Origin of the sequence: Granulicella mallensis MP5ACTX8 (assembly GCF_000178955.2) — a bacterium.
In the GTDB taxonomy this organism is placed as follows: domain Bacteria; phylum Acidobacteriota; class Terriglobia; order Terriglobales; family Acidobacteriaceae; genus Granulicella; species Granulicella mallensis.
Map to the genome: position 1 here is coordinate 4,657,118 of NC_016631.1, position 461,373 is coordinate 5,118,490.

The 461,373-nt window shown below is 58.0% G+C and carries 338 protein-coding genes and 2 tRNA genes (2 of these 340 only partly in view); 148 read left to right on the top strand and 192 right to left on the bottom strand.

Going from position 1 to position 461,373, the window contains the following annotated elements:
- Positions 1–65: the 3' portion of an FUSC family protein gene (locus ACIX8_RS18190; RefSeq protein WP_014266841.1), read on the top strand. Its footprint begins 2,128 nt before the window's first position; only the last 65 of its 2,193 coding nucleotides appear in the window; its start codon lies beyond the left edge, outside the window; the stop codon is at positions 63–65.
- Here ACIX8_RS18190 and ACIX8_RS18195 read toward each other — a convergent pair.
- Positions 52–1,308: a threonine synthase gene (locus tag ACIX8_RS18195; RefSeq protein ID WP_014266842.1), complete on the bottom strand. Its 1,257-nt coding sequence runs from the start codon at positions 1,306–1,308 to the stop codon at positions 52–54. The two genes, ACIX8_RS18190 and ACIX8_RS18195, sit on opposite strands and share 14 nt — an antisense overlap.
- 493 nt (positions 1,309–1,801) lie before the next feature.
- On the opposite strand from ACIX8_RS18195, the gene ACIX8_RS26610 reads away from it, so the two are divergent.
- The 11 genes from ACIX8_RS26610 (at position 1,802) to dapB (ending at position 11,126) form a co-directional block, all read left to right on the top strand.
- Positions 1,802–1,897: a type II toxin-antitoxin system RelE/ParE family toxin gene (locus ACIX8_RS26610; RefSeq protein ID WP_190273693.1), complete on the top strand. Its 96-nt coding sequence runs from the start codon at positions 1,802–1,804 to the stop codon at positions 1,895–1,897.
- The gene (locus ACIX8_RS18200) at positions 1,894–2,853 is read left to right on the top strand and encodes a Cof-type HAD-IIB family hydrolase (RefSeq protein WP_014266844.1); all 960 of its coding nucleotides are present in this window, start codon (positions 1,894–1,896) and stop codon (positions 2,851–2,853) included. Before ACIX8_RS26610 ends, ACIX8_RS18200 begins: the two co-directional genes overlap by 4 nt.
- A 61-nt stretch (positions 2,854–2,914) precedes the next feature.
- Positions 2,915–3,571, top strand: a complete 657-nt coding sequence (locus tag ACIX8_RS18205; protein WP_014266845.1) for a lytic transglycosylase domain-containing protein — start codon at positions 2,915–2,917, stop codon at positions 3,569–3,571.
- A 19-nt stretch (positions 3,572–3,590) separates the two neighbouring features.
- A complete protein-coding gene (locus tag ACIX8_RS18210; RefSeq protein WP_014266846.1) occupies positions 3,591–4,646 on the top strand; it encodes a lysylphosphatidylglycerol synthase transmembrane domain-containing protein in 1,056 nt (351 codons plus the stop codon).
- Between the two features lie 91 nt (positions 4,647–4,737).
- Complete coding sequence (gene nrdR, locus ACIX8_RS18215; protein ID WP_014266847.1) at positions 4,738–5,223, top strand: transcriptional regulator NrdR; 486 nt, start codon at positions 4,738–4,740, stop codon at positions 5,221–5,223.
- 33 nt (positions 5,224–5,256) lie between these two features.
- Positions 5,257–6,282: an isocitrate/isopropylmalate dehydrogenase family protein gene (locus ACIX8_RS18220; RefSeq protein ID WP_014266848.1), complete on the top strand. Its 1,026-nt coding sequence runs from the start codon at positions 5,257–5,259 to the stop codon at positions 6,280–6,282.
- 313 nt (positions 6,283–6,595) lie between these two features.
- Entirely contained in the window at positions 6,596–7,363 is a 768-nt protein-coding gene (locus ACIX8_RS18225; RefSeq protein ID WP_014266849.1) for a carboxypeptidase regulatory-like domain-containing protein, read from the top strand.
- 48 nt (positions 7,364–7,411) lie between these two features.
- Positions 7,412–7,726, top strand: a complete 315-nt coding sequence (locus ACIX8_RS18230; RefSeq protein WP_014266850.1) for a hypothetical protein — start codon at positions 7,412–7,414, stop codon at positions 7,724–7,726.
- A gap of 100 nt (positions 7,727–7,826) precedes the next feature.
- Positions 7,827–8,960 carry an aspartate-semialdehyde dehydrogenase gene (gene asd, locus ACIX8_RS18235; protein WP_014266851.1) on the top strand — a complete coding sequence of 378 codons (1,134 nt, stop codon included), beginning with the start codon at positions 7,827–7,829 and terminating at the stop codon, positions 8,958–8,960.
- Positions 8,957–10,423 carry a lysine-sensitive aspartokinase 3 gene (gene lysC / locus ACIX8_RS18240; protein ID WP_014266852.1) on the top strand — a complete coding sequence of 489 codons (1,467 nt, stop codon included), beginning with the start codon at positions 8,957–8,959 and terminating at the stop codon, positions 10,421–10,423. Before asd ends, lysC begins: the two co-directional genes overlap by 4 nt.
- Positions 10,424–10,436: 13 nt before the next feature.
- Complete coding sequence (gene dapB, locus ACIX8_RS18245; RefSeq protein ID WP_014266853.1) at positions 10,437–11,126, top strand: 4-hydroxy-tetrahydrodipicolinate reductase; 690 nt, start codon at positions 10,437–10,439, stop codon at positions 11,124–11,126.
- Positions 11,127–11,432: 306 nt separating this feature from the next.
- Here the strand turns inward: dapB and ACIX8_RS26005 are convergent, their stop codons facing one another.
- Positions 11,433–11,609, bottom strand: a complete 177-nt coding sequence (locus ACIX8_RS26005) for a hypothetical protein (protein WP_014266854.1) — start codon at positions 11,607–11,609, stop codon at positions 11,433–11,435.
- 142 nt (positions 11,610–11,751) lie between these two features.
- Between ACIX8_RS26005 and ACIX8_RS18250 the strand changes: the two genes are divergently transcribed.
- The gene (locus ACIX8_RS18250) at positions 11,752–13,017 is read left to right on the top strand and encodes an aminopeptidase (RefSeq protein ID WP_014266855.1); all 1,266 of its coding nucleotides are present in this window, start codon (positions 11,752–11,754) and stop codon (positions 13,015–13,017) included.
- Between the two features lie 29 nt (positions 13,018–13,046).
- On the opposite strand, the gene ACIX8_RS18255 is transcribed toward ACIX8_RS18250, so the two are convergent.
- Positions 13,047–13,475 (bottom strand): type II toxin-antitoxin system VapC family toxin, encoded by a 429-nt coding sequence (locus ACIX8_RS18255; protein ID WP_014266856.1) that lies wholly within the window; start codon positions 13,473–13,475, stop codon positions 13,047–13,049.
- 2 nt (positions 13,476–13,477) lie between these two features.
- Positions 13,478–13,966 (bottom strand): hypothetical protein, encoded by a 489-nt coding sequence (locus ACIX8_RS18260; RefSeq protein ID WP_014266857.1) that lies wholly within the window; start codon positions 13,964–13,966, stop codon positions 13,478–13,480.
- Between the two features lie 104 nt (positions 13,967–14,070).
- On the opposite strand from ACIX8_RS18260, the gene ACIX8_RS18265 reads away from it, so the two are divergent.
- The 10 genes from ACIX8_RS18265 to ACIX8_RS18310 all read left to right on the top strand — a co-directional run bounded on the left by ACIX8_RS18265 (position 14,071) and on the right by ACIX8_RS18310 (position 26,863).
- A complete protein-coding gene (locus ACIX8_RS18265) occupies positions 14,071–14,727 on the top strand; it encodes a TMEM175 family protein (protein ID WP_014266858.1) in 657 nt (218 codons plus the stop codon).
- Between the two features lie 78 nt (positions 14,728–14,805).
- Positions 14,806–15,744 (top strand): 4-hydroxy-tetrahydrodipicolinate synthase, encoded by a 939-nt coding sequence (gene dapA / locus ACIX8_RS18270; RefSeq protein WP_014266859.1) that lies wholly within the window; start codon positions 14,806–14,808, stop codon positions 15,742–15,744.
- A 110-nt stretch (positions 15,745–15,854) separates the two neighbouring features.
- Positions 15,855–17,165: a mandelate racemase/muconate lactonizing enzyme family protein gene (locus ACIX8_RS18275; protein ID WP_014266860.1), complete on the top strand. Its 1,311-nt coding sequence runs from the start codon at positions 15,855–15,857 to the stop codon at positions 17,163–17,165.
- A complete protein-coding gene (locus ACIX8_RS24775) occupies positions 17,162–17,608 on the top strand; it encodes a cupin domain-containing protein (RefSeq protein ID WP_014266861.1) in 447 nt (148 codons plus the stop codon). Before ACIX8_RS18275 ends, ACIX8_RS24775 begins: the two co-directional genes overlap by 4 nt.
- Positions 17,605–18,894 (top strand): alpha/beta hydrolase family protein, encoded by a 1,290-nt coding sequence (locus ACIX8_RS18285; RefSeq protein ID WP_014266862.1) that lies wholly within the window; start codon positions 17,605–17,607, stop codon positions 18,892–18,894. Before ACIX8_RS24775 ends, ACIX8_RS18285 begins: the two co-directional genes overlap by 4 nt.
- Positions 18,891–19,745 carry a 2,3,4,5-tetrahydropyridine-2,6-dicarboxylate N-succinyltransferase gene (locus ACIX8_RS18290; RefSeq protein ID WP_014266863.1) on the top strand — a complete coding sequence of 285 codons (855 nt, stop codon included), beginning with the start codon at positions 18,891–18,893 and terminating at the stop codon, positions 19,743–19,745. The genes ACIX8_RS18285 and ACIX8_RS18290 overlap by 4 nt, the downstream gene beginning before the upstream one ends.
- A 123-nt stretch (positions 19,746–19,868) precedes the next feature.
- Positions 19,869–20,057: a hypothetical protein gene (locus ACIX8_RS18295; protein WP_014266864.1), complete on the top strand. Its 189-nt coding sequence runs from the start codon at positions 19,869–19,871 to the stop codon at positions 20,055–20,057.
- A gap of 66 nt (positions 20,058–20,123) precedes the next feature.
- The gene (locus ACIX8_RS18300; RefSeq protein ID WP_014266865.1) at positions 20,124–21,785 is read left to right on the top strand and encodes a ribonuclease J; all 1,662 of its coding nucleotides are present in this window, start codon (positions 20,124–20,126) and stop codon (positions 21,783–21,785) included.
- Between the two features lie 152 nt (positions 21,786–21,937).
- On the top strand, positions 21,938–22,426 hold the full coding sequence (locus tag ACIX8_RS18305; RefSeq protein ID WP_014266866.1) for a DUF3617 domain-containing protein: 489 nt from the start codon (positions 21,938–21,940) through the stop codon (positions 22,424–22,426).
- A gap of 723 nt (positions 22,427–23,149) precedes the next feature.
- The gene (locus ACIX8_RS18310) at positions 23,150–26,863 is read left to right on the top strand and encodes a TonB-dependent receptor (protein ID WP_014266867.1); all 3,714 of its coding nucleotides are present in this window, start codon (positions 23,150–23,152) and stop codon (positions 26,861–26,863) included.
- A 72-nt stretch (positions 26,864–26,935) separates the two neighbouring features.
- Here ACIX8_RS18310 and ACIX8_RS18315 read toward each other — a convergent pair whose 3' ends face one another.
- The 6 genes from ACIX8_RS18315 to ACIX8_RS18335 all read right to left on the bottom strand — a co-directional run bounded on the left by ACIX8_RS18315 (position 26,936) and on the right by ACIX8_RS18335 (position 33,227).
- Positions 26,936–27,493, bottom strand: a complete 558-nt coding sequence (locus ACIX8_RS18315) for a DUF2059 domain-containing protein (RefSeq protein ID WP_014266868.1) — start codon at positions 27,491–27,493, stop codon at positions 26,936–26,938.
- 3 nt (positions 27,494–27,496) lie between these two features.
- A complete protein-coding gene (locus ACIX8_RS18320; RefSeq protein WP_014266869.1) occupies positions 27,497–29,728 on the bottom strand; it encodes an OPT family oligopeptide transporter in 2,232 nt (743 codons plus the stop codon).
- A gap of 88 nt (positions 29,729–29,816) precedes the next feature.
- Positions 29,817–30,725 carry a tetratricopeptide repeat protein gene (locus tag ACIX8_RS18325; protein ID WP_014266870.1) on the bottom strand — a complete coding sequence of 303 codons (909 nt, stop codon included), beginning with the start codon at positions 30,723–30,725 and terminating at the stop codon, positions 29,817–29,819.
- 1,167 nt (positions 30,726–31,892) lie between these two features.
- Positions 31,893–32,051: a hypothetical protein gene (locus ACIX8_RS26255; RefSeq protein ID WP_223295381.1), complete on the bottom strand. Its 159-nt coding sequence runs from the start codon at positions 32,049–32,051 to the stop codon at positions 31,893–31,895.
- Positions 32,052–32,083: 32 nt separating this feature from the next.
- Complete coding sequence (locus ACIX8_RS26260; protein WP_052310651.1) at positions 32,084–32,284, bottom strand: squalene/phytoene synthase family protein; 201 nt, start codon at positions 32,282–32,284, stop codon at positions 32,084–32,086.
- A 142-nt stretch (positions 32,285–32,426) separates the two neighbouring features.
- Positions 32,427–33,227, bottom strand: a complete 801-nt coding sequence (locus ACIX8_RS18335; RefSeq protein WP_014266871.1) for a ParA family protein — start codon at positions 33,225–33,227, stop codon at positions 32,427–32,429.
- 651 nt (positions 33,228–33,878) lie between these two features.
- Between ACIX8_RS18335 and ACIX8_RS24785 the strand changes: the two genes are divergently transcribed.
- Together ACIX8_RS24785 and ACIX8_RS18350 are read left to right on the top strand one after the other, a co-directional pair.
- Positions 33,879–34,274, top strand: a complete 396-nt coding sequence (locus tag ACIX8_RS24785; RefSeq protein ID WP_014266873.1) for a hypothetical protein — start codon at positions 33,879–33,881, stop codon at positions 34,272–34,274.
- Positions 34,274–37,684, top strand: coding sequence for a P-loop NTPase family protein (locus tag ACIX8_RS18350; RefSeq protein ID WP_014266874.1), 3,411 nt, complete (start codon positions 34,274–34,276; stop codon positions 37,682–37,684). Before ACIX8_RS24785 ends, ACIX8_RS18350 begins: the two co-directional genes overlap by 1 nt.
- Before the next feature lie 3 nt (positions 37,685–37,687).
- Here the strand turns inward: ACIX8_RS18350 and ACIX8_RS25360 are convergent, their stop codons facing one another.
- The 6 genes from ACIX8_RS25360 to ACIX8_RS25710 all read right to left on the bottom strand — a co-directional run bounded on the left by ACIX8_RS25360 (position 37,688) and on the right by ACIX8_RS25710 (position 51,355).
- Positions 37,688–37,999: a HipA domain-containing protein gene (locus tag ACIX8_RS25360; RefSeq protein WP_083836718.1), complete on the bottom strand. Its 312-nt coding sequence runs from the start codon at positions 37,997–37,999 to the stop codon at positions 37,688–37,690.
- 188 nt (positions 38,000–38,187) lie between these two features.
- Positions 38,188–41,778: a TonB-dependent receptor domain-containing protein gene (locus ACIX8_RS18360; protein ID WP_014266875.1), complete on the bottom strand. Its 3,591-nt coding sequence runs from the start codon at positions 41,776–41,778 to the stop codon at positions 38,188–38,190.
- A 653-nt stretch (positions 41,779–42,431) separates the two neighbouring features.
- Positions 42,432–43,871, bottom strand: a complete 1,440-nt coding sequence (locus tag ACIX8_RS18365) for an alpha-L-fucosidase (protein ID WP_014266876.1) — start codon at positions 43,869–43,871, stop codon at positions 42,432–42,434.
- Positions 43,872–44,008: 137 nt separating this feature from the next.
- A complete protein-coding gene (locus ACIX8_RS18370) occupies positions 44,009–47,425 on the bottom strand; it encodes a TonB-dependent receptor (RefSeq protein ID WP_014266877.1) in 3,417 nt (1,138 codons plus the stop codon).
- A gap of 206 nt (positions 47,426–47,631) precedes the next feature.
- Positions 47,632–50,712, bottom strand: a complete 3,081-nt coding sequence (locus ACIX8_RS18375) for a sensor histidine kinase (RefSeq protein ID WP_014266878.1) — start codon at positions 50,710–50,712, stop codon at positions 47,632–47,634.
- A gap of 28 nt (positions 50,713–50,740) precedes the next feature.
- The gene (locus ACIX8_RS25710; protein WP_150110659.1) at positions 50,741–51,355 is read right to left on the bottom strand and encodes a hypothetical protein; all 615 of its coding nucleotides are present in this window, start codon (positions 51,353–51,355) and stop codon (positions 50,741–50,743) included.
- Between ACIX8_RS25710 and ACIX8_RS18385 the strand changes: the two genes are divergently transcribed.
- Positions 51,311–51,940, top strand: a complete 630-nt coding sequence (locus tag ACIX8_RS18385; protein ID WP_014266880.1) for a response regulator transcription factor — start codon at positions 51,311–51,313, stop codon at positions 51,938–51,940. The two genes, ACIX8_RS25710 and ACIX8_RS18385, sit on opposite strands and share 45 nt — an antisense overlap.
- A 141-nt stretch (positions 51,941–52,081) precedes the next feature.
- On the opposite strand, the gene ACIX8_RS18390 is transcribed toward ACIX8_RS18385, so the two are convergent.
- Together ACIX8_RS18390 and ACIX8_RS26615 are read right to left on the bottom strand one after the other, a co-directional pair.
- Positions 52,082–53,353, bottom strand: coding sequence for a type II toxin-antitoxin system HipA family toxin (locus ACIX8_RS18390; RefSeq protein ID WP_083836719.1), 1,272 nt, complete (start codon positions 53,351–53,353; stop codon positions 52,082–52,084).
- Positions 53,316–53,639 carry a helix-turn-helix domain-containing protein gene (locus ACIX8_RS26615; RefSeq protein ID WP_044177041.1) on the bottom strand — a complete coding sequence of 108 codons (324 nt, stop codon included), beginning with the start codon at positions 53,637–53,639 and terminating at the stop codon, positions 53,316–53,318. The genes ACIX8_RS18390 and ACIX8_RS26615 overlap by 38 nt, the downstream gene beginning before the upstream one ends.
- Positions 53,640–53,813: 174 nt before the next feature.
- Between ACIX8_RS26615 and ACIX8_RS25715 the strand changes: the two genes are divergently transcribed.
- From ACIX8_RS25715 to ACIX8_RS18405, 3 genes are all read left to right on the top strand, one after another.
- On the top strand, positions 53,814–54,002 hold the full coding sequence (locus tag ACIX8_RS25715) for a hypothetical protein (RefSeq protein WP_150110660.1): 189 nt from the start codon (positions 53,814–53,816) through the stop codon (positions 54,000–54,002).
- Between the two features lie 443 nt (positions 54,003–54,445).
- Entirely contained in the window at positions 54,446–55,414 is a 969-nt protein-coding gene (locus ACIX8_RS18400; RefSeq protein ID WP_014266883.1) for an alpha/beta fold hydrolase, read from the top strand.
- A 541-nt stretch (positions 55,415–55,955) separates the two neighbouring features.
- Complete coding sequence (locus ACIX8_RS18405) at positions 55,956–63,542, top strand: discoidin domain-containing protein (protein ID WP_223295382.1); 7,587 nt, start codon at positions 55,956–55,958, stop codon at positions 63,540–63,542.
- Between the two features lie 152 nt (positions 63,543–63,694).
- Here the strand turns inward: ACIX8_RS18405 and ACIX8_RS18410 are convergent, their stop codons facing one another.
- The 5 genes from ACIX8_RS18410 to ada all read right to left on the bottom strand — a co-directional run bounded on the left by ACIX8_RS18410 (position 63,695) and on the right by ada (position 68,276).
- Positions 63,695–64,900, bottom strand: a complete 1,206-nt coding sequence (locus ACIX8_RS18410) for a condensation domain-containing protein (protein WP_190273694.1) — start codon at positions 64,898–64,900, stop codon at positions 63,695–63,697.
- 659 nt (positions 64,901–65,559) lie between these two features.
- Positions 65,560–65,697, bottom strand: coding sequence for a hypothetical protein (locus tag ACIX8_RS26010; protein ID WP_184252567.1), 138 nt, complete (start codon positions 65,695–65,697; stop codon positions 65,560–65,562).
- Positions 65,698–65,763: 66 nt separating this feature from the next.
- A complete protein-coding gene (alkB, locus tag ACIX8_RS18420; RefSeq protein ID WP_014266887.1) occupies positions 65,764–66,417 on the bottom strand; it encodes a DNA oxidative demethylase AlkB in 654 nt (217 codons plus the stop codon).
- A gap of 9 nt (positions 66,418–66,426) precedes the next feature.
- Positions 66,427–67,200, bottom strand: a complete 774-nt coding sequence (locus ACIX8_RS18425; protein WP_014266888.1) for a 2OG-Fe(II) oxygenase — start codon at positions 67,198–67,200, stop codon at positions 66,427–66,429.
- The gene (ada, locus tag ACIX8_RS18430; RefSeq protein WP_014266889.1) at positions 67,197–68,276 is read right to left on the bottom strand and encodes a bifunctional DNA-binding transcriptional regulator/O6-methylguanine-DNA methyltransferase Ada; all 1,080 of its coding nucleotides are present in this window, start codon (positions 68,274–68,276) and stop codon (positions 67,197–67,199) included. The genes ACIX8_RS18425 and ada overlap by 4 nt, the downstream gene beginning before the upstream one ends.
- A gap of 105 nt (positions 68,277–68,381) precedes the next feature.
- On the opposite strand from ada, the gene ACIX8_RS18435 reads away from it, so the two are divergent.
- A complete protein-coding gene (locus tag ACIX8_RS18435; protein ID WP_014266890.1) occupies positions 68,382–69,056 on the top strand; it encodes a DNA-3-methyladenine glycosylase family protein in 675 nt (224 codons plus the stop codon).
- On the opposite strand, the gene ACIX8_RS18440 is transcribed toward ACIX8_RS18435, so the two are convergent.
- Complete coding sequence (locus tag ACIX8_RS18440) at positions 69,043–69,528, bottom strand: methylated-DNA--[protein]-cysteine S-methyltransferase (RefSeq protein WP_223295383.1); 486 nt, start codon at positions 69,526–69,528, stop codon at positions 69,043–69,045. The genes ACIX8_RS18435 and ACIX8_RS18440 overlap by 14 nt on opposite strands.
- Positions 69,529–69,542: 14 nt before the next feature.
- Positions 69,543–70,055, bottom strand: a complete 513-nt coding sequence (locus tag ACIX8_RS26620; protein WP_014266892.1) for a very short patch repair endonuclease — start codon at positions 70,053–70,055, stop codon at positions 69,543–69,545.
- 235 nt (positions 70,056–70,290) lie between these two features.
- Between ACIX8_RS26620 and ACIX8_RS18450 the strand changes: the two genes are divergently transcribed.
- From ACIX8_RS18450 to ACIX8_RS18460, 3 genes are read left to right on the top strand one after another with little or no spacing between them, the layout of a single operon-like run.
- On the top strand, positions 70,291–71,532 hold the full coding sequence (locus ACIX8_RS18450; protein ID WP_014266893.1) for an efflux RND transporter periplasmic adaptor subunit: 1,242 nt from the start codon (positions 70,291–70,293) through the stop codon (positions 71,530–71,532).
- A 3-nt stretch (positions 71,533–71,535) separates the two neighbouring features.
- Positions 71,536–74,748 (top strand): efflux RND transporter permease subunit, encoded by a 3,213-nt coding sequence (locus ACIX8_RS18455; RefSeq protein ID WP_014266894.1) that lies wholly within the window; start codon positions 71,536–71,538, stop codon positions 74,746–74,748.
- Positions 74,748–76,178, top strand: coding sequence for an efflux transporter outer membrane subunit (locus tag ACIX8_RS18460; protein WP_014266895.1), 1,431 nt, complete (start codon positions 74,748–74,750; stop codon positions 76,176–76,178). Before ACIX8_RS18455 ends, ACIX8_RS18460 begins: the two co-directional genes overlap by 1 nt.
- Positions 76,179–76,290: 112 nt before the next feature.
- Here ACIX8_RS18460 and ACIX8_RS18465 read toward each other — a convergent pair whose 3' ends face one another.
- Positions 76,291–78,051, bottom strand: coding sequence for an ABC transporter ATP-binding protein (locus ACIX8_RS18465; protein ID WP_014266896.1), 1,761 nt, complete (start codon positions 78,049–78,051; stop codon positions 76,291–76,293).
- Between the two features lie 389 nt (positions 78,052–78,440).
- Between ACIX8_RS18465 and ACIX8_RS18470 the strand changes: the two genes are divergently transcribed.
- Positions 78,441–78,890, top strand: a complete 450-nt coding sequence (locus tag ACIX8_RS18470) for an ester cyclase (RefSeq protein ID WP_014266897.1) — start codon at positions 78,441–78,443, stop codon at positions 78,888–78,890.
- 274 nt (positions 78,891–79,164) lie between these two features.
- Positions 79,165–80,040, top strand: a complete 876-nt coding sequence (locus ACIX8_RS18475) for an NmrA family NAD(P)-binding protein (protein WP_014266898.1) — start codon at positions 79,165–79,167, stop codon at positions 80,038–80,040.
- Between the two features lie 176 nt (positions 80,041–80,216).
- On the opposite strand, the gene ACIX8_RS18480 is transcribed toward ACIX8_RS18475, so the two are convergent.
- On the bottom strand, positions 80,217–81,542 hold the full coding sequence (locus ACIX8_RS18480) for a cytochrome P450 (protein WP_014266899.1): 1,326 nt from the start codon (positions 81,540–81,542) through the stop codon (positions 80,217–80,219).
- A 1,011-nt stretch (positions 81,543–82,553) separates the two neighbouring features.
- Here ACIX8_RS18480 and ACIX8_RS18485 point away from each other — a divergent pair.
- The 6 genes from ACIX8_RS18485 (at position 82,554) to ACIX8_RS18510 (ending at position 90,349) form a co-directional block, all read left to right on the top strand.
- Positions 82,554–85,358 carry a protease pro-enzyme activation domain-containing protein gene (locus ACIX8_RS18485; protein ID WP_014266900.1) on the top strand — a complete coding sequence of 935 codons (2,805 nt, stop codon included), beginning with the start codon at positions 82,554–82,556 and terminating at the stop codon, positions 85,356–85,358.
- A gap of 537 nt (positions 85,359–85,895) precedes the next feature.
- Complete coding sequence (locus ACIX8_RS25720) at positions 85,896–86,474, top strand: hypothetical protein (RefSeq protein ID WP_014266901.1); 579 nt, start codon at positions 85,896–85,898, stop codon at positions 86,472–86,474.
- A 44-nt stretch (positions 86,475–86,518) separates the two neighbouring features.
- The gene (locus ACIX8_RS18495) at positions 86,519–87,226 is read left to right on the top strand and encodes a hypothetical protein (protein ID WP_014266902.1); all 708 of its coding nucleotides are present in this window, start codon (positions 86,519–86,521) and stop codon (positions 87,224–87,226) included.
- Between the two features lie 59 nt (positions 87,227–87,285).
- The gene (locus ACIX8_RS18500; RefSeq protein WP_150110662.1) at positions 87,286–88,920 is read left to right on the top strand and encodes a hypothetical protein; all 1,635 of its coding nucleotides are present in this window, start codon (positions 87,286–87,288) and stop codon (positions 88,918–88,920) included.
- A gap of 180 nt (positions 88,921–89,100) precedes the next feature.
- Complete coding sequence (locus ACIX8_RS25725; RefSeq protein ID WP_150110663.1) at positions 89,101–89,526, top strand: hypothetical protein; 426 nt, start codon at positions 89,101–89,103, stop codon at positions 89,524–89,526.
- A gap of 109 nt (positions 89,527–89,635) precedes the next feature.
- Positions 89,636–90,349 carry a Crp/Fnr family transcriptional regulator gene (locus ACIX8_RS18510; protein ID WP_014266905.1) on the top strand — a complete coding sequence of 238 codons (714 nt, stop codon included), beginning with the start codon at positions 89,636–89,638 and terminating at the stop codon, positions 90,347–90,349.
- A 387-nt stretch (positions 90,350–90,736) separates the two neighbouring features.
- Here the strand turns inward: ACIX8_RS18510 and ACIX8_RS26625 are convergent, their stop codons facing one another.
- The 4 genes from ACIX8_RS26625 to ACIX8_RS18530 form a co-directional block, all read right to left on the bottom strand.
- Positions 90,737–91,342, bottom strand: a complete 606-nt coding sequence (locus tag ACIX8_RS26625; protein ID WP_150110664.1) for a helix-turn-helix domain-containing protein — start codon at positions 91,340–91,342, stop codon at positions 90,737–90,739.
- Between the two features lie 292 nt (positions 91,343–91,634).
- Complete coding sequence (locus ACIX8_RS26015; protein ID WP_190273696.1) at positions 91,635–91,787, bottom strand: hypothetical protein; 153 nt, start codon at positions 91,785–91,787, stop codon at positions 91,635–91,637.
- 416 nt (positions 91,788–92,203) lie between these two features.
- Entirely contained in the window at positions 92,204–94,546 is a 2,343-nt protein-coding gene (locus ACIX8_RS18525; protein WP_190273697.1) for a sensor histidine kinase, read from the bottom strand.
- A gap of 790 nt (positions 94,547–95,336) precedes the next feature.
- A complete protein-coding gene (locus ACIX8_RS18530) occupies positions 95,337–96,992 on the bottom strand; it encodes a thiamine pyrophosphate-binding protein (RefSeq protein WP_190273698.1) in 1,656 nt (551 codons plus the stop codon).
- Between the two features lie 210 nt (positions 96,993–97,202).
- Here ACIX8_RS18530 and ACIX8_RS18535 point away from each other — a divergent pair, with 210 nt between their 5' ends.
- A complete protein-coding gene (locus tag ACIX8_RS18535; protein WP_014266911.1) occupies positions 97,203–97,682 on the top strand; it encodes an Lrp/AsnC family transcriptional regulator in 480 nt (159 codons plus the stop codon).
- A gap of 654 nt (positions 97,683–98,336) precedes the next feature.
- On the opposite strand, the gene ACIX8_RS18540 is transcribed toward ACIX8_RS18535, so the two are convergent.
- The 4 genes from ACIX8_RS18540 to ACIX8_RS18555 all read right to left on the bottom strand — a co-directional run bounded on the left by ACIX8_RS18540 (position 98,337) and on the right by ACIX8_RS18555 (position 102,036).
- Positions 98,337–99,824: a pyridoxal phosphate-dependent decarboxylase family protein gene (locus ACIX8_RS18540; protein WP_014266912.1), complete on the bottom strand. Its 1,488-nt coding sequence runs from the start codon at positions 99,822–99,824 to the stop codon at positions 98,337–98,339.
- Between the two features lie 144 nt (positions 99,825–99,968).
- On the bottom strand, positions 99,969–100,352 hold the full coding sequence (locus tag ACIX8_RS18545; protein ID WP_014266913.1) for a nuclear transport factor 2-like protein: 384 nt from the start codon (positions 100,350–100,352) through the stop codon (positions 99,969–99,971).
- 350 nt (positions 100,353–100,702) lie between these two features.
- The gene (aroQ, locus tag ACIX8_RS26020; protein ID WP_184260808.1) at positions 100,703–101,200 is read right to left on the bottom strand and encodes a gamma subclass chorismate mutase AroQ; all 498 of its coding nucleotides are present in this window, start codon (positions 101,198–101,200) and stop codon (positions 100,703–100,705) included.
- Between the two features lie 317 nt (positions 101,201–101,517).
- A complete protein-coding gene (locus ACIX8_RS18555; protein WP_014266915.1) occupies positions 101,518–102,036 on the bottom strand; it encodes a cupin domain-containing protein in 519 nt (172 codons plus the stop codon).
- A 332-nt stretch (positions 102,037–102,368) separates the two neighbouring features.
- Here ACIX8_RS18555 and ACIX8_RS26025 point away from each other — a divergent pair, with 332 nt between their 5' ends.
- The 3 genes from ACIX8_RS26025 to ACIX8_RS18565 all read left to right on the top strand — a co-directional run bounded on the left by ACIX8_RS26025 (position 102,369) and on the right by ACIX8_RS18565 (position 104,015).
- Complete coding sequence (locus ACIX8_RS26025; protein ID WP_190273699.1) at positions 102,369–102,524, top strand: hypothetical protein; 156 nt, start codon at positions 102,369–102,371, stop codon at positions 102,522–102,524.
- 518 nt (positions 102,525–103,042) lie between these two features.
- The gene (locus tag ACIX8_RS18560) at positions 103,043–103,609 is read left to right on the top strand and encodes a sigma-70 family RNA polymerase sigma factor (RefSeq protein WP_014266916.1); all 567 of its coding nucleotides are present in this window, start codon (positions 103,043–103,045) and stop codon (positions 103,607–103,609) included.
- Positions 103,602–104,015 (top strand): anti-sigma factor family protein, encoded by a 414-nt coding sequence (locus tag ACIX8_RS18565; protein WP_014266917.1) that lies wholly within the window; start codon positions 103,602–103,604, stop codon positions 104,013–104,015. The genes ACIX8_RS18560 and ACIX8_RS18565 overlap by 8 nt, the downstream gene beginning before the upstream one ends.
- Before the next feature lie 651 nt (positions 104,016–104,666).
- Here the strand turns inward: ACIX8_RS18565 and ACIX8_RS18570 are convergent.
- The 21 genes from ACIX8_RS18570 to ACIX8_RS18675 form a co-directional block, all read right to left on the bottom strand.
- Complete coding sequence (locus ACIX8_RS18570) at positions 104,667–105,185, bottom strand: sigma factor-like helix-turn-helix DNA-binding protein (RefSeq protein ID WP_014266919.1); 519 nt, start codon at positions 105,183–105,185, stop codon at positions 104,667–104,669.
- A 114-nt stretch (positions 105,186–105,299) separates the two neighbouring features.
- Complete coding sequence (locus tag ACIX8_RS18575; RefSeq protein WP_014266920.1) at positions 105,300–105,929, bottom strand: response regulator; 630 nt, start codon at positions 105,927–105,929, stop codon at positions 105,300–105,302.
- Positions 105,930–106,451: 522 nt separating this feature from the next.
- The gene (locus ACIX8_RS18580; RefSeq protein ID WP_150110665.1) at positions 106,452–107,552 is read right to left on the bottom strand and encodes a hypothetical protein; all 1,101 of its coding nucleotides are present in this window, start codon (positions 107,550–107,552) and stop codon (positions 106,452–106,454) included.
- 409 nt (positions 107,553–107,961) lie between these two features.
- A complete protein-coding gene (locus tag ACIX8_RS18585; protein ID WP_014266922.1) occupies positions 107,962–108,747 on the bottom strand; it encodes an alpha/beta fold hydrolase in 786 nt (261 codons plus the stop codon).
- Between the two features lie 488 nt (positions 108,748–109,235).
- A complete protein-coding gene (locus ACIX8_RS18590; RefSeq protein WP_014266923.1) occupies positions 109,236–109,625 on the bottom strand; it encodes a DUF1634 domain-containing protein in 390 nt (129 codons plus the stop codon).
- Positions 109,622–110,461: a sulfite exporter TauE/SafE family protein gene (locus ACIX8_RS18595; RefSeq protein ID WP_014266924.1), complete on the bottom strand. Its 840-nt coding sequence runs from the start codon at positions 110,459–110,461 to the stop codon at positions 109,622–109,624. Before ACIX8_RS18595 ends, ACIX8_RS18590 begins: the two co-directional genes overlap by 4 nt.
- A 54-nt stretch (positions 110,462–110,515) precedes the next feature.
- Positions 110,516–111,649, bottom strand: a complete 1,134-nt coding sequence (locus tag ACIX8_RS18600) for an SGNH/GDSL hydrolase family protein (protein WP_014266925.1) — start codon at positions 111,647–111,649, stop codon at positions 110,516–110,518.
- Between the two features lie 165 nt (positions 111,650–111,814).
- Positions 111,815–112,471, bottom strand: coding sequence for a peroxiredoxin (locus tag ACIX8_RS18605; RefSeq protein WP_014266926.1), 657 nt, complete (start codon positions 112,469–112,471; stop codon positions 111,815–111,817).
- Positions 112,472–112,906: 435 nt separating this feature from the next.
- Positions 112,907–113,530, bottom strand: coding sequence for an NAD(P)-dependent oxidoreductase (locus ACIX8_RS18610; protein WP_014266928.1), 624 nt, complete (start codon positions 113,528–113,530; stop codon positions 112,907–112,909).
- 86 nt (positions 113,531–113,616) lie between these two features.
- Positions 113,617–114,888, bottom strand: coding sequence for an NAD(P)/FAD-dependent oxidoreductase (locus ACIX8_RS18615; RefSeq protein ID WP_014266929.1), 1,272 nt, complete (start codon positions 114,886–114,888; stop codon positions 113,617–113,619).
- Between the two features lie 55 nt (positions 114,889–114,943).
- Positions 114,944–115,429, bottom strand: coding sequence for a hypothetical protein (locus ACIX8_RS24790; protein ID WP_014266930.1), 486 nt, complete (start codon positions 115,427–115,429; stop codon positions 114,944–114,946).
- 74 nt (positions 115,430–115,503) lie between these two features.
- Entirely contained in the window at positions 115,504–115,953 is a 450-nt protein-coding gene (locus ACIX8_RS18625; protein ID WP_014266897.1) for an ester cyclase, read from the bottom strand.
- 320 nt (positions 115,954–116,273) lie between these two features.
- Positions 116,274–117,893, bottom strand: coding sequence for an outer membrane protein assembly factor BamB family protein (locus ACIX8_RS18630; protein ID WP_150110666.1), 1,620 nt, complete (start codon positions 117,891–117,893; stop codon positions 116,274–116,276).
- Positions 117,894–118,360: 467 nt separating this feature from the next.
- Positions 118,361–119,656: an MFS transporter gene (locus ACIX8_RS18640; protein ID WP_014266932.1), complete on the bottom strand. Its 1,296-nt coding sequence runs from the start codon at positions 119,654–119,656 to the stop codon at positions 118,361–118,363.
- A 231-nt stretch (positions 119,657–119,887) separates the two neighbouring features.
- Positions 119,888–120,313, bottom strand: a complete 426-nt coding sequence (locus tag ACIX8_RS18645) for a hypothetical protein (protein ID WP_150110667.1) — start codon at positions 120,311–120,313, stop codon at positions 119,888–119,890.
- Between the two features lie 225 nt (positions 120,314–120,538).
- Positions 120,539–122,086 (bottom strand): GMC family oxidoreductase, encoded by a 1,548-nt coding sequence (locus ACIX8_RS18650; protein WP_014266934.1) that lies wholly within the window; start codon positions 122,084–122,086, stop codon positions 120,539–120,541.
- Between the two features lie 565 nt (positions 122,087–122,651).
- Positions 122,652–123,950, bottom strand: a complete 1,299-nt coding sequence (locus tag ACIX8_RS18655) for a DUF418 domain-containing protein (protein WP_150110668.1) — start codon at positions 123,948–123,950, stop codon at positions 122,652–122,654.
- Positions 123,951–124,899: 949 nt separating this feature from the next.
- Positions 124,900–126,498 (bottom strand): ParB/RepB/Spo0J family partition protein, encoded by a 1,599-nt coding sequence (locus ACIX8_RS18660; protein WP_014266937.1) that lies wholly within the window; start codon positions 126,496–126,498, stop codon positions 124,900–124,902.
- Positions 126,499–126,590: 92 nt separating this feature from the next.
- Positions 126,591–126,995, bottom strand: coding sequence for a DUF6908 domain-containing protein (locus ACIX8_RS18665; RefSeq protein WP_014266938.1), 405 nt, complete (start codon positions 126,993–126,995; stop codon positions 126,591–126,593).
- Positions 126,995–127,930: an ArdC family protein gene (locus ACIX8_RS18670; RefSeq protein WP_014266939.1), complete on the bottom strand. Its 936-nt coding sequence runs from the start codon at positions 127,928–127,930 to the stop codon at positions 126,995–126,997. Before ACIX8_RS18670 ends, ACIX8_RS18665 begins: the two co-directional genes overlap by 1 nt.
- A 34-nt stretch (positions 127,931–127,964) precedes the next feature.
- Positions 127,965–128,249 (bottom strand): hypothetical protein, encoded by a 285-nt coding sequence (locus tag ACIX8_RS18675; protein WP_014266940.1) that lies wholly within the window; start codon positions 128,247–128,249, stop codon positions 127,965–127,967.
- A gap of 331 nt (positions 128,250–128,580) precedes the next feature.
- Between ACIX8_RS18675 and ACIX8_RS18680 the strand changes: the two genes are divergently transcribed.
- The 3 genes from ACIX8_RS18680 to ACIX8_RS18690 all read left to right on the top strand — a co-directional run bounded on the left by ACIX8_RS18680 (position 128,581) and on the right by ACIX8_RS18690 (position 132,246).
- Positions 128,581–129,744, top strand: coding sequence for an IS481 family transposase (locus ACIX8_RS18680; protein ID WP_014266941.1), 1,164 nt, complete (start codon positions 128,581–128,583; stop codon positions 129,742–129,744).
- Positions 129,745–129,939: 195 nt separating this feature from the next.
- Complete coding sequence (locus ACIX8_RS18685; RefSeq protein WP_014266942.1) at positions 129,940–130,491, top strand: hypothetical protein; 552 nt, start codon at positions 129,940–129,942, stop codon at positions 130,489–130,491.
- 1,089 nt (positions 130,492–131,580) lie between these two features.
- A complete protein-coding gene (locus ACIX8_RS18690) occupies positions 131,581–132,246 on the top strand; it encodes a hypothetical protein (protein WP_014266943.1) in 666 nt (221 codons plus the stop codon).
- Here ACIX8_RS18690 and ACIX8_RS18695 read toward each other — a convergent pair.
- Together ACIX8_RS18695 and ACIX8_RS18700 are read right to left on the bottom strand one after the other, a co-directional pair.
- Complete coding sequence (locus ACIX8_RS18695; RefSeq protein WP_014266944.1) at positions 132,227–132,610, bottom strand: hypothetical protein; 384 nt, start codon at positions 132,608–132,610, stop codon at positions 132,227–132,229. The genes ACIX8_RS18690 and ACIX8_RS18695 overlap by 20 nt on opposite strands.
- Positions 132,611–132,688: 78 nt before the next feature.
- Positions 132,689–133,771 carry a LysR family transcriptional regulator gene (locus tag ACIX8_RS18700; protein ID WP_083836777.1) on the bottom strand — a complete coding sequence of 361 codons (1,083 nt, stop codon included), beginning with the start codon at positions 133,769–133,771 and terminating at the stop codon, positions 132,689–132,691.
- 380 nt (positions 133,772–134,151) lie between these two features.
- Between ACIX8_RS18700 and ACIX8_RS18705 the strand changes: the two genes are divergently transcribed.
- Entirely contained in the window at positions 134,152–134,412 is a 261-nt protein-coding gene (locus ACIX8_RS18705) for a hypothetical protein (protein WP_014266946.1), read from the top strand.
- A gap of 386 nt (positions 134,413–134,798) precedes the next feature.
- The gene (locus ACIX8_RS18710) at positions 134,799–135,698 is read left to right on the top strand and encodes a site-specific integrase (protein WP_190273700.1); all 900 of its coding nucleotides are present in this window, start codon (positions 134,799–134,801) and stop codon (positions 135,696–135,698) included.
- A gap of 20 nt (positions 135,699–135,718) precedes the next feature.
- Here ACIX8_RS18710 and ACIX8_RS18715 read toward each other — a convergent pair.
- From ACIX8_RS18715 to alaS, 5 genes are all read right to left on the bottom strand, one after another.
- A tRNA-Thr gene (locus tag ACIX8_RS18715) sits at positions 135,719–135,794 on the bottom strand.
- Between the two features lie 153 nt (positions 135,795–135,947).
- A complete protein-coding gene (locus ACIX8_RS18720; protein WP_014266948.1) occupies positions 135,948–137,426 on the bottom strand; it encodes a glycoside hydrolase family 28 protein in 1,479 nt (492 codons plus the stop codon).
- A gap of 503 nt (positions 137,427–137,929) precedes the next feature.
- Positions 137,930–139,072 (bottom strand): DUF6599 family protein, encoded by a 1,143-nt coding sequence (locus tag ACIX8_RS18725; RefSeq protein ID WP_014266949.1) that lies wholly within the window; start codon positions 139,070–139,072, stop codon positions 137,930–137,932.
- A gap of 160 nt (positions 139,073–139,232) precedes the next feature.
- Entirely contained in the window at positions 139,233–141,548 is a 2,316-nt protein-coding gene (locus ACIX8_RS18730) for an N-acetylmuramoyl-L-alanine amidase (RefSeq protein WP_014266950.1), read from the bottom strand.
- 239 nt (positions 141,549–141,787) lie between these two features.
- Positions 141,788–144,475, bottom strand: coding sequence for an alanine--tRNA ligase (gene alaS, locus ACIX8_RS18735; RefSeq protein WP_014266951.1), 2,688 nt, complete (start codon positions 144,473–144,475; stop codon positions 141,788–141,790).
- Between the two features lie 62 nt (positions 144,476–144,537).
- Between alaS and ACIX8_RS18740 the strand changes: the two genes are divergently transcribed.
- Both ACIX8_RS18740 and ACIX8_RS18745 read left to right on the top strand, forming a co-directional pair.
- On the top strand, positions 144,538–144,798 hold the full coding sequence (locus ACIX8_RS18740; RefSeq protein WP_150110669.1) for a type II toxin-antitoxin system Phd/YefM family antitoxin: 261 nt from the start codon (positions 144,538–144,540) through the stop codon (positions 144,796–144,798).
- Entirely contained in the window at positions 144,785–145,237 is a 453-nt protein-coding gene (locus ACIX8_RS18745; protein ID WP_014266953.1) for a PIN domain-containing protein, read from the top strand. The genes ACIX8_RS18740 and ACIX8_RS18745 overlap by 14 nt, the downstream gene beginning before the upstream one ends.
- Positions 145,238–145,266: 29 nt before the next feature.
- On the opposite strand, the gene ACIX8_RS18750 is transcribed toward ACIX8_RS18745, so the two are convergent.
- The 3 genes from ACIX8_RS18750 to ACIX8_RS18760 form a co-directional block, all read right to left on the bottom strand.
- Complete coding sequence (locus ACIX8_RS18750) at positions 145,267–146,187, bottom strand: hypothetical protein (protein WP_014266954.1); 921 nt, start codon at positions 146,185–146,187, stop codon at positions 145,267–145,269.
- A complete protein-coding gene (locus tag ACIX8_RS18755) occupies positions 146,180–146,719 on the bottom strand; it encodes a regulatory protein RecX (RefSeq protein ID WP_014266955.1) in 540 nt (179 codons plus the stop codon). The genes ACIX8_RS18750 and ACIX8_RS18755 overlap by 8 nt, the downstream gene beginning before the upstream one ends.
- A gap of 227 nt (positions 146,720–146,946) precedes the next feature.
- Positions 146,947–149,184, bottom strand: coding sequence for a dipeptidyl-peptidase 5 (locus ACIX8_RS18760; RefSeq protein WP_014266956.1), 2,238 nt, complete (start codon positions 149,182–149,184; stop codon positions 146,947–146,949).
- Positions 149,185–149,495: 311 nt separating this feature from the next.
- On the opposite strand from ACIX8_RS18760, the gene ACIX8_RS18765 reads away from it, so the two are divergent.
- On the top strand, positions 149,496–150,344 hold the full coding sequence (locus ACIX8_RS18765; RefSeq protein ID WP_014266957.1) for a hypothetical protein: 849 nt from the start codon (positions 149,496–149,498) through the stop codon (positions 150,342–150,344).
- Positions 150,345–150,362: 18 nt separating this feature from the next.
- Here ACIX8_RS18765 and ACIX8_RS18770 read toward each other — a convergent pair whose 3' ends face one another.
- Entirely contained in the window at positions 150,363–151,025 is a 663-nt protein-coding gene (locus tag ACIX8_RS18770; protein WP_014266958.1) for an HNH endonuclease, read from the bottom strand.
- A gap of 48 nt (positions 151,026–151,073) precedes the next feature.
- Positions 151,074–152,153, bottom strand: a complete 1,080-nt coding sequence (locus ACIX8_RS18775; RefSeq protein ID WP_014266959.1) for a ComF family protein — start codon at positions 152,151–152,153, stop codon at positions 151,074–151,076.
- Between the two features lie 87 nt (positions 152,154–152,240).
- Between ACIX8_RS18775 and ACIX8_RS18780 the strand changes: the two genes are divergently transcribed.
- The 6 genes from ACIX8_RS18780 to ACIX8_RS18805 all read left to right on the top strand — a co-directional run bounded on the left by ACIX8_RS18780 (position 152,241) and on the right by ACIX8_RS18805 (position 156,597).
- Positions 152,241–153,392 carry an acyl-CoA dehydrogenase family protein gene (locus tag ACIX8_RS18780; protein ID WP_014266960.1) on the top strand — a complete coding sequence of 384 codons (1,152 nt, stop codon included), beginning with the start codon at positions 152,241–152,243 and terminating at the stop codon, positions 153,390–153,392.
- A gap of 99 nt (positions 153,393–153,491) precedes the next feature.
- Complete coding sequence (locus tag ACIX8_RS18785; protein WP_014266961.1) at positions 153,492–154,085, top strand: hypothetical protein; 594 nt, start codon at positions 153,492–153,494, stop codon at positions 154,083–154,085.
- A gap of 71 nt (positions 154,086–154,156) precedes the next feature.
- Positions 154,157–155,113: a heme o synthase gene (cyoE, locus tag ACIX8_RS18790; protein ID WP_044177068.1), complete on the top strand. Its 957-nt coding sequence runs from the start codon at positions 154,157–154,159 to the stop codon at positions 155,111–155,113.
- A 27-nt stretch (positions 155,114–155,140) separates the two neighbouring features.
- Entirely contained in the window at positions 155,141–155,695 is a 555-nt protein-coding gene (locus ACIX8_RS18795) for a DUF420 domain-containing protein (RefSeq protein ID WP_014266963.1), read from the top strand.
- Between the two features lie 82 nt (positions 155,696–155,777).
- Positions 155,778–156,005 (top strand): hypothetical protein, encoded by a 228-nt coding sequence (locus ACIX8_RS18800; RefSeq protein WP_014266964.1) that lies wholly within the window; start codon positions 155,778–155,780, stop codon positions 156,003–156,005.
- A gap of 106 nt (positions 156,006–156,111) precedes the next feature.
- Positions 156,112–156,597, top strand: a complete 486-nt coding sequence (locus ACIX8_RS18805; protein ID WP_014266965.1) for a single-stranded DNA-binding protein — start codon at positions 156,112–156,114, stop codon at positions 156,595–156,597.
- Between the two features lie 79 nt (positions 156,598–156,676).
- Here ACIX8_RS18805 and ACIX8_RS18810 read toward each other — a convergent pair whose 3' ends face one another.
- The 8 genes from ACIX8_RS18810 to ACIX8_RS18845 form a co-directional block, all read right to left on the bottom strand.
- Positions 156,677–158,293 carry a GDSL-type esterase/lipase family protein gene (locus ACIX8_RS18810; protein WP_014266966.1) on the bottom strand — a complete coding sequence of 539 codons (1,617 nt, stop codon included), beginning with the start codon at positions 158,291–158,293 and terminating at the stop codon, positions 156,677–156,679.
- Between the two features lie 210 nt (positions 158,294–158,503).
- Complete coding sequence (locus ACIX8_RS18815) at positions 158,504–161,194, bottom strand: TIGR03790 family protein (RefSeq protein ID WP_190273701.1); 2,691 nt, start codon at positions 161,192–161,194, stop codon at positions 158,504–158,506.
- A 469-nt stretch (positions 161,195–161,663) separates the two neighbouring features.
- Entirely contained in the window at positions 161,664–164,972 is a 3,309-nt protein-coding gene (locus ACIX8_RS18820) for a carboxypeptidase-like regulatory domain-containing protein (protein WP_014266968.1), read from the bottom strand.
- A 72-nt stretch (positions 164,973–165,044) separates the two neighbouring features.
- Positions 165,045–167,396 carry a glycoside hydrolase family 2 protein gene (locus tag ACIX8_RS18825; RefSeq protein ID WP_014266969.1) on the bottom strand — a complete coding sequence of 784 codons (2,352 nt, stop codon included), beginning with the start codon at positions 167,394–167,396 and terminating at the stop codon, positions 165,045–165,047.
- Between the two features lie 28 nt (positions 167,397–167,424).
- Positions 167,425–168,576 carry an acyltransferase family protein gene (locus tag ACIX8_RS18830; RefSeq protein ID WP_014266970.1) on the bottom strand — a complete coding sequence of 384 codons (1,152 nt, stop codon included), beginning with the start codon at positions 168,574–168,576 and terminating at the stop codon, positions 167,425–167,427.
- 28 nt (positions 168,577–168,604) lie between these two features.
- Positions 168,605–170,869, bottom strand: coding sequence for an alpha-N-acetylglucosaminidase (locus tag ACIX8_RS18835; protein ID WP_014266971.1), 2,265 nt, complete (start codon positions 170,867–170,869; stop codon positions 168,605–168,607).
- Positions 170,870–171,384: 515 nt separating this feature from the next.
- On the bottom strand, positions 171,385–172,656 hold the full coding sequence (locus tag ACIX8_RS18840; protein ID WP_150110670.1) for a hypothetical protein: 1,272 nt from the start codon (positions 172,654–172,656) through the stop codon (positions 171,385–171,387).
- Between the two features lie 151 nt (positions 172,657–172,807).
- Entirely contained in the window at positions 172,808–173,278 is a 471-nt protein-coding gene (locus ACIX8_RS18845) for a DUF3455 domain-containing protein (RefSeq protein WP_052310658.1), read from the bottom strand.
- Positions 173,279–173,646: 368 nt separating this feature from the next.
- On the opposite strand from ACIX8_RS18845, the gene ACIX8_RS18850 reads away from it, so the two are divergent.
- Both ACIX8_RS18850 and ACIX8_RS18855 read left to right on the top strand, forming a co-directional pair.
- The gene (locus tag ACIX8_RS18850; RefSeq protein ID WP_014266975.1) at positions 173,647–174,201 is read left to right on the top strand and encodes a DUF4142 domain-containing protein; all 555 of its coding nucleotides are present in this window, start codon (positions 173,647–173,649) and stop codon (positions 174,199–174,201) included.
- Positions 174,202–174,302: 101 nt separating this feature from the next.
- On the top strand, positions 174,303–175,226 hold the full coding sequence (locus ACIX8_RS18855) for a ferritin-like domain-containing protein (RefSeq protein ID WP_014266976.1): 924 nt from the start codon (positions 174,303–174,305) through the stop codon (positions 175,224–175,226).
- A 570-nt stretch (positions 175,227–175,796) separates the two neighbouring features.
- On the opposite strand, the gene ACIX8_RS18860 is transcribed toward ACIX8_RS18855, so the two are convergent.
- From ACIX8_RS18860 to ACIX8_RS18870, 3 genes are all read right to left on the bottom strand, one after another.
- Positions 175,797–177,458, bottom strand: coding sequence for a TIGR03118 family protein (locus ACIX8_RS18860; protein WP_014266977.1), 1,662 nt, complete (start codon positions 177,456–177,458; stop codon positions 175,797–175,799).
- A 544-nt stretch (positions 177,459–178,002) separates the two neighbouring features.
- Positions 178,003–180,366 (bottom strand): glycosyl hydrolase family 95 catalytic domain-containing protein, encoded by a 2,364-nt coding sequence (locus ACIX8_RS18865; protein WP_150110671.1) that lies wholly within the window; start codon positions 180,364–180,366, stop codon positions 178,003–178,005.
- Positions 180,367–180,519: 153 nt separating this feature from the next.
- The gene (locus ACIX8_RS18870) at positions 180,520–182,802 is read right to left on the bottom strand and encodes a GH92 family glycosyl hydrolase (RefSeq protein WP_014266979.1); all 2,283 of its coding nucleotides are present in this window, start codon (positions 182,800–182,802) and stop codon (positions 180,520–180,522) included.
- A gap of 309 nt (positions 182,803–183,111) precedes the next feature.
- Here ACIX8_RS18870 and ACIX8_RS18875 point away from each other — a divergent pair, with 309 nt between their 5' ends.
- From ACIX8_RS18875 to ACIX8_RS24795, 7 genes are all read left to right on the top strand, one after another.
- Positions 183,112–184,383, top strand: coding sequence for a GRP family sugar transporter (locus tag ACIX8_RS18875; RefSeq protein ID WP_223295385.1), 1,272 nt, complete (start codon positions 183,112–183,114; stop codon positions 184,381–184,383).
- A 75-nt stretch (positions 184,384–184,458) separates the two neighbouring features.
- Positions 184,459–185,493, top strand: a complete 1,035-nt coding sequence (locus ACIX8_RS18880) for a LacI family DNA-binding transcriptional regulator (protein ID WP_014266982.1) — start codon at positions 184,459–184,461, stop codon at positions 185,491–185,493.
- A gap of 325 nt (positions 185,494–185,818) precedes the next feature.
- Positions 185,819–186,688, top strand: a complete 870-nt coding sequence (locus ACIX8_RS18885; protein ID WP_014266983.1) for an inositol oxygenase family protein — start codon at positions 185,819–185,821, stop codon at positions 186,686–186,688.
- Between the two features lie 92 nt (positions 186,689–186,780).
- A complete protein-coding gene (locus ACIX8_RS18890) occupies positions 186,781–189,192 on the top strand; it encodes a glycoside hydrolase family 2 protein (protein ID WP_014266984.1) in 2,412 nt (803 codons plus the stop codon).
- 117 nt (positions 189,193–189,309) lie between these two features.
- Positions 189,310–190,851 (top strand): GH1 family beta-glucosidase, encoded by a 1,542-nt coding sequence (locus tag ACIX8_RS18895; protein ID WP_223295386.1) that lies wholly within the window; start codon positions 189,310–189,312, stop codon positions 190,849–190,851.
- A 253-nt stretch (positions 190,852–191,104) separates the two neighbouring features.
- Positions 191,105–192,046 carry a hypothetical protein gene (locus tag ACIX8_RS18900; RefSeq protein WP_014266986.1) on the top strand — a complete coding sequence of 314 codons (942 nt, stop codon included), beginning with the start codon at positions 191,105–191,107 and terminating at the stop codon, positions 192,044–192,046.
- Between the two features lie 44 nt (positions 192,047–192,090).
- Positions 192,091–193,494 carry a PQQ-dependent sugar dehydrogenase gene (locus tag ACIX8_RS24795; RefSeq protein ID WP_014266987.1) on the top strand — a complete coding sequence of 468 codons (1,404 nt, stop codon included), beginning with the start codon at positions 192,091–192,093 and terminating at the stop codon, positions 193,492–193,494.
- Positions 193,495–193,608: 114 nt separating this feature from the next.
- On the opposite strand, the gene ACIX8_RS18910 is transcribed toward ACIX8_RS24795, so the two are convergent.
- The 3 genes from ACIX8_RS18910 to ACIX8_RS18920 form a co-directional block, all read right to left on the bottom strand.
- The gene (locus tag ACIX8_RS18910) at positions 193,609–197,088 is read right to left on the bottom strand and encodes a carboxypeptidase regulatory-like domain-containing protein (protein ID WP_014266988.1); all 3,480 of its coding nucleotides are present in this window, start codon (positions 197,086–197,088) and stop codon (positions 193,609–193,611) included.
- Positions 197,089–197,582: 494 nt separating this feature from the next.
- Positions 197,583–198,653: an IS5 family transposase gene (locus ACIX8_RS18915; protein ID WP_014263964.1), complete on the bottom strand. Its 1,071-nt coding sequence runs from the start codon at positions 198,651–198,653 to the stop codon at positions 197,583–197,585.
- Between the two features lie 246 nt (positions 198,654–198,899).
- The gene (locus ACIX8_RS18920) at positions 198,900–199,961 is read right to left on the bottom strand and encodes a LacI family DNA-binding transcriptional regulator (protein WP_014266989.1); all 1,062 of its coding nucleotides are present in this window, start codon (positions 199,959–199,961) and stop codon (positions 198,900–198,902) included.
- A gap of 181 nt (positions 199,962–200,142) precedes the next feature.
- Between ACIX8_RS18920 and cyaY the strand changes: the two genes are divergently transcribed.
- Entirely contained in the window at positions 200,143–200,478 is a 336-nt protein-coding gene (gene cyaY, locus ACIX8_RS18925; protein ID WP_014266990.1) for an iron donor protein CyaY, read from the top strand.
- Between the two features lie 23 nt (positions 200,479–200,501).
- The gene (locus ACIX8_RS18930; RefSeq protein ID WP_014266991.1) at positions 200,502–201,281 is read left to right on the top strand and encodes a glycosyltransferase family 2 protein; all 780 of its coding nucleotides are present in this window, start codon (positions 200,502–200,504) and stop codon (positions 201,279–201,281) included.
- 60 nt (positions 201,282–201,341) lie between these two features.
- On the opposite strand, the gene ACIX8_RS18935 is transcribed toward ACIX8_RS18930, so the two are convergent.
- From ACIX8_RS18935 to ACIX8_RS18955, 5 genes are all read right to left on the bottom strand, one after another.
- Positions 201,342–202,079 carry an SDR family oxidoreductase gene (locus tag ACIX8_RS18935; protein ID WP_014266992.1) on the bottom strand — a complete coding sequence of 246 codons (738 nt, stop codon included), beginning with the start codon at positions 202,077–202,079 and terminating at the stop codon, positions 201,342–201,344.
- On the bottom strand, positions 202,072–202,566 hold the full coding sequence (locus ACIX8_RS18940) for an acyl-CoA thioesterase (RefSeq protein ID WP_317623987.1): 495 nt from the start codon (positions 202,564–202,566) through the stop codon (positions 202,072–202,074). The genes ACIX8_RS18935 and ACIX8_RS18940 overlap by 8 nt, the downstream gene beginning before the upstream one ends.
- An 89-nt stretch (positions 202,567–202,655) precedes the next feature.
- Entirely contained in the window at positions 202,656–203,426 is a 771-nt protein-coding gene (locus tag ACIX8_RS18945; protein ID WP_014266994.1) for an enoyl-CoA hydratase/isomerase family protein, read from the bottom strand.
- Positions 203,427–203,455: 29 nt separating this feature from the next.
- Positions 203,456–204,316: a hydroxymethylglutaryl-CoA lyase gene (locus tag ACIX8_RS18950; protein ID WP_223295387.1), complete on the bottom strand. Its 861-nt coding sequence runs from the start codon at positions 204,314–204,316 to the stop codon at positions 203,456–203,458.
- 49 nt (positions 204,317–204,365) lie between these two features.
- Entirely contained in the window at positions 204,366–206,162 is a 1,797-nt protein-coding gene (locus ACIX8_RS18955) for an acyl-CoA carboxylase subunit beta (RefSeq protein WP_014266996.1), read from the bottom strand.
- A gap of 150 nt (positions 206,163–206,312) precedes the next feature.
- On the opposite strand from ACIX8_RS18955, the gene ACIX8_RS18960 reads away from it, so the two are divergent.
- The 4 genes from ACIX8_RS18960 to ACIX8_RS18975 are packed head-to-tail and all read left to right on the top strand — an operon-like array spanning position 206,313 to position 207,896.
- Positions 206,313–206,582: a ribbon-helix-helix domain-containing protein gene (locus ACIX8_RS18960; protein WP_014266997.1), complete on the top strand. Its 270-nt coding sequence runs from the start codon at positions 206,313–206,315 to the stop codon at positions 206,580–206,582.
- On the top strand, positions 206,579–206,908 hold the full coding sequence (locus ACIX8_RS18965) for a type II toxin-antitoxin system RelE/ParE family toxin (RefSeq protein ID WP_014266998.1): 330 nt from the start codon (positions 206,579–206,581) through the stop codon (positions 206,906–206,908). The genes ACIX8_RS18960 and ACIX8_RS18965 overlap by 4 nt, the downstream gene beginning before the upstream one ends.
- A 2-nt stretch (positions 206,909–206,910) precedes the next feature.
- Positions 206,911–207,546 carry a nicotinamidase gene (locus ACIX8_RS18970; RefSeq protein ID WP_014266999.1) on the top strand — a complete coding sequence of 212 codons (636 nt, stop codon included), beginning with the start codon at positions 206,911–206,913 and terminating at the stop codon, positions 207,544–207,546.
- 35 nt (positions 207,547–207,581) lie between these two features.
- Positions 207,582–207,896, top strand: coding sequence for a hypothetical protein (locus ACIX8_RS18975; RefSeq protein WP_014267000.1), 315 nt, complete (start codon positions 207,582–207,584; stop codon positions 207,894–207,896).
- 330 nt (positions 207,897–208,226) lie between these two features.
- Here ACIX8_RS18975 and ACIX8_RS18980 read toward each other — a convergent pair whose 3' ends face one another.
- Complete coding sequence (locus ACIX8_RS18980) at positions 208,227–208,844, bottom strand: HD domain-containing protein (RefSeq protein WP_014267001.1); 618 nt, start codon at positions 208,842–208,844, stop codon at positions 208,227–208,229.
- A 377-nt stretch (positions 208,845–209,221) separates the two neighbouring features.
- On the opposite strand from ACIX8_RS18980, the gene ACIX8_RS18985 reads away from it, so the two are divergent.
- From ACIX8_RS18985 to uppS, 3 genes are all read left to right on the top strand, one after another.
- A complete protein-coding gene (locus ACIX8_RS18985; RefSeq protein WP_014267002.1) occupies positions 209,222–209,458 on the top strand; it encodes a hypothetical protein in 237 nt (78 codons plus the stop codon).
- A gap of 247 nt (positions 209,459–209,705) precedes the next feature.
- Entirely contained in the window at positions 209,706–210,281 is a 576-nt protein-coding gene (locus ACIX8_RS18990; protein ID WP_014267003.1) for a helix-turn-helix domain-containing protein, read from the top strand.
- A gap of 185 nt (positions 210,282–210,466) precedes the next feature.
- Positions 210,467–211,381, top strand: a complete 915-nt coding sequence (gene uppS / locus ACIX8_RS18995; protein WP_014267004.1) for a polyprenyl diphosphate synthase — start codon at positions 210,467–210,469, stop codon at positions 211,379–211,381.
- Between the two features lie 16 nt (positions 211,382–211,397).
- On the opposite strand, the gene ACIX8_RS19000 is transcribed toward uppS, so the two are convergent.
- Positions 211,398–211,889 (bottom strand): DinB family protein, encoded by a 492-nt coding sequence (locus ACIX8_RS19000; protein ID WP_014267005.1) that lies wholly within the window; start codon positions 211,887–211,889, stop codon positions 211,398–211,400.
- A 262-nt stretch (positions 211,890–212,151) separates the two neighbouring features.
- Between ACIX8_RS19000 and ACIX8_RS19005 the strand changes: the two genes are divergently transcribed.
- The 5 genes from ACIX8_RS19005 (at position 212,152) to rseP (ending at position 217,071) form a co-directional block, all read left to right on the top strand.
- The gene (locus tag ACIX8_RS19005; RefSeq protein ID WP_014267006.1) at positions 212,152–212,937 is read left to right on the top strand and encodes a hypothetical protein; all 786 of its coding nucleotides are present in this window, start codon (positions 212,152–212,154) and stop codon (positions 212,935–212,937) included.
- Between the two features lie 114 nt (positions 212,938–213,051).
- Entirely contained in the window at positions 213,052–213,897 is an 846-nt protein-coding gene (locus tag ACIX8_RS19010) for a phosphatidate cytidylyltransferase (RefSeq protein ID WP_014267007.1), read from the top strand.
- Positions 213,898–213,967: 70 nt separating this feature from the next.
- Entirely contained in the window at positions 213,968–214,444 is a 477-nt protein-coding gene (locus ACIX8_RS19015; protein ID WP_014267008.1) for a hypothetical protein, read from the top strand.
- Entirely contained in the window at positions 214,444–215,601 is a 1,158-nt protein-coding gene (gene dxr / locus ACIX8_RS19020; RefSeq protein WP_014267009.1) for a 1-deoxy-D-xylulose-5-phosphate reductoisomerase, read from the top strand. The genes ACIX8_RS19015 and dxr overlap by 1 nt, the downstream gene beginning before the upstream one ends.
- A gap of 114 nt (positions 215,602–215,715) precedes the next feature.
- Positions 215,716–217,071 (top strand): RIP metalloprotease RseP, encoded by a 1,356-nt coding sequence (rseP, locus tag ACIX8_RS19025; protein ID WP_014267010.1) that lies wholly within the window; start codon positions 215,716–215,718, stop codon positions 217,069–217,071.
- Positions 217,072–217,276: 205 nt separating this feature from the next.
- On the opposite strand, the gene ACIX8_RS24800 is transcribed toward rseP, so the two are convergent.
- Together ACIX8_RS24800 and ACIX8_RS19030 are read right to left on the bottom strand one after the other, a co-directional pair.
- Positions 217,277–217,525, bottom strand: coding sequence for a transposase (locus tag ACIX8_RS24800; protein ID WP_190273702.1), 249 nt, complete (start codon positions 217,523–217,525; stop codon positions 217,277–217,279).
- A 51-nt stretch (positions 217,526–217,576) separates the two neighbouring features.
- Positions 217,577–218,590 (bottom strand): transposase, encoded by a 1,014-nt coding sequence (locus ACIX8_RS19030; RefSeq protein ID WP_083836726.1) that lies wholly within the window; start codon positions 218,588–218,590, stop codon positions 217,577–217,579.
- Positions 218,591–218,955: 365 nt separating this feature from the next.
- Between ACIX8_RS19030 and ACIX8_RS19040 the strand changes: the two genes are divergently transcribed.
- Both ACIX8_RS19040 and ACIX8_RS19045 read left to right on the top strand, forming a co-directional pair.
- On the top strand, positions 218,956–219,207 hold the full coding sequence (locus tag ACIX8_RS19040) for a CopG family ribbon-helix-helix protein (RefSeq protein ID WP_014267011.1): 252 nt from the start codon (positions 218,956–218,958) through the stop codon (positions 219,205–219,207).
- The gene (locus ACIX8_RS19045) at positions 219,207–219,497 is read left to right on the top strand and encodes a type II toxin-antitoxin system RelE/ParE family toxin (RefSeq protein WP_014267012.1); all 291 of its coding nucleotides are present in this window, start codon (positions 219,207–219,209) and stop codon (positions 219,495–219,497) included. The genes ACIX8_RS19040 and ACIX8_RS19045 overlap by 1 nt, the downstream gene beginning before the upstream one ends.
- A gap of 3 nt (positions 219,498–219,500) precedes the next feature.
- Here the strand turns inward: ACIX8_RS19045 and ACIX8_RS19050 are convergent, their stop codons facing one another.
- On the bottom strand, positions 219,501–220,499 hold the full coding sequence (locus ACIX8_RS19050) for a phosphoesterase (RefSeq protein WP_150110672.1): 999 nt from the start codon (positions 220,497–220,499) through the stop codon (positions 219,501–219,503).
- A gap of 144 nt (positions 220,500–220,643) precedes the next feature.
- On the opposite strand from ACIX8_RS19050, the gene ACIX8_RS19055 reads away from it, so the two are divergent.
- The 7 genes from ACIX8_RS19055 (at position 220,644) to ACIX8_RS19085 (ending at position 229,690) form a co-directional block, all read left to right on the top strand.
- Positions 220,644–221,747, top strand: coding sequence for a CPBP family intramembrane glutamic endopeptidase (locus ACIX8_RS19055; protein ID WP_052310661.1), 1,104 nt, complete (start codon positions 220,644–220,646; stop codon positions 221,745–221,747).
- Positions 221,748–221,761: 14 nt separating this feature from the next.
- Positions 221,762–224,755 carry a penicillin acylase family protein gene (locus ACIX8_RS19060; RefSeq protein ID WP_014267015.1) on the top strand — a complete coding sequence of 998 codons (2,994 nt, stop codon included), beginning with the start codon at positions 221,762–221,764 and terminating at the stop codon, positions 224,753–224,755.
- A 251-nt stretch (positions 224,756–225,006) separates the two neighbouring features.
- Complete coding sequence (locus tag ACIX8_RS19065) at positions 225,007–226,713, top strand: 6-pyruvoyl-tetrahydropterin synthase-related protein (RefSeq protein WP_014267016.1); 1,707 nt, start codon at positions 225,007–225,009, stop codon at positions 226,711–226,713.
- A gap of 3 nt (positions 226,714–226,716) precedes the next feature.
- Positions 226,717–227,691, top strand: a complete 975-nt coding sequence (locus tag ACIX8_RS19070; RefSeq protein WP_014267017.1) for a polyprenyl synthetase family protein — start codon at positions 226,717–226,719, stop codon at positions 227,689–227,691.
- A gap of 146 nt (positions 227,692–227,837) precedes the next feature.
- Positions 227,838–228,248 (top strand): hypothetical protein, encoded by a 411-nt coding sequence (locus ACIX8_RS19075; RefSeq protein ID WP_014267018.1) that lies wholly within the window; start codon positions 227,838–227,840, stop codon positions 228,246–228,248.
- A complete protein-coding gene (locus tag ACIX8_RS19080) occupies positions 228,245–228,559 on the top strand; it encodes a hypothetical protein (protein WP_014267019.1) in 315 nt (104 codons plus the stop codon). The genes ACIX8_RS19075 and ACIX8_RS19080 overlap by 4 nt, the downstream gene beginning before the upstream one ends.
- Before the next feature lie 405 nt (positions 228,560–228,964).
- On the top strand, positions 228,965–229,690 hold the full coding sequence (locus tag ACIX8_RS19085; RefSeq protein ID WP_014267020.1) for a class I SAM-dependent methyltransferase: 726 nt from the start codon (positions 228,965–228,967) through the stop codon (positions 229,688–229,690).
- A gap of 585 nt (positions 229,691–230,275) precedes the next feature.
- On the opposite strand, the gene tsaE is transcribed toward ACIX8_RS19085, so the two are convergent.
- From tsaE to ACIX8_RS24805, 9 genes are all read right to left on the bottom strand, one after another.
- On the bottom strand, positions 230,276–230,728 hold the full coding sequence (gene tsaE, locus ACIX8_RS19090) for a tRNA (adenosine(37)-N6)-threonylcarbamoyltransferase complex ATPase subunit type 1 TsaE (protein ID WP_014267022.1): 453 nt from the start codon (positions 230,726–230,728) through the stop codon (positions 230,276–230,278).
- A complete protein-coding gene (locus tag ACIX8_RS19095; RefSeq protein ID WP_014267023.1) occupies positions 230,725–232,353 on the bottom strand; it encodes a bifunctional ADP-dependent NAD(P)H-hydrate dehydratase/NAD(P)H-hydrate epimerase in 1,629 nt (542 codons plus the stop codon). The genes tsaE and ACIX8_RS19095 overlap by 4 nt, the downstream gene beginning before the upstream one ends.
- Before the next feature lie 355 nt (positions 232,354–232,708).
- A complete protein-coding gene (locus tag ACIX8_RS19100; protein ID WP_014267024.1) occupies positions 232,709–233,968 on the bottom strand; it encodes a penicillin-binding transpeptidase domain-containing protein in 1,260 nt (419 codons plus the stop codon).
- Positions 233,969–233,990: 22 nt separating this feature from the next.
- A complete protein-coding gene (gene ftsZ / locus ACIX8_RS19105) occupies positions 233,991–235,538 on the bottom strand; it encodes a cell division protein FtsZ (RefSeq protein WP_014267025.1) in 1,548 nt (515 codons plus the stop codon).
- A 347-nt stretch (positions 235,539–235,885) separates the two neighbouring features.
- Entirely contained in the window at positions 235,886–236,605 is a 720-nt protein-coding gene (locus tag ACIX8_RS19110; RefSeq protein WP_014267026.1) for a hypothetical protein, read from the bottom strand.
- Positions 236,606–236,654: 49 nt separating this feature from the next.
- A complete protein-coding gene (gene ftsA / locus ACIX8_RS19115; protein WP_014267027.1) occupies positions 236,655–237,881 on the bottom strand; it encodes a cell division protein FtsA in 1,227 nt (408 codons plus the stop codon).
- Complete coding sequence (locus tag ACIX8_RS19120; RefSeq protein WP_014267028.1) at positions 237,878–239,221, bottom strand: cell division protein FtsQ/DivIB; 1,344 nt, start codon at positions 239,219–239,221, stop codon at positions 237,878–237,880. Before ACIX8_RS19120 ends, ftsA begins: the two co-directional genes overlap by 4 nt.
- Positions 239,222–239,443: 222 nt before the next feature.
- On the bottom strand, positions 239,444–240,820 hold the full coding sequence (murC, locus tag ACIX8_RS19125; protein WP_014267029.1) for a UDP-N-acetylmuramate--L-alanine ligase: 1,377 nt from the start codon (positions 240,818–240,820) through the stop codon (positions 239,444–239,446).
- 122 nt (positions 240,821–240,942) lie between these two features.
- Positions 240,943–241,773, bottom strand: a complete 831-nt coding sequence (locus ACIX8_RS24805) for a GNAT family N-acetyltransferase (protein ID WP_014267030.1) — start codon at positions 241,771–241,773, stop codon at positions 240,943–240,945.
- Positions 241,774–241,835: 62 nt separating this feature from the next.
- On the opposite strand from ACIX8_RS24805, the gene ACIX8_RS19135 reads away from it, so the two are divergent.
- Together ACIX8_RS19135 and ACIX8_RS19140 are read left to right on the top strand one after the other, a co-directional pair.
- Complete coding sequence (locus ACIX8_RS19135; protein WP_014267031.1) at positions 241,836–242,900, top strand: acetamidase/formamidase family protein; 1,065 nt, start codon at positions 241,836–241,838, stop codon at positions 242,898–242,900.
- A 140-nt stretch (positions 242,901–243,040) separates the two neighbouring features.
- On the top strand, positions 243,041–243,853 hold the full coding sequence (locus ACIX8_RS19140) for a YXWGXW repeat-containing protein (protein WP_014267032.1): 813 nt from the start codon (positions 243,041–243,043) through the stop codon (positions 243,851–243,853).
- A gap of 69 nt (positions 243,854–243,922) precedes the next feature.
- Here the strand turns inward: ACIX8_RS19140 and murG are convergent, their stop codons facing one another.
- The 15 genes from murG to dcd all read right to left on the bottom strand — a co-directional run bounded on the left by murG (position 243,923) and on the right by dcd (position 264,866).
- A complete protein-coding gene (gene murG / locus ACIX8_RS19145; RefSeq protein ID WP_014267033.1) occupies positions 243,923–245,032 on the bottom strand; it encodes an undecaprenyldiphospho-muramoylpentapeptide beta-N-acetylglucosaminyltransferase in 1,110 nt (369 codons plus the stop codon).
- The gene (gene ftsW, locus ACIX8_RS19150; protein ID WP_014267034.1) at positions 245,032–246,123 is read right to left on the bottom strand and encodes a putative lipid II flippase FtsW; all 1,092 of its coding nucleotides are present in this window, start codon (positions 246,121–246,123) and stop codon (positions 245,032–245,034) included. The genes murG and ftsW overlap by 1 nt, the downstream gene beginning before the upstream one ends.
- 78 nt (positions 246,124–246,201) lie before the next feature.
- The gene (gene murD / locus ACIX8_RS19155) at positions 246,202–247,554 is read right to left on the bottom strand and encodes a UDP-N-acetylmuramoyl-L-alanine--D-glutamate ligase (RefSeq protein WP_014267035.1); all 1,353 of its coding nucleotides are present in this window, start codon (positions 247,552–247,554) and stop codon (positions 246,202–246,204) included.
- 78 nt (positions 247,555–247,632) lie between these two features.
- Positions 247,633–248,769 (bottom strand): phospho-N-acetylmuramoyl-pentapeptide-transferase, encoded by a 1,137-nt coding sequence (mraY, locus tag ACIX8_RS19160; protein WP_014267036.1) that lies wholly within the window; start codon positions 248,767–248,769, stop codon positions 247,633–247,635.
- Positions 248,770–249,078: 309 nt separating this feature from the next.
- Positions 249,079–250,470: a UDP-N-acetylmuramoyl-tripeptide--D-alanyl-D-alanine ligase gene (locus tag ACIX8_RS19165; RefSeq protein WP_014267037.1), complete on the bottom strand. Its 1,392-nt coding sequence runs from the start codon at positions 250,468–250,470 to the stop codon at positions 249,079–249,081.
- A complete protein-coding gene (locus ACIX8_RS19170; RefSeq protein ID WP_014267038.1) occupies positions 250,467–251,981 on the bottom strand; it encodes a UDP-N-acetylmuramoyl-L-alanyl-D-glutamate--2,6-diaminopimelate ligase in 1,515 nt (504 codons plus the stop codon). The genes ACIX8_RS19165 and ACIX8_RS19170 overlap by 4 nt, the downstream gene beginning before the upstream one ends.
- A gap of 52 nt (positions 251,982–252,033) precedes the next feature.
- Positions 252,034–254,376, bottom strand: a complete 2,343-nt coding sequence (locus ACIX8_RS19175) for a penicillin-binding protein (RefSeq protein ID WP_014267039.1) — start codon at positions 254,374–254,376, stop codon at positions 252,034–252,036.
- Between the two features lie 110 nt (positions 254,377–254,486).
- Positions 254,487–255,020, bottom strand: a complete 534-nt coding sequence (locus ACIX8_RS19180; protein WP_014267040.1) for an FtsB/FtsL family cell division protein — start codon at positions 255,018–255,020, stop codon at positions 254,487–254,489.
- A gap of 235 nt (positions 255,021–255,255) precedes the next feature.
- On the bottom strand, positions 255,256–256,188 hold the full coding sequence (rsmH, locus tag ACIX8_RS19185; protein ID WP_044179142.1) for a 16S rRNA (cytosine(1402)-N(4))-methyltransferase RsmH: 933 nt from the start codon (positions 256,186–256,188) through the stop codon (positions 255,256–255,258).
- Between the two features lie 42 nt (positions 256,189–256,230).
- Positions 256,231–256,677, bottom strand: coding sequence for a division/cell wall cluster transcriptional repressor MraZ (locus tag ACIX8_RS19190; protein ID WP_014267042.1), 447 nt, complete (start codon positions 256,675–256,677; stop codon positions 256,231–256,233).
- Between the two features lie 361 nt (positions 256,678–257,038).
- Positions 257,039–257,653: a DUF2127 domain-containing protein gene (locus ACIX8_RS19195; protein ID WP_014267043.1), complete on the bottom strand. Its 615-nt coding sequence runs from the start codon at positions 257,651–257,653 to the stop codon at positions 257,039–257,041.
- Positions 257,654–257,783: 130 nt separating this feature from the next.
- Entirely contained in the window at positions 257,784–258,479 is a 696-nt protein-coding gene (locus ACIX8_RS19200) for a Fe2+-dependent dioxygenase (protein WP_014267044.1), read from the bottom strand.
- Between the two features lie 250 nt (positions 258,480–258,729).
- A complete protein-coding gene (locus tag ACIX8_RS19205; protein ID WP_223295388.1) occupies positions 258,730–261,375 on the bottom strand; it encodes a TonB-dependent siderophore receptor in 2,646 nt (881 codons plus the stop codon).
- Between the two features lie 715 nt (positions 261,376–262,090).
- The gene (gene dxs, locus ACIX8_RS19210; protein ID WP_014267046.1) at positions 262,091–263,965 is read right to left on the bottom strand and encodes a 1-deoxy-D-xylulose-5-phosphate synthase; all 1,875 of its coding nucleotides are present in this window, start codon (positions 263,963–263,965) and stop codon (positions 262,091–262,093) included.
- Between the two features lie 346 nt (positions 263,966–264,311).
- The gene (gene dcd / locus ACIX8_RS19215) at positions 264,312–264,866 is read right to left on the bottom strand and encodes a dCTP deaminase (protein ID WP_014267047.1); all 555 of its coding nucleotides are present in this window, start codon (positions 264,864–264,866) and stop codon (positions 264,312–264,314) included.
- 362 nt (positions 264,867–265,228) lie between these two features.
- Between dcd and ACIX8_RS19220 the strand changes: the two genes are divergently transcribed.
- Complete coding sequence (locus tag ACIX8_RS19220) at positions 265,229–265,498, top strand: HU family DNA-binding protein (RefSeq protein ID WP_014267048.1); 270 nt, start codon at positions 265,229–265,231, stop codon at positions 265,496–265,498.
- Between the two features lie 26 nt (positions 265,499–265,524).
- Here ACIX8_RS19220 and priA read toward each other — a convergent pair whose 3' ends face one another.
- The 3 genes from priA to fbp form a co-directional block, all read right to left on the bottom strand.
- Positions 265,525–268,071 (bottom strand): replication restart helicase PriA, encoded by a 2,547-nt coding sequence (gene priA / locus ACIX8_RS19225; protein WP_014267049.1) that lies wholly within the window; start codon positions 268,069–268,071, stop codon positions 265,525–265,527.
- 105 nt (positions 268,072–268,176) lie between these two features.
- Positions 268,177–269,448, bottom strand: coding sequence for a serine-tRNA(Ala) deacylase AlaX (locus ACIX8_RS19230; RefSeq protein ID WP_014267050.1), 1,272 nt, complete (start codon positions 269,446–269,448; stop codon positions 268,177–268,179).
- Entirely contained in the window at positions 269,448–270,407 is a 960-nt protein-coding gene (fbp, locus tag ACIX8_RS19235; RefSeq protein WP_014267051.1) for a class 1 fructose-bisphosphatase, read from the bottom strand. The genes ACIX8_RS19230 and fbp overlap by 1 nt, the downstream gene beginning before the upstream one ends.
- A 476-nt stretch (positions 270,408–270,883) precedes the next feature.
- On the opposite strand from fbp, the gene ACIX8_RS19240 reads away from it, so the two are divergent.
- Complete coding sequence (locus ACIX8_RS19240; protein WP_014267052.1) at positions 270,884–272,173, top strand: M24 family metallopeptidase; 1,290 nt, start codon at positions 270,884–270,886, stop codon at positions 272,171–272,173.
- A 15-nt stretch (positions 272,174–272,188) separates the two neighbouring features.
- On the opposite strand, the gene ACIX8_RS19245 is transcribed toward ACIX8_RS19240, so the two are convergent.
- Together ACIX8_RS19245 and ACIX8_RS19250 are read right to left on the bottom strand one after the other, a co-directional pair.
- Positions 272,189–272,485, bottom strand: a complete 297-nt coding sequence (locus ACIX8_RS19245; RefSeq protein WP_014267053.1) for a DUF1330 domain-containing protein — start codon at positions 272,483–272,485, stop codon at positions 272,189–272,191.
- A gap of 229 nt (positions 272,486–272,714) precedes the next feature.
- Positions 272,715–274,667: a CocE/NonD family hydrolase gene (locus ACIX8_RS19250; RefSeq protein WP_014267054.1), complete on the bottom strand. Its 1,953-nt coding sequence runs from the start codon at positions 274,665–274,667 to the stop codon at positions 272,715–272,717.
- A 109-nt stretch (positions 274,668–274,776) separates the two neighbouring features.
- On the opposite strand from ACIX8_RS19250, the gene ACIX8_RS19255 reads away from it, so the two are divergent.
- Positions 274,777–275,769: a vWA domain-containing protein gene (locus ACIX8_RS19255; protein ID WP_150110674.1), complete on the top strand. Its 993-nt coding sequence runs from the start codon at positions 274,777–274,779 to the stop codon at positions 275,767–275,769.
- A gap of 72 nt (positions 275,770–275,841) precedes the next feature.
- Here the strand turns inward: ACIX8_RS19255 and holA are convergent, their stop codons facing one another.
- On the bottom strand, positions 275,842–276,993 hold the full coding sequence (holA, locus tag ACIX8_RS19260; protein WP_014267056.1) for a DNA polymerase III subunit delta: 1,152 nt from the start codon (positions 276,991–276,993) through the stop codon (positions 275,842–275,844).
- Complete coding sequence (gene lptE, locus ACIX8_RS19265) at positions 276,990–277,526, bottom strand: LPS assembly lipoprotein LptE (protein ID WP_044179151.1); 537 nt, start codon at positions 277,524–277,526, stop codon at positions 276,990–276,992. Before lptE ends, holA begins: the two co-directional genes overlap by 4 nt.
- A gap of 110 nt (positions 277,527–277,636) precedes the next feature.
- On the opposite strand from lptE, the gene ACIX8_RS24810 reads away from it, so the two are divergent.
- Entirely contained in the window at positions 277,637–278,098 is a 462-nt protein-coding gene (locus ACIX8_RS24810; RefSeq protein ID WP_014267058.1) for a GNAT family N-acetyltransferase, read from the top strand.
- A 17-nt stretch (positions 278,099–278,115) separates the two neighbouring features.
- On the opposite strand, the gene ACIX8_RS19275 is transcribed toward ACIX8_RS24810, so the two are convergent.
- A complete protein-coding gene (locus ACIX8_RS19275) occupies positions 278,116–279,828 on the bottom strand; it encodes a M1 family metallopeptidase (protein ID WP_014267059.1) in 1,713 nt (570 codons plus the stop codon).
- A gap of 155 nt (positions 279,829–279,983) precedes the next feature.
- Between ACIX8_RS19275 and ACIX8_RS19280 the strand changes: the two genes are divergently transcribed.
- The gene (locus ACIX8_RS19280) at positions 279,984–280,622 is read left to right on the top strand and encodes a DUF4126 domain-containing protein (RefSeq protein WP_014267060.1); all 639 of its coding nucleotides are present in this window, start codon (positions 279,984–279,986) and stop codon (positions 280,620–280,622) included.
- Between the two features lie 54 nt (positions 280,623–280,676).
- Here ACIX8_RS19280 and ftsH read toward each other — a convergent pair whose 3' ends face one another.
- From ftsH to ACIX8_RS19300, 4 genes are all read right to left on the bottom strand, one after another.
- Positions 280,677–282,590, bottom strand: coding sequence for an ATP-dependent zinc metalloprotease FtsH (gene ftsH / locus ACIX8_RS19285; protein ID WP_014267061.1), 1,914 nt, complete (start codon positions 282,588–282,590; stop codon positions 280,677–280,679).
- A gap of 225 nt (positions 282,591–282,815) precedes the next feature.
- Positions 282,816–283,925 carry a tRNA lysidine(34) synthetase TilS gene (gene tilS / locus ACIX8_RS19290; RefSeq protein ID WP_044179160.1) on the bottom strand — a complete coding sequence of 370 codons (1,110 nt, stop codon included), beginning with the start codon at positions 283,923–283,925 and terminating at the stop codon, positions 282,816–282,818.
- A gap of 93 nt (positions 283,926–284,018) precedes the next feature.
- Entirely contained in the window at positions 284,019–284,423 is a 405-nt protein-coding gene (locus ACIX8_RS19295) for a hypothetical protein (RefSeq protein WP_014267063.1), read from the bottom strand.
- 57 nt (positions 284,424–284,480) lie between these two features.
- Positions 284,481–284,852, bottom strand: a complete 372-nt coding sequence (locus ACIX8_RS19300; RefSeq protein WP_014267064.1) for a hypothetical protein — start codon at positions 284,850–284,852, stop codon at positions 284,481–284,483.
- A gap of 307 nt (positions 284,853–285,159) precedes the next feature.
- Between ACIX8_RS19300 and ACIX8_RS19305 the strand changes: the two genes are divergently transcribed.
- The 5 genes from ACIX8_RS19305 (at position 285,160) to gltX (ending at position 289,491) form a co-directional block, all read left to right on the top strand.
- Positions 285,160–285,633, top strand: coding sequence for a GNAT family N-acetyltransferase (locus tag ACIX8_RS19305; RefSeq protein WP_014267065.1), 474 nt, complete (start codon positions 285,160–285,162; stop codon positions 285,631–285,633).
- 157 nt (positions 285,634–285,790) lie between these two features.
- A complete protein-coding gene (ispD, locus tag ACIX8_RS19310; RefSeq protein WP_014267066.1) occupies positions 285,791–286,492 on the top strand; it encodes a 2-C-methyl-D-erythritol 4-phosphate cytidylyltransferase in 702 nt (233 codons plus the stop codon).
- Between the two features lie 203 nt (positions 286,493–286,695).
- The gene (gene ispF / locus ACIX8_RS19315; protein ID WP_044177090.1) at positions 286,696–287,319 is read left to right on the top strand and encodes a 2-C-methyl-D-erythritol 2,4-cyclodiphosphate synthase; all 624 of its coding nucleotides are present in this window, start codon (positions 286,696–286,698) and stop codon (positions 287,317–287,319) included.
- Positions 287,320–287,602: 283 nt separating this feature from the next.
- Positions 287,603–287,923 (top strand): hypothetical protein, encoded by a 321-nt coding sequence (locus tag ACIX8_RS19320; protein WP_190273703.1) that lies wholly within the window; start codon positions 287,603–287,605, stop codon positions 287,921–287,923.
- Positions 287,924–287,970: 47 nt separating this feature from the next.
- A complete protein-coding gene (gene gltX / locus ACIX8_RS19325) occupies positions 287,971–289,491 on the top strand; it encodes a glutamate--tRNA ligase (protein WP_014267069.1) in 1,521 nt (506 codons plus the stop codon).
- Between the two features lie 222 nt (positions 289,492–289,713).
- On the opposite strand, the gene ACIX8_RS19330 is transcribed toward gltX, so the two are convergent.
- On the bottom strand, positions 289,714–290,247 hold the full coding sequence (locus ACIX8_RS19330; RefSeq protein WP_014267070.1) for a protein-disulfide reductase DsbD domain-containing protein: 534 nt from the start codon (positions 290,245–290,247) through the stop codon (positions 289,714–289,716).
- Complete coding sequence (locus ACIX8_RS19335; RefSeq protein WP_014267071.1) at positions 290,244–290,870, bottom strand: TlpA family protein disulfide reductase; 627 nt, start codon at positions 290,868–290,870, stop codon at positions 290,244–290,246. The genes ACIX8_RS19330 and ACIX8_RS19335 overlap by 4 nt, the downstream gene beginning before the upstream one ends.
- A gap of 114 nt (positions 290,871–290,984) precedes the next feature.
- Between ACIX8_RS19335 and ACIX8_RS19340 the strand changes: the two genes are divergently transcribed.
- The 4 genes from ACIX8_RS19340 (at position 290,985) to ACIX8_RS19355 (ending at position 297,248) form a co-directional block, all read left to right on the top strand.
- Positions 290,985–292,139, top strand: coding sequence for a KpsF/GutQ family sugar-phosphate isomerase (locus ACIX8_RS19340; protein ID WP_014267072.1), 1,155 nt, complete (start codon positions 290,985–290,987; stop codon positions 292,137–292,139).
- A gap of 144 nt (positions 292,140–292,283) precedes the next feature.
- A complete protein-coding gene (locus ACIX8_RS19345) occupies positions 292,284–292,505 on the top strand; it encodes a HigA family addiction module antitoxin (RefSeq protein ID WP_263053401.1) in 222 nt (73 codons plus the stop codon).
- A gap of 69 nt (positions 292,506–292,574) precedes the next feature.
- Positions 292,575–294,419, top strand: coding sequence for a proline--tRNA ligase (locus ACIX8_RS19350; protein ID WP_014267074.1), 1,845 nt, complete (start codon positions 292,575–292,577; stop codon positions 294,417–294,419).
- 249 nt (positions 294,420–294,668) lie between these two features.
- Entirely contained in the window at positions 294,669–297,248 is a 2,580-nt protein-coding gene (locus tag ACIX8_RS19355; protein ID WP_014267075.1) for a transglycosylase domain-containing protein, read from the top strand.
- A gap of 293 nt (positions 297,249–297,541) precedes the next feature.
- Here ACIX8_RS19355 and ACIX8_RS19360 read toward each other — a convergent pair whose 3' ends face one another.
- The gene (locus tag ACIX8_RS19360) at positions 297,542–298,387 is read right to left on the bottom strand and encodes a type I phosphomannose isomerase catalytic subunit (protein ID WP_263053376.1); all 846 of its coding nucleotides are present in this window, start codon (positions 298,385–298,387) and stop codon (positions 297,542–297,544) included.
- Positions 298,388–298,659: 272 nt separating this feature from the next.
- On the opposite strand from ACIX8_RS19360, the gene ACIX8_RS19365 reads away from it, so the two are divergent.
- Together ACIX8_RS19365 and ACIX8_RS19370 are read left to right on the top strand one after the other, a co-directional pair.
- Positions 298,660–300,081, top strand: coding sequence for a sugar MFS transporter (locus tag ACIX8_RS19365; RefSeq protein ID WP_014267077.1), 1,422 nt, complete (start codon positions 298,660–298,662; stop codon positions 300,079–300,081).
- 663 nt (positions 300,082–300,744) lie between these two features.
- On the top strand, positions 300,745–305,082 hold the full coding sequence (locus ACIX8_RS19370; protein ID WP_150110675.1) for a beta strand repeat-containing protein: 4,338 nt from the start codon (positions 300,745–300,747) through the stop codon (positions 305,080–305,082).
- 171 nt (positions 305,083–305,253) lie between these two features.
- Here the strand turns inward: ACIX8_RS19370 and ACIX8_RS19375 are convergent, their stop codons facing one another.
- Positions 305,254–305,454 (bottom strand): hypothetical protein, encoded by a 201-nt coding sequence (locus tag ACIX8_RS19375; RefSeq protein ID WP_014267079.1) that lies wholly within the window; start codon positions 305,452–305,454, stop codon positions 305,254–305,256.
- A 178-nt stretch (positions 305,455–305,632) separates the two neighbouring features.
- Here ACIX8_RS19375 and trxB point away from each other — a divergent pair, with 178 nt between their 5' ends.
- The gene (gene trxB / locus ACIX8_RS19380; protein ID WP_014267080.1) at positions 305,633–306,589 is read left to right on the top strand and encodes a thioredoxin-disulfide reductase; all 957 of its coding nucleotides are present in this window, start codon (positions 305,633–305,635) and stop codon (positions 306,587–306,589) included.
- Between the two features lie 251 nt (positions 306,590–306,840).
- On the opposite strand, the gene ACIX8_RS19385 is transcribed toward trxB, so the two are convergent.
- From ACIX8_RS19385 to ACIX8_RS19415, 7 genes are all read right to left on the bottom strand, one after another.
- Positions 306,841–308,361, bottom strand: coding sequence for a hypothetical protein (locus ACIX8_RS19385; protein ID WP_014267081.1), 1,521 nt, complete (start codon positions 308,359–308,361; stop codon positions 306,841–306,843).
- A gap of 309 nt (positions 308,362–308,670) precedes the next feature.
- On the bottom strand, positions 308,671–312,204 hold the full coding sequence (locus ACIX8_RS19390) for an Rne/Rng family ribonuclease (RefSeq protein WP_014267082.1): 3,534 nt from the start codon (positions 312,202–312,204) through the stop codon (positions 308,671–308,673).
- 666 nt (positions 312,205–312,870) lie between these two features.
- Positions 312,871–313,974, bottom strand: coding sequence for a rod shape-determining protein RodA (gene rodA, locus ACIX8_RS19395; protein ID WP_014267084.1), 1,104 nt, complete (start codon positions 313,972–313,974; stop codon positions 312,871–312,873).
- A 109-nt stretch (positions 313,975–314,083) separates the two neighbouring features.
- Positions 314,084–315,985 carry a penicillin-binding protein 2 gene (gene mrdA, locus ACIX8_RS19400; RefSeq protein ID WP_014267085.1) on the bottom strand — a complete coding sequence of 634 codons (1,902 nt, stop codon included), beginning with the start codon at positions 315,983–315,985 and terminating at the stop codon, positions 314,084–314,086.
- 404 nt (positions 315,986–316,389) lie between these two features.
- Positions 316,390–316,914 carry a rod shape-determining protein MreD gene (gene mreD, locus ACIX8_RS19405; protein WP_014267086.1) on the bottom strand — a complete coding sequence of 175 codons (525 nt, stop codon included), beginning with the start codon at positions 316,912–316,914 and terminating at the stop codon, positions 316,390–316,392.
- A 326-nt stretch (positions 316,915–317,240) separates the two neighbouring features.
- Positions 317,241–318,431, bottom strand: coding sequence for an acyltransferase family protein (locus tag ACIX8_RS19410; protein WP_150110676.1), 1,191 nt, complete (start codon positions 318,429–318,431; stop codon positions 317,241–317,243).
- A gap of 97 nt (positions 318,432–318,528) precedes the next feature.
- Complete coding sequence (locus ACIX8_RS19415) at positions 318,529–319,026, bottom strand: PadR family transcriptional regulator (RefSeq protein WP_317623989.1); 498 nt, start codon at positions 319,024–319,026, stop codon at positions 318,529–318,531.
- On the opposite strand from ACIX8_RS19415, the gene ACIX8_RS24815 reads away from it, so the two are divergent.
- Genes ACIX8_RS24815 through ACIX8_RS19430 form a run of 3 tightly spaced genes read left to right on the top strand, consistent with a single transcriptional unit; the run spans position 319,013 to position 320,823 of the window.
- On the top strand, positions 319,013–319,876 hold the full coding sequence (locus ACIX8_RS24815) for a transporter (RefSeq protein WP_014267089.1): 864 nt from the start codon (positions 319,013–319,015) through the stop codon (positions 319,874–319,876). The genes ACIX8_RS19415 and ACIX8_RS24815 overlap by 14 nt on opposite strands.
- Before the next feature lie 30 nt (positions 319,877–319,906).
- The gene (locus tag ACIX8_RS19425) at positions 319,907–320,479 is read left to right on the top strand and encodes a hypothetical protein (protein ID WP_014267090.1); all 573 of its coding nucleotides are present in this window, start codon (positions 319,907–319,909) and stop codon (positions 320,477–320,479) included.
- Positions 320,476–320,823, top strand: a complete 348-nt coding sequence (locus tag ACIX8_RS19430) for a hypothetical protein (RefSeq protein ID WP_014267091.1) — start codon at positions 320,476–320,478, stop codon at positions 320,821–320,823. The genes ACIX8_RS19425 and ACIX8_RS19430 overlap by 4 nt, the downstream gene beginning before the upstream one ends.
- A 32-nt stretch (positions 320,824–320,855) precedes the next feature.
- On the opposite strand, the gene ACIX8_RS19435 is transcribed toward ACIX8_RS19430, so the two are convergent.
- Both ACIX8_RS19435 and ACIX8_RS19440 read right to left on the bottom strand, forming a co-directional pair.
- Complete coding sequence (locus tag ACIX8_RS19435) at positions 320,856–322,316, bottom strand: ATP-binding protein (protein WP_014267092.1); 1,461 nt, start codon at positions 322,314–322,316, stop codon at positions 320,856–320,858.
- Positions 322,297–322,974, bottom strand: a complete 678-nt coding sequence (locus ACIX8_RS19440) for a winged helix-turn-helix domain-containing protein (protein WP_014267093.1) — start codon at positions 322,972–322,974, stop codon at positions 322,297–322,299. Before ACIX8_RS19440 ends, ACIX8_RS19435 begins: the two co-directional genes overlap by 20 nt.
- A 261-nt stretch (positions 322,975–323,235) precedes the next feature.
- Here ACIX8_RS19440 and ACIX8_RS19445 point away from each other — a divergent pair, with 261 nt between their 5' ends.
- The 9 genes from ACIX8_RS19445 to ACIX8_RS19485 all read left to right on the top strand — a co-directional run bounded on the left by ACIX8_RS19445 (position 323,236) and on the right by ACIX8_RS19485 (position 332,536).
- On the top strand, positions 323,236–324,285 hold the full coding sequence (locus tag ACIX8_RS19445; RefSeq protein WP_014267094.1) for a type III polyketide synthase: 1,050 nt from the start codon (positions 323,236–323,238) through the stop codon (positions 324,283–324,285).
- Positions 324,275–325,000 carry a methyltransferase domain-containing protein gene (locus ACIX8_RS19450; protein ID WP_014267095.1) on the top strand — a complete coding sequence of 242 codons (726 nt, stop codon included), beginning with the start codon at positions 324,275–324,277 and terminating at the stop codon, positions 324,998–325,000. Before ACIX8_RS19445 ends, ACIX8_RS19450 begins: the two co-directional genes overlap by 11 nt.
- Positions 325,001–325,180: 180 nt before the next feature.
- The gene (locus ACIX8_RS19455) at positions 325,181–325,816 is read left to right on the top strand and encodes a DUF2306 domain-containing protein (RefSeq protein ID WP_014267096.1); all 636 of its coding nucleotides are present in this window, start codon (positions 325,181–325,183) and stop codon (positions 325,814–325,816) included.
- Between the two features lie 158 nt (positions 325,817–325,974).
- Positions 325,975–327,105 (top strand): NAD(P)/FAD-dependent oxidoreductase, encoded by a 1,131-nt coding sequence (locus ACIX8_RS19460; protein ID WP_014267097.1) that lies wholly within the window; start codon positions 325,975–325,977, stop codon positions 327,103–327,105.
- A gap of 53 nt (positions 327,106–327,158) precedes the next feature.
- Positions 327,159–327,722, top strand: a complete 564-nt coding sequence (locus ACIX8_RS19465) for a YceI family protein (protein ID WP_014267098.1) — start codon at positions 327,159–327,161, stop codon at positions 327,720–327,722.
- A 44-nt stretch (positions 327,723–327,766) separates the two neighbouring features.
- Complete coding sequence (locus ACIX8_RS19470; protein WP_014267099.1) at positions 327,767–329,149, top strand: multicopper oxidase family protein; 1,383 nt, start codon at positions 327,767–327,769, stop codon at positions 329,147–329,149.
- Positions 329,142–329,954, top strand: a complete 813-nt coding sequence (locus ACIX8_RS19475; RefSeq protein ID WP_014267100.1) for a hypothetical protein — start codon at positions 329,142–329,144, stop codon at positions 329,952–329,954. Before ACIX8_RS19470 ends, ACIX8_RS19475 begins: the two co-directional genes overlap by 8 nt.
- 36 nt (positions 329,955–329,990) lie before the next feature.
- Entirely contained in the window at positions 329,991–331,376 is a 1,386-nt protein-coding gene (locus ACIX8_RS19480) for a cytochrome c3 family protein (protein ID WP_014267101.1), read from the top strand.
- A gap of 674 nt (positions 331,377–332,050) precedes the next feature.
- The gene (locus ACIX8_RS19485; protein WP_223295389.1) at positions 332,051–332,536 is read left to right on the top strand and encodes an O-methyltransferase; all 486 of its coding nucleotides are present in this window, start codon (positions 332,051–332,053) and stop codon (positions 332,534–332,536) included.
- A gap of 114 nt (positions 332,537–332,650) precedes the next feature.
- Here the strand turns inward: ACIX8_RS19485 and ACIX8_RS19490 are convergent, their stop codons facing one another.
- Both ACIX8_RS19490 and ACIX8_RS19495 read right to left on the bottom strand, forming a co-directional pair.
- The gene (locus ACIX8_RS19490) at positions 332,651–336,634 is read right to left on the bottom strand and encodes a choice-of-anchor D domain-containing protein (protein ID WP_014267103.1); all 3,984 of its coding nucleotides are present in this window, start codon (positions 336,632–336,634) and stop codon (positions 332,651–332,653) included.
- A 639-nt stretch (positions 336,635–337,273) separates the two neighbouring features.
- Positions 337,274–338,083 carry an SDR family NAD(P)-dependent oxidoreductase gene (locus tag ACIX8_RS19495; protein ID WP_014267104.1) on the bottom strand — a complete coding sequence of 270 codons (810 nt, stop codon included), beginning with the start codon at positions 338,081–338,083 and terminating at the stop codon, positions 337,274–337,276.
- A 90-nt stretch (positions 338,084–338,173) separates the two neighbouring features.
- On the opposite strand from ACIX8_RS19495, the gene ACIX8_RS24820 reads away from it, so the two are divergent.
- Positions 338,174–338,812 (top strand): TetR/AcrR family transcriptional regulator, encoded by a 639-nt coding sequence (locus ACIX8_RS24820; protein ID WP_052310665.1) that lies wholly within the window; start codon positions 338,174–338,176, stop codon positions 338,810–338,812.
- 64 nt (positions 338,813–338,876) lie between these two features.
- On the opposite strand, the gene ACIX8_RS19505 is transcribed toward ACIX8_RS24820, so the two are convergent.
- Positions 338,877–339,149 (bottom strand): hypothetical protein, encoded by a 273-nt coding sequence (locus ACIX8_RS19505; RefSeq protein WP_150110677.1) that lies wholly within the window; start codon positions 339,147–339,149, stop codon positions 338,877–338,879.
- Positions 339,150–339,279: 130 nt separating this feature from the next.
- On the opposite strand from ACIX8_RS19505, the gene ACIX8_RS19510 reads away from it, so the two are divergent.
- Complete coding sequence (locus ACIX8_RS19510; RefSeq protein WP_014267106.1) at positions 339,280–340,482, top strand: TIGR03118 family protein; 1,203 nt, start codon at positions 339,280–339,282, stop codon at positions 340,480–340,482.
- A 167-nt stretch (positions 340,483–340,649) separates the two neighbouring features.
- Here ACIX8_RS19510 and ACIX8_RS19515 read toward each other — a convergent pair whose 3' ends face one another.
- From ACIX8_RS19515 to ACIX8_RS19525, 3 genes are all read right to left on the bottom strand, one after another.
- The gene (locus ACIX8_RS19515; RefSeq protein WP_014267107.1) at positions 340,650–341,555 is read right to left on the bottom strand and encodes a hypothetical protein; all 906 of its coding nucleotides are present in this window, start codon (positions 341,553–341,555) and stop codon (positions 340,650–340,652) included.
- Positions 341,556–341,648: 93 nt separating this feature from the next.
- Positions 341,649–342,110 carry a GNAT family N-acetyltransferase gene (locus tag ACIX8_RS19520; RefSeq protein ID WP_014267108.1) on the bottom strand — a complete coding sequence of 154 codons (462 nt, stop codon included), beginning with the start codon at positions 342,108–342,110 and terminating at the stop codon, positions 341,649–341,651.
- A gap of 10 nt (positions 342,111–342,120) precedes the next feature.
- Positions 342,121–342,885, bottom strand: coding sequence for an SDR family oxidoreductase (locus ACIX8_RS19525; protein WP_014267109.1), 765 nt, complete (start codon positions 342,883–342,885; stop codon positions 342,121–342,123).
- A gap of 58 nt (positions 342,886–342,943) precedes the next feature.
- On the opposite strand from ACIX8_RS19525, the gene ACIX8_RS19530 reads away from it, so the two are divergent.
- Positions 342,944–343,561: a GNAT family N-acetyltransferase gene (locus ACIX8_RS19530; protein WP_014267110.1), complete on the top strand. Its 618-nt coding sequence runs from the start codon at positions 342,944–342,946 to the stop codon at positions 343,559–343,561.
- A 10-nt stretch (positions 343,562–343,571) separates the two neighbouring features.
- Here ACIX8_RS19530 and mreC read toward each other — a convergent pair whose 3' ends face one another.
- Complete coding sequence (mreC, locus tag ACIX8_RS19535) at positions 343,572–344,723, bottom strand: rod shape-determining protein MreC (RefSeq protein ID WP_014267111.1); 1,152 nt, start codon at positions 344,721–344,723, stop codon at positions 343,572–343,574.
- A gap of 180 nt (positions 344,724–344,903) precedes the next feature.
- On the opposite strand from mreC, the gene recG reads away from it, so the two are divergent.
- The 3 genes from recG (at position 344,904) to ACIX8_RS19550 (ending at position 348,046) form a co-directional block, all read left to right on the top strand.
- Positions 344,904–347,348 (top strand): ATP-dependent DNA helicase RecG, encoded by a 2,445-nt coding sequence (gene recG / locus ACIX8_RS19540; RefSeq protein ID WP_150110678.1) that lies wholly within the window; start codon positions 344,904–344,906, stop codon positions 347,346–347,348.
- 62 nt (positions 347,349–347,410) lie between these two features.
- A complete protein-coding gene (locus ACIX8_RS19545) occupies positions 347,411–347,734 on the top strand; it encodes a type II toxin-antitoxin system RelE/ParE family toxin (RefSeq protein ID WP_014267113.1) in 324 nt (107 codons plus the stop codon).
- Positions 347,735–347,737: 3 nt separating this feature from the next.
- Positions 347,738–348,046 (top strand): helix-turn-helix domain-containing protein, encoded by a 309-nt coding sequence (locus ACIX8_RS19550; RefSeq protein ID WP_014267114.1) that lies wholly within the window; start codon positions 347,738–347,740, stop codon positions 348,044–348,046.
- A gap of 64 nt (positions 348,047–348,110) precedes the next feature.
- On the opposite strand, the gene ACIX8_RS19555 is transcribed toward ACIX8_RS19550, so the two are convergent.
- Together ACIX8_RS19555 and ACIX8_RS19560 are read right to left on the bottom strand one after the other, a co-directional pair.
- Positions 348,111–348,545 carry a response regulator gene (locus ACIX8_RS19555; protein ID WP_014267115.1) on the bottom strand — a complete coding sequence of 145 codons (435 nt, stop codon included), beginning with the start codon at positions 348,543–348,545 and terminating at the stop codon, positions 348,111–348,113.
- A 653-nt stretch (positions 348,546–349,198) separates the two neighbouring features.
- The gene (locus ACIX8_RS19560; protein WP_014267116.1) at positions 349,199–350,107 is read right to left on the bottom strand and encodes a PhzF family phenazine biosynthesis protein; all 909 of its coding nucleotides are present in this window, start codon (positions 350,105–350,107) and stop codon (positions 349,199–349,201) included.
- Positions 350,108–350,506: 399 nt separating this feature from the next.
- Here ACIX8_RS19560 and ACIX8_RS19565 point away from each other — a divergent pair, with 399 nt between their 5' ends.
- Both ACIX8_RS19565 and ACIX8_RS19570 read left to right on the top strand, forming a co-directional pair.
- Positions 350,507–351,163 (top strand): peroxiredoxin, encoded by a 657-nt coding sequence (locus ACIX8_RS19565; protein WP_014267117.1) that lies wholly within the window; start codon positions 350,507–350,509, stop codon positions 351,161–351,163.
- A 47-nt stretch (positions 351,164–351,210) separates the two neighbouring features.
- Positions 351,211–351,286: transfer RNA gene (locus ACIX8_RS19570), tRNA-Cys, on the top strand.
- A gap of 142 nt (positions 351,287–351,428) precedes the next feature.
- Here ACIX8_RS19570 and ACIX8_RS19575 read toward each other — a convergent pair.
- Together ACIX8_RS19575 and ACIX8_RS19580 are read right to left on the bottom strand one after the other, a co-directional pair.
- Complete coding sequence (locus ACIX8_RS19575) at positions 351,429–354,761, bottom strand: TonB-dependent receptor (protein ID WP_044179183.1); 3,333 nt, start codon at positions 354,759–354,761, stop codon at positions 351,429–351,431.
- Positions 354,762–355,198: 437 nt separating this feature from the next.
- Positions 355,199–358,708 (bottom strand): TonB-dependent receptor, encoded by a 3,510-nt coding sequence (locus tag ACIX8_RS19580; protein ID WP_223295390.1) that lies wholly within the window; start codon positions 358,706–358,708, stop codon positions 355,199–355,201.
- A 240-nt stretch (positions 358,709–358,948) separates the two neighbouring features.
- Between ACIX8_RS19580 and ACIX8_RS19585 the strand changes: the two genes are divergently transcribed.
- Together ACIX8_RS19585 and ACIX8_RS19590 are read left to right on the top strand one after the other, a co-directional pair.
- On the top strand, positions 358,949–360,124 hold the full coding sequence (locus tag ACIX8_RS19585; RefSeq protein ID WP_014267120.1) for a sensor histidine kinase: 1,176 nt from the start codon (positions 358,949–358,951) through the stop codon (positions 360,122–360,124).
- A 2-nt stretch (positions 360,125–360,126) separates the two neighbouring features.
- Positions 360,127–360,882 (top strand): response regulator transcription factor, encoded by a 756-nt coding sequence (locus ACIX8_RS19590; RefSeq protein WP_014267121.1) that lies wholly within the window; start codon positions 360,127–360,129, stop codon positions 360,880–360,882.
- A 357-nt stretch (positions 360,883–361,239) separates the two neighbouring features.
- Here the strand turns inward: ACIX8_RS19590 and kdpB are convergent, their stop codons facing one another.
- From kdpB to ACIX8_RS19625, 7 genes are all read right to left on the bottom strand, one after another.
- Positions 361,240–363,279: a potassium-transporting ATPase subunit KdpB gene (gene kdpB / locus ACIX8_RS19595; RefSeq protein ID WP_014267123.1), complete on the bottom strand. Its 2,040-nt coding sequence runs from the start codon at positions 363,277–363,279 to the stop codon at positions 361,240–361,242.
- A gap of 211 nt (positions 363,280–363,490) precedes the next feature.
- Positions 363,491–364,918, bottom strand: a complete 1,428-nt coding sequence (locus ACIX8_RS24825; RefSeq protein WP_014267124.1) for an ATP-binding response regulator — start codon at positions 364,916–364,918, stop codon at positions 363,491–363,493.
- Complete coding sequence (locus ACIX8_RS19605) at positions 364,915–367,044, bottom strand: ATP-binding protein (protein WP_014267125.1); 2,130 nt, start codon at positions 367,042–367,044, stop codon at positions 364,915–364,917. Before ACIX8_RS19605 ends, ACIX8_RS24825 begins: the two co-directional genes overlap by 4 nt.
- 3 nt (positions 367,045–367,047) lie before the next feature.
- Positions 367,048–368,055, bottom strand: a complete 1,008-nt coding sequence (locus ACIX8_RS19610; RefSeq protein ID WP_150110679.1) for an ATP-binding SpoIIE family protein phosphatase — start codon at positions 368,053–368,055, stop codon at positions 367,048–367,050.
- A gap of 2 nt (positions 368,056–368,057) precedes the next feature.
- Complete coding sequence (locus ACIX8_RS19615; protein ID WP_083836728.1) at positions 368,058–368,456, bottom strand: anti-sigma regulatory factor; 399 nt, start codon at positions 368,454–368,456, stop codon at positions 368,058–368,060.
- The gene (locus ACIX8_RS19620) at positions 368,449–368,844 is read right to left on the bottom strand and encodes an STAS domain-containing protein (RefSeq protein ID WP_014267128.1); all 396 of its coding nucleotides are present in this window, start codon (positions 368,842–368,844) and stop codon (positions 368,449–368,451) included. Before ACIX8_RS19620 ends, ACIX8_RS19615 begins: the two co-directional genes overlap by 8 nt.
- Positions 368,844–369,725, bottom strand: a complete 882-nt coding sequence (locus tag ACIX8_RS19625) for an STAS domain-containing protein (protein ID WP_014267129.1) — start codon at positions 369,723–369,725, stop codon at positions 368,844–368,846. The genes ACIX8_RS19620 and ACIX8_RS19625 overlap by 1 nt, the downstream gene beginning before the upstream one ends.
- 556 nt (positions 369,726–370,281) lie before the next feature.
- Between ACIX8_RS19625 and ACIX8_RS19630 the strand changes: the two genes are divergently transcribed.
- The gene (locus ACIX8_RS19630) at positions 370,282–371,391 is read left to right on the top strand and encodes an efflux RND transporter periplasmic adaptor subunit (protein WP_014267130.1); all 1,110 of its coding nucleotides are present in this window, start codon (positions 370,282–370,284) and stop codon (positions 371,389–371,391) included.
- Between the two features lie 99 nt (positions 371,392–371,490).
- A complete protein-coding gene (locus tag ACIX8_RS19635; protein WP_014267131.1) occupies positions 371,491–374,673 on the top strand; it encodes an efflux RND transporter permease subunit in 3,183 nt (1,060 codons plus the stop codon).
- A 351-nt stretch (positions 374,674–375,024) separates the two neighbouring features.
- On the opposite strand, the gene ACIX8_RS19640 is transcribed toward ACIX8_RS19635, so the two are convergent.
- Positions 375,025–377,730, bottom strand: a complete 2,706-nt coding sequence (locus ACIX8_RS19640; RefSeq protein ID WP_014267132.1) for a beta-glucosidase — start codon at positions 377,728–377,730, stop codon at positions 375,025–375,027.
- 214 nt (positions 377,731–377,944) lie between these two features.
- On the opposite strand from ACIX8_RS19640, the gene dcp reads away from it, so the two are divergent.
- Together dcp and ACIX8_RS24830 are read left to right on the top strand one after the other, a co-directional pair.
- Positions 377,945–380,080, top strand: coding sequence for a peptidyl-dipeptidase Dcp (dcp, locus tag ACIX8_RS19645; protein ID WP_014267133.1), 2,136 nt, complete (start codon positions 377,945–377,947; stop codon positions 380,078–380,080).
- Positions 380,081–380,489: 409 nt separating this feature from the next.
- Positions 380,490–381,476: an alpha/beta hydrolase gene (locus ACIX8_RS24830; RefSeq protein ID WP_190273705.1), complete on the top strand. Its 987-nt coding sequence runs from the start codon at positions 380,490–380,492 to the stop codon at positions 381,474–381,476.
- 98 nt (positions 381,477–381,574) lie between these two features.
- Here ACIX8_RS24830 and ACIX8_RS19655 read toward each other — a convergent pair whose 3' ends face one another.
- The 3 genes from ACIX8_RS19655 to ACIX8_RS19665 form a co-directional block, all read right to left on the bottom strand.
- Complete coding sequence (locus tag ACIX8_RS19655; RefSeq protein ID WP_014267135.1) at positions 381,575–382,714, bottom strand: alpha/beta hydrolase; 1,140 nt, start codon at positions 382,712–382,714, stop codon at positions 381,575–381,577.
- A gap of 147 nt (positions 382,715–382,861) precedes the next feature.
- On the bottom strand, positions 382,862–385,423 hold the full coding sequence (locus tag ACIX8_RS19660; RefSeq protein ID WP_014267136.1) for a bifunctional YncE family protein/alkaline phosphatase family protein: 2,562 nt from the start codon (positions 385,421–385,423) through the stop codon (positions 382,862–382,864).
- Positions 385,424–385,620: 197 nt separating this feature from the next.
- Positions 385,621–388,968 carry a carboxypeptidase-like regulatory domain-containing protein gene (locus ACIX8_RS19665; protein WP_150110680.1) on the bottom strand — a complete coding sequence of 1,116 codons (3,348 nt, stop codon included), beginning with the start codon at positions 388,966–388,968 and terminating at the stop codon, positions 385,621–385,623.
- A 317-nt stretch (positions 388,969–389,285) separates the two neighbouring features.
- On the opposite strand from ACIX8_RS19665, the gene ACIX8_RS19670 reads away from it, so the two are divergent.
- Positions 389,286–390,728, top strand: a complete 1,443-nt coding sequence (locus ACIX8_RS19670; protein WP_014267138.1) for a sensor histidine kinase — start codon at positions 389,286–389,288, stop codon at positions 390,726–390,728.
- 2 nt (positions 390,729–390,730) lie between these two features.
- The gene (locus ACIX8_RS19675) at positions 390,731–391,426 is read left to right on the top strand and encodes a response regulator transcription factor (RefSeq protein WP_014267139.1); all 696 of its coding nucleotides are present in this window, start codon (positions 390,731–390,733) and stop codon (positions 391,424–391,426) included.
- Between the two features lie 42 nt (positions 391,427–391,468).
- Here the strand turns inward: ACIX8_RS19675 and def are convergent, their stop codons facing one another.
- The 3 genes from def to ACIX8_RS19690 all read right to left on the bottom strand — a co-directional run bounded on the left by def (position 391,469) and on the right by ACIX8_RS19690 (position 394,969).
- A complete protein-coding gene (gene def, locus ACIX8_RS19680) occupies positions 391,469–392,044 on the bottom strand; it encodes a peptide deformylase (protein ID WP_014267140.1) in 576 nt (191 codons plus the stop codon).
- A 131-nt stretch (positions 392,045–392,175) separates the two neighbouring features.
- Positions 392,176–394,065, bottom strand: a complete 1,890-nt coding sequence (locus ACIX8_RS19685; RefSeq protein ID WP_014267141.1) for a family 2A encapsulin nanocompartment cargo protein cysteine desulfurase — start codon at positions 394,063–394,065, stop codon at positions 392,176–392,178.
- Entirely contained in the window at positions 394,052–394,969 is a 918-nt protein-coding gene (locus tag ACIX8_RS19690; protein ID WP_014267142.1) for a family 2A encapsulin nanocompartment shell protein, read from the bottom strand. Before ACIX8_RS19690 ends, ACIX8_RS19685 begins: the two co-directional genes overlap by 14 nt.
- Before the next feature lie 325 nt (positions 394,970–395,294).
- Here ACIX8_RS19690 and ACIX8_RS19695 point away from each other — a divergent pair, with 325 nt between their 5' ends.
- Positions 395,295–395,798 carry an Lrp/AsnC family transcriptional regulator gene (locus ACIX8_RS19695; protein WP_014267143.1) on the top strand — a complete coding sequence of 168 codons (504 nt, stop codon included), beginning with the start codon at positions 395,295–395,297 and terminating at the stop codon, positions 395,796–395,798.
- Between the two features lie 334 nt (positions 395,799–396,132).
- On the opposite strand, the gene ACIX8_RS19700 is transcribed toward ACIX8_RS19695, so the two are convergent.
- From ACIX8_RS19700 to ACIX8_RS19730, 6 genes are all read right to left on the bottom strand, one after another.
- The gene (locus ACIX8_RS19700) at positions 396,133–398,256 is read right to left on the bottom strand and encodes a glycosyltransferase 87 family protein (RefSeq protein WP_014267144.1); all 2,124 of its coding nucleotides are present in this window, start codon (positions 398,254–398,256) and stop codon (positions 396,133–396,135) included.
- Positions 398,257–398,316: 60 nt separating this feature from the next.
- The gene (locus tag ACIX8_RS19705) at positions 398,317–399,372 is read right to left on the bottom strand and encodes a radical SAM protein (protein ID WP_014267145.1); all 1,056 of its coding nucleotides are present in this window, start codon (positions 399,370–399,372) and stop codon (positions 398,317–398,319) included.
- The gene (locus tag ACIX8_RS19710; protein WP_014267146.1) at positions 399,350–400,633 is read right to left on the bottom strand and encodes an amidohydrolase family protein; all 1,284 of its coding nucleotides are present in this window, start codon (positions 400,631–400,633) and stop codon (positions 399,350–399,352) included. Before ACIX8_RS19710 ends, ACIX8_RS19705 begins: the two co-directional genes overlap by 23 nt.
- Positions 400,630–401,595, bottom strand: coding sequence for a class I SAM-dependent methyltransferase (locus ACIX8_RS19715; RefSeq protein ID WP_014267147.1), 966 nt, complete (start codon positions 401,593–401,595; stop codon positions 400,630–400,632). Before ACIX8_RS19715 ends, ACIX8_RS19710 begins: the two co-directional genes overlap by 4 nt.
- A 44-nt stretch (positions 401,596–401,639) precedes the next feature.
- Complete coding sequence (locus ACIX8_RS19720; RefSeq protein ID WP_014267148.1) at positions 401,640–403,133, bottom strand: B12-binding domain-containing radical SAM protein; 1,494 nt, start codon at positions 403,131–403,133, stop codon at positions 401,640–401,642.
- A gap of 418 nt (positions 403,134–403,551) precedes the next feature.
- Entirely contained in the window at positions 403,552–407,145 is a 3,594-nt protein-coding gene (locus ACIX8_RS19730; protein ID WP_014267149.1) for a TonB-dependent receptor, read from the bottom strand.
- 353 nt (positions 407,146–407,498) lie between these two features.
- Here ACIX8_RS19730 and ACIX8_RS19735 point away from each other — a divergent pair, with 353 nt between their 5' ends.
- From ACIX8_RS19735 to ACIX8_RS19755, 5 genes are all read left to right on the top strand, one after another.
- Positions 407,499–408,680 carry a hypothetical protein gene (locus tag ACIX8_RS19735; protein WP_014267150.1) on the top strand — a complete coding sequence of 394 codons (1,182 nt, stop codon included), beginning with the start codon at positions 407,499–407,501 and terminating at the stop codon, positions 408,678–408,680.
- A 33-nt stretch (positions 408,681–408,713) separates the two neighbouring features.
- A complete protein-coding gene (locus tag ACIX8_RS19740; RefSeq protein WP_014267151.1) occupies positions 408,714–410,009 on the top strand; it encodes an MFS transporter in 1,296 nt (431 codons plus the stop codon).
- 165 nt (positions 410,010–410,174) lie between these two features.
- The gene (locus ACIX8_RS19745; protein ID WP_223295391.1) at positions 410,175–412,343 is read left to right on the top strand and encodes a phosphocholine-specific phospholipase C; all 2,169 of its coding nucleotides are present in this window, start codon (positions 410,175–410,177) and stop codon (positions 412,341–412,343) included.
- A 1,197-nt stretch (positions 412,344–413,540) separates the two neighbouring features.
- A complete protein-coding gene (locus ACIX8_RS19750; protein ID WP_014267153.1) occupies positions 413,541–414,056 on the top strand; it encodes a hypothetical protein in 516 nt (171 codons plus the stop codon).
- Positions 414,022–414,354 carry a hypothetical protein gene (locus ACIX8_RS19755; RefSeq protein ID WP_150110681.1) on the top strand — a complete coding sequence of 111 codons (333 nt, stop codon included), beginning with the start codon at positions 414,022–414,024 and terminating at the stop codon, positions 414,352–414,354. Before ACIX8_RS19750 ends, ACIX8_RS19755 begins: the two co-directional genes overlap by 35 nt.
- Positions 414,355–414,462: 108 nt before the next feature.
- Here ACIX8_RS19755 and ACIX8_RS19760 read toward each other — a convergent pair whose 3' ends face one another.
- The 5 genes from ACIX8_RS19760 to ACIX8_RS19780 form a co-directional block, all read right to left on the bottom strand.
- On the bottom strand, positions 414,463–414,765 hold the full coding sequence (locus tag ACIX8_RS19760) for a hypothetical protein (RefSeq protein WP_014267155.1): 303 nt from the start codon (positions 414,763–414,765) through the stop codon (positions 414,463–414,465).
- 138 nt (positions 414,766–414,903) lie between these two features.
- Positions 414,904–415,152, bottom strand: a complete 249-nt coding sequence (locus ACIX8_RS19765) for a transposase (RefSeq protein ID WP_044177112.1) — start codon at positions 415,150–415,152, stop codon at positions 414,904–414,906.
- 218 nt (positions 415,153–415,370) lie between these two features.
- Positions 415,371–416,813 (bottom strand): efflux transporter outer membrane subunit, encoded by a 1,443-nt coding sequence (locus ACIX8_RS19770; RefSeq protein WP_223295392.1) that lies wholly within the window; start codon positions 416,811–416,813, stop codon positions 415,371–415,373.
- Between the two features lie 11 nt (positions 416,814–416,824).
- Entirely contained in the window at positions 416,825–420,055 is a 3,231-nt protein-coding gene (locus ACIX8_RS19775) for an efflux RND transporter permease subunit (RefSeq protein WP_014267157.1), read from the bottom strand.
- A 3-nt stretch (positions 420,056–420,058) separates the two neighbouring features.
- Entirely contained in the window at positions 420,059–421,315 is a 1,257-nt protein-coding gene (locus ACIX8_RS19780; RefSeq protein WP_014267158.1) for an efflux RND transporter periplasmic adaptor subunit, read from the bottom strand.
- 98 nt (positions 421,316–421,413) lie between these two features.
- Between ACIX8_RS19780 and ACIX8_RS24835 the strand changes: the two genes are divergently transcribed.
- Positions 421,414–422,139: a TetR/AcrR family transcriptional regulator gene (locus tag ACIX8_RS24835; RefSeq protein ID WP_014267159.1), complete on the top strand. Its 726-nt coding sequence runs from the start codon at positions 421,414–421,416 to the stop codon at positions 422,137–422,139.
- A 111-nt stretch (positions 422,140–422,250) separates the two neighbouring features.
- On the opposite strand, the gene ACIX8_RS19790 is transcribed toward ACIX8_RS24835, so the two are convergent.
- The 9 genes from ACIX8_RS19790 to ACIX8_RS19830 all read right to left on the bottom strand — a co-directional run bounded on the left by ACIX8_RS19790 (position 422,251) and on the right by ACIX8_RS19830 (position 443,363).
- Positions 422,251–425,733: a TonB-dependent receptor gene (locus ACIX8_RS19790; protein ID WP_014267160.1), complete on the bottom strand. Its 3,483-nt coding sequence runs from the start codon at positions 425,731–425,733 to the stop codon at positions 422,251–422,253.
- A 369-nt stretch (positions 425,734–426,102) separates the two neighbouring features.
- Positions 426,103–426,750 (bottom strand): glycerol-3-phosphate responsive antiterminator, encoded by a 648-nt coding sequence (locus tag ACIX8_RS19795; RefSeq protein WP_014267161.1) that lies wholly within the window; start codon positions 426,748–426,750, stop codon positions 426,103–426,105.
- A 569-nt stretch (positions 426,751–427,319) separates the two neighbouring features.
- Positions 427,320–428,723 carry a winged helix-turn-helix domain-containing protein gene (locus ACIX8_RS19800; RefSeq protein WP_150110682.1) on the bottom strand — a complete coding sequence of 468 codons (1,404 nt, stop codon included), beginning with the start codon at positions 428,721–428,723 and terminating at the stop codon, positions 427,320–427,322.
- A gap of 266 nt (positions 428,724–428,989) precedes the next feature.
- Positions 428,990–431,155 (bottom strand): NHL repeat-containing protein, encoded by a 2,166-nt coding sequence (locus ACIX8_RS19805; RefSeq protein ID WP_014267163.1) that lies wholly within the window; start codon positions 431,153–431,155, stop codon positions 428,990–428,992.
- 166 nt (positions 431,156–431,321) lie between these two features.
- The gene (locus ACIX8_RS19810; protein ID WP_014267164.1) at positions 431,322–433,979 is read right to left on the bottom strand and encodes a choice-of-anchor X domain-containing protein; all 2,658 of its coding nucleotides are present in this window, start codon (positions 433,977–433,979) and stop codon (positions 431,322–431,324) included.
- Between the two features lie 414 nt (positions 433,980–434,393).
- Positions 434,394–437,159: a TonB-dependent receptor gene (locus ACIX8_RS19815; RefSeq protein WP_223295393.1), complete on the bottom strand. Its 2,766-nt coding sequence runs from the start codon at positions 437,157–437,159 to the stop codon at positions 434,394–434,396.
- A 130-nt stretch (positions 437,160–437,289) separates the two neighbouring features.
- Positions 437,290–438,336 (bottom strand): lactonase family protein, encoded by a 1,047-nt coding sequence (locus tag ACIX8_RS24840; protein WP_014267166.1) that lies wholly within the window; start codon positions 438,334–438,336, stop codon positions 437,290–437,292.
- 7 nt (positions 438,337–438,343) lie between these two features.
- Positions 438,344–439,810 (bottom strand): FAD-binding oxidoreductase, encoded by a 1,467-nt coding sequence (locus ACIX8_RS19825; protein WP_014267167.1) that lies wholly within the window; start codon positions 439,808–439,810, stop codon positions 438,344–438,346.
- Between the two features lie 163 nt (positions 439,811–439,973).
- The gene (locus ACIX8_RS19830; RefSeq protein WP_014267168.1) at positions 439,974–443,363 is read right to left on the bottom strand and encodes a TonB-dependent receptor; all 3,390 of its coding nucleotides are present in this window, start codon (positions 443,361–443,363) and stop codon (positions 439,974–439,976) included.
- A gap of 571 nt (positions 443,364–443,934) precedes the next feature.
- Between ACIX8_RS19830 and ACIX8_RS19835 the strand changes: the two genes are divergently transcribed.
- Positions 443,935–445,179, top strand: coding sequence for a hypothetical protein (locus tag ACIX8_RS19835; protein WP_150110683.1), 1,245 nt, complete (start codon positions 443,935–443,937; stop codon positions 445,177–445,179).
- 31 nt (positions 445,180–445,210) lie between these two features.
- On the opposite strand, the gene ACIX8_RS19840 is transcribed toward ACIX8_RS19835, so the two are convergent.
- The 5 genes from ACIX8_RS19840 to ACIX8_RS19860 all read right to left on the bottom strand — a co-directional run bounded on the left by ACIX8_RS19840 (position 445,211) and on the right by ACIX8_RS19860 (position 454,759).
- Entirely contained in the window at positions 445,211–446,671 is a 1,461-nt protein-coding gene (locus tag ACIX8_RS19840) for a hypothetical protein (protein ID WP_014267170.1), read from the bottom strand.
- Positions 446,672–446,692: 21 nt separating this feature from the next.
- Positions 446,693–447,838, bottom strand: coding sequence for a glycoside hydrolase family 27 protein (locus ACIX8_RS19845; protein WP_223295394.1), 1,146 nt, complete (start codon positions 447,836–447,838; stop codon positions 446,693–446,695).
- A gap of 121 nt (positions 447,839–447,959) precedes the next feature.
- Positions 447,960–449,570, bottom strand: coding sequence for a hypothetical protein (locus ACIX8_RS19850; RefSeq protein ID WP_014267172.1), 1,611 nt, complete (start codon positions 449,568–449,570; stop codon positions 447,960–447,962).
- Positions 449,571–449,626: 56 nt separating this feature from the next.
- A complete protein-coding gene (locus ACIX8_RS19855) occupies positions 449,627–452,959 on the bottom strand; it encodes a TonB-dependent receptor (protein WP_014267173.1) in 3,333 nt (1,110 codons plus the stop codon).
- A 432-nt stretch (positions 452,960–453,391) separates the two neighbouring features.
- Positions 453,392–454,759 (bottom strand): hypothetical protein, encoded by a 1,368-nt coding sequence (locus ACIX8_RS19860; RefSeq protein WP_150110684.1) that lies wholly within the window; start codon positions 454,757–454,759, stop codon positions 453,392–453,394.
- A 451-nt stretch (positions 454,760–455,210) separates the two neighbouring features.
- On the opposite strand from ACIX8_RS19860, the gene ACIX8_RS19865 reads away from it, so the two are divergent.
- Together ACIX8_RS19865 and ACIX8_RS24845 are read left to right on the top strand one after the other, a co-directional pair.
- Positions 455,211–457,373, top strand: coding sequence for an RICIN domain-containing protein (locus ACIX8_RS19865; RefSeq protein ID WP_014267175.1), 2,163 nt, complete (start codon positions 455,211–455,213; stop codon positions 457,371–457,373).
- 72 nt (positions 457,374–457,445) lie between these two features.
- A complete protein-coding gene (locus ACIX8_RS24845; protein WP_014267176.1) occupies positions 457,446–458,525 on the top strand; it encodes an HAF repeat-containing protein in 1,080 nt (359 codons plus the stop codon).
- A gap of 138 nt (positions 458,526–458,663) precedes the next feature.
- On the opposite strand, the gene ACIX8_RS19875 is transcribed toward ACIX8_RS24845, so the two are convergent.
- Positions 458,664–461,373 carry the 3' portion of an alpha-amylase family glycosyl hydrolase gene (locus ACIX8_RS19875; protein ID WP_014267177.1) on the bottom strand. 1,025 nt of this gene lie beyond the right edge of the window, so only the last 2,710 of its 3,735 coding nucleotides appear in the window; its start codon lies off the right edge, out of view; it ends in the stop codon at positions 458,664–458,666.

Sequence of the window (461,373 nt, forward strand, 5' to 3'; positions counted from 1 at the left end):
TCGAGCGTCAGATCTCCGTGCTCGAACGCACCGCCAGCGAACTCGCCGCCATTAAACTGGCGTAATAATCCCACCCACCGGCAAGGATGTAGGCAGAGAGCCGGGGCGGCGCAGATGCATCGCCTCCGCCACCACATCGGTGTACTTCAGACCCGCGCCGGTGTTGAACAGAACGACCCGTTCACCGGGCTTGATCTCACCGCTCGCCAGCAGCGTGTCATAGGCCACCGTCGCCGCTGCGCCTTCGGGAGAAAGAAACAGCCCTTCGTGCTTCGCCCAGTCGAGGATCGACGCGAGGATCGCAGCATCGTCCGACGCCACCACGCTTCCGCCGGAAGCACGCACGATGTCGAGGATCAGCCGGTCGCCATACGGCTTCGGCACGCGCAGACCGGCGGCAAAGGTCTCGGCGTTGGCAAAGAACTCGCTAGCGCTGTTGCCCTCGTCATAGGCCTTCGCTACCGGAGCGCAGCCTGAGGCCTGCAGGGCATACATGCGCGGACGCTTTCCGCTCACCCAACCGAGCTGCTCCATCTCCTCGAACGCCTTCCACATGCCGATGAGCCCAACCCCGCCACCCGTCGGATAAAACACCGCGTCGGGATATTCCCAACCAAGCTGTTCGACGAGCTCATAGCCCATTGTCTTCTTGCCTTCCACGCGGAACGGCTCCTTGAGCGTCGAGATGTCGAACCAGACATCCTCCGCCGCCACACCGCTCTCACGCTGCTGCTTGATCCGTTCGCCCACCATACGAGCACAATCGGAGATCAACCCATCCACCATCGTCACGGCCGAGCCGTAGAGCACGCCTTCGAGATAGTTGGCGAACGGCACATCCTTGGGCATGAAGATATGCGCGGCGATCTGCCCCGCAGCCGCATAGGCCGCCAGCGCTCCTGCCGCATTGCCCGCCGAAGGCACGGCGAGGTGCCGCAGGCCATAGTGCTTCGCCATCGTCACGGCCATCGCCAGGCCGCGGGCCTTGAAGGTTCCGGTAGGGTTCGCCCCCTCTTCCTTGACGAAGAGGCCCGGATAGCGGCGACTGTGAATCATCGGCGTCCAGCCTTCTCCAAGCGTCACCGGCGCCGCATCCGGCAGAACATCCGCGTAGCGCCACATCCCCAGACTCGCGGGCGAGGCCGCGGCCAGCGCAGCCGCATGTTCGCGACGGGCCGTCTTCCGCAGCGCATCCATGTCATAGCGAACGTAGAGAGACCCGGCGTCGATAGGACAAAGGGTCTGGGGGGTGTCGGCAGGGAGACGGTGGAAGCAAAGAGCGCACTCGAGGTAAGCAATGGCAGGCATCTCTTTGATGTTAACGCTCCCTTGCCACCGCACAAAGCAAATTGAGGATTAAGGAGCTTTTCTTACCCTGATTTACAATCTCAACAGGAGGATATCCATGTTTCGCGACAAGCCAAAGGAACCTCCCAGCTTTTCGACGCAGGAAGAATTAGAGACGCTTCTGCTAGAAGGACTCGAGAGCGGTGAGCCAATCCCTGTAACTCCTCAGTTCTGGCGTGACCTTGAATTGGAGTTGGAGTACCGGCAGAATTCCCGCCGAAAGGCTTCATGATCGCGAGGATATCGCCAGCAGCAGCAAATGACCTTCTCACGATCGCCGACTACCTGGATTTCAATACTATTTCGGGAACCTTAGGCAACGCCTTCTTGAAATCATCCGCAATAACCATCACGCAGATCGAAAGTTATCCTGATCTCGGACGAGTGAGGGTCACTTCCAACCCTCGGTTGGGAGATATTCGTTCTCTAAGTCTCGATTCTCCCTTCCAAATATTTGATCTTCTATCGTTTGGAGACTCAAGGGATCTTGGTCTTGAGAGTGCTGCACGGTGCACAAAATTTAAAACGGATTCTCGGAGTAACCTCGTGAGCTACCGGTCGTTACCACGCCTCATCGCCATCGACATGGACGGAACCCTGCTCGGCTCCAACGGCCGTGTCAGCGAGCGCAATATCGCCGCGCTCCGCAGCGCCGAAGCCGCCGGTGTCGAGATCGTCGTAGCGACCGGCCGCCGGCATGCCTTCGCCATGCGCGTCCTGCGTGAACTGAACCTCCGTCGCACAAGCGCCCTCGTCAGCTCCAACGGCACCGTCATTCGCACCATCGGCTCGGCGGGACTGCTGCACCGCAGCCACATCCCTCTTTCCACGGCACGCTGGCTCTGCGAGCACGTTGCAGAGTTCCGCAGCACCCTCGTGCTCACCTTCGATACCGTAGGCGAAGACGGCGATGACTCCCGTGGCGCTCTCGTCGTCGAAGAGACCAGCGACCTGTATGCCAACATGGATCGCTGGATGCAGAGCAACGAACCCTATATTGCACACGTCCCCTCGTTTGAGGATGCCCTCCAGGGCGACCCGCCCACCCAGATGATGCTGTGCGGCCCCATCGCCCGCATGCGCCGGGCCGAGGCCCTGCTGGCGGAGCATCCGCTCGTAACCCCCATCGGAGCCGATAGCCGGCCCGACGCTGAGATCGCCCTGCACCGCACCGAGTACCCGGACCACGATCTCTGCATCATCGACATCCTGCCCGCAGGCTGCTCGAAGGCTTCGGCGCTGCAGCACCTGGCCGAGCTGCGCGGAATCTCCATGCAGGACGTCCTTGCCATAGGCGACAACTGGAACGACGTGCCCATGCTCGACCACGCCGGTCAGGCCGTGCTGATGGCCAACGCTCCCGACGACCTGAAGCAGATTGCCGGAGAACGAGGCTGGGCGATCGGCCCCTCGAACGACGAAGACGGGGTTGCAGTGGCCATCGAAGCCGCCCTGGAGATTACATCCGCCCTTAATGCTACCGAAAAGCCCCTAATGGTAGTCTGAATCCTCAGTGTTCCCCTGCTTTCCAAGCCGTCACTGCATCGCCCTTGCGAGCCTTGTCGCCATGGCCTGCCCCGCCGCACACGCGTTCGAGCACATCACACTCCGCAACGGCTTCTCCGTCGATTGCGTACGCCATGAGGCCGTAGGCGATCGTACGCGGCTGTATACCGGAGACACCAACTACCAGGAACTCGCGTCGGCTGAGATCGCCAGCATCGAGATGATGCCCGACCCGCCCAAGCCACCGCCACCCGCCCCTGCTCCTGCGGCGCATGCCGACCTTACCGCAACCCCCACCCTGGCCCAGTTGCGCGAGATGCTGGCCCACGCCGGCGCTGAGCACGATATCGACGTCGACCTGCTGGCCAGCGTCATCAAGACCGAGAGCAACTTCCAGGTCAACGCCGTCTCCCGCGCCGGAGCCCGGGGCCTGATGCAGTTGATGCCCTCCACTGCCCACAATCTCGGTGTGCAGGACGTCACCCGCGCCGACCAGAACATCGCCGGCGGCACAGCCTACCTGGACTCGCTGCTGAAGCTCTACAAGGACAACCTCGCGCTGGCTCTTGCCGCTTACAACGCAGGCCCCGCGGCAGTCGCGAAGTACCACGGTGTCCCACCCTATCGCGAGACTCGCGCTTACGTCTCGCGCGTCATCCGGGAGTTCAATCGCCGCAAGACCGCGCAATTGACGACCACGAACGTCGCATCGCGTTGAAGTCCTGTAGCCTTACCGCATGCCAGCGAACTCGGGCCAACATAAAAAACGGCTGATTCCATGGATCGTCGCCATCCTCGCGGTGGTCGTACTCGCATGGCTGCTTCACAACCGCATCACCTTCGACTGGACCACCCTCGGGCGACAACTGCGATCCATCTCCCTCGGATACGTATTCACAGGCGTTGCTCTGCTCTACGTCGGCTACTGGCTTCGCAGCTGGCGATGGGCGATCCTGCTGACGCCCGTCCGCCGCGTCCGTCCACTCGAACTGCTTGGCCCCCAGCTCATCGGCTTTACCGCCGTCATGCTCATCGGCAGAATCGCCGACTTGGTCCGCCCCTACCTGATCGCCCGCCGACTGGGTCTGCCCGTCGCCACGCAGCTGGCGATCTACTCCGTGGAGCGAGCCTTCGACGTCGGAGCCGCCGCAGTTCTCTTCTCCTTTACGCTCGCCGTCGCACCGCACAACCTCCCGCACCACGTGCTCTACGTTCGAGCAGGAGCACTCTCACTCGCCGCCACATTCGCCCTCGTCGCGTTTGCCGTCTCCCTGCGTTTTGCCGGAGCTACTGTCGCCGAACTCAGCCGCCGTCTGCTTACACCGCTCTCCGCCGATCTTGCGAATCGCGTCAACGACCGCATCGTCGACTTCTGCAAAGGTCTCCACATCCTCTCCACCTGGAGAGAGTTCTTCACGGCCTCTGCGATCTCTCTGCTGATGTGGCTCGGCATCGCATGCGGCTACCTGCTGTCGGCGCGCGCCTTCACCTCCGAGCCAATCCTGGCCCACTTCAGCTTTACGGCCACGATGCTTATCGTCGCAGTCAGCCTGGGCGGCTCTATGCTGCAGCTTCCCATCCTTGGCTGGTTTACGCAGACCGGCGTCCTCGCCACAGCCTTACACGGCTTTTTCAACGTTCCCTGGGAGACCGCGACAGCCTGCGGCGCTGTCATGCTCTTCGTCACCACCCTCGACATCCTTCCAATCGGACTGATCGCCGCACGGCTGCAGGGCATTACCCTGCGGGAGGCCGTCGCCGAAAGCGGCGCAAAACAGCATAATCTGTCGTAACCCGGCAAAATTGTGATTCCCGTTCATAGACAACACGCGAAAGATCGCAATTCAAAGGGTTTACCTCCAACACTGATAAAATCCGATTGACATGAAATGCCCGTACTGCGCCTTCACTCAAGACAAGGTCATCGACTCACGCGAGAGCAAAGACGCGAACTCCATCCGGCGGCGGCGGGAATGCGAACGTTGCAACAAGCGTTTTACTACCTACGAACGCCTCGATGAAATCCCCTACATGGTCGTAAAAAAAGACGGTCGACGCGAAAACTTCGACCGCCAGAAGGTCCTCACCGGCCTGCTGCACTCCTGCCAGAAACGAAAGGTTTCTGTCACCCAGATGCAGGAGATCGTGGATGCCGTCGAAGCCTTCGTCATCGACTCGCCGGAGCGCGAACGCACCACCGCGTCCGTCGGCGAGCTCATCATGGCGCGCCTGAAGGACATCGACACCGTCGCCTACATCCGTTTTGCCAGCGTCTATCGCGACTTCAAAGATGTTCGCGAGTTCAAGCAGGAGCTCGAAGAACTGCTCGGCGGCAAAGACCCTAAATCCAAGCGGCTCGCCTCGCGCTAGCCTCCCCCTCATCTCTAACACGAAGGAAGAACCTTGCCCGACTTTACCCGCACACACAAGATCACGCTCATCCCCGGGGACGGAATCGGCCCGGAAGTTACCGCTGCCACCATCAACATCCTCGAAGCCGCCGGCAAGCAGACCGGCTGCAGCTTCGACTGGCACAACTATGATGCCGGTGCAGACGCCTACGCCAAGACCGGCGAGTACATCCCCAAGGCGCTCTACAAGTCGATCGAACAGAACCGCGTTGCCCTCAAAGGGCCGGTCACTACGCCCATCGGCGGCGGCTTCTCCTCGATCAACGTGACGCTGCGCAAGAAGTTCGACCTGTACGCGAACTTCCGTCCCGTCAAGAGCCTCCCCGGCCTGAAGTCCAACTACCCGGACATCGACCTCGTCATCTTCCGCGAGAACACCGAGGACCTGTATGCCGGCCTCGAAGTGATGATCAATCCCGACATCGCGCAGTCGATGAAGATCATTACCCGCAAGGGCTCCACCCGCATCGCGAAGTCGGCCTTCGACTACGCGAAGAAGCATGGCCGCAAGAAGATCCACGCCATCCACAAAGCCAACATCATGAAGCTCTCGGACGGCCTCTTCATCAAGTGCTGCAAGGAAGTCTCCGAAGAATTCCCCGACGTCACCTACGCCGAGCACATCGTCGACAACACCTGTATGCAGCTGGTGCTGAACCCCTACCAGTACGACATCATCCTGACCGAGAACCTCTACGGCGACATCCTTTCGGACCTCTGCTCGGCCTTCGTCGGCGGTCTGGGACTGGTTCCGGGAGCCAACCTCGGTGCAGAGTGCGCGATCTTCGAGGCAGTCCACGGCTCCGCTCCGGACATCGCCGGACAGGACAAGGCCAACCCGACAGCGCTGCTGCAATCTGCCGTGCTGATGCTGCACCATATCGACGAGGCGGCTACCGCAGACAAGATTCAGGCTGCGCTGGAGAAGGTCTACGCCGCAGGCAAGACACTGACCCGCGACGTTGGCGGTAAATCCGGCACGCGTGCTTTTAGCGAGGCTGTTATCGCTGCGTTGTAGCTTTGTTGTTGCATTTGTTTTTCTGGTTTGTCATTCCGCAGGGAATCTGCTTTTGCACTTGTTCTTGCTTTTCTGGTTGTCCTTCCGAGCGGAGCGAGCGAACCTGCTGTCTCCCGTTCTTTGCTCGTACTACCCAGAAAGCATCGAGGGCAACGTTGTGTTGTCGCACCATGTTTGTAACAGCACGAGCGAAAAGCGGGAGGAAGCAGGTTCGCTCGCTACGCTCGGAATGACAACCAGAAAAGCAACAGCAAGAACAACGGCAACAGCACGATCCTCCAATCAACCCTCACCGCATCCCCAAAGGACTACCGTGACTCTCCGCTCGACCTCGCTCCTCCTCCTCGCCGCCCTCACCCTCACCGGCTGCAAGCACGACGCTGCACCGAAGGCCACCGAGACCGCACAGTCGAGCCCGGTGCCGGCGGTCGATCCCGCCACCACTGGCACCGTCACGGGTGTCGTCCACTTCGACGGCAAGGCCCCTGCTCGCGTTCCTATCGACATGTCGATGGACCCGGCCTGCGCGTTCTCCAAGGACCCCAACCTCAGCGAGCAGTTCGTCGCCACCGACGGCAAGCTGGCCAACGTGTACATCTACGTCAAGTCGGGTATCGCGCCTTCGCAGGCCCCCGCGGGCACAGCCCCCGTCGTACTCGACCAGAAGGGCTGCCGTTATCTGCCACACGTCGTAGCCGTGCAGCAGGGCGGATCGGTTGAGTTCCGTAACTCCGATCCCACGATGCACAACATCCATACCATGCCCTCCACCGTGGGCAATGAAGGCGTGGACATCTCCCAGTCCCCCATGGGCCAGCCGCAGACCCACTCATTCAAATCGCCCGAGGTCATGCTGCCCGTACGCTGCAACAACCACCCCTGGATGAACGCCTTCATCAACGTCGCTCCCAACCCATACTTTGCCGTTACCGGCGCGGACGGCAGCTTCACGATCAAGGGTCTGCCGGCAGGAACCTACACACTCGCCGCGGTGCATGAGAAGCTCGGCGAACAGGATATCCAGATAACTGTGGCTCCCAAAGCAACCGCCAGTGCCAGCTTTGCCTTCACAGCTAAGTAGGATTTCGCCGCAAGAAACTTTACCTTGCGGCGCTGGAGCACGACTGCCATGAATCTTCATGTTTTGCTGGTCACGCACACGCTGCCGCTGTGGTTTCTGGTGTTATCGCTCTTTCTTCCGCGCATCTGCCTGCTGATCGCGTGGCTGCAGCACGGTCTCGGGGCTTACATCCCGACCTCCCTCAACCTGATCCAGATCATCGTAGCCCTGCTGATTCCGCGCATCCTGATCCTCTTCTGGATCTACCAGGACCAGGGCATCGGCCTCTGGTTCCTGATCCACGCCATCGGCCTGGTGGTCGCATGGGGTGGGGGCGGAAGCCGCGTAGTGAGCCGTCGCCGCGTCAGGGTCATCGAAGATTAAGCAAGTGCTAACGGCTGGTTGTGCGGCAAGCTGCCGCACAACCAGCCGTTGTTTCTTCAGCAATCGTGACGCCGCACAATTCACGCGTTATTCTTGATACATGGAACGGCGTAACGTAGGTATTCTGGGCGCGACCGGCATGGTCGGGCAGCGATTTATTCAGCTTCTTGCGAATCACCCCTGGTTCAACATTACCTGGCTAGCCGCCAGCGACCGCAGCGCCGGCAAAACCTACGCCGACGCCTGTAAGTGGAAGCTCGACACGCCCCTGCCGAAGCACATCGCGCAGATGGTGGTGCAGCCCAACACCCCCGAAGCCTCCACCACCGAGCTGCCGCGCATCATCTTTGCCGCGCTCGACGCTGATATCGCCCGCGAGCTTGAGCCGAAGTTCGCCGAGGCAGGCTGCGCCGTGATCTCAAACTCATCCGCCTTCCGCATGACGCTGGACGTGCCGTTGGTCATTCCCGAGGTCAACGCCGGCCATCTCGATCTCATCGAGCGGCAGGCCACGCGCAAGACCTCCGGCGGTTACATCGTCACCAATCCGAACTGCTCGGCCATCGGACTGGTCCTCGCGCTCAAGCCGCTGGAAGACAGGTTCGGCATTGACAGCCTCTTCGTCACCACGATGCAGGCCATCTCCGGCGCAGGCTATCCCGGCGTGCCTTCGCTCGACATCCTCGGCAACGTCGTTCCCTTCATCAAGAACGAAGAGGAAAAGATGCAGGAGGAGGTCGGCAAGCTGCTCGGCACGCTTGACGGCAGCTCGGTCTCTCCGCTGCCCGCCAAGGTCTCCGCGCACTGCAATCGCGTCGCCGTCGAAGACGGACATACCGAGTGCGTCAGCATCAAGCTCCGCAAGCCCGCAACCTACGAGCAGGTCATCGCCGCCTGGGAAGAGTTCCAGCCGCTCAGCGGCAAGGGCCTCGACGGCCTGCACCTGCCGACCGCGCCACTCCACCCGGTGGAGTACGACACCGCCGTCGATCGCCCGCAGCCGCGCCTGGACCGCATGCGCGGCGCAGGCATGGCCTCCACCGTGGGACGCCTGCGTCCCTGCTCGATCTTCGACTGGAAGTTCGTCGTGCTCTCGCACAACACCATTCGCGGCGCCGCCGGTGCCGCCCTGTTGAACGCCGAGATCCTCGCCGTCCTCGGCAAGCTCGACTTCCGCCAGTTCCCTCCCCTGAAGCAGCCGGTACAGGTTGCGGAAGCGGTGGTGAAGGCATGAGCACACCCCGCAACCACATCGTCGTCATGAAGTTCGGCGGTACCTCGGTCGAGGACGCTACCGCCATCCTGCGCACAGTGGGCATCGTCACCGGACGCAAGCGCAAGGGCCTCAACCCCGTCGTCGTGGTCTCCGCCATGTCGAAGGTCACCGACGCTCTGCTCGCCTGCTCTGCCGCTGCTCACGCCGGCCGAGGCGACCGCGAGCCCGCGCTGGAGATCTCCTCGCGCCTGCGGGTGCGCCACATCGAAACCGCCGCACGCCTCGCCAGTGGAGATCGTCTCACTGCACTGCACCGCTCTATCGACGAGCACTTCGACGCGCTCGATGAGCTGCTGCGCGGTATCGCCGCTGTCGGCGAGTTGACAGTCCGCACCTCCGACCTCATCGTCAGCTTCGGCGAGCGGCTCTCCAGCCTGATCATCGCCGCTGCCTTTGCCGAGCAGGGCACCGCCAGCGCCCACATCGATGCTCGCACCATCATCCGCACCGACAGCCACTACGGCAAGGCCGCACCCGACGAAGTAGAGATCGAAAGCGCTCTCCTCGCGAAGGTCCTGCCGCTCGTCGACTCCGGTGCCATCCCCGTCATGGGCGGCTTCATCGGCTCCTCGCCCAGCGGAGAAACCACCACACTCGGCCGTGGCGGCTCGGACTACACCGCCGCTCTCGTCGGTGGCGGTCTGCACGCCGGAGCCATCGAGATCTGGACCGATGTCAACGGCATCATGACCACCGACCCGCGCATCTGCCCCGATGCGCTGCGCGTGAAGACCATCAGCTTTGAAGAGGCGGCCGAGCTCGCCTACTTCGGCGCCAAGGTCCTGCATCCGGCGACGATCCTGCCTGCCGTGCAGAAGAACATCCCGGTCTGGGTGCTCAACAGCCGCAATCCCGAAAACGAAGGCACCAAGATCACCGCGACGCCGCAGTCCTGCGCGAGCCCGTTCAAGTCCATCGCCGCGAAGAAGAAGCTGACCATCATCGACATCGTGGCCAGCCGCATGCTGCTCGCCCACGGCTTCCTCAAGTCGGTCTTCGACGTCTTCGACAAGCACAAGTGCGCCATCGACATGGTCTCCACCTCCGAGGTCTCGATCTCGGTTACGGTCGACTCCAAGGAAGCACTGCCCGCCATCTGCGAAGAGCTGGGCCGCATTGCCGACGTCAAGTACGAGAGCAACAAGGCGCTCATCTGCCTGGTGGGCGAAGATATTCGCGGCCACGCCGGCATCGCCTCGCAGGTCTTCAGCGCGGTCTCGCACATCAATGTGCGCATGATTTCGCAGGGAGCCAGCGAAATCAACATGAGCTTCATGATTAACGAAGAAGATGTGGATGAGGCCGTTCGCTCGCTGCACAAGAGATTCTTTGTCGCACCCGACGCGAGTATCTTCGATGTTGAAGAGCGAGCTACACTCGCTCGGGACATTGAAGCGCGAGCTGTGCCCACGAACGCTTAGGAGTTTTTGAATCATGCGCATTCTCGTACTCGGAGTAGGCAAGACCGGTAAGCTCGTTGCGGAGGTCGCGGCGGAACGCGGCCATAGCGTTCACGTTCTCGACGCGAAGGAGAACAAAGACGCCGCAGCCCTCACCGCGCCGTTCGTCGCCGGCTTTGACATCATCATCGACTTCACCACCCCTGAAGCCGTCGTCTCCAACATGCGCGCCTGCCTCGCAACCGGCGCGAAGATGGTCATCGGCACGACCGGCTGGTACGACAAGCTGGACGACATGAAGTCACTCGCCGAGCGCCGTGGCGCAGCCCTGCTCTACGGCACCAACTTCTCGATTGGCGTGCAGAAGATGCTCGATCTCGCAAAGAAGATGTCGGCAGCGCTCAAGGACTCGGGCTACCACTTTGCCATCTCCGAGACACATCACGAGAGCAAACTCGATTCTCCCAGCGGCACCGCGATCACCCTCCGCGACGCCGTGCTGGAGACCATTGGAAGCAACAACGAGGTGCCGATCCACGCCACCCGCACCGGCGAAGTAGCAGGCATCCACACGCTGGAAGCCATCGGCCACGGCGACCGTCTGCTCCTCACTCACGAGTCAAAATCACGGCGTCCGTTTGCCGAAGGCGCAGTCCGCGCCGCGGAATGGCTCGCCTCCCGCACCGGCGTCTACAACGTGCGCGAAGTGTTCGACAAGCTGTAGGGCCTTTGCGTGGCCTCGAATGTTGAGGAGAAGCAGAGGTCTGCATTTCTGGTTGTCATTCCGAGCGAAGTGAGGAACCTGCTGTCTCCCGTTCTTCGTTCGTATCACCCCAGAATGTCTAAGCTGAAACGAGATATTAGATTGAATACGCCCATAACTCTCGTGGGGGGTACAGGCAAAAAACGGGAGACAGCAGGTTCACTCGCTGCGCTCGGAATGACAACCAGAAAGGCAAAAGCCAAAAATAGCCCAGGGTTTCACCCTGGGCTATGATGACGTCGCCCCTTAGGGGCTCAGATCCCTGACTTACTGGTTGTTCTCGTCCTTCTTTTCGAGGTGCTCCTCGATGGCTTCGGCACCTTTATAACCGGCGACGGCTGCTGCGCCTTCCGTCAGGATCGACGCGTTGGGGTCCAGCTTCTTCACGCCTTCAACCGCGACTACAGCTCCTGCGATCTTTTCCGCTTCTTCCAAAAATCCCATGACCGACTCCTTTGAAGCATTCAGAATGGATACACCCCGTTCGAGGCGCAATCAGGATAGCACTCGAAGGTAACGGAGAACGCGCACAAAACGATCAAACCTGAATGGTTTTGAGGGTCACTACTCGCGATAAACTTTCAGCATGTCTTCGCTGCCTTCCGACGCCTTCGCCGCCCTTTCCTTCGATCAAAAGCTGGACCGCCTCGCCGAAGTGGCGATCCGAATCGGCCTCAATCTGCGCGAAGGCCAGGAACTCGTCCTGACCGCTCCCACCGATGCGCTGCCGCTCGCCCGCCGCCTCACCGAGCACGCCTACAAGGCCGGCGCGAAGCTCGTGACCGTCTTCTACACCGACGACGCCACCACCCTCGCCCGCTTCCAGCACGCGCCCGACGCCAGCTTCGACTACGCTCCCCAGTGGCTGCAGGACGCCATCGCCACGGCGTTCCGGAGCGGCGCAGCCCGCATGGCCATCACCGGAGCCAACCCCGCCCTGCTGGCGCAGCAGGACCCCTCCAAGGTCTCCCGCGCCAACATCGCCGCCTCCAAGGCCTCCAAGCCCGCGATGGAGCTCATCACCCGCCACGAGATCAACTGGACCATCGTTGCCGCCGCCACGCCCGCCTGGGCCGCGCTGGTCTTCCCCAACGATCCGCCTGAGCTGGCTCTCGGCAGGCTCTGGGACGCCATCTTCGCGACCTCGCGCATCACCTCCGCCGATCCCGTCGCCCAGTGGAAGGAGCACGGAGCGAACCTCAAGAAGCGCGTCGACTTCCTGAACGACAAGCGCTTCCACTCGCTGCGCTTCTACACCCCCGACGGCACGACCGACCTCACCGTCGGCCTTGCCGATCAGCACCTCTGGGCCGGCGGCGGCACCACGGCGGGCAACGGCGTCTACTGCCAGCCCAATATCCCCACCGAAGAGTGCTTCACCACGCCGCACAAAGACCGGGTCAACGGCGTCGTCACAGCTTCGAAGCCGCTCTCGCACCAGGGCACGCTGATCGAAAACATCCGCTGCACCTTCAAGGACGGCAAGATCGTTGAAGCCACCGCAACCAAGGGCCAGGAGGCGATCAACAAGCTCATCTCCACCGATGACGGCGCACGCCGCCTCGGCGAGGTCGCACTGGTACCGCACAACTCTCCTATCGCGCAGTCCGGCATCCTCTTCTGGAACACGCTCTTCGACGAGAACGCCGCGAGCCATATCGCGCTGGGCCAGGCCTACTCCACCTGCCTGATCGGCGGCGAGAAGATGTCGAACGAAGAGCTCGCCAAACTCGGTGCAAACGAGAGCCTGATTCACGTCGACTGGATGATCGGTGGCCCGACGATGAACGTCGACGGCCTCGCAGCCGATGGCTCTGCCGAGCCTCTCATGCGGGCGGGCGACTGGGTATAGACAGAAGAATTGCTTTAATCGATCACTCGCTACAGGAGGTGCTCTGCCGACGCAATAGACGCAATGAAGTGAATTCCCGGAACCTGCAATCCGTGCAATTTTTTATCGTTGGTCACGAAAATCTCTACCCCTGCAGCCGCAGCACAAGCGAGTTGCATAGCATCAGGGCCTCGTACCGAAGTCAATTGCCGGACTTCGCGATACCGATCACTCGCAACTTCCTCAAACGCAAGGACTCGAGCCGTCTGTACGATCACATCACGATACTTCGAATAGTTTCCGATGCTTGCTCTACGTGGCGACTGCACCTGAATCTCTCCTACGGTGACCCAGGATGTAATTAACTCATCCCCACGAACCAGCATCTTGGTTCGTAGAGCCATGGCTTCTTTTTGATGAATTGCATGGTTCTCGAATAAATAGATGAACACATTGGTGTCCCAGAAGATTCGGCTCATCGTTACTCGGCCCTCAGCCGATTCACATATTCCACCGCATCCAACGCCCAAAGCCCCTTACCCGATCCAGCAAGGGCCAACAAAGGGTCATCTGTGGATGCGCGACTGCGTCTCTTCGCACACCATTCCTCATACCATCGGAGAAGTGGCATTAAATGCCCCGGAAGATCCGATGCTTTGGGGATCACTCGCCCATCACGCTCCGCGTGAAAGGGGTCGGAAGGACAGAGTAGGCGGCGCAGCCCATTCTGGGTCTCGAAAAGCATCCGCAGCTTTGCCTGATTTGGAGCTCGGTTCGCAACACAGTGTTGATTCGCATGAAGATAGATGCTGATATCTTCCTTTTCGGTCAGGCCTTCTTCTTTCACTTTCGCCACGATTTCGGCAACGGTGAATCCCTCAACCTTCGAATGTTCACGGTGAAGCATAGCTGTTGCAACCCACACCGCATCGGCAACTTTGAGATCTAAAGCACGCTCAACCGTTTGCATGTTGTCTCCCCTTCAAACAAGGATATAAGGATTTATCCTTTTGTCAAGGATACCTGTTATTTTCAAATCTCTACCTTTTGTCCTACTATCTAAGGCACGTCCCCATGCAGGCCACCTCCTCTCCAGCCCGGCTCGAAGCCTTCTCCGACGGCGTCATCGCCGTCATCATCACCATCATGGTGCTGGAGCTAAAGGTGCCCGCGCTGAGCGGCTTTGCGGCGTTTCACGGAGTCATCTCGACCTTGCTGGTCTATGGCCTTTCGTTCGCCTTCATCGCAGTCTACTGGGTCAATCACCACGGTCTCATCGGCACGCTCACCCGCTCTAACAACCGCATCCTCTGGGCCAACCTAATCTGGCTCTTCGCTCTGTCGCTGATCCCCTTCTTTACCGACTACATCAACGAACACTTCGACTCGTTCTCCGTCACCATCTACTGCATCTGCATGCTAGCGGCAGGCGCGACCTTTCTGCTCCTGCGCTATACCGTCGAGTGCCAAGTAGCGCGTGAGGGGCGGCTGGCGAGCGCCGACCGCACCCGTTTCCAGCATTGGGGATCGGTTGGCATCTACGCCGTCAGCATCGGTCTCGCTCACATTTCACCGCGTGGTGCGTTGTTCGTCAGTTCCTTCGTTACACTCCTCTGGATCCTTCCAACCCTGGGCCTCTTCGGGGGTTCGTACGGCGGCGACGTCCCTGCCTCCCACCACGAACTCGCTCCGCACGAGCCCGAAATGGATCACTCCCACACGCACAAATAGCCGGGTTTCGAATTTCCTCACTGGTTTCCTCACAGGAAATAGCCTTCATGCCCTCATTCGACCGCGCAAAAAGCGGCGATGTGCTCTAAACTACCCTTCGGCATGAATCTGCAAGGTTGCGGTACAGCACTCGTTACTCCTTTTCGCCCCGACGGTTCGGTGGATGAAACTGCGCTCCACGCTCACGTCAACTGGCAGATTGCCAACGGCGTCTCCCTGCTGATCCCCGCAGGCACCACCGGCGAGGCCTCCACGCTTACGGAGCAGGAGTGGCTGCGCGTCATCGAGGTCACGGTAGCCGCGGCAGCGGGCCGGGTTCCCGTCTTCGCCGGATCGACGCATAACTCCACCCACCAGGCCGTCGTCAATGCGAAGAAGCTGGCGAACATCCACGGACTCACCGGCATTCTGACCGCGAACCCGTATTACAACCGCCCCGGCCAGGAAGGCCAGTACCAGCACTTCCGCGCCATCGCCCAGGCGGTCGACCTGCCGATCCTGCTCTACAACATCCCTGGCCGCACCGGCGCGAACCTCGAGCCCGCCACCGTCCTGCGCCTCGCCGAGATTCCCAACATCATCGGCATCAAGGAATCCAGCGGCAACATGGTCCAGATCACCGAGCTGATCACCCAGGCGCCCCGCGCCTTCAAAGTCTTCGCCGGAGACGACTCCCTCGCCCTGCCCACACTCGCCGTCGGCGGTGTAGGACTTATCTCGGTGGCCTCCAACGCCATTCCGCAGCAGATGTCGCAGATGATCGGTTACGCCCTGAGCGACAACTGGATCGCCGCGCGCCGCATCAACCGTCACTACTTCCACCTGATGCAGGCCCACTTCACCGAGCCGAGCCCCGCGCCCATCAAGGCCGTGCTCGCCCTGCTGGGCCGTGGCAACGAGCAGCTCCGCCTCCCGATGATTCCCGTCTCGGCAAGGACACGCCACACTCTGGAGATGATCCTCGGCGAACTGGGTCTGTTGCGCGACCATCCGCACGAAAACCTGCGCGTCTTCTAAACGCCGTTGTTTGTTTGTGCCGTCATCTGAGCCGACGGCACAAACCGACCTCAGGCGCTCTACCTCGACAAAAATCCTGTCTGACAGGTATTGTTATGCCGAGGTTTTTCATGCACGCCACACGCCGTGAAGTCTTCAAGTCCAGCCTGGCCGCCGCTGCCTCTGCAGTGCTTCCCAATCCCAGGTCACACAGCCCCCACCGCGCCGTAACGCCCTCCGAGCTGCAGGCCAACTACGCCAAGTGCGACGCTGCGGCAGCCTTACCGGTCTTCAAGCGCGAACTCTTCCCCGACCCCGTTCTCATCGACACCATCGAGCTCCTGCACTACAAGAAGAGCTGGCTCTGCCGCGTCCGCTCCAGAGACGGCGCCGAAGGTCTCTCCATCTCCAACTCGCAGCAGATGGAGGTGCTCTATCCCCTCTTCGTCCAGCGCATCGCGCCCTACTTCCTCGGCCGGGACGCCCGCGATCTCGAAGCCCTGATGGAAGAGGTCACGGTCTACGAGAGCAACTACAAGGCCACCGGGCTCGCCATCTTCGTCCCCATGGCAACGCTCGAGTTCGCCATCCTCGATATGTTCGGCAAGATGTCCAAGCGCTCCATCGGCCTGCTCATCTCGGACAAGATCTATAACCCGAAGATCAATGTCTACCAGGCCAACGGCGAGCGCTACATCACGCCCGAGCTCACGATCGAGCACCTGCAGCGCGACGTCGCCATCTCCAAAGCCAAGGCGATCAAGTTCAAACTGGGCGGTCGCATGTCGCACGCGGAGACCCCCGCCGGTCGCAGCGAAAAGCTCATCCCACTGGTGCGCAAGACCTTCGGCGACCAGATGGTGATCTCCGCCGACGCCAACGGCTCCTACACCGCTGCCGAAGCCATTCCCATCGGCAGGCTGATGCAGGAGTACAAGTACGCCTTCTACGAAGAGCCCGTCCCCTTCGACTGGTATGAAGACCTCAAGACAGTCGCCGATGCACTCGACATCCCCATGGCGCTGGGCGAGCAGGAGCCCTCCACCCACAACTTCCGCTGGGTGCTCGCGAATAATTCTGTCGGCATCGTCCAGCAGGACATGTTCTACTTCGGCGGGATGATCCGCTGCATGCGCGTCGCGCGGATGGCTGCGGCACTGGGCAAGCAGTGCATCCCGCACATCTCGTCCACCGGCCTCGGCTACCTGTACATGATGCACTTCGTCTCGGCGATCCCGAACTCCGGGCCGTACCACGAGTTCAAGGAGTTCAATAACGACCTGCCTTACACGTGCGCCACCAGCACCCTGCGCTCGGACGATAACGGAGCCATCACCGTCCCTACCAGTCCGGGCGTCGGCGTCGAGATCGATCCGGCTTACATCGCGAAGCACGAGGTCATGAAAGCGGTCCGGCCGGCAAACTTCAAGGACGCCGTATGATGCTCTTCGCTCCCCTGCTTCTCATCGCCGCAGCCATGGGCCAGGCCACAGCCTCCGCGCCAAAGCCTGATGTCGTGATCTGGCCGCATGGCGTCTCGCCGCTCGGCATCAAGCACAAGGAGAACTTCGGCAACCACGGCCTCTCCATCACTGTCCATGACACCAGTGGCATCGCCGAGGTCCACCAGGCCACCGCCGACGTCATGATTGTGCAGAGCGGGGAAGCGACGCTCGTCTATGGCGGCGAGGTCATCGACGCCCACTCTCCCTCGCCCAACGAAGTTCGCGGCACCGGCATTCGCAACGGCACCTCCGTACACATCACTGCGGGAGACGTCATTCACTTCCCTGCCGGCATGCCGCATCAATGGCTCCTCGAACCCGGCAAGCAGATCACCTACCTCGTCGTTCACGTCGAAGAACCCACCGCCGCCAAGCCATGAAGCTCCTCTCTGCAACGCTCCTTCTCGCCGCGACCTTCGCCACTCATGCGCAAACCACCACGCCTGCGCAACTGGAACAGTGGCGTGAGCAATCTGTGCACGCACTCTTCATCGACTCGCCGTTGCCTCCGCTCAAGCCACAGAGCTTCGGCAGCTTCGTTGCAGCACCCGGCGTTCGTGTCGAACACATCACCTTCGGCACGCAGTACGGCATGCGAGTGCCGGCGATCGTCTATGCTCCTGCACACCCCAAAGGCCGTGTCCCGGCGCTCGTCGTGGTCAACGGCCACGGTGGCGACAAGAGCTCCTGGTACGCCGTCTACACCGGCCTGCTCTACGCCAGCGCGGGTGCGGTCGTCGTAACCTACGACCCCATCGGCGAGTTCGAGCGTACCCCCTCGCGCGGCTCCGAAGTCGGCGAGCATGACAAGCCCATCCCCGGCCTCAACCATCCTGAACGCGTCGGCGGCCTCATGATCGAGGACGCGATGCAAGCCGTGCGCTACGCGGCCTCGCGGCATGAGGTCGATCCTAAACGCATCGCGCTGCTTGGCTACTCGATGGGCTCGTTCCACGCTTCATTGGCAGCAGCGCTGGCCGGGCCGCAACTCCCGCACATCCGAGCACTGGTGCTCTCCGGCGGCGGCGACCTCGACGGTAACGGCGGCTCCTGGGACTCCAGCACCAAAATCAACTGCCAGGGTGGTCCCTACCGCGCGCTCAGCTTCATGCCCGACAAAGGCGCGGACCTCTACGCCCTGCGCGCCCGCTCCGGCCCCACATTGGTCCTCAACGGAACCGTGGACTCGCTGGTCGCTCGGCCCAATCACTTTGAGCCTTTCTTCAACGACCTTCGCAGCCGCATCGCATCCCTGACCGGTTCGCAAACCAACCTGCCCGAGACCCTCTGGTTCCCCGGGGTCGGCCATCGTCCCAGTTGGATGACGCGGCCCGCCGCTCTCTGGCTCAACTACCAGCTGCACTTCCCCAACTGGACCGACGCCGAGATTGAGGCCTTCCCCACGATTCGCGTGGCGGACTGGGTCGCAAAGACCGGCGTTCGCATCTCCCATGGCTACCAGGTCGAGCAGAAAGAAGGTGGAATCCCGGCGCTCGATCTCCAGCTCCCGGGTCTTACCCGCGAGCAACTGCAGGCCGTACCCGAAGCCGTCTGGCAGAAGGATCGCAGCCGCTACACGCTCGAAGGCTGGACGCCCCGGGCGCTCGCCGCAGACCATGGCGGGGAATCCACCGCCGCGTCCTCGGTACAATCGCAGCATCCATGAACTCTGCGAACCCGCTCGAACAAACCATTGAAAAGTTCTTTGCCGAAGGCCCCGCGGCCATCGGCAACACTGAAGCCCTCGACGCCTTCCTCCAGCTCCGTGAAGGCCTGGAGGCCGGCACTCTCCGCTCCGCCGAACCTGACGCCTCGCAGCCCACGGGCTGGCGCGTCAATGCCTGGGTCAAGCGCGGCATCCTGCTCGGCTTCCGGCTGGGCCACCTGGTCTCTATCGGCGAGGACGCTGTCCTGTCCTGCGTCGACAAGCACACCTACCCCACGCGCCGCTTTACGCCTGAGCAGAACATCCGCATCGTGACCGGCGGCAGCGCCGTTCGCGCCGGAGCGTATCTCGCCTCGGGAGTCGTCGTTGTCCCGCCCGCCTATATCAACACCGGCGCTTACGTCGACGAAGGCACCATGGTCGACTCGCATGCCCTGGTTGGCTCCTGCGCGCAGATCGGCAAGCGCGTACACCTTTCTGCCGCAGCGCAGATTGGTGGAGTGCTCGAACCCGTGAACGCCTCGCCGGTCATCATCGAAGACGACGCGCTCATCGGCGGCAACACCGGCGTCTACGAAGGCACCATCGTCCGTTCACGCGCAGTGCTCGCCGCCGGAGTCATCCTCACCCGGGGCACACCGGTCTACGACCTGCCCAACAACACCATCCTCAAGGCCACCGCCGAGACACCCCTGATCATCCCCTCGGGAGCCGTCGTCGTCGCCGGTTCGCGAGCCATTCAGAGCGGCCCCGGCAAAGAACTCGGCCTCAGCGTCTACACCCCCATCATCGTGAAGTATCGCGATGAGAAGACAGATTTGTCGACAGCGCTTGAGGATTTGCTGCGGTAGGCGATATTTTGCCTTTCTTTCTGTCATTCCCTGCGGGATGACAGAAAGAAAGGCAAGAGCAATCCCTGGGAACTCTCCAGGTTCCATCTGCGTACTCACTGAAGAAAGGAGTTCGTCCCCTCCATGAAACTGCTTCTCTTCTGCCTTCTTCTCGTCATCTGCTGGCCCGCTGCGCTGCTTGCGCTGATTCTCTACCCCTTCATCTGGCTGGTCCTGCTGCCCTTCCGCCTCGTCGGAATCGCGGTCAGCGGCGTCTTCGAACTGATCTCCGCGATCTTCACGCTTCCGGCCCGCGTTCTTCGTGCGATCTAGCGTAAAACCCGCTAATCGCCTGCCCTGTGCGTCTAACGGCCACTTCCTGCGCTAGACTGAAAGTCCATGGCTTTAGAAAAACTGCAAATGATCCCCCTCGGCGGACTCGGCGAGTTCGGCATGAACTGCCTGGCTCTCCGATTCGGCGACGATATCCTCGTTATCGACGCCGGCCTGATGTTCCCTGAAGAAGAGCTGCTGGGCGTCGACATCGTCGTCCCTGACATCAGCTACCTCATCGAAAACCGTTCCATGGTCCGCGGCATCGTGCTCACGCACGGCCACGAGGACCACATCGGCGGCCTTCCCTGGATTCTGTCCGAGCTCAACGTTCCGGTCTACGGCACCGAGTTCACGCTCGCCTATGTCGAAGGCAAGCTCGACGAGCACCGCCTGCTCGACGACGCCGAGCTCATCGAGATCCTTCCCGGCAAGCGCTTCACCCTCGGGCCGTTCAGCGTCATGCCCATCCGGGTTACGCATTCGCTCGTCGATTGTGTCTCGCTCGCGATCCATACGCCCGTCGGCATCGTGCTGCACACCGGCGACTTCAAGATCGACCTCTCCTCTCCGGACGGCCACCCCTTCGATCTGCAGGCCTTCGCCGACCTCGGCAAACAGGGCGTGCTCGCTCTTCTGCAGGACTCCACCAACGTCGACCGTCCCGGCTTCACGCCCGGCGAAAAGGCCGTGATCCCACGCCTCGACGACATCTTTGCCGCGACCAAGAAGAAGATCTTCTTCTCCTGCTTCTCGTCGTCGATCCACCGCATCAAGATCGCCATGGAGCTCGCACACAAGCATGGCCGCAAGGTCGCGCTCGTCGGCCGCTCCATCGATAACTCGACGGAGATCGCGCAGGATCTCGGCTACATCGATCCGCCGCAGGGCCTCATCATCCACCCCGGGCAGATCCGCGACTTCGCTCCGGACAAGCTCTGCATCCTCATCTCCGGCACCCAGGGCGAGCCCATGTCCGCGCTCTCGCGCGCGGCGGTGGACAACCACAAGTTCGCGAAGATCGATCCAGGCGATACCGTCCTGCTCAGCTCCCGCATCATCCCCGGCAACGAGAAGGGCATCTACCGCGTTATCGACCATCTCGAGCGGCGGGATGCTCGTGTCATCCATGACGACGGCACCAACGGTCTGATCCACGTCTCCGGCCACGGCTCGCAGGAAGAGCTTCGCCTGATGATCAACCTCGTCAAGCCGAAGTTCTTCATCCCCGTGCACGGCGACTACCGCCATCTCAAGCGCCACGTCGAGCTCGCTCTTTCGACCGGTGTCCCCGAGAAGGTCATCCTGCTCGAAGACGGCGATGTGCTCACGCTCGACAAGGACTCCGCACAGAAGACCGGCAAGGTCACCACCGGTCGCGTCTGCATCGACAACAACTCTACGGCCGACGTCGTCGAAGACACCGTCATCCGCGACCGCAAGCATCTTGGCGAAGACGGTCTCTTCCTGCCGATCATCGCGATCAACAAACGCACCGGCGCGATCGAAGGCCAGCCCGAGATCACCACGCGCGGCTTCGCAGCCGATGATCCCGATCTGCTCCGCAATGCACGCGATATCGTCGTGCGTACCCTGGAGCAGTCCAGCGAAGAAGAGCGCCGCGACTATGGCGTGATGAAAGACAAGATCCGCGGCGACCTCAAGCGCTTCATTCAGAAGAACGCCAATCGCCGTCCGTTGATCATGCCCATCATCCTGGAGTTGTAATACCGGAGCTGTAACCCCTGCCCGGATGCTTTTGTTCTTCTCTCTGTCAGTTCGGCAGAGAGAAGAACAAAAGAAATCATTCCCACAATGCAAGAGTTCACGGAGCAGGGTTATCCTACTCGCGTGCTATTGCGCTCTGGTGGAGATCCTTCATGCTCAGGCCCCGACTTGCCATCCTTGTCTCCGTTTGCCTCTTGTCTGCAGCAACCTGCCTCTGGGCGACGACGCGGAAGGCCGGTCTGTGGGAACTGACCACGACCATGACCTGGCAGCAGTCTCCGCTTCCCTCGGGCATCATTCCTCCCGGCGGAGAGCCGCACACCACGCTGGTCTGCCTGACCCAGCAGCAGCTGGCACAATATGGTTCCGTTCTCCCCCAGGTAGCCGGTTGCCAGATATCGAATGTGGCCGTCAAAGCGAATAGTGTGACGGCGGATATGGTCTGCTCCGGCAAGATGACCGGTAAGGGAACCCTGGAGTCCTCCTGGAGCGACGACAGCCATGCTACGGGCACGGTCCACTTCCTCGGATCGATTCAAGTCGGCACAGACAGTAAGACCATCGAGTGGACCAACCACTCTTCCTCGGTATTCAAAAGTGCCGACTGCGGTGCGGTAAAACCCACGCCTCCAGCTCAATAGAGCAGCCTTTCTGTCCGCAGATCGTGTCTGACCAATCGACGACTACGCTTTTGCCATTGTCTCTGAGATAGGCCCGGGGCTCACAGGCTGCGGAAAAGGCCCCATTTGATCTTTAGGGCCAACGGCCCGTTTCATATCAGCCTGGGGCAAAGCGAACCCGGGTCAACACGCGACAGCGTGGTGGCTCGGGGAGCGACGCCCCAGGTTAGTGCAGGAGAAGAAAGCCGAGGGCTGTAAGCCCGACTCATCTTCTGCGCAGGGCACGATGAATCGGGCTTACAGCCCTCTGCTTTCGAGTTGACCCTGTACCTGGGGCTACGCTTGCAGCGAGCTAGAAACCGCTCGCTGCTCCGCTCCACCCCAGGCTGGGATGAAACGGGCCCTTGGCCCTAAGATCAAATGCGATTCCGTAGCCTGTGAAGTCGCACCCCATAAAAACTCTCTTGAAGAGAAACAGCCATGAACGTTCCCATTTCTTCTCTGAGGGATACCCGTCCGTTTTGCGGATGATTACCTACAAATAACCATATTTTGCGCAGTTCCCTGCTCGGAACATGCCCGAATATGAATTTAACGAAAATGGCATGTATATTGCATGTTAACGATCATCCCAGGCGGGCTGTCCTTCTTCTGAAGAGGCTGCAATCCAGCTCACTGGACCCACTCACAACGATTTCTGCCAGTGTTACGAGTTTTTCTACCCATACCTTCTTAAGGAGCTCCATGCGTCGAAGCTTTATAGGATCCGTACTCCTGTTCATACTTTTTGCAGTGCCCGCAATCATCTATGCGCAGACAACTGCCTCAGTAAATGGTACCGTTACCGACCCGTCGGATGCAGTCATTCCCGGCGCCACGGTTGTTCTCTCCAAAGCTTCGACCGGTGTTCGCTACGAGGTCAAGTCGGATTCGGCTGGCTCCTATCACTTCGCGAGCGTTCCCCCGGGCCCCGGGTATTCGTTGGAGTTCAGCGCTCCGGGCTTCTCCCCGTTCAAGATCAACGATATCTATGTAAACGTTGCAAACTCTCGTACGCAGAACGCAAAGCTGACTGTCGGCATCTCGACGGTGGAAGTGCAGGTCACCGATTCATCAGACGTGACGCTCAACACGACCGACGCCAGCATCGGCAACAACTTCCAGGTATCGAAGTTGCAAGATCTGCCCGTGTATGACCGCAGCACGCCAAGCGTGCTCTTTAGCCTGCAGCCCGGCATTACTTCAAGCGGTGCCACCACCGGCGCACGCACCGACCAAAACAATGTTACGGTCGACGGCCTGGACGTAAACGATGTCTCCAACGGTACCTTCGCCTCAATCACGGGCAACGCCCCGGTCGACTCGATCCAGGAGTTCCGCGGTACCACCGGCGGTTTCACCGCGGACAATGGTCCGGGCGGTGGCGGTCAGTTCCAACTCATCACCCGCAGCGGCTCGAACCAGTGGCACGGCAACATCAACGAGTATCATCGCGACAACTCCACCACGGCGAATAACTGGTTCGATGCCAATGAGGGTGTTCCTCAGCCGGAGCTGGTCCAAAACCAGTTCGGCGGTGCCGTGGGCGGTCCGATCCTGCACGACAAGCTTTTCTTCTTCTTCAATTTTCTGGACTCGCGCATCGCGCAGCAGGCAACAGTAGAGCGTACGGTTCCTCTCCCCTCCTTAGCTGCGGGCACCATCTCCTACATCAACAACAATACGGGCTGCACTGACTCTTCTCGACAGAACACCGCCGCGAACTGCATCTCTTCTCTTACCCCTGCCCAGGTGCAGCAGATCGATCCGGCCCATGTGGGAGAAAGCCCGCAGATCCTTGCCCTCTTCCAAAACCGCTATCCGGCACCAAACGATCTGAGCCACGGCGACGGAGTGAACACTGCAGGCTTCCGTTTTAATTCGCCGGAGCCCGACAATCTAACCAACTACACAGGACGAGTTGACTATGCCTTTACCCCGCAGATCAAGTTCTTCGGTATAGGCAACGTCACTCGTCAAAACGCGGTACAGTCAAACGGCTTGCAGCAGTTCCCCGGCGATCCTCCGTCACAGCAGTTCGTCGACCGCAGCTATAGATATGCAGCCGGCATGGACTGGGAGATTAGCCAATCGAAGTTCAACCAGCTCACCTATGGAAGCACCGTGCAGGACTTTGACGACTCGCGACCCTCAAATGTCGAGGGGCTTTACCACGTCGATTTTTTCAATGGTTTCACTCCCACGCTTGTGGACGATCCTTACTCCAACCCCTCGGGCGCGACTTCTCGCCACGTGATCATCTCGCAGGTGAATGACAACTTTACCTGGACCCTCGGACGTCACCAGTTGCAGCTGGGCGGCTACTTCAAGTGGATTCACTTCATGAACAGCACCACCAGTGGCTACGACACCTATAACATCGGTCTCGGCGGCCACCTCAGTGGCATTCCTCAACTTGAACCGAAGAACATTCTGCCAGCGGATAGCACGGCATCGGAGGATTTCGACAACGCCTTTGTCTCTTCACTGGGACGTCTTGCGAGCACCGCCGGCACCTTCAACTATGACGTCAACGGCAACGCACTGGCGCAACCTTCTTCCTCCATTCGCAAATGGGTCGACTACCAGACACAGTCCTATATCAGCGATAGCTGGAAGATCACTCCGCAGCTTACGATCAATGCGGGCTTAAACTACCAGTTCTTTACGGTGCCCTATGAGAGCCAGGGTCTTGAAACCATCCAGACCACGGGCTTCGACCAGTACTTTGATGCTCGCCTGAAGCAGAGTGCGGCCGGCATCTCGGGCAACAACGCTGTGCCGTTTATTACCTATGTGCTAGGCGGCAAAAAGAACAACGGCCCGGGGTTCTACAAGTCAAACTTGCTGGACTTCGCTCCGCACCTGGCCTTAGCGTATACACCTGGCTTCGATCCATCCACGGTCTTCAACGCCAGCGCGAGCCTCGTCTATGACCGCACCGTCATCAACGCGATTCTGAATCAGCAGATTGAGTACTCCTATCTGTTCCAGCAGAACGTCACCAATCAGAATGGCAATGTTAACGACCCAACCGGCTCCGTCGCCAACGACCCGCGCATCGCTTCTGCACCGACCGTAGCGGCCCCCCCTACCCCCAAGGCTCCCTTCCAACCCTGGGTCACCAACGGTGTTCCCAATGGCCTGCAAGGAGGCCAATTCAACACCACGGTCGATCCAAACCTCAAGACGCCGTATTCCATCCTGCTCAGCTTTGGCATGCAGCACCAGTTCAAGGGTTCTACCGTGCTCAAGGTCAACTATGTCGGTCGTCTTGGCCGCAGACTGCTGGCGCAGGGCGACGCCGCCCAGCTGATCGACTTCCCCGATGCCGCATCGGGCCAGACGATGAACCAGGCCATGCAGAACATCGAGCGTGAAGTTCGTGCTGGAAAGAGCGCGAATAACCTGCCTGCGGAACCCTGGTTCGAACATCAGCTCGCCAGCAACTTTAAGAGCAGCGGGTCGACAATCTACCCGAATAACACCTCAGCTGCCGCTTCCTCTAATACAGATCTGGTCAGGGTTGGCGACTTCGGCGATTTCATCCAGGCGCTCTCTCCCTACCTGCAGCCCAACGTGGGTATGTCCGCCCAGTTCGGCGAAAATACCTTTTTCACCAACAAGGGTTTCTCCAGTTATAACGGCCTGCTCGTCACGCTGCAGAAGAACCTGAGCCAGGGGCTGCAGTTCGACGTGAACTATACCTGGTCGCACTCCATTGACAACACGTCAGAGGTAGCGGTCGACGGCGCCGGCGACGGATATGGGTTTATCTGCGATCTCGTGCATCCGCGTGCGTGCCGTGGCAACTCTGACTTTGACACCACACACTACATCACCAGCGACGTAACCTATGCGCTGCCCTTCGGTCGCGGACGCAAGTTCGGCGCTACTCTGCCGCGGTTTGCCGACGAACTGATCGGTGGTTGGAGCGTGAGCGGTATTCCGTCCTGGCACAGCGGGCAGGCATGGTCACCTCTCTCAGGTGCCTTCGTCGCCGGCTTCGCAAACAATGCCCCAGCTATCTTCAATGGCGATAAAAACGCCATTAAGCGTGGCATTCACAAAGGGGCGGATGGCTCGCCGAATGTCTTTGCTGATCCCACTGCAGCAGTGAATGCGTTCTCCGGGCCGCTCGGGCTTAGCATAGGAAGCCGCAACATCCTTCGTGGCCCCGAGTTCTTCAACATGGATGCAGGGCTGGCTAAGACCTTCGCGATCATCCCGTCCAGGAACATAAATTTCAAGTTCCGTGCTGATGCCTTCAATGTCTTGAATCATCCCAACTTTGACGATCTTGACTATGGAAGCTATAGCGGGCAAACCACCATCACCGCTACGAGCAACTTCGGTCAGCTCACCGCAACCAACGGAAACCCTCGCGTGCTGCAACTCTCAGGCCGCATCGAGTTCTAAGCACTCCCGGACAACAAAGGGCCGCGGGTTTCCCCGCGGCCCTTTGTTATATGCGGTGCAATTGAACTTAGACTAGTTCTTCGCTGCCGGGCTGCTCGACTTCGGAGTAGTCGCAGCCATCTGCTTTGCCTCGTCTTCCATCAAAGCCTTTAGCTTCGGCTGGACATCGACCATCCGCGACTGTGTAAGCTGCATCGCAGAAGACATCAGTTGCGGCATCTTGTTCAATACCGCCTGGCCCGTCGGAGATTTATAGAACGTGACCATTCCGTCAATCTCGTCCTCGGTAAAGTTCTGCGCATAGAGCGTCACGAACTGCGGCTCCATAGCCTTCCAGCCCATACTGTCGATCACGATCTGCATAGCCTTCGCCTGGTAGTCCGTCACGATCTTCTTCTGCTCCGGCGTCATCGAATCGGCCCCAGGCTGCTGCTGCATCATCTGCTCGGTCTGTCCCTTCACCGCCTCCATCATCTGATCCATCATGCGATCCATATGCATGACGCTGACAAGCTCTTCCACCTTCGCACGCTTGGACGCCTCATCGGCATGTGCCACACAGGGAGCCACGGCCAGGGCCAGCACCAGGACTACAACCCAGCGCTGCATCAAATTCTTCTTAGTTCTCACGATTTACTGCTCCTTATTTCCCAGCGGTTTGCGTGCAAAGTAGTAGAGACTGAAAGCCAGCAGCGCGAACGCCACGCAACTGACCCAATCCTTGTAGAGGGGATTTGTCGTGCTGAAATGCGGCGTCGGACGATGCGTCACAAACTCTTCCAACAGCTTCAGTCCCACACCTGCCAAACCCATGATGCCGCCCGCTGCGATCAAGCCTGAGGCCAGCAGGCTTCCGGACGAGACCTCATTCTCGGCTTCGCTCTTCTCCCCTTCGCCGGCCTTCGCCGCCGCCCGATCCACCAGCCAGCGCACGACGCCGCCGCAGAAGATCGCCAGCGTAGTGCCGATGGAGAGATACGCTCCCACCGCAAAGGTAAGCGACCGTATTCCCAGCAGCTCAATGCCAATGACCAGGGCCACTCCCAGTAGCACCAGGCTCCACGGCAGCTTACGGCTCAGGATGCCGTTGATGACCGTCGCCATCAGACGTCCCTGAGGCGCCGCAACCTCCTCGCTTCCGATGCCCTGTACCCACTGGATCTCAATCTGCTTCGTCGCGGGATTGTAGAGATACTTGCCATCCTCCAGCGTCGACGACCCGATGGAGTTGAGCAGCTCATACTGCCTGCCGTTCGAAACGGAGCCACCCGTTCCCTTCGCCTTCGATCCCCACGGCGTCAGGCTGAAGGTGTCGCGCTTGAAGGCTCCCTGGTCCTGCACGCCATCCGGCAGCGTGGCGAGCGTCATGGCACGTGGCTGCGGCAGCTTTTGAAAGCTCTCGAACCCGTTGTTCATCGCGGTAAGCGTCGGGCCAATGGCAAAGACCGAGACGATCACCCCTACCATCACCGCAAGCTGCTGCTTCCAGGGAGTCGCCCCGATCAGATAACCAGTCTTCAGATCCTGGGACGTATCGCCCGCATTCGAGGCGGCAACGCAGACCATGCCGCCGATCGTAATCGCCAGCGCGCCAAATGCCGGGGCCGTCCACCCCTTCACCAGGAAGATCGCGGCAGTCGCCATCAGGGTAGCAATCGTCATGCCCGACACCGGGCTCGCGCTCGATCCCACGATGCCCACAATGCGCGCACTCACCGTCACGAACAGGAAGCCGAAGACGATCACCAGCAGCGAGGCCGCGATATTCGCCAGCCAACCAACCTGGGCTCCGGGAACGGGCTTGAACTGAAGGAACAGGAACATCAGCACGATCAACAGAACGCTGCCGCCGACCACTACGCTCATCGGCATGTCGCGTTCCGTACGGCTTTCCGTCTCAACCTCCGCAGTCTTGCTCTTCCCCATCTTCGCGAAACCGGAGGTCAGCGCTCCGATAATCGTCGGCGCAGTGCGTAACAATGTAATCAGACCGCTCGCCGCCACCGCGCCCGCGCCCATGGGCCGCACATAGGTCTTCCACAGATCGCTGGGGCTCATCATGCTGATCGGCACGGTGCCCGGATACAGCGGCCCGCTCAGGTGCTTACCGAAGAAGACGATCGCGGGCATCAGCACCAACCAGGAAAAGACGCCGCCCGCCAGCATGATCGCCGACACACGAATCCCGATGATGTACCCCACGCCCAGGTACTCCGGCGTAACGTCCGCGCGGAGTGCCGCACCCTTCAAAACCTGCTGCCCGTTGGGATCGAAGTTCGGCTGATAGTTAGGCGTGCCCGGAAACAGCCCCAACAGGTTCTCATTCTGGAAGAGCGTATAGAGTCCGCCCAATCCCAGCCCCAGAAACACCCGGCTGGCAAACGACCCGCCGCGCTCGCCCGCCTGTAATACGTCCGCGCAGGCAGTGCCCTCGGGATAGACCAGCGTCCCATGCTCCTCGACGATCAACTGCCGCCGCAGCGGGATCATGAACAGCACGCCCAACCAGCCGCCAAACAGTGCCAGGGCGAAGATGCGAGAGGCCTCCAGATCGAAGCCCAGGAAGATAAGCGCCGGAAGCGTAAAGATCACGCCCGAGGCGATCGACTGGCCGGCATTGCCGGTCGTCTGCACAATATTGTTTTCCAGAATCGACGCCCTGCCGAAGACCCGCAGGATCGAGATCGACAGCACCGAGATCGGGATGCTGGCCGCCACGGTCAGACCAGCCCGCAGGCCGACATAAACCGTGACCGCGCCAAAGATGACGCCAAAGATCGAACCGAGCAGCAACGCCCGGAATGACAGCTCCTTCCGATTCTCAGAAGCGGGCACAAAGGGGCGGAAGGTTGAGGGTACAGCCATCAGACAGGGTCTCCCAAAGGTAAAACAGAGTTAGCAGCGTTGGATGGGAGTGTATCAGCGTGGCTTGACCGCTTGCTTGGACGAGCAGCTACCCGGCGATCTTCAGCGTCCGCCCATGCCGGCAGACGATCGCCAGCCGTTCCGAACCCAGAATCTTCTTGGCCTGTCCGCGGGCATGGCTGGCCCAGGGCCCGGAGGGGTCCAGGCGAACATACGTCGTCCAGTGCCGCAACGCCCGCCGCGGCTCCTTGACCCGTTCATAGGCCAGCGCGAGGTTATAGTGCGCGTCCGCATACTGGGGAACGAGCTCCACGGCCCGCTCGTAGGCTGTAATGGCCTCGGCCAGGCGCTGCTGCTCATCCAGCACATTGCCAAGGTCGAAGAAGGCCAGCGCATACTCGGGATCGGCTTCGGTCGCCCGGCGGTAGAAGGCCTCCGCCGCCTCGTAATCGCGCGCGTTGTAGCGGATGGTGCCCAGGTTGATCGCCGCCGCCGCATGGTTCGGCTGCATCTCGAGAATCGTCTCGTAGAGCACCTTGGCATCGCCCAGCGTCTCGCCGCGCTCTTCCAGCCGCACCGCGCGCAGGAACATGTCCTGTACTTCATTGGAGAGCCGTGAAGGAGCCTGCCCGTTCGCTCGGACGATGAGCATTCCCGCACAGGGAGTCAGTTCAAAATCGAACGCCATCTGGCGCGTCACCGGGTTGACCAGCGCTCCCCACTGCCGGAAGGCCACTCCCGATCCCGAGCGTACCGCCGCAAACTCCTGCAGCGGATTGGCCATGCCAGCGACCTTCTGCATCGCGTCCACCGACCGCCGGATACTCTTCACGGAGATGCGGGTCGCGGTCAGATCGCGCAGTTTGCGTAACTGTACGAGTTCGTCAAAGGAGTAATCGTCTGAAGAAGCCACCAGTCCGGCGCGCTCCCAGGTGGCAAGCTGGCGGGCTGGTAAGCGGAGGATGCGCAGAACGTCTTCTCGGCAGTATCGGCTCACGGCGCTCGTCTCTCGGTACAAGGCTGCCGCCCCACGCGGCTAGACTCTGATGCGAGTATGCGGGCCAACCCTCCGTCATTCAAGGGGGTTGTGAGGCTATACAGAAGATTTCAGTGGATATCTAGAACCAAAACAGGTTCAGGAGGGTAAAAAATGGAGCCGACGAGCGGACTTGAACCGCTGACCTGCTGATTACGAAACGACCGGGTCTTGCGTAAGTTGTTGCGAGTTATAGAACGTTACAGGCGGTTTTGAGGTGTTTAGGGGCGTATCTGGAGCTGTCTGTACAGCAGTTGTACAGCAGTTTGACCTGGTGAATTAAGGTCATCGTGTCAACACTTATATCGTTATGCTCGAAGAATTCCTATTGTCTGCGCCTACATTTATGCATCACGCGACAGCGCAATAGGACCATGCGAGATTACCCGTTGGTGGCTTCGGCTCAGAAGTGACGAGAGCGAGCACGAACGAAAGCAGGAGAAGTCCAGGTTCCAGCGCCTTGCGACAAGAGACCGCAAGTAATGCGAATGTCATACCCATATAAGTTGTTAAATAATTAGCATGCACAGCAGGATTCGAACCTACGAGTTCCACTGTGACAGAAAAGTAGAAACTCGTAACCGTAAGAAACCAGGCGTAACGGGTGGCTCTCTGAGCGCCCTGAGGCACCATTAGGAACGCATATCGCACCCCCTATCGAACCCACGTCCTCTGTCCACCAAACCTCTGCCCTTCGACCACAGAATGGCCAGCGGAACGGACTTTCAATCCCTTTGTTGACGATTTGCACGGCATCATCACTGCCGGGTCAATTCTTGCTGCAGCGACAGCCGCCCGTTCCTGACTAAGATTGTCCCCCAGGGATTCACGGGCGTTGCAAATAAAAGGGATATGTCTATTTTCCACATCGTTCCCCACACGCGAAATAAAGGTTGGTATTCTGATTTGCGGCAGTTTGGGGATATTTTCTGCGACCCCTGCAGCGGTGCAAGAAACTATCCTATAAGGATGTCGATCTGATCTTACGCAAGGAAGGCACATGCACAAAGGTCATCTTCGTCCAAAACTCCCCCACACAACCGGCCACCATATAGATGTATTGATCCAGTTCGGAGAACTTCCGAAGTGCGACGATGCGCCTGACGACTCATCAAGAAAGTAAGCAGGTCAAACTCCCATCCCCCTCGTAAGAGTGGTGACGATATCGCGCACGGCTTCTCGATCGGATTGACTCAATCGAGAGAGCACCGTCAGTGCTGCTCCAAGCGACTCGAGCAGAACCTTTTCGTCTAAATCTGCTTGTTGAGAGCCAACTTCCACCGACATACGCCTGAGCGCTCCTCCATCGGGCGTGCCATTCACTTGATTGCGAAGGGACAAGAGTGTCCCGGAGGAATCAGTGAGGCATCGGCAATGGTGTCCGTGGCTCGTGCCAGGAGATACGCAAGGCCAATCTGATCACGCATTCCTACGGGAAGCACGCGCAGGGTGATGTAGAAAGATCGCGAGACACTTTTCAGGAGGGGGCCGAGAAGCACGGCACGAGCTGGATCAGGCATGAATTCTGGTAGTCATCCCTCCATCATTCTGCCGATAGACAAAGTTGCTGATAGTCATCTGGACAAGACAACTCAAGAAAACTATCGACGCTTAGTCCACCACCCGGTCTGTCATCCCCAACTTCAACGCCTTAGCGCCAAGCTACTGGATGAGATGGAACCCATTATGTGTGCGATCACCGCATTTTGAAAGCTCAAAGACTTCCGCCAGTAACCCGTTGAATTCCGCAACGGCGGCCTTGCAATGGAGGTCATCGATATCGGCTATGGTCTTGCCGGAAACTGTGTATTTTGGTTTCGCGATTTTCTCGTTCCAGCCGGGTATGGAGACGCCAAGGTAACTGAAGAATTGCTTGTAGCTGATACGTGATGAAGCAAATGGGCAACCAAGCTTCTGTTCGATGTCATCTATCAATTTTCTTGTATCTGAAGAACCGCGGATTCTCTTTCGTTCCATGACAAGGACTGGCAAAATGACCAGTTTTTGGGGTGCTACTCTCTGGAATGCCTCGATGGCAAGATACGTTGCCTCGAGTTCCATGTAGGCCTGTGGGGTCGGGACAATCAATACATCTGCCTGATGCACGACGGAAGCACAGTAAGCGTAGTCGCTGGTATTGCAGTCAATGAGAATGCAATCGAACTCAGTGCGCACAGGCCACGACTTCCTAAAACAAGTATCGCTGGCCCGAAATGAAGTAATGGCGGGCAGTTCTGGCGGCCGTTCGGCTAGGAGCTCGTGCAACTGCCCGACAAAATCAAGGACGAGAACCGATTTGCCGGATTTGGCAAGGACACCTGCTAGATGCAGGCATAGCGTAGTCTTTGCAACTCCCCCCTTGAAATTCATGACTGCTATGACAAAAGGTGACGCGCTGCTCGAACCCTCGTGTCGAATGTCGGACTCAAAATCCGAGAGTTCAATACCTACGACCTCTGCCACTGACGCTAGAGTAGCAGCGTGACAAAACCCGGATTTCTCTATTCGATGGATTGTCTTAGTGCTCAGACCAGAGAGCTCTGCCAGTCTTGCGCACGACAAGCATCTTTGCCTACGCGCCCTTCGAACTACTTCGATTACTTTCTTTGGATCATAGCCATGCATAGGACAATAGTGGCACGGTAAATCTTTTCCGTGTAGAGCCAGTTTGCAGACAGTTTTGACATTGCCGATGAATGCTGAAGTGTTTTTCCGACGTCAGAAGTCTCAGATCCGAGCCTCGGACCAGACTGATCTCCCGATCAATCTCATCGTCACTCAGGCTTTCTCCGGCCGCGTCTGCAATGCGCTCCGGCCGCGTCTGCAATGCGCAAGTTCTCACGAAGACTTGCCTTTGGAGATCGGCCTCTTCTGCGTTGCGGATGGCAAGCTTTGCATTGGTGAGGCAAACAATGACAGCCTGAGAGGCAACAATCTCGGCCCTTCATGACCGCGGGAAGCCTATCGCGATCTGGTTTGAAGATAGGCTCAGAGGGGGTTATATTCAGCACCACTGCAGAACAGTGGGACGCAACCAGCAGAGAGATGACTCAAGCTACCTTTTAACCACGTCCTCACCGATAAACTAGACACTGTGTCCCGTAGGAGGGCGATATGGTCGAAACGATCATGGCAGCTTTGGTTGGTGCACTAGCGTCCGGAGCAAAAGACGGTCTGACAGACGTGGCGAAGAAGGGGGTTTCCGATGGCTACGAAAAACTTAAGTCGGCCATCAAGCGCCACTCGGTCACGGGTGACGTCGCCGATGCCTTAGAGAAGGTTGAGGCCAAACCGGACTCCGAACCGCGGCGCGCAGTATTGGCCGAGGAGTTGCAAGGCTCGAGAATCGGAGCGAACGACGAGGTTATCGCCCAGGCGAACAGCCTGTTGAATCTTGTGCGTGCCCTTCCAGGAAACAATATAGGAGGGCAGGTAGCCCATGGCACTGGGATAGCTCAAGCCGACCGAAGCAGCGTTGCCAGCGTCACGATGACCGGTGATACGAACTAATGTCGGAATCGCGAACCAACAACGAGCAGATCGCAAGCGGAGTCGGCATTGCGCAGGCTACCAATGGCGCGACGGCATCGGTGTCGATAGGCTTGTCAGCAGATGAAACCGGAAACATTTTCGCGAAGATGATCGAGACTTTTGCGCGGACATTGCCGATAACTGGCGACGTGGTCCTGGCGATTCCAACGTTAAACGTGGAGGCGCCGCCTCCTCCCGAGCTACGACTGGAGCGCGCTACGCTCGAGCGACAGGCGCAGAAAGCGCTCAGTTCAGGTAAAGGGGTGTCGATTCACGGAGACATGGGTTCCGGGCGCACCGAACTGGCGAGAAGTCTGAGCATAGGGTATGGCCGCGTAGTGTGGTTGGATTTGCATGCGAACAAGCAAGTGCCTGCTGTGATGGCGCTTGAAATCGTACTGCGGGACCTGTCAGCCGACCTAATAACCGATAGCGATGCTGGCAGCAATCGCCTACTAGTCATCGACAACATCGACGACGCCATACTGGAGCCGGCATTTGAGGCCCGTATCAAGTCTTTGGCTAGCAAGGACACGTTTTTCGTTATCTTGGTTTCGCTGCATCCTCTTCCACGCAGTCTCTCAACTCTCTTCGAATGTGTTGAGGTGAATCGACTCGACGATCAAGAGATCCTGAAGCTCATGAAGCTGTATGGAGCACCGAAGGCCGTCTTTCGAGATGGCCTTCTAAATGTTGCCATCGGTGTGACGCATGGGATGCCGGACCTGGTTACTCTGCTCCTCAAAGATTGGCAGTCAAAAAGTTGGAATCTGGATGATGCCGCTTGGGAAGACACTCTCCGCTCGAACTACGCGAAAGATCTGCGCGCAGAGACTCAACGCCGGTTGCTGGCAACACAAGCGCCGGGGTCTCGAGACCTGCTGTATCGTCTCACACTGCTCAATCGCGACTTTAGCGAAAAGGAAGCAATCGCGATTGCCGAGATCGAGCCGACGATTGATCGTGCGCGCGAGCGTCTGTATTCGCTAAGCGGTAATTGGTTGCACCGCATCAAGAAGGACCGGTGGCGCACATCACCACTTCTTGCCGGTTCGGGGGACGGCAACCTGTCACGCCCGATCAGGAAGGAGATCCACTCCTCTGCCGTCCTATGGGTGTTAGCCAAGGGCACCCTGAATCAGTTCGATGTGTCCGAAGCGATTACCCACTTGATGCAAGCAGAACGATGGAACGAAGCCGCGATGGTGTATATTCGTGCGCTCGACGCGTTGCGCCTGGCTGGGGTCGATGTCCACGCGGGTATGCTATTGTCCCTTTGGAAGAGCCTGCCTTTACCGAAGGAGATGGCTCTTTGGCTGAGAATATTCATACGAGGTCTACAGGTCATCAATGGCCTTCGCCGAAATGAAGGCCATCAGCCCGCGCTGGAAGACCTCGTCTCGCTGATAGCAGATGCCCGTGAGCAACGAGACCAGATGTCGGTTTTCGCGGTTTCCGGTCTCATTGCGATGAAGTACATCGAGAAAGAACCAGGCAAAGCGCTCCCTTTCATCGCGAGTGCTCTACGGGCGGAACGGGACGGTCCCGCCGAATTGCGGCGTGAGTTGAAGGACCACAAAGCCTCGGAACTCTTCTGGGGCGCTGCGATGAGAATAAAAACCCGTGCGGACGTTCTCGCATGGATGGCTGAGGTAAATGAATTAAGTAACGACGAGCGGAACGGTTTAATGATCGCGGAATATGCCGAGCCTTCAGCGATGAGAATGTTCGACTCTTTGTGGTCCATCGAACAGGAAAAGGCTGGCGATCAACGAGACTGGCAGAGTGTTCTCGACTGTTTGAAGCGGTGCGAAGAGATTGCTTCGGACTGGAAGACACCCCTGGTATCGGCGTGTATCTTGAGGTCTCAGCTTTCCGTTCGGATCGTGCATTTGAAGGAGACGGATTCACCGCAGATTGAGGCAGAGCGATTCTACGGCGCGAATGAGTCGCACGAACTCGCGCAGTTCATCGTGTCGGACGGCTTGGCAACTTGGCTCATCGACATTGATCGGTGGGACCTTGCGTCGACATGGGTGACGCGCGCCTACCGCTTCGATAAACCGGACTTCCCATTGCATCAACAGCTCAATGCATTGCGCTATGGGCATCTTCTTCTACGCGAAGGCGCGCCGTCGGCGGTTCCCTTTGAACGTGCAATCGCGATTGGGAACTCCAGCGAGGACCTCACGTTGTTCAATCAGCTCAAGGCGCGCGCGGAGTTGGCTACGTTCTTTTGGAAGACTGGCCAGATCGGTGAGCTTTTTGCGACTTGGTCGGATGTTGTGCGCGGCTTGCTTGAACATCGTGAAGATGATGAACGCTGGAAGAACTTCTTCATGTTGGCGGCAAACAACATGTCATTTTACTCGTCGGCGCTTGCCCGGACCCAAGTTGACGAAGACTTGGTGACGGAACCGCGCCCAGGCATGTTTATCGGCGGAGTCCAATCTCTCTCCAGCCGTTATCGACCCGGATTGGTTTTTCTCATGCCAGGCGGCATGGCTCAGTGGGCGGACGAACTGGGGAAAGAGCGCGAAGCAGCAGAATGGGCGGGGATTACGGAGAAAATCGGGGGGAAGACCTCGGGGAGCGCTTTGGCTCAGATGTACCAGATGCACGCGATTCCTCTCGATGTACGGGAGCACCGTTTCATCGATGCGTTACGGCATGCGAACGAAACGGCCCTAGGGATGCTGTGTGATCTTCCCGTTGAGCTCTCTGAGGAGCGACAGGCCGAATTGGCGACAGCCAATACTAGAAGGAAAACGCAGAAGCCGTTCTCAAGGCTGGCACGACTTCATTTAGGGCTCTTTCCAGTGCTGCTGGAGATGAGCATCGGTGCAGAGCAGACACCTGCAGAAGTGCGCAAGGAGATCGAAGGGCTTCAAGACGAAGCGGAGAAACTGAGAGAGGATGACCCGGAGATTTGGGGAATTGGGCTCGATGTCCTGGCTGAAATCCTTGAGGGGCGACTGCGGTGGCAGCAGATTCAGGGGGCCCCTCCTGTCGGCAAGGATGGGCAAGCGGACATCAGGGTTCTGCTTCGCGCGTTCGGTCTCTGGGTGATCGCGGCAGATTCTGCGGAGCGCCTCCTGGTCGTACAGGCCTCTTGCATTCCTTATCTTTCGGTCTACTTCCCGCAGATGGGTCAGATTGGTACAACGATCGCAATCTCTATCGCAAGGATGTGGGCCGCAAAGATCGAACACAGTCCCTACCACTTCCGCCGACCATCCGAGACGGTCGCACAGATTCAGTCGTTGGCTTCTGAAGCGCGGATCGGTGAGATGATGCTCGTTCTCGCCGATTCAATTGGAGTTGGAACCGATGGTGAAACCCGCGAGCAATTCAAACACTACCGTCTGAGGAAACCCATAGCTGCTTGAGATTCAGCGTTGCCGCCCAATCAGGACAAAGCCTTTGGCGAGACGGTTCCGACCGGACACAGGGATATTTGCGTCCTCGGCAATCTCCGACCAATTGTCGATGGCCAGGTTGACATCGGACAAGGTGTTCTCGGCTCGTCTCACTCCAAAACGGTCAGCCACTTCCAGCAGGTCCTCTTGGGTAATGCCGCTAAATTTTTCGCTCACACTCATTTGGTGCTGATAGGTCCATTCGCCGGTGGGATTGTAGGCATGGGTTACATCATAGGCAGGAGAGAGTGCCCAAGATTGGCCTTCTCGGAGGAGAAAGCCAATCCTCTTGGTGTGATCAGCTAGTGGTCGGCGATAGTCATTTCTGAGTCATCCGCGATACTGGACTGTAGGTTGGAGCATGGCCGGTTCCGGGAAGCGTGAACAATTCGCTCGCTGCCAGACTTACCGCTCGGAGTCGAGGTCTCCATCTCATGGAAACCACACATTTCGACGAAGAGGAATCAACCTGATCAGAAAAGAACCTTCAACGAAAGCTGTATCTGTCGAGGGCTGTTTTGCTGATTTGCACCGACCGTCCCGTATCCCGACCAAGCGCCCGGAGCATTTGGGTCTGCGACATTATTATTCCGCGTCAACGGGTCGGTGACATTCCCTGTGTTGGGCCCACCGAAGATAGGTGTATTCGTAAGGTTGAAAGCTTCTGACTTGAATTGAAGCTTTATATCGTTGGTGATGTTGAAACGCTTTTCCACGCCCAAGGACGTCTGTTGAGCCCAGGGGGTGCGGACCACACCAGTGTTGGGCATCGCCGTTATGGCGGTGTACTGGGCCAAGGGTGTGAAGCAACTCGGCTGCGTGCCACTCGTATAGGCGCTGTAGTTGTCGGAGTTATTCAGATAGCTGTAATAGGTCTTATGTGCAGGACGAATATTGTAGGGCCCACCACAGTTGTAGACATAACCATTGGGATAACCGATGGGTTGGCCACCATCATTCTGAAATATCCAGTCCAACTGCCAACTGTCGAGAGCCTGCCCTAAAAGGCCATGGGCGTTGCTGGCAATGAGGCCACCCTTGCCGATGGGCAACGTGTAGAGACCGCTGAAGGAAAAGTCCCAACCGCGGTCGTAGGGGTCAATATGGTACGTCGGATTGACGTCGACGAAACTATCCTGACTATCGTTGAGCCTGTCCGTCGCCGTCATCATCTTGGACCAAGTGAATGAAGCTAGAACGCTCAGACCCTTCACCAGAACGTTTGAGTTCGTGAGGCGCTTCTCAAACTTCGCCTGCAACGAGTTGTAGTTGCTGTATCCTTGCGGATCGGCATAGTCGGCGACATAGTCGAACTCGGGAAATGGAACTAGTAGCCTTACGGCCGAAATCGTCTGACTGCTACCGAGCGTTGTTGCCGGTCCTGCAATACCGTAAAAAGGATTCGGCACCTGAGCATTGTATTTTCCTGGGTTCACATGCGCGTCCGCAAACTCTGCAGGGGTAATGGAGTTCAATTGGATGGTGGAACGAAGCCGAGTCGTATGGGCTCCGACATATTCAAGGTCCCACACAGACTGAAATGGACCGGCCCCTTGGAACCCAAAAGAATACGACTGCACGCGAGGAATCTTCCGATCGCGCTGATCATATTGAACCCCATTCCCAATACCCGATTCCAACCCCTGGGAATTGCCCGGAGGGGCTGTAAAGCCGTTAGGATACGGATTACCGGTGCCGAAATAACCACTTGGTGTCAAGCCACCGTTCAGGGAGGCAGTATAGCCTGTTGTTTCTTGCCAGGTCGACTGTGCTCCTAGTTCAACTCCGAGCGCCGAACTCAACCCCCAGCCACCGCGAACAACGAGTTTGTCTCCCAAAGCGTACGACACACCGACCTTGGGCAGCAGGCTGCCCCAGTAGTTTTGATAAGCAGTGAAGTTGCCATTTGCAAACTGCAATCCTCCCAAAATCGGATTAGAGAGAGAGGCAGCAGCACCAGAGTAATCCAGTTGATTGGTAACCGGATTGACGCACGTCGTACAGAAGCCTGCCGTCAAGCGATTATTGCGGTCACGCGGCGAACTCTCAGTCTCCCATCGCAGGCCCAAATTGATCGTCAGGTTATGCATGACCTTCCAATCGTCCTGTGCATAGGCTGCATAGTAGTTGTAACTCTCGTAGGCGGTCAGAAAATCGTCCACGGAACCGCTGTCGGGCACCCCTAATAAGAGTTCCGCTATACCGTCGCCATCGCCGACATTGTTATAGGGATCCTGTTGCGTGTATTGGCTCCCGAAGGAAAAGTTCCCATTGGGCTGTCCATCGCCCCCAGGTATGTCGTGGAATAGCATAAAATCTGCGCCGTAGTGCAGGTTGTGGTGCCCCAACACCTGATTCACAGAAGGTGACAATTCATAGGTCTCGTACATATTTGGATTGACGGTATTTCCGATAATGTTCGCAGTGCAACAGTTGGAGATACCAATCTCTGGAGCATATCGGTTGGATGTCGTCGGAATCTGCGGCATGCTTAACCCTAGACTCTCCGCTGTAAGACTGTTATCGAGACCAGCAGCAAGCGCGCCGTCGTAGCTGATATTTGTTGCTCGATTGTAGGAAACGCGAATGTCTCCGAAGAGTGTTGACGTAAACGTATGCGTCAAATCGAGGACCTGTGTCAAGCTTGATTTGTAGTTATTGATATTTCCCTGCGCAATTCCACCTGGCAGACCGGACGAATTACTATCGGATGTACCTGACCACCACGCGAACATCCCATACATGCGGGTTCTGTCGCTGAACGCATAGTCAACGCGAACGATCGGCTGGTTGTACTGAAACCGGCCGGGATTATCCCCAATATAGTTGTTGCTATAGGTATTACCCGGAACATTGGGATGAGGCCAGAGCTTCAAAATATTGAGGCCGATCGGGCTGATTCTGTTCGCCGGAATCGTATTGTTTGGGAACGGATTCCTCGCGTAACTCTCACATGGATTCTGACCTGGGACGACGCAGTGTGTTGTCAGAGGATCATAGATATTGTGCCCACTGGTGTTCGCCAGATAATTTGTCAGGTTCACACTGCCATCCGGTCCCGGCAACATGTCCGGAGTTACAGTCCCCGTTACAACGGCCACCGGATACACTTCCCGCCAACCTTCATAGCTACCAAAGAAGTAGAGCTTCTTATGAAGAATAGGTCCACCAACGGTGCCACCAAACTGGTGCTGATTGTGAAATGCTTTACTTTGCCCCTGCTGATTCAACTGATAATAATTCGCATCCAAGATCGAATTGCGCCAAAAATCATAGACCGTCCCGTGGAATTGGTCGGTTCCACTCTTGAGCACGGTATTGACGGTTCCACCCGCCTCGCGGCCGTACTGAGCGTCATAGGTATTGGTCATCACCTTGAACTCTTCGACAGCATCGACGCTGGGCGAGATGTTCCAGGTTCCCGAACCGCCTCCTCCCTGCTGTGAGACCGAGGCGCCATTCAGAGAGAACTGATTGTAGTTTCCTGATTGCCCATTGATGGAATATGCATTGCTCTCGTCCTGCCCGGTGGCCTGTTGTGCACCCGTAGTGGCATAGTTTTTCACCCCTGGAACCAGAGACAAAAGTCCGTAGACTTGGCGGCCATTCAAAGGAAGATTTTGGACCTTCTCCGGATCCATTACAGTTCCACCCGAGGCGTCATCTGTATTGAGCCCCACGGCATCAGCAGAAACTACTACCGATTCGGAGACACCACCAACTTGCAGAGCGAAGTTCAGATTGATCTTTGAAGAGACTTCGATATTAATATTGCTTTTCGTAACCTCGCCAAAGTCCGGCGCCTTGGCAGATACCCGGTACACGCCCAATTGAACATAGGGAATCGTGTATTCCCCATTGGCACTTGTCACCGCATGATAAGTCTGCTGCGGGCCTACGGCAGTGATCGCAGCTTTGGGTATCACCGCTCCTGATTGATCCGTTACCCGTCCAGTGATCGTGCCTCGATATTCCTGAGCCCCACAACATACCGAGAGAAAGAACGTTAACAGGCAAATTCCGAGGAAGAGACGCTGTTGCAGATTTGACATTAGCTTAGGCATTGCTGACCTCTGAAATGGATGTACTTGTTCGGTTGAATCTGTGTTTTCGACTGGATTCCTGGGGATCATCGTCACAGCCAGAAACATGGGCCCTGAGGTGTTCGGAGATCTCGGTTCAATTCACAGCACTCTGCAGGCCGAGGCACAGTCGCAGCTACCTGAACCCATAACCCCATCAATCTTTCGTGAGAGTTAAATGGGCTTCGCCCACTCTCGCTTCTTTCACGCGAATTTCAGAGGGTCAACACGATGAGTTTTTCTCAAGAAGGCGAAGCGGCATATCCTCGTTTGAGGCGCGCGCCAACACCCCTTTAGAGGGGCAGAACGTGCACGCTACCAACGCAATCACTGAACTCGCGGCTTTACCGTCTGATCCGGCAATGATCTCGCAGCGATCATTGCCGGATCTCAACAGTTGCTGGAACCACGACCGATTCGAATCGAATTAGCCAAGAAGGGAAAGTGCGACGTCGACGCACCGGCGTTTACCCAGGCATTTACCAGGGATGCGCAGCGCAAACTCTCAAGTACGCCCAAACGTCGATGGCATCCTGTGCCATGAATGGCGAGGACGGGGATGCCAACAGGTTTTGCTCACTCCAACATGAATCGAGGTCCGACACCGGATTTGCGGCGACCAATGGAGGCTGCGATCACAGGGGTTCATTGTAGACTCCGAATTCGGTAATGCCAGGAGGTAACGTCGAGCCAGACAATACCAACCGAATACGCTCCGCACTGATCCGTTCGAACTGGTGCAGCTGGAATGTATTCCCACCTTTGCCTATTGCGAGATCGGACCATGAGCCGTCATGCCAATGCTGCACTCGATAGCTGTCAATTCGGCTCTTCGCTCCAGAGTCCGAGTCGTAGCGGGACTCCACGATCGAAACGGTATTGAATGCGACCGATTGATCAAAATCAATCTCTAGCCAGCCTGACTTCTGCCCTTCATCGCATATCCAGGAACTTCGAAAGTTATTGTCATTCGCGAGATCGGGTCCGGACGTATCGGCACTGCTGCTGGCAAAAGAACGCTTGGCAAATGCCAGATTCGGAGTCGTGATCTGGATGGAGGCGGCTATCTTCGGGGAAGGACCGGGGTTCTTCCAAAGCTTGCCAATCTCCTCAAGCCTCGCAATTGCGTTTGGATCAAATCGCCCATCCCGGTTCGGAGCAACATTCAGGATGAGATTGCAATGTCCTTGATTGAACGGAATTAGCCATTCGTCGACAATCTGCTTGGCTGACGTTAGCTCTTGCCGAGGATAGTCAGACTTCCAAAACCATTCGCTCTGCAACGTAGTGCCAGACTGCGATGGAACCAGACTGTCAGCTGGAATCTTCTGGCCGGCGTGTTGCTCGTACTCCTTGATATCTGAGTAATAGAGAGCGGGGCCAGGATACTGGCCCGCGTTGTGGTCAGAGACCAAACAATTGGGCTGAAGGCTCTTTATATGATCGTAGATTGTCCTAAAGGGGAGTTGATCGTAGTGCAACCGCGCCCAACCACAGTCCCACCCGTCGAAGATCAACATCGTGATCTCTCCGTAGTTGGTCAGAAGCTCGGTTAGCTGGACTTTAATCAGGTCGATCTTCTGCGATGTGATCTGATACGGACGGATATCAGCCCTCAGATCGAGAATAGAGAGATAGAGGCAAACTTTCAGCCCGCGCTTCCGAAAGGAATCGGTATAAGAGCGGACGATGTCATGCGGGAAGGACGAGTCCTTGACACTTGGGCTACTAGTCCTTGTGGGCCAGAGACAAAAGCCGTCATGGTGTTTCGTCGTCAGACATCCATATCCCATGTTGGCGGACGCGGCCGCCTCTGCCCACTGATCCGTGTCCAGATGAGCTGGATCGAACAGCTTCGGAGATGCCTTTGGGTCTCCCCACTCACGCTCCTCAAAGGTAGCCATGTTCAGGTGAATGAACATCCCGAAACGCAAGTCCAAAAACTTCTGTTGCAGATCTAACAACGGCTCCCGCACTTGAGTCGGAGCGGACAAAGCGTCCAATCTGCGCGCGCCTCCTAGCAACGTCGCAGCTGTCATGAGCCCATAGTTGAATTCTCGCCGGCTGATCGTCACTCAATTTCTCCTTGCGGCAAAGGGGCCGTCCCGTTATGCATTACTGTTAGGGAAGAACGTCTGCCATTGCAGCGCAAACCAAATCACGATAGAGCGACCCGAGGCCATCTGTCAGTCAAGAGGCAGTGGCGTTCTCTTCAAAAGATGATCTTTGCGGCAATCTGAAGCTTGCGAGCATCATTGGCCGTACTGGAGACTACTCCGAAGGTCGTCGGGCTCGAAAGATCGGTTCCAGGTGTACCTAAGATGACACTGTTGGTTGCGTTGAACGCTTCACCTCTAAGTTCGAGGCGCGCCGACCCGTACATTGGAAATTGCCGGAAGACAGAGAGGTCAAGATCCCAGAAACCTTGTTGCCGCAGAGAGTTGCGTCCAACGTCTCCATAGGTGTATTGCGCAGGTGCAACGAAAGCAGCGGTATTAAACCACTCGTCTTTCGATTGATGTGCTGGTTTCGGGTTACCGACAAGATTCGGCCTCTCATATCCCTCATTTCCAACGTTGGCGATGTCCGGATCAAGATTGAGGCTAAAATTTTGGCCGGAGTGGGCGCTGAAGATGGCATTACCCTGCCAGCCGCCAAGTGCATAATCGGCCAATCTGTTGCCGGTCGAGAAGCGCTTGCCGCGGCCGACCGGCGCCTCGTAGTTGACGTTCGCCGTGAACTGTTGAGGAAGATCGAATGCAGATACGCTGCGGTCACCGCGGATGTTGTACGGGTTCTGGACATTGGTACCTTCAACGCCGAAGTAACCCGAGGATCCTTCATCAATCGACTTACTCCAGGTGTAGGAGATTTGATAGGCGAGGCCACCTTCAAAGCGCCGGCTCAAAGCAAGCTGCAAGGCGTTATACGTTCCGTTTCCGATGGAGCGATCATAGTTGCTGGCAATCATGTAAGGGTACAGCGATCTCGCGCTTGGATCTCCGGGGCCGGGTGTGACGGCGGTGTTGTAGTAGGTCCCAACATCCAAACGATGTGATTCCGACCCAACATAATTGAGCGAGAGGTTCATATTCTGAGTCAGCTGCTGCTCGATTCCGAGGTTGTATTGTTCGGAATAAGGGTTCCGGATATTCGGATCTACGTAGTAGTTCGCATTTGACGGAGTGAACGGGGTACTTGCAGGTAGATCGGAGGCACTAGCACCGAGAAACGGATTTTGCCCGGTCACTGTTGGAAGTAAGCTTGTGCCGCTAGGCAGATTGAGACTCTGAACGGATTGAGTTCCTATATCCGGCCAGGAGCCTTGATAGTTCTGCGCCAGTTGGATGGCAGCAGCCCAATTATCGAAGATGATCCCAAAACCTACGTGAATCACAAGGCGCGGGTTGGCACGGTATATTGCACCGATTCGTGGGCCGAAGTTCGTCTTCGTGTCATGCAGTATTCGCCTATCAGGGCTTACGACGACATGCGCTGGCAGAACGCCTCCCGGTATACATGGCGCGTGCCCGCGATCCTCACAGGAGGGAGGAAGCTGTTGGACGATATAAGTGCCATTGTCGAAGTCCATGTCTCCGGTCTCGATGCTGCCCTGCGTTCCGACTGAACTCTCCGTTCCGTAGCCAGGGATGAAGGTGCGGTCATAGCGAAGCCCAGCGTTGACCGTTAGTTTCTCCGTGACTCGCATCTGATCCTGTACATAGAATCCCATGATGCCGCCCGGTCTCTCCGCGATGTTCACGTTACGGCGGTAGGCGTTATCCGGAACATTGAGCAAGAAGGAAGCGAGGGCGCTTCCCGTGGTGCCGAGATTATTCGGATCGGCTGTCTGCTGAGGCGCAAACCCGACCTGTCCGTAGAGCTGTTTCTCGGTATGCCCCAGACTATTCCACTCTCCGCCAACCTGGAGGACATGCCGCCCGAAGCTCTTCGTGACATCGCTCTTGTACTGCCATGTCGTCGATAGATCGGGGGAAGGAGCAGACGATTCCCCGCCGCTGAAGAAGCCATTGACACCAATCTGTGGCATCAGTTGAATGCCGCCGACAAATCCTGCAATCGCGGGCGTCGCTCCGTATGTCCCAATTACATTGGGGATAGAGAAGAGGCTCTCGCTATCGTAGCCAAGATGAGAACGCGCGAATTGGGCCTGCAGGCTGAGTGAAGGTCCGAAGACGTGCATCCAACTCGCTCCGTAGTTCTGACCCGGCTCACTGAGGGTTTGCGTGATGCTGGGAAGGCCTCCTGGCGTCGTTTCATTCAAGCGCTCTGCGCTGTAGCGAAACCAAACGAAGTCGTGATCCCCGAAGTTATGGTCGATCCTGACGGTATAGTTTTGTTGCTGCTGCTTGTTCGACTCTGTATTGATGGCGTTATATTGCGGCGCACTGGGTATGAAGATCGGGGCCGGCAGAACCAACTTTGCATAGGCAACCGCTCTTGGATCAACCTCTGAGGGCGTAATTTGGTTATTGGCATAAGCCGTCCGGAGAAATTGACCAGGGTTTGCGGGATCGGGTCGAGTCGACGAGGGATCATAGATCTGCGTAGGCACCGCACTTAAATCGCCGTTGAGCTCTGCGGCGGTAGGAACGATAAAGAAGCTATTGGAAGGCTGACTGAAGAGAAATCCCTCGGCGGCCACAAAGAAAAAGGTGTTCTTGCGCAGTCCTGCCAGTTTAGGAAGTATTACCGGGCCGCCGAGCGAACCGCCAAACTGGTTCTGTCGAAGCGGCGTAACAGAGCTCAGAAATGGATTGCGCGCATCGAAAAAGTCGTTGCGTAAATACTCCCAGGCAGAGCCATGGAAGTGCTGCGTCCCAGATTTCGTCACGACATTGACGATGCCACCCGTTACGCCTCCATATTGGGCCTGATCCGGATGAGAGAGAACCTTGAACTCTTGAATCGCATCAATAATCGGGGCAACGGTGTAGGTGTTGTACCAGCTGTTCTCATCGTTCAAGCCGTCCACCATGAAAAAGTTGCTACGGTTCGTCTGCCCATTTACCGCGGGAAATGTGAATGCTGAGCCAAAGGTAGTGGGCGTTCGATCACCGCTGCCATTCTGGGCCACGCTGATCGGCGAGGCGCCGGGCGTGAGCGAAAGTAATTGGGTGAAGTTACGTCCATTCAGAGGCAGGTCCGTCACTTCCCTACTTCCGATGACCGTGCCCAACTGGGAGCTGCCGGTTTCGAGCGTCTGTCCTTCCGCTTGCACGGAGACGGTCTCATTGACGGCTCCGACCGTCATCGTTATGTCAATGGTGCTCGTTTGGCTAACAACGAGCGTGAAGCCACCGCTGCTAAACGTAGCGAATCCAGTCTTCGTCGCTTGCAAGGTATAGGGTCCCGGAGGGACGGCAGGAAAGTTATAGCTCCCGCTGTCGTTGGAGGTCGCAGCGCGCTCCACTCCCGTTGCCCCATTCTTCAGCACAATCCGCGCGCCTGGCACGACTGCACCGCTCACATCCTTGACCCCTCCTGTAACCGATGCCGAAGAAAGCTGAGCGGCTGCTGACGGGCTCCAGAGCTGGCTCACCAGAACCATGAACGAAAGGAAGAGTGCCAATTTAGCGCAAGTAGGCCTGCTACACGAAGTGCTCACGATGATGACCTCTACAAGGAAACGTTGATGGGAACGGAGTCGGGGGAATGATCCTTCGAATCTCTCACGTGGACCAAAACTAGATCGACACGATGAGTGTCCCTGATGAGGTCAAGCCCGTAAATGCTGAATAGGGTCGTGTTCCTATAACCCTTTTGAGGGAGCGTATACTACCGCCAGCTCGGGTTTGCCGTAAGCCCTCTCAACTAGTCGGGCATTCTCTTCGTGGCGCCGCTCCTGGCCATCGTACGGCGAATACCTCTCCATACCCGTGCTCCATAGCCAAGAGGCTGCCCTTTTTGAAAGGCGATACGGCCTGCGATACGGAGTTCGACCTCAGTTCCGAATCCCGCTTTGCTATAGATCTGGAATTCTGCGCCGAGAGAAGCAGCGCGTTCTCGCATACCCGGGAGGCCCCAGTGATCCACCGTACGACCTGACTTAAGGACGGAGGGTTCGAGGCCGCGGCCATCATCTCGCACCCGAAGCGATATGGAGGTTTTGGAATAGACCAGCTCCGCCTCCACTTTCGAACCTTGTGCGTGCAGGAAGCTATTGTTGATCGCCTCCCGCCCAATGTTAAATATCTCCTCGGACACTATCCGCCGTAGTGGTCGAGGCGTGCCATGTACTTGCAATACGAATGGGAGATTAGCGTTCCTTGCCATTTCATGCCCTGCCTCAGAGAGAGCTTCTGGAAGATCAACCGAGTTCGCCTCGGAACGGAGATCGCGAACTCGTTGACGGCCCTCGATGAGCATCTTCTCTGCAAGAACCAGGGTGTCCTCCAATGCGGCGCGGGTCGAATTTCCTTCTGGGTAATTCGTTGTGAGAACGCCGAACCTTAAGATGAGGCCATGCACCCCCTGCAAGAGAGTGTCATGCAACTCTCGCGCTATACGCTCTCGCTCCGCCATTCGATCCGCGGCCATGGTCTCGTGCAGAGAGAGAACCTGTCGAATTCTGAAGAGGTAGAGAAGATAGATCAATCCGCAAAAGACCACCGCGCAGGCGAGAAAAAATCCTCTCGTCTGATTGAATGCTGGCGAGATGTGGAAGGCAAGAGACGCCCCCGTGTCGTTCCAAATGCCGTCTCTATTGGAGGCGATCACATGAAACACATAGCTCCCCGGAGCAAGGTTTGTGTAGAAAGCCTCTCTTCGCGTTCCTGCATCCTGCCATTCTGAATCGTTTCCATCGAGCCGATATTTGAAATGGACATTCTCCGAAGAGGTTAGGGTCGGAGCGGTGTAGCTGATCTGTACGCTCTTGGTTCGTGGCGGAAAATCCAGCTTGGAGGTCGCTTCGAAAGACCTGTCACCGATGTTCACGGACTTTATAAGCACCGGCGGAGGAGGAGGATTGCTCCATGACTGCAAGGGATTGAGCCATGCGAGCCCATTCGACGAAACGAACCACAACCTGCCATCTGAGGCCTGAACCGAACTCGAACGCGGAGTCAAACCGGGGGGAGAACTATCGAGGTAGAGTGACTGATAGGTCACCGGTTGTTCCAAATTTCTAGGCAGTCTAGCGAGCTCTGACCTAGCAATACGACCTACAGCGGATCTATCCGTAATGAACAGATCCCCGGTTCGTGCGAAGACGAGGCCAAACACGCCTCGCAGCTCTTTGCGGTCTGCCAGTTGTACTGGATTAAAGATTTGATTCCTGAAAAACGCTATGCCAGTGTCCCCGCCAGCCCATAGAGTCCCTGCTTCTTCCGTCAGAGTCTTGATGTTTCCGAGTTCCAGACCAGACGAATGAGTGAAAGATCTCACCCCTTTCCCGCTGAATTCAAGGATGAGGTCATCGGGATAGCCCAGCCAGATGGCTCCGCCGCTATCGGTGAACGCACACAGTGCGGCGGTCTTCGATGGAATGGAGGGTGTCTTGATCTGGGTCCAGGTCCCGCCCGACAAACGAAAGACCCCTTCTCCATCTATAGAGACCCATAGCGCGCCTCCCTTGTCCATCGTCATGGCGAGTACGTTGTCGATCCCTCGCCGGCGATGGAAATCAGGCAGAGCAATCTGCTCCGATCGACCTGCGATGGTCCGTGACAGTCCATGCGGCGTGCTCAACCAAAGAGCCCCCTTTGGATCGCGATACATGGAGCTGACGCTCCCACCGGCACCTATCCTATTCCCTGTCTTTCCGTCGGCATCGATCGTGATCGCTGAGCCGTGGAAGGTTGTGACGACGACTGATCCATGATCTCCAGGGGCCAATTCCAGATCGGTCGCGCCCGTGGGCAATTTGACCGATACAAACTTGCTTGGAGTAAACCGGTCAATGCCGTTTTGCGTGCCTATCCAAACATTCTTTTCCCGGTCCTCAAAGACACTGAAGATCTCGTTTCCACTCAGCCCGTCTCTACTCGAAAACTCCTCTACGCCACTGGTAGGGGGAACTCCATCGCTGCTTGACACGCGTGATGCGTCAGAGACCCGATAGAGCCCATCGCCCGTGTTTTCGACCCAAAGACCGCCCGCCTGGTCCACAAAATAACCGGGGGCATCATGTCCCACAACAGATCCGTTCAGATAGGGCGTGTGCTCTGGCGTTTGATGTCCCATGGGTTTGTGCCGAATTGAGCGCGTCATCCAAATGGTTCCACCATATCGATAGACAAAGCCGAACCCGGCAACTTGCGGCCCCGCTATCTTAAATCGCGAAGCGCCTCTTGGTAGATAGACAACATTCTGACTCGTAAGCACCCAGAGCGTTCCATCCTCATCGATCGCCACCTCCTGCGCCAAAGATTCGGTATAGCCGGAATCGTCCCCCACTTTCTTCCAGCCTTCGTCTTCGAGACGAAATAGACCGCCTCTAGTTGCCGCCCACATTCGACCATCTCTGTCTTCCGCGAAATGAAATACCTTGACGTTCGCCGCCAGTCCTTCCGCGTCAACGAAGTTAGTCAGGCGATCGTCCTTGAGCAGGCTCGCTCCGCCATGGGTATAACCGATCCAAAGTCCCCCCTCTTTTGCGACAAAGAGCGTCGATATACCTATATCAAGAAGATGCTCGCCGTGCGCGGTTTGAAACTTCTGAAATTGCACGCCATCGAAACGATAGAGGCCAATCGGCGATGCAATCCAAAGATACCCATCTGGGGTCTGCGCAAAACATGTTGCGATAGCCGGTGCTCCCTCCCTGGCACTCCAGGCAGTGTGCTGAAACTCGCTGATCGGGGGGTACTCGTCTGCCCGGCAGGTGATCGCTCCACCGCCCACGAGAGACAGTCCGAAGATCACACGCAGGAGGCGGCGCGATAACACCATACCCTAATTTACCTGCATCGCATCTGTTTCACTTATGAGAAGGCGGGAAGATAACTCGCTTCCGTCCGTACATAAAACCATCAATGGAGTAATAACCCCCTCCAAGCATTGCGGCTGAAAGGCTTTGCGTCATGAAGATGGCGCTCAACACGATGTTTTCCTGCGGCGAACGAACCAGGAGAAGTGCCTGCACAACCAGCGCAAGGAATGCCGCCAGTTTTGTGCCGCCCCCTGTACAAAGGGCGACAGCTACGGCTAGGCTGAAGAAAAATAATGGGCTTGACCTGACAAGCGACGAGCGCGAATCGCCTCCGGCGAACAAGAGCGCCGCCACGGACAATCGAAGCAAGACCAGGGCGATCCCTGGAATGCCACTTGGATAGGAGCTGCGGAGCCTTTGCACCTCTGTACAGTAGGTCCGAAGATCAAGAATGGCTACCCGCAGGAAGACCGTCGTAGAGCAACCCTTATGAGGGGGTCCTTCCGAGAGGAAACGTGATATCTTGGCGGCTGATTCAGCATCACTCCCAAAATCTTGGCTGGCTTCTCGCGAACTTTTCTCGCTGTATCTACGGCTGAACTCTTCAGGAGGCGCTTTGTGAACAAATCCGATCGCATAAGGGTCCTCTGTGTCGATGATCATCCGCTCGTCAGGGATGGTATAGCTTTCGCGCTCCAGGCTGAGAGGGATATGGAGCTCGTAGCTGAGGCTACAAACGGGAGGGAGGCTGTCGCTGCCTTCCGGCAACAGCGACCAGACGTTACGCTCATGGATTTGCAGATGCCACAGATGAACGGTATTGAAGCAATTCTTGCCATCCGTAAAGAATTTCCTCGCGCTCGCATCGTCGTCCTCACCACCTACTCTGGCGATGTGCAGGCGACACGCGCTCTCGAGGCAGGCGCGGTGGGATACCTCCTTAAGAGCATGCTCCGCACAGAACTCATCGACACGATACGTGGCGTCCATGCAGGACAGCGAAGAATCCCAAGGGAGATTGCCGATGAGATCGCCGAGCACATTGGTGCTGATGCCCTTTCAGCCCGCGAGACTGAGGTGCTCCGTGTCGTGGCGTCCGGTTGCTCGAACAAGATTGTCGCGGACAGGCTCGCTATCTCTGAGGAAACGGTAAAGGGCCACATCAAGAGCGTTCTGGCTAAGCTTTGTGCGAACGATAGAACTCACGCGGTAATGATTGCAATGAAGCGTGGGTTTCTGGACGCATAGGCATCCTCGGGCCACATATGTACTCATACGCATCCAAAGATTCCAGCGCCGCAATATTGCTTGAGCCCGTAGCATCGTCTATCGCTTCACCCAACTTCGATAGTCCTTCTGCAGTCATCGGCACTCCTGGGTCGCGCGTCCTTATTGCATGAATTGCCTTGTCAAGGGAAATATCTGCATACGCTTTGTGACGCGTTCTTTCGCTTCTGCACTCATCACGAGGTCTTCCCGAATCTGCGGCCAGACGGTGACCATCCGCTCTGCGGTCTGCATTGCGGCATCCGTCATCAGGCGTTCGGGGACAGGAACCTTCGCTGCAAATCTTGTCAAGAGCGCTCTGTCAAACTTCCGCACGTCTTTCTCTTTGGAGACCGAAAGCGCCATCGTAAAGTCGTCGAGATAAGCAATGGTCGAAACAAAGTCATATGCCGGCGAGAGCTTCGGAGTTCGGCCATCTTGGTAAAGCAGAGTCCAATTCTTAAGGTGCATATCGGCATTGCCGATTGCGGCACTGAAGATGAGACGGCTCACAAACTCTCTCACTGCTTCCAAGTCCGCAATACTCGCCAGATCTTTTGCCATGTTTCCATAGCTATAGTTGTCATATTTCTCTCGCGGAAATTGCCGATAGAGCTGGTTGAAATCTTCCATGTGGATGCGAGTATTTTCGTGCGTTCTGTCGAAGCGACGCACCCAGAGAGAATTAGCCTTCGTTCGGAACGGTTCGGGAAGTCCTTCAATCTCCTCTGTGGGAACGAGCCCTGTCTCTGCTGTGTCGATTCCCACGGCACGTGCGAACTGCATCATCGAATGCTCGTTTTCGGGTACCAGCGGGTATCGTTGCGAGGGAAGTTTGACGATCCAATGGCCTCCCCTACCCTCGACGGGGATGGTGAGCCCTTTCTCCGGAGAGCCGGCGGCCGAGAATTTCATCTGGACTCCCGCGAGTGAAAACCTTAGCGGTTGATTTTCGCGACTCGGGCCTTGGACTGTCAGGTCTTCCTCGAATCCTTCTGGTGGAGGACCATCGCTCTCGGAGCGAACGACCACAGCACCGGGGAGATCCTCACCAAGAAGCTGTAGCAGAGGCAAATCTCGAACCTCTTTCACGTTGGCGAGCCTAGCCACATAGCGACGCAAGTCTTCTTCGGGAAGGAGATTCGAAAAGAACGGAGCGACTTTTGTTTGGGTTTCGATGGTTGCCGAATTGAGATTGCCCTCGGCATTGAAAAAGGAGAGGCTGAGAACAGGACGATTCCGGTTCCCGATATAGCTCTGATCGAAAACGAAGATATTTCTATCGTTGGGCAGTTCCGTGATGCCGCCCACGAGGGTCTGCCCAAGCCAAACAGACAGTCTTGCTAGAGGACGCATTTTACTCATCGGCATCCTCCGCCCTATCTTCGGGATCATTCCCTACCAATCCGGGGATCTCACTCGGCGGGGAGGATCGCTCGTGGGACTTGAGAAGATGCCTGACTGCAGATAAGAGGCGCACAGGCACTGGAATGATCTCTGTACCTAGGCTTCTTGAGACTTGCACTACACTGGACAGGCGCGGGTCATCGAGGCCGGCTTCTAACCGGGCGATCTGAGACTGTGTTTTCCCGCTGAGCGCTGCTACCTGAGATTGAGAGAGCCGAAGCAGTTGGCGCCTATCTCGGATTGTTCGGCCCCACGATTTGGATACTGTCTCCATATCGAATACACCATATTTCAGTAATAATTATACCTCATTCGACATATTCGCCCCCAAGTGCACCCAGCTTGTCATAAGGACGGGGCTGCCGGAGCATGTGGCTCGCTGTTGTCCAACAAGATCAACAATTTGAAGCCGGGTCTATCCCCATTGCCCCACACTATGGAGTCGCCCATGGCGACCACTTGCGACAGCCCAACCGTGCCGGGCGACAACGGATTCCACAATGCCGGGGCTGCATTGCCTTGCGGCTGGTACGGCCGCTCCCGCGTCGGCTTTCCTCCAGAACACTGGGCATCCGAAGCGGTACGCGCGCCGGCAATCCATCCGCACCCCGTTTTGCATTTCCATGCCGGCTTTTGAAGAGTCAACTGGACAGAAGTCCAAGCTAAATCCCCAGATACAAGGACCACATGGGGATAGGTTGACCACTTCACATCGAGACGCTCTCCGCATCCAGGCGCGTCGCTCACTGCCTCTTTCATTCCTGTGGTTCCTCTCTTTGTGAGAGGAGAGGGGGTAAATGAATGATCCTCCACCATCTGAAAGCCGAGGCAGCGCGAGGGGTGGGTGGCCCGGCAGTTCATCGCCCGATCTTCAAAGCTTCCACCAAGCCATCATTCCCATAGTCTGCAGGAATATTTTCGCTATTTGTGTTTTTAACCCTACGCACTCACGCCAGTTAAACATCGCGTGAGGGTACAAATCCCAGAAAGCAGCAGCAAACACCAATTCAACCGTAACGAGAGCCAACGTAGAAAAGCGAACCGGGCGGTTTAGAGGCCCCCGAGAATGCGGAGACTAACATGAGAATCGATAGAAGGAAGTTCCTGGGCACGGGGATCGCTGCCGCAGGTTTGATGTCAATCAGCAGCGGGGCAGCCGCGCAGGACGTGACATTGGGAGCGGGAGGAACGCGCAAGACGTTCGTCCTCGTCCACGGCTCGTGGCATGATACCGGCGTTTGGGAATCTCTCACACCTATGCTCATCGCTGCCGGGCATACGGTGATCGCCCGTGATTTACCAGGACGCGGTATCAACGCCTTATTTCCCGCAAGCTATTTTCAGCGCCCTTTCGATGCCGGAGCGTTCGCTCAGGAGCCATCACCGGTTGCTGGTGTAACGCTCGAAGACAACATCGCGAGCATCATTGAGACGATCGGCGTCGCGAACGCCGGCGGGGCACAGAGAATTATCCTTGTAGGGCATAGCTCGGCAGGGTTTTCAATTACGGCGGTCGCCGAACGATATCCGCAACTCATCAGCCATATCGTCTACGTGGCCGCAATGATGAACGCCAATGGAGTCTCGCCGAATGACGACCTCTCTTCCGCCGACAATGGATTCAACCAGAATATCAGTGCCGCGCTGATTGGCGCTCCACCACAAATCGGTGCCCTCCGCTTCGACTGGAACAGCCTTGACCCCGTGTACGCGCCGGCACTGCAGAATCTCTTTTACAACGACGTAGCTCCGGTGCCATACCGCGCCGTCGCTAATCTACTCACCCCAGATGATCCTGCCGGGCCTTTCTCCGTGCCAGTCACGAGGACAGCTCAGCGCTGGGGTTCGATTCCACGAAGTTATGTCAGGACAGCGTTGGATCGCGTGATCCTTCCCACTTTGCAGGATAGGTGGATTGCGCAGGCCAATGCGTTGACCCCATCAAATTCGACTAAAGTCTACCCTATCGAAAGCAGCCACTCGCCATTCATCTCCCAACCCCAGAAACTGGGAGAGGCTTTGCTGGATGTAGCTAACCGGACGCCTTAATATTGGCGGCTCTCCCATCGGGACAGGGAGGCCTAATTTCCCGCTGGTATGAGAACACGCTGGCTTGCGGAAAATCGTCCAACAGACGCCACCTGTCCCTCGAGAGCCAAGTCTCGCAAGGCATCATGTGTGTTTTTGGGAGGGAGGCCGCGCCAACCCTGAAAAGAAAATCCATTGGAATAGATTCGGAAGTTTCGGGTTATGGCAGCGCTATCTACTTATTCCGCCATTCCATTGCATGAATGGCGGAATTCTCGACAACTCTAACCCCTGTCTCCAGTTTCGATTGAATCAATGTAGTCCCTCTCCTCCTGCTCTGGAATCACTGTCACAGCCTAGTTCCTTGACGAGCCTGCGACAGTGACTTGCCGGACTCGTGCGTTCCACCTGTGAAACTCAACCTTTACGAGGGATCCCTTTGAAAAAGCACGTACTTTGTGTTTTGTGTTTCGTCTGCCTATTATCGTTCTTCATCAGTTCCGTTCGCCCTGCTTCTGGCCAGGGTGCCACCCTTGCTCCCTCGAAGCGAGTCGTCGTCAATTTGGGGCAGACTCCGTGGCAGTTCATCAAGGATCAGGACCCAACGAATGCCCAGTCGCCTAGCTTCAATGACTCTAGCTGGCAGCAAGTCGGCATCCCGTATTCCGCCGATCAGCTAGACACCTTTGTCAACACGCAAGCCGGTGGGGGCGCTCAGTTCCTGAGCGGCACTGTGATCTGGTATCGCAAGCACTTCACCATGGACCCGCAGTATGCGAACAGCAAGGTCGAAGTCGTCTTCGAGGGCGCTCACACGGGCGCTCAGGTCTATATCAATGGCCAGTTCCTTCCGGGAAACAGCGCGATCAACCCGCAGGCCACGCACGTTGTCGGCTTTGTTCCGTTCATCGTGGACCTTACGCCATACCTGAAATTCGACGGCTCGGACAATGTGCTGGCCGTTCGCGTTGCGAAGAATGCGGCCTGGTTTGTTGACCCAGGCTTCTCTGAATCATTCCGCTTCGGACAGGCCGACTCGGGGCTCTTCCGTCCGACCTACATGTACATTACAGACCCTGTACATATCCCACAGAATATCTACGCGGGGCTTGGGACGTGGGGCACCTACGTGAATACGGTCTCCGCCAGCGCGACCACAGCGCAGGTCGAGGTCCAGACTAACGTTCTGAACGAAGGTGCCAGCAGCCAGGATGTGACCCTGACGACCCAGATCGTCGATGCTCTCGGGAATGTCGTAGCCACGGCACAGGACGAGAAGACTCTTGCTCCAACAGGGGTTGCCGCATTCTCGCCGCATTCTCCGACCTTCGACCAGACGCTGACCGTGACCAACCCGACGCTCTGGTATCCGAACAACAGCATCTACGGCAAACCTTATATGTATAGGGTGTTCCATACGGTCAGCATCAACGGTGTCGTTATTGACGCTGTCCAGAGTCCGCTCGGCATCCGCACACTTACCTGGGACAAGGACTATCCATACTTCAATGGGAAGCCGCAGCACCTGTGGGGAGCGGCGGGCCGTTACGACTATCCAGCACTCGGGACATCAGTCCCCGAGGAACAGCAGTGGCGCGACCTGCAACAGCTAGCGGCTGCGGGCGGCAACCTCTGGCGACCGGGACACTCCACATCGAGCGAGGAGTTTGTGAACGCGGCCGACGCGCTTGGCGTCATGATTGTGCAGCCGAGTGGCGACGGTGAGAACTCGTTTTCCAACCAATGCGATGACGGACCTACCTGCGATCGCGAGACCCTGAAGAAGGAATTGCATCGGGACATGATCGTCAGGGATCGCAACCATCCCTCGATCCTGGCATGGGAGGCGGACAATGGCCAGACGAACACGCCACTTGCGCAATCACTGAAGCAGATCGGCACCCAGTGGGACAATCTGGCCCTCCGCGTTCAGTCGGACCGGACACCGAATCCGGCCAACGGAGACATTCTGAGCTGCTCTCGCGAGGGTTGCGACATAGGCGTCAAGCAGCAGTTTCCCAACAATCCAGCGTGGGGTGCGGAGTACTGGGGAACAGGGACCATCCGTCATGACTACGACAACGAACTCTCCTTCGCAGCGCCCTTTGTCGACAGCTGGAGCCAGGGTGTCACCGCCCATGTCTTCGGCCTATCGCAGTGGTACTTCGCGGACTCGCCGGGCGAGACCGGCACCTATACCGATCTGACAGACCAGACCCTCGAGCGCTCGATCGGCGATTCGATGACCGACTTCAATCGCTTTCCAAGATTGCTGTACTACATCGACGAGGCGAACTGGGTTCCCTACCAGATCAAGCCGATGGTCAAGCTTGCGAATACCTGGAATCGAACCGGTGCCATCACCGTCAATGCGTTCAGCAATTGCCCTGCGGTTCGCCTGCTGATCAACGGAGTCACCCAGGGCGGAGACCAGATCCCCAATTCCTCGACGTCAGTCGCCAGCAACGATGGTGACATAACAGCCACGCAGACCACGACCAGTCTCGCCGGGCAGGTCCACTGGAATGTAACGTGGGCCGCGGGCACCGTTACCGCAGCTTGTCTCGATTCCTTCAGCAACGTTGTGACAATTGACCAACTGACTACTGCCGGCAATCCGGACCACGTCGAACTCGATGTCGTTCCAGACGTCGTGCGTCCGGATGGCACCTCCTTCGCCGTGACGGCAGATGGCACAGACACGGCTTTTGTTGTGGCCAAGGTCGTAGACACAAACGGCGTAGTAGTCCCGAACGCGTCGAACAACATTACCTTCTCTGTCACAGGCCCAGGAACTTATGTGGGCGGCACGCAACAGCTCGTGACGCCTGGCCAGCCGCTCGGCTATCACTCTCCAGGCGACCCAGAGCTACAGGCCGAGGGCGGTCTGCAAAAGATCGCAATCCGAAGCAAGTTCACACCCGGCGTCGTCGCCATTACCGCGACCTCTCCAGGTCTCGGCTCGGGCGCGAACTCTTACACCATCCAACCGGTAGCGCAATCCAGTCCGGCAGCCACGACTCCCTCGATCATCGCGCAGCCGGTCAGCACGGCGGTCACCGTTGGCCAGCCCGCGCATTTCTCGGTCACAGCCTCGGGCGCGTCTCCGCTCAACTTCCAATGGATGGAGAACGGCTCTCAGATCTCAGGGGCTACCGGAACGACGCTGGATACCGCGCCAGCAACGAAGGCCGACAACAACGCAGTCTTTAGCGTGGTCGTCAGGAACGTTCTAGGAAATGTCACCTCGAACAACGCAATCCTCACAGTAGACGCAGCAGCAGCACCAGCCATCACAGTCCAGCCAGCCACACAGACCGTCTCTGCCGGGCAGGCCATAACCTTCTCTGTTGTCGCAACGGGCTCTCCGACGCTGCAATATCAGTGGCAGAAGAACGGCGCGCCGATCCCTGGAGCAACCGGCTCAAGCTATACCACCCCTGTGCTCACTATCGCGGACAGCGGCGAAGCCTTTTCGGTGACCATCACAAATCCTGTCAATACCGTCAGCTCCGCGTCGGCGACATTGACCGTCAATGCCGCCGTGCCTCCGACCATCACAGTTCAGCCGGGCAGCGTGAGCGCACTGCCGGGTCAACCAGCCTCTTTCAGTGTCACGGTCCAGGGCTCTGCGCCTATCGCCTACCAGTGGCAGACAGGCGGCAGCAACGTTGCCTCTAATGCATCCACTGTCACCAATGTTCAGAATAGCAATGGTTCCGGCACTTCGACGCTCACCTTACCTGCAGTCCAAAATAGCAACGTCGGCAACTACATGGTAACGGCGACAAACATCGCTGGCACTGTAACCAGTACGCCTGCCGCACTGAGCCTCGCGCCTCCCGGCTTTGACCTCGCACTCGGGAAGACCGCCACCGCCAGCAGCTACGAGAACCAAGGCGCCATGCCGGCAAGTGCTGCCTTCGATGGCGACGCCACAAACACTCGCTGGGGCTCGGCTTTCGGTGATCCGCAATGGCTCGAAGTGGATCTCGGTGCGGTCATGACCTTCAACCGAGCGGTATTGAGCTGGCAAAATGCCTATGCAACTGCCTATCAGATACAGGTCTCGAACGACGGTGTGAATTGGACCAATGCCTATGAGCAGGATTCCGGAGGAGGAGGAACGGAAGACTTCACTTTCCCGAGTCAGAGAGCGCGCTACGTTCGGATGTATGGCACTCAGCGGGCGACCCAGTACGGGTATTCGCTATGGGAGTTCTCCATCTATAACGCGCCAGTCTGTGGTGCCTCTCCGGAGCGCTATACGATCAACGGTGCCAATACCGGGCTGCTGATCGACAACCTCAGTAACTTGACCTGGAGCCGCTCCGAGTTCACTCTCGCCGACTCTGGCGCGCAGTTCACGCAGAGCAGTGCAATCACATACTGCGCAGCGCAGGGCATGCGTATCCCGACACGAGATGAAGCAATCGCCATCAGTGGCGCCAATGCCGCGTCCTGCGCTTTCCCCAACCCGTGGAGCACATGGACCTCGACTGTCGATCCGCAGGACTCGACGCGTGCTTATACTGTCTCGTCAGCGGGCGCCATCGACTTCAGCATCATCAACAACTCGCCCGGAGGAGTTCTTTGCACCCAAGGGGCTACTGCGGTTGCTCCAACAATCACCGCCCAGCCTTTGAACTCAACTGCGAATGTCGGGCAATCCGCCCAATTCGCTATCGCGGCGACAACCTCCGGTACGGCTCCCGCAACTTACGAGTGGTTCAGGAACGCTACTCCAGTCTCCGTCACTGGTGTGCCCTTCTACATCACGCCTGCAGTCGCCGACGCTGATAACAACTCCCAGTTCACCGTGACGGTCACAGGCGGCAACGGACTGGCTACTACCAGCACCGCTGGGGTCCTTACTGTCACCGACAATGCCACACCACCTAACGGTGGTGGCGGGAACACTGGAGGAGGCGCGGGAGCTCCCGGAAACACCAACAATACGGATACCGCAATTCCTGGATTTGGTTCGGGTCCGATGCCAGCAGGCCCGAATCTCGCACTCGGCAAGACGGCTACGTCTAGCGGAAACGAGAACAACGTCGCGTACCCGCCGACCAATTCGAACGACGGCGACCTCACTACCCGTTGGTCTTCCGCCTTCGTCGATCCGTCGTGGATCGAGATCGACCTCGGTTCGGTCAAGGCAATCGGACAGGTCGTTCTGCGTTGGGAACGTTCCTTCGGGGTCGCCTATCAGATCCAGACCTCGACCGACGGGCACACCTGGACTACGGCCTTCAATCAAGCCAGCGGACAAGGTGGGAGTGAGAACCTTGTATTCCCCTCGGTGAATGCGCGATTCGTCCGCATGAATGGGACGCAGCGCTCTTCGCAGTATGGATACTCGCTGTGGGAGTTCGAAGTCTACGGTCCGGTACTTCCGACAATCGCGACCCAACCCGTTAGCCAGACTGTCCTCGCCGGGGCACAGGCGCAGTTCACGGTCGTAGCGGGCGGCAATGGTCCATTCACTTACCAGTGGATGCTGAACGGTGTGGCAATCGTTGGCGCAACCAGCGCAACGTATACCACCCCTGCGGCTTCATCCTCAGACAGCGGTGGCTTGTTCACCGTCAAAGTCAGCAATTCGAGCGGGTCGACTACTTCCGGCAACGCCTCATTGACGGTCACCAACCCGACGCCTGGCGTCGCAAACCTGGCGTTGGGCAAACCCACAACGTCGAGCGGCAATGAGAACGACGGACTCGGCCCTCTCAATGCCGTGGACGGCGATCTCACAACACGCTGGTCATCTGCCTTCGCGGATACATCGTGGCTTGAAGTTGACCTTGGCGCGACTACGATCATCAACAAGGTCGTGCTGTACTGGGAGGCGGCTTACGGCAAGGCCTACCAAATTCAGGTATCGAATGATGAGCAGACCTGGACTTCGGTCTACACCCAAACCGCAGGCCAGGGTGGTGTGGAGACTTTGACGTTCCCAACTGTCATCAAACGCTACATTCGCTTCCTCGGCACTACGAGGGCAACGCAATATGGCTATTCGCTCTTCGAGTTCCAGGTCTTTGGCGCAGACGTGCCTTCGATCACAACGCAACCCGTCAGCCAAGCGGTGAACGCTGGCGCAACCGCAACCTTCACGGTGGCCGCATCGGGAGATGGACCATTCGCTTACCAGTGGTTGCGGAATGGCGTTGCAATCCCGGGCGCCACGGCAACCAGCTACACAACGCCAGTACTGATGTCTGCAGACAGCGGCAGCGTCTTTACCGTCAACGTCACCAATGCAAACGGAACGGATGCCTCGGCGAAGGCCACGGTGACCGTCAACTCCGTCACGCCGTCTAGCTCGAACCTGGCGCTCGATCAACCGACCAAGGAGAGTGGCAGCCAGGACGACGGCACCCTCGGATCGGCCAATGCCGTAGACGGAAACCTGACTACGCGCTGGTCGTCAGCCTTTGTCGATCCCTCTTGGATCGAAGTGGACCTCGGGTCGCCGAAGAGCATTGGGCAGGTGATTCTTCGTTGGGAGAATGCCTACGGAACGGCCTATCTGATTCAGGTTTCCAACGATGAGCAGACCTGGACCAACGCCTACGCGCAAACTGCCGGCACAGGTGGAGTTGAGAACCTTACCTTTCCTCCTGTGAGCGGTCGCTATATCCGCATGTTTGGGACAACGCGCGCAACTCCTTACGGCTATTCTCTGTATGAGTTCGAGGTCTACGAAGCAGCGAACGCGCCAACGATCACAGCGCAACCTGCGAGCCAGACCGTCAACGCCGGAGCCACCGCGACCTTTAGCGTAGTCGCCGGCGGCACCGGCCCCTTCACCTACCAGTGGCTCAAGGGGGGCAATGCCATCGTCGGTGCAACAACTGCGAGCTACACTACACCTGTACTAGCCGCCACGGATAACGGTGGCCAGTACAGCGTCAAAGTTGGCAACGCAAATGGCACCGTCACTTCGACGGCAGTCACTCTCACGGTCGATAACTCTGGATCGGGCTATACGATCTATCCCGGATTCGTCGGCGTGGATCTCAACAACAACACGAACGGCGCATGGACCGACAACCAAGTCTATGTCACCGTAATCGGGCAAGATCCTTCAAACGGCAAATTCTCCTATCTGACTCCAGATGGCGCGATCGTTGACTTCACCCTGAACGATGGCGCCGCCACTAATCACCTGACAAAGAATGGCCAGAACTTCGGCAACTACTCCTTCACGCTGGCCCAAAGCAAGCTATTGAAGATTCCCACCTTTATCTCGGCCCGCGCGTATGTCTCGCTCGGCGAACCCTTGTACGTGCAGGTCAACGGGGATGGAAACGGCAATGTGGTGGGCTACGCTGGCCCAAACCCGCAGAATGCCACCGATCCCAATACAAACGTCCACTTCGACTGGTATGAATTCAACAACCAGAACGGCATCTTCATCAACACCACGCAAGTCGACGAGTTCGGCCTTCCCCTGACACTCGATGTCTGGGGCGCGGGCGGTACATTCCACCAACAGGTCGGTATCACCGAGTCAATCGCACAAATCGATAGCGAGTTCGCAAGTGAAGTGCCGGCGCAATTCCAACCGCCCACGATGTCCAACCTCCGCATCCTCTCGCCGGACAAGCTTTCCATGGCCACCGGCGCGGCAAACGGAAACTACCTGGATAGCTACATCGCAAGCTCGTGGGCAACCTTCAACACCACGCCGCTTGTAGTCACCCTCAACGGCCGCCAGTTCAGCGGGACCACTTCGGGACAGACGTTCACGTTTACTGAGGTCAACCCCGCCGCGGCAAACGCCGGTGAGGTCTTCATCGTGTCGCAGCCTTCCACCCAGGATGTGCTCGAATGCGCCGGCACCATGGCCACTGGAGTCCCAGGTAACACGCCACAGCTCCAGGACGAAAACGCCAAACAATTGCAGCTGCAAAATCAGATTTGCTCTGCGGTCAACCGTCACGTACTTCTTAGCCCTGAGGACTGGAGCAACGCTTCGGCATATTATGGCGCGGCACCGGCCAACTTCTACTCGCAGTTCTGGCACAAACACTCAATTGGAGGGCTGGCGTACGGCTTCTCCTACGACGACAACAATAACCAGAGCACCACGATTACCACGCCGAACCCGGAGCACATGGCCTTCGGCATAGGCTGGTAGAGTCACAGATGGAGGCGCTCACTGTTGAGCGCCTCCATCTCTAACTTGCGTGAACGATCCACGCTCTGCCCTCGGAAGTATGCGATCAGGCCGCACTGCCTGCCTGATCGAGTGGCGCATCAAGAGCTAGTCAGTCTGTAAAAAACTCCAATTCAAACGGTGCCGGCGTGAGCGCACACCTTGGCTAGAACTTCTTCGATGTTCTCGAGGAGTGCCGACAGGGGAGCATGGCTGGTGTGGAGCAGATTGAGCGATCCGTTGACCGTCACCGCCCCGAGGGTCTGTTCGCCATCAACACCCCTCAACACCGCCGGCCCCCATAGAGACTCGAGTTTCAATCGCCCGAAATTGGTATCGAACGGAAGTCGGCCGAGGTTGGTCACCATTGCCTGCCCTCCGAATGCGCGCTTGAGAAGCTGAGCTGCCGTTTCAACATCCAAACCCGAAAGAACCGCTTGATTGGCAGCGTTTATCGCTATTGACACCCCTTCGCGGGTTTGAACTCCTGATAACCCGCTCTTAATCAACCGCGCCATGTCCCAGAATTCTGGAGTTGCCTGCGGATCGATTGAAACCTCTCCGCCGCTGATGGCCGGCATGCAATTTTCTCCCAGGCCCAGCAGAGTTCGAATGCTGACGGAAGACCTCATCCGTACGGTGTCGTCATGCCAGCCAGGGTCGATTTGCCTTCCGACGAATAGGAGTGCCGCGCACAGCGCCCCGTGCACCGTTGTTCCCTCCTCTTTTGAACGACTCTGCAATCTGCTGGTGAGCTCAGGAGCCAAACTGAGCCGCCGGATATGCGGGATCGGATCCTTTCTGGTATCACTGGCGATCGAAGCTGCTACGGCTGCACTGTGGTGGACGGGCGGTCGGCCTTCTGAGGGCAGCCGCCGCGGCAGACCAAACATCTCTTCCCGAGAGGGCATTAGGGGGAGTGGATCGAGCGGTTGACCGGAGAGCGCGCGCAGCACATCCCGAATTGCAAAGGCCGAGGAGAAGCCATCGGCAATGGAGTGATGGGCGACAAGGATTAAGACCGCTTTGGACTCCTGATACAGGAGCACAGCGCGCATGAGCGGGGCCTGTTCGGGATCGAACTGCTTGTGTAGCTCCGCTTCTACTTCCGATTCCCAGCGTGCTGGTACATTTTCAACGACACGCAAGGGAATCTGCGCTCCATCGATGTGACGGAAATGAGGGATCTGACTATGCCTGGAATCAATGCAGGTAGACAGCAACGGATGACGACGTTGTAATGCGTCAAGCGCAGCGCGCCATTCCCCGACCGTGGTGCATCCTCCAATTTCCGCCACCAAAGCAAAATGTACCCGCGAGCTCTGATCGATAAGCCACATGATCTCCTCAAGAGCGCCGAGGGGACGAATAAGTGGGTTGGAATGCAATATTGAAGCTCTTGTAGTTTCGGCGTGAATGGCGGTCTCAGCTGACGACATTGTGATTCCCTCTAGGAGCATCCCGACGAATCGAAGGGTGCGCTCGCTTCTGATTACGCGAACACGCACAATTCTGATTTATTCCCGTCGTATGGCAAACAATCCTGCGACTGCGTGGCTTGTATTCAATTGAAAGGAATCTCAATCAATTCGTGGGCCTCATCGAATTCCGGTTGGCACGACGACAAGGGGCGCGAGTTCCTCTCTCAGGGAATACTATGCAGCCTGGAGGCATCCACCTCAGGGCGGCCTTGCCTCCCGGAGTTTCGAGATGGTGAGGCTGCAGCATCGGAAACCAATCGAGCATTATCTCTTGCACGGTCCTTCACATGCGAGCGCTCAACCAGTGGCTGGAAACACGGCACAAATTCTTCATTCCCGAGGACACGGCGTACTCCTCCAATACCGATAGCCATGCGAAACTCTCTTGCCGGCAAGCAGCAGGCAACGCAGAATTTACGAGTAGCCCGTATTCCAGGAGCAACGCGTCAGAGCTAAGGCAGAACCGTGGATCACTTTCACTGACTGGTCTGGTAGAGGCGCTGGGCCTCGCTCTCAGCTCATTTGACTCGCGACATCGAATTGGCCCCAAGCATGAAGACCTCACCTGAAATGAGGCGAAGAACAGGAATGAAATCCACTTCGTCCTCATAGAAGAAGAAGCCTGCAGACACCAGGTCGGCAATGGCTTGTTTCACGAACGCCTCATCACTTTCGATTGGAGGCGACGCCGAAGGCAGTAGTCGGAGATTTTTCCTAGACATTCAAGCCGCCTTGCGGAATGTGAGATTGAAGCGGTATCCGCCCGCCAATGGATGAGAGCCGTCCTTGAGCGGGTTAACTCCGTGATAGCGCAGCCTCGCCGGCCCACCCCAAACCAAAACGTCGCCATGTAGCACCGGCACACGAATTGTCTTGTCCGACCTCTCCAACCCGCCGAACAGGAAGACAGCCGGAAGCCCGAGCGAAACCGACACTATTGGCTCTTCGAAGTCGTTCTCGTTCTTGTCCTGATGCAGGGTGAGCCTGGCCCCAGGCTCGTAGCGGTTGATGAGACAGGCATCTGGGACGAAGGTGGGATAGCCGGCCTTTGTCGCTGCCTCCCGAGCCAAATCCATGAAGACTTTTGGCATAGCTGGCCATAGGCCTCCGATCTCCGGATCGACGGGGGCATAGCGGTATCCCTTTCTGTCCGTGACCCATCCGAGGGCCCCGCAGTTGGTCATAGCCACTGACATCCGGAACCCCCCTGGGGTGACCATGTGCCGGAAGGGGGACTTCGCTGCGACTGAAAGCAGGGCCTCGATGACCAGAGCATCCCGGTTCAGCGCGAGGCCGCGCAGGATCGCCGTTCCAGGTCCGAGATCTTGGCTCAGGGGCTCAAGCTCAGCGGCATCATTAAAAAGAGTCGATATCATACGGACCTCTTAGTTGGCGTCGTGAAAGATGATGCCAACGGTGTGGCGTTCACCTGAGCGCAGGCGGCTGACACCGTGCCGGAGGTTGACGCGATAGATGCCTCGCGTACCCTTGACGGGCCGGTGGTGAACCGCGAAGGCAACGGCATCACCCTGGCGAAGCGGAACGACTTCCGGTCGCGATTGCATACGGGGCCGTTGCTCCGTGAGCACGAATTCACCCCCGGTGAAGTCTCGCTGTGGCTCGGAAAGCAGGATCGCCACCTGAATCGGGAAGACGTGCTCTCCATAGAGGTCCTGGTGGAGGCAGTTGTAGTCGCCGGTGCCATACTGGAGGAGCAGCGGGGTGGGTCGAAATTGCCCTGCGTCGTGGCACCGCTGGACGAAATCCGCGTGGCTCTCCGGGTATCGCACCCCGATTCCCATTGCTTCGTTCCAACGATTCGCGACTGGAGCGAGCCGAGGATAGAGAGTAGTGCGAAGGCCCTGGATAATCGAAGGGAGAGGGTAGCTGAAGTATTTATATTCACCCCTTCCGAAACCATATCGTCCCATGACGACGCGGCTGCGGAAGATCGATTCTTCCGGATAAAGAGACGCTATCGCCTTGCACTCGTCCGCGGAGAGGACGCCCTGCAGCAGGGCACTTCCCTGCTCGTCGAGGTCTTTCCCAACCTGACGCCAATCGAGCGCGTTGACTCGCGCGACAGCTCCTTCAAACGGAATCGAGCCTGCGCTGGTTTCTTTGGCCACTTGAGCTTCGTCTGCGAATAGGGTGTTCATGCCTGGGCCTCTCGATCTAATAATGCTCGTTTGCGTTCCACGCCCCAACGATAGCCAGAGAGAGCTCCATCGTTTCTGATCACACGGTGGCACGGAATTGCGACGGCCAGCGTATTTGCTCCGCAGGCCTGGGCGACAGCCCGTACGGCCTTCGGCATACCGATAGCCTTCGCGACATCCGCATAGCTCGCGGTCGTGCCGACGGGGATTTGCTGCAGTGCTTTCCAAACCCTTTGCTGAAAGGCTGTTCCGCGAATGTCCAAGGGTAGGTCAAGGCCGATGCCCGGCCTTTCGATGAGGCCAATCACCTTGGCGACCAGGTCCTCGTAGCCGCTCTCGTCACCGACGAGGTCTGCCTTGGGAAATTGGTCTTGGAGATCGCGCACGAGGAGGAGCGGGTCGTCACCCATTAGGACAGCGCAAACACCGCGCTCGCTCTTGGCCACTAGGATGGAACCGAGGGAGCACTCCGCGATGGCGAAGTGAATGACGGTATTTACACCGCCATCGCGGAAACTGGTTGGCGTCATCCCGAGAACCTCGTTCGCGCTTTGGTAGAAACGACTGTTGGAGTTGAATCCAGCGTCGTAGATCGCATCGGTCACTGACTGGCTCTTGCCCAGCGTCTTTCTGACTCGCTTCGAGCGATGTGCTGCGCCGTAACCGCTCGGTGTGAGGCCGGTGACAGCCTTGAAGGTCCGGTGCAAGTGGAAAACGCTCATCTCGGCGTGTTTAGCGAGCTTCTCAAGAGAGGGAGTTTCTTCGAGACGCTCGATGAGTCGGCACACTTTCTCGATTTTGGCTGTGTTGGCTTCGGTAAGCGAGAGGCCGGTTGGCTTGCATCGCTTGCAGGCTCGGAAGCCTGCATTTTCTGCCGCCGCAGTCGTCAAATGAAAGCGAACGTTCTCGGGACGCGCGAGGCGAGCAGCACAGGACGGACGACAGAACACTCCCGTTGTCTTCACCGAATAGAAGAACTTCCCATCAGCTTCTTTGTCCCGCGCTACGATTGACAGCCAGCGCGGGTCGCCTGTCGTTTCCGCGGCCAGCTTCTCGATCTCCAATTGCTTACTCATGGCAAACTCCTTCAATCTCATTTCCAACCTTAGCGAGATCACTCGGCGACGGCACTCCGTATCTTGCTTTCAAATTTGAAGGGTAGGATCACGATTGGAGACCTCATGACCAAGACCTCTACCCCCGGTAACGGGAAACTCTCGACAGAGTCTGGGCCGTTCCACGCGGCGACTCGTCATCTCGCTTCAATCGACATTGACTGGAGACGCCTCGTCAAACAGGTTGGGCCGTGTACGCACCTGCCCAAGCCGGCACGGGAGCCGTATGAGGCATTGATACGCGCAATCGCCTATCAGCAACTGCACGCGAAGGCGGGCGACGCGATTCTCACGAAGTTCATGGCATTGTTCGGCGAACCAAAGTTCCCGTCTCCCGACCGCATTCTGGCGGCGGATTTCGACTCGCTTCGAGCATGCGGATTCTCGGGGAGGAAGATCGAGACGATTCGCGAGATCGCATCGGGCTCGTTAAGTGGTTTGGTCCCAGGCCGGACGTCTGCGGACAAGATGTCTGACGAGGACCTCATCTCACGGCTGGTGACGCTCAAGGGGATTGGGAGGTGGACCGTTGAGATGTTCCTGATCTACACCCTGGAGCGGATGGACGTCTTACCAGCAGATGACTTTGGGGTCAGAGAAGGACATCGACGATTGAAGTCGCTACCCAAGGCGTTTTCGGCGAAGGAAATCGCGAGAGAAGGACAGCGGTGGAGCCCCTACCGAACCATTGCCGCGTGGTACCTCTGGCGCGTACCACGCGACGGTTCTACGAAAGACTGAGCTGTTGCTGCGATGTCACTTCCGCCGCCTCTAATTCCAGCAGCCGACGTTTTCGTTCGAGACCACCAGCATAGCCCGTGAGGCTTCCATTGCTACCGACAACCCGGTGGCACGGGATGATAATGCTGATCGGGTTCCTGCCGTTCGCAAGTCCCACGGCACGGATAGCCAGGCGATTGCCCAGCAAGTCCGCCAGCTCTCCATAAGAGCGCGTCTCTCCATACGGGATGGTTCGCAGCAGGTTCCACACCGATTGCTGGAAGGCCGTTCCGTGTAGCGCGATCGGCACCTCGAAGTGAACTCGCTTGCGTTCGAAATACTCGTCGAGCTGCGAGCGGGCAACGTCGAAGCCCGACGTCGTCCTCGATCCTAGCGAATCCTCCTTAGGCCCCCGGAGGTGGTCCGGCATGTATATGCCGCTCAGAACTCCGTTCGTATTCACCAACGTCAGAGTGCCCAATGGTGATTCCATCAAAAAATGCTCAATCATTGACATGGCTTCGTCCCTCTAGCGACAGATTTGTCCGCGCTGGCTTTCTTTCTTACGACGGTTGCGATCTGCGTTGCCACACTCAGCGGTGCCTCGTGTGCCCAGAATCTCAGCACGGTCCAGTTTTCCTTGCGGAGCCGCCGAGTCGTGTCCCTGTCTCGCCTCCTATTTCCTTGGACCTTCGTTGCCCAGTAGCCTGCATTTGTCTTGGGCGGCGCATGATGCACGGGACATCCATGCCAGAAGCAGCCGTCGACAAAAACCGCGACTCTCGCGTTCCGAAAGACCAAGTCAGCAGTCCTCCTGAGGTCTGGGAGCGGGCGTGCCGAAACGCGGTAGCGCATCCCTAACGCATGTACAGCTGACCTCACAGCGATCTCAGGTTTTGTGTCCCTCGACTTATTGCCTTGCATCACGCGGCGCACAGCCGGGGAGGTAGCCCACGACTCGCTCAGTACTTGTGAGGCAGAGACCGGGCCAGGTAAGCTCTGAGCCATTTCTTCTTGCATTTCGTTGTCCTCCCGCGCTCTTGTACCGAGCGTTCTCAGAGGCTATCGACTTCCATCGTTCGCCACACTCCGTTCCTTGCTCAGTAACTCTTGGTTCGGCTGTGACGGAAACAACAATCCCGAATTCAAAAGCAAGATACAGGGTGTTTCCCGCCAGGCATCGGGATAGCTTCCGAGATGCAGAGGCGAATGTCGCACTGGGCTTCGCCAACATCCGCTGCAAAAGGAGAACACTGTGTCGAAGGAACAAGAGAACGAGACCGCCGTAGGTCGTTGGCTCGCCGTCGGCCTTGGTGCATTTGCTCTCGGCACCGGCATGCTTTCGGGTTGCGGAAAGAATCCAGCCCCCGCTAGTCCGCCTCCTCCGATGCCCGTCACCGTGGTTGAACTTCAGCCCGCGAGTGTACCGCTGACCCGTGAATGGGTTGCGACGCTCGATGGCTTCGTAAACGCCTCCATTCAGCCGCAGGCAAGCGGCTACCTCGTGAAACAGGACTACAAAGAGGGCGCCCAGGTATCAAAGGGCCAAGTGCTGTTCGAGATCGATCCCCGCCCTTTTCAGGCGGCACTCGCTCAGGCAGAGGGGCAGCTAAACCAAGCGAAGGGGCAGGTCGCCCAGGCTCAGGCCCAGTTCGATCTCGCGAAGATCAACGTGAATCGCGACACCCCTCTCGCACAGGCGCGAGCCATCGCCAAGAGTACGCTCGACAACGACACGCAGCAGATGGCACAGCAACAAGCGGCGGTCGAATCGGCTCAGGCCTCCGTCGCAACCGCAGAGGCATCTGTCGCCAACGCCAGGCTGAACCTCGGATTCACCCAGGTCCGCTCGCTCGTCACAGGCGTTGTCGGCCAGGCCACGATGCAGGTCGGGAACCTGGTCAACCCGCAATCCGTGCTTACTTCGGTCTCGCAGCTCAATCCCATCAAGGCCTATTTCTCCATATCAGACTCCGAGTATCTGGCGCTCACAGCGCGAGCCCGCAAAGGCGACGGCGACTTGCTCAAGAGTGCGTCGGCCGTTCCCTTGACCCTGACCCTCTCGAACGGCGAAGTGTTCGGGCAGAAGGGACACATCGAATTCGTCGATCGCCAGATCAACTCGCAGACAGGGGCCATCCGCATCGCAGCTGTATTTCCGAATCCTGGCAACATGCTGCGGCCCGGCCAATTTGGCAGGGTCAAGGCTGAAACCGAAATCCGCCGCTACGCGCTGCTCGTCCCGCAGATCGCCATCGTGGAAACGCAAGGGCTGCAGCAAGTCTATGTGGCCGGGGCAGACGGGAAAGCCCATGCCGTCACCCTCCAAGTAGGACCGCAGGTTGGCGACAACTGGCTCGTGCTTGGCGGCGTCTCGCCGGGTGCGAAGGTCATCACGGACAACCTCCAGAAACTACGTGACGGATCGCCAATCAGCCCACATCAAGAGCCAACGGTAGCCTCCACTCCCGTTGATACCAACTCGGTTGGAAGGTAGGCCATGTCGAAATTCTTTATCAGGCGACCCATCGTCGCCATAGTCATCGCTGTCATCACGGTCATCGTCGGCACGGTGTCGATGCTTACCCTGCCCACGTCGCAGTTTCCAGAGATCGTCCCGACCGAGATTCTAATCACAGCCACCTATCCTGGCGCTGATTCGAAGACCCTTTCGCAAGCCGTCGCCACGCCGATCGAGCAACAGCTGAATGGCGTGGACAACATGCTCTACATGAACTCGGTCAGCGCCAACAACGGCGTCGTCCAGCTCTTCGTAGACTTCGACGTCAAGACAGATCCGAACATCGACCAAGTTCTCGCCCAGCTCCGCGTCGACCAGGCTCAGTCCCAGCTTCCCGCGCAGGTCACGACCGCAGGCCTGACCGTTAGCAAGGCGGTCGCCTCGCCACTCATGGTCGTAGCCGTCAACTCGCCGGGCAATAAGCTCTCGCAGGACTTCCTGACTAACTACGCCATCATCAACCTTCAGGACCAAATAGCCCGAGTGAAGGGCGTTGCGCGTGTACAGGTATTCGGCGGCCAGTACGCTCTGCGCGTCTGGGTAGACCCAAACAAGCTCGCCCAACTCGGCGTTACCGCGCCCGAGGTAATCCAGGCAATCCAGACCCAGAACAATGTGAATCCCGCTGGACAGATAGGCGCGGAGCCCATTCGCAAGGGCCAGAAGTTTACCTATACCGTTCGCACCAAAGGGCGCCTCGTCAAACCAGAGGATTTCGGAAAGATCATCCTCCGCGCAAACGCCGACGGTTCCATCCTTCACCTCTCGGATGTCGCTCGAATCGAGCTTGGCGACCAGGCTTACGCGATCTCTGGCCGCTTCAACCAGAACCCGTCGGGCATCATGGCCATCTATGAGCTGCCCGGTTCGAACGCCGTCGCCACTGCGGCCGCGGTCAATGCGCGTATGAAGGAGCTGGCGGTAACCTTTCCCCAGGGCATCTCGTATGACATCCCGCTTGACACCACCAAGGCAGTCAGCTCAGGTATCCATGAGATCGTCATCACGCTTCTCGAGGCGCTTGGCCTTGTCGTGATCGTGGTCTTCATCTTCCTTCAGGGCTGGCGTGCCACGCTGATCCCACTGCTCGCCGTGCCGGTCTCGCTCATCGGAACCTTCATCATCTTCCCGGCGCTCGGCTTTTCCATCAACACGCTATCGCTGTTCGGTCTCGTGCTCGCGATTGGCCTCGTAGTGGATGACGCCATCATCGTCGTTGAGGCCGTCGAGCACCATATCGACGAGGGCATGGAACCAAAGGAGGCCACCATCAAGGCCATGGAAGAGGTTGGTGGGCCGGTCGTAGCCATCGCTCTCATTCTCGCGGCTGTCTTCATTCCAACCGCTTTCATCCCTGGGATCACCGGGCGGCTCTATCAACAGTTCGCCGTCACGATCGCCATCTCGGTATTGATCTCGGCTTTCAACGCGCTCACCCTCTCGCCCGCGCTCGCCGCGCTGCTCTTGAAACCGAAGGACAAACAGAAGAAAGCCGGCATTCTCGGCAAGGTCTTCGGCATCTTCAACAGATTCTTCGGCCGCACGACGGACAGCTTCGTCCGCACGTCCGGGGTGCTGATCCACAAATCGTACTTTGCGATGATCGGTATCGCGCTGATCGCAGTGGCCGCGGTGTTCCTTGGTTCGAGCCTTCCTGGCGGCTTCCTGCCGACCGAGGACCAAGGGTACATGTTCCTCGCCCTCCAGCTTCCGGACGGAGCCTCAGCACAGCGCACCGACGAAGCGCAACAGAAGATCACCGCCTCTCTGCTCAAAACCCCGGGCGTCCAGAGTGTTATCGCCATCACCAACTTCTCATTGATCACGCAGGTCCAGAGCACCAACCAAGGCTTCTTCTTCGTCGCGTTCAAGCCTTGGGAGGCACGCAAGAGCAAGGAAGAGCAACTGGACTACATCAACGCAAGTCTGGGCAAACAGCTTGCCGGCAATCCCGATGGCATCGCGTTCGCCTTCCCGCCACCGTCGATCCCGGGTATCGGAACCTCGGGCGGTGTGACCATGATCCTCGAGGATCGCTCCGGTCAAGACGATCCGGATATCCTCACGAAAAATCTGCAAACGTTCCTCGGCGCCGTGAACAAGCTCCCCGAGGTGGCCTTCGCTATGCCATCCTACTCGCCGGCGGTACCTCAGCTCTACGCGGACGTCGACCAGGAGAAAGTCCTGCAGCAACAGGTCCAGTTGTCGGACGTCTACACGACGATGTCCACCTTCATGGGCGGCTATCTCGTGAACTACTTCAATCGCTTCGGTCGCCAATGGCAGACCTATGTTGAGGCGGAAGCCAGCTCGCGAGCCGACATCGACGATATCAACAAGTTCTACGTGCGTAGCGCAAACGGCAGCCAAGTCCCGCTTGGCTCACTCGTGCAGGTGCATAAGACCACCGGCCCCGAGTACATCTACCGTTTCAACGAGTTCAACGCAGCGCAGATCAACATCAGTGCCAAGCCGGGTTACAGCTCCGGCCAGGTAAGGGCCGCGCTCGAAAAGACCTTCGCCGAGACGATGCCGCCCGGCGCGGGATATGACTACTCCGGCATGTCGTACCAGGAAGACAAGGCGCAGAAGGGCGTGCCCTCCTACGCCGTCTTCGGGCTGTCGCTGCTCTTCGTGTTTCTCATCCTCGCGGGGCTATACGAATCCTGGACCCTGCCGTTCTCAGTGCTGCTCACCACGCCGGTCGCGATCCTGGGCGGTTATGTGGCGCTGCACATACGCTTGCTCGAGAACGACATCTTCGCGACCATCGGCGTGGTCATGTTGATCGGTCTCTCCGCCAAGAATGCCATCCTCATCGTTGAGTTTGCCAAGGCCAATTACGAGTCCGGGATGAGCATCTCGGAAGCCGCGCTGAGCGCCGCGAAGCTTCGCTTCCGCCCGATCGTCATGACGGCCCTCGCCTTCATCTTCGGCTGCCTGCCGCTATGGACTGCGACCGGCGCGGGCGCGGCATCCCGCCGTATCCTCGGCACCGTCGTCATTGGCGGAATGCTCCTGTCGACCGCGATCGGCCTCATCTTCATTCCAGTGACCTTCTCGGTCGTCGAGTACCTGTCGCATCGCTTCGGGCGCGGCGGCAAGGGCACCACGATGGACTCGAAGGCCGACCCAGACCCCATCGAAGCCGCTGGCAGCAGCCCCACACCGCCGACCCTGGGAGGTCGCTAATGACGAACACACCTTTGGCCTGGCTCAACCGCGCCACCTCTATCATCGCAATCGGTTCAATCGCTGTGGCCAGTGTCGGCTGCAACGTCGGCCCCAAGTACAAGAGACCGGTATACCCAGCGCCGCCTGCCTTCCAGGGCGCGGACGGCATACTCGTGGACGGCGATAGCCAAACCTCGATCGGCGATCGACAATGGACGGAGGTCTTCCGGGAGCCTGAGCTGCAGGGTTTGATCCGCACCGCGCTCGCGAACAACTATGACGTCCGGATCGCAGCGCAACGCATACTCGAGCAGCAGGCACAGGTCCAGGTGGCCCGTTCCCAGCAGTTTCCCACCATCACCGCGGGGGGCACGGGCATCGGCGTAGACATACCATCGCTGGGTAGCGGCGGCTCCTTCAGCAGCCCTATCGCTGAAGGCCTCTTCGCGCTGAATGCCAGCTGGACCCCTGACTTCTGGGGTCTCTACCGCAAGCAGGCGGAAGCTGCGCGCGATCAACTGCTGGCACAGGTCTGGGCGCAGCGCGCGGTGCGCATGACGCTCATCGAGAGCGTCGTCACGACATATGTCCAGCTCCGCGCACTCGACAAGCAGCTTGAGATCACCAAACAGACGCTCAAGGTGCGGCAGGACTCCGTACAGTTGACCACCGAGCTCGAGCGCGGTGGGTCCGCCCCGCTCTCTGACGTGCGCCAGGCCGAGCAACTTCTCTTCACAGCAACCTCGCAGATCCCTCAGATTGAGCAGCAGATCCAGCAGCAAGAGAACACGTTGAGCCTGTTGCTGGGTGCAAACCCCGGCCCAATAGCCCATACCGATCCGAATGCGCTGACTCCTCCGCCGGAGTCTCTACCCACAGGGCTGCCCTCCCAGCTCCTGGAGCGCCGGCCCGATATCGGGCAGGCGGAGGCCACCCTGAAGGCGGCCAACGCGAACGTAGGCGTCGCTCGTGCGCAGTTCTTCCCGCAGCTTTCCCTGAGTGCGGCGGCGGGCGTTGGAGGGGACAGCTTTCCCACCATCTTCGGAAGCAACTCGCGGACCATCGCCGGTCTCGGCCAGCTAGCCCAGCCGATCTTCGAAGGCGGCAAACTTCACGGCCAATTGAAGCTCTCCGAGGCTACCAAGCAGGAGATGGTGCTGAGCTATCAGAAGACCATCGCAGGCGCGCTCCGCGACGTATCGAATGCGCTGGTCGCCTCGAACAAACAACGAGCATACCGGGAGCAACAGGAGAAGCTGGTCGGGTCTGCGCAGGACGCGACGCGCCTCGCGAGGCTCCGCTACCAGGGCGGCGCGACCGCGTACCTCGAAGTGCTCACGACTGACTCGAACCTCTTCGCAGCACAGTTGAATCTTGCGATTGCAGAACAAAGCGAGGCTCTGACGCTTGTCGGGCTCTACAGCGCTCTGGGCGGCGGCTGGCAGTAGTCCCTGCTGCCCTCCGCCCCCGCTTCTCGTTAGCGTGTATGGGCCGGGATCGCTTCGGGATGCGGGGAGCGCCCCACTGACCACGCAGTCGTTGCAAAAGCAGGCCATAGCCCTATATCCCCGTCGCGAATTTCTCCCCCTCGCCGACTTGCTGCCGCCACATCGCGTAGTAAAGTCCCTTTGCTGCAATCAACGTGTCGTGGCTCCCATATTCAGCAATCCGTCCTCTTTCGAGAACATAGATACAGTCGGCATGCAATACGGTGGAAAGCCGGTGGGCAATCAGGATGCTGATCGCATGACGCTTAGCCGCGACATCGCGAATTGTCTGGCTGATCTCCTCTTCCGTCAGGGAGTCCAGAGCGGATGTCGCCTCGTCGAAGACCAGCAGTTCAGGCCGCCGCAGAAGCGCGCGTGCGATGGATAGCCGCTGCTTCTCTCCACCTGAGACTTTGACGCCCCCTTCGCCGATCACGCTGTCTAAACCGCGATTTCCGCGGGCCAGTAGGCCTTCCACTGACGCCTGCCTCAAGACCTCAAGACACTCCTCGTCCGTCGCATCAGGCCTTACAAAGCGAAGGTTCTCTCGGATCGAGCCGGAGAACAGTTGGGAGTCCTGCGTGACGAACCCGATGCGCTCGCGTAAGTCTTCAATCGCCACTTGGTCTTCGGGCGTCCCGTTGTAGTAGATGTGCCCGCTCCTGGGTTGGTAGAGGCCAACGAGCAATTTGACGAGTGTGGTCTTGCCCGCGCCGGATGGTCCTACGAAGGCGATTGTTTGGCCACGCGACACGTCAAAGGAGATCGAACTCAGCGCCGGGGACGATGCCGATTGGTGCTGGAAGGAGACGTCGGCAAAGCGCAACGTCTCTAGGGAGGAAAGCGATACCGGATGCTCGGGTCGTTGCTGCACCGGCATCTTCAGGATCTCCTCGAAGTTATCAAGGGAGGCTTCCGTCTCTCGATATGCGTTTACAACATTGCCCAGTTCCTGCAAAGGCCCGAACACGAAAAAGGAGTAGATGAACAACGAGAAGAATTGACCGACGGTGATCCGTTGCGAGTAGATCAGATAGAGCATGAGGAACAGGATTGAAGTGCGCAGGAGATTGACGAAGCTTCCTTGAACGAAACTGAGACTGCGAAGATAACGCACTTTCTCTAATTCGAGCTTGAGAATTCTCTCGGTAGTCGCATTCAACCGTTCTATTTCCTGCTGCGCGAGGCCCAGGCTCTTCACCAACTCGATATTGCGTAGCGATTCGGTCGTCGCGCCAGAGAGCGCGTTGGTTTCGGTCACAATGCGCTTCTGGACGTTCTTGATCCGACGGCTCAGGAGAGAACTGAGGCCGCCGAGTAGCGGGACTGTGAGAAGGTACGCGGGCGCGATGGACCAGTGGACCTTGGCAGCATAGATCGTGACGAAGACCAGTCCGACGATCGTCGTAAACACCATGTTCACAAGCAGCGCCAGAAATTTCTCGACATCGCTGCGGACCCGCTGCAGTTTGCCGAGGGTCTCACCGCTCCGCTGGTCCTCAAATAGCGTGTACGGCAAATCGAGGGAGTGCCGGATACCGTCCGTATAGATTCGCGCGCCGACCTTCTGGGTGATGACGTTGACGAAGTAGTCCTGAAAGTTCTTCGCGATGCGCGAGACCAGTGCCACGCCGACCGCGGCGGCCAGCAACAGGCCGACACCCCGCAGGAATTGAGCACTCGTATATTCGGCGTGCCGCGTCGCATACGAGTCGATGATGTGACGGAAGATCAAAGGGTCAAGCAATGAAAAGACTTGATTGATCGCCGCCAGAACGAGCGCGGTGAGCGCCAGCTTCCAAAAGCCTTTTAGGTACTTGTACAGAGTTGCCATTGATCGAGAATCCTCAATAAAAGACTTTGCTAAAAGCCGTTGCCAGCACGAGAGCCTATAAGGGCCTCCCCGCTCACTTAATGTTCGAGTCGTTGGGCAAGGATTTGACGCGAGCGATCATACCAACGCTCCAGAAATAAAGAGGTAGAGCTGAGATGCATCGTGTTTCCTAATCGCCCCGGCGATGAGTGATCTAAGAGGCTAATGCCACCTACCGTCTATGGCACCCCGTATCTTGCTGTGAAATCCCAAATCGACCCGAGTGTGTTTTCTGGAATACGAAAGCAAGATACGGAGTGTTGGTTGTCTTGCATGGGAATAGCTTTCGAGATGCAGAGAGACGAGAGCCATGTTGGCCTTCGCCATACCCGCTGCAAAAGGAAAAGACCATGTCGAAAGAACAAGACAACAAAGCCATCGTAGGCCGTTGGTTCACCAGCTTCTGGGGTCCCAAGTGCGACCTCAGCATCGTTGACGAACTCGCCGCCCCTGACATGCTCCTGCAGTACTCGCTGCACGAGCCCCGCCGCGGACACGCGGACATCAAGGCGTTCATGACCGACTTCCGCGCCGCGTTCCCGGACCTCAGCTTCGGCGGGGCGGCAGACCTCATCGCCGAGGGCGACCTCGTCGTTGGCCGTTGGGTCGGCGGCGGCACGCACAGCGGGCCCGCGTTCTCCGACTTCCTGGCAGGATCGCTGCCCGCCGCGACAGGCCGCAAGATGCACTTCACCGGAACCACGGTGCTGCGTCTTGAGGACGGCAAGATCGTCGAGGAGATCGGACTCGACGACGGCGTCACCGCGCTCACCCAGCTCGGACTCATCCGCACCGTATAACCCGGGACGCAGACCGCTGCCTATGACGCCGCGGTCTGCTGCCCGATCTAGCCCCAGCGGCGGGAGAACTCCACATGAATACGACTGGCAGATAGCTCTAAGGACTCCGCTGAAGCCGATCAGCCGCGCGACTTCCCGACACAGCACGGCGGTTGTGGCGGACACCGCCGGCCAGAAGAGGCCCCTGCGGGCTGACTTCGCGATATTTCGACCCAAACGTTATGAGAGCTAACCCGAATCCCGCGACAGGCGCGGTACTGATAAGGAACGAACGATGTTCGCCATTACAGGAATTACAGGACAAGTCGGAGGGGCTGCAGCACGTACGCTGCTGGCTGATGGCCATCAGGTACGCGCCGTGGTGAGGCAAGCTGAGAAGGGGAGTCCTTGGACAGAGCGCGGCTGCGAGTTGGCCATCGCGGACTTGAATGACAAGGCATCCCTGACCTCCGCGTTCAGGGATATGCAGGGCGTGTTCGTCCTGATTCCGCCGGATTTCGACCAAGACGCCGGCTTCGCAAGTCTAAAGGCGATGGTTGCGACCATACGACTGGCCTTAGAGGAAGCCAAGCCCGCACGGGTGGTAGTTCTCACGGCGATCGGGGCACAGGTGACGAGGCCAAACCTTCTCACTGGGATGAACAACCTTGAAAGGATGCTCGGGGACATTGCAAGCCCGATCTCCTTTGTTCGAGCTGCATGGTTCATGGAAAACGTTGCGCGAGATCTCGGTCCAGCGCGCAACGCTGGTATGGTTCCCACACTCTTCCAGCCTCTCGACAAACGATTCCCGATGGTATCAACGGAGGACGTGGGCATAACCGTAGCGCAGTTGCTCTCGATGCTCGAACCTCTTCCTAGGTTCGTAGAGTTGGAAGGCCCAGGACGTATTAGCCCAGACGACATAGCGTCCGTTCTCGGGGACCTGTTGGGTAAAAAGGTGAACATGCAGGCCGTGCCGCGCGACGTCTGGGAAGACGTGTTCCTGGCCCAAGGCATGAAGAACCCGCTACCTCTGATACAGATGTTCGACGGATTCAACGAGGGTTGGCTCGAATTCCAGACATCTGGAGGGGACGTGAGGAAGGGTAAGACCACCTTGCGCGAAGCGCTTGGGGCGCTCGTCCGGGCGGACCGCCCCGGGTTCTAAGGAGAGGAGGCCCCACAGCACGGCGGGGCCTCCTCTTCCCCGCTTTCAATGACAATTGAAAATGCGCGTATTGCACTTCGGAGCCACCGGAAACGGCGGCAATTGGGCACTCAAGGAATTGGCCCGGAGATGGCATCGGGCGAGCGTTGCTACAGCCTGAATTCCGTGTCTCCTCTCTACTTCTCCACCCAAAGTGAATCCAGTCCATTGAAACTCGGTAATGTGCGATGAACTGGGGCAAAATCCGAATTCAGGTGCAGCCCCGGAAACCTCTCAATGATGAGAGAGAGGGCGATCTGTGTTTCCGCTCTCGCAAGAGGCGCTCCGAGACAAAAATGGGTTCCTCCACCAAAGGAGTAGTGACGCTTGTCGCTCCGCGAGATATCAAACTTCTCTGGGTCGGTGTGTATTAGCGGGTCGTGATTGGCCGCGAGCAAAGACGCAGTGATGGTCAGTCCAGCCGCCATTGGGCATCCGCCTATCTGCGTCGATGTAGTGGTGATGCGATTCCGCTCTACAATTGGGGGATCATAACGTAGCACCTCTTCAACGGCGTCTCGGACGAGTTCCGGCTGCCTGCGCAACTTTGCCAGTTCCATTGGGTGCTGCAATAGCGCAAGCAAGCCGTTCCCTATCAGGTCCGTTGTAGTGACGTTGCCAGCGACGAGCAGAAGTCGACAGCACGTTAGGATCTCTGCTTCGCTCAACTTATCGCCGTCTTCCTCGGCTTCGATCAAGACGCTGACGAGATCGTCACCGCGGTATTGTCTGCGCTCTGCGATCGCGGCAGCGAAGTAGCTATTGAGCGCATCCTTAGCTCGCAACAGCGTCGTCTGCTGTTCGGCTGTGCGCGAGGCATTGAAGAGCTGGACCATACCGTCTGACCATTCATTGAAGTCAGCCTGATCGGCCTCCCGTATGCCCAACATCTCCGCAATCACGATTGTGGGAAGCGGCTTCGCATAGCTCTCCACGACATCGAACCGAGTCTCGCCAGCGACCTTGTCCAAGAGGCGATTGGCAATCATGGCGATCCGCGGTCGCATGGCTTCAATTGCCTGTTGATTGAAGGCTTTCGACACGAGTGCTCGTAGGCGTTTATGGTCGGGGTCGTCTAGAAGTAGCATCGAGCGCTCGAATTTCTCCCCTACCTGTAGTCGCGAGAACGATCCAGGCCTGGACTTTTCCGGGTCGACGCTCATCTCGCGGTCGAACAAGATCGACGCGACGTCCTCGGCCCTGGTAACCACCACGCGATCGAACTCTCGGTCTTGATGCACGGGATCCGTTGACCTCAGATGGTCCAGGTACTTGTGTGGATTCTCGCGAAATATCGGGTCCAGGGCCGTCAGAGCCCTTCCGGTCGGTGTCGTCATCTTCTGATTGTTGATGTTCGTATCTCCTCTATGTTCCCTGAGGTCGCAACATCGCGCTCCAGGTTCTGCGGTAGGAACACGAATGCCTAGCGGATATTCCCCGGCCACCGCGTTCGGGGCCGTCATCTACTCGTCAGTGGCTTTGCAATCACCCCGTCCCAGAGGCAATGGGGTAGAAGCGAACACCTTCCCTAGATCGATCCGGCGCTTCAAGAAGAGCAGCGGTGTCGTAAGCCAGATAGCCAGGTGTAACGATCTGTCCTTGGATGGACGAACGAATCTTGTCCCAAGCACCTAGCTTAGGAATCTTGTTCACGGATACATTCCTTCTTCATCCAAAACCTCGCGTCTGCTGATAAGACTTGCCGAGCACGGCTCCCTTTCGAACTCCACGCAGTAGTCCCAATACACCTCAGAGCGCGATCTATTCTTTCGACCCATAGTTTTTGAGTCGGACGCCTTCGACGCCGCGCGTATATCGAGAAACCGCGGGGCGCGCCTGATTGACTGGGAGCAAGTCCTAGTCAAGGACAAAAAGGGTTCTATCACGCCTCGATTCTCGGAATAGATTTGGCGCCTCAGTGTTATGACCGGAAGCCGCTCTCGATTCACGGCTAACTTTCGATCGCAGAGCCTTGATGCTCACACGCATTGTCAAGGAACCCTCTGTCTCAACGATCTATTGGCACAGCAGGCTTTGCCTAGCACGACCGGCACTGCAGTCTTCGCCGCGCACGACAACGACATTCATGGAGACTTTCCTGATGATTCCATTCCTCGGTCCTGAGTTTGTAGCGTGGCTAACGGGGCCTATCCCGGAGCCGTGCAAAGAACAAGCGCGCCCCACGCCTACAACTCAACAACCCCTTGGCCAAAGAGCCCCGTCGACCAGTGTTTGCATACGTATCCTATGTTTTCTTCAGCTTCTCCCTACTCCAAGGTCGCCCGTCGATTCCAAGCACTTGAATCATTGACGAGAAAAGTGTGCAAGACACAGTGCGCCTGGGTCGAACCGCCTATTCCTCGCCAAGCAACTTGGTGTAACCGCTTGGTCAATGCGGGCGGGGATAAGCCAATCCAGGGGAGCCAATCCAACAGAGCTAAACAATTTTGTCCATAAGAATCTTCAGGAGAATCATGTCCCGCATCGCCCGATATCTGCTGTGTGCTTTTGCCTTGATCGCATCAACCTTATCCGTCGCTGCCCAGCGCCCGCAGGCCGACCGCGTCGCCGCTCAGCCTGACCTCCGTGTCACTACACGCCTCAAAGGCCACGTCCCTACTTGGGCCCTCAGCTCCAATGACGCCGGTGCCGTGCCTAACGACACCAACCTCCGTCTCGTCTTCGTGCTTAGTCGCTCTCCAGAGCGTCAGGCCGCTTTCGCCCAACTTCTTGTCGACCAGCAGAACCCTGGGTCGCCTAACTACCACAGCTGGCGCACGCCCCAGCAGATCGGCAGCCTTTACGGCCCTACGCAGCATGACCTCGACACCCTGATGTCCTGGCTTGCATCCGAAGGCTTCGCCGGAGCAGAAATCAGTTCCAGCCACGTATTCGTTAGCGTCGAAGCTCCGGTTCACACCGTTGCCAACGCCCTCGACACAACATTCCACTATTTCAACACCCCTGCCATAGGTGGCGCACCCGCCGCAAAGCCGCGCGTAGCCGCGACATCCGATCCCGCCATCCCTACGTCGCTCGCCGCAATCGTAAGCTCCATCGCGGGCCTCGCCGATGCAGCCGACGAGCCGATGAGCCATGTCTCGCCCGACAGCGTCCCCTTCTCGCGCGCTGCCTCCAATCCCGTACCGCTCTATAACGACAGCAATGGGGCTCACTCCCTCAGCCCAAGCGATTTCCGCACCATCTACGATATCAATCCCGTCCTCCAATCCGGCATTGACGGAACCGGCCAGAAGATCGCCATTGTCGGGCGCTCCCAGGTTCTCGCATCCGATATCTCGATCTTCGAGAGCCAGACGGGTCTCCCTAACAAAGCGCCGAACGTCATCATCCCCCCCAGCGGTGTCAATCCCGGCATGACGAAGGATCAGGCTGAGGCCACGCTGGACGTCACTCGCGCAATCGGCACAGCGCCTGGGACTCAGGTTGACCTCGTGATAACAGCGGCTGACGCCGGCGACATTTTCCTCGATGCCCAATACGAAGTTGAGACGCTCCGCGATCCCATCATGAACATTAGCTTCGGCAACTGCGAGACCAGCGAGGGCGCGGTTGGCGTCGACAGGTGGGACACCCTCTTCGCTCAGGCAGCAGGAGAGGGCATCTCCGTCTTCGTCTCCTCCGGAGACTCCGGGGCTCAAGCCTGCGGAACCTCCCAGAAACGCAGTATCAATTACATCTGTGCCAGCAGCTACGCTACTTGCGTCGGCGGCACAGAGTTCGCTGACTTCGCCACCCCCTCTGCCTTCTGGTCAACTACTACCGACTCCGCCAAAGGATCGGTCCTTTCCTATATTCCAGAGGGAGCTTGGAACGAGCCCACCGTCACGAGCGGAGGCACCACCAGCTTCCAGGCCGAGGGCACGGGAGGGGGCGTCAGTGCCATCATTGCCAAGCCTGACTGGCAAACCGGGATCGGGATCCCAGCCGACGGCTTCCGGGACGTCCCCGACGTCAGCTTCTCCTCCTCGCGACACGATGGATACCTCATATGCCTCGCTTCCGCAGGAACTACCTGTACCACGTTCTCGCATAGTTGGGGAACTTCCGCCGCCGCCCCCGGCATGGCAGGTATCACCGCCCTCATGAACCAGAAGCTTGGCACCTCTCAGGGCAATCTCAACCCTCTCCTCTATCGCCTCGCCGCATCATCGAACTCCCCCTTCCATGACGCTACCCCCGCCACGAGTGGCGTTGCCTGCGACATCGACACACCCAGCATGTGCAACAACAGCACCCCTGGCCCAACCTCTCTTGCAGGCGGCGTCGCCGGATTCGCGCTCACCACGGGCTATGACCAAGCCACCGGACTCGGCTCTCTCGACGTCGGCGATTTCCTCCGAGCAGCCGTCAGCGTCGTCAGCCTAAGTGTTAGCGCCGCCTCTAGCAGCCTCACACTTACCGCTGGTGCTTCCACTGGTAGAACGGACGCTATCACCGTCAGCTCAGCCTTCTATAACGGCAATGCCACCATTGGCTGCAACGTGAGGTACAACGGCCCCGGAACCCCCACCTTTATCCCTACCTGCGCGTTGAATCCACCCACGGTTGCGCTTTCCTCCAATGGCTCGGCCACCAGCACACTTACCATCTCGACCACCGCGCGCCAAACCGCATCCGCGGCCATGGTGGCAACCGCCCATCCCTCGCAGCCGAGCCTGCCGGCATACGGGAGGCGGAACGTGGCCAGCTTGGCTCTAGGCTCGGTCTTCCTGCTCGGCTTGCTCCCCATCCGCCGTATGCGCTCCTTCCGCTCCTGGCGTGTCCTTCCATCGGGCCTCCTGCTCTGCGTCGCCCTCGGCACTCTCACTGCCTGCGGACTTGGCAGAATCGTGACCGACCCCAATCCGCCGACGGCCAGTCCCTCCAGCATCGCGCTCTCCGCCGCTTCCAATAGCTTGTCCGCCGGAGCTACCGACACCTTCACGGCAGTCGTCACCGATGGCGGATCCAACAAGGCCAACATCCCCACCGGCACCGTCAACTTCTACACGGCTGGAGTCCCCGCTCCCATTGGCAGCGCCTCTCTCGTCGCAGGCAAGGCTACCTCATCCGCCATCGCCTTCCCAATCGCAGGGACTTACACCATCACTGCGATTTACCAGGGCGACGACAACTTCTCCGCCTCAACCTCACAGAACCTTCCCCTGACAGTCACTCCCAACGGAACAACTGTCGGCTCGTATACCGTCACCATCACGGCCACCGGCGCCGCCGGCCTTACCGCCTCTACCGCCGTCTCCCTAACCGTCCAGTGAAAAATAGCCCATAAGATGGCCATTTGGCCAACTTATGGGCTATTTCTGCTTAACCAGAACATTACCACTCGCCCAGAATCCAAGCGCAACAAATTATTGTCTCGATTCATAGAAATCGCTGCAGTTGAGTTTGGTATCTCGCGGTACCTTGAGAACTCTGTCGAAACCGCTAGGGTTCGGTAGTCGGACGGGAAGTCGTGTCCCCATTGTGAGATGCAGTGGGCTTCATCGATGGTGATCAGGCCATGCTTACACTTGGCGAGCATCTCCGGAAAGACAGGGACGGGCAAGCGCTCGAGAGCAATGAACAGGAAGTCGAGCTCGTCGGAGAGGTAGTCGCGATAGCACAAAGGGCACGACCACTCGCGAGCTAGTTGCGTAACTACAGCAACCTATATGTCGGGTATCTAACCTCCATATGTATTTCGGACAATGTAGTGCTCGAGATTCATGACCCTTGTTGATAATAAATGTTTTAAATGTGTGGTTTGGTGCTAGGTTTGGCCTGTCCCATAGAAACATTAAGGAGTACCTACCATGAAAGCTAGGTTTTCAGTTTGCCGTCCTATGCTTGTTACGGGCTTGATGGCTGTCGTTTGCTCGATCTCATCCACTGCTTTTGCTCAACTCAATTCTTCCAGCGCCAGCGTCGCCATTAATGCAACTCTGGGCGAGTCACTGACTGTTTCGGCCACACCTGCAGCATTGACTTTCACGCTGGCACCCGGAACAAGGGCTACAGCCTCTTCACCGGTTGTAATTACAACCGCGTGGACTCTCAGCCCCAGCCGTTCCTCTGTCGTTCTTGGAGGTTACTTTACATCGTCCGGTAGCGCTTTGTCCGACGGGGGCACGCCAGCAAATACCATCCCTTCGGCGGATATCTTTGGGCAGGTCACAACGGGCACTCCCACGGCCTATACTGCCTTCACTCAGGCCGGACCCGCGGGGCCAGTTGATACAGGACTGATTCTGTTCTCGCAGGCGCTCAATGGCACCAACCGTACTTCCAGCCGCACCGACAGTCTCAACCTGCAGATAGACCTGACTAGCATCCCGACGTTGCCATCGGGCTCTTATACAGGTGTCCTTACGCTGCAAGCACAAGCAATTTAGTATGTTGAAATTTTTCGTCCAGGAAGAGTGCAATCGAGTGCGCTATGAATCATAAAATTATATTTTTTGTACGCAGGGTAGCTTGTATCGCACTCTTGCTGGGGCCCCCCATCTTAGCCCAGACCATTCAGCCGCTAATTGTTGAATATAACGGAAAGGCTGGGGGGAAATTTCAGGTAACCAACGACACACTGATGCCAATGGCTATAGTTATGGAGCCCAAGAGTTTCAGCCTTGATAACAAAGGTTGGGCGACTTACCGCAAGCTAGATCCCGGTATCCATCTGGATCTCTCTACGATGAGTTTTCGGCTAGAGCCGAAGCAAAGCTATTACATCTTCTATAAAGCTCACGCCGATATACTGCCGGCCTGGTTCACCATTTATGCCGTCTTCTCGCCCGTTCGCAAGGACGAAGGTCTGCAGGTACGGATTATGCTTCCGCATACGGTCTATCTTTACCAGAAACAACCGATCGACAGAAAATCAATTGAGATCAAGAATGTAGTCTATCGCCCCGATAAGAAGCTTATCGCTTGTGACCTTGAGAACATTAGTCAATCCTTGATCAGGGTCCAGCAGGTGCGCGCGGACGGCGGAAAAGTGCCCATAGTTGCCGGTGGATTCCCGCTACTGCCTGGCAGCCCACGCCATCTCGAAATTCCCTGGGAAGATGCAACTCCTCCCAGCGATTTACTGGTGCACTTTCCGCACTTTGACATGAAAGAACTGATTAGCGCTCAGAGCCAGTGATGCAGGGCCTCTGCAAGGGGGGCTTATGGTTCCGCCTGGCTTGTCGTCTCGGATTATCGGTGCTCGCAGCTTCCTGCTGTCAGCATTTGCTTTCTGCTCAGACTTTTGAATTGAGTGGGGGGACGTCCACGCTGTATCAGGCGGGCGGCGGTAGCATCACAGTGCGTGCTCCAAGCTATGATTTCACATTGGGAGCAGGCACAATAGACGGACACATCTTCGAAGGCGCGCAGCTTATTAAGGCAACAACGCATGCGAAATACATCCTTGGAGATGACCACATCAACTTCTACCTTCCTACCGACATCTTTGATTCAAGTCATTTTCTATTTGCTCGTGGGGTTGGCATGAGCACCACTCGGCAACAAACTGACATCCTGGCTTTCGTGGGTGCCACGGCTACGGAATACAGTAGCCCTCTTTTCGACGGCGCAAAAACCAATGAACCAGCGGGTATTCTGTTTTTGAAAAAAACGATTAACTCCCGGTGGCAGTTGTTTTCCGACACCATCATCTCAAAAGAGCAGACTCAGATTGAGTCCCTCCAGTGGGAACCCCTTCCGAAACTCGACTTGGCTGTGACTGCTGGTGTGGGTGCAAATCAACCCTATGGGGCCGCCAGCGTGAACCTTTCTCGGACCTGGATCGACTTGCAGGCCGCATACATCGGCGCGGGCCAACAATTCCATCGGGTTGACCTGGTCTCTCCTTTGTTTGCGGAGCCAGATCGCGAGAACATATTGGTCACCGTCCGACCTTCATCGTTCCTAACGCTGAGTGGTGCTCATCAGAACTACCTTGTGCCCCAATTTCCAAGCACGACCAACGTGCGTAGTTCGGTGGATCAAGGATCGGCTGGTCTCCGAGTGTCTGGCACCCTCCTGAACGGTGCGATCTACCACTCGAGCTATTTGGATGCCTCAAACCATGCCGTTTCGTTCTCAGCAACGCGGGCATTCACTGAGAGATTTCACGTCATGGCCAATTATCTTGCCAGTCGTCCGAAAGACTCCGCTCCGACTAACAGCCTTATCTCTACCTTTACAGAAGCATTTACTGCGCGCCTGAGCGTGAATGAGAACCTGACGATATCGGGGGGGCACACTGGAATCAATTTTGGCGGTCAATTGCTTTCGAACTTTGCGACGATCAATGCCGATTATCAAACTATCTATGTACCCGCTCAAAATAGCGCACCGTTCGAACAGGCTCTTATACTCGATATAAAGCTGAACCTTTTTGGACGGCTCAAGCTGCATGGTTCATCGTTTGTCGATGCAACCGGAAATCTTCGCCATACTGTGGATGCGAGTACAATTGTGGTGCGCGGCCAAAGTGCAGGCGCATCGTCCCAATATGAATCAATGGGCGATGCCATCATGCAAGGATGCGTTGTCGACTCGTTTGGACGTCAGATTGAGGGTGCAGCTCTTCTTGTTGACGAGAAGTTGATTTATACCAATGAAGATGGCTGTTTTCTCGTGCGGGAGCACAAACCCAGGACACATAAACTTCAGGTTGTCCCCGCCGAATTTCTTGCTTCCGGTAACTGGTCTGTTGTGTCCGCGCCACCAATCATCATCAGCAGCCTTGAGCGGAACAGAATTGAGACGCCGGTTGTAGTGGTTATGCTGAGAGCCAAAGCTGTTGTGCTGACTTCAGGTGCAACTGTGGGTGTGCAGCCACTCAACTGATCTGTATGTTCGCCGGCACCCCCCCGAATGGAGCCCGTGGTTATGCGATTGAATTGGCCAATATGTAGTAAGACGATATTCGCGTGGGTTATGCTTGGCTATCCCATCGCAGCCTTAGGTCAGGCGGTGAAGGTCACTCAAAGAGGAGCTGCCCCAAACATTGGCGCCAGCAGCCTTACTGTGAGTGCCACCCCTGCCACGGTAAACATAGACCTTACTGCAAAAAAAGAGTCCAGCGGCAGCAACCCTATAAACATTACCACTACCTACAGCAACCTAACTCTGTCCGGCAATCTTAGCCTGTACGCCTTTTTTATAAGTGCTAATGCGGCGCTTACTGGAACTCTTAGTCCCTCTGCTATCCCAAGCTCCTCTGTGTTTGGACAGATGACCACGGGTGTGCCGACGAGCTATATGGCCTTCACACAGACCAGCCCCGTCGGTGGTGCAGGTGCAAGTCTCAAACTGCTTTCTCAGCATGTTTTAGCCGGGGCAGGAACCAGCCGTACAGATGTGTTGAATCTGAGGATCGACCTGACCAACCTTCCTCAACTTCCGGCAGACACCTATACCGGTACGCTCATTCTCCAGGCACAGGCACCTTAATTGATCATGTGAGACGGGATGCCGGGACGAAGATCGAGGTGAGCAGATGATGTCCTTAATCCTGGGGTGCCTATAATGGGACGACACTTCAGTCCTGTCGGGGGCTTCATTGAGCACTGTCAAGTTCAAAAATTCACTTTTAGAGAATTTAGACATCGAGATCATCAAGCGCTTACGTCTGCGTTCGATCACGTTTGAACTAGGGCATGAGATTGAGTTTCCTGCCAATCCGATAGACAACCTATTCTTTCTTGAAGAAGGAATGGCATCCATGACCACAACCTTTCAAGATGGATCTCAGGTAGAGGTGGGCATGTTTGGTTACGAAGGCGTTATTGGTGTTTCTGCCCTGATGGGAACAAAGCGAAGTCTTAACCGCGTGTACACACAAATTGCGGGCCATGGCTATTCTTGCCCAATCGAAGTAGCTAGAAGAGAGTTCAGTCTGGGAGGATCCTTTCAATCACACGCGCTCCGTTATGTTCAGACGCAACTTGTTCAAACGGCTCAATCGACTGGCTGTAATGCAAAGCACGACGCAGAGCAGCGGCTTGCCCGATGGCTGCTTCTCTGCGCAGACCGAGTCCATAGTGTCACTTATAAGCTGTCGCAGGACTTTCTCTCTCATATGCTCGGGAGTTCGCGTCCCACGGTTTCGATAACGGCTGGCATTCTCAAAGAAAAGGGGCTTATCGAGTACAGCCGTGGAACGATACACATTCTCGACGTCGCGGGACTCGAAAAAATATCCTGCGAGTGTTACCACATCATCAAGGATCATCTCGATAACTGCGCTCAGTTCGATAGCGGCATTACTCGTTAGCCGAGTCTTTAGTCGGCCGATCTTCTTGTGTACGATGGGAGCTTCGTAGCCCGAGTCGCCAGAGTGCTTTACGACTTATTTCCGGCGAGCGGCGGCCGACGCGCGATCTGATCGGCAAGAAAAGTAAGTTGTACATGGGTGGGTAGCCAGAAAGTGCGACAGACCATGCAAGAACTGGAACCAGAGTCTCTAGTCGCGGCTATCCGTCTGGAAACTAGGAGACGGCCGGAGGTGTAAAAAATCGCACGCAAGGAAAGCAGGAAAGGGTGGAACGAGGCTCGGGCGGAGGTCATCGGCGCATATCAAAAGGAAGCGACTCTCGCCTTCCTTCGCAATGATGGCGTTCGCCCACTCGCTACACCTGCTTCATACCTCGGCGCATGCGCGTTAGCTTAATACCTGATTCCGGTATGCCCTAGGACTAAGGGAGCAGAATATGCGAAAGGTCCTAGAGAAGTGTTGCTGCGTCTTAAAACCGCAGGCTAGGGACACGTCCATCATTCGGACCCAAGGCGCGCGCAGCATCTCTTTTGCGCGATCTATTCGTAGCCCCAATAAGAAGCGATGTGGTGTCTGGCCCGTGCTACGAAGAAACATCTGCCCGAAATATGGTGGACTCAGTTTCGCTTCCTCAGCGAGTTCTGCCAACGACAATTCGCGATCGAGGTGCGCCCTCATATAGTCGACTACTCTGCGTAATTGCGCTGGAGCGAGCCCTCCGCTTGGAACAGGCTGGAAGTTCCTCGAGGTTCCCCTTGTGCGGATCAGGAGGGCGGCCAAAGCTTGGGTGACGGATTCGGTGAATAGTCTGTCAGCTTGAAAAATTCCTTGTTCTTCTTCGGACAGCATCCGGACAAGTTGACCTACCCTGGGGTCTTCCAGCCGTTCTGTCGCGTCAAGGCTTATGTCCCCATGCGCGTATTCGCTGGCTGCATGAACGAGAGCTTGGTCAGGGATGGTGACCATGAGCAGTCGCCCGGGGGTACTGCCCATAACCCATTTTTCAGTGTGTCGTGGGCAAAGAACGATCTCCCCTGCCGAGTAGTCGTATGTAGTGAGACTCGAAAGGCGTGTTCCGTATCTCAAACTGACAGGCTCGAGGATCTGAACGAGCACCTGCGAAGAGTGGAACTTCCGTTCGGGCTCCCGCGAGGGTTCAATCTTGAACCTCAAGACATCCGCTCGAATAGAAGTTGATGACAACCCTGCTCCTTGTAATCCGTTATTGTTCTTGACAGACTCCTAGCGGTCGCGAGCCTCGGGCCTCTGGCGGCACCGTTGGAGCTCATGCCATGCGAATGATTTCGCTGACGGCGAACACATATTCCTCACCCGTGAGGAGGGTCAACCCGGTGAGCGTTCCACACGTGATCGTGGGCGCAGCTATCCCCTCCTCAATCAAAGAGCCAACGGCCTTCATGACATAGTTTTTGGACATCCCCTCGGTTTCCGAATGGGGTGCGCCGTTCGCTCCAATCATCGCTTCCTCGATTCTGCTGTTCACGTTGTGCCGCGGGACGTGAGGTTGATATGGTGATGGGCCAAATAGAGCGACTGGCCTCTTTGAGAGGCATCAACCCATGGGCTGCAGGCCAACGTCTCTGTCCACGCTGCGACGAGTCTAAGGGGGCTTGGATCATCGTTCCTATAGACCGTTAGATTTTCATTGCCAAGCTCACGGCAAGATCGCTGTCCCTTCGCTCACGCACTATCGACTCTATCGAGGAATCCCGCATCGCGGCACTCTGGATCTTGCTCTTGAATTCGTCATTCTCCACGAGCGACTCACCAAGCGTGCCTTCCGATTCGGCAGTGAAGAGCGCAGACCAACTGTCTGAATGCGTCGCGCCGTCATCAATCCCGAAAGGAGAGAATCCATGACAGAAGCTTTCGGAAGACAATTTGTTCCCTCTCATAGACGACCTCGCCTGGAACCGTCAAGACCACCTCTGTGCCGTGATCCAGCACGGAGATGATGTTGAGCTCAGACCCGATTGCAGTGGAGCGTTCCCGCATCCCCTGCAAACCGAAGTGCCCCGGCCGGCCACCCCGCAGAGTGTCCTCGGCCATACCATGGCCGTTGTCGGCGACGCGCAGTGTGAGGTTTCGCCCAAAGGCTAGTTCAATGGAGATGCGATCCGCGGCCGAGTGGTAGTAGGCGTTGCGAACAGCCTCGCAGCCGATATGAGTTATTTGCTCACAGATGCCGTGATGCATCTTCCTTGCCGAACCGTGGACTGCAAAGTCAACTCCACGAGTCTCGTTCGCGCTGAACTCGTCCAGCGCGCGTTTCAAAGCGAGAACAAGGCTGTCCTCCTCATCGGGAGCACGTAGTGTGATCAATACAGCCCGGCCTTCTTTAGTGGCTTGGTCGAGCCAGGCTGCGAGTTTGTTTAGGCATTCCAAGAGCCTAGAGGAGTCTTTGGATTGGTCGAGTGCAGTCTCGACGAGTATCTTGCTGCCCTGAATCGTCTGCAGCAGCGTGTCGTGCAGGTCGCGCGCAATTTTTGTCCTCTCGTCAAGCCGGGCCTCGTAGCGGAGTCGCAGTACGCGCGAAATTCCACGGAGCCTCATTCTGTGTGCGGCCCAGAGGACAGCACACAGTGCAAGGAGGCACAGAAGTCTAAACCATGCTGTTTGGTACCATGCGGCCATGATGGCGATCTCGACTCGAGCCCCATCGTTATTCCATATTCCGTCGTCATTGGAGGCGGCAACATGGAACGAATAGGTTCCAGGCGGCAGCTTTGAATAGAACGCCTGACGACGTTGCCCTGCGTCGTGCCACTGATATTCGTAACCCTCAAGTCGATAGCGGAATCGGACTCGTTGTGGAACTGTGTAGCTGAATGCTGTGTATTCGACTTGCAGGTCACTTGCGCTGGGCAGAACGACAGTGCCATTCGTAGGACAATTCCTTCCGCCCGAGACGACATCTCGAATGAGCACCTTGGGTATGACCGGATTCTTTGGAATGTCTCTCGGGTCAAGCTCATACACTCGGTGGACAGTCGAGAAGAATAGACGTCCGTCGGACGTTCCTGCGACGGTGGGAAGGGGGCGGATATCCTCCGGCGCGCCTACGAACCCGTCGAGGAAGTCGAAGTCCCTATGCGCTACGCCACGACCGTTTGACTTCGATGCTTCAAGTTCAGTGCCATCGACTTCCACGACGCCGTTTACCGTGTTCAACCACAGCCTCCCGTCGGAGGTCTCCAGGATCCCTGATATGTTCGCGGGCGACCGACCGGAAAACCGTATGGCCTTGAAGCGCCCTCCGACGAATGCCTCGAGTCCCCGATCTCCGCCGATCCAGAGATGGTCGTGGTATGCGGCGATGGCTGTCACGTTACCGACTTCAACACCCTCTTGCTCGGTGAACGTCGCGAAGCGAGTTCCATCGAATGCTGCAACTCGATTGTTCGTATACCCAAACCACACCGCGCCACTCTCATCGCGCGTTTCCACGATCGCAGTGGGCTTGTGGAATTGATCCGGGCCCATCTTCTGCCATCCGCCATTAGAGTACCTTTGCACCCCATTGCCAATGAAAGACACCCAGACGTCCCCTGTCTTGCCAGTAGCGATTGCCTGTATATTGTGCATCGAACTAAGACTCTGCGGCAGCCTGACCCTGTGAACGCCGGTGGGCGTCTCCTGTGCGAGCAGGGAGGTACCCCCAAGCCAGACTGAGCCCAGTGGATCGCGATAGATGCTCTGAATGTGATCCACCGGATTGGCCAGTGGCCTGACGACGTCCCCATCCAAATGCATCAAGTTTCCGGCACCCACGAGGAGCGTTCCGTCCGAGTCTCTTGACACGGCGATCTCCTGCGTTCCCTTGGGCAGCGGCAGAGGCACAAATGCCTGCAACCGAAAATAGTCCAGTCCGTCATCCGTGGCGATGAAAACCCCACCCTCCTGATCCTGGAAGATGCTCCTTACGGTATCGCTCGTGAGCCCGTCGGCCCCCTTGAAGGTGGTGACGCGTGACAGTGCGCCAAGCTTGGAAGTCTCCCTCCGCGAATGCGCCCAGATCAAGCCGTGCTTTAGAGTTCCCAACCACAAACCGCCGTCGCGGGTCTCCAAGACATCAGTGAATTGCCCATGTATCCACGAATCGGCAAGCGGCATCGCCCCGGAGGGCTCCATCGGACCAAGTTCCATGCCCTGCGGTCCAAGGCGAGAGACCCACATTCTTCCGTCCGCGCTCTGTCCCAATTCCTCGTCTGTACCCGGTTTCCGCTGAACGAGTCGAAATTCGTGCCCACCCGCGGATAGGTAGAAAATACCCTCTGGGCTTATAGCCCAGAGTCTTCCTGCGCGATCGCTGTATATCGCGCTTGGCTGCTTCGACCCTAAATTCCAACTCCTTTCGACGCGCCGCCATTTATCCCCTTCAAGCCGGTATAGGCCGCCGTTAGTTGCCGCCCATACTCGTTCATCCGCGTCGACCGCAAAATATAGTGCTGATGCTTCGGAAAGCCCTTCCGCTTGCCCGTAGTTCCTGCATCGCTGATCTTTGATAAAACTTACGCCACCGAAGCGGTAGCCGATCCAAAGCCCTCCATGCGCGTCGGCCTTCAGGCTCATCACTTGATCTGAAACAAGAGCACTCCCGTCGCTCGGCCTGAAGCGCTGGAACGTCATGCCATCGAACTGGTATAGGCCACTCTCCGCGGCGATCCACAAAATCCCATCGGAGGTCTGTGCCAATTGGACGATTCCGCTTGGAACCCCTTCGCGAGCTGTCCAAGCGGTGTGATAGAGATCACGGGGGCTGGAGGGCTCGCGCTGGCCATATGCGCTCGCCGCCAGCCAACACAGAAGTGCAAGGACTTGGCCGATACCGGAACGCATCACAGGAGCTGCACCAGAGTGAGCACGAGAATTGGCGTCTCCATATCTAAACTTTGCCCGTGGGCTTTGGTCGTACCCACACTGGGGTGCGGGGTGCATGGGCCTTCGAACGGTCGCGTGCGGCGGGTCACGATGCTGTCGCGGCGATGGGAATCTCAAGAAGGGACGGTCCCTCCCTGTCTCCCGCCGCAATCATGTACGCAGTGATATCGTCCGGTTCCGTCAGCCGGACCGCGTCTACGCCCATGGAACGCGCAAGCGCGCAGAAGTCGATCGACGGCTGGTTGATTTCCATGCCGACGAATCTCCCCGACTGCGCGTTGTAGCCGGGCCGAGAGCGCATGAAATTCTTGAGGATGTTGTATTCGCTGTTGTTGAAGACCACAAAGGTTATAGGAAGACTTTCGTGCGCTGCGCTCCATAGCGCCTGCGGAGAATACATGGCAGCTCCGTCCCCCAGAAGGCAGACGACCCGCTGCTGCCGCTCGAGACCCAGGCTGACGCCGACAGCAGCCGGCATTCCCCAGCCGAGGCCGGCGCCACGGAAGTAGTAATACTCCCCAGGCTTTCGGACTGGATACAACTGTCGGACGTACTTGTTAGTCGCCAGGCACTCGTCCACGATGACAGTGCCGGGAGGCACTCCACGGAGCACGGCATCGGCGGCAACAAGCGGGTACAGAGGGCGGCTCGGCGCCAGGCGTTCGCACTCATCCTTCAGGTCCTGCTCCCAAGACGCTCTCCAGTCGCGTGCGATCGCAAGCCTGGAGTCCCGACTCGGGGCAAGGGCCCTCTCTTGCGAAAGCGCATCGCCCACCGCCGCCAGCAAGGAAAGCGGATCGCCGTAAAGGCCGAGTTCAACCGCATGGCATCGACCCAGGCTGTGTCGATCGACCGCAATCTGCAATAGCTGCGTTTTTGGGGACAAAGGCAGCTCGTCGGAATAGGTATACGACATGAACGCGCGGTCGCCGATGAGCAGGATACGGTCGTACCCCCCTAAGACTTTTCTCATCTCTCCCGTATTCGGGGGAAGGGTAAATCGCCACAGGGGGTGATCCGTTGGAAACGGCACATTCGAATGGAAGGGGGACCCATAAACCGGCGCGCCCAGCAGTTCCGCGACTCGGACGGCGGCCTCGGTCGCACCGTAACGGCCGACCTCATCGCCTACAACCAGGCAGAGGTTGCCGGCAGATTCGACGAGAAGCCGGACGAGTTGGCTGATATCCCCGCTCTCCGCCTGCACGATGGTGGATCTAGGGGGAATCGACACCGTGCCGATCTCATCGATAATATTCATCGGTAAAGATACGAACACAGGACCGCGGGGCTCGGTATTCGCATCACGGAAGGCCCGTCGCAAAATGATCGGGAGTTCCTGCAGCGAACGGACCTCGTGGGCCCATTTGACCGTTGCGCGTGCGAGGCCCACCAGGTCCCCGGATAGCAGCGGGTCATATGCCAGATGACGGATGTCCTGCTGTCCGGCTGTCACGACCATGGGAACATTGGTGGCAAAGGCGTTGGTCAGATTCCCCATTCCATTTCCCAAGCCGGCCGTCGTATGCAGGTTGACGAACGATGGCCGTCCGGTAGCCTGCGCATAGCCGTCCGCCATTCCCACCACTGCGGCCTCCTGTAGCCCCAGGATGAAGTGAAAATCATCATCGCCGGCTAGCGCGTCTATAAGAGCCAACTCCGTCGTTCCCGGATTGCCGAAGACGTGGGTGACGCCTTCATCCCGCAGAATCTCGAGAAGGCACTCGCGCCCGCTCGCCACTTTATTTTCCCTAGTTTCGTAAGCAATGTTCAACCGATTGTCTCCGTGACTCGCTCATCGTCATGCTGCTCTCGAACGATGTATCGATGGTATGGGGAATGGGGAGGCGCATACAGGCTAAAAACACTCCGCTTCAGAACAAATATGCAGTAAAATTCCGTGTTATAGCAGATATATGATTTCTTTCTCTACAAATGAGGGTGTTGCGTAATGTTATCGATACTTGATGAGATAGATGTCAGGATCCTGGACATCCTCCAAGAGGAGGGTCGGATCAGTGTCCTTGATCTAGCCGAAAAAGTTGGCCTCTCGCCAACCCCTTGCGGCCGACGGCTCCGGGCACTGGAAGATAAGGGCTACATTGAAAAATACGTAGCCTTGCTGCAGCCCAGGATGTTGGGCATCGTCTTCGACGTGTTCTTGAAAGTGCGGCTTAAAAGCTCGGACAAAGCCGCCATCCACGATTTTCTTGACGCTGTGCGCGGGATTCGCGAGATCCAACGGGCCTATTTCATCACCGGGGATTACGACTATTTGATCCACGTGCGCACAGAAAGCGCGGAGACATTCAAGAATTTTCTCCTCGAGCGTATCCTCACGCTTGGCGTAGCTCACACGCAGAGCTACATCGTGCTTGAGGAGGTCAAGAACACGACCGCACTTCCCATCTCGAGCCCAGGCCACGCCTGAGCAGCAGCACTTGTTCGCACCAGGTTGCGGGGGGCCCGTATTGGCACAGCACCGATGGCAGGTGACATCACATCGAAGGGTCTTCACCGAGAAGTCGTTGTCCTGAGTCTGGTCCGAGCCTTCGATCTGACGAAACTTTCCGTGGCTTAGCGGGGCCACGGTGCTCTTCAAATAGATCAGGATTGACGCTTGCTCTCGAAACTCCAGTCTCATCGTTCGATGTTGAGAAAGAGGAAGCCTTTTGCTGTTTCCGGACGTTGGCGAGGGATCGCGAAACCCGCAATGCGAGCCGACTGTCCATCCGCAAGACGTTTCAACCCTGCTCACGGGGTGACACCCATTTTTGTCATGCAGCCACGGTGGTAACTCATCAGGTGTGGGCCTACGGTCACACCTGCGCCACGATAGTCTGCGGCCAGACGTTCTTCGGTTGTCATCGGGAAGAGAGGCATGGACTTCCATCGTTCCTTCTCCCCAGGCAGGTCTTTGAACAACGACCCCGAAGGTCGCCCGCATGCTCTACCTGCCATAGGACATCCCGGCGGTGGATATTCTCGCGGAGGGAATTCAGCGCGCCGATCTGTGTCTGCATGGAAAGTTCCTGCCTGCGCGGTTCGGGCATCAGTGTAGCTTTACCCTGGGAACGCGCGGCCATCAGGCGAGTACGTCGCTGCTCCATCCAGCAAGCCGACGGCCCAACTCCAACGTCGAGCTGATGAGCAAATCGAAATCTGAGCGAATCGTCCTGTGATTTGTGTTGGCTACACGAATTGCGAACCTGCCGTCGATGCGCGCATTCGACGGCACTGCGACTCCAGATTCCTGAAGCCGGACCAGAAGCTCCGAATTGAGCTCATCAAGTTCCCTATCGCTGAATCCGTCTTGAACGAAGCGAAAACACACCACGTTCATGACAACAGGAGCGAGCAACTCCAGGTCCGGTTCGGCTTCCACGCGTGAAGCAAGATAGAAAGAATCGTCGATATTCTGCTCGATTGCCTGTCCCAATTTCTCAACCCCATAGACAGAGAGATTCATCCAGACGCGCAATGCCCGGAAGCTTCGGGAAAGCTGAATCCCTTTTGAAGCGAATTCGGTAGGCTTCACCGCAATACCGCCGCTGAAGTTCTCCAGATATGAGGGAGCAAAGGAGAATGCCTTTTCGTGAGCTTTCCCGTCGCGAATCAGCACGGCTCCAGTCTCGAACTGCATGTAGCCCCATTTATGGAGATCGAACGCAACCGAGTCAGCCCGTTCCAGACCGTTGACAAGATACCGATATCGAGGCGAAAGTTTGGCTAGGGCTCCGAATGCCCCATCAACGTGGAACCACAATCCTTCGGCCTGAGCGAGATCCGCCAATGCGATGAGATCGTCAGTAGCTCCTGTGCTGACAGTACCGGCAGTTCCAACAATGCAGATCGGGCGCATGCCGCGATTCCTGTCTATCTGGATCATGCGCGCGAGCTCGCCAACTTCGATTCGGTCATGGTCATCGACTGGTACTTTGCGGAAGCCATCGGACCCGAGGCCGAGAAGATCACAGCAACGCTCCGCCCACCCGTGCGTGGCTTCGGACCCGTAGATCACGAGAGGATCTCCCGTTCCTGACCCGAGCCCTTCTTTGCGGATATCGGTGCCGGCTAGGCTGTTGCGAGCTGCTGTTATACCCAGGAGATTCGCGACCGTGCCGCCACTGACCAATAGGCCGCTGGTGCCTTTGGGGAAATCTAGCATCTCGCCAAGCCAGTGAATGACCTGCCGCTCAACGAGGGTCGCCCCTTGGTCATAGCCGGAGACATGGCAGTTCATCGTAGACCCGATGAGGTCGGCGAGCACGCCGACGTGAGTTCCTGTTCCCATCACCCAGCCCCAGAAGCGCGGATGGATGTTGCCGGTCGGGTAGGGGAGGATATGCTCCTTGACGTCTCGGTACACCTCTGTCAGCGAGGAACCTTTCTTGGGTAGTGGAGTTTGGAGGAAGTCGCGGGACGCAGCCGAGGGACTCTGCCAGGTCGGACGCTCGCGAACGTCTTTCAGGTATTCGACCATATCGTCGAGAATCTGGTGTCCTAGAGTACGAAACTCTTCCCAGTCCTCTGGATCTAGTGAAACATTTTGCGATGCTTCCGATTCGTTCACGGCGACTTCCTCCTGCACCTTGCATTCCAGCGAATAGATTTCTAAATTTCTAAATAAACCTGATAGTTCTTTCAGCGATGCCAATAGGCCATCGTCGCCTTGGATCGAGGGCGGCGGTGGCCGTTGTATGGTGGCCACGATGTTCTATGCGAAATACGCGTTGAGCATTGGAACATCGGAGATGAGGCTTTCCAGGCGTTCTATCTTGTTCTCCCGCAGAATGAAGATCGTCGTGAGATGCTCGTCAAGGATTTTCCCGCCGTGGTTTCCGGTGTTGTGCAAGAGCAGTCCCACATCTTTGTAGCCGATGATGATGTGCTCCACCTTGACGGTCACTCCATAGGAGTTGAGAATTTCGGCTCGCTTGAATATTCCATCGACGCCACGTGCTTGGCCGGACATCAAGCTGGTTCCTGGCAGATTCCAAACGACGTCATCCGTGAGCAGGGATTGCAACAACTTTCGATTCTGGGTCTTTACTGCCACTGCAAAGCTCATAGCGAGCTCCATTTTTTCTTCGTCAGTCATACGACCTCCTCCAAATACGGTTTTGTATCTTCTTCCGGAGACTCTCGCTATTGAGAGAGCTAGATTGCGCATTGTCTTCGACCAGTCAATACGGCGTTTCCGCAGAGGCCTAGCCGAGTTCTCAATGCCTATGGCAACGCGATTTTTGACAGCCGTCGCGAGGCTTTAGATTGCCGATGACTTGTTCATCGCGAATTCCCCTCTATCTCATCCCCCGACCTTAGCGAGATCCTTCGACGATCGCACCCCGTTTCTTGCTTTCAAATTAAAAAGGATGGGATTGCGATTGAAGCCACTGATTCCAGAATCTATGAAGCTGGATAAGGCAATTGCAATTACAGCCCGTTGCTCTATGGAATAGGAGTTACGGTTCTCCTCTGGTCGGCCCGCGCGCTGCCGTCCATGAGCGGAACTAGGGACAACGGTGTGACACAACCAGCGCCCGAGATCAATGCTCTTGGAGAGCACGACTTCAGATGAACCTTGCCTGATACGATCGCAGGCCAAGCAACGCTCAGGGCCCCGATGAGTTTCGGCGTCATCTGGTCCAATCTCGGGCGGATATCGGCGCGCAAGTCAACTGGATGGTCAAACTTCCCACGCTCCTCGGAGTCCCATTGGGCGAACAGCATGTATTGGATCTCCTTACCCGCCTCAACCTGCAGTCGGAAAAAGTGGACCACCCAGTCCGGGGAGAGGTTGGCCTGAGCTGCTCGCAAGCGAATGTCATCCAGCAGTTGCTGTTCTCGAGCCGGGTCTTCGATTGGCGCACCAGTGTTCCATTTGGTTTGCGCAACCTGAGTCATAAGAGTGAGGCGAGCGGCCATCAACGCCTGAACAGTGGCCAAGGCCTCCGCCTGTGTGCGATCGATGTTCTCCGCCTTTCCTGCGCTCAGCGCACATGCGGATGGAAGCAGGTGTTGGCCGTCAACGGGGGTGGCGGCGGTGGGGAGGATAAGCGCCAATGATGCAGAGCCTGTAAGGATCATTTTCGAGAGCGTACGAACCAGGGGAACTCCTTCTGATATCTGCCATAGGTGAAAGCTGGCGCCTCTGGCGGGCCAGGTTTTGGTGAACCGTTGAGATTGCGATCGCACCTCTGCAGCCTGCGTCCCGCCGTGTTGACTTGAGCTTGCGTTGGCGGCTCTCCGTGCATGCATCGCAATTACATGGCAAGTCCGATGGCTCTATTCTCCTCGGGCGAGGCCAGCCATATGCCATATTTAGCTGCAGCGGCAAAGACGCCCTGCATCGTTTCCATCGTCGGCGCAATCATCACCTCTCCCTCGGCGATCGGCTGCGCCAAGGCCTCGAAGAACGAGAAGAGCTCACCGCCCGTGACACTGATCACGTCCGCAGGCGTGGTGCCTGCTGCTCGCAAGGCGTGCTTCGAGCCGCCTGGGATTGAGACTGCTTCACCCTCAGCAATGGTTTGCCAGGCACTACCGTTCAGGCCCTCCACATAGATCGATACCTGTCCCGATATGATGAAGAAAATTTCAACGTCGCGATGGCTATGGAGCGGAATCTCGCAACCCTCTGGAAGCTCGCCCCTTATCAGGGCGATCTTGTTCGCTCCCTCCTGAGGCCTTACTAGGAATTGCTGAAGCACGCCCAAAACTTGGTAAATCTGTTCCCGAGATGCGGCCACTGCCTGACCTTCCCTGCTTTTGAACTCCGACAACCAAGCCTCCTTTTGTGTTCATACAACTGTCACAAGAATGCAGGCACAGGCGTCGTCAATTTTGCCTAAAATAGCTAATTTTTGCCTTTTCCCCGGCATCATTGTGCCCGCAGCCGAAATCAAATGGCTGAATACTCCGCAACAGCTACATCTCGAAATACCCGCTGCCCGGCCGGAGAGAGCTTTTTACAATTTCGCCATCGCGTTTCTTCGAGCTCCCGCCTGCCTACCTGGCACCCTACTCATCGAGCGAATGAAATAACCTCACCTCCTACAACTTGCCCTCTGCGGGGCATCATGTGCGAGACAGCGTCCGATGAGGAGCATCGCTCTTGAGCACGAACCAAAATTATCCGGATACGAGTTGGGCGTTCGCGTATGGCGTACTTAGCGAGCTTGATGGATCGCTCGAATATCTGCTTTCCAGGGGAAACCCCAATTCCATGGTCCCGCACTTCGACGCGCACCGCGGCGGCTCGCGGCCGTAGATATTGTTCGTCTGGGCAGACTAATGTGAGTAGCTTCCACGTCTCAGGCAATAGCACCAGCTTCCAATTTGGCTAAGTATGGCTCCCGAGGTCTCATCGCTCAATGCCTCCATCTCTCCTGGGTTCGAATTGCTGTGGCGATACTGCCGCCCCCTGGGGCTTGAACTTGATCCTGTAACTGAGACGCGCCGCGCCGGATGGAGGAGCGGGATGGTATCTGCACCCGATGATCACTAGGTGATAGTTCCAGCGCACACGAGCCCTAGAATCGTCTACTGTATGTGCGCTGGCAAAAAACTATGGCTCGACTTATACGTCGAGCTGAGTGGGCTTATGCTAAATTCCTTGTTTTCAAATTTCACCATCACACATATTGATTTCAGTCTCGTGTCAGTGGGAAGTTGAAAGCAAGGCAGCTCTAACATGCCCCGGAAAATAATCGCGCGATTCGATAAATTCCAAGTGGATAGGTAACTTTCCGTGACACTCCTAGCGCTCCGGTTATAGAGAATAGGGAGATGGCCTCACAGAGCAACAAGCAACATTCAGAGGTGTTCGGCCCCCAATACATCGACAGACTATATGGCTATGCGATGATGCTTACGAGAAATCGAGCAGAGGCGGAAGACCTCGTTCAAGAAACCTATCTGCGCGCCTTCAAGGCGATTGATCGCTTGCGTGAGGATAGCAACCTGAAGAGCTGGCTCTTTACCATTCTGCGCAATGTATGGCTCAATCAACTACGCCATGGAAGAGCTTGCCCCCCGATGGTCGACATGGAGGGGAACGGCAGCACAATGGACGCGATCCCGGGACAGGCACGCGACTCCTACCAAATCCTCGCAGCCAATGAAGACGTTGAAAGTGTTCGCTCCGCGATTGGCTCGCTATCAACAGAGTTGCGAGAGATTATCTTGCTCCGCGAATTTGAAGAGCTATCTTATAGAGAGATCTCGGCCATCCTCGGATGCCCAGCGGGCACAGTGATGTCTCGCCTGTCTAGAGCGCGAGCCAGGCTTCGCATCCTACTCGGGAACACTTCGATGAAGCAGTCCATGCCGGAAAGAGGAACAAGGAATGATTGACTGCGGTGACCTCGGCATCACGATCCATCTGCTCCTCGACAATGAGCTAGTCGGCGGCGAACTGGAACAAGCGCGCGTGCATCTGGGAGCATGCAAATCTTGCCGGGTAAGGCTACAGGAGGAGGAGGCACTATCGAAGCAGTTGCGGCACGCCTTCGTCCCGCTTGTTGCGCCCAAACCGTTGCGAGATCGCATACTATCGCTCACCCAAGCCTCCACGGTCGGGGGTGTGCCGACCGGCGGAGATCTTCCTCGCGAGCATCCCTCGCAGCACGCCAGCCACAGGCATCGCCCCATCGGCCTCTCATCAGGCCGTATAGCGCTGGCAACCGCGACTCTCACGATGGTTGTCGGCGGTCTACTCGTTGTGACGAAGGCTTGCCGCGACAGCTCCACAGACCTCTGATCGCTTTCCAACGGTTAGCAAGGGTCTCTGGAGGAAGCCTGTTTCAATTCGGCGGAATGAACGCGACGGCATGACCGCAGCTTGGCCACATGGACAAAGCTGCGGTCATATTCGCGCTCTCGTCTCGGCCACCCGGTTTTAATCGCTTAGGCCTGCCACCAGGCCACAGCTACGGGGAAGGGCGTCCGCCACGCTTCTTTCTCCCTCTCGGCTAACGGCCACTCCAATGTAACGAGATACGGCGTCGAGAATACCCAGTACCCTGCTTTGAAATTTTATCTGTGATCGATGGCAGAGCTGCAGTGGAAATGAAAGAACCCGGATCGGCGAAGATCGAGGATCGATTCGTAACGAATATCATGCAAAGTCGTTAGACTCTCTTCTTTGCGGCTTCATTGTGGGAATAATCGATAGGCCTCTGTGTTCCTGCTGTCATGGAAAACACGAAGAGAAGCATAGACACTGTAAAAAACCCTCCCACGATTGAGCCGGATTTCAAAGTGGAGACGCGCAAAGGGGGGATATGGTTCCTCATTCTGGAGGCCTATGCGAATATTCCCCCCTTGGGGATCAGAATGCTTTGAAGATGCACATGGCCACCCCAATCTCCCAGCTAGGACTGGGAAGGCGCTGGCTGTCTCGCATGGGGGCTCATGCCGCCAGCAACTCACGCAGGGCTGTTCGCGCTTGTGACAAGCGCGCCACAACGGTTCCCACGGGACAGCCCAGAACTGTAGCAATGGAGTGATAGGAGAGATCTTCGAATTCCCGAAGCAAGATGACCTCACAGTACGGAACGGGCAGGCTCCGGACCGCGATTCGCACCTGCTCATCCTCGATCCCGCTCGCAGACGCATGGTGCAAGCCTCCAGGATATCCAACAGCAGAGTGCGGCCCTCTTCTCCTGACGGGAGATTCATCACTCTTCGGATGGCTTCGCCCAACGTCATGAAGCCAGATATCGCGCAAGATTGCGAAGAGCCCTTTCTTGGCGTTGCCGCCTCCCCATGGATTGCCGATCAGCTGCAAGGCACGGGCATAGGTCTCTTGCACCAAGCCTTCGGCATCTTCAGGATTACAGGTTAGGAACAGCGCGTATCTGTACATTGCATCAACGCATTCGATGCAATGTGTTTCCGAGTCACTGGTTGTGTTGTATTTCGTTTGCATGGTCGGTGGTCCTTTTAAGAGACAAGCTCCCCACACATGGCCAGAGCATCTGCCATGCGCTCAGGTTGTGTCTTTCAAACGATGAATTCCGGTCAGTGTTTTATGCGGGTAGTCTCATATCTCCAGAAAACCCCGCCTTACCGCGATTGCCATTGCATGGGTGCGGTCATTCGCCTTGAGCTTCTTCACGAGATTGCTAATATGAAAATTTACGGTTGTCTCCGCAATGCCCAAAATATCTGCGACTTGCTTGTTCGCGTGCCCGTCTCGAATCAAGGCCAGGACTTCGAGCTCGCGAACTGTGAGATGCTCGCCGCCCAGGTGCATTGCTATTTTTGCCGCTACCTCTGGCGGGACGCAGCGTCCACCATCATGTACTGACCGGATGGCAGCGAGGATCTCCGCCTTCGGCATACTCTTGAGCATGTAAGCCGATGCGCCGGCACGCAGTGCCTTTCGTATCTCGACGTCACCTTCCGATGTGGTCAGCATGATGATGCGCGCGCTTTGGAACTCTCTGCGAATGGCCTTCAGCGCCGCAATGCCATCCAGACCAGGCATCCGAAAGTCCATAAGCGTGATATCAGGCCGATGGGTTCTGAATGCGGCTACCGCTTCACTTCCGGAGATAGCCTCCGCCACAAGGTGTAGATCTGGCTCTGAGGTGATCATCGAGTTTAGGCCCTCTCTGAAAATGGGGTGGTCCTCAACGCTCATTACTCGAATTCTCTTTGGGCCCTCCACAACTTGTCTCCATCGTTGTCACGCTTCTTGGCATGGCAATTACCCTGCTGGCTGGTTTCAGCATAGTAGTTTTTAGTGCTGGCGGCCTGTCATCCTAGAGAAATCTACAGGCATGAATTCGCAGTTGTTAGTAGCCCTACCGGATCCGCTGTCGGCACGGCTCAGATGCGTCTAGCAGCTCCGCAATGCGCGCGGAATATATTTTGTCCTGGTGTGTCCCATGGACTAGCTAGTCACGTAACAGGACCGACATGGTCTTTGCCGGATGTTGGTTTGTTGGAGAACAGGTAATAGGGCTTCTTTCATGACCTTCAGCGCCGACCCAACTTCGGCAGCTAGGATGTCCAGATAGAACAGGCCTCGAACGCCGTCCCGCCCTGGCAGCATGGACACCCGTCTGGATCGCGGTGGAACATCCCGCTCCTGGGCGTCCAAATTCCACCCCAGAAGAATCTGCCGACCTGCCCTCCGCAGCTTCCTGGCGTTATAGAAGGAAGCTGCGGAGGCTCATCATTTGCATCGTTATCGCTGTGGATCGGGCAGGGTCAGCGTAAGTTGCGGATCACCCAGCAAGCCGAATTTGCTCTGGAAATACGGCACCACCGAGTTCGCCAGGACCTTCCGGATGTCATCCATCTGGCTACGCGCAACGGCGGTATTCACGTGGTAGCGGCGCGCGTAATCCGTCTGATCGTTCGCGATGTTCTTCTCCACATCGTGAGCGACGGAAAGATTCGCGTCACTACCCTTGTCCGCTCCGTAGCCCAACTCCGCCACATGCGCGCGGTTCTGCATAATGCCGGCCACGGCCTCGTTGATGATGACGCCGACACCATTTTCCAGATGACGGCGTGCGATATCGTCGCCCACCGTCTTTGATAGACCTGAGAACCCGAAGATCGCATGGCCGCTCTCGTGCGCAAAGGTGCCTATGTGCTTGACCAGCGTCTGGTCACTCACGACTCCCGTACCGCCCGTCAGCATCTTCTCGCTCAGGTGGACCTGGTGTCCATCCCAGAACGACGCCGAGTGGTCCTTGTCGCCGCGCAACATGACATAAGGAACCTTGTACGCCGCGACCGCCTCTGCCTCCGCCGTGCCCAGCCAGCTCATCTTCGCGAGGAACAGAAAAGCTGCCGTCTCGTCCGCGACGTCCTTCGCATTGCCCTGCGTGTTCGGATGCCCTACTATCGCCAGCATGTCCTTCTCGGAGAGTCGCGCAACAATCTGTGCGCGCACGACCGCCGGAACGCCAGGGTCCCGCAGCAGCGTGGCGTAGAATTTTCGCTGGGCCTCGTCCTTCACGTCGCCAGTCGCGTGGCCAAGGCGTAACAGAGTCTCTTCAAGCCCCGCACTCCCCGCGACCGGGATGCATCGAGCCAATCCCGCCTTCGTCATACCCTGTGCTTCCCCGCAGAGTTCCCGGTCGATCGGGCTCACCGCGAAAAAGCGGACAGCCTCGCGCACGACGGGGTCCGGGCTTTCAACAAGCGATTGCAGATCATCTTCGGTGATCCAGTCCTTCTTGTGTTTCTTGAGCTCTTCGAAGTGAGAGAGCAACACCTGTGCAGCCGACTTCAGGTTCGTCGAGGTGCCGACCGACTGCGCCGTGGGTGTCTGCATTGGAAGCGGCGGCTTCTCGCTCGCCCACACCGGGCTCTGGCTGTAGAAGCCACACACAACCGCGTACGTCAGCATCGATTTGGCGAGCGATCGGAAGCAAGCGCGCGTCGTCCTGCGCCCTCGGGGCGCGAATAGGTACAGTTTGTTCGTCAAAGTCTTTCCTCCTGGTCGTCCCTGCGTCGTTGCGCTGCGTCACCCTCTCGGGTCACGCAACACGTTCGCGTGGGAGCACTGCCATAACCCGGCCTAGCCGAGGATATTCCCCTCTGTCTCTCGCCATCTCCGCCGAGCGGGGCCGGGTCGATCTGGGTGGACTGCCCTTCTGTTGCGTTGGCAAGGCGCGGCGAACTCAGGGCGTACGTTCAATCCCGAGACTTCGCCGGCCTCGCTCTATGCCATCTGCAGCGCCCTACCTCGACGACCTGGCGATGCTGTGCGCCGCTTCGACGATTACCGCAGTTACCGCATCCGGATGTGACAGCATCGGCACATGACCCGATGCCAGCCAAGTCGCCTTCGCGTGGATCTTCTCGGCTTCGGCCTTATAGAGTGCCGGGTCGATCATCTGGTCCTGTTCGCCTGCGATCAGCCAACTCGGCTTCGTCTTCCATGCTGCGGCGGAGACAGGCTCGTCAAAATTGGCTGCTCTGATGGGTCCCTGCGTCACAGCTAGCAGGTTCGACTCAGCGGCCGGAACGTCAGGGGCGAAGTGCTTTGCGATGTCCCCGGGCGAGAGGGTGAGATACCCGGAGGAGTCCGCGATCGGGTGCAGGAGGCCCGGCGGGGTAGGATATGGCTTGCCCATCTCGCCTGCGGACTGTCCCTCGCTGGGAGCGAATGCCGAGACATAGACCAGGGCTTTGACCCGATCGTCCACGCCGGCTTCGGTGATCACAACGCCAGCCCAGGAATGTCCGACGAGGATGATCGGACCAGTCTGCGCAGTGATCGCACGCTTGGTGGCGGCAACGTCGGCCGCGAGGGACGATAGGGGAAGTTGGACTGCCACGACTTTGAGGCCTTGGGCCTGAAGCAGCGGGATCACTCTATTCCATGACGAACCGTCTGCGAATGCACCGTGGACAAGAATGACAGTGGTAGGTACGGTTTGCGCGAATGCGGGCCTCGAGTACGTGGCGCATATTGCGGCGAATAACAGCGTGAGTTTCAGAGACCAAACCTTGAACGATTTCATTTCACTCTCCTGGCAGATGGTTAGGGTTGACACGACACGAAGATGCACGGGAGTTGCTTTAGGAAGCGGCTCCCACCGTTTCCTGGGGCGCCATAGAGTACTGCGCTCCTGTTCTTCTCTTAGGTGGCTGAGTAGCGCTCCTTGCTGGCGGTTGGACACAGCCACGTCAATAATTGACGGGAACATCCCTATCCGAAATAGCGGAGAGCGGTTCTAGGCTGCGTGGGAAGTCTTTTTTTGGGGGGTATCGGTGAGCCGTGGGCAATCGCAGTCCCTCGTGGATGGTGGCAGCCTTCAACTCACTCGATGCGTTTGCAGTGGTTCGATTCGTGCGCATAAGACCCGGGACCTAGGCTACAGTTGCGATCCTACATGCTGAATTCGAAAGCAAGGTAAGAGGCGTTTGCGTGCCAGGGGATGTTGTGAAGGTTGCTCTAGACATCACAAGCGAGCCCATTCTGTGCCCTCATGAGTTTCTCCCCCTCGTCCTAGTGTTTATGGCTGAGTAGGCTGAAGCCCAGAACGGCCAGGACGATCCCAGCTACGGCTACATACAGCCAATCCCGTTCGATCGCATACCCGATCCCAACGCAGACGACACGAAGCATAGGGGTTGCGATCAGCAGGAGGATTCCGAGCTGCACTATTGCCAATGCGTGCCCATGGAATGCGCCCATCGCAATTTGCGGAACGAACCGCAAGGCATCCGGTTCGCCGATAAATGAGTGAAAGGCTGCGGGAGCTGCCCTATGGCGGAGCAACAACAGAACACCGCCAACGAAGATCACCATACCGGCCCCCGCCGTGGTCCATCGGAGGACGGCGGTCATGCTCCGTTTAATCGATTCGTACGCATCTATCGGTTCCACGATCTTCATGACAATTTCCCAGTCAGCCCGTTGAAGATCATCTCCGCTCCAAGCAGAGCAATCACAATCGCAAAGATGATGCGCATGGGCCTTACCCTTGCTGTCTGCAAAACGCGCGCCCCGAGCAATGATCCAAGAAGCACACCGATCGTCACGGGCATGGCAACGGCGGGATTGATGTAGCCCCGGCGCAGGTATACGCCAGCGCTTGCGACTGCGGTCACGCCGATCATGAAATTGCTGGTCGCCGTCGAAACCTTGAACGGTATTTGCATTGCCCCATCCAGCACTAGGACCTTGACCGCGCCCGAACCAATCCCAAGCAGTCCCGAGAGTGTCCCTGCCCCGAACATCAGCCCGAAGCCCAATGGCACCCTCCGGGCGGAGTAAGGCAACAGCTTTCCTTCGTGCGGATAACTTCCGACTAGCCGGAGCTTCGCGGCAAGTGCATCCGGCGCGCGACCTGTGGTGTCCTGCTTCCTGGACCCCATCGAGGAGGAAGCCGAGTAGAGGAGCACCCCGCCAAACAGTATGGCGATCCACTTGGTCGGCGTGCTCGCTGAAAGAAACGCCCCGCAGATTGCGCCGAGGGTGGTTGCTATCTCGAGAAATAATCCAAGCCGCGTGTTGGAGAATCCCTCCTGTCTATGTGCGGCCTGTGCGCCGGCGGAAGTGCCGATGACCGAGATCAAAGACGCTCCAATGGCGTAGTGCACATCGACATGGAGGCCGAGGACGAGCATGGGCACAATGACCACGCCGCCCCCCAACCCCGAAAGCGAACCGAGGAATCCGGCAGCCAGAGATCCGCCCCATGCCAACGCTGCGAACTCGAGTTGAGTCATTCTCCTCCTCCACTCGAACGCTCTGGAGACCTACGCCTCATATCTCGCCATGCTCTAGCGGACAAGTCCGCTGGATTCGATTTGTAGCTCCGCGGCCTTAGCGAAGATCGCGCTCAAATGGGCTGAGGGGTGAACCGTATCGGCGAACATGAACGATTCAGCTGCGTCTGGCGTTGTGAATGTCGCGGGGGAACAGAACAATGACTCGCCGAAGAACGTGGGGTTCTGCAGGCTCAAGGCAGTAGCTTTCCCGATCTGGGCTTCCAGGTTGCAAGCCATGCCGGTGTTCGACACCTTGAATCCGAACTCCTGGAAGTTTGCGACCACGTTGTCGATGATGCCGAAGCTGTCGAGCACGACAATTTTGTCGAGTTGATTCTTGCTCTTCAGTTGACCCAGCAGGGTCGAGTTGAAGAGCTGGGAGATCTGGGTGAGCGACTGGCCGTGGTCCGCACTGGAGACGCCCTGCGGAGTGGTGCCAATGTCGGGGAGACTCATCAGGACTACGTGTGTCGCGCCTTTTGCGATGACAACCTCGACTACGTCGGCCAGATCTAATGCCGACTGAGCGATTGCCTGCTCGGCTGCCTGGAGTGCGGCAGGGGTGCCTACCTGTTCGGCGACCGCCAAATTGAAGAAGATATCGTTAGCTCCTCCGTTGATGATGACGAGCTGATTGGGATGGAACCGCTGGTGTTCGGAGAGATACCGGTTGAGCTGCTCCGTGACTGGGATGGTGGTCTCCTCAGAGAAGTCGGCATTCGGAGTTCCGGCGGCCGCATGATTGATGCCAGGCTGCAATGCGACCCGAGATCCGCCTTCGGCGTAGTCGAGGCCGCCAGATGGCTTGAGTGGTTCTCCGAATCCTCCCTGAAATGCAGGCAGGAGCACGTCCCCATAGGTGCAAGCAATGTCTTGTACATAGACTTTGGAGGGGTTGGTGGTGAACTCTCCGCCGTCGAATTTGGCTTTGGCGAATTGCTGATATGTGCCGGTATCCAGCAGGCTGTCCCCGAATGCGACTACCTGCAGCTTAGCGCCACCCGGTGGGGTTCGTGCGGTCGAGTCGAACTGGCAAGCGGCGTGTAGCGATGTGGAACTGAGGACAGTCGCGATCAGGATTGCCGCGATGGAAAGCATCGCTCTATGGGGTGGGGTGGATTTTGTGACGGTCTTCTGGTATTTCATAGCGTTGATTCCTTAGTCTTGGGGAGGGGCACAGACATTTCGCATTCTGGGCGCGTGGCCACACATGACTCATGCCGACTCTGCCCCAGTGTTGAAGTGGGACAGAGTCGTCATGAGCTGAGTGGATCGGGGAGGCTCGATCTTTCGTGGAGAGTGACAGAACGCCTAGTTCGGTTGGCTGGTGATCCGAAGGTATGGCTTGACTGTTCTGTAGCCAGGGAATGCGGTCGTAGCCTCTTCGTCGGGGACGGCCGGTGTAATGATCACGTCATCTCCTTGTTCCCAATTGGCTGGCGTGGCTACTCTGTGCCTCGCTGTAAGCTGCATCGAATCGAGTACCCGAACGATTTCGTCGAAATTGCGACCCGTGGTCATCGGATAGGAGAGCGTAAGCTTGATTCGCTTGTCGGGTGAAACGATAAAGACAGTGCGCACCGGCGCGTTCATTGCCGGAGTCCGGCCTTCGCTGCTCTCTCCCGCGTCTCCTGGAAGCATGTTGTACAGTTTCGATACTTCAAGGGTCGGGTCACCGATTACCGGGAAGTTGACGGTGTGACCACTCACCTCTTCGATATCCTGGGCCCATTTGCGATGATTCTCGACGGGATCGACGCTCAGTCCGATGACTTTTGTCCCTCTGGCTGCGAACTCGTTCTCCAACGCAGCCACGGCCCCTAGTTCGGTCGTGCATACAGGCGTGAAATCTTTAGGGTGTGAGAACAGGATGGCCCAAGTGTCACCGATCCACTCATGAAAGCGGATCGTACCGTGTGTGGTTGAGGCTGTGAAATCAGGGGCAATATCGTTGATCCGTAGTGACATCGTGTGGCCTTTCAGTTGTGTCGTAGTTGTGGCGAGGATCTGTTCGTATCAACGCAGGTGAGTCAATGACGCCGTTCGTGCCGCGCTGCATCGATGAATCCTCGCTGTGGGGGAAACACCTCTTCTCCCCATTTATTCTCGTCTTTGGTGAACAGCGATCGGCCATCGGCGCTAACGGAAATGGATGATCCGTGGAGTGTGTGGCGGCGAGGTGTATGAGGGGATGCGAATCTCGTGAGGACGAGCGACGCTGTCAGCGCGGAAGGCCAATCTCCATCCCACTGTAGGTTCCCGTCTGCTCTCATCAGGGCAACGACCCCGCGAACGAGAGCCACGACTTGATCGATGTCTCTCGAAGTGCGTTTACGTCTCAGATTGAAACTCTCTCATGGTCATGAGAGGCCGCCCGCGCCTGGAGACGCGGGCGGCTGGTTGTTAGTAGCCAATGGTGAATCGTGCCCGTTCGTGAGTCGGAATTTCGAGCTCGTCAACGATAGCGATTGCGTAGTCCTCCATCGAGATGCGACTCTGGCGATCCGCATCGCTTACGAGCTCGTCGTTGCCAAGGCGGAACTTCCCGGTGCGCTCGCCCGGCTGAAAGAAAGCCGCAGGGCTGAAATAGGTCCAGTTGATGTCCGACGCCCGCAGCATGTCCAAAGCTTTTCCATGGGAAGTCGCGAGGGGAACATACGGGGCTGGGAGATGGCCGGAGGCGAGCAGGGTCACTCCCGGCGCTACTTCGAGCGAGCCGGCGCCGCCGACAACGATGAGACGGATATTGCCCGCCTTCTTGACCGCTGCAATTTGGCGTTCCGTTACCCCGATCAGCGCGTCAGTATCATCCGGTGGTGGGTTGTAAGCGCTGATGACCGCGCTGGCACCAGAGATCAATGACGCAATCGTATTCACGTCGCTGAGGTCGTCCTGCTTTGCAGTGACTTCAGTTGGGATCTTGGATGTGTTGCGTGCGATCGCAGTTACCGAATGGCCCCGCGAAACGAGCTCCTTGAGGATGCGGCTTCCACTGTTGCCTGTTGCTCCATACAGTACGACGTTCATTGTTCGCTCCTTGAGTTGTTCATAGTTCGGTTCATCGGTGGAGAGGGCATAACTGCGCCGGTCGGCGGGGCCCTCCCCGTGTAAAGTCAGAGGTTTTGGTAGTCAAGGGGGCGACGCTTGAGCGAGAGGTATTGATGGACCATTGAGACCGCCGTCGCCCCCTCTCCCACAGCCGTCGCAACTCGTTTGATGGAGTTGTGGCGAACGTCTCCGGCAGCGAAGAGTCCGGGCATGCTGGATTCCCGGAGCATTGGTCTGCGGCCGTCCAGCCAAAACCCGATAGGCGGTTCCATCCCTTCCAAGTCGTCTCCGGTCAGGATGTAGCCCGCACTGTCTGTATAGAGTGGGCCGGGCGTTATCCAATCAGTTCGAGGACGTCCGCCGATGCACACGAACACACCTTGCGTCTTCGCGCATGTTTCCTCTCCAGTGAGACAAGACTTATAGGTGATTCCCGTTAGGGAGTCTCCGCCCTCTAGACTGGTCAGGACGCTCTGCGTTCGGACTTCGATTCTCTCGGAATGCTCTATGCGTTCCAAGAGATATGTTGAGAGAGTGTCTTCGAGATGTTGCCCACGAACGAGCAGCGTGACCCTCTCTGCATAGGCGGCGAAGTGTAGAGCCGCTTGCCCAGCGGAATTCCCCCCGCCCACGATGAACACGTGCCCTTCGGACAGCACCGCCTCGCTCGGACCTGCGCCGTAGAAAAGGCCGTGATTCAGGAAGCGCTCTTCGTTCGGGAGGCCTAGCTTGGCGTATTCGACACCCGTGGCACAGATCGCTGCTCTTGTGACGATCTTGCCCCCGCCCGCCAGATGTCCGACCAGGGAGCCATTGTCGAAGCCAAGGCCGATCCCTTCGGCTGTGACGATGATCTCCGCGCCGAATCGCTGCGCCTGTTGTCGCGCCTTCGTGGAGAGTTCCCACCCGCTGATCCCATCTGGGAATCCCAGATAGTTCTCAATGCGCGATGTGCTGGCTGCTTGCCCCCCGACGGCAGAGCGTTCGACGACGATCGTCCTGAGGCCTTCTGATGCCGCATATACGGCGGCGCTCAACCCGGCCGGTCCCGCACCGCAGATCGCCACGTCGTAGTCTTGGTGCTTCGGCTCGCGAAACCAGTCGAGCGCGGCGGCCAGATCACGGATAGTCGGCCTGAATAGCACAGAGCCTTGGCTCAGCACGCAGATTGGAAGTCGGGCATCTGACAGGCCGCTCGCCCCGAGTCGCTTTGCTTCCTCGTCAGAGTTGAGCTCCGACCATTCCACTACGACTCCGCTGCGCGTTAGGAAGTCCCGCAGTTGGTAGGCTTCCGCCGAATTGTACTTGCCATATATCTTCGCGTTTGGAGTGACCATTTCAGCTTTCCTCTCTATCCCTGCGGGACGTTTAGCCAGGCAAAGTCCGGAGTCGCTAACCCTCGACTATGGGCCGGTATTGCATCTGCCCAAATCGCACCGAAAGGAATGTCTGCATCAAAGCGATGACCAGCCCCACGCAGACGGCATTCACCGCGAGCTGGATCAGGAAGCCTCTGATCGTGAAGACAACTTTTGGTGTGCGGGAAAGTGGAACCACAACACCGCTCATGAAGACGTGGACGGCTATACCGAAGAGGAGCCCAAAGGCTACTGCGTCGTGTGAGACGGAGGGGAACGAGACGCTTGCGGCAAAATAGGCTGAAGAGACCGCAAGTGCGATCGAGAAGTGAAGTGCAAGGCCGACGAACGCAGTCTTCAGGCCTCCCTCAAAGGAACGGTCGCCGAGCGCTCCGCTGGCGATGAACTGTAGAAGCGTTCGCGGGGGCATTCCCTGGGCGGACGTGATGACCATGGTCGTCACTATGTCGATGACCGCCGACGTGCATCCGCTGATGATGATGATTGCTGCAGTATTCATGTGGAGTTCTCCCGCCGCTGGGGCTAGATCGGGCAGCAGACCGCGGCGTCATAGGCAGCGGTCTGCGTCCCGGGTTATACGGTGCGGATGAGTCCGAGCTGGGTGAGCGCGGTGACGCCGTCGTCGAGTCCGATCTCCTCGACGATCTTGCCGTCCTCAAGACGCAGCACCGTGGTTCCGGTGAAGTGCATCTTGCGGCCTGTCGCGGCGGGCAGCGATCCTGCCAGGAAGTCGGAGAACGCGGGCCCGCTGTGCGTGCCGCCGCCGACCCAACGGCCAACGACGAGGTCGCCCTCGGCGATGAGGTCTGCCGCCCCGCCGAAGCTGAGGTCCGGGAACGCGGCGCGGAAGTCGGTCATGAACGCCTTGATGTCCGCGTGTCCGCGGCGGGGCTCGTGCAGCGAGTACTGCAGGAGCATGTCAGGGGCGGCGAGTTCGTCAACGATGCTGAGGTCGCACTTGGGACCCCAGAAGCTGGTGAACCAACGGCCTACGATGGCTTTGTTGTCTTGTTCTTTCGACATGGTCTTTTCCTTTTGCAGCGGGTATGGCGAAGGCCAACATGGCTCTCGTCTCTCTGCATCTCGAAAGCTATTCCCATGCAAGACAACCAACACTCCGTATCTTGCTTTCGTATTCACTTTCATCGTTTGTTTACGGTGCCGAGCAGGGCGACGGGGGATCTATTTTCTCGACGGGCCGACCATGGAGCGCAAGTTAGGTTGCAAGTTGCAGCAGGGCCGGGCCGCGTCAATTGATCAAGGCTGCAGCCTGAGCCGAACACTGCGACGGATCCTGTCGTCGCAGCGTTCGGGCCCACGCAGCAGTGGGTATAAGTAGTCCGCTAATTGCCTAGGCTAAAGGCGTATATCTTGTTGTTCCCGATGCCGTTTGCCGTCGGGTTCAGGGCTGTATACCCAGAACCCCAATAGACCACGCCATTCACGATAGATGGGCTGCCAACGACTGATCCACCGCTCGCGAAGCTCCACAGGATTTTTCCCGATGCTGCGTTCAAGGCATACATCGCTCCCGAGAAAGAGCCAGCGTAGACCACTCCGTTGGCAACACTGGCGGCTCCCATGTCGATGCCTCCTTTTGTGGGGTCCGCTGTCTGCCAAACGATTTGCCCAGTCTGTGCGTTCAGTGCTGCCCATGATCCCCAGGTGATGGCCTGCCCACTAGGACTGAGGCTATAGGACGCCTGGGTGAAGTTCGCGATAGGCACATAGATGTTGTTCCCATCGGAGGCTGTCCCCCACATGATGCCTCCCAGAAAGCTTCCCGGGCCAACCAGAGTACTCCAGCGGACGGCGCCGGTATCTGGGTCCACCGCCCAATAGACTCCGCTTTTCTGGCCGAAGCCGACAATATTCCCCAAGAGGTTCGGGCCTGCCCCGGGAAAGTCGAAGTCGCGGCCAGGAGGCGTGGGACACGGAGTCGCACCGGGAGCCAGTGCGAGCTCACAGTCCGCGTTGGCCGTATCATAGTTTGTGATCTTGTTTGCCCACTTGATCTTACCGGTGGTTAGATCGAAGGCCATGACGCTATCCAGGTGATCATTCGGAGGAGTGCAGGAGCTGGTGTCCCCATCGGACAGGTGTTCCGTCTCGCACTGTTCAATGGCATCCGGCACCGTGTAGTTGTCCCCTGTTCCTACGTAGATTGAGCCTCGGGCTACGTCAATGGCCGGCTGTTGCCAGATCGCCCCGCCGCTATAGCCGTCAGTCGTCCCTCCATTATCGGGAACCGTGTACGTCTTCCACAGTATGGAACCGGTGCGGGCATCTAGGGCTACCAGACTGCCCCGGAAAGTGCAGCATGGATATCCCGGCACAGCCGCCAGCGCTTCCTCATTGGAGGCCACCGGAACATAGACTATGCCGTTATACGCGGTCGGGGAGCCCGTTATCACTGACCCCGGGTGCGGGTCTACTTGAGTGATCCACTTTCGTATCCCACTCGAAGGATCGACGGCAATCACATTTGCTCCATTGTGCAATGCCGTCCTGTTAATGACGTTGTCTCCGACGATTACTTCGTCGGCAAGCACTAGGGGGCTCACCCTGGACATTGAACCGGTTTGCCCGTCATATTCAGAGACTTGGTGCGACCAGACCTGACGCCCAGTGTTGGCATCGATAGCGAAGAGGTTGCCTTTCCAATCGGGAGCATAGACGACGCCATTGGCGACTGTCGGGGTTGCCGAGACGTCTCCGCCCGTTGTGAAAGTCCATTTCACCTTGAGGCCTTGCACATTGGTCGCGTTGATCACAGTTTCAGCGGGCTGTTGGCGATTGTCGCCGAGACTCTGTCCGGCGGATTGCCAGCTTGCGCTCGTTGAACCAGACGGGGGCGTTGGCGAAACGCTTTGCGCCCTACCGAAATCGCCGGCGATGCAAAACATGGCGACAACGTATACGGCAAACTTAGAACGGTTGCGGATCTCATCGATCTTCATCATTTCTCCTTTGGGTGGTGAAGCGCTAGAGCCTTCCTAACATTCACAACGCGACTGCCCGACTATCGTCCGAATTGCCTGACGATGGCCCGCGCTGGCTCTGCAGATGCATAACAGAGCTCTGCGAGGAATATTCCGCATCGAATAAGTTTTATTAGCTGTAGATTGTCGAAATAATTCGGAGAGGGAAAGGCTTTGGCTGATGCCGCCCTAAGGGATGGCAAAGAGCACCATGACGAACCCACGCCGAGGCAGGAGGAGAACATCGCTGTCGTCGGTCTCGTCCCAAGGGGACAGGCGGATGTCCAGTGGCGGCTAGACCGGCAGCCGCTGAGTCTTTTGTTCGCGGCCAATCACGACCATCTGATAGAAGTTTGATATCTCGCGGAACGACGGGCGTCGTTACTCTTTTGCGGGGTGTCCATCTCTGCCTTACGCGCAGGGTGGCCTTGCCTTTCCTCATGTCCGCTCTAGATGTCTGGGGTTCGAGTGAGGTCGCCGTCCTTAGTCTCCCGCACCATCAGAAGCCCTGCGAACGAAAGCACCGCCGCCGCGGCGAGATAGTACCCCACATACTGCAGACCGTAGGACCTCGCCAGATAAGTCGCGGCATACGGGGCCAGAGAACCGCCCAGAATGCCTGCGAAGCTAAAGGCGAGCGAGCTTCCGGTGTATCGTACAGGCGTCGGGAATAGTTCTGAGATCACGGTACCGAGCGGGCCATAGGTCATGCCCATCAGTGCCAGGCCGAGGCCCATCATCGCCACTGCCCCACTTGCCCCAGCAACGAAGATCTTCGCCATCACAAGACCGAACAAGGCAATCGCTACCGTAATCGCAAGCATCACGCGACGACGCCCACGCTCGGCTAGCAAAGCGGATGCAGGGATGGTGAGTGCAAACAGGGGAATCACCGCCAACTGCATCAACAGGAATTTCCCGCGGCTAAAGCCCAGCACTGTCGTGCCCCACGAAAGTGCGAAGACCGTCATGAGGTAGAAGAGGACGAAGGTCGCGAGGCATATAAGAATGCCCGCGAGCAGCGGCCGCGTGTGACGGCGAATCACCGTCAGCATCGGAAACCTCACCTGCTCCTGGCGATCCAACGCCCTCTGAAAGACGGGCGTCTCGTGAATCGTGAGTCGAACATAGAGACCAAGGAGAACCAGCACAGCGCTGACGAGGAAAGGGAGCCGCCATCCAAAGCGGAAGAACTGCTGGTCCGTGAGCAGGCGCGAGAGCAAGAGGAAGACGCCGCCGGAAAGGAAGAATCCAAGTGGCGCTCCAAGCTGCGGAAACATGCCGTACCATGCGCGTTTGTTCGGCGGGGCGTTCTCGACAGCGAGGAGCACCGCGCCTCCCCACTCGCCTCCAAGACCGATACCCTGTCCGAAGCGGCAGAGCGCGAGCAGCAAGGGCGCTGCGAAACCGATGGTGGAATACGTCGGCAACGCTCCAATCGCGAAGGTCGACAGCCCCATCGTAGAGAGTGCGATGACCAGGGTGGTTTTGCGTCCGATGCGGTCGCCGAAATGTCCGAAGAGCGCGGAGCCGACGGGTCTTGCAAGGAACGCGATGCCGAAGGTCGCAAGCGAGGCAAGCGTTGCGGCAACTGGATCGGACGCGGGAAAGAAGAGCTTCGGGAAGACCAGGACTGCCGCCGTCGCATAGATGTAGAAATCGAAGAACTCGACAGTCGTGCCGACGAGACTGGCGAAGAGTACTTGGCCAGGGCGGTTCTTGGTCGTACTTTGGTTCACTGTCATTAAATTCTCACCCTAGTTGCTGAAGGAAAATCTACGGCAGAGAGACACATGCCTGTGGGTATCTCTCCGCCCTGCCATTCCGCTCCTCGACGATCGCCTGCGAAGGATGTCGCTCTCGTGAGAATCAACAGGTCCAACATCCCCACGGCTGGGATCGGTCGAATACGCTTGGTTTCTATGCGTGCGCCCAGCTCGGCCGTCATTGAGCCGCTGCAGGTCTTACGAGCCCTATTACATTGAGGCACATGACCATTGGTACCTAAGTCTCTGAGTTCCGCGGTCTCCGGCAGATCTCTTCACGAGCGTAAAGGATGACTGGGAATGAATCACCAGCGTATCAGTCTCGACGTCCGGTTTGGTTGGAGTGCCATCTCCCAGAGCGCTGCAAGTAGTTTGTATCTCGAATGAATTCCCTTGTCGCTGCAACTGCTTCGTAAGGCACTTGCTCGCGTGTGCGCCTGAAAGGCCTTTGCCATCCCAAACGAGGATGCCCGCGTTCGGGGTGTCTTCACAATGGCCGCCACCGGCAACGTAGAGCCCCTCCCGTAGATGAAACGAAGTCGCGCTCTGCCCAGCCGAAACGATGGACAGCACTAACGTTGATAGACCAGCCAGCATGGTGAAGGCTACCCGATTGATATTTAGATGAAGGTTCATTAGATTGATCCAGCCTTTCAGGGTTATAGAGACGGTAGTGACCGTCACGCTGTCCGAAACTTGCTTGGCCACATCGTCAGCGAGACTGTTGATGGGGCGAACGACGTCGCAACCCCTTGCATGGGAACTCTGCCCGTCGAGGATTGCAATGCTCTCATTCAAATCAGGGTTCGCCGCCTCCCATGTACCCCGAGGAGCACATGGGAGGCGGCGAACTCGAGCGAGTTATATCTTGTATTTCATCTTTAGGATTTCACCGGCGCGCTCGCCGATGACGACACACGGCCCCATCGGTCCTCCAACAATCGCATGGGGAAGGATCGACCCGTCAGCGATGCGAAGGTTCTCGATTCCATGGACCTTGAGTTCATTGTCGACGACAGACATGGAATCACGTCCCATCTTCGCCGTACACGATTCATGAGAATACGTTGTAGCCGCGTCACGGACGAAACCCTCCAGTTCCGCGCCTTTCAGGTTTCCCGGCATCACTTCGCGCTTGACGAAAGGCCGAAGCTCCGCCGAGTTTCCTATCGCGCGGCAGAGTTCCACTCCAGCCACCGCTGCTTTCATGTCATCAGGGTGCGACAGGATCTGTGCATCGATCTCGACTGGATCGGAGGGATTGGGCCCCGTGATCCTGACCTGTCCACGGCTCTTTGGCTGGACTACGCCGGAAAGCAATGTCCACGCTTCCCTCGGAGGGTTAAATCTTGCGACGGTCTCAGCGCTGCAGATCGGCACCTCTGCTTGGCAAGTTTGTAGATCTGGAGTCTTGAGAGAAGAATTGCTCTTCCAGAAGAAGGTCGCCTCGCCTGCGTTATTGCGCGGAGCCAATGGCTGCGGGTATTCCCAAACGCAACTGATAATTGGATGATCTTGAAAATTCTGTCCCACGCCCGGCAGATGCTGGACCACCGGAATTCCGAATCTCTTCAACTGGGCCTGATCTCCAATGCCAGACTGCATCAGGACCTTCGGCGTATGAATAGCGCCAAGAGACAACACGACCTCGGAGGTGGCGCTTATGCGGCGAATCGTCTGCCCGTGAGATATCTCCACGCCAGTCGCGCGTTTTCCCTCGAACAGAACGCGCGTAACCATAGCGTTCGTAAGCACCGTCAGATTAGGGCGGTCCATGTAGGGGAAAACGTAGGAGCGGAACACCGACTGACGTTTCCCATCCCGCACGCGCAACTCCAGGATCGTAGAGCCGCCATCGCCTTCCATCATGCGTCCGTTCTGGCTTTCGAACGTGGGTATTCCGATGGATCTCGCTCCTTCAACCATGGCGGGAGCGACCGGACTTGGGTTAGGAGCAGGTTGCACAAAAACCGGCCCGCCCGTCCCGCGGTACTTGGGATCTGTCGGCCCATGCCAGTCTTCAATGCGGCGATAGATATCGAGCACAGACGCATAGCCCCAGGCTTTATCGCCTGTCACCGCGGCGAATGAATCCCAGTCATTCCTGTGTCCGTGCGACCATGCCATCGCGTTGATGCTCGATCCGCCCCCTAGCACCTTTCCCATATGCAAAGGCATGGAGCGCCCATTGAGATATGGACTTGGACTGCCTGCGAAGCCCCAATCGCGTTCTGTCCCGAAGTTCCTGGGCCATTGATTGGCTTCCATGACGCTTGGAACGGCGTCGCTTCCCCCGGCCTCAAGCAGAAGCACGTTGGCCTCGGGGTTTTCGGCGAGGCGGCGAGCTACAACCGATCCGGATGACCCTGACCCGCAAACGATGAAGTCATAGTGAGTCTTGAGCGACATCGTTAGCTTCTGTTGGTTGACTTGTACTCTTTTGGAAAGTTCGGTCTGCTCGCCTTCGCTATCGCCCTTTGATTCTTGCCCGGCCCAAACACTTGAGTGGAGCGGAGTTCCTGCAGCCATGCCAATAGCAGAAATACCTGCTCCATAAACGAATTTCCTACGATCCATGCACCCTCAATTCCCAGTTCTTAAAATCGCCTCTGTTGTCCATCGAGCGTAGAGCCGGAGGCCACAGTTGCGATCCTACCCGCTGAATTTAAAAGCAAGAAACAGAGCGTTGTAGCCGAAGGGTCTCGCTTTCGATTTATGCGCATCTGAAAAGTGCGCACGTCAGATTGCAGTCTCCATGCCCGGAGCGATGGCCTTCCCAAGTAGCTAATAGCGGATGGCTGACCATTTCCATCGGTCAATGAATGGGTCCAACCCAATAGCTGTTCACCATGGGGATAACCGATTCGGGGCCGCATCGACGCGGTCCCGAATCGGCTTTTGCCTTTCGCAGGTAGGTTGCGCGGTTAGCTATCGGGCCAAATCGCGATTCGGCGTCGCAATCGAAATAGCCTCCTCATGCTCCCCGCGCGACCTTGCTTTGCAACCGCATCGGCTGTTTTTTCCAGTACGTCAGCGATCGCCACACCCACTCCAAAGGGCCGAACTCAAAATATCTTAGCCATATCGAGCTCCAGATCAGGTTGACCGCCCAGACCGCTGCAACAACATAGAAGAGTTGATAGAACTCCAGCCTTTCGTAGAGCTTGTATGGACCCCACACAAATACAAATTGGCACAGGATACTCGTGAAGATATAGTTGCTCAGGGCAGTTTGCCCCACTGCCGCTACTCGCTTCATGAGTGAGGGCCAGAACCCGCTCTTCACGAGCATGAGTAGCAACGCGGCAGTTGCCAACGCGCCGGGCACTCGAACCAGTTCATATGGAAGAAACAGCCACTTGTCCGAGGTAATCAGGTCAAAGCCGCTCTCACAGGCCTTCCACGCTCCCATAGCAGCCGCGGGCAGTGAGATAAGGAACCCCGCCAGCGCAACCGATGCATAGGTCTTGTATGGCAATCTGCCGGATAGAAAACCATTCCTGGCCAGCCCCATCCCGATCAGCATCATGCCCAGCACGTCGCCAAATCCCAGGGTGTAATAAATCACACTCTGAAACGTGCTTGCATCAGAGGCGTGATGCATCTGTGCTCCGACATATCCTGAACGAGTCAGGTTCAGGTCTGACTCGATGGCCTGTGCGTCGGGCTTCCAGGCAGCCAAGCGGCCTTCCCATGCCTTTTGGTCGCCGATCTGAGCCGCTGTCAGCGCCTTGCCTGACTGCTGAGTAGCCGCGGCGGCGGCGGCCTTGCTGCTCAGGCCAAAATCCTGCAGTGCCACGCCCCCCGAGAAGGGAGACAAGGAACTCACTAGAACCACAAGCGTGCCCGCTGTCAGCAGCGTCCTGGCTTTTAGCTTTCGGCAGGGGTACAGGAAGAGCAGTGCAGTCATCCCGTACCACACGAGAATATCTCCGAACCAGATGAGATATGCGTGCAGCAGGCCGATCGCAATCAGCCACATATTGCGCCGCAAGAAGATGTCCGCCACCCTTTCACCTTCTCCCCGCTCTTCGGCCCGGCTAGTCAGTAGAACGACCCCGGCCCCGAAGAGCATAGAGAACAGTGCTCTCATCTTGCCCTCACCCAAAATCCATCGCACAATCCATACCCAGGCATTGAGGTGTGCGTGCGGGCCGGTGAATGCCGGATGAAGCGTTCCCAATGGAACAAATTGAGTCCATATCGGCAGTCCAAATCCATTTATGTTCATGAGAAGGATGCCCATCAACGCAAAGCCGCGCAGTATATCCATGCTGCTGATGCGCTCCTGTTGGCCTAGCGGCTTCAGGAGATGAGGAGGCCCTGCCAACTCTTCCTCTACGGTGGTTGAGACAACGGGTTTTCTGATTGCGGAAGCTACAACGTGTGCCAAACATGACTCCAGGACAGTTCAGTTGAGAAATAACGTGAGTGATGTGAGGTTCATGCCTAAGGAGGCACTCTATACTGCAGTGCCTGGTTGTTAGGCCGAGCCCCAGAAGGAAAACTATGCGAGCGCACCGCGTGCTGATGTTCGCGGGGATTCGCACTGCGGAGAAATTAGCAGGGTGGCAGGCTCGACACTCTCGTCTTGACGAGTCTCGAGTGAGTATTCCCAGGGGTTCGAGCTCTGATCTCTAGAAAATAAGGAACGATTTCTGGTTTCCACTGGCACCCGGCAAACGTATGTTGCTCCAGGTAAAACACGTGCCTCGGATAAATATTCTTGCGATACGATGTTTTTTTATTTCGTTGGAGAATACCGTCCACCGGTGTGCCGCTGGCGCGAGCATATCGGCGATGGAGCCCGCTCAAGGCGAAAGCCGTACCTCCATACCATTTGCTGACTGAGAAGGATTGGAGAAAGCCAACGACAAACGTTGCAAGATGCTGGTGTGTCATGGGAAACCGTCGCCAGGGTTCCGCCTCATTTGATGACGTTTGCTACAAGTGCATCTTTACCACCAGGACCAGGTCGACTGCTGAGGTCGCAAGCACGAGGGCACCCAGGAGGCATCTCTCCCGCTGGCGATTGAAGGTCAATCTAACCAGTGCCCTGAGGCGTGGGTCTCTTGAGGCAAAGATTACTGAAGTATCCAAGCCCGTCGGGTGGGAGGGCATAGCTTGCCCCTGCCTGGCAGGAGCAACGCCCGGGGTGGGAAGGACGGGCAAAAAATGGCGCCTGCTGGTTCGCAGGCGCCATCGAAGGCAAGGGGCGAAGGCTAGGCAGCCTTCGCCTTTTTCACGTCTTTTGGCTGGGCTTTGACCATACCCTTCTTTGCGACCTGCATCTTCTCCTTGGCGGCGAACTCCTGTTTCACCTTGAGGGCGATGGCGTCGGTGTTCACCTTGTAGACCACCGCAGCGTCCCGCAGGACAGTCGCGCTGTTGCCACGGGCGGCGGCGAGGAGGATGGTCAACTCGATTACGACGCTACCCAGCTTGCTCTCCTCGACTTGACGCAGGTATACGGTAAAGAGTTTGGCGATGGACTCGTTTGCTTTTGTTGATTTGATACCATGTTGCCGGGCGAGAGCGGTGATATGGTTGTCGCTCAACATCCCCGTCAGACGCTCTGTCACGAACAACAGATCGCGTTTCATCATCCGAACAGGCACAGCCGCCGCGATAGCGGCAAGCGTCCTGACACCGATGCTGTAGCTGATGGCTTGCTCGCGCCGCTCTTTCTCTTGCTGCACTTTATAAGAAGTATCGACGTTCGCCTGTTGTTTCTTCGGGTGATGAATGGGACAAGCGGGATTGGCGCATACCTTTTGAACCTGGCCCTTTCCCTCGCCATCCGCGATGATCGCCTCAGTAGTGAACTTGCAGGTTTTGAACTGAGGCCGTTGCGCCTGTTCCTTGTCTTTCGGCTTCTCGGACACAATGGCAACGTACTTGCCACGCGGCACAACGGCACTCCCCTCCTGCGGCTTCGTGTAGCCCGTGCTGATCTGCACCAGCTTGGGCCTAGCCGCGATGGCACTGGCTACATGCGCATCTAGCTTCGCCCGATAGCAGTTCGGGTCTGAGCAAGCGTCCTCTTTACTCAGATCGGAGAAAAGGAGCTTGTTGTGCCCTGTCCGTTTGGGGCAGTCCACACAACTCCCGGCGATGGCAACAAGATGCGCGTCCTTCTTATCGAACGGAGCGTCCTTGAGGACGAGCAGGATGTTCTGCTCAACCCACGTTTGTAGATTGCGAACGGGGAGAAGAAGGCGCTTCGCCTTGCGGTCGCTCGATGCACTCCAATCCTCGCGGAAGCAAGCCTTCAGGGCTCCCTCTTGTTTATCGAGCGGCAACTTCGCCAGCAGCAGCGCATGGCCAAGGCCGATCTCCTCGCGGTAAAACTCGTCTATGACTACCTCGGCCAGTTCGGTCAGCTTCAAACGCATGGCGACGTAAGCCGGTGGTTTGCCGATCTTGGCCGCAATCTGCTCGATGCTGTACTTGTGTTCCTCCAGATCGAGAAGCCCTTTGAAGCTATTGGCCTCTTCGAGAGGATGCACGTCCCGGCGCTGGAGATTTTCGACAAGCTGGGCCTCCATGACCTGCGCGTCTGTCATCTCCCGGATTTCGACGGGAACAGATTCTTTCCCGGCGATCTGCGCGGCGCGGAAGCGCTGCGCCCCGAAGACGATTTCATAGCGTTGGTTCTTAGGCCGCACGAGCAAGGATGCGAGAACGCCCTGCGAATCAATGCTGCTGGCAAGCTCTTTCAGAAACGCTTCGTCGAAGACGCGGCGCGGGTTGGTAGGTGACTCGGAGAGTATAGCGATGGGAAGCTCACGCGGTACGTTGTTGACGATAGCGGTGTTCATGATGACGTGCTCCTTTCGAGCGGTTGCACTGCATGATGGTTGTGGAGCGGACGCGCTTTCCTGCCTCCGCTCCGGTGGGCGGGGAACTTGGGCTAACCACGCATGTGCTCGTGCGGGTCGAAGGCCTCGGAGAAACCTTGCAAGCGAAGGTTGTTGTCCCACTGCCTTGCCAGTCGCTCGTGTTGCATATGCACATCGGAAAGGTGGATGTAGTCACCGTCGTAGATGTATCGGCTCCATTGCTCTATGCCCGCATAGTCGTTCCGGTAATAGAAGGGGTTCAGCTGTGGCCAGTCTGCTAATCCAAGCTCGAAACACATCTCCGGTTTGCATAGTGCGTCGCCATATTGCGCGACAGACAATGCGGGCAAACCGCACGGGCCAGACTCGTCCATAGCGTCGATGACGAGAGGAGCATAGGGCGGGTTTTCAATCTTGAGATAAAGGCCGTGGTTCCAACCTCCGGCCTGTTTGAGGATTGCGAGAATGGTCTGCATTAGGCCACCTGCGCCAGTTCTGCATCGTGCATGGCCGCCTGTTCTTCAGTTGGCGGCTGCAATGCGGCAAGGATGATGGCGGAGGTCTGTTGAATCACTTCCAAGCTCTCGGCCAGCAAGGAAGCGTTACCGTGGTACAGGTGGATGTAATCGGCGGACGAGGTTCCGGTATCCAGACCAACGGCCTTGCCGACAACAAAGGCAATGGCCTCGGCCTCGGTCTCACGCACAACCTTTGTGGTTGTGGTCCGGCGTTCGGCCTTATGCAACAACTCGTGCGCCACTTCATGCACGAGGGTCGCGAACTCCTCGGCCTTCGACTGACCCGGCAGGATGTCGATGCGGCCGCCATAGCTCGTGCCGAGCGCGGGACGAATGTTCTCGGTGAAAACGAGTTCAATTCCCTGCCGCTCGATGAAGGAGAGAAGACGATCCCGGTTCTCGCCCGCATCGCCACTCATCTCACGCAGAGCGGGAAGCTCCGCGCCTTCGGTCTGAGAGACATCGAAGACATAGGCATTGCGAAAGCCGACAAGAACGCGGGTGTTCTGGCGGGTAATGTCCTTTTCCGCTTCCTCGTCCTTCTTGCGCTTGATGCCGATGATGGGAGCCAGAATGCGGATGCCCTTCTCTCCCTTCTTCACCTTGCGGCCTAACTGGTTCCACGCATACAGCCCGGCCACGCGGGTTGCGGTAGGTCGCTGCCATGCGATCTCCAAGACATTGCCAAAGCTGTAGTTATGAAAACGACTCATGGCGTTGAGGTAGGCAGTGAGCGCGTCGCTATGCCCTGCCTCAAGCTGTTCAATCAAACACTTCACGTTGGCAGCGATAGCCTCTTTCAGACCCTTGGGGCGCTCGGTCTTGTGCGCCAACGGTGTGGGGTTTGGGGTCGACGGATGGACGGGGCTGGATGTGGCGATTGCGGTGTTCATGGTTGTCTTCTCCTTAGGGTTGTGGCGCAGTGGCTTAGGCAAGGCGCGAATAATGTTTCGCGCGGTGCCAGTCGAGTACGGGGGTGATGTGGGTTGTGGTGAGGTCTTCCAGCCCATCGCTGAGAAGTTCCACAGGGACATGCCCGAGAACCTCTCCCCAGGTGGGGCAGGAGACGGTGACCGTATCGCCGCAAAAGCCCAATTGCGCGAGGTCTACGGTGTCCTCGCCCAGAAGGTGTTCGCCCATATACACGTTGGCGAAACGCCGCCATGTAAAAGGGTTCGGTGTCTCCGGTGGGTTGGTTTGTGTTGGTCGCATATTGCCTCCCGCTTTTGCGTTTGCACGTCCGCGTTGAAACGCGGCATGTACATGCCGAACGCCCCCTGGCGAAGGCGGGGGTAGCAAGCGTCAAGGGGAGGGGCATCTCCCACCCTTGCAGTGCAGGCGCAGCCGGAACGGAAAGGGCGCAGCGCAGCGGAGGTCTGCACAAGCGAAGCGCGGAAGATTGGGGAGACCCCTTGACGCGCGCGGGGGGCGGAGCCCCTGAGCGTACTTAGCACTTCCGTTACAAAACAGACCGGAGACATGGTTTACAGCGAAGCGCGACGGCTATGGAAACTCGGTATTTGGGCACACACGACGATGTTGTATGCCCTGGAAAGAGAGTCGTATCTTGGATCAACGTCTACAGTTTCTGTCGAGTTACCGAAAGGAAGAGATGACGGTAGCGGACCTGTGTCGCGCGTATGGGATCTCGCGTCCAACGGCCTACCGCTGGATCAATCGCTATAACGAGACTGGGCCGGAAGGGCTCGTAGATCGCAGCCGACGCCCGCACACCTGTTCGCACGCGACACTCGAGCCGCTGGAGAACGCTATCCTCGTCCTTCGTGCGAAGCATCCGTCCTGGGGCGCGCGCAAACTCAAGGCAAGGCTGGAAATGCTCCAGCCAGACGTGGTGTGGCCTGCAGCTAGCACTTTCGGTAACATCTTGAGCCGCGCGGGCTTGACCAGTCCGCAGAGGAAGAGAAAACGCACGACGCCATGCTCTGAGCCGTTCTCTCTGGTCACGGGTCCAAATCAGCTATGGTGCATGGATTTCAAGGGTTACTTCGCCACCGGCGACGGTAAGCGCTGCGATCCGTTCACCATCACGGACGCACATAGCCGTTACTTGATTCGTTGCCAGATCGTCTCGCGGATGGACCTCAGCCAAGTCCGAGCAATCTGCGAAGCAGCCATGCGAGAGTATGGGATGCCAGCATGGATCAGGACCGACAACGGCGCACCGTTTGCGGGCACGGGGCTACTGGGGCTGTCAAAGCTCTCGCTCGGATGGATGAAGCTTGGGATCGTGCACGAACGCATTCAAGCAGGTCGACCGCAACAAAATGGCCGCCACGAGCGGATGCATCGCACGCTAAAGGAGGACACGACGAACCCACCTGCGTCATCCCTTCGTGCACAGCAGAGCCGCTTCGATAACTTTCGCTACGTGTTCAATAACGAGCGCCCGCACGAGGGCCTAAACAACCAGGTTCCAGCAAGTCTCTACATCCCCAGCTCGATCCGACTGCCGCGGAAGTTGCCAGAGTTCACGTACCCGAAGGGTCTTCTGCTGCGGCGAGTCAACAATAGCGGCGACATCAGCTGGCACAAGAACAGAGTCTTCATCAGCGAAGTATTCCGCTTCGAAGAGTTGGGAGTCGAGTTGATCACACCGGGGTTTTACAAAGTCTTCTTTCGAGAGATGGAGATTGGAGAATTCAATTCCGAAGAGCTTCGCTTCAGAGCTGCACGAAGAGTGGTCTGAACCCATCGATGAGTGCATTGACCTGCTGGTAACGATCTGAGAATAGTAGCTGCCGAAATCGTGACTTTGTAGGCGATTTGTGGAGGGCGGAGGGTCCGATCTAAATCAAACTGATCGATAGCTGAGGCCCCGCCCGCTGCTGTTGTACAGTGGACATACAGATTCGCAGTCGCACCTCAGCTTTGCGAGGCAAGCATGCAGAACAGTAAACAGAAACGGGAGCCTGCCTGGCGCGACCTTGGTCTCTGGGCGCGTCACGCGGCATTCAATGCTTCCCAGGGGACAGGCAAGCGCATCGCCGGATGGATCGTACTGGCCGTGTATGCAGCGTTTGTCTTTGGCCTCCCACCACTGATCTGGTTCACGTGGCATGAGTGGGACTTCTGCCGCGTCGCGCATATCTTCAGCTGCATCATGCCGCTCTACTGGATCTACCTCGCTGTGAAGGCCAGGCAACGCCACGAGGACGGTGAGCCTCTGCTAGAGCCATCCGACGAGGAGATCGCCTCTGCCTCTGAGGGCTTCCGAGCCTGGCGCATCCGCCTGTACGAGCGCCCAGCTCGCGCGAAGATGGTGGACATCGCGTTTCGTCTGGCTGTCCTCGGCGTTCTCGCATTGATCTTCCGCGCCCGCATCGGCGGCAACGGCTACTTCTGGCTGCTCTGCGCCGAACTTGCCTTCCGCGCCCTGCTTATGATCAAACGCCCCGCCCGCTTCGCCCGCCCTACCGTGATCGAACCAGCCTGAAGTAGCGGGCCAGTTTGACTTGGTTTAAATGGGATGAGCTTTAGCTCGGAAGGTGCATCCCTGTTTGCCGCGATTGATGAGCAGCTCGGGTTGAAGTTGGTGCCAACGAACAGGCCGGGAAAGTGCTGGTCATCGACGATATTGAGCATCCGTCGGAGAACTAGCTTTTTTCGACCCTCACGCAATACGGGGTTATAGGTAACTACGGCAGGAGCTTGTCATCGTGCTCGATTTCCCGACTTATCCGACCGTTGCCGCCGAATCGCCAATGCACTCAATCACAAGCTACGAATACCGATGAGCATCAAAGGCGGGCGTGGTGCATTGCACTGGGTGGCGGCCTAACGGTTTATGGAGCTCTCGAGCGTGAAAAGCAGGCCATGGAAATGGCAGAGTATGGAAAGCATGGATGCCGGCTTTCCACCCTTCCCACACTCTTTGGAAATCCCTTTGGGATTTCCACATTTCCACGGCCTCGACGACCGGATATATGTCTTCTTATGCCCTCAAGCCGAACCATCGCCACCGCAAGGGGCTTGTAACGGATGTCTCAGGTCCACAGCGTAACGCATGTCCCGGTACACTCACCCCTAGGAAGGCTTGGTTTCCTTCGGCGCGTGCGTAGCACGCCGGTCTTATCGGGGAGGGCGTTGCGGGCAGGAACGGCCCGCTGAGATGGGAGCGGAAGACGCACAAGCGGCTAGAGCGCGGGAAGAGACATCTTCCCGTCAACACGTTCATCCTGTTGGAATTGTTGGTCAGATACCCACCGGGAATTTACCCAAGAGCATTGATCGCTGATTCATTTCCCAGCATGAAAGTCTCTGATGAAGAGGAGGTGCAGAGTGCGGTTTGGGATCTTACTTGGTTGCAGATTCCGGGGCGGGAAGGCACACTGGCTAGAAGGCAAGCAGCCACATTGCTTGCCGCGGGCCCAGGTTAGCGATCGAAGTGGTGGTTCCCAGATGACATGTTCGATCAACCAAGACAGTCATTCGTGATCCACCGAACGGCATGTGACACTCGGCTCCTTACTTCAGCGATGTCGCAGCTCCCGATGTTGAGTTCTTTTGAGAGAAGCCCTTCGCTGTGTATCGACCTGTTCCCCGTAACGAGATCTCTGACGCGGTCGTGCATCTCCGTGAACTGCACCGACAGTTCACGCCGTCGAATGATCGCGAACGCTATGCCTTCGAACGACGTGAACTCATCACGAAGAACCTGCTATCAAACCTGCGTCGGACGGGAGATCATCCGACGCTGAGCCTGCTGCTCGAGATTGCGGATATCTTCTCTTTGACGATCGAAGGCGCCCACCGGCTCTTTGGATACGATCTGGGTGGGATTCGAGAGTACGAACTGCGATTGAACGGCAGTCGAACCCATATCGTTGAGTCGTATGCGTTTGAGCGTGATCTTCTCGTGGATCTGCCTTTGGAACTGGCTTCCTCAGAGGCGTACACATCGGATGCAACGCTTGGGGAACTCGTACGAAGTTGGCAGCGCGACATCCCCATGCGCGCACTGAAGGGACCGGCATGGCGACGTCCAGGAACCTTCTATGTGCATGTCGGCACGGAGGACAGCCTCGGATCGAGCCTGCCCCCAGGAGCCATGGCTCTTGTCGAGCCCATCGAGGAGGCAGAAGCGCGCCAACCCAATCCTCGATCCATCTACCTGCTTCAATTCACGAACGGATATCGATTCTCCCCGCTTCGTTGTGTGCATGGCTACCTCACATCGACTGGCCAGTAAGTGAACCAATCCAGCCTGCACCCCATCCGAGTACGCCTGCACCGAACAGCGCACCGAATAAGCCTGGAATTGCCTCTTGAAAACGACCGCTCATCATCCGGATTCCGGCGAAGATCATGCCGCCGAAACAGATGACAGCGCCAGCATAGATGGCGAACGTTTTGAAGGTTCCCATAAGGGTCTGCGCCCCGGAGAAATCCATCGTTCCTTGCGCATGGGCGACGCCTGAGAGCGCAAGCACAAACAGAGCGGGCGTTACCGCGCGCGCTGCACAACGGAGGTTTTGTTTGGAAAAGAGTTGTGCCAATCGCTTGGCAAGATAGGCTGAATTGCTTGGGATAACGACGCGGTAGCTACGGGACATCGGCTCCTCCATCGACTGGTCTCAGTCGGGAATATGCCGTGATGATTAGGCTCGCGTATCACTCGCGTCCAATACATATTATTTATCGGGCGATAGCTCTGAAGTATCACCTCGTTCTATCTCACGCTGATGCTTCAACTTCTGACCCAGGAGTGTCATCTGAATCGGACCATCTGTCGCACGTCGCGAAGGACGCTTTCCCTTAGCGACGTACGCTTGTACCGGTGTCGATTGATCGTTCGTTACCATCTTTACCATCTCTTTGCCATTCTGAGAGAGGTGCTTCATGAGTCGCTTTACCAGGATTGGAACAGTCTTCGGATGACGTACTTTGTGATAGATCAAGGCCGTATCCACAGTCCAATCCACGCCGGCAATGGGGCGGGTCGTCAACTCTTCATCAAGAGTTGTTCCCTCCCGAATCAGCGCCAAGCCATGTCCCCCTTTTACCAGTGTCTGAATTTCGGAAGGATGCGACGCGCACGAGTAATCCTCGAGCTGCACACCAGCGTCTCTAAGGAGCTCCTGCAGCCGTTCGTGGGCATCGGGGTGCCGTTGCGGGTGATACAGAACTGCAAGATTGCCCTGCAACTCAGTCGCCTGTAAAGAAGCTTTCGCGGCGAGCGGATCGTCTCGCCGCAGGCAGACGACGAGACGATCTCGCCGCAATTCTTCGATGTGTAGATCCGGATGACATAAGGGCAACGTCACAAAGGCGGCATCGACAGTTCCCGAAATAATTTCTTCCGCCAGGTGTGCCGTGTCTCCGTGCGTTGGCCGCACTGGGCATATGGGGAGAATCTCTTTGTGGAGATCGCAGAAGGTGCGAAACAATCCCTGTTCAACCAGGGGAGTACATCCGAATCGAACGGAACGTATCTCACCACGCTCGATCGCTATGAGTGCATCGATCACTTCATCGCGTGTTTCGAGCAAGAGCCGGGCTAAGACCTTGAAGGCAACTCCAGTGTCCGTGGGCCGAATACGTCCGCCCTTCATCTTGCGAAAGAGACGAACCGAAGCGTTTTCCTGGAACTGTCGGGCCTGAACGCTGAGATTGGGTTGCGCGGTACGCAACTCCTCCGCAGCAGCTCGGAACCCCTGTTTCTCGAGGATCGTCAGCAAATATCTGAAATGGCGAAGCTCGGCCCATTCATACATAGCGCACTGCTCGACAAGAAGGAGCGCGCTCGGCCCGACTTCAAACGAGCAAATGACCGCATTCCCCACCTGTGGAAAGTCTGTCAATCTCGGTCCTGGTTATCAACAGAAAAGTCTATTTTGGCCATAATTACGCCTCGCGGCCAGATGCTTACTTTCGACTAAGCCATTTCGAGGTGATAGGCGAAACGTATCACCCGATAAATGGAAAGTATTGGACAGTCCTTTTCTATCGAGAGAAGCTAGGCATATTTCCCGGTATCGGAAGATGCCGCTAATTCGTGCCCGGAGATGGCGAATGGAATGTGCTGAGTTCAGAGCCGGGCAATTGTTTTATCACCCCGTGTCCGAATGGCACGGACGCAACGAGGAGGAGATTGATGTTTGCGTCACATGCAATCAGCTCTCAAGGCTCTAGCCTGCTGGAAATGGAAATATTAGACTCAAATGAGCTGGCGTTGCGGCTCAAGGTCAAAGAATCCTGGGTCATCGAACAGAGCAAGCGGTCGCGAACATCCGACCCAATTCCGGTCTTCCGGCTTGGGAAACATCGACGCTACCGTTGGGGCTCTCCCGAGATGAATGACTGGCTGGCCCGTCGCGTCGGCGGCACAACAACATCACGCAAGACCTGGTCCTAACGAATTCCCCCAAAAGGAGAGTTTTGATGGCCCAGCAAGGAAGTTTGTACCAAGACCACGGCAGCTGGTTCGTTCGCTATTGGGAGACCGTCGAGAACGAGGACGGTACCCCTTCGCGAAAGAATCCTGCTCATCGTTTAGCGAGCGTGAAGGATTTTCCGAAGAAGTCGGACGTTATTCCGCTCAAGAATCAATTCATGGATCGCCTGAACAGAATCGGGTTCGATCCCGGATCGGGAGTTACACTCGTGGATTTCGTGGTCAACACGTTTCTGCCGGCATGCGAGAGGCGGCTCACTGGGGCCGGGCTCAAGTGCTATCGAGATACGTGGAATTGCCATTTGAAATCGCGAGCTGGAGGCTTACGGCTTCGGGATGTTCGTCCAATGCATATCCAAAACATCCTCAACTCAATTGAAGATGAACATGGGACGAAGCTCGCACACGGAACGTACAAGACGATGAAGGTGACGCTCAGCGCCATCTTCACGGAAGCTCGAAACCTGGGCGTGTATGACGGTGCGAACCCGACGACAGGGGTCAGGATCCCCAAGGGGAAGAAGCACGGCCGCAAGCGCCTTGCTTACAGCCTGGACGAGATCCTGACGCATCTGGGGCTCTTTACGAGCGATCCCATCATCGTTCCCCAACCGCTACCGCGCAAACGCAAGACAACCCGTATCACTCGCAGGAGAACGGGGATCAAGGCGGAGGTTTATGTCGCCGGAATCAGCGCAAATCAAATGCGCGCGATTATCGGGGTTACCGCCTTTGCAGCGCTTCGCAAGGGAGAAATTAGGGGATTGTGGTGGGACGACGATCGCGGCGAGATGCTAGCCATCTGCCGGAGCGTTTGGAACACGACGCTAAAGAGCACTAAAACTGATGAGGATGTGGATGAACCTGGGTTGGTACCGGTCATTCGCCCTCTCCGCCTGTTGCTCGATGCGATCCGACCGGAGACAGCGGCGGGATTCATGTTCCCCAACCGTTGCGGCGGAGCGCTCGATCTGGATAACATTGCCGACCGCATACTCAAACCAGTATTTGAAGCGAACGGCATGCAGTGGAAGGGTTGGCAGGCGTATCGTCGCGGGCTCGCAACCAACCTCAAGGAGCTGGGTGTGGAAGACACCACGATCCAATGCATCCTGAGGCACGAGGACGTGAGTACGACACAGCGCTTCTACATCAAAACTGTGCCACGAGTGGCGCAGGAGGCGATGCGTGTATTGGAAGAAAAAATAGCCTGTACAGCAGTTGTACAGCAGACAGCGGTTAACTGAAGGCTAAGTCTTTGAAAAGATGGAGCCGACGAGCGGACTTGAACCGCTGACCTGCTGATTACGAATCAGCTGCTCTACCAACTGAGCTACGTCGGCCTGCTCCAGATGCAGGGTACTTCACAGACGCTCATCGTGCGCTTTGCGTCTGGCCTGCTCCTCAGTCATTCTATCGGCAAACTACGCAGACGCAAAATCGCCCTCGCTTTTCGTCGTCCTCCTGAGCCTGCAGCTCAGGAGGACGACGAAAAACTACTGCATCGGGACAAACTTCCCGGCACACGGATCAACCTGCTCCACAGCCTTCTCCCCATCACCAACCAGCTTCACTGTCGGGTTCGCGCTCTCCCGCAAGGGAATGTTCGTCCCAGGCGAGCGAACAGTCAGGTCGTCGTAAAACAGATGTACTTGGCTGGGCTTGATGCCCTTGATCGTGACGTTCTGCAGCATCACCTGCGTCCGATGCTCGTCGTTCAGTCCCGCAATCAACACATCCCCCGGCGTCTCCGAGTAGATGTCCTGGAGCGTAATCCCCTTGTAATCCGGAATCTTATCGCCGGTATACTTCGGGTCCTCAAACGGCTCGACGGTCTGGTTGGTGTAATAGGGCGAGATCGCAATCGGAATCGGCACGTCCTTCATGCAGACGCCCTTGTAGATCAGATCGTGGGCCGGACCACCGCGTTTCACATTGCTCTTGATGCGAATCCCGCTCGAGGTATGGTCTTCCACCAGGTCATGCACCACCAGGTAGCTCTGTCCCAGTACCGTCTCCGAACCGATCGACATCCCGTGCCCGCTATAGAAGTGATCGTGAATAACACTCATATGCGACACGCCCTGCTTGATCGCGATGTTGTCGTCCCCGTTGTCGATCCAGCTGTAGGCAACCGTAATGTTCTGCGATGTCCCCGGATCGATGCCGTCTGTGTTGCGTGCGTCCAGAGACTTGTCGGTGGGCGTCTGCAGATGCACTCCCCAGGCCGTGAACCCGTTCGTATTGTTCACCCCGACATGGAAGTTCGGCGAGTTGTTCAGATGCACGCGATACAACACCAGGCCGTCGGCATGATTCGCCTGGATGAGCCGTGGGTTGAAGTAGAGATCGTCCGTGGGCTGCGCCTTGCGCGCCATCTGCCACCACGAGTAGTCCTTGCCGAGGATCTTTGCATAGCCTCGGCCGTCGATCGTGCCATCGCCCATGATGCCGACATTCTTGGCATCGTTGATCGTGATCAGAGGCCGGCATCCGCCGCGCCGCGCCGCCGCAGTCGCCGCCAGTTGCACGGGAAAGGCTGCGGGACGAGGCATGGAGGTCCCACACTTGATAGGATCGCCAGGCTTCGCGTCCGGATTGGGCGTCTCGTAGACCTTCGGGTCGCGCGAACCGTAGAGAGTCACATCCTTGTCGATCAGCAGGGTTACGCCTTCGCGCATCTCCAGCGGACCCGTGAGGAAGTATCCAGAGGCTGCTGTCCCACGAAGCAGCTCGACCGCCATTCCCGGCTTGCAACCGTCGATGGCCTTCTGGATGCGCTCAGTGTCCAGCTTCTCCTCATCCTGCTCTCGCAGAGCACCCTTCAGATGAGGCTCCAGCTTCACACAGGCTGACGGAATCTTCGGCTCGACCACCTGCCGGGTATCCTGTGCCCCCGCTACTGCTCCCATCGTCAACATCAGGCCGCAAGCCACGGTCCACGGACGCAGAACTGCTCTATCCCGCTGAAACATCAAAACCCTCCATAAAGATTGCCCACAAACACTAGCACAAACCTGTCTGACAAGTGAACAACCTGAATAGCAGTTCGAACCAGCCATGCAGCTACGAGCTCCCAAATCTTTAACGCAGAGGGCGCCGAGGTTTCTCAGAGGCCACCACGGATATCGCCGCGTCCTCTGCAAAACCTCAGCGCCCTCTGCGTTAGAAAGCTTTTGCCTTTGCCTGTTTTCCCAGCAATTCCGTCCCAACTTTTCCACAAAGGCAAAGGGCCGCCCGGCAACAGGGCGACCCTTTTCTATGGGAGGCAGTTCCAACAGAGGCAAAGCTATCGGAACTCTCTGGTGCAAGAGTATGGTTGGCCTCGAACGCTGTCAAGAAAGTTTTGGGATAAATATCAATCCCAATATTTTCAACAACTTAGTGGAAACATCACCCGGAAGCTCTGGTTTTTGCACGGTTTTCCTCGGGTACCCACCCATAGCCTCTGCAGCCGGTAGGAGCCAATTTTAATCTCTCAGGACTGTGGCGGCCCGAATTTGGGGGCCTTGTTTTGCGGATCGAGGTGCAGGCTCAGGAACTCCGGCTCGCTGGCCGCCGGCTTGCCTCGCATGACGCGGAAAGCGGCCCGTCCGCCGCCTAGAAACAGCCCCAGAAGGACCGCCGCCAGCATCATCATGCCGGAGAGGAGCGCGATGCCCTGGAGCAGGCTGAAGGTCTTCTGCACCTCCGTATGGAAGACCGGCTGCACGTCCTTATCGAAGCTCAACTGCTGGTGCATGTGGATGTTCTCGATCATCCGCTGCGCTTCGTCAGGCGAGAAGGTGCCCGACGCCAGCATGACCAGCTCGCCCTCGCGACGCACCTTGGCGTTCACAAACGCTGGGCCCATCGAACCGATGGCTCCCTGGATCGCCTTGGCATAGCCGCCCGCGATCGTTGGAGTCGGGTAGATGAGGATCGTCAGGGTCTCTTTGCCGCGCTTGTCGGAGAACTGCGCGGTCACGGCCTCGGCGCTCTTCTCCCAGCCTAGCGACTGTGCCGGAAGCACGCCGCCCTCCGCCGCATAGCTCGAAGGACCTACCGCATAGCGCACACTGCCCTCGACCAAACCCTTCGACGGGATAAACGTCGGCAGCAACGGAGCGACGCCCTTGCCCCCGCTGACCTTCGGCAGCACCTCAGCCAGCGGCTTGAGTGACGCAACATCCGCACTTGTAGCCGGAGAGACCAGCACCAACGACGAGCCTACGGTGAACAGCACCGCTCCGTCGCCCACCGCATCGACTGAACCAAGCTCTTTGCCGATGCGCATCTCCGGTCGCTGCACCAGGGTAAAGGCGCTGTAGGCTCCCGTGCGGTCGTTGAACTGGATGGCTTCAATATGAACGCTGTGCCCGTTGCGCACATAATCCGCGACTTGCGAACGCTGCGGCGCACATTCTTCGAGCGCCGCTTTATTCGCCGTCGCCAGCGAAACAGACGAGGTTCCCGAAGAAGGAGCGGCTGCTCCCACCTTCCACTCACCAAAACTTTGCGGCAGCAACGGCGTCGGAGGCTCGGTAATCGCAACAGCGGACTGCGCCAACGCGCCCGCCGCAAACCCCGCCAGCACTAAGCTCGCACACACACCACGCCGAAGAACGAAAGCCAGTCCCATACAGGGCACAGACTACACCAACGGCAAAACGTAAGCACGCTGAAAGACAATCGCCAGCGCCGTGGCCCTGACTTTTGCCTTTCTGGTTGTCATTCCGACCCTGAGCGAAGCCGAAGGGGAGCGAATCTGCTTCCCGCCCGTACAGGCGACCCTCTTCAAGCTACCGCTGCGCCCGCTCGGTCGACCTCGAAGCACCCGCCTTGCCACCATTGATACCCGACGCGTACCTCGCAACCCCGTTGTATAAACTCTCAGCCACACGCTGCCGATACTGCGGCTGCTGCAACTGGTCAGCATCCGTCGGATTGGTAACAAAGCTGATCTCCGCCAGAATCGACGGCATATTCGCGCCGATCAGCACCACGAACGGCGCCTTCTTTACCCCACGGTTCTTCAGCCCGTCGTTGCCCTTCGCCAAACCGGAGTACAGCCCCGCATCCACATCGGTGGCCAGTTCGCGCGACTCGTCGATCTTGTCCTTGAGCGCGATCTTCTTCACCAGGTCGCTCAGCTCATGCACGCTCTGGTTCGACACAGCATTCTCACGACCCGCCACCCGCATCGCATCCGGATCGCTGGTGAAGTTCAGGTAATACACCTCGACGCCACGAGCGGAGGGGTCCTGCGAACTGTTCGCGTGCACTGAGATAAACAGGTCAGCCTGCGCCTTGTTCGCAATCGCCGTCCGAGTCTCCAGCGGAATGAAGGTATCGTCCGCACGCGTATAGACGATCTCCGATCCAAGCCGGTCGTGCAGCAGCTTGCCCAACCGCAGCGCCACATCGAGCACAACGTCCTTCTCCTCGATGCCGCCCACGCCCAGCGTTCCTGAATCATGTCCACCATGACCCGGATCAATGACGATCCGCCCGATCTTCAGCCCCAGGGCCCGCATCAGCGTCTCGCCGTCAGCCGTCGGCGGCGCAGCGGCTACCGGAGCTGCGTTCGCCCGTTCTTTATTCTTCAGGGTACGCTCGACGATCGGCTGCGATGTCGGCTTGCTCGTCGCCTCGACCTTGCCTGGCTGATCGCCGACATCCGTAAACTCTGTCCCCGTATCGACCGAGTGCGACGTCACTGTATTCGGAACCGGATTCGCAGTCGTCGGCCGTGTCGAGATCACAACCCGAGGTTGCGCTACCGCCACAGTCTTCGCGCTCCCGGTAGTCCTTCTCGGAGGCAAACCAAAGGCAGCGCTGCCATCGGTCACCGGCGTCGGCGGTAGAGAGGAAACCTCGGTAGCGCCATTCGTATTACTCCGGTCCACCGCAACCTGCGGTGGTGCCGAAACTGCCGGAACCGGAACTGGATGTCTACTAACTGTCTCCTGAACTCCTGTTGGCTGTTCGTTGCTCCCCTGCTCCTTCACTACTCCCACGCCCTGCTTCCCATGGATATCAATAATCAGCCGGTAGGGATTCGGCAGCAGAAACGCCGAGTATTCCGCGACCTCATGCACATCCAACACGATTCGCGTAACGTCATTGGAAAATTGTGCCGCTCGAATACGCGTGAGGAAGCCGTCGTCATTCACCGCAAAGCTCTTGCCTGCAAGCTCCGAGGCAAGGTGTGAGTTATGCAGGTCAAAGAAGATGCGGTCAGGGTTCTCCACCCGGGCCGCCTGGTATTCCACCTCATCCCCAAGATCGATGGCCACACGCGTGTATGTCGGGGTCGACCAGTGACGAATCCCCGTGACCTGCGCCACATGCTTATTTGAAGATAGATTGACCGGTCGAACAGCAGGAACGTCCGACTGGGGAGCATCTACCTCTGCCGATGGAACCGGACGCACAGTCTTCGCGACAGCCGGGGTCTCCGTCGAACGCGCTCTCTGCGTTGGCGGAAGAGCCACATCATCGCTCGAACGAGCACTCTTCGTCTCGAGGCTCCTGGCTATCTTCGGATACTGGCTCTCGAGCGCTTCTCTTACTTTGCGAGCCTCAACCGGGTCATTGGCACCGTCCGGCCCAAGCAGTTCCAACGCATGTACAAGCGCAGCCGAGGCTAACGATCCGCTCGGATAGGCCTTCGCCAGGAACTCATACTGTCCAGCCGCATCGTGAAGGCTCTTGCGATCGCTAAGCTCACGTCCCTGCTCGGCGAGCAACTCCGCTACCTGGTCGACGGCATGCGCTGCATGAGGATTCGCAGGGTCACCGTGGTAGATCGCGCGAAAATCATCCATCACCTCGGCGTACTCCACCTTGGTATGCGTGCCTGCAGGTTCAGCCTCGAAGGCTCGCCGTGCCGTAAGCGCCGCCTGCCAGGGATCGGTCTTCGTTCGCGCCGTAAGCGCTGCTGAACTCAGCCCTGTGCAGCAGACGCACGAGATCGCAACCGCACACATTACGCAACGTCCGCGCACAACCCACCTTTGGCAAAGAATGCCCATACCTATCTCAGTGTAGGTTTGCGGCAGCGCTCTCCAGGCTGTGAATCCTGCAAGGGTACTCAGGCGAATACCCTCGACCATGTGGCCTCTGCTTTTGCTGTTCTTGTTGTCATTCCGAGCGCAGCGAGCGAACCTGCTGTCTCCCGTTTTTTGTTCGTATCGCCACAAACGTTACAGTTCAGCACGAACTGTACATCTTTCAGTGTTGGCCCGATATTGTCCAGGCAGCGCGAACGAAGAGCGGGAGACAGCAGGTTCGCTCGCTCCGCTCGGAATGACAACCAGAAAAGCAACGGCAAAAACAACAGCGACAACGACAACTACCCCAGCAACTCACCCACCACACCAGCCGCACTCGCCAACGCCCCATCCAGCGCAGCCACATCACTCCCACCAGCCTCAGCAAGATCCGGACGGCCGCCGCCCTTTCCGCCAACCTTCGCTGCAATCTGTCCGACGATCTTTCCCGCCTGGACCTTGCCGATAAGATCCTTGGTCACGCCAACGATCAACGAGACCCGGCCCTCGGTCGCTGCTCCCAGCACCACTACGCCGGAGCCCAGCTTGCCGCGCAGTTCATCCACAAGGTTCCGCATCTGCGATTTGTCGAGAGCATCCACGCGCTGTGCCAGCACCTTCACACCCTTGACCTCAACCGCCGAGGACGCCGCATCCGCCGTCGCCGCACTGGCCGACTTCATCCGCATCTGCTCCAGTTCGCGACGCAACTTCTTCATTTCGTCGTCCTGAGCCGCCACTCTCGCGCGCAAGGAGTCCGCATCTCCCGCACCAAACTGCGCTGCTACCTTCGCGACATCCGCATCGCGGCGAAACACCGCCAGCGAACCTGTTCCGGTTACAGCCTCGACACGTCGCACACCGCTCGCAACAGCACCTTCACCCACCAGCTTGACCAGGCCAATCTCACCCGTCGCGGCGATGTGCGTTCCACCGCAGAGCTCCGTCGAGAAGTCGCCGATCTTCACCACACGAACGCGCTCGCCGTACTTCTCGCCGAAGAGCGCCATCGCGCCCAGCTCATGTACCGCAACGTCAATCGGCACATCTACCAGTGTCTGCACGAGGGTGTTCGCCAGCACCTGCCGGTTTACGATGTCCTCGACCTCCTGCAGTTCCTCGTCGGCCACACCGGTGAAGTGCGAGAAATCGAAGCGCAGCCGCGCGCGATCGTTCAACGAACCCGCCTGCTTCACATGCGTTCCCAGCACCTGTCTCAACGCTGCATGTAAAAGATGAGTGCCGGTATGGTTGCGCATCACCGCCGCGCGCACCTCGCCGTTCACGACCGTATCCACCGTATCGCCAACAGCAATCGACTGCTTCACCGTCACTGCGTGTGCGAACACACCCTGCACCGGCTTCTTGCAGCCCGACACCTCAGCAACAACAGTGTTGTGATCGGCCGAGTACAGCCAGCCCACATCCCCCACCTGTCCGCCGGAGTCCGCATAGAAGCTGGTCGCATCGAGCACGACCTCGCCTGTCTCTCCCGGCTTCAATTCATTGACGCCAACGCCGTCCTTCACCAGCGCGATCACCTTCGCGCCATCGACACGCAGCGAGGTGTAGCCCTCAAACTCGGTCTTCGCCAGCTCGCGATACACCGGCGATGCCGACTTCTGCGATCCGCCCTTCCATGAAGCGCGAGCCCGCTGCTGCTCCTCTTCCTTTGCAGCTTCGAAACCGGCCATATCAAACTCAATGCCCGCATCCCGCGCCGCATCGACCATGAAATCCAACGGCATGCCGAAGGTTTCGTAAAGATGAAAGGCCTGCGATCCCGAACGCAGCGTCTCTTCGTTCATCTGCCGCAGCCCAAGCTCCAGCGTGCGCGCAAACTGCTGCTCTTCCGCGAGCACTACCTTCGCCACACGTTCCGCAGAATCCTTCAGCTCCGGATAGGCCTCGCCCATCTCATCGCGTACCGCCAGCACCATCTCGTGCATGAACGGCTTCTCCTGCCCCAGCAGGCGTCCATGCCGAATCCCGCGCCGCAGAATCTTGCGCAGCACATAACCGCGTCCCTCGTTCGCAGGCAGCACACCATCCGAGATCAAAAACGTCGACGCCCGCGCATGGTCCGCAATAATCCTGAGCGAAGCCGCACCCTTCTCATCGCTCACCGCCAACTGCTCGATACTCGCCTCTCGTAACTCGGAACTCTGAGCGAAGTTCGTCAGCTTCACCGCAGCCGCCAGCAACGGCGTAAACAGATCGCTCTCGTAGTTCGACAGCTTCCCCTGCAGCACGCAAGCGACGCGTTCCAACCCCATGCCCGTATCGATCGAAGGCTTGGGCAGGGGCGTCAGGACGCCATCAGAACTGCGGTCGAACTGCATGAAGACGAGATTCCAGATCTCCATGTAGCGCTGATCGTCTTCGCCAAACGGCTTGTCCTCGCCTGTCTCCGAAGCCGCCAGACCGAGGTCGTAATAGATCTCCGAGCAAGGACCGCAGGGACCGGTATCGCCCATCGCCCAGAAGTTGTCCTTCGCACCAAGCTCATAGATGCGATCTTTGGGGACGCCAGCTTCCAGCCAGAACTGCTCAGCCTCATTGTCGCGAGGCACTGCCGCATCGCCCTCGAAGATCGTCACGTACAGCTTCGATTTGTCGATTCCGAACCAGTCCTCCGAGGTCAGCAGCTCCCACGCGTACTTGATCGCATCGCGCTTGAAGTAGTCGCCAAAGGAGAAGTTACCGAGCATCTCGAAGAAGGTATGGTGCCGCCGCGTAAAGCCGACATTTTCAAGGTCGTTATGTTTTCCGCCCGCCCGCACGCACTTCTGCGAAGAGGCAGCCCGCGAGTAATCGCGCGTCTCCGCGCCAAGGAAGACGTCCTTGAACTGGTTCATGCCCGCATTGGTAAACAGCAGGGTGGGGTCGTTGGCCGGGACCAGCGAGGAAGAGTGCACACGGCGGTGCCCCTTCTCTTCAAAAAACCGCAGAAACTCTTCACGAATCTGATTGCCTGACAAGTTACGCATAGAGCTAAAGTTTATCAGTGCCTCTATATCTCCAGAGTAGAATGGACAAAGAGGGCAATCTCGTGCGTAGCGTCTCGATTCAGGAACTCGAAGAACACACCGCCGAACTCGTCGCCGAGGTCGAAGCCGGCAACCGCCTTACGCTCATTCGCGGTGGAAAGACGGTAGCTGAGATCGTGCCCCCCGCAACTGTTGCTCCTATTTGGGAGAGCGAAGAGCAGCGTCTGAACGCAATTGAAGAGTTTATGAATATTCTCCACAAAGGCTACGACCTCGGCGGCTTCAAAATCACCGATCGTGATGCTCTCTATGACCGCGACTAGCCGCTTCACAGTCGACACTAACATTCTTATTTACGCTGTTGATCGCTCAGATCAAGCAAAGCACATGATCGCAGAAAAGATCGTGCGTATTCTCATCGCCAGGCGCGCTAAATTACCCCTGCAGTGCCTCAACGAGTTTTACAGAGCAACAACGCGTAAACGGCTTCTACAACCAGTAGAAGCCGAAATGATTGTACGGAAGTACATGCTTTTTACCGATATCGAAGCTGCTACCCCAGAAGATCTTCTTCAGGCAATGTCTTTGCATCAACAGGACAATCTTCAATTCTTCGACTCCCTTCTCATCTGTTCTGCAATCCGTACGGGCTGCACCATCCTCTTCAGTGAAGATTTCCAAAATGGTCGTACCTTCGGCTCGCTCACCGTCCACAATCCGTTCACGATGGAGGATGCGGAACTCCATCTCCTTCTCAGTTAGTAATTACATGGGGAAGTAAATTCCGCGCTTCATCCCTTCACTCCTGGCCGCCAGGTAATCCCTTCAAGCCGCAGAACTTCGTCCTGTGTCGCATGCAGCTTCGCGAACTCGCCCGCGTGCCGCACCATCTCCAGCGTGCTTACCAGCGCATCGAATGCGTCTTCTGACCCCTGCGCCTCCGCAAAGACTCCGCGCGAGATTCCCGTATATAGCGGATCGGTCTTACGTCTTGCCGCAAGATACGCCTTACGCGCTTCGGGATTGCTCTTTGCAACGGCTCCCGTCAGCAGCCGCGTATAAATCTCCACCAATAGAGGCTTTGAAGACTTGCTACCAAGCTGCGCCTCTTCAAACGGCCACACGCGAAACCCCGCCTCATGCAGCCGCAGCAGAAACGGCATCGCTCGCAACGAACCCGTGCCCACGCTGCCGGAACCCCCAATCTGAAACGGAGACTTCGGGGTGATGCCAAGCATCTTGCCCGCACGCTGCGGGTCGCCACCCTCCAGCGCCTGGGCAATCTTGTTGTCCCAGTCGGTCAGGCGCATCATGCGCCGCAAGCCTTCACCGCAGAACTCCGCCGGCCGCTTATGTGGCTTGCCCCAGAAGCGCCGGTCTTCGCACTCCCGAGCCAGCCAACGCTCTCCATGCCCTGCCGCAACGTGCCGCCAGAAGTCGAAGGCATTCGTGCAGCCGTGCTCGGCGAGAAACCAGCCGGGATAGCTGAAACAGCAGTCGATCCCGATCACCATTCGAGGCGTCTCGCTCGCCAGTTCGATCAGCCAGTCGCCCACCTCATCGCGCGTGCGTCCGGCTTCGAGCTTCACACTGGCCTTGCCGTCAGCACCCATCGTCCAGACGCCTGCCCAGATGTGCCGCCTCTGCCCCGAAGTATCGATACGACCCGACCAATCGATCCCGATCACACGCTGGACTGCTGTCTTATTCACCGCTGTCTTCCACTACATCTACTTCTTCGACGTCCGCGCCCCAACCGCGCAGCACCTTCCACACCGTCCCCACGCTGAACCCCGCGCCCACCAGGCGGCGCATCGCGCGCGCAACTTCCTTGTCTCCCTCAGGCTTCTTCATGCGTTTGCGCTCGACGTATTGCTTCGCCAGCGCGACCTCATCGACCTCGTCATAGGCCGCAGTGAGGGTCTTGTTGGTCAGCTCGGTTGCAATGCCTTTTTGCATCAGTCCCTGCTGCACGCGCCGCTTGCCGAACTTTTCGTTCTCCTGGCGCATGCGGGTGTAGTCGGCAGCAAAGCGCTCATCGCTGAGATACCCCAGCTCCTTCAACTTCGCGATGACGGCGTCCATGGCCTCGACGCCCGCCTCGCCGGGCTCAGCGCGGTCTTTCATGCGGTTGCGCAGATCGCGCTCGCTCTTCATCTTCGAGGCGAGCGACTTCACGGCGTACTCCAGCAACTCCGCCTGATCCAGGGGAGGTCTCGCCGATTTTGATTTGCCAAATGCCACTTCTACCGCCTTTGCTGTTGCCGTTGTTTTCTTGTTGTCATTCCGAGCGGAGCGAGCGAACCTGCTGTCTCCCGTTTTTGTTCACGCTGCCAATCTGTACGCCTGTACTGCAAAACGCGATTTGTACCGCATAGTATTCATGGCGGTGCGAACGAAGAACGGGAGGAAGCAGATTCGCTCGCTACGCTCGGAATGACAACAAGAAAAACAAGAGCAACTACATAACCTCAGCGCTTGCCCGTCACCACCGCTGGGTTCTTCTCCGGCCCTGCGGCAGCGTACTTATTCATCCCCAACCAACGGTCACACCAATCGTTCACCGTCTCATTCCAAAGCTCGGAATTCTGTGGCTTCAACACCCAGTGGCCTTCATCCGGGAAGTACAGCATCCGCGACGGCACACCCAGCCGCTGCAACGCCGTAAACATCTGGAAGCCCTCGCTCACATCGAGCCGGTAGTCGCGCTGGTTGTGGATGACGAGCGTCGGCGTGTGTGCGGCCTTGATGTGCAGCATCGGCGACCACTTGCGGAACGGGTCCTGATCGTTGGTCTTATCGAAGTAGTCCCACGGCTGCGCGGGCTTGGTCTGCTCGACCATGCCATCCGGAGCCGTTGGACGGAACTCCCACTCGTTGAACCACATCTCTTCGGTTGTGCCGTAGGCACTCTGCGGGTTGTACATGCCATCGTGCGTCACGATGCACTTGAAGCGGTCGGTATGGGTGAGCACCCAGTTCGCCATGAAGCCGCCATAGCTCGCACCTAGCGCACACTCACGGCCTTTGTCGATGAACGGATACTTCTGCTCCGCGTAGTCCAGCCCCTTCATCAGGTCGACGAACGCCTTGCCGCCCCAATCGCCCGAGACCTCATCGACGAACTTCTGTCCATAGCCCGTCGAGCCACGACGGTTGATCATCACGACGACATAACCGTTCGCGGCGAAGAGCTCAGGATTCCAGCGATAGCTCCAGGCATCGCCCCATGCGGTTTGCGGCCCACCATGCATCAGGAACTTCAGCGGATACTTCTTCGCGGAATCGAAGTTCGGCGGGCGAAGAATGAAGCCTTCGACCTTGGTATCCGCCGCACCGGTGAACCAGAACGGCTCCAGAGGCGCCAGTTGAAGCTGGTCAAGTAGCGCACGATTCGCATCGCAGAGAAGAGTTGCCAGCTTCGGATCTTGTGTCTTAATCGAAACCAAAGCCGACGGGACATTGATCTTCATCACAGACAAGACCAAATCCTTACCATTCGGAGAGATCTGCAAGCTGCCATACTCAGCAGATTTGATGACTTCAGCAGTGTTACCGGACGATGCTCCTTCAACCTCCGTCTTATAGATAGGCTCTTCACCCGCTGCTCCGCTGGCAAAGTAGACGGTCTTCGAATCAGGGGTCCAAACAAATTCATCGACCCAGTTATCGAACTTCGGCATCAAGTCCTTGATCGCACCACTGGAGCGATCCATCACCATCAGCCGAAACTTATCGCTCTCAAACCCATTGCGCGCCTGCGATCGCCACGCGAGGTACTTGCCATCAGGTGAATACAACGGTCCATCATCGCTGCCGGGGCTGGTGCTCACCTTCTTCGCCGTCGCCGGAGCCGCCCCGACCTTCAGCACATAGACATCGTTGTTGGTCGAAGCCGCCGGCACCTTCTCGAGGTTCACGACATACGCAACCTCCTTGCCGTCGGGAGAGATCGCATAGCCCAGCGGGCCGCCGAGAGAGAACGTCGGAGCCTCGTGGTCGCCGACCACACTCGCGGGTGTCAGGTCTTCCGGAGCGCCGCCCGCCGTGCTCGCATAGAAGATGTGCGAGTGCTTCGCGCCCTGGTACGAGTTCCAGTGGCGATAGAGCAGGTGGTCGAAGATCAGCGCCTTCACCGGATTTTTCGCTGCCGCAGCATCCTTCTCCTCATTGCACTGAGCCTCTTCGGTAAACCGCTGCGATCCTGCAGCCTGGCTCTCGCACTCCGGATACACGTTCGATGCAAACAGGAAGTGCTCGCTATCGGGAGCCCAGATGGCTCCATCGGCCTCGGTCTCGAGGTTCGTCACCTGCCGTCCGGCGGCCAGCGTACCTGCCGCATCGTCCCAGTGCGCGATCCAGATCTGTCCGCTGCCACCCTGTGTGCTCGAATACATCACGCTCTTGCCGTCGGGTGAGAAGCGGCCGTTCGTCTCGCCATCCCCGCTGGTGAGCTGCACCTCTTTGCCACCGGCAATCGGCACTACCCATAGATGGTTGGTCCTGGTGTTCTTTTCAAGCGACACATCTGTCACCGAGAACAGCACCCACTTCCCACTCGGCGAAACCTGCGGATCGCTCACGCGTTTCATCGCCTGCAGATCGGCAAAGGTCATCGGCCGTTTGGCCGCTGCGTTTGAAGTTTGCGCGCTCGCAGCGCCAGTCATCCCCGCGAGGAGGCCTAAGGCCAAAATCGTACGAAGTCTCATCGCGCCAGTCTAACTCCGAAAGGCTGAGTGTGTTTTCTATTCAACAAACGATGCCGTCTGAAACGCCTTTGCTCTTGCTTTTCTGGCTTGTCATTCCGAGCGCAGCGAGCGAATCTGCTTCCTCCCGTTCTTCGTTGGCCTTGCCCAGAAGCCTATGTCCCCGCACTGAAAACGTGAACAGTACCGCGTAACGTTTGTGGAGTCACGAGCAAAAAGCGGGAGACAGCAGATTCGCTCGCTGCGCACGGAATGACAACAAGAAAAGCAAAACTTCCTACCTGCCCACCTCGTCTATCCTGTTGAAGAGAACTATGCGCCTCTCCAAGCCCATCCTCCTCGTCGCCGCACTCGCCGTCACCACTGCCCCGGCCTTCGCCCAATCGGGCTTTGGCCCGCTTGATCCGGCACAGCCCACCGGCATCACCGTGGCGCAGATCATCGAGAAGATGGGCGCGCGCGAAAGTGAGTTTGCCGCGGCGCGCGACCAGTACACCTTTCGCCAGGACGTCAAATTCAACACCCTCTCCGACGACACCAACCGCCCCGACGGCGAGTACCACCAGGTCACCGACATCACCTTCGACAAGGACGGCAAGCGCCAGGAACACGTCGTCTTCGCGCCGCAGAACAGCATCGAGCGCGTCATCATGACCGAGAACGATTTTCGCGACATCGAGAAGCGCCTGCCCTTTGTTCTAACCGCGCCGGAGCTACCCCAGTACGACATCAACTACCTCGGTAGACAAAAGGTAGATGAGCTCGACACCTATGTTCTCGACGTCAAACCGAAGGTCCTGGAGAAGGGCCACCGCTACTTTCAGGGCAAGGTCTGGGTCGATCAGCAGGATCTTGAGATCGTCATGGTAAACGGCATGAACGTGCCGCAGGACATGCGCAAGGGCCACGAAGACCTCTCGCCCCCCTTCACTACCTACTACCAGCAGATCGACGATAAATACTGGTTCCCGACCTACACCAAGGCCGAGGGCAACCTGCACTTCGCCGCGCAGCAAGGCGCGCTGTCACAGGACGTCCACGTGCGCACGATCATTCACTACACCGACTACAAGCGCTTCCACGTCAACGTGACGATCAAGTACAACGGCGAAGATCTCCCCAACGAGACAGATTCGAAGCCGAAGGACACGCCGAAGCAGTAAGGCGCAACGGCAACAGCGTTACGCCGCCTGGTCCGACTCGAAGTACAGATACTTTCGCCAGTTCGCATCCGCGCTGCCGATCATCCGCATGATGTGCCGGCTGGTATGCAGCGAGAACGGACGCGGCTCGCGCAGCAGGCGCATGTCGGTCAGTTCGTGCAGCATCTGGCTGCCTTTGCGGCGATTGCAGTCACGGCAGCACGCGACGAGGTTCTCCCACGTCGACAGGCCTCCGCGGCAACGCGGAATCACGTGGTCCAGCGTGAGTTCCGCTGCCGTCAACACCTCCTGGCAGTACTGGCAGGTGTTGCGGTCGCGCAGCAGGATGTTCTTGCGGCTCAACGCGCGTGTCTGGTGAGGAATGCGGCGGTACTCCAGCAGACGGATGACGCTGGGCATCTGCATGTTCACTCGGTGCGAGTGCAGCACGCTGCCCTGCTCTTCCTCGGTGCGCGCCACCCCCTTGAGCACCAGCACCAATGCCCGGCGTGCGCCGCAGATGTTGATCGGTTCATAGCTCGCATTCAGCACGAGCACCGGCGTCTGCATCGCCGGCTGCCTGAATACGCCCATGCGTATGTCGATCGCCTCGGCGCGGGCCGTGCCCGGCACCGGGTGAGTCGTGTGGTGTCTGCTACCTGTTCGCTTCGTCCGCATTTTCCGTATATCCCCAGCCTGCATTCCTGCCCTCCAGGTTTATGTGTCGCCCAATGCCACAACCGCCAACTGCTAGTTCACTGCTGCCTTCATATCCCAGCGGGCAACACTGCCCGCCGGATTGCTTACAAAGCCATTCACACTTCCGCGAACACTCTCTGCCTGCGCTCTCGCTACCGTCGCAACCCAGACCTTCGAAGCCCCCGCTCGCATCAACACTCGCGCGCATTCGCGTGCCGTCGCTCCGGTGGTCAGAATGTCATCGACAAGCAAGACCTCACGCCCTCGAATCTCATCCGCACGCTCCACACGAAACGCTCCGCGCAGACTCTTTCTTCGCGCACCGGGATCGAGCACGAACAGAGGCCGCGTATCGCGAACACGCTGCAGAACACCGGGTGACATCCGCAACTTCCACTCCGGACGCAACCGACGCAGTCTGGCAAGACCCGCTTCAGCCAGCACCTCGGCCTGGTTGAAACCACGGCTGCGCTGCCGGCTCGCAAACAGCGGCACCGGCACAACCACCAGATCATTGGCGGCTTCGCCTTCGAGCTTCAGAATCGCCGCAGCCATGCTGTCGCCCAGAATATGATCGGCGACGCGGCGCATTCCGTTGAACTTGAGCAGGTGCAGCATCTCGCGCACCTCATCGTCATAGACGGCAAAGGCTACAGCCTTCGCAAACTCCGGCGGGGCCAGCCTGCACATCGTGCATTCCGTCATACCCATTCCGGCAGCAAACCGTGCCGATTCCATACCCAGGGCGTCGCCGCAGCGACTGCACAGCACGTCGGTCTGCGCTCCCACACACGCAACGCATGCTTCACAAACCTGCGCCTTGGAGAGCGCAACCATCGGGGCGCCACAAACGCGGCAATCCGACGGGAAGATCACATTCACGAGGTCCGCGACAGCCCCACCCATCGCGGTTCGGCTACTTCGGAGAACGCGCGTCACCGCACGCCATCCAGCCGCGCCCGCATACTGGCCAGGCGGCCCTCCACTTTCGAGTTGGACATCCTTCACGCTTTCGCTGCTGAAGACGAACCTCACCCGCGGCACGGCGAGAAGAAGCGCCAGCTGTGCCGATTGCCTGCAGTATAGTCCTGCTACCGCCGCCGCTGCAATCCGGACACGCGAACCAAACATGATTCACGCGCCTAACCTGTTTCCTGTTAACTGTTTGCTGTTCCCTGTATCTGCTCCTGCTACACTCACCAGTTCCACCTAAAATCCATGAACGCACTCACCCAGCTCTCCCCCGACGAAACCCTCTTCCGCGACACGGTCCGCAACTTCGCGCGTGCCGAGATCGCCCCGCTCGTCCGCTCCATGGACGAAGAGCAGAAGTTTGAGCCGAAGCTGCTGCGCAAGCTCTTCGAGCTCGGCCTCATGGGCATTCAAGTCCCGGAACAATACGGCGGCGCTGCAGGAACGCTCTTCGAAGCCGTACTCGCGGTGGAAGAGATCTCCGCCGTCGATCCCGCGGTCGGCGTGCTGGTCGACGTGCAGAACACCCTCGTCATCAGCGCCCTGATGCGCTGGGCCAATGAAGCTCAGAAGAAATCCTGGCTGCCCAAACTCGCCGAGAGCCTTACCGGGGCGTACGCGCTCTCTGAGGCCGTCAGCGGCTCGGACGCCTTCGCGCTGCAATGCCGCGCGGCGAGACAAGAAGACGGCGACTACCTCCTCAACGGCTCAAAGCTGTGGATCACCAACGCCGTCGAAGCCGGGCTATTCCTGGTCTTCGCCACGCTCGACGCCACGGCGGGCTACAAGGGCATCACCTGCTTCCTCGTCGAGAAGGGCACGCCCGGCTTTACCCTCGGGCGCAAAGAAGACAAGCTCGGCATCCGCGCCAGCAGCACCTGCGAGCTGCTCTTCAGCAACTGCCGCGTGCCCGCCGCCAACGTCCTCGGAGAACCCGGCAAAGGCTACAAGATCGCCATCGAGACGCTGAACGAAGGCCGCATCGGAATCGGGGCGCAGCTTGTCGGTCTGGCCTCGGGAGCCTGGCGTCACGCCGCCCGCTACGCCCGCGAACGCAAGCAGTTCGGCAAGCCGCTGGCCGAGTTCCAGGCCATGCAGTTCCAACTCGCGCGCATGGCAATGGACGTGGAAGCCGCTCGGCTCATGGTCTACAACGCCGCCCGGCTGAAAGACTCCGGCGTGGAGTACCTGAAAGAGGCCGCCATGGCGAAGCTCTTCGCCTCCGAGGTTGCCGAACGTACGGCATCGCTTGCCGTCGAGGTCTTCGGCGGAGCCGGCTTCGTGAAGGAGTACCCGGTCGAAAAGCTCTACCGCGATGCCAAGATCGGCAAAATCTATGAGGGCACAAGCTTTATGCAGTTGGCTACGATCGCGAAACTCACGATTTCCTCGGCCTGAGACATTGAATGGCCGTTGCCGAATATTTGATGATTGAGAGACATAGAGATACCGGTGTAGATTACCTGTGCAGGCACGCAGTACCTATCGAGGTCTCGTATGCGCGGTTCGCTCATCGTTTCGGTTCTATTTCTCGCAGCCTCCTCGCTCTCCGCGCAGGACACGAAAACCGCAACCGTCGTCATGCAGGGTAAGGCCACGACCCTCGTGATTAAGCCCTCCGGAGATTGTCCGATCGGCTTTTTCGGAGACCTGACCTCGCCCTCGACGACCGAACTCCTGGCCAAGGGCACTACCGGTCAATATCCGCTCAACGGCACGACAGACCCAGCCCTCCACATTCCCACACAAGACAAGAGACCCCACCTTGAGCTCTCGTTCGACGGCTCAAAAGCTACGGCGAAACTCCTGAAAGTCCACGTCACGGTCTACGGCTCGCCCAAGGGTCCGCATGTGATGCTCGTCAACTCCGGCACGGACGGCTTCGTAGCGGAAGATTTCGATCTGACGACCCAGGCAAAGATAGCGGCAACGTCCTTTCACTCGGACGTCTATCCCCAGACCATGGGTGTCGCCCAGTGGGCGGAGATCAGCCAGATCGACTATGCGGATGGTTCCACCTGGCACGCGTCCTCGACATCAACCTGCAAAGTGTCTCTCACGGGGTTCAAGCGCGTCGATTCCGCCCGCTAAGAACCCATTTTGGCTAAAGGATGAGTATCGCCCGCCCGCCAACGGGTGATGGGCTATCCTTAAAGCTCCACGTGTCCACTACTGCCACATCCACGGCTCTCCACTCGCACGCGCGCAGCTCCTCGCTGCTCGCCGACTACGCGACCCTCTTTAAGCTGCGCGTCTCCACGATGGTCATCATCACCGCGGCCGCCGGTTTCTACCTCGGGTCCTTGCGCTCGGGCATCAGCCCGTTTCATATGGGCCTTCTGGAAGCGCTCCTCGGCATTGCGGTCGTCACAGCCGGCTCCAGCGCGCTGAACCAGGCCCTGGAGCGCACGACCGACCGCCTCATGCCCCGCACGGCCTCACGGCCCATGGCGCAGAACCGCATCTCGCTCGCACACGGGCTGATCATCGGCTTCCTCTGCGTCTTCGGCGGCTCGCTCTACCTGGCCTACGCGACCAACCCGCTCACCGGGACGCTGACGCTGCTCACCGCCGTCGGCTACGTGGCGATCTACACCCCGCTCAAGCGCATCACCACGCTCAACACTTTTATCGGAGCCTTCCCCGGAGCGCTGCCCCCGCTCATCGGCTGGACCGCCGCACGCGGACTCATCGAGTGGCCCGCCGTCGCGCTCTTCGCCATCCTCTTCGTCTGGCAGTTTCCGCACTTCATGGCCATCGGCTGGATGTACCGCGCTGACTACGCGCAGGCCGGCATCCGCGTCACCGCCACCCAGGAGCCCCTGCGCGACGCCGCCCGCTCCTCCGCCATCCAGTCGCTCTTCTACGCCGTGCTCATGATTCCGGTGAGCCTCTGGACGACCTGGTTGCACGTTACCGGCCTGCCCTATGCGATCGTCGCCGGCGTTCTCGGCCTCTGGTATCTCTACGCGACCCTTCGATTCGTACGCATCACGCGCAACCCCAGTGATCCCGAGAACCGCGCTCTCGCTCGCCAACTGCTCAAGGTGTCGGTGATCTACCTGCCGCTGCTGCTACTCGCGATGATGCTCAACGCCCAGGGACGTCTCCTGTTCTAACCTCTGCCTGCGAACGAAAGAAATAGAATGCCAGCCACGACCGACAACCCGAACTACCGCACGCCGCCCTCCATCATTGCCGCCATCATCGGCATCAGTGCTGTGGCCTCGCTCTTTCTTGCCTGGCTGGTCTATTACCACCAGCCCGTGGATGTCGCCGGAACGCACCTCAGGTTCCTGCCCGCGCTGAACGCAGCGCTCAATTCGCTCTGCACGGTATTTCTACTTGTGGGCTACCGCTTCATCATGCAGCGCAAGATCACCGCGCACCGCAACAGCATGTTCGGGGCCTTCCTGGTCTCGAGCCTGTTCCTGGTCAGCTACATCGTCAATCACGCTCTGCACGGCGATATGCGCTTCCTCGCCCAGGGACATGCGTTGCGCGTCACCTACTTCGCGCTGCTCATCTCGCACATCTTCCTCAGCGTCGTGGCGTTGCCGATGATCCTGATCACGTTCTTTCTTTCGCTTACGGGCCGGTTCCCCGCGCATCGCAGGCTCGCCCGCTGGACGTACCCCATCTGGCTTTACGTGTCGGTCACCGGCGTCGTGGTGTACGCGATGCTTGCCGCTTATCGCTAAACAGCTCACAGGGCCCAGGGTTCAGGGCCCAGAATGCAGAACCCACCGAGCCCTAGACACTAAGCCCTGTACCCTCCCCCCTATGCACCCAGACACCCGCAAACTTCTCCGTACCGGCGCTGCTATCTTCCTTACAGGCGCCCTCGCGGCTGTACTTATGCTGACGGTCTTCGGCGGCGTCACCCAGCAGGGCCCGCATACTACCAGCGGCTGGCTCGCGCTGATGCTCGCCATGGGCTGCCTGCCTACCGGCGTGCTCACCCTGCTGCTCGGGTTCGCAAAGCTGATCGGCGATCTTCGCCGCCGTTGATCCACAGAAGCACCCTCTCAACCAGAGAAAGGGGCAATAGGATCGGGATTTCCCTGTAAATCCTCTGCACCGTCTCTGCTATCCTCGATTCCGAACGGAGCAAATCATGGCTAAAGGCGTTAACAAAGTTTTTCTTCTTGGAAATGTGGGCAAAGACCCCGAGATTCGCACTACCGCAGGCGGCATGACCGTTGCAAGCTTCTCGCTTGCGACCGCCGAGCGCGCCAAGGATCAACAGGGCAACTGGGCCGACAAGACGGAGTGGCATAACCTCGTCTGCTTCCAGCGCACCGCGGAGGTCGTCCGCGACTACGTCAAAAAGGGCACCCAGATCTTCGTCGAGGGCAAGATCCAGACTCGCTCATGGGACGACAAGGAATCCGGTCAGAAGAAGTACAGAACCGAGATCCTCGTCAATGAGCTTTCCCTGCTCGGCGGACGCGGCGCGGAAGGCGGCAGTGGCGGTGGCAGCTACGAGCGGTCTTCGTCGAGCTCTTCCAGCAGCTATGCGGGTTCGCGTGCGGCTGCCCCCAGCGCGCCAGCGAACGATTATGCAGATCAGGGCATCACCGATGAAGATATCCCTTTCTAACTAACCCGATGATTACGTCGTAGAACGCAAGAGAGGCCGCTCACTGTTGAACAGCGAGCGGCCTCTCTATTGGCGAGTCTTAGCGGCAGCAGGTGTTTGTGTCGAAGACAGGAGATGCAGTAGCGGTGGTTCCGTTGTAAAGGACAAGGTTGCCGTCATTTTGCATGTCGAGAACCTGGCCTAACAGCCCTGCAGTGTTCGACTGAAAGAGGACCTTGCCATTGTTGTCGTAGAGGACGAAGTTGCCATCGGCCAGCAGGGTCGCTTCAGACGGAATATGCCCTACGGTTCCTGAAGACCAGAGCGGGGTATTGCCGAAGTAGAGAACCAGATTGCCGTCGTCCTGCAGGTAGAGCATGAAGCGTCCATCGCAGGAGACGAGCGGGTGATCGGGGATCAGGCCTTCGCCCGTCAGTAGCGCCGTGCAGGACGTCGTAGGAGCTTTGATGGGTGGAATCCCTGTAGGAACGAAGAGGCCGAGATTCACTGCGTTTGCAATGGCCTGATGTCCCGCATCGTTCGGGTGGAGGTGGTCGCCGCTGTCGAAGGACGCGCGATATTGCAGAGGCATGTTGGGATCGTGGGTTGCCGTATCCTGATCGACGATGCCGTCGCAGCCGCTGGTCGGGCTGAGGAAGAAAGCGTTGATCTGCTCGCGAATCGCCTCAGCGCCGGTGGACCATTGCGCTGCCGGTCGTCCCCCATTCGGCGTAAGTGTCGAGCAGTAGAACTTGATGCCGGCGGCATGCCCCTGGCTCATGATCTGCTGAACACCGGCTACCAGGGAGTTGAAACTGGGTTCCTGATCGGAGGGCAGATTGCTGAGATCGTTGATGATGTCGTCGGAGACGATGACCCACTTCACATTGGGCTGCGAGAGCACATCCCGGGAGAATCTGGTGATCATGGCCTGCCCCGCACCATCGCGCAGAAGGTCGTTGCCGCTGATCCCCTCGTTGATCACGCCTATGGGAAGGCCCGCAGTGTTCAAACGTGCCGAGAGGTCATTGGTCCAGCGGTGATTGGTGTTGAAGGTGGAGTTGAGACCATCCGTAATCGACGCTCCAATAGCAACGACAGCACCGGGCGATGCAGCATTTTGAACATCGACATTCGTTAGATAAAAGTAGCTGCTAAAGGCACTGGTGGTGTTGATAGTCGAACTGCCACTCACGTCTCCAGCCGCCAGAAACATCCCGTTCTGGTTTCCGTTCTGATGAAACGTCACGTTTGCACTGTCTACGGCCGTGGGAAAGTACATGCTGACCATGAGGTCTTCCTGCGGGGTAGTCACGAATGCGATCGAATCGCTGGCTAGCGTCTGCCCTGCCGGGACTGTGACGGAGGTGAAGCCACCAAAGGTTACGACATGGTCGGTACCAGGAATCGTCGACGAAGTAGGACCGCCGTTAGAGTCGACGACGGCCTGCGCAAGGTGGACATCTCGCACGGTAAGGGGCTGCTGACCGAAGGTGTTGGAGATTTGAACACGAGCGGCCGATCCACCGATGCTTGTGTGAAGAATCTGCCGCAACGTCTGCTGAGCAAGCCCATTGAAGCTTGCATCGATCGTTGATTGTTGAGGAGCCACGGCCCAGGTTCCAGTCCACGGCACGGAGCTTTGGGCATGGGCAGCGGAGATCATTCCCAGAGACAAGAAAAGGATGGCGCCTGCGGAGTACTTTTTAATATTCATGGAATATTCCTTTTGGATAAGTCCGAACTCTAGAAGCTGACAAAGTCCTGTTTTGTTACGGGCACGGCTTCAGCCACTGAGGTAACGCGCTATCGCGCTACGGTTTCCAGCAAGCTCTAACGTCCGGGCCTACCTAGAAAACCGGAGACACCAGCTAAAGCCAGCATCTCCGGTTTGTTAGACATAACCTGGAACCAACAGATCAAACCCCTAATTAACACCGAAGGATTCGAGGTTGAATAAGTAGTTGCCACCATCCCCTGTAAAGACAAGATAGAGAGTATGAGTTCCACTTGTGGGAGTCAGGTTGCACGTAACCGGCGACCATGTCTGCCAGTCGCCATTGACAGGAACCGCGCAAGTTGCTGCCAACGTGCCCGAGGGGCTATCGAGGTGAACCTCGATGTTGCCTCCAGAGCCTGCGCTGGCTACCCTTGCCGTAAAGTGAGTCGCGCCGGTCAGAGTAACGTTGTTATAGGCCGCGTAGCTGCCGGCTAAGATGAAGCCCATATCCTCTCCGCCCTCGCTGCTACTTTCCAGCTGCTCCCCTCCAGAGATCTTGCTATAGCTGGAAGCCTGGATCGTGGGGGTAAAAGCAAACCACTCCACATTGAACAGCGCACCGTCCCCGCCGGTATAAACGAGATAGACCGTGTGAGTTCCAGTGGTGTTGCTTATAGGGCACGATACGGTCGTCCAGCTCTGCCAGTCGCCTGTAACCGGAACGGTGCAGGTTCCTGCCAACGTTCCAGTGGGGTTGTCGAGGCGAACTTGAATGTTGCCTCCCAGCCCTGCGCTGGCTACCCGGGCTCTAAAGGTCGTCAGATTGGAAAGGTTGACATTGCTGTAGAACGTATAAGAGCCGTTGAGAATATTTCCGACATCAAGATTGCCTTCACTGCTGCTCTCGGTGCTCACACCCCCGGCCGAACCGGTGAAGCTTGAGGCTTGAGTCGGTGTAACGGTTGGAGTGACACCGAGGTAGGGAGCAGTCAGCGGGTCACCGACCACGATGCCCTCCCAACCAAGATAGGGAGTGCCGGCGTAAAAGCTCTCCGCCAGAGTGTAGCCCGACTGATAGTGATCGATCTGGAACGTGATTCCCTCGATGCCATCCAGGCAGGGTTCATTCGTGTAGCCCTCTGCTCCGGTCAATCCATTGGCGATCAGATCCGGCATGTGAGATTGTCCGTCGAAGATGTTCCCCAGGTCCTGTCCGCCGTCGCTGCTGGTTTCCAGGCTGGCATCGCCAGACAGAACGTTGTAACTCGCGACTTCGATCAGGTTGGTTCCACCGACAAAGTTGAACCACTCCAGGTTATAGAGATCTCCTCCGCCACCCGTGAAGACCAGGTAGACGTTATGGATTCCACTTGCCCCTTTCAACTTGCACGTCTGTGTAGTCCAGGTTTGCCAGCCGCCTGTGGATGGAACGGTGCAGGTTCCGATCAACGTTCCCGTAGGGCTGTCGACATGAATCTGAAGGGAGCCTCCAGCTCCCGCACTGGCAACCCGCGCCGTGAAAGAAGTCATGCCGTTCAGGTTGATGCTGTTATAGACCGCATTGGCCCCATTCGTGATGAAGCCCAGGTCCTGCGGGCCTTCGCTGCTCACTTCGAGTTGTTCGCCACCCGACAAACCGTTATAGCTGGCGGCCTCAATCACGCTGGCAGCCCCCTGGAACTGAATCCATTCGATGTTGTAAAGATTGCCTCCAAATCCATTGGGAATAAACGTCAGATAGACGTTATGAACTCCACTGACGCTGGCCGAGAGGGCGCAGGTCATGGTCTTCCAGGTTTGCCAACCGCCGGTCTGGGGGACGTTACAGCTCCCTATAATCTGCCCGCTGGGATTATCGATGCGGATCTGGAATACGTGAAGCTTGTCATCCGTGTTGGCGTTGGCGACCCTTGCTTTAAGGGACGTCATTCCGGTCAGATTGATACTGTTGAAGCCCACATACTGCCCGATAAAGCTCACCATACTCGTTGAGACATAGGTATTGGAGATCGCTCCCGGCGCGAAAGACAGCGATTCGTAGGCTTCGCTGTTGTAGTTCCCATCATTGCTACCCCAGGAATAGTAGCCGAGCAAGTTACTCTGGTTGCCAACGAAGGTGCTGGTAACGGTTGCGTTTGTGGTGAGCCCGCTTGCTTGAAGGTCACCGGCTGCATGCATCAGGTCCGCATTGCCATGATCGAACGACTCCTCCATGAGGACATCCGTGCTGGGAGTCGCTGGAGGGAACTGGGTCTTATCGGCAATGCCATCGCCGGCATCCGCGTCGATCAAGATGGAGCCGGTCAAGGGAGTCTGCATGGCAGCGATCGAACGATCCACCAAGGCCATGGCGTCTGACTGGATATAACCATCCAGACGTGTGACCAGATAGCCGCCAAAGGCCTCATGCGTAAAGGGAACCGTCGAGTTGTAATACTTATTGATCCAGGCGACGCCTTGAGCGCCTGATCCTGTGATCGAAGCCTGTACATTGCCGTTCGCAGTGGAGTAACCCAGCGCCGCCAGATAGCTATCGAGCGAGGGCTGAAAATCCTGAGGAGTTTGGCCCGCGGGTTCAGAACCAGTAGGGGCATTGTCGATGCGAATCGGGATACCCTTCGTTAGAACAATAAAGTTAATCCCCGGATGAGCTGACAGATAAGTACTGATGGGATTCTGAATCTGGGACTTGTAGTTACTGAGGGAAATCGTCTCATTGATTGAATTCAAAGCCGAGTCCTGGCAGCTGACCGCAAGGACGTTGGTAACTCCGCGCTGCGCTGCGTAGTACATTCCAATGGCGGTAGAAGTCGCGCTGGCCGAGTTATAGACCAATAGCACTTCGCTCGGAGTTCTTTGTATTGGAGCGGCCTTCGCCTGGGCGACGAGGGCAAGCACGATGCCCGCATACAAGAATAAAGAGGCTATGCTTCTTAGTCCCGGGTAGAGATGAGCCCTGAACCTATTCTCACGTGGCGAAAAGATGTTGAAGCCGAATTTTGGCTTAGACTCAGATTTCTTATGCCGAATGACGTTACGCATTTCCCCTCACTTCACTGAAAGCATTTGGCCTGGCACCTGGATCGAACAGGCGTAGGCAAGCTAGATTGCGGCGACAGATAGTCAGATTGACGGGGCCCTAACGTGTTAAACACTTTGGCTGAAGTTTTATTCCGATCTTTTTGTGAGTGCCAGCGGTAGCCTCTTGAGACCAGCCATGATTATCCCAGCGCAAAGTGAGGCCTGACCGCGTTGTTCATCGAATCTTCATTTCATCCCTTCTGAAGAGGAGAGGCCGAATTACGACACAAATAAAATGGCCGGACAGAGTTTCTCTGTCCGGCCATTTTGTCTTTGCTGTTGCGGGTTAGAAGGTGAGTTTCAAAGCAGCCTGACCAACTCGCGCGGGGATAGCCCCGGTTGAGGTGATCGTACCGAAGTTGGAGTCATCAGGATTGGAGTCCGGCTGACCGAAGCTGGGATGGTTGAGAGCGTTGAAGGCCTCGAAACGGAACTGCAGCCCGTAGCGCTCGTGAAACTGCCAGTTCTTCTGAACCCCCAGGTCCGCGGTGTAGATAGGAGCGCCCTGGATGAGGTACTTGGGTGAATTACCGGCAGTACCGGGCTTGTTGAGGGCGAAGGCCCCGGCGTTGAAGTAGTGGTTGAGCCAATTGGCCTTACCGCCGTGTCGGACCTGGAGAGGTTCGCCGGTAAGATCGGCGCGGTCCTGATAGACAAGGAAGCCGGACCGATTGTTGCCGCCTCCGCCGTTGACGGTAAACGGAGGACCCGATTGCAGGGTGACCAGACCCGTCAGCGACCAGCCGCCGATGACGTTGCGCAAGACAGAGTTCAGGCTTTGGAACTTCGGAGCCTCGTAGGTAAAGTTGGTGACCGAGACCACCGGATAGTTGAGGCTCGACGGGCCGTGATCGTGGCCCACGTTATGAGGATCACTCACGCTGGACTCGAAGGAGGGATCTCCCGATCCACCCACGTCAAAGGCATGCGACCAAGTGAAGTTGGACTGTACCTGGATACTATGCGAGAGACGCTTTTCGATGCCGACCTGCAGCGAGTTATAGCTTGAGGTTCCTCCGACCTCCACCTGGATGATCGAACCGAAGTTCGTCAGCCCACGTGAATCGCTTTGGAAGCCAGTAAACGCACCATTCGTAAACATTGGACCGATGGGGACACCAGGATTCAATTCGACCGGCGTGGAGAGGTGATAGGTTTCGCTCCCCACATAGGCGATGTGGAGGGCGAGCGTATCGGTGAACTGTTGCTCCACAGACAGATTCCAGCTCTGCGCTACACCGAGGCGGAAGTTCTTCGGAAAGACTGCTCCGAGCTGCATGGGAAGAGTGAACGTAGAGTTAGCAGGAGGGCTCACACTCGGAGAGGCGAAGGGAGGAAATGGGCTCTGGCCGCCCGTAGCCGCGAAGCCACTCCACGGATGATCGAAGGAGATAGGAGTAGTGGTGGTGGCGTTGAGCGAAAAAGATGGATTGAAGGGCGCCGTGTCGTAGACATGGTTGTAACTTGCGTCTTCCAACGGTGTAGTGAACATGCCGAAGCCGGCACGAATCGAGGTCTTCGGAGAAGCCTGGTACGCGATACCGATACGCGGCTCGAAGTACTTCCAGGACGTAGGCATAATTGCATTGTTGATACCCGCGTCACCCGGGAAGACTACACCTGCAGGAGCGTTGGGATAACGAGTGCTCTGCTGCCCGGGGATGTAGGCAGCGCCGCGTCCGCCGTCGATGCTGAGAGGGGTATAAGGATCCCAGCGCAGTCCGGCATTGATCGTCAGGTTAGGACGAAGCTTGTATTGGTCCTGAGCGTAATAACCGGTCATCCAACCACGTACGCTGCCGCTCTCTCCCGCGTTCTGCGAGAAGGTCTGGGCATCGCCGAGGAGAAAGTCCGAGAGGGTGAAGCCGGTGAAGGCGTTGGTAAAGCCAACATTCGGATTCGCTCCGGAGCTGGAGTTCTCATGCGTGTAGCGATGCAAGACATCCGCACCGAAGTACATGGTGTGCTTGCCGTGGGTATAGGTGACAGTGTCTGAGAAGCCCAGGTTCCGGCGCTTCGTGCTGTTGACCGCGCCGCTGAAGACGGAGAAGCCAAGAGCCCCTCCATAGATCGAATTGCCGTCGACTGCCGAGATACCACCGATATAGCACGACCCGGCGGGATCGGAGACATCGACGAAGTTCGAGAGGCACTCCTGTTGACCGGTTTTACTGAAGAGCGGAGTTCCGGAACCGAAGTCAAAGGACTGGTAGAAGACAGTAACGCTGTTCAGTAGATTTTGATTAATCGTCCAGGAGTGATTGAAGGCGTCGTTGACGTAGATGCCGTGCAGTCCCTGAACACCCGCCAGCAGGTTGCCGGGGATGCCGATTCCGGGCTGGGTGAAGTTGTAGATGAAGTTGCGCACAAAGACACGCTGGCGATCGTTAATAGCGTAGTCGATGCGTCCGGTCCCCTCATCATAGCTGGTACGCGCCTTGGGCCCGACGAAGTTCGTTTTGCCAGTGGCAGGATCGCCGCCGAGCGGCAGAGAGGCTGCAATCGCGAGCGCACCGGGACTGAACAACTTGGGGTCGATCTGGTTGCGCTTGCCATTGATCGTCGCGAAGGGCGCGTTGAGATCCGGGACAATCGCACTGAAGTCACCGTTGAGCATCGCGGCGGTCGGGGTGTAGGTGGTGTTCTGCGTCGAGGTAGTGCTGGTGCGCGTTCCTTGATAGTTGGCAAAGAAGAAGAGCTTGTCCTTAATGATGGGGCCGCCGAGATAGCCGCCGAACTGACTGCGCTTCAACGGATCAACCTGGTGGCTGAAGTAATTCGCAGCATTGAGCACGTCATTGCGGAGAAACTCAAAAGCGCCGCCGTGAAAGCTGTTGGTGCCGCCTTTGCTCTGGATGCTGACGACCGCGCCTGGCGAGAAGCCATAGCGCGCGTCGAAGTTGTTCGAGATGACACGAAACTCCTGGGTGGCATCGGCATTCGGGAACGGCGCCGCAAGAAGCGCGTAGTAGTCCATGTTCGTGACGCCGTCGAGCAGATAGTACGTGCTTCCCTGCCGTCCGCCGCCCGCGGAGCCGCCGGACTGCGTGGGGAAAGAGTTCGTTGACGGCAAGGTGGAGGCTTGCGACTGCAGCTCATTAGTCACGCCAGTCGTCAGGAAGACGAGACTCGAAGGATCGCGGCCGTTCAGCGGCAGCTCCTTGATGGAAGCCTCGTTGACGACCGCGCTGATCTCAGCCGTAGTCGCATTGATCAGGGTGGGATTGGAGCTTACGGTGACGGTCTCATCCGCTCCTCCAGGCTTGAGAACGATGTTGACCGTCGCACTCTGGCCGATCGTGAGAACAATATTGGTCTGCAGGGTGTCAGCAAAGCCGGTCGCTGTCGAGGAGATCTTATAGGGGCCGGCGGGCAACGAAGGCACGGTGTACTCACCCTGCGCGTTCGAGGTCGTCTTCGTCGCGGCATTGGTCCCAGTGTTGGTGATCGTAATCTGAGCCTGGGGGATGGCTGCGCCGCTTGAGTCGGTGACAACGCCGGTTAACCGGGCGCCTGTGACCTGCGCCTCAAGCCTGATGCCCAGACAGAGCAGGATAAGGGCTAGTGGAAAGATAATGCGTGAGAGTTGTTTCATAGAGTGCTCCTTTCGCCCGCAGATACGAGCCGATCTATTTGGAGAAAATGAGTTAAAGAAATTTGGAAAAGCTCAGCTAAAAGGAGGATGGTTGTCTGTTTCGGCGATGATCTTGAACGTCAATGTCTTCACTCCGAAGTGAGGATGTGTTGCCTTGAGCGTCGCGATGCCAGGCTCTCCGGTCGACCGGATCCACACCGCGCTTCTGCCTCCGCTGAGCACGGCAATCGGCTCACCGAGAAGCACTGCCGGTCCATCGAGCGAGAGAGTAATGGGATCGAAACAGAGCGGTCGAGGTGCGCCATACTCATCCGTAACGCGCAATACAACACGCGTTGCATCCGCACCGTCCGCGATCAGTTCCGAATCGTCGGCAAGAATCTCGAAGACCTGGTCGATTCCCTTTCCCGAGAAGCTTTTGGAGATCACCTGCGTGCCTTTGACATAGCCGTCGAGGCGCAGGTCACCCCAGTCGTCGTTGCCATCCGGAAGCGTGAGATAGAACGGCGGATAGGCGAGATGCGGAAACTCCTCATGCTCCGGCCGCAGATCGATGATGTGATGCCAGACTTTGTCGCGGCCGATGAAGGCGCGAATCTCATCGCAGTTCGAGGAGATGATTCCCTTCCTGAAGCCTGATGGCTCGTCGCTCATCGCGAAGTGAAAGCCAGGCTCGAGGACGGGTTCCTCCGTTGGCGGGCACTGCGACTTGAAGAATCCAGCCGCGGGCTTAGCCTCACGGAAGATGTCCATCACGCCGTGGTAGCAGATATGGTCGCCGGAGCCGAAGTCCGCGTGGGTCTGGTAGTCGAACCCGCACCAGCCCAGACCGCCGGAGTATCCAGCCTGGCTGTTCAGCTGGTTGAAGATGCGAGCATAGCGGAGAATGTGCTCCTGGTTGATCGCGTTGCTGTCCCACGGGCGAACAGGAAACTCCGCGCCGACAAACTCGGTGTTGAGATACAGAGGATGATTGGGTGCTTTGAGCGGGAACTGAAAGTCGTTCATCGAGAAGACGTCTTCCAGCAGCTCCGACTCCTGGAAGTAGCGCACACCGGTGGTTTGGCGAGAGGGGTCCAGCTCACGCGCCAGCGCATTCACCTTCACGTACAGATCGTGAAAGTCGCGCGACTCATTGATGCGAATGCTCCAGAGAACAATCGATGGATGGTTCCAGTCACGGCGAATCATGCGGCGCGTGTTATCGAGGTAGCGCTCACGCCAGAGTTCGCTATCGCCTACATGCTGCCATCCTGGAGTCTCGTCAATGACTAGCAGGCCAAGCTCATCGCAGGCATCGAGAAAATGATGTGAGGGAGGATAGTGCGAGCAGCGCACGATGTTGCACTTGAGCTGCTCTTTGAGAATGGTCGCGTCACGGCGCTGCACTCGTCTGGGCATCGCCGCACCCGCGAAAGGAAAGGTCTGATGGCGATTGAGCCCACGCAGTTTGATGATCTCTCCGTTGAGAGAGAAGCCTGCAGGAGTAAATCGGGCCTCACGCAAGCCGAACCGCGTCTCTTGTTCGTCCACGATCTGCCCAACGGCAAGCAGGCGAACGCGCACCGAATAGAGCTTTGGATCGTGTAGCTGCCAGAGCTTTAGCCCCTCAACTCCAGCCATCGAAACTGTTGCACGGCCTGCGGAGAGTTCAGAGGACGACAAGCGCTGCCTGCGCTTCGTGATCGTACCAGCGTCGTTGAAGAGCTCGACTTCGAAGGTATCTGGTTTCGTCTTTAGCGTTGTGTTCGCAGAATCTAAAAAGACCTCTATCTCTACTCGCGGCTTTGGAGTAAGCACCTCAGAGCAGGTAACGCGAAGGTCCTCAATCGAGGTTCCGCCGGTGGTCCGCAGGGAGACCCCGCGATAGATACCGCCGAAGGTGAGATAGTCCACCTCGTAGCCGAAGGGAGGAACCTCCGGCAACTCGCGCGAGTCCACCTCGACACTGAGGACATTCTCGCCCTCCTGATCGAGGTGCTGCGTGAGTTCGAAGGAGAAGGGTGTGAAGCCCCCAAAGTACTCACCCAGCAGCGTGCCATTCAGGTACACCTTCGACGCCACCATGACGCCCTCGAAGTCAGCGAAGACCCGCCTGTCCGGCTCCCCTGCGGGAAGAGTGAAGTGACGGCGGTAGAGTGAAACAAACTGATAGCTGTTCTGATCGGCGTTGTGCCACGGAACGAAGACGTTGCTGTGCGGAAGAGCGACGTGCTCAAAGCCTGAGTCATCGAAACCGCGCAGATGGCCGTTAGCCGGAACGCTGCGACTCCAGAGCCATCCCTCCACCAGCGGATAGATCCGGCGCGTCGAATGCGCTGGGTGTTCCGGCTTCGCAACGAGCGCGAACCCCTGGCGCGCGACAGCCCCGCCCAGGATGCAGCCACCACTCGTTTTGAGAAAGCTTCTTCGACTCAGTGTCATGTTTTCTTACGTCTTCCCGTGCGATTTGCTAGAGCTTGATAAAGATGCGTTTGCGGTAGAGCAGCCATGCGGGGACGTAGCACACGGCGACAAAGAGAAGTGAGTAGATAAGTGAACCGATCGCAGGCGTACCCAGGTGAATGAAGTAGTGCGAGTAGACGTACACCTGGAAGCTTTGCGTCTGATTGACCTTGAAGACAGCGACGGCTGACGACAGCAGCTCGGAGATGACATACACCGTAATGGCATTCGTGCCGAACACCAGCAGCGGATAGGTCCAGCGGCCGCGCAGTTGGCGGATCTCGATGACGTAGTAGGCGACGGCGAGAAGCAGAATGCTGAGGCCCCCGGCATAGAGCACGTAAGAGCTGGTCCAGAGCTTCTTGTTGATCGGGAAACTCTGAGACCAGAGCAAACCCGCAACGGCAAGAGCGATACCCGCTCCGAACAGACCCATGAGCTTCTGCCCCGCAGGACGCGCCTGCTTGATCCAGGCTCCAGCCAGAAGGCCGAGGATCGTCGAAGCGAACGCCGGGATGTCGCTGAGCAAACCTTCGGGATCGCGTGTCTTCTCAAAGAGGCGATGCGGAAAGATATGGCGATCGAGCCATGCAACCAGGTTGATGTCGTGATCGAGCAGCGGAAAATCTCTGCCGGGTATTCCGTGGCCGGGCACCGGAACGAAGCGCAGCAGCACCCAATAACCGATCACCGCTGCAAAGAACAGAACAACACGCGGTGCGATGCGATCGGTCACAAGTTGCAGCAGCGCGGCGAGCAGATAGCAGACCGCAATGCGCTGCAGAACCCCATAGATGCGCAAAGTGTCGAGGTGGAAGTAGGGGAAACCGTTTACAACCAGCCCGAAGAAGATGAGCAGCGCGAACCGTCGTCCAATGCTCGTGAGCATAACGGTGTTGCTCGTAGCCTTGGCACGATGCGCGCTGAAGGAGAGCACCATCGAAATGCCCATGATGAAGAGGAAGGTGGGAAAGACGAGATCGGTCGGCGTAAAGCCGTTCCATAGCGAGTGGTTCAGCGCGCGATAGGCGAGGTCATTATTGCCGTTGTTGTTCACGAGAATCATGAACGCGACCGTGAGGCCACGCAGGACATCGATCGACAACAGCCGCGAGCTCGGCCTGGTATTCAGAAACGGTGTTGCGGTCGCGCTAGACATACGTCATTCCCTCCTTTCACAAAAATTCTTACAAGCTCTTCACTTCAGACAGCAGCGCATGCGACTCAGCGACAAGATCGGCGACCGGCAGCGGTTTACTGGGGCGATAGGGAGCAGACAGCCAGGTCTGCTGCCAAAGGTCGAGCGAGAAGGAACGACCTGTGTGGCGGCTTTCGAACCAGGCCTCCCAGCGGGCCGCGTAGTAGTCGCGAATGAGACCAGACCAGACGCGCGAGGCGTAATCCGAAAGCTCCGGCCAACCCCAGGTTGTGATCAGCAGCCGGGCGTTCTCGTCGTAGAAGGTCGCCTCATCGTCTGTCTTCGCATAAGCGCGCGTCGCCTGCATCCAGGTTTCGAGGCGGCGGTCTGGCCTGAGATTCATCAAGCCATCGATGCGGCGCATCCACTCCACGGCACGGGCAGCATGCGCAACAGCATCTTCGTCCTGCTTGGCATCGCCAGCCTGCACAGCCAGGGCAAGAGCCTCATCCACTCTGCCGCCAACAGCCTGTGAGACGAACTCAATGAGGTCGTTGCGGTAGAGCTCGCTCTTCGCCAGTTGGGGAGCACAGGAAAGAAAGAGCTCGACCGCACGCTGAAAGGTAGGGCCTGCATCCACCGAAGCCGCGATAGGGTGCACACTCGGCTCTGCCTGCCACGCTTGCTTGGTCATCCAGATGTGCGAGCTGTAGGCACTCTTGAGCAGCAACTCCCATGCCTGCTGCATCGCAGGAGGGCAGTCGCCATAGCGCGAGCGACAATAGGCCGGAATCCACGTCGCGAGGTCGATGGCTTCCGACTGCCATCCGGCATCGGTCATCAGCTCGTAGACCACCTCGTTGTTCTCGATGCCTTCGGGGCACATGCCCCAGCCGACGAGATTGCCCCGTTCCGGGCTGGCGAGGACAGTCGATGGCTCCGTCGCCATCAGCTTCAGGTTGCCCTTGATATTGTTGTTGCCGCCAAAGGTGTGGGCCATACCGTTGATCCACGGCTTGCCGAAGAACGCCTTCTGGAGCTTCCATTGGCCGGGCAGATACTTGCCCTGGACCGACGGCGCAAGGTCGTTGGCGTAGTCGATGATGAGCATCCGGTCGTTCGGAATGCCGCGCAGCAGGGCCTCGACGGACTCCTTATTCCAGAAGTCGGAGTCGTACACGAAGAGCCAGCCCTGCATCACCCAGGTTCCCTTGGGATCGCCGGCCTGGATACTCTCGAAGACGGTTCGTCCAAAGCGCTCAAGGTCTTCGTAGCGATGATCCTCCCGCACCGGGACCTCGAGCTCATTGAAGGTGTCGGCCAGGTAGTACTCGACCTCGCCGTACTCCGCCTTGTACTCCTCGATAAACTTCTTCCCGATCTGGCGATACAGCTCCTGCTGGCCCGGGTGGAGGATGAAGGTACGCGTGCTGCGCGGGATGGTCTTGAACTCCTTGCGGAGCCAGAGCAGGGTGAAGGTCTCGACCTCCGGATGGAGGCGCTTGAAGCCCTGCGGCACAAAGCCGGCGAAGGCAGGCGCTACGGGCTTCATGCCGAGCTCCCGCATCCGGTTCAGAACCTGGCGCTGGAGAATCCGCTTCTCTTCCATGAAATGCTGCGGCAGAGGACCGGCGAAATGATTGATATTGCCCATGCGATGCCATGGCAGCTGCGCCGGGCCCACGGAGAAGGTGTCGATCTCCGCCTCGGTAAGGCCGAGCGAGAGCCATACCCGGTTCCAAATGACCTCCTGGCCCTCCAGGGCCAGCGGCATCGTAATGCCGTGCAGCGCCATCCAGTCGAGCTCGCGCTCCCAGCGCGGCCAGTCCCAGAAGGCCATCGTGTACCCGTAGGTGCACGGGTTCAGATACTGGACGAACTTGTACGGGCAGACGACACGATGGTGTTCCACGTCAGGAAGCCGGGCAGGTAGATCAAGATGGCGGCCACTCCAGGCGATCATCGCCTGGCAATGCTCCCGCAGATAGATATAGATCCCACGACACAGACTGACGCCGCTGCTACCCGCAACGGCCACCCTGCCTCCGCTGGCGGAGAGCTCATAGACTTCATGGCCGTCCACCGCGGGAAGCAGATGCAGGTCAAACTCAGCCGCCCGGGAGCCGAGTTGGCGCTGCAGAACACCCCGGCAGGCTTCGATCGCCGTCTCGGCGGACGATCTGGGCGGCCCCATCGGCGGCTCTAGTTTAGGAGAAGACGAGGGGGCCGGGGTCTCGCCAACCGCAGCAAGCCCTCCATGAGCCAGGGCAGCCCCTGCACACGAAAGCTCAATAAATTTACGTCGCGTCCACATTAGCTTCTCCGATTGCGAAACACTCGCACCCCGCCCTATGAAAGCTCAAGCATTTTCACCGTACCGGCTCCGTTTTCACCGTGAAACGCGATGTTTTCGCACATTCTAAAGGAGTTAGAGGTACGAATAAACGAAGCGAATGAACACGGTTTCGGCTCTTTTATGCGCAGGAAATGGATTTTATGGTTGCGTCGCTATGAATTAGAGCGAAATCGATGGTTGTGTTTTTACTCACCACAGCGGCGGCGTCCTGAGCGAAGCGTCCCGGCCTTTGGGGACGCGGAGCGAAGGACCCCGAGGGTCATCATCCTTGCCCAAGCTCTTCGAACCTTTTCTACCTCAAGCGCTCAAGCCTCGACGTTGTGGTGGAAAAGATCCCAACACTCTGGGCAATATCCCCCCTCGGGGTCCTTCGACTCCGCACCTCGCAAAAGCGCGAGCTGCTCCGCTCAGGATGACGCTTCTGAGGGGACTTACCTGAGGTTTCGCGCTTCCAGCAAGGCGCGTCCATCCGGTCAAGGCCGGATGATTCTGTACGCTACGACCCGAGCCTCGGGGGCGTTGCCACCGACGCTCGAGGTTTCGAGCAGCACTTCAAAGTAGGGCATCCTGTCATGAGTGGCCCCTATCCGCTGGGCGAAGTTTCTAAACTCCGTCAGGCTGAAGGGGAAATCCGCAGCAGACTCCGTACCTGCCATGCCCGTTCCCTGAAACAGAAGAGCGTCGCCGTTCCCTTCGATCCCTGGCAGAAAGGCGAGGACCCCATAGCTGCGTCTCGCCCCGTCCGTGACGGTGTCCCGGTACAGCGCAGATTCGCCTGACTGGGGATGCTTATTGACGACGTAGCCTTCCGAGGCCTTCCAGTCCCAGTTGACGTCGAAGTTGAGCCGGTCCTTGAACAGCCCGACCCAGGGATTTGCCGCGACACCGCCAATCAGGATGACGTTGCGGCTCTTCAAGTCGTCGATCCGCAGCACGCGGGCGTTACGGGTCTCCACGTCGGCCTTGACCGCCTGGGGCAGTCTGGCCAACCGCAGCGCCAGGTTGAGGTCCGCCGAGCTCGTCAACTGGTGCGACGCAAACCATTCGGCGCTGAGCGAAATTCCATTGACGCTCGGCAGATTCGCCTTGCTCAGATAGGTGCCGCTGAGATACTCGTCCAATTGAACCGGGCTCTTCGTAAAGTCCTGAAAGAGAACGAGTGCGTCGTCCGAAGGAACGATTAATGTTGGACTGGCCGAGGTAAAGAGCTCCGACCAGAGGGCATCGGCGGCGGCCCCAGGCTGAGGGCTCCGAGGACGCAGGAAAAAACCAACCACCCCAATCGCCACAGCAAGTGCCGTGAGTCCCGCCAGAAGGAGCACGCGCCGCGGACCGCGCTTCTGCGCAGGAGCAGTGGCGGCCGAAGCGACAGACGAAGATTCAGCCGAAGCTGCTTCCGCATTTGGCTTCGGCTGGACGGCTACCCCCTGCACCACCTCCCGGGGTTCGAAGACAGGCACGTAGCCGCCCTTGGGGATGGTGACGATCAGCACACTGTGCGGGCACTCGTGCTCGAAGTACTCTTCAAGCCGCTGGCGCAAAAGGCGAGCCTGGCTCCGGACAATACTGTCATCCGAGGCGCTATAGGCAGCCGACCGTCCGAAGACATGGATTCCGATCTGCTGCTCGTTAATCTCCCGAGCACGGCCCTCAAACAGCCACAGGCAGATGAATTCGAGGAACTTCGTAAGCCGGGGAGACTTGGCAAATGTCCGAGAGGCGGCGATCTGCCGCAGTAACAGCATCCGCTCGTCGTCTTGATACCGTGAACGTTCGCCTGCCGACAAGGAATCAGGCTTCGAAGTGGAGTTGGTTACAATATCTTAAATTTACCATCCGCCTTTGGTCGCAGGGGAGTTTCGCTATGCACGAAGCGCAGCCTAAGTTACTGCCTGTTTAAGGATTCACCACATAGAACGAATAGGTTGCGGAATAGGGAACCCGCACCTCTGCGTTCTCGCGACAGCTTCCGGAAGGCGCGTTTCCACCGTGCGTCTCCGTGCGCTGGATATAGTGAACCGCCGCCAGGCTACCCTCACCACTAACAGATTCAAGCAACAGCCACGGCACAGACTCCGCCTCCGGCGAATCCTGCTTGGCGACTGCTTTGCCTTTGACCCAACTGCCATCGTTGAGTTTCCAGGTAGGCCCTGTAAAGTGTCGCCCGATCACCTCACCCGTCGGGTTCAGGAGGTTCGCATCCGGGCCTTGCAGCGTCCACTTCCCTGCAAGACAGCTATAGACTTGCGCGCCGACGCCTTTGGCCCTCAACACGAGCGAAGAGTGTCCAGGGACATCCACCGAATCTCCCGAGGTCTGTGCACTGGCCCCAGGCGCAAAGCACAGCGCAGCACCAACGAAAAGCAAGAAGCAACCTGTCCTCAGACTTGAGACAGAACAACATCGATTGATTGCGCCAGACAACATTAGAAACCTCCATAGGCATCCGCAGGCTCTGCACTTCATCGCGGGGAACCGGCAATTTGGATGCTCGTCGTACACAACACCGCCCTTCGTCGTTTATTCCAAGGATCAGCGAAAAATGATGAACAAAATATAGACGACTGCCTTTAGGCGACCGACCTCATCCACACCTGCGTTTATTCATGTGAAATCGCCTCGTCGCCTGCAGTCCGAGGGAATAATCAAGCCTCCGGTGTGTTTCATCACTGGAACCATGTGAGTGCCTCAGAGAGTACAGCCTGCGCACACACCTTCCCCAGGAGATCTTTCCCATGAAGTCAACCCTCTTTGTTCTTTGCTCCTCAGCCGTCATCTGGGCCTTGCCCGTCGCCTCCGCTCCCTCCTTATCCGCTACAGCCTCCGCAGCAGATAAGGTATTCGCCGCCAAAGTATCCCAGGGTGGTATGTATGAGGTCGTAGCCAGCAAAGTAGCCCAACAGAAGGCCACTAGCCAGGACGTGCGTGATCTCGCCATCATGGAAGTCCATGACCACGATCTTGTAAACCGTGAGCTAAGAGAGATTGCAACCGCCGCGGGAATCAAGCTGCCTCAGCCTTTGAATGACACCTTCCAGCAGCGCCTGCAAAAGCTGGAGGACCTCTCCGGCCCCGACTTCGATGAGGCCTATATCAGCGACATGGCACAGATCCACGACATGGACGAAAAGCTGTTCGCAAAAGAAGCCGTTGAAGGATCAGAGAAGTTCAAGGTATTTGCCGCAGGTACCGACAAGATCGTAAAGCGCCACATCGGTGCAATCCACGGAACCGATGAAAAGGAGCTATCTCGCATGATTGATAACTCGGAATTTTACTCACTTCTGTAAACCTAAAAAAATGAAATAAATTGCCGTCTCTTGTCTGAAATAAATTGCCATCTCCCGTGTTTCTCAGACAGCAGTTTGATGTAACCCAAGGAGCACTTCCAATGGCAGGTAAGACACAGGCACCGGAGTTCGAGCAGATAACAGTCGAGCAGGCAAAAGCGATCCGCGCTGAGCGGACCCTAAACCGTAGAAGATTTATGGCCGGGCTTAGTCTTGCTGGCGCTGCGGGGAGTATGGCACTTCTGGGCGGATGCGGTAACTCGCACTCGAACGGCTCGTCCACCGTGATGGCGGCCGGCCCTTCAGAGACTGACGTTCTGAACTTCGCACTGAATCTCGAGTATCTTGAGGCAACGTTCTATTCCTTTGCGACTCAAGGTACCGATCTCCCCTCCAACCTTACCGCGGGCAGCGGAGCTATCACTGGAGCTCCAAGCGCAAAGATTGCATTTCCCAACCAGCAGATCACCGATATCTTCAACGAGATCTTCTTCAACGAAATGTCTCATGTCGCAGATCTGCAGTCGCTGATCGGCAGCGGCCATGTTGCACGGCCGGCCCTGGATCTATCGGCAGCTGGCCCCGTCACCTCGGCCAACATCATCACCATCGCTCGTCAATTTGAAGATGTAGGCACAACAGCCTATGCAGGGGCCACCGCTCTGCTGACCGGAACGAACCTCGCCTATGCGGCGCAGATTCTGGCGGTAGAAGGCTTCCAGGCAGGCGCATTGCGTCTGATCGCCATCCAACAGTCAGCCCCCTTTGCTGCAGCCGACTCTCTCGATGTTCCTACCAGCGATCCCGGCGCGGAGGTACTGGCAACCCAGGGTCCAACCGCAGCCGGTGGCTTCTTCGCTACCTCCGGCACAGCCACGGCAACGACCTCTGTGCCGCTCGCGACAGCTTTCACGCGTAGCACCTCACAGGTCCTTCAGATCGTCTATAACGCTGCTGGCAAGACCGGCGTATCCAAAGGCGGCTTCTTCCCCGCAGGCCTGAATGGAAATATTGCAACCAGCTAGTTACTTCCTTTTGTAATTTTGCCTATCTCTATTAAAAATCGGTAATGGGCCACAGCGTAGCTACTCGGAGCTACGCTGATTTTTTTGCTAGCTCGCGCCAGATGGGAAAACTCCCCGTAGCATTTCGGACCGCCACTCGTACGAATGTGATGAGTGTTTAATTCGTTGAAGCACCAGCGTTACCCCTTGGCGCAAAGCGCAAACCGTGACGCTTCAGCGTCGCGGGACGGAGGGAGCCGTAGCCTTTAGGCTACGGAATAAAAGGCCGAACAAGAATTGGGCTTTAGCCCCGGGCCTTTTGGTCGCAGCCGAAAAAAGGCCCGGGCCTAAAGGCCACATCTTTGCCAAGCCTGAATTTCGTAGCCTGAAGGCTACGGCTCCCTCCGTCTCCCTGATGCTGAAGCATCAGGGAACGCGCTTCGCGCTGTGTTGAACTGACCATCATCCTCCAATAAACTCATGACTAACAGCACCAGAACGATTCCCATAGAGAACCACTTTCGTCATTAGTTAAAAACTTGGCGGGAGGAATCCAATGGATTCCTCCCGCCAAGGTCACGTTATTTTTGTTTAGTCGACAGTAAGTGCAACAGGGATCGTATGCGTTGTGCTTCCAGCCGTGGCGTTGATCGTGATGTTGGTCGTCACGGGCGCAGCCGGAGGAGGAAGGCTCTGGTCCTTGCTCGAAGAACCGCAGCCAACTACACCAGCGGACATCAGAACAAGCGCAAACGCCAGTGCTGTGCCTCGCAGAAGCATCGACCGGCGGCGAATGCCGAGAAGCGCCAACAGTCCGAGCGGCCCTACAAAAGCCAGGGTCAGACCATAGCCCGCTCCATGCTGCTTGAGCTGCGCCATGCCGGTGCTCGCAGTAGCGGCTGTAGCAATGGATACGGCTACTGCTGTCGCCGTGGTGCCGGAGACAGAGACCCTTGTGGGGCTGAAGGTGCAGCTATCGCCCGTCGGCAGACCGGAGCAGGAGAACGTCACCGGGCCACTGAACCCATTTATTCCCGCCAGCGATACATTGACGGTGCCGCTCTTTCCATTCGAAACGGTCAGCGCTGTCGTGCCGGACTGGAACGTGAAATCCGGAGTTCCTACCGGAGGCCCTGAAACCGAAATCTCTCCAAACAGACCATCCTTGGTGCCGTTGATACCAGCCGAGAAGAACAGAGTATTCGGGTCGCCCACATTCTTGGCTCCGAAGACAATCTCCCACAGACCGCTATTCGTGATTGCGTTGCCATCCGCATCCTGCAACTGGCCCTTCAAGGCAAAGCTGCTTGGATCGAAGGCGTTGATCGTTCCATCTCCGAAGTTACCCACGAGGAGATCGCCGCTGAAGCTGCCGAAGCCCGCAGGCGCAATGGCCATGCCCCACGGAGCATTCAGGTTTCCCGCACTGATCGCTCTCTGAATAAGGTTTCCGTTGACATCGAATACATCGACGAAACCAAGGCCCGCACCCACTACTCTCTTACCCGTGGATGGATTGACCTCTGTGTAGTCGACATATACATTCCCCGCAAGGATGTGCACAGAGAAAGGAGAGAAACCGGCCGGCAACGCAGGATCAGCAAAGCTTCCTGCAAGATGGGCTGGAGCGAAGTTCTTATCGAATACATCAATTCCTCCGCCGGGGATTTGATTGGCAGCCAGCAGGAAAGTGCCTGTTGGATTTGTGTCGATGGCGATGCCCGTATATACGGCCTTTGCAGCCGAGTTATTGACTACTGTCACAGCCGCCGGCGTGGTGGAGTTCCACGCGGCAATCGTGCCGTCCAACGTGGCAAAGATAAATTGCGCAGCCGTATTGCTCGGAATTTGGAATACAGTCGTATCGCCATTGAAGACTACGCCCGTCGGCTCTCCATGGGTCGAAGAGGCAATAGCCGGAGGAACAGCGACCGTAAACTGCTGGTTCCCCTGAGAGTCATCGATCAAAGAAAGACCGCTTGTAGGTGAATCGATCCAGAAAGCCTTGCCGATGGCGATACCCCACGGATTAGTAAGGTTCGGATCTGTCTTATTGGCTGCAACAGCGCCGTCGGAGACGATATTAGTCTGCGTGTAAGTGCTCGTCTGCGCGAAAGAGCCGAGAGGGCACAATGCGGCGACCGCCGAGAACAACAAAGATAAGGCAAAACGAGTGGGGGATTTCGTTGCCACACTCGAAAAGGTGCGAAGGCGACGGCCTGTTGGCCGCAGCACTTCATTGCTATAAGTCATGAAAGCTCCTGAAGAGTAACTCGATTGTTTTGAAATAGAGCCACCCGGAAACTCACCGGTCGGCGTCTCGTATGTAGAAACAACGCAGCGAGTTATTTATTCCAAAATAGTTGGAAGTTGAAAATATTTATTTCTGCGTTAGTAGGTGCAGATAAAAGAGAGCGCCCTTAGGCGCTCTCGATAGAAACCTTCCGCAGATTTTATTTGCCAGCTATCTCCAGGTGCTCTTGTACACCCTTCACAGAGACGTCATCCTGAGCGTAGCGTCCCGGCTTTTGGGGACGCGGAGTCGAAGGACCCCGAAGGTTGCGGTCTTGCCTATATCCTTCGCGCCTTCTCCACCTCAAGCGCTCTAGCCTTCGTGCTGGAGAAGGTCCCAATTTCCTGGGCGAGATCGAGTCCCTCGGGGTCCTTCGACTGGGCACCTCGCAAAAGCGCGAGGCGCTTCGCTCAGGATGACGATTCTGTGGAGAGTCCAAACAAACTATTCGTTGTCCCCGAGTCCTCAGACACTACCTGCAACCAGAAAACCCACGACCTTTGACTATCGAGCAATGCCGATCGTACGGCTACCCAAAGACTTCGGCGCTACCGCCCTTGCTCCAGAAACGGGTTCGAAACGCAGAGTGCTCTTCCCGCTCGCCGGGCGAATGAGATAGCTGGTCGAGTCCTGGGGCGAAAACTGCAGTACCCTGGCCGAACTCGCGGGCACTACTACCGCTGAGGTTCGTGCATTGACCACTTCGACACTCTCGCCAGGCCAGGGATTGCGAACCTTTAGCGGCGATGCGGAACCCGCATCGATCCCAACGGTAACAAGCTCGCCGTCGTAAATCTGTACATGCACTCTATTGCGGTGCTGAACGAAAACCGTTCCGTCCGCACTCCAATCCTTCGGCCAGGCAGGAGCAATCCGGATCAGCCCATCGTAATCCTGGACGAGAGCAGTCTGAATGGCATCGGCAACGACGCCGATCTGCTCGACATAGAACTCAGGCCCCACAAGGGTCGCCAATCCTGAGGGGTAGATCTGGTATCTCTCCGTCAAGGCCAGCGCACTCGATTTGAATTCCTCCGCAAGCCCCAGGCGCGCAGCCTGAACAGGATCGGCGCTCCAATCGGCTTCATTCTTCTGGGGACGATTAAGGAAGGTGCGTACGCCGAGAGCATGCAGCGGTCCTTCATCTCCAATCAACCCATATGGCCACACCGGCTCCAGCCCGATATTTTCAGAGTTATGGCTCGGGGCTGCCGGATCGCCACTGGCGGCAATCACAATGTCTTTTCCGTCTGCATCCGGCGCTGCCAGCACATTAGGAGAAGCCAAGCTGATCCTTGCGAGCGGCGACAGCTTAGGAACATCCTTCTTCAACTGTTCCACCACTGCATCGTCAATCTTCAACAAACCTGCCGCTTCGATGACCGCAGGGAAAAGAGCCTGCATCGCCGAGACGTCGGTCGTGGGGTCATGGACATCCCACTTCGTCTCATGCGCATTGGAGGGGAAGGTATGGAGCGACCCATCAGCGCTGTGCGTTCCATAGGCTAGATAAAAACGAGCAGCCTCTCGCATCACGGGATAGTTCTCGCGCAGGAAGTTCAAATCGTCCGTAAACAGAAATTGCTGCCAGATCCACAGGGATACCTCGGCTCCGGTCGAGATCGTGCGTGCGTTGTAGTACGGCTTGGAGTCTTCGCCACAGTTGATCGCGGCAGCAGGGATCCAGGTCTCATTCTCAAAGCCCTGACCGTTGAACCGCATCGTTTCAGGCACGCAGATTCCAGCCCGGCCGCCCATATGCTTTTTAGTCCAGACCAGCACGGCGTTGAGATTTTCCCGGTAGAGGTTGAAATAAGAGTCGTTCAGATCAAGAACACCGGCGCCGAGATTCGCACTTACCTGCATGCGCAGATTCCAGTGCCAGTAAGCGGAAGGCCCCCACTGGTGCTCATCGCGAATGGAAGAGAACAGATCGCCGATGCCGGCCTGCGCCCCAGGCAGCCTGTCACGGCTCTCAGCCGCAGCCGTAAAGAGGTCGATCGTACGCAGGTTATTGAGGTACTCCGCAGTGTGATCGTGCGAGGAGACCTGGATCAACCCTACCCGCTCCCAGTACTGGTTCCACCAGGCACGGTGCTCACTCGATGAAAGCTTCTCAACTCCGGCAAGCAACTCCGACGCCGTGCTGAGCGCATCGCCGCCGCGCCAATGCGGCGCACCTGCAAGAACACGAAACGATCCATCGGCTCGCGGATGAAAGCTTACTTTAATCGCAAGGCCATCCTGCTCGACGTGAAGGTCGGTCCCATCAACAGTCACCGCGGACAAGGAACCAAAGGTCTCGCCGCTGGCTCCAGCCTCCTCATTGTCCACCCAGGTCTCCGCGAGCACGCCGATGTTGCCCTTCTGCAGCACCTGAGGCTTACGCGGCGACCAAAGCTTGAGCTCCACCGTCTGCAAGCTCTTGGGGTCTGCACCCTTCACCTCGACCACCAGCGCATCGAGCTTCTCCGCCACATACGTGACGGCACTCATGCCGCCACCCTGCTCCTGAAACTCCCCGTCATAGAGATCCAGACGCGCGGAGTAGTCGCTGGCCTGCGTCAGTCTCCGCAGCCCAGGAATCACAAGCTGGCCTGGAGACAGGCGGTGCGGAAAGGTATCGCCTCGATTGAGCTGCACGGTATAGCCATCCTGGGCCCACACTGCGGCACCGAGGCGTCCATTGCCCAGCGGCATCAACTCCCGAGGCAATAGATTCGGCCGCTGAAGAATAATGTCCGAGCTTCCGACAACGCTCTTCGGGTCGACATGAAAACGGCCGTCCTGCCACGCGGTTGTCGTCTCTTTCGTCTGTCCAATCAGAGGCGCAGCAGCCAGAACAGCCAACGAAGAGGCAAGGACCATGTGTCCGACAGCTCTCGGTAATAAAGCAGAAGACCATGGAAAACGCATGTAACCGGATACTTTCAAAATAAGGCGGAACATGGACATGTCGAGCACAGTTGGATCTCCTTGTACCTTTTCAATCGTTGCTTCCTGATGCGAAAAGCCTACGCTCTACCGTTTAGAGGCATCACTTATCGACACAGGTTTCCAGTCGGCAGCCCACCGTGAGGGAGCCGGCCCCATCACCATCTTCAGCGAAGCGCCAGCCTCGATATCGTCAAACCGAAGCACTGGAGTGGTCAATGGCTTACCGTTCAGAGTGACCGACTGGATATATACATTCTTCGCTGAATTGTTCTCGGTCGAGACTGAAAAGGTCTTCCCGTTCGTCAGCCGCAACGACATGCGTCGAAAGAGCGGGCTGCCGATCATGTAGTCGCCGGACGCAGGATTCACCGGATAAAACCCAAACGCGGTGAAGATATACCAGGCAGACATCTGCCCACAGTCATCGTCGCCGTCGATGCCTCCCGGAAGATTTGCATACTCCGCCGCGGCAATCTCCCGCACCTTCGCCTGCGTCTTCCAGGGTTGTCCGCTGTAGTCATAGAGATAGCCATAGTGATGACTTGGCTCGTTGCTGTGCACGTTATGGTTTCCTGCAAAGTGCTCGTCCAGCCTGGCGTTGTAGTTGTCTCTTCCACCCATAAGATCGATCAGGCCAGGAATGTCGTGCATCACGGCCCAGGTGTAGACCCAGGTAGTTCCCTCCGTCCAACCTTCGTCCGGATTCGCCCATGACCCATCGGATCTCTTGCCCTGCATGAACCCGGTCGCCTTATTAAAGAGGTTCTGGTAGTTCAAAGAACGGTGCAGGAAGTACTCATACTCCTTGTTCTTACCTAAGGCCTTGGCTAGCTGCGCCACGCACCAGTCGTCATAGGAGTCTTCCAGCGTGCTCGAGGCCGCCTCTGCCGTCTTATCGGTGGGAATATACCCCAGAGTCTTCAGGTAGGTAAGCCCGGCCCGCGCCTCGTAAGGAGTGTGCGGTTCCCTGTCGGCCCACCGCCTTGTCGTGTCCCCATCCGGTGGCGTCATCGCATCTTTGTACACGGCGTCCCAGGCAAGCTGGTAGTCGAAGCCGTGAAAGTGCTTTTGCACTGCCTCTGCGACCAGTGAGTCGGCATGGGTGCCGATCATGATGTTGGTGTAGGAAGGGTTGGGCCACTTCGGCATCCATCCGCCTTCCTTGTAGTCCTGCAGAAGCGCCTGAATCATACCGTCGATCCGCTCAGGGGCGATCAGCGTCAGCAGGCTGTGCTCCGCCCGAAAGGTATCCCAGATGGAGTACGCGGTATACGATTCCCCGGCATGAACCGTGTCGTCAAATGCACTGTAGTAGTGACCATGTTCCGAGAAGAGCCGCGGATAAAGCAGCGCGTGGTAGAGGCCGGAGTAGATGATCTTTCGCTGGTCTTCCGTAGCGCCTTCGATAGAAACACGCTCCAGCTTCTCGTTCCAAGTCTGTCGCAGCTTGAGTTGAACAGCCTTGAAATCCCAGTCCGGAATCTCGAGCTTCAGATTCTCACGCGCCTGCTCGATGCTGATAAAGGAGGTACCCACCCGGGCCTCGACGATCTCCCCTTCAGCCGTTTTAAATTTCGCGTAAGCACCGATGGCGGAACCCGCCTGCGCAGGCTCCATTCCGTAGGTACCGGAGCCCTGGAATGCTTTGCGAAACTGTACGACAAAATACCCTTTGAAGTGGGACAGCTTCAAAGGCCCCAGGTGGGCGTCCATCCGGTCGGGATTGTAGCCCGTGATCTCATTTGCGGCAGCATCGACATGGGCAAAACCGGGCACACCAGGACGCGCAGCCTCCACCATGACGAGGGATGATTCATTGGCCGGGAAGGTAAACCGCAGATAGGCGCAGTGGTCTGTGGCCGTCATCTCCGTGCGAATTCTTCGCGACTTCCCGGCCTGCATCGATACCGAGTAGTAGTCCGGATGCGCGATCTCATCCGCATGCGTGAAGGGCAGCTTGCGCGCCTCAGGGCTGGTCTTTAGCTCATCCAGCTCGGGCATCAACGCAACATAGCCATAGTCCCCCATCCAGATGGCAGGCTGGTGGGTTCCCATAAAACCGGAGATCGCCGGATCGCTATATTCGTAGGAGGTAACGCTGATCTTGTTCTGACGTGTCTGCGGAGTCCAATCCGTCATGCCAAAGGGCGGAGTGACAAAAGGCATCGTGCCCCCATAACCGATAGCTCCCTTGCCAGTGCCGACGTAGACATTCACCTCATCAATCGCCGTCTTTTGCGCTCTCACATGAAGAACAGGCAGAAGCACAAGCGCCGCGAGGAGCGCCCCGCCGAACGGCGACAGGAAAAGAAGAGTAGCTCTCTGCTGGAGGCACATGAAATCACTTGCCGCTGCTGACAGTCTCATTGAACCCTTTCAATGCGGAAGGTTGTTCCCGAAATCACTCGACACATTGACAGCCCCGCAAGTGGCTTATAAGGTTTATCACGACGTAAGCGGTTACTAATTGCGATTCCGAGAGTAGCACAGGAGATTTCGACACATGGCTTTTCTGCGAAGCACCAGGACCGTCCTTACCGACAGCCATTTTCTCGTGCCGTTCGTCGTGCTTCTGGCCGGAATCGTTCTTTTGGTGGTACTGCACTAAGCACTCGTGCCTAAGCATAAATCTATCCATCCCACGAGGTCGAACGAGTGGCAGCTGAGATACAGAAAGTGCGAAACGAAATCCACTCCCTGCATATCCTGGGAGTGATCTGCGGCCTGGTGGCCGGCGTCTGGCTTGGAGCCGCGGAGGCCCCGGTAAAGCTGGTGACCGCAGGATACTCTCCTTTCGCCATCTCCCTCTGCATGGTGGCTGGTGTCTTCACCGCCCGGTGGACCTTTCCCACGCTGCTCAAAGGAACCGGCTATGTCTTCGCCGACCTGATGGAGAAGAAACACCTCATCGTGTGGGCGATCCTGGCGGGTGCGCTCTGGGCAGTCGCCAACACCTTGACGGTCTTTGCCGTCCGCGATGTAGGCCTTGCCGTAGCCTTCCCTCTCTGGAACACGAACTCCCTCTTCGGGCTGCTCTGGGGCCGGCTTCTCTTTCGTGAGCTGGAAGGGGCAAGCAACAGGAACACCGGCAAGGTTGTCCTCGGCGCGGTCGCTATCGTGATTGCGGCCATCATGCTGGGCTTCAGCACCCTTCACGGATCCGGGCCGCAGGCCGCGCACAGCATCCGGGGATTCGTCGCGGCTATCGGCGCAAGCCTCATGTGGGGAACGATGTATGTCCCCTATCGCAAAGCCTATCTCAGCGGCATGAATCCCCTGTCCTTCGTCACGGCCTTCACCATCGGCGAACTGGGAACCGTTCTGATCCTCACGCTCGCTCTCGATGGCGGAACGCACTCGACAGCCTTTCAGCTCTTTCATATCCGAGGCGTACTGTTCTGGCTCTTCCTTGGCGGCTTCGTCTGGGTCATCGGAGATCTCTTTCAGCAGTTCGCGGCGAAGTATCTCGGCATCAGCCGCGGAATCCCTCTCTCCAACACGAATCAGCTTTGGGGACTAGCATGGGGTGCTCTGGTCTTCGGAGAGTTGGCGACGGCCAACAGCGCTCACAAGCTTTTGGTGCTGGCCGGATCGGTGATCATGATCCTGGGAGCGCTCTCCATCAGCACCGCCGTATCCTCGGGACGGGAACACACCTCGCGGCACGAAGCCGTGATGCGCGAGTGCGATCGCTACGGGCTGGACTACTACCGCACCCTGGCGGCGCTCGGAGGAGAGGAATTTGGCAGAGAAGGTGACGAGCGGAAGCGCTGGTGGGATTACCTGATCGTCCTCGTGGCAACCGGTATCTTCGTCTGGCTAGGCCTTAGAGCCGTGGTGCCACCCCTGAAGATGGACTTCGCGTGGGTCATAGGATTAAGCGTGGTACTCCTGGCGTCGCTTGTTGTGGGAACCTGGAGTCTGTGGCGCTGGACACGCTTTTCCTAGAGGACGACTCGCGGCTTTGTCTCGCCCGCACAATCTAGTACTTTGGATGATTCGATATTTAGAAGGGGGCTGGGCATGGCTGTTCGACTGAAAGATATTGCGCAGGAGCTTGGCGTCTCCGTTGTAACCGTATCCAAGGTCCTGCGCGGCAACTCCGACATCGGCGATGCGACGCGCAAGCGAGTGCTGAAGCGGATGAAGGAGCTGAACTATCGCCCCAACATGCTGGCTCGAGGTCTGGCCAACGGTCGAACTTACACGGTTGGCCTGGTCGTTCCCGATCTCGTTCACCCCTTCTTTGCCGAGTGCGCCAAGGCTCTGGGCGGCGTCCTCCGCAACAGCAATCGGGCATTGATTCTTGCCTCGTCGGAAGATGATCCCGAGATCGAGAAGCAGGAGATTCGAGCGCTGATCAGCCGTGGCGTCGATGTCCTGATCATTGCCTCCTGCCAGTCCGACCTGCGGAGCTTTCGCCAATTGGGAGACGAAGTTACACCTTGCATCTTGTTCGACCGCAACTTCCCCCACCTGAAGGCCCACTTCGTCGGTTCTGACGACACGCGCGTAGGCGAGTTGGCGACGGAACACCTCATCAAGATCGGACGCAAGCGCATTGCGCACATCGGGGCGAAGGACACGAGTCCTGCTCTCGATCGGCTTCGCGGATACCGGAACGCTCTGGAGAAACACGATCTGGCTTCCCCTTCTAAATACGTGGTGATTCGCGATCGCCTGGAGGAGACGGGAGACCTGATCGGCTTTGAAGCGATGCAGCAACTGCTGCAGCTCAAATCTGTGCCGGATGCCGTCTTTTGCTACAACGATCTGACAGCAGTGGGAGCCACTGATGCGATCTTGCAGGCTGGTCTGCGCGTTCCCGAAGATATCGCGTTGATCGGATGCGGAAACTTTCGCTACGCCAAATACCTGCGCGTCCCACTCAGTTCTATCGATCACGGCACTGCAGAGCTGGGCCGAATCACGGGAGAACTGGCACTTGACCTCTCAGAAAAGAGGGAAAGAAAGCCAAAGAGCATTCTCGTCCCACCGACCCTGGTCGCACGGCATTCAACTGTGGGAGACGCGGCGCGCCCTAAAACAAAGAAGTAATAGCCAGGGCAATCGCAGTTGCTTTTGCATCTCTGGTTGTCATTCCGAGCGAAGCGAGGAACCTGCTGTCTCCCGTCTTTTGCCAATGCCACCACAAGCGTTATGCATCAGCTCAAACCTGGCTCCAGTTCTATCTCATAGTTTTCTATGTGACACGAACAAAGAACGGGAGACAGCAGGTTCCTCGCTTCGCTCGGAATGACAACCAGAAAAGCAAAGGCAAAAACAACTGCCACATTAGGTCTCGCTCTCCAGTTGCCAACATTCGTCTGTTCCCCCTATAGTTACCGGTAACGCAGTTTGCGAGGCGTCCAAGGGGGACACGATGGAAACGGTTGCGGATACAAAAATTTTTACCGATGCTCCATTGAAAGACATCGACGAGTGGGATGAGTTTCTTGTCGGCCGTTACCAGGAAGGCAAGACCGAAGAACAGTTCCGGCAGTATGACGCGCAGGCTAACCCCGGCGTCGCAGAGTTCTATCGCCTGAACCACCAATATCAAACGCTCGACTACGTCCTGGCCAAAGAGAAGCAGTACTTCGGCCTCGACAAGGGAATGAAGAGCATCTGGGAAGCCGCTGAGTTTCTCAACACCCTGGTGGATGACAGCGATCCGGACACGGACCTCACCCAGATCGAGCATCTTCTGCAGACCTCGGAAGCCATCCGCAAAGACGGCCATCCGCGCTGGTTTGTACTGACGGGATTCATTCACGATCTCGGCAAGGTGCTCTGCCTGTGGGGCGAGCCGCAATGGGGCGTTGTGGGCGATACCTTCCCGGTCGGGTGCGCCTACTCGGATCAGATCGTCTATCCCGAGTACTTCAAGGCCAATCCTGACTTTCACAAGCCCGAGTACCAGACGAAGTACGGCATCTACGAACCGAACTGCGGGCTCGAGAACGTCCACATGTCGTTCGGTCACGACGGCTACATCGGCGAAGTGATGAAGAACTATATGCCCGAAGAGTCGCTCTACATGCTGCGCTATCACTCGTTCTACTCGGCGCATCGGCACGGCGCCTACAGGCACCTCATGAGCCAGCACGATGTCGAGATGCTGGAGTGGGTGAATAAATTCAACGTGTACGACCTCTACTCCAAAGGCCACACGAAGCCTGACATAGCGGCGATCAAGCCTTACTACGACGACCTGTTCGCCGAGTTCTTTCCCGCCAAAATCGCCTGGTAGTCATAAAGGCCGCAGGGGCGTCTCCTATACGGGACGTCCCTGCGGCCTTATCTTGATTGATAGTCTCTTCTCTATAGGTCGACATCCTCTTTATGCGCAGACGTGACTTCATCAAGACCAGCGGTGCTGTGCTTACCGCAGCCGCTTTTAAAAGTTCTTCCCTCCTGGCCTCCGAACCTGCCCAGTCCTCGCGGGCGATTCTGCCGATCAACCGTGGCTGGCGCTACAAGGCCGCTGCGATTGACGGAGCGGAGTCTATTGGCTTTGACGACGCAGGCTTTGAACGCATCGTCCTTCCGCACACTACGGTACGGCTGCCCTGGCACAACTTCGATGACCGGGCCTACGAGTTCAAGTCCACCTATCGGCGTCGCTTTCAGTACCCGCCCAACGCCTCCGGCAAGCGCGTCTTCGTTGACTTTGAAGGCGTCATGACCGCCTCGACCGTGTGGATCAACGGCCACGCACTCGGAGAGTACAAGGGCGGCTTTACTCCCTTCTCCTTTGAGCTCACGCCTTACCTGCGCACCTCGGGAGAGAACTTGCTCGTCGTGCAGGTCGACTCGACCGAGCGCAACGATATCCCTCCCTTTGGCTATGAAATCGACTACATGACCTTTGGAGGCATCTATCGCGAGGTCTCGCTTCGTGTCGTCCCTGAGACCTTCCTCGATAACATCTTTGCCAAGCCCAAAAACGTACTCAGCTCGTCCCCCTCTCTCGACGTCGATTGCTTTCTTGCCGGCCGCTCAACGCAAAGAGGCTCTCTTTCGCTTGAAGTCGAACTGCGGGACCAGGATCGTGTAATCGCAAAAGGGACCCAGATCGTGCAGCCGTCGGAGGCCGGCGATCCCAATGCCTCAATGGATCCAACGACCAATGCGCCGGTCTATCTAAGCACCGAAACGGCACGCGACTCGGCTCGGCATACGGTAACGCTCTCCAATCTCAAGGGCATCGAGCTCTGGCAACTGGAACAACCGAAGCTGTACACCGTCCACGTGAAGCTCCTACAGGAGGACCGCGTCGTCGACGAGGACACTCGGCGAATCGGATTCCGCGAGGCGATCTTCACCGACCATGGTTTTTCACTGAACGGCAAGATCGTGAAGCTCAGAGGCCTCGACCGCCACCAGACGTTCCCCTACGTCGGGCAGGCGATGCCGGCGCGAGCGCAGCGTCAGGACGCGAAGATCCTTCGCCACCAGTTGCACTGCAACATCGTACGCACCTCGCACTATCCCCAGTCGCGACACTTTCTGGACTGCTGCGACGAGATCGGCCTGCTGGTGCTCGAAGAGATTCCCGGGTGGCAGCACATCGGGCCGGAGCCGTGGAAAGAGATCGCGATCGATAACGTGGGGCGCATGATCCGCCGGGACTGGAATCACCCGTCCATCATTCTTTGGGGCGTTCGCATCAATGAGTCCAAAGACGATCACGATTTCTATACCCGCACCAACACGCTGGCCCACGCGCTCGACACGACGCGGCAGACCGGCGGGATTCGCGCCTTCAAGGAATCGGAGCTGCTCGAAGACGTCTTTACGATCAACGATTTCGGCTTTCCCCTTCGCGAGCCCAATCATCCTCTGTACCTGAATACCGAGTTCGTGGGCCACACCTATCCCACCAAGACGACGGACGATGACGAACGCCAGCGCGAGCACACACTGCGCCATGCGCGAATCCACAACCAACTGGCGTCGAATCCGCAGTACGCGGGCGGCATTGGCTGGTGCGCCTTTGACTACAACACCCATGCCAACTTCGGCTCCGGCGATCGCATCTGCTACCACGGGGTGATGGACATCTTCCGCGAGCCCAAGGCCGCCGCGGGATTTTATAAATCGCAGTGCGATCCGGCAGAGGAGATCGTCCTGGAACCTGCCTTCCATTGGGCAAAGGGCGATGAGTCCGTCGGCTTCAAGAAGGCACTCGTCAGCACCAATTGCGACCATCTCAAGTGCTATCTCCGGGAGAAAAGCGACCCCTCCAACCCATGGAAGCTCCTTGTAGAGGTCGATCCCGACCGCACGGAGTTCGCCCATCTCAAATACCCTCCGTTCGCATTCGATCTGGACACCCTCGACAACAAGAACCTCACCTTTCGCTGGGGCGACCTTCGCATCGACGGCTACCTCAACGGCAAGCAGGTGATCTCCCGAACGCTCTCCGGCAATGGGATCGACAGTAAATTCATGCTGTTGCCTGACGATCAAGTCCTCTGGGCGGACGGTGCGGATGCCACGCGAGTTGTCCTGCGCGTGACGGACGAGTTCGGCAACGTCCACCCCTCGGCAAACGATCCCATTACCTTCAGCCTGGAAGGCCCAGGCGAGCTGATCGGGGACAATCCCATCGCTCTGGTCGGCGGAACCTGCGCGGTCTGGGTGCGGGCCCGGGAAGCGTCAGGAGTGGTCAGGCTTACAGCGCAGCATCTGCGACTCGGCTCCCAGACTGTAGAGATCAAGTTGAACGCCGCTGCCCCGGAAGCGGTGTAGTTAGAGCAAATCTCCTGTTGCCGGAGCGCACCCATCAAGATGGCGGATGCGCTCTTCGGTCGCCGTCTGTTACCGTTTTACCCGAGAGAGCAGTCTTACTCGGGTTGAACGGGAGAGATGATGAATCGCCGCCAATTTGCCACTCGTTCTCTGGCTGCCGTTGCGGGCGCCGTGCTGCATCAGCCCTTTAGCCATGCCACGACGCTCCTTTCCGGAGAGCAAGTCCCCGGATCGGTGCCCGATTCCGTCATACAGAAAGCACGCTTTCCCGAAGGCTTTTTGTGGGGAGTAGCCACGGCGTCCTATCAAAATGAAGGCGCCTGGAACGAGGACGGCAAGGGCGAATCGATCTGGGACAGGTTCACCCATACACCTGGAAAAGTAAGAGGAGGCGTGACAGGCGATGTCGCCTGCGATCAGTACCACCTCTACCCACAGGACATCGCGCTGGCGAAACGCCTTAATCAGAAGAGCTATCGATTTTCAATCTCCTGGCCACGGATTCAGCCAACAGGAACCGGTGCTCCGAACATGAAGGGACTGGATCACTACAGCCGCTTCGTCGACACGCTTCTCGCAGCCGGAATCCGTCCGTGGTGCACGCTCTACCATTGGGACCTCCCCCAGGCGCTGGAAGATCGCGGAGGCTGGCCCAACCGAGACCTGGCCAACTACTTTGCGGACTATGCCGGTATTCTCGCCAAACATCTTGGCGATCGAATTACGATGTGGGCGCCCTTCAACATGCCGTGGGCCATCGCGTTCATGGGATATGCCGCCGGCTCCTCTCCACCCTGCCGTAGCAGTTTCCCCGACTTTCTGAAAGCAGCCCATACGCTTGCACTGGCGCAGGCAGAGGCGCATCGTTCGATTAAAGCAGCCTCTTCGAAGGCAACCGTGGGGAGTGCCTATGAAATGGCGCCTGCCTACCCGAAGACGAACTCCGAGGCGGATCGAGCAGCCGCCGCGCGCTACCACGCCATGAACAACGTGTTCTTTCTTGAGGCCGCCATGAAAGGCAAATATCCAAACGCATTCATTGGCGAGCCTCCCTACGAGATCATGGGGTTCAAGCCCGGCGACGAGAAGATCTTATATGCGCCGCTGGACTGGGTGGGCCTTCATTACTACACGCGCCGCATCGTCTCCGATGCAAGCCACGCGCATTGTTTTGGCGGTGGTTTCAGTGGAACTGAGATTGAATCTGACTCTGCCTGTGCGCGCGATCCCTACACCGGGCTTTCAGCAGTGATGCCCACAGAGGGCCCGCTGACAGAGGCTGGTTTGGAAGTATGGCCACGTGGCATCTACGATCTGGTCACGCAGATCTCGAAAGAGTACAACCATCCCTTCATCGAGATCACGGAGAGTGGTTGCGGCTATCTCGATAGTCCAGACGAAGAGCACGGCCGGGTTCCGGATAGCCGCCGGATTCAGTGGTATCGTGAAACGCTTGCAGAGCTGGCTCGCGCCATTGCCGATGGAGCCAGAGTCCGTGCGTTTCATGCCTGGACATTGCTTGACAACTTCCAATGGGCCGAAGGTTACACCGAGCGTTATGGCTTGATCTATACCGATTTCCGCAATCAGAAACGCACTATTAAGGATTCCGGCTATTGGTATGCAAAGGTTGCGGCCTCCAACAAATTGGAGGTCTAACCTCTGCTCTGAAAATCGGGAAACCAATTCTAACGAAGCGAGAGGAAGAGGCCGCTAAAACGCCTGGCAGTGTATCGTGAGAGTGTGCATTTCGGTATTGAGTCTCGCAGTCAGACTCAGACCGTCTTCGTGCCAGACATCCTTTCCGCTCGCTGCGCAGTTCGAGCTCACGACCTGCTTTCATCGTCCTACCGATTGACCGGGGATTTACAGCGATCGGCGACTGTTCCGTTTATGCTTTTTTAATAACTTCATGCGCGTGTCTCGCCTTATCGTTCTTGCCCTTGCCCTTGCGGCTCCCGTGGCGCTGGCCCAGCGCCACAGCGGAAGCTCTTCGCCCCCTACAGCGCCTCCCGGAACCCCGGCGCGCCCGGCAAACGGTCCTCAGGCGATTACGCCTGCCAGCTCGGGGATGGGCGCGATCCAGTTCGTCGCCGTCAACTATGGCGTACCTGCGCCGCAGTCACTCACGCGCCAGCTCCGCTCCGACGACGACCGTACCCGTGCGGCCGCCCTCTCCGCAGTAGGAGTTCCCAGCCAATACCTGCAGCGCGGCCATACCGGCATGCCGCACTCCATCCAACTGGAGTTCGCCGATCTCGGCAGCAGCGACGATCTCGACGCCATGCTGACGGTCGAGATGGATCAGCACATCGTCACCGCCATCCTGATGCCCGATGGCGACAACTGGCGGCGCATCGCCACCGTCTTCGTCGCCGACACCTTCCAGGACCCCAGGACAACGCCCGCCACCTTCGCCCACACCACGCGCTCGCTGCTGCAGCAGGACCGCTACCAGGCCGTCTTCCGTGCGCTGGCGACCGACAACAAGGGCAACTACACCGAGAACGAAGCGCACCTGCGTATCTTCAACAACCGCGCCGTCATCACCATGAACTTCGCTTCGGGCGCGCGCGATTGCACCTCGGCCTCCGTGGGCAAGCGCACGGACGCAGCAGGGGGCTGCAACATCGTACATCGCTGGCTCCAGCCCGACCCCACGGACCCCGCCAAGCACTTCACCCTGGTCACCGCCACCGGCCACCTGTCAGCGCATGAGGCTGCCGACCCGTTGGGCACTTCGCGCGCCTACGAAGATGCGCACCTGCGTAACTTCTCCTGCCAGCCCTTCCTCTTCTCCGATGTCGCATTGCGGTTTGAGCCGACTGCGATTTCGGGCCCCTGTATGAAGTAAAAGCCGGCGACCCAGTCCGCCTTAATCCCATCTAACTCCTCTGAATGAATCTCCTATCCAAACTCCTGCTCCTCTCCGCCTGTATCCTTCCCCTGTCGTTACAGGCTCAGACCCCGTCTCATAACGTCGCGCACACCCTGACCTATGCGCCCGGCAAGTCGATCACCCTCTCGCTTCCGCAGGAGTTCGAGATCAACGTCGCAGCCAGCAGCCTGCATCGTGTGCGCTTCTTTGCGCAGGCTCCTGACGGCCGCATCTTCGCCACCGGCATGTACAACCTTGCCGATAACACGCAGGGCTCCGTCTTTATCCTCGACGGCTGGAACGAGAAGACCCACACCTTCGCACATGTCACGCACTATCTCGATCACCTGCGCAATCCCAATAACCTGGCCTTCTGGACTGATCCCGCCACCCACCAGACGTGGCTCTATCTCCCGCTCACCGATCGCCTGCTGCGCTACAAGTACAACCCCGGCGACAACGCCCCGAGCTCTGCCCCGCAGATCCTCACGCACTATCCCGACTACGGCCTGAACTATAAGTACGGCGGCTGGCACCTGACCCGCACCGTCGCCATCGCCACGCTGCACGGACAGACGCGTGTCTACATCGCCGCAGGCTCCTCCTGCGACTACTGCCGCGAGCACGAGGTCATCCGCGCCACGCTGAGCGTCATGGACCCCGACGGCTCCCACCAGCAGCTTCTGGCGCACGGCCTGCGCAACGCCGTGGATCTGCGCTTTATCCCAGGCCTCGACGGAGGCTCGCTCTTCGCCAGCAACATGGGCGACGACCACCTCGGCGACACGCTGCCCGAAGACTCTTTCTTCGAGCTCGATTCGAACGCCAAGCCTGGCGTCGTTGCGAATGTTCGTCCCGGCACGCCTTCCAACGTGAACTACGGCTGGCCCACCTGCTACTTCGCCCACGGCAAGCCTACGCTCGACACCACGCCCCTGCCCGAGACCCCCGGCCCCGACGATCCCCGCACCCTGGCGGACCGTCCCGTGCTTGCCGAGGCTGGAACGCTGCTGGCAGCGGGAGGGGGACACTCCCTGTCGGTCGACCCGAACGCCGACCTCGGAACCATCCCTCCGCCCCTTACCTCCTGCAAGGAGGTCCCCGCAGCGTACACAACCTTTGCCGCTCACAGCTCACCGCTCGGCATGGCCTACTTTGATGGGAACAACTCTCTACTCCACGGCAGCTTCCTCGTCGCGCTGCATGGTGCGGGACATCCACGCATCGCTACGGGTTACCGACTCACGCGGTTTACGCCAGGCGACCACACACCGCGCGACTTCATGACCGGGTTTCTCACCATGGAGAACGGCAAACCGGTTATTCACGGACGCCCCTGCGGCCTTCTACAACTTGGCCCGGACAGCTTCCTGTTGACCGACGACTATCTTGGCCTGGTGTATTTCATTCATCCGAAGAGCTAAGGCAAATTACCCAATGGCACAGAGGTTGTTTGGCCGATAGTCTAAGCCCCGAAGTGGCTACGCTATACCAGCCCAGGACTTCGCCCTGGGCTGGGGACATATAGAAAAGCTTCCCTAAAACGTAATCTTGACCGCCGCCTGAAGGACACGCGGGCCACCAACACCATTGACGTTACCGACACCGCTGCCCAGGGGTGAAGTAATCTTTCCCAGATTCGATCCCAGGCTGGAGTTAGGCAAGCCGAATGCTGGTGTGTTGGTCATGTTGAACGCATCCACACGCGCTTCCAAAAAGATTTCGTGATGGATCGGGAAGCTCTTGAAGAGCGACAGGTTGTCTGAAAAATAGCCCGGTCCACGGAACTGATTGCGCTGCGTGTTGCCGACTGCACACGGAACAGGGTTGGCCGCAGAGTAGGGAGTACAGGCAGCAGGTGCAGAGAAAGAGGCCGGGTTAAACCAGGCAACACTGCCCTTTCCATTAACGCTATGGGTTACCCGGTAGGGAGCCGTTTGATTCACCGTCTGGGTGGTTCCCGGCGTAACGCTGGAGGTTGTAATCGTGAAGGGCAGGCCAGAGAGCGCCGAGATAATGGCCGATACCTTCCATCCTCCCAGGAGATACGACGCAACACCGGAGTTGAAGTAACGGTGGCCCCTCCCGGCGGGTAGTTCGTAGGTAATGGTCTGCTCGTAGTTAAGCCTGCGATCGAAGTCCGTCACACTGTAGTTGCGATGAGCAGGGCCACTATAAAAGAGCAGGTTTCCATCCTGAGGCCCTGTCTGATAGTTTTGCGACTTACCCCAGGTCACGGCCGAGGTAAATCCAAAGCCTTTCGCGAAGCGGTGTCTAAGCTCTACCTGCAGCGACTCGTAATTCGTCGAATAGCCTAAAAAGTACTCCGTTACCGACGCGGTCTTACCGAAGGCGACATTGAGCGGATCGTAGGCCGCACCTTGCCCGTAGACACTGGGAACATTGATATTCTGCGCAACATCGATCCTCGTACCGTGGTTGGCTACATACGCAATCTGCAACGAGGTGTCTCCCGGCAGCGCCTGCTCGACCACCGCATTCCAGGACGAGACATAAGCATTCTTGAAGTTGAGCGGGATATAAAGGTTCCCCAGCCCTATCGTGCCGTTGGCCGCACTCTCTGCGAGCGTTCCGTTCGATCCAAAGGCAACGGTCGGGGTAGCCGGAACTCCAGTAATGAAGTTAACGACGCCGCCCGCCGGGTTAAGGGCAGACCCATAGATTGGCGTGTTGGTGTAGTCGGTACTTGTCTTGATCGGATAGTTATAAGCGTAGCTGTTGTCTACAAAGGGAACATAACTCACACCAAAGCCGGCACGCACGACCGTAGTATCCGAAGCACGATAAGAAGCCCCGAGCCGTGGAGCGAAGTTTTTGTAGTCCGTCTGCATCCCCAGGTTGGAAGGATTTCCGTTCAGACCAGCCACGACGAGTTGATTGTTAGAGGGGTTGTAGTTGACGAAGCCACCGGCTTTGCGCGGCGTCGCCGGGGGATAGAGTTCATAGCGGAGACCGATATCCAAAGTCAGTTTCGGCGTGGCCTGCCACTTGTCGGAGACGAAGAAAAATAGCCAGTTCTGACGGAAGGCGGGGAAGGTGCTGTTCGTGTCCTGGCCGACCTGGTACGGAACATCGAACAGAACGCTCGCAACATCGTTGGCTAGCCCTGTAGTGGCGCCCGGTGCGGAGGTCTGGTTCTCGGAGAAGTAAAAAGTTCCCGCTGCGGCGTTGATATTTCCTTGCAGGAGATCGTCGCGGATGCGACGGACGTCGCCTCCGGCCTTCAACGTATGGTTGCCGAGCAGTTTGGTCCAGATATTGACGAAATCAATGTTCGACTCTGCACGGAGCCACGGCAGTGACTGCGAGTAGCCGATCAGCGGATTCCCTGTACCGTTCTCTCCATTGCCGGCGAAGTTGCTGACTTGAAACGCTACCTGGCCGCTGCTCGTAGGCGTATTGTCCGTTCCATTCGGGCCGTTGCCGGGGATACCGAGGGTCGCCGCATCATTGCTGCCGTAGTCTGTCTGCTGTGCGGAGTTACGCAGGTGGGCTACGCCGACACGCGCTTCCGTGAATAGCTTCGGCGAGAAGATGTGATCGTAGTTGAAACCCGTGCTGTAAGCTGTCGCAACTCCGGTGGCTTCAAAGCCGCCGCCCGTTGGACCGCCGAGAAAGGAACCGAAGAGAGGCGCCTGAAAGGTGTTTGTTGTCTGATGGCTAAACCGTCCGGTCAAGTGATCTTTTGCGGTGATGGCATAGTCCGACTTGATGTCATAACTGATCGAGTCCTTACTGAAAGGGCTATTCTGAGAAAAGTTATTCGTTGTCTGGCCCCCGATGTAGGCTCCTGACGCAAGGTTCAGCTGCGGATTTCTCGCAATAGCGTCGAGGTCCTGCAGAACGGTCAGGCCGATCTTGCTGATTCCCGGGTTGGATAGAGGAATCAGGTTGCCGGCAAAGGGAGTTCGTCCGGTACCGCAGGTGTTAGAGGCCGCTGCACCGCTGCAGGTACTTGTAACTCCCGTATTCGGGTCATACACCTGACCGGTGTAACCGCTCAGATTGATGTTGCCGCCTGTCACGTTGTAGAACGGAATGGTCGTAGTGACGGTTGACGATTCATGATCGGAGACGCGCAGGAAGTCGCCGAAGAAAAATAGTTTGTTCTTCAGGACAGGTCCTCCAATGGAACCGCCAGTGTAGTTGTAGACCAGTCGCCCATTGGGGCCGGCGGAGAAGTAGCCACGGGCGTTGACTCCGTTGTTCTCCATGTTCTGGAAGACCGACCCGTGGAACTCGTTTGTTCCTGACTTCAGGGTGACGTTGACCACCGTACCCACAGCGCGGCCGAGCTCCGCCTCGAAGTTGTTAGTCGTGATATCCACGCTCTGAATCGAAGCTGCCGGCGGCACCAGGATGATGTGAATGCCGGTACGCTGATCGTCGTCGATACCCTCAATCTGATACAGGTTCACATAGGACGACTGACCGTTCGCGTTTTCAGAAAGATCGTTGTTGGCATTGAAGAATTGAGAGTTGTTGAAGACCACCGGAGCCATGCCCGGAACCGTATTAAGCAACGATTGAAAGCTGTTGCCGCTGCTCAGGGGAAGGTTGCTGATCTGGTGCTGCTCAATCGTGGTCGAGATATCCGCGCGATCGGTCTGGAGTTCGGGTGGCGCTGTGGTCACCGTGATCGTCTCCGTCGTACTGCCAGTGGTCAAAGCGGCATCGACACGCACAGTGGTGTTGGGTTCAAGACCGATGTTCTCACGGACCTCATTCTTGAAACCCTTCATGGTTACAGCAACGGTATAAGTGCCGGAAGGGAGGTCAGGGACGGTATAGTTACCGCTGTCGTTGGTAAGCGACTCATGGACGACACCGGTTTTGGACTCGGTAACAACAATCTTTGCGTTGGCAATCGACGCCCCTGTGGGATCGGTAATCGTTCCAAGCAGCGTTCCATTGACGGCCTGCGCGTGCGCCGAGAGTGCAAAAAAGAATGAAGTCAGCAGGATCGTGAGGATCGAGATCGATTTACGTGCGTTCATGGCATACCTCCGAAAGGAGCAACATTAGGACGCAGAACCAATTGATGTTTGATGTACGCACGAAACACTATCAACACACTTCCGATGCGTCAATGAAAAGAACCAAAGTAAGCGCTTTTATAAGCATCGTTCGCCGTCCGTCGCCCGGCAGTCCGATCACTCCGAGGCGAATTTAGACGTGGAAGTGCGCAGAGATTTATAACCAATTGAGATGGCATGCCCTAGTGTGGTGAGTCATTCATTCGCGGAAGAACCAGCATTACCCCATAGCGCGGAGCGCGCACCGTGACGCTTTGGCGTCGCGGGACAGAGGGAGCCGTAGCCTTTAGGCTACGGAATCAGAGCTAGGCAAGAATTGGGCTTCAGACGCTGCTGAAGAAGTGGCCTTTTCTTTATCGAAGATGGCTGACGGTTTTTGGGGTTGAGGATTTGCGTTATTTTTTGCCGAGTTTGCCGCTTAGGTGTTTCTGAGAGTGGTGTTTTTTGGGGGGAGCTCAGCTGACTGCGGTGAGATTGGCCATGCGGACGAGGTTGTAGGCGGCAGCGGCGAGGGTGAAGTTCCAGTGCAGCTTGCGATGCCCTTTGTGTCTTGTTTTGGCCAGGTTCGCGGTCGTCTTCAGCCAGCCGAAGAAGCGCTCTACCCACTTCCGCTTCTTCTGGCTCACGGCGTACTCAGGTTGTTCATAGAGCGCCGGATCGACCAGGCAGGGACGTTTGCACCTGTATCTCGGCACATGCGCCTCCACCCCCATCTGCCGCATCGCGCCTATGAAGTCCTGCTCATGATAGCCCTTGTCGGCAGCCACGATCTTCGGCTTCACCGTCTGCTTCAGCCGCCGCATCATCCGCACAGCAGCCACTCGCTCCTGGGTGGGAGAACAGGTGGTGACCTCGGTAGCCACCACTAGCCCATGCTGGTTCTCGCTCACTACGTGTGCCATGTGCCGCAGACGGTAGCCCATCCGCATACCCTTGCGATACAGCCGCGCCTCCGGATCGGTCTTCGACTCGTGGGTGTCAGACTTCAACACGCTTCCACCATGGCCTGAGCCCTTGCCCTTAGGCGGCCGCGGGCCAGCCTTGGGCTGATAGCTCTTCTCCGAAGCCCACGCCTCGATCAACGTGCCGTCCACCGTGAAGTGCTCATCGGACAACAGCCGCAGCTGCCGCGCCGACGCCACCACCGCAGAGAAGAACACCTGTGCCACCTCCCCCGACAACAACCGCTCTCGGTTCTTGGTGAAGCTGGTCGCGTCCCACACGCGGTCGTTCATGCCCAGACCCACGAACCAGCGGAACAACAGGTTGTACTCCAGCTGCTCTACCAGCATCCGCTCGCTACGCACCGAGTACAGCATCTGCAAAACAAGCGCACGCAACAACTGCTCTGGCGGTATCGACGGACGCCCCATCCGCGAATACATCCCCTCAAATCGCGTCTCCAGGCTCCCCATCACCTCATCGGCCATCGCTCGCACTCGCCGCAATGGATGATCCAACGGCACTCGCTGGCTCAGGCTCCCGTAGCTGAACATCTCTTCCTGTTGCTGCTCGTCTCCACGCATGACTCCTTCCTACCAAATCACCCTGTTTAAAACCTAGAGACTTCTTCAGCACCCTCTAAAGCCCCGGGCCTTTTGTTCGCAGCCGAAAGAAGGCCCGGGCCTAAAGGCCACATCTTCGCTAAGCCTGAATTCCGTAGCCTAAAGGCTACGGCTCCCTCCGTCTCCCTGATGCTGAAGCATCAGGGAGCGCGCTTCGCGCTGGGCTGAACAGACCCTCATTCTTCAATCAACTAATGACTCACCATCCTAGGCCTTGGAACGGACCTTCAACACCCGTGTCGATTCGCGCTCGATCAGAGCTGGGTCGACCAGGATCTCCGAGAGCGGCCGCTCGCCTCTGTCGATGATCCCAATCAGGTGCCCGGCGGCAAGTTCTCCCATCAACTCCAACGGTTGACGAAGCGTAGTCAGGCTGGGAGTCAGGTAGCCCGCACTCTCAATGTCGTCGAACCCGATAACGGAGATGTCTTCAGGAACCCGCAAACCGGCTTCACGAAAGGCGCGGATAGCTCCAATCGCCGTCACGTCGTTGAAGGCAATCAACGCGGTGAACGGAAGCTTCGTCGCCAGCAGAGCGAGCGCGCAGCGGTAGCCTTCCTCAGGCATTGAAGCCTCAGGAGGGGTATTTCCCGAGTGCAGTTCCTTGACCAGCCGTTCATCCAGCGTGATGCCGTGCTCCTTGGCGGCATCGGAGATACCCTGGAAACGTTGGCCCGTGGTTGCGCGCCATCGATGGCCCTTGATGACTGCAATGCGCCGGTGTCCAAGCCCGGCGAGATATTCCATGGCATGCGCCCCGCCGCGATGATTGTTCAGCGCGAATCTCGGCACCCCTTCCACCTTGGGCGAACTGCCGACCATCACCACCGGTCTGCCCGGGTCGGAGGCCAGCTTCGTGTTGATCAGAAGAAAGCCCTCGACCGCGCGCTCCAGGAGGCGCCGCGGATATTCGCGGATCAGATCCTCCTGGCCATAGTGGGTCGCCGTGAAGTAGAGGTACTTCTCCTGCGTCAGCTTGCGGTCAATGCCGGACAGAATGGCTGAAACATAGGGGTCGCGAATCTCCGGAAGCACCACGGCTGCAGTCAGGCTGCGTTTGGAGTAGAGATACTTTGCGTAGAAGTCAGGACGGTAGTCGAACTTTGCAGCGGCATCGGTGATCCGTTGCCGCGTCGCTTCAGGAATCAGTTTCGCGCGCGGGGCATCGTTCATCACGAGAGAGACCGTACTCGGCGAAAGCTTTAAATACTCCGCCAGGGCCTTCTGGCTGATGGGCTTCTTCACTACATGTTTCTTCTCTTCCGGCATTCCGCACCAACTCCTGTATAGCCAACCAAGATATACGTTTAACGACCGATCTGCCGAGCTTTTAGACAGGAACGAAGCAACAGGACTCGGCGCCCTCCGCGAAACCTCAGCAACCTCTGCGTTAAAGCTTTTGCCTTCCTCCTGACACCCCTGCAACCTCCGTCCATTTACACTGAGTCCAATGATCGACGAAATTGCTTTCCGCCACGAATCCGATCGGGCTCTCGAAGCCTTGAAGCAAGCCCTTATCCGTGCCGAGGAAGACGGCGGCTTTGAGGCCGAAGAGAAGAACGGCGTCCTCAACGTGCTCTTCGAGGACGACAGCGCGAAGTTCGTCTTTACCCCCAACACACCCGTCCGGCAGGTCTGGATCTCCGCGCAGTCGACCTCCTTCAAGCTGGAATGGAACGAAACAGCCAAGGCCTTCACCCTGCCAAAGACAGGCGAAGACCTGCGCACCCTGACCGAGCGGCTGCTGCGCGAGCACCTGAACAATCCTTCTATCTCTCTGAGCTAACTATCTCTCTGACCCAAGGTGCCATGCTCGTCTCCGTCGCCATCGTCACCCTGAACGAAGAAGAAAATCTGCCCCGCACGCTCACGAGTGTGCGCTGGGCCGACGAGATCGTCGTCGTCGATTCCGGGTCAACCGATCGCACCGTAGAGATCGCCCACACCCTGGGCGCTCGCGTGATCGAGCGCGCCTGGCCGGGCTTCGCCGCGCAGAAGAACTTTGCCATCTCCCAGTGCTCGGGCACATGGATTCTCTCCCTCGACGCCGACGAAGAGCTCACCCCTGAGCTGCAGACACAGATACGAACGATGCTGGCCTCGAATCCACCGATCGACGCCTACTATCTGCGCCGGCGCAACCTGTTTTTAGGCCGCTGGATCAAGCACGGCGGATTCTATCCTGACCCGAAGCTGCGCCTCTTCCGCCGCAGTGCAGCGAACTTCGCGCTGACGCCGCAGTTTGAAGAGCGCCCCGTTCACGAGACCATCGCCTTCGACGGCGCAGCCGGTACGCTGGACTTCGATCTCGTCCACAACGCCTACCCGGCGCTCTCCACCTACATCGAGCATATGGATCGCTACAGCGGCCTGGGCGCGGACCTGCTCGTAGCCAAGGGCCGGACCAGCCGTTCCCTGCTAAGCTTTCTGAGCAATATCTTTGTGGTTCCGCAAGTCATGTTTCTGTGGAACTACTTCTTTCGCCTGGGCTTCCTCGATGGCCGCGAAGGCTTGCTACTGCACCTCTACCACGCCACCTACACCAGTTGGAAATATGCGAAGGCCTGGGAGAAGGCCCGCAAAGTTTAAGCTTTGTCTTTCGCCGTCATCCTGAGCCAACGGCTCAGGATGACGGCGAAAGACAGTTATCTACCAGGCAAGCTCTTTACCCAAATGGAAGAACCCACCCGTCGGCCCATCTTCCGGTAACGTCGCAAGCTGAACCTCAGTCTTCGCGCCATCGACCACGTTCATCGGAGCCGCGCTGCCGCCCATATCCGTATGCACCCAGCCAGGATGCGCCGAGTTCACCTTGATCTTGGTCCCGAGCAGCTCATGCGCGAGATGAATTGTAAAGACGTTCAGAGCGGCCTTTGACGAGTTATACGCAAACAGCTTGGTGTCGTAGGTCGGCGAGCCCTTCGTCGCCTGCAGACTCACCGAACCAAGGATGCTGGACACATTCACGATCCGCGCCGCCTCCGACTTCTTCAATAACGGCAGCAACGCCTGCGTCAATGCCAGAACGGCGAACAGGTTCGTCTCAAACGTCGCGCGAAGATCGGCGACCTTCGTCTCGCTGGTGCTGTTCTTCGTCCAGCTCTTTTCGATCATGGCGCCCGCGTTGTTCACCAGCACGTCGAGCTTGCCGAACTCGCTTGCAATCAGCTTCGCGACCGCGTCAATATCCGCTTGCCGGACAACATCGAGCTTTACCACCCGCGCGTCCACGCCATCGCCACGCAACTGCCGCGCCGCCACCTCGCCCTTCAGGGCATCGCGCGAACCCAGCAGAATCGTATAGCCGAGCTTGCCGAGCTGCCGCCCCGTCTCAAGACCGATTCCCTTGTTTGCTCCACTAATCAGCGCAACCTTCTTCTCACTCATCTTTCGCTCCCCGTTCCGACACTACCTGCGCACACTGATCCGGCACAGCCTGCTTCGTTCGATGCAGCATGGCCGCAAAACGCTCCGCGAATCTTGCCGGCATCTCCCGCCGCTTCATATCGCGGCCGACGACGATATGCACCGTTTCGCCCTCGCACAATAACACCTCATCTGCAGCGCGCACAATCGCATAACGCAGCCGCAGAAGCGGGCCGCGCATGCCCACCAGCCACGTCCGCACAATCAGTTCGTCGTCATAGCGCGCAGGAGACTTGTAGCGAGCAGTGGCTTCGACCACGGCGATCATCGCACCGTCCTCAGACTCGAAGCTCTTGTAATCCATGCCCATCTGCCGGATGAACTCGACGCGGCCCACCTCAAACCAGACCAGGTAGTTCGCGTGATACACGACACCCATCTGGTCGGTCTCGGCATACCGCACACGCACGCGCGTCTCGCCAAAACCACGTTCCAACATCTGTTCCATCTCACTCATAGCAACAGTTTAGCGAGTTACTTAGAAGATGCCAGCCTGTGTTTCATTGGTATAAATATCCACGCCGTTTTGTACCCGCTCTATTTCCACACCGGTTTCCGCTTTTCCAGGAACGCAGCCACGCCCTCCCGAAAATCCGCCGTCTGCCGCGAGGCCGCATTGGCCTCCATCGCCAGGGCAAGCGCCCGATCCAGCCGTTCCGTCTGCTGCGCACGCAACAACCGTTTGGTCGCCCGCAGACTCTCTGGCGAATTGGCCATCAGTTGCGCCGCAAGCTCCATCACCCGCGTTTGGAGCTGCCCACGTTCAACAATCTCACTCACAAGTCCCAGACGCAACGCCTCGTCCGCACCGAAGATCCGGGCGCTCAGCAGCAGGCCGCGAGCCGCCTTGTCTCCCAACTGCAGTGCCAGATACGCACTCACCAGCGCCGGCACAAAGCCAATCCGCGCCTCGGTATAGCCAAACTTGGCCTCAGGAGAAGCCAGCGTAAAGTCGCAGATCGTCGCCAGACCGGTTCCACCGGCAACCGCCGGACCCTGTACAACGGCCAACGTCGGCAGATCGCACTCCCACAGCGCACGGAACATCCGCCCGATGCGCTCAGCGTCGACGCGATGCTCCTCAGCAGACTGCCCAGCCATCCCCTGCAGCGCCGACAGATCCAGCCCCGCACAGAACGCCTCCCCCGCACCCGCCAGCACGACAACCCGGGCACCGGCAGACTCCGCACCCTTCAGGGCAGCGATCAACTCCTCCTGCATCTCCGGCACAAGCGCATTCCGCCGCTCCGGACGATTCAACGTAATCGTCCGAATCCCGAGTTCGTCTTCAATGCGTACCGTAGACATCGCCACCTCACAAAGCAGTGATAAGTGTCTTACTGCAGTACTGCTCCATACTTCTTCGCGATCTCTGCACTGGCTGTAACCAATCCGTCGAGGGGCCGCAGTTCCGGCAATTTGGCACCCAGCTCTGCCAGCGTCGCCAGCAGGACCTCCGTAGGAAGATTGCCGACCAGAGTATCCTGCGCAAACGGGCATCCGCCCAATCCGCCGATCGCACCGTCAAATCTCCGGCAACCTGCCTCGTACGCGGCCCTTACCTTCGCGGCAGCCTCGTCGGGCCTCGCATGCAGGTGGACTCCGATCTCCAGGCCCTCATGCACGCCCATCACGCAGCCCACCACGCTCCGTATCAGCTCCGGCGAAGCCACGCCCACGGTATCGGAGAGCGACACCTGCAGCACTCCTGCATCCACCATCAGATCGACCGCGCTGACCACCTCGTCGATGTCCCAAGGATCGCCATAGGGATTGCCAAACGCCATCGAGATGTACGCCACCAGGTCGAGTCCGGCCTTGTAGGCCAGCTCACCGATCTGCTCCAACTGGTCAAGCGCCTCCTCCGGCGTCTGCCGCTGGTTGCGGTCGAGAAACTGCGTCGAGATGGAGTACGGAAAGCCCAGCGTCTGCACCGCACCCGTCTTCACGGCGCGCTCCGCACCCTTCGCGTTCACAACGATACCGATGATCTCGACATCATCGGGCGGGTCGAGGTAATCGAGCACCAGTTCGGAGTCGGCCATCTGGGGCACAGCCTTCTCCGACACAAAGCTCACCGCATCGATATGCGAGAACCCGCTCTCGATCAGCGCACGCAGATACCGCGCCTTTACCTCGGCCGGCATTACTTTCGGTAGCCCCTGCCACGCATCGCGCGGGCATTCAACAATCTTCACCACGTCCTAGACTCCTTCGACCTCTACGCTACACCCGACAACTTACTTCTTAAGTCTGCAAAACCCCGGGATTAAACTTCGGTACTTCTGGATTCATCGCACACGCTTCCAGCGCCGTCATCAGCACCTCACGCGTCTTTACCGGGTCAATGATCGCATCGATCCACAGTCGCGCCGCGCCGTACCGAGGATCGGCCTGCGCATCATACGTCGCCTTGATCTCATCGTAGATGCCCGCCTTCTCCTCCGCCGACAAGACCTTGCCCGCCCGCTCCAGCTGCTTCACACGCACCTCAACCAGCGTATTCGCAGCCGAAGCTCCGCTCATCACCGCATACCGTGCCGTCGGCCATGCAAACAGAAACCGCGGGTCGTAGGCCTTGCCGCACATCGCATAGTGCCCCGCACCGAACGAGCCGCCAAGAATCACCGTGATCTTGGGCACCACCGAAGTCGACACCGCCGACACCATCTTCGCGCCAGCGCGGATGATGCCGCTCCACTCCGCATCCTTACCCACCATGAAGCCGTTGACATCGTGCAGAAACACCAGCGGCACAAGCTGCTGGTTGCAATCCATGATGAACCGCGCCGCCTTCTGCGCGCTCTCCGTGTAAATGACGCCGCCGAACTCCGTGCGCTTGGTTCCCGCCTGCGGCCCCATCGCAACCGTCTGTTGCTGATGCTGCTTCTGATTAGAGACGATCCCCACGGCCCGTCCGCCGATCCTGGCATAGCCACACACCAGCGTTCGCCCAAACTCCGCCTTGTACTCATCGAACTCCGAGCGATCGACCATCCGCGCAATCACCTCACGCACGTCGTAGCTGTTGGTCGAAGCCTTCGCCGGATCAGGGTCCATCAACCCATACAAATCCTCCGCCGCAAACCGGGGCTTATCGCGCTCTGCATCGAACGCTATGCGGCTAAAGGGTTCAGGGTTTAGGGCCCAGGGCTCAGGGGCCAGCGAACTTTGCCCTCTGGGCCCTGGCCCCTGAGCCCTGGCCCCTGGCACTCTGGACCCTAGCTTCCCCACCAGACTCCGCAGCCGCGCAATACACAGATGGTCGTTCGGCTCCTTGAAGTCCACCGTGCCGGAGATCTCCGCGTGCATCTGCGCCCCGCCCAGCTCCTCCGCCGGAGTCTTCTGCCCAATCGCCGCCTGCACCAGTGCAGGCCCCGCAAGAAACAGCCCCGAGCCCTCCGTCATCAACACGGTATCGGTCATCACCGGCAGATACGCTCCGCCCGCGACACACATCCCCATGATGGCTGTGATCTGCGGCACACCCAGCGAGCTCATCACCGCGTTGTTGCGGAAGACGCGGCCGAAGTCGTCCTGGTCGGGAAACACATCCTCCTGCAGCGGTAGAAAGACACCAGATGAGTCCACCAGGTACAACGTCGGAATGCGGTTCTCGAGCGCGATCGTCTGCGCGCGCAGCACCTTCTTCGCCGTCATCGGAAAGAACGCGCCCGCCTTCACGGTCGCATCGTTGGCGACGATCATGCACAGCCGTCCCTCGACGCGTCCCAGCCCCGTGACCACACCCGCTCCCGGCGCGCCGCCGAACTCCGCATACATTCCATGCGCCGCCCACAGCCCCAGCTCGGTCCACTCAGAGTCCCGGTCGAGCAGCAGTGCCAACCGCTCGCGCACCGTCAACCGGCCCTTGGCACGCTGGGCTTCGGCAGCCTTCTCACCGCCGCCCTGGCGGATGATGTCTTCTTCAGCGCGCATTCCACCAAGCAGCGCCACCATCGCCGCGCGGTTCGCTCCAGCCCGCACAGACCCACTCTCCAGCTTCGACTCCAACCTGTTTGCCGCCTTCAAATCACCCGCCATCGCACCATCCCAAGCACTCGTCCGCAGAACTCGCAAGGATAGCACCCCTGAGTCAATGCGCTCCCATCCTGGCCATGGACAATTCCAACTGGCTGGATACGATGTCTTTTCGCTTGAACCCCACCCTGCAAACTGTCATCCTATACACGTATGGCAACCTCGCTAAACATCTCGCTTCCGGAGCCTATCAAGGCTTACGTCGATGCAGCGATTGAAGACGGAGCCTACGCCACGCCCAGCGAGTACATCGCGGAGCTCATCTCCGCCGACCATGACCGCCATCGGCAGGCGCTCGAAGCGCGGCTGGTGGAAGCTCTCAAGGGCGATTCCATTGTCCTCACCTCGGACGAAGTCGAACGCGGCGGCATTCTCGCGCTTCTTCGTAAAAAAAGACAAGACCGTCAGGACAAAGCGGCTTGATCTCTGTCGAGTTCCGTGACGCCGCTACAGCATCTCTTCTCGATCAGGCAGATTACTTTGCCTCTGTCGGCGACATATCACTGGCAGAACGTTGGAACGCCGCAGTGGATAAAACCATCCTTGATCTCAAACGCTTTCCGCAGATGGGAAGTCCCTGTTTCTTCAGGCATCCGGATCTTTCGGACCTGCGCAGTATCCTGATCACGGGGTTTCCGCGCTATCTGTTGTTCTATCGATTCGTAGAAGCTGCAAATCTTATACTCGTCGTGGACGTCCTTCACGGCGCCAGAGACATTGAACCTTTACTGACTCCGCCCGAGGAGTAACCATGCCCAATATCCTCCGCCCCACCGACGCGCTCCTCATCATCGACATGCAGCTCGACTTCCTGCCCGGCGGGCCCCTGGCCGTCCACGACGGCGACTCCATCATTCCCGGCATCAAGGCGCTGGCCGCCAGATTCGACCACGTGATTCTCACGCAGGACTGGCACCCGGCAGCTCATATCTCCTTCGCCAGCACACACGGCAAGCAGCCTTTCACCGACACGATAGAAGCTCCCTACGGCACCCAGACCCTCTGGCCCGACCACTGCCTCCAGGGTTCACGCGGCGCGGAGATACACCCCGATCTCGCCCTTCCTCACGCCGAACTCATCCTGAGGAAGGGCTTCCGGCAGAACATCGACAGCTACTCCGCCTTCACCGAAAACGACGGCGCGACACCCACCGGCCTCGCGGGCTACCTGCGCGAGCGCGGACTGAAGCGGCTCTTCTTCGCCGGCCTCGCCTACGACTTCTGCGTCGGCTTCTCCGCGCTGGCCGCAGCCAAACTCGGCTTCGAGGCTCTCGTCGTCGAAGACCTCAGCCGCGCCATCGATCTGCCCGGCACGATCGACGCCGCCAACCAGGCCTTCGCCAGCCTTAGCATTCAGCGCCTCGCCTCCTCGGAGTTACTCTCTTGAGGCCTCAATCACCCACCGAAACGTGGCCGGAGGCAATGGCTACCGTCACCGCCTGCAAGTACGAGTTCGGCGCCGGGCGCGCCCTCGCGTTCGGAGTGCCAACCACCAAGCACTTCCTCATCTCGTTCAACTACTGGGCCAACGGCGAGATCCACACGGGCAAGTACACCTCAAAGACGGCGGTTCCCCAAGGCACACTCTTCCCTCTCCACTACAATCCGGAAGCCCCACACGAACACAGTAAATCCGGTTCCGTGCCTCTCGCGCGTAATCCCGTGATCGCCATTGGAATTATCGGCTCCCTCATCCTCTCGTTCGCCTGGCTCGCCATCCTGCGTGGTTGCCGTTAGTGGGATGAGGCGTTAGTTCGTTGAATTCTGATGGCCCGTTCAACACAGCGCGTAGCGAGTTCCCTGATGCTTTAGCGTCGCGGTACGGAGGGAGCCGTGGCCTTTAGGCCACGGAATCAGGGGCAGGCAAGAATCGGGCTTCAGCCCCGGGCCTTTTGTTCGCAGCCGAAAGAGAGCCCGGGCCTTAAGGCCACACCTTTGCTAAGCCAGAATTCCGTAGCCTAAAGGCTACGGCTCCCTCCGTCTCCCTGACGCTAAAGCATCAGGGAACTCGCTTCGCGCTATGTCGAGCGGGCCATCGGAATTCAACGCACTACCCCCTCACCCCCACTAGCCTTCCGACGTAATCCCCACCAACCCCAAAGCTCCCGCCTGCTCCTGCATCGCCCGAAGACAGTTCCCGATATGCTCCTCCACCGGAAGCCCTAACAACTCCGCGCCATGTGTAATATCCTCGCGCTTCACTGCTCGCGCGAACCCCTTGTCCTTCATCTTCTTCCGCACTCCTGCCACCTCGACATCGGCAATCGACTTCGTAGGCTTCACCAGCGCACAGGCGGTCAAAAAGCCGGCCAGTTCATCGCACGCAAACAACGCACGATCCAGATGGGTCTCCGGCACTACCCCCGAATAATCCGCATGGGCGAGGATCGCGTGCAGCATCTCCTCCGGCCAGCCCTGCTCGCGCAGGAACTTTACGCCGACGAAGGGATGCTCCTCCGGCGTCGGATGCCTGTCGTAATCAAAGTCGTGCAGCAGCCCCGCACAGCGATACTGCTCCGCAAACCGTGCTGCCGCCTCACCCTCAAGCCCCAGCCGAGCCGCCTCGCGAACCCCATAGGACTCCGTACAGCAAGCCACCGCCAACCCATGCTTAACCAGCGACTCGCTCGCCGTCCACTCCCGCAGCAACGCCTCTGCGCGCTCCGCTGTAAACTTTTCGTTCATTCCAAATCCCCTTGGCGAATCTCACATAGACTATCGTTCTCGCCGTTGCTTGTTTTCGCCGTCATCCTAAAGCGTAGCTGAAGGATGGTGCATTGGTAACTCTGAAAAGCCCCACTGGAGTAACAAGATTGCATTGTTGTCGACGTATTATTTCCGTACGGAATGTGACACATGGCTTAGCCGTTCAATGCAACGGTGCAGTCGGTGGGAAGCGGTTCAATGCGTATTCCGCACACGTTGGCGTGGAAACGTCTCATGATTTTTCAGGCATGCCGGCAATGGGCTGGTCGACGTACAGCATCACATAAAGATCGAGAGAGCAATTGAAGCTGGGTGAGCTGTGGCGCCGATGGCAGACAAGGAACCACCCAGAGCACATGCTCACAGCGGCGGAGGCGATCGAGTGTGTGCGGCAATATGCGGAAGCAAACGAACGCGACTTCCGCGAGCCGCTGGACGTCCACCTGGAGTGGCGGGCGCTGGAGCCAGGGAATCGGAAGGCAGGCTCCCATCTTGTTTATGTCATACCGCTGGGAACCTCGATTCCTATACCCTTCATGGAGGTAGACGCCAGCGATGGCAAGGTGATTGCATGGCGTTCGCTTTCGCGATAGCACTCCTTGGAGATTCGTTCCTTGCCACCTGTTCATGAGTTCTACCCGGCAACGATGTTTCCTGTTTTCCTGCTTCCTGTTAACTACCTTGGTTCTCTTCCCTCTTTTTTCATTTTTCTTCCGGGTATCTTCGGCAGTACCCCTTGACTCTTTCGGCACCTAGTGTCAATCTAGGCACATCGCTCGCTTCTTATCGGACGTGAGCGTACGGTAGCCCGCTCTGGCAGCCGTCCGCAACAGACAATTTATGGCAACCATGATGGCGCCCGTCAGCGCAATGGAGGCTCAGCCCCAGGCTGTGTCTTCCACTGAGCGTGAGGTCCTTCGTTGTGACCACTGCAAGCTGGTGCAATTCCGCACCTCTGCAGACACCTGCCGACGCTGCAAAAAGTCTTTGCTGCCGGAGCTTCCCACAGTTCAACCCGCGATCTCCCTGGTTCCTGAGCCTGCGCCCAAGTCCGCCGAGGGTGGTCTTCAGGTAGCCAGCGCCGTGCGCGATCTGCGTCACGTGCGCAATCTCTCACAGCGCCAGTTGGCTGCGCGCATGAACGTGCCGCGCACCTACATCTCGAAGATCGAGAACGGCAAGGCCATGCCGACGCTGTCCTCCCTCGACCGCCTTGCCCGGGCACTCCAGGTGGACATCTCAGCCCTGCTGCGCGATGCTCCCACCCGCCACCAGGACGAGACCGCCGTCCTTATGGCCGATCCCTTCCTGGCCGAGATCGCCAAGTATTCTGCTCACCTGAACTCGACGCAGAAGTCGATCTTCCTCAACCATGTCCGCGAGATAGCGCAGGGCCGCACGCGCCGTACGGCGTAGGCCCCTCGCCTCTTTGCAAGACCTCCTTCCGGCGTCGCATCTCCCGTTCTTACGAGCGAAGGGTGCGGCGCTTCTCCAATTTCTGAAGGTCCTGTCAGAAATCAATTTGAAAACTGACGCACTTATCCTTCATCCCCTGTTCCCTAATCCCATTCTTTCAGCTAACCTCATCAGAGCGAGTCCCTGTGCGCGAATCATCCTCCAGCCGCGTCTACCAACGTTCCAATCGTGTCCACGAACTGACGTGCGAAGAACGCGCAGTCTACGATACGCTTGAGCCCAGCCGCATCCCGCAGCATGTTGCCATCATCATGGACGGCAACGGCCGCTGGGCCGGCAAGCGCGCGCTCAAGCGTTTCCTCGGCCATCAGCAGGGTGCGGAGTCCGTGCAGCACGTCGTTGAGACCGCCTCGCGGATCGACCTGCCGTGGCTTACGCTCTACGCCTTCTCACTGGAAAACAATCTGCGCCGACCGAAGTCCGAGGTCAGCTTCCTGATGAAGCTGCTCAAGAGCTACCTCGTCTCCAACGTGAAGCGGATGAACGACAATAACGTCCGCATGGCCTACATTGGCCGCACCTGCGAGCTGCCCGGCGACGTGCAGGACACCATGCAGTGGGCCGCCGAGCAGACCGCCAAGAATACCGGCACCACACTGACCCTGGCCCTCAACTACGGGGCCCGGTCTGAGATCGTCGACTCCGCCCGCAACATCGTTCACGCGATGATCGCCGAAGCCGCGAAACGCGGCGTCTCGCTGGAGGACATGCTCGCGGCCGAAGGCGTCGACGACGCCATCAAGGCGCGCATCGACGAGCCGCAGCTTTCGGCTAACCTCTACACCGGCCACATGCCCGATCCCGACCTGCTCATCCGCACCAGCGGCGAGCAGCGCATCTCGAACTTCCTGCTGTGGCAGATCGCCTATGCGGAGATCTTCGTCACCGAGCGCCTCTGGCCCGACTTCCGTGGCCTGCACCTGCTCGAAGCCATCGCCGACTACCAGCAGCGCGAGCGCCGCTTCGGAGGCCTCGGCGAGTCGAGCGACGAAGACCTGAGCGACGTGCTCCCTACCGAAGCCGAGCTTGCACCCCGGTAGGGCCTCCTGCCACTAGTTACTTCGTCAGAACAACCTGTCCGAGGTGGTAGCTGAGATGGTTAGTCCGTCCCAATAAAATCGCGAAGCGATTGCGATGGGGCTCCTTCACGAAGTCTTCTTCCGAAACCGAAGCATGACGCTCCAGCCACTCCGCCGCCGAGAGCTTCGCCATCTCCACCTGCAAACGTTCGTGCACCACAACCCATGCAGCCTTCAGCTCCTCCGCCGAGGCAATCGGAGTGACGGCCCGATCGGAGCTTTTGAGGAACATCGCGTCATACTCCGGATGCAGTCGCTCCCCGAGACGTAGAGTCGCATACATCGTGTCGCTCACAGCCAGCAGATGCCCCAGCAGATAGATCAGGCGGTTCTTCCCCGGAGCCACTTCCCGCTCCAGCACCTCGTGCGAGGCTCCCCCAAATAGCTTGTTGGCCCGGTCAACGCCGGTCTGCCACTGTTTCAATGCTGCGTCGACCAGTAGCTTCTCGCTCGAAACCTGAGTTTCCATCGTTGCGATATTCCCTTCAGTTTTAGATCTGGATGTGCCACACAAGAGATGAGACCCAGCACTCAAACGGTTCACTCTTTGCGCAGCCATTCATCGGTCGAGAAGGCACTCCTCAAGCGAGTTGAGTGGTAGGCCAAAATATTCTTTTACTTCACCGCAACAAAATAATTCGCGAGAACCGCGCATCTTCTTCAATGATTTCCCGTTAGCTCCCATCAGGTGGGTAGGCACGTTTCTCGCCGCCAAACCAGAGGGTCGTCTCATGAAGAACGCACTCCGCAGCATCGCCGCAGTCCTTTCGTTTGCCACTCTGTTCAATCAATTCGCCCATGCAGCCAGAATGCAAAACTCAACCGCTGCGCCTGACACCACAACTCAATCCGCTCCCATTGAACAATCTTCGCCAGCCACTCCGCCGCCTGGGTCCGCCGTTCCCGTGCAACAGATCGTCTCGGCCCACACGGTATTTCTCAGCAACGCCGGATCGGATCCCAACTTCCCCATCGACCCCACCACCAGCTATAACGACGTCTCTTCGGCATTGCAGTCCTGGGGCCGCTTCCAGCTCGTCAACTCCCCCGAGCAGGCCGACCTCATCTTTCAGCTCCGCGGCGTTGCTCCCATCACCGCTGTCGCCGAAACTAGTGACAACGTCTACTCGATCACCAGCCCGGCCTTTCAGCTCACGCTTGTCGATCCCAGGACGAACATCAACCTGTGGACGATCACCTCGCCCGTAAATCTTGCCGGTGAGGGGCGAGCACTCGAACGGTGGACGTCAATCTCCATTACCAACCTGATCAGCCGCATCAAGGTCCTCAGCAATGAGCCTCTCTCCGATGTCGAAACGGCCAATCTCACCACCGTCCCCCCAAACCACCGCCTCAGGACCTTTTTGATCCTTGGAGGCATCGGCGTCGGTGCAGCAGTAGCCGGATCTGTAGTCCTTCATCACGAGTTTGAAAACTCTCTCTCAAGCCAGAAGACCTCACAAGACCAGTTCTGCCAGGCACATAACATTCCCCTCTCCATGTGTGCCGGCGGCTAATTGGTCTCCTTCAGCAAAAGCGCCATCCCCACGAAACTGCATCATCGCGGGGATGGCGTTTCTGCTGGCGATTCGATTCGCCATGCCCCCTCCATGTATCCTCAACCAGACCACATGAAGCGTATTCTCACCGCAATCGTTCTTATCGCTCTGGTCATCGCGCTTGTCTTCTTCGGCAAGCCCTGGATGATCACCGTATGCTCCGCCGTCGTTGCCGGACTAGCCGCCCTGGAGTTCCGAAGCCTCGCCGCCGCCGGCGACAGCCCTGTGCCGCTCTGGTGGACCCTCGGCTCCATCGCCCTGTTCTTTCTCGCAACCTTCCTACGTCCACAAGACACCATCGTCGCCGTCGCGTTCGCTACCCTGGTGCTCTTCACCTGGAACGCCCTGCGCTCGCCGCTCAATCGCGTGCTCTCCGAGACCGCCGCAGGTCTGCTGATGCTGGTCTACATCGCCTATCCGCTGACCCTGATTCCCCAGATATGGAACACAGTCAACGGCACAGCGCTGCTGCTCTTCCTCTTCCTCTGCGTCTGGTCGGGAGACATTGCCGCGCTGTACGTCGGCAAAAACTTCGGCCGCAGCAAGCTCGCCCCGCAGCTCTCGCCCAACAAGACCTGGGCAGGCGCACTGGCATCGGTCGCCGCCAGCGTGCTCTTTGGCATGGGCCTCGTCCTCGGGGGCGACTGGCTCGCCGCACATGGTTCCAACTTCACCAAGCTGCACACCACCGAACCGTGGTGGCAGTTCCTGCTGCTGGCCATCCTGCTGAACGTCGCCGCCCAGTTCGGCGACCTCCTGGAGTCAGCCCTGAAGCGCGGCGCTAACGTAAAGGATTCAGGCACTTTGCTGCCGGGTCACGGCGGTATTCTCGACCGCATCGACGCGCTGCTCGTCGCGGCTCCGGTACTGTGGTTTGTCCTGGTGATCCGGGAATTCTTCTCGCCGGGAAGCTTCTAGGTCGCGTTGTATCCTCAACTCAGCGTCCTTAAGATCAGGTACCGAGGCCTTCGCATGGCAACCGAGCCCTATGACATTTGAGAAGGAAGAGGGTCTACCCTGGACCGCATCGATCCAGGCCAAGTGGATTGTCTTTTGGGTCGTCCTTAGCTCCGGTATCGCTCTTATCGCTCTGGGCATTTATCTGTCCCTCTGGATTCGCAGAAAAGGCCGTTCGCTTGCACCGTTGATAGCGTTCTCGCTTACCGCCCTCTGCGCCCTCCTGGATATCGCAATGCTCTATCGGGAACCGCGATCCCCGTGGGGGAACTACCTTGGGATGATCGGTTCCGTGCTCTTCCTTGCCGCCCCCTTCCTGCTTAGGCACGAGATACAGACGTATTTCTGGGAAACCGAAGGTTGGGGACCCAGCATCAGCCCCTTCTTTACGTTTTTGCTTTCGATGCTTTACATCAACTACCGCCTCAACCCCATCCTCCTCGCTCAAGAGAGAGCCTCAGCTACGCTGAATATCGCCAGCACCACCAATTCTGCGAAAATAGACTAGTGAAAAAGATCGCTCTTCTCGGCTCGACCGGCTCCATTGGCCAAAGCACCCTCAGCATCTGCGAGTCCCACCCGGACCGCTTCCATCCCATCGCCCTCGCCGCCGGATCGAACCTCGAAGTGGCCTTCGCCCAGTGCCAGCGCTGGCGTCCCCAGGTCGTCTCCATCGCCACCGAAGCGCTGGCCGATGAGCTCTCCGCGCGCCTTAAGGACGCTGGAATCAACGGCATCGAAGTCGTCTACGGCACAGCCGGAACAGTCCGCGTGGCGACGTTGCCCGAGGCCGACTTCGTCGTGTCGGCCATCGTCGGCGTCGCTGGGCTCGAAGCCACCTATGCAGCTGTGCTCGCCGGCAAGACCGTCGGGCTGGCCAACAAAGAGTGCCTCGTCGCCGCCGGCGACCTCATTCTCGCCGCCGCCCGCGAGCACAGCGTCGACCTGCTGCCCATCGATTCCGAGCACAACGCCATCCACCAGTGCCTGCGCGGAGGTGCGGCCAGCGAGGTCAAACAGATCTGGCTCACCGCCTCGGGCGGCCCGTTCCGCAACACCCCGCTCGCGGACTTCGGGCACATCACGCCTGCCCAGGCGCTCAAGCACCCCACCTGGGTCATGGGCCAGCGCATCACCATCGACTCCGCGACGATGCTCAACAAGGGCCTCGAGATCATCGAAGCCTGCCGCCTCTTCAACCTGCCGCCCGCCCAGGTGCGCGTCACCGTGCATCCGCAGTCGACGATCCACTCCCTCGTCGAGTACGTAGACGGTTCCATCCTCGCGCAGATCTCGGTCACCGACATGCGCCTGCCGATCCTCTACGCCCTCGCCTGGCCGGAGCGCGTGCCGAGCGACCTGACTTTCGACATGGCGGCTCTATCGCACCTCGACTTCCAGCAGCCCGACTTCGAGCGCTTCCCCTGCCTGCGCCTCGCCTATGAAGCTGCAGCCGCCTCGCAGAACCACTGCATCGCCCTGAACGCCGCCGACGAGATCGCGGTCGAGGCCTTCCTGGCCGGGAAGCTGCCATTCCTGGGCATCCCACGTACAATCGAACAAGTGCTCGCGCTCACCACCAGCGGTTCTCCAGCGTCCATCCCTGAGGTGCTCGCCGCGGATCGCGCTGCACGCGAACTTGCAAGAGAGCTCGTCGCCCGGTAAATCTGCCATTCTGTCCCCCCGGTGAAGCGCCTGGGGTACAGATTCGCTTTTGTCCTTCTTGCTGTCATTCCCGCGGGGAAACTGCTTCCCTCGCTAAGGTCACCCACACTTCTCATGCACATTCTTTCCGTCATCGTCGAATTTGCCATCGTTCTCGGCATTATGGTGCTCGTCCACGAGTTCGGGCACTTCGCCGTCGCCAAGCTCTGCGGCGTGCGCGTAGAGGCCTTCTCGATCGGCTTCGGCCCCCGCCTCTTCGGCGTGCGGCACAACGGCACCGACTACAAGATCTGCCTGCTGCCGCTGGGCGGCTACGTCAAGATGGCGGGCGAGTACAACGGCGACCCCAACGTAACCACCACCGGCGCCCCCGACGAGTTCACCTCGAAGACCCGCTGGCAGCGCATCCTCATCGCGCTCGCAGGCCCCTTCGCCAACTTCGTCCTGTCGTTCTTCCTGCTCGCCATGGTGGCCCACTACCACCACGAGACGGACCAGTATCTGAGCGGCCCCGCTGTCGTCGACTACGTTCCCCTGAACACTCCCGCGGCACATAGCGGCCTCACCACCGGGGACACCATCGTAGGCTTCAACAACGTCAGCAACCCGACCTGGGAACAGATTCTCGAAGAAGTCGAGGTCAATCTCAGCAATCACGCTATCCCGTTCAAGTTCCTGCACAACGGCAACACGGTCTCAGCGAGTCTCGACGTTGCCAGCGTCAACAATGGCGATTTCTCGCCCGACAAGCTAGGCCTGATTCCACGCATGCAGGCTGGCCCGCTAGGCATCCGGCAAATCAGCCCCGGATCGCCTGCGGAACGTGCCGGGCTTGTGGCGGGCGACGCGCTGGCCCGTATTGATTCGATTGAAATCCACTCCGTCAACACACTGCTCGCCTATTTGAAGGACCGTAACGGCGCCCCTGCGGCCCTGCTCGTCGTGCACAACGGCCAGACGCGGACCGTACAGCTTAAGCCCGAGTGGCGTGACAACGGCATTGGCGGCATGGGCTACCTGATCGGATTCAACCCGCTGCCCCTCCCGACAGACGTAGAGCAGATGCCCCTGGGCAGTGCCCTCAAGCAGTCGCTGATCGATAACGGCAAAGATTCAACCCTGATCCTGCGCGTCCTCAAGGGCCTGTTCACCAGGCACGTCTCGGTGAAGCAGATGAGCGGCCCGGTCGGCATTGCACAGCAGATCGACATCGCTACACAGATGGGTCCCTGGTCCGTGGTGCAGTTGATGAGCGCGATCTCACTCAACCTCGGCATCATGAACCTGTTGCCGTTTCCCATCCTTGACGGCGGCATGATCCTCTTCCTGATCATCGAAAGCATCATGCGGCGCGATGTCGACATGGCGATCAAGGAGCGCGTCTACCAGGTCGCCTTCGTCTGCATCATCCTCTTCGCCTGCTTCGTGATGTTCAACGACATCACGAAGCTGCACTTCGGCAAGCCATAAGCGAATCGACGCAAGATGAAGCACGAAGGGGCGAGATTATACCTCGCCCCTTCGTGTTTTTATCCCACCACAGAATCGTCATCCTGAGCGGCTGTGACTTTTTGATTTTGAGGGATGGAGTCAGGAGCGTTTTGCGTTTTTGTTGGGCTGGGATAGAAGGTAGAGCAGTCGCGGATAGAGCGATGGGGGTGTTTGGAAGCGGTATTTATGTTGTTTTGAGCAGTCTGTGAGCGAAGTGGAAGAGGTTGTAGGCGAGAGCGCACCATAGAGCGACGCATCTCATCTTGGTGGTTCCCCGTATGGTCATCTGGGTGAGTCCCCTATGAGTGCGAAGGTCTGCATTGACGGTCTCGCTGGTGGCGGCTCGTTGCTTGTAGATTTGCTGTCCCTCGGGGCTTGCCATACGCTTCTTCCAGCGCAGCAGCGCCGGGCTGTCGCCCTGCTTTGGCTCCAACTCGCGGCCGCGCTGGGCGGCTGACCTGGCTGGTTTAGGTGGAACGAACAGTTATACCTCGCCGGCGTTTTCGATATCGTCCTTGCGCAGGTAACCGCCGTCGATCAGGTGCTGCTTCACCTTCCCCCCGGTGCGCTGCTCCACCTGCTGGCGCATGGGTGTACTCAGACCGATGCTGTCGCTACCTTCAGAAGTCACTTCGACTCCTACGATCGCGCGGCTGCTGGTATCGGTGGCCAGCTGCACGTTCACAGCCGGGTTGAAGCCGCCGTTGGGCATCTTCATGCGCCGGGCTTCGGGATCGGTCGTGCTCACCCGGGGTTCCCGCCTGCGTATCTTCTCTCCATGCTTGCCGTTGCCGGCCCGGCGCTCCGCTTCAGCCTGCTTCTGCTCGAGAGCGGGCAGCTGAGCCACGGCCTGTTCCAGACGCTCCAGCCGTTCTTCCGCCGCCCTCTTGCGCGCCGCCTTCTGGCGCGCGCTGAGCTCCGCGCCCAGGCCGTCCTCGACCTGCCGGCGCAACTGTTCGACATGCTCCCGGCTCTGGCGCAACAGATCCTGAAGACGCTCCTCGCGACGGAAGCTACTCGCTCCAGCACTTACCCGCACCCGCACTCCATCCTGGCTGATACGGCTCACCGCCACCACCTCTTTATCCACCAGCGACGCGATCACCTGCGTAAATAAAGCGTCCAGCGCAGCTCCATGATCGGTGCGGAAGTCCGACAGAAGACGATGGTTGACCGTCACTCCACCGCACAGCCACAGAAACGGCGTGCTCTCCTCACAACGCCGCGCCAACTCGCGCGCCGAGCCGATCCCCCGGATGCACCCGTACAGCCATAAACCCACCAATAACTGAGGATCGGTGCTGTCCCGACCAGATACACCCGCTCGCGCCTTGATCGGTTCGTAGAACCCCGATAGGTCCAGCTTCTCCACCACCGCCGCTACCAAACGCACCGCATGGTTGGACCCCACAAGATCATCCGCGCACTGCGCCACCCAACCCAGTTGTCCCCGCTCTGGCCTGCGAAGACGTACCCCTATTCCTCTCCCTGCCTGCATAGCTCGGTTATAAAACTTCTCCTCGCTTCACTCAATTCAAAAAGTCACACGCTCTGAGCGGAGCGTCCCGGTCTTTGGGGACACGTAGTCGAAGGACTCCGAGGCTTGCAATCTTGCCCATCCCCTTTGCATCTTTTCTACCTCAAGCGCTCGAGCCTGAACGTTCGTGGTGGAAAAGGTCTGGAGATCATGGGTGAGATAAAGTCCTTCGGGGTTCTTCGACTCCGCACCTCGCAAAAACGCGAGGCGCTACGCTCAGAATGACGCTTTCCTGGAGGCCTTGAATAAGCTTCAGCCTTCAAAGTTTTCGCATAACGAATCCTTGCATCCTTGCACGAGACCTTCCACAGAACTATCCTGTCTTCATGAGCCTTCAGACCGTCACCTTCAAAGTCTCCGAAGAGTCCATCGCTATGATCGATGAGATCGCGGCGAGCCGTCAGGTCGACCGCTCAGAGATCCTGAGTGAGGCTCTGGCCACGTATCTGGCGGATCATGAAAACCTACTCGCAGACCTCGAAGAAGCTGATCGGCAGATTGAAGCTGGCGACTTCGTTACGCACGAAGAAATCGTCGCTCGCTACGAAGCGCGCATACGTGGGGCGAAAGCCGCGTAATGCAGATTCGCTGGTCCCGGCGTGCTTCCAATGAATTAGACCTGATCTACAACTACCTAACCGCAGAGAATGCTCAAGCCGCAGCTCGCCAACTCCATCTAATCCTTGACGCGGTCAAACAACTCGGCAAGTTCCCTGTCTCTGGAAAGCTTGGCGATGTACAGCGTACCCGGGAGTTGGTCGTACCCGGAACGCCGTACATCATCTATTACCGTCGCACCGAAATAGCCGTAAAACTACTCTCAATCCGGCACGGTGCCATGCGCAAACCACGCCGCTTCCGGGAGTAGTAACTACCCCCGCCCGCGCAACTCCGCCACAATCTCCGCCGCCGCCTTGCGCGCTTCCTCTTCCTTCTCCACCGGGAAGCTGATCGCACCAACGCGCGCATGCCCGCCGCCGCCGTACCGCTCGCAGATCGCCGCAAGGTTCACAAGCTCATGCACAGGCTTCGGCGTCCACGGATTCGTGCCAACAGAGACCTTCGTCCTGAAGCTCGACTTCGATAACCCGACGTTATACGTCCCCTCCGGATGCACATAGTACGGGATGAACTTGTTGTAGCCCTCGGTCGGCTGATCGGTAATGTCGAAGGTGATCACGCCGTGCTCACACTGCGCTCGCTCGCGGATGAGTTCCAGCCCCGCCCAGTGCCGCTCCATCAGCGGTCCCAGCAACTCCTGCACGAACGGCTGATCGAGCACCTGCTGCAACGGCATGGCCGTCAGCAAGGGGATAATGCGCTGCACCAGCGCACTCTCCTGCGCGCTCTCGATCACCATCGTGAGCTTCATCGCAGGCGCAGCCATCTCCACGGCAGCCTGTGCGCTCTCATACTTCGCGCCATCCACGATATCGGCCCAGTGGATCAGCTCAGCCAGGGGAGAGATGTCCATGCCGAACTTCGTGCTGGCAATATGCGCGATCCAACTCGCGCAGCTCGTATAGTTAGGATCGAAGAACTGCCGTCTCGCCTGCGGCCCCGGCGTGCCGTCGGGATTCGTCTGTCCCCGGTAGAAGTTCGCTTCGTCCTCCGGCAAGAGAAACGCCGATAGATGATGATCGAACCACCACGAAACACGCGGCGAGGGCGAGTATTTGAAGTCCACGATCGCGTTTTCGCCTTCCGTCGCGAACCAGCTCTCGTCGTACAGCGCACCGGCGCGGTGCACCAGACCGTGATAGTCGAAGCTCGACGCCGTGCCAATGCACTCGCGATGAAACCGGGTAAACAGCGAAGCCGAGCAGGCTCCGTCAAAGCATTTGTCGTGATAAAAAACGCGGCAATTCAAACGAAAACGACCCTCTGGCACGAGCGGCTCCGCAGTTACTGAGTTCCGTTCAAAATGCCTGTAAGAATACAACCAGCATATCTGAGCTTTCAGGAACTATCGCCTGCATGCCTGCGTATTCTTAGCAACGAAACGGAGATCAACTTGGATAACCCGCAGGAGTTCATGGTTCCATCCCCCCTACCCGAAGCACCGATCAGCAGCCCCGCGCCTCCGCCTTCGGAAGGCATCTTCTTCGGCCGCTTTGGCCTGCGTTCCGGCTGGGGCATCGCCATCTTCGTCGTACTCTTTCTCGTCTTCTCCTCGGTGATCAGCATCGCCACACTGGCCGCCACCGGACGCCTGCAGAAGGCCATCGCGCAGCGCAAGGCCCAGACCACCAGCCAAAAGACCTCGGCCCCCGCCAAACCCGCGACGCAGACCCTTACGCTGGACGACACCCTTATCGGAGAAGGCCTTGGCCTGGTGGGTGTAGGCCTCGCAACGTGGCTTCTTTCGCTCATCGAGCGCCGCCGTTTGGCCGTCTATGGAATCGGAAGCGCTCGCCGTCTCGACTTCTTTGCCGGAGCCTTCTGGGGCCTGGCCACGCTCTCACTGCTGGTCGGCGTCCTGCGCGCAGGACACTTCCTGGTCTTCGACGCACGCCTGCTCCATGGCTCTGACGTCCCCCTCTACGGCCTGCTCTGGCTATTAGCGTTTCTGCTCGTCGGCCTGCTTGAGGAGTACCTCACACGCGGCTACCTCCAATACACACTCACACGCGGCCTCTTCGGCCTGGCCGAGAAGATCTCATCCACTCACGCCCGCGCCGTCGCCTTCTGGATCGCCGCCGCCATCATGTCGGTCCTCTTCGGAGCCGGACACCTGGGCAACAAAGGTGAAACCACCTGGGGAATCTGCGCTGTCTTTCTCGCCGGCATCACCTTCTGCTACGCGCTCTGGCATACCGGCTCGCTCTGGTGGGCCATCGGCTTCCACATGGCATGGGACTGGGCACAGAGCTTCCTCTACGGCGTTCCCGATAGCGGCGGCCTCAGCGCGGGACGCCTCTTCCAGACGCATCCCACCGGCACCGTTCTCCTGTCCGGCGGCCCCGACGGCCCCGAAGGCAGCCTCTTCGTCATTCCTACACTGCTGCTGGTTGTGCTGATTATTCGCTTCACCACGCGTGCCGGCACGCAGCCTCCACTGGAACCAATCCCTGCACCCCTCAACCTTCCACCGGAGACGCACACCCTCATCCCCTAAAATTGGGACAACACATGTCTTTTCATCCCTCCGACTCACCGACTCCCGGCTCGTCCACTCCTCACGACAGTAACGACCCCGGGCAGGCCGAACCTCGTCTCTATACTCGCCAGGATCACACCAGCGAGCCGGCCTCGCATCACGAACGCCCTTCTTCCTTTGCGAAGCTCGCCGAAAGGCTGCGCACGCAGCGGCGTGGAGACTCACAGCGCACCCAGCGCCGCCTCTCTCTGCGCAGAGTTGCAATCGTGCTCTGTACCCTGGCAGTCATCGCCCTGCTGGGACTGTTCACCGTCAGTATCTGGCTGCGCCACTCCATGCACGCCGCACTGCCTCAGATCGACGGCACGCTGCATATCGCGGGCCTCAGCCAACCGGTCACCGTCACGCGCAACGCGCAGGGCGTGCCCTCTATTCAAGCCTCCAGTCTCGACGACCTGCTCTTTGCGCAGGGCTTCGTCACCGCACAGGACCGCCTGTGGCAGATGGACATGCTACGCCGCCACGCTGCCGGAGAGCTCGCCGAAGTCCTCGGCTCCAATCTCGTCGAACACGACCGCACCCAGCGCACGCTGCAGATCCGCGCCGCCGCCGACCGCGCCGTCGCAGCCCTGCCCGCCGACCAACTCCATCAGCTCGAAGCCTATGCACGCGGCGTAAACGCGTTTCTGGAGCAGAACAGCGACCACCTGCCGGTAGAGTTCCACCTGCTGCACTACACGCCTGCCCAATGGCAGCCTCGCGACACGTTGCTCGTCTCGCTCGCGATGTTCCAGGACCTCTCCACCGAATTCCCCACGAAGATGCAGCGCGAAGCCCTCGCGGCTCACCTTCCTCCGCAGCTCCTGGCGGATCTCTATCCTGTCGGCTCCTGGAGAGATCATCCTCCCTCGCAGCCTGCAGCCGACCTCACAACCCCCAAGCCGGAGATCGAGCAGATTCCACTCGACCGCTCGCAGTCGCTGCTGGCAACGCCGCACGACATCCTCCAGGTCGCCCACGAACTTCCCGGCCAGCGCTGCGCAGACTGCCGCTCCGGCTCGAACAACTGGGCAGTCGCCGCATCGCGCTCCGCCTCGGGTGGTGCGCTGGTCTCCAATGACATGCACCTGGGGCTGAGCGTGCCGGACATCTGGTATGAAGCCAGTCTGCACGGGGCTAACCTCGATGTCACCGGCTTCACACTGCCCGGCGTGCCCTTCATCATCGTGGGCCGCAACGCGCACGTCGCCTGGAGCTTCACCAACCTCGGCGCTGATGTACAGGATGTCCGCATCGAACATCTCCGTGGCTCCGGCCAGGACACCGAGTACCAGCACACCGACGGCACATGGTCGCCGGTAGCTCATCACAGCGAGATCATCCGCGTAAAGCGTGGCCGCGATATCAAGCTCGATGTACTCACCACCACGGAGACCGTCGGCAACGTCGAGTACGCAACGCCGATCATCTCGCCGCTGTTCCCCACCGAGCGGCGCGCCCTCTCACTGGCCTGGACCATCTACGATCCAGCCAACGTCACCTCGCCATTCCTCAACATCAACGCAGCCAGCGATGGCGGCTCCCTGGTCGCGGCCTTCGCCAGCTTCGGCGGCCCGTCGCTCAATCTCGTCTACGCCGACGACAACAAACACATCGGCTATCACGCCATAGGCCGCATCCCCGTTCGAGGACCTGCGGTGCACTATCAACGGGAAGTCCAGCAGCCCATCCCCGATGGCCCCGCTCCCTCCAACGAAGACGACTCGGACTCAGATCCAGAGGCTCCGCAAGCGAGCATCCTGTTACCCGAGTCCTTTGGGCAACCACACCTGCTCGACGCTGCCTACCACCCCACGCGCCGCAGGCAGCGCGTTCAACCACGCGTCGAACCTCGCGCCGCCAAGCCCAAACGTGCACCCCAACCCAAAGCCGCGCCCAAGCCCGACGAACCACCCATCATCGCCGCGCCAGTAATCGACTACACCATCGGCTCGCCCATCTCGCCCTTGCCCGTAGAGGCCCGGGACACCTCGCAGCAATGGTCGGGCTACATCCCCTACAACGAACTTCCCGCCGTCATCGACCCGCCCAACGGCTTTCTCGCGACAGCCAATGCGCGCATTACACCCAATGACTACCCTTACGCCATCACCCTCGACTGGGCTGCGCCGTACCGCGTGGAGCGCATCAACAAGCTGCTGGCAGGTCGCACCAACCTGACCCCGGCCGATATGCTCGCCATCCAGAATGATGCACACTCCGAGTTCGATCGTGTTCTCGCCCATCGCGTCGCCTATGCCATCGACCACGCCTCGGCGGCCGCGCTCGCGCATGACACCAAACGTCTGCATCAAACCGCGGATATCCTGCGCTCCTGGAACGGCGAGATCCTGCCCAACGCCGCCGCACCGGCCATCGTGAATGCCACCCGCACCGCATTGTGGTCGGCGCTCCTGTTGCCGCAGATTGCGGCACACGATAAAGCGACTGGACAGAAGGTCCATCCGCAGGACCTGCTCGCCCTCTACATGTGGGGAGAGCAGGCCGACGCGCTCGAAAATCTGCTTCAGCACACGCCCGCGCGCTGGCTCCCTCCGGGAGTTGCCAACTGGGACGACCTGCTCACGGAGACGGTCGCCGAGGCCCTGCACGATGCCCACGCCCCATCGAATATCTCGTCCTGGCGCTATGGCACAGTGCATCCTGTCGAGATCGACCATCCCCTCTTCTCCCAATCGCCGTTGTTCGACCGGCTGCTGGGTAAGGCGACGGGATCGGGATCGCACACGACACCAGGCGATGGAACGACCATCCGCGCCATCAGCCGCCACTTTGGCCCCAGCGAGCGTTTTACCGCCGACCTCGCCAACCCGGAGACAAACCATGGCAACATCACCACAGGCGAGTCCGGCAACCCCGCAAGCCCGTGGTATCTCGATCAGTTCGAGCCCTGGTTGAACGGAACAACCTTCGCGCTACCGCTGCACGAGATGCAGTCCACTCACACGCTTACGCTTTTGCCGTAACAGCACCACCTTTGGGATTGCTCTTTCGATTAACTTAACCTCGATACTGTCATCTCGACCGAAGGCCGCGCTTTTGCGGCCGCAGTGGAGAGACCTGCAGGCTGCCCGCATCAGCACTATTGCCAGCGCGAGCAAACTACAGGTCTCTCCACTACGCATGACGATAAAACCATCATGCTTCGGTCGAGATGACAAGGTATTGATAAGCCGAGATATAAACTTTTGAGGTCTTATCGCGTTACGCTAACAGGATGCGGCGTCACCACATCCTGCTTCCGCTCGCCGCCCTGCTGGCAACCCTGCCACTCCTCCTGCACGGCTGTTCCTGCGGGCACGACTTCGGCTTCCACCTCCAGAGCTGGCTCGACGCGGCACAGCAACTTCGCCATGGCACACTCTATCCGCACTGGGCCTGGACCGCAGCCTACAACGCTGGAGAGCCGCGCTTCATCTTCTATCCGCCGCTGTCCTGGATGCTCGGCGCTCTCCTGACGATCCTCTTCCCTATCAGCGCAACGCCCGCCATCTACACGTGGATCGCCTTCACCGCCGCCGGGTTCGCGATGCATCATCTCGCGCGGCAATACACCTCGCCGAACGCCGCGCTGCTGGCCGCCGCACTCTACATGGCGAATCCCTACATGCTCTTCAACGCCTTCGAGCGCACGGCCTACGCCGAGCTTCTCGCCGCCGCGTGGATTCCGTTACTCCTGCTGGCTGTCCTGCGGAAACGTCCTACCGTGCAAGGAATCGCCATTCCGGTCGCACTGCTGTGGCTCACCAACGCGCCCGCCGCTGTAATGGGTTGCTACATGCTGGCGCTGCTGGCAGTCGTGCGTCTCGTCGCAGCCTTTCGAGCTTCCAGGCCTCAACTCTTTCCCTTGTTACTAACGATGAGCACCGGCACAGTGCTGGGGCTCGCCCTGCCCGCGTTCTACCTGGTCCCCGCCGCCTACGAACGACGCTACGTACAGATCGCCATGGCGATCATCCCGAACATGCGCTTCGAGGACAACTTCCTCTTCGGCCACACCGCCGACACTCCCCACAACGTCGTTCTGCACACGATCAGCCTGCTTGCGGTCGTGTTGCTGCTCTTGACCCTGGGAACTGTAGCCTTCCTCCTGTTCCAAACCCAAAAAGATCGCTCCCAGCAAGAGCCCGCAAGACCTGGAACACCCGCGCCGTATTTAGCCCTGCTCACAGTAGTGATCGCCTTCCTGCTGGTCCCAATCTCCACCCCGCTCTGGAGATATCTGCCGGATCTTGCCTTCCTGCAATTCCCCTGGCGTCTGCTCACGATCCTCTCCGCTGTACTCGTCTTCGCGATTGCCCTGCTGCTGCCTCGCGGAGACAGCAGCCGCAAGCCGATGTTGATCGCAGCGCCCGTATGCGTTCTTGTGCTCTCCCTGCTGGGCATCACCCTCTATCGGCAGGCCTGCGAAGCCACTGGCCTCCCCTCCGCCACAGCGGCACTCTTCAGCACTCATCACGGAGTTCCCCCCACGGACGAGTACACCCCGAACGAAGCCGACAACGACATCCTGCGCAGCAACGACCCCGGCTACTGGCTTACCTCAAACCCTGCGGGCTTCGCTCCCGGCACAATCCCCAACCCCGCCGCCACCGACCCCAACTTCTCCGGCGAACTTCCGGTCGAACAGACGGTATCAGCCCAGGCTCCACGACATCTCGTCTTGAATCTCGCGCAGCCGGAGACACTTGTGCTCAACCTGCGCGACTTCCCGGACTGGCGTCTCACCCGCAACGGCACAGAGCTTCCTGCACACCTCCAGCGCGACGACGGACTCCTCGCCATCGCTCTCCCCAGCGGGCTCTCCACCCTCGACATCGCCTGGCGCTACACCCTCGACCAGAAGCTAGGCATAGCCATCAGCGCCTGTGCCCTGGTACTGCTGGGACTTACCTTTCTCCGCTCGCGTAAAATCAAAGATTAGCCAATGACTATCGACGTGCAATCCATTCTGAAGACCGGGGCTGCCATTACCGATGCCGCGCTCGAGCGCTTGCTCCCCGCAGCTACCATCGAGCCCTACTCGATTCACCGCGCCATGCGCCACTCCACCTTCGCCGGCGGCAAACGCCTGCGCCCCATCCTCTGCATGGAGGCTGCGAAAATGGTGGCGAGCACGGACTTCTACCCTCCGGAGGAGGCCGCTCCCGCAGGACATCCCGAAGGTGTCGCTAACCTCGCCGCAGCCCTCGAGATGCTCCACACCTATTCGCTCATCCATGACGACCTGCCCGCGCTGGACAACGACGACCTGCGCCGCGGCCAACCGACGTGCCATGTCGTCTTTGGCGAAGCCACCGCCATCCTGGCCGGTGACGCCCTCCAAACTCTCGCATTCCAGACTATCGCCAGTCTCCCCGCACCACCCGAAGCTGTCGTCGCCATTCTTCGCAAGATCTCCCTCTCAATCGGCACGGGAATCGGTCGCTGGGGCGACCACGATACTGGCATCGCTCCAGGTATGATTGGCGGCCAAGTTGTCGACATCGAATCAGAAGGCACCAAACCCACTCCTGACCTCGTCGAAGCCATCCATCGTGCCAAGACTGGAGCCCTCATCACCGTATCCATTGTTGCCGGTGCGATTTATGGGTCATCTAGACACGGACTTCCTAGCAGTTACCACGAACGCATTCGCACCTTCGGCGAAAAGGCCGGCCTCGCCTTCCAGATCGTCGACGATGTACTCGACATGACGCAGTCCTCCGAAGAGCTCGGCAAGACCGCCGGCAAGGACACCGCCACCGACAAGGCCACCTGGCCCGCGGTCTTCGGGATCGAACAGTCGAAGCACGACGCCGCGGAGCTCATCGCCGACGCCTTCGCCGCACTCGAGCCCTTTGGCGACGCCGCCACCCCGCTCAAGTCGCTCGCACAGTACCTTGTCGAACGCACGCACTAACGCAGTAGAGCTTTTGCCGTTGCCATTGTTTGTTTTTCGTCGTCATCCTGAGCCGCAGGCGAAGGACCCCCGCATTCGCACCACCTCCAATGCAGAGGACCTTACGGCTTAGGTTTAACACTCGCCACTAAACCGCAGGAGCCTTCATGCGCTTTCACCCTCGCCACTACATCCTGATCATCGTCATCCTCGCGCTCGGAGTCTTCAACTTTTATCGCAGCCGCCACCTGCGCCCGCAACCAGCGTCCTCCCAGCCCGGCGTGTCTGTTACGCACACCGTCCCCCCGGAGAGCGCCGCCGCATGGAGCGCCTTCGACAAGGTCGCCGCTCTTCGCGATGCAGCCGACGCCCAGTTCCAGCCCGCCCTGCAGGCCCTGCAACAACAAATCGAGACGACCCAGCCGCCCTCAGCCGCGACCGATGTCGACGGCTGCAAGACCTGGCTGATGTTCTATCGCCAGAGCGTCCTCCACCCCTCGTCCGACCCCACCTGGCACACACGCAGCACCCAGCACCTGAACACCTGCATGAAGACCCACCAGGACAGCGGCCAGTGACACAGAACGACCTGGTAGCCGCCCTTCGCGACTGCTACGACCCGCTGCTGCGGCGCAATATCGTCGAACTGAATCTCGTGCGCTCGGCCACGCTGACGCGCGACGTAGACGCCCCCGGTGCAACCATCCCGGGCGTTCCACCGCGCTACATCGCCCACGTCGTCCTGACGGCTCCAGGCTCGGACGAGACGGCCAACGCGCAGCTCATCGCTCAAATAGAAAATCGCCTCGCCGGTCTGCCGGAGATCTCGCACTCTACGGTCAAACTGCTCGCACCTGCGTTCCCCATACTGAATATGCGGCAGAACTAGTCATTAGGTTATTGAAGAATGATGGTCTGTTCAGTACAGCGCGAAGCGCAAACCGTGACGCTTTAGCGTCGCGGGACGGAGGGAGCCGTAGCCTTTAGGCTACGGAATCAAAGCTAGGTGAGAATTGGGCTTTAGCCCCGGGCCTTTTGTTCGCACCCGAAAAAAGCCCGGGCCTAAAGGCCACATCTTTGCCAGCCCTTATTCCGTAGCCTAAAGGCTACGGCTCCCTCCGTCTCCCTGATGCTGCAGCATCAGGGAACGTGCTTCGCGCTATGGGATAACCCCTGGGTTCCTCAACGAACTAAAGATTCATCAGCGAGTCTTCGCACCGTTTCCCTCAGAAAAATCTTCTGGCCCAATTTTTGCATTGCCCTACACTGAGGCAACCCATCTAGACTTACCGAGATGCCTCGCAAAAAAGCTTCGCCCGTTATCCACCCTTTCGACCAGCTTCACGGCACTGACACCTCCGGTCTGATCCCGGGAACGACCATCGTACGTGGAACCAACGCCAGGGTCGAAGAGCTGACGGCATACTACGGCGTCGCTCCCAGCATCCTGCACTCCCTGCTCGACCACTGGCTGCAGCACCTCGAGCCCAGCGCGCCCATCGAAAACACGGTCTTTATGGACATCGGCGCAGGCAAAGGCCGGGCACTTCTGCTGGCCTCGCAGTATCCGTTTCAACGGGTTGAAGGCGTCGAACTGAACCAGGAGCTGGCCGGAATCGCGCAGGCCAATATCGATCTCTGGGCAAAAGACCCGCAGGCCGAAGCCCTAGCTCCGATCGCCCTGCACCATGCCGACGCAACCGTCCATCCCCTGCCCGATGCGCCGGTCCTTGCCTTTCTCTTCCACCCATTCGAGCTCCCTCTCCTGAAGCGATACGTGGCTCATGTGGAGCAGTCGCTCACCTGGCGCCCCCACGCCTTCGACCTGGCCTATGCCAACGCCGAACACGACTCCCTGCTCGACCGCCATCCTGCCTTTCGGCGGATCTGGATGGGCCGTGTCGCCATGTCGACGGACGACCACATAGCCGATCTGGCCGCCATCGCGGAGCAGAAGGAGTACGGCTCGACCGGCGACGAACTCTGCGCGATCTACCGCTACACCGGCCGGTCTTCTTAACTCAGAAAAGGCTTGGAAATATAGCATTTTAAGAAAATCACTGACAATAGAAAACTTTCATGGAACTTTTTTCGCGGCCCTGCGTATCAATATATGTGAGTTTACTGGGAAAAATAGCAGTGAGCGAGCAAGGGCTTGTGCGAATAGCGGCTTATCGGTTCGATAAAAATGCATCGAACGGAACAAATCGAGTATCCTATCCGTAGTAGGTCCTGTGAACAGTGATTGGGAGCGCAGCCAAACAAGGGCGAGCCTCCTTCCACCGGGTCCGAAATATTTACGCCAGTGACCGTGACGGCTGGGTCAAGATCCCAGTACCGCCTGCACTGAAGACACACCACGAACAACCCCACTTTTGGGTTCAGCGCCGCCTCCGTGCGCGCTAAGGAGATCCACGCATGTACTACGCCGTTACCGCCACCTTCCTCGCTCTTACCGTCTTCGTTCCTTCCTTCATCGGCCTCCGCGCCCGCAGCAATGCCAACTGGCGCCGGATGTATGAGAGCCAGCAGAACTAATCAGATCTAATGAAGCAAAACAAAGGCCGCGACATCTTGTCGCGGCCTTTGTTTTTGTCTTTCGTCGTCAATCTCTCCACCGCACATGCAGCAGCCGCTCGTTCTCCACCTCGCCCTGCGTGATCGCAATCTCGGCATCCGCGCGCTCCATGACGCCGGGAAACTTGTCCCCCCACTCCACCAGCACCAGCGCATCTGGCTCATCGGCCATCTCCCACAGACCGAGCCCCTCGACCTCTGCTTCCGTCTCCAGGCGATACAGATCGAGATGGAACAACCGCACCTTGCGGCCTCGATACTCATGCACCAGCGTGAACGTGGGACTGACGACCTCTTCCGCATCGGCCGCCCCCAGGGCAGCCGCCATTCCCTTTACGAGCGTCGTCTTTCCCGCACCGAGTTCCCCACGCAGCACAACCAGCTTCGGCGCGCGCAGCAACTCGGTCATGATCTCGCCCAGCGCCAGCGTTCCGCCCACACTGCGCGTCCGCAGCCGCTTCTCTCGTGTCCACTCCTTCATCCCTGCTCCTTGTTATGATTGGCCGCCACTCCGGCGATCCATGTAAATCCGTCGGCATCAATGACCCGCGAGCGAAAAGCCTCGTACAGATGCCCCACCGTATCCGTCGCGAGCACCGTATGCTCCTCCTGAACGAGCGTCGCGAAGTCTCCCGCCAGCCCATGCAGGAACACCGCCGATTCAACTGCCCGTGCAACATCGTCCGGATGCTGCCCCAGCATCGCAGTCACGATGCCCGTCAGAATATCGCCACTGCCTCCCTTGGCCATCGCCGGATTCCCTGCCGTATTCACGGCGATGCGGCCATCCGGATGCGCAATCAAGGTGCGCCAGCCTTTGAGCACCAGGGTAACGCCGTGTTCGGTCGCAAACCGCCGCGCCAACCCTATGCGATCGGCCTCGACCTCCTTCACGGTCATGCCTGCCAGGCGCGCCATCTCACCCGGATGCGGCGTCAGCACGATCGTTCGCGGCTTGCCCGCCATCTCTGCCTTCTTCACGACATCGCGCAGCAGAGAGGTATGCCCGGCAAGCGCATTCAGCGCGTCGGCATCGATCACCATCGGCAGCGTAACGCGCTCCACAAACCCGCGCACAAACTCCGGTGTCGTTCCCTCCTGCCCCAGCCCCGGCCCAATCCCCACGACCTTAATGCCCTTGAGCAGCGACCCCAGCTTCTCTTCTTCCAGAAGCTCCAGGGACAGTCCCTCTGTTTCATGCCCCAAAGGCTCCAGCATCAACTCCGGCGCAATCGACGCGACCGTCGGCAGAATCTCGCGCGGCACCGCAGCCGTCACCAGGCCTGCACCAGCCCTCAGGGCGGCAAGACTCGCCATCGACGGTGCACCAGCCTTGCCGTATCCACCACCGAGGATAAGCACGTGCCCGAACTTTCCCTTGTTCCCATTGATGTCGCGAGGCACCTCCGTCAGGGCCTTCGAAGCACCGGCCCAATGCAGCTCAGTCTGCGATACCACCGCAGCCTCAGGGGTTCCGATGGGCGCGACCACCACCGGGCCGAAGGTTTTGCCGGGCGTCAGGTGCCCAAAGACATGCGCGAGCTTTGGCGCGACGAAGGTCACAACAGCATCGGCGCGAAAGGCCTCTGCTTTTTGCTCCAGGGAGTCGGCATCCCACCCACTCGGCAGATCAATAGCAACCACTGGAACCGCCGTCTTCGCAAGCAGGTCTCGAACGGCCAGCGCCAAACCACGCAGGGGCGGCTTGAACCCTGTCCCCACCACGGCATCGACGATCAATGCCGCCCCGTCAAGTGCAGCCTCTAGATCTTCTTCACTCTGCGCCTCTAAAACCTCGACGTCCGGCTGTGGAGTGGTACGTTCGAGTGCGGCAGCGGCCTCACCTTTTACATCGCTCACAAAGCCCAGCAGGACGACCCGCACGGTGCGGCCTGCCTGCGCAAGATGCCGTGCGGCGACGAAGCCATCGCCGCCATTGTTGCCCTTGCCGCAAAGCACAACGACAGTGCCTTCATTCGCATAGTGCCGCAGACAGAACTTCGCCACAGCCGCGCCGGCATTCTCCATTAACGTGGTAATCGGCACACCCATCTCGACGGAACGGCGATCAGCCTCGCTCATCTCCTGCGCTGTAAGAATCTTCATCGGCGAGACTCCTTGGGCCCCTTCAAGCAGTTTCGCAGTTGTAGCGGGGATGCGCCAAATGGCATTACAGAGCAGTTGCGACGACTGCCATTGCCTTTGCTGTTGTTCTTGCTTTTCTGGTTGTCATTCCGACCCTGAGCGTAGCCGAAGGGGAGCGAACCTGCTGTCTCCCGTTCTTTGCCCGTATCACCCAAAAGACATATGGCAAAGCGGAAAAGCTATGGATTGTATTGGCGCATAACGCCGATGCTGGCGCTAGCGAAAACGGGAGGAAGCAGGTTCACTCCCCTTCGGCTACGCTCAGGGTCGGAATGACAACCAGAACAGCAAGAGCAACGACGAAAAACAAAACTTCCTACTGCCCCGCGTGCTGCAACTCCGTAGACGACGCAGACTCAGGCGTCGGCTTCGACTGGAAGTAATTGCGCTCATACATCGCGCGATAGAACTCTCCGGTCAGCTCCGCGGCCTTGGGCCCGAAGACCTGCCTGTCGCCTTCAAGGAAGATCACCGTCACAATGCGGCCTGTCGGCGCATCGCCGTACGACACGAACCAGCCATACCGCGTGCCGTTGTTGGAGCACGTCCCCGTCTTGCCGAAGACCGGAAACTGTACAAAGTTCGACCGCAGCGAGCGAGCGGTTCCGTTGGAAAAATTAACCGCCCCCTGCATGCCCGGCAGAATCTGAGGAATGATCTGCTGAATGTCGAGAAGCCGCTTCACCTTCGGCTCAAACGAGGCGATCGTCTCCGGCGTCGTCGGATGCTGCAGGTAATAAAGCGTGCCACCATTGGCGATCGCGGAGACCAGCGCGCCAAGCTGCAGCGGAGTCATCGAGATGCTCTCGCCGAACGAGCACATGCGGCCGACGCCACCTTCTGCCCTGGGCAGCTCCGTATCAGGATAAGTACCCAGATGTTCCCCCGGAATGTTGTAACCAGCCAACTCGCCCAGGCCGAACTCATTGGCATAGTGCTTCACACGTTCGAAGCCCATCGCGCGGCCCAGCACCTCAAAGTAAAGGTTCACGGACTTCGCCAGGGCATGCGTCAGATCGAGTGAGTAGTGCCCGCCAAGGTTTACCGGCGTATCGCTCTTGACCAGGCCCTCCTGCAATGCCGCCAGCGCAACCGCGACCTTGATCGTCGAGCAGGGCTCGGCACCGGAGCTGAGCGCCAGCTTCTGGTTCACCATCGCAAGAATACGACCGCTGGAAGGATCGATCGCCAGCGCCGTACCGTTCATGTTGCCCAGTGCTTCGATAGCAGCCGCGCGCACGACCGGATCTTCACCCGTCGTAATATCGCCCTCGGTCAGATTGTCGTTGAAGCTGCTTGCAGTAAAGCGCTCGGAGTAATGGCGAACAGCCCGTCCGCGGACATGCACGATCCGTCCATGACGCGTCGTAACCTGCTGCCGGCGAGCACTCACCTGTTCACGACGCGTTGCTGGCCGATGGCTTGCAGAACCACGACGCGCAGCCACCTCATGGCTCTTATGCGCCGACGCAGTGCTATGACTCGCAGCCGCGCGATGTCTCTTCGGCGCCGCAGCCTGCAGGACGGAGACCCAACCCAACATCACGAAAAATAGAACCAGTGCACTCCGTCTCATCGACTCTTCTCCCCCGAAGATCCTAGTGGCTGCGCCGCAGAAATGCGGGGATATCGAGTTCGTCGGTCGCAGGCACGCTCTCGGCTACATGCCCCGCAAAGGCTGAGACCTTCGCCTCAGGCCACTGCGACGGCTTCGCCTCTTCCTTGACGTCGTAGGAGGGCGCAACGCGGCCCTGTGCAGGGTCAGGCCACATCCCTTGCTGGCTGGCGCGCAGTTCATCGTTCGGCTTGCGGAAGAAGTCGTCATCGAACACCGAGGCAGCCACGGGCAGCAGCTCGGGGCTGGGCTCCGAGATCTTTGCGCGCTCCGAGGCATTCCCCGCTACCGAGACAACGGGCTCATACTCCGGCTCCATAAAGATGCGGGGCGATTCGCTTTCGCGAGGGGCCTGAGCTTGCGATACCGGCAACTCCTCCTTGCCCGCCTCTTCATGCGGCTCCTTCTCGATAGAAGTCTTCTCAGACTGCACCGGCACTTCGCTGGCGAAGCGCACATTGGCCGGCCGCTGCTCGATGCGGGGCAGCAGAGCTTCACTGCGTGTCGGCAGCGTCGACTCAGCGAGCATGCGATTGCGGCGCTGAGGCATCTCATCGCGAAATCCCGTAGCGATCACGGTAATCTTCACGTCCTCGCCCATCTTCTCGTCCAGCACCGCGCCAAAGATGATGTTGGCATCTTCGTGTGCCGCATTCTGAATAAGCGTCGAAGCCTCGTTGACCTCATTCAGCTTCAGGCTGCTCGAGCCCGTGATGTTGATCAGGATGCCGCGCGCTCCATCGATGGCACCGGCCTCCAGAAGCGGAGACGCCATCGCGGCCATCGCAGCTTCGCGAGCGCGATCCGGTCCCGAACGTACAGCCGTTCCCATCACCGAATAGCCCATGCCCGCCATCGTCGTCTTTACGTCGGCGAAGTCGCGGTTGATGACGCCGGGAATCGTAATGATGTCCGAGATCCCCTGGACGCCCTGCCGGAGCACGTCGTCCGCGATCCGGAAGCTCTCGAAGAAACCTGCATCCTTGGCGACTGCGAGCAGCTTCTCGTTCGGAATCACGATCAGCGTGTCGACCGACTCCAGCAGCTCCTGCATGCCGCGCTCAGCCTGCATCATGCGGCGCTTGCCTTCGAACATGAACGGGCGCGTCACGACGGCAACCGTCAGCGCTCCCATCTCGCTGGCGAGCGAGGCGATCACCGGAGCAGCACCCGTCCCGGTGCCACCACCGAGGCCTGCCGTAACAAACACCATGTCCGCGCCTTCGAGCGCTTCGATAATCTTGTCGGAATCTTCCAGGGCGGCGCGACGGCCGACATCCGGATTCGCTCCCGCGCCCAGTCCGCTGGTCAGCTTCACGCCGAGTTGCAGCTTTACCGGGGCATTGGAGGTTTCAAGAGCTTGAGCATCGGTGTTGGCTGCGATAAACTCCACGCCTTCAACATTTGCGGCGATCATGCGGTTCACCGCGTTGTTACCGCCGCCACCGACGCCGATCACCTTGATGCGCGCATTGCGCTGCGTCTCGTCATGGTAATGGATGCGAAGTGCATCGTCGGGCTGATAGGGCATGGGAAATCTCCTGAGGTGATTGCGAAACACCTTTCTAGATTCTGCACGTAGAAACAGAGGAAAGCTCGCAGGAAAACTACGTGCGCATCAAGTTCGATTACATTTCGGCAGGAAAACCAGCACCTGCCCACTTTTCTTTAGAGGCTGCCATTCACGAAGAGCATTCTCTGCGTGCCGAGATGTCAGCAGATCTGCTTCGGGCAAAGCCTCAAGGGGCCTAAATCGGAAGGGCATGGCCTCAGCCATGCCGTCTCACTGCCCTTTATCTCTCTTCCTGTTGTTGCGCCGTCTAGCTCCGCAACAACAGGAAGAGGTCTTCAAAGATCTTGACCGACAGAAAAACAACTCTACTTCGTCGGCAGGTGGAACACGATTCCGGCGCCGATCGACTGCAAGCCGACCGAGGTGGTGGAACCGGGCGCGCCGTTATTCCCAAGACGATTCATATTGCCAAGACCAAGCTCAATCGCGCGGACATCGATGGTTGGAGCAATGCGTATATCCGCACCGATGAAACCTTCATAGCGGAAAAAATTGTCGTAGAGCCTGGGATTTGTCGAAATAGTCAGGGAATTGCAAACGAGCCCCGACGGCCCGGTGACGGTTTCGCAAAAGGGTTCCGTCACGTTGCTGCTTGTCCATCCAAAAGACATCTGGGCGTAGGGCTTCAACCATTTGACCGGAGTACGGACCGTGCCTTTGATACCGGCAAGAACGGTATTGGCTCCCACCGCATTCAAACCGCCGCCGCTCGTCGCGGCAGCCTTGTTCGCGCGATCGTGGTTATAACGAAGGTCGACACCCAGCCGCACCGGTCCAACATTGCGGAAATCATAAAATCCGCCAAGGAAAACACCGGACGGGTTCGTGTGGTTGTTAGGAGTCGTAAGGGCATTGGGATTGGTGGTGAAACACTGCGCCCCCGGATCGGCAGTCTGCGGATCGAAACACGTAATGCCGCTCATACGGGTTGCGGAATATCCGATATACGCGCCAACTTGAGCACGCGCCATAAGACCGCACCCCAGCCACAAAAGAACGACACCAAGCCACTTGCCAAATCTCATAGATACCAGTCTACCGTCTCAGAACGGCATTTCGCTCACTGCGCCCCAGCTAAAAACTGCCCGCGAAGATTGACTTCAGTTTCTGCCGCAGCCCCTGCTCCTCGCTGGCCTTGCGGACCTGCGTGCGGTGCGTATACAGCAGCATCCCGATGGCTGCGGAAAACTCCGGTTTTGCCAGCTCCGAGGGCATACGGCTCAGCGGCACCGGGTAGCCGATCCGGGCGGGCACGCGCAGCAGGCTTTCTGCGTTATCCAGCAGACCGAGCAGGTTTGCCCCGCCGCCGGTAAAGACACAGCCCGCACCCATCGCCTCCAACACACCACCCGAGCGCAGGTTATCGCGAAGCATCGTCAGCAGCTCACGGGCACGAGGCTCCAGGACCTCCGCAAGAAAGCGCTGGCGCACCATCCGAGCCGGCTGTCCCCCGGTCGCCAGGTCTCCCCCGACTTCGATCTCATTGAGCTGCGGAACGGACGTCACCACGCAGTTGCCATAGGTCCGCTTCAACTGCTCGGCCTCTTCCACACTGACATGCAGCCCGACAGCCAGATCGTTGGTAAAGTGATCGCCTCCAATAGGAAGCACCGCCGTATGGGCCACCGACCCTTCAAAGAACACCACCAGCTCCGTCGAGGCCGCGCCGATGTCCGCCAGGCAAACACCCAACTCGCGCTCATCGGCCGAGAGAACGGCCTCCGCCGCCGCGATGCCTTCGAAGATCGTGTCCACTACCTCAAGACCGGCCTTGTTCGCGCAGGTGACGACGCTCTGCACCGCGCTGCCGGAGCACGTCGAGAGATGCAGGTTCACTTCCAGCCGATTGCCCACCATCCCAACCGGATCGTGGATGCCGGCCTGGTCGTCGAGAATAAACTGCTGCGGCAGCAGGTGCAGCACCTCGCGGTCTGGTGCGAGCCCGATGGAGCGGGCGCGATCGATCGCCGAGCGAACATCCTCGCGCGTGATCTCCTTCATCCGGCTGCCCATGCTGATACCGCCCTGCGAGTTCATGCCACGAATATGCGGTCCGCCGACCCCCACGACCGCAGTCTCGATAGGCGCCTTCGTCACGCGCTCCGCCGTCAGCGCGGCCTGGTTGATGGCCTCAGCCGCAGGGCCGAGGTCGGAGATAACACCACGCCGCATGCCCCTGGAGGCCTCGACACCATGGCCGCGATAGCGCAGGACGCCATCGGTAAGCTCCGCCACCAGCACGCAGCTCTTCGAGCTTCCCGCGTCCAGCACGGTAATCAGATTTTCGTTTCTCGGATTCATTGCGTCACCTGCTTGCCGGTGGCGTGAGCCGCCGCTCCGTTATGTGCATTTGCAACCGCAGCCTTGTGGGCCGCTGCCAACGCGGCAAACATCTTTTGATTTGAACTTTGCGCTTTATCCCCCGGATGCTTTACCGGCTTCGCCTTCGGCTTGGCGGGTTTTGCCACAGGCTTGGCTGCTGCCTTGGGGGCGGCTTTAGGTGCGGCCTTCGGCGTATCGGGATGCTTGGCTACCGGAGGCTTGGCCGCTGCCGTTGCAGGCTTTGCTGGCTTTGCCGTTGAAGTCGTCGGTTTCGCGGGCACCGCAGGCAGCGGAGTTCCATTACTTGCCAGCGGAACAGCCGCGCCGGACTCCATCTCCAACACAAACTGGTGCTCATAGCGAGCATCTACCGAGGCCAGCTTCGGATACTGCGTCTTCCACTGCGGCAGATTCTGCTCGAAGAGGCGATAGCGATTGAGGAAGTCCTCATCGCCGAAGTGAACCAGGATGTCCGTGCTGCCGCTGGGGATCAACGCCTTCACATCCTCGGGATTCGACAGGTCCACCTCGCTCAAGGCCTGGGTCAGGTGTTCGCCTGAGCTGTCCAGGTCCTTCATGAAGCGCTTGTAGACCTCCATCCGCGCGGCCCGAGCCGAAAGCGGATCATCCGCCGAGAGCCCGGTAAGCACCGGAAAGGAGTAGCGAGGGTCGCCGGCTGCATCCTGCGGCATATCGAGCAGAACACCCTCCGCATCGACGAATCCAATCTGCGTTCCCTGGCGGACGAAGGCCACCGGAACCCTCTCCGTAATAGACACGCGAATACCGTTGGGAAGCAGGCGCATCACCGTGGCATGGGCCACCCAGGGCAGCCGCTCGAGGTCGGCCCGCCGCTCCGCAAGGGGTATGCGGAAGATATTGCGCTCAATGTCCGCCCCGAAGATGTCGAGGACCTGATCTCGCGTAAGGCGCTGATTTCCCACAATCTGGATGTCGGAGGCGGTCGCAACGACAAAACGGCCGTCATGGAACAAGGCATTGCGCACGCCCAGGTAGCCGATCACGATGGCCCCGAGTCCTACTAGCGCTATAGCCGCGAAGATGATCTTTCCGGCAAGACTCTTCGGCATGCCAAGGCGCAGACGATAGCTCATTGATTCGCGCCGTGGTTTGTACACTTCTTCCTCAACAGTGGGAGCGTAGTTAGGGGAGCCCGGATTCTCATTTGGATCGGCAGCCAGACGTCCGCGCTGAAGCATGCCGGCCGGAGCCGGTTCGCGGTTCGGCCAGTTCGTCTCCGAAGCATACCCCTCCTCCGGCGCTTCAAGCACCGCGGAGCCGCGTTTTGCAAACTTCATGATCACACCGCGAGCCCGAGCAAGGCCGCGGAAGAATCGCCTATCTCACCACTATAAAGCCGGGCCGCCATCGTCTGAGGACAACTTATCGGTGGGTATCGCCGCAGGAACTCACAAGAGATACTCCGGCAAAAGCGCCATTCGTGCTGTTGCCTGTTTTTGTCGTTGCTTGTTTTTCGTCGTCATCCTGAGCGGTACGCGAAGGATGACGACGGAAAGCCCCTAGCGAACCGACAGCCGCTCCAGCAGCATCGCCCCGGCCAGCGACACATTCCCCGCCCCCAGCGTCAGCACCAGATCCCCAGGCCTCGCGTCTCTCGCCAACCGCTCGACAGCCTCTTCCATAGACCCGGCATACGCGACGATCCCGCCCGAAGCCGCACGGATCTTCTCCGCCAGCGACTCTCCGCTCACACCCGGAATCGGCTGCTCACTGGCGGCGTAGATATCCAACACCTGCAACGAATCCGCATCGCCGAATGCCGTCGTGAAGTCCTCCAGCAGGTCGCGAGTTCGCGTATAGCGGTGCGGCTGAAAGAGCACCAGGACGCGTCCATAGCCGCACTCACGCGCTGCCTGCAGGGTTGCACGAATCTCCGTCGGATGGTGTCCGTAGTCGTCGACAACAGTGACGCCGTTCTGTACGCCCTTGGTCTGAAACCTGCGGTCAACACCGCGAAAGCTCGCCAGACCCGCTGCAATCTTCTCCGGAGGAATGCCGAGCTGCACGCCGATAGCCACCGCAGCCGTCGCATTCAGCAGGTTGTGCCGCCCGGGGACGTGCAGGTTGAACGGCCCCAGCACCAGGCCGCGCGTATTCACCTCAAAGGTCGCATGGCAGTCGGGAGCAGGACGCAACACCCGCAGCCTGAAGTCCGCATCCGGACTCTCGCCATAGGTATAGATACGCCGTGTCACCCGGGGAAGAATCGCGCGCAGCATCTCGTTGTCCACACAGGCTGTAATCGCCCCATAAAACGGGACGCGGTCCATAAACTCGACAAACACCCGCTCGACATCGGCTAGATCCGCATACGTATCCATATGCTCGCGATCGAGATTGGTCACCACGGCAAGGATCGGCGACAGCTTCAGAAACGAGCGGTCACTCTCATCGGCCTCGGCGACAAGATACTGCGAACGTCCCAGCCGGGCGTTTGACCCCATCGCATCTACCCGCCCCCCTACGACCACCGTGGGATCCAGAGCCCCGCCCGCCAGCACCGCCGCCACCATGCTGGTCGTCGTGGTCTTGCCATGCATCCCGGCGATGGCGATGCCGTACTTCAGGCGCATCAGCTCCGCCAGCATCTCCGCCCGCTGAATCACGGGAATCTTACGCGCACGCGCCTCCAGTACCTCGGGATTATCTTTCGCAACCGCCGAACTGGTGACCACCACATCGCTGGCCGCGGCATTGGCGGCAGTGTGCCCCGTATAGATCGTTGCCCCGAGACGGGCCAGGCGTTCGGTCGTAGCCGAGCCACGCAGATCCGAACCCGATACCGCATACCCCATCGTCAGCAGGATCTCTGCGATCCCACTCATCCCAATGCCGCCGATCCCAATAAAGTGGATGCGGTGCGACGGCGCAAACATAGCGTGTTCCGGTAAATTCGAAAGGCTCATTCCCCTGTATTGTCCCATCTGGACAGGTAGAGCCTGCCTCTGGATTTCTCTCAATAGATGGAAATCCGTTACAGCTCTCCCGCTGCATTCAATCAAGACTGGTCGAAACGGTAGTGGATGGCCTCGGCAACAGCCCTGTACCCGATTCTGCGATAGATGGAGTTCGATATGGGATTGCCCAGATCGGTATACAGCATGCAGCGGTAGCCCGCGTCAGTGAAATGCCTGGAGACCCCGTGAACGCAGGCCGCGGCATATCCGCGCTTTCTGCTCTCCGGCGGCGTGTACACAGAGGATAAACGCACCACACCCTGGATAGGCTTGCTGTTGATAGCCATCGACACGACGCTGCCATCCTGCCAAAGCCAGAGACGCTCCGACGCCAGAGACGCGTCAATGAAGCTCTCGGCGTTGATGGCGGGCATCTTCGTCTCGACATAAAACTCCTGCAACCAGGCGACCGCCAGGTTGCGATCCCCGGCATCGGCCCTCCGTAATTGCCCCTCAACCGAAGCTGTCTCCTTCAGTTCGATCAACTGGTACAGGCGAAGTCCCTGGACAGGAAATGCCGCAGCTTTACGTCGCTCGGTCCGTCTCCCCGCAAAGCTCGCGGCTGTTGCCACTTCACCATTTACCCCAGGCAGGATGACGTCTGCATCCACAATGGCATCGACCAGGGCCGCCGCCACCTCGGGCTCCATGGGCACAATCGTCGCCGGATAGGTCAGAGGCGATTGCACCGCCACGCCAACGACCTGTTGAGCGCGGAAGGCTACCCAATAACGGCCTGGTTCAGGCAATGTCAACCGCCCGTCCACAATGGTCAGGATCAGGTTATGGAAAACCGTGCGCGACAGCAGAAACTCTTCGGCTGCATCCGAGAACAGCCGGACATCCTCATAAAAACGAACTATGATCGCCATGCCAAAAGTCTATCCTCGCGGGATTTGTCGCCGGTGACAACCGGTGGGTGATATACACGACTATGCGCTTCCCCTTCCTGCTCGTTTCCGCGCTCTTTGCCGCGACCGCTGCCTCCGCGCAGAACTCCCAAACCCTCCTCGCCACACCCACCACCGTCGCCTGGGGCTACTACTCCGCCCATGCGAAGTCTGTTTTGACAGTCCACTCCGGCGATACCGTCATCATGCAGACGGCTTCCACCTGCGGAGCCCCCCAGCGGCTCAAGGCCGAGGGAGTCGCCGACGCCGACATCCCCACCTGGCTCGCCGACCTCTACGACAAAGTCCCGCAGGCCGACCGCGGTCCCGGCGGCCACATCCTCACCGGCCCCGTTGCCGTAGCCGAGGCCGAACCCGGCGACGTCCTTGAGGTCCGTATCCTCAAGATCCAGCTCGACACCAACTTCGCCTGCAACGGCTTCGGTGCCGGTCGCGGCTTCCTTCCAGACGACTTCCCCTACGGCCGCACCAAGATTATCCCGCTTGATCGCACCAGGATGACCGCCGCCTTCGCCCCCGGCATTACCATTCCTCTGCACCCGTTCTTCGGCTCCATGGGCATCGCTCCACCCGAGTCCGCCGGCAAGTGGAACTCCGCTCCCCCCTGGATGCACGGCGGCAACATGGATAACAAAGAACTCACCGCCGGTTCCGTCGTCTTCTACCCCGTCCACGCCAGTGGCGCTCTCTTTGAGGCCGGCGACGGCCACGCCGGACAGGGCAACGGCGAGGTCGACATCACCGCCCTCGAGACCTTCCTCACCGGCACCTTCCAGTTCATCGTCCACAAAGGAGAAGCCGCCCAGGAACACCTGCTCTGGCCCCGTGCTGAAACCCCTAACGCCTACATTGCCATGGGTTTCCACGAAGACCTGACCAAAGCCACGGAGATGGCGGTGCGCAACATGATCACCTTCCTCTCCGAGCAGAACCCCGACTACCCCCACCTCTCCCGAGACGACGCCTACGCCCTCATCTCCACCGCCTGCGACGTCAATATCACCCAACTGGTCGATACCAAGTCGGGAGTCCACGTCATGTGTCCCAAAAATCTTTTCACGGGTCCTAAAAGGAAGTCTGCGGAGTAGCGCAACAAATTATCCGAAGTCCGTGTCTAACCAACCGAGAGCCGGATAAGGGGAACCATTCCCGGAACCGGAATTCTCTCCTAGCACCTCGCAACCTGCGCACATTGCAGGCAAATCGAAGGCCGGCTGGAAAGGGAATTATGAAAATCACGAGTTCAATTCGTAAACTGCTGGCGGCAACGACGCTCGCCGGAGCTCTGCTTGCCGTTCCTGCGGTCAAGGCTCATGCCGGTGTCTTTGTCTCGGTGGCGGTGGCACCTCCTGCAATTCCGGTCTACGATCAGCCTCTCTGCCCCGGTGACGGCTACATCTGGACCCCCGGGTACTGGGCCTATGGTGACTCCGGGTACTCCTGGGTTGATGGGGCCTGGGTCTATCCCCCCTATGTCGGCGGTCTCTGGACTCCCGGCTACTGGGGTTGGGGTGGCGGCGGCTACTTCTGGCATGCCGGCTATTGGGGCCGCAGCATCGGCTACTACGGTGGCATCAACTACGGCTTCGGCTACTTCGGCACCGGGTTCTACGGCGGTTACTGGAACGGTGGACGCTTTTGGTATAACCGCGCCTACGGCCACTTCGGCGGCGGCTTCCGCGGTAACTTCTATAACCGCAGCTACGCCGGCTTCAGCGGCCGTCCTGGCGGAGCCTCCTTCGCTCGTGGCGGCGGTGGCGGATTCCGAGGTGGTGCAGGCGGATTCCGCGGCTCTGCCATCAACGGAAACGCCCGCGGTGGCAACTTCGGCGGTGGCAATCGCGGTGGCTTCAGCGGCGCCAATCGCGGTGGTAGTGTAGGCGCCAGCCATGGCAATGTCGGCGGTGCAAGCCGTGGTGGCTTCGGCGGCGGCGGTGGCGGATTCCACGGCGGCGGCGGCGGTGGTTTCCATGGCGGCGGCGGTGGTGGTGGTTTCCATGGCGGTGGCGGTGGTCACGGCGGTGGTGGCGGACATCGCTAATCTGCAACCAGAAACTAAAGAACAAAGGGCTGAGGATCACTCCTCAGCCCTTTCTCTTTGTCCCGAGCTCTATCGCCCCGCCAACTGCAGCACCATTCCGGCGATTCGCTCCAGCGCTCCCGGCTTTGCCAGCGATCTCGCCCGCTGCGCCATCTCCGCACGCCGGTCCGAATCCAGCAGCAATCCACGCAGATGCTCCAGCAGGATCTCCGGTGTCACATCGCGCTGCAGCAGCATCTCCGCCGCACCCGCCTGCACGAGCACTTCAGCATTCTTTCGCTGATGATCGTCCGCAGCCGCGGCAAAGGGCACCAGCAACGAGGGCTTCCCCGCCGCACACAACTCCGCCACCGTGCTGCCCGAACGCGCCAGCACCACGTCCGCAGCCTCATACTGAGCCGGCATATCCGTCAGGAAAGACTCTACAGACCACCTCGCCGGATCGGCTCCGCTCGCGGCAAACTCCTCACGCGTCTGTTCCAACCGGCGCACTCCAGCCTGATGAACAATGGTCAGTCCCGGCACCTCGGCCAATAGCTGCGCGACGATCTTCGGCATCGTCTCGTTGAAGATCAGCGCCCCGTTGCTTCCGGCCGTGACCAGCAAGCGCGGAGGCGCTCCCACTGGCCGTGGCGGTAGCGTAAAGATCTCAGGCCGCACCGGCACACCCGTTACCTGGGCATTACGAAAATAGCGAGTCGTCTGGGCGAAGTTCACCGCCGCCGCACTCACCCGCTTCCCCACCCAGCGATTCGTCATCCCGGGCGCGGCATTGGCCTCGTAAGCCAACGAGGGTATACGCAGCAATACCGCCGCCATCATCGCCGGTCCACTGGCATAGCCGCCCACGCCCACTACCACCTGCGGACGAAACTCCCGCATCAGCCGAACGCAATGCACGACACCCAGAGGCAGATCAAGCATCGTACGCAGCCGTGTCGCAAGACTTACGTTCTTCAATTGACCGGAGCGTACCAACTCCAAAGCAAAGCCCGCCTCCGGCACAAGCCTTGTTTCGATCCCACGCTCCGTGCCGACAAACCGAACCTCAGCCCCATGCTTATCGCGCAACTCACGCCCAATCGCCAGCGCGGGCACAACATGCCCCCCGGTCCCACCCCCGGCAATCATCACCCGAAGCTGACTCGCTAACTCGCTGACTTGCTGACTCGCTGGCATTAATCAATCTCACGCGTGATGTTCAGCAGCACTCCCATGCACGCCAGCGTGACAAAGAGGCTCGTACCGCCTGAAGAGATAAACGGCAGCGTAATTCCCTTGGTCGGGCACAGGTCCAGCACCACGCTGATATTGAAAAAGGCCTGAACAAGAATCGCCGACGTCAATCCAAACGCCAGGAACCGTGCGAACGGGTCGGTCGAAAGAAACGCAGCCCGCAGCCCGCGATAGCCGAGGACGCAGAAGGCCGCAACCACACAGATCGCACCGATCATTCCCAATTCTTCGCAGATATTCGCAAAGATGAAGTCAGTATGCGGCTCAGGAAGATAGAAGAGCTTCTGCCGCCCTTCCATCAAGCCCAGCCCACGAATGCCGCCCGTGCTTACAGCGATCAGCGACTGCAGAATATGAAAGCCCGCGCCCTTCGGATCGGACTCAGGGTTGAGGAAGATCTTCATGCGCGCGGCGCGCCACGCCACGTGGAACAGCATGTAGTACAGCACTGGCGCGGCGCAGCCAGCGGCGATAAACAACCACTTCATCTGCATGCCCGCGAGGTACAGCATCAACATCAGCACCACCACGCAAACCAGCGCGGTGCCCAAGTCGGGCTCTTTCAGAATCAGGGCGATGAATACCAGCGGAGGAATGACCGCAGGGAGAAGCGTCTCCTTGATGTCGTCGATGGCATGGATACGTGTCTGCAGGAACCATGCCAGGAACAGGATAATCACCGGCGCAACCAGCTCCGACGGCTGCAAGGTCTGGCCGCCTATCCTGATCCAGCGATGGGCTCCGTTCATGGTGTGCATGAAAAACACGGCCAGCAACAACAGGCCGGTGATTCCCATCAGCGGGAAGATCAGCTTCGGGTTGTTGTACTTGCGGTAGTCGACACGCATCAGCGCAAACAGCGCCACCATGCCCAGCGCGGCAAACGCCGCTTGCTTCAGCACAAACGCATAGGGCGAGCCGACCGTTGCCTTGGCCATGACAGCCGAGGCCGAGAACACCATCACCAGTCCAAAGAGGACCAGCAACAGCACCGTCCCGAACAGCCATTTATCAACGCCAACCCGTTTTGCCATTGCTCCCTACAACCCACTTCTCAAAACTTTTTGCTCTAAGCTCAAAGACCTTATCGCTCTTAGCTGACTGAATCCGTCTTACTCCAACGCCAGCACCAGGCTCTTAAAGGCATGCCCGCGATGCTCATAGTTCTGGAACTGGTCGAAGCTCGCGCACGCCGGAGCCAGCAGAACGGTATCGCCTGCGACGGCCGCCTCATGCGCCAGGGCAACCGCGCGATCCATCGTCTCCGCTCTCTCTATCTTCACGACACCGGCCAGTTGGTGCTCAATCTTTTCTGCCGCTGAACCAATGGTGATAACCATCTTGACGCGCTCGCGCAGCAGCGGACCCATCACCGCATAGTCCGAATCCTTGTCCTTGCCGCCGAGAATCAGGTAGATCCTACCCGCAAACGCCTCGACCGCCTTCACCGTCGCATCCACATTGGTCGCCTTGGAGTCGTTGTAGTAGCGCACGCCATTGTGCTCGCGCACGAACTCCAGACGATGCTCGACGGCCTTGAACGCCGCCACCGCAGCGCGAATCGTCTCGCTCGCCACTCCCGCAAGACGCGCCGCGCACACCGCCGCCAGCACGTTCTCGACGTTATGCGCACCCGCCAGCGGAATCTCTGCCACAGGCATCACCGGCTCAGGCTTTGCCCCTTCACTGGGAGTAAAGAAGATCGTCTCGCCATGGACAAACGCACCCTGCTTGACCTGCCGCCGCGGGCTGAACCAGTAAATCTGCGCCTTGGTCTTCGCCGCCACCATCTGCGTCGGCTTGTCCTCGGCGTTCAGGATGAGGAAGTCTTCCGCCGTCTGGAACTCGGTAATCCGAGCCTTTGCAGCGGCATAGTTCTCGAAGTTGCCATGCCGGTCAAGATGGTCCGGGGTAATATTCAGCACCATCGCAATGCGCGGGCGAAACGACTCCACCGTCTCAAGCTGGAAGCTAGAAACCTCCAACACACTCCAGGCCTCCGGCGTGCTCTCCCCCACCAGCTCCGTCACCGGCTTGCCAATATTCCCGCCCACCAGCGTAGGCCGTCCAGCCGCCTTGAAGATCTCCCCCATCAACGTCGTCGTGGTCGTCTTCCCGTTCGACCCCGTAATCCCTACCACCTCACCCTGCAAAAACTGCGCTCCGAGCTCTAACTCGCCAATGATGTGCATCCCCATCGCACGCACCTGCTTCAGCTCTGGCGTCGACATCGGCACACCAGGGCTCACGACGATCAGATCCTGCCGCCGAAAGGTCAACAACCCATGGCTGCCGGCCTCGACCATAATCCCCTGATCGAGCAACCCTGGAAGCTCAGCAATCAAGGTCGCCGGACGAGCATCGCTAACCGTCACACGGGCACCGCGCTCCTTCAGAAAGCGAGCAGCCGCCAACCCACTCTTACCGAGTCCCACCACCAGTACGCGTTTGCCAGCCAGCTCCATTGCACGCCCCATCCTCTATCTCTAATCTCTATTCCCTGACTCGCTGACTCGCTGACTTGCTGACTTGCTATTCCTGCCTTATCTCAACTTCAATGTGGTCAGCGCACATAGAGCAAACACCAGCGCCATAATCCAGAACCGCGTAATCACCTTCGACTCCGACCATCCGCCCAGCTCGAAGTGATGGTGCAGCGGCGCCATCCTGAAGATACGCTTGCCTCCCCGCAGCTTGTAGCTGCCCACCTGCAGGATCACGCTGACGGCCTCAAGGATGAACACGCCGCCGATGAACGGCAGCAGCAGTTCCTGCTTGATGACCACCGCCACCGTGGCAATCGCTCCCCCCAGAGCGAGCGAGCCGACATCGCCCATAAAAATCTCCGCCGGATGTGCGTTGTACCAAAGGAACCCAATAGAAGCGCCCACCATGGCCCCGCAGAAGATCGTCAACTCGCTCACCTCGGGCATGCGCTGCAGCTCAAGGTAGTCACTGAACACCGCATGTCCGCTGACGTACGTGAGCACCGTCAACGCTCCAGCTGCGATGATGGTGCAGCCGATCGCCAGTCCATCCAGTCCGTCAGTCAGGTTCACCGCATTGCTGGAGAACGTGATGACCAGCATCACAAACCCGATGAACGGCAGGAAAGCCAGCCAATGCATATGCGGGATATGCCCCATCCACTCCCACACCAGGTCGGGCCTGAATCGCTTCGCGAACGGCACCATCAGGCGCGTGGAGTACACCCGCTGCGACTGCAGCACGAGCAGCACCACGGCCACCACACCGCTCACAAGGAACTGGAAGAACAGCTTCTGCCGAGACGTAAGTCCGAGGTTCCGCTTATGCACGACCTTGATGTAGTCGTCCGCAAACCCGATCGCGGCGAACGCGATGGTTGAAAACATCACGAGCCAGACAAACGGGTTCGCCAGGTTGCTCCACAGCAGCGTCGGCACGATGATCGAGAGGCAGATCAAAACTCCACCCATCGTCGGCGTGCCGCCCTTCTTCTGATGGCTCTTCGGGCCCTCTTCGCGGATGTACTGGCCGATCTGGAACTGGCGCAGACGATCGATCACGAACGGCCCGACCAGCAGGCCGATCAGCAGCGCTGTCATGCTCGCGAAGACGCAGCGGAACGTGACATAGCGGAAGATCCGGAATAACGGAAAGTAGGGGAACAGTTTTTGATAGAGCAGCCAAAAGAGCAACGGACTCGCCTCGCGTGAACATCTTATCCTCCGCCCCGCTCCATACGGCAGCGATTCGGAGGGTGAATCAACTTCTATCCCTGATTTTGTTGTGGCTGTTGCTTGTTTTTCGTCGTCATCCTGAGCCGTAGGCGAAGGACCCCCGCATTCAAAACCACCTCGGATGCATCGGGACCACGCAAAAATGCGCCAAGTACAGGCACGGGCTCTTCCACTAGCATCGTGCAAAAATGCGGGGGTCCTTCAGCTACGCTTCAGGATGACGACGAAAAACAAGCAACGACGAAAACAAACAACAGCCACAGCACCTTAGACAGACTTTTCAGTCGTCTCCAGCCCAGCCAACGCCTTCTCCAACCGCACACCACGCGAGGCCTTCATCAACACCACATCGCCCTCGCGCAGATTCTCCCGCAGCCACTCGCCCGCCGCCTCGGGAGTCTCTACAAAGTTCGCCTCAACCCCTTCAGACTCTGCGCCTTCGACCAACGAAGCCGCCAGCCCGCGAACGCCGACCACAACATCCATGCCCGCCATCGCAATACCGCACTCCCGATGCAGCGCCGCACCCTCCGGCCCCAGCTCCAGCATCTCGCCTGCCATCACGATCCGTCGCGTGGCCTTCGTCTTTCGCAACGCCTCTACCATCGCCTCCAGCGCTCGCGGGTTGGAGTTGTAGCAATCATTGATGATCTTCGCGCCATGCCGCTCGATGACCTCCCCGCGCTTCTCCGTCGGGCGCATCTGCTCAAGCGCCAGGCAGCAATCCTTCAAATCAATCCCGCTCTGCAGGCCCACGGCAACCGCCGCCAGCGCATTCAGCACATTGTGCCGGCCCATCAACCGCAGATGGATCTTCTGCACACGTCCGACGATCCCCACGCGGAACCTCGTCCCGTCCAGACCGGCTTCTTCGATCTCCACGGCGCGCACCGTCAACCCCGGCAGCGTTCCATACAGCACCGTGCGTCCACGCATCCCTTTACCAAACGCGGCAACGCGCTCATCGTCTCCGTTCAGGATCGCAATACCATCGGCAGGCAGCGCCTCCACCAGCTCATACTTCGCGCGTGCAATGCCTTCGATACCATCCGGAAAGTGCTCCAGGTGTACCGGCGCAACATTCGATACCACCGCCCAATCCGGCTCCGCGATCTTTGCCAGGGCACGGATCTCGCCCGCATGGTTCATGCCCATCTCGATGACGGCAACCTCGTGCTCGGGCTCGAGCTTCAGCAGTTGCAGCGGCATGCCGAAGCCGTTATTCAGATTGCCCTCACTCTTGAGCACATGAAACTTAGCGCTCAGCACCTGCGCGATGCACTCCTTCGTCGTCGTCTTGCCCGCCGACCCCGTAACGCCAATGATCCGCTTGCCCCACTCCCGGCGCACGCGATTCGCCAGCTTCTGCATCGACTGCAGCACGCAGTCCTCGTCTTCATCCGGCACGCGCAGCAGCTTGCCCTCTTCGACGGTTGCCGGCTTCAGCCAACGCATGCTGACCACCGCCGCCACGGCGCCGTCCGCTAGCGCGGTCTCAACGTAGTCATGTCCATCGACACGTTCCCCCCGCACCGCGAAGAACAACTCCCCCGCACCTATCGTGCGTGAGTCAATCGAATACCCCTGCGCCAGCGCAGTCGAATCAAAGTCGCCCTCGGCATGAATCCAGTCGGCGATCTGTCCTAATGTCAGCTTCACTTGCTTACCTCAACCTTTAATTCGCGCAGCACCCGCTCCGCTTCCGCAACATCATCAAACGGCACAGTGCCATCGGCAAAGATCTGCACCTTCTCATGCCCCTTGCCCGCGAGCAGCACAATATCTCCCGGCTTTGCCGAACGAATCGCCACCTCAATCGCCGCGCGCCGGTCTTCTTCCACGATGAAGGTCGTCTGCGTCTCGCGAACCCCCAGCAATGCCTCGTTGATAATCGTCATCGGCTCTTCACTGCGCGGATTGTCGCTGGTCACCACGACCAGATCGCTGTCTTCTCCCGCAGCACGCCCCATCTTCGGACGCTTCGTCTTATCGCGATCGCCACCGCAGCCAAACAGCGTAATCGCGCGCCCGCCATGGCCAACCACCGACTCACGGGCCAGGGCAATCAAATTTCGCAGCGCATCATCGGTGTGGGCGTAGTCCACCACCACGAAGAAGCCGGCTGCCTTCGATCCGGGCACCACCTGAAATCGTCCCGGCACCTGGTGCAACATCTCAGCGGCATGCGCCACCTGCTCCAACGTCAAGCCTCTGGCCAACGCCGCACACGAGGCCGCCAGCAGATTCTCCACGTTCACACGCCCGCTCAACGGCGAGTGCATCGCAATCCGTCCTTCAGGAGTTACAAAGTCGAAACGCGTATCTCCCAGGGCAAGACTTACGTTCTCCGCCCGGTAGTTCCCGAACTCCCCCATGCCATAGGTCATCAGAGTGGCACCGCGAAACTCATGACACATCTCATCGCCGTACTCGCTGTCGAGGTTGATCACCGCCACACGCGGCGGCAGCGCTCCTACCCCTGCAAAGATCCGCGCCTTTGCCTGAAAGTACGCCTCCATCGTGCCGTGATAGTCCAGATGGTCCTGCGTCAGGTTCGTAAAGATCGCGACATCCACCGGCAGCCCCCACACCCGCTCCTGCTCCAGCGCATGCGAACTCATCTCCATTACGACTTCGGTGCAACCGGCACGCACGCCTTCTGCAAACACCGCGAGCACATCTCGACTCTCCGGCGTCGTATGTTCGCTCTCGCGAACCTGATCGCCGATATGCGTCTCGATCGTACCCATCAGCACGCTCTTGCGGCCAACACTGCGCAGCATCTGCTCCAACAGAAACGCCGTCGTCGTCTTGCCGTTCGTACCTGTCACAGCACTCAGCTTCAGCGTCTGCTCTGGTCTGCCAAAGACAGCCGCGCTGACTTCAGCAAGCGCCCGGCGGCCATGCTCGACCAGCGCCACAGCCAACTCCGGCTGACGTTCACGAAGCGCTGCAAACGTCTCTGCCGAGTCTGTAATGATCGCTGCTGCGCCCTGTCGCATAGCCGTGTCGATAAAGCGATTGCCATCGCTCGATCCGCCCTTCATCGCGACGAACACATCCCCTGCCGTCACGCGCCGCGAGTCGTACTGCACGCCGCGAACGTCGATAGCACGCGAACCGGCGGCCTCAAGCACACGAACACCCGAAATGGCTTCAACCCACTGCATGCGTATGATTTTAGGCTCCGATTCCAACAGAAGATTTACAGAGGACGCACATTTAGCGCGCAAAACGCACAACAACCTGGGTGCCCAGCGGCACCATCGTACCCGCGGCCGGAGCCTGCTCCCGCGCAAGCCCGCTGCCTATCGGCTGCACCCGCAATCCAAGACTACCCGCATGTTCCACCACAGCGCGCAGATCGGCCCCATGGAAATCCGGCACCGCCACCCGCTTGCCCGCATCCACAACTACCCCGCCGTTCGACTTCTCCTGCACCTGCGGCTGAATCGTCGGAGCCGCTATCGGCTTACCCGCATCGACCTTCTCATCCTTGATGACCGAATTCGTATTGCCGTTCGCGTGGAACGCCGCCAGCACCTTCTCGGAGAGCGAATTTGCTGAATTCGCGTGAGCCTGCGTCGCCGCCTGCTGGTCCTTCTGCACCTGAGCGGCATCGGCGGCCTGGTTCTGCACCATGGCCGCGGCGTTCGCAGGCTGGCGCAGCGGATCGTCCGCCGGCAGGCTGTTGATCTGGTCGAACATGGCACTCAGGTCGTCGGCGCTGTCCTGAACATCTTCAGGCTGAACCGATGCAGCGATCTGCGCCATCTGCTGCTGGGTCTTCAGCGGCCGGTCGTGCGCGATGCCGAGGTACTCCAGCACCTCCTGCGCGAGCTGGCTGAACACAGGCGCAGAGACGATGCCACCGTAGCCTTCTACCGTCGTCGGCGTATCGATGACGACCGCCACCGAGATCGCCGGATTATTCACCGGCGCAAAGCCCGCGAAGCTCGCCACCAGCTTGGTGTGCGAGTAGGTATGCGTCGCCGGATCGATCTTCTCCGCCGTGCCCGTCTTTCCTGCCGAGCTATACCCGTTGAGCGCCGCCGACTTGCCCGTTCCCTCCGTCACGATGCCCTCCATGATGGAGCGCATCTCCGCCGCGGTGAATGGCTTGATCACCCGATGGGAGCCATCCGGCAACGTCTCAGGCAGGTCCGCGACAGGATGGAAGGGAGCGGCATGAAGCCGGGGATCGCCCTTCATCTGGTCGGTCGACTGCAGCAGCACATGCGGAGGAATGTACGTTCCTCCATTGGCGATCGTTGAGACCATCGAAACCAGTTGGACCGGAGTTACGCCAACCTCCTGCCCTATGGCGAGCGACAGAATGCTCGTCGATCCCCACTTTCTCGTCGTACGCAACAAGCCGCGCGTCTCGCTGGGCAGTTCAATGCCGGAGCGCTGGCCGAATCCAAACGATTTCATGTAGTCGTAGAACTTGTCCGGTCCGAGCTTCAACGCCATCTTGGCCGCGCCCACATCGCTCGAAACCTCCAGCGCCTTCTGCACCGTGATGACGCCATAGTGGTCGGCCTTGTCGTCATGCAGCGTGCGCCCGAACATCGTCATGGAGCCACCCTGGCAATCCACCAGATCGGTCGGCTTGACGCCGGCGCCATCAAGCGCGGCGGAGTACGTCACCAGCTTGAACGTCGACCCCGGCTCATAGATATCGCTCACCGCCAGATTCGTCAGAGAGTCCGCATCAAGATGCCGCGAGTCGTTCGGGTTAAATCGAGGCGAGACCGCCAGCGCCAGAATCTGTCCCGTATGCGGGTCCTGCACCACGATCGTGCCGTGCAGTGCTTTGACCTTCGCCACCTGGGCGTCCAGAGCGCGCTCGGCCATGTACTGGATATTCGAGTCGATCGTCAGCACGAGGTTCTCACCCGGCATCGGATCGCTCTCTTCGGAACCCAGCACGTGCCGCTTGGCATCGAGCGCCGTCAGCATATGTCCGGGCGTGCCGTGCAGTTCATCGTCGAACTCACGCTCCAGGCCGCCAAGCCCGGCGTCGTCCGTGCCGACATAGCCCAGCACATGCGCTGCAAGATCGGCGTTCGGATAGAAACGCTTGAACTCTTTCTGAAGATAGATGCCCTTGAGGTTCAGCTCTTTGACACGCTCCGCCGTCTCCGGATCGAGCTTGCGAGCCACCCAGGCGAAGTGCCTCGAGGCATTCATCCGAGCAAGAATCTGCTGCTCGGTCGTAAGGCGATCGAGAGGGTCAGTGTGGACGACCTTGGCCAGGAGCGCCGCATCTTCCGCGCGATTGTCCCCCACCTCGCTCGGCACCGCATAGACGCTGTCCACCAGCACCGTCATCGCGAGTTCGCGCAGGTTGCGGTCGTACAGCACGCCACGCCGCGGCGCGACCTCAAAGGTGCGCTGCTGCTGCTCCGCCGCCCGCTTGACGAACTCTCCGTGGCGAACGATCTGCAGCCAGCCCAGCTGGAACGTAATCACCATCACCCACAGGCAAAAAACCATCGCCACATAGACAAAGCGCACCCGGCGAATGGGTGCGGTCAGTGCCTTCCGTGGCGACGACTTCATGTCTTGGATTCCTGTTCCATAGTCAAGTAATGAGTGACAAGTGATAAGTGACAAGTGGTAAGTGGCATCCCTTGTCACTTACCACTTGCCACTTATCACTTGCAGATTCGTTAGTTCACGCTCAACGCCGGGATATGCGCCTGCGCCAGCACCGGAGCCGAAACACTCGATCCATCGGGGCGAACGACCTGTCCGGGCGAAGGAGCGTCCAGCCCAAGCTGCTTCGCAATGCGATCGATACGGCCGGGATCACTCAGCTGCGCCTCTGTCAGACGAAGCTGGCGGTTGGTCTCGCGCATCTGCTCTACCTGCGTCTTCTGCGCCTCTACCCTGTAGCCCACCTCGATCGCCGAGAAGTGCTGCCAGACATAGACCATCGTCAATGCGAAGAACAGCGTCATCACGATGGTGAAGCTGCGCATCTCGCGGCGGCGCTCGGGATCGTCAGCCTTCACGATGCGGCTGTTGTCGATGTGCTTGGTGAAGAACATCTCCGGTGTCGGCCCACGACGACGCGGCCGCTGCAGCTCATAGAGCTCGCGGTTGCGCTCGGCCAGATTCGTCCGGCCCGCCGCGCGGCTTCCCGCCGAACGCCGTGTGTGCATCCGCTCCATCTCCTGCCCTGCCATCGCCATTGTCGCCATCGTCTGCCTCCGTCAACCCTTACACGGCCCCCAGGCCGTTCCATCAAAACTTTTTGCCCACACCCTTCATCTCGCCTCGTCTTCACGAGTGCAACCCGGGCCGGGGTTGCTGATGGGAGGAAGGGATTTTTTGTTACTGGTTGTCTTTCGCCTGAAAGCACGGCAGGACAACCCCGGCCCGATCTCTAAAACGAGTGATAAGTGAGGAGTGGTAGGTGACAAGTAGCAAACCAGCTTACTTACTTGTCACTTTCCACTTACCACTTGCCACTCCTAAAACCTTTTCCGCAGCTCGCAACTTCGCGCTGCGCGATCGTGGATTCCGGAGCGATTCCTGCTCACCGGCCACAACCGGTTTCTTCGTCAAAATCTCCAGCCTGCCCGCCTTCGCTCCTTCACGAAAGGCGTCTTTCACCGGCCTGTCTTCCAGCGAGTGGAAGCTGATCAACACCACCCGTCCTCCGGGCTTCAGCAGAGACTCCGCGCTATGCAGCAGCGATTGAATCTGGCCGATTTCATCATTCACTCGAATTCGTAAGGCCTGGAAGGTTCGTGTTGCGGGGTGTATCTTGTCGCCTTTCATTGATGGGGTGACGGCCGATATCACTCGAGCGAGTTCCGCTGTCGTTTCTATCGGCCGCGCCCGCACAATGGCTCTGGCGATTCTCCGCGACCTCCTTTCCTCTCCGAATTCGTAAATCAAGTTGGCGAGATCTTCTTCGTCCGCCTGATTTACCACCTGTTGGGCCGTCAACTCGCTGCGCGAATCCATTCGCATGTCCAGCGGTCCATCGGTCCGAAAACTAAATCCTCTATGCGCCTCATCCAGCTGCAGGCTGCTTACGCCGAAGTCGGCCAGTAAGCCATCCAGGCTGTTCGGCTCAACTTCTTCGTCAATCTCCGAGAACGCTCGTGGCACATATCGCACTTGCGGCATTTCAGGTCCTAACTCCTCAGCCACCGCTGCGAGCCTTGCCTGCGCCTTGGCCATCGCCTCCGGGTCGCGGTCGAAGCATATGAGCTTCCCCGCCCCGCCAAGCTGCCTCGCAATCGCTGCCGAGTGGCCTCCGAGCCCCAGCGTTGCGTCAACGTAGACGCCGCCGGGCCGTACTTTCAGGTACTTCAGACTTTCTTCCAAAAGAACCGGCACATGTTGCGGTCTTTCCATCGTTCCGCCATCCATGCGTCCCACTGAGGGACTCAAAACCATTTACAGCCCCAGGTCAGCTAACGCTGCCTGGTCTTCTGCCGTCAGCGGAGCTGCCTTCAGCTCTGCCTCAAACATCTCGCGGTTCGCGACTTCGAGATAATCCTGCTTCCCGAAGACCACTACATCCGCCAATACCTTCGCCGACTCCCGCAACAACTGCGGAACCAACAGCCGGCCCTGATTGTCCATCTCTGCCATCTGGCCGTAGTAGCTCGTCACGTCCAGAAACTTTTGCTTGGCCGGGTTCATATTCGGAATCTTGGCCAGCTTGGCCTCGACCTCTTCCCACGCCTTCAGCGGCCAGATCTCAGCCCGCTTCCCGTCTTTGCTGGTGATGTAAAAGAGCTGTTTCTCATCCTCCCCAACCGGGAGCAGGCTCTTGAAGTCGGCAGGAAGCTTCAGCCGGCCCTTCTCGTCCACTCGTGTTGGGTGATTTCCGCGAAACATACTCTGAACCTCAGGCGATACCTTCCCTTACAACTCGAGAAGCCGGCCCCGGGTACACTTGCATAGATGAATTCGGTCTTGATTCACCTTTTTTGACCACTTCAGACCACTTCGCTCCACCAGACTCTCGCTTAACAGGCCCTCTGTAAAGCACTAAATTGTGATTGGAGTGGACTTTTTCCACGCGAAATGTGGAAAATCCAGCCTATTGTGGGAATCAAAGTGTTAACTACTACAGGTTGTGTTGACCCCTGTGATTCGTATCGCCGGACTTACTTGCCTTTCCAAAGGCTTCTAAGGTAGGCGAAATTAAGGCGAAAGTCCTTCGCCCGAGCCAAATCCTAGGTGTAAATCACAGGGGTCAGGGATGAGATGGCACCTGATCTCGCCCAGCCGCTTCTTCTTCCAGCCGTTTCCTCTTCAAAAACCAGAGCAGATAGCCCAACACGCCGAGATTGACGAGCAGCAACCCCACCCTGAACCCGGAGAAGTGTGCAAAGAGCTCATAGATCTCCCAAGGCAGGGCCGCAGCCGTCAGAAAGGTCGTGAAGTACTCCGCCCAGGTCTTTTCCAGCATCAATCCCGTGCCTTCGACCACGCAAACCACTGCATAGAGGCAAGAGAGCACGCCAGCCTGGCGCAGATGCCGGGTATCGATCAGGTCCGCTTTGTCCATCAGCAGCGAAACCAGCCGCCCCTCGGGATCGACCGGCAGCGCATCGACGATCCGCATCACCAGGTCGCCGATGTTGCGATGCACCAGGTGCAGCGCTCCCGCACCCAGCGCGGTAAAGAAGATCGCCTTGCTCAGCTTGAAGAGGCCCACCAGCAACAGCCCGCGTTCGCGCTTGCCATGAGGGTGCAGGGCCTGCCCTGTAGCTTGTCTGCCATTTGCACTAGCCGAGTTCGGGTTCGAAAGAATTTCCTGCATATCCGCTTTCAGTTGACGAGCCTGCCAGCCCTTTGTCAACGGCACCGTATCTTCCCGGGCACAGAGAGGGCAAAGCAAAGTGCCCACGCCATGAGGGTGACGTGGGCACTCCCCGGCACGATCCTGCTGTGCCGAAGCTCAAACTTGTCTTTCCTGTTGGCTGTTTCCTGCCTCTTTACATTTCGGCCCACTGCCGCAGCAGGTTGTGATACACCCCGGTCAACTGCACCGAACTCTGCTTCACCTCTGGAGTAGCGGCGTGAGGGGAGCGTGCAAGCCGCTGGATTGACTCGTCGAGGTCGAAGAGCAGCGTGCGATGGGCGTCCTGCCGGATCATGCTCTGCATCCAGAAGAACGAGCTGATGCGGTTGCCCCGGGTTACCGGCTCAACCCGGTGCAGGCTCGTGGCCGGGTACAGCACCATGTCTCCGGCCGCGAGCTTCACGCTCTTTTCGCCATAGCTGTCTTCCACGATGAGCTCACCGCCGTCGTACTCCTCGGGCGGCGTAAGAAACAATGTCGCGCTCAGGTCGGTGCGGATACGCTGGCCGGTCGTCGCAAACTGGCGGATCGCGGTATCGACATGCGTGCCGAAGGTCTGTCCCCCGGCATAGCTGTTGAACATCGGCGGAAACACCCGCAGCGGCAGCGCCGCCGACATGAACCGCGGCGAACGCGCCAGCCCCGCAAGAATCATCTCGCCAAGCTCCTTCGCCACCGGCGAGTTCTCCGGTATCTGCGCGTTGCGCTTGACCTCCTGGGCCTGATAGCCCGCAGTGACGCGGCCATCGACCCATTCGGCAGTGGCCAGCTTCTGCGTGGCCACTGCAACCTGCTCCGCCGTGAGCACCTTCTCAATTGTGATGAGCATGTTCTACCTCACCTCTGTTTCTGCTCTTGTTTTTCTTGCTTGTCATTCCCGCAGGGAATCTGCTTCTGCTTCTGTCGTTGCTCTTGCCTTTCTGGCTTGTCATTCCGAGCGCAGCGAGCGAACCTGCTTCCTCCCGTTTTTTGCTCGTACTAGCGCGAACGTTTTGGGTGGTACGAGCGAAGAACGGGAGAAAGCAGATTCCCTGCGGGAATGACAAGCAAGAAAAACAAAGGCGAACGCCCCTTCCCGCCTAGAACCTGAAGCTCGCCCCAATCAGCGCACTCAACCCCGCGCCCGGAATCAAGTGGCTCGGATGCGGCTGGTCGATATAGAACCGGTTCGCCAGGTTATAGACATTGGCCTGCAACTCCAGGTGATCGCTAATAGGCCGCTTGACCATCGCATTGAAGACCCAGTACCCCGGCACCTGCTTCATCGCCGTCGAGAGCACCTGGTAGCAAGTCGTCACCGTTGGAGTCGCGCTCGTAGCGCACGGAGCGCTTCCCGCGGTAAACGTCTCTGCCGGTCCAAAGCTGGTCGGAACATACGGCACGGTCGAACTCGCCGTACGGCTCGCAACATAGTTGCCGCCAAAACCGGCGCTCAACTTGAACGGCAGGTTGTGCGTCAGGAAGAAGTTGAACGTCTGCTTCGGCACGTTCGCCAGTTGGAAGCCCACCGAGGTCGGGAAGACCTGCGAGTAGATCACGTGGCTGGAGAGGTACGCATAGCCGAACACCAGGTCCGTTCCGCCGCCAAGCTGCCCGACGGCGCTGGCCTGTACCCCCTTCACGAGCTGGTTACCGGCGGACACCACATTGTTCGAGTTGGTCGGATCGGTCTCGCGCGCATTGTCCTTCTCCGTGCGGAACCAGGCTCCCTCGACCTTCAACCGTTCGCGCAGCAGGCTGTACTTCGCGCCCACCTCGTAGCTCTCGTTCTCTTCCGGCAGCAGCAGCTTCGTCGACACACTCAGGCTCAACGACTCCGCCGAAGGATTGAAGCTGGTTCCGTAATCGAAGTACACCGAACCATGTGTATTCGGCTTGAAGACAAAGGCCGCACGATAGGTAGGCTGCGTCACCTTCTGCTCGATCGGAGCAATGGCCGCCGTCAACGTGCCACCGGTTGCATTGCCCGGGAGCGGAGGAGCATACAGGTTGAACACCGTGTCGAAGAGATCCCAGCGAACTCCGCCGCTGGCCTCAATAAAGCGTCCCAGCTTCAGCGTGTCGACAAAGTACACGCCGACGCTCTCCGACTTCAAATGCGTGATCGAAGAGGTATACCCAATCCCCGAGAACACATCCTGAGGATTCGGATGCGCCAGGTTGGTCGGAGTCACCGAGTTGATCTTGTTCTCGGTGTAGCTCGTCCTGATCGGGTTGGAGATCTCCTGCCCACCCTCGACACCGCCTACAAAGTTGCTGCGAACGCCCGCGACCTTGAACCGCGCCGTAACCTCGGTCTGGTCCCACAGATCGCCTTCCACACTCTTGATCTGCAGTTGGTTGCGGTTCACCAGTTCCTGCGAGGCAGGCGTGGCAAGCGTATAGGTGCACGTCTTCGCGGAGTTATACGCGCTGGTCGGCAGTGCCGAGACATAGCCTCCAACAGGTGTGCTGACGCCCGCATTCGAGCAGAGCTGCGGCTCGGTAATCTGCACGTCGCGGGGATAGTTCGCCCAGCGCGCGATCGTATGCAGGTCGACGTTCTGCGAGAACGAGTGATTCGCCTTCAGCGTGAGGATGTCGTCGCTCGTACGCAGGAAGTTCGCATCCGGGAAGCCAAAGTACGAGTGCCGGTTCACGCCCGGGGCAAGCTGGCTGAAGAGCCACGGCAGGCCATAGTCCGGCGTGTCGCTCTCGGTGAAGTGGAAGTAGCTGATCGTCAACCGCGACGGAGAATTCAGCCCGAAGCTGATCGAGGGCGCAATGCCGAAGCGGCGGTTCTCCGCATACGGACGCCCTGCAACGCCGCCATCCGTGCCCATCACGTTCAGGCGAAACGCCGAGCCCTCCGAGAGGTCCGGCAGAGGCTCGTTGATATCGGCCGAGACGCGCCGCGTCAGGTCTGTACCGAACTGGGTCTGCACGTTCACGAACTTGTCCGTAGCCGGGACCTTGCTCTCCTCGTTGATAACGCCGCCCGTCGATCCGCGCCCAAACTGCACGCCTGCGGGTCCTTCCAGCACCTCGACCTGATCGAAGTTGAAGCTGTCACGGTAGTAGCTGCCGAAGTCGCGAATGCCGTCCAGGAAGATGTCGTTGCGCGCCGTGAATCCACGGATCGTCAGGTTGTCGCCCTGCGCTCCGCTCTCGCCCGCCGCGAGACTGATGCCCGGCACATTGCGCACCGCGTCCATCAGCGTACGGTTCTGCTGGTCCTTCAGCACGAACTGGGGTACGACAGACACCGTCTGCGGGGTATCCAGCAGAGACTCCGTGAACTTACCCATCGCCACCGAATCGGCCATCCCCGCCGCCACGTCCACCGAATCCGAGTGCCGCAATCCGATCGATACCGTGTCCGCACCCTCGAACCGGAAGCTCAAGCCGGTACCCGCAAGCAACTGGCGAAGCGCCGAGTCATTGGCATAGAGACCGCTCACGCCCGAGGTCTTGATGCCTACGAGCTGCTCCTGGGGAATCTCCAGCTTGACCGCAATGCCGCTCTGCATGCGGTAGGCTTCCAGCGCAGCGTCGAGCGTGCCCTCGACAATATGGAAGCGCCGTACCGGCAACTGGGCCGGGGTCGGATCTTTCGCCGCCTCTGCCACCACCTGTTGCGCCGTCGCATTCGAGCTTCCTGACGCGGCATACGCCATTGCCGCCGCCAATGTGACCAGTTTTGCCTTCGTACTGCGGGTCATTCCATTCTTTGCAAGCTTCTTCACGTTGATCTTCCCTTTGATTGTTAGCGGCCGGCTCGCCCTCACGCGCCCCCCGTCGCCCCGTTGTGGCATGGTCCTCAAGTCACACGCCCTATCGTTTGCTGCTAAAACTCATCACGCCACAGAGACTCTCCGGCGTTGCCGCAGACACCTCAACTACTCCTAAAAGCCGACATTTCCCCTGGAAGCTCCCTCAAGCTCCGACGAATACCGACTGCATCAGTCCGATATCAATTAGCTTACCTTACATCTCGGACTGCGCAAGTCGTATATCAAAATTTCTGTGCGATTTTTGGCGTGTCATCCAACTGCTTTTAGGACACGAGTGAATGCCAGCCCCAAAGGGGCGTGATATCCCAGCCCAGGGTAGAGGCGGCTGGCGAGCGCTTTTGCTCGCCGTGTCGCCTCTACCCTGGGTTACGAACCCAGAGAAGGTAGAGCCCTGTAGGGGCGACCTATCGTGGCTGCACGATATATCGCGCTTACAGCGCTCTATCTCCGTTACCACTTGACCCAGGGTTCCGGCATCGCAGCGAGCCCAAAAACGCTCGCTACGATGCCTCCACCCTGGGCTGGGATATCACGCCCCTTTGGGATTAAAAAACTGAAAGCCTTATTAACGCAGAGGCGCGGAGGTTTCGCAGAGGCCGCAACCACCCCTAGCGACCTCCGCGAAACCTCCGCGCCCTCTGCATTAAAACTTCTGCTGTTGCTTGTTCTAAACCCCGACCGGCCTCTTCAACAACGGACGCACACGCTCCAGCGCGGCCTCCGCCGTCAGGCCATACTTCGCATGCAGGGCCTCGGGTTTTCCGTGCTCAATGAACTCATCCGGCCAGCCCACCCGCACGACCGGAACCTCGATCGCCTGGGCGTTCAGGCTCTCCAGCACCGCCGAGCCAAAGCCACCGGCCAGAACATGGTCTTCCATCGTGACGACCAGTCCGCAGCGCTTTGCGTATCTTCCGATACACTCGCCATCGACCGGCTTGGCAAAACGCGCATTCACCACGGCCACGCTCTGCCCTTCCGCCTCGAGCAGCTTCGCCAGCCGCTCGGCCTCGGCGACCATCGCCCCCAGGGCAAAGATCGCAATATCGCTGCCGTCCTGCAGGACCTCGGCCTTGCCGATCTCCAGTACCACCGGATGGGCCTTCAAGGCCACGCCCGGCCCGGTTCCGCGAGGATAGCGGATCGCACTCGGACCCTGGTGGTAGAGCGCCGTAAACATCATGTCCTGCAGCTCGTCCTCATCCTTCGGATCCATGTGGATGATGTTCGGCACGCCACGCAGGTAGCTGATATCGAACAGGCCATGATGCGTCGGGCCGTCGTCGCCGCTCAACCCGCCGCGATCCATGCAGAAGACAACCGGCAGGTTCTGCAGCGCCACGTCATGCACGATCTGGTCGAAGGCACGCTGCAGGAACGTCGAGTAGATAGCACAGAACGGACGATACCCCTTGGTCGCCATGCCCGCCGCAAACAGTACCGCATGCTCTTCGGCGATGCCGACATCGAAGTAACGCTTCGGATGGTGTGGCCGAAACAGGTCGAGCGCCGTGCCGTTAGGCATCGCCGCCGTGATCGCGACGACCTTGTCGTCCATATCCGCGAGCCTGGTCAGGGTCTCGGCAAAGATCTCCGAGTAGGTCTTCTGAGCCGCCGCTTTGGTCTCGCCGGTCTCCGGGTCATAGGGCCCCAGACCATGAAACTTCTTCTGCTTTTCGAGCGCCGGCTGGAAGCCGCGCCCCTTCTGGGTGAGCGCATGCAGCACGACGGGCTTGTTCTGCTGCTTGAGGAACTTGAAAGTCTCGATCAGCAGCGGCAGGTTGTGGCCGTCCAGCGGGCCGTAGTAGCTCAGCCCGAACTCCTCGAAGATCATGCCGCGTCCGACGATACCCTTGGCAGCCTCTTCGGCCTTGCGCGCGATGTGCAGCGCCGCCTTGCCTCCAAACTTCTCGACCAGCCCCGCCGCACGGTCATGGATATTGACGTAGGTGGGGTTCGTCGCAATCTTGTGGAAGTACTCGGCGATGGCCCCGACATTCTTGTCGATCGACCACTCGTTGTCATTCAGAACGATGATCAGCCGCTTGGTCTGCGCGGCCATATTGTTCAAGGCTTCGAAGCTAATGCCGTTCGTAAACGCCGCATCGCCCGCCAGTGCCACGACATGCTCGCTGCCACCGCTCATATCCCGCGCCACGGCCATGCCGAGCGCCGCACTCAGGGCCGTTCCGGCATGCCCCGCGCCAAACGCGTCATGCTCGCTCTCCGTCCGCAGCATGAAACCGTTCAAACCCTCCGGCTGACGGATCGTCTCAAAGCGGTCCTCGCGGCCTGTCAACAGCTTGTGAACATAACTCTGGTGGCTGACATCGAAGACAAAGCTGTCCCTCGGCGTATCGAACACATAGTGCATCGCGATCGTCAGTTCGACAACACCGAGATTCGGGCCGATGTGTCCACCGGTCTTGGCGACGCCGATGATCAACCGCTCGCGAATCTCTTCCGCCAGCCGTTCCAGCTCTACCATCCCCAGCCGCTTCACATCGGCCGGAGATTTGATCCTGCTTAAATACTCGCTCATACAAAAACCCGTCTTCGGGCCGCGCGGCTGTATTTGCCGCAAGGAGGCCTAGCCTTCCAGTGTATCAACCGGAGGATCTCGCTGTTTTCGGCTAACCTGATGAGCCGCGAGCCGGAGGGTAAGGGAGACAATCATCTTCAGGCCACGAAATGGGATGCTGGTAAGAATCGGGTTTTAGGTAGTGTCTGGCGAATCGAGGACAGCGACTTAGCCACATATTTTGTTCACATCCCCACAGAAACGTCATCCTGAGCGGAGCGTCCCGGCCTTTTGGGACGCTCCGCTCAGGATGACGTCTCTGTGGTGAGGGACATAAACAAACGCCAGAAGCACATCGATCTCCAACCTAGAGCTTGGGCAACACAATTCCCTGCTGCCGCTGATACTTGCCGTTGCGATCGCCATAGCTGACCTCACAGGCCTCATCACTCTGGAAGAACAGGATCTGGCACAAGCCCTCGTTGGCGTAGATCTTTGCCGGCAGAGGCGTCGTGTTCGAGATCTCGAGGGTCACAAAGCCCTCCCACTCCGGCTCGAACGGCGTTACGTTCACGATGATGCCGCAGCGCGCATACGTGCTCTTGCCCACGCAGATCGTCAGCACATCGCGCGGAATGCGGAAGTACTCGATCGATTTCGCCAGCGCGAACGAGTTCGGCGGAACGATCACGCTCGGAGCCTGCACCGAGACAAAAGAACGCTCGTCGAAGTTCTTCGGGTCGATGATCGCGCTGTTTACATTGGTAAAGATCTTGAATTCGTCCGAAACGCGCAGATCGTAGCCGTACGAAGACAGTCCATAGGAGATCACGCCGTCGCGTACCTGTTTCTCGCTGAACGGTTCGATCATCTTGTTCTCGTTCGCCTGCCGGCGAATCCACTTATCGCTCTTGATTGCCATCGTGCTCCTTGATGCCGCCTGAAATGCACAGACCCGCCACAGATGCTAGTCTGGCCTTTTCTATCCTGTTGCATTGAGCCTAGAGCATTTCGCCTCTGCATGTACTCCAGATAAATCTTCCTCCGCCATCTTTCCTGAGGAAAAAAGGCATCCTATCCTCAGCCGGCCTCATCTCTGCAAGGAAACCGTGTCATAGCAAACTTCTATGCGGCGTTGACAATCGAAATAGCCCTTTCTACCATCGGAGACGGGCGTACATCGGAACCGCGCACGGCGCCCTTGAGCGGTTCCACAGTCGATGTAACTGGTAACTGTGAAACCGTTTTCACTGCTGTGTTCGGGAAAAAGAAAGGCGACCCTGCTTGATCAAGCAAGACCTCATCCAGCGCGTAGTAGAACGCACAGGTCTTCCGCGTACCAAGGCGGAAGCGGCTGTAGACGCAATCTTCGAGGCGATGAAGAACGCCCTTGGGAACAGCGATCGCATTGAATTGCGCGGTTTTGGCGTATTTACCGTAAAACCCCGCAAGACCGGGGTAGGCCGCAACCCGCGCACCGGCGCCGAAGTCACGATCACCCCCGGCAAAGCCGTCCGCTTCAAGCCCGGAAAAGAACTCCACCTATTGGATTAGAACGTCTGCGTTTTGCAGGGAGCGAACTACATCAGGTGCATCGCATCGACGTCCACCACTACGGACCGCCGTGGAATCTCCTCGCGATCCATCACTGCCAGCATCTCCCGCAACGCAGGTCCCAACACATCCCGGCGGTCAGCCTTGAGGATCAAGTGATAGCGATAGATCCGTTTCAGCCGCGATAACGGCGCCGCCGCCGGCCCCAGCACGCGCACACCAGCCAGCTTTCGCTGCTCGAACCACCGCCCCAATCGCGACGACCAGTCCAGCACCTCTTCCAGGTGCTCGCTCTGCACGATCACGTTTGCCAGCACGCTGAACGGCGGATACCGCATTCCCCGGCGAAAGTACATCTCCCGCGCTGCGAAGCCGGTGTAATCATGCTCTCGCGCGAACTTGTTCACATAGTGGTCGGGCTGGTAGGTCTGCACCAGCACCTTGCCCGGCAGGTCGCCGCGTCCCGCCCGCCCGCTCACCTGCGTGATGAGTTGGAAGACGCGCTCCGCAGCGCGAAAGTCCGGCAGCCCCAGCGCAAAGTCCGCGCCGACGACGCCCACCAGCGTCACACCGTGAATATCATGCCCCTTCGCGATCATCTGCGTGCCCACCAGCAGGTTGATCTCGCCCGAATGCAGGCGCGACAGCAGCCGTTCCATGTCTCCGCGCGTACGCACCGTATCGCGATCCATGCGGCCGATACGCGCCCCCGGAAACAGCTCCTGCAGCCGCTCCTCGCCCTGCTGCGACCCCGCGCCAAGGTAGTACAGATGCTCGCTCGCGCACTTCGGACAGGCCTTCGGGACACCGCGCTTGTAGCCGCAGTAATGGCACTCCAACCGCTGCCCCACGCGGGCCTCGCCGTTGAGATCCTGCTCGTTGCCGGGCTTGTGGTACGTCAGCGAGATTGCGCAGTTCTCACACTCGATCTTCTCGCCGCAGCTTCGGCACATCACCACGAAGCTGTATCCACGCCGGTTGAGGAGAATAATCGCCTGCTCGCCACGATCGAGCGTGGCCTGTGTCTCGACGAGCAGTTTGCGCGAAAACATCTGCTCCTGCCCGGTCTCGCGAAACTCCTCGCGCATGTCGATCATCTCGACCGCAGGCAGGGGCCGCGATTGCACCCGCTCGCGCATCTCGACCCTGGCATAGCGTCCGCGCTCGGCGTTGTTCCAGCTCTCCAGCGAAGGCGTCGCCGAGCCCAGCACCACCGTGCAGCCCAGCAGCTTCGCCCGCATCACCGCAACGTCGCGCCCGTGATAGCGCGGAGTCTCCTCCTGTTTGTAACTGCCGTCATGCTCTTCATCGACGAGGATCAGCCCCAAATCGGGCATCGGCGCAAACACCGCCGAACGCGTGCCGACCACCACCCGAGCCTCTCCACGGCGTATGCGATGCCACTGCTCGGCGCGCTCATCCGGCGTAAGCTGCGAGTGCAGCAGCGCCACCTCACCCGCAAACGCAGCGACCATCTGAGCCGCAATGCCCGGCGTCAGTCCGATCTCCGGCACCAGCAGCAGCGCGCTCTTCCCCGCCGCCAACGCGCGCTGCATCGCAGCGACATACACCGCCGTCTTGCCCGAGCCGGTAATCCCATACAGCAGGTGCGGACGAAATCCACCCTTCTCCATCGCCGCGACCAGCGTACCCAGCGCCTCGGTCTGCGCCTCGTTCAACGCGTGTTCATGCGCAAACTTCTTGCCGCCATTTCCCAGTCCGCTCACATGAAACGCCTGGGCGGTTTCTTCCAGCCGCACCAACCCACGCTTCACCAGCGTCGCCAGCGTCGAGTCAGGAACACCCCGCGCCCCAAGCCGCGCGCGCAGCTCGCGCACCAGCTCACGCCCCCCGCAACCCGCCAGCTCCGCCATCACCGCAAGCTGATTCTCATTCAGCTTCGGCAACCGCTTCCCCGCCGCCGCATCGCTCTCTAATCCCTGTTCCCTAATTCCTGATCCCTGCTCTTCAAGCACCGCAACCGTCTCCAGCCGCCGCGCATCGCGCACCTCGGCAAGCGGCTCGCGCACCAGCCAGCGCTTCTTCGCCATCGCATCGAGCAGAGCCTTGTTTGCCCCGGTCGCACTGCGAATCGCCGAGATCTTGGACGTCTCTCCCGATTCCAGGTAGTTCAGCACCGCGTATTCGCGATTCTGATCTTCGACGCTCAGCTTCGAACGCCGCGACGAACCCTTCGCCGCGCCCTCATATTGCACGCGCCTGCCCTGTTCGCCGATGCGATAGACCCACTGCCGCCGCACCTCCGCCGTCAGCGGCAGCATGCCGCGCAGCACATCGCCCAGCGGCGCACAGTAGTACTGGGCGATCCACTTGCCAAGCTGCATCAACTCATCCGAAAGCAGCGCCGCTTCATCCAGCACGCACGCAACGGCCTTGACCTCGACCTCCGGCCCAGGACGCACGTCATGCACTCCCACCACGACGCCGATCAGTTGCTGCCCGCCAAACGGCACCAGTACACGAGCGCCAACCTCTGCCTCAAGCTCTCTCAGCTCATAGGTAAAGGCCCGGTCCAGGGGTACCGGCAACGCGACATCGCAAAACAGGCTCACTCTTCCAGCCTAAACGTCTCCCGGCCCCAGCAATGCACAGCTCTCTCGCATCTCGCAACTCGCAAACTCGCCGCTCGTAAAGAAAACCCGCCCCAGGTTTACTGCTCAACCCGCAATAGCCTCGACCAATTGCCCCAGCAAAGCCTCCACCTGCTCCGCACGGCATACCCCCTGCGCACGGTCCGCTGAGCCCCCGCCGCGAGCTCCTGCGGCACTCAGCACCTCGCGAAGGACCTTGCCACAGTCGGTCAGCAACCCCACAGGCCGTGCCATCGCAATCGAGCCCTCCGGCCCATTCGTCGCGCCCACAACCGCCATACGGCCGAAACCAGCCACCTTGGCAGCAACCTGCTTCGCGAACTCCATCTCCTTGCCCACAAACACCGCGCGCACCGCCGAGCCCTCCACAGCCTCCGCCACCAGCGCCACGGCCTCGGCCCGGGCAAGCTCTTCAATGAGCCCTCGCCGCTCCTTCGCCGCAGCCTTCGCATCTTCCAGCAGCGAGGCCACACGCCCCGGCACATCTCCCGCGCCAACGCTCAGCGAACCCGCCACCTCGGCCAACAGACCAAAGTCCTTACGTGCTGCCTGGACCGCACGCAGGCCGCAGACGAACTCCACCCGCCAGCCCTGGCGAACCTTCTCGACCCGCCGCAGCATCACCCCGCCAATAGCTCCGGTCGACGCCACATGCGTTCCGCCGCAGGCGTTGAACTCCACGCCCTGCATCTCGACGATCCGCATCGGCCCCTCGCGCTCCGGAAGCTTGCGCAGGTCGCCACGCTCGTACATCTCCTCTGCCTCACCCCGCGAAACCCACCGAGGCGTCAGCACACGATCCGCAAAGACCAACCGATTCGCCGCAGTCTCTACCCGCTGCAACTCGTCCTCAGACAGCCGCTCCGAGCCTTCACGCAGCACAAGGTCGATACTCGAAGTCTCCGCGCCCAGGTGAAACGAAACCGTCTTCGCCTCCAGCTCGCTCAGGAACGCCGCCGACAGTAGATGCTGCCCCGAGTGCTGCTGCACATGGTCCATGCGCCTCGCGGCATCGACGCGGCCCGTAATCTCCGTGCCTTCGACTAGCGGCTTGCGGACATAGTGCCACACCTCGCCCGCCTCGTCCTCTTCAACACGTTCGACCGCAACCTCCAGCGTCGCTCCGCTGCGCGAGACGGCGACGAGCACGCCGGTATCCCACGGCTGGCCGCCGCCTTCGGGATAAAAAGCCGTACGATCGAGCGCCACCTGCCAAAGCTGCTGCTTCTCGCCTGCTTCGTTCTTCTCGTGCGAGTCCAGACGAATATCCGCCACCGTCGCCGTGAACTCCAGCGCCGGCGAGTCGTAATAAAGCCTCTCCCCTACAGAACCAGCCACTAACGAGCCTCCAGCACGGCCTTCTGTAAGGCCTCGACCTCGCGCTTGCTGCCGACGATCAGTGCAGTGCGCTGGTGGATCTGCTCCGGCTGCAGCTCCATGATTCTCTCCGGCCCATTCACAGCCGCGCCGTTCGCCTGCTCGGCAAGCATCGCCAGAGGGTTCGCCTCATACAGCAACCGCAGCTTGCCCTTCGGAGCCTTATCTGTCGGCGGATACAGGAACACTCCCCCCTTGAGCAAAGTCCGATGAAAGTCCGCTACCAGGCTGCCGATATAGCGCGAGCTATAAGTCTTGCCATTCAGATCGCCGCGCAACAGCATCGCCAGGTACTCGCGATACGCCTCAGGCCAACTCGCGGCATTCGCTTCATTCGTCGAATAGTACGGTCCCTGCTCCGGCATCTGCATCGCATCGTTGCTGCGAATAAACTCGCCGTTATCGTCTAGTGTGAACGCAGCCACGCCCGTCCCGGTAGTCATCACCATCACCGTCGAAGGGCCATAGACGACATAGCCCGCCGCCACCTGCTTCGTTCCCTGCTGCAGAATGGACGCATCCAGGTCGCCGCCCTGCAACTCCTGCACACTGAAGATCGTGCCGACGTTCACATTCACGTCGATATTCGACGACCCATCCAGCGGATCGAAGATCACGATGTACTTCGCTCCGGCGTTCGCAAAGACGACGGGCGCTTCGTCCTCTTCACTCACGCAGGCTGCTACACTCGCCGCCTGACCTAGCCACTTGATCATGACGTCGTTCGCGAAGACATCCAGCTTCTGCTGCTGTTCCCCCTGTACATTCACCGCGCCATACGCTCCCAGCGCGTCGCTCAGGCCCGCCAGCCGAATCTGCTTCGCAATCTCGCGCGCAGCCGCCGCAACACCACCGAACACCTCTCGCAACTCCGGGCTTCCGGCCGCCACATGCTGCTCTAACGCTACCTTCGTCGTCATCTCGTCTCCGCCACCTTCTCGAATCAAGCCAAACCTAACATCCATCTTAGAGCTTGCCCGAACCTGCGAGCATCCCTGCGACTACTTTGCCGCCGCCCTCACTTTTGAGGACGCCTTTGCTCTCGCCGTTGCCTAACCTTCTGCCTCCGCTTTTGCCTTTGCCTTTCTGGTTGTCATTCCCGCAGGGAATCTGCTTTTGCTTTTGCTTTTGCTTTTGCCGTTGCTTTTGCCTTTCTGGCTTGTCATTCCGAGCGCAGCGAGTGAACCCGCTTCCTCCCGTTCTTTGTTCGTACTACCCGGAACGTATAGAGCAAAAACTAAAACGTATGCTGCCCCATAACATTTCCGGCACTACTACCGAAAAATGGGAGAAAGCAGGTTCGCTCGCTCCGCTCGGAATGACAACCAGAAAGGCAAAAGCAAAGACAACAGCAGCGATATAGCCCCGCCCCACAAATTCCACCTACAATTCCACCATGCTCTCTCGCCGCCGCTTTCTCCTCACCGCCGCAGCCACAGCACCTACACTCGCCCTCCACGCCGAGCAGAAACCCGCAACCCAGCCTTCCGAGCCATCCCTCCCCGCGCCCATCCTCGCGCTCACCGACCGCCGCAAAGACATCTCCCCCATCACCGTCAACGAGCGCAACGCGCGCCTGGACCGCGCCCGCGACCTGATGAAGCAGAACGGCCTGGACGCCATCCTGATCACCACCGGGGCCTCCATGCAGTACTTCACCGGAATCCGCTGGGGACAGTCGGAACGGCTCTTCGCCTACGTCATCCCCCAGGCCGCCGCGCCCTTCGTCATCTGCCCGCACCTGGAACGCGACCGCCTCAATGAGGCGCAGAAGCACTTCCCGGAGCACGATACGACGCTCAGCTACCTCTGGCAGGAAAATCAGGACCCGTACGCCACCCTGCAGCACGCCTTAGCGGAGAGCTCCATCACTACAGGAACCCTCGGTCTGGAAGAACACACGCAGTTCGCCTTCTCAAGCGCCATCGCCCACGCCTGCCCCGCTCTGAAGATCGTCTCCGCGACACCGGTCACATCAGGCTGCCGCTCGCTCAAATCACAGGTCGAGCTCTCCCTGCTCCGCCTGGCGAACCAGATCACCTTCGACGTCTACAAGGCCGTCTATCTCTCGTGCGCCCCGGGCGACACCAACGACCACTTCTCCGCACTCATCGCCAAGGCCTACGAACGCTGCGGCGTGCAGGGCGACGCCTCCTGCCAAACAGGCCCCAACTCCGCCGTGCCGCACGGCACCGGAACGCCGCAGATCATCCGCGAGCATGAGATCGTACTCATCGACGACGGCTGCACCGTCGACGGCTACACCTCGGACATCTCACGCAGCTTCGTCTACGGCACGCCGACCGACCTGCAGCGCACCGTCTTCGATATCGTCCACCGCGCACAATCCGCGGCGCTGGCCGCAGCCCGGCCCGGCGTCGAAGCCCAGTCCGTCGACGCCGCCGCCCGCAAGGTCATCACCGACGCCAACTATGGCCCCGGCTACGACTTCTTCACGCACCGCGTCGGCCACGGCATCGGGCTCGACATGCACGAGTGGCCCTACCTCGTCGGCGGCAACACCCAGAAGCTCGCCGCCAACATGGTCTTCTCCGACGAGCCGGGCATCTATCTCCCCGGCAAGTTCGGCGTTCGCCTCGAAGACGACATGTTCATCACCGAGAACGGAGCACAGTTATTCACTCCCCAAAGCCCCAGCCTGGAGCATCCGTTCGACAAAGCATGATCGATAGGGAACAAACTACGATGCGCTGATACCCTCCGTAAGGATGATGCGGTAGTCTCCACCCTGGAACCGATGTTTGCTGGCTTCCTGATACTCCTGGCTCTGATACCAGGCCTGCGCTTCTTCGTAGCTGGGAAACTCCAGGATGAGGATGTTCTCGGATGCAGCCCCCTCCAGGACCTCCTGACGGCCATGTCGAGCGCGGAAAACAACTGGATGATCTTTAAAACTGGCCGGTGCCAGTTCTTTGTACTGATCCAACTGAGCCTGATTCCGAGTCTTTTCACGCGTAATGACAACATAAGCGGGCATTTTCTCTCCTATAAACAGCGGCTTATCCAGGCTGTATTCCCAAAACGATACAAGCATCTGGCTGACAGCGTTATGTCAGGAGACTTTAGAACAGCGTCACGCTGGACGAGAACAACTTTTCTATAGACCCTTTTAAAAACTGTCATCTCGACCGAAGGCGGCATATTTTGCCGCCTTCGGTCGAGATGACAGTTTTGGAACACTTATAGAAGAATCGCTCTGTAAGCCACTACTTCGGCAACACCATCAACTCCACCCCACTCGCCGCATCCACCTGGTGAAACACCGTCTCGGTAGCCTTCTTGAAATCCTCCGGCTTAGCCGTGAAGATATCCTCGAACGTCTGCGGATTGCGGTCTACCAGCGGGAACCACGAGCTCTGCACCTGCACCATGATGCGGTGCCCCTTCAGGAACGTGTGATTCACGTCCTGCATGGTGAATTCGACCTCCGTCACCTTGCCCGGAGCCAGCGGCTCGGGCTTCTCCCACGAGTTCCGGAACTTGGAGCGCATCGGCTCGCCGCGTATCATCATCTCGTAGCCCTGCAGGAACACCGGAGGAGCAGCCGTCACATGCTTGCCCTCGGCCTCGTCCTCACTGGCATCCTTGTAGTCGTTCGGATATACATCGATCAGCTTCACGACAAAGTCCGAGTCTGTGCCCGTTGAAGCAATCTTCAGCTTCGGCTTCACCGGGCCTGCAACGGTCACATCCTCCGTCAGAGGCTCGGTCTCGTACACCAGCACGTCAGGACGCCGCGCGGCAAAGCGCTGATCGTCGTCCATGTAACGCTGCGGAATGTCGTCCGTCGTGTACTCGGTAAACGGCACCGGATGCGCCGGATCGCTCACATACTCGTCCTTGCTGTCGCGCTCCTGCGGCTCGGTCCAGGCCAGCCCGCCATTAGGCTGGAAGTAGATCGTCTTCGCCACAGCCTGCTTCGGCGGCCAGGCATCGTACTTCTTCCAGACATTGCTTCCGGTCTCGAACACATAGGCCTTGGGTAGCGGCGTCCAGTCTGCGTTCTTCAGATAGTGCGCAAAGAACGGAGCCTCAATGTTCTCGCGATAGAACGTCCCCGCCTCCGAACCGAAGTCGATATCTCCCAGCGAAGAACCCGGCCCACGCGCCCATCCACCATGCACCCACGGTCCCTCCACCAGCGTATTCGCGGCAGCTTCAGGACTCAGCTTGTCGATCGCATGAAAGACCTTCACCGGTCCCGACAGGTCTTCCGCATCGAACCAACCACCCACAGCCATTACGGCAGTCTTCACCCCGTGCATATGCGGCGCGAGATTACGCTCCTGCCAATAGCTATCGTAGGTCGTGTGCACGATCTGATCGTGGAAGTATTCGTTCGTCCCGCCCTTCGGCGTATCCAGGTTTGCAAGCGTCTGCATGCCCAGGTAGTAGGCATACATGTCCTTCGTCCCGAAGTCGAAGTCGTTCTTCGGCTCAACCTTCAGAGGGTTCTTCTGCGGAGCGAAGAACGGCGCATAGAACGAGTGGTTGCCATCCAGCATGAACGCCCCACCATGATAGGCATCGTCTCCCATCCAGAGATCGATGATCGGCGCCTGGGGACTCGCCGCTTTGATCGCCGGATGGCTGTCCACGATGCTCGCCGCCGTATAGAACCCCGGATAGCTGATGCCCTGGATGCCGACATTGCCGTTATTGGCAGGAATATTCTTCAGCAGCCACTCGACCGTGTCATACATATCCGTGGACTCATCGATTCCCTTGCCGTCCTTCGACGGGGTCATCTCAACCCACTTGCCTTCGCTCTCCCACCGCCCGCGCACATCCTGGCAGACGAGGATATAACCGCTCTTCAACAGTGTGGCGTTGTTTGTCACGCGGGGCTGAACCACATCGTTGCCATAGTTACCGCAGCTATACGGCGTACGCGACATCATGAACGGATACGGCCCCGCATCGCTGAACTGCCCCGCAACCGGCGTATAGACGACGGTATAGAGCTTCACCCCGTCACGCATCGCAATGCGGTACTCGTGCTTGGAGTAGTGTGCCTTCGTGAACTCCATCAGTTCGCGCATCCGCTGCTGTGGCGAAGGCTGTGGGGCTGGCGCAGGAGCCTGTGTCTGCGCTGAGGCTATGGCCAGCGAACCCAAGAAAATACCGGCCATGACAGCCGACTTCAAAGCAACACCCATCACACTCTCCCTGTTCAAAGACGCTTCCCGACCAAGCAATCACTTATTCTGCCATACTGCTGCAATGAGGCGCTTTAGAGCGATTCTGCCGGTCACGATGTTTCTTTGCATGGCCGCGGCCGCACAGAGCCCGCAAGGGGGGACTGTTCCCTATACCTTGCACGTCTATACCGACCTCGTCCAAGTCCCCACCCTCGTCCTCGGACCCTCCATGCAGACGCTGCCTCCTGTCGACGCACAGAAGTTTCGCGTCAGCCTGGACTCCGGCCCCCGCTTCCAGCCCACGCACGTTCGGCTTGAAGGAGACGATCCCATCACGCTCGCCATCCTGCTCGATTTAAGCGACAACAACGCCAGCAAACTACCGTTGACTTCAAGCCGGCCCCTGGCCGCCATGGCTCTCGGAGCCCTTCGCCCCCAGGATCATGTCTCCATCTACTCCCTGGACTGCAACATGATCCGTTCCGCCAATAACATTCCGGCTGACTCGAACAAGATCGAAGATGCCATCGACCAGGCGCTTCAATCGCAGGTGATCCACCGGGGAAAGTCCCGTGCGACATGTGGAAACACAGTACCGCTATGGAACGCGTTTTCTTTCATCATTCAACAGCTTGCCGAAAAGCCTGGCCGCCGCGTCATTCTTGCCTTCACCGATGGTTACGACGGACGCAGCAACATCAGTAGAAACGATATCGAATCGTTGATCACCGACGGGGGCGTGACTGTCATCGGAGTAAGCAATCCGATATTCGCTTATTCCCCGGAAAGTTTTGATGATTGGGAGCGTGCCTTCAGCGTTCTCTGCCAGCGCAGCGGAGGACTGATCCTGAGGACGACAGACAAGGAACTTCCGCAAACACTTCGCAGATTCGTCGATCTGCTGCGCGGCCGTTACATCCTTGAGTTCCCGAGACCGAGCATCATGACCCCCGGCATGCACAGCATCGCAGTCACCCTCGAAGGGACACGGGCTTTCATCCGGCCTTCGAGCCTCACCGTCCCGATCCCCGACCCCGCGATCCTCAAAGACCCCACAACAATTCCTTCCGACCCCTCCCGCAAACCACCCTTCGGCAAGCAGACACCGCAGCCAAAGTAATCAACGAACTACCCATGAATTGTCATCTCGACCGAAGCGTCATGGCTTCATCGTGACGCGCAATGGAGAGACCTACGAAGCCTGTTCCAACTCCGGCACACGCGCCTTGCTCGCCAGCCGCATCACCAACCGCTCCAGCACCAGACGCTTATCCGCAGGACTCGAGCGCAGTTCCAGATCCGCTCTCGCAATCCACCGCAATCCACGAGTCAACTCACCACGGTCGCGATACCGCCGGGCCTGTGCGATCAAAGCGTCGGCAGCAAACGGAGCGACACGAAACCCAGGCCACAGCACCTGCCACATCGCGCGCTGATCTTTTACCTGCTTCTCATTCAGCACCAGCATCTGCCGAAAGGTCTTCGCCAGCGTAAAGATGTGTCCAATAGCCGCATCCTCACCTCCATCCGAAGCATTCAACAGCCCGTGCAGCAGCGCCAACGCGCGCGGCGCATCCTTCAGGCTGATCGCATCGGTCAACTCATACAGGCTGCGCTGCTTGGCCGCCGCAACCATCGTCTCCACATCCGCAACGTCAATCCCTGCATCGCCGGCCGCCTCACCCCGCGCACCGGCATACAGCATCAGCTTCTCCAGCTCGCTCTTAATGGTGAGCATCTCCGCGCCCAGCGCATCGACCAACTCTCGCGCCGCGTCCTCATGGAAGCGAACCCCCTTGGCCTCGGACTCGCGCATCACCCAGAGCACCGCATCGTCTTCGCTCACACGCTGCAGCTCAACGACACCGCACGCATCGCCCAGCGTCTCGCGAATGCGTTCGGCCCGCTCCTTGTCCTGCATATCCATCTTGCGCAGGTCCTGCGGCAGGCTGATGTGGTCGGCCACAAACACCAGCAAGGCCTGCGGGTTGGGTCGGCGAAAGTACTCGTCGATCGCCGCGAACTCTTCCTTCTTCTGCCCACGGCCGTAGAGCTTTTGGATATTGCGCAGGAACAGCACCTGGAACGGAGCCATCAGCGACGGAGTCTGCGCCAGGTCGAGCGCCTCAAAGATCGAGGTCTCCCCAAGGTCCAGATCATGCAGGCAGAACTCGCGCAGCTCGCCCGGTACCAGCGCCTGCAGAACGCCCCGGCGACAGATCTCGTACAGGAACGACTCGTCGCCGAGCAGCACATACCCCGGCCGCCGGGCATCGCCGCTAATCTCCGCGACAAACCGCTCCGCCGCCGCAAAGCTACGCAATTTTGAAGGAGAAGGGCTCATTGAAAAGACTCCAGCATATCGCTCACCAGGGCCTCAGAGAAGTCATGCGCCATGCGCCGCACAGCAGCTCCATCCTCTTCCACAAAGCCACTCAAATCCTGCGTCGATTGAAACTGCTCGCGCCATCCAAACGCATCGTTCCTATAAAGAACGGTGCCATCATGCGCCACCAGCTCCACCTGCGCCGTTACGGTCACAAGATAGCTCGAGGTCTGACCGCTCGAAGCGTCATACGTCAACGGCGCGACCGTCTCGGTCAGGATCGTGCCGCGCAGCGTCGCATCCGCGGACGTCCCACTGCCCGTAAACGTACCGTCACCACTGGCTGTCAGCACCCGATACTGCGTGCGAGTGTTCAGCTCCCGCACCACAGCCTGCGTAAACGCCGTCTCCGTGCGAAAGGCCTGCACCTTCGATTGAAAGATCGGCACGGCAAGCGTGCGCACATTCACAGGAATGTGCGACGCAGCACCCACGCCGTGGTAACCACAGCCAGTCATCGGGAGGAGGAACAGCAGATAGAGCGCACGCATCTTTTCAATGATAGCGCCCAGCAACGGCAGATGCGGATTCCTCGCGTCCCCGTAACAAAGACATCCCTCGCGCCTGATTGCCTCTGGCGGTTCCGGTATCATAGGCACGCATGGAGATTGGCTTTCGAAAAGCTCAGGCTGAAGACCTCGCTTTCGCTCGTAACCTCTACTTCGAAACGATGCGCTGGATGATCGAGCGTTTGTTCGGATGGGATCAAGCTCGTGAGGAAGCGTATTTTATTGGCTTTTTCAGGCTCGATGAGGTCCGAATCATTACTGTCGACAACCGCGATGTCGGCTGGATTCAGGAACGGTTGGAAGGAACGTCTATCGATCTTGGTTCGCTGTATGTGATACCGGCTATGCAGCGGCAAGGCATCGGCACCCAGGTTCTGCAGATGCTTCTGGCACGAGCCAGGAGCCAGTCAAAAACCATCACATTAGCCGTGGTAAAGATCAATCCGGCACTTCAGCTTTACGCAAGGCACGGATTCAGAATCACCCATGAGGATGCGTACAAGTTCTACATGAGAGCGGACCCACGGTTCCCAGATAAGAGAACCGTGGGTTGACCGGTCTACAAGGAAACCTACTCCTGCTTCACTGCAACATAATACAAATCAGTCGCCACCTTGAACTCCTCACCCGTTCCCACCCAAGGCATCGTCTTCCACTCCCCCGTCACCGGAGTTACCGTCGTCCAATGCTGCGGATCGCCCACTTGGATCGGCATCGCAAAGCCCGTCTCATCAGCCTTCCAGCGATAACTCATCGTGTGCTTCGCCTCATCGAGGTGCAGCTCCAGAATCGGCAACGCCGCATGCCGCAGATACTCGTCGAAGAACGGCGTCAGGTTCATCCCCGTCCGTTCGTTCCACCAGCTCACGACGTCTTCGGTCATGATGTTCTGATACTTGAACCGCTGATAGAAGTCATGGATATCGGCAAACCACTTCGCATCGTCGCCGATCACACTGCGCAAGGTGTTGATCATCAGCGCGCCCTTGAAGTACTGGTCCTGCGGCGGCTCCCGGTTGATCCCATGCTGCGAGATGCTCGGCAGCTCGTTCTTCACCTTCGCCTTCAGCCCATTCACATAGCGCAGACCATCGGCCTTGCCCCAGCGGTACTCGACGTACAGCACCTCCAGGTAGGTGGTCCAACCTTCATGAATCCACATGTCCGACGGGTCTGCCGCTGTGACCGAGTTGCCGAACCACTCATGCCCGCTCTCGTGAATGATGATGAAGTCGAACTTGGGGCTGATCCCCACGCCCGTCCAATCGCGGCCATAGTAGCCGTTCTCAAAGTGGTTGCCATAGGCCACCGCCGACTGGTGTTCCATGCCCGCGTACGGCACTTCGATCAGCTTGTACCCATCCTTATCGAACGGATACTCACCAAAGTAGTGCTCATAGGCGTCGAGCATCTCAGGCACCTGCGCGAACTGCGCCTTGGCCTTCTCCAGGTCTTCCGGCAACGCATAAAAATCGAGCGTCGTCGCACCGTGCTTGCCTGAAAAGTGCTGATATTCGCCGATGTTCAGCGCGACGTCATAGTTGTTGATCGGATAGTGCACCAGCCACTTCCACTGCGTATAGCCGTCGCCCAGGTCCTTGCTGCTGACGAACCGGCCATTCGACACATCCATCAACCCATTCGGCACGGCGACATCGATCTCCATGCCGTCCTGCGGCTCATCGCGCCACTGGTCCTTGTTCGGCCACCAGACGCTCGGGCCCTCCCCCTCGCAAGCCGTCGTAACCCATGGCTTGCCTTCCTTGTCCTTGTCGAAGGAGAAGCACCCGAAACGGCCCTGCGTCACCGGCTTGCCGGAGTAGGCAAACGCGACCTCGTAAACATTCCCCTTGCGCAGCGTCTCTGGAAAATCGATCCAGACCGTACGCTCTTCGCGGGTGTACTGGAGCGTCTTTTCACCGAGCTTGATGCTGTCGATATTGAGCTGCGGCGTCAGCTCCAGCTGGATGCGCTTGCCGTCCGCCAGCATGCGGAAGCGAACGGTGTTCGTTCCGGCGATGGACTTAGCCACGGGATCGACGCGCAGGTCTAGATGGTAGAAGAGCAGGTCGTTGTTGGCGCGATACGGGCCATAAGCGCCTCGCAACAGATCGTCTTTGGTGGGAGGCTTGACCTCATCCGGCGGATGCGCCCCATGGCCGGCAGTAGCTCCGGGCGTCGTTGTCGCACTCTGCGCCGATGGCTGGGTTGCGGTTTGCGTTTGTGCGTAGCTTGCGACGGCCATCGCCAGAAAAATACCACTCAGCAGCGAACATTTCTTCATGAAGTTAGCCTATCGCACCGGCTCAACAGATAACAGGATTGCTTTAGCTTTATTGTTCCGATCCCTCCTCGAAGAGGACAAGCACTCGGTTTGCCCGCTATCTCATCACCATTTACGATACGATTCCCTGCATACACCAAACAGGTCCCCCACCCATGACCTTCACGCCCCCCACCATCGCCGCTCTGATCGTCGCCATCAGCTTCGCCGCCGGACTCAACGTCTACGCCACGGTCGCCACACTGGGCATCCTGGCGCACTTCCATTGGGTCGTTCTGCCCCCATCCCTGAACGCCCTGACGAATCCCTGGGTCATGGGCGCCGCCGGTCTGCTCTTCATCATCGAGTTCTTCGCCGACAAGATCCCCGCCTTCGACCTCATCTGGAACGCCGCCCAGACCTTCGTCCGCGTTCCGGTCGCGACACTGATCGCCTACAAAGCAGCCTCCCAGCTTTCCCCGGAGCTGCAGTTACTGGCCGCCGCAGCAGCCGCAATCATCTCTGCCATCGCCCACACCTCGAAGACCGCGGCCCGCACCCTGGTCACCACCAGCCCCGAACCAGCCTCCAACATCGCTCTCTCCACCACCGAAGACGTGGCCGCTATCGGTCTCACCTGGGTCGCTACGCACCACCCCTACACCGCCGCCACCATCGCCGGGGTCTTTCTCGTCCTGATGATCCTCAGCATCCGCTGGATCGCGCGCCAATTGAGACGCATATGGTCACGCAGACCGGACTGGCTGCGATCACAAAGCATAGAGCGTAGACAAGAAAAAGGCGGCGCGGAATAACCTCATTCCGCGCCGCCCCTGTTTTCTCTACACTCTATTCTCTACACTCTGCTTTTACGCCGTGGTCGGCAGGCCTTCGTTGAAGCCGGTCTTGCGACCGCTCTCGGGCTTCGACACCTTTTGAACATCGCCATCTCCGTCCGCATAGGCCAGAGAAGACTTTGCCGGCGGCAGTTCCTTGCCCTGAATGAGCAACTGGATCTCAACAGCATCCAGCGTCTCACGCTCGAGCAAAGCAGCAGCCATGCGGTGCATGATGTCGCGATTATCTTCGAGGATCTGGTGAGCTGAGCGATAGCCTTCGTCCACCAGCGAGCGTACGGCCTTGTCGATCTGGTTCGCCGTATCGTCCGAGTAATCCCGTGCCTGTGCGATCTCGCGGCCCAGGAAGATCTGCTCTTCCTTCTTGCCGTAGGTCAGCGGTCCGAGCTCGCTCATGCCGTACTCGCATACCATCTTGCGAGCGAGTTCCGTAGCGCGAACGATGTCGTTGCCCGCTCCGGTCGTCATGCGGTTCATGAAGATCTCTTCGGCGCAGCGTCCACCCATCAGGATGGCAAGCTGCGTGTTCAGATAGTCCTTCGTGACCGTGTGCTTGTCTTCCTCGGGAAGGTGCATCGTCACGCCCAGCGCCATGCCGCGCGGAATGATCGTCACCTTGTGCAAAGGATCGGAGTGGTCGCGCTTGGCGGCGACGAGCACGTGACCGGCCTCGTGGTACGCCGTGTCGCGCTTGTCATCTTCAGACAGCAGCATCGACTTGCGCTCAGCGCCCATCAACACCTTGTCCTTGGCGACTTCGAAGTCATACATGTGGACAGCCTTGCGGTTGAAACGCGCCGCCGTAAGAGCCGCCTCGTTCACCATGTTGGCGAGGTCCGCACCGCTGAAGCCCGGTGTGCCGCGTGCCAGAACCGGCAGGTCGACATCTTCGGAGAGAGGAACCTTCTTCGAGTGAACCCGCAGAACCTCTTCACGTCCGCGAATGTCAGGACGATCGACGATCACGCGACGATCGAAGCGGCCCGGACGCAGCAGCGCCGGATCGAGAACGTCAGGACGATTGGTCGCAGCGATCAGGATCACGCCGTCGTTGGACTCAAAGCCGTCCATCTCGACGAGGAGCTGGTTCAGCGTCTGCTCACGCTCATCGTGTCCGCCGCCGAGACCTGCACCGCGGTGCCGTCCTACAGCGTCGATCTCATCGATGAAGATGATGCAGGGAGCATTCTTCTTGCCCTGCTCGAACAGGTCGCGTACGCGGCTTGCACCGACGCCGACGAACATCTCGACGAAGTCCGAACCGGAGATCGAGAAGAACGGAACATTGGCCTCTCCGGCCACAGCGCGGGCCAGCAGGGTCTTGCCGGTGCCCGGAGGTCCGACCATCAGCACGCCCTTGGGAATGCGTCCGCCCAGGCGCTGGAACTTCTGCGCCTCGCGCAGAAACTCGATGATCTCCTTCAGCTCTTCCTTCGCCTCATCCACACCGGCGACGTCCTTGAAGGTGATCTTCTTCTGCTGCATGGAGAGCAGGCGAGCGCGGTTCTTGCCAAAACTCAGCGCCTTGTTTCCGCCCGACTGCATCTGCCGCATCATGAACAGCAGGAACAGAGCGATCGCAGCGATCGGTGCCACCTGGAACAGGATGGTCAACCAGATCCCGCCGCTGGGGTCCTTGACGATGACGTTCACGCCATGGTCGGTCAGGTTCTTGTAGAGGTCCGGATAGTTCTGCGGAATTGTCGTATGGAAGGACTCTTTGCCGTCCTTGTACTTGCCCGTGACATCGACCCCCGTCACAGTGACCTCCGAGATCTTTCCGGCGGCCGCGTCGTTCTGCAGTTCTGTAAGGCTGGTCAGCTTATTGTGGTCGGCTCCCATCGTGGTCGCGACGTAGCGCCACCCAACCAAAATGCAGGCAACTGCAAAGACCCATATCAACAATTGTTTGACTGTCGAATTCAATCTGCTTCCTCGTTTCCTCTTCCACAACAACGCCGACTCATTGCTGAACCCAACGCTCTCTACCGCTTAGTCGAACCGCCGTCAATAGCTTTAGACGCTGTGAACGGAGATAGGGTGCAACTCTTATACAGTCGCACCTGCGGCCCATCGTCATGGAACTCTTGGGGTAAATTCTACTCTTCCGTCAGGTCCTGGCGCGCAAAATCCTTTAGATAACGTAACCGGTTACTGCCGCCAGAGCCGTAATTCGCGGGCTGAGCGCTCTCCACGCAGCCCCGCACGCAGTTCCAGACGACTCCCGATCTTTCCTTGGATGCCGATATAGCCCCCAAATCCTGCCAGCGCCAACAATTTAGCCGTTTCTTCAAAATTGAGCCGGAAGCCCATTGATCTTGCCGCTGCCCGCACAACCCTCCGCCGCAATCCGGCATCCATGGCCTTCAATCTCTCAATCTCCAGGGAGCACGCAGCCTCTCCGATAGCCGTACTCACAGCCCGCCCGCCGCCCCGAACCGGCTTTCCAGGCAACAGTACCTGCGGCAGCAGACGGCGCAACTCAGTCTCCCAGTGCGCTTCCTCATCCCGCGCAATCGCCGCCATATTCGCCAGCAGCTCATCCACGCAAGGATTAAAGCTGCGCAATACCGGCATCAGCTCGTGCCGCACGCGGTTGCGGGTCAACTCCAGGTCGCGATTGCTGGAATCCGTCCGCCAAACCTGCCCTCGAGCCTGCAAAAACGCCTCCACCTCCGCCCGCCGCACCCCGAGCAAAGGCCTCACGACCCTACCGCCTACTGAGCCCTGAACCCTGGGCCCTGAACCCTCAACACCGAGCCCTAATCCCTGTTCCCTAATCCCTAATCCCTGCACTACCGGCGAGATTCCCCCCAACCCCTCCGTCCAGGCCCCGCGCAGAAGCTTCATCATCACGGTCTCCGCCTGGTCGTCAAGGGTATGGGCAGTGGCGATGGCATCGACCCGGCCCTCCGGCAGAAGGCCTCGCAAGGCCTCATACCGCAGCTCGCGGGCAGCTTCCTCAACCCCTTCACGCTCCGCCGCCTGGCGAGCCGCCGTATCGACATGAAACACCGTCAGGGGAACGGCCAGCCGCTCGCATAGCTCCCGGACGAAGACCTCATCGTCATCGGCCTCCCCGCCACGCAGACCATGGTGCACATGGGCTGCGCTCACCACCACGCCCAGCGACTCCTTCGCCGCATTAGCCTCTTTCAGCGCCAACAGCAGCGCCGTCGAGTCCGCGCCACCGGAGATGGCGACACAGACCCGGTCACCCGCGCGAAACAGCGATGGAGCGATTAACAGATTTCCTGCCATCGCTCCATCATAAAGTTGCAGCGGCCCCCAAGACATGAAATCCAGGAAGTGGAATTCAGCATCCGCGCCCGCCTGCAAGCGCTGCCACCAGATTTACTTCGCCGCAGGAGTAGCAGCCGTCTGCGACTTGCCCACGTAACGGACCGCATGGTCCACCACGGCATACAGCAACTGGTCCGGGTCCTTGCGGGATTCCTTCTTGATCCAGTCGCCAAACTTAGCTCCGGCCTCCGGAGTGTTCGGCAGCGTAATCCCACGATTCTGCGCGCTCAACTCGGCAAGCTGCTGCACCATCGCAAGAAATTTGTCTTCATTGCGGCCGCTCGCCACCCAGGCCTCGTGCACCGTCTTCGTCAGGAGCTGGTCGAGCGGAAGAGGGGACGCATCACCCGATGTGCTCGCCTGATCCTGTGCCGGTGCCTGCGCTATCGTCATTGCCGGCCAGCACAGCGCCGCAGCCATCACTACCCCAGTCAAACCCTGCCGTATCTTTGTCATCGCAATCCTCTCCACTTCAACTCGTCGAATGATTTCTGGAACCCGTCCGCCTAAGCTCTAGTACCGATGGCCATGCCGGTCATACCGTTCACGGTAATCGCGATCTTTGTTGTCCTGGTGAACCTTGCCGGCGACCGCACCAACGCCCGCGCCTGCTGCACCGCCGATCAATGCGCCCTTCAGGCCTCCTCCAAACAGAGCACCCAGCGCGGCGCCGCCAGCACCGCCGATCAGTGCACCCTTACCTGGCCCAATGCCGCCCTGGTCGCGACGATCGTCGTGCCGGTGATCGTAGTTGTTGTTATACGGATGCCTGCCTCGCGCCCCATTGTAGAAAGCACTGCGATCCTGCGCCGTCGCGGATGCGAAGGGCATAGTCATCAAAACCAACAAGACAGCACTCGCAATCCAACGCGTCATTTGGTTCATATTCAATCTCCTGGGAACAGTCCTAGCTTTGATGCTGGCCTGCAAGGCAGGGGTGGCCCTTTCATCGCAGTTTTTATTGCCCCGGATGGATATTAGGGTGTGGCATCAAACCTTGTTTCAGGATTTGGCCACACTTTTGGCTTTGAAGGGGCGGGGCTTCAGCCCCGCCGTTGGGATACCCCATAAAGTAGGGCGGCTTCAGCCGCGGAGGGAACGATGTCCACCTACTCCATCCCTTGAAACATCTCTGCCCATCAGAAGCGCTTGAGCCTGCCCCATACCCGCTTCCCGGTTGTTATCATCCCCTATGCCGAACTTACGCCGCGCCACTATAGGCGACGCCGCCCTTATCGCCGCGCACCGTCACAGCATGTTTCAGGACAATAACTTCGCCAGCGAAGCCCGCCTCTCCGAGATGGATGCCGCCTTTGAACCCTGGGTCCGCGAGCGCCTCGCCGACGGCCGCTATGTCGGCCTGTTCCTCGAAGAAGACGGCCACGTGCTGGCTGCCGCCGGCATCTTCTTCCAGGACTTCCCGCCGCACTGGATGGATCCCCAGCCCACACGCGCCTATCTGCTCAACTTCTACACTGCACCCAAAGCCCGGGGACGCGGCTTTGCCAACCAGTTACTCAAGCTCTCCGTAGAGGAGTGCCGCACCCGTGGCATCGGCGTCATCACCCTGCACGCCTCGCCATTCGGCAAGCCAATCTACGAGAAGTTCGGCTTCTCACACTCTAACGAAATGATGTTCCGGCCAGAAGAAGGAAACAGGAAGTAGTAAACAGGAAACAGCATTTGAATGCTCGGCAGGGTAAAGACCTAAGGCCGCCTACCCCCTGAATGAGCAACTTTCCCCTCCCGCCACGTGCTGTTTCTTGTTCCCTGTTTCCTGTTTCCTACTTCCTGTTTCCTCTTCGCGTTATACTCACCTTCCCATGTCTGTCTTCGTCATTCTCCCCGCAGCCGGTATCGGTACCCGCATGGCCTCCACCGGGGCCGCGCCCAAGCAGTTCCTCACGCTCAAAGGAATCCCCCTTCTACTGCATTCGCTGCGTGCCTTTCTCGCGGTACCGCGCGTCACGGCCATCTACGTCGCCGTGCGCACGTCCGAGCGGGCTCGAGTAGCGGCATTGATCGCGGAGCATAACCTCGGCGAAAAGGTCCACGTCGTCACCGGCGGCGACTCGCGCCAGGACTCCGTCTCCAGAGCTCTCGCGGCCCTGCCGTCGACCGCCGAAAACGATATCGTTCTGGTTCACGACGCCGTCCGCCCGCTCATCGATCCCACGACCATCGGCCGCACGATCGACTCCATCCAGAAACACGGCGCAGCCATCGTCGGCACCCCCGCCATCGACACCATCAAGCAGGTCGAGCGCACCGCCGACGGAGCCCTGATCACCGCAACCATTCCCCGCGAACTCATCGTCCACGCGCAGACCCCGCAGGGAGCACGCGTTCCGCTGATGCGCCAGGCCTTCTCCGAAGCCGCAGCCGACGAGTTCATCGGCACCGACGAGGCCAGCCTGCTCGAACGCGCCGGCATCCCGGTCTTCGTCGTCCAGGGCCACGCGCGCAACTTCAAGGTCACGCAGCCCGGCGACCTCGAAATCGCCGAGTTCTACCTGGCAGGCTAACCCTCTCGTTGTTGTTGCTGTTGCCTTTGCTGTTCTGGCTTGCCATTCCCGCAGGGAATCTGCTTCTCGCTTTTGCCGTTGCTGTTGCCCGTTTTTCGTCGTCATCCTGAGCGGTACGCTCAGGATGACGACGAAAAACATAACGCCGCATCTCTCGCACCTCCCCAATTCTTCACCCCAAAAACCATTTATCATCCATAACAATGTCCATGCGTATCGGCCTCGGTTTCGACTCTCACGCCTTCAAACCCGGTGTCCCCCTGGTCATCGGCGGCCTTAAGATCGATCACCCCGAGGGCCTCGCCGGGCACTCCGACGGCGATCTGCTGCTCCATGCCATCACCGACGCCCTGCTCGGGGCCGTCTCCGCCGGAGACATCGGCACCTTCTTCCCGCCGACCGATCCCAAGTGGAAGGGCGCGGACTCCACCGTCTTCCTCGAGACGGCGCTCGAAGAGATCGCCCTGGCCGGCTACAAGATTGTGAACATTGACTGCGTGCTCATCATGCACCGCCCCAAGATCGTGCCGATTGCGGGCGATATGCGCGGCCGCGTCGCCGACCTGCTGGGCCTCGACCTGAAGAACGTCAGCATCAAGGGCAAGACCCCCGAAGGACTCACCCAGGACGGCACCGCCGTCGCACACGTCGTCGCTCTGCTGGAGTCGATCGACCTGCCCAGCGAACCCAAGAAGATGGAAGCCCTGGCCGAAGCCCCCAGTGAAGCCGACATCGACGGCGTACTCAGCACCCTCGTCACCGGCGGCCGCGACACCAGCGCCCTGGGCCGCAAGCTGCCGACCTTCGACACCGACGATCTGACCTAAGTCGTGTCATCCAACTTTGTTCGTGGATTTGGCCATACTTTATGTTTTGAAGGGGCGGGGCTTCAGCCCCGCCGTAAAGCCGCTCCGCAGGAGCCTACCGCTCTGCCGAAGGCCGGAGTGAAGGCATAGCCGTAACGACCGAATTGCTCTCTTTTGCGGTGGCAAAAGAAGCCGTTCCAGCCACGGATACAGGCCTACCAAATCCTGAACATCCGCGCTTTCACCAAAAATTACTTGGCCACTCCTAAATTCTCCGGTACATTGTCTGCATCTCTTGGAGGCAATGATGGACCAGCAGCAAGCGCAGCAATTTGGCGGCATGATCGCAGGCATGATGGGCATATTTATGTTCATCGGCGTAGCAGCCCTGGCCTTTGGCATCTTTCTCTTTTGGCGCATTTTCACCAAGGCAGGCATGGCCGGCCCGCTTTCCCTGCTGATCCTGGTTCCCGGCATCGGCTATATCGTCGTCCTTTGCATCCTCGCCTTCTCTGACTGGAGGGTCATTCCTGCCCCGGCGGCACAGCTTTACCCCCCTAACTATCCGCCGCCGCCCAGCTTCCCTTCAACCACGCCCCCTTCCACCTTTCCCCCTCAGTCGTAAACCGGTTCGAGGCTGCGGAGCGTCTCTGTTAAGATTGGGTCTGACCCATGACTCCTGAGACCTCCGCTCCTTCGCCTGATTCCCGCCCCACCCGCGTCCGCATCGCCCCCTCTCCCACAGGCGACCCTCACGTCGGCACCGCCTACATCGGCCTGCTGAACTATCTCTTCGCCGCCCAGCGCGGCGGCGAGTTCGTGCTGCGCATCGAAGACACCGACCGCACCCGCTTCGTGGCCAGCTCCGAGCAGATGATCTTCGACGCCCTGAAGTGGATCGGCCTGACCTGGAACGAAGGCCCGGACGTCGGCGGCCCCTACGGCCCCTATCGCCAGTCCGAGCGCACCGAGCTCTACCGCGAGCACGTAGAGCTGCTGCTCCGCAGCGGCCACGCCTACCGCTCCTTTGAAACCGCCGAGGAGCTCGAGGAAGTCCGCAAGCAGCAAATGGCCGCCAAGCAGCCACCCCGCTACAACGGCGCCGCCCGTCATCTCTCGCAAGAGGAGATCGACGCCAACCTCGCGGCCGGCAAGCCCTTCGTCGTGCGGCTCAAAGTCCCCCTCGAAGGCTCGACCACCTTCCGCGACGAACTGCGCGGCGAGATCACCTTCGACCACAACAACGTCGACGACCAGGTGCTGATGAAGTCCGACGGCTTCCCCACCTATCACCTCGCGAACGTCGTCGACGACCACCTGATGCGCATCACTGACGTCATCCGCGCCGAGGAGTGGATCAGCTCGACACCCAAGCACGTGCTGCTCTACAACGCCTTTGGATGGGAGCTGCCGAAGTTCTGGCACATGCCGCTGCTGCGCAACGTCGACAAGTCGAAGATCTCCAAGCGCAAGAACCCCGTCTCGCTGGTCTACTACCGCGAGAGCGGCTACCTGCCCAACGCGATGCTGAACTTCCTCGGCCTGATGGGCGGCGGCATGGCACAGCCCACCGAACAGGAGATCGTCAGCAAGGGTCTCAACACCAAAGAAGGCGATATCTTCTCCCTCGCCGAGATGAAGGAGCGCTTCGACTTCAAGCGCATCTCGCTCGGCGGCCCGGTCTTCGACCTCGTAAAGCTCAAGTGGCTCAACGGCGAGTACATCCGCCGCCAGTCTCCCGATGAGTTCTTCCAGACGCTGCGCCAGACCCTCTTCTCCGACGCCTATCTCCGCGCCGTCGCCCCACTGGTCCAGGAGCGCATCGAGACCGTCGGCCAGTTCGGTGATATGACCGGCTTCCTCTTCAGCGACAACGTGCTCCCGCCGGAGTCCGTCTGGCTGCCCAAGAAGCGCCAGCCCGAAGAGACCCTCGCCTTCGCCGCCGAGCAGCTCACCGCGCTCGAAGCCAGCACCTGGGACGCCGCATCCATCGAGGCCGAGCTCAAGAAGCTCGGCGAAGCGAAGCAGTGGAGCGTGAAAGAAAACTTCATGCTGCTGCGCGCGATCCTCAGCGGCAGCCTGACCTCACCCCCGCTGATGGAGAGCCTGGTCGTCTTCGGCAAAGCCCGCTCGCTCGACCGCGTGCGGCGCTTTCTCGAAGCGCAGAAGAAGCTGGCAAATCAGCGGAAGTAGCTCGTTTAAAGGGCCAAAGGCCCGCCTCATCCCAGCCTGGGGCAAAGCCCCAGGTGCCAAGGGCATAAATGGAAGAGGGCTGAAAGCCTGACTCATCTGTATCACCACAGATGAGCCGGGCTTTCAGCCCTCAGATTGTTGGTGCATATGTTCCTGGGGCTTCACCCCAGGCTGGGATGAGGCGGGCCTTTGGCCCTTCATAACCGTACTGGCAGAAACAACCTACTTGCCCGTCACAGCCACCTTCACCGGCAACGACCGCGGCGGAAAGCACGCCGCGTTATCGCAAGCCTGATACCGCAACGCTCCGGTCAAGGTCGAAGCCCCGCGCGGCACAATCACCCGCAGCATCACGCGGAACTCGCCCTGGTACACATCCAGCGTCTCGCCGTCGCCCACGGTCAGCCGAAAAGCCGTTCCCTTGGGATACTCTTCCGAGACCACCTTGACCCCTGCCGTATCGAGCTTCAGCACCGTCGGAATCAGCAACTCATCCTTCGGCGTATGCGAGTTGATATGAAAGCCCGGATCGACATGGAAGCGCAGCTCCACCACCTGGGGCTTGCCCGCATCCACGACGATCCCGTCATCCGCCAGCCGCACATGGTCTTTATGAGCCGCCGCCGCACGGTCACCGCCGCCGCCAAACTGAATATCCTGCGCCCGGCCCACCGGCATCAGCAAAGCCATGGCCAGGAGCAGGCCGCCACGGAAAGCTGTTTCCTGTTTCCTGTTTCCTGTTTCCTGCTTCTTCACATCCCACCTACAGCAAGCGTCTTGCGAATATTCGCTTCCATCTCATCCTTGCTGGGAGCGCCCGCGGTCTCTTCCACTACATTGCCGTTCTTGTCGACATAGAACGTCTCCGGCAGATAGTCCACACCGCCATAGGCCTTCGACACCTTCTCATTGTCGTCAGGCAACAGGATCTGATAGGTCACACCGATCTTCTTCGCGGCATCGGCGATGTCGTCCTTCGACGCGCCTTGATCCTGCGAGAGGCCGAGCATGACCAATCCCTGCGACTTGTACTTACCGGAGAATTCTTCGAACCACGGCATCTCCAGCTTGCAGGGACCGCACCAGGTCGCCCAGAAGTTCACCACCACGGCATGGCCCTTGTAGTCGGCCAGCGAAACCTTCTTGCCCGAAAGATCGACCAGCGTAAACGCAGGAGCGGGCTTGCCGCGCAGGCTTGCTCCCTGGGCATCGGGGCTGTCTCCCGAGGCGGAGCTCGTGGCTCCGTCCTTCACCACCGTGATCTGTGACTGCCGTGCCTGCTGCATCGCCAGCCGCCGCTGCCGCAGATTGTGGACACCCGCCCACACCAACAGCGCGACCACCACTACCATCGCTCCCAAAACTCCCAATCGACGCATTCAGGTACATCCTTCCGCGCGAGCCGCACACACCGCGCCATGTATAGTCTACTGCTGCGACTTCTTCCTGGATTGTCATCCTAATGTCATTCCCAGCACAGAAGCCACACGGGCATGCGTGGCGGCCTCCGCGAAACCTCCGCGCCCCCTGCGTTAAAGCTTTTGCCCCTGCATTTGCTAGGATTCAGTCCGACACCTATGACCGACTCCACCCAACTCGCCGACGCCACAAGCCCCGCCGACCTCGTCCGCATCGAAGCCCAGGCCCTCCTCGAACTCGCCGGCCGGCTCGACGGCCCGCAGCTCAGGGCCTTTGATCACGTCGCCGGATTGCTGGCCGAAAAAGCACGCGCTGGACATCGGACCGTCGTCACCGGCGTCGGCAAAAGCGGCTTGATCGGACGCAAGATCGCCGCCACCCTGGTCTCCACCGGCACGCCAGCCCAGTTCCTGCATCCGGGCGAGGCCCTGCACGGCGACCTCGGCATTCTCAACCACGGCGATATCCTCCTCGCCCTGTCCTACTCCGGCGAGACCGAAGAGCTGCTGCGCCTGCTGCCAGTCCTGTCCCGGCTCGGCGTGACCCTCATCAGCTTCTGCGGCTGCCCGACCTCGACACTCGCCACCTCCAGCGCCTACACGCTCGACGTCAGCGTGAGCCGAGAAGCCTGCAATCATCAGCTTGCGCCGACGGCCTCCACTACGGCCATGCTGGCGCTGGGCGATGCGCTCGCCATCGACGTAAGCCGCCGCCTCCACTTCAAAGCCCGCGACTTCGCCGAGCTACACCCCGGAGGCCAACTCGGCCGCCGCCTCGCCACCGTCAAACAGTTGATGCACTCCGGTGACGCGCTACCCCAGGTCCCCCCCGCAGCCCCCATGACCGAGATCATCCACGAGATGTCGGCCAAGCGGCTGGGCATGACCACCGTGCAAAAAAACGGCGAGCTGCTAGGCGTCCTCTCTGACGGCGACCTGCGACGCCTGCTGGAGCGCGACGGCCCCGGAGCCTTCCACAAGACAGCAGCCGAGGTCATGAATCCCCACCCACGCCTCATCGCTCCCGAACCCTTCGCCGTCGACGCCCTGGCCCTGATGGAGCAGCACAAGATCACCGCGCTTGTGGTCACTGAAGACGGCACTGTAACCTCACCCGTGCTGGGCGTGCTGCACCTGCACGATCTGTGGGAAGTAGCCCCACAAACCACGCAAGCCCCCGCGCCAAAGATCAAACACATCGATCCCCCGGGAGACGACGGCCGACTCTAATAACCACCCCGCCTACTCCATACGGTTGTATTTGACATTGAGTCGGATATCTTTACGCAGTGTGTAATGTGTTACTACACTATACAAATGATGTACGATCCAGCACACCCCGGCGAACTCCTTCGCGAATATATGGGCGAAACGATGACCGTCACCGCTCTGGCAAAACATCTCGGCGTAGACCGTGCCCATCTTTCCATGATCTTGAATGGTCGTGCGGGGATCTCCGCTCTCATGTCCATGAAACTCGATGAAGCCTTTGAGACCTCGGATGGATTTTGGTGGCGGGTCCAGCAGGGATACGACTATGCCAAGGCCCGCCGGATAAAACGAAAGAAAATACCGCCACTCAAGCTGGCAGCTTAGATCATCGCCACCACAGGAAAGGCGCTTCGTATCCATCGCCCTCCTCCCGTTCTATACAATCGAACCAACATGCAACGTTGGTCAAAACTCTTCATCCCCACTCTCCGCGAGGCTCCCACAGACGCCGAGGTCGCCAGCCACAAGCTCCTTCTCCGCGCCGGATATATCCGCCAGCTAGGCGCAGGCATCTACAGCTACCTGCCGCTCGGGCAGCGCTCGCTGAACAAGATCATCGCCATCGTCCGCGAAGAGATGAACAAGATCGGCCAGGAGTTCCTGCTTCCCGCGTTGAACCCGCGCGAGCTCTGGGAGGAGTCCGGCCGCTGGACCGGCATGGGCCAGAATCTCTTCCACCTCCAGGACCGCAAGGGCGCGGAGCTGTGCCTCGCCATGACGCACGAGGAGGTCATGACCTCCATCGCGCGCAACGAGCTGCGCAGCTACAAACAGCTTCCGCAGATCTGGTATCAGATCCAGACCAAGTTCCGCGATGAGCCCCGCCCCAAGGCCGGCCTGCTGCGCGTTCGCCAGTTCACCATGAAGGACGCATACTCCTTCGACGTCGACCAGGCAGGCCTCGACGAGAGCTACCGGAAGCACTACGACACCTACGTCCGCATCTTCAAGCGTTGCGGCCTGGAGTTCGTCGCTGTCGACGCCGACTCCGGCGCGATGGGCGGCTCCGGCTCACAGGAGTTCATGGTCTACACCGACGCCGGCGAAGACCTGATCGCCAGTTCAGCCTCGGGCTACGCGGCAAATCTTGAAAAGGCCACCAGCAAACTATCACCGGTTGAAGATCTGGCGCCCACCGGCGACGGTCTGCCCGAACTCATCCATACGCCAGGCAAAGGCGCGATTGCCGATATCTGCGCGTTCCTGAACATTCTTCCCTCGCAGGACATCAAGTGTGTGGCCTTTATGGGCAGCCGCACCGGTCATCCGGAAGGCGAACCTCTCCGCCCGATCGCCGCTTTTCTGCGGGGAGATCACCAGGTCAACGAGACCAAGCTCAATGCAGTGGCCGGCACAGGAGAACTACGCCCCATGACGCCGGAAGAACTGGAACTCTTCATCGGGGGCCCAGCAGGCTATCTCGGTCCGGTCGGCATAGCGCAAGGAATGTCGGGTGGCTCGCTCAACGGCCTCAAATCCGGCAAGCCTCTTGATCGCCTCAAAGGTGTATTTCGCGAAAATCCCACAGAGGGACTGCGAACGATCATCGTCCTCGATCCCGGCCTCGATGGCCGGACGAATCTTGTTGCAGGCGCCAATAAGCTGGACTACCACCTTCGCAACGTGACGCCGGGCCGCGACTTCACCTCGACAGTCGTCGCCGATATACGCAATATCAATGAAGGCGAACCCGATCCCATCGGCGGCGAGCCGTTGCGCCTGGGCAAGGCCGTCGAGATCGGCCACATCTTCAAGCTCGGCACCAAGTACTCCGAGTCGATGGGCGCACGCGTGCTCGACGCCAACGGCAAAGAGGTCCTGCCAATCATGGGCTGCTACGGCATCGGCATCGAGCGCATTCTGACTGCCGCGATTGAATCCTCCGCCGCAGCGAATGCCGGCGAGCAGTATGCTCTTCCCGCTGCAATCGCTCCGTTTGCGGTTGTCGTGACCATTACGAACGTCCGCGAGGCCGATCTGCTCGCCGCCGGTGAAAAGATCGCAGCCGATCTCGAAGCCGCGGGGGTCGACGTTCTCCTCGACGACCGCGACGAGCGCGCCGGCGTCAAATTCAAGGACGCCGAACTCATTGGCGTTCCCTACCGTATCAACATTGGCAAGAAACTTGCCGAAGGCCAGGTGGAACTCGTCGACCGCCTCACCCAGACCACGACCGACCTGCCGCTGGATGCGATCACTGCACACATCCAATCGCTGCTCGCTGCGTCCAAACTGTAGTAGCTGTTGCGGTTGCTTGTTTTTCGTCGTCATCCTGAGTGGTACGCGAAGGACCCCCGCATTCGTGTCACCACGAATGCGGGGGATCACCTTGGATAACGAATGTGAGAGATCGCACCGGCTAACAAGGCAAAACAGCAACGCCTGAACAAGCAACGACAACAGCTCGAACAGCTTTCACGGCAAGCTTATTGAGAAAATAGAAGCTGAACTGGCTCTTACGGATCTCTATCCACGGCACCCCTCCCTATGCCCTTAAAACTAAAAGTCGGTAAATCCAGCCACCCTCTCCTCTGGAACGTGGCGCGCTTTCTCCTGGTGCTCGTGCTCATGGGTGCCGCCTTTGGCGGAATCATCTTCGGCATCTACTACTACCGCTACAGGAACGTCGTGCAGGAGCGCCTCGCCAAGGGCCCGCTGTTCGCCTCCGTCGCACAGATCTACGCGGCCCCGCAGGACGTCCGCCCCGGCCAGCAGCTCAGCGCCGACAGCATTGCCGCCTCGCTGCGCAAGGCCGGATACAACTCCAACACGCAGCTCGGCAGCTACCAGTTGCGCGGTGACGACATCCTCATCAAGCCCGGCCCGCAGAGCTATCTCGCCACCGATGGCGCCACGATCCATACCTCCGGCGGACAGGTCCAATCCGTCACTGCGGAGAACGGCGCGGCCCTGGCCGGCTACAAACTCGAGCCCCAGCTCATCACCGCGCTCTCCGAAGACAAGAACCGCGTCAAGCGCCGTCTCGTCACCTACAACCAGATTCCGCCACACATGGTGCAGGCGGTCACCGCCATCGAAGACCGCCGTTTCTTCGAGCACGGCGGCGTCAACTACGTTCGCCTCATCAAGTGCGCCGTGCAGGATACCCTTTCGCGCCGCATGAACTGCGGCGGCTCCACGCTCACCCAGCAGCTCGCCAAGAACTTCTTCCTCTCTCCGGAGAAGACCATCTCACGCAAGATCGCCGAGCTGATGATCACCTATCAACTCGAGTCGCGCTTCAGCAAGCAGCAGATCTTCGAGATGTACGCGAACGAGATCAACATCGGCCAGCGCGGCTCCTACGCCGTCAATGGCTTTGGAGAGGCCGCCCAGGCCTACTTCGGCAAGGACCTCCGCCAGCTCAATCTCGATGAGTGCGCCCTGATCGCCGGGCTCATCCAGAACCCCAACCGCCGCAATCCCTACCGCCATCCCGACCGCGCCACCGAGCGCCGCAACGTCGTGCTCGACTCCATGGTCGAGACCGGCTCGATCACCGCCGCCGAGGCCGAACGCGCCAAGGCCGAGCCCCTCCACCTGGCTCCCCCCAACATCGACGCCAGCGAAGCGCCCTACTTCGTCGACCTGGTGCACGACCAGATCGTGCAGCGCCTGGGCGACTCCGACACCGCCCGCTCCGGCTCCCTGCGCATCTACACCTCGCTCGATCCCGACCTGCAGCGCGCCGCCTCGGAGGCCGTCGAGGTCGGTATGCGCAACGTCGACGAGCTCGTTCGCAAGCACCATAAAAAGGGCGACACCAGCAACATCACCTATCCGCAGGTCGCCCTGGTCGCGCTCAACCCGCACACCGGGCAGATCCTCGCCCTCGTCGGCGGACGCAACTACGGCGTCTCGCAGCTCGACCACGCTACCGCCGAGCGTCCCACCGGCTCCATCTTCAAGCCCTTCGTCTATGCGACAGCCTACAACTCCTCGCTCGAAGGCACAGCCGTTGAGGGCGGCAGCGTCTTCACCGCTCTCACCAAGATCAACGACGATCCGCAGGACTTCGGCACCAACGGCCAATCCTACACGCCGGGTAACTTCGAAAGAGGTGAGTACCCCGGCATGGTCACCGCCGCTACCGCCATCGAGCACTCGCTGAACATCGCCACGATCTCTCTGGCCCAGATGGTCGGCTACAACAACGTCGCTACCCTCGCCCACTCCGCGGGCATCGTCAACGCCAAGGCAACCCCTTCAATGGCCATCGGCACCTACAGTGCCACGCCCATCGACATGGCGGGTGCCTACACCGTCTTCGCGAACGGCGGCGTCCATCTCAAGCCCTGGCTGCTGGCCAGCGTCCGCAATCCCAACGGGGACATCGTCGCCGACTTCGCCCCTGAAGCCAAGCAGGTCCTCGACCCCCGCGTGGCCTACCTCACGCAATCTCTGATGGAGGGAGTCATCGCGCGCGGCACCGCCTCCGGCGTCCGTAAACACGGCTTCCTCGCCCCCGCCGCCGGCAAGACCGGCACCTCCCACGACGCGTGGTTCGCCGGCTACTCTTCCAACCTGCTCTGCATCATCTGGGTCGGCAACGACGACTACACCGACGTCAAGCTCCAGGGCGCCGACGCCGCCGCCCCCATCTGGGCAGAGTTCATGAACCGCGCCATCCGCCTGCCGCAGTACTCCGACATGAAGAACTTCACCCCGCCGGAGGGCGTCCAGACCCTGAGCATCAACCGGGCCACGAATATGCCGGTCGATGAATCCTGCTCCAGCGACAGCTTCAACGCAGCCTTCCTCGTCGGAACGGCCCCGCAGGGAACCTGCTCACGCATGGGAGAAGACACGCAAGCACTCGGCGACAGGCTCCTGAACGGAGCCAACCTCAATCCGGGGAATGGAAACGTCTCACCCGGCACGCCCCTCAACAACGGCATGCCCAACCCCGCAGGTGCGATCCCAGCGAACCGCAATAACCCGCAGCCGGTTCCCATCAACAACCAGCCCGCCCCGAGCGAACCCGTCAAGCATCGCAACCCCTTCCAGAAACTGTTCGGCCTGGGCAAGGACAAGGACAAACAGCCCCCACCACCGCCGCCCCAGTAGCTCTCGGGCAGTTGCTGTTGCCTTTGCCTTTCTGATTGTCATTCCCGCAGGGAATCTGCTTTTTCTGTTGTTCTTGCTTTTCTGGTTGTCATTCCGACCCTGAGCGTAGTCGAAGGGGAGCGAACCTGCTGTCTCCCGTTTTTCGGTTGTGCTGCCACGAAGAGAGTGCGCCAGCACAACCTTGCCCTCTATGTTTTCTGGGTGGTACGAGCGAAAAGCGGAACAAGGGAGTCGGGACCTAAAAGGCCCCCGCTCCCCTGCCCCGCAACGCTAAAACTTCGCGCTCCAGCCACCTACGCCGTAACCCGCACCACCCGCGCACTCTCCGTCCCCGCCAACTGATACGCAATACCCTCACCCGGCAGCACGACAACACAGGCCTTCGGAAGCTCCATCGCCGCGCTCCCCGATACCGGCTGAACAAAGCAGCCGTCACCTAGCGCAATCAACAACTGCATCTGATCCGAGTTCTCGAGCTTGATCGTTTGGCCGACCTTGACGTCGAAACGGTCAACCGTGAAGTAAGGAGACTTCACCAACTGCGTACGCGGCCCTTCCGTAACCGGCGGCACAAGCCCTGCTCCGGTTTCGGTGCGCGTCACCGCAAGCCCCTTGTCCAGATGCAGCTCACGAGGCCTGCCGTAGTCATACAACCGGTACGTCACATCGCTGTACTGCTGCGTCTCCAGGATGACCACGCCAGGCCCGATGGCATGGATCGTACCAGCCTCCACATAGACCAGGTCGCCCGCCTTGACGGGGACGTGCGCCAGCTTCTCTTCGAGCGTTCCCTGTTCGATCGCTGCCCGAATGCCCTCAGTGGTAATCGGCTCACGGAACCCGAGCGCCACCGACGCTCCGGGCTCGGCCGAAAGAACGTACCAGCACTCGTTCTTCCCTCTCGGTTCGCCGATGGCACGCGCCTGCTCGTCGTTGGGATGCACCTGCACCGACAGCTTTTCGTGCGGAAAGAGGATCTTAAGCAGCAGAGGCACACCGCCGGCGTCTTTGTCACCCAGCAGCGCAGGATGGCTCTCTGTTGCGGCGGCAAGAGTCTTGCCGTGCAGGGGGCCGTTTCCGATCAGGCACTCGGCTGCGGTCAGCCAGACCTCTCCGATGGGCTTCCCGGTCTCGGGCACGTCAAACCATGGTTCAAGGGAGCTAGCCCCCCATATACGTTCTACTTGAAGCGGAGTCAAAATAAATGGCCCGATAGATGGCTGGCTGGGAATCGTCATTCTTCCAAACTACCGGATACAGAAAACTTGGGAAAGCTCCCCCAACCCTTCCCAGACGGCTCCCAGCTCCTTACCCACCATCTATTCTCTGGGCCATTGCCGCCCCAAGGCGTTACTCTTAGGATGACCGATTTCTGTGCCTCCGCGCACCCACCTGTTTGAAGGAGCTTCACTTGGCCGTTCCAGTTAGAAACATCAGTGCGCCGGGTTACGGCGACGATCAACCGATCAAAACCGACATGCGCGCTATGAGCGTCGCGACCTCGCTCTTCTTCATGGTGGGATTCCTCACCTGCCTGAACGACATCATCATCCCGCACCTCAAGAGCATCTTTGCTCTGGGCTACGGTGAGGCCATGTCGGTTCAGCTCGCCTTCTTCACCTCCTACTTCGTCTTCAGCTACCCCGGTGGCGCGCTCGTCGATAAGTTTGGCTACAAGAAGACCATGGTCGTGGGCCTGCTGGTCATGGCTTGCGGTGCCGTCGGCTTCATCCCCGCGGCCCACTTTGCGCTCTTCCCCATCTTCCTGACCGCGCTCATCATCCTTGCCGCCGGAATGACCATCGTGCAGGTCGCCGTGAACCCCTACGTCACGGTCATTGGCCCGGTGGGCACCGCTTCCAGCCGTCTCAACCTCGCCCAGGCCTTCAACTCCTTCGGAACCTTCATCGCTCCCCTGTTTGGGTCGGTCCTCATCCTCGGCAACGCCCCGGCGATGATCACGCCCGATCGTCTTCGCTCCATGACGGAGGTCGCAAGACAGGCCTATCGAGCGAGCCAGGCCTCAACCGTGCGCCTGCCCTACATCGGGATCGCGCTCACGCTCGTGCTGCTGGCTCTCGCTCTCGCCGCGATCAAGCTGAAGACCACCACCGGCGTCTCCCAGCACACCCAGGACTTCCGTCCCGGAGCCTTCGCGGAAGCCCTCTCGCGTCCCGATAGCATCTGGCACCACCCCTGGCTGCTCTTCGGCGCGGTCGGCATCTTCGTGTACGTGGGTGCGGAAGTCGCCATCGGCAGCCTTCTCGTCAACTACATGGGACTGCCCCAGATAGCCGGGCTCCGCGAATCCACCGCCGCCTACTTCCTCATGGTCTATTGGGGCGGCGCCATGGTCGGCCGCTTCATCGGTTCCGCGGTCCTGCAGAAGGTGAAGACGGGCATCGTACTGGGCGCTGCCGGACTCTGTGCCCTGCTGCTCATCGTGATCAGCATCAAGACGACCTACACCTCCGGCCTCTGGATTAAGCACGTCGACTTTCTGCAATGGCATCGGACCCTCTACATTCCGAAGTCCGTTCCGATGTTCTCGATGCTGGCAATCGGCTTCTGCAACTCGATCATGTTCCCCTCGATCTTCACGCTGGGCATCCAGGACCTCGGACCGCTCACCAGCAAGGGCTCGAGCCTGCTGATCGCAGCCATCGTCGGCGGCGCGCTGATCCCGAAAGCCACCGGCATCCTCGCCGACCACAGCGGCCTGCACCCTGCCTTCATCATCCCTGCGCTCTGCTACGTCTACATCGCCTGCTTCGGGCTGGCGGCCATCCGCCGCCCCGTAGCCTCCAATGGGCTCCTCGTTGATCCCACGTAAGAGAAGCAACGCGAATCAGGAGTCATTCAAACCTGCAACAAGTTACCCCCGAAAGGGCCAAGACTGTAACAGCCCAGGGCGTTGCCCTGGGCTGTTAGCTTTTGCGTTGCCTGTTTCTCGTCGTTGCTTGTTTTCGTCGTTGTCGTTGCTTGTTTTTCGTCGTCATCCTGAGCCGTAGGCGAAGGACCCCCGCATTCAGAACCACCCAAGCTTTATCGGGACGACCCAGAAAACACCACCAAGGACAGACAGCACCTTACCCACTGGCGTCGTGCAAAATGCGGGGGCCTTCGCCAAACCACCCAATAAGCGCAAAGTGCGCGCTCGCCGGGGATCCCGGTACCTGCTCAAGATGACGACGAAAGACAGATCAACCTACCGCCAGGCCCTTTAAAGCTCCGGATAAACATCAAAAACGAATCGAGACTACGCCGCAACTGGGCCTCGATTCGTCTCGCGGCTATTGGCCTTTGTCATCATTTGATGAAACGTTTTTGATCACCAGTACACCGACCATGGATTCTGTTGTATCTTGGGTGGCGTCATACCCTATCACTACTAATAAATAGAAGGTTGGTTCCTGTGCCACTTTTTGCGTCGCGCCGTCCGCGAGTTGTGTCTTCTTGTCTGTTCCTCTTTCCCCTAACGTTGAGTCTTCTGGGTTTGCTGGCAGGATGTTCCGGCAACAACTCCGGTAGCGGTGGAGGCACGGGTACTGCTACCCAGACGACTCCAGCCATCACTTCGATCAGCCCCGCCAAGGTGGCCGCAGGCTCGACGGCATTGACACTGACTATCTCAGGCTCTGGCTTTGTCAGCACCAGCACTGTTGCGGTTGGCAGCACATCCGAGGCCACGACCTACGTGAGTGCAACGCAACTGACGGCAACCGTCCCGGCCGCACAACTCACGAATGGCGCTGAACTTGTCGTTACCGTATCGAATGGAACAACCGCTAGCAGCGGCGCGACCACCAATCTCGAAGTCGACAATCCCGCGCCGGTCCTTACTTCGATGTCCACGACCACGGCGCTCGCGGATACGGCGTCTGCCGTCATCACCTTCACAGGGACTGGTTTTGTGCCCTCGACCGTCATCAACGTCAACGGGACTCCGCGCGCGACAACGTACATCAACTCCACTCAGGTCAGCGCCGCGCTACCCTCCACCGACTTCGTCAGCGCGGGCACTCTATCGCTCACTGCAGTCAACCCGGCTCCAGGTGGCGGAACTTCGGCAGCAGCGACGCTTGCCATCAGCAACCCACCGGTCGGAGCTATCATGCTCTCTCCGTCGGCCCTCAACGTGGGTTCAACCTCCGCTGCGACCATCACTGTCAGCGGGACCGGTTTCGTTCCCACGTCCGTTGTACACATGGCAAACACTGCGCGCACAACGACCTATGTGAACGCAGCCACCCTTACCTTTACTGCCACGGTCGCCGATCAGGCGACGAGCGGCAATCTTCCTGTCTCGGTAATCAATCCAGCGCCCGGAGGCGGAACGTCTCCGGTTGCCTATCTCAACATCACGGCCCCAACGACCACGCCGGTGATTACCGCGATCACTCCAACCAGCATTATTGTTGGTTCTAACGCGACAGCTCTCGAAATCAGCGGAACCGGATTTACAAGCAACACTGTGGCCCTGTGGAACGGCACGCCTCTGCCCACTTCGCTTAGCTACTTCGGCACTGGGATCAATCCTGCGCTCCTGGCAACCGTGCCCGCATCCGATCTCACGGCAACAGGCACGGCAACCATCACCGCCAAGACGTCCAACGCAACTCCCTCTATTTCAAATGCCGTGAACTTGAGCATCGTGAATCCTCCGGTTCCGGCTATTACCAGCCTCTCCCCCGCGGGAGGCCCCATTAATACAGCCAGTGCCGAGACACTGACCGGTACCGGATTTACCTCAAACACAACAGTGTCTCTCAATGGACAACTGATTCCGTCCACCTTCGTCAACTCGACGCAGATCACCACGAACTTTCCCGCGTCTGCTCTCGCGCTACCTGGAAATCAGAGTGTGACCGTAACCACCCCCGCACCTGGCGGAGGAACAAGCGCAGCGCAACCCTATACCACCTTTATCTCCATTCCGAATAACGACCTGGTCTACAACGCGGCCGACGGCTTGCTCAACGCGGCCGACGGCTTGCTCTACGCCTCCGTTCCCGCTTCAGCCGCAGGCGCTATCGGGAACGCCGTCGTTGGCATCGATCCCAACACCGGCACAATCACCCGGCAGATACCAGTCGGCACGAATCCGAACCAACTGGCTCTCTCCACTGACGGCACGCAGCTTTTCGTGGGAATCGACGGCGCAGGCGCTGTGGCCCAGGTCAATCTTGCACAAGGGAAGATCGTCAACCAGTTCTTGCTCGGCGGAGGTCCCGGCGTCTACAACCCGCCTCTCACAGCCGTTTACCTGGCGGCTGTTCCGGGCCTGCCCAACTCGGTCGCGGTGGCCACCACGGGGGGATTCATTGGTAGCGGGCCTGCCATCATCATCTTCGACTCTGGTGTTGCACGCACTGGCAGCACCGTCAATGTTGGAGAGGGTCCGCTCAGCTTTGGTTCATCCGCGTCGACACTCTATCTAGGGTCATCGAGCATCGACGCCCTGGCTGTGGCCTCCACCGGCATTACCGCTGCAACCCAACTCGCAACTGATTCCTATCCCCTGACCAACCTGCAATATGACAATGGAGCTCTGTACCTCTCAAATGGCCAGGTGCTGAATGCGACAAACGGCGCTCTGAATGGCACCTTCTACACCACCGGCACCACGTCGGCCAACGGGCCGATTGTCTCCGATTCCACGCTCGGCAAGGCCTTCATGGCCGTGTCATCCTTCTCCGGTACTGCTGCCGTAGACATCTTTGACGAAAAATCCTTCAGCCTTCTTGGCACCATCCCTGTCAACGACCTTGGAACACAGGGCTATTCCACCAGCTTCCGCGCAATCGTGCGCTGGGGTCAGAACGGAATCGCCCTCGCAGCAATTCCGAGTGCCTTTACGTCAAACAACCAGATCTATATCTTCCAATCCCCGCTGGTGAAGGATGTCTCCTCGACACCGGCCGATCTGTCGGTATCTCTCGGCGCACCGGCCACAGCCGCAACCGGAACGGCGATCAGCTATACCGCCAAGGTCGTGAACGCTGGCCCGAACGCCGCTACAGGTGCGACGCTCTCAGCGAGCCTCGACCCATCGCTCATCATCAATAGCGTCACAGCAAGCCAGGGCTCATGCACCACTTCGACCACGTTTATCTGTGATCTTGGTGGTCTCGCCAATGGAGCCAGCATGACCGTCACCGTGAGCGCCACTCCGACCAACTCGGGAACGCTCTCCGCAACGGCCTCGGTTTCTTCCTCCAGCTATGACCCCACACTCTCCAACAACCAGGCTACTGCCAGCATCACGGCCACGGGCAGCCTTTACGGAGCCGTGCCTTCGATCGCTTCCCTCTCTCCCAATCTGGTTCAGGCCGGCTCTGCGGCGTTCACGCTGACGGTTACGGGAACAGGCTTCAACGCCAACTCCACCGTCAACCTCGGCAGCACGGCACTGGCCACGAGCTATGTCAGCTCCACGCAACTCACCGCATCTGTTACAGACGCAGAAATTGCAACCTACGGCTGGTCTCCGGTGACCGTCTCCAACCCCACGCCGGGCGGCGGAGTCTCCGCGATCTCTCCACTCACCATCTACAGCCTTGTCAATGTCCCAGCCAGTTCCATGCTCTTCGATCCCTACGGTCAGTCGCTGTATGCCACGATTCCCAGCAACGCCACAGGCATCACCGGCAACTCTGTAGTCGCTGTCAATCCTTTCACCGCCGCGGTGGGAACTCCGATCGCCGTCGGCAGTCAACCTAACATGATGGCCGAAACCTCCGATGGTAATGATCTCTACATCGGATTAAGTGGCTCGAATAGCCTCGCACAATTCAATTTACTCACCCAGAGCGTAGCGGCCACCATTCCGATTACCTACAATTCGGCAAGTGCTCCTGCGATTTCGCTGGCTGCCATGCCGGGTACGGATACAACTCTTGCGATCGGAATGGCAAACAATTTTGCTAACTTCGGTATCTTTGACGTGAGCGGTAGTACCGGCAGTTTCCGTCCGAATGTGTCAGGAATTTACGCTGGCGTGAATCCAGCCTTCGCCAGCCCGACGGAGCTATACGCCTACGACAGCCAGACAACGGGTGCGGAGTTCTATCGCTACAGCATCGATGCCAACGGAGTGACTCTTATCGATGGCACAACCCTTGACGGCCTGGGAGGCTTCAGCGGCGGATTTCAATATACAGGCGGTTTGGTCTACGGAGAGGGCGGAGGCATCGTCAATCCCAGCACCACGCCTCCGTCGCAGGTTCAGACATTGCCTCTTATCGACTTCTACGGCTCTGGTGATGTTGGAACGGCTGCGAGTATTGCAGCTGATCCCTCCCTCAAGAAGGATTTCCTTATGCTCACAAACACTGCCGGCACATGGGCATACGGATTGGTCCGGTACGACCTTAACAGTTACCTTCCCGAAGCCGTTCTCCCCATGCCTGCCTCTGCTTCAAGCGTGGAATCTACATGGACGATGCAGCGTTTTGGCCAGGATGGTCTCGCACTCCTGAGTTACAACAGCGTCTTTGTCACACCGTCAGTCTCACAGTTGCTTCTCCTGCGGGGGCCATTCATTGCTCCGCAGGAACTCACAACAAATACTGCGGCCAGCCTCACATCCAGCTCCGCCTCCAGCATTACTCACGGTAGCGGCAACACCGTGCTCACCTTGACAGGTGCGAACTTCCTCCCGGGGGTTGCCATCACCTGGAACGGATCCTACCGCACCACCACCATCGTGGATGCAACCCATGTCACTGTCGCTATTCCAGCCAGCGATCTGTCTGCCGCGGGTACCGCGTCGGTGGTCGCCACCAACCCTGGAGCCCCCGCATCGAGTGCTCTGCAGATCACTATCAACTAAACCAGGGGCAGTTCGAGCCTGAAACTGCACCACCATCTCAGCGGGGCTGGCCACCTTTCATCAACGTGGCCAGCCCCGCTGACTTATACCTCAACCGGGAAGTAGCTTTTCGGCCGGATGGTACAGACCCTAAACCCGCCTGCTTCGGACGCACTTTGACTGCCTTTAACCCTAAAGCTCAGGGTAAAAATCAAAAAACGCATCCAGGCTATGCCGCAACTGGGCCTCGATACTCTCGCGGCTCCCCTCCAGGATGTGCATTGTCACCTGGGCCTCATTCCCGTTCTTCAGCGCGATAGGAGCAGCCTGCACGCTCTCAATCTCATCGGCGGGCAGCAGCCGCATTCCGTAAACCAAAACTAAGTCAGCCATAGCCTCTATCGTACGCCGGAAGAACAGAGTGTAGAGAGTAGAGGATAGAGTGTAGAGACTTGCGCCTCTGGCTATAAGGAAGGCCCGCCACCCACTCCGTCTACACTCTATCCTCTACCCTCCTACCCTCTGCTTTTCCCCCCTGAACCCTTTCCTCTCCCGGTACAATCAAACGGATATGTCAGACCAGATCGAAGTACGCGATACCGTCATTCTTGGCTCCGGCTGCTCCGGACTCACCGCCGCCATCTACGCGGCACGCTCCAACCTGAAACCGCTTGTCCTCGAAGGCCATGAGCCCGGCGGACAGCTCTCCATCACCACGCTGGTCGAGAACTTTCCCGGCTGGCCCGACGGAGTGCAGGGCCCCGAGCTCATCGAGAACATGAAGAAGCAGGCCACCCGCTTCGGCGCCGAGCTGCGCCTGGCGCACCTCACCTCGGTCGACCTGACCACGTCGCCCTTTGAGCTGACCGTGGGTAAAGACATCATCAAGACGCGCTCCCTCATCATCGCCTCGGGCGCCTCGGCCCGCTGGCTCGGTCTGCCCAGCGAGCAGGCCCTGATCGGCCACGGCGTCAGCTCCTGCGCCACCTGCGACGGCTTCTTTGCCTCCGGCAAGGAGATCGCGGTCATCGGCGGCGGCGACTCGGCGATGGAGGAGGCTCTCTTCCTCACCCGCTTCGCGACCAAGGTCACGATCATCAACCGCAGCGAGAACTTCCGTGCCTCTAGAATCATGCTGGAGCGCGCCATCGCTCATCCCCAGATCGAGTTCCTGCACAACACGCTGGTCGAAGAGTGCCTGGGCGTCGAAGAGAAGGACCTCAAGGGCCTGAAGCTGGTCAACCGCAAGACCGGCGAGCGCTGGATGCTGCCCGTCTCGTTCATGTTCCTCGGCATCGGCCACGTACCCAATGCGTCGATGTTCAAGGGCCAGATCGACCTCGACGGCGACGGCTACATCCTGACCGAGCACAACGTCTTCTGCACCAACCAGGGCATCCAGCTGCACGGCGTCTACGCCTGCGGCGACGTACAGGACCGCCGCTACCGCCAAGCCATCACCGCCGCCGGAACCGGCTGCATGGCCGCGCTGGAAGTAGAGAAGTACCTCGAAGAAACGGGCCGCTAAGGACCAGCAACACGTTGAAGGCAACAAAGGCGGCGATCCTTGGGGGCGCCGCCTTTGTTGCCTTCAAAGCTCCCCCCAAACATTGTCATCTCGACCGGAGCGCGGGGTCCCCGGAGAACGCTCTTTGTTCTCTGGGGTGCAAGCATGACGGCTTTATGTCATGCGTAGTGGAGAGACCCTTGTATTTTGCCCGAAGCGGCATTGCTGCTATGGGCGAACCTGCAGCTCTCGACCCTCCCGCGAGAACGGCTCTAGTGCTTTGGCTTTACCCGATAAATATTGGCAAAAAGCTGACTGGCTGAGGTAACACCATGTCCGGTATACTTCCGGCTCCAGACAGGCATCAGTTCCGGAATCTCCTTCGCCAGAGTGGCTGGAGCTTCTCCCTGCGACTCCACTACAAATCCGGGCCGCACCAAAGCCATCTGTTGGCGGACCAACTCCGGTCTGACTCTATGGAATGAGATCCGTCTTTTCACAAATTCCGGCGAAGCGAGCCCCGCTCCGTCTTCAATGACGAATCTTCCCCGAGCGCAGTACGCCAACACACCGATATCCACCTCGACCAATACCAATTCCTGGGGCTGCGTCGCTCCGGCCAGGTATTCCGCAGCCTGCTGCATCGTCACAAAGTACTCTTTCTGGAAGCTCCGCAGGGGTGGCATAATCCAGAGGGCGTTGAAGACCAGGGACATTCCCAGATGCAACAGCAACACCGTGGAAAGGATGCTTTTCCATCTCCACTGTGGCATAGCCCGCATCGCCACCGATAGCATCTCTGCACCACCCGCACACACCAGGGGAAACAGGATCAATAGATACCTGCCCGGCGCCTCCAGCCCCGAGGTTCGCAGGTAATGAAAGCCCGCGATTACCGCAGTCCCGGCCATCGGCAACCAAAGGTGCTCCGGCACCTTGAGCCGTTTTCGCACCATAACGGCAAGACACCCAGCGAAGAGGATCACAGGCCACAGCAGAGAGAAGCCCACAAGTTCGACATACTGCCTTATGATTTGAGGATTCCAGAGCATCACGCCGGCCACCGTCTTCGAGCGCAGCGTAGTCGGCAGGATTGACCCGAAGTACGAATAAGAGAAGAGCTCCCATGCCACCAGAGGTAGCAAGAATCCAGTCAGCAGTGCTGTCAGGCTCAATACCTTCCTCATGCGCAGATGCCACGCCAGCAGCAACGCGCACACCGCGCCGACGGCCAGCAGTTCAGGCCGCAACAACGCGCTCAACCCCAGCAGCAATCCGGCAGAGGCCGCCATCAAGGGGGAAAGCTCAAACGTTGTAAAGCACAACAGAATGAGACACACTGCACAGAACGCATAGCTCGTCTCCATCAGCGTCCCGTTCCAGCGCCACAGGTTGCAAGCAAAGGCCGCCGCCCCCAGCCCGAAGAAGCTCGCCGTCAGGTCTCCTCCGGTCGTCTTCCGCAATCGTACAAAGAGAGCCAGCAGCCCGACCGTCGTCGCCAGGCAAGAGGCCACCTGCAACATTCCGGTCATCAGCTTTCCGCATACAAGCCAGGCCACAATCAGCATCGCGGTAAACAGCGGCGCCGTGGAAAGATTGCATCGCACTCCCGGGTTCAATCCCCATCCCTGGTGCGCAAGCACATTGCGTGCTACCTGCAGATGAATGTACGTATCGTCGGAGCCGATATAAGAGCGGTAACAGAACAGCTTTATCAGGCTGGGGGTCAGCGCCATCAGAAGCGCGGCTGTATATACCCACTTCGACTCATACACTGACTCTTCCTGCTTCATCCTGAAGTAGCTCTCGGTCTTCTCACTCGATATTGCTTATTCTGCGCGAATGCCTCGGCTTTGTTGTCACCTCCATGTCACCACTTTGTCTTCCCACCCATCTCACAGCAAATCTCCCCCTGCCGTTTGATCTACGGCTACAACGCAGGAGAGACAGGGTTTCTCTAAACCTCAAGGGGCCTCCCGGAAATCTGGCAGCGTCTCGAGGTGGCTGGAGAGATTTAGGGCAGTTCCTGTATCGGCGTGCAACAAAAAAGCGGCGACCCCAGGGTCGCCGCTTTCTCTACACTCTATTCTCTACACTCTGCTCTAGTGGATGTCGAACTGCTCCGGATGCAGACTCGGATCGCTCTTCACCAGGATCGTCTTGCCCGACATCTCTTCCATCTCCTGCAGCCACTTGCCGCTGCCGGACTTCAATTGCTTCACGACCTCCGGATTCACGCGCAGCATGATGTCGCCCTTGTCGAGATGCTTGTGCATCTTCCGCATCTCGATGTAGATGTCGTTGCACACCGTGATCGGCGACTTCACCATGCCCGTGCCCGCGCAGATGCCGCAGGTCGTCGAGAGCGTACGCTCCAGGGACTGTTTCACACGCTTGCGGGTAATGGCGACGAGGCCGAAGTCATTGAACTGCAGCACCTTCGAGGGTGCGCGGTCCTTCTTCAACTCCTCTTCGAGCGCGGCCATCACCTTGTGGCGATTCTTGCGCTCGTCCATGTCGATGAAGTCGATGATGATGATGCCGCCCAGATCGCGCAGACGAATCTGGCGAACGATCTCGGGGATCGCATCGAGGTTCGTCTTGACGATCGTGTCTTCCAGCCGCGCCGTCTTGCCGACGTACTTGCCGGTGTTGATGTCGATCGCGACCAGCGCCTCGGTCTGGTTGATCACGATCGATCCGCCGGACTTGAGCCACACCTTCGAGCGCAGCGCCTTGTTGATCTCCTCGGTGATGCCGAACTGCTCGAACAGCGGCGTCTCCTTCGTGTAGAGCTTCACACGCCGGATCAGGCTCGGCTGGAAGCGCTGCAGGAAGCGCAGTACGCGCTCGTATTCGGTCTCGGTATCCACCCAGATCGCGGAGAAGTTGTCCGTCACCTGGTCGCGCAGGATGCGCTCGACGAGGTTGAGATCGTGATAGATCAGGGCCGGGCTCTTCGACGACTCCGACCGCTGCTTGATGTCCGCCCACAGGTTCAGCAGGAAGCGAAGATCGCTGCGCAGCTCTTCTTCGCTCGCACCGGACGCCGCCGTGCGCACGATGAAGCCGCCGCTCGCGTCGCCCTTCTCCGAAAGCAGAATCTCCTTCAACCGGCGGCGTTCGCCGTCCGAGTCGATCTTGCGCGAGACACCTACGTGGTTGACCGTCGGCATAAAGACCAGGAACCGGCCTGGAAGAGCGATGTGCGACGTGATGCGCGCACCCTTCTTCGCGATCGGCTCCTTGGCAATCTGCACCAGCACTTCCTGGCCGGGCTTCAGCAGATCGCTGATCGCGGGCAGGTCGGTCGCCTGTACGGAGTGCCGTCCAGGACGTCCACCGGGACGCGAGTTCGCCATGCCACGCTTGTCGCGCGAACCACGGTCTCCGTTGCGATCCCCACGTCCGCCGCGGCGGCCATCGCGACGTCCACGCCGCTCGCCCTCACGCTGCGCCGGTCGTGCTTCACCCTCTTCGCCTGAGGCAACCGCCTCCTCGCCAATCGGAGAGTCCTCAAACGCATCCGCCTCGGCGAACTCTTCCTCTTCGGCCTCGCTCACATCGCTGCCGGAGATCTCATCGTCCGACTCGAACTCGTCCTCTTCAATCTCTTCTTCGTCGATGTCGAAGTCGTCATCCTCATCGTCCAGCTCCGCTGGCTCAGGCCGCGTGATCTGGTCGATCGACATCTCGCGCAACATGGTTCCGAGATCGGCTGCACCTTCCAGCGTCTCTTCTTCCATGTCGTCTTCAAAGGCTCCGGCATGGACATGCGGAAGATCGCTGTCCTCGTCGTCCAGCAGTTCTTCTTCGAGCTCGCCGTCTCCGGGAGCGAAGATCTGCGCCCCCTCATGGGGGACCGGTGTCGTCTCAGCCTGTGCCAAATGCACCGACTGCACGGCCTGCTCATGCTCAATGGGAGCTGCCGGGTTCTCCGCATCCTGCGGAGCCACCTCAGCCAGGGGAGTCTCCGAGATCATCTCGCCGGTTGGCTGAATCGTCGTGAACTCGTGGACAGGAGCGCCTTCGGCTTCCTCCGAAAGAGCCTCAACCGATTCAGGCGCGCTTTGGCGGAATTCGCTCGGGCTGACAGGATCGACGCGGTAGGTCACCGAGGCATCCTCACCCGGCTCGTACTCGGTCGTGGTCTCGTGGAACTCTACGACCGTCTCGTGCAGCTCTTCCACCGCTTCGAGCACAGGCGCGTTCTCTGCCTCTGCTTCCAGGGGAGCGACATCGGTCTGGGGCTCGTAAACAGGCTCCAGGGCCTCTGCTGCTTCGATCTCCTGCTGGTACTGCTGAACGTCAAATGCCTGCGTCTCGTAGGCCGGAGCGTCGTCGCTGAATGGCATAACGTTCGCTTCAGGCTCATGCTGCGAGGTCACCGCAGGCAGCACAGCTTCGGCCGGATCAAGCGCCCGGCGCGGGCTCTCCGAGTGAACCTCGTTACGTCCACCCTGGCGCTGCTGATCGCGGTCGCGACGGCGATCACGGCCATTGCCGCCCTCGCGTCCGCCACGATCCTCGCGCGCAAAAGAGCTCTCGTTGCGCGGCTCTGAACTGCGATCACGATGCCGCGAAAGCGTCTCGCCCGGAAGCGTCGCTCCGCCGTCCCAGCCCAACAAAGGAACAACTTCGGTAGAAGGTTTCGGAATAATAACGTTCGGCGCTAAGCTCGATGAACTGTGCGAGGCTGAAGCCTCGCCATCCTCGCCGCGACGGTACTTCGACAACGACTCGCCCGGCAGGATGATCGGTTCGATCGGCGCGCTGGCCTCGAAACCATCCTCTTCGCGAGAGCCGCCACGGTCGCCGCGCGGAGCAAAGCGCTCACGTACCGAGTCATGGCGTCCGCCACGATCTTCGCCACGGCCACGACGCTCACGGCCACCGCTGCGCTCTTCGCGGGGCACAACCTCTTCTGGAGCAGCTTCAGCCTGAAACTCAGGCTCGGGAGCCTCGGTCGAAACGGCTTCTCCATTGTCATTGGAGCGCGCCAAGCCACGTTGATCGTCATTCCCACCACGGCCGCGACGGCGGCCACGGCGACCACGCCAGCGGCGGCTGCCGTCCGCTCCGGGAGCGCCTTCGCCAACTTCGTCGGTATCGCTCTCACGCGGAGCAGCAGCAAAAACTTCGTCCTGCGGCGCCAACTCAGCCGGGACGGCAGGAGCCTCGCGGCCATCACGACGCCCACGATCGCCCTTATTACGGTCACCACGCTCATTGCGGTTGCCACGCTCACGGCGGCCTTCACCCTCAGCGCGGACCGGAGCCTCGGCAGCGGCTTCGGGAGAAACCTCAGCGCCCTCTTCGTCACGGCGGCCGCGTCCACGGCCTTCGCCGCGTTTTTCGCCACGGGCCGAGCGGCTATCGGCGGATTCAAAATCCGCTGAGTCGCCAGCCTCTTCCATAAAGTCGGTGATGTACAGGAACGCGTCGCGCTCCAGGCCGATGTCCACAAAGCTGGACTGCATGCCCGGCAGGACGCGGGTTACCCGTCCGTTGTAGATCGAGCCGGCGAGCGTGTATTCATTCTCGCGCTCGTAGTAGATCTCCGTGAGTTCGTCTTTTTCGACGATGGCGAGCCGCGTCTCGTGCGGCGTGCTTGAGATGTAAATTTCCTTCGACATTGCTCTGCTTTCTGCCCGTCCCCGGCTCAAAGGCCGTGGATCAGGCTGGCAGAACAGGCGAAGATCGCGCCACAGAAAACTAAGGTTAAAACAAGTTCAACAAGTTAGCTGAAAACTCGCTCAAGGCTTAGTTGATTGTGGCAGCCTCCCTGGATGCGGACGGGAACTGAGCTGCGGAGACTGGGTCGAACTTCCGGAGGCTGCACGCTACGCGGGCACGCCCCCCAGCCTGCGGATAGCCGCGCAAAAAGCGCAACCGCTGGCTGGTGCCGAGAGAGGATTGTTCCAGTATTAGACCGCGTGCCTCGGGCCGAACAAAACTGCCCTGAAGCAAATCGCTGCAAACGGAGTTTGTGACCAACACAGCCTCGATCCGAGGCGGGGTCGTTAACCGTCCGTTTACATTCATTCTCAAAACCTGTCCGGCCATCGGAAGCTGATCCGTGCCTGGCCGGCCTTCTAAAAATCTTGGTGTGGCCGCTGCGCCGGGGAATAAGTCGCATCCGTGCAGCGGTTCTATACCCGCCCAGCCCTATGGCTGAACGTCTTCCATTAGTATGCACCAAAGTCGGGCAACGTGCGCCCGGGCTTACCGCTTTCGGACTAAACCCTGCCTGTTCAGCGGTTCAGGTACGATCTCGATTTCGCGAAGATGTGCCGTTGTCGTTAGTTCACAAACCGCCGCATCCGGATATTCATCACAATCCCCAGCGCCAGGAACGTAAAGATAATCGACGACCCGCCATAGCTCATCAACGGCAGCGGAATCCCGGTCACCGGCATGAACCCGACGCACATCCCGATATTGATGCCGACCTGGAAGAGCGTCACCGCCATCACTCCCATGATGATCAGCGTCCCCGGCGGATCGGGCGCGGTCTGGGCGTTCTGAATCAACCTCACAAGAATGAGGAAGTACAGCAGCAGCACGCCGATCGCGCCGATAAAGCCGTGCTCCTCGCAAAACGCGGCAAAGATAAAGTCTGTATACGGAATCGGAAGGAAGTCGCCCTGGGTCTGGGTTCCCTTGTTGGTCCCCTTGCCCCATATCCCGCCCGATCCAACGGCAATCAGCGACTGGCGAACCTGGTAACCCGAGCCCTTCGGATCGCTGTCCGGATTGATAAACGCGGTGACACGAGCCCGCTGGTACGGCTTCAGCAGCTTGCCCGTGCTCCAGCCGATACCGCCCACCAGCAGAACCCCCAACACCAGGATGGCCGCATGCTTCAGCCGGATTCCCCCCAGGAAGAGTCCCGCCACCAGGATCGGAATGTAGGTCAGCGAAGTTCCAAGGTCCGGCTGCTTCAAAACCATGAACAACGGAAAGCCGATCAGCAGGAAGGCCTTGCCGATATCTCCCCAGCGCAGAGATCGGCCCTCCCCCACGCGTTCCCAGAAGAATCGCGCCATGGCAAGGATCAGTACCAGCTTGACCCACTCCGAAGGCTGAAAGTGAACTCCGCCGCCAAGGTTGATCCATCGCCGCCCGCCCAACACCTTCTGCCCTACTAGCCGGACCGCCACCAGCGAGAAAACACCCACCCCGTAGGCCCAATACGCAATATCGAGCAGCCGGTGGTAATCGACCAGTGAGATGGCGAACATCAGAACGAGGCCGACCAGGAGGAAGCCAATCTGCTTCTGCTGAAAGCCATGGAACTTGGTCATAGCGGTCGCCGACCGGATTTCGAGCACACTGATAACCGAGAGCACGAGCACAAAGCCCAGCAGCACCCAGTCGAAGTCACGGAATCGCGCGCGAATCATTCAAGTTCAAGTGTAGCGGCAGTGAAGGGATTGCTTGTTGCATGGTTAGTGTCCTGCAACCTACCTATCTTCCTTCGTCCCCCCACAGAATCGTCATCCTGAGCGATCTCTACTGCCCCGCCGGAGCCGCCGGCGCCGTTCCACCCGCTCCCGCAGGCGTCTCCGCAGGCTTTTCCGCCACCTTCTGGAGGTTCCCAGCCTTCGCCCGCTGCTTATTGACAAAGGCAGTGACCACTTGAGCGGCAAGCTTGGCGGAGTTGTTGCCCCAGACGCCATGCTCCCACAGCACGGCAACCACAATGTCGGGATTGCGACGTGGCGCGATGCCCACAAACCACGCATTAGGCTCGGTATTATGCCCCCTGCCGCTCATAGCCAGGGCCGTATGGCTCATCACCTGCGCGGTACCGGTCTTGCCCGCAAAGTCGACTCCCTCGAGATGCGCCGCGGCAGCCGTGCCGATAGGACCGGTTACACCTGCCATATCGTCCGTAATAATCTGCCAGTTCTCGGGAGTGAGAGGAACCGTCTTCTCCCCCGATCCGGGATAGGTGCTCTGAACCGCCGACAACTGATCCTTCGTCAACTCGGTGGGAAAGACCACATGCGGCCGTTGCAGCGCCCCGCCGGAGGCGATGCCGCCAAGCGCGCGCGCCAGTTGCAGGGGCGTAGCCTCGATCGCTCCCTGTCCGATACCCACCGAGATCGTCTCGCCCGCATACCACTTGTCGTGCTGCGTCTTCAGCTTCCACTGCTCGCTCGGCATCACACCGGCAGCCTCGTCAGGCAGATCGACTCCGGTCTTCGAACCGATGCCGACCGAGGTGGCATAGCGCGCAATCGTATCGATGCCCAGCTTGTTAGCCAGCGTGTAATAGAAGGTGTCGCAGGAGTATGGGAGCGCATTGTGAATGTCGACTCCCCCGTGATGCCGGTCGCAGGCAAAGAAGTGGCCGTAGAAGGTCGCGCCACCGTTGCATTGGACGTGCATATCCTGCGCGACATTTTCCTGGAGACCCGCCAGCGTCATGATGACCTTGAAGGTCGAACCCGGCGCCAGCTGCGCCTGGATCGTCTTGTTCATCATCGGATGATCGGGATTTTCCATGATCGACTGCCAGTAGGCCTTGGTCAGCCGCACCGAAAACTGGTTGGGATCGAAGGTCGGACGCGAGGCCATGGCCAGGATCTCGCCGGTGTGCGGGTCCATGGCAACGATGGCTCCGATCTTGCCTTCGAGCGCCTTCTCCGCCGCCATCTGGATATCGAGGTCGATCGTCAGCCGCAGGTCCTGGCCGGGTTGCGCGAGCTCCTGGCCCATCAGGCCAACCTCTTTGCCATGCGAGTTCACGACCATATCGCGAGAGCCGTCGACACCGCGCAGAATCTCGTCGTAGGTCTCTTCGACCCCCGACTTGCCCACAACATCGCCGGGAGCATACGCCGCATAGCGAGACTGGTTCAGGTCGTTCTCGCTGACCTCGCCAACATAGCCGATGAGGTGCGCCGCAAAGCCGTCGCGCGGATACAGACGGCGCTGCTCATCGAGCGTCTCAAGCTCCGGCAGCTCGTTGCGATGCGCCTCAACGAACGCCTGCTCGTCCGGCGTGATGTCCTGTTTCAGCGGAATGGGCTGATACTTCGCGGCCAGTTGAAAGTGCTTGATGATGGCCTGGATCTGATCGACCGTCATGTGCAGCCCGTTCGCGATCTGCGGCAGGTCGGCGTCAAGGTTCTTCTGCTGCTCCCGCAGCAGGTAGCAGGTCACCGACGGATAGTTGTCGACGATGATGCGGCCTTCGCGATCCAGGATCTTCCCTCGCGGCGCAAGCACCGGGACCTTGCGAATGCGATTCTGTTCGGCCAGAACCCGCCAGCCTGTAGCCCCCAGCACCTGCAGACGCCAGAGCCCCACCCCCAGGATCACCAACACCACCGCAACCAGATACTGCGTCATATGCAGCTTGACGGGAGAGAGCTTCTCATTGCGCTCGATGCTGTCGATTTCCATTGTCCTGGGTCCCCACAGTGAATTCTACTGCCGAATTCTACCGCGCCAGATAGCAGTGCAATCGCATTCGAATCCTCGGCCGGGAAAGGCCTACAGGCGGACCAACCGCAAGAAGATGCAGATGAAGAGGATGCGGATGAGGGCGATGTGGACGGAGAGGATATGGACAGAGGGGTGCAGATGGAGAACAGAGAGGTAGGACCAGCATCACGCCAAGCCCCGAAGGGGCGATATATCCCAGCCCAGGGTGGAGGCGGCTGGCGAGCGTTCTTTGCTCGCCGTGTCGCCGCAACCCTGGGTTACGAACCCCATGAAGCTAGAGCCCTGAAGGGGCGACCTATCGGTACCAGCACGATGGATCGCCCCTTCGGGGCTCCGCACTTGTTTGGAGCTACAAACCCGCTCTACTCCCGCACCCGAAATCGATCAAGCATATAGAACAGGGGAATCGCCACGGCCGTATTCGAAACCGCACGGATCAGCTCATGCACCGGCATCAGCCGGACCGTCGCATCGCCCAGTAGCCACCGCGCGATGAGGTACAGGAGTCCGCTCTGCAACAGGCTGAAGCAAAAGTTCAGCAGAATCCGGTTCACCAGGTTCTCGACATCGACGGCAAACCCAATGCTCGCCGCGATATAGCCGATAATCCCCTTCGCGATGCCATTGACCCCGAAAGGATGGTTCGTCAGCCCGTCCTGAAACAGCCCAATCAGGGTTCCGGTCATCGTTCCGGCGATCTGACTGCGCCGCGCAACGGAGAAGAAGATCACCGCGATCAGCGGCAGGTCGAGGATTGCCAGCCGGGGGAACGTCTTAGGCAGCACCACCTGCAGCAGGATGCACACCACCGGCACCAGCAGCGTGACTGCGGGGTGGAAGGCGTACTGGTCGAGTTCGCGTCGGGAGGTGTAACTATGCTCTGCCATTTAGGTGCTTCGATTTCCGAGGATACCCCACAGGCCCCTGAGAGCAAAACCAAGCTGGATATACCCCTATGTTCTTGTTCCGTCCCCTCACAGAATCGTCATCCTGAGCGAAGCGCCTCGCGCTTTTGCGAGGTGCGCAGTCGAAGGACCTGCTGTTGTTCTTGTTGTTGCCTTTCTTGTTGTCATTCCCGTAGGGAATCTGCTGTCTGCCAGCACAGCACCGATCTTTGCGAGGCGACCCCCCGGGGTACAGACCACGAAGAATTGCTAGAGTACGAACAAACAACAGATTCCCTGCGGGAATGACAACAAGAAAAACAAAACCCCTAATCCGCTTGCACTACCGAACCAAGAGTCCTTGGACTATCCCCAAAACGGGCCCGCAGCCAGCGATTTGCCGGCTCCGAATAGAATCTGGCCACCAGTTCCCCCAGCACTCCTGCCAGAACAATCACGCCCAGGAAAAGAATCGGGACAAAACGCAAAGGCTTCCCAGCCTTCAGGTACAGATCGAAACAGGCGAAGACGAGGAACATGTGGGTGAGATAGATCTCATAGCTGCGTCTCCCATAAGCCAGCAAAGGACTGAAGACCCCAGCCACCCGCCATCCCGTCTGCGCGGCCACGGCAATCAACAGGCAGGCTCCCACCGCAACCAGGGTCATATCCAGACCGCATTTCGTCAGCCCAAGCCGCCAGACCTGAATCGAAAACCCGAGGCAGAACACCAACAGGGCCGAACCCAATCCAAAAAGTGTCCAAAGGACCCGACGAGTAAAGGACCGGCCGGAGACCAGGAGCGCCGTCAGGCAGCCCAGTGCAATAGCATCCATGCCCCCAAGATAGGAGTACTCCTGCCAGACTTCATTGCCATGCGTAAGAACCGTTCTCCCAAACGGGCCCAGCACCACAAACGTAACCAGGAGCAGCACCAGACCTTTGCCTCGCCCCAAAAGACGGCAGGCTAGCGGAAAGAAGAGGTAGAACATCTCCTCCACCGAAAGCGACCAGAGAATATCCCAGTTGCCCGGCAGGTAGCCTTTCGTCGCCTCCAGCCATCCAACATGAAACGTAAGCGCCGCCAGCAGTGCACGGCCCAGCCCACCCGTCTCCGCGGAGACAACAAAGTCCTTCACGTGGAGCACATGCAGCAGACTGAGAACAGCCAGAAGCGTGAGCAACAGTGGCGCGATACGGGCAAAGCGGATGAGATAGAAGTCCCGCAGCCAAACCTTCGAGAGCGTTCCCCATCGCCTGATCGTCGTGGACGTAATCAAAAACCCGGAGACCGCAAAGAAGATCTGCACTCCCTGTTGCCCTTCCCAGACGAGCGAAGAGGTCAGTTGGGGTGGCAGCCCTTTGGTATAGGGCACATGCGCAAAGAGCAGCCGCATGTTGACGTGATTCATCAGCACATAAAAGATCGCGAGGGCTCGCAGACAATCGATGCCATCAACTCTTTTCCAGCTTCGGACTGGGTTTGCGTGCAGGCTCTCGACCGTATGCAGTGTTGCCATGGATGTGGTCCACCCCTCATCAGCCACTTTATCTCTGCCTCTATTCATGAGGGTTAAGACCCATAACATTTTTTCAGAATGGATTGCGCCTTCCTCATCATCGACTGGTGGTAGAGATATCGCCGGGAGGCGATATCTTCCGCGGGTGCTCCTCATGAAGTTCCTGATGAAGCTCATCCACCTTTTCTCTGGCCTTGTCTAAGGCTCTCCTGCCAACTGCGGTGATCTTATAAACCCGCCTTTTGCGTCCTCCAACATTTTTGAGTGAAGACTTCAACAAGCCGCCCCGCTCCAGGCCATGCAGAAGCGGATAGAGCGTTCCAGGACCAATGCGATATCCATGATGCTTCAGCTCCTCCATCATGGCCAATCCAAAGATTGGCTCATGGGAGGCATGCACAAGCACATGAATCCGTATGAGCCCGAAGAAGAGTTCCCGCTGTTGTTTCAACACAAGGTAAATATACCTTCGCGGGGGTGATACCAGATCTCTTACTATCGAACTTCGATATATGCTGTTCGAGTCGGCCATTCGCTTTAAAAAGAGTGGGCAAGCATTTCGCTGGAAGGCAGGAATCTCGATGAGTCTCAGCATCCATTGCGCAAGACTGGCGATACTCCTCGTCCTTCTATCGGCAGCTTCAAAACTGGTGGCGCAGGCGGGACCTCCGTTCCAGACCGATGACCCCACGCCGGTGGATCTCGGGCACTACGAGGCTTATATCTTCGGAACCGTGGATGGCACTCCGGCAGAGATCGATCCGACCGGGCCGGCGTTTGAGTTCAACTGGGGTGCCATTCCCAACATTCAGCTTCATGCCATTCTCCCCTTCGGTGCGGTCAGGCCATCCAATAACCCTGTCTATCTTCCGGGTGGCTCGGGCTCCAGCGCCTATGGGTTGACGGATATGGAGTTGGGCGTGAAGTACGGCTTCATCAAGCAAACGAAACACCGCCCGCAGATTGGATCGTTCACCATGTTCGAGATTCCGACGGGAAGCTATGCCAAAGGTCTCGGCGTCGGCAAGGTCTGGTACAAGCTGCCTATCTGGGTTGAGAAAGAATTCGGGCCCTGGAGTCTCTGCGGCGGGCTGGGCTACACGATCGTACCGCAAACCCAATATCGCAACTATCTTTACGGCGGATATCTCGTTAAGCGTGAGATCAACAAGAAGCTGGAACTCTCTGCCGAAATCTTTTCTCATGCGCGAGAAGGATTTGCGGCGGCTCAGACGCAATCTTCGACCATGATGGACGCAGGCGGCTACTACCACTTCAAATCTCCCGGACTCCAACTGCTCTTCGCGTATGGCCACTCCATCGCCGGGCAGACGGAGAACTATGGCTATCTTGGCCTCTATAAAACCTGGGGGAAAGATAAAGATGCAGACAAGAAAACCTCGAGCGACGCTATGGTGTCTTCGCAGCAGCATGAGAACCGATGAGCGACGCTCAAACTTTCACAAGGAGAATCAATGGAAATCACGATGCGGAGTGTCTGGACGCTGATTCACGGCATAGGGTTTGGGGCACTCTATCTGCTGGCATGCTCCGGGGCACTCGTGGAGCTCTACCGCTTCACTACCTCCGCTGATCCAACTGAGCCCACGCCAGGTCAGGAGCGCTTTCTCCAGGGATACATGCTCGCCATGGTGCTGCTCGCATGGGCTGCGGTGCTGACCGGAGCGTATGTAATTTACCCCTGGTACCGCGCAGCAGCACCGCCGCATACGGCCGATCTTTCCCTGTTTCCGCAGCGTCTCCTGATGTCGAGCCCCGGCACCATCGGTTGGCATTCACTAGGGATGGAGTGGAAGGAGCATGTTGCCTGGTTCGCTCCCCTCTCGATCACGATGGCAGCGTTCGTCGTCATCAGGTATGGTCGCGACCTCAGGCACCATCGGCAACTGCGCGGTGCGGTGCTTTCCTTCACCCTGGTTTCGTTTGTCGCAGCCGGTATCGCCGGCTTCTTTGGGGCGATGATCAACAAGTACGCACCGGTCCAGGGCGGACATACCCTCCCACTTAGCCACGGAGAAGGAAAATGAATACGTCCAAAACTGCCGTCTCCCCCAGAACTCATATCCTTCCTAATGGCTCCGGCGTAGCAGCGATTCTTGCGGCGGGTATTGGTTCCTTTGCTCTGGCAGTCCTGGCTTTCGCCGGCGACAAATCGGTCGCAGTGAAGAGCAGCCTTGTCTTCTATAAACCGACGGGACCTCTCTCCGGTGTAACCACAACAGCGATCCTGATCTGGCTCTTCGCCTGGGGAGTTCTGGAGTGGCGTTGGGGCAAAAAGACCGTTGCTGCGGGGCGTGTCATTACTGTTGCTTTGATCCTGCTGGGCCTGAGCTTGTTGCTGACATTTCCGCCCATTGTCGACCTTCTCTAAACAAGCAGGACTTTGATCGCTGGGTCATAAAACTATCCCTTTGCGAGAGCAAGGCTGTTTGATCCTGCCTTCGGGGCGTCCTTCCATGACGGGAGCGTGATGGAGAGTCGGGCACCCCCTTCGTCACGATTGGTCGCCGTGACGCTACCTCCATGAACGCGGACGACGGCCTCGACGAAAGCAAGACCGAGTCCGTGTCCGCGCGACTCCCGCCCTCTGACCCTTCGCTCGAAGAGATGGCGGAGCACATCGGCGTCAAACCCGGGGCCATCATCCTCTACGGTCAACATCGCCATCTCTTCGTTGGTTTGGAGCAACAGAGAGACGGTGCAGGATGCGGGCAGGTGTTTGAGTTCGTTGTCGAGCAGATTGGCAATGACGCGATGAAGAAGTGCTGCATCGGCGAGTACCTTGATGGAACCCGCACTACGAATCTGAATTTCGAGACCCTTGTCGTTCATGCAGGGCTCGTAAAGGTCTAGCATCCCTCTTACCAGCTCATCCAGGTCGATCTCGGTGCGTGACAGCCTGAGCGCATCGGCTTTCGCCTCAGCCACGTCGAGCGAAGTGTTGAGAAAATCAGTGAGCCGATCCAGTTCGTCGATCGCCGAAACAATAGGGTCGACTTTCACCTCGTCGGACAAGGCCGTCTCCAACTTGCCTCGTATCGCGGTAAGAGGACTCCTCAGGTCATGCGCGAGAGAATCCGTAATCGTGTGCAGCTGATGAACGGTGCTCTCGATCCTGTCGAGCATATGATTCAGCGTGCGAGCTAAATGGGCGACTTCATCGTTTCCTCTGGCGTTGGGAACGCGGCTGCTCAGATCCGATTGGCCGATGCGCGATGCCGCTTCCGTAATCTCACGCACGTGACCCAGCATCCTCCGCGTTGCGTAGAAGACGATCACGAAGCCCAGCAGCACAATCGCGAGCCAGAGCGTAAGAAAGCGAACCCTCAGGCTTCGCAGTACTCGCAGTTCATCTCTCTCCGAGAGTCCGAGATAGATGTGACTGCCATCCGCAATTCGCACCGCGGCTACTCGAAAGGGGACATTGAATCCCTTCACCTGAACATCGTAAGGAACGTCTGCCAGGGCCTTTGTAGACCGAATCGCTGCGAGATGGGCAGAACCGTCTCCTGCACCAACCCAAAGTTTGGCGGGTCCGTCGTCTCCCGCCTGGAGGAAGAAGACGGCATCATTTTCGTTGCCGCTGGAACGTTGACGATTCGGGACTTCCCGGCTCGCTAACTCCGCGATCTCGCCAACCACGCGGCTGTAGAGACGGTCTTTCGGAGTTCTTTGCGCCACATCCCCAAGGACCTCCACTTCGCCGGATAGCCACGCATCGCTTCGCCGCTGGATATCGTTCGCTACAAACCGATGGAGCATCGCGAATACCAGCATGGTTCCAATCGCGAATGCGAGCGTAGCCCAGAGCGAGATACGCCAGGCGGCACTGCGCATAATTGGATTAGGCGCCTTTGAGGACATAGCCGATACCTCGCAGTGTCTTGATCAACGGCTCACGGCCGGCAGTATCGATCTTGCCTCGCAGCCTGTAAATGTGAACATCGACCACGTTCGTGTCTGGTTGAATCCGCATGCCCCAGACCTCCTTCAAAAGCATGGAACGAGTTACAACTCGGCCGGCGTGTCGACAGAGGTACTCAAGAAGCACGAACTCCTGCGGACTCAGGTTTAGAACTTCATCGCCTCGAGTGGCTCTGCGTTTAAGCATGTCCAACTCCAGGTCACAGACCCGGAGACGCATCGCATCTTCAGCCTGTGAGGAGTTGCGCCGCAGAAGGTTCCGCATCCGCGCGAGCAATTCTGCGATGGCGAACGGTTTCGTAAGGTAATCATCGCCACCGAGTTCCAGGCCCTTCACCCGGTCGTCTACCGACCGCCGCGCGGAAAGAATCAGTACGGGACTCGTTACTCCGGATCTGCGTAATTGCAGGATGAGGTCGATACCATCCTGATCCGGAAGTCCTAAGTCGACAATAAGACCGTGGTAGACGTGTTTGGACGCTAACTCGGTTGCGGCGCTTCCGTCTTCCGCCGTATGCACTTCGTATCCCGCCTCCATCAAGGACTGCTTAACGAAGCTCTGAATCTCGGGTTCATCCTCGACCAGCAGAAGTCGCATAGATCATGGTAAGACATTTTGATTCGCGAGTTGCATACTCCAGAACACTGCAAGATGACGATTGCGTCATCTACGTCTTTCTCAGCAAGGGCGAGCAGGGCCGGTCTCCAGCGCTCATACTTCCCGACGCATCATGATGCCCGTTGCATCCTCCATGAACAAATCGTCATGCTATTCGCTTCCGGCAAGGTGCTATCAAGAGAGCAACGGTCTCGTCTCAAAGAGTAGCCGTTGTGTTTCCTGGCTGAGGGCCCATTGCACATGACTACGGCTTACCTGAACCGCATCGCCACTGCCGTACCGGAGCACGATGTGCATAACGCCTTCGTCGTCTTCGCAGAGCAGATGCTTGCCGAGCCGCGTCTGCGTTCGGTCTTCCGCCGCATGGCAGGCCGAGCTGACATCGCGAGTCGCTACTCATTCCTCGACCCGCGGAAAGGTTCGCTGAATGACGCGAACGAGTTTTATCGGCTAGGTAACTTTCCCAGCACGGCGCGGCGTATGGAGCTGTTTGAGCAGAGCGCTCCGGTGCTGATGAGGCGGGCTGTAGACCGGCTTGCGCTCAATGAGAAGGAACGCTCCGGCATTACGCATGTGCTGGTGACCTGCTGCACAGGGCTCTATGCGCCGGGGCTGGACTTTGAGATCGTCGACCACCTCGGGCTTTCGTCGGGCGTGGAGCGCACGATGGTTGGATTCATGGGATGCTATGCCGCGATCAATGCGCTGAAGCTGGCGCGGCACATTGTGCGCTCCGATCCGAGGGCAGGTGTCCTGATGCTTAACCTGGAGCTATGCACGCTGCACTTCCAGGAGACCCAGGAACTGGAGCAGGTGCTCTCCTTCCTCGTCTTTGCCGATGGCGCGGCGGCGAGTCTGATTAGCGCGCGCGAGCAGGGCTTTGCACTGGACAGCTTCAAGGCGCTGATGGTGCCCGGGACGAGCGGGCTGATTACTTGGAAGATTCGCGATCTCGGATTCGACATGCTGCTCTCAGGACAGGTGCCCGGCGAACTGGGCCGTGCTCTACATGAGAGTGAGCTGATGGCCGAGCGCGAGGACATCGACCTGTGGGCAGTGCATCCCGGCGGGCGTTCGATCCTGGATGCGGTAGAGATGAGTCTGGAGCTGCCGACCGATACGCTCGCGGCGTCGCGCGAGGTGTTGTCATGCTTCGGCAACATGTCTTCGGCGACGGTGATGTTTGTGCTGCAGCGGATCATGCAGCAGGCGCTGCCGGGGCAGCACGGGTGTGCGATGGCGTTTGGACCGGGCCTCACAGCAGAGACGATGCGCTTCCATGCGGTCTAGCGCCGAGTTTGATTTCAGTCGCCGGGTCTCTCCGCGCGAGTTGCCGGAGCTGATGGATGGCGAGTGCAGCTATGAGGATTTCCGCGATTGCCTGCGCAGTCTGGAGCAAGTCAACCGCTGGCTGCTGGGCTATCGGCCAACACTGGCTTGGCTGGAGCGGTTGCCGCGTAAATCACAGGAGCAAGTGCATATCGTCGATGTTGGCAGCGGCGGTGGCGATCTATTGCGGCAGATTGCAGGCTGGGCTCGGAGGCGTGACATCGCTGTGCATTTAACAGGGATCGACTTGAATCCTTATGCGGCACGTGCGGCAATGGAGTCGACGCCGAAGGAGCTCGGAATCGTATGGGCTACCCAGGACGCTCTGGAGTATCGACCGAAAAAGCCGATGGATATCGTCGTGAGCTCGCTGATGGCGCATCATCTGGAGGATGACGAGATCGTCGCGCTGCTGCGGTGGCTGGAAGCGACTGCGCAGGCAGGTTGGTTTATCAACGATCTGGAGCGGTCGGAGTGGGCGAGCCGGACATTTGAGTGCGTGGCAGAGGTAGCGGGGTGGCACCGATTTGTGCGGCATGATGGGCCGGTGTCCTTTCGGCGGGCTTTCCAGAAAGAGGACTGGGTGCGGCTGCTGGCGATGGCTGAAATCCCGCAGGCATCTGTGACGATCGAGCATTGGAGGCCGGGACGGCTGTGTGTGGGGCGGTGGAAGTGAGGTCGGTTTTAGTGGCTGTAAACGGACACACTGCGGCGGCGCGGGCCGATGCCAATTGCAATAAGCGGCTCTCACTGTCGCTAGAAACCCGGCACCAGGAGAGCAGTAACCCAGTGATTTCGCACTCGTTCGATCATTTCCGCTCAACTCATTCACGTCTAACCCTCTGAGAGGCGAACCATGCCAACTCCCACGCTGTTAGCACCCAGCTCCGCCGGTTCCAGATTCAAGACGATTCTCTGGGTCGCGCTTGGTCTCACCGTGCTCTTTGTCTTCATTACCTCGGAACTGCTCCTCATCACCGACTATCCGATGTACCACGCCTACCGTCTGCAGGTCATCGCCGACCGTCATCTCCTCATCCCGCATACGCTCTCCGGCGTGCTGGCTCTCCTCATCGGCCCCCTCCAGTTCTCATCAAGATTTCGTCAACGTCACCTCAAGATCCATCGTGTCCTCGGCCGTATCTACGTCGTGTCCGTCTTTATCGGTTCCTACACGGGGATCGCTCTCGCAGCCGGCCGCCCGGGTCTTCCCGGAACCTCCATGCAGGCTGCCGCGTGGATGGTCTGCACCGCCGCCGCTTTCGTCACGGCGCGCAACCGCCAAATCGTCGCACACCGCCAATGGATGGCGCGCTCCTATGCCGTTACCTTTACCTTCGTCTCCAGCCGCGTACTCAACCTCTGGCCCCGCTACTGGAGCCATCTCGGCGACAGCTTTGCCGCGGTCGGCGTCATCGCCTTCACCCTCGCCTCCCTGCTGATCGTCGAACTCGGCATCAACTGGCACGAGCTCACCACCCGTCGTGCCTGACCGTCGACGAGGAGGCCATCAAATTCTCAGGACATCCTGACCGGCTCGAAAATGACGATTTGTACAGAATGACATTTCAACCCGCTTTTTGGACGTCTACTAGAAAGATGGATCCCGCTGGAAAGCGATTGAACATCCAGTAAATCAGGAGCAATGCTTTGCCAGAAGAAGTTCTGATCGTCGGTGGTGGAGTGGCAGGCTGCGCCGCTTCGATCGCACTCGCCCGCAAGGGACGGGGCGTCACGCTGATTGAACGCGAGCCCACTTCGCGCCATAAGGTCTGCGGAGAGTTCCTGAGCGGTGAGGCTCTTGAGGACCTGCATGCTCTCGGCATCGACGTGGCCTCGCTTGGGGCGGTGCCTATCGATTACGTTCGCCTCGCCGCAGCCAGGCGCGCCGCGGAGGCTCCGTTGCCTTTCCCCGCGGCTTCGCTCACGCGCAAGGCGCTCGATACAGCACTCATCGCCGAGGCCGTCGCGGCTGGAGTCCGCGTAGAGCTCGGTCGCAGTGTGCAGGCGCTCAACCGTACGACAGCCAACGTCTGGCAGGCGACGCTCGATGACGGCACGACCCGCGAAGCCCAAACCGTTTTTCTCTCCACGGGCAAGCACGATCTCCGCGGCCACACGCGCCCGAAGGACCCGGAGCAGTGGGTCGCCTTCAAGATGTACTTTCGCCTGACTCCCGCACAGACCGCTGAGCTGGCGGACGCCTCCGAGTTGATGCTCTATCCCGGAGGCTACGGCGGTATCCAGCCGGTAGAAGGCGGCGTAGCAAACCTCTGCTGCGTGGTGCAACAGAAACATCTTGCACGCGTGGGCCATCGCTGGGAGAACTTCCTCGCGAAGATGCAGCAGGACTGTCCACACCTCGCGATGAGGCTTGCCGGTGCGGAGCCGTTGCTCGCCAAACCGATCGCCATCACCCATATCCCGTATGGTTACGTTCGCCGCACAACCGAGGAGGGGCTCTACTGCATCGGCGATCAGGCAGCCGTCATCCCCTCGTTTACTGGTGACGGCATATCCATCGCGCTGCATACTGCCCGCTGTGCCGCCGCTGCCTATCTTGCAGCGGAGCCGGCGCCGCTCTTCCAGGCTAAGCTCCGTTCCGCACTGCTGGCACAGATGCGCCTCGCCGAGTTCGCCGCCGATGGCTTGAACAACTCACTCGCACGCGCTGTATTGCCGTTTTGCCTCAGGGTCTGGCCGGGCGTGATGCGCGTAACGGCAAGGCTGACACGAGTCGCCCAGAACACTGCTGTTGCCCCTCAAGCAGTCGCCGGCTGAATTCCTCCACGCCCAAACCACTCTCAGGAATCAACGTATTCAGGACAGATGCAATGAAATCCTTCGCAGCTTTAACCCTCGCCATCATCCTCGCTCCAGCCGCACTCGCCCAGCATCAGACCTTCGTCGTCAATCCCGATGCCAGCGAGGTCAGGATGACGCTCAAAACAACCCACGAAGTTGTCAACGGCACCTTTCACATCCAATCGGGATCGATTGAGTTTGACCGGAGCAATCCTAAGATGTCGGGTACGGTGACCGTTCTGGCCGGAAGCGGCAAGACCGGGAACGACAGCCGTGACAAGAAGATGAATAAGGACATTCTCAAGGTGGAGCAGTACACAACGGTCTCCTTTGCGCCCAAAACCTACACCGGAACAATCGCTCCCTCCGGTGACTCGACCATTCAGGTAAGCGGAGTGTTCACCCTGCTCGGCAACCCTCACGACCTGACGATTCCAATGCAAATTCACAGGGATGGATCGAAGACAACGGCGAGGGCACAATTCGTCATTCCCTATGTTCAGTGGGGTCTCAAGAACCCAAGCTTCCTGATCTGGAAAGCGGACAACGACGTTGCGATGGATCTCAATCTCGTTGGCCAGGTTTCTAACTAACTGCACTCACTTTTCATGGAACGCTATCGGAGCTACAAAGAACTATGCGCAATTCCGTGTCTCCCCCTGCACTGACACGCAGACGCTTCACTCAACTCTCTGGAATGGCGATTGGCTCACTCGCGCTGTCCGGCGCGGCCCGTGCGGCATCGGCAGCGGACGTGACGCTGGAGATTGCGCCTTACACCCTGGAAGCTTCGCCGAAGCATCACATCCGGACCGTGGCTTACAACGGCCAGATTCCCGGGCCGTTGTTTCGGATGCGTGAGGGAGAATCGCAGTCTGTTGAGATTCGGAATCTGACGAAAGATTCCGAGGTTGTTCACTGGCACGGCCTCTACCTGCCGCCGGATATCGATGGAGCCATGGAAGAAGGCACACCGATGATCGCGCCTGGTGCGTCTACGCGTTACACCATGACCCCCAGGCCCGCAGGCTTCCGCTGGTATCACACGCATACGTTCGCGGGGAAGGATCTCACCAAGGCACAGTACAGTGGGCTGCACGGCTTCCTGCTGATCGAACCGCGTGATAACCCCGCTGCGTACGATCGCGAGGTCATCCTTGGACTCCATGACTGGAACGGGCAATTCCTGAGCAGCGACGACGGCTATATGAACCCGGTCTACGACGTGGCAACGATCAACGGCAAGATGCTCGGCTCTGGAGATCCCATCAAGGTCAAACAAGGCGAGCGCGTCATGATGCACATCCTCAACAGCAGCCCAACCGAGGTTCACTGGATTTCATTCTCGGGGCACAGCTTCAAAGTGGTGTCATTGGATGGAAATCCCGTAGCCCAGGCTCAAACAGTTTCCATGCTTCGGCTCGCCCCCGCGGAGCGCGTCTCTGCCCTCGTCGAGATGAACAATCCCGGCGTATGGGTTCTGGGCGAAGTCCGCAAACATGTTCAAGCCAGCGGGATGGGCGTAGTCATCGAATACGCCAACTCTTCCGGCAAGCCGGTGTGGACACAACCGGAGGATCTTGTGTGGAACTATCGCCAGTTCGCAGCGGCAGGCGATGCCGCACAGCATCAAGACGTAAAGGCAATCGAGCTGATCTTTAACTCCAAGTTTCAGGGACACGGAAACGAAGAGCTATGGCTGATCAACGGTCTGAGCTATCCCCAAAACTCCACACCAGCCAACGCCCCTCATCTGCAGACCGGACAGCGATACCGTCTGGTCATGAAGAACAAGAGCATGGATGACCATCCTGTTCATCTACACCGGCACACGTTTGAGATTCGCCGCATCGAGAAGAGCCCAGAGATCGCCGGCGTGCGTAAAGACGTGGTGCTGGTGCATGCCGGTGAAACCGTCGAGGTAGAGTTTGTGGCCGACAATCCTGGCAAGACACTCTTTCACTGCCACCAGCAGGATCACATGGATCGGGGATTCATGATGGTGTTCGACTATGCGTAACTCAACGATCAGGCTGGCCGTCAACGCGGTCCTCGCAATCGCGGCCCTCTTGTGCGTGCAATCCACCGTGGCACAAGGAAACTATGAGATCCAGGTCTACGGCGCGGACACCGTTGCACCGAAGACACTGATGACGGAGTTGCACTCCAACTTCACACCGGAAGGCCAGAAGAGCGACATCGATGGCGTCATCCCGACCAATCATCAGGAGCACGAGACGCTCGAACTTACCGAAGGCATTACGAGCTGGTCGGAGATCGGGTTCTATGTGTTTACCAGCGAGCAGAATGGTCACGGAGTGCAGTGGGTTGGGGATCACATACGCCCGCGCGTCCGCGCACCCGATAGCTGGCATCTTCCGGTAGGTCTCAGCCTCTCTACCGAGATCGGCTACCAGCGCGCCGTCTACTCGCCGGACACCTGGACGTGGGAGATAAGGCCCATCATCGATAAGACCCTGGGCCGGTGGTATCTTGCGGTCAACCCGGCACTGGAGCGCACCTTCCACGGTCCCGATGTAAAGCAGGGGCTGGGCTTTTCTCCGGGCGTAAAGGTGAGCTATGACTTCACACGCGTGGTGAGCGGCGGCGTCGAATACTACGCCGACTATGGACGCCTCGGAGCGTTCGACTCCTTGCATAACCAACAACAGCAAATCTTCGTCGTCACTGACCTGAATACTTCGCCCAAGTGGGAGATCAATATCGGAGTAGGAGTTGGACCCACCGCAGGGACAGACCACCTCATCGTGAAGGGCATCCTGGGCAGACGCTTCGATTGGGGGCGTCATTCGCGGATCGAATAATCCGCACCACATAGAGTAGCTTGTCGAGGTCGTCCTATGAAGATTACGAAAGCCGCGGTGATTGCCTGTGTATCCTGCCTCGCGGTAGGTGCCCTCAGCGCAGCAGTCATCGAATGGCATGGCTTCCGCGCTTCCTCCAGCCCAAACGCATTTGGGACAACAACCATAGCAAGCTCGGTGCGCGACTCTGCGATTCCGCCCGTGGAACATCGCCACGTCAATACCGTCGCCGTCCTCCATTCGGATGCAACCCAGAAAGCAGCAGTACCGCAACAGGCCTCAAGTGCAGCGCACTATGTAGGCTCCGAGTCTTGCCAGAAGTGCCACGCCGCCATCTACGAGCGCTGGAAGAAGACCCCGATGGCCAACGTGGTGCGCGATCCGAAGACGCATCCGGATGCGATTATCCCCGATCTCAATACCAACGACATCGCCAGGTTCACTGTCGATCAAGTGGCCTTCGTTTATGGCAGCAAATGGAAGCAGCGCTACTTCACTAAGATCGGTGACGACTACTACCCGCTTCCGGCACAATGGGACATCGGCAATAAGAAGTGGATGAAATACCACGTCCCGGACACTGGCGCTGACTGGTGGACCGCGTTCTATCCATCGGACAACATGCAGCGTCCCACCGGGCCCACCTGCGATGGATGCCACTCGGTCAACTATGACATCCACACCAAACAGGTCACAGAATGGAATGTCGGCTGCGAGCGCTGCCATGGCCCCGGCAGCGAACATGCTGCGCACCCCACACGCACCAACATTCTGAATCCATCCGGGATGGATGCCGTCGCCTCCAACGACACCTGCATTCAGTGCCACTCCCAGGGACAGCCCCGCAACGGGCTCATCGAAGGCAAAGCCTACGATTGGCCCGTGGGCTACCGCGTGGGTCTCCATCTTGCGGACTTCTGGAAGCTCGAAGACGGAACGCTCGGACAAACCGATTTTCTGCACTTCGCTGATGGCACGGCGCACAAGAACCGGATGCAGGGCAACGATTTTGTCCAGAGCGTCATGTACCGCCACGGTGTGACCTGCGCCTCCTGTCACGATGTTCACGGGACGGATAACGAGGCGCAACTACGCAAACCCGCGGACAAACTCTGCCTCGACTGCCATGGTCCAACCTCTCCGAACGGCCCTTACACCGCGACACTCGAAGAACATACTCATCACAAGGATGGCAGTCCCGGCAGCCAGTGTGTAGCGTGCCACATGCCCAGGATCGAGACACAAGGTGTCCCCGGCTCGTTCGTTAGCTCTCACACCTTCCGCTTCATCACCCCGGCCATGACCGACAAGTACAAGATGCCGAACCCGTGCACGTCTTGCCATACCGACAAGTCCACGGCATGGGCCAGCAAAGAGTTGTCGTCGTGGAAGACGACATCACCCTGGCGCGTCGCACCATGAGCAAAGAACGTAGCGGTTCGCAGATGTTGATCTGGCACAGACTGCAAGTGTGTTGAGCATTCGTTCGCTGAAGAATCAGCGTTACCCCATAGCGCGAAGCGCAAACCGTGACGCTTCAGCGTCGCGGGGCGGAGGGAGCCGTAGCCTTTAGGCTACGGAATAAGGGCCAAGCGAGAATTGGGCTTTAGCCCCGGGCCTTTTGTTCGCAGCCGAAACAAGGCCCGAGCCTGGGTAGTGTCTGACGAATCGAAGCCCCTGGTTTTAGAGCGAAACCAAGCTCCCTGCACGCATAGCTTTTGTTCTTCATTCCCCCACAGAATCGTCATCCTGAGCGGAGCGTCCCGGCTTTTGGGGACGCGCAGTCGAAGGACCCCGAGGGTTGACCTCTTGCCCAAACCTCTTGCACCTTTTCTCCCTCGAGCGCTCGAGCCTGGACTCTCGTGCTGGAAAAAGCCCAACCTATGGGTGAGATCAAGTCCTTCGACTCCGCACCTCCTAAAGATTAGCTGCGACACACCACACGATCAGAAATATTGATAAAGCTTCCGCCGGACTCAACAATCCGTATGCTCTAACCCATGGAAGATCTGGCTTACATCGTCGAACCACCGCAAGTGTCCTTCATCAAAGAAGAGACCATCAGGCTAGGGTTTGGCATGCCTTCGGAACCGTTAGTGGGAACACTCTTGCGAACGCTCGCGGCCTCGAAACCAGCAGGACGATTCCTGGAGTTGGGCACTGGAACAGGCATAGCGACGGCGTGGCTGCTCGCGGGTATGGACGCAGCCTCAACACTCGTCAGTGTAGATACCGATGCAACCGTGCAAGCCGTTGCCCAGGCTGTCTTAGGAAACGACCCTCGGCTCAAGCTGCTCCTGTCCGATGGATTTGACTACCTCGGAGCACAAGCACCCGGATCTTTCGACCTCGTCTTTGCAGATGCCATGCCCGGCAAATACGACGGACTGGAGGCGGCCCTCGCTGTCGTGCGGATCGGAGGCTTCTACGTGATTGACGATATGTCCCCGCAACCCAATTGGCCGGAAGGTCATGCAGCGAAGGTTCCCGCCTTGATGGAGCAACTGGCTCAACACCAGGATTTTGTACTCCTGCCTCTCGTGTGGTCCAGCGGAGTCGCTGTAGCAGTTCGCAGAAGCTGATCGGAGTGTTCGTTCCTGCGGTAATGCTCCAGATTTCCAAACTCGACCTGGTTTAAAAACGAATGGCTGTCGGGAACCTCCCGGCAGCCATTCGTTCTTGGGTGCGTCGCTCTGTTACTGCACAGTCAGGGTGATGGTTTGGGTGTGGCTGGCGCCGCTGCTGGCGTTTGCCGTGACGGTGTAGGTATAGGTGCCAGCGGGGGTGCCGTTGGGGTTGGAGGTAACGGGTGGCGTGCTATTCCCACCGCAGCCAATGGCGGGAATGCAAATGACAAGAAGCAGGGTGAGCAAACCGGCGATCCGTAGGGGCAGCTGGCCACGACGACGCGTGCGTGCGACAAAGAGCATCAACAGACCGGCAAGACCGAAACCGGCAGTTGCCAGCGAGGGAGCTTTTGGCCATGAGACAAGCGCGGAGCTGCTCGACGCGACGCGGGAGGTCGTTGTGATGGTCACTGTTTGGGTCACAGGTGTACCACTCACGGTAAAGGCGGCAGCAGGAGCGGTGCAGCTAGCTCCAGTAGGAGCGGGGCTTGGGCCGGTGCAGGTTAGAGTGACCGTTGTGGTCCCGGCGACAGGGGTGAAGGTCAGAACGATGGAGGCAGGAGAGCCTGCAGTCACCGTCTGTGTGACCGGTCCTGTGCCATTCGGTCCGCTGATGGTAAAGTCCGCCGTCTGGCCAATGCCGGTAAGGCTGGCAGTGGTGGCTCCATTGGTCGTCACGGTCAGGGTTCCGGTACGCGTACCCACGGCAGTTGGCTTGAAGGAGACAGTCACGATGCAGGTTGCGTTAGCAGCCAGCATCGTGCCGCAGGTGTTGGTCTGAGTGAAGTCTCCAGTAGATACGCTGACAAGAACGGGAAGTGTGATTGCCGCGCTATTGGTGACCGTAACCATCTGCTGCGTGGTGCTGCCGAGGGCTGTTGTGGGGAACGATACCGCAGTGCTGGAGAGGCTGGGCGGTGTGGGCACTGGAGCGCTGCCTGTGCCGGTGAGGGTCGAGGTATAGGTACCGCCGCTGGTGACGACGGTAAGAGTGCCGGTACGTGTTCCCGTAGCCGTTGGCGTAAGAACTACGTTGATCGTGCAGGTGTTGGGTGTAGTCGCAAGAGAGGAGCCGCAGTTGCTGGTAGCCGTGTAGTCACCGGTAGCGGTGACGCTGGTGATGTCGATGGCGGCTTCACCCGTATTGGTGAGGGTGAAGACCTGGCCGGAGGAGGCGACGCCGACGGTGGTGCTACCGAAGTCGACTGTGGCCGGGGTGAGGGTGGCGCTGAGGGTAGGCGCGGGCAGGGCGAAGTAGCCCATCGCCGCATCGTGGTCGGACGTACGGGCGGGGGTAGTTGCATCGTTGTAGGCGGTCAGCGGGAAGTCTGCGTCGAGGTGGGCGTAGACGAACTGAGTGCCGGCTGCGAGTTCCGGAGTGACGACCATGTGGTCGAGGATCTGGGCGTCGCCGTCTTCGACATAAGACCAGCGGTCGCTGGGCGCCATGTTGAGGGCCAGGTCGACCAGTGACGGAGTAACGAGACCGGCCGTACCGGGCTGTACGACCTGATCGGAGGGAAGGATGTTGACGTTGGTATAGGTTGCGAGGGTGTCGGTGTAGCCGTCGGAGAACTCGAAAGCGTTGAAGTCGCCACCGGAGATGACGTGCTTTCCGGCTGCCTGCAGGGTCTGGATGTACTTGGCGATGTCCTCGGCTTGAAGCTCTTTCTTCTGCCGAGTCGAGGTGGAGGTAGTGCTATCGACGCCGGTCAGCGCCTTCATGTGGTTGACGATGACGGTGACCGGGTAGTCGGAGGCGCCGGCCCGCTTGATGCCTGCGCTGAGAACCATCCAGGGGCGGTCGTTCAAGGTGATCGGGCTGTTTGAGGTGGTTGGGGTGAAGGTCTCACCCTGGCCAAACTGCGTGACGCTGAGCTGATCGACGGTACTGTTCTTCACCAGGAAGCCGACGGAGATGCCAGTGCCGTCCTGCGTGAAGTAGGTGGTGTTGTCGGTGCTGTAGCCGGTGTAGAGGTTCGGGACGCCGGCGTCGCTATTGATCTGGTTGGCGATGTCGGTAGCTACGCTCTGGTTCTCAACCTCTTCGATGGTAACGATGTCCGGGGTATTGAGGACGTTGCGGATGGCAAGCGATAGCTTCTGCAAGCGACGGCTATAGGCTGCAGGCGTAAGCGTGGCGGCCTCTGACGTAGCCGTCGTGCCCGAGGATGGGACGAAATAAAGGTTGTCCGTCGAACTGGTGTTGTAGAAGCGCTCGATGTTGAAGGAGGCTACGGTGAACTGTTTACCTGGGGTGGGAGCGGCAAGAAGTTGGGGTACCATGCCCGGCACAACCTTGGTGCGGTTGTAGCTGGCGTCGAGGATGAGGCGGCTGGGATCGAAGAAGCTGTCGCTCGAGAAGGTGAAGTCGAGAACACCGGTGACGCTGGGAAGTACGGCGCCAGTCGATATCTCGATAGAGGTACCACCGGCGATGGTTGAATCGACCAGGATACGCTCCGGGTTGTCGTCGAAGTGAGCCACGTTCGCCGGAAGAGGCGTGAAGGGATCGCGGATGTCGATACCGGGTTCACGGAAGGGACGAGGGGTACTGCCGATGACACCGTAGAAGTATCCGGTGGAGGTGGCAATCTCGGCGTCTTCGTTGGCATCGGTGATGGAGCCGTTCGTTCCTGAGACGGCTGTGATCGAGTCCACTGCAACACGCATCCCTTCATAGGGAGTGAGTTGATAAAGACCGCCCGAGGGGGTCAGCATGGCGGCAGTCAGAGTGACCGCCGCGGGAAGCGGGTTGCCGGTGCTGAGCAGAGTGATGGTGGGCGAACCGCTGATCTCGGTTGCGGGTGTATGACTGGCGGTAATGGCTGGAAAGGTGGCTACAGTTCCGGTCACCTGTACCAGGTTGCCGATGGCTGCAGCGGCAGGTGGCGCGGAGCTGGTGAAGACCTCGATCCCTTCAGGGGTCAGCGGATCACCGTCAGGAGTTTGAGACTGGATGAAGAAGCCGTTTGAGAGGACCGTCGTTACGATGCCGGTGGTGGTTACCTTCTGTCCCACAAACGGAGAGATCGTGGCAGCGGTGGTCGACTTCTTGCCCTGAATGGCAGGGATGGCGACGGTGGGGGTGGGCTGGGTGACCGAAAGGCTGATGCTGGTCATGGCCGTGTGAGTCTCGGCGTCCGCGACGGAGATGGGGAGGACGATCGGGCCATCGGTTGTGGTGTTCGCTGTCGTGGAGAAGGAGAAGGTGCCGTCACCGTTGTCAGTAAAAGTTTGAGTCTGGGAGCCGCCGATCAGGCGAAGGTCTCCGGTGACCGTGATGCCGGTGCTGGCGGGAGAGGTCGCAGGCGTGACGGTGACGGTAAGCGTGACGGGCTGATTCGCATCGACCGTAGCAGGGTTGGCCACACCGATTGCACTGAGCGTGCCAACTGATCCACCGAAGGTCGAGTTACGGGGATTCGCTGGGTTGACAATCGAAAAGTCGCTGCCGTTATTGTTCGTATCGACCGAAGAGACGCTGCGGATGATGGAAGCGGTATTTACAGATTTGCCGGCAGGCGCCGCTGCGGGGGTGTTGCCTTCAGAGCAGTTCGCCGTCCCGAATCCTACAAAATCAAGAATGGTTGCCCCGGTGGGGCAGGAGGTCGTTAGCGGGGTGGTATTGCTGACGAGAGCGACCTTGCCGGCTGTGGCCGAGAGATTAATGACAAAAGACTGGCTGACATTGGCGAGAGTCAGAATCAGATCGGGCGTAGGTAGCGCCTGGACCGTCGTGGCGCCGGCGGCGGCCTCAATCAGGAAGTAATGACCGGCCGGTAGAGACACGGCGGGTAGAGTGGCTGCATTCCAGCTCGTTCCGGTTGAGGACGCGTATTGAACGGAGAGACCACCCAAATTGATGGGAGCGCTGCTCGCGTTGTAGAGCTCAATAAAATCGTTGGTATAGGTGGCAAGCGTGCCTGCGGAGGTGCTACCGTTGCCACCGCCGCCGTAGAGCTGGGAGATGACGAGGCCGGTCTGGCTGAAGGCTGGAAAGGTAATTGCGAGGAGCGCAAAAAGAAGTAGAGAGAAAGACAATTTTTTCAAAAGAAACCTCAGTACAAAGATCACGGCCCGGTATGGCTGGGAGTAAGCGGGAGTCGAGCAACCACAGCTTTGCTGTAGTGCCAGGAATAGAGAATTGGGGGGACGGATATTTTTAGCACACGGGATAGACCCGAGATGTCGTGTTTGTGTGAATTTCAGGGGAATTTGGCGCAGAACTACTGAACACGGGCTTTTACAGTACGGCATAAACTATCGTTGAGGCACGGATCGGAAGGGCATAGCTTCAGCTATGCCATGAAAGTTGCTCCGAAGGAGCCTACCGCTCTGCCGAAGACCCGGGCCCCGGCGAGCCGCTTTTGCTCGCTGGGTGGTAACGCCGGAGCTAAGGCGTAGCCGGAGCGACTAAATTGCTTTCCTCGTTACCGCCGAGCCTGTACAGGGTCCACCAAGGGTATTTGTGGTTGGGGCGATCTGTTTCACCACAGCCAACGAAAACAATTCAGGCGTTGCGCCCTGCGGGCTCCACTCCAGCCTTCGGCAGAGCGGTAGAAACCATAAACGCAGCTTCTATGGCAGGGTTGAAACCCTGCCCTTCCGTTCTATGCCTCAACAAACTGCTTGTACCGTTCGATGCAAATGCAATTGGATGACACACCCTACACCTAGGAGGAAACCGCTTTAGCGATCGAATCCCATGCTTTTGGATATATGCGCGGCGATTGCAGCCGTTGTTTCGCGTGGAAGGATGCGACTGATCCAGGTTCCCGCGCGGGTGCTAAAGCGGCCCGGATACGATAGAACCTTCCCCCGCACGTAATCATCCAGAGTCCGGCGAGCGACGCTTTGGGCGGAGTCCATCTTCTCCCGCTTGACCGTCGTAGGGCTCTGAGTGAAAAACTCCGTCGCCGTTGGGCCGGGGCTCGCTATCATCATCCGAACACCGGAACCTTTCATCTCCTGCGCCAAAGCCTCGCTGAGCAGAAGAACAAAGGCCTTCGTCGCGGTATAGGTCGCGTTGTAAGCGAGGGGTTGGAACGCTCCGTTGGAACCGATGTTGATGATGCCGCCGCTTCCGCGCTCCATCATCTTCTTTCCCAAAAGGTGCGTGAGCGCCACGAGACTATGCGCGTTGACGATCACAGGCGTCAACTCCTCTTCAAGGGACCTGCTGAAGAACTTTCCGCTATAACCGACAGCCGCGTTGTTCACCAGCAAGTCGAGTTCGATACCCATCCGCTCAAGGCTTTCCACAATCTTCCCCGGCGCAGACACGTCGCCCAGGTCCGCCTGAATCACCTCAGCGCGCACCTTGTAGTCGCGGCGCAGAGCCACGGCAAGCGTTTCCAACTCGGCCTCCGACCGCGCTACAAGCACGAGATTCGAGCCTCTGGCGGCAAGCTCTTCGGCATAGGCTTTGCCCAGCCCTTTCGAAGCTCCCGTGACGAGAGTGAACTTCCCCTTGTAGTCGAACCTTTTCTGCTGGGTCATGTGTTGGGCCTCCGCAAACGACAACGATCGATGTCGTTTTAACAACAATAATCGTTGTCGTATGATGCGTCAAGGAATGTTACGAACGGAGTGACCTTGAAAATCTGGAAGGACGACGATCCAAAAGCCTCCCTGATGGAGCGGAAACGAGCGCTGATCGTACAGGCTGCGCGGGAAGCATTTTTAACCGGAGGGTACGCGGACACCTCCATGGACAGCATCGCGAAGAGTGCCGGCGTATCCATCAAGACCGTCTATCGCCACTTTGAGAACAAAGACGACTTGTTCATTGCGGTAATGCAGGCCGCCTGCTCGGTCGAGACCCATGAGAAGCCGCGCGACTGGCCAACGAAAGCCCCTCAGACCGGCATCTATCTCGCCGCCGTCGAGTATCTTCGGCATGCTTTGTCTGCCGAGCAATTAGCCCTCTATCGGGTTGTCTTACGCGACGCCGGAAGGTTCCCGGAGCTTGGTAAGCGATACTCCGCAGAGGTGATCGAGGGACGCAACGCGCTGTTCGTGGAGTACCTGAATCGGTGGAGCCCTTCGCAGGGCTGGAAGATCAAAGACGTCCTTGGAGCGGCAAATGCCTTCGCCGGCCTGTTGCGTTCAGGCTGGTTCGAATCGGTCCTGCTTGGAACGGCAGCTATCGAAGAAAAAGCGTTATTACGGCATGCCAAGACCGGAGCAGTGCTGATACTCATTCTGATCGAGTCCCGAAAGCTATAGCTACGTTCGTCGAAGGCCACGGCTGAAGCTGTTGCCTTTGCTGTTGCGGTTGCCTTTCTTGTTGTCATTCCCGCAGGGAATCTGCTTTGGCTTTGGCTTTGGCTTTAGCTTTGGCTTTGGCTTTGGCTTTGGCTTTTCTTGTTGTCATTCCGAGCGCAGCGAGCGAATCTGCTTCCTCCCGTTCTTCGTTCGAACTACCTCTACAGCAAGTGGCCTGGCCTGTATCAGCCGGGCTAAAAACGGGAAAAAACAACTCCTCCACCATCACCACAAAATTCATGCAGAAAAAGAGCATCGCCGGGAATGAAATCCGTTCACGATTGTTCCTCACTGACATGGAACCTTAATCCCGCAATCCGGCGGGCCAGAGACCAGGACCGCGTAGCGAACGACGTCTCGTCTACGCGATGCAACGATCGGACCGAATCTTTCGGGCCGATCAAAGATCGTCATGGAGAGGTACGTAGATGAAAGGTATTTTTCGGCTTCTAACAATCCCGGCGATCATGCTGGGAATCGTCGCTTCGGCAAGTGCACAAAACTACACGCAGGTGAATCTCGTTTCGAACGTGCCCGGAGTGGCGCCCACCATCGATCCACTGCTGGGAAACCCCTGGGGACTGGCACGAGGTCCTGAAAAGACCTGGTGGATGTCGGATCTAAACTTCAATGCCGCCACCGTCTATAACGATTCTGGAGTGAAGCTACCGATTTCACTCTCCATCCTGCCTCCGCCTCCCGCCGGATCGCAACCGGTCTTTGATGGTCCTGCCGGCATATTCTTCAATGAACATCACTCCAAATTTCTTGTAGCCTCGGACATTCCAGCGGAATTTCTGTTCACTTCCATCGGAGGAAAGATTGCCGGATGGAGCCCGGAGCTGCAGACGTCCCAGGGCACGGCTGGTTCGACACAAGCAGTGATCTTGGTCAACAATACTGACGGCTCGGCCTATACGGGACTGACAGAAGCCTTCATCAACGAAACCCCTTTTCTCTACGTCGCCAACTTCACCAAGGGTCGCATCGATGTTTATGACCAGGGCTTTCATCTCGTTACTCCTGACACCCTGAACAAGCTGCAGAACTCCTCCTCACCCAGCAGTGAAATCAATCAAAAAGCTTTTTCCGATGACCAATTGCCCGCTGGCTTTGCGCCGTTTAACGTACAGGCTGTTGGGAACCAGTTGGTAGTAACCTATGCTCTCCTTGCTGCCGGATCTCAACTGGAGACGGATGGTCCTGGGAATGGCTACGTTGATATTTATAGTTCGACGGGCAGGCTTGTCCGCAGACTGGAACACGGAGATTGGCTGAACGCTCCGTGGGGCGTCGCTCTTGCGCCAGGGAACTTCGGCAGATTCAGCAATCATTTGCTGATTGCTCAGTTCGCAGGTGCTGGAAGCACGCAATCCAGTGGCAATATCGCCGCCTTCGATCCGCAGAGTGGAAACTTCGAAGGGTTCTTACCCGATTCGGCAGGAAATCCCATCTCGGTCAGCGGCATCTTCGCAATTCGCTTTAATGAAGCAGCCCACAACTCCGATTCGTTCGGCCAGCACTGCTCCGCGAGACTCTACTTCACCTCTGGACCTGATGGCGGAGCAAACGGTCTCTTCGGCTATCTGACTCCCACTTCGGCGGCTTCGGAGACTCAGAGTTGTAATTGAGTTACTTCCTATCAACAGAGCCTAACCCCAAAAGCCTGTCATTCCGAACCACCAACAGGAGTGGAGAGATGACAGGCTTCTGGGTAGTTTGTAAGTACAACTGTAGTGCTTCAGCACTTCGCCTACGAGAAGAAACCTATGCCGCAAGCCGCACAGTGCGGAGGTATTTACGATTCCGATCGCTGCGACATCTGCCAGGTAAGAACTGTAAGCAATGCGAGCGCCACCCAGTCCAGAAAATACTGGCTCTCACTCAGGAATGCCAGCGACAGCTTTACCGGAAGGTAAAAGCTATAAAGTGTGAACCGGATCATATTGCCCTGGATAAACAGGATCAGCAGTGCAAACTGCAGGAAGCGAACCATAGGGGCAGAAGAGAGTCTCGACCATGTCAAGGCAGCCGCCACGATGCAGGCAACAACCACTTCGGTAGTCAGCATATAAGCGGGAACTAGAAAGTGCCATGTCAGGGGAAGCCGATAGATGGGCGCATGATCGAGATAAGAGATCGACTTCAGAAATGGCTCATACAAACGGATCAGCAGGGGATGAATCGCACCTCCCAGGACGCCTGCCATAACGATGATCCCCATCGTCTTTCGCCATGGTTCCCGTATCTTCAGAACGACTAAAACCGTAAAGCAGCCCGCGAGCAGGCAATAGAGAAGCTCTGGAATCTCTGAAAGAAAGGAATACGCATAGGCTGTCGTGAAGACACCCCCCATCACAATGCCTAGAATCTCCTGTTTAATCGTGGCGTACAGAACGCTAACGACAAGGCATTGAAGAAACATCGAAAGGCGTGCGAGTCTGGGTCGCGCGAGTTGATAAAAGACAGCTAACGCTACGATCGAGCACACCTCTTTGAAAGAAGAAGCCCACTGAGGCACATGACTACTGTCGGGAGGCGGCACGTGCATCACATTCAGCATGAACACGTGAATGCTTGCGGGAAACACAAGCGTAATCAGCATCCCGGTCAGCAGCACCGGCCAATTGAGCCTTGCATTTGTCTGGATCGCAATGTCTTGAGTACGGCTAAAAGATGTCTTAGTTATTGGATCGACACTCACGAAGGAACTCCCTGGATAGAAAACACATTGCCCTTCTTTCTATTCCACGGTTTTCTTCGAACGCCTGAAAGACCCAGTCCCTGGAACCACCGCTCAAAGAGACAACTGGTAGCGGCACTTCTTCGGATGTCCGTGACGATGAATCGTACAGGTTACGGGAACATCCACAATCTCCTGCAGGATCGCACCTGCAGCTTCACAACTCCGCCGCGACGCTATATTCTCCGGATCACAAGTAATCCAGAGAACATGAAATCCAAGAGAGCGGGCCAGCGGCATCAGAAGCTTCGTCGCGCGAGCTGCATAGTGATGGCCTCTATGCTCAGGCACAACCGAATAGCCTATGTGGCCGGCGTAGCGTTCGATGTGTGCACTCCGCCCAATCCGTAGATTGATCGTGCCAAATTCCACTTTGGTTCGAGGATCGACCATCCGAAAGAAATAGGTAGGCACCTTGTGCACTGAATGCCCTATCGTCTCTATCCACTGGAGAGCAAGCCCCCCTTCCTCCAATGGGCCGACACCCTCTTCCACCAGTTGGCTTAACTCATTCATACTGGAATTCTCACCCACCCCACTCGGTACTGCCCACATAAACAATCGCGCCGGTCTCATGTTTTTCGTTAAGTGCACCATCGACGATTGCCGCAGCAAACTCCTCCACGTCCGGAAGAGAACCCGCCTCTTCTTTCCGTCCTGCAATCAGCCCCGGATACTGTCGTTGCAGCAGCTTAGGCGTAATCGTCCCTTCAATCAGATCGCCGCTGATAATCACCAGCCGAATTCCCTTTTCTGTCAGCTCGGGAATCATGGCTCGAAGCGCATCCTCTCCCGCCTTCTTACTGATGGCAACAGGCTCGTACCCCGGATACACGGGCTTCGTCCCGTAGAAATGAGCCAGATGGCTCGTCACGAACACGATCTTTCCTCCCGGCCGCATAAGCGCAAGAGCGCCTCGCACAAGATTGACCTGGGCATGCAGATTGAGATTCATGGCATAGTCCGCAGCCTTGTCTGTCTCCAGTCCACCGCTGGCATTCAGAACGAGGATGTCGAGTTGTCCCCAGGCCTGCTTGATCTGGTCAAAGGTAGCCTCGATATCCTTCGTCTCCGTAATGTCAGCTTGTAGGAGAAGCGTCCGTCTTCCCAGGTCCGAGATCGCCTGGGCTACCTCTTCAGCCCGCGGCCTCTTGCTGCGGTAGTTGATCGCCACATCAGCGCCGAGTTCCGCCAGTTGACGGGCCACGCTGGCTCCGATACCGCGGGAGGCCCCGGTCACGAGGGAGGTCTTACCGAGCAGCGGGAGAGAGGATGTCACTTGTTCTGTCATGGCAGGTAGTTTATCCCCGATACGTACCCCGGCTCGTCGCGCGCATAAACTATCGTTCATGCCCCTCACCTCAACGCAAGCGTCGGACAAATTCCAGCCGATCACGCTCACAGGCCGCCATGTTCAGCTCATACCTCTCTCGGTAGACCACCAGGAGGGCCTGAGGTCAGCGGTACGTGACGGCAACCTCTGGGAGCTCTGGTACACGAGCATCCCTTCCCCGGAAGGTATGCTCGCAGAAATTCAGCGACGCCTGGCCTTGCAGGAAGCCGGATCGATGCTCCCCTTTGCCATCATCGACAGAGCGACAGAGGAGATCGTCGGCATGACCACGTATATGCACATCGATCAGGCCACGCCACGCGTGGAGATCGGATCGACCTGGTATGCCCAGCGAGTGCAGCGTACAGCTCTGAATACGGAAGCGAAGCTCCTGCTGCTCACCCATGCCTTCGAAACGCTGGGTTGCGTCGCAGTCGAGTTCCGCACGCACTTCATGAATCGACAGAGCCGTCGCGCCATAGAACGACTCGGCGCAAAACTCGATGGCATCCTGAGAAATCATTTCCTCACTGAAAACGGAACACTACGCGATACCTGCGTCTACAGCATCCTCATCTCCGAGTGGCCCACCGTTCGTACCCACCTGGAGCATCAACTGGCAAAACGCCCCTGATCTCGCCCAATCAGGGCTGTTGCGGCGTAGCAGCAGCTCCCGGCTTCAGCTCCTGCGCCGAAGGTGTCGTGCCAGGCGAGAAGCGATCGGGATGCAGCGGAGGCTGCGTTCTCGGCAATCCCGAGTTCGGAACACCCGGAACGCCGCCAATCTGATCGGACGGCTTCGGAGCATCACCCGGCTTCGCTGCCGGGGTATCGGCATTCAGGCTCGGCAGCTTCTCGGAGATGATGTCCGCCGCACGCTTGTTCTCTTCCGACACCGCATCGGCAATCGCTGCATCCTGCTGCGCCGCAGCCGGCATGGTGGTGGCCGTCCCGGTAATGATCAGGACCTCCTCCAACCGCAGGAGGTTTGCCGCCGGATGCACGACGATCTCCGTATACGGCAGATGCAGAGGATCGGACGCGATGGATTCGATGACTCCAACCGTCAATCCGCGCGGAAACACCTGGTCTCCGCCCGACGTGATGATCTTTTCACCCGGCTTGATACGTGAATCCGCCGTCAGATTATCAATCTGCACATTGCCGGTCGGCGTTCCACGAAGAATAGCGCGAATGCGGGTCGATTCCAGGAGAACGCCCGCTCCCGAGGTCGGATCACTCAACAGAAGCAACTGCGCCGTATGTGGAAACACGTCGCGCAGCTTGCCCACGACACCATCCGGTGTAATTACAGGCTGTCCAGGCTTAAGCCCTTCAGCCGAGCCCTTATCCAGATACAGCAGGCCGGAATGGTCCGTTCCGCTGGTCCCAATCACCTGGGCAGCCACGGTGCTTGTAATGTATTGCTGCTTGAAGGCGAGCAGCGCCTGCAAGCGGCGGCCCTGGGCAGCGTCTTCAGCAAACGACGCCTGCTCCTGCCGCAGCCGCGCGATCTCAAGCTGTAACGCCTGGTTCTGCTCCCGGGTGTGCCGCAGGTCGATGTAGTTCGACCAGACATGCCGCACATTCAGGCTTGAGCCATGAATCACCCGTTCGAAGGGCGTAACGATGGCAACCGACCAATACCGCAGCAGAGACATCTTCCGTCCGTCGGAGCCAACAGGGCCAGCGCCCGTTCGGGAAGGCTGCACCTGGATCGCCAGTCCTATCGTCTGAGCGAGCACGATGACGATCAACACCAGCGGGTTTTTGAATCGTACGAAGAAGGAATCCATCGGAAGGCCAACCTCATTATTTCATCGCCGAGGCTTGTTTCATCTTCGCCTATTTCGCAGCTAGGTTCCCCACAGCCAGTTGTGACCACAGAGCCCTCGCAACTCGAGCCTCGTTACTCGTAGCTGAACGCCCAAAACACGCTGGCTCCAACGCCTGAACCGGCAGAAATGCCCTATCCCATGCGATCCATCGCCGCCACTGCTACCATCGAACCCGTGCCGCTGGAACTCACAACGCCGGTTAAATACATCAAACGCATCGGCGATCGAGTAGCGGCAAATCTGGCTGAGCGCGGCGTTGAAACCGTCGAAGACCTGCTCTACCACCTGCCATTTCGCTACGAAGACCGCCTGCACCCCAAGCCGCTGTCCGGCTACCACCCCGGCGACATGGCCAGCCTGGTCGGCGAAGTGCGCGGAACGGTGCTGCTTCGAACGCGTTCCGCTCCCATCTTTGAGATGACCGTCGGCATCAAGCCCCCGCCTGCCGACAGCGAGGCAGCCATGTCCGGCCTGCTGCGTCCTCCACCCGCCGTGCTCGAAACCGTCAAGTGCATGTGGTTCCACGGAACCTACCTGCGCGACAAATTCCGCCCCGGGCAGATGATCGCGCTCTACGGCAAGTTGGAGGGATCGCGCAGCGGCAACGCCCTGAACGCCGTCCCCGGCGCCACGCAATTCAAGATGATCCAGCCCACCTTCGAGATCCTCCCCGACGCTAGCGCTACGGGCGAGGATGCGGAGTTCACCATGCTGGAGATGGGCCGCATCGTCCCGGTCTACGAATCGCTCGGCGGCAAGACCCCCTGGGGCGCCAAGCTGACCTCGCGCTGGCTGCGTCGCGTGATGTGGACCGTCTTCCGTGAACTGACAGAGTCCGACACCAAGGCTGACGAAACACTGCCCCAGGCACTGCGTCAGCGCTTAGGTCTACCGGGCCGCATGGAAGCCCTGCAGGCGCTGCACTTCCCTCCTGCGGGCACGCCCATAACCGAGCTGATGTCCGCGCGAACTCCCGCGCATCGTCGTCTCATCTTTGAGGAGTTCTGGTATCTCGAACTAGGGCTCGAGCTGAAGCGCCGCAAGCTGCGCACGCGCGCCGGTACTGCCTTTCTTACCGATGAGAAGGTCCGCGAGGCACTCAAGCAGGTGCTGCCGTTCAAACCCACATCCGCACAGAAGCGCGTACTCGGAGAGATCGTCACCGACATGCGCGCCAGCCGGCCCATGCGCCGGCTGCTGCAGGGCGACGTGGGCTCAGGCAAAACCATCGTCGCGTTACAGGCTGCGCTCGTCGCCATCGAAAACGGCTATCAGGCCGCGATGATGGCGCCTACGGAGATCCTGGCCACGCAGCATTACCTCTCCGCGCGCAAGCTGCTAGCCGACGCGATCTCACCACACACAGGCCGTCCGTATCGCGTCGCCCTGCTCACCGGATCGCTCGACGAACGGGCCAAGCGCGATGTGCGAGGACGCATCTTTCGCGGCGAAACCGATCTCGCCATCGGCACCCATGCACTCGTCGAAGAAAAGGTTGACTTCGAAAATCTTGGCCTGGTCATCGTCGATGAGCAGCATCGCTTCGGCGTGCAGCAGCGCTTCAAGCTGATGCGCAAGCCCGGAGCCAATGGCGTCGCAACCGAACCCGACGTGCTTGTAATGACCGCGACCCCCATTCCACGCACGCTCGCGCTCACCGTGTATGGCGACCTTGAAGTCAGCATCATCGACGAGCTGCCGCCCGGCCGCACGCCCATCGTGACGCGCCGCATGCCGGAAGAACGCTCCTCCGAGGTATGGAACTTCGTTCGCAAACAGATCGTGGCAGGACGGCAGGCCTACATCGTCTACCCCGTCATCGAAGGGGAAAAGGACGATCAGCCAGAGCTGGACTTTGCGCAGGACAGCAGCGAGTCAGTAAGTCAGCAAGTCAGCGAGTCAGCGGCTTTGCCTAAGAAGCAGAAGAATGGCAAGAAAGCCAGTAGCGCGCGCAAATCAGCAGACCGCGTGAAGCTTCGCTCCGCTACCGAGATGTTCGACGAGCTAAGCAGTGGAGCACTCAGCGGCATGAAGCTGGGTCTGCTCCATGGCCGCATGTCCGCCGATGACAAGGAAGTGACGATGGCCCGCTTCAAACGCGGTGAGATCGACGTGCTCATCTCGACTACCGTGATCGAAGTCGGCGTCGATGTGCCCAACGCCACGGTGATGGTGATCGAACATGCCGAGCGTTTCGGCCTCGCGCAGATGCACCAGCTTCGTGGCCGCGTGGGACGTGGAGCAGCCAAGAGTTACTGCGTATTGCTCACCGGCAGCAGCGTCTCGCCTGAGGCCGAGCAACGGCTCGATGCCATGGTACGCACGCAGAACGGTTTTGAACTGGCGGAGTTCGATCTGGAGCAACGTGGTCCCGGCGAGTTCTTCGGAACACGCCAGACCGGCCTGCCCGAGTTCCATGTCGCCAGCCTGGCTCGCGATCGCGAGTTTCTGGAACTGGCAAAATCAGAGGCCGCACATTTCGTCGAAGCGCCCGACCCCAACATTCCACGAGCTGAGATTGAGGCTGTCTGGGCCCGCCTGAAACAACAATGGCAGCGAAGGTATGGGCTCGTTGAGGCGTAAGTTCCCTTGCCAGAGACGAACTGGTGGATTACAGATTTAGACAAGTATTTATATAATCAAACATGGGCACGATCAAACCCCTCGAGTTCCTCGGTAATAGCCGCGATGATCTTCGCGAATTCCCGGTAGAGGTCCGCCGTGCCATTGGAGCAGAACTACTACGCGTTCAACTGGGCGTCATGCCCACCGATTTCAAGCCAATGCCAGCCGTTGGTAAAGGCGCCTACGAAATACGTGTCCGTCTCGATGGCGCCTGGCGTGTCCTCTACGTCGCCAAGTTCAATGAAGCTGTTTATGTGCTGCACGCATTCCAAAAGAAGACACAACAGACCGCCAAAGAAGACATTGATCTCGCGGCCAAACGTTACAAGATGATTGGAGAATGAGTTATGAAAAAGACAATTCCAGGATGGGACGATACTCGAATTACCTCAAGCTCTGGCAACATATTCGTCGATCTGGGGTTCGATGAAGCTGAAGCCCAGATCATGGCCATGCGCGTAGAACTCATGGTCAGCATAGAAAAGCACATTGCCGCGCAAGGCTGGACACAGGCCGAAGCTGCCAAACGACTGGGGATTACTCAGCCTCGTGTCTCCAAACTCAAAAAGGGAGCCTGGGACGAGTTTAGTGTGGATATGCTATTGACCTTGGCCGCACGCGCTGGTTTACATCCTGAACTACGCTTGGCAGCCTAGAGAAAAGAAAACGCGCAAGTAAGGTGCGGAAAGACTGCGCATTTTGCACTCTGTTCTCTATCCACTAGCTCGCCACTGCCATCTGCGCAGGTGCGCCCATGACGGACTGCACCTGCTTCTTCGGCCCACGCTTGCGGGCGACGAGGATTCGAATACGGTCGAGCATCTCGGCTGGAGTACATGCGCCCTTGGGTAGAAAAGCGTCTGCGGCGACCGCTCGGTCGAAGTTCGACACAGTTCCCGATACCAGGAGTGCCGGCAGGCAAGGATGCAGTTGCTTGGCCCGTCGGACCAGTTCATTGCCATCCATCTGCGACAGGATCACTTCCGACATCAGCAGGTCTACAGATCCCTGCATCGCCACCTGGAGGTATTCCAGGGCTTCGGCTGCTGTGCGCATAGCGAGAACGCGATAGCCGCGCGTTTCGAGCAAAAACTTCCGCACTGAGAGAACCTGTTCATTGTCATCCACACACAAAATCGTCTTACGAGGGCGCATTGTCGTTCCTTCTTCCGGCCGGTGGTTTCCGGCCCGAGTGTCTTGCATTCCGTTGATTCGTTCATCGCCACAGCCTGGGGCCGGACGTGTTTACCTTGGGTATCGCTACTTCGTTCCTTCGCTTCCATCAAGCCGTACATGCGTTCACGCCTGATAAAAAGGCGCAGGTTGGGGCATTCGCGCGGACAGTCACGTTTGTTGGCGTGAAGGTCTAGGCACGGTCCGCTTCTTTACGTTGACGGGGGAAGAGCGCGAGGCTCTCCTGTCCGCTTCGCGGGGCCAAAATGGCCCGAAGCAGTGCCCCGGGTCTCGAAAGCCACAAAGGCCCTCGGATCGCGGGTTTGTGAAAGAGGCCGTCTCGGCTCACCGCGCCCCGCACCCAGCGCCGCGAAAAACGGCGGCGCAGGGGTGCTGAGGCGGCAACTGGGCCGGCCTTTTTCAACACAAATTTTCAGTAAAACAGGCGAAAGTTTCTTGCCGCTGAGACATAGTCCCGATTGGCGATTTGCTGACTCTACCGGGGGGAACCTGCCGTGGCAATGGCGAATTTATAGCGAAAACGCAACAACTTCGTCATAGCGCATCCACCACTGCTATCAAACCCTGCGCTGCTATTGAGGTTTGGGGCTCTCCGCCTGTGGGAAACCAGTGGTTCAAGGCAGGAAAAACGAGCCAATTGCAACAGGAATGGTGCGCCCCGAAACATGCACGTAACGAACTTCGCCATTCTCGAGGTTCGCCTGCGCTGTGATCCGGCTGGGCCTGAGAATCTCGATTCCCTGCTCTATCACAACCGGTGCCTCTGATTGTACAAGTCCGTGCCGCACGAACCATGAGATGCAACAACCGGCAGCCGATCCTGTCGCCGGATCTTCGCCTCCGTAGAACTGCATGCGGGCCCGCCATTGCGGCCCCTCCGCCTGCCCGGTAGGAGCGACGCAGTAGAAAAACTTCGCATCGCTCTTCACGAGCCACGCCGACGCCTCGCGCTGGGAGATCTGCAACTGCCGCAACACCTCTATCGAGCGTAACGGGACGATACAGAACGCCATCCCGGTCGAGACCGTCTGCGGCTCATGCTCTGCGGACAGATCGCCCACCTGCAGCCCCAGAGCCGCTGCCACCTCCGAGCGATCATGCGTCTTCCCAAATACAGGGTCGTTCTGTTTCATCGTCGCGCGCACGCCGTGCTCTCCCTCGCGGCAAGGTTCGAACCGAACCGTAATCGGCCCCACCTTGAGGCGCAAAGTGATGCTCTCGGCTCCGCGCAGCGTCGGATGGTTGGAGTACAGCCAGGTCGCCGTGCCAAGCGTAGGATGCCCGGCAAAGGGCAATTCCTCCTCCGTGGTAAAGATCCTCACCTGGACCCCGTTGATACGTTCGTCCTCCGCGTCATCACTGGGCAGGACAAAGGTCGTTTCGGCGAGATTCGTCTCCCGCGCCAGGGCCTGCATCTCATCTCCCGAGAGCGAACGGGCATCATGAAACACGGCCAGTGGATTGCCTTCCAGCGGCTTTTCGGCAAAAACATCCATCACAGAGTATTCGAGTTTGCGGATCATACGATCAGTCTATCGAGAGACACGCTCTTCCCCTTATGCACGATTTACGGTCTTTGACATTTGACACACCCGCCCTGCCGCCGTAACTTAGAAAACAACCGCACGTGGAGCAAACCGCTCCATACTGATGCCAGTCATCAGTGGCGGTACAAGATCTGGACTCGAATGAATCTCACCGCCTCGAACTCGTCTCTCACATGCTGCTGTGGTTGCCGCTGCTGTTGCTGCGGCCCTGCGCGGGTGAGTCGATGAGCGAATCGAGACGCTAAGCTACAAACGTCAAGAAACGAACATCAAGACCCACCCAAGGCCATCGCCGGGTGGGTCTTCTGCTTTAGTGCCACCCTGAAACGGCCTTCACCAACCAGCTGCAACAACTTTCAAAGGCAGGTAAACACGATGTCTCTCCGCATCAACGATGTAGCCCCCGACTTTACCGCAGAAACCACCCAGGGCACAGTCCACTTCCACGAGTGGATCGGCGACAACTGGGCGGTGCTCTTCTCACACCCCAAGGACTTCACGCCCGTCTGCACCACTGAGCTCGGCGCGGTTGCCGCCCTGGAGACCCAGTTCGCCCAACGTGGCGCCAAGGTCATCGGCCTGTCGGTCGATCCCGTCGAGAGCCACGGCAAGTGGGCGCAGGACATCGAGGATGTAGGTGGACACAAGGTCAACTATCCGATCATCGGCGACCCCGAACTGAAGATCGCCAAGCTCTATGACATGCTGGCTGCCGAAGACGGCGATAGCTGCGAAGGCCGTACCCCCGCCAACAACGCCCCTGTACGCACGGTCTTCATCGTCGGCCCCGACAAGCGCATCAAGCTGCAGATCGCCTACCCAATGACCACCGGCCGCAACTTCGACGAGATCATCCGCGTGCTCGACTCCATGCAGCTCACCGCGAAGCACAAGGTCGCGACGCCGGCTAACTGGAAGCAGGGCGAAGATATCATCATCACCGGTGCTGTCTCCAACGAAGAAGCCGACAAGATCTTCCCGGGCTACAAGACGGTGAAGCCGTATCTGCGTACGGCGGCTCAACCTAAGTAGTCGTAGCATGTAGAATCATGCTTCTGCCCTTTGGCAGAAGCACATGAGCACCGGTGGCGAAGTGGCTAACGCGCTGGTCTGCAAAACCAGTATTCATGGGTTCGACCCCCATCCGGTGCTCCATAAAATCAAACACAAAGCGAGTCCACTTCGGACTCGCTTTGTTGTCTGTGGGCAAAATTGTGGGTTCCGTTTTCTTCCGGCTCCTGCGATTTATTTACAGCTCGCAGGACTTGCACAAATCTCCTGCTCGTCTGGTTAGTCTTTACCTGCTGATACGAAGAGCGAACTGCGCTACACGAGGGTCCGTAGTCGTAGTGGTGATGCTGCCGAAAGCGGCGGATCCAAAGCTGCCGTTGGGCTGGCCGAAGGCCGGAGTGTTGGTAATGTTGAAGACCTCCGCACGAAACTCCATATCGAACTTCTCAACGAGGCGAGTGCGCTTGACCAAAGCCAGGTCGAGATCCCGGTAGGCTGGGCCGCGCACCGGATTGCGAGAGGCTGTGCCAATAACGAACTGCGGCGCGGTGGCAAAAGCTGCGGTATTGAAGAAGTGGGCTGGAATGCGCTTGCCGGCGGGCAGATTAGGCTTGGCAACGATGTTGGGGCGCTGGAGAGCGAAACCGGCGAAGGCGTTGTTATTCGTCGCCTGAGTGACGGTGACCGGCATTCCGGACTGTAACGAGACGATGGCATTGAGGCTCCAGCCGCCGAGCAGCATGTTGCCAATACCGGTGGAGGCGACGCGATGGTTGCGACCAGCTGGCAGTTCATAGATTCCGCTGAAGGAGAGGACGTTGGGCATATCACCGTTGGAAGAGTCGCGCTCCAAATAGGGGCGAAAGGTGTCAGCGGCGATCAGCGAGCTGGTATTAGGCGAGGAGAGGACCGTGGAAGAAAAGACGGACGACGCCTGGTCGATAAGTTTGGAGTGGGTGTAAGCGAACAGAAGGTAGATGCCGTGATTGAGGCGCTGCTCGATTTTGGCTTCGATGGCGTTGTAGGTTGTGGAGCCGTTGTTGTTGCGATAGGTAGCTACGTTCTGAAAGCGGGGGTAGGGCTTGAGCAACTGCGCCGCAGCTACAGTTTTAGTGTTGAGGGAACTGGATGCGGGAAGCTGTCCGAAGTAAGGGTTCGCAACCTGCTTGAGCAGAGAGGAACCCTGGGCGAGTTGAGCACTGGTGAGTTGATTCAGATTGGAGTCAGGCTGCCCGACGTGAACAACGTGCGAGCCGACATAGGAGATATCGGCAGAGAGGTTGCTGGTGATGGCCCGCTGCACGGCGAAGTTCCACTGCTCGACATATCCGGAGCCTGCAGTGCGATTAGCCGTGTAGACGCTCTGGCCAAGGCCAGCGTTGGGAGTGAACGGAATGGGCGCGACCGAGGGTCCTTTTGAGAGTGCGAAGGCTGAGTTGACGCTATCCTGCGTCTTCTGCGTCACGCTTTGGATGAAAGGAAACTGCGGGGTGGTGAAGGGCGTAGTGATTCCGGATTGATCGATGAAGACAATGCCGAAGCCGGCTCGGGCGACAGTCTTCGGGTCCGCCTGGAAGGTAAAACCGATGCGCGGCGCGAAGTTACCGTAGTGAAGCTCGCGTGCGCTGCGGGAGAAGCCGTTGACGCCAAGATAATCAAGCTGCTGGGTGGCCAGGTTGAAAACCGCTCCCTGGTTGTTCTTCTCGGTGGAGGGATGGTGGAGCGTCCAGCGTACCCCCAGATTGAAGGTGAGGCTATTGGAGGCCTTCCAATCATCCTGGACAAAGAACTCCTCTATGTAGTCGCGTGGACGGATCTTGTTCGACTGGAGATCAATCTGGAAGGTGTCGACCTGGCCGAGGAGGAAGCTGGCGACAGCATTGCCGCTGTTGGTGACGCCCTGCTGATTAGTGCCAGTAGTCGTAAAGGCGAAGGAGCCGGTGGGATTGGGCGGCGATACGGTGTTGAGTTGATACCAGCGGAAGTCGAGACCGGCTTTGATCGCGTGAGCTCCGTGCGTGTAAACGGCCGTATCGACCAACTGCCATACGGCCGTCTGAAAATTGGCAAAGGTGCTGGCGGAGGGACCAAGCTGCTGAAAACCGGTGAGAGTGAAGAGCGGCAAAGCATTGTTGAAGGCAGCGTTAGTGGGGATGCCGGGAATGCCGAGTGCCGCGGAAGCGGTGCTGCCGAGAACAGGGCCAAGGATGTTATTGCTCCGGCGGGTGTAGCCACCAGTAGCATTGTTGACAAGCCGTGCGGAGAAGATATGGGTCTCATTAAGGACAGCCTGTTGGCCAAGGACGTTCGAGAGGCCAGGGACCGCACCAGTCCCAAGAGCGGAACCGCTAATGAGACCACCGCCATCAGGCAGCGGAGTGACGGGCTGTTCGACCTCGTTGTAGTAGGAGTAGCGACCGAAGGCGCGGTCTCGTGTGCCATAGGCACCGTCGATGCGGATGTCGAACTGGTTCTGATGGTCGGCATCATTGGCGGTGCGGCTATAGTTGTTTGCCGCAGCGGTAAGGTTCGTGGGTATCGGAAAGCGGTTGAGGAGCGCGAGGGCTGCGGCGTCGAACGGCGTATTGATGACGTCGTTGGGAAACTCCTGACGAACGTTGACGCCGCCAACGACAGTGGTGGTAGCCGGGTTGTAGATCTTCGAGACTCCGGTAAAAACTCCCTTGCGCTCATTGAGCGTAGGGATGCTTGAAGTCAGCGTGCGTCCGATGAGCTGCTTAACACCCTGGTAGTCGGCGAAAAAGAAGAGACGATCATGCAGGACGGGTGCCCCAAGGGTCGCGCCGTAGAGATTGCGGCGATACTCGGGCTTGCGGCCCGCAGGAGCAAAGTAGTTGCGGGCGTTGAGATCTTCATTGCGCAGGAATTCGAAGAGGCTGCCATGGATCTCATTGGAACCGGAACGCGTGGCGACATTCACGACACCGCCATTGAAGCGGCCAAACTCAGCGGGGACGTTGTTGGCCTCGATGGTGAACTCCTGAATATCGTCGAGGATAGGAAAGAAGGCGACCTGACCGGGCTCAGGCTGCAAAGCGGAGATACCGTCGTAAATGTACTCATTGGTGCGGGGACGGCCGCCGTTGATGCGGGGCAGGAGGGTACCAGGAGGCAACTCAACACCAGGAATAAGCGTAGAGAGCTGGATGAAGTTGCGGGTGTTTAGCGGCATCGCAATGAGAGTGGCGCCGGGGATATTGGTTTGGATGTTGCTGGTCTCGGTCTGGAGTAGCGGAGCCGCCGAGCTAACGTCAATGGTCTGTTGGCTGCTGCCCAGGGTAAGGGTTAGATCTACTCCGACGGTCTGGCCGACAATCACAGTGATGCCGGTGCGATGCAGTGTCTCGAAGCCGGGAGCAGTGACGTCGATGCCATAGGAACCGGGATTGAGGTGAATGAAGAGATAGTCGCCTGAACTGGAGGTAAGCGTCTCCTGATGGACGCGAGTTGAGGACTCAATCAGTTCGAGGTGAGCGTTGGGAATAGCAGCGCCGGAAGGATCGAGGACCCGGCCGCGAAGATCGGCGGCGATCTGAGCGTACGTAATGGAACCGGAAAGTAGAGCAAACAGAACGGCTGAAGAGAAAAGACGAGGCATCTTCACAATGGGACACTCCTGAGCACAACTCGGGTAAGGTCCAGCAATTGGCACTTCTTTTGAACGAAGTCGGCAGACGCTGACGTGTTCGGTTAAATGTCATGTAGCTTTGCGATACGAATTTATTCGTTTAAAATCGCCACGTCAACGACGTGGCCACAACCGACAGGAATATTGTCACTATGGTGTCTTCGCTTCAAAGGTATTGAGGAGATCGCTTGAAGGAAACCCATTTCATCCCTGGCGGAACTTTCCACAGCTTTGACAACCACTCGGTCGTGTTCCCTTCATCCTCAGTCGCAGCTACTTCAGCGGGCGGTGATACTTCTCTGCAATGACGCCGGCTTGAATTTCTGCCCACAAACAAATCGGCCTGCCATGCAGAGCATGGCAGGCCGGTCGAATTCTACTATTTGCGAAACGTTTCTTCCCAGATATTAGAAATCGACGCGAAGCGCCACCTGACCGGTACGGTTCCCAGCATTGTTCGAGCTCTGTACCGATGTCAGCACACCAAAGGTACTGGGGCTGCTCACATCTGTAGCCGGGATAGCGAAGTTAGCGCGATTAATAATATTGGTGAAGGTAGATTCAAAACGCATCTGTATTCCCTGATGAATATTGAACACCTTGGCCAAACCGCCCGCTACCGCAACGGTCCCGGGACCTTCCAGAGAGCCAACTCCAGCGTTCCCTGTTTGACCGGGAGCTGTCGTTGTCGTGAAGGCGTTGATGTTGAAGTAGTTGGAAACACTGCGGTGGGCGGGCTTAGTAGAGACCCCTGCAACCCGGTCTGGACGCGCGATGGTGCCACGCTGTGCAATGCCAACACCCGACGTATCGTTGGTAGGACTCATCGTCGGCGTCAGCCAGGGTCCGGTTTGCAGAAGCGAGATCGTATTCAGATTCCAGCCACCCAGCACCGCATCCAGAATGCGGCTGTTACCGCCCCACGCTCGTCCTTTGCCGTACGGCAGCTCGTAGGTTCCGGTCATTAGTAACCGCTGGCGTGGTGTGCCTTCTGCATTGCCGCGAAGCGCCTTTATATGGAAGCGATCCGAGACGGCAAAGCCATAGTAGCTCTCGATAGCGAAGCTGGTAGGGGCATCGCCTTGCACATCGCTGAGGCTCTTGGTCCAGCTATAGTCTCCCTGGAAGATCAAACCATGTGACAGACGATGCGTCACTCCTAACTGCAGCGAGTGATACGAGGTAGAACCCAAATTTGCCGATTGGAAGATCTCCGACCAATTCTGAAATGGCGCACGAGGATCAACCCAGCCGCCACTCGGAACGTTATAGCCCTGAGTGTTTTCTGGAATCTGGTTCAGGTCGATCGTTACATTCTGCCGGTGTCCTTCCATCCCGACATAGCTGACGCGAGCGGCAGTCGAAGCCGTAATCTCTCGCTCTACCGTCAGGTTCCATTGAATGACCTGGGGGTCACGGTAGTTAGGAGCGTCGCCCTGCTCCAATTCACCGCCGCCATACTGCACGGATTGGCTCAGGGTCGAGGCCAGGGGAAACTGGAACTGAGGTGTTCCATTGTTGTTGTTCTGATAGGTATGGACCGAAGCCGTCGGATTGCTGGACATATTGAAGGCCAATGGTCCGAGGTTGCTCACCGTGAAGACACCGAATCCAGCACGGACCACCGTCTTGTTATCCGAAAAAGGGCGATAGGCTATGCCGATACGGGGGTCAAAGTTGTACTTATAGTTCTGCCTTAGGCTCTGTGGGATATGAGCCTGGCTCGCCGTCTCGAAATTCGAACATGCCAGATTCGGATTCCGGCCCGGAAGCGTGCACGAGTTGAAGGATTGCAGAAAAGCAGGAACTGCTCCAATACCATTCGCCAACCTATCCGGAATCACCACCGAATTCGTATCGGTAAGGAAGTTAGCCATATTGCCGAGTTGGTCCTGAAAGCCAGGAAGATATTCGTAGCGCAGACCGGCATTCAGAGTCAGATGGCTATTAATCTCCCACTGGTCCTGGCCGTAGAAACCATACTGGTGTGCCGTTCCATCATCACGCGGCCCTGTAACGGCAAAGTAGGTAATGTTGGGTAGCCCGAGCAGTAGGTCGCCGAAAGAGTTTCCGGTAAATACATTTTGGTTGAAGGTAAAGAGGCCGAAGTCATCGGAAGCTGTCTCTAGCGACGGGGTAACGTAGTTGACGATACGGTAATCAACGCCCGCGCGAATGGTGTGGTGTCCCCTGCTGATGGTGATATTGTCCGTCAGTTGTTTCGTGTTCGATTGCTGCACACCGGTAATATCTCGTCCGATGGTAGAAAATCCTGTTCCGTCAGAGAAGTTAATCGTTGGGAATCCTCCCTGCGTGGGATGGTTGGTCGTGTTGATCTGCCCTGGTGCGGCACCTGTCGCAAAACCCAGTTGATTCAATGCCTGCGTACCAGTGATCGGAAAATCAGGATCGATCAGAGAGTGCGTAAATCCGAACCGAAACTCATTCACCATCCGCGGAGTGATCGAGTAATTGTGTGAGATCAAAAAGCTGCGGTCATGTTCTATATCGATATCGTCCGGCAGCAGTTGATTGAACACATTGGTCTGCAGATTCTTCCAGCTGATACGGGCATAGATCTGCTGCTTGCTATTGATGTTCTGATCGATGCGCGCATCGAATCCATTACTATTGCCAGGGATTGGAACCAGAGCCTGGTAGTTATAACCCAAGGTGGCGCCATCGAGACCAGGCGTCGGCAGCGGGTAATAGTTATTCAGCAGTGATGTAGCCACCGGGCTGATGCACTGGGTGGGAATCATGTTATTCGCAAAGCTGCTGCCAGCGCATGCAGAACCCGCAGGAAGAGGGTTCGTGAGCGTACCGCTCGCATTTCCGGCAACAAGACCACTCAGATCTCCAGCGCGTTGAGCAGCCGTTGGAACCAGCAGAAACTCAGGAGTAGAGGTGCTCCGGCGGTTGCCTTCATAATCCACGAAGAAGAAGGTTTTGTCTTTGCCATTGTAGAGACGTGGAATGGTGACTGGCCCACTGAAGCTGCCGCCAAAGTCGTTATAGCGCTTAGGGGCCTTCGTGCCAAAGCCGTAGACATCCGCATCCAGGGCATCGTTCTGCAGGTATTCGAATACGCTGCCGTGGAAGGTATTGGAACCACCCTTGGTAGTAAAGGTAATATCACCTACCTGGGCAAACTCGGCGCTATTGTTGAAGTCTGTAGCTTTGACTTCAGCGATATTCTCCATCGACGGATAAGCATTCTTCAAGGCTCCGTTGTGAAAGATATCTGCAGTCGAGATGCCATCAACCGAATAGTTCACCATGTCCGCAGTGGCACCAGCCAGTGCGATATTTCCCTGGTTGTCCTGCTGCACATTCGGCAAGAGAGAGAGCGATGAAAGTGGGCTGGACGTCGAAGCGCGGGAGTTCAGCGGCAACTGAACCATGGCCGAATTATCCTTCGAGGAATCGAGTGTTGCCTTGTCCGTGCTGATCATGGTGGCAGTGGCTGAGACCTCGACCGTCTGTTGCTGACTCGGAAGATTCATTACGACACTGACACGCGCAGTCTGCCGCGGCGCGAGATCAAAAGCTGCAACCTGGGTGTTGGCAAAACCGGAAGCCTGGGAAGCAACCGAGTACCGGCCCGGCTTGAGGTTTACGAATTCAAAACTTCCGCTGGAACTCGAAGTCGTCGTGCGGTCGCTATTGTCATCCTGGCTGTGCAGCGTTACGGCAGCGCCAGGGATGACAGCCTGGGTTGCATCCTGCACTGTTCCAACAACGCTTCCAAAGGTTGATTGGGCTCGGGCTGATGCGATCGAGAAGACCGCGAGCAACAATGCGGTCCATACCATCGTCGACGTATTAGAAACTACAGCCGTGCGTTGCGGCTCGTTAAGAACATGGGCGTTGCGTTTCGCTGTCCGATGAGGCGTTCCATCTTTTCCCTTCTGCACGAAGTGGCGAAGCACCCGCAAAAGACAAAACACACTAAACGTTGCGACAACTGGCAAAAGAAGAAGAACTATTGAAGATATTTCCATTGTAATTACCGTCCTTTGAGACAGAACGATTACAACGTGGAACAGCCTTACGAGATCAAAAAAAGTTCATATGAAAGTCATATGGAAGCTCGTTCAAACAATATGCTTTGGCATTAACCTTCGACGCCGTACCTTCAATACACTGGTAATGCAATGTCGAGTCTTTTAAAAGCACTCCGGAGTACGGAAGCCTTTCTTCTTCAGCGAAAAAGCAGGCGTGCTGCAGCCTCGGTCGGTTTTATTGCAGTGCTTGTATTGCTTCTCGCTCCCCTGCAGAGCAGGGTGAATACAACCACCATCGGGTTTGCGCTGCTCCTCGGCGTTCTCTTTACAGCCATTCGCATGGGAAGCCGCCCGGCACTGGCTGCCTCTGTGGTTGCAATGCTTGGCTACAATTTCTTCTTCCTGCCTCCCATCCTGCGACTCACGATTGAAGATCCACAAAACTGGGTTGCGCTCGTTGCCTTCTCCATTACAGCAGTTGTTACGGGCCAGCTTTCCGCCAGCGCCAAGGAGAGAGCGATCGAGGCACTGGCAGCGAAAGAGGAGATCGAACGTCTCTATTCGGAGTTACAGATAGCCTTTGAAAATGCGAGTCAGGCCGAGGCCATTAAAAGAAGTGACCTGATGAAGTCAGCTCTTCTCGATGCTGTCACTCATGATCTTCGTACACCCCTTACCTCTATCCGGGCAGCGGCCACTACCTTACGCAAGGCACAGCGCTCGGGACAGACACTCGAACCAGACCTCAGAGAAGAACTCATTGCCCTCGTGGATGAAGAGAGCTCTCACCTCGATCAGATCATCAGCGGCTTTGTGGAATTGGCAAGGATCGAAGCAGGCGATTTACTGCTTAAAACTACTTGGAGCCTGCTGCAGGATGTAGTCCAGGCCGCCATTAGAAGAGCTCAGAGCCTTCTTACAAAACACACTGTCGCAATCCGCATTCCAGAGAGTCTTCCTCTGATGCACATCGATGTGAGAGCGCTGGCTGAGGTTCTATATACCCTGCTGGACAACGCGCGAAAATACTCTCCTGATTCGTCCACGATTACGATCAGCGCTTGCACCGTTGGCGGCGATGTAGAGGTCTCAGTGGAAGACCAGGGTAAGGGCTTTCACAGCGAAGATGTTCCACGTGTGTTCGACAAGTTTTATCGAGGGAAGGATGTCAGCAATTCGAGGTCGAATAGTCCGGGCGGATTAGGAATCGGACTATCGATTGCAAAGGCTCTTGTAGAAGCGCATCGTGGCCGAATATGGGTATCCAACAGCCCTTCGTCCTCGGGCGCAATCGTTACGTTTCAGATACCCATCCGAGAGGACTAAGAATGATGGACCAAGAGAGTCATGCTTCTCTGCAGCATAAAAAAATACTTGTAATCGACGATGAGCCATCGATCACGAGGGCTCTGCGCGCAAGCTTTCTCGCCAATGGCTATGACGTTCGAACAGCCCATGATGGAATCGCCGGTCTGCATGTATTGGAAGACTGGGGACCGGACCTGGTCGTAACAGATCTCGCCATGCCCGATATGGATGGAATTGAAATTTGCAGACAAGTCAGGTCGAAGTCCTCCATACCGATCATCCTGCTTTCCGTACGCGACGATACGGAGTCGAAGATCCGGGCTCTCGACGCAGGCGCAGACGATTACGTCACGAAGCCGTTCAGCATCGATGAGCTTCTTGCCAGGGTCCGGACCGCGCTTCGCCGGCTGGAACTCGTGCGGAGACTTACAGCACAATCTCCTCCAGGAGAGGAGATTCTTCGTGCAGGAGAGTTCACCGTCAACACACTGAATCGGCAAGTTACTGTTCAGGGACGTGAAGTACGACTGACGCCAAGAGAATTTGAACTGCTCCTGTTCTTTTTACGAAATGCGGATCGTGTCATCACCCATTCAGCCATCATCAAGTCGATCTGGGGTCCGCACAGCACACATCAACCCGAATATCTACGAGTGCTCGTTTCGGCGCTTCGCAAGAAGATCGAGCCTGACCCACTGCATCCCTGTTTTCTCTTAACGGACCCGTGGGTCGGATACAGGCTGACTCCCACGGAAGAGGATCCCTCCCAGCTATAGGTTGAATGTTTGCATTAACGAGAACGAGCGTTGCTTCTATATCGGCGGGCGCCCTCACGCGTCAGGGAGCAACTTCCACAGCGCGACCGAAATGGAAATGCAAATCCCCTGCCGTTCTTTCGGAGAAAACATTTCGAACAGCGCGGGCACTTCCAGTGAACCGACTTACCGTGGATAAGGAGAAAGAAGCCACCATAGACGGAAGCGACAGGGATCAACCAGCCGTCTCCCCAATATTTAATAACCATTCCCACAATTGGAATAAACCCGAAGAACATTCCTGCGGCTGTGCCCTCCAGTGCATCGAGGGAGTTGAAGAATGATGCGGTAACGAAAGTAAGGCGCATAACATGGTCCTTATGCCAGATGAAGTGCAGTGATGATCATGTCGATCAGCTTGATTCCAAGAAACGGAGAGGCGAGGCCTCCAAAGCCATAGATCATGAGGTTGCGGCGGAGAAGCGCTTCTGCGGACATCGCCCTGTAGCTGACACCTCGAAGCGCCAGCGGGATCAGGCCAACGATGATCAGGGCATTGAAGATGACAGCCGACAACACCGCCGATTGAGCGTTCTTCAGATGCATGACGTTGAGAACGGCCAGCACAGGAAAGACACCGGCAAACATCGCGGGAATAATTGCAAAGTATTTTGCGACGTCATTGGCAATCGAGAACGTTGTAAGCGCTCCACGGGTCATCAGAAGCTGCTTGCCGATCGCCACAATCTCGATGAGCTTCGTGGGATTGGAGTCGAGATCCACCATGTTGCCAGCTTCTTTCGCTGCCTGGGTGCCTGTATTCATGGCTACCCCTACATCAGCCTGCGCAAGCGCCGGAGCATCGTTGGTGCCATCTCCGGTCATCGCGACAAGCTTGCCTTCAGCCTGCTCCCGTTGAATGAGATCCATCTTGTCCTTCGGTTTGGCCTCGGCCAGGAAGTCATCCACTCCAGCCTCACGAGCGATCGCCGCGGCAGTCAGCGGATTGTCCCCGGTAATCATGATGGTTCGAATCCCCATCGACCGAAGCTCCGCGAAGCGCTCTTTCATTCCGCCTTTCACGATGTCTTTCAGGTGGATTACCCCCAGAGCGCGATTGTTCTCCGCCACCACAAGGGGCGTACCTCCGCTGCGGGCAACAACCTCAACTGTGTCGCGAACTTCATCCGGCAGCGAGCCTCCTCTTTCTTTCAGGAAAGCTGCAACCGCCTCTGTCGATCCTTTGCGAATCACGCGGCCTTCCATGTCGATTCCTGACATGCGGGTCGTCGCCGAAAAAGGAATAAACTCTGCCTGCAGTTCACTGAACTCCCGGCCACGCAAGCCATAGACTTCCTTGGCCAGGATCACGATGCTGCGACCCTCGGGTGTCTCATCGGGGAGAGAGGACAGTTGCGCTGCATCCGCAAGTTGATCTTTCGACACACCAGGAGCAGGAATAAACTCGGAGGCCTGCCGATTACCCAAAGTAATGGTTCCGGTCTTATCCAGCAGCAGCGTGCTGACATCACCCGCAGCTTCTACTGCCCTTCCAGACGTAGCCAGCACATTGTGCTGTACCAACCGGTCCATCCCCGCTATACCGATCGCAGAGAGAAGCCCTCCGATCGTTGTCGGGATAAGACACACCAGCAACGAGACCAGAACAAAGACCGATTGCGGCACCATGGAATATGTAGCAATTGCCTGCAGCGTTACAACCGCCAGGAGAAAGATAATCGTCAAGCCAGCCAGCAGGATGTTGAGTGCAATCTCATTCGGTGTCTTCTGCCGTTCCGCACCTTCCACGAGAGCAATCATTCGATCGAGGAAGGTCTCGCCGGGATTAGACGACACTTCTATTTTGATCTGATCGGAGAGCACCCTGGTCCCACCCGTAACGGCGGAGCGGTCTCCGCCTGCCTCGCGAATCACCGGAGCCGATTCACCCGTGATCGCCGACTCGTCCACCGAGGCGACACCTTGAATCACCTCACCATCTCCCGGGATCAACTCCCCGGCAACAACAAAGACGATATCGCCGGCGCGAAGCTGCGAACTGGGAACCTCTTCTGTCCTTCCATTTTCTTTGAGGCGAACGGCTGTCGTCTCCGACTTCGCACGCCGCAAAGCGGCTGCCTGTGCCTTGCCGCGGCCTTCGGCCATCGCTTCCGCGAAGTTCGCGAACAGCACCGTAAACCAGAGCCAGAGCGTGACCTGCAGGTCGAACCAAAAGGAGCCATGATCCATACCCGTGGCGCTGAAGAGATAAATGCTGGAGACGACACTGCCGACCTCCACAACGCACATGACTGGGTTCTTCATCACGGCGCGTGGGCTGAGCTTGGCAAACGCATCGACAACGGCTCTGCGGATCAGGCTGGCATCCCACGGCGAGCGTTTACGGGCGTTTGGCATCTCTACTTTTCACTCACCTGGATACGGGCCGGTTCTACCGATCCAACGAACAGATGTGATTACACATCCACGGCGCATAACGAGAGTGGAAAAAGTTCATATAAAAGTCATAAAGGAGGCATGATGATCAGCCGCTGGCAGAGCGGAATTTACCCCAAAACAAAAGCCCTCCTGCCGGAGAGCCTTGTGCCGTTGGGAGCTTCCTCCCCGACTATTCTGTTGGAAGAAGAATGGAGATACAGGTGCCTGAGTGCCCAGGCTGCATGCGGCTTCGGACTTGGATACGACCGCGATGCTCCTGAATGATCGAAGAGCTTAGCCAGAGACCGATGCCTGTACCTTTGAGTTCTTTGGTCGTAAAGAAAGCATTGAAGATCTTCTCGCGGTTTCGCTCCGGAATTCCGACTCCGCAATCGGCTACCGTAATGCGAGCTGCGCGCTGCGGCCCCGAGTGATAGATCGTGCAATAAGAGATCTTGATCCGAATCCTGCCGCCATCAAAAGAGGCCTCTATCGCATTCCGCAGGAGGTTCGAAAAGACCTGCCGCATCTGGGCGGGAAAACCGCGGACGGTAATCCCGGCATCCCACTCCCGGCTTACTTCCAGGTTCTTTTCTTTGATCGAACGATTATTCAGCGCCAGTGCATTGTCGATCAGTTCGGGCAGATTCAATTCAATCGGCTTATCCGACTCTCGATGAAACGACAGTATCTGCCGGGCAATGCGCGAGACGCGAACCAACTCGTCTTCGGCTGAGGCAAGATAGCTAACGGCCTCTTTCGATCCGGGGGTGGCGCTTTTCAGAAGAAAGAGAAGATTCGTAATCGCTTCCAGCGGATTGTTAATCTCATGCGCAATCGTATGCGCCATGCGTCCTGTTGCAGCCAGCCGTTCGTTCTGAAGTGCAGCGTGCTCCGCGAGCTTCTGCTGGCTGATATCGGCCAGCACGAAAATACTGCCGCTTTGCATGCCGTCGAGAAACACCGGTTCAAGGCGTGTTTGAAAGTATCGCGCGCCGGAACTGGCCTCCTGAAGCTGCGACGATCCGAGTTCGGAGACCTGAATACCAAAACACTCCTGCATCAGTTCGCTCAGGATGCGGCCTTCGATCTCGGAGTACGTACGCTCCAGAAGATCTGACATCGCGCGGTTGCAGCGCTGGATCGTGCCGGCTTCATCGAGGACTGCTACGCCTTCACTCAACGCATCGAAGGTGGCCTGCCACTGTTTAGCAGAGAGCTTCGCCAGCGACTCAGCCTCATGAACTTTGATCAGAGACTTGACCGTCGCAATCAGGACATTCGGCTCTACCGGTTGAGTCAGGTAAGCATCCGCGCCACTCTCGAGCGCATAGACCCTGCTCTCGTTGTCCAGGAACGCGGCCGACAACTGCAGCACGGGAATATGGCTGGTGCGAGGATTCGACTTGAGTCTTCGGCAAACCTCATAGCCGAGAATGTCGGGTAGCTTCACATCCAAAAGAATCACGGCCGGAACCTGTTTCGCCAGATCGAGCGCTTCTTTTCCGGTGTCGGCCTCCATCGTCTCGAAGCCCGCGCGCTTCAGTGCGTGCACAATCGTATAGCGATTCGCGGGCCGGTCATCTACGACTAAGACGATATCTTTGCCTGTACTCACAAACCGATCCCCGTTGATTCAAGCACCTGGAGTAGACCTCTTGGGCCCCCTTCGCCGCTGAATGCCTGCTTGGGGTAGAAGAAGGTAAACGAATCCAAAAGTAATTTGCGATCCTGGTTCGAGAGTTCCCTCGAAGAATGTACGATGACCGGAATCGCCTTGGATGCCAGACTCTTTCGTATCTCCCGCAATACTTCGAAGCCGTTCATATCCGGCATGGCGATATCGAGGACGACCGCGTCGGGAACTTCGTCTTTGATTAACCGAAGAGCTTCGCGGCCCCCGTGGGCCTCGAGGATTCGATAGCCAACCTTTGCGAGCGCACCACCCACCAGGTAGCGAGTCACTTCATCATCGTCGACCAGCAGAATGGTCTTGGACGGCGCCCCCTCAATCAACTCCCGGACCACATTTAACAAGCTAAACGGGGGCACCGGTTTTGCAAGAAAGGCGTCCGCGCCCGCCTCAATCGCCGATTTCGCATCGTCCACCACGCTGACGACCAGAATAGGTCCCGAGTATCCTTGCGACCGAAGCTCCTCGATGTAATAGAGGCAGTCTTTCTGGTCGATCAACCTGTCCAGCACGACCAGCGAAGGGCTCATCTGCTTCATCGCCGCGCGCGACTCGGGAATATTTGCGACAAAGACTGTACGGTAGTTGCTGTTCTTCAGTGAAGACTGATGGACAAAGCTTGTCTCCCGGTTATCCTCGATAAACAGGATCGGAGCTCCGGTCGCCTCCTGGTTTAGTAGAGGAGCCAGCGGCTCAATCTCAGTCTTTCCAAAGTGCGCCGGTATTCTTGCCGTAAAGGTCGATCCCTGACCGGATTCGCTCTCGACATTCAGGCTGCCACCCAGCAGCTCCGCGAGACGCCTCGATAGAGGAAGCCCAAGCCCCGTCCCTTTGACCTGGCTCTGCATCTCGCCTTCGATCTGGGTGAACTCCTCAAAGATTCGTTCCTGATCTTCGGGCAGAATGCCGATGCCGGTATCGGCCACGCGGAAGGCGACCCATCCCCCGTCTTCGATCTCCGCGGTCACGCGAATGTGCCCCTTGCGGGTAAACTTCAGCGCATTGGCGATCAGGTTGCGCAGAATCTGTGAGACTTTCCCCTCATCGGTATACAAGGTTGGAAGATCGGCTGCCGCGTCGAAGATCAGTTCAAGGCTGTTCCCCGCAAGCAATGGCTTCAGCATGCCGCGCAGTGCACCAAAGAAGTCGTTGACCTCAAAGTGTCTCGGCTTCACATCGATCTTTCCGGCTTCGACCTTCGCCAGATCGAGAAGGTCGTTCACCAGCTCTGAAAGCTCGGAGGCCGAGTGCTGAATGTACGTAACCTGCTTCTCCTGCTCCTCGGAGAGCTCTCCATCGGTACGCCCCAGGAGCAACCGGCTCAAGGATGAGATGGAGTTCAGCGGAGTCCGGAACTCATGCGAAAGGTTGGAGAGAAAACTCGTCTTGAGATCCGAGACCTTGCGCAGGTCATCTGCGTGCTGCTCCAGCTCGGCGTAGAGAGCCACCACCCCGCGATTGGTGTCTTCCAGCTCCTGGTTCAAATCCGCAAGCTGGTCCTGCTTCTCTTTGAGCTCCGCCAGTGTCTTCAGCAGCTCCTGGTTCTGCCGCTCGATTTCATCGAAGGGATCGGCGGCACTCCCTCCGGCAAGCTTCGCAGAAATGGCCTTGATACTGGCGGCATTGACCGCCGGAGCCGTTGCAGGCAGAGCTTTGCCGCACTCCACGCGAGTGCCTGTAGAATCCGAAGCGATATGGAAATGGTCCATGAGGCGCTTCGTCCCGATGAGCCCCATACCCAGTCCCGTCTTCGACACATACCGGCCGTCGAGAATCTCAGTCAGGTTGGGAATGCCTGCGCCTTTATCCGTCACCGAGATAACGAAGACTTGTGGGTCGGCGTTGGTGACCGAAAAGTCCACGGCTCCGCTTTCCGCATAGCGGAAGGCGTTACGTGCCAGCTCCGAGGCAGCCGTCGCCAGGCGTATCTGATCCTGGTGCTCGAAACCAAGCAGAGCTGCTACATCGCGCGCTCGCTGACGAGCCTGGACGACGTGACGGTCATGCCGCAGTGGAATGGTCAGAAGCGGAAATTTAAATGTCTCGTCCATGGCCTAAATGCGTGAGATTAGTATGGTGGCATCATCACGCTTACGGCAATAGTCGCGATAAAGAACTCCCGCGATAAGCGCTGGATGACGAGATGCTAATCCGGGATATTGTTCCATACTCCAGCGAGTTGCGATTCCGTCCGAGTGCAGGAGGAGGGCAGAGTTCTTTTCCCAGGGGTAGGAAAAAGACTGAATGCGACCTATGGAGTGCCCCAGAGTTCCGTTCATCGACACCATGCTCCGGGACTGTCCGCCACTATAGATCGACCCGGCAACATTACCGACGCCTGCATAGTTCACGATCCCCTTGTCGTAAAGAACTTCCGCTATCGATACAGCAGCTCCGCGTGTCTTAGCGAGGGCTCCATGGGCATCGGCAAGGATTCGCTCCGGCGTCAGGTGCGACGTCTCCCGGAAGATACGAATCGCCTCCTGTGAGGCCTCCGCAGCCGCAGGACCATGGCCGAGCCCATCGGCCACAATATAGATACTCCGCCCCGGCGTATGCGCGGCGTCCCATGCGTCACCACAGGCTGTTTCTCCTGTAATCGGCAGGCAAACAACGCCGAGTGCATAGTCCGCGGCAATCCTGGCCGCAGACTGAGATTCGTTCGCAATACGGGCAAACAGGACGGTTCCATGGCCCGGCACGGAATAGATCTGAAAAGCGGTCGCAAGCCGCGAGATGGCGCCAAGACCCTGGCCGAGCGTACCTGCCGTCGAGAAACCATCTTCAAGGGATCGGCCCACGTCTGCAATGCCGGTTCCGCTGTCGATAGCGAGCACATCCATGCCCGCGACATTCTCGAACTGCCACGGGCAAAGAACAAGCTCGCCACGTCCGGCGTGCGCTGCGATATTTCCCGCAGCCTCCGTAACGATAATACCGAGCTGTCCCTGGCGAAGTTCGCTGAATCCGATCGCGTTCGCAAGCGCAAGGGCCCTGCGGCGTGCGTGCCCGGTCTGGCTGGCATCCGCCGCGGTAATCGGAACCACCACGCTTCCCGGCAAGGTTACTTCCATCGGATGACGGTGACCGTCGTGCCTTCCCCTGGAGCGCTCTGGATCTCGAATTCGTTCATCAGCCGCTTGCTGCCTCCAAGGCCCAATCCCATGCCCTGTCTGGAAGTGTATCCGTCCGTCAGCGCAAGTTTGATGTCCGGGATGCCGGGCCCTTTATCGGAGAACGTCAGCTTGATGCCCTTCCGCAGACCGTTCACCACCTCGGAGATTTCGAGTTCTCCGCCTCCGCCATGTTCAAGCGTATTGCGGCCGAGCTCGCTTGCGGCCGTAACCAGCTTCGTCTGGTCGACCAGGCTCAACTTCATCTCTGTTGCCCAAACCCGGACCCGTTGCCTCACAAACACCACATCGGAAGAGTCTTTGATGGGTAGTGTCTCAGTCTTAGTCACTGTCCCCGTCATATTCCTCGCTGTCGCGATCGCTCGTAACCGTCTCGTGCAGGTACTGCATACCCGACTCGACGTTCAGGGCAGTTCTGATCCCCGGCAAAGACATCCCCAGTTCCACCAGCGTAATGGCCACTGCCGGCTGCATACCGACGACCACCGTCTGCGCATCCAGAACCCTCGCCATCGAAGCAATATTGGCCAGCGTGCGGCCGATGAAGGAGTCCACAATCTCAAGCGAGGAGATATCGATCAATACGCCCTTCGCCCCAACGTCGGCAATCTTCGACGTCAGATCGTCCTGGAGCGTGAGCGCCAGCTTGTCATGCATATCTACCTGGATGGTGACCAGCAGGAAGTTCCCCATCCGTAAGATCGGAATTCTTTCCATTACTGCTCTCCGTATCTCGCAAGCGCTGAACCTTTGGACTTCTCAAGACGCGTTACCGTTCGGCCGCTGCGTTCCAAAGCCAGGCGGAAGGCATCGGAGAGCTTTGCCTTGGTAATCACGTCCTCCAGGTTGATCCCCAGGTGAACAATGGTCTGTGCAATCTGAGGCCGAATACCGCTCAGAATGCACTCCGCACCCATGAGCCTTGCCGCGGTGATCGTCTTCAAGAGGTGCTGTGCAACCAGCGTGTCAACCGTAGGAACGCCGGTGATGTCGATGATGGCGAAGCGCGAGTTCGTCTTCACAATGGCCTGCAGCAGCGACTCCATCACTACCTGGGTGCGCGCGCTGTCAAGCGTTCCAATCAGCGGCAACGCAACGATGCCGTCCCACAGGGTCACAACCGGCGTCGAGAGCTCGAGCATCTCCTCCTGCTGCCGCATGATGACCTGATCGCGACCGTGGATAAAGCTGTCCGTTGTATGCAACGCCAGCTTGTCCACAAAATCGCCAACAATAGCGACATCCGCAAAAAGCTGCTTGGCGTCGTTGCCGGCCTGGCGCTGAATAAGGTTGAAAAGAGGCGATTTCGAGGACAGTACGAACATCGCCGTCTCGGAGGGCGTAAAACCCTGCACAGCGCGCGAGGCGGACAAGCCGGCCAGAAGATCCTTCAACGGCTGCCAGGCCGGCGCGTTGAGGTTATCCAGGGTGGTATCGGCGGAGACATCGCAGATCGCCGCGAGAACCTCTGCCGACTGCGCCTTCAGTTCACGGTCATCGATCAGATCGCGTCTGCGAACGCCACTCTTGATTCCCTGCACCCACTCTTCCAGAAGACCGTCCTGATTCTTCCGGATTGCATCCAATATGTTCGCCATTTTCACACTCCAGAGCACTTGCGTCGTCTTCATAAACTCACGGACGCGCTCAGTTTAACGGTCTGATTTTACAGGGAATTCTGCCGAGGATAAATCTGCGCAGAAACAGCATAAAGTTCGCGCTTTTCGGTGAGCGCCAAACGATCCTACTTCACAGGGGCGGCTTTTCTCAGTCGGGTATCGCACATAGCGTAGGATGGGTATCCTGCCCGCGTTGGCAGGCCGCCTCGCCGGCTTTTGCACGTCTTCACTTGAGCGGGTCCGACCGAAGCGGCGTTGCTGAAAATCGAGGCAATATGCGCAGAAACATCTTGCCATCCCCTATTTCCGCTACGAATACCGTTGTATTATCATGTCCGCAAATCATTCTGCCCATCTCCGCCGATCTGAACCGTGAGCACGCCACAGGTTTGAGCAGAATTTGTCCCCTGGACCGGTCACTACAGGACCCGGCGCGAAAGAATTAGCACCCTTGAATTTCTTAAATCATCCATTCAATAGATAACCAGAAACTGAGACACTCGATAACAGCATCTCTTCAGGAGTTTCCGCACTGATGAAACGTTCGCCTTTTCGCCGCACTATATCCGTTCAACTGCTGTTTGCGTCTTCGTTTGTGATTGCACTTGCAGGCTGCAAGCAGGCACCGCCTCCCCAGGCAGCCGGCGGCCCCCAGGCCATGCCCGTCCAGGTAGCGGCTGTCTCCATGTCACCCGTGCCGGCAGGCGACACCTATGTCTCCACGATCAAGAGCCGCCACTCGGCCACCATGCAGCCACAGATCGATGGCAACATTACGCGTATCCTGGTCAAATCCGGCGACTCCGTCAAGGCCGGCCAACTGCTCATGACCATCGACCCGCTCAAGCAGCAGGCCACCGTCGAGCAGCAGCGAGGCACCGAGTTCCAGAAGAAGGCCGTCGTCGACTACAACAAGATCGAAGAGAACCGCCAGAAGCAGCTCTTTGAGGCAGGCGTTATCTCCCGCGATGCCTACGATCAGGCCGTGCAGGCACTCGGCAACTCCACCGGTGACTACAACGCAGCCGTGCAGGGCACACTGACCCAGCAGCAACAGCTCGCCTATTACCAGATCCGCGCCCCCTTCGCAGGCATCATCGGCGACATCCCCGTCCACCAGGGCGACTACGTCTCCCCCACGACCGTGTTGACTACGGTCGATGAGAACGCCGGCCTCGAAGCCTACATCTATATTCCTACCGAACGCGCCGCACAGGTAAAGCTGGGCTTGCCGGTCGATCTGCAGGACAACAGCGGCAACAGCCTTACCAAATCCACCATCAGCTTCCTCTCCCCGCAGGTAGACAACGGCACGCAAACCATTCTCGCCAAGGCTGAGATACCCGCGGCCACCGGCGCGAAGAGGCTGCGCACGCAGCAACTGGTAAGGGCGCACATTACCTGGTCGAGCAACCCCACGCCTGTCGTTCCTGTACTTGCAGTCACCCGTATCGGCGGACAGACCTTTGTCTACGTCGCGACACCAGGCACCAATGGTTATACCGCTCATCTGGTGGCCGTTACGGTTGGCGACACACTGGGCAACAACTATCCGGTCCTTACCGGACTTCACACCGGGGACAAGGTCATCCTCTCCGGCCTGCAGTTTCTTCAGGAAGGCATGCCGGTCAAGCCTCTCGGCTAACCGCGACTCCACTGTATGAACCGACCTCCTGCCCCTGAGCGTAGCCGAAGGGGCAGGGCCTGCTTTTAGCTCTTTTGAATACCTCCGAGGTAAGCTCCCTTGTTCGTAGACTTTTTCATTCGCCGCCCGGTCTTCGCCTCCGTCTGCGCCCTGCTCATCGTGCTCGCTGGAGCTGTCGTCATCCCCGGTCTCCCGATCTCGCTCTACCCTGATCTCGCACCGCCACAGGTCACGGTAAGCAGCGTCTACATCGGCGCTAACTCTCAGACCGTCGAGCACGACGTCACGACGCCGCTTGAAGAGTCCATCAACGGCGTGGAGGGCATGCGCTACATCACGTCTTCGAGCAGCAACGATGGCAGCAGCACCATCACGATTACGTTCCAGACCGGTTACGACATCAACATCGCCGCCGTCGACGTACAAAATCGTGTATCCAGCGCGCAGGGCTTGCTTCCGCAGGCCGTCAAGAACACCGGCGTCACCATCACCAAATCGAACCCCAACTTCGTCTTCGCAGCGGGCTTCTACTCCGACAACAATCGCTACTCGCAGGATTTCATCTCCAACTACATCGACCTGTACGTCAAGGACCCCCTGGAGCGCATCTCCGGCGTGGGCGCCGCGCAGATCTTCGGTGTTCGTAAATATGCGATGCGTCTCTGGCTGGACCCCACGAAACTGGCCGCGCGTCAACTCACAGCGACCGACGTCATCAGTGCCCTCCAGGAGCAAAACGTCGAGATCGCCGCGGGTAACGTAGGCCAGCAGCCCATGTCCCCGCCGCAGGACTTCCAATACTCGGTGCGCGCCGTCGGCCGCCTCACCACACCGGAGCAGTTCAACAACATCGTCCTCAAGAATGGCCCCACCGGCATCATCCAGCTTCGCGATGTGGGCCGTGCCGAGCTCGGTGCCGAAGACTACGGCACGAACCTCAACTTCTCCGGCGCTACCGCCGTCGGCATTGGTGTGCAGCAGCTATCGACCGCCAACGCACTCGACGTCGACCGCAAGGGCAAGGCAGCGCTGCTCGAGCTCTCCAAGAGTTTCCCTCCCGGCCTGCACTACACGGTTGCGTTCGACACCACAACCGTCATCGGCGACTCCATCCACGAGGTCGTCATCACCCTCGCGGAAGCGATCGTCATCGTCATCGCCGTCATCTTCCTGTTCCTGCTCGACTGGCGCGCGACGATTATTCCGGCCATTACGATCCCCGTCTCGCTGATCGGAACCTTTGCCTTCATTAAGATCTTCGGCTTCTCTATTAACTCGCTTACGCTCTTCGGCATCACACTCGCCACGGGCCTGGTCGTCGATGACGCGATCGTCGTCATCGAAAACGTGCAGCGCCATCTCTCCGAAGCGGACCCCAATAATCCGGACCACGATCCGCACAAAGCCACTTCTGTGGCTATGGCTGAGGTCACCAGCGCCGTCATCGCAACCTCGCTCGTGCTCATCAGCGTGTTCGTGCCGGTCAGCTTCTTCCCTGGCACCACGGGCATTCTGTACAAGCAGTTCTCGCTGACGATTGCGTTCGCTATTGCGATCTCGGCGTTCAACGCATTGACGCTTTCGCCCGCACTCGCCGCGCTCTTTCTACGCGGCGAAGAAGATAAGTACAAGTTGCTGGACTGGACACACATCGAGTTCCTCAAGCGTGCCTATCGCGGCTTCGTTCATCTCGTCGATAACTCGCTCACGACCCTATCCTCCGCGTATGGCCGGGCGATTCACTTTATCCTGCGCATCCGCTGGGTCATGATGCTGCTCTTCGTCGCCGGCCTTGCCGCTACGGGCTACATGTATCAGCATGTGCCCACGGCCTTCGTCCCTGGAGAAGACCAGGGCTACTTCATTCTGCAGGTGCTTGCTCCGCAGGGTGCCTCGCTCAGCTATACAACCCATCTGGCGGATCAGGCGCAGGCCATCCTCGCACAGGACAAAGATATCCTCGGCACCTTCTCCGTTATGGGCTTTGGATTCAGCGGCACCTCACCGAACCAGGGCCTGATCTTCGTTCCGTTGCAGCCGCAGGATCAGCGTCTCGCTAAGGGCCACGCCGACACGGACATCATCGAGCGCGTGTCTCCAAAACTCTTAGGTATTCCCGGCGGCATCGTCGTAGCCTTCCCACCGCCCGCGATTCAGGGTCTCGGCAACTTCGGAGGCTTCCAATTCGAACTGCAGGACCTGGGCCGCAACACCTTGCAGGATATCGATCGCATCGCGCACCAAATCGCCGCCGCGGGGAACGATCCGAAGTCCGGCCTCACCGGGATGTTCACGAGCTTCACCTCCAATGACCCGCAACTGCTCGTCAATATTGACCGCGAAAAGGCCAAGACCATCGGCGTCCCCTTCTCGCAGATCAGCGATGCGCTCAGCGTCTACATGGGATCGGAGTATGTCAACGACTTCGAGTTCAACAACCGCTCCTACCGCGTGTATGTGCAGGCCGACGCTCCGTTCCGCCGCACGTCGAAAGATATCCGCCAGTTCTACGTCCGCACCAACTCCGGACAGATGGTGCCGCTCGACGATCTGGTCACCATCGATGAAAGCTCCGGCCCGCAGACCATCAGCCACTACAACCTCTTCCGCTCGGCTGAGATCCTCGGCTCTGCCGCTCCGGGCAAGTCCTCTTCCGAAGGTCTCGCTGCCATGGAAGCTGTCGCAAAGAAGAACATGCTGCAGGGCATGAGCTTCGAGTGGTCCGGACTCGCGCTCGAAGAGATCGAGTCCAGCGGCAAGGCAATCGTCATCTTTGCCCTGGGTCTGTTGGTGGTCTATCTCGCACTCTCGGCACAGTATGAGAGCTTCGCGCTTCCGTTCATCATCCTTCTTGCGGTGCCGATGGCCGTGCTCGGAGCGCTGTCCTTCGTCGCCTGGAGGGGACTTGTGGACGACGTCTACGTGCAGATCGGTCTTGTCATGCTGATCGGCCTCTCAGCTAAGAACTCGATTCTTATCGTCGAGTTCGCCGAGCAGATTCGCGAGAGGGGCCTCAGCATCGCGGAGGCCGCGATTCAAGCCGGCGAGCTTCGCCTACGCCCGATTCTCATGACGAGCTCGGCCTTCATCCTCGGCGTTCTGCCGCTGGTGTTCGCAACCGGCGCAGGCAAGCTGGGACGTCACTCGGTCGGTACAGCCATCGTCGGCGGCATGATTCTCTCCACCGTGCTGAACCTCTTCTTCATCCCGGTTCTGTACGTGCTGCTGAAGTCGTTCCTCGAACGCTTCAGCAAGCCCAGCAAAAAGGTTGTCGAAGCATAACTATCACGCAACAAGTTAGAGCACTGCTCGAAATAACCTAGAAAGCAGAAAGACGAGAGCAACGGCAATTGCCGCTGCTCTCGTCTTTTTTGCTTTTGCTTTTCTTGTTGTCATTCCGAGCGCAGCGAGCGAACCTGTTGTCTCCCGTTCTTCGTTCGTACCACCCAGAAAACATGCGAGCTAGAACTGGAGCGTGATTTGAGCCACCGCATAACATCTGTGGTAGCACGAGTAAAGAGCGGGAGACAGCAGGTTCGCTTGCTCGGAATAACAACAAGAAAAGCAAGTGCAAAAACACTAGGCTCACACCATTGCTGGGACTGTCTTATAAAGAGCAGCCAGAGGCGACGATCAATGGATCGTCGCCTCTAACTTCAGGTCACGCGACGACGAGCCTATCTTCAACGTACGGCTCCCCGCTGGCAGAACCCACGCATTGGTTGACGTCGACCAATACTGGAACTGACGTGGCTGAATCCGCAGTGTGACTTCTTTGCTCTCATTTGGTTCTAGCGTCAGACGATCGAAGGCCACCAGCTTCCGCTCAGCAAACTGAACCCCCGCAGGCCGATCCTTAGGCGCTTCCAGATAGACCTGAGGTACTTCATCACCCACAACTCTTCCCGCATTTTTAATGCGGATGGAGACCGTGGCACCGCCATCCGGAGACTTCGTTGCCTTCATATCCGAATACTCGAAGTGCGTGTAAGAAAGTCCCTCGCCAAAGGCGAAGAGCGGATCGATCTTACGCTCGTCAAACCAGCGATAGCCGACCAGTACACCTTCTGAGAAAGTAGTCTTTCCGTCGACTCCTTTCGCAGAGCGCTCGGGATGTGCCGGATCGGTCGCGGGATAGTCCGTCAGTTGCTTTGCCCAGGTGAACGGCAGCCGTCCTGCGGGATTGTTCTGGCCCAACAGGGTCTTCGCGGTAGCCCATCCCCCTTCGTCGCCCGGCCACCACATCTCGAGCACCGCCTTCACCTTCGGCAGCCAGGGCATGTCGATAGCCTGACTGGTGTTGAGCACGACGATCGTGTTCGGATTGACTGCAGCAACCTCTTCAACCAGACGGTTTTGCTCACCCGGCAGCTCGAAGCTCGGTTTGTCGCGCGTCCAGAGAAATACAACCGCAGTCCTTGCAGACTTGGCCGCTGCCAGCGCTGCCGCATGATTAGCCGTCCGCATCTCAGGCGTCATCCAGTTGAGCCTGATCTGTGCCGGAGCACCCGAGGTATCGCTTGAGATCTCAACGGAGAGTGCATGAGCACCACGTGTTAGCTGGATCGCACGGCGGACATTATCCAACCCATCTGTTGTCGGGAGCCCATTGTCCTGTGAAGCATGCTGGATGTCGCCGTGGACAGTGCCCTTGGTTGCCCCGGTGCGACCAAGTTCCTTGCCATCGACCCAGATGCGGCCACGCGTACCGATGGCCTGCAGGTAGAGCCAGTATTCTCCATCGGCCGGCACGGAGAGCTCTCCTTTCCAGGTGATTGCGCTGTTCGGAGGGAGGGCGCTGTGATTCGTCTGCGTAAAGTCGAGAACCGGATCGACACTCTTCTTACCGTTGCTCTCCGCGCGCAGCAAGCCCCGCTGACCATCATGCGACAACAGCCCGGCAGGAATGGGCGTGCCTGTCATGTCGTCATCCACCGCGTAAACGATCTTCGCGTTGGGTGCGAGCTTTCGGAGAGCGGCAAGTGGGCCGACCTGACGCTCCGTAAGACCTGGAGAGCGCTCGCCAAAGGTGCCGATGGCAGCGACCTGCCCAGCGGTTGGGCCAATCAGCACGAGGTCAGCAAGATCCTCCGCCTTGAGAGGAAGTACATGGTCGTCGTTCTTCAAGAGGACCGCGGCATCCTCTGCGGTCTTCTCAATAACTGCGGCGTTTGCCTCGATGTCCTGCGGGGTGACGATATGTTTCTGCTTGCCATCAAGGTAGCCGAAGCGGTCCATCTCGTAGAGCACGCGCCGTGCCGCCTGTGTAATCGTGGCCTCTGTAATGGAGCCGTCCTGAAGAGACTCCTTCATGGTCTTCGGGTCCGCGTCGCGCGGAAAGGCTCCAAGGTCCAGCCCCTGTTTGCGTGGCTCTTCCGGAATCGAACCGCCCAGTATGCCGGCCAGATCATCCGCGTTCAGCTCGCGGGGCGCACCGCCCGCTGGAGTCGCTGTCCGGAAAAAGGTGTGCATGAATGCAGCAAAAGGGCTGTCGGCCGGAACCTCTCCAGGCATCTCCATGTCAAGCCCACGATTGATGAACTGCACGCTGTGCACAGCGCCCCAGTCAGACGTGACAAAGCCCCGGAAGCCGATCTGATCGCGGAGAATCGTCTTGAGCGTGTTGTCGTTGCCGCAGGCGAACGGCCCATTGAGCCTGTTGTAGGAACACATGATGGAAGAGACACCCGCACGCACAGCCTCTTCAAAGGGCGCGACATAGACCTCGTGAAGTGTCTGCGGATCGATGAAGACGTTGTAGGAGTCCGTATCGTAGCCAACGTAGTGCTTGGCCTGCGCCATCACCCCCTGGGACTGCGCTCCCCGAATCTCCGCAGCACCCATCTTCCCGGTCAGCACCGGGTCTTCTCCAAAGGTGTTGTAGCCCCGTGCGAAGGTAAGATCGCGATCGATATTGATGAACGGCTGCAGCACGACATCGATGCCGAGCGATCTCGCCTCACGCCCCATCACCATGCCATTCTGCTCCGCATCGCGAAGGCTGAACGTAGCGGCGACACCCATGGTCGCGGTCTCGGCCTGCGCTGGAATACGGGTCAGAAGGCCCGGCGGTCCGTCAGCAAAGCGAAGAGAAGGTACGTGCAGACGGGGCACCCCAGGCAGATAGCCGGCCTGTCCCTGATATTCCGCCTCGGGCTCCACGCCACCTCGAATCAGGTTCATCTTCTCTTCCAGGGTCATCTGGTGCAACAGGCGATCGACACGGGCCTCATCCGCCCTCTCCGTCGGGACAGCCTGCGCATACGACGCGATTGGAACCACGACCATAAAACAGAGAGAAATAAACAGCCCGATCTTTTCAAATCTCTTCGCGATCATTCTTTATTCCTGTCTGTTGTTATTGGGAACCGAATGCGCTGTCCATCTTACTCATATCTCCTGCCCAGGGTTTGGCAGTGACCTTCCCCGCAGGATCGATACCTTGGTATTTGCGATGAAGTATCCTTCCTGAGACAGGAGACATGCACCCCGCATTCCCTCAGGAGCAAAAGACAATATGGCAACCATGCAGGTTTTCAGGAGGACTCGTGCCTTGGCACAAACCGGACTCATTCTCGCAGCGGGCACACTCGCCCTCGGCAACAGCGCAGCCGCACAGCAGCCTGCTGCCTTCGGGCCGTCGAACCCCTTCTACGCGCCCAGCACCCTGCCCTTCCAGGCGCCGCCCTTCGACAAGATCCACGATAGCGACTATCAGCCGGCGATCGAGGCCGGCATGGCCCAGCAGCGCGTGGAGATGAATGCCATCGCCAACGATCCCGCCGCGCCGACCTTTGAGAACACCATCATCGCGATGGAGCGGTCCGGGCAGCTGCTGGCCCGCGTCATGGGAGTCTTCGGCGGAGTCGCCGGTGCGAACACCAACCCCGATATCCAGAAGGTGCAGGAGATCGAAGCGCCCAAGCTGGCCGCCCATCAGGACGCCATCAATCTCGACAGCAAACTCTTCGCCCGCATCTCAACTCTCTACGAAAAGCGCGATGCCCTCAAGCTGGAGCCCGAGCAACTGCGCCTGCTGGAGTTCGACTACCGGCAGTTCGTCAAAGCCGGAGCCAACCTCTCCGAGGCCGACAAGACGAAGTTGAAGAAGCTGAATGAAGAGGAGTCGATCCTTTCGAACGCCTTCATCACCAAGCTGCTCGCGGCCACCAAGGACGCCGCCTACAGCACCACCGACAAGGCCGCACTCGCTGGACTAAGCGACGCCCAGATCGAGGCCGCGGCACTCGCCGCAAAAGACCGCAAGCAGAACGGATTCGTTATCCCTCTGCAGAACACCACCCAACAGCCTGATCTCGCCCAACTGACCAACCGCAGCACGCGGCAAGCCCTCTTCCAGAACTCGTGGACACGGGCCGAGCGTGGCGGAGCCAACGACACCCGCGACACCATCGCCCGCATCGCACAGATTCGCGCGCAGAAGGCGCAGCTCCTGGGCTTCTCCAACTATGCTGCCTGGAACCTGCAGGACCAGATGGCCAAGAACCCCGAGGCTGCACTCCACTTCATGGATGCTCTCGTCCCCGCCGCAACCGCCAAGGCTCAGAGCGAGGCCCAGGATATCCAAGCGCTGATCGACGCCCAAAAGGGCGGCTTCAAACTTCAGCCCTCGGACTGGGATCTCTACTCCGAACAGGTCCGCAAGGCGAAGTTCGATCTCGACCAGGCACAAGTGAAGCCGTACTTCGAACTAAGCCGCGTGCTGCAGGATGGCGTCTTCTACGCTGCGCATGAGCTCTACGGCATCTCCTTCAAGGAACGCAAAGACATCCCCGTCTATAACCCCGATGTGCGTGTCTTCGAGGTCTCGGACGTCAACGGCAAACCGCTCGCGCTCTTCTACTGCGACTACTTCAAGCGCGACAACAAAAACGGCGGCGCATGGATGGACGAGTTCGTCGGCCAGTCGAAACTGCTCGGCACACTGCCCGTGGTCTACAACGTCGCCAACTTCGCCAAGCCCGCTCCCGGTCAGCCTGCGCTCATCAGCTTTGACGACGTCACCACCATGTTCCATGAGTTCGGCCATGGCCTGCACGGCATGTTCGCCAACACGACCTATCCCAGCCTCTCCGGAACGTCAGTACCGCGCGACTTCGTGGAGTTCCCTTCCCAGTTCAATGAACACTGGGCAACCTACCCTCAGGTCTTCAACCACTTCGCACGCCACTACCAGACCGGCGCTCCCATGCCTGCGGAGTTAGTAGCAAAGATCAAGAAGGCCGCGACCTTCAACCAGGGCTACGCTCTCACAGAGATCCTCGCGGCCGCTGAACTCGATATGCAGTGGCACACGCTATCACCCACGGCTCCCATCCAGGTGCCCGACAAGTTCGAGCAAGAGGCGCTGGCACGTACGCACCTCGCATTAGAAACCGTTCCAACCCGCTATCGCTCCAGCTACTTTATGCATATATGGGGCAACGGATATGCGGCAGGCTACTACGCCTACCTCTGGAGCGAGATGCTCGACGACAACGCCTTCCAGTGGTTCGAAGACCACGGCGGCCTGACACGAGCCAACGGAGATCGCTTCCGCAACATGGTGCTCTCGCGCGGCAACACGGAAGACCTCGAAAAGATGTACTCAACCTGGCTCGGCGCGGAACCCAACGCCAAGCCTATGCTGAAATATCGTGGTTTGACCGCAGATAGCTCGGCACAGTAGTCGAGAAAACAACAAACTCCGCGAAGCGCATTCCGTGACGCTTCAGCGTTACGGAGACGGAGGGAGCCGTAGCCTTTAGGCTACGGAATAAACCTAGGCAAGAAATTGGGCTTTAGCCCTGGGCCGTTTGCCAATACAGGCAAGAGGCCTAGAGCTAAAGCCCACTCCCTTTGCGCCGTCGATTCAAGGTTGAAAACCCACGAGTGTCGCTTCTTCCGTTGTCTGGGATTATCCTGAGGCGGTGATCGACATAAACTTCAGCCAGAAGATTGGGTTGCGACGACTGAGCACCATAAGGTGGTGGTTATTCTGCCTTTGCCTAGTTTTGCCAACCGCCTGCGTTTCGCAGAGTGCCTCTGAGGGAACGAACACGCACCCGCGACAGCAATTTATCGCTGTTGCGCAGGACGTGAAACTTGAAGTTCTGGATTGGGGCGGTTCAGGACGCAATGTTGTCTTGCTTGCCGGAGGCGGAAACACCGCCCATGTGTATGCAAGTCTGGCACCCAAGCTCGCGATGCAGTTTCACGTCTTTGGAATCACGAGGCGCGGATCTGGCCAGTCATCTGCCCCTTCGAGCGGATACACCGCAAAACAGTTTGGAGACGATGTCGTAATCGTCCTCGACGCCTTGCACCTCACTGACCCGGTATTGGTTGGCCATTCGATCGCTGGCGAGGAAATGAGCGCGGTATCGAAATACCACCCTGGTCGTGTATCCGCATTGGTCTACCTTGACGCGGGTGGTTCGTTCGCTCTCTACAATCCCGAACACGGAGACATCGACACGGACAGGGTCGAGTTGCAAGAAGATCTCTCCAAGCTTGGCCACAACACCTTTGACGATGCGCTGATTACCAAAACGCTTGCCGACGAAACTCGTTATCGCCGCAACCTGCAGGATTTGCGTGATGAAGTTGAAGGTGCAGCAGCCCCTTCACCGACAGTAGCGGATCGCTCCAGCATCGCCTCATTTCAGAAATACTTCACTGGATATTATGGCGGTATCCTGCCTGAGGATGAAATAAGACAGCAGTACCAGATTACGGCGACCGGTGCGGTAGGAAACCGGATTGGACATCCGATACCCAACAAAGCCAATGAGATCGAAAAGGAACGATTTAGAGTTCTCGACACACGAGCACTTGTGATCATTCCATTTCCTGATGCATTTAACATCGGAGTCACACACGACCCGGCAAAACTGGCCGCGTACAAAGCTCAAGAGGCCAGTCGTAAGGAGGCGCAGATTGCAATATGGCGCAAACAGCCCAATGTGCAGATTGTAATGGTTCCGAATGTCACACACTATATCTTTTTGTCGGATGAGTCTGAGGTCATCTCGCTGATCACTCGGTTTGTAAATGACCTGCCACGAACTTCAAGACCCGATTGATCCCTGAGAACGCGCTCGTCACACTTGAAGTATGCACTCTGGCCATCGACATTCATGCATTGCTATATCAATGCCTCTACATAACTGGCCCCTTCAAATTACTTCTTCGTCGCGGCAACGGAATAGCCCTGCCACACATACTCCAAGGCTTCCGACAAGGTCTGCTGCTTCACAGCACGGTCCGTGTGCCCAGCGTTGCGGGCGAAGACAAACTGGTAGTGGTAGCCCTTCGCCGCCAGCACCCGCGCCATCTTCTCGTTAGCGACGACCCAGTCGTGCATCTCATCTCTCATAGCATTCGGATTGAGAAGGTCTCTGTCGCCTACTTCCATCCAGAGACGAATCGGCTTGACCGGAGTCTTGGCAATCAGGTGTTCGTGAAACTCCCACGCACCATGAGGAGTCTCCGGATGATATGGCCACTGCTGATTCACATAAGTCCCTGAATAGGTAAGAACGCGATGGTACAGCTCGGGGTGATACCACGCCATGATGAGAGCGCAGGAACCACCAGAGCTTCCGCCCATCGTCGCCCGGCCCTCGGGGTCTTTGGTCAGCTTCACGTTGTACTGCTTCTCCACGAGAGGCAGCACCTCCTTCTCGACGAACTCTGCATACCGGCCGGACATGGTGTCGTACTCCAAGCCGCGTTCGCTGCCCTGGGCATCTCCGCCGCCATTGCCGATAGAGATAGCGATCATCGCCGGAACCTTATGCTCTGCGATCAGATTATCCAATGCCAGAAACAAGGCCCGGTCCGGACCATCCGCGCCAACGATGAACGGAGCGGCCGTTCCCGGAACGTACTGTTTGGGAACATACACCGACACCTTGCGAACATAGGGAGCGGGATGGCTGGTCGTCACCATGAGCTTGCCGGGGTTAGCGGGATCGGCCGTGCCGAAGGTATTGGCGTCACGCGCTATGCCGGGATAGATCTTGCTATCCGCTGAGTTCATCGTGAACTCATACACTGTTCCCTTCGGCACGCCTGTCTGCTCGGCCATCTCCGAGGCATAGTTATGCGTCGGGCCGATGATAAAGTTTCCATCCGCATCTGCCGGCGGAAGAGTGCCATCGGGCAGTTCCGTAGCCGTGACGTAGCCGGGCGTATGGGGATCGCGAGTGGGTGGCGTCGGACGAGCCGGAGGAGTTGCAACCTGCGGTGTCTGGGCTATCGCCAGGCCTGCGCCCAGCGTCATGCTGATCAGGAACGTGCTGCTCAAAAGACGAAGCAAGGTAACTCCTTTGGATCTCGGTAAGCAAGACTGATTCAAACCGCAAGGAATATCTTGCGCTCGGATTTCAAGATTGTAGTAGATGGAGCTATCCAGAGGCAGACGGAGATTGATTCTGCCTTCTCAGGCAGAATCAATCCCAGAAACCTAATCGTCGTCTTTCACGATCAGATCGCCAGCATCGATCAGTGGACGGAAGCGATGCACCGGCGGGGGCATGGCCGAGTCCGTGCCCTTGACGCTCTTCCAGATAACCTCGTTCAGTGCATGCATCGGAGCGCGGTCGACATCGGAGAAGTCCATCTTCCGGCTCAGCTCCGCGCCGAAGTCACCCTTCTTGTTCTTCGCATTCACATCGATCAGGGGTTTGATCGCGTTGAACGGAGTCAGCTTCTCCTCGGTCCCGAAGGACGCGTACATCGGCATCGCCGCTGCGTCGTACTGGCTCATCGGCGGCATTCCCAGCAGCAGCTCGATGGACCGCACCATCGAACTCGTCGAGTACAACGTGCTGTCCACGACATCCCGTTTCACGTACGGACTGATCACCAGTCCGATGGTGCGCCGGGCATCCACATGGTCCGGTCCATCCTGACCATCGTCCTCGATGATGAAGATCGCCGTGTTGGGCCAGTAGCGGCTATGGCTCACCGCATCCACCAGTTGGCCGATCGCGTAATCGTTATTTGCAACCATGGCACGCGGGGTAAAGGCGTTGGGGGCCGTTCCCCGGGTGTGATCTTCCGGCATGCTCATCACGATAAAGTTCGGAAGACGCTTATTGGGATCGGTGCTGTCGTAGTTGTCCTCATACTCCTTGAACTCGCGCAGAAAGACGGCGGTCCTGTCCGTATCGCGCGCAAGATTGAGCGGCAGGTAGTCCTTGGCTACATGCCCCACCAATCCACTCGCACCGGGAGACGCATCCATCGTCGTGCCTGTGCTGGCTCGGGCGGCAAACTCACCATACGACCGGTAGGTCAGCCCCTTGCGTGCCGCCAAATCCCACAGGTGCCCGGCGGAAGGAACCTCGGCACGCGACACCTCCGTAGAACTGCGCCCTGCATACGATGGCGGCCAATAGCGCTCGTTGAAGTCTGTGGCATAGGCGGAGTTCGACCACGAGTGCCCATCGACGCTGACCTCGCCATCGCAGTACAGGTTGTCCAGCACCACATACTGCTTCGCCAACGCATGCTGATTCGGTGTTATCTCTTCGCCAAAGATCGTCAGGCGGGGGTCGCCGTTGGCCCCCTTGATATCGCCAAACACCTGGTCGTAGGTTCGGTTCTCCTTGATGATGTAAATCACGTGCTTGATCGGCGTTTCAACGCCAACCTCGCGCGGCAGAATCGTCGCCTCCTTCGAAGGCCTCGCCTCGGACAGCAGAGAGTCGTTGTACGGCGTATTCTCAACCACCTCATGCGTCCACTTCGGCAGCTGTGTCTTCAGATTCTCTACGGACAGCACCTCAATGCTGCTCGCCTGAAGAGTCTTTACGCTAACGTCGCCATCGCGAGTCGACGCCAGCGGACTCAGCGGTCCCTTCACATCCGGGTGTCCTTCTTCCCCCTTCGAATTGCCGATATACAGAGTGTTGTTCTTCTCCGCCAGAGCCAGGGACGACGGATACCATCCCGTTGGAATGAACCCAATCACCGCGCTGTGTTCGGGCACGGCAATTCGTATCACCGCAATCGAGTTGTTATCCGCATTCGCCACGTACAGCAGCTTCCGTGTGTTATCGATCTCGATGGCATCCGGCGTCGATCCCTCCGGCGCCAGCGGAGTCAGCGTCGTCGACAGCCGTTCCACAACCTCAAGCGTCTTCGTGTCGATCACATGGATCGTATTGTCGTTGGAGCACGCTACAAATAGCCGTCCGTCCGACGCCAGCTTCATGTCGTTCGGATTCATTCCAACGTGCAGGGTACGGATGACCTTGTTCGTCTCCGTGTCGATCACACTTACGCTCTCGCTGGCCCAGTTCGAAACGAACAGCCGCTTGCCATCCCTGGTCAGCACCGTGGAGTAGGGGTTGATCTCCACTGGAATACGCGTCACGATCTGACGGGTCTTTGCGTCGAACACCACCACATTGCTGGGTCCACGTCCCGTTCCGCGGTTTGCCGCATAGATCAAGTGTCTGCCGGGAAGATACGCCACACCGGCCCACCACACAGCCTTGGGATCTATGGTCTCTGCCAGTTCGCCGGTCGGCTTCTCACTCAGTCGCCCGTCCCTGTAGGCAAACTCATAGATCGGGGCCATACCGTAGTCAGCCTTTCGGGAGCCCGTCGAATTGCCTCCCGAAACATAAAGCGTGTGTCCATCCGACGACCACGCCATCCCCAGCCATGTCGTCCTGAGCGGAATCTCCTGCACCAGCTTCCGGGTCTTCACGTCGATCACATCAATCCCGTGCGGCTGGAATCCCGAATGCGATGCCACGACGATCTTTCCATCAGGTGACGTCACCTCATTCAGAACCAGATCCCCAACCTCCGCAATCGTCTTGCCCGCCGGAGTGATCCTCCATCCATTGGGAAGATTGGAACCACTTTCCGTGTGCTTCGGGATCTCCTGGGTCGCCGCACCAACAGCGTGCCCCGTTGCGCTTCGTGGCTGGACTGCGGAAGTCTGCGCAACGGATACCAGGCTAAAACAGGCGATCAACATCAACGTAGTAACAGGGCGAATCAAAGACATATTCTCTCCAGATACCTTCATCACAATGCGGGCGCAAATCGTTGGGCCATCGTCTTACGGCCTTATCAATTGCGCATGATAATGCATTCACATGAATCGCCGAAGAAGCACCTTGCCCGCAGGACATTCTCCTCATCCCAAAAGAAAAGGGGCGAGGAGAGTTCATCTCCTCGCCCCTGAAAGAACTGGCAACAAGCCTAGAAGTCGAGTCTAAGAGCTGCCTGTCCAGTGCGGTTCCCTGCGTTCTCTGCCGTCTGAGGCCCTGTCAACTGCCCAAAGAGCGAATTGTCGATAGCCGTGACAGGAGGCGCAAAGTTCGTGTGGTTCAACACGTTTGTAAAGGTCGTCTCGAAGCGTGCATGCAGTTTCTCAGTGATCTGGAACCGCTTTGCCACACCAAGGCTTACCGTTGCCGTTCCAGGCCCCTGAAGGATTCCGACGCCTGCATTACCGAAGCGTCCAGCGCCTGCCGGAGTCGCAGCAAAAGCTGCGGGGTTGAAGTATTGCGTCCGCGATTGTCCCTTGTAGAAATCAGATGAAATAACGTCGGGACGAAGCTGCGCACTGCGATTGACTACATTGGTGTTCGACTGATCGGCCGAACCGCTGATGCTCGGCGTAAGCCAGGGTCCCGTCTCGAGCAGGGTGATCGTCGTCAGATCCCATCCACCAAGGAAGGCGTCCATCAAGCGGCTTGTATTCATGAACTGCCGTCCTTTGCCGAACGGAAGTTGGTAGACGCCCGTCAACAACATGCGATGACGACGGGTACCCTCGACGTTTCCGAGATTCTGTTTCACATGAAAGCGGTCGGCAATGGGAAGCCCATAGTTGACCTCTCCCGCAAATGCAGTCGGTGTATCGCCCTGGTTGTCGGCCTCATTGTTGGCATACGTGTAATTCGCATCCACGTAGACGCCGTGCTCCATACGATGAGTCGCTTGCAGCTCGAATGCACGATAATTGTCCTCACCTGCATTGAAGGTGCTCAACAGGGTCGTCCAGTTTTGATAGGGAGCGCGGCTATCCACAAAGGGGCCAGCCGTTCCAGCCGCAGCACTGTCATAGGGAGTTGTGCTGGCAGGAATCTGATTGAGATCCTCTGTAATGCTCAACCGGTACGAGTGCATACCAACATAGCTTGCACGAAGCGACGTCGCGTTCGATAGTTGCCGCTCTACGGTCACGTTCCACTGGTTCGACTGAGGATCGCGGAAGTTGGGATCAACTCCCTGATCAAGCCCGCCACCACCATACACCGGGCCACCAGACGTGGGGGGCGCGGTGTTGGGGAAGAGGATTTGCGGAGTATTCACTCCGGCCGTATTGCTGTTCGAGTAGACGTGCAGACTCGAAGTTGGATTGCCGCTATTGTTGAACGAGAGAGGCCCCAGGTTCGTCATCGTATAGATACCGAAGCCGGCGCGAACGACAGTCTTCGTATCGTTGAATGGGCGATATGCAACGGATACCCGCGGCTGGAAGTTTCCTTTGTACGTATTGCGCAGGCTTTGCGGCAGACCATCCTGGCTCGCAGTTACATACTTAGTGCAGGGCAGCCCCGGAATGTTGAGATTACAGGCGTTGAACGATTGCTGGAAGGCAAGGTTCGAGGACGTAATATTCTGACTCGACAGGTAGGCTGCCAGGGCATCGGGAACGACGATCGAGTTATTCCGCTGATCGAAGTTTGCGAGATTGCCGCCATCCTCCTGGAAGCCGGGAAGAACCTGCCAGCGCAGGCCATAGCTGAGTGTCAGGCGGCTGCTTACTTCGAATTCATCCTGAGCAAAGAAACTATATTGCGTGGCAGTTCCGCCGACATCCGGACTGGAGACAGCGAAATCAAGAGTCGTTGGAGCTCCTTCAAGGAAGTCGCCAAATGAGTTCCCGGTAAAGTAGTCGTTCGGTCCCTTTCCAAAGCTCGGCTGGAAGATGAAATTACCGAAGTCGTCCGAGGCGAACTGTGGAGCAAAGCTCTCCAGGTCGAAGTAGCGTACGCGGCGGATGTCAATCCCACCCTTCACAGTATGCTTGCCGAATGTGTAGGTGAGATTGTCGCTGAACTGCGTCGTCTTGGACTGCGTGACGCCTGCCTTGTCTCTGCCAATGGTTGGAAACGGAGTGCTGGCGCTGAAGTTGAATGTGGGAAACGCATGCGTCAACAGATGCTGACTGATATTGACGCCAGTCAGGTCTAACTCGCTCAGTGCGGTCGAGCCCTGGATCGGGAAGTTGACGCTGGTGATCACATTCGTGAAGCCGTAGCGAAACTCATTCAGCAGCTTCGGGGTAATCGTATAGGTGTGCGAGACCAGCAAGCTCCGGTTGTGAACGGAGTCCACATCGTTCGGCAGGAATGGGTTCGCGAAGTCTGAGGTAATATTCTTGCGGCTAAAGCGCGCATAGGCCGATTGCTTGGACGAGATTGTCTGGTCGATGCGTATATCGGCACCGTCGGTGCTGGCCGGAGTCGATTGGAAGTTCTGATAGTTAATGTTCTGCGTCTGGTTGGTAGCACCCGCTACGTTCGGCAACGGATAGAAAGCAAGCAAAGCCTTTGCCGTTGGATTGATCTGGGTCGGCGAAATGGTAGGACCACCGATATCCGCGAGATTTCCACTTCTGTCGGCCAGGGTTGGCACTACAAATTGCTGGAGCACTGCGGTGCTGCGGCGATTACCCTCATAATCCACAAAGAAAAATGTCTTATCGTGCCCATTGTACAAATGCGGGATAACAACCGGGCCATTGAACGAGCCGCCAAACGTATTGAATTTCTTTGGTGCCTTTCCACTGAAGCCATAGGGAGAGGCATCGAGAGCCTGGTTCTGCAGATACTCGAAGAGGCTCCCGTGATACTGGTTGGTTCCGTTCTTTGTCGTAAACGTTACGTCACCGATTTGGGAAAACTCCGCGCTGTTATTGAACGCAGTTACCTTGACCGCGGCAATTCCCTCCTGCGACGGGTAGGCATCCTGCAGTGCTCCGTTCTGACGCACGTTGGCCGTCGAAATACCATCGACCGAGAAGTTCACCATGGAAGAACTCGCGCCACCCAGTGCAATATTGCCCGAGCTGTCTGTCTGAACATTGGGAGACAGCGCAAGAGAGCCCAGAGGGCTCGTGGTCGTCGCGCGATTGTTCAGAGGCAACTGGGTCATCTCGATGTTGGTCTTCGAGTCGCCGATGCTCGCATTCTCCGTATTAATCAGATCGGCTGCGCCCGACACTTCCACGGTCGTCGCCTGTTCCGCGACCTTGAGCGTGGCGGCAAGCCTCAAATCCTGGCGAGCCTCCACCGAAATTCCGGATACCACCGTGTCAGCAAATCCTTCACGATGAGCACGCAAGCTATATTTTCCGGCTTTAACGTTCTCAAAGATAAAGTCGCCGGAGGCATCGGTTTCGATGCTGCGATCCGTATTTTCGTCGGTGCTGTGCAGTACGATCTGCGTATTCGGAATGGCCGCGCCGGTCGCATCCTGGACCGTTCCTCTGACGCTTCCGAAGGTTGACTGTCCCCGTGCAACGACAGTGGCCATCAGAAGCAAGCAGCAGGTGACGATCGGAAGGAATCGGTAAAACCTGCGTTGCGAAGAAGAACCCCGCCTCTGGGCGTTTTTTTGCCGGGCATTGCCCTGGACCTGACCCTGCGGAAAGCCGTCTGCATTGGACGCCTTCACTGCGCTGGGGCTTATGTTTGGAAGAAGGCCTCTAAGAAAGTTCACGTTGAATCACCTCATAATGTCGAAAAAGACCGACACTTTCAGTGAATCGCGGAAGCAATTTTCGACGCATAAGCAGTTTCTTAATGCTTTCCTGATTACTGTCTTCCTATAGTCGAAGATGGGATACCTCAATGTTTGCCAGACCAATTCGCCTTGTTCTCCGCAGGATTGCGGCTGGCAGCAGCGCTGCAGCGCTGCTCACGTTTCTCGCCTTTCGCCTTCATTTCAACCTCTCGGCGGCAACGTCGGTCCACTTCCTGCTGATGTCGGTCATTGCGCTTCGCTGGGGGTTTCTCGAAGCCAGCATCGTGTCCATCCTCTCGGTTGCCTGCCTCGACTATTACTTCACGGACCCTATCTTTGCGTTCTATATAAGGGACTCCCATGACTGGATAGCCCTCGCCACCTTTGAGGTCGCAGCGCTTCTTGTCAGTAGGCTCTCCAACCAGATGCATCGCCACGCACGCGAATCGGAGCTGCATCAGGCTCACCTGCAGAAGCTATATGCCTTGAGCCAGCACATTCTGCTCCTCGACCGCGAAGGAGCCGTGGAACAGCAACTCGTTCACATCATTCGTTCCAGCCTGCAAGTCGAAGGGATAGCGCTATGGAACGGCTACGACCTGCATATGTACAAGAGCGGCACCTGCAACTTCGACGACGATCAAGTTCGGTCCAGCTTTCACATGGAGGCAGACAGCGACGATGCGAGTACAGGCATCTCCCGGCGGGTCCTGCGCTCAGGAACACGAGCCATCGGGGCATTTGCTTTATGTGGGCATTCGTTGGACACAACTTCCGTCAATGCGGCAGCTTCACTTGTCTCTGTTGCGATAGAGAGAGCCCGTTCGTTTTCGACTGAAGCGAATGCCGTAGCCGCCCGGCAGACCGAACAACTTCGTTCCGCCATATTGGATGGTATGGCGCACGCCTTCAAGAGCCCACTCACCACCATCCGCACTTCAAGCTCCGGTTTGCTTGCGATGAATACCCTCTCCGGAACTGAGAAAAAACTAGTCGGCTTAATTGACCGGCACGCCAGTCACCTGAACGATCTCGCGAATCATTTGCTCCTGACAGCCAAGCTCGATAGCGGCGATATCAAGGTAAACCGCGAGGAGATTGACCTCTCCCAACTCGTGGAGAACAGCATCGAATCTTCTTCCCAGGAGCTGGACGGCCATGCGGTCGAGATCCGCGTAACAGAGCGCCCCAGAATCGTATATGCAGACCGAAAGCTGCTTCAGATGGCGCTCTTACAGATTCTCGACAATGCCGTAAAGTACGGACGGCCCGGTTCTCCAGTGCTCATTGCAGTCGAAAAAGAAGGAGCAGAACTGGTCATCGCCATCAGGAATGAAGGCTCTTTTATTCCACCGGAAGAGAGAGAAAAGGTCTTTCAGCGCTTCTATCGTTGCTCAGGCTCCATTCGAACAATATCGGGAACGGGGATTGGCCTCTCCGTCGTCAGGCGCATTGCCGAAGCACATCAAGGGAGAGTATGGGTCGATAGCGATGTCGAGAATGGAACAACCTTCTCCATCACCCTGCCGAGCCTGGCCTTAGAGGGATAGTTATGGATCAGAAAAGTAAAGTACTCGTGGTAGAGGACGATGCAGGTATCCGGCAGAGCCTGTTCGAGACACTGGGAGCTCTGGGATTTGCAGTCGGAGAAGCTAGCAACGGAGAAGATGCGATGTTGCGTCTCCGGATGGTCAACTACGATGCCGTGTTACTCGACATCAATATGCCTGGAATGGGTGGCAAAGAAACATGCCGCAGAATCTGCCAAAGCTATCCGCATCTTCCTGTCGTGATGCTCACCGTGCGCGATGAGGAAGATGACATCGTTGAAGCTTTGGACGCCGGCGCCTTTGACTATGTCACGAAGCCCTTTCAGATCCGCGAGCTTACGGCAAGGTTGAGAGCCGTCATTCGTCGCAGCCACATCCCGGTAGCTAACCCGGAGATCATTATCGTAATCGGAGAGATCACTCTGGATACAGATCGCCGCCGAGTAGAAAAGAGAGGCGAAGACCTTCATCTCACTCCGAAGGAGTACGAGACTCTTCGCTATTTAATGGAACATGCCGGACGCCCCGTTCGTCATGAACGAATCTTGACCGCCGTTTGGGGCTCGGCCTATGGCAACGAACGCGAATACCTGAGAGTGATCATCAATCAGCTCCGCAAGAAGATTGAAGACGATCCCGCACGTCCCCTCTATATCCTGACCGAAAGCTATATTGGTTACCGCTTTCGCGAGAAATAAAGTACGGCAGCAAATGACTGTCACTTCTAATCCCGGATAGCCTTAGAGATTCTGGACGTCGATAGAACGATCTTTCCAGTGCCTCGTGTAATTTTCAAGCGAAGAGAAGCTGCGAGCGTGCATTCGGTCGATATAAAGCGTGCCGTGCAGATGGTCGATCTCATGCTGCAGAATACGCGCATACCATCCTGAGGCTTCGATGACCCGAGGCTCTCCTCGGTGATCGAGACCTGTAACTCGTACCTCTTTCGCCCTGGGCACCAGCGCGGTAAAACCAGGCAGGCTCAAACAACCCTCAAAGAACGTAGCAGTCGATTCTCCACGAACCTCAAGGACCGGGTTCACAAGAACGTGGAATGGAACTGCGGCTCGTCCGCGTTCCTTCATCTCTGCTTCAGTAAGATTTTTGTGGTATTCAGCTTTGTCTTCGATGACAGCGAGCTGCAAAGACTCTCCAACCTGTGGAGCGGCGAGTCCTACTCCGGGAGCATCGCGGACGGTCTCCCTCATGTAATCAATCAGGTTCTGAATCGAAGGACTCAGGATCTGTTCCTTCGACAACATCTGCGAGGTAGCTCGCAGGACCGGCTCTCCAACAGTCACAATCTTCAAACGCATCTTCGGTTACCTTCGCAACGCGAGTATACCTTTGACGCGGGCCAGGATTCCTGGCCTCACCCCTGTACCTGCAGAACAGGCTTCGGCATCGGACCGTAAAAATCCCGTCCGATGCCGAAGCCTATTTTTCCTTACCGACCCATGCTCTTCAACCGAATCAGCCCTGCAACCAGTGCATCAACGTCCTCTGCGTTGTTGTAGAGAGCCAGCGACGGACGCACTGTCGTCTCCACACCGAATCTACGCAGAGTCGGCTGTGCGCAATGATGGCCTGAACGTACCGCAATGCCCTCACGGTTGAGCGCCGCGCCGACCTCCTCGGTACGGAACCCGTCGAGAACAAAGGAGAGCACACCAGCCTTCTCCTTCGCGGTACCGATGAGCCGCAACCCTGGTACCGTCAGCAGGCCCTGGGTCGCATAGACCAGGAGCTCATGCTCGTAGCGTGCGACGTTTGCCATACCCAGTTGATCCAGGTAATCAATGGCCGCACCGAGGCCGACAGCATCGGCAATGTTGCCCGTGCCGGCTTCAAAACGCGACGGTGGTGGCTGATAGATCGTCTTCTCGAACGTGACGTCGACGATCATGTTGCCACCGCCCTGCCACGGCTGCATCTCCGCCAACGCATCCGGCTTGCCGTAGAGCACACCGATACCAGTCGGCGCGAACACCTTGTGGCCGGAGAAGACGTAGAAATCGCAATCGAGCGATTGCACGTCAACGGGCATGTGCGACACAGCCTGTGCGCCGTCCACAAGCACGCGTGCTCCGTAGCGGTGGGCCATCTGCACCATCTGGTGCGCCGGAGTAATCGTGCCCAGCGCATTCGACACCTGGGTCAGAGACACAAGCTTGGTCTTAGGCCCAAGCAGCTTTTCGAACTCGTCGAGAAGGATCTGGCCATCATCGTCGACTGGTGCTACGCGCAGGCGCGCACCCTTCTCCGCAGCCAGCATCTGCCAGGGAACGATATTGGCATGATGCTCGATCCAGGTGATGACAATCTCATCTCCCTGCTCGATGTGACGGCGACCCCAACCCTGCGCTACCAGGTTGATCGCTTCCGTCGCACCGCGAACGAAGACGATCTCCTTGCTGGAGGGGGCATTGAGGAAGTGGGCTACCTTATTGCGCGCATCCTCATAGGCATCGGTTGCGCGTGCAGCGAGTTCATGCGCAGCCCGATGAATATTGGAGTTCTCGTGCTCGTAAAAGTACGAGAGGCGGTCGATCACACTCTGCGGCTTCTGTGTCGTCGCAGCATTGTCCAGCCAGATGAGCGGCTTGCCGTTCACCTTCTCCTGCAGGATGGGAAAGTCGCGGCGCACAGAAGCGATATCGAACTGGCGACGCGGCAGATTTAAATCAGGCACGGCTTCAGAATGAAGCGCAGGCATACGGTTCGCAGAAGAAGCCTCTACAGGCTTGACCTGCGTACCAGCGCCTTCCAGAAAATAAAACGAAGGAGCCGACGGAGGTACAGGCGTTGCGGATTCTCCTATCGATTCGGCCGAGCCCGGAAACAAGGGTTCGAAGGAAAGAAAGGAGGTATTGAACTCCGGCAATGGCATTGAAAACGGAGACACCAGGGCATCCGGAGTGGCATTCCGTGGAACGGACTGACCGAACCTGTTCCCCGAGGAAAGCTCGGCAGGAACAAAAGAGAACGCCGTCATCGGAGATACAGAGGAGATCCCAGGCATTCCCGGAGCACCGGGAAACCCGGCAGCACCCGCTTCACCGGGGAGTTTATCCGCGGCAGGCACAGCAGGGATCGAAGGCAGCGATGCCCCAAACTGAGGCATCACCGTCTCGAAACGAGGCTCTACAACAGGCATCTCAGGAGCAGACGGGGCCGCAAAAGAAGACGGCTGTCCAGGGAGCGCACGAAAGAACTCGTTCGCCAATTGGGCGATTGCCGCGACATCCGGCAATGCGCCCGCGGACGGGCTGCTCATCTCGTTCATACGGAGAGAATCGCCCGCATTTCCGATCTGGTCCCGCTCACTTGTACTCATGATAATGTCCGACCTCTACGTTTTCGAGCACTCCAAGAGCATCCGGAGTCAGTACGGCCGCTGAGCAATAGAGTGAGATCAGGTACGAAGCAATCGAGTTGCGATCGATACCCATGAAACGCACGGAAAGGCCCGGAGTCTGCTCACCTGCAAGTCCAGGCTGGAACAGGCCGATCACTCCCTGCTTCTTCTCGCTCGTGCGCATCAGCATGATATTGGTCTTGCCCGCAGCATCGACGGCCAGCTTGTCCGAGGGGACCAGGGGAATTCCGCGCCAGGTAAGGAACGGCGAGCCGAACATGGTCACCGTCGGAGGAGGAACTCCGCGGCGTGTGCACTCACGTCCAAAAGCGGCAATGGCGCGAGGATGAGCCAGGAAGAACGCGGGCTCTTTCCAGACCAGCGACAGCAGCTCATCCATATCGTCGGGGGTAGGCGCTGCCTTGCGGGCCTTGATCTTGAACGAAGGATCGACGTTATTCAGCAAGCCATATTCGGCGTTGTTGATCAGTTCGCTCTCCTGCCGCTCTTTCACCTTCTCCACCGTCAGCCGGAGCTGCTCGCGAATCTGGTCATGGGGACGGCTGTAAAGATCGGAGACGCGGGTATGTACGTCCACGATGGTAGAGATCGAGCTCAGCGTGTACTCCCGCGACTTTTCAACATAGTCGACAAAGGTTGCGGGTAGCTTCCGCTCGTCACGCGCACCGCAGGCAACTTCAATCTCCGTTTCGTTATTGACCTGGTTGACACGATAGGTACCAGACTCTACCGGCGTCCAGGAGAGAAGCTGCACGAGCCAGCGGGGCGTAATCGCCGCTAACTGCGGAACGGTCTTCGTTGTGTTGGCTAACTGGCGTGCTACTACATCGCCTACTGTACGACGGGTCTCATGTGTGGCCACGGTCTTACTCCTTTGATTTCGTCTTGCTCAAAAAATGGATGAATGCGGCCGAAGCTTCACTAAAAGTCCCCGTCGACCGCATAAGAAACGCCCGTGCCCTGAGGCAGCGCGGCATTCCTGTGTCACGCCCTTGATCATAGCCAGCCCGGCAGGCGGCTGGAATGAGCGATCTATGGTATTTGCCGGTTTCTGCTTTAGAAAGAACTGGACAGCCATACATTTTCCGCATAATGTGAGGGAACCATCTACGATGGCCTTTGAGCACATCTGCCGAAGAGAGAAGCCACACGCACCGCTATCATCGTCCGTGTGAAGGAGAGCGAGCATGACTGGAGTGCCGTCGTCGGGCATCGACGACATCGATTGCGAGATTCTGGCAGAGCTGCAAGACAATGCGCGCATTGCGTTTGCAGAACTCGGTCGCCGCGTAGGCTTGTCGACCCCGGCGGTCATCGAGCGGGTTCGCCGGCTTGAGGAAAAGCAGGTGATCGTTGGCTATCGCACGCTCGTAGATCCCTCTAAAGTGGGGCTCCCCGTACGCGCCTTCGTTAAAGTGACGGTAGCCGGCGACAAGCTCGCTAAGTTCTCCGCCCTGGTTCGCAAACTACCCGAGGTGCTGCAGTGCCACCGCGTTACCGGCGCCGAGTCCTTCATGGTACAGATAGCTGTCCGCGATATGACCCACATGGAAGAGGCCATCGACTCCATGATGCCCTACGTCGCAACCAACACCTCGATGATTCTGGCCTCCCCCGTTCCCTGGAACAGCATCCTGCCGGCAGCCCGTTACGGCCGAAAGCCGCGCCCAGATAAGGCTGGCAACACCTAGTGTGGTGAGTCGTTATTTCGTTGAAGAACCAGCGCTACCCATAGCGCGAAGCGCATCCCGTGACGCTTTAGCGTCGCGGGATGGAGGGTAAGGGAGGCAATCGCCTTTAGGCTACGGAATAAGGGCCACGCAAGAATTGGGCTTTAGGTAGTGTCTGACGAATCGGAGCTGCCGGCTCTTGTCCCTGTGGCTGCTTTTTGTTGTCGTCTTTGCCCCGCCGATTGCCTTTGCTTTGAAGGGGCGGGACTTCAGTCCCGCCGTCTCTGCACTGTTGTTCGTGTGGCTTTAGCCACGGAGGGAATGCTCGCTTGGCAAAGAGCCTCTCCATGGCGCTTCAGGGAATCACTCTTCGACGGGAAACAGCGGTAAACCACAGATTCCGGCCGCAGTCCGTGCCGTAGAGCAGCGTCTTTGAATCGTCTTCCCATCCCGGCTGAATCTGGTTGCAGGGCTCATCGGCAATACGCTGCGTCGCACCGGTCATCTGGTTGCGAAGCCACAGGTTCCATATGCCCTGATCGAAGTGGCTATAGGCCATCCATCGTCCGTCCGGAGAGATCGCCGGATAGCGCGACTCCCCAAGTGCAAGCGGAATGTTCTCGTGCATTGCATCACGGAGATAGACCTGCGGCGGACGCCCATATTCGACAGCAGAAAAGGCGTACTCCTTCTCCGAACGGAAAGAAGCTTCGTAGACATTCAATGACGATGGCGTGAGTGCGGACTCGCCTGCAGCAGCCGGCTCAAAACCTCTTCGCACCATCAACTGCCCTCGACCACGATCGTCGCGCACAAAGGCAAGACTCTGCGCGTCAGCAGAGAGCATCGGATTGCGTGCATCATCAACGATGACACGGGACGGGTCCTGCACATTGACGATCTGAGAATGCCGGTTCCTTACCCTCTCCACCAGAACTTTCTCGGGCTGGACATTCCCGAGACTACTGGTGAAAGAAAGATCGTCGTCCGGAGAATCAGTAGAAGGATCGTTCCACACCTCAGGCTGGTTCTCCGTCACCAACCGGTATCCCGCGGATGTAAACGTGATGTAACGTACGCCCGACCCCGCAGGCTGTGCGTCTGCGTTGAGGAACCCCTGCGCCTGCAGCGGCAATCGGTAGGCATACTCCTGCCGCACGGCGCGTTCCCGATGAAGAGTAGAAAACACCGTGAAGACTACAGCCACAGCCATCGCGGCACCCCAGGCATAGCGACTCCAGTCCTGAACAGCATCTCTGGCCGGACGATCACGCCACAGCAACAGATAGATCCCTGCAAGCAACGCCAGCATCAACGGAAGTCGCGGCCCATATAGCAGAACCAATAACCCCGTCGCCCGGTGCGGGGCTGCTATGGGAAATCCGATACCGAAGTAAACCACCAGTAAAGCAGCCAGCCACCCATACCACCCATGCCGCAAGAGCTTTGCAGCTAACACACAGACCGGCAGAACCATCAGCACAAAGTTGTACGACGCCGGAACCGTGGAGATAGCCAGAGACGCGGTCACCAGCGCCGACCATTCCAGCAAGATTCGATCGCGTGTGTTGTCGCCCCTGCGGATGAGCAGCACCGCAGGCGCCAGCGTCAGCATCTGCAGTACAGGCAGCAGGGCGAAGCACAGCGGAGAATCATGCCACGGATGCGGGTTCCACTGCGGCTCAGAGAGAAACAGATAATGCAGCACGCTGGAGAAAGAAGCCACTGGAATATAGGGCGGCAGGGCCTCGCCATGCATTGTCCAGGGCAGAATCTCGTGCAGGTAGGTGCGATGCACGTTCCAGCCGAAGACTGCGACGGATACAGCAGCAGCGGCCAGCCCGGTAACTACTCCCGAGATCAGGGCGCGCCAGGATCTGCGCTGCAGGAAGAAAATAAACAAGAGAACGGGAAAGATCTTGCAGGCCGCGGCAATCGCTATCAAAGCACCGGCCCAGGCATAGTACTTGCGCAGGTAGGCCCAGCACGCCGCAACGATCAACAGGATCAGGAGCACATAGAACTGTCCAAACTCCAGGTTGCGATACAGTGGAACACTCACTGCGAAAGCCAACGCAATTCGCTGATAGGTCAATCCGGTCATTGACCTCAGCAGCCAGCAAAGCGGAATCAGGAACGCCAGGCTCAGAAGTATCCAGACATGTTTGGCTGTAAGAGGGGCGAGCCGCGTGAGCGGCCACATCACCAACGTCGAAAAGGGTGTGATGGGGACCAATCCGATGACACGAGCATCGACAGCACGATGGTCCTTCTCGCGCTGCAGCCAGTCCCACTCGTACATACGGGAGGTGTCAAAGCCCTCGTGCGCCAGCCGGGCCGCAGTATAGTAGTTGGGAAAATCCGTAATCAGGCTGCGCCATGCTCGCGGCAGCGTGTGGGAGCAAACGTAAAGAACGAGCAGGAATAGAAGGCCACGCTCGGCCCAGCGGATAATGCGATGGTCCGGCGAAAGAGTCAAGTGTGGCCTACCTAGGTCGACAATTGTACAGCTTTCACCGAGAACTCAGGCCCCAAAAGGTCAGGCCCGCGGACTCTTGTAGTTCAGCGAACATACGCATCGCTGACAAATGGGATCCTCTTCAACATTCAACGACGCTCGAAACTGCTGTGCTTCTTCGCTATTGATCACTTGCTCCAGGGTCTGATCCAGAGTGTTCCCAATGCTCTTGTGAAAGAAACACGGCCGAACAGAACCGTCCACTTCCATAACAGCCGATACCCACGGAGCATTGCATTGCGGAGAGACCGGAGGTATCTCCCCAAGCTGCTCTTTAAAACGGCGAACAATGCGTCTCAACTTTCCCTGTGATTCGACAATATACTTCGACTGGATATCCTCGGCATTTTCCTGAATCAGCGATTCGACCTCGCTTTCCAGCGCCTGCACCTCCTGCCGAGTAAGAGCAATCTGGTTCTGCTTCTCCCCTGGCCAAATGAGCTCCCGGTTGAAAGCCTGCGAGGTCACGTCCGCCGCCAGGAACGAGATGGAGTTCAATGACAGCCCCTTGGCTCCCGCCACGGTCTGCCGCAGCAGGAGATGGCTTGCTTTCTGCACCGTGCTGCGGCCATGGATGGGCATCTCGGCCTTTATCCGTCTTACGGCCTGGATGCCTTCGCCGATCAGTCGATAGGCGCCTTTCACCCTTCGCACCTGGTCATGCACTTCTTCGGGTCCATCGATAGAGATGATGATCTCATCGACCCCTTCCGCTATCGCTACTGCCTTCTTCGCCAGCAGTAGTCCCGTCGTAAGCAGGGTGATACGCACACCGCAGTCTCTAAGAAAACTGCATAAGCCTTCGAAGTTGCGATGGAGCAAGGCTTCTCCGCCAGTAAGAACAACCTCCTGGACACCGAGTTGCAGGATCGATTCGCGATGGCGCGCGAAACCTACCAGGTCAAGCTCCTTGCCATCTTTCCGCTGCCAGATATCGCACATCACGCATCGGCAGTTGCAGTGCTCGTGAACGTTCAACAGAAGAATGGGCAACCGGACAATTCGGCTTCCGGACAATTCTTTGCCGTTCGATCCGGGCACAGAAACGATATTTTCAGCGGCTGTTTGAGTAGACATACCCGGCCTCCATCCCTGCTGGAATACGAATCGATCTACCCCCCAGGCAGACCCCATCGACACCCAACACCTCTTCAGCCGCACTCAAAAGCTCTTTCACCGGCGCACGCAGCCACCGCATGGTCCCGTCAATCCACAAGGGCTCCATTCCCTTCTTTACGGGTAGGGGCAAGCGTTCGTAGACCTTTTCCGAAGCAAGCTGGACGCAGCCCCCAAGCATGACGAACTCCACGTCATTCAGGGAAAGCATCTTCAGTCTATCGGCTGCGTCGCGATTCGTATCTCGAACAGCCATCAGGTCTCCTCTACCGGATACTCTTATCGTTCCCTCCGCCTCTCGCAGCCGCAGAATCGCAGCGGGAGCTTCTGTCACCATGCGATAGGCAGCCTGGGACGAGAGGTCGCAGGAACGCATGGCAAAACGTACTTCATCCAACAGGTCGCCTTCTGCGGTCAATGGTGAATCATTCCCCAAAGCAACGTTACTGATATCCCCAAGCAGAGACAGATCTGGAAGCTTTCCAAAAAGAAAGTCATTGGAAGAGGGGCAGACGATAAGCGAGGCCCGGCGCTGCTGCATGAGCTCAACACCACTACGATCGATCGCCAGTCCATGCACCAGGACAGCTCGGTCATCCAGAACTCCAAGCCGATCGAGCTCCCAAAGCTCCTCCCGTGCCTTCTCATCTACACCCTCACAAGCATGCACAATAAAGGCACAGCCTTCAGGCGTAGCCGCACGCGCAACACGAAGATCGCCGCCGAAAGCCAAAGAGTGTCCCCAACCATATTGCGCGACCACTCTTACCGGAAAGTCCTCTCTCTGCAACTCAGCCCAGAGAGGGTTGTGATGGCTTACCGTTGTTACTCCGCAGAGAAGATTGCGTATCCCTCCCCACCAAAGACGCACCTCTTTGGGAACAGACCGATGCTTTGCAATAACATCGGAAAACTCGCTGAGAATCTCTGTCCCCCAATCGATATAACTCCGATAGGGTGGTCTTGCCAGCCTGGGGTAAAGAGCGAATTCCAGGTGGTCGTGCGCGTTAACAAGGCCAGGCATCACCAGGAAACCACTGAGGTCAATCTCGACGCAGTCCGGCGACGCAATCGCCAAAGAAGACGAATCGCTCAGGATACGAGTGACTCGTCCGTCGGCGATCTGTAGGGAGGCGTACGTAGTCTCCTGCGGCCCGATGGCGCAGCGTCCTCCATGAACGACTACAGGGCTCGGTTGACTTCCTGTGAAGTAGTCCATCATGCATTCTTCCGCGCTGCATAAATACGAAACCGGGAAGGCTCGCGCTTCTGGCGTAACTTCGCTACGAGGGGGCGCATCGCCCACTTGAAGCCGTAGTAAGGAGAATGGATCGTCCATTGAATGGACAGCTGCTCTTCGAGAAGCTGCAGTCGCTCGTCTGTAAGATATTCAAGGCTCTTGATAGAGTCCGAAGCGGTTCCATAACGCCGGGAAAAGGCGGCATGCCGTTCAGACACCATCTGCCTGCCACTCTCGTCACGGGAATACCAGGGTGTATCGCTGATAATGACCAGGCCACCCACTCGGACACACCGGAGTGCCTCCCGAAGAGTAGTCACGTAGTCTTCGGCATAGTGAAAAGAGGCGTTGAAGATAACGGCATCAAACTGTTCGTCCTGGAACGGCAGGTTTGTGGCTTCCGCCTGGAATCGCGGAAAGAGTTCAGGCAGATATTTTTGATAATGTGCGGCGGCTCCGAGACCATCGCGATCGTTCGCCAGCAAGTCGACCGCAAGCGGACGATACCCGGCAAGCGCCAGGCGATAGCTCATCCAACAATTCCCTGAACCAAGATCCAGAATCCTTCCGCCGCTATCCTCGGGAATTCTCTGCAATATATGTTTCGTCAGATAGTCATAGCTGCGTGCTCGGATATCCCATTGCTTGCTGTTGCTTCCGGTAGCGTCTTTGTAAGGGAGACCAAGATAGAAGTCTTCCTTTGTGCTGCCTCTGCCTTCCGCAGCTCTTATACGCTCGTAATCTTCCATGAAGCGTGCGTAATGCGCGACTCGTTCCGGCGGAAGGGCATGTACGATTCCGTGCTCGAGCTGCATTCGAAAGCCGCACGACATACAGTCCAGGCCACGCAGGTCTATCCGGCAGCGAGGGCACTGCAGGTGCATGTCGAAGTGGAAGACAGGGTCAATGGTGTCACTGGCTGCGTCTTTTTTTACTAGACTCATGACTACACCTTCTCCAGATGCAGCAATAGGCACAGGGTCTGCATCTATGCTCCCCTGAGCTGCACTAATTGCTCGACAGGGGCTGCAGCAGAGGAAGCAAAATCGGAGATACCCTCCGGAGACAAGGCCTCCGCATCGCGGCTCACGGATTCCAGTTCATCGACCCTGCGCCAAAGCGCATCAATGTGGGCCTCTGTCTCGCTCGAGACCTCTGACTCACGCCAGGAAGCCACCTCCGCATGCAGGGCATCACGCACGACACGATAGAAATCGGTCGTATAGGCGGCCCTGAACATGATGCAGAGATCATCGCTATCGGTCCAGTTACGCTTCTGCCCGAGTTGCGTCCTCACACGCTCGTAGAACACAGTTCCCGGCAACGGATACGAAAAGGAGACTCCAATATCATCAGGGCGCGTCTCGCGAACAAAGTCAATCGTCTCCTGTAACTCCGTCCAGGTCTCTCCCGGATAACCAAGCTGCAGGAAAAAACAGGCACGAATGCCGGCCACTTTCAGGCGGCGGCGAGCCACAATGACGGCGGGCAGGCTCAGGCCTTTGTCCATCGCGTTGAGCACGGTTTGCGATCCCGATTCGACGCCCATCCATACTTCAGCGCAGCCTGCGGCCTTCAGTGCTTGGACCGTCTGCTCGCTCATCAGGTCCGCACGAGATTGGATTTTGAACGGAACAGCCGCATCTCTTTTCGTAACTTCCTCGGCGAATTCCTGCATCCAGTGTTGATTCAGAGCAAAGACATCATCGCCGAACCAGATATGCTGAACGCCGGCTTCCCTCTTCAGTTGCTTCATCTCTTCGGCAACAGTGGCAGCAGGACGCAGATGGAACTTATTGCCCGAGATCGGCTTCGCGCACCAATTGCAGCGGTAAGGGCATCCGCGGCTGGAAACCATGTTCGTCGAGAAGTACCCATGCGCCTTCGTCCATGCAGCGCGATAGGGCTCCAGGTCGATCAGATCGCGCGAAGGACGGGAGAGCTCCGACCAGGAGGGATTCTTGGCCAGCCGCTGCGGATTTTGAACGAGAGAACCTGCTGAATCGAGGCGTGCCATCCCTTCGATCTCCGGTATGGCTTCGCTATTCAGGATGGAAGTGCAGAGTTGCACCAGCGTCTTCTCTGCTTCTCCGCAGAGCACGTAGTCGAAGCCGTTCTCCAGAAAGAGTGCCGGATTATCTGTCGAATCGGAACCGTGCATAATGACGACGGCACCAACTGCACGCGCTGCTTTCGCAATCTCCCACGCCACTTCCCTCATGCGCGTGAGACACATCTTCGAGAGAAAATTGAAGTCGTCTTCATAGACGGCCACGATCTTAGGCTGATGCTGCTCCAGCATGGCAGCAAACGTTGCGGACGGCTCTTCGAGCATCGAGTCAAACACCGCGACGGAGATATCACTTTCCCGCAGCGCCGTCGCCGCATAGAGCGTGCCGATCGGAGTATAGGGCTGCATCTTGCGCAGTTGCTTCGCGTCGTAGGGAAGATGATACGAATGCGTCAGTAAGACTTGTGCCAAAGTTCACCTCGAAATTTTGTGCGCTGGCGGGTTCGGCACGCGGCCTCTGCAGCATGCGTGCCAGGCGATTGGAGCAACTGGCACACTTCGTTTTATATACCGTAGAGTAGCTGCATCCTCTTCAGCCAGTTGTCATGAATTTGTCAGCTCAATGTCATCGCTTTGCCATATAAAAGCCAGAGCGGCGGGTCCCTGCCTGGCCAGTTTATTCCTCACGGCACATTCGTATGGCGGAATTGATCAAGAACAGGGTCGCCCAACACGCCAAACTCACGTTTGGCCGGTTGTGCCGGAGCTTCGCCCCGATTGCGACGCCTCAGCGTAAGCTGCGGGCGTCCGCGCAATACCTCCCCACGCACATAACCAGAAATGGCGTGACCCTGAGGGTCACGCCATTCCTGGTTATGTGCCAAACAATTTAGAAGTCGATACGCATGGAAACCTGGCCCGAACGCGCGCCACCCGAATCCATCTGAATCGTATTGGTGACCAGGCCAAAGCTCGGAGAGCTGATATCCATATTCGGATCTCCAAGATTGGCGTGGTTGAGCACGTCGGTAAAGGTGCCTTCCGCTCTCAGCTTGACCCGATCGGTAATCGAAAAGACCTTGCTGAGCCCAGTAGAGAGATTGACTGTTCCCGGCCCGACAATCGAGCCAACGCCCGCATTACCGAAACGGCCGATTGGATTGGGGAAAGGCCCTGAGCCACTACCGGTCGTGCAAGGCGTGCCGGGCGTCCATCCCGCATATCCGGGGCAGGTAAACGCTGCGGGATTGACCCACTGTGTGCGGCTTTGATGGGCTGGCTTCCAGCTCACTCCCGCTACCCGGTCTGGGTATTGGTCACGATGACCACCGTCGAAACCGGTGATCGTACCATCCAAACCAGAGCCAGTACCAGAGGCGTCACCCTGTCCGTCTGGGTAATAAGGCGACTCGAAGGGTCCAGTCTGCCAGAGGAAGATATTCGAGAGTCTCCATCCGCCCACAACCGCATCCGCAAGCCGGGACATATGCGTTCCAAACTCACGTCCGCGGCCAAAGGGAAGGTCGTACACCATCGACGTATTCCAGCGGTTGCGGCGTGTGCCGTAGACGTTTCCAAAGTCGGCATGGCGATCGAGGATCGAGGTGGCGCGTGAGCCTCCGCTTTCACTCGCATAGCCAACGTTGGCAGGCCCCTGGTTGTCGGCAAGCGCCCTGGAATAGGTCCAGGAGGAATCAAACTCCAGCCCATTGCGGAGACGGTGATTGAACTCCGCCTGAAGCGAATGGAGGCTTTCGTTGGCTCCGGTGGCGCGAGTGTTGATACGTCCCCAGTTCGGGAACAGGCGTGCGCTGAATGGCTGGTTCGTTGCCGGTGTGGTGTTGGAGAACGGAAGAGTGTTTTCATCCGGTGCCCAGACCAGCTGGTGTGTCTCCGAACCGATATACGACAGGTGTCCCGCGTAACCCGAACCGAAGTCGTGATCGATGCTCAACGACCATTGCTCGGTATAAGGGTCTTTCCAATTCGTGCTGTTCGCCGTTCCGAAGTAGCTCGTTCCGTAGCAGGTTGAGCAGCCACCGCCATTGCCTGCGCCAGAAAAGATCTCAGGCCACTGGAAGCCAATCGCATGCGTCGTGGAGTTATAGGTGTTGGTGTATTGCGACGTCTGCGCCTGCAGGGTTCCCGTCAGAGAGTAGAAGTTCGATCCAAGCAAGGTAACGTTGTACAGACCGAAACCACCGCGAATCGAAGTCTTTTCGTCATTGAATGGGCGATAAGCAAAACCGAAACGCGGCATGAAGCGCAGATGAGGATAATGCTTCAGGCCTGCGGGAAAGCCAGCCTGACTATTGGTCTCCACCGGCATACAGGGAGCGCCGTTGATGGTTGCCGAGTTGGTATTGTTGACGCCATCCGGATCGCAGGCATTGGCGCTGGCCAGGAAGCTCCGTGCCAACAGGCTGGACTTCCCATCGGGATAGATGGCACGACCGGACAGAGGGACATTGGGATCGAAGTTTCCAATATCTCCGCCCGGATCGAAGTAGCCAGGCTGCAATTCATACCGTATGCCGTAGCTCAGTGTCAGCTTGTCGCTGGCCTTCCATTGGTCCAGCGCGAAGAACTGATAGTGGGTCGATTTTCCGTCGTTGTCCTGCTGCACGACGTCGTAAAAGGTCTGATAGGGAAGACCTGTAAGGAAGTCGGCGAAGTCCACACCTGTGAACAGGCCGGCGCTGCCGCTGGTATTGAACTGGAAGGTTCCGTAGTTATCGGAGCCATTGAAACCAAGGGGCGTAATCGCTTCCACCGTCTGGATGCTTCCGCCAAACTTGAACTCATGATGGCCCTTCGACCAGGTCAGGGTATCCGAGTAGTCATAAGTATTGGACTTCGTGAGAGAGCTCAAACGATCGGCATTCAGATGGCTGAGGTGATTGAAGTCGAGCTCAGGAATGCCGTTGTAGAAGAGGTTTTGCAGACCACTAAGCCCCAGGCCCTGCGTGAAGCCCTTACCGTCAAAGCTATCGGTCTTTCCGCTGGTGTTGAGGGTATAACCAAACCCGGTCTCATTAATGAGATTCGGCTTGATGGTCCAGTTGGCACTGATCTTCAAAACACGATTTGAGTTCGTGTTCTGTGCCGATGGAACCGCCAGAGGCTCAGGCGTGTTAATGGGATAGTCCTTCCAGGTGTATCTACCCCAGAGAAGAAACTTTTGGTTGGAACCGAAATACTGATCGGCACGAATATCGAATTGGTCGGAACGCCCGCTGGAATCCTTATTGACGTTGTAGTTAGCGATTCCATTGTCGGTATAGGACGTTGGATCACCAACATTCGGATCGGGATAGAACGAGAGCAGTTGTTGCGCAGCCGCATTGACCGAAGGCAGCTTAGTTCCATAGCTGGCGCCGGTAAAGGGATTGGTCAGGCCTGCAAGCGGAACATACGTCTTCCCATCCTGTCCCAGGACCATGTACTTCGAAAAGTCACCCTGCTTCATCAGGGTGCTGGGAACGGTGTACGATTCCTGCGTCTGAGAGGGGTGTCTCCATCCTTCATAAACACCAAAGATAAACGTCTTGTTGTGCCCGTCGTAGAGGTGAGGAATAACGACTGGACCTCCGAAGCTGGCACCATAGGTATTGCCAATCAGCTTCGGTTTGGTCGTGGTGATCGGATCGGTATAAGGAATGGCATCGAAGGCGGCATTCTGGTGGTACCAGAACACGGAACCGTGGATCTTGTTGGTTCCGGCCTTGGTGGTCGCAATAATCTCGCCCGGATCGCCGAACTCCGCGCTGTTCATCGCGCCATCTGCGCGCAACTCAGAGATCGATTCGGAAGAGGGAAAGGCATCGGCAAGAGGACCGTTGCCGGTCGCGCCCTTGATGGTAATGCCATCGACGGAGACTTCCGTCTCAAACGGCAACCCACCCTGCAAGGCAAACTGGCCGTGGTCAGCCTGCACACCTGGAAGAGTACCCACAATGCTCAACGCGCTGGTGCCATTGGCACTGGCGCGCGTGTTGACTGGCAGGTTAGCGACGTCCTCTGCGTTGTAGACCGCATTGATCGTCGGAGTATCCGTATCAATCGTGCTGACCGTATCGCCTGAGACCTGGACCTCCTGCTGAATGCTTCCCACCACCATCGAGGCATTCACACGGAGCTGCTGACGGACGGCGAGCGTGATGTCGGTTGCCGTCCACTTCTCAAACCCGTTAAACGAGACCTCGAGCGTGTAGTGCCCGGCCTTCGTGTCGAGGAACGAGTAATCGCCGGAGGTGTTGGACTGCGTCGTGCGGACGGTGCCTTCGTCAAGGCTACGCAGATTGACCGTCGCTCCGGGGACAAGGGCGCCGCTCGTATCTTTGACCGTTCCGAGGATGACGCCCTGAACCGACTGCGCCTGCAGATTGCCGGACAGCAAAAACAGAACCAGGAACAAAAGAAAGAGGGGTACGCGGACAGAGGCAGTCCCGCGTTGGCGGATGGAGATGTCTGGATGCTTCATAACGTCTCGGGCTCCTGAATGCAGCGAACAGCCGCAAAAAAATAGTTGAAGGGCGTACCGTGATCTCCTCGGAGGTCGTGAGCAGAGTGGACTCTGGACGAGGTAGAGTGAACGGCCTTTTTGAATGGGTGAAACAGCCACGACCTTAGCGGTATTTACCAGTCACCGGTAGGTTCTTAACGGTTTAGCGACTTCGCTGACCGCTGAATCTAAAAGGCTTACGGAACCCGTGTTTGCAGAGATGTAATGAAACGTTCATGGCCAGCCAATAGCGCTGGTTTTAGATCTGGTTCTGAAATCAGAGAAGTTCTTGTTCAAACAGGATTAACAAACCGAGGTTACGATCCATATCAATGGCAATCGAGGCCTTAGAGGAGGCTGACCCACTTAGCCTGCCTGTGACAGAGGTCGCTCCGCCAGAACCGGAGAGCTTCGTTGAGGCAGCACGCCTCAGGGCAGCCGTACAGGAGGAGCTTGCAGAGATCCTCGCCAGCTCCAGCTTTCACACCAGCAAAAAGAGCTGCGAGTTCCTGCACTACATCGTGCAGGTCACCCTCGACGGCCGTCTCGACTCCTTAAAGGAGCGCAGCATTGGCCTGGATCTTCTCGGCCGCGACGTCTCCTACGATCCAAGCTCTGACGCCACGGTGCGTGTCCGAGCCAATGAGGTGAGAAAACGGCTGCGCTCGTACTACTCAACGCAGTCGTCCAAGAGCGGTTACCGCATCGAGTTATTGCCCGGATCGTATGGCCCAAGGTTTGTGCCGGAGCCGGACTCGTCAAAGGCCCCTCCCCCCGCCGCTCTCGAGATAGCGGCCAAACCTCAGGACACGCGGCCTCTCGAGCCCCAGCTTACCGTTCTTCCCCTCAACATCGTCGTCATTATGCGTCCGGCGCTGATCGCACTCTTTATCTGCGCCCTGTTTTTGCGGCAGCAGATGCAGAGCGGCGATCCCTACCACCAGTTTTGGGACGCGCGGTTGCAGGGGAAAAACGTCATGCTGATCCTGAATGGAGATACGGCATCCGGCCAGGCCACACCCCAGACGCCTCTGCCGGATCAGGTAGCGCAAGCCCTGTTGCCGATGATCTGGCTCGCGGGCAGGTACGATCTCAAACCGTTGATGAGCTCGCAAAAAGCCGAGGGCGACGACAAACAGACCGACCTCAGCAACGAGGCGGTCGTTATTCACAGCTCTGAGACGACATCCCCAGAGTTTGCAGCCGATAAGCGGCTTCGTTATCTCCTGGCGGGTCAAGCAGGATCAGCACACCTGGTAGATCGAGCCAGCTCAAAACCGGATCTCCCCGCAACGCAGCACGCAGCCGTTCTCACCCTCTTTCCCGATCATCCTGATGTGCTTTGGATTGCCGGCACCGATGGGGAGTCCATCAACAAGCTGACAGAGATCCTCTCCGCCAAGAATAACTTTCCCTCTCAACTGACCGAGGAGACCGAGAGGGGACAGGTCGTGCAAGCCGTATGGAGAGGGGATCCGTCCCCACGCCTGGAAATCTATGCGCACCAACCGTAACGCATCTCTCTGAAGCAGCGACAGGAGTAGAAATTGGATCGCAAGCAACAAGCCCGTTATAGCCACTGGAGGACCAGCGTCTTCTCGTCCAGTTGGCTGCTGTACGCGGGCTACTATCTCTGCCGCAAAGATGTGAAGATCCTGCAGATGCTGCCGGGAGCAGACCCCAGTCTCGGCGAGGTCGCCAACCTGCTCTTTGTCTTTGGGCTGGCCTACACCATCGGACAGTTCTTCGCCGGCATCCTTGCGGACATGAAAGGCTCCCGCATTACGGCCCTGATCGGAGGCCTCATCTCCGCGGTCAGCACGGCGGCGATGGTGCTGGGACACACGCATCGGTCGCTTCTAATTCTGCAGATGCTCAATGGACTGGGCCAGGGCTGCGGCTTTCCTGCCCTGGCAAGACTTTTGTCCTCCTGGTTCGAGCGCAGAGAACGGTCCACGGTAGTGGCATGGTGGAGCGCGAGCTATTCGCTGGGCGGTGTAGTCGCAACCGGTCTCGCGGCATGGTGCGCAACGACGCCGCTGCTGTTCCCTGCCCTTGGATGGAAGCGCAGCTACCTGTTGCCCTCAGTGCTGCTTGCCGCCCTGACGATCTACTTCTACCTGACCACCAGGGACGAGCCGGAAGACGCCGGTCTGCCGCCGTTGTCCGTCGAAGATCAGGCCCCTGCAAAATCAAGTTGGCGAACCGTCATTCGACGCCCGGAGATCCAGACCATTGCGGCCATGTACTTCTTCCTGAAGATGACGCGCTATGCCCTGCTCTTCTGGCTGCCTCTCTATCTCGTGCAGACCGTGCACTACTCGGATGTTCTGGCCGGCTCAACCTCTTCCCTGTTTGAGATCTTCGGTTTTGTGGGAGCCGTACTGGCCACCTACATCTCCAATCGCTACTTTCAGGCGCGGCGATACCCTGTTGCGGCCATCATGCTCTTCGCGCTCGGCTTCATGTCTCTGATGGAACCCCTGGTAAGCACCATGGGCTGGTGGGCCAGTGCGACGAGCATCTCCCTGATGGGCATCCTGATCTACGGCCCCGATGCCTTGATCGTGTCGACCGCCGTGCTGGAAAGCGTTCCGCATCGTGAAGCAGGGCGGGCGCTCGCTTTCGTCAACGGAGTCGGCTCTATCGGCCAGATGTTCTCCCCCTATCTGGTGACGCGTTTTGCCCATCACTACGGTTGGGACAACCTGTTCAATCTTCTGCTGGTCACCTCCCTGGTATCCGCCGGAATCATGGCCCGCAAGTGGAACCACAGCAACCTGGACTCAGACCATAACTCTGGCAATGCCCTTCCCTCGCTGCCGGAAAATGAGTTCGCATAGATTTACATTGCGTTACACGAAGGCGAACCTCCTCTTCCAAGTGCCCTTGAATCAATCGATGAGGATGTTGTCGAACCGTTAAGAACCTTTCGCCGACGCGGAACAACCGCTATACCTTGACCAGACCGTTAACTTGAAAGATTTCAGGTGTTCCCGATGAAGCATATGAAAAGCAGACGCGACTTCCTGCGCACCGCCGCAAAATCGGCAGGAGCCGCCGCGGGAGCCTCGATGCTGCCGCCCAGCATCCTCAAGGCGCTTGCCATCCCCGCCAATCGCGCCACCGGCACGATCAAGGATGTGGAGCACGTCGTCATCCTGATGCAGGAGAACCGCTCCTTCGACCACTACTTCGGCAGTCTCAAAGGAGTGCGCGGCTTTAATGACCCGCGCCCGGTACGCCTCCCCAATGGCAAACCCATCTGGTATCAGCCTCCCGCCACCGTTCATACCAGCCGCTACCACTCGCGAGGTCTAAGCCACAACGCAACTCATGTGCTGCCGTTCTATCTGAACCCGCAGGCTACAACGGAATTTTCTCCCGGCACCGATCATGGCTGGAGCAGCGGCCATCTCGCCTGGAACCACGGCAAACATAACCAGTGGGTTAACCAGAAGCAGGATGTCGTCACGATGGGCTACCTGAAGCGCAAGGACGTGAGCTTCCACTACGCTCTGGCCGAGGCCTTCACCATCTGCGACTCCTATCACTGCTCCATCCACTCCAACACCGCACCCAACCGGATCTACCTGTGGTCTGGAACCATCGACCCGCGCAACGCCTACGGCAAAAAGCCGAACGGCCCCGGCATGGACGAACGCGCCCACACCAACGGCTATACCTGGACGACTTATCCTGAACGCCTCGAAGCCAACAACGTTAGCTGGAAGCTCTATCAGGGCGGCTCAGGAGAGCCCGGCACACCGACCGATAACTACACCGACAACTCGCTCGAGTTCTTCTCGCAATATCAGGTCAAAGAAGGCGCTTCCCCCACCGGCCCTCTCGTGACCAAAGGCGTCTCCGATCACACGCTCGTCGAGTTCCGCGAGGACATCGTCAACAACCGCCTGGCCCAGGTCTCCTGGATCGTCGCGCCCTACAAGTACAGCGAGCATCCCGAGGCCTGTCCCACGGACGGCGCTTACTACATCAACCGGATCATGGAAGCTCTGACCTCCAACCCCGAAGTCTGGAGCAAAACGGTCCTGTTCCTCAACTACGACGAGAACGACGGCCAGTTCGACCACATCGTCCCGCCGATGCCCCCGATGACGAACCAGCCCAACGCACAAGGCATGGTGTCGAAGGACCTGGTAGAGAGCCTTGGCGATGAGTTCCTGGATCTGGACAAGTACCCCGAAAACAAGCGTCCGGTAATCCCCAACGCCGATCCCGGAGGAATACAGCCGATCGGACTGGGGCCGCGCGTTCCGATGCTCATCATCTCCCCCTGGACTACCGGCGGATGGGTCTGCTCACAACTCTTCGATCACACCTCTGTGCTGCGATTCCTGGAAGCCCGCTTCGACATTCCCGAGCCGAACATCAGCGCATGGCGACGCTCCCTCTGCGGCGACCTGACCTCGGCCTTCGATTTCTCCGGTACCCCGGACACTGGCGTGGTTCGCTTTGAGGTACCTAAACATCTGGCGTCTCTGCACCAGCCCTATCATGTGCCGGCCGTGCAAGCGATGCCGCAGCAGGAACCCGGAACTCGCAGAGCTCGCGCTATCCCCTACGAGCTATTTGCTCACTGCCGCCTCCGAGATCAGGAGACGCACTCCGTTGGACAGAAGGTCTGGATCGACTTCGCCAATACAGGCGATTCCGGCGCGGCCTTTTATGTGTACGACGGCAGAAGGCCCGACGAAAACCCACGCCGCTATACGATCTCGACGGGTGACTCCTTCTCCGATTACTGGCTCTCCGCCGACACGCAAGGGATCTACGATCTCTCCGTCTATGGCCCCAATGGATACTTCTGCCGGTTTCGTGGCAATGCACTTGAAGCAGCCTCTCACGGCAAACCCAACCCCGAAGTCAGGGTGAACTACGATGTCGCGGCAGGCAATGTATGGCTGTCGCTGGCGAACACAGGTTCAGCGCCCTGCAGCCTGACGATCGCCAACGCCTATGGCGGCGCTCCGCACACCTACACCCTCCACCCCGGAAAGAGTGTGGATGACTCCTGGGTACTGAAATCCAGTTCAGCGTGGTACGACCTATCGGTCACTGTTGCGGAAGCACCAGAGTTTTTGCGGCGCTTCGCCGGCCACGTTGAAACGGGTCGTCCCAGCACCAGCGATCCGGCTATCTTTGCCGGTGAATAGCACCAAGGGTTTGCAGGTTAGAGCAAGATCAAGTAGCTGCACCCCTATGTTCTTTTCAATCCCTCCACAGAATCGTCATCCTGAGCGAATGACTTCTTGAATTGTCTGGGATGGAGACAGAAGCGCATGCGCGACACAAATCCTAGCCCCGTAGGGGCGGCTCCATTACAGCCCAGGGTGAAACCCTGGGTTACGGTGCAAAGAGGATGCAGAGCCCTGAAAGGGCGACCTATCGGAGCATCCGCGATAGATCGCCCCTTCAGGGCTCGACTCTTGTGGTGATTCCCTAACCCAGGGTTTCACCCTAGACGCAAAGCGCGCCACAAACGTTTGCATCGCGCTTTGCGTCATCACCCTGGGCTGTGATGGAGCCGCCCCTGCGGGGCTGATATTTGTGCCGGACAATCCGCGTCTGCTTCTATCCCAGACAATTCAAAAAGTCGCATCCTTTCAGGATGATGCTTCGGCAATAAATACGTTGGCTAACCCACGCTAGTGTGGTGAGTCGTTAATTTGTTAGAGAAGGATGGTCTGTTCAGCACAGCGCGAAGCGCGTTCCCTGATGCTTCAGCATCAGGGAGACGGAGGGAGCCGTAGCCTTTAGGCTACGGAATAAGGGGGCTGGCAAAGATGTGGCCTTTAGGCCCGGGCCTTCTTTCGGCTGCGCACAAAAGGCCCGGGGCTGAAGCCCAATTCTTGCCTGACTCTTATTCCGTAGCCTAAAGGCTACGGCTCCCTCCGCCCCCGCGACGCTCAAACGTCACGGTTTGCGCTTCGCGCTATGCGGTAATGCTGGTTCTTCAACGAATGAACGACTCACCACTCTAGCGCAAGAACAAGTAGTTGCACGCCTCTGTTCTTCATCATTCCCCCACAGAATCGTCATCCTGAGCGTGCGCCTGCATTAGCGGGCTGGAAGGGGATGTAACGGCAATAACATATTTAACTAACCAGTCTTGAGGTTATTACTCTATGTAAGCCGTGACAGGGTAGCGCCCAAACCAATCCGGCGGCAAAGAATTTTAAGTGCAAGCACAAATTAATGAGAGCATTGTGGGACTTAGAAGGCTTAATTCAATATCTGCGCTCGCGGACGTATTGCATCCTGCGAAAAGCAAGAAACGGTACTTACTTATGCTAAAAGCCTATCTAGACGAATCTGGGCACTCTGTAGATGAGAAGTGTAGGTTCGTGGGAATGGGAGGTCTGATCGCAGAATCCGCCGTATGGGAATCCTTTACCGATGACTGGCAGACAGTTTTAGATGAGTACATCGGCGGCAAATGGTTCCACATGAAGGATTATGTGATGGTTCCCGGCGTTGGCCCCTATGTTGGGTGGGATGAGTCCAAGAGGCGCGATTTTCTTGGGAAATTGGTTAATACGATTGTGTCTAGGGATATTCGCTATGTTGGTTGTGTCGTATCTATCGACGGATTCGACGCACTCCCCCCGCAACTCCAAGAGGGGTTTGTAGATCCTTATTATATGGCCTTTCAGCACGCCACTCATGGCTGTTCTATATGCGGACTGAACATTGAAGACCCATTTAGCCCTGAGAAGGTAGCGATGGTTTACGCCTATCAAGATACGTTTGGTGCGATTAATTCAGGAAGTGCGCTTCCTCGCAACCAGGGACGCAGAACAACTATGGCACGCCATGAAAAGCCAAAATACCATGTTCTCGGCAGCAATGGAAAGCTACGCATCTGACTTTCCCAAGAACATTCAAGCCCTTCAAGCCGCCGATCTGTTTGCCTACGAATTGACTCATTATTTCGAGAACCTGCTTCGTCGCCCTAAGGACGGTATGAGGTGGGCGTTAAGACAGATGTTGGCGGACAAGAAGGATAGTTACCATCAGCCCCTGCTGAAGTTTTATAGCCTTGAGTCAATGCTGGAAACGCTAATGAATGACAGTGTCATTCCGGAAAATGTGGATGTCAGAATCGCAGCGTCCATGCTCGAACTGCAAATAAAGATGGATATGCAAGATAGGATAAAAGCCTGATGGAAAAGAGAACTTCCAAGCTGTACTGAAGCAAGTCTTGAAGGTTCAAAACCAGAGATGCAGCGCAGGCTTGCGGAAGAGAAAGCCACAAAGCGGCCGCGCAAACGCCTATAATTCTGCCCCATGACAAAGTACGTTTATCTCGTGCTGGACTGCAAGAATCCCAAATGTCGAACGGTGAATCTGCTCAAGTATCACGGCGTGTACGAGGGACAGCTGAGATAGGAGAGATGTTCCCTGAAGGATTTTCTTGGGGTTGTGGCCAGTGCCATCAAACCTATCGCTATTTACAGGAAGAGACTCGATTGGCTCTTCTAGACTTTCCTCCCCCGAAGGAATGGAAAGAAGCAGCACTTTAGAAGCTTCAGCGTCCGGGCAATGGAGCTTCCCTTTAAACGTGATGTTTGGCATTTAGGCGCACCTCGTGGCATGATTTGAGTGCGCCGCAAGCCAAATGACCTCCGATCCTCATTGGAGGTTTTCTATTTGGGTTTCATCATATGCTTACCGCGTCCCTGTCTTTTGCGGAGCAAAGGCTTAGAAAGCCGTTTACCCCTCCTTCCCGGTCAGTTCCTTATAGGTCAGGCGGCGTCCTGCGACCTGAGAGAGAACCTTCGCCAAGCGGGTTTCGTCCGAGTGGGTTTTACGGGTGTTGTAGCGGAATACTTGCTCATCAACGTATGCGTCCATGTGGAACGGCTCTACGGCGACGTAGGTTCCGGCAAGCGACCGTTTGAGGCAAGCCCAAAAGTTCTCGATTCCTTGGGTATGGACGCGACCGTTGACGTATTCGTTCATCTGGTTCAGAAACAGTAAGAAGCGACACAAATTTCAGCCCCGCAGGGGCGGGTCCATCATAGTCCAGGGTGAAACCCTGGGTTACGGAATGGCCACAACAACGGAGCTCTGAAGGGGCGATCTATCGCGGGTGCTTGGATAGGTCGCCCTTTCAGCCCTCTGCAATTTCCATCTTGATTCAACCCAGGGCAGCCCCCTGAGCCGTACTGCAAAACGGCTTACTGCCAGCCACCACCGAGAGCGCTATAGAGCTGAACCAGCGCCAGGGCTTCACCCTGCTGTGCGGTCACAAGAGATAACTGGGCCGTGAAGAGGTTGGAGTCTGTCGTCAGCACTTCAAGATAAGCCGTCGCTCCACCCTGATAGCGAAGCCGGGCAAGACGGGTCGCATCCTGTGCCGAGTCCACCAGCTTCTCTTGCTGCACCCGGAGCGCGTGCTGCTTGTTGAGAGCAATCAGCGCGTTCGAGACATCGTGAAAAGCCCCAGTGACAGTCTTCTGATAGCTCAGAAGCATCTCCTGCTCGGTCGCCTTGGAGAGGTTCAACTGACCGCGCAGTTTGCCGCCCTCGAAGATGGGTTGAGTCAGAGAACCGATACTGTAGATAGTCCGGGAGCCGGCATTGAAAAAGTTAGTGAAAGAATCGCTGCCGAACCCCGCAGAAGCGCTGAGAGAAAGCTGTGGGAAGAACTGGGCGCGAGCCACCCCGATATTGGCATTGGCCTCTTTGAGCTGCGCCTCAGCCTGTTGGATGTCAGGCCGACGGGCCATCAGTTGCGTGGTCAGACCGGTCGGAAGATCCTGCGGAGGCGGTGTGAGCGCGTTGGGGTCCGTGTGTCCTACAGGTCCGGGATTCGCACCCAGCAGGAGAGTGAGGGCATTCTCCTGCTGCTGGATCTGCTGCTCAAGCTGAGGAATCTCGGACGTCGCGGTATAGAGCAGTTGCTCGGCCTGCCGCACATCGGAGAGCGGCACGGAACCGCCGTTCTCCAGAGTCTCAGTGAGCTTCACAGAATCCTGGCGGACACCGAGAGTCTGCTTCGTAATCTCAAGCTGGCGATCGAGCGAACGGAGCTGGATGTAGGTCGTCGCAACCTGCTGCACGAGCGTCATGCGAACGGCACGCTGTGCCCATGTCTGGGACAGAAGCTGATCGCGAGCGGCTTCTGTCTGCTTGCGATAAAGGCCCCAGAAGTCCGGATTCCAGGTAGCAGAGAGACTGAGGTCTCCTTCAGCGAGAGGGCTGCTGAGAGAGAGTGAGCTATTGGAGTTGGAGCCCGAGTTGTTGGAACCAATGCTATTCAACGCGGGGATGCCGGCGCCAATGCCCGTTCCCCCTATACCAAGAGTAGGAAACTGCTGTGCGCGCGTGATCTGCACCTGCGCCTGCTGCTCGAGAATGTGCTGAGCCGCAATGCGCAGATCATAGTTATTGGTGAGCGCGGTCTTGATCAGCGCCTGCAGCTCAGGCTCACGGAAGACCTGGGACCACTGCTGATCGCCAAGAGATTCCGCACTGCTGACGGCTGCTTCGTCCGCTCCGCGGTAGGCGGGCGGCGCAGGAAAGTTAGGCTGCTTGTACTTCGGTCCGACGTTGCAGCCTGCTAGAGTGCCTAGCAGGACTGCTCCGGCTGAGATTGCGCTGGTACGTTTGAGCCACATCGAAGAGTTCCTCATGCATGACCTCCCTTGGTCGGCGTCTCTGGTCCGCCTCCAGCAGCTTTACCGGCAGCAACAGGATCGAAGTCATGCTTCGAGTCCATCGTGGTGCCCTTGCCGCCTTTGGTAAAGCGATGGGAGATGTACTCGACGACAGAGAAGGTTACGGGGATAAAGATGAGACCTAAGCCTGTTGAGAGGAGCATGCCTCCAACAACGACAGTGCCCAGGATCTGACGGGAAGCGGCTCCTGCTCCGGTCGCCGTCCAAAGCGGAAGGCAACCGACGATGAAGGCCAGCGCCGTCATCACAATGGGCCGGAAGCGCACCCTGGCAGCAGCAAGAGCAGCCTCGGAGATGCTGAGACCTGCTTCGTAGTTGGTCTTCGCGAATTCAACGATAAGAATCGCATTCTTCGCGGAAAGACCGATCAACATGACCAGACCGATGGTCGCGAAGATGTCGTTCTCAAGCAGACGGGCGTGAAGCGCGATGTAAGCGCCGAGAATCGCGACAGGTGTACTGAGAAGGACGCTGAAGGGCAGGGTCCAGCTCGAGTAAAGAGCCGCAAGGATCAGGAAGACGAAGAGCAGGGAGAGAGCGAAGACAGCCCAGGAGGGCACGCCCTTTTCAGCCTGTTGTTCCTGGTAGGACATGCCGGAGTAGTCGTACCCGCTGCCGGCTGGCATGGTCTTGGCAAAGGTATCCTCCAGAGCCTTGCGGATCTGGCCGGAGCTATAGCCGGGAGCGCCGGTGATGTTGATCTGCGCTGCGTTGAACTCGTTGAAGCGGTAGATAAACTCCGGACCTGTAATCTGTTTCACCGTGACCAGAGAAGAGAGTGGAACCTGCCCTCCATTGGCACTGCGGACGTAAAACTGATTGATGTTCTTGATGTCCGTACGAGAGGTTCCTTCCGCTTCGACAAAGGTCTGCCATTGGCGGCCGAAACGATTGAAGTAATTGACCAGGTATCCGCCCATGAAGGTGGACATGGTGGTGTAGACATCCGAAAGCTGGACCTGCTGTTGCAGAGCTTTCTCCCGGTCCACATTCGCATAGAGCTGGGGAACGGCAGGCTCATACGACGGAACAGCCGCACCGATCTCAGGACGTTGCTTCAACGCTCCGAGGAACGCGTAGACGTTCTTGGTAAGCGTCTCGGGATCGTCCGATCCTGAACGGTCTTCAACAACCATGGTGACACCGCCAGAGGTTCCGATGCCCGGAATAGAGGGCGGCGGGAAGGCGAAGGCGATGCCGTCAGGGTCCTGCGAAAGCTGCTTCTGCAGATTGCCTTGAATATATTCGAGCTGCTCTTCCTTGCTCTTGCGATCCTCCCACGGCTTGAGAGAGACGAAGAAGAAGCCGGCGTTTGTACTCTGAACCTGGGTCAGCAGCGAGAAGTTGGTAACGGCAATGACACCCTGAATGCCGGGAGTCTTAAGCAGAGCAGCGGTAATCTTCTGCTGCGCCGCATCCGTTCGCTGAGCCGAAGCTCCATCCGGCAGTTGCAGGGCAAGGAACATATACCCCTGGTCTTCTGTCGGAATAAAACCGGTAGGAAGGCTGGTGCCAAGAAAGAAGGCCAGAACGCCAACCAGTGCGATACCGAGCATGGCAAGCGAAGACTTATGGATAAGGATGTTGGAGGTACTGACGAAACTATCTGTCGTGCGGCCAAAGAACTTGTTGAAGAGAGCAAAACCACGATTCAGCAGGTTCGGCTTCTTGGTAGCATTTTTATCCTTGGGCTTGAGCAGAAGAGCCGAGAGCGCCGGGGAAAGAGTAAGAGCATTGAAGGCCGAGATGAGCACCGAGATGGCGATCGTCACGGCGAACTGCTGATACAAGCGCCCGGTAATACCGGGGATAAAGGCCGTTGGAATAAAGACGGCAGCAAGGATGAGGGCGATCGCGACCACCGGGCCACCGACCTCTTCCATGGCCTTCTCGGTAGCAGCTACAGGGTCCAGTCCTTCGTCGATGTGATGCTCGACGGCTTCGACGACGATGATGGCATCGTCGACGACGAGACCAATGGCAAGCACCAGTCCGAACAGGGACAAAGTGTTGATCGAGAACCCGAGCGCCGGAAAGATGATGAAGGTTCCGATCAGGGAGACCGGCACGGCGAGTAGCGGAATGAGCGTCGCGCGCCATCCCTGCAGGAAGATGAACACGACGATGACGACGAGAGCCAGCGCTTCCAGCAGCGTGATCACGATCTCGTGAATACCGGCGGTAACTGCCTTGGTGGTATCCAGGGGAACGTCATAACTGATGCCCGCGGGGAAGGTAGCAGAGAGCTCCTTCATGCGCTGGTTGACGGCAGCCGCAGTCTGGACGGCATTGGATCCGGGAAGCTGGTAGATCGCCATGATCCCGGAGGGCGCTTGATTGTAGCGTCCCGAAATGCCGTAGGCCTGATCGCCAAGCTCGATGCGAGCAACGTCTTTGAGATGCAGGATCGAGCCATCCGCATTCGCGCGAAGAATAATATCGCCGAACTCTTCAGGCGTAACGAGACGTCCCTGGGTACGGACGGTATAGGTAAACTGCTGCCCCTTGGGAATGGGCTCAGCGCCGATCTGGCCGGCAGGGTTAACGTTATTCTGCGTTTGTATCGCGGCGATGACTTCAGGAGCGGTCACGCCAAGCTGCGCGAGCTTGTCCGGCTGCACCCAGACGCGGAGAGCATACTGGCCGCCGAATGTCTGTACGCGAGAGACACCCTTGACGCGCGTGATCTGGTCCTGAAGGTTGATGATCGCGTAATTGGTCAGGAAGTCCTGGCTCAGCTTGCCGCCCGGCGAATTGACCGCGACGAGCATGAGCGGCGAGGTAAGCGCCTTCTGGACGGTGAGACCAGCGGTCGTAACCTGGGCCGGAAGCTGAGACTGGGCCTGATCGACACGAAGCTGCGCGAGAACCTGGTCGATATTTGGATCTGTCTTGACGTCAAAGTCGACGAAGAGCTGAACCACGCCGTTGTTGGCGCTGACCGAGTCCATGTAGATCATGTTGTCGACGCCGTTCATCTGCTGCTCGATCGGAGTCGAAACGGCCTGGGTCAGCGTCTTGGCGTCGGCACCAGGATAGGTGGCGGTTACCAGAATTTCAGGCGGAACAATATCGGGAAACTGCGAGGTGGGAAGGCTCACCATCGTTACCAGGCCGAGAATGACCGTAAGGATGGCAATAACAATCGCGACAATAGGGTGGCGAATAAAAAACTTTGACATGGATTACCTCCCCGCCGAGTCGTTGCTGGCATCGGTGGGGGCAGCCGCAGGGCTGCGGTGTGGAGAGACGGGAGCTCCTTCGCGGAGCTTCTGCAAATTGTCGACAATCACCAACGCGCCCGCTGAAATGCCGCCATTGACGACCCAGTTGGTGCCGAGTTGCTGGCCGAGTTCGAGCGTGGTCAGGTGTGCCTTACCGTCAGTGCCGGCAACGTAAACCTGCTGCAAGCCTTGCAGTTCCTGGATGGCGACTTGCGGGACCAGCAAGGCTCCGTGACGCATTTCGGTAGCAGCCTTCACGCGCCCAAACTGTCCGGGGCGCAGGATGTTGCCGGGGTTCGGGAAAGCAGCCGCGATGCGGATCGCACCGGTCTGGGAGTTGATCTGACGATCGACAAAGGCAATGTGCCCCTTCTGAGGGAAATCTTCGCCGTTTGAAAGCGTGAGCGTCAGGGGAACGGCGGCAGCGCTTTTCAGGAGATCGCCCTTGCCCTCGCGGGCACCCTTCACGAGGTTGAGATACTCGGAGTCACCGATCGAGAAGTACGCTTTGATCGGATTGAGCTGCGAGACCGAGGTAAGAACGGTCTGAGTGTTTACAAGGCTGCCAACCTGCGTGGTCGCCTGGCCCGCAATACCGGTGATGAGCGAACGCACCTGGGTAAAGCCAAGATTCAACTTCGCATTGGCGACAGCGGCAGCGGCAGCATCCACCGAAGCCTGCGCCGATTTCACATTCGCTTCATATTGAGCCAGTTGCTGCGTGTCGTTATCGAGCTGGCTCTGAGCGATGGCCCGGGCCTTTGCCAGCGGCGTGTCGCGATTGACATTGATCTGCGCCAGCCCGAGCTGTGCCTGTGCCTGCTGTACCTGGCCCTTGGCCTGCTCCAACTGTCCCCTGGCCTGATCGAGCGCGGCCTGGAAGGGACGAGGGTCGATCTCGAAGAGGACCTGTCCCTTGGTGACCTGGGAGCCTTCTTTGTAGTCCTGTTTGATCAGGTAGCCATTGGCCTGGGGCTGGATCTGGGCATTCACAAATCCATCCAGCGTTCCAACCCACTCACTGGTGAGGGCTACGTCGGTAGGCTGAACCTCGACCACCGTGACCGGCATAGGGGGAGGTGGACCGGCAGGCGCGGCTGCTGTTTTGCCGCAGCCCGAGAACATCCCGACGCTTAAGAGCAGCATACTGACTGTGCCAACGCACTTCACTCGGTTGAGGACAATCGTCGCTGCCGCCTGTTTATGCTGCTCATTCATTAACTTATTCTCCATAGAAGCTCTAGAAACTCTTGCCTCTCGATACTTGTTCGCAAAAAGTACACGCGTGTATGTTTAGATCAGACTCAGTGATCTGAATGCCCGATTCAAAAAATGTTGTCGATCCCCCGGAATTCCCCATTCTCCGGCAAAAACGTGCGCTACTCACGCGCCAGGAACTCCTGCGCTCTGCCAGGGCGATCTTCGCCAGTAGCGGGTTTGAGCATGCACGCATTGAAGATATCGCCTCGAAAGCGGGCAAAACCCGCGGCGCTTTTTACGATAACTTCAAAAGCAAGGAAGACGTCTTTTATGCCATCTTTGAAGAAAACATAGACCGTGACACTGCACACCTCGGTCCATTGCTTCTGAGCTTGCCAGCCGAGAGCCAGCGCATCGAAGCTTTCGCAGAGTTTCTAATTGAGTTAAGTAAAGATCGTGAGCGAATTCTACTTGATCTGGAGTTCAAACTCTACGCCATACGCCATCCCCGGAAACTTAAGCGCCTTGCCGACCTGTATACACGCATGTGCCTGAGCAGCTCCATTCCGGAGATCATGCAACTGCTTCCACAGCTCGGTGGAAACCGTGCCACCTCACAGCAGTCTGATTCCCTTGCCATCGGCAGCCTCATCGATGGCCTGGGTCTCAACCACTTCTTCGATCCGGACGTGATGGATGTAGGAGAACTTGCGCGGTATATGAAACTTTGCCTGCGCAAGATGCTGGAAAAAACTCCTGACACGCCCCCTCATGAGCAGGGCTCCAAACCCGTGCCACGCAAGCGTTCACCGGTAAATAAAGAAATCAAAAAGAAGGGCTGACGCAGCTTCTTTTCCGAAGGCACTCGCCCATTCATTTCCGTTCCTGCAACAACACGAAAGGCCCGCATTGGCGGGCCTTTCGTGTTGCGATAGAACAATTGATCGCACTGCTTAGAACAGCAGACGAGCCTGGATCTGAGCGATACGCCCCGGCCCATACGTGCTGGTAATACGCCCGAAGGAGGTGGAGCAGCAAGTCATGCCCGGGGGCGTGAAGTTGGTCTTATTCAAGACGTTATAAAACTGTCCACGGAATTCGAGGTGCATGTCCCATGGCAGGACGAAAGTCTTGTTGATTCCTGCATCCAGTTGATCGAACGAGTCTCCGCGCAACAGGCCGTTGGGCACTTGCCCACGAGGATCGGCACTGGTACCAGACCAATCGGCATTACCTGAGGCAGGCGTAGGCTTTGGAAGTGGGTTCGTCGTAGCAAAACCCAGCGTGCAACCGGAATACGCCGCCTGAGCAGGATTGTCGTAAACCGAGTCGCAGAATGCCTCCTCAGGGTGCCCCGGAATGTGCAGCCGTTTGATGGCATACTTGCGCAGCGAACTACCAAGAGGCAGGCCGCCTGGATCGCTATTGGGGTTAGCTGCCGTTGGAGTGGTTGCGACGGCAAAGAATGGACGGTTCTGAATACCGCCGGAGTTGGTCAACTCCTGAAACCCCGATGGAGTGAAGTTAGGCGTCAACGCAGGGCCGGAGTGGAACTGGTTTTCAGCACTAAGCTTCCAACCGCCCAACACGGCGTTCAGTATCCCACCAGCGTGTCCCAGCAGCATCTGGCCGCGGCCAACGGGAAGCGCCCAGACTAGGGCCGTGATATTGATAATCGGCGTATCGTACTGCAACGGACCATAGTCGTTATGCAGGTTGTAATAGTCCTGAGGACTGCCCGAGAAACCTCGTGAGGCGGTAAGCGAATCTCCCACGTTGCCAAAGTCACGCGACCACGTAAAGGAGTCGAGGAGCCACAGTCCGTGGAAGTTCTTCTGCTCGACGTGTGCTTGCAGACCGTTGTAGTTGCTCATGCCTCCGTTGAAGGTCTCCGTCACGTCGCCGATGTTGCTATAGGGTCGCTTGAAGTAGCCCGTGATCGGATCGGTCCCCAATGCTGGATTGCGCTGATTGTAGGTCCCTATCTCCTGCAGCTTTACGCCGCGATTGCCCACATAGGCGATATCGACAACACGGTTCTTGCCAATGGCAGCCTGGAAGCCCAGGTACCAGCTTTGAACATAGGGATCACGATAGTTGCGCGGGATCCACTTCACCGTGGAGGTAGCCAGGTTGAAGTTTGCCGGATCGGCCATTCCCTTGGGGTAACCCTGATCCAGGGTAAAGAAAGTAGGCGTGGTTTTAACGTTGGCAGTCTTGAAGTACGGGGGCACCTGGTTGTAGACAGCCGCGTTCACCTGCGGGCCGTTGATGGAAAGATTGTCTGCCTCACCCGAGCGGGTGTAATGGACATACCCAATACCATAGCCACCGTGGAAGACAAGGGATTTAGTCGGTGACAAAGCAAATCCGATACGCGGCATAAAGTCGTTCAGATCGGGATCGACAAGCTGCTTCTGATAGGCAGAACCGGAAGAACTTGCACGTATCATCTGACCCGTAATCGGAGTATTGACGGGATCGAAGTTCGTCAGACGGCCGTCCTTCTCATAGAAGTGGGACGCATACTCGTAACGCACGCCCAGGTTCAGAGTCAGGTTTGGCAGTATCTTCCAATCGTCCTGCACAAAGGCCGAGTGACCGCCCTGGCGGATGTGAGCGACAAAGAAGTTTGTCAGGTCGATCTCATTCGGTACGCCGAAGAGGAAATCGCTGATGGTGTAGCCAGTGAAAGAGCTCTGGAACTCCATATCGCCGTCGATCGGATTCACGTCCTGCACGATCTGGCGCAGATAGGTGAACTCATAACCGGTCTTGAAGTTATGACGGCCAAAGAGCCAGGAGTAACTCACCTTCGGGTTTAGAAAGAAGGGATACTGCCACTGTGGATTCGTAGACTGTCGTCCAATGGCGCTGTAGCCGCTGAGCCCCAGAGAAGTCAGTCCACCGCCTACGAGCGGATCGTTCGGAAGTCCCTGCACGCCAAAGGTGCGTGGGTCGTCAAGGGTATAAGGCTGCTTGCCACCTTTGGTATAGGAAGCGCCAAGACGTGCCTCGAGCAACTGCGTGGCGCCGATCTGGCGAGTCAGACCCAGCGCGGCCTGCTGGTTGATCGTGCGAAAGTAGCCATTACCTCCCGAGATCGGTCCCGGCAGAATCGGACCGTCCAGGTCATGCTCCTTGGATTGGCTCACACGCGCGAAGGTAGACATGCGCGGCGTCCACTGCGCGTCGATGCGGATATCTTCCTTGTCGTAGCTGTTGACGAAACGTTGCAGCGATGACCAGTTGCTGGAGATGGATGTGGTACCTGCACCGTTGTTATTCGGCAGTGGGAACGAGTCCAGAATAGCCAACGCAATGGGAGAGAGCACGGAGCGCGGCAGAGGACGATCCGCCGCATAGGTTGCGCCCGTGAAGGGATTCAATACCGTGGTGGTGTTCGCTGTCGCGTTCGGCGAGGCGATCAGCTGGTGATCGCTCTCCTTGAAGATGTTGGATTGGTTCACCACCTGACGTACCTGGCGCAGACCTTCGTAATCGGCAAAGAAGAAGAACTTATCCCGCACAATGGGGCCACTGATGTTGCCGCCGAACTGGTTGCGGATCAAGGTGGTTCTATTCAGGGCACCGGAGTTGCTGGTCGCCTTGAAGTAACCATTCGCATCGGCAATGGTGTTACGAAGAGATTCATACACCATGCCGTGCAACTTATTGCCGCCATGCTTGAACACCACGTTGATCGTGCCTCCAGCAGAGCGGCCATACTCGGCGGCCGGCAGCGTGGTCACGATAGAAAACTGTGAGATGTCGTATTGCGAGGGATTGATGACCTGATTAGAGAAGCCCTGGTTGGATGTCCCGTGCGCGTTGTTATCCATACCGTCCAGCAGGTAATTGTTGTAAGTCGACCGCTGGCCGTTGATGTTGTAGGAACCTTCACGCACCACGCTGCTGGTACCCAGATCCTGACCGGCGGCATCCTGTGTCACGCCGGTGGAAAGCAGAACCAGATCGCTGTAATCCATGTTTTGCAACGGAAGAGCATCGATCTCATCGGTGGTGACGATCTGCTGTCTCTGGCTGGTCTCGGTTTCGAGCACCAACTGGTTCGATTCCACCGTTACCGTCTGCTTGTCACCGATAGCCAGCGACAGATTGACGCTCTGATTTGTGCCGACCGAGAGATGAACGTTCTCGGTGATGGCTTCATTGAAGCCATCCATGCTGGCTACTACGCGATAGACGCCTGCCTGCAGGGCAGGCACCACGTATTCACCTGCCTTGTCCGTCATGCGGCTGATGGCTACGTTGGTATCCACATTGGTCACTGTCACCTTCGCCCCGACCAGCAAGGCGCCAGTGGAGTCCGAAACTCTTCCGACGATCGAAGCCGTCTCAAACTGGGCATAGGCACTTCCGGCGCATAGAACGAGCATCATCAGTGCCAGGGAGAGCAGTTTCATGAATCGCATGTCGGGTGTGACCTCCAAAAAATCAACGCAATGCTGTCCGGGTGCTTAGGGTGCTACACCGTTCTTAGCGTTTCAGAACAAAAAAAGCCGCCCCCTCTCAACGGGTGTAGACATACGGCCAGGCCAGCGCAAAAGCGCTGGCGGCATATCGTCTCACTCGTTGAGAGGGGGCGGCTCTCTCTTATTATTTTGTGCCGCGCGAATGAACAGTAGCAACGAGGGCAAGAGCGTGTCAATTATTAATGTTTGTTTAAACTACATCATCATGCTTATATTGCCCATAAGTCGAGTATTTCAGGCAACAGCAGGGATTACATATTCGCATTAACTATTAATATTTATTGAAACTATTCGGCATACTGGATGTACCTAAATCACCCATAAACCGGGGTCGCCAATCGATACAGCATCGATGCCTGCATCGATCAACCGCACTACCATTTGCAGATCCTGCACCAGTCCTCCGGCAATAATACGGATCGCTGGATGGATGGCGCGCAATTTGTCCACTACCAGGGGAGCCGCAATGGCAGGCAACATCTCCACGGCATCGGGCTGAAAGTTGCTGAGAAATCGCCGGCCTGCTTCGACCGCTGAAGTATCGATGGTAAAAGTCCGCAGTACGGAGATGAGTCCGTTCGCGCGTGTGGCACGTAGTGTCTCCTGATTGGTGGAGATGACGCCGGCGGCACCGCACTGCGCAAGATATTCGACGGCAGAAGCATCACGCGATAGGCCCTGGACCAGATCAACATTTACCAACGGCAGTTTGCCGTGCTTTCGGACCGTTTCAATCGTGCGGCGCAGGTTCAAGGGGTTCCCGTAGAGCAGGTAGACCACCTCCACAGGAGAATCCAGTGCATAGACCAGCTTCTCCTCCTTGCGGACTGCGGCAATAATACGAGAGCACCCTATCAGGCGATCCCAGTGTGCCCGGTCACTGCTTACAGCGGTAGTCTGTTTCGTCCGATCGGGGAAGATCTCGCTCGGTGCTTCTAGTATGCAAGTTGTGCTCATAGGCTTAGCAACCCGACTGAAGTCTGCAATTTCCCGTTTTCATCGGAGTCTGTCGTACGCTGGACCTTCATGGCTGCACTAACCAGTACTGACAACGAAAAAAGACTGCATCGATTCATGGTTCCCTATTCCTCATAAAGGTGTCGTTACAGGTATTTGGAATTTTCGATTGGGGCGATTGATCGCACCTTCAGTCTCTCCTCGCAGGCTAGCCGGGTAAAGTGACTTCACCACGTGCAGATGGTGTATACACAGCCATATTCAGCCTGATAACAAGGGGTTCGAGAGCTGTAAGACAGTTCTATGTCAACAGTTCCAATTGTCTAATGGACTCTATGAATAGAAAGTTAAAATAAAATCCAACCTTAAAACACAACCTGCTTACTGCATGATCTTGAGAAAGGCTGGGTGGCTTTTACAGATTCAACCAGACTGTCAGCCTCTAATACACCCGTGGTTTCACGGGGAGACACGCCCCTTCCAATGCAAATGGAAAGGCGAATGGGTGAACTTAGATTTTTGTACAAGATTGGAGAAGGGAGATTCGGTGGAGGATAGCCCGGAGAGCTTTAGTAGATGCGCTTCGCCACGACCTCGGCAGGAGACGATTCCGAATCAAGGTTCGTAGTCTTCAGCACAACCTCAAAAGGTCTGATTCCATGTTTATCACGCGGCACAGTCTTCAAAAAGGTTCCCATGCTGCCATGAAACAGGAACTCCGAAGCAGCCTCGGTTCCAGCCACCGTTAGACCTTCGACGATCAATACCCAGCCCGTACCATTCAAATTGGGGAGAAAGGCGACAACGGCATAAGTAGAGTAAGGGGCAGCCGTGCTGCTGTTGCGGTAGACGGCCGGCTCTCCCGAAAGTGGCTTCTTGTTAACGATGACCGACTCATAGGTATCGCTGGTCGCGTGATAATCGAACCGGAAGTTCATTCTGGGTTCGAAGAGCGATATCCAGGGATCTCCATAGATAGAACCAAGCAGGATAAGGTTCGACTGCTTCAGGTCATCCAGGCGCAAGGTTCTGGCATTTCTCAGAATAACCCGCTTCTGCCTCGCCTCTGGAAGGGTAAGAATGCCTGCGACGGTATTTACGTCGGGGACGCTGGTGAGTCGTTCACGGCTCAACCGCTGTAGCTTGAGGCTTTCAGGGCTATCGACTTTCTCAAACTGTGAGAAATAACTTCCGTCGATGTACTGGTTGAGCGTCGCATACTTACCACTGACATCCTGTAGAACTCCCAGCCCACTGTCCGTCGTGACGACGTACGTACTTGCATTCTCAGAAAATAGCTGGGCCCATATCGGATGGGCGACTGAAGCCTGCAGCAGATTTTCCCTGAAAAGAAAGAAAGCAATAAGGGTGCCAAAGAGAGCAATCAGTCCAAGGGTTATGACCCACTGAAATCTGCGCCGGGGAGCCTGAGGAGTCGATATCTCTGGCTCAGGAGAAGAGATTGCCAGGAGCGGACGCTCCTTTGACGGGGTAACAGTGATGTCTCCACCCCCTGCGCCAAGTGGAATGACCTCTTCCAGGCTCTCTTTCTGACGCTCCTCAAAGACCGCGCAGTATCCACCGCGTGGAATGACGATCAGCAGCGGTTCATCCGCTGCATGATCTTCAAAGTAGCGATCGAGCCGCTGCCGGAGGTGCCTGACGTAGGTGCGGACAATATTGTCTTCGCTGGTCCGATAGCCGGGACGGCGACGAAAGACAACGACACCGATGTTCTGTTCTGTCAGATCGTCGGTACGGCCCTCCAGCGTGCGCTCACAGACAAATAACAGGAATTGGGAGAGCAAAGGAGACTTGGCAAAGTACGGACTCTCCGCGACTCGCAGCGCGAGCGTCCAGCGGGGGTCTTCCCTGAGACCTGACTCGATATCATCTGCGACAGATGACGCCGTGTCCGCAAAATGTATCGGCTGTGAGCTCATGAACCGCGAGGTAATGGGACTGTCCGGCACAAAATCTGCAGAACTTCTATTCAGGCTGAAGAGTACGCGGGAATTATGAATGGAATGTAAACGAGAGTACCCGGCCCCATCGCCCTGGCTGACGAGGGGGAGATCAAAAACAGTTTCCTGCCAAAATCGGTGTCTTCTCTCTTGTAACCTTTCCGCAATAAAAACAAGTTCTAGTGGCGGAATGCGAAGAGCTTCTCTTCGCATTCCGCCCCGAATTCTTGCGTTTCCCTGGCTACAGCGATTCGCACATGCCAGCATGCGATGCCTTACGGCATCATGCCCGGCTTACCCAGCGCCTTCAGCGGCACTGTTGGAGCTGCCAAGCCGATGATCTGTGTCATACGTCCACCGCCGGAGTTCCCATAGCTGGCGACCCAGATAGAACCTGTGGAATCGACAGCCAGGTCCAGCCTGGTGCTTACTCCCGTGGTGCAAGTCTGAACGGTGCTCGTGGCAGTCCCGGTGCCGGTGGTGGTCCCGGCGTTGTAGCAGGGATAGTAGGCATTGGTCGTACCGGTGGCTGGAATGTATTGATACAAGTTGGTGCCTGTAGAGGCATCGGGATACCAGATAGAACCCGCACCGTCGATGTCGAGATAACGTGAAGCCGCGGCTGGATTCGCGGCCACATTGGCAGCCTTCAGAGTGGCCGCTGCCCCGCTGCCGGTGACAGTTGTCTTGAAGATCCCGCTGCCGGTTCCGTTCGTTACAGAGTACGCGTTGCCGCTCGCATCGGTCGTAATGCCATACCCTGCACTACCAGTCAACGGAGAGAACTTCAGGCCTGTGGCATAGGCAGGAGCAGTAGCCGTTCCTGTATTGGGGAAGTAAGCAGCCTGCGCCGTTGTTGAGTTATAGCCCGCAACCCAGATGTTGTTATTGCTGTCCGGACGTATCTGCAGCAATGTCTGCGCCGGTGAAGAAGGAGGAACGGCGAAGGACGCCTCGGAGTATGTCGTTCCATTCTTCAGCAACTCATGCAGGTTCTGTCCCGTCGTCGTATTGGAGCTATACCAGACATTCCCCAGCGAATCGACCGCAACACCATACAGGGAGACAGAGGTCGAGGGAAACTGTTGGACAGTAGCACCCGAAGCCGCATTGATCTGCTGCACGAAACCCGTTGAAGCGGTGCTGGTTCCATTGACCACCCAGACATTTCCGGAGGCGTCGGCAGCAATGCCGCGTGGATCAACCAGCGCAGTGGTATCCGTGGCCGAGGTCCACAGGCTCTGCCCAGCGCTATTGAGCGCAACAACGTTGCCCGCAGTGCCGGTACCGGAGTTCGGGTTGGCAAAGTACACATTGTCATCGGCATCGATGGTTACGTTGATGGGATAGATTGAGCCCTGTCCCGTAGCGGTCGCGCCATAACCTGGAAGATAGTAGATTGCCACGCTCCAGTCGTTGGTCAAAGTACCAAAGGCGGTAAGGGCTGGAACGTAGACGCCTGCATTGATCTGCTGCGATCCGGTCTGCCCCGAGAGTGGGATCGGTGTCAGCGTAAAGTTCAGGATCGCGGTTGCGTTGTTCGCAGGATAAAGAGCGATGTTCAACATCGCCTGCAGCGAGTTGGTAGGCGCCGTTCCACCCGGAGGCGTGGCCAGCTGATACAGCGTGGAGCAGTAGCTGAAATCTCCTGGAGTAGTCCCGTCACCACCGATGGTGCATAGATACTGCGCATAGGCCAGCGAGTTCAGCTCCTGCACCGGTACCAGGCCGCCGCCAGTCCCTGTATCGCTGCCGTTGGTGTACTGCTGGAAGTTGCCGATCTTGTAAGGCGACAGATTATTCGCGTTGAGAAAAGCGTGCGCCAGTCCGGCAAAGGTAGATGGCGTGCCTACGCCGCTTGTGCCGCCATAGTTGGTTGCCGAGCTGGTCACATTTACGGTAGTGCCGTTCAGGCTGATGAAGTTCCGCAACGCCCAGACTGCCGCCACGGTCGACGCCTCATTGGTCACGATCGACGTAACGTTGGTGGTATTCGCTGCCGAAGTGAGGATCGAACAGTCTCCAATCGCCGTCATCATCAACGAGTTTGGATTGTTGGCTAGGTTGGTGGAGTTCTGGCCGGAGGGGTATGGAGTACCGCCCTCTGCCGTCACATAGAGCTGGTCCGGGCTGGAGCAACTCAGGCCCGTCACGCTCCAGCCTCCCGTCGTATTTGACGTCGTGGTTGTCAGCAGCTTAGCCGCGCCCGTGTAGACACCGTTGGCTGCAACCCCATCAGGCTGCGTCGCATAGATCTTCACCGTCGCGCCAGGCATGTAGTTGCGAGCAGCAAAGACCTGTCCCTGCAGCGTGATGGGCGCGTCATAGTTCGTGGCTGGCGTTGCCTGTTTGACGCTACACCCGGCGAGCATCATGCAGGCCATGGCAGCCAGCCCCGTAGCTACCGAATGAACATATGCCGAGCGGATCTTCCATTGCATCGCGTCTTCTCCCAAAATGCACTACTGTATGAAACTCTTTGCCGGTCTCGCTACACCGTAGAAGCGCCGTTTGAGCTGGCCACCGGACCGGAATGTTGGCCCATCGGCGCATACGCCGATGGGCTAGGTAGAGGGCAGACCAGTCTGCCTGCTTTCTTTGAAGGGCTTACTGCACCGTGACCGTAAAGCTGATCGAGTTGGTAATAGTCGGGAGGACCGAGTCCGTTGCCGTGACGGTATAGGTGTAAGTCCCCGGCGCGGCAGCAGTGTTCCCAAGTCCTGCACTCGTACCGCAGGCAGTCAGGTTGAAGGTCAGCAACATCACGAGCCCCAACAGAACCGTGGAGGTCAGGTGCTTACGCCGCCAGATACCAACCGCCAGCAGTCCGATAGAGAAGATGCCGATGAGTCCAAGCGGCAGAGAGCGAGGAAGCACGCTCGCCGCTTTTGTTGTTCCGGTAGCAATGGCAAGCGACACCGTGGACGCACCGTCGTAGTTGAGCGTCAGCTCAGGCGGTGTGGTAACACACTGTGTGCTGATAGGAACGCCCAGGGAGTTTGCATTCGGCGTGCCCGCGCAGGTGATATTCAGAATGCCGCCATACCCATGCTGACCCGTGATGGTAATGGGAAAGGTGAGAACGCCTCCGGCGGTGACAGTGCCGCTGTTAGTAGGCGAGGTCATCGTGAAGACACCAGGCGCGAGGGTCAGCGGAACCGAACCGTGTGCGACATTGCCCTGAGTATCGGTAGCAGTAACAATCAGGCCGGGTACGAGACCGACGCTTCCGCTGGTCGCAGCCGTTGCAAGAGTGTAGGTGTGATCACCCGCGACCGCATCACCATGGGTCCCATCGTCATAGAGCTGCGACGTCGTCGAAAGACCTAGATTGGAAAGGTCTGCGATCACGTTCAAGCTCGTGCTTTGCGGAGTGGATGCGGGTGTAACCTGAGTCGTGATCGTGAAGGGATCGAGAATGCCGGGGGTGCTTGGCGTGGTGGTCGTAGCCGAAACAGCCAACTGCGTGCCTAGCGGGCAGGGTTCCGGCGTGGTGCTGGAGTTTGCGAAATCAATATAGCCGAGGCTGAAATCGTTCGCGTTGTCGGATGTATTGCCGCACTTGTTATTACGGATCGTAGCGTACGCGTACACCACTCCATTGATATTGGTCGCAGCACCATTCAAGGTGGCGGGCAGATAAGGGGCGTAGCCACTTCCCTCGTAGCAGGTTACGGGCGCACTGCCGTCCACCGCTCCGATGCCGATCAGATCGACGAGATTGGCCGAGCTTGTTGGGCAAGTCGTCCCCAGCGGTTCCTGGTTATTGACTAGGGCGATGGAGGTTTCCGTGCTGCTCAAGTCATTGTCCGTGGATGTGGCGGTACCTTCAAGCGTCTTTAGCTGGTAGTCGTACGGGTAGTTGAGATTGCATTGGTTGCTCACGCACCCGGCACTTGAGATGTAACCCGGACCGCTACCGGCGATAGCATAAAACCCACCGGGAGGAATGGTCACAACCGGAAGCAGATAGGTGACTGCCGAGAAGGAGCCCGTCGCGCCTCCGTTTTGAAGGGACCAGTTGTTCATCGTGATGGGAGACTGGGACGGATTGAAAAGAATAACGGTATCGCGACCGTACTCTGATTTGGATAGATCTCCTGCTCCATACCAGGCAATAATGCGGATGCTGTTATTGCCCGTCGAAGGCCGATTGGCGGCGCTGAGCGTGGTCACGGCAAGCGGCGTGGAACCGGTAAAGGACTCTCCCATCATGTCGCTGGCAGTGACATTGGCGGGATAGGTAAACCCTCCGACAACGGAGGCTGGGATAGTAGTGGCCAGCGTGTAAGTGCCATCACCCGGGACCGCATCACCATGAGTTCCATCGTCATACATCTGCAGAGTCGAGGAACCGCCATAGTAGGGAGTATTGAAGTCCAGAAATACTGTGAGACCAGAATTGGACGAAGCTCCCGTAACAGCCGCCGTAAGCGTCACCTCGCCATTGACAAAGGGATTGTTGGGCGTAGCCGAGATCGTCGCGTTCAACTGTGCCCCGGTGGAGCAGACCGTAACAGGAGACGACGCATTGAAATACGTGACCGGCGCATTTACATAGTCGTTCGCGTTATCAAAGGTATCGACGCATTTGTTCTTACGCGTGACACCAAGCTGGCGGCCATAGGCGGAACTCCCGTCGTAATACGCCTCACCCGATCCCGCGTAGCAAGAAGCAGGCGTAGGGCTTGTAGCGGCATTCGTAGCGATGTTTGAACCATAGCCGACCATGTCCTGAAGCTGTGAGCCAGATCCACAAACAGGGCTGGAGCCGGCAGTCAGGGCCTTCTGGGTATTCGTCAGGGCAACAACACCTACAGTGCTGCTCAAAATATTCTGCGTCGACGGTACGTTGTTATTATCCTCAATAGTTTGGAGCTGGTAGTCATACGGGATGGGAGCAACGCTGCCATCGCTGGAGAGAGCTTGCGAACTGCCTGCGATCATGTAATAACCGCCCGCAGGAATCGCGAAAGACGGCAGCTTGTACACGGTCCACGCTGAAGTAGTGCTGGTTCCGCTATGGGTCTGAATGGCGCAGGCCGTGCAGCTGATCGTGGCCTGGGTTGGGTTGAACAGAATAATCGTGTCCTGACGGTAGGTTGCGCCTGCTAGGCCACCTGCTCCGGCTACCTCATAGATCTTAAGCCCATTGTTGCCGGCCGCTGCATGGGCTGCAGGAGCATGGCCCAGCAGAACGGCGGCCATCATCAGGAACGTGCCGATCCGCGCCGCCCGGTTGAAAACAATATCCTTTATTCGCATGCTGGTGTGACCTCCAAAAATCTACTGCAGATGCCGCGTATCCAATTTTCCTGTTCGACTCTTTGCCACAAAAACAGAAAAGCCGCCCCTCGGACCGGAGATGCAGGTTTTCAACGCCAGCAGGCGTTATAAACCTCTTCCGGAGTGGAGGGGCGGCTCTCTCTTTTAATTCTGTGCCGCGCGAATGAACAGTAGCAATCAGCAGGGACAATGTCAAACATTTCAGGCTGACGGGCCTACAGTTCCGCAAGACTAAGATAACTCAGACGTCCTATAGAAACGAAGCTAATGCGCCCAGCAGAAATGGCTCTGCGCGATATTTCATCAAATATTTATAGAGCAGCCAATTCAGATATTTATCGAACTATTGAAACATAAGATAAAGAACTTAAAATAGTTCAACATCGGTAGCCCTCAAAAGCTGAAGCGCCCTCCCAGTTCCAAACGTCGCGCTGTCTCCGTAGTGATGGGCTGTCCCAGCGTGGAGGAGGAAAGCACTGTATTCACTACCTCCACATTCGTGTGGTTCAGCAGGTTGGCACTGCGAGCGTTGAAGATAAAGACACGTGGATGGTTCTTGTCCTTCCCGTTGAGAGTAAAGGCGCGGCTCAGATTCACATCCAGGTGCAGGAGGTTGGGCATCGTGCCAAGGTTGCGTGGAACATTCCCGTTGACCGTATTTGTAGTCAACAACCCGAAGCGCGTGGAATAGACACCCGGACCAGGAACCGTGGCATAGGAAGGGCGGTCGTTGAACTCGCCATCGCCATTGTTGTCCGTGCCGGTCGTGATGTTGTAAGGCTGACCGTTGCTCGCATCGAACTGCGCCATCAGTTCAACCTTGAGAGGAAGATTGAGATTGCCGATCACGTTGACTCGGTTGTGCCTTAGCCAATCGACGCGTGACGATTCTCCCGCATCGCTATAACTCGACTGGGGGAAAACAGAAAGACTGTACCCCACATTGCTCTTGAAGTTCAGATGCGCGTAGTACGCATAGAATCCGAATCTCTTGTAACTATGTTGTTCCACGTTGAAGGACATCACGTCACCCGCCAGATGGCCCGAGTTCTGGTATTCGAGAATATTTTCTCCGGATGCAATCGGCCTTGGTGCCAACAGGGCGGCCGTCGGGTCAGGTGCCGTGCCGATGCTACTGGGAACCAAGGGAGCGTTGATGTTCCTGATACGGATATTGTTGAAGTCCTCACCCCAGTAGAGATTGGCCTGGATATGCGTGTGATGTAGAAAAACATGTTCGGCGTTGAAGTAGGCAACGAACGTTCCCTGCTGCGTCAACGAATGCGGAAACTGATACACGGTATTCACTTGTATCGATCCCGGGATCGGAGTCAAAGGATCTTTGTAGCTGGGAGAATAGATCAACGCCTGCTGCTGGCGAACTCCATTCAGTCGCGCAACCTCGATCGCATACGCCTGGTTATTAGGGCCATTGAACAGACCGGCTCGCAGATGAAAGTTCCAGGTCTCCTTCTTGTCGGCAGACCAGGCAATGCCAAGACGAGGCCCGAAGTTGGCCAGGCTGCTGGGCGCTGTTTGAAGAGAGTAGCGCAGGCCGGCGATAAGATTCAGGCGAGGCGCAAGCTTGAAATTGTCCTGCGCGTACAGCGCCAATCTCCATTGCGTAAGAGATACCAGAGGCATACCGCTGGTGAGCTGGTAGGTCGTCGGTGAACCTCCGGGAAGGCTCTGCAGAGCGCGGCTATACTGCTCTATTGGTGTGATGCTTCCAGTTTCACCGGTAGGCTTATTGTTCGCATCCAGTACGGGTGCACTGCCGCCTCCGAATACATAAGCTCCGTTGAAGGTATTCGGATCATAGTCATGCACAAACAGGCCAAGCCCTTGTGCCCCAATCTTTAGCTCATGCTTGCCGCGCGTAAGCAGCACGTCGTCATCCACTTCAAGATCACGCTCGCGATCGTTCAGATTCTGGCTGGTAGCGCCGCCTCCAGTAAAGTAACCAGCTACCTGGACCGATGGAACCGTAGACAATGGCGTCTGCTGTGTGCGCTTCCAGGCGTATCCGATTCGCGTCTCATGCAACGTATTGGCATTCAGAGTCAGCGTGTTGGTCAGCCGTAGATCATACTCGCTCACCAGGCTGTCATATCCAGCCTCAGCAAGCGTAAGACCACCAGCCCCCTGATTACCCAGACTGTTCACATTGGACGAAAAAGAAAGAGCGCCGACCTCCTTCGGCGTAACTTGCCAGTCTGCGCGCGCGGAGGCAATCCAAAGCCTCTGCGGGGCGGAGAGCGTCTGCTGCAGGGGCACAATCGCATTGTTCGCACTTAGCGTCTTCGCGCTGATGACTTCAAACTCGTCGATGTCGCGCTTTTCAAGTGCCAGAGAGAAACCACTCTTCTTCTGGACCATAGGCCCGCTGAACTCAAACCCGTAGCGTCGCTTGCCCGCCGGCGTTGCCGTAAGAGAAAGTGGGTCGGTCGCATTGAATCGGCCATCGCTATCGGTAAAGAAGAGAGCGCCGTGGAAGGTGTCTGCACCGGGTTTTGTGAAGATATCGATCTGTCCGCCCCCGAAGGGAGGAAAGGAATATTCAGATGAGAAGAGATCGGAGGCGACGCGAATAGAGGCAATCGCACCTTTGGGAGGCAGCACAGTTCCATTTTGAAATCCGTCGACTCGAATGATCGCCGAGGTCGGATCACCTCCCGCAGCAGCTGCCAGACTTTGCAGCTGACGTAGAAAATCATCGGGATCATCGGCGAGTTGCTGTACTTCCTTCGTGTCGAGGGTGACGGTGCTTCCCCCTTCGTCGGTGTTGCTTGCAGCTGTATCGGCATTTACCTGAACGGAGTCCTGCACCGTTGCGATTTCCAATTGCACATTGGCCGTTGCCAGTCTTCCCTGCTGACCACTCACCTGCACCGTCTTTCCATCGAAACCCTCGGCCTGCACAGTGATAATGACTGTCCCTACAGGCACGCAAGACAGCCCATAGTGCCCTGCGGCATCGCTCGTACTTCTCTTTCCATCGGAGACTTGTACCTGGGCTCCAGGGATGACGGCACCGGTTGGATCTGCGATAACACCCTCAATGCGGAATCCAGTAGCACAGGGGGCCTGCGCCAATACGAGTGATGAGTTCAGTGTCCCGATGACTGCAATCGCCAGTCTCCATGTCTTTCTGTTCACGCCGGGTTTCGCCTCCACACCTACCTTCGGGGAGGGGACGCGGGCGTTCCAGCGGTTTGCAGCGAATGAGGAGAATGATGCAGGGAACGAAGCTAAGGGACGCGGTTCATTCGGTTCGAGGAGAGAACGCTCACGCACTCAATAGGCAATGGACGGGTTGCTTCAAAGGAACACGCTCCATGCTCAGATCGTCCAGACTCATGCGGACGACTTCTTTACCCGAGGCCAACAGGATAGAACCCTGGCTGGCGTGCATCGCCGTCACAGCACCACGAACGTCCACGGAATGAAGCAGCCTCAGCTGTCCTGTGTTGCTCTGCCACTGGTAAAGGTCCAGGCTCTTTCCCGTGTCGACGATCAACATGGAACGCTCTGAATGCAAAACCATGGCACGCCCCGGAAAAGCTACAACCTGCTCTCCCACAAAGCCATGCAACGAGTCATATCGATACACACAGATAGAGTTGTTCAGAGAGTTTGAGATCGCAATAAAGGCACCCGCAGGATGAACTGCGACTTTGGCAGGCCCAGCACCAGGTGCGACCTGATGTCTCCCTTGCAGGTGCAGACCTCCATCGGCCAGGGAGAGCACGTGGATACGGTCCGTTCCTAGATCCGCCGCGAGGATATGACCGTTCCCGTCAAAGCACGCATGCTGGGGATGAGAACTCGCCTGATACTCCGGATGCAAACCACTTCCGATTTCTTTCATGACGCCACGGATGTATCCCAGCGACCCGTCGTGGTTGATGGAGAAGAGATTGTACGACCCACCACCGTGTGCTGTGATCAGGGCATAAGCGCCATCAGGAGAGATTGCAATGGACCTTGGTAGAGTGGCGGAAAGCGATAGCTTCGTCCGCTGGATCTGCGACAGGTGCCCATCCGCTCCGACCTCAAACGCTGTAACAGATCCAGTCGGAAACCCCTGAAACTCTCGGACCTCATTTGTGGCATACAGCTCCGGCATAGAGGGATGGAGTGCAAGGCAGCTCGGAGCTTCGCAGGCAATCTCCTGCAACAGGGCCCACTTCCCTCTCCGAATCGCGAAGACGTGGAGTGCCTGCGGAGTGCCGAGGTAGGCGAATCTTCCATCACGGACCGCAGCTCTCATCTGACCCAGATGAATGGCCATGGGCGTCAGTGCAGCTATTTTTAAAAATTCTCGACGATACATAGCGTTCCTACAGACGAACGGACATTGAGTGATGAAAGACGTTGTTGGGATCGTAACGGCGCTTCACGGCTTGAAGCTGCTTGTAATTATCTTCGCCGTAGTAGAGCTGCGGCCAATAGTTGTACTTCAGCATGTCTACATCGGGATAATTGATGTAGCAGCCCTGGTATTGGTGATTCCAATAAGGTGTTCCGGCGTGTTGTGGATCTGCATCCGGGCCGGAATAAAGCTCCTCGTAAAATTCTGCGAGCCACTGGGTTTGGGTCGCACCCTCTTGTGGATCTTCCCAATAGGTTAGCGGCTGCAGCTTGATGACAGAACCACGTTGCGTGATGGAAGTTTTCTCCGCCATCTCTCTTCGATTCACTGCGCCACCATAAGAGTGTGCATCGAAGCTCGCCGCATGCAGGCTCGTGCCTTCTATCTCCTTGGTCAGATATTTATAGATAACAGTCGCTTCAGCCGAAGTAAATCCTCTCCGCATATAGGCCGATTTGTACTTCCCTCTCCGGTTCGCCGCATCCCCTGCTGACATGGCACAGGCATCGAACCAATCGTTCCGGCCGATAGCAGCTTTGGCGGTATTACTTTTTTCGCTCCACTTCACGAATAAATTCAGGTACTCCTGCAGCACTTGCAGATCCCGGCAAGTTCCATCAGGATTGCAGAATTGCACGGATAGACTGAACTTTCCCGATGATCGATGTGCGAGTTCCAGAACTGAATACATACCCCATGTATCTCGTTCCTGCCCTCGTGTCTCCCAGTACTTGCCGAAATTCACCAGGATGTCGGTGAACTTCTGCAGGGTCATCTCCTCCCACGAGAAAGAAAGACTTGCCTTCGCAACCTCACTGGGCGCTGGTGGCAAAGTATTAAATTCGAACTCCGTAATGAGACCGAAGCTTCCGCCTCCCGCTCCGCGGCAGGCGCGAAACAGGTCTGGGTGCTCTTTGGCATCGGCGCGGATCGGCATCACCTTTCCGTTTCGATCCACTGTGAGGATATGCACTGCGGTCGTCCAATCGCAGATGAGCCCGTGGAGTCGTGAGAGAGGCCCATATCCGCCTCCGCTGACGTGACCACCCACACCGACGGTGCCACAAACTCCTCCCGGCAGAGTCACGCCATAGTGCTTGTAGAGGGCCTCATAGGTATTCCACAACTGTGCCCCGGAGCCAACATGGAACGTACCGCTCGAAGCATCACGGGTGACCTGAGAAACGGAGCCAACATCCAGGATTGCGCCGCCAGGATTATTCGCGACGAAATCCTCGTAGCAGTGGCCGCCACTGCGAACAGTAGGACGCAAACCGGCTGTGACCACCTGCTGCAGGGCCGCCTGTGCATCACCGGCGCTCTCACAGATGAGAATGCGCTCTGCTGCATCGGCATCGTGCGCGGGCCACCTCAAGTTATGGCCGCGACGCAGTGCAAGATAACGGGGATCGCGGCGGGTTACGGTGACTGCCATGTGCCTCCAACCAAAGTATCTGACTCTGGTTGATGACGCTCAGGGAGCATCCGTTGCACGAAAAACCCGACGATTCTGAGGTTGAAACCCTGGCTCGACAACATACGACAAAGAGAGAGGGCCATCGCAAGCGACAGCCCTCTCTCTTTGTCTGTCTATCGATCTAGAAGCGGTAGTTCAAAGCGAGTTGCAGAGTTCGTGGGTTACTCCGGGTTGAATTGATTTGCCCGAAATTCGAATCGTTGACGCCGGTATCCGGATTGCTATAGCTGGCGAAGTTGAAGGCATTGAAGGCATCCGCACGGAACTCCAGGCTTTGGCTCGTCGTGATGTGGAATGCCTTGAAGCCGGACAGGTCTATGTTTTCGAAACCAGGACCACGCTCCGAACCAGGGCTAGCCGATCCAAAGGCAGTCGCCGATTCCTGGGCATAAGCGCACACCCCATCATCGGGAGTGGTGATACAGGGCTTCGCCGACGGATCTGTTCCAAACCAATTCGTAACGCCGCGATTAACTACGTGAAGCGTTCTTAGATGATTGGCCCTGGCATCGGCACTATTGACCAGACTCGTGTAATTCGCGTTTGAGGTGATCGTTAGCGGATTACCACTGAAGGCCGAGGCAAGTCCGCTAATCTTCCAGCCACCAACCACGAGATCGGTAATACGGTTTATATTCTGGCCAAAGCGATGACCACGTCCGAACGGGAGCTCATAGACTAGCGATCCGGACACATTGTGCGTCGCATCCAGAGGGGATGGGCCATACTCCGGTCTCAAGTTATAGGCGTCTTGTTGATAGTACTGACCATTCGTACCGTAGAGGCCGTTATATCCCTGTCCGGCATTGGTCATAGCTTTGCTATAGGTATAGTTCGCGGTGAAATCAAGACCATTGCTGGTACGTTTGCGAAAGACGGCCTGGAAGGCGTTATAGTTCATCATTCCTTCTGTGTCCGTCAGCTTGACCACAACATTTTGTCCAAGTGAAGTCGCGAAAGGCGCAGGGGTGTTCGGCGCTGTTAGCTGATTCGCCATTCTGGGAATGGCGAGATGTTGCGCGGTCTGGCCCACGTAGCCTATTTGGAACGAAGAGTTGTTGCTGAGTTGATATTCCATGGTCAGGCTGAACTCCTGATTCCAGGAGGGCCGGATATTGGGGTTCCAGGCATTATAGGTACCTGTAGCCGCAAGATTCGAGGAAAGGCCTTGCCCCACATTGAGTGGCGTACCTGCGGGATCGGCAATCGTTGGGATGACGGCTCTCGATTGATACTCTGCCTGGTAGGGTGGGTTCTGGGTAAGACGAAGCCCTACGCCCATGCCTTCGAAGTAGGAAGAAATACCATAACCGCCTCGAATGACAGTTTTCGCCGTGGGAGAGTATGCAAAGCCGAGACGCGGCAGCAACTGGTCGTAGGTCGGATTGTAGAGGGCCCTGCTATTGCCATCTTGACCTGCAGCCTCCAGCGCTCCTGTGGCGAGGTTCACATTTGTCATCTGGTTATGGACTTCATAGATGGGCTGCGAGTAATCGTAACGCACGCCAAGATTAATGGTGAGATTGGGCAGGACCTTCCAATCATCCTGGAAGAAAACTCCATCGCGCCATTGACGCTGCCCGAAGCGGCCCGTTTGGCTTTCCGCTGTTTGCGTATCGACATAATTCAAAAGGAAATCGGCAAACGGATCACCCGGGCTTCCCTGAACTCCCGTGGCACTTGGGAGGCCTGTAAAGTATCCCTCGTACTGTATCTGTCCCAGCACGCCGGCATTTCCGGAGTAGCTATAGTTTTGTTGGTAACGAAGAAACTGAACACCCATCTTCATTAAGTGGTGACCGTGCTGCAGCGTAAAGTTGTCGCCGTAAAAATAGGTATTCTCAGTGAAATCCTGGGGTGTATCGTACGATCCGATATTGCTGATGTCATACCCTCCCGAAGGAGGATTGAATACCTGTTGCGAGAAGCCCTCGTAACCATTCTGGGGCAGGTTGATCCCGACCTTCGAATTTCCGGAGGTCCCGAATAGACCGCTGGGATCCGTTGGTAATCCGGAGACCTGCTGATTGCGGCCAAAGCCCGCGCGAAGTTCGTTGACAGCATTCGTAGAGAAGGTGTGGACTTCGCTCACCACGAACGAAGTATAGGCTGTGGGGCTGGCTCCATTGGGGAATGAAACGGGCACAGGAGTACCGATAGTTCCATTGATCGCACGAGACATCGTAAATCGACCGCTTACATTGTCATTGGCCGATGCCTTCCAATCGATCTTGATATCGCCCTGATTATTGCGATTGAAGCTGTTGCTTAGTCCCAGATAGTTGTTCTGGGCAATACCATCCGTGGCAGGACTATTCGGTAGCGGGTATGCCGAAGGGTTCGCAAAGAGAAATTGTGCAACAGGACTGGTGATTGGAATCTGGTTGTTTTTGTAAGGTGCGCCATTGTTTTGAGAATTAAATAATTGCACCGGCGTATGCGCTTTTCCATTAATCACCGGTTGCAGAAGAAGGGATAGATCTCCTGTACGGAAAGCTGCAGGCGCGACGCCCGCGAATGCGGTTCCACTTTGGTGGTAACGGAATCCCTGATAGTCGACGAAGAAAAACAGTTTGTCCTTCTTGATCGGCCCGCCGAACGTACCGCCAAAGAATGTCTGCGTATAGGGCGTCAATGCCGTCGCAGTACCGGAGGTGAACTTATTGGCAAAGGTGTTGGCGTTCATCTGGTAGTTTTCCAGCTGAAAGAACGCGTTGCCATGGAACTGGTTGGTGCCGCTCTTGGTGACAGCGACGATCTGGCCGCCACTCACATTGCCGAATTCAGCCGGAGCGTTCGAGGTGATCACGCGGATCTCTTGCAAGGCATCGGAGTTCGGAACATAGAGAGCGCCCTGGGGCTGGGAGTTGGCGGTTGGCGACTGGACACCCGCATTGTTGATGTTGTCGTAAATGTCCATGCCATCCAGCAACATGCTGTTCCCCTGCTGCCGGTTACCGTTGATGGCAGGCTGCTCGTTCGTGTTGCCTCCTGAGTGAATCGAACCGGGAACCGCAACCGTCGCGGCGACGAAGCTCCGGCCGTTCAGAGGCATATTCGAGATGGCTGTCTGGTCGATCGTGACGCCGAGAGAGGCATTCTCCGTATTCAGGATCGGCGCCGTGTCGAAGTTGACCGAGACCTGCGTGCTGGAACCTTCCATGTGCATGGGAACATTAATGGTGGCCTGCTGGTCGATCTCAAGCTGGAAGGGCGACGAATGCTCCTCCCCAAACCCCTTCGCCTTGACCTCGATCGTATAGCGGCCGATCTGCAAAAACTGGATGGAGTAGAGACCTGTGCTATTCGTCACAGTGGACGAGGCGACACCGGTTTCGACATTCTTTGCCGTCACCGTCGCACCGGGAATGACGGCCCCCGAAGGATCTGTGATCACGCCGCGAACAGACCCGGTAATAGTCTGGGCACGACAGAGGATCGTCGCTGTGGCCAGGAAGAGAACGAATAGCAGATGCTGTATTCGCCAGACGGATGTTTTTGCTGAAGTCATTACATTGCCCCCAAAGGTTGCGGCAAGCGCTGGTTCGGCGCTTGCGATGGTGTGCCAGGTGCTTCTCCGATGCCTGCCCAGCCTTAGGGCTGTGGCGGGTTAGTGGATTGCGATCATCCCGTTATGACTTTGAAGCCGGTACGAGACGAGCAGTAGAGTGTCTTTCTGAATACCCCCGTGTCATAGCCTTCGTATCCTTTGTCATCCCAATCTCCCTCGCTCTCTACGGTTCGAGGAGCAGCCGATAAACGTCTACTCCTCGCTCATCCCTCCCGTGAGCCTCACGTATTCAACGAACCCCAATCATCCACAGCGGAACAGGAAAGCGGAAGTACGATACGGTATGAGACAACCCGTCCCATGCCGTCACAGACATCGGTTAGTCTTTATTTTTGTTCAGCATAGGTGAGGCCTTCTGCTGCTAACCAACGTTCAGGAAAACGTCTCTGAAGAGCTCCGGCGGGTGGCATGAACCTGTACAGTGCTGTAACGAATCACGTATCATTCGGGCGGAGGAACTTTAGGTTTGGGTCGGGCATCAGTCCTCTATGACCAGTCTTCTCGGGTCCCGTTGTCAGCAGAAGAATGTGAACTGGTGCGGGCGGAGCTTCGAGCAATCGTCGCCAGCCCTTACTTCCGAAACAGCAAACGCTATCCGGCGTTTCTCTCCTACATCGTAGAAAAGACTCTTCAAGGCGAAGGTTCCGAGATCAAGGAACGCCTCATTGGGATTGAGGTGTTTGGTCGTCCTGCCGACTACGATACGAACTCCGACCCCACTGTCCGCAACACCGCGAGCGAGGTCCGTAAAAGACTGTCGCTCTATCATGCGGAGTCCATTAGCAGTACGGGGGTAGGGATCTACCTCTCCCTCGGGTCCTACCAACCGGAGTTGCGGTTTGAGCCCGAGCCTCCGCCCTTCCCTCCGGAAACCACCTTCGCAGAGCCCGCTGAGATGTCCTTGCCCCATGTTTCAGGGATCAGAGCGGAAGCTGTGCCCGTCGCCGCGAAGGCGAGCAGGTCTCGTCTCAAATGGTCGATAGGGGCAGTGCTCCTCTCAGTACTATTCGTAGGAGGAGGCCTTTGGGCATTGGTGCTCCATCTCCAGAAGAGCCCCTTCGAGAAGCTCTGGACTGGATTCCTCGACCCGTCTCAAACAGTTCTTATCGGCCTTCCACAGGCGCCAGCCCCCGCCGCGCTGGATGGCCCCTTTATGGCCGGACCTCTTACCAAAGAGGAGTTGCCCTCCTGGATTAAAGACAATCCAGACATTGCAGCCGAGGATGTTTCGGCGATCATTCATGCGTCCAAGCCCCTCATGGAACATGATGTGTCCTATCGCATTCAGATGGACTCCAATATCACACTTACAGATATGAGAGACCGTCCCGTTATCCTGATCGGAGGTCCTTCCAATCTGTGGACGACGAAGCTTCTTGCGCCGCTTCGTTTTCACTTCAGCTCCATGAATCTATTGCACGTCGAAGATTCCCAGAACCCACAGTTCAAGGAGTGGGCTTACGTACTCAGCAAGGTAGCTGGTCCCGGCTCTCATCTAACGGTTGTTCAGGATTGCGCCATCGTCGCCCGTTTTCATGACCCGACAACTGGTGGAGTAGTCATGGTGATCGCCGGAGCCGGACGCAACGGGACCGAAGCCGCAGGCGAATTCGTAGCCTCCAATGAACTACTCAAAGGACTTGAAAAACGCCTGCCCTCTGACTGGAAGAATAAGAACCTGGAGGTCGTCCTCAAAACAAAGGTGATCGACGGCAAGACAGGCTCTCCCTCCATTGAGGGCACCTATCTCTGGTAGTTGACGCTGCGCCCTCACAATGGCCCTTCCCTCAAGGCCGGCTTACAGAGACCGTAGCCCCTACCGGAACGTCAGTAATGATCCAACTCATCGGTGCCCCTGCTGCGTCGAAGGATGTTTGAGCGTGAACGGGATGACCATTCTTGATAAGACTCGAGACCGTACCGGGAAAAGCTGCCTGCCAGTGAATGGTTTCTCCCGAACGATTACTCAACGTGCTTCTTCTGTCTCCAAGGTGTTCCAGATCCACCACGTTCCCTCGGATACGAATGCCCTTTAGCGTAGCGCTATCGGATTCATGGAGAAGTCGCGAGAACGAATGAAGCAGTGGGCGCTCCGAATTACCATCGCCAATCACTTCGAGGCCCATCATGCCTGTAGCTATAGCTCCAATGACTGAGTAGGAGACCTCTGGGTACTCGCGCCGCTCTTTATCAGGACGGGTTAGATCCATGATGCGTTCATACGCTGCGCGCTTCTCCCCATAGCGATAGAAGGTTTGGGCAAGATAGCTCTCCTCTTCAATCCCAATGCTATTCAAATACTTTTCCGATTCGATATAAGAGAGCGCGGCACGAATGTGGGAGGGATCTTTAACGGCTCCAAAGTAAAGAGCCATGGCATCGCCCGAGCCGTGCCTGCTGCCATCCTGAGAGAAGAAACCCATAAAGTGGTGATCTTTCTCGGACCAGGCCTTACTCTCAATGATTTCCAGGATCTTATTTGCGGTATCCGCATACCGTTGAGCGTGTTTTGAATCGTGCTGACTGATGGCAACAAGTTGAAGAGATTCAAAGCCACGATACTCAGCCGCCAGTAAATCTGTCCCAAGGTTGAAACCAACCTCCCCTTCCGAATAGCTTGGAATTCCGCGCGCTTGCACGAACTTGCCGGCAGGCAAACGCTGATTCATAATCCGGGGCCGCTTGAGAATCAGGTCCGGCTGAAGGTTCCAGGCGCTCACATAGGAGGTTACTGTCGCATTGAAGAAGCGCTGAAAAGATGGGTTGCTGATGTAGGTATCGTCCCCCGTCCAACGCCACATGCGAACGATACTGTCGAGCAAATCGAAGTTCGCCGGCAGGTTGTACCAGAAATTTTTGTCATTCCGATAGTCCGCGGCGGACGGCTGCCCCAGCTTATCAATCTCCCAATACCCTGCCCAATCTCTGTCAGGAGAAACGGCGGCGGCGAACCGCTTCAGCATATTGCGATTCTCTGGATATAGCCCCAGGGCCGCGGCTCCCGTGGTTTGATGTGAAACGTCTCGCATACAAAACGAATCACGCCCCGGAAGCGCAGCCTCATACCATGGTCCTACAGGATCGGAATGGTCATGCGCATAAGCCAGTGCCTGTGACTTTGCCCATTGAAAGGCCTGCACCAGCTTAGGGTCCGACGACTCGAGCTGCAAGCTCGATATCGGCGTTGCCGTCTGCGCATGGAGAGCAAGAGTGGTTGAGAGAACAACGACTAGAAGATATCGATTCACAACCACTCCTGCCTCCACTGACTAACGCTGTTCCAATAGGAGGACACCATGCTTAGGAACACGAAGGGATGCAGTAGGCCCAAGAACCAGCTCTTCCTTAGTCCAGAGATTCTGCAAAGACTTGCCTCTAAAGCCAGCAAGCTCCTTCAACTTAGGATCGAAGATCATTGCGGACTCACCACGATTGAAGAACGCAATCGCTTTTTTGCCTCCCGACAGATCCTTCACCCATATCTCCATGGGACCTTCGGCCCAAACTCTTCTACCGGGACGCCCAAGGGCATCCTGATCGATAGCGATCACCTCTCGGTTCATCAGGATCGCCTTTGTCTCTGGAGTCATCTTGCTTAGATCGTTACCCGCCAATAGAGGTGCGGATAGCATCGCCCACAAGCTCATGTGCACTTCATACTCTGACTTCTTCATCCCGCCATTGCCGACCTCCAGCATGTCCGGGTCATTCCAGTGTCCTGGTCCTGCGAAGCTCTCAAGTCCGGCCTGCTGAAAGCCGATCAGCGTCATGCGGTCCCAGGTGTCATTGATGTCGTCCGTTGTCCGCCACAGGTTTCCGCCCGCCTTCGGGGCCCACTGCCACACCGAGTACAGTCCATACTGGCAAAAGCTGTACACCATAGGACGGCCTGTCTTGACGATGGCAACGTGCATCTTCTCGTAGGCTGCACGCTGCATAGCTGCGGCTTTGTCCAGGTCGTTTCCAGCCTCCTTGGCAATCAAATCTCCGAAGCTGCACTGGTCATACTTCAGATAATCGATTCCCCAAGCGGCATAGGTCTGTGCATCCTGTTCTTCATGACCATAGCTGCCTTCATAACCGGCGCAGGTCTTGGGCCCAGGTGAAGAATAGATCCCCAACTTGAGCCCCTTCGAGTGGACATAATCCGCAAGACCCTTCATGTCTGGAAACTTCTCATTCGTTTGAATGACGCCATGAGCATCGCGCTTGGCTTCCCATGTGTCGTCGATGTTGACGTACACATACCCAGCGTCACGCATTCCACTGGCCACGAGAGCATCTGCCGCCGCACGCACGTCGGCGTCGGTTACCTTGTCAGCGAAGTGGTTCCAGCTATTCCAACCCATAGGCGGGGTCGCAGCTACCGGGATGCTCTGTGCAATCAATCCCAAAGGAGCCCAAAACGCAGCCATCAAACACAACTTCCAGCTCTTCATTAGTCTTTCTCCTTGAACAGTTGAGCCGCAGCTCTATACATCGATTTAGTCTCGCATTGAAGTATGCCAGATATCCATACTTGAAAGTTCTTTCTCTTCAGTGAATGGCAATCACCAATCCAGGTGCGGACAGATCTCCAGGGGTCGCCTGATGGAGGCCGATCCGACGAATCACCTGACCCGGGATCAACAGACTCTTGCCTCTGACCTGCACCATGCTGGAGATATCGATTGCCTCATCTCCAGCCAGGTCCTGCGCCAGAATACGCCTGCCCTGCAGTGGCCGATCCGAGATCAGCGTCAGGCTATCGAAATAGCCAAATACTCCATAGGGCCCTGGCGCATCGGCTATCGATAGAGTTACATCGCATGCGGGCATATACCAGCCCTTGCCAACCTTTGTGCGCTCTTGCGCCCCGATAGCAACTGCACCGTTTGGAAATCTTGTCGCGAAGACAAACGGCTTCTCCCCTGTTGCCTTCACCGTAGGCAGATTTATGTTGCGAGCCAGGCAGGCAGGCGCTCCCTGTCGCACAGTCTTTCCGATGATCTCGTTTTGCCAAGTTTGACCAGGCTCAAAGAGCCAGCTATCGGTCAGAATTTCGGCACTGAGGTTAACAGAGCTCTGTCCCGGAGAGAATGGCTGCGCAATTCGCTGCCAACGAAGTGCCCGCACAACTTCGTCCATCCGTTGTTTCGCTCGCCGGGGTCCATTGAAAAACAGGTCCACGTCTCCACCCGGTCTCATTCCAACCAGAGGATGCCGCAGGATACCCATCGTGCATCCCATAGCTGCGGCTACGTAAACCTCATCTTCGACATTCAACAGCGCCTGAATCTTTGGGTGCCCTTCGGCCCCCTTCAGCATCTCTGCAAGCCGATCAAGCGTCGTGGGTAAAGACAGGATCGAAGTGACATCATAGGTTCTATAGACGTCTGTATGGCGCAGGATTTCCATTCTGACAGAGCCCCAGGGTTGCGCACCAAACCGTCCGTCTTTCTCCCAACTGCCATTCATCGGCAATTCGCCGTGTACGTGCTCCAGGGTAAGTGGGATATGGGCCTCATCGCGCAGCTTTATAAGCTCGAATGCCGGATCACCGATATCAATCTTCCAATATCTGATCTCAGCAGCCTGACTAAGACTTTCAAGATGAAGGTCCGCAGTTCCTCCAGGAGTATTACGGCACCACAATGCCGTGCCACGCCATCCTGCCGCTTGTACTGCATGATTCAGCTTCTTAAGCCGATCGGCAGGAGCGCCGGAGAAAGAAGGAAACTTTCCCTTATCTAGCTCGAAGGTCGCAGTTCCTCCGGCCTCCCAGCCATCATCGAGAAGGAAGAACACATCCTTACGAATCCTGGGGAAGAACTCCGACACCCATCCTGCCCTCCCGAAGAGAACGTCCTGAGTCATCGCATCGTGAGCCAGCTTGCTGCCTGAATCGCCCTCCAATACTTTAGGATCGAGCTTCGAGAGATGCTGCCCGTACATATAATTCTGTACGGCCCAGGTGCACCAGTAATTCGGCTTGCCGCAGGGCTCCTCCGGCACCAGACTACTTCCTGTTTTTTTCAGAGAAGTATTACCTTCTGCAAGCCCCTCTGCCTGAGACAAAACAGCCGCTGCCATCAGGACAGCTAGAAACTCTCTCCTATCCACCATCTTGCGGATTCCTTTCCACGTTATCTTTCCCTCGTCGAACATGGCCTGCCGGCTCCTCCTAAGCAGAGAATGCCGGCAGTGCCGGATGCAGTATGCGATCAGAAGGTCAGATGGGCACCCAACTGAAGATTGCGTGGAGGGCCGTTCGTGCCCGTAATGGTGCCAAACAATGGATTCTGACTGGTGCAGCACGTTGTGTTTGGATTTCCCATGTGCGGATTGTTAAGGGCATTGAAGGCATCGACCTGAACACTAATGTTCATCTCGTCATGAATTTTTTCAGACTTGGACAAGGAGAGATCGACGTTTTCATATCCCGGCCCGAACACCTTACCCACTCCTGAATTTCCAAGTTGATATTGTGCTGGAGTTGTAAAGCAGCTTGTATCGAACCATTCAGAAGGCTTCTTCACCTTGCCTACAGCAGCGCAGGTAAGTTCAGCCCTATTGCTTACACCATTGTTCAGATTGTCGGAGGATATTCCGAAGGTTAGGGGCTGGCCCGATTGCAATAGAGTAATCGTGCTTATCTGCCAACCCCCTGCCAGATATTGCACGGCACGAGGGCTGCTTGTCAGCCATCGGCGTCCTTGGCCGAAAGGAAGCTGATAAGTAAGACTGGCAACAAAGATCTGCGGAACGTCCGGTGCCTGTCCTGTACCTAGTCCACGATTCAAACGATCCTGCCCAGGAATAGGATCGAAGATATTCATGTCGTCTATCTCTTTGGACCAGGTATAAGCCACGCGCCCTTGCAGGTCGTGCGAAAACCTCATCGTCACTTCTGCCTGCAACGCGTTATAGCTGGAGGCTCCATCAGCCCCATAGTAGTTAATCGACGAGGCATTGGGGGAGATCTGATAATAAGGCCGCCGAGTAATCTGGTCGCCGGGCCCAGGCTCCGGCGTATTGATATTTCTCTCTCTAAATAAGTGCGTCCCTTTCGTCCCGACATAGGTGAGTGTAAAAGCCGATTGAGCGGTGAGTTGTTGCTGTATACCGATGTTCCACGAGTTTGCATTATCGGGCCGGAAGTTTTTCGCCATATACGCTACCGACGAGTTGGGCTGCGGTGTAACCGGCGCGTCGGTTGCAAGTGGAACAAACCCGGGCAGACCATCAGTGCTCACCTGCGTCCACGGCGTATAGGCAAACTGCTGGTTCAGATAGAACTGTTCGAAGAAAGGAAAGTTACGTTCGAGGCTGCCGCCGATACCGCCATAGTTAGCCGTAAACGTCGTCATGCCGAAGGCACCGCGAATCGCGGTCTTTCCATTGTTGGGAGAGTATGAAAACCCAACGCGGGGAGCGACGTTTCCATAGTAGTTATCGACATTCGGAGCACGATTACCTGAGGTCGCGATATCGAGCAATCCCGTTGTCAGGTTGAAGTTAGATTGGCGGTTGAACTTATCTACGGGCTGCGTAACAACGTCCCAGCGCAAGGCAAGGTTCAAGGTCAAGCTCTTGTTTACGATGTACGTGTCCTGTCCATAGACACCCCAGAGGTTAGCGCGCGTAGCCGGATCGGTATTCACGAAGCCTCTGTACAACGACGAGGGAAGCCCCAGCAGAAAGCTTGCAAACCCGTTGCCACCTATGGAACTGGGGCAGGAGGGTTGGTTCGTGCAACTGCTCGTGTAGTCCGAGTTGAAGGAGAAGCTTCCACTCTGGTTGGCGTTGGCGTTCGTCAACGACGCCTGCAGCCGCCTGTAGTCTTCACCTACCGTCAAGGTATGTTTACCTAACACCTTGGTGAAGTTATCCGTGATCTGGTAGATGTTCGTAATGCGATGAGCATCTGTATAGTCCTGCGACCCTGTCGCCGCGACATTGCCAGGGTTGAAGATTGCCAATCCAGAGGCTCCCGGAAAACCTGCGATGTTGCCGTTTGGGATACCCAGCGTCGTATTTTCATTCGTTCCAAAGTCGTTGCCGAAGTCCTTCGTGTAGAACCGATTGAAACCGAAGCGCAACTCATTCGTCGCCGATGGAGAGAAGGTGTGATCGTATCCGACTGCAGCATTGTGCATTCTGTTCTGGGCATTGACATTGCTGATATTGATCCACTGCGTCCCGGGGGAGGGAGCCGTCAGATCGCGCCGCTGATAGGACTCGCGTCCGAAGAGCCGGTCTCCATTGTGGAGCTGATAGTCAACCTTGACGTCGAATTGGTGCGTGTCATCCGTTTGGGTGTTGTTCGCAATGTAATTGTTCACAATGCTGTTTTGGTTCGTCGCTTCAGGCCATATGTTTGCCGCCCCCACCATCCGTGACGAGACGGCATCGAAACGAGCAGCCGGAATCTGATAAGCCTGCCCCTGGGCAGTCGTAACTAGAGGAAAAGGCTTTTGAGTAGTCGGATCATAGATTGCCGGAAATTGGCTGGCGAGGAAGAGCCCCTGCTTCATCAGATCGGTCGGCACCGTCAGGTTGTAGTAGACACCGTTGTCCAGCAGTAGCCCTTGGTAATCCACAAAGAAGAAGGCCTTGTTCTTGATAATGGGCCCACCCAGCGAACCTCCAAACTGATTCGATCTGTCCGGAGCTTTGGAGGTGGAGTCCCATGCGGTCGCATTCAGGGAATCGTTACGGAAGAACTCATAGGCCGAACCATGAAACTTGTTCGTTCCGGATTTAATCAACGCATTGACCTGGGCACCGCCATAGGTGCCCACCGTGGCATCTGCATTGGCGGTTGAAACCTTCACCTCCTGGAGAGCATCCAGGGCCGGCGTCACCGTCATGAACGCATTCAGCAACTCCATATTGCTGACGCCGTCCAGAGTATAGGTAGTTCCTGACCAGGGCATGCCATTCACGCTGGCGGTAATCGCGGTTTGGGCACCAGCACCTGCTGCCGCCTCCGGAGCGCTGGATGGACCTGTCGCAACAGCTCCGGGAACGGTATCAACCAGCTGCGAGAAGATTCTGCCATTGAGAGGCAGATTTTTAATATCCCTTTCGTTCAACACCTCACCAAGCGAGGAGCCGGTGGTATCTACCAATGGATTTCCGGCTGTCACCTCGACGGACTGGTTTGCCATACCGACTTCGAGCTTGATGTCGTCCCGGTTGGCATTATCGACAGTCACCACATTCCCACTCGAGATCACGGTACGAAAGCCCTTCGCTTCCACCTTGACCTGATAATTTCCCGGCGGCAGGTTGTCGACGCGGTATTCACCAGACGAGTTTGATTTGGTCTTCGCGACGGAGCCGGTGTCCTGGTTGGTAATGGTGACGACCGCCCCTGGAACGACTGCATTGGTCGCATCCTGGATTGTTCCGACGATACGTCCGCTTACGCCCTGGCAAAAGGCCAGAGGCGTGACCATCAACAAGCAGGCCAGTACCAGTACCCTGGCTGCAAGATTTTCCGGCCACTTATACTTCGCGGTCTTTTTATGTGTGGCTGTTCCTAATTTCATAGCGCCTCCTCCGGCTTTCTTCCTTCGTTTCCTGGCTTCAACGCCGTACCTGTTATCCGCAACTCAGCCTGATCTGTCAGGAGAAGGTATCTTCCGCGAAGCCGTACGGTTGACGGAGGGGAAATACTCCCTTCCTCAACGCTCGAAACGGTAGCGGGGCGAAACTACGACAGTCTAGTTACCGGAGGGCTACGGATATCTGCAACGTGCACGTTACAGGCGCTTTGAGGGGATGTTTCATCTACGTTACATGGCTTGTTACATAGAATTTCGACATAAAAATGGAGGAAACATCTGGATGTTATTCCACGGCTTCCTACTTTGAGGGTCTTATCAGGAAGAACTTGCAAGCGGTCGGGCATAACTCTGCCCTGTCGCTTCAGCGAGGAAGCGAACATTCTAACGAGTAACAAGACTGGGACTAGAAGCTTCTTAGTGACCTGAGGCTTGAGGGATAGGTCCGCCGGCTCCGCTCGGGGGCTGAGCGTGGAGCTTGTGTACTGCCATCAGATCGGCCTGCAGAACCTGATACCCCTTCTCAAGATGAGAGCGTACTAGGGCCTGAAACAAGGGCGTTTCGCCCTTGGCAGCAGATATTTCGGAGTCGGCCAGAATTTTGGATAGCTGCTCCACCCCCAGGTTCGAAGTGGCAAACATGGCTACCCCTTCCGTCCCCTTCGTATCCAGTCCCCCCAAGACGACAATATATCGCCCTGGGACTACACCGGGTTGGATAGAGATAAGACCATAGTCCGTCTTCAATACCTGGGTAACAGGGTCCCGCTCCGTATGGTAAGCCGGGCTTTCATTAGCTCGCGGGTGCGCATTCAGAATCTGGGCTCTCCACTGCTCATGCCGTGAATCGGGATTATCAAACGTAAAATCGCCCGTATCGATGAGTTGGGCCACCGCAATATTCTGGAAGGGTGAGCCGAATAAAATGACATTGTGTTGCTTCAGATCGTCGGGCGTCAGATCGCGGCTGGGTTTGATGGTTGCCTTTACGCCCATCTGTCCAAAGAGGTTCGACAACATCGCAATGGCTTGAAGCTCCCCCGTGCCAGTGTAGCCATTTTCATAGTGGAGCTGGCCAGCCTGAGCGACCAGGGCCGGGTTAGAGGCAAACTGCCGCGCAAGGTGCGGATCAACAGCGGCACCGCGACTATCGCTCGCCCCCTGGCGGAACCGGAAGAGATCGTTGGAGTCGTCCAAAAGAAAGACAGCATCCGGGTAGGCGATGACCGGAGCGGAGTCGTTGCCGAGGAGATTGGCCCAAAACACCTTCACCGGATCGGCAGATCTCCCCAAAGCTACCTCTGGATTGGGAGAGAAAGTTTCAACTCCAGAGCGCATCTGCCTGGTGCCAATCCAGAAACCAGCTCCAAAGACCACCAGTAACGCTACCGCGATCAACGCACGACCAGAAGAGATCCAGCTCGAGCGAGGTCTTTCCGTAGCTGTTGAGGGGAGACTCTCCTCCGCCTTGTGCTCCAGCAACCGGGTCGTGACGGAGACGGTTGTATCTAGCCGAGGGGAAGCAGCGGGCTCGTGTGCCGCTACAGGAACTGCAATCTCTTCGAAGCTTGGCAGGTAGTGCCCTTTGGGGATCTCGACCAGGATAGGGTCGTGACTGCCCTCGGCATCGTAATACTCTTTCAGCTTCTGCCTCAGGCGGTGGATCTGAACCCGAACGATCGTGTCCGTCTTGGGATCGAAGTCCTGCTTGCGGCCAAAGGCCTCAACGCCGATTGTGTACTCTTTAAGCCCTTCCGTGGTCCCGGCAATGGCTTTATCCGCCACAAATTGAAAGAGCTGCTGCAGTGTCGAGGCATTTCGGAAGGTAGCGGAATGGAGGATCCGATGAACCTGTTGTTGGCACTGCTCGGATGTAGGAACAGCACGCTGTGTGGTTGCTAATGCATCCGCGTGTCCCAAATCCAGCCCTCCAGAGTTCAAATGTGAGCACGAGTTTAGCAGTTCGCAGATAGGGCACACAAACACGCCACATCCCCTGACAGACCGTCCTGGCCAGAAGCAGGCCCAACGTAGATGGAGCTCTGGCCCCGGATGTGACGCAACTGTCTCCACTGGTTTACGATCACGCTAACATGCTCCTTCGCCATTCTTGACATCCTCGCCCGAGGGGAACCGCGGCCTCTGCACGACCCTAAAGATCGAAAACCCTAACCGAAATTCCGTTCAATCGCTCCAAAGAAGCCAGATTCGATACATACCCCCTAAAGGATGCCCAATGCCACTCATCGCACGCTGTCCTGCCCGAAAGCTGATGGCCTTAGTCCTTGGCCCCTTTCTCGGTGTTTCGCTGGCCGCGCAAACGACTAGTACTGTAAATGTACTGACCCAGCATAATGACAACGCCAGAACAGGTGCGAACCTGAATGAGACAGTGCTGACCCCGGAGAATGTCAACTCCAGCCAGTTTGGGAAATTATTTTCTGTCGCAGTCGACGGTCAGGTATTCACGCAGCCCCTCTATGTGTCGAATCTTCCCATTCCCAACAAGGGAACCCACAATGTTGTCTACATCGCAACCATGAATAACAGCGTCTATGCGCTTGACGCAGACAGCGGTCAGCAATACTGGAAGGCGAACTTTGGAACTCCGGTTCATCCCTGTGATGTGGAATGGCACAACAATATCACTCACGGTTCCGGCGTCGGGATTTTAGGGACCCCGGTGATAGACCCTTCCACCAATACGATCTACTTCGTGTCGCGCAATGAAGCCAACTTCAATCCCACTCTATGCAATTGGAATTCATCTGCCCAATCGACCGGAGTCAATCAGGGGACCTTTACGCAATGGCTTAATGCGCTCGATATTACTACCGGTGCTCCCAAGTTCGGCAGTCCTGTTCAGATTCACGCTACATACACCACAAGTGACGGAACGCTGACCTTCGATCCCAAGCTTCAGAATCAACGGCCTGCTCTGACTCTGGCCAATGGAGATCTATATATCGCCTGGTCGTCTCACGACGATCTTGGTGGGTATCACGGTTGGATCATCTCCTATACAGCGAGCAACCTCGCCCAGGATCATGTCTACAGCGATACGACGTCCGGGACACTCGGAGGCATCTGGCAGGCCGGACAAGGGCTCACGGTGGACAGCAACGGAAACCTGCTTGTCTCGACAGGTAACGGAAGCTTTGGCGCATCACCCACGGGTGTGATTCAGACCGGAAACAGCTTCGCGAAGCTCTCTCCCGCTCTAGCGCTGCTCGATTACTTTACCCCCTCCAATAGCGCCGTTCTGAATAGTGGCGACCAGGATCTAGGGGCCTCCGGACTGCTCAGCATTCCAGGAACTACCCTGGTAACAGGTGGCGGCAAGCAGGGACGCCTCTACCTTGTAGACATCAATAATATGGGGCACTTCAATGCCGCTTCCGATGAAGTGCAGCAAGAGTTCCAGGCGATCTTTGGAAATGGTACTCAGCATATTCACGGCACGCCAATCTACTTCAACAGCCCGTCGGCAGGTCCCCTCATTTATGTGTGGGGTGAGAACGACTTCCTCAGGGCTTTTTCCTTCAACGCCACCTCGCAACTAATTAATACGACCCCCGTTGCGATGAGCAAGATGACAGCGCCTATGACGAACAACAATGCAGCCATGCCGGGCGGCTTCCTGTCGATATCCGCCAACGGAAATACGAACGGAATCATCTGGGCCAGCACACCTTTTCTGGGCGACGCCGCTCAAGCTACGACAGAGGGCGTTCTGCATGCTTTCGACGCGTCTACGCTCCTGGAATTGTGGAACGACAAACAGAACGAGCCGCGGGACGAGATTGGAAACTTTGCAAAATATGTTCCCCCCACCGTAGCCAATGGAAAGGTCTTTGTCCCAAGCTTCGGAGCTCTCAATTCGCCGGATGGATCCGGAGCTCTCAATGTGTATGGGCTACTCCCAAATGGAGTTCCTCCCACCAATCTGCTGGCGAATGGAACTTATGTCATCACAAGTGTCCATAGCGGATTGGCGATTGATGATCCCGCTCTCTCTAACGCCCCCGGCACAGTGATGCAGCAGTACACCGTCAATGGCGGCAAGAATCAGAGTTGGATGCTTACGAATGTGGCAAACAATGTGGTCTACCTGCTCAACCAGGCAAGCGGTCTGGCGCTTGAAGTCTCCGGCGGTTCCAAGACAAACAGCGCGCTCGTCGACCAGAGCGCCTATGCCGGTGGTGCGTGGCAGCAGTGGCAGGTGACCGCCCTTGGCGGAAGCGCCTATGAACTCACAAATGTACAAAGCGGACAGGCGCTTGATGTGGACGCTGGATCGACAACACCCGGCGGGCAACTCGATCAATTTCCATATAAAGGATCGGCCTGGCAGCAATGGAGCTTCTCGCCGTCCAGTGCAGGCGCACCGACACCCTAGTTGGTCAACCAGGATGTCCGCAACTCATTGGCTGCGGACATCCTGCCAGTTTCGATGCGGAGCATAAAAGGCGTGAAGAAGAACAGAGATCATGAATTGTCCTTGCGCTATCAGGCACTCCTTGCGGGCGTCATCCTGATCTGCGCCACTTGCGGGACGTCGACAGGCCAGGCACAGGACGCCGGCACCCACTCGCCACGCTATAGGGTCGTGGATCTGGGCGCATTCATGGCGCGCGAGATCGACGAAAGACCCGGGCTCAACCAGAAAGAACACGTGGCTTCCTGGCAGGTGATTCTCCAAACGCATACGAAAGCGGCGCTGGTTGATAGCCAGCGCTCCATGCTGATTGGAAACCCCTCACAGACGGGCAACAGTTTTGCCTTTGGCATTAATGACAAAGACGAACTGGCAGGTATCCTCGAATCGCCCAATGATCTGCGGCACACCCAGGCGTTTTATTACAAAGATGGTGCCCTGCAGATCCTGCCTGCCTTAGGAGGGCGTTTCGCGGTCGCGAAATCCATCGCGAACAATGGATGGATCGCAGGGAACGCGGAGATTCCGGATAAGCACGTGCATGCCGCCACGTGGTTACATGGAGCTGTCTATGATCTCGGCACGTTGCCGGGCGGGGATTTCAGCCGCGCCTTTGAAGTAAACGATTCAGGCGATATAGCAGGTGAATCGAACACGGCTCCCAACGGCAAGACCCACGCGGTGCTTTGGACGAACGGCAGCGTCCATGATCTCGGACTCCTCTCCGGAGGCTCCTTCAGCAGCGCGCTCGCTGTCAATCACAGGCGCCAGGCCGTGGGATTCGCGGATGACGCTGAAGGCGGATCGAGAGCCGTACTTTTCTCCTCCGGCAAGGTAACCGACCTGGGCTCTCTGGGAGACGAACCAAGTAGTGCGCTCAGCATAAACGATGCAGAACAGATCGTCGGTGGCTCTCCCGTCGCCGAGGGGAAGATGCGAGCCTTTCTATGGGAGAAAGGTCATCTCGTGAATCTGAATAAGCTCGTCTCCCAGGACTCAGGCTGGCTGCTCATGACGGCCTACCGGATCAATACGGACGGGAGCATACTGGCAGAAGGCTTTTATGGCGGGACAACGCATCTTTGCCTGCTCATCCCCACGACCAAACACTGAGAAACGGAAGTCGCTGAAGACAGGCGCTTTGCCATAACGAGTAGCAATGGCATGAAACTAGTTGAGGTTAGTGAAGAAGTTCTCGATCAGATGCCCCTCTTGATAGAGGGGCATCCACGATAGCGTCAATTTGGTTTCTCAGCTGCGTTTTCCTACAACCTCTAAAGAAGCTAAATCGGAAGAAGACTTTTTTCCTAAGGAGTGGCCGGACAGCGATTTCTTACTCTTCTTCACGGAGACGAGGTTAAGGAAAAGCTTCACATCATAGGAGACGCTCCCAGCAGCGCGGGCCACCTCTTCGACAATCGTAGCGATCTCGGCGGCGGTCTCCAGGGGCGACGGGCTTCCGGCTGCCTCGATCAAAGCAGGCAGTTGAAGCCAACAGATGAGCGCCTCGAAGCGTTCCTTGTTGAAGTACCCATTTTCATTGATTCCGGCGAGCCAGCGAACATCGGGATCTTGCCAGAACTCTTCCGAATAGATGGCAGCCAGATAGGTGCCCTCGGAGTTCATCTTGAGCAGGACCCGTGCTTGAGCCGCTACTCTCCATGCCTGCTCGCCCTCTACCCCCAGAGCAGAAGACATCTCCGCGAGCGCTCTCCGCAACTGGAGTTCATCGTAGAGAACAAGTCCGGAGGCCGGCGAAGAAAGTGCGCCGAGCGCGATCCATGCGAGTACAGATCCCCATACCTCTCGGCAATTGATGCTGATGTCACTGCAAGGAAGTACGGAGCGGACAGCGATCTCTAAGGTCTCAGGAAAGCCTGAGACCAGGTAAGGAAGATGAACGGAGGCCAGCGCCATCGCAACGTAGTCTTCTGATTCGGCTCTTGCAGACTCCGTGACAGCCTTTGCCTCAGCTCTTTCTCCCATCGCTCCCAACTGCGAGAGCTCCATCGCTGTCTGAACAAAGACAGGCACCTTGGCGATGAAATCATCGAATCTTGAATCGAGGATGTCGCTGCTGTTTACGACAGGTTCAATCTGAGACTCTACGATCTGCTCTTCGCTCGCGACCGGAAGAACGCTCGGTTCAGCTTCCGCCTTGACCTCCTGGATTTGAATCATGAGGTCTCTTGCCACGCCCGAGAATGCCTGCACATTCGCCACACTGACCGTCTGGCGCAAAGCATCTACCAGAGGCTGCAGGCGAAGTTGCGAAAGCGCCTCATCCACGCTGTAAACCCCCGAACCGTTCAGAGCATCGCACAGACGATCCCAGGGCTGCGCTGCAGACGACTGCAGCCCGCGCCAATTCAACAGCACAGCATGTTGGTATCCCCGTAGAGCCAGAGAGAGTCCCTGATCCCGAAAAGAGGACGCTCTCCTCAAATACTCGAGCCCAAGAACCGTATCGCGATAGGCGATAATGATGTTCTCGTCATGCGGCAGCGCCAGCCCATCACTCAGGCTCCTCTGCTGCAGCGAGCCGTTGGACTTCTCCAGAAATCCGACCGACATGTGGATCGTGCCGTAGGTCGAGCCATAGCTATTGTTGTAGAAGATGATCGCGCGTTGGTCACCGGAGCGGTTCGAGTAGGCAAAGACATTTTCGTCTACCGTACCGTGGCTGTTCCAGAAGTCATAGAGCACGAAGTTGGTGCTCTCGGCAAAGAGCTGGCGGTTCTTGAGCAGCGGAGCGATCTGATGCTGATGCCGCGCGATCAGGTCTTCGTTCGGATGCTCATCCAGCCGCGCCTGCTTGAAGTCCATGCCATAGCGTTCGGTGTAGCCTTCGACCTGGCCGTGGCCGAACATGGGCAGGCCCGGCAAGGTAGCGAGCAGGACGGAGACCCCGAAGTATTTGTCTCCTGAGCCGAATTGATCGATGGCAGTCCGCTCGTCCGGATTGCTCATGAAGTTCACATAGCGCTTCAAGATGTCCGGATCGAACTCCACCGTCTTCTTCAGATACGACCGGTACTTGGCATTCTCCTCGTCGCGCAGCATGTTCATGAACGCGCTGTTGTAGACGCGATGCATGCCCAGGGTCCGAACGAAGTAGCCCTCCAGCAGCCAGAAGGCCTCGGCGAGAAGCAGCGTTCCGGGCACTTCCACAGCAACACGGTCAACGACCTCGCGCCAGAACTCGTGCGGCATCAGGGCATCGAACGCCTCTTGCGACATGGCATTTTCTGCTCTCGAGGGGATCGATCCCCCTGCGCCGGGAAGCGGGAACCAGAGACGCTGCACGTGGCGCTTAGCAAGCACCATCGCCGCATCGAACCGGATAATCGGGAAGCGGCGCGCGACATCCAGAATGACCTGAATGACATGCTCCCGCACCTCGGCCTTGGAGTAATCCAACTGCGCGGTATCGTTCCAGGCAAACGTCGTTCCATCGTTACCGTGGTACATGTAGCGAGTGCTGCCGTCACGATGATGGCGCAGACGAAACACAACGGCTGCATCCGTCTGGTCGTAGTAGTGGTCTTCGATCTTGATCTCGACGCGACTGTCGTTGGAAAGATCCGGCCCCTCAAAATGGTACGCCGGAAACGGACTCTCCCAACGCGACAAGAACCATTCGGGATGCTCGATCACCCACGTTGAATCGATCCCCATGTGATTGGGAACCATGTCGCTTGCCAGCCGAAGGCCAGCCCTGGCAGCCCGATTGCGCAGATTCTCGTACGCCGCTTCACCACCCAGATCGTCAGCGATCCGATAATCCTTCAGCGAATAAGCGGAAGCTACGGCGTCACTATTACCCCGAAGCCGCTTGATCGTCTTTGAAGCGGAGCTCCGCTCCCACAGGCCTATCAGCCACAAGCCGGTGATGCCTCGAGTAGCCAGCAGATGCAGCTCTTCATCGGGAATCTGATCCAGCCGATGGATGTGGCGGCCA

Bases quoted from the DNA above. Each gene is read 5' to 3' on its own strand.
- ACIX8_RS18195 (WP_014266842.1), bottom strand. From the start codon at position 1,308: ATGCCTGCCATTGCTTACCTCGAGTGCGCTCTTTGCTTCCACCGTCTC.
- ACIX8_RS18205 (WP_014266845.1), top strand. From the start codon at position 2,915: ATGGCCTGCCCCGCCGCACACGCGTTCGAGCACATCACACTCCGCAAC.
- ACIX8_RS18210 (WP_014266846.1), top strand. From the start codon at position 3,591: ATGCCAGCGAACTCGGGCCAACATAAAAAACGGCTGATTCCATGGATC.
- nrdR (WP_014266847.1), top strand. From the start codon at position 4,738: ATGAAATGCCCGTACTGCGCCTTCACTCAAGACAAGGTCATCGACTCA.
- ACIX8_RS18230 (WP_014266850.1), top strand. From the start codon at position 7,412: ATGAATCTTCATGTTTTGCTGGTCACGCACACGCTGCCGCTGTGGTTT.
- asd (WP_014266851.1), top strand. From the start codon at position 7,827: ATGGAACGGCGTAACGTAGGTATTCTGGGCGCGACCGGCATGGTCGGG.
- lysC (WP_014266852.1), top strand. From the start codon at position 8,957: ATGAGCACACCCCGCAACCACATCGTCGTCATGAAGTTCGGCGGTACC.
- dapB (WP_014266853.1), top strand. From the start codon at position 10,437: ATGCGCATTCTCGTACTCGGAGTAGGCAAGACCGGTAAGCTCGTTGCG.
- ACIX8_RS26005 (WP_014266854.1), bottom strand. From the start codon at position 11,609: ATGGGATTTTTGGAAGAAGCGGAAAAGATCGCAGGAGCTGTAGTCGCG.
- ACIX8_RS18250 (WP_014266855.1), top strand. From the start codon at position 11,752: ATGTCTTCGCTGCCTTCCGACGCCTTCGCCGCCCTTTCCTTCGATCAA.
- ACIX8_RS18255 (WP_014266856.1), bottom strand. From the start codon at position 13,475: ATGAGCCGAATCTTCTGGGACACCAATGTGTTCATCTATTTATTCGAG.
- ACIX8_RS18260 (WP_014266857.1), bottom strand. From the start codon at position 13,966: ATGCAAACGGTTGAGCGTGCTTTAGATCTCAAAGTTGCCGATGCGGTG.
- ACIX8_RS18265 (WP_014266858.1), top strand. From the start codon at position 14,071: ATGCAGGCCACCTCCTCTCCAGCCCGGCTCGAAGCCTTCTCCGACGGC.
- dapA (WP_014266859.1), top strand. From the start codon at position 14,806: ATGTGCTCTAAACTACCCTTCGGCATGAATCTGCAAGGTTGCGGTACA.
- ACIX8_RS18275 (WP_014266860.1), top strand. From the start codon at position 15,855: ATGCACGCCACACGCCGTGAAGTCTTCAAGTCCAGCCTGGCCGCCGCT.
- ACIX8_RS24775 (WP_014266861.1), top strand. From the start codon at position 17,162: ATGATGCTCTTCGCTCCCCTGCTTCTCATCGCCGCAGCCATGGGCCAG.
- ACIX8_RS18285 (WP_014266862.1), top strand. From the start codon at position 17,605: ATGAAGCTCCTCTCTGCAACGCTCCTTCTCGCCGCGACCTTCGCCACT.
- ACIX8_RS18290 (WP_014266863.1), top strand. From the start codon at position 18,891: ATGAACTCTGCGAACCCGCTCGAACAAACCATTGAAAAGTTCTTTGCC.
- ACIX8_RS18295 (WP_014266864.1), top strand. From the start codon at position 19,869: ATGAAACTGCTTCTCTTCTGCCTTCTTCTCGTCATCTGCTGGCCCGCT.
- ACIX8_RS18300 (WP_014266865.1), top strand. From the start codon at position 20,124: ATGGCTTTAGAAAAACTGCAAATGATCCCCCTCGGCGGACTCGGCGAG.
- ACIX8_RS18305 (WP_014266866.1), top strand. From the start codon at position 21,938: ATGCTCAGGCCCCGACTTGCCATCCTTGTCTCCGTTTGCCTCTTGTCT.
- ACIX8_RS18310 (WP_014266867.1), top strand. From the start codon at position 23,150: ATGCGTCGAAGCTTTATAGGATCCGTACTCCTGTTCATACTTTTTGCA.
- ACIX8_RS18320 (WP_014266869.1), bottom strand. From the start codon at position 29,728: ATGGCTGTACCCTCAACCTTCCGCCCCTTTGTGCCCGCTTCTGAGAAT.
- ACIX8_RS26255 (WP_223295381.1), bottom strand. From the start codon at position 32,051: ATGTCGGTGGAAGTTGGCTCTCAACAAGCAGATTTAGACGAAAAGGTT.
- ACIX8_RS26260 (WP_052310651.1), bottom strand. From the start codon at position 32,284: ATGCCTGATCCAGCTCGTGCCGTGCTTCTCGGCCCCCTCCTGAAAAGT.
- ACIX8_RS24785 (WP_014266873.1), top strand. From the start codon at position 33,879: ATGGTCGAAACGATCATGGCAGCTTTGGTTGGTGCACTAGCGTCCGGA.
- ACIX8_RS18350 (WP_014266874.1), top strand. From the start codon at position 34,274: ATGTCGGAATCGCGAACCAACAACGAGCAGATCGCAAGCGGAGTCGGC.
- ACIX8_RS18360 (WP_014266875.1), bottom strand. From the start codon at position 41,778: ATGCCTAAGCTAATGTCAAATCTGCAACAGCGTCTCTTCCTCGGAATT.
- ACIX8_RS18375 (WP_014266878.1), bottom strand. From the start codon at position 50,712: ATGGTGTTATCGCGCCGCCTCCTGCGTGTGATCTTCGGACTGTCTCTC.
- ACIX8_RS25710 (WP_150110659.1), bottom strand. From the start codon at position 51,355: ATGATCATCGACACAGAGGACCCTTATGCGATCGGATTTGTTCACAAA.
- ACIX8_RS18390 (WP_083836719.1), bottom strand. From the start codon at position 53,353: ATGATCCCGAAGATAGGGCGGAGGATGCCGATGAGTAAAATGCGTCCT.
- ACIX8_RS26615 (WP_044177041.1), bottom strand. From the start codon at position 53,639: ATGGAGACAGTATCCAAATCGTGGGGCCGAACAATCCGAGATAGGCGC.
- ACIX8_RS25715 (WP_150110660.1), top strand. From the start codon at position 53,814: ATGGCGACCACTTGCGACAGCCCAACCGTGCCGGGCGACAACGGATTC.
- ACIX8_RS18400 (WP_014266883.1), top strand. From the start codon at position 54,446: ATGAGAATCGATAGAAGGAAGTTCCTGGGCACGGGGATCGCTGCCGCA.
- ACIX8_RS18410 (WP_190273694.1), bottom strand. From the start codon at position 64,900: ATGTGGCTTATCGATCAGAGCTCGCGGGTACATTTTGCTTTGGTGGCG.
- alkB (WP_014266887.1), bottom strand. From the start codon at position 66,417: ATGATATCGACTCTTTTTAATGATGCCGCTGAGCTTGAGCCCCTGAGC.
- ACIX8_RS18425 (WP_014266888.1), bottom strand. From the start codon at position 67,200: ATGAACACCCTATTCGCAGACGAAGCTCAAGTGGCCAAAGAAACCAGC.
- ada (WP_014266889.1), bottom strand. From the start codon at position 68,276: ATGAGTAAGCAATTGGAGATCGAGAAGCTGGCCGCGGAAACGACAGGC.
- ACIX8_RS18435 (WP_014266890.1), top strand. From the start codon at position 68,382: ATGACCAAGACCTCTACCCCCGGTAACGGGAAACTCTCGACAGAGTCT.
- ACIX8_RS18440 (WP_223295383.1), bottom strand. From the start codon at position 69,528: ATGGAATCACCATTGGGCACTCTGACGTTGGTGAATACGAACGGAGTT.
- ACIX8_RS26620 (WP_014266892.1), bottom strand. From the start codon at position 70,055: ATGCAAGAAGAAATGGCTCAGAGCTTACCTGGCCCGGTCTCTGCCTCA.
- ACIX8_RS18455 (WP_014266894.1), top strand. From the start codon at position 71,536: ATGTCGAAATTCTTTATCAGGCGACCCATCGTCGCCATAGTCATCGCT.
- ACIX8_RS18460 (WP_014266895.1), top strand. From the start codon at position 74,748: ATGACGAACACACCTTTGGCCTGGCTCAACCGCGCCACCTCTATCATC.
- ACIX8_RS18465 (WP_014266896.1), bottom strand. From the start codon at position 78,051: ATGGCAACTCTGTACAAGTACCTAAAAGGCTTTTGGAAGCTGGCGCTC.
- ACIX8_RS18470 (WP_014266897.1), top strand. From the start codon at position 78,441: ATGTCGAAAGAACAAGACAACAAAGCCATCGTAGGCCGTTGGTTCACC.
- ACIX8_RS18475 (WP_014266898.1), top strand. From the start codon at position 79,165: ATGTTCGCCATTACAGGAATTACAGGACAAGTCGGAGGGGCTGCAGCA.
- ACIX8_RS18480 (WP_014266899.1), bottom strand. From the start codon at position 81,542: ATGACGGCCCCGAACGCGGTGGCCGGGGAATATCCGCTAGGCATTCGT.
- ACIX8_RS18485 (WP_014266900.1), top strand. From the start codon at position 82,554: ATGTCCCGCATCGCCCGATATCTGCTGTGTGCTTTTGCCTTGATCGCA.
- ACIX8_RS25720 (WP_014266901.1), top strand. From the start codon at position 85,896: ATGAAAGCTAGGTTTTCAGTTTGCCGTCCTATGCTTGTTACGGGCTTG.
- ACIX8_RS18495 (WP_014266902.1), top strand. From the start codon at position 86,519: ATGAATCATAAAATTATATTTTTTGTACGCAGGGTAGCTTGTATCGCA.
- ACIX8_RS26625 (WP_150110664.1), bottom strand. From the start codon at position 91,342: ATGGGCAGTACCCCCGGGCGACTGCTCATGGTCACCATCCCTGACCAA.
- ACIX8_RS26015 (WP_190273696.1), bottom strand. From the start codon at position 91,787: ATGTCCAAAAACTATGTCATGAAGGCCGTTGGCTCTTTGATTGAGGAG.
- ACIX8_RS18525 (WP_190273697.1), bottom strand. From the start codon at position 94,546: ATGTGGGTCTCTCGCCTTGGACCGCAGGGCATGGAACTTGGTCCGATG.
- ACIX8_RS18535 (WP_014266911.1), top strand. From the start codon at position 97,203: ATGTTATCGATACTTGATGAGATAGATGTCAGGATCCTGGACATCCTC.
- ACIX8_RS18545 (WP_014266913.1), bottom strand. From the start codon at position 100,352: ATGACTGACGAAGAAAAAATGGAGCTCGCTATGAGCTTTGCAGTGGCA.
- ACIX8_RS18560 (WP_014266916.1), top strand. From the start codon at position 103,043: ATGGCCTCACAGAGCAACAAGCAACATTCAGAGGTGTTCGGCCCCCAA.
- ACIX8_RS18565 (WP_014266917.1), top strand. From the start codon at position 103,602: ATGATTGACTGCGGTGACCTCGGCATCACGATCCATCTGCTCCTCGAC.
- ACIX8_RS18570 (WP_014266919.1), bottom strand. From the start codon at position 105,185: ATGCAAACGAAATACAACACAACCAGTGACTCGGAAACACATTGCATC.
- ACIX8_RS18580 (WP_150110665.1), bottom strand. From the start codon at position 107,552: ATGCAGACACCCACGGCGCAGTCGGTCGGCACCTCGACGAACCTGAAG.
- ACIX8_RS18585 (WP_014266922.1), bottom strand. From the start codon at position 108,747: ATGAAATCGTTCAAGGTTTGGTCTCTGAAACTCACGCTGTTATTCGCC.
- ACIX8_RS18590 (WP_014266923.1), bottom strand. From the start codon at position 109,625: ATGAAGATCGTGGAACCGATAGATGCGTACGAATCGATTAAACGGAGC.
- ACIX8_RS18595 (WP_014266924.1), bottom strand. From the start codon at position 110,461: ATGACTCAACTCGAGTTCGCAGCGTTGGCATGGGGCGGATCTCTGGCT.
- ACIX8_RS18600 (WP_014266925.1), bottom strand. From the start codon at position 111,649: ATGAAATACCAGAAGACCGTCACAAAATCCACCCCACCCCATAGAGCG.
- ACIX8_RS18605 (WP_014266926.1), bottom strand. From the start codon at position 112,471: ATGTCACTACGGATCAACGATATTGCCCCTGATTTCACAGCCTCAACC.
- ACIX8_RS18610 (WP_014266928.1), bottom strand. From the start codon at position 113,530: ATGAACGTCGTACTGTATGGAGCAACAGGCAACAGTGGAAGCCGCATC.
- ACIX8_RS18615 (WP_014266929.1), bottom strand. From the start codon at position 114,888: ATGGTCACTCCAAACGCGAAGATATATGGCAAGTACAATTCGGCGGAA.
- ACIX8_RS24790 (WP_014266930.1), bottom strand. From the start codon at position 115,429: ATGAATACTGCAGCAATCATCATCATCAGCGGATGCACGTCGGCGGTC.
- ACIX8_RS18625 (WP_014266897.1), bottom strand. From the start codon at position 115,953: ATGTCGAAAGAACAAGACAACAAAGCCATCGTAGGCCGTTGGTTCACC.
- ACIX8_RS18630 (WP_150110666.1), bottom strand. From the start codon at position 117,893: ATGATGAAGATCGATGAGATCCGCAACCGTTCTAAGTTTGCCGTATAC.
- ACIX8_RS18640 (WP_014266932.1), bottom strand. From the start codon at position 119,656: ATGACAGTGAACCAAAGTACGACCAAGAACCGCCCTGGCCAAGTACTC.
- ACIX8_RS18645 (WP_150110667.1), bottom strand. From the start codon at position 120,313: ATGAACCTTCATCTAAATATCAATCGGGTAGCCTTCACCATGCTGGCT.
- ACIX8_RS18650 (WP_014266934.1), bottom strand. From the start codon at position 122,086: ATGTCGCTCAAGACTCACTATGACTTCATCGTTTGCGGGTCAGGGTCA.
- ACIX8_RS18655 (WP_150110668.1), bottom strand. From the start codon at position 123,950: ATGGATATACTGCGCGGCTTTGCGTTGATGGGCATCCTTCTCATGAAC.
- ACIX8_RS18660 (WP_014266937.1), bottom strand. From the start codon at position 126,498: ATGAACACCGCTATCGTCAACAACGTACCGCGTGAGCTTCCCATCGCT.
- ACIX8_RS18665 (WP_014266938.1), bottom strand. From the start codon at position 126,995: ATGCAGACCATTCTCGCAATCCTCAAACAGGCCGGAGGTTGGAACCAC.
- ACIX8_RS18670 (WP_014266939.1), bottom strand. From the start codon at position 127,930: ATGAACACCGCAATCGCCACATCCAGCCCCGTCCATCCGTCGACCCCA.
- ACIX8_RS18675 (WP_014266940.1), bottom strand. From the start codon at position 128,249: ATGCGACCAACACAAACCAACCCACCGGAGACACCGAACCCTTTTACA.
- ACIX8_RS18680 (WP_014266941.1), top strand. From the start codon at position 128,581: ATGCCCTGGAAAGAGAGTCGTATCTTGGATCAACGTCTACAGTTTCTG.
- ACIX8_RS18685 (WP_014266942.1), top strand. From the start codon at position 129,940: ATGCAGAACAGTAAACAGAAACGGGAGCCTGCCTGGCGCGACCTTGGT.
- ACIX8_RS18695 (WP_014266944.1), bottom strand. From the start codon at position 132,610: ATGTCCCGTAGCTACCGCGTCGTTATCCCAAGCAATTCAGCCTATCTT.
- ACIX8_RS18700 (WP_083836777.1), bottom strand. From the start codon at position 133,771: ATGTATGAATGGGCCGAGCTTCGCCATTTCAGATATTTGCTGACGATC.
- ACIX8_RS18705 (WP_014266946.1), top strand. From the start codon at position 134,152: ATGTTTGCGTCACATGCAATCAGCTCTCAAGGCTCTAGCCTGCTGGAA.
- ACIX8_RS18710 (WP_190273700.1), top strand. From the start codon at position 134,799: ATGCATATCCAAAACATCCTCAACTCAATTGAAGATGAACATGGGACG.
- ACIX8_RS18720 (WP_014266948.1), bottom strand. From the start codon at position 137,426: ATGTTTCAGCGGGATAGAGCAGTTCTGCGTCCGTGGACCGTGGCTTGC.
- ACIX8_RS18725 (WP_014266949.1), bottom strand. From the start codon at position 139,072: ATGGGACTGGCTTTCGTTCTTCGGCGTGGTGTGTGTGCGAGCTTAGTG.
- ACIX8_RS18730 (WP_014266950.1), bottom strand. From the start codon at position 141,548: ATGGTCGAGGGTATTCGCCTGAGTACCCTTGCAGGATTCACAGCCTGG.
- alaS (WP_014266951.1), bottom strand. From the start codon at position 144,475: ATGCGTAACTTGTCAGGCAATCAGATTCGTGAAGAGTTTCTGCGGTTT.
- ACIX8_RS18745 (WP_014266953.1), top strand. From the start codon at position 144,785: ATGACCGCGACTAGCCGCTTCACAGTCGACACTAACATTCTTATTTAC.
- ACIX8_RS18760 (WP_014266956.1), bottom strand. From the start codon at position 149,184: ATGAGACTTCGTACGATTTTGGCCTTAGGCCTCCTCGCGGGGATGACT.
- ACIX8_RS18765 (WP_014266957.1), top strand. From the start codon at position 149,496: ATGCGCCTCTCCAAGCCCATCCTCCTCGTCGCCGCACTCGCCGTCACC.
- ACIX8_RS18770 (WP_014266958.1), bottom strand. From the start codon at position 151,025: ATGCAGGCTGGGGATATACGGAAAATGCGGACGAAGCGAACAGGTAGC.
- ACIX8_RS18775 (WP_014266959.1), bottom strand. From the start codon at position 152,153: ATGTTTGGTTCGCGTGTCCGGATTGCAGCGGCGGCGGTAGCAGGACTA.
- ACIX8_RS18780 (WP_014266960.1), top strand. From the start codon at position 152,241: ATGAACGCACTCACCCAGCTCTCCCCCGACGAAACCCTCTTCCGCGAC.
- ACIX8_RS18785 (WP_014266961.1), top strand. From the start codon at position 153,492: ATGCGCGGTTCGCTCATCGTTTCGGTTCTATTTCTCGCAGCCTCCTCG.
- ACIX8_RS18795 (WP_014266963.1), top strand. From the start codon at position 155,141: ATGCCAGCCACGACCGACAACCCGAACTACCGCACGCCGCCCTCCATC.
- ACIX8_RS18800 (WP_014266964.1), top strand. From the start codon at position 155,778: ATGCACCCAGACACCCGCAAACTTCTCCGTACCGGCGCTGCTATCTTC.
- ACIX8_RS18805 (WP_014266965.1), top strand. From the start codon at position 156,112: ATGGCTAAAGGCGTTAACAAAGTTTTTCTTCTTGGAAATGTGGGCAAA.
- ACIX8_RS18810 (WP_014266966.1), bottom strand. From the start codon at position 158,293: ATGAATATTAAAAAGTACTCCGCAGGCGCCATCCTTTTCTTGTCTCTG.
- ACIX8_RS18820 (WP_014266968.1), bottom strand. From the start codon at position 164,972: ATGAAACAACTCTCACGCATTATCTTTCCACTAGCCCTTATCCTGCTC.
- ACIX8_RS18825 (WP_014266969.1), bottom strand. From the start codon at position 167,396: ATGACACTGAGTCGAAGAAGCTTTCTCAAAACGAGTGGTGGCTGCATC.
- ACIX8_RS18830 (WP_014266970.1), bottom strand. From the start codon at position 168,576: ATGTCTAGCGCGACCGCAACACCGTTTCTGAATACCAGGCCGAGCTCG.
- ACIX8_RS18835 (WP_014266971.1), bottom strand. From the start codon at position 170,869: ATGTGGACGCGACGTAAATTTATTGAGCTTTCGTGTGCAGGGGCTGCC.
- ACIX8_RS18840 (WP_150110670.1), bottom strand. From the start codon at position 172,656: ATGCTGTTACTGCGGCAGATCGCCGCCTCTCGGACATTTGCCAAGTCT.
- ACIX8_RS18850 (WP_014266975.1), top strand. From the start codon at position 173,647: ATGAAGTCAACCCTCTTTGTTCTTTGCTCCTCAGCCGTCATCTGGGCC.
- ACIX8_RS18855 (WP_014266976.1), top strand. From the start codon at position 174,303: ATGGCAGGTAAGACACAGGCACCGGAGTTCGAGCAGATAACAGTCGAG.
- ACIX8_RS18860 (WP_014266977.1), bottom strand. From the start codon at position 177,458: ATGACTTATAGCAATGAAGTGCTGCGGCCAACAGGCCGTCGCCTTCGC.
- ACIX8_RS18865 (WP_150110671.1), bottom strand. From the start codon at position 180,366: ATGGTCCTTGCCTCTTCGTTGGCTGTTCTGGCTGCTGCGCCTCTGATT.
- ACIX8_RS18870 (WP_014266979.1), bottom strand. From the start codon at position 182,802: ATGAGACTGTCAGCAGCGGCAAGTGATTTCATGTGCCTCCAGCAGAGA.
- ACIX8_RS18880 (WP_014266982.1), top strand. From the start codon at position 184,459: ATGGCTGTTCGACTGAAAGATATTGCGCAGGAGCTTGGCGTCTCCGTT.
- ACIX8_RS18885 (WP_014266983.1), top strand. From the start codon at position 185,819: ATGGAAACGGTTGCGGATACAAAAATTTTTACCGATGCTCCATTGAAA.
- ACIX8_RS18890 (WP_014266984.1), top strand. From the start codon at position 186,781: ATGCGCAGACGTGACTTCATCAAGACCAGCGGTGCTGTGCTTACCGCA.
- ACIX8_RS18895 (WP_223295386.1), top strand. From the start codon at position 189,310: ATGATGAATCGCCGCCAATTTGCCACTCGTTCTCTGGCTGCCGTTGCG.
- ACIX8_RS18900 (WP_014266986.1), top strand. From the start codon at position 191,105: ATGCGCGTGTCTCGCCTTATCGTTCTTGCCCTTGCCCTTGCGGCTCCC.
- ACIX8_RS24795 (WP_014266987.1), top strand. From the start codon at position 192,091: ATGAATCTCCTATCCAAACTCCTGCTCCTCTCCGCCTGTATCCTTCCC.
- ACIX8_RS18910 (WP_014266988.1), bottom strand. From the start codon at position 197,088: ATGAACGCACGTAAATCGATCTCGATCCTCACGATCCTGCTGACTTCA.
- ACIX8_RS18915 (WP_014263964.1), bottom strand. From the start codon at position 198,653: ATGCGTGGAGACGAGCAGCAACAGGAAGAGATGTTCAGCTACGGGAGC.
- ACIX8_RS18920 (WP_014266989.1), bottom strand. From the start codon at position 199,961: ATGCCGGAAGAGAAGAAACATGTAGTGAAGAAGCCCATCAGCCAGAAG.
- cyaY (WP_014266990.1), top strand. From the start codon at position 200,143: ATGATCGACGAAATTGCTTTCCGCCACGAATCCGATCGGGCTCTCGAA.
- ACIX8_RS18930 (WP_014266991.1), top strand. From the start codon at position 200,502: ATGCTCGTCTCCGTCGCCATCGTCACCCTGAACGAAGAAGAAAATCTG.
- ACIX8_RS18935 (WP_014266992.1), bottom strand. From the start codon at position 202,079: ATGAGTGAGAAGAAGGTTGCGCTGATTAGTGGAGCAAACAAGGGAATC.
- ACIX8_RS18940 (WP_317623987.1), bottom strand. From the start codon at position 202,566: ATGGAACAGATGTTGGAACGTGGTTTTGGCGAGACGCGCGTGCGTGTG.
- ACIX8_RS18945 (WP_014266994.1), bottom strand. From the start codon at position 203,426: ATGTCTACGGTACGCATTGAAGACGAACTCGGGATTCGGACGATTACG.
- ACIX8_RS18955 (WP_014266996.1), bottom strand. From the start codon at position 206,162: ATGGCGGGTGATTTGAAGGCGGCAAACAGGTTGGAGTCGAAGCTGGAG.
- ACIX8_RS18960 (WP_014266997.1), top strand. From the start codon at position 206,313: ATGGCAACCTCGCTAAACATCTCGCTTCCGGAGCCTATCAAGGCTTAC.
- ACIX8_RS18970 (WP_014266999.1), top strand. From the start codon at position 206,911: ATGCCCAATATCCTCCGCCCCACCGACGCGCTCCTCATCATCGACATG.
- ACIX8_RS18975 (WP_014267000.1), top strand. From the start codon at position 207,582: ATGGCTACCGTCACCGCCTGCAAGTACGAGTTCGGCGCCGGGCGCGCC.
- ACIX8_RS18980 (WP_014267001.1), bottom strand. From the start codon at position 208,844: ATGAACGAAAAGTTTACAGCGGAGCGCGCAGAGGCGTTGCTGCGGGAG.
- ACIX8_RS18985 (WP_014267002.1), top strand. From the start codon at position 209,222: ATGCTCACAGCGGCGGAGGCGATCGAGTGTGTGCGGCAATATGCGGAA.
- ACIX8_RS18990 (WP_014267003.1), top strand. From the start codon at position 209,706: ATGGCAACCATGATGGCGCCCGTCAGCGCAATGGAGGCTCAGCCCCAG.
- ACIX8_RS19000 (WP_014267005.1), bottom strand. From the start codon at position 211,889: ATGGAAACTCAGGTTTCGAGCGAGAAGCTACTGGTCGACGCAGCATTG.
- ACIX8_RS19005 (WP_014267006.1), top strand. From the start codon at position 212,152: ATGAAGAACGCACTCCGCAGCATCGCCGCAGTCCTTTCGTTTGCCACT.
- ACIX8_RS19010 (WP_014267007.1), top strand. From the start codon at position 213,052: ATGAAGCGTATTCTCACCGCAATCGTTCTTATCGCTCTGGTCATCGCG.
- ACIX8_RS19015 (WP_014267008.1), top strand. From the start codon at position 213,968: ATGACATTTGAGAAGGAAGAGGGTCTACCCTGGACCGCATCGATCCAG.
- rseP (WP_014267010.1), top strand. From the start codon at position 215,716: ATGCACATTCTTTCCGTCATCGTCGAATTTGCCATCGTTCTCGGCATT.
- ACIX8_RS19030 (WP_083836726.1), bottom strand. From the start codon at position 218,590: ATGCAGGCAGGGAGAGGAATAGGGGTACGTCTTCGCAGGCCAGAGCGG.
- ACIX8_RS19040 (WP_014267011.1), top strand. From the start codon at position 218,956: ATGAGCCTTCAGACCGTCACCTTCAAAGTCTCCGAAGAGTCCATCGCT.
- ACIX8_RS19045 (WP_014267012.1), top strand. From the start codon at position 219,207: ATGCAGATTCGCTGGTCCCGGCGTGCTTCCAATGAATTAGACCTGATC.
- ACIX8_RS19060 (WP_014267015.1), top strand. From the start codon at position 221,762: ATGTCTTTTCATCCCTCCGACTCACCGACTCCCGGCTCGTCCACTCCT.
- ACIX8_RS19065 (WP_014267016.1), top strand. From the start codon at position 225,007: ATGCGGCGTCACCACATCCTGCTTCCGCTCGCCGCCCTGCTGGCAACC.
- ACIX8_RS19070 (WP_014267017.1), top strand. From the start codon at position 226,717: ATGACTATCGACGTGCAATCCATTCTGAAGACCGGGGCTGCCATTACC.
- ACIX8_RS19075 (WP_014267018.1), top strand. From the start codon at position 227,838: ATGCGCTTTCACCCTCGCCACTACATCCTGATCATCGTCATCCTCGCG.
- ACIX8_RS19085 (WP_014267020.1), top strand. From the start codon at position 228,965: ATGCCTCGCAAAAAAGCTTCGCCCGTTATCCACCCTTTCGACCAGCTT.
- tsaE (WP_014267022.1), bottom strand. From the start codon at position 230,728: ATGAAGGAGTGGACACGAGAGAAGCGGCTGCGGACGCGCAGTGTGGGC.
- ACIX8_RS19095 (WP_014267023.1), bottom strand. From the start codon at position 232,353: ATGAAGATTCTTACAGCGCAGGAGATGAGCGAGGCTGATCGCCGTTCC.
- ACIX8_RS19100 (WP_014267024.1), bottom strand. From the start codon at position 233,968: ATGAGACGGAGTGCACTGGTTCTATTTTTCGTGATGTTGGGTTGGGTC.
- ftsZ (WP_014267025.1), bottom strand. From the start codon at position 235,538: ATGCCCTATCAGCCCGACGATGCACTTCGCATCCATTACCATGACGAG.
- ACIX8_RS19110 (WP_014267026.1), bottom strand. From the start codon at position 236,605: ATGAGATTTGGCAAGTGGCTTGGTGTCGTTCTTTTGTGGCTGGGGTGC.
- ftsA (WP_014267027.1), bottom strand. From the start codon at position 237,881: ATGAATCCGAGAAACGAAAATCTGATTACCGTGCTGGACGCGGGAAGC.
- ACIX8_RS19120 (WP_014267028.1), bottom strand. From the start codon at position 239,221: ATGAAGTTTGCAAAACGCGGCTCCGCGGTGCTTGAAGCGCCGGAGGAG.
- murC (WP_014267029.1), bottom strand. From the start codon at position 240,820: ATGTTTGCGCCGTCGCACCGCATCCACTTTATTGGGATCGGCGGCATT.
- ACIX8_RS24805 (WP_014267030.1), bottom strand. From the start codon at position 241,773: ATGGCGATCATAGTTCGTTTTTATGAGGATGTCCGGCTGTTCTCGGAT.
- ACIX8_RS19135 (WP_014267031.1), top strand. From the start codon at position 241,836: ATGCGCTTCCCCTTCCTGCTCGTTTCCGCGCTCTTTGCCGCGACCGCT.
- ACIX8_RS19140 (WP_014267032.1), top strand. From the start codon at position 243,041: ATGAAAATCACGAGTTCAATTCGTAAACTGCTGGCGGCAACGACGCTC.
- murG (WP_014267033.1), bottom strand. From the start codon at position 245,032: ATGCCAGCGAGTCAGCAAGTCAGCGAGTTAGCGAGTCAGCTTCGGGTG.
- ftsW (WP_014267034.1), bottom strand. From the start codon at position 246,123: ATGGCAAAACGGGTTGGCGTTGATAAATGGCTGTTCGGGACGGTGCTG.
- murD (WP_014267035.1), bottom strand. From the start codon at position 247,554: ATGGAGCTGGCTGGCAAACGCGTACTGGTGGTGGGACTCGGTAAGAGT.
- ACIX8_RS19170 (WP_014267038.1), bottom strand. From the start codon at position 251,981: ATGCAGTGGGTTGAAGCCATTTCGGGTGTTCGTGTGCTTGAGGCCGCC.
- ACIX8_RS19175 (WP_014267039.1), bottom strand. From the start codon at position 254,376: ATGAAGTCGTCGCCACGGAAGGCACTGACCGCACCCATTCGCCGGGTG.
- ACIX8_RS19180 (WP_014267040.1), bottom strand. From the start codon at position 255,020: ATGGCGACAATGGCGATGGCAGGGCAGGAGATGGAGCGGATGCACACA.
- rsmH (WP_044179142.1), bottom strand. From the start codon at position 256,188: ATGGAAAGACCGCAACATGTGCCGGTTCTTTTGGAAGAAAGTCTGAAG.
- ACIX8_RS19190 (WP_014267042.1), bottom strand. From the start codon at position 256,677: ATGTTTCGCGGAAATCACCCAACACGAGTGGACGAGAAGGGCCGGCTG.
- ACIX8_RS19200 (WP_014267044.1), bottom strand. From the start codon at position 258,479: ATGCTCATCACAATTGAGAAGGTGCTCACGGCGGAGCAGGTTGCAGTG.
- dxs (WP_014267046.1), bottom strand. From the start codon at position 263,965: ATGAGCGAGTATTTAAGCAGGATCAAATCTCCGGCCGATGTGAAGCGG.
- dcd (WP_014267047.1), bottom strand. From the start codon at position 264,866: ATGGCAATCAAGAGCGATAAGTGGATTCGCCGGCAGGCGAACGAGAAC.
- fbp (WP_014267051.1), bottom strand. From the start codon at position 270,407: ATGACGACGAAGGTAGCGTTAGAGCAGCATGTGGCGGCCGGAAGCCCG.
- ACIX8_RS19240 (WP_014267052.1), top strand. From the start codon at position 270,884: ATGCTCTCTCGCCGCCGCTTTCTCCTCACCGCCGCAGCCACAGCACCT.
- ACIX8_RS19245 (WP_014267053.1), bottom strand. From the start codon at position 272,485: ATGCCCGCTTATGTTGTCATTACGCGTGAAAAGACTCGGAATCAGGCT.
- ACIX8_RS19250 (WP_014267054.1), bottom strand. From the start codon at position 274,667: ATGGGTGTTGCTTTGAAGTCGGCTGTCATGGCCGGTATTTTCTTGGGT.
- ACIX8_RS19255 (WP_150110674.1), top strand. From the start codon at position 274,777: ATGGCCGCGGCCGCACAGAGCCCGCAAGGGGGGACTGTTCCCTATACC.
- holA (WP_014267056.1), bottom strand. From the start codon at position 276,993: ATGAGCCCTTCTCCTTCAAAATTGCGTAGCTTTGCGGCGGCGGAGCGG.
- lptE (WP_044179151.1), bottom strand. From the start codon at position 277,526: ATGCGTGCGCTCTATCTGCTGTTCCTCCTCCCGATGACTGGCTGTGGT.
- ACIX8_RS24810 (WP_014267058.1), top strand. From the start codon at position 277,637: ATGGAGATTGGCTTTCGAAAAGCTCAGGCTGAAGACCTCGCTTTCGCT.
- ACIX8_RS19275 (WP_014267059.1), bottom strand. From the start codon at position 279,828: ATGAAGAAATGTTCGCTGCTGAGTGGTATTTTTCTGGCGATGGCCGTC.
- ACIX8_RS19280 (WP_014267060.1), top strand. From the start codon at position 279,984: ATGACCTTCACGCCCCCCACCATCGCCGCTCTGATCGTCGCCATCAGC.
- tilS (WP_044179160.1), bottom strand. From the start codon at position 283,925: ATGGCAGGAAATCTGTTAATCGCTCCATCGCTGTTTCGCGCGGGTGAC.
- ACIX8_RS19295 (WP_014267063.1), bottom strand. From the start codon at position 284,423: ATGACAAAGATACGGCAGGGTTTGACTGGGGTAGTGATGGCTGCGGCG.
- ACIX8_RS19300 (WP_014267064.1), bottom strand. From the start codon at position 284,852: ATGAACCAAATGACGCGTTGGATTGCGAGTGCTGTCTTGTTGGTTTTG.
- ACIX8_RS19305 (WP_014267065.1), top strand. From the start codon at position 285,160: ATGCCGAACTTACGCCGCGCCACTATAGGCGACGCCGCCCTTATCGCC.
- ispD (WP_014267066.1), top strand. From the start codon at position 285,791: ATGTCTGTCTTCGTCATTCTCCCCGCAGCCGGTATCGGTACCCGCATG.
- ispF (WP_044177090.1), top strand. From the start codon at position 286,696: ATGTCCATGCGTATCGGCCTCGGTTTCGACTCTCACGCCTTCAAACCC.
- ACIX8_RS19320 (WP_190273703.1), top strand. From the start codon at position 287,603: ATGATGGACCAGCAGCAAGCGCAGCAATTTGGCGGCATGATCGCAGGC.
- gltX (WP_014267069.1), top strand. From the start codon at position 287,971: ATGACTCCTGAGACCTCCGCTCCTTCGCCTGATTCCCGCCCCACCCGC.
- ACIX8_RS19335 (WP_014267071.1), bottom strand. From the start codon at position 290,870: ATGCGTCGATTGGGAGTTTTGGGAGCGATGGTAGTGGTGGTCGCGCTG.
- ACIX8_RS19340 (WP_014267072.1), top strand. From the start codon at position 290,985: ATGCGTGGCGGCCTCCGCGAAACCTCCGCGCCCCCTGCGTTAAAGCTT.
- ACIX8_RS19345 (WP_263053401.1), top strand. From the start codon at position 292,284: ATGACCGTCACCGCTCTGGCAAAACATCTCGGCGTAGACCGTGCCCAT.
- ACIX8_RS19350 (WP_014267074.1), top strand. From the start codon at position 292,575: ATGCAACGTTGGTCAAAACTCTTCATCCCCACTCTCCGCGAGGCTCCC.
- ACIX8_RS19355 (WP_014267075.1), top strand. From the start codon at position 294,669: ATGCCCTTAAAACTAAAAGTCGGTAAATCCAGCCACCCTCTCCTCTGG.
- ACIX8_RS19375 (WP_014267079.1), bottom strand. From the start codon at position 305,454: ATGGCTGACTTAGTTTTGGTTTACGGAATGCGGCTGCTGCCCGCCGAT.
- trxB (WP_014267080.1), top strand. From the start codon at position 305,633: ATGTCAGACCAGATCGAAGTACGCGATACCGTCATTCTTGGCTCCGGC.
- ACIX8_RS19385 (WP_014267081.1), bottom strand. From the start codon at position 308,361: ATGAAGCAGGAAGAGTCAGTGTATGAGTCGAAGTGGGTATATACAGCC.
- ACIX8_RS19390 (WP_014267082.1), bottom strand. From the start codon at position 312,204: ATGTCGAAGGAAATTTACATCTCAAGCACGCCGCACGAGACGCGGCTC.
- rodA (WP_014267084.1), bottom strand. From the start codon at position 313,974: ATGATTCGCGCGCGATTCCGTGACTTCGACTGGGTGCTGCTGGGCTTT.
- mrdA (WP_014267085.1), bottom strand. From the start codon at position 315,985: ATGGAAATCGACAGCATCGAGCGCAATGAGAAGCTCTCTCCCGTCAAG.
- mreD (WP_014267086.1), bottom strand. From the start codon at position 316,914: ATGGCAGAGCATAGTTACACCTCCCGACGCGAACTCGACCAGTACGCC.
- ACIX8_RS19410 (WP_150110676.1), bottom strand. From the start codon at position 318,431: ATGGCAACACTGCATACGGTCGAGAGCCTGCACGCAAACCCAGTCCGA.
- ACIX8_RS24815 (WP_014267089.1), top strand. From the start codon at position 319,013: ATGAGTCTCAGCATCCATTGCGCAAGACTGGCGATACTCCTCGTCCTT.
- ACIX8_RS19415 (WP_317623989.1), bottom strand. From the start codon at position 319,026: ATGCTGAGACTCATCGAGATTCCTGCCTTCCAGCGAAATGCTTGCCCA.
- ACIX8_RS19425 (WP_014267090.1), top strand. From the start codon at position 319,907: ATGGAAATCACGATGCGGAGTGTCTGGACGCTGATTCACGGCATAGGG.
- ACIX8_RS19430 (WP_014267091.1), top strand. From the start codon at position 320,476: ATGAATACGTCCAAAACTGCCGTCTCCCCCAGAACTCATATCCTTCCT.
- ACIX8_RS19435 (WP_014267092.1), bottom strand. From the start codon at position 322,316: ATGTCCTCAAAGGCGCCTAATCCAATTATGCGCAGTGCCGCCTGGCGT.
- ACIX8_RS19440 (WP_014267093.1), bottom strand. From the start codon at position 322,974: ATGCGACTTCTGCTGGTCGAGGATGAACCCGAGATTCAGAGCTTCGTT.
- ACIX8_RS19445 (WP_014267094.1), top strand. From the start codon at position 323,236: ATGACTACGGCTTACCTGAACCGCATCGCCACTGCCGTACCGGAGCAC.
- ACIX8_RS19450 (WP_014267095.1), top strand. From the start codon at position 324,275: ATGCGGTCTAGCGCCGAGTTTGATTTCAGTCGCCGGGTCTCTCCGCGC.
- ACIX8_RS19455 (WP_014267096.1), top strand. From the start codon at position 325,181: ATGCCAACTCCCACGCTGTTAGCACCCAGCTCCGCCGGTTCCAGATTC.
- ACIX8_RS19465 (WP_014267098.1), top strand. From the start codon at position 327,159: ATGAAATCCTTCGCAGCTTTAACCCTCGCCATCATCCTCGCTCCAGCC.
- ACIX8_RS19470 (WP_014267099.1), top strand. From the start codon at position 327,767: ATGCGCAATTCCGTGTCTCCCCCTGCACTGACACGCAGACGCTTCACT.
- ACIX8_RS19475 (WP_014267100.1), top strand. From the start codon at position 329,142: ATGCGTAACTCAACGATCAGGCTGGCCGTCAACGCGGTCCTCGCAATC.
- ACIX8_RS19480 (WP_014267101.1), top strand. From the start codon at position 329,991: ATGAAGATTACGAAAGCCGCGGTGATTGCCTGTGTATCCTGCCTCGCG.
- ACIX8_RS19495 (WP_014267104.1), bottom strand. From the start codon at position 338,083: ATGACCCAGCAGAAAAGGTTCGACTACAAGGGGAAGTTCACTCTCGTC.
- ACIX8_RS19505 (WP_150110677.1), bottom strand. From the start codon at position 339,149: ATGTCAGTGAGGAACAATCGTGAACGGATTTCATTCCCGGCGATGCTC.
- ACIX8_RS19510 (WP_014267106.1), top strand. From the start codon at position 339,280: ATGAAAGGTATTTTTCGGCTTCTAACAATCCCGGCGATCATGCTGGGA.
- ACIX8_RS19520 (WP_014267108.1), bottom strand. From the start codon at position 342,110: ATGAATGAGTTAAGCCAACTGGTGGAAGAGGGTGTCGGCCCATTGGAG.
- ACIX8_RS19525 (WP_014267109.1), bottom strand. From the start codon at position 342,885: ATGACAGAACAAGTGACATCCTCTCTCCCGCTGCTCGGTAAGACCTCC.
- ACIX8_RS19530 (WP_014267110.1), top strand. From the start codon at position 342,944: ATGCCCCTCACCTCAACGCAAGCGTCGGACAAATTCCAGCCGATCACG.
- mreC (WP_014267111.1), bottom strand. From the start codon at position 344,723: ATGGATTCCTTCTTCGTACGATTCAAAAACCCGCTGGTGTTGATCGTC.
- recG (WP_150110678.1), top strand. From the start codon at position 344,904: ATGCGATCCATCGCCGCCACTGCTACCATCGAACCCGTGCCGCTGGAA.
- ACIX8_RS19545 (WP_014267113.1), top strand. From the start codon at position 347,411: ATGGGCACGATCAAACCCCTCGAGTTCCTCGGTAATAGCCGCGATGAT.
- ACIX8_RS19550 (WP_014267114.1), top strand. From the start codon at position 347,738: ATGAAAAAGACAATTCCAGGATGGGACGATACTCGAATTACCTCAAGC.
- ACIX8_RS19555 (WP_014267115.1), bottom strand. From the start codon at position 348,545: ATGCGCCCTCGTAAGACGATTTTGTGTGTGGATGACAATGAACAGGTT.
- ACIX8_RS19560 (WP_014267116.1), bottom strand. From the start codon at position 350,107: ATGATCCGCAAACTCGAATACTCTGTGATGGATGTTTTTGCCGAAAAG.
- ACIX8_RS19565 (WP_014267117.1), top strand. From the start codon at position 350,507: ATGTCTCTCCGCATCAACGATGTAGCCCCCGACTTTACCGCAGAAACC.
- ACIX8_RS19575 (WP_044179183.1), bottom strand. From the start codon at position 354,761: ATGCCTCGTCTTTTCTCTTCAGCCGTTCTGTTTGCTCTACTTTCCGGT.
- ACIX8_RS19585 (WP_014267120.1), top strand. From the start codon at position 358,949: ATGTCGAGTCTTTTAAAAGCACTCCGGAGTACGGAAGCCTTTCTTCTT.
- ACIX8_RS19590 (WP_014267121.1), top strand. From the start codon at position 360,127: ATGATGGACCAAGAGAGTCATGCTTCTCTGCAGCATAAAAAAATACTT.
- kdpB (WP_014267123.1), bottom strand. From the start codon at position 363,279: ATGCCAAACGCCCGTAAACGCTCGCCGTGGGATGCCAGCCTGATCCGC.
- ACIX8_RS19605 (WP_014267125.1), bottom strand. From the start codon at position 367,044: ATGGACGAGACATTTAAATTTCCGCTTCTGACCATTCCACTGCGGCAT.
- ACIX8_RS19620 (WP_014267128.1), bottom strand. From the start codon at position 368,844: ATGGAAAGAATTCCGATCTTACGGATGGGGAACTTCCTGCTGGTCACC.
- ACIX8_RS19625 (WP_014267129.1), bottom strand. From the start codon at position 369,725: ATGGCGAACATATTGGATGCAATCCGGAAGAATCAGGACGGTCTTCTG.
- ACIX8_RS19630 (WP_014267130.1), top strand. From the start codon at position 370,282: ATGAAACGTTCGCCTTTTCGCCGCACTATATCCGTTCAACTGCTGTTT.
- ACIX8_RS19640 (WP_014267132.1), bottom strand. From the start codon at position 377,730: ATGATCGCGAAGAGATTTGAAAAGATCGGGCTGTTTATTTCTCTCTGT.
- ACIX8_RS19660 (WP_014267136.1), bottom strand. From the start codon at position 385,423: ATGTCTTTGATTCGCCCTGTTACTACGTTGATGTTGATCGCCTGTTTT.
- ACIX8_RS19665 (WP_150110680.1), bottom strand. From the start codon at position 388,968: ATGGCCACTGTCGTTGCACGGGGACAGTCAACCTTCGGAAGCGTCAGA.
- ACIX8_RS19670 (WP_014267138.1), top strand. From the start codon at position 389,286: ATGTTTGCCAGACCAATTCGCCTTGTTCTCCGCAGGATTGCGGCTGGC.
- ACIX8_RS19675 (WP_014267139.1), top strand. From the start codon at position 390,731: ATGGATCAGAAAAGTAAAGTACTCGTGGTAGAGGACGATGCAGGTATC.
- def (WP_014267140.1), bottom strand. From the start codon at position 392,044: ATGCGTTTGAAGATTGTGACTGTTGGAGAGCCGGTCCTGCGAGCTACC.
- ACIX8_RS19685 (WP_014267141.1), bottom strand. From the start codon at position 394,065: ATGAGTACAAGTGAGCGGGACCAGATCGGAAATGCGGGCGATTCTCTC.
- ACIX8_RS19695 (WP_014267143.1), top strand. From the start codon at position 395,295: ATGACTGGAGTGCCGTCGTCGGGCATCGACGACATCGATTGCGAGATT.
- ACIX8_RS19705 (WP_014267145.1), bottom strand. From the start codon at position 399,372: ATGTCTACTCAAACAGCCGCTGAAAATATCGTTTCTGTGCCCGGATCG.
- ACIX8_RS19710 (WP_014267146.1), bottom strand. From the start codon at position 400,633: ATGATGGACTACTTCACAGGAAGTCAACCGAGCCCTGTAGTCGTTCAT.
- ACIX8_RS19715 (WP_014267147.1), bottom strand. From the start codon at position 401,595: ATGAGTCTAGTAAAAAAAGACGCAGCCAGTGACACCATTGACCCTGTC.
- ACIX8_RS19730 (WP_014267149.1), bottom strand. From the start codon at position 407,145: ATGAAGCATCCAGACATCTCCATCCGCCAACGCGGGACTGCCTCTGTC.
- ACIX8_RS19735 (WP_014267150.1), top strand. From the start codon at position 407,499: ATGGCAATCGAGGCCTTAGAGGAGGCTGACCCACTTAGCCTGCCTGTG.
- ACIX8_RS19745 (WP_223295391.1), top strand. From the start codon at position 410,175: ATGAAAAGCAGACGCGACTTCCTGCGCACCGCCGCAAAATCGGCAGGA.
- ACIX8_RS19750 (WP_014267153.1), top strand. From the start codon at position 413,541: ATGGGAGGTCTGATCGCAGAATCCGCCGTATGGGAATCCTTTACCGAT.
- ACIX8_RS19755 (WP_150110681.1), top strand. From the start codon at position 414,022: ATGTTCTCGGCAGCAATGGAAAGCTACGCATCTGACTTTCCCAAGAAC.
- ACIX8_RS19760 (WP_014267155.1), bottom strand. From the start codon at position 414,765: ATGCCAAACATCACGTTTAAAGGGAAGCTCCATTGCCCGGACGCTGAA.
- ACIX8_RS19765 (WP_044177112.1), bottom strand. From the start codon at position 415,152: ATGAACGAATACGTCAACGGTCGCGTCCATACCCAAGGAATCGAGAAC.
- ACIX8_RS19770 (WP_223295392.1), bottom strand. From the start codon at position 416,813: ATGTGGCTCAAACGTACCAGCGCAATCTCAGCCGGAGCAGTCCTGCTA.
- ACIX8_RS19775 (WP_014267157.1), bottom strand. From the start codon at position 420,055: ATGTCAAAGTTTTTTATTCGCCACCCTATTGTCGCGATTGTTATTGCC.
- ACIX8_RS19780 (WP_014267158.1), bottom strand. From the start codon at position 421,315: ATGAATGAGCAGCATAAACAGGCGGCAGCGACGATTGTCCTCAACCGA.
- ACIX8_RS24835 (WP_014267159.1), top strand. From the start codon at position 421,414: ATGCCCGATTCAAAAAATGTTGTCGATCCCCCGGAATTCCCCATTCTC.
- ACIX8_RS19790 (WP_014267160.1), bottom strand. From the start codon at position 425,733: ATGCGATTCATGAAACTGCTCTCCCTGGCACTGATGATGCTCGTTCTA.
- ACIX8_RS19795 (WP_014267161.1), bottom strand. From the start codon at position 426,750: ATGAGCACAACTTGCATACTAGAAGCACCGAGCGAGATCTTCCCCGAT.
- ACIX8_RS19805 (WP_014267163.1), bottom strand. From the start codon at position 431,155: ATGCAATGGAAGATCCGCTCGGCATATGTTCATTCGGTAGCTACGGGG.
- ACIX8_RS19810 (WP_014267164.1), bottom strand. From the start codon at position 433,979: ATGCGAATAAAGGATATTGTTTTCAACCGGGCGGCGCGGATCGGCACG.
- ACIX8_RS24840 (WP_014267166.1), bottom strand. From the start codon at position 438,336: ATGTATCGTCGAGAATTTTTAAAAATAGCTGCACTGACGCCCATGGCC.
- ACIX8_RS19825 (WP_014267167.1), bottom strand. From the start codon at position 439,810: ATGGCAGTCACCGTAACCCGCCGCGATCCCCGTTATCTTGCACTGCGT.
- ACIX8_RS19830 (WP_014267168.1), bottom strand. From the start codon at position 443,363: ATGACTTCAGCAAAAACATCCGTCTGGCGAATACAGCATCTGCTATTC.
- ACIX8_RS19845 (WP_223295394.1), bottom strand. From the start codon at position 447,838: ATGGCTGCGTTTTGGGCTCCTTTGGGATTGATTGCACAGAGCATCCCG.
- ACIX8_RS19850 (WP_014267172.1), bottom strand. From the start codon at position 449,570: ATGTTCGACGAGGGAAAGATAACGTGGAAAGGAATCCGCAAGATGGTG.
- ACIX8_RS19855 (WP_014267173.1), bottom strand. From the start codon at position 452,959: ATGAAATTAGGAACAGCCACACATAAAAAGACCGCGAAGTATAAGTGG.
- ACIX8_RS19865 (WP_014267175.1), top strand. From the start codon at position 455,211: ATGCCACTCATCGCACGCTGTCCTGCCCGAAAGCTGATGGCCTTAGTC.